Genomic DNA, 461,373 nt, shown 5'->3' with positions numbered 1-461,373 from the left:
CACAGCAAGGTGTTCCTGCTTGGCAACTACCCTGCCGCGTCGTTCATCCAGTAACACGGGGCAATTGGTGCGTTTTGCCCATGAAATGGCTTGGGTTTCGCCTGCATCCAGACCGTAATCCAGATAATCAGGGTCATCTTCGGCAATATCCGGCATGACCTGCGCGTATTGGGCAGCAAATCCCACGATACGTTTAGCATCCTGCCGATATGCCAAGGTGGTTGCCTCAACCAGAACCGTTTCGGGAATGCGGATTTCTGTATAAAGCTGGCGTAACAGTGGCAAATGGTCGAGTTTGGCAAGAATCACCAGCGGCCCGGTATCCGCGACGATCAATAAACTCATAGGCTGACAACCCGCAGCTCATCCTCCAATTCTTCTGGTGGGTAGTCCACCACGGGAATACCCATGCGGCTCAGGTGTTCGGTAAACAACACATAGGGCATTCCGGCAATTTTGGCAGCTTTGCCCAACGATAGAATACCTTCTTTGAATAAATATTCTGCGAGCGCAACTTTGATGCCGCTATCCAGTAGTGCAGCGGTGAAGGGCAAGGCCACCAGAATCGGTTCGCCGCGTTTGGTGATTAATGAAGCTCGTCCCGCTTCGGCTTCGCGGCTCAATTCCCCGCTTTTCTCGCGCAGGTCACGGATGGAAAAGGTTTGCATGGCGCGTTACTCCGGTTTCGATGTTACCCATTATGGTAGCACATGAAAGCCTATTGCCAAACCCTTGCCAGCCAGCCACACTATTCGCCCCAATCCGTACAAGGACACCCCATGCTTACCGGACAAGCCCGCAACGACATCGACAAACTCTGGGAAAAGTTCTGGACAGGCGGCATCACTAACCCCTTAACCGTGATCGAGCAGATCAGTTACCTGCTGTTTGCGCGGATGCTGGATATGCAGGAAGAAACAGCAGAACGCAAAGCCGCACGCGGCGCATCCGTCACGCTGATTTTTCCGACGACACCAGAGGGGCAATTGTTACGTTGGAAAAACTTCAAGAACCTCTCCGGTAAGGCGCTGTACACGCACTTGAAGGATAATGTTTACCCGTTTTTCACCCAGATGGGCGAGCAGCCTAACGATGACCTGAGCGCGGAAGGCAAAGCCTTGAGCGGGCTGGTGAATATCGGCGAATACATGCAAGACGCGGATTTGGCGATTAAAAACGAGTCGGTGCTGGCGGCGGCAGTGGCGATGGTGGATAAGCTGGAGCTGACCAAAAGCGATACCAAAGGCGACATTTACGAATACTTGTTGAGCAAGCTGACCACGGCGGGGATTAACGGGCAGTTCCGCACGCCGCGCCACATTATCGACGCCATGATCGAATTGGTTGCGCCGTTGCCCACGGAAACGGTGTGTGACCCGGCGTGTGGGACGGCGGGCTTTTTGGCGCGGACGATGGAGTATTTGAACCGCACGTATTCCAGCGCGGATGGCACGTTTACCGATGATGACGGCAATGTGCATTATTCCGGCGATTTATTGAGCGAGTACCGCGAGCATATCAATAGCCAGATGTTCTGGGGGTTTGATTTCGATACCACCATGTTGCGGGTGTCGAGCATGAATATGCTGCTGCACGGGGTGAGTGATGCGAATATTTTGTATCAGGACAGTTTGAGCAAGTCGATTAAGGCGAATTTTCCGCGTCAGGAAGAGGATTTTTTCGATGTGATCCTCGCCAATCCGCCGTTCAAGGGCAGTTTGGATGAGAGCAATGTGAACCCCGATGTGTTGGGTGTGGTGAAGACCAAAAAGACCGAGTTGCTGTTTGTGGCGCACATTTTGCGGGCGTTGAAATTGGGCGGGCGGGCTGCGGTAATCGTGCCGGATGGGGTGCTGTTTGGGTCGAGCAATGCGCATCAGCAGTTACGCCAGAGTTTGATCGAAAACAATCAGTTGGAAGGAATTGTGTCGTTGCCGAGCGGGGTGTTTAAGCCGTATGCGGGCGTTTCCACGGCGATTTTGCTGTTCACCAAAGGCGGCACGACGGAACGGGTGTGGTTTTACGATGTGCTGGCGGATGGCTATTCGCTGGATGATAAACGTACCCCGCAGGAGGCGAATGATTTGCCGCAGGTGATTGCGCGTTGGCAGGCATACCGGGCGCTGGTGCTGGCGAATGCCGCAGAGGAAGCGATTGCGGGGGCGTTTGGCGATAAGACCCAGCAGGCGTTTGTGGTGGCAAAGGCAGAGATTGCGGCGAACAAGTACGATCTTTCGATTAACCGCTACAAGGAAGTGGTGTATGCAGAAGAGCGCTATGATGCGCCTAAGGTGATTTTGGGGAAGTTGAAGGCGTTGGAGAGCGAGATTTTGGAGGATTTGGAAGCGCTGGAAGGGATGCTGTAAGCAAAGTCTGGTATAATTCGTACAGAGCCGTAACAGATAGATAATCATGAACATATCACTGCCGCAACACGTTGAAAGTTATATTCAAGTCCAAGTCAAGCAGGGCAAGTACGCCTCTGTTACCCAAGCCTTAAGTGAAATCTTGCAGGCGGGTATGCAAGCTTTGCAACAAGCCAATACTGCTGAAGTGTCTCCGGTACGGCTTAAACGGCGGCAAATCAGCCATCACTTGAGCGCGATTGAAAGCAACCCGCTGACCGGCAAGGAAAAAGCCTTGTTTGCGTCATTCGATGCGAAAGGCTGGTCAGATGAACAACGCATTGCCTACCTGACCCGCAAACTGCAAGACAAAAGCCTGTTTGCAGACATGGGTTGATGGATAGTTATTGTTACCCACCGGATTACAGCGTCCTCAAAAATAAGCTGGGGCTTAAAAGCCGTGCCGAATTGGACATGGCAGAACGGCTGCTCGTTAGCCAACGCATGGAACAGGGTTGCCCAGAAGGAAATTTTGATCTTGCCCATCTTCAAGCCATTCATCGGAATCTGTTTCAGGATATTTACGCATGGGCGGGTGAAATCCGCACGGTTGAAATCAGTAAGGGTGGTCAGGATTTCCAGTTCCGCCAATTTATTGGGACGGGAATGGCGGATGTCCACAAGCGTATCGTTGCCAAGCATTACTTACGCAACCTGACAGCGAGTGAGTTTGCCCGTCACGCGGGGCGGATTATGGGGGATGTCAATTACGTGCATCCCTTCCGCGAGGGTAACGGGCGTACCCAGTTACAATACCTTGAACAATTGGCTGAACGGGCGGGGCATCCTATCGACCTGTTGCGACTTGAGCCTAGCCGCTGGATACAGGCTTCTAAGGAATCACACGCGGGTGACTATGCGTTGATGGAACAGTGCATTTTTGATGCTTTGGAGGCAATCCCTTGAGTTGGAAGAACCCCCCATCCCCAGCCCTTCCCCCGCAAGGGGTGAAGGGAGCAAGAGCCTTATTCCAATTTAGCCTCCAAACTGGAATAAGCCCGCTCGTTATTCCAATTTCTGGAATAAGAACAACGGAGAACCTGCTGTGAGTTGGCAATATGCAAAACTATCTGAAGTTGCGCCATCAAAACCATTAAAAGTGAAAAATACAAATAATGATCAAAATATTTGGCAAATAACACTTGATCACATTGAATCAGACACGGGCAAACTTCTTAAAAAAGATATTCAGCCCTACTCAAAAGCTGGTAGTTCGACTCACTGGTTTGATGAAAGGTATGTTCTTTATTCTAAACTGCGCCCTTATTTGAACAAGGTCATCCTTCCTGATGAAAAAGGCATTGGAACAACCGAGCTGATTCCAATGTTACCAGACAAAAATAGACTAGATCGAACATATCTTGCCTATTATCTGCGTTCACCAAAATTTGTAGAGTGGGTATCTAGTCAAACGGCTGGGGCAAAAATGCCTCGTGTTGCAATGGGTGTTTTTTGGGAACATGAAATCCCCCTCCCACCACTCCCCGAACAACAACGCATCGCCGCCATCCTCGACAAAGCCGATGCCATCCGCCGCAAACGCCAGCAAGCGCTTCAACTGGCGGATGAGTTCTTGCGGTCGGTATTTTTGGAGATGTTTGGTGATCCGGTAACGAACCCGAAGGGATGGGATGTTAAGCCGCTTGGTAGTTTGGCGGAAAAAATTGGCAGTGGTTCAACGCCAACAGGAGGTAAAGAATCATATATAAGCGAAGGAGTTTCTTTAATTAGAAGCCTTAATATTCATGATTGTCAATTTCTTCACAAAAATTTGGCATTTCTAACAGATAAACAAGCAAATAAATTATCAAATGTCGTTGTGGAAGAAAATGATGTTTTGCTAAATATAACAGGTGCGTCTGTTTGTCGGTGTGCAATTGTTGATAATGCTATTTTGCCTGCACGAGTTAATCAGCATGTATGTATTATTCGGGCTAAGCTACTTGTTCCTGAATACTTGCTTTATACACTAGTTAATCAATCATATAAAAAACTTCTGATGAATGTTGCAAAATCAGCAGGTGCTACACGTGAAGCCATAACAAAAGAGCAGATTCAAAACTTATTTTTACCAGTTCCGCTGATTGAGTTGCAGCGGGAATTTGCGCGGCGCGTGCAGAAAGTGGAAGGTTTGAAGGCGAAGCTGAAAGCGTCACAAGCGCAAGCCGAAGCGCAGTTCAACGCGCTGAGTCAGCGGGCGTTTGCGGGCGAGTTGTGAAAAAGCGTGTTGGGACATTTTGACCCTAACGGATTCCAGCAAATTAGACACAATAACCCAATTTTCCGCCCCGCAACCTTTACCAACCTTGGCTTAAGTACTATTTTCAGGGGCTTTTTTGCAGATGGCATAGGGATTGCTCTACCGCTTAACCCCTATAACCAAGGAGATCTACATGAAGCCTTTACTGACCGCTGCCCTATTGAGCTTAACCCTGTTGAGCACCCCGTTACTGCTGGCGAAGGAAACCACCCCCGCCGCCCCCAAAGTCATCAAAATGGCGACCACCACCAGCACCGAGAATTCCGGTTTATTGCAAGACATCCTGCCCAAATTCGAGACGAAAACTGGCTACAGTGTGCAAGTGATTGCGGTTGGTTCGGGCAAAGCGCTGAAAATGGGTGAAGATGGCGACGTGGATGTGGTGCTTTCTCACGCGCCCGCTGCGGAAAAAGAATTCGTCGCAAAAGGCTTCGGCGACCAGCGTTACCCGGTGATGTACAACGATTTCATTGTGCTAGGCCCCGAAGCAGACCCCGCCGCACTTAAAGGTTCCACCACTGCCCCGGAAGCGTTCGGCAAAATTGCCAGCAAAGCCGCGCTGTTTATTTCCCGTGGCGATGATTCCGGTACACACAAGAAAGAACTGAAACTGTGGGAAACCGCCAAACTCAAACCTGCCGGTGACTGGTACCGTGAGGCGGGCGATGGCATGGAAAAAGTGATTCAAATGGCGGGCGAACTGTCGGCATACACTTTGGCGGATCGGGGAACCTGGTTATCGGTGGCGGACAAATCCCCCCTGAAAGTCCTCCACGAAGGCGACAAAGACCTGTTTAACCCTTACGGTATCATGGCGGTGAGCCAAACCCGTTACCCCGACATTAACCATGCTGGCGCTCAAGCCTTGATTGATTGGCTGGTGTCTGCCGAAGGGCAACAAGCGATTGGTGAATTTAAAGTCAATGGTTCTGTGCTGTTTACCCCGAATGCCGACACCAGCACCGCGAACACCGACGCTAAAACCGCAGCACCCGCCACGGCTCAATAAGCACGCATGGCAAGTTTGCTGGATGCCACCGCTGAAGCCCTATCCCTGTTGTTCAACGGGGATGCGGCATTGTGGGAAATCGTCGCTATTTCCTTTGAAGTTTCCGCCATTGCCTTACTCATTGCCACCCCGCCCGCTTTGCTGTTGGCCTTTGTGCTGGCGTATGGGCAATTTCCCGGTAGACGCTTGACGATTTCGCTGTTCAGTACCTTACTGTCTGTGCCGACGGTGGTGATTGGGTTGACGCTGTATTTGTTGCTGTCACGCCAAGGGCCACTGGGCGAATTTCGCCTGCTGTTTACGCAGACGGCGATAGTCTTGGGGCAAATTGTGTTGGCGTTTCCGATGCTGGTTTCCATTGGGCATTCCGCCCTGCAAGCGGCGGATCGGCGGGCGTGGGAAACAGCACGCACTTTGGGCGCATCACCGTTTCGCGCTTTATTGACCGTTACCTACGAAGTCCGCTTTGGCTTGCTGGCGGCGGTATTAGCGTCCTTTGGGCGCATTATTTCGGAAGTGGGTGCGTCGATGATGCTCGGTGGCAATATTTTGCACCATACCCGCAATATTCCCACGGCGATTGCGCTGGAAACCAGCAAAGGCGAATTTGCTCAAGGCATTGCGCTGGGCATGGTGTTGCTGGTGCTGGCGTTTACCCTCAATATTTTGCTGCATCATTTTCAAGGCAAAGGGTACATAGGTTCATGAATACACTGCATTTTCGTCAGATTCATCAATACCACGGCAAACGCCCGATTTTAAATGGGCTGGCATTGCGCCTGAGTCAGGGCGAATGTTGCCTGCTGACGGGCGCTAATGGCGCAGGCAAAACCACCTTGCTGCGCATTCTCGGTGGTTTTGATCAGCCTAAGCAGTTTGAGGCAGATACTGGCTTTAGCCTGCTGAATTGGTCGCAATACCGCAAACGGCTGCGCGATAGCGTGCTGTATTTGCACCAGCAACCGTATTTGTTTGAAGGCAGTGTACGTGACAACCTCAATTACGCCTTGCCCCGTGCCGTGGATAAGGCGCAACGGCACGAACGCATCCGCCAAGCCTTGCAATGGGCAGGTTTAGAACACCTTGCGGATACTGCGGCGAAAACGCTTTCCGGTGGTGAATACCAGCGGGTGGCGTTGGCACGGGCTTGGTTGCGTCAGCCGCGCATATTGTTGCTGGACGAACCTACCGCGAATATGGATAAGGATGCTCGCCTGCGCACTATTCAATTGTTGCGCCAATTGCGCGACGACGGTATGGCGCTGTTGATTGCCAGCCATGACCCGGATTATTTTTCCTCGTTGGTCAACCAACACCTGCATTTGCAAGACGGCATTTTGCAAACCGTTACCAGTGCGTTACGCTTGGCTACGATTGTGCCGTTAACGCCCAGTACTCACCACCACTCAGGAGCAGGTTTATCATGACGCAAGCGCATAGCACTCCCCGGATTACCGGCGTTATTCTGGCAGGTGGCAGAGGTAGCCGCATGGGTGGGCAGGACAAGGGCTTGCTCGAATTGCACGGTCGCCCCTTGGTCGAATACCTGCTGGAAGCCTTACAGCCACAGGTCGATGCTATTCTGATCAATGCCAACCGCAATCAGGCACGTTACCAGCAATACCACTATCCAGTGATCAGTGATGATCTGAGTGACTATCAAGGGCCGTTGGCGGGATTTGCAGCGGCGATGCAAGCGGCACAAACGGATTACATCCTCACCATTCCCTGTGATGCGCCGGAATTGGCAGCGGATACCGCCGCCCGTTTGTTGGCAGCCTTGCAACGTGAGCAGGCAGAAATCGCCGTGGCGCACGATGGTGAACGCTTGCAACCGGTTCACGCGCTATTGCCGGTGAGTTTATTGCCCAGCCTGCAAGCCTTCCTTGCCAATGGCGACCGTAAGATTGACTTGTGGTACGCGCAGCACCGCATGGCAAGCGTCGATTTTTCCGATTGCCGCCGCATGTTCCGCAATATCAACACCCCGCAACAGCAGGCCGAGCTGGAACAATCTTCCTCCTCCCCTGATAAGGGGGCGAAGCGCCGCGTTGAAGCGGCTGGGCGGTTGGGAGGGGTTTCTTCTAATGGTTTTCCCGTAATCGGCGTATGCGCTTGGAGCGGCACGGGCAAAACCACCTTGCTGACCGAATTGATTCCGCGCCTGAAAGCTGCCGGTCTGAGCCTGACGGTGATCAAACACGGGCATCACAATTTGGAATTGGATACACCGGGCAAAGACAGCTACCGCTTCCGTGAAGCCGGTGCTGACCAAGTCGTGCTGGCATCACGCAAACGCATGGCAATGATGCAGGAGTGCAAAACCCAGCGCGAACCGGAACTGGTGGATGTGTTGCGTTTAGTCAACCGTGATTGCGCCGATCTGGTGTTGGTGGAAGGCTTTAAGCACACCGCGATTCCCAAAATCGAAGTGTATCGCCCCAGCGTTGGCAAACCGTTGCTGTACCCGAATGACAGCCATGTGATTGCGCTGGCAACCGATGATATGACGCTGGATGTTCCGGCACATGTCACCAAGTTGGATCTGAATCAGCCGGATAGCATTGCCGAGTTTATCCTGCAATGGCGTACTCGCCAGCTTGCCCCTGTCACTAATACCAACGCCACCATTCGCACTGCGCCTAGCTGTGCCGATGCGCGTGACCCTGGCAGTCTGTCGATCACCGAAGCCCGCCGCCGCATTATGGCAAACTTGCAAGCGGTTGCGCCCGCGCTGAAACGCCCGTTACGCGATGCCTTGGGGCAGGTGTTGGCACACGCGGTCATTTCCCCGCTCAACGTTCCTAATCACGTCAATTCGGCGATGGATGGCTATGCCTTGCGCAGTGATGATTTGCCGGGGGATGACAGCCGCGCTTATCGGGTGATCGGCAAAGCGTTTGCAGGGCAAGCCTTCAGCGGCGAATGCGGCAAGGGTGAATGCGTGCGTATTATGACGGGTGCATCCATGCCTGCTGGTGCGGATACCGTGGTGATGCAGGAACACACCGAAGCTGGGGCAGAGGGTTACATTCGTATCGGCACGGGTCATCGCGCCGGACAAAACGTGCGCCAAGCAGGGGAAGACATTGCGCAGGGCAGCACCGTCTTACCAGCAGGACATCGCGTGAATCCGGCAGATTTAGCCGTATTAGCATCGTTGGGAATTGCTGAAGTCAGCGTGATGCGCCCGTTGCGGGTGGCGTTTTTCTCAACAGGTGACGAATTGCGCTCCATCGGCGAAACCTTGGCGGAAGGGCAGGTTTATGACAGCAACCGTTACGCGCTATACGGCATGTTGCAACAGCTTAATGTCGACATCCTTGATATGGGGGTGGTGCGTGATGACCCTGCCAGTATCGAAACAGCGTTGCAACAAGCGGCAGCGGCGGCGGATGTGGTGCTGACTTCCGGCGGGGTATCGGTGGGCGAAGCGGATTACATCAAAGGCATTTTAGCTAAACTGGGGCAAATCAACTTCTGGAAAATCGCCATCAAACCCGGTCGTCCGCTGGCATTCGGCACCTTGGGCAAGGCGTTGTTCTTTGGCTTGCCGGGGAATCCGGTGGCGGTGATGGTGACATTCCTGCAATTCGTGCAACCCGCGCTGCTGAAGCTGGCGGGTGAAACCGAGTATGAACCCTTGCTGTTGGACGCCATCTGCCAAAGCCGCCTGAAAAAGCAGCCGGGGCGCACCGAATTCCAACGCGGCATTGTCCGGCGTGAAGCGGGCAAGCTGGTGGTGGACAAGGCGGGCTATCAGGGTTCGGGCGTGCTGAGTTCCATGAGCAAGGGTAACTGCCTGATTATCTTGCCGGAAGAAACCGCCACGGTCGAACCGGGCGATGTGGTACAGGTGCAGGTGTTTGGTTGGTCAGGCTGAAATGGTATTGCGCAACACGCCCACGCCTTCCACCTCACATTCCACCACATCCCCCGGTTGCAAATACTCCGGGGGTTCGCGTACAAAGCCCACGCCACTTGGCGTACCCGTGGCAATCACATCCCCCGCTTCCAGCGTCATCCCCCGCGACAGCCATTCAATAATGCTGGCAACATCAAAAATCATCTGGCGCGTATTCGATGCCTGTTTCGTCACCCCATTCACCCGACACGCAATCGCCAGCGCCTGCGGATCAGCAATCTCATCCGCCGTCACAATCCAGGGCCCCATCGGGCAACCACCGTCGATGCTTTTGCCGAGGAAATACTGCTTGTGATTCAACTGAATATCCCGCGCACTCAAATCATTGATCACGGTGTAACCAAACACATGCGCCAAGGCATTCTCACGCGCAATTTTTTTGCCGCCGTTGCCTAGCACCACACCCAATTCCGCTTCCCAATCCAATTGTGAGCAAGTATCCGGGTCAAACGGCACAGCGGTTTCATGCCCAATCACGCTGGTCGGGCATTTGGTAAACACGATCGGGTATTGCGGCGCTTTGCCGGTGCGCCCGATTTGGTTCGCGGTTTCTTGCGCATGTTCCAGATAATTCAGCCCCAAACACATCACGTTTTTGCGCGGGCGCGGAATCGGTGCCAGCAAGGTCACGTCCGCCAATGGCACGCGCATTGCCGCCGTCAAGGTGTTACGCACGGCCTGCAAGTCTATACCGCTATCAATCAGCGCCAACATATCGCGCCACGCGGGTTGATCAAACGCCGTATCCAACGCCGGAAGCAGCACCGTATCGCCTGCTGCTAGGCACACATACGTTTGTTGTTGATACACACACGTTCCCAGTTTCATCCCAACACTCCTAAGCCTTGCATACCGTCAACCATTAGCTTACAGCCGGTGAGGAACAAAAACACGTAAGCGACTTGAAAAAACTGCTTTTCCGGCACCCGGTGATGCAGTTTGTAGCCCAACCAAATCCCTAACACTGCAATCGGCAATAACAGCACCGACGCTCCCATGTTGGTGCTGTTGAATTGCCCCAACGCCGCATAAGGAATCAGCTTCACGTAATTCACACTGGTAAAAAACAGCACCGTGGTCGCCTGATACACCGTTTTATCCAGCTTTTGCGGCAACAGGTAAATATTCACCGGCGGGCCACCGGCATGAGCCACAAAACTGGTGAACCCCGCAATGCTGCCCCAAAACAGCCCCGCCTTTGCCCCCGGCTTGCCCATCGCCAAGCGCTGGAAGGGCTTGAACCAATAATTCAATGCAAACCCGACCGCAATCAGCCCCACCAATAAACGCACATCGCTGGCACGAAAATACGTAAAGGTGAACGCGCCAATCACAATCCCCAGAATGGCAGCAGGCAATAATTGCTGAAGGTGCGCCCATGACCAGCGTTTCCAAAAGGCTTTCAGCGCCATCAAATCCATCACGCACAAAATCGGCAGCAAAATCGCCGCCGCTTGCGCCGGGGGCATGGTCAGCGCCATTAACGGCACGCCCAATACCCCCAAACCGCCGCCCATGCCGCCTTTTGAAATGCCGACGATCAGCAGCGCCAGCACCGCCATGGTCAGCGTTAACGGGTCAGATAATACGTTCATTCGGGTAATGCACTTCGCTTAACGGCAGGGTTGATAATGACCATTCGGCCAGCATGGGGCGGAGAGCATTTCCCCCAGATTAGCGGCTCGCAAGCGTTCACTCACTTCCAGCAAACGGCTCACCAAGCCTTCTTCCACGGCGGCGTAAGCCTCGGAATCGACTTGGCGTTTCACCACAATGCCCAACAATTCGGTGATCGCATTGCCCACCGAATTCTGCGAAATCGTTACCACCAAGCGCCCCTTGTCATCACGGAACAGGATTTGCTTGTACGCCGGTCGCCAGCGAATATCGTTGGCAAATTGCGGGTCTTGAATCACTTTTTCGCGCAAATCGCGTGCCACGCGCACAAAACGCTGATTGCCCAGCAGCACATCGTCAATCTGGTGCGGGAAATTGGCATTATCCGGCACTCGCGCTTCGCCCGTGGCGACCAGCGAAAAGAAGGTGCGGTAGAAATCCAAAAAGCCACGCAATACTTGCTCGTATTCGTGCCAGAAATACTGGTCTTTCAAGCGTTCCGCACCGCCGATGACTTCCCAACACGGCAAACCTTGCGGGTAGCCGGTCAATTGCAGGGAGGCGGCTTCGGTGGGCAATAGCTTGAGGATTTGCAAATCCAACACTTCCAAAAACTTGCCGTAAGCATCGCTTAATTGGCGTAAGAACAAGGTGTTATGCCCGCTGTCGGTGAGGTTGGGGTTATTGGCATCGGCTTCCTTGGCATTGCGCAATTCTGCCATCGGGAACACCATGAAGTGATTGTGAATCATGCGGATACTGGGCACGCCCGGTTTGTTCAACGGCCAGGTCGAATCCAGACTGGCTTCCCCGCATAAAATCAGGTGTTCGGCGGGGTCGGGGTATTTCTCAAACATGTAATCGCAGATGATTTGCGTCATCTTCGACCAGACTTTCTTTTCCTGACGTTTCATCTGATCGCGGCGTACCGGGCGACCCAGCGGGTCAAGAATGCGGCGCGAACAATCCAGAATAATCGAGGTGTCGAATTCCACGCTATGCCCGACCAACTTGCGGTAGAGCAGCAAATCTTCTGGGGTACGGAACAAGCCGTTTTCTTCGGCAAGGTTTTTCAGATTGGCAGGGCTGTTAAAAAATTCCACCTGCGTCATGCCTTGCGGCACTTTCAGGGACATTTGCGGGCAAGGGGTAGCGATTTCACGGGGTGCTGTTTTCATGGGTGCGGCATCACTTTAGTTATGGGAAAACTCCCGTGTGTTTTTACCCCGATCGGAACAGGTATACAAGCAGCAACACGAACAAAGCAATCAGTAACCAGCCACCGAATTCCTCCCACAACATTTTCATAAAACTGGGGTTGGGGGGATTGGCTTTTTTCTGTTCAGGTTTGGTATTGAGCGCTTTCAGCACCTCGTCTTTTACTTGCTGATGCAAGTCTTCGTGCATCCCCGGAATGGGTTTGGCATCGACCAAGGTTGTGACCATGTGTTCTTTAATGCCCGCTTTGAGACCGGCTTTCATGCCATCTTCGTGACCTTTTTTAAAACCGTCGCCCGCGCCTGTTTTGTAGCCTTTCAGCAGCCCTTGATTCCACCCAGCGCGATACGCCAGCCACGCGACCACCATTAGCGTCAAACCAAACAATACCCAGATCATGACAACACTCGATTCCTTTATTGATAAGATTAATAGTACAAAATCCGTTATTTCAAACCTACCCAAATCTACCTATAGCTAACTAAAAGTAGTCATGGTGTTGAATTCCTGCTTCACAGGGGCTGGTTTCGTCTTCGGCTTTCGCTCAAGACCAGCGCCTTCCCCTCCACAGGCAGACACCGTGTAACTCACGGCGTGGTTGCTGAGCGTAGCCGAAGCATATTCTTGCAAATTCTTGGCAGCGTTTACGTCACGGTCATGGATCGCGCCGCAAACGGAGCAAGTCCATTCACGTACCGACAGCGGCAGCTTTTCCACTTTATGCCCACAGCCAGAAGCAGAACACGTCTTGCTCGAAGCAAAAAACCGATCAGCCACCACGACCACCGCACCCCGCATATCGGCTTTGTATTCCAGTTGCCGCCGAAACTCGAAAAACCCCATGTCACTGATCGCGCGGGATAAATGACGGTTTTTCACCATGCCCGATACGTTCAAATCTTCGATGCCAATAGTGTGGAAACGGCGGGTCAAATCCGTGGTGAGTTGGTGCAAACTGTCTTGGCGGATGTTGGCGATACGTGCGTGAAGTTTTGCCAGTTTTTGTTTTGCCTTGTGGCAGTTGGCACTGCTTTTGACCTTGCGGGACAGGCTGCGGGATAGCCGTTTTAGGCGGGAAAGCAAGGCTTTATGCGGCTTCGCCCCGACCACTTTTTCCCCCGTTGACAGCGTTGCCAGCGCGGATACACCCAAATCCACCCCCACCGTACCTTGGTTTTCGGCAGGCGGGAGGTGATGTTGGTCGGTATCCACGGTGATGCTGGCGAACCACTGGTCAGCGGTGCGGGAAACCGTGGCAGAGAGGATTTTGCCGGAAAAGCGTAACGTTTCCCGCATCCGCACTAACCCAAGGTTGGGAATGCGGATGCGGCAACCGTTAAGGCTGAACTGGTCGTTGGTGAGGGTGAAACTGTCGCGGCTTTTGCCTTTCTTTTTGAATTGCGGGTACTTGGCACGCCCTGCAAAGAAGTTTTTGAACGCGCTTCCGAGTTGGATAATCGCCATTTGTGGGGCGTTTTTGGTGACTTCGAGCATCCACGGGAATTGTTCGCGTTTGATGGCGTTCAATTGGCGGCGCAAGCCCATCTGGTTGGGTTTTGGCTGGGTGTTGTCTTCCTTCCATGCCGCGTATTGGGTTTGCCATTCCGCTAACGCCCAGTTGTAGGCAAACCGCGCTGTACCGGCGGCTTTCGCCAAGTACGTGGCTTGCTTATTGTTCGGGTTGAGGCGGATTTTGTGGCTGATAATCATGGAAAATAGAATGCGGCATGGCGTGATAGTTGTCTAGCCTCCCGTGCTTTTGCTGCTATCCTTTACGGATAAACGGCACTACGCCTTTATAAAAATAACCAAAATGATGAAGTTTGAATAGATTTAGATAGATTTTATGGTAACTGTTTCAAACCCTGACAGCATCCGTCTTTTTGCTTAATCCGGCGATTTACTTGAGAATCAAGCCATGATTTTAAGCGATAAGTGGTATTACAAATGAAAACGTGGATGTGTGTGGTGTGCGGTTGGATTTACGACGAAGCAAGTGGACTGCCAGATGAAGGTATTCCACCGGGTACGCCTTGGGAAGCGATCCCCGATGATTGGCGCTGCCCGGATTGCGGCGTGGGCAAGGACGATTTTGAGATGATGGAAGTCTGATTCTGGCGAAATATTTACTGATTTACAACTGATGACTTGATATTACGCAGAAGAAACCCCTCCCAACCTCCCCTTATCAGGGGAGGAGCTAAGAGACAGCACCTCCAATCTGGCGAGGATTTGTTCTATGAGGTGTAGATAAACTCCCTGTGGATTGCCAAGGACTTCATCGTTGGTGTAACGGATGATCTGTAAATCATAAGCGTTGAGGATGCGGGTACGTTCTGTATCGTATTCCATTTTATCAGTGTGACTATCGCCATCAATTTCAATGACTAAAGCTAATACTGCACAGTAGAAATCAACGATATAACCGTCAATAGGCTTCTGACGCAAACATTTAAAACCTGTCAATTGTCTACGGCGCAGAATCTCTGACCACATTTTGTATTCAGCAGGCGTCGGGTTTTTCCGGTTAACCCGTGCTAATGCAACAAGGTTGTCATGATAGGGTTGATAACAGCGACTTTTCATCATTTAACGTTAGCAAAAGAACGCCATTAGGCTCAAATCAAACCGCTCAAAGGCATCCATTCTTGCTCCTCCCCTGATAAGGGGAGGTTGGGAGGGGTTTCTTTTTTAACATCAGTAACATAACTTAATAAGGTTTATCAACCACCCACCAACCCCCGATACCGCTCAAACAACCACGTCAGCCGTTCCATATCACTGCTGAATTTTTCCTTGCGGTAACACTGATCCACCGCTTTATCCAATGCGGTATGGGCTTTGCGCAAATCCGGCGGCATGGAAGTCGGGTCGTACATATCCGCCAAGGTTGAGGTCGGGTAATTCTTCCGCGCATCCAGCACCGCTTGCGCGGCGACTTCCACCTTCTTGCGCTGCTTGTCGTCGGCATCAGGCCACGGAAAATTGTTGTAAACCAGCTTGGCAGAATAGCGGTAACGGCTTTCCAAACGTCCACAAACGGCGCTCATCCAAACCATGTTCATTTTGGCTTCCAGCACACCAAACTCATAGAGTGTTGCATTAGGAATCATATTATTAAGGTCGGTAGAAATGGTATTTTGGTCAAAAAATCCCATTGGTACATACTCACGACGCTCTGATGACACCCTTGGAATCAGTACATAGCTGGATGGATTTTTTGTGTCACGAAACTGTGTTGGACACTCAGCTAATTTTCTCGCACCAGCATCTATGCTGTTTAACCTCATTTCTTTAACTTGAGCAACACGCTTCATGACTTCTGGCAAGGCACGCAATTCATTAGGCTGAATACCGACTAACCACAAACACCAACGCTCCTTGCCGTTAATGAATTCTTCCGCACCAAGCAGCGGTTTTAACCATTTTGCAGCAAGGGGTTCTTTTGCCAATAGCGCGGTTTTTTCATCAGGCGATAGCAACAAAAATCCACCATCCACAGGCTTATTACCGTACACAACTTCAGACACGTTACACAGCGGTTTTGTCCGATTATCAACCACTATATTGGGTGCGTCGATCAGATAGGGATTAATATTATTGGCAGCAATTTCGACAGGTTCGCCCTTGATATTGGGGTAGTCGAAAATGCGTTTGCCCTCAGTATCAAAGTTGGCAAACCCCACGATCACCACATGTACCGCCGCTTTGCCGCGTGCTTCAGAATCCCACGAAAAGGTACGGTGTGCAAAATGCAGACGGATACCCATATCCAGCAGCGGTTGCCATAACGGTGCAATCTGTTCGCCTTGCGTAATCGAATTGGTGGAAACAAACGCCGCTGTGATACGTGTTCCGCGTATGAACTGCGCCGCTTTGTAAAACCAGCAAGTCACGTAATCCAAACTTTTATAGTTTTTCAACGCGCCAAACAGCTTATCCATATCGGCATTTTGCGCCTCACCACGGAAATTTTTACCCACAAAAGGCGGATTGCCGATGATGTGATTCAGGTTGGCAGGCTTAACAACCGCCGCCCAATCGAGTTGCAGCGAATTGCCAATCACAATATGCGCTGAGGATTTCAACGGCAGCAAATCCGGTTCGCGCCCAAACTGACGCGCAAATTCGCGGTTCATCTGATGCTGCGTCAGCCACATCGCCACTTCCGCAATCCGCACCGGCCATTCCTCAACCTCAATGCCGTGGAAATGCTCCAGCTTAATCGTCGGCTCGACCGTAATATCCAACCCCCGATGCGCATCACCGTGCTGCGCCTGCAACACCGCCAATTCCAACAAACGCAATTCGCGGTAGGTAATGATCAGAAAGTTACCGCACCCACACGCCGGATCAAGGAACTGCAACGCCGTCAAACGCTGCTGAAACGCCGCCAACTTCTTACGCTTGTCACGATTGCCACCCTGTTGAATCGCGCTGAATTCCGCCCACAATGCATCCAAAAACAACGGCTTAATCAAGCGCAAAATGTGCGTTTCGCTGGTGTAATGTGCGCCCAATTCACGCCTTGCCGCCTTATCCATCACCGACTGAAACAACGAACCAAAAATCGCAGGTGAAATACTGCCCCAATCAAAATGCGAACAATCCAGCAAAGCCTCGCGCATCTCCGCATCAAACGACGGCAAATCCAGCTTTTCACCGAACAAATGACCGTTCACATAAGGAAAATCGTTCAACTCTGCCAGCAAATGCTTGCCCCGCGCCTGCACCGGCTTATCCAAGGTTTGAAACAGCTTGTTTAGGCGTGAATCGGTGTCAGAACCGTCTGGCGCAGTAAAATGTTCGAGGTAGTTGTAGAACTGGTGGCGGGAAAAAATCCCTGTATCTTCCGCAAACAAACAGAACAAAATACGCACCAAAAACACTTCCAGCTCATGCCCCGCACAACCCGCATCCTGTAGCGCATCGTGCAGCTTGCCCAAGCGTTCCGCCGCCTTAATATTCAGCGCGTATTCCTGAATGCTTTCCCCGTGATTCTCCAACCCCGCCATGAAATCGAAAAACTCGATCTTGTCCGGCAAGTCCTCAATGGCAATGTCATGCTCCAAACGCCGATCAAGGTCATACAATTTGAAGCGAGCAAAATCCGACAACAACACGTAGCGTGGGCGGTCGCGCTGGTCTTTTATCTGCTGGAAATAATCAAAGGCTTGCGACTTGGCTTTATCGAGGGATTTACCGCGTGATTTGTGTTCAACCAGCAACACGCCTTTCCAAAACAGGTCAATAAAGCCTTTGGTGTTATCGGTGCGCTCGACGGCATGTTCAAACGCCGCGACACTTTTACGATTGACCCCGAAAATGGCAAAAAACGCATCCCAAAAGGACTTGGCTTCGGCTTCCTCCCGCGTTTCATTGCCCCATTCTTTGACGAACGCCAGCGCGTTGCCACGGATAGTCTTGCGGTTGGAAAGTGCTGCCATGCGAATAAGCCCAGAATCGAAAGCGAGGATAGTAGCGCAGAAAGCCAGCAGCGCGGAATAGCGCCACCCGTCCATTTTTCTGCTGGAAGTCTGAAACTTTCCGCAATTATGCTAAACTGATCGGCACTTTTTGAGACTGAAAACGAGAGTTCGACATGGCCGGTCATAGTAAATGGGCAAACATCAAACACCAGAAAGCCTCGGTTGATAAGAAACGCGGCAAAATCTGGACGAAAATCATCCGCGAAATCACCGTAGCGGCACGCGAAGGCAAAACCTCCGACCCCAACACCAACCCGCGCTTGCGCCTCGCCGTGGATAAAGGGCTGAGTGCCAATATGACCCGCGATACCATCGAAAAAGCTTGCAAACGCGGCGCGGGTGAAACCAACACCGACAACTACGTCGAAGTGCGTTACGAAGGCTACGGCCCCGGTGGGATTGCAGTGATCGTCGAAACGATGACCGATAACGTCAACCGCACTGTGGGCGAAGTGCGCCACGCCCTCACCAAACACGGCGGCAACCTCGGCACGAATGGCTCGGTCGCCTTCCAATTCAAGAAAATCGGTGTGATGAACTTTGCCCCCGGTCTGGATGAAGAAAAGCTCATGGAAGCCGCGCTCGAAGCCGGAGCGGATGACATTCAGATGGATGACGACGGTTCGGCTGAAATCGTTACCACGCCGGAAGATTTCGCCGCCGTCAAAGTTGCCATGATTGCGGCAGGTTTCACGCCAGATCACGATGAAGTTACCATGCGGGCGGATAACCTGACTTCCGTGGAAGGTGACACGGCATCTAAGCTATTGAAAATGATCGACATGCTCGAAGATTTGGATGACGTGCAAGAAGTCTTCACCAATGCCGATTTCAACGATGCCGATTTAGCGGCGCATGGTTAAGTGACCACCCGCCGGATTCTGGGCATTGACCCCGGTTCGCGGATCACCGGAATCGGGATTATCGACACGGATGGGCGACGCAATCAGCACGTTTTCAGCACGTGCTTGCGCTTAGGCGATGCGTCTTTTCCCGAACGGCTGGGAACGATTTTCAGCGAACTGACCCGCATTATTCGCGAATACCAGCCGCTTGAAATGGCAATTGAAAGCGTGTTCGTCTCCAACAACCCCGCGTCAGCACTCAAATTGGGGCAAGCGCGAGGGGCTGCGATTTGCGCCGGGGTGATTGCGGGATTGCCCGTTGCCGAATACAGCCCCAAAGAAGTCAAACAAGCCACCGTCGGCAAAGGTGGTGCGGATAAAGCGCAAGTGCAACACATGGTCAAACTGCTGCTCAGTTTGCAAGGGCGGTTACAAGTCGATACAGCAGATGCGCTGGCGGTGGCATTGTGCCATGCTCATGCGAGTCACTTGCAACAACGTCTTAGGAGTACCGTAGCATGATTGGATTATTACGCGGCAAATTACTCATCAAACAACCCCCCGATTTACTGCTGGATGTGAATGGCGTGGGCTACGAAGTGCAGGCTTCGATGACCACGTTCTACGATCTGCCAGAATTGCACCAAGAAGTGACGCTCTACACCCATTTTGTGGTGCGTGAAGACGCGCAATTGCTGTACGGCTTCAGCTCCCAAACCGAACGCGAACTGTTCCGGCACTTGCTCAAAGTGAATGGCGTTGGCCCCAAAATGGCGCTGGCGATTGTGTCGGGCATGAGTCCTGTGGAATTCAATCAAGTGATTCACGCGGCGGATATTGCCCGCTTGAGCCGCATTCCGGGCGTTGGCAAGAAAACGGCAGAGCGCTTAGTCATTGAGTTGCGTGACCGTTTGCCCAAAGCCGAAGCAAGCAGTAGCACGGGGATTGCCGTTAGCGCTCCCGTTCCATCCGTATCGGTCAGTGACGAGGCCGTCAATGCACTGTTAGCACTCGGCTATAAACCCGCGCAAGCCAGCCAAATGATTGCTGCTTACGAAAATCAAGGCTTGAGTGTGGAAGACATGATCCGCCAAGCGCTTCGCGCCAGTCTGAACTAGGATTCGCGGGATTAAAAATCTTAGTTCAGACCTGACACTTCACCTGTCAATTTTGTCACTTTCTGACAGCATCCACACCTGCCAAGCCACTGTGTCACTTCCAATAAAATTATTGTTTAATCAATTAAATTAATGATTTAAGTGTGACAGGGTGTGGTTGGCACGGGCGTTGCAATAACCCTTGCACAGACTGAGACGGCAAAGACTAGAAGGTCTGGAAAGGGACGACAACAATAATAAGAAAGGGTTAAGGAAAGCATTTATCAGCAAGCCCCAAGAGATAGCGAGTAGGCATAAACATTAATAACAATAAAGCGCCTGACCATATCTCGACTCCTCTACCCCCTGTGGATAACACAGGGGGACTTTATTAGGAGATGATTGTTTGAGAACAACAATAACAATAAGACAATAATAATAACATTTGCCCGTGTTGACTGCCCCCGTTCGTCGGGGGCTTCGTTTTTTATGCGCTTTTAGCTACCGTCTGTCTGTTTCTCTTCTTGTTTGGCGATATTCCACGCATCTTCCATCTGTTCCAGCGCGGCAGCTTCCAATGAAATCCCCTGAGCCGCGAGTATCGCTTCGACCCGCCCAAAGCGCCGTTCAAACTTTTGGTTGGATAAACGCAAGGCATTTTCAGCATTCACCCCCAACAAACGCGCCAAATTGGTCGCACCCATGAGCACATCCCCGACTTCTTCCTCAATCCGGCTTTGCGATTCGTCGTTGGTAACGGCATCCACCACTTCGTCGAGTTCTTCCTGAATTTTGGGGATGACCTGTTGCCAATGTTCCCAATCAAAGCCGACGGCGGCAGCGCGGCGTTGAAGTTTCTGGCTGCGGCGTAACGCGGGCATGGCGGCGGGGATTCCGGCAAAGAAACCGGTGTCGTCCTTTTTTGTGCCACGCTCGGTTTGCTTAATCGCGTCCCATGCTTGTTTTTGCTCACGCTCATCGGCGTATACCGTATCGCCGAAGACATGCGGGTGGCGGCGCAGCATTTTGCGGGAAATGCCAGCAGCGACGTCATCAAAATCGAACAAACCTTGCTCACTGGCAATTTGCGCCATAAACACAATCTGGAACAGCAAATCGCCTAGCTCGTCACACAACGCCACCGCGTCATGGCGGTCGACGGCATCGGCTACCTCGTACACTTCCTCTAGGGTGTAGGGCAAAATCGTTTGCCAAGTTTGCTTGATGTCCCAAGGGCAACCGCCCGTCGGGTCACGCAAGCGACTCATAATATTGAGCAATTCATTGATTGCTGAGGGACTTAATCCGTTTTTGCCTTGCATAGCATTTACCTGTGGCGTATCGTGCGTTTGTCGTGCAATATACACAATTGTGGTATGAATGCTACGCTCAAACATAAAGCAAAATCCAACTTTACGACTCAAAACTTAGACTTCAAGGAGATCACCATGATTCTCAAACACATTGCAGGCATTGGCTTCGCAGCGCTGATGCTGACTACCGCTGGCGTGCACGCGGCTGACATGAAAGTTGTCAAAAATGGCGACGGCGTTGTGGTTAAAAACAGCTTTGGCGAATGCGTCCAAGCGGTATACGGCTTCGAGCCAGAAGGCTGTGAAGCAGCACCAGCGGCTCCGGTTGCTGCACCGGTTGCGCCAGCACCGACGCCACGCGCTGTACCTCGTGCGCCTGTTGTGCCTAAAGTGAAAGCAAAAGGCAACTACAAAGGCCCCGTCCAAATGGATCCGGCAGCACGTTCTAGCATGAAGCGCTACCAGAAATAAACCGTACAATGAATCAAATCGCTTGATTCATAAACGGTTTAAAAAGCCTCCTTGCTTCGCGGTAAGGGGGCTTTTCTTTGGGTCTTGACAAAGAAAATTTTGCTTGGCTATAGGAACTTAACCACAAAGTAACCTATAATCCTAGCCGTTGTTGTATATTTAAGACACTATAGTCACAACTTACGCCTCCTGCCGACAGAATTAATATTTCATGGGTGTGGGAGTACGGGGTTCAACAATCTAAACTCAAAAACCAGGCTTAAGGAGATCAACATGACTCTGAAGAAAGTTGCAAGCATTAGCGTAGCTGCCCTGATGGCAGCAATGATGATGACTACTGCTCAGGCGGAAGACGGCAAATACGTTCAAAATGGCGATGGCAAACCCGTCAAAAACAGCGCTGACGAGTGCGTTAAGGCACAATACGGCAGTATGCCAGAAGGCTGCGAAGCTGCGCCACCGCCGCCACCACCGGTAACGCCACCACCACCGCCAGTAACACCGCCGCCGCCGACACCGATTCAAAAAATGACGCTGACCTCAGATACTAACTTTGACTTTGACAAAGCCATTCTGAAGCCAGCCGGTCAAGCGAATTTGGATCAGTTCTTGGCTGGTTTGGCAGGCGCAAAAGTAAGCGGCATCAGCGTAACCGGTCATACCGACAGCGTGGGTTCTGATGCTTACAACCAAAAGTTGTCTGAACAGCGTGCCAGTGCCGTTGCCAATTACTTGGCGAGCAAAGGCGTTCCAGCCGCTGCTATCCAAGCGACAGGCAAAGGCGAGTCACAACCGGTTGCTGACAATGGCACTAAAGCAGGCCGTGCCGCTAACCGTCGTGTTGACGTGGTTGCGAACGGCACTCGCTAAGCGCTGCCTCTACCTACCGTAAACACGTAGGGTCTCGATAAAGAAAAGCCGGGTTTTTACTCGGCTTTTCTTTTAATGCTACCCGCATGAAATATTTCATTCCCTGCTAATATTCCGCTAGTATATTGACCCTTATCACCACTCTACCTTCTGGAGACAGAACCTATGTCAATCAAAGTGGCTGTGCCCAAGGAAACCGCCGAGGGCGAGCGTCGGGTTGCCATCGAATCCAGCGTCATTGCCAAACTCAGCAAACTCGGCGCGGAAGTACTGGTCGAAGCCGGTGCAGGTGCTGCGGCACACCTTCCTGATACAGCATTTGTTGGCGCAACGCTAGTTGCTGCCGCCAGCGATCTGTATCAACAAGCGGATATTGTACTCAAAGTGCAACCCCCGTCTGACGCTGAAATTGCGCAACTGAAAGATGGCAGCGTGCTCATCGGCATGTTACAGCCTTACCAATCCCCTGAACGGATTGCGGCACTCAACGCCAAAAACATCACCAGCTTTGCGATGGAACTGATTCCACGGATTTCACGGGCGCAGTCGATGGATGTACTGTCTTCGCAAGCCGCTATCGCCGGTTACAAAGCCGCGATCATGGGCGCTGACCTTGCACCACGCTTTTTCCCGATGCTGACCACAGCGGCGGGCACGATTCGCCCCTCCAAAGTCATTATCATTGGCGTCGGCGTGGCGGGTTTGCAAGCGATTGCGACTGCACGGCGTTTGGGTGCAGTGGTTGAAGCCTATGACGTGCGTTCTGCTACCAAAGAACAAGTGCAATCCCTCGGTGCAAAATTCATCGAACTTGGCATTACGGCGGAAGGCACGGGCGGTTACGCTCGCGAACTGACCGCTGAAGAAAAGCAGCAACAGCAAGAGGCTTTGGCGAAACACATTGCTACCGCTGATGTGCTGATCACCACCGCTGCCGTTCCCGGTCGTCCTTCCCCGAAAATCATCCCTGAATCCACGGTTGACGGCATGAAATCCGGCGCGGTGATTATCGACTTGGCGGCAGAAGGTGGCGGTAACTGCACCCTGACGCAACCGGGCAAAACCATCGTGCATAATGGCGTGACCATTCACGCGCCACTCAATGTGCCTAGCCAAGTGCCGGTACACGCCTCGGAGATGTATGCCAAAAACCTGCTGAACTTCCTCACCCCCATGCTGAAAGGCGGCGAATATGCCCCCGATTTTAGCGACGAAGTGATTGCAGGCGCGTTACTCACCCACGAAGGCAAAATTATGAACGCCGCCATTCGCCAACTGGTTGAAGGAGCATAACAATGGAAGGTTTTATCGCCATTTACATCTTCATCCTTGCCGGGTTTGTCGGCTATGAAGTGATTTCCAAAGTGCCGGTTATCCTGCACACCCCGCTAATGTCGGGTTCAAACTTCGTCCACGGCATCGTTTTGGTCGGCGCAATGGTCGTCTTGGGTCAAGCGGAAGGCTTTATGGAACAACTGGTCGGTTTCATTGCGGTGGTGCTGGCGGCGGGTAACGCGGTCGGCGGCTACGTCGTGACTGAGCGGATGTTGGAAATGTTTAAAAGCAGCAAAGGGGGCAAATAAACATGAACCTGTTTGTTGAAATCTTTTATCTGGCAGCCGCCGTGCTGTTCATTCTCGGCCTCAAGCAAATGGCTTCGCCGGTCACGGCGCGGCGCGGAATTGTGTGGGCGGGCATCGGCATGGTGCTGGCAACGCTGATTACCTTTGTCCACCCTAGCGTTAACAGCAATTACTTGTTGATTTTCATCGGGATTGCGGTCGGCGGCGGGATTGCCTGGAAAACCGGTAAAGAAGTCGCCATGACCGATATGCCGCAGATGATTGCGCTCTACAACGGCATGGGCGGCGGTGCGGCAGCAGCGATTGCAGCGGTCGAACTGATCAAGCAGCATGAAATGGATCCGGTAGTGCAGGCACTGGCGGTGGCGGGTGCGCTGATTGGTGCTATCGCGTTCTCTGGTTCATTGATTGCGTTTGGTAAGCTGCAAGGCTTGAAACAATTGCGTGGCGCATTCCGCTTTAAGAATCAGCAACGCATCAACGCCGGGTTGTTTATTCTCACCGCGTGGATAGGCTTGGGCATTGCGACCAGCGGCACGGATTACGGCATGTTTGTGCTGTTCTTGTTCTTCGCACTGGCGCTGGTGTTTGGCGTGATGATGACCTTGCCGATTGGCGGCGCGGATATGCCGGTGGTGATTTCTCTTTACAACGCTTTCACGGGTCTTGCGGTGGGTTTTGAAGGCTATGTGTTGGATAACCCGGCGATGATGATTGCGGGCATTGTGGTGGGTTCCGCCGGTACGTTGTTGACACAATTGATGGCAAAGGCGATGAACCGCCCGATTACCAACGTGTTGTTCAGCAATTTCGGCGAAACCACTGGCGAAGCGCAAGAAGTCAGCGGTTCAATGAAGGCAATTGAAGCCCCGGATGCGGCAATCATGATGGCGTTTGCGGAAAAGGTGATCATCATCCCCGGTTACGGCATGGCAGTGGCACAGGCGCAGCACAAGATTTGGGAAATGACCAAGCAATTGCAAGAACGCGGCGTGACCGTCAAGTTTGCGATTCACCCGGTTGCCGGGCGGATGCCGGGTCACATGAACGTGTTGTTGGCGGAAGCGGGTGTGCCGTATGACATTATCTACGACTTGGATGAAATCAACGAAGAGTTCCGCACGGCTGACGTGGCGTTAGTGATTGGGGCGAATGACGTGGTGAACCCGATTGCGCGGACTGACCCGAACAGCCCGATTTACGGAATGCCGATTCTGAACGCGGATTACGCCAAAAACGTAATCGTGGTGAAACGTGGTCAGGGTGCAGGTTTCTCTGGGATTGAGAACCACCTGTTCTTCGCTGACAACTGCCGGATGCTGTATGGCGACGGGCAGGCGGTCGCGAATGAACTCATTTCCAATATGAAAGAGCTGTAATAACAGCGACTAGCACGGGGCGAGTATCTCTCGCCCCCGTGTTGTTAAGGATTCCCCACCTTATCCCCGTCTTTCACCTCACGGGTCGCATCCATAATCAGCCCGTAACTCACCCGGTCAGTCACTTTGTAAATCACCAGATTTGCCACTTTTTCAGGCGGTAATTGGCTGCACACCGCGCCCGATTTGGCTTTGCACGATTCCACCACGTCCACCACGTATTTACCGTCGGTGTAAACACCCAGCGTATGCCCGACTTCAATGCGGTCACGCAAGCCTTTATTGATGACTGCAATCATGTGGTTGCCGCTAATCGCTTCCGCATCAAACAAGGAAACAATATCGCCGCGAATCTTGGTGTTGGGCGCATGAATCACCCCATTCAAATAAGCCACGTCATCCAACGGTGCCAGCAAGCGGTCGCCTTTGCGGATTTCGCGCTTCGCATCTACCACGGTTGCGGTTGCGGTATTATCCACCCGCTCAATCCGACTGTAGCCGCCATAAGTCACTTCATAGCCTAGCAATTGCCCCGTGCGCGGGTCGTGCAAGGCTTTGTTGGGGTGGAAAATGGCGCAACGTGTCCCGGCTGCTGCATTGCGCAGGTTTTTGACGTAAATGGTTTCGCCTTCGGTAATCAACTGGCGATCATCGCGTGAGGCGAGGATATAGGGCGCATTCTTAATCGTTGCCTCATCCAGCACCCGTGGCCACAGCATGAATTCGGCTAAGGTGGCAATCGGTTCACCTTGCCCATGACGGTCAACGCGCAGGCGCGGCTGCAACTTATCGCCATTGCCAGCCCTGGCACTATTGGCGTAATCGAAGGTCAACACATCACCGGGGTAAAGTTGATGCGGGTTGGCAATGCGCTGGTTCTTATCCCAGATTTCCGGCCAATGCCACGGCGTATTCAGGAATTTACGGGCAATGCCCCACAAGGTATCGCCTTGTTTGACCACATACGTATTGGGCGCGGCGGGATTGATGATAATGCTGCTGGAATCAATCACATCACTTGCTTGCGCGGTCACTTGCCCATAATACTTATCGTAAGGGTCAGCGCCCCCGCGAGGGGTAGTGGTGGTTGCGCCGCAGCCGCTAAGCACAAGGGTCGCCCCGATGCTAATGCACAGGGTATTCAAGAAGAAAGCAGAAGAATGCCGCATGGTGGTATCCTTGTCGTTATTATGGGTTGGATGTGCGGTTTATAATAAACTATGGCCTGAAAAACATTCAGAACTTTTAGATTTTCGGTATTTACAATGGCAAAACTAGAGATTTTACACCATCCAGACCCGCGTTTGCGCAAGAAAGCCGCGCCGGTTGCCCAGGTTGACACGAGCATCCAACAGATTGTGGATGATATGTTTGAAACCATGTACGCCAACCAAGGTATTGGGTTAGCGGCGACGCAGGTCAACATTCACCAGCGCATTATCACCTTGGATATTTCGGAAACGAAAACGGAGCGGTTGTGCCTGATCAACCCGGAAATTTTGCACAAAGAAGGCAAAATTGAGCACGAGGAAGGCTGTCTATCGGTTCCCGATTATTACGAAACGGTGACTCGCGCCGAACGCATTCGGGTACGCGCCCTGACCCGTGACGGCGAGGTACTGGAACAAGATTTTGATGAGCTGATGGCGATTTGTATTCAGCATGAAATGGATCATCTGGAAGGCAAATTGTTTGTCGATTACCTGTCGACGCCCAAACAGCAAAAAGCCCGTAAAGTGGTGCAAAAGTGGGAAAAAGAACAGGCTAAGTTGGCAGAAAAACGGGCTGCCGCCGCCAAAGCGATTATCGCATGAGGGTCGTGTACGCAGGCACACCCGAATTTGCTGTCCCCGCTTTGCAAGCCTTGCTCACCTCAGGGCATGAGGTCGTGGCGGTGTATTGCCAACCCGACCGCCCGGCGGGTCGTGGACGCAAACTCACTTTTGGCGCGGTGAAGCAAGTGGCGGTGAATGCAGGCATTCCGGTTGAACAGCCGCTGTCGCTGAAAGCCGTGGAAGAGCAGGATAAGCTGCGAGCTTACGCGCCGGATGTGCTGATTGTTGCCGCCTACGGGCTGATTTTGCCGCAAGTGGTATTGAATATTCCGCGTCACGGTTGTTTGAATATTCACGGGTCGCTTTTACCGCGCTGGCGTGGGGCGGCACCGATTCAGCGTGCAATTCAGGCGGGTGATACCGAAACCGGCGTGACCATTATGCAAATGGCGGCAGGCTTGGATACGGGCGATATGTTACACAAAGTGGTTTGCCCGATTACCCCGACGGATGGCGGGCAAAGCATCCATGACAAGTTGGCAACACAGGGCGCAAGCGCATTGTTGCACACGCTGGCATTGCTGGAAGCCGGTAAACTGCAACCCGAAGCGCAAGACGACGCGCTTGCTAATTACGCTCACAAACTCACCAAGGCAGAAGCGCAAATCGACTGGACACAAACAGCGGCAGTGATTGACCGCACCATCCGCGCCTTCGATGCGTATCCGGTGGCGTTTACCTTATACGAAGGGCAACCCTTACGCCTCTTCGCCTCCCGTTCCCTGAGCGAAGTCGAAGGGAATTCCCCCCCGGCACAGTCATTGCCGAAAGCAAATCCGGCATCGACATTGCCACGGGTGAGGGTGTGGTGCGCATCCTCAGCCTGCAACTCCCCGGCGGCAAACGCCTCACGGCAGAACAATTCCTCAACGGACGTTCGTTACTAGGGGTGCAATTGTGAGCGCCCGTGCGACAGCGGCGTTGTGCTTGCAACGGGTGATTTACGAAGGCGAATCGCTTACCGAAGTGTTGCAAGACCGCACGATCGCGACCCTGAATCCACAAGATCAGGCGCTGTTGCGTGATATGTGTTTCGGCACCTTGCGTTGGCACGAGCGTTTAAGCGCCATCCTCAACAAGCTGGTAAAAAAAGCGTTAAAAGCGGCAGATAAGGATGTGGAATGCCTGTTACGCATCGGCCTCTACCAGCTCATTTACCAGCGCAAACCCGACCACGCCGCCGTCAACGAAACCGTTAAAGCCACCAAAAAGCTCAAAAAAGAGTGGGCGGGTAAATTGGTGAACGGTGTGTTGCGCACGTTCATCCGGGAGCAAGCCGAACTGTTGGTGCAAGCGGATAGCAGCGTTACGGCACGTTATGCTTGCCCCGACTGGTTACTCAAACGCCTGCAAACCGCGTGGCCGGACGCTTGGGCAGACATCCTCAGCGCCAGCAATACCCACGCGCCGATGACCTTGCGCGTCAATCAACGGCTGCAAACCACCGCAGCGTATCAAGCCTTGCTGCAAGAGGCAGGCATCGCGGCAGAACGCGTCCCCGCCGTTGACAGCGCCCTGATTTTGCAAACCCCCGTCGGTGTGGAACAACTCCCCGGCTTTTTCAGCGGCACGGTGTCGGTGCAAGATGCCGCTGCGCAACTCGCCGCCCCGTTGCTGGATTGCCAAGCCGGAATGCGCGTGTTGGATGCCTGCGCTGCGCCCGGCGGCAAAACCAGCCATTTGCTAGAACGCACTGACGGTTTGCACTTGATGGCGCTGGATGACAGCGAATCACGCCTCAAACGTGTTACCGAAAACCTGACGCGCTTGAATTTGCAGGCACAACTGATAGCGGCAGATGCGGGGGAATTGGCAAGCTGGTGGGATGGGCAGGTATTTGACCGTATTTTGCTGGATGCGCCGTGTTCGGCAACCGGCGTCATTCGTCGCCACCCGGATATTAAAGTATTACGCCGCGACAGCGATATTGCCGAATTGCAACAAGAACAAGCACGTTTATTGCGCACATTGTGGCATACTTTGCGCCCCGGCGGGCAGTTGTTGTATGCGACGTGCTCGATTTTGCCGGATGAAAACAGCCGTCAGGTGGAAGCTTTCTTGGCAGAGCACCCTGACGCTTACCAGGCGCCGCTTGCGGGTGTCTGGGGTCATGCTCAAAGCGTCGGGCGGCAAATTCTGCCGGGTGAACAGGGCATGGATGGATTTTATTACGCACTATTGGGCAAAGCAGTGCAGGAAACAACAACGTGATAAGCAGACGATCCCTTTTGCAGCGGTTTTTGGTGACAGGGCTGCTAGTGCTGTGCACTGGCTTTGGACACGTGCAGGCGGCTGAAAACAGCATCCGCTTTCAGGAATTTTCGATTCGGATTCAGCCACCCAAGCAGTTAATGACCAGCCTCAAGTTGGATTACGACCTGAGTGATTATTTACGCGAAGGCTTGCTCAACGGTTTGACGCTGCAAAACGAAACCCGTTTTACCTTGGAATGGCACAATACTTGGTGGTGGAATACCCAAAAACCCTTGGTAGTGGTCAAAACTGAACTAAAATACCACCCATTGAGCAAGCAATATCAGGTCGTGCGCGAAGACACCAAGCAGAATTGGAATTTCCCGAACCTGCCCGCTGCCTTGGAACAATTGGGAACCTTGAGCGACTATCGGCTGCCCGCCGTGCCGGAGGATGCGTGGGGGGATAATGCGGCTATTTTTGTGACCGCGACCTTGACCCAGCAATCTTTGGAGTTGCCGTTGAAATTGAAGTCTTTATTTTCTGATCGCTATTCACTGGAAAGTGATGGAGTGCTGTGGCCGATTCCTTAAAAAGCCGTTGGTGGCAATGGTTGCCGCTACTGTTGGTATTTTTGTTACTGATGGTGTCGCTGGTGTTATTGAATCTGGCGACGCTTAGCCCCGACAATCTGAAACGTTACGGGGATTGGCATTTCTATTTCAGCGTGTTGACGCTGGTATTGCTGAGTGCGGTTATTCTGGGTAATTTGGTCAAAGTGTTTAATCAATGGCGCACTCGCCAAGCCGGTTCGCGCTTTACCTTGCGCTTAATGACGGGTTTTTTGATTCTGACCTTATTGCCAGTCTTTTTTGTGTCGCTGTTTGCGGTGAATTTGATTGGCACGCGCATTGACCGCTGGTTTTCGGTATCGGTGGAACGCGCACTGGATGATTCCTTGGATCTCAGCGATCTGGCGCTTAAAACCCGTCACCGGCAATATTTCACCATGTTAGAACGTTTCACCCCCAGTTTGCGTGGCAATACGTTGGCGGAAATCCCCTTATTGTTGGAACAACTGCTGACGATTGGCGCGAACGAAATTTTGTTGCTTGACGATGAGCAGCAATTGTTGGCGCTGGCGTTGGAGGATACCGAAACGCTGATTCCGCAAATGCCGAGTGCCAGCTTGTTTAGCATGATGCAAATACGCCCCTATTATTCTACCCTCGAACCCGGCAGTGATGGCGAAATGTTTTCGCGCATTGCCGTGAGGGTGCGTTATGGGAAAGATAACGAGCATCGGGCTATTCTGACGGCGCGGTTTCCGATAGCGAAACAAGAACGCGATTTGGCTGAAAGTGTGTTATCGGCGCGTAATGAGTACAAAAGCTTGGTGTATCAGCGTGGCGTACTCAAGAACATGTTTCGCCTGATGATTATCGTGATTATGGTGTTGACCACGTTGTTTTCCTTGTGGGCAGCGTTTGTGTTTTCGCGGCGCTTGACTCGCCCGGTACGCACGCTGGTGGAAGGCACGCTTGCAGTCGCTGCTGGTGATTTGGATAAGAAATTGCCTGTCTCGGAACGCGATGATTTCAGCATCTTGGCGCGTTCGTTCAATACCATGACCAAGCGTTTGTCCGATGCGCGGGTGGAACGTGAGCAAGCCCGCCGCCAGTTGCAACAGGAACACGATTACCTGCACGTGGTGCTGGAGCATTTGTCATCCGGCGTCATTACGCTGGATGAAACCGGCACGATTCGGCGGGTGAATTCAGCAGCTAACAGCATTTTGCGCCAACCGTTGCTGGATCACGTCGGTAAAACTTTGCGTGAATTGGGCGACAAGCTGCCTTCTTTGCAGCCCTTTATTGACATGTTGCAAACGCATTGGCAAGACATGCTCACCGGGCGTGAATGGCAGGCGGAAATTACCCTGAATACCGACAATGGGCGCGTCATTTTGGTGTGCCGAGGCGCGTGTTTGCCGCAAGGCTTGGCGGGGCAACAAGGTTCGGTGCTGGTGTTTGATGATGTGACCGATTTGATTCAGTCCGAACACGATGCGGCTTGGGGCGAAGTGGCGCGGCGTTTGGCGCATGAAATCAAAAATCCGCTGACCCCGATTCAGCTCTCGGCGGAACGCTTGAACCGCAAATTGTCAGGCGAACTCAGTGCCGATTCTGCCAGTTTCCTGCAACGCATGACCAATACCATTGTGCAACAAGTCGACAATCTCAAGTCGATGGTGAATGCCTTTAGCGACTACGCCCGCGCCCCCAGCTTGCGCCTGCAAGCGGTGAATTTGAATGCGCTGGTACAGGAAATTGCGGAACTCTATCGCCTGAATGAAGGGCAAGTGCAGATTCAATTGCACCTGGAACCGAATTTGCCCGCGCTATCCTTGGATATTCACCGCCTGCGCCAATTGCTGGTGAACTTGACCAAAAATGCGCTGGAAGCCTTGGAAGAGCATCACGTCAGCCCCGCCAACGTGACCATCAGCACCCAATACCTCATGGATACCAAGCAAGCACTGCTCAGTGTCCGCGATAATGGCCCTGGGATTGCGCCAGAATTGCTGCCGCGCCTGTTCGAGCCTTATGTCACTAGCAAACACAAAGGCACAGGATTAGGCTTAGCCATCGTTAAAAAAATCGTTGAAGAGCATGGCGGACACCTCAGCGCCCGCAATCATGAGGGCGGAGGCGCTATACTCAGCGTAAAGTTTCCAGTGAATTCGGCATAGGGAGTAGAGAGATGACGGCACAATACATTATGGTGGTGGACGACGAGCCGGATATTCGTCAGCTTGTCAGTGAGATTCTCGAAGACGAAGGCTATCGGGTGGTCACGGCTGAAAACGCCGTCAAAGCCCGCGAATTGCACCGCAGCCGCAAACCTGATCTGATTTTGCTCGATATTTGGATGCCGGGGCAAGATGGTATTTCCTTGCTCAAAGAATGGCGTGAAAACGATACGCTGTGTTGCCCGGTGATTATGATGTCGGGGCATGGCACGATTGAAACCGCCGTGGAAGCCACCAAACTCGGCGCTCACGATTTCATTGAAAAGCCGCTGTCGATGGCGAAAATGCTGCTGACGATTAGCAATGCCTTGCGTGCCAGCCAATTGGAAAAAGAAAATCGAGGCTTGCGCAAACAAATGGTCAGTTCCCTCGAACCGGTGGGGAGCAGCCAGACCTTGCAACGTTTGCGCGAACAGGCCAAACGGATTGCGCAACACGATAGCCGCGTGCTGTTGTACGGTGAGCCGGGAACAGGCAAGGAAACCTTTGCTCGCCACATTCACGCGCTTAGTAACCGTAAAAATCGCCCGTTTGTGCGTGCCGCTTTGAGTACGAGTGCGGGTAAAGACAGTGCGCTGGCGCTCAGCTATTTGTTGTTTGGGCGTGAAGAGCAGGGCAAAGTTCAATACGGCTTGTTGGATGAAGCCAATGGCGGGGTGCTGTTCCTCGCTGAAATCTACGAGTTGGATCAGGATACCCAAACCCGTTTGTTGCATACTCTCAAGGAAAACCGCTTTATGCGTGTCGGTGGCAGCGATTGGGTGGAGTTGGATATTACCTTGATGGTGTCCTCCTCCCACGATTTGCTGGACGATGTGCACGGCGGTAAATTCAATGAGGAATTGTATTACCTGCTGAATGTTGTGCCGGTCATGATTCCGCCCTTGCGCGATCACCCCGAAGACGTGCCGGAATTGCTGAATCATTACGTTGATATTTTGACCGCGCAAGACGGTTTACCGTACCGACACATTTCGCTGGCAGCACAAAATTTTCTGCGCAATCACACCTGGCCGGGCAATATCCGCGAATTGCGCAATTTGGTACAACGCTTGCTGATTTTGGGTACTGAAACCGAAGTGTCGTTGGATGAGGTGGAAGAATCGGTGGGGACGCGAATTCCGGTATTTTCGCAAGAAATCGGGCAAATTCCCGAAAGCTTGTTTGACCTGCCACTGCGCCAAGCCCGCGAACAGTTTGAGCACGATTACCTGATTTATCAACTCAAGCAAGCCGATGGCAATGTCAGCAAACTCGCCGATCAGGTAAAAATGGAACGCACCCATTTGTACCGTAAAATGCGTTCCCTGAATGTCGACCCGAAAAAATACGGACGTTAAGCCGGATACCACGAAATGAGCAGAATGAATGAACATCAACGCATTGATCTGGGAAAAGGCATCAGGGTCGTTAGCTTTTTCACCGGTGCGGGGGGGCTTGACCTTGGCTTTGACTTGGCGGGTTATGATGTGGTGTATGCAACCGATATAGATGGTATGTGTTGCAATACCTTAAAGGCTAATCTAGGTGGCATGTTGTCCGCTCATACGCAGGTGGAACAAGCGGACATAAGAAAAATTGACCTTCATGACTTGCCAGAAAATATTGATTTGGTTATTGGTGGGCCGCCCTGCCAATCATTTTCAGCTTCTGGACGCCGTGCAGGTGGCGCATCTGGGCGTCTCGATGAGCGTGGTACACTATTTGAGGCTTATTGCCGTGTTATTGATCATTTACAACCTAAGGCATTTCTGTTTGAAAATGTCAGGGGGATACTCGGTACTAACAAAGGCGAGGATTGGAAAGCAATTATTAGTGCATTTCGCAACATTGGCTACAAAGTCAGTTACCGTATTCTCGATGCCTTGGATTATGGGATTCCCCAACAACGTGAACGCATGATTATGGTTGGGCATAAACTTGAGGGGGAGTTTTTGTTTCCACGCCCTCTTTATGGCCCTGATTCGATTGATCAACAGTTACATTTAACGACTGAAGAGGCGTTGAGCACACTTAGCGACGATGTAGAGGATAAAAACAAACTCATGTTAACTGATGGAAAATATGCACATTTATTACCATTAGTACCACCGGGTGAAAATTATCTGCACTTTACTGCTAAAAGAGGACATCCATCGCCTGTTTTTGCCTACCGTTCAAGGTTTTCAGATTTCCTTTATAAAGCCAATCCGAGTGGTTCTATCAAAACGCTCATTGCCAGCCCCGGTAAATATACAGGACCATTTCATTGGGAAAACCGTTGTTTTACTGTTAGAGAATACATGCGCTTGCAGGGATTTCCTGATAGCTATCATTTTACAGGCGAACGTGCTGACAAAATCAAGCAAATTGGTAATTCTGTCAGCCCGAAACTCGCTTTCTACTTGGCTGGGGCAATTGCTAAACAAATCTTTGGGCGCAAAATCGACATGGCATTAATGCCAGCAGACTTCAGTTTATCTTTTGATAAAAGAAAAGGGAATAAAGCGGCAAAAACGCGCGATCTACACCAATCAGTTACTCGCAATCCACAAAAAATGAAAAGTTTTTTTGCGATTGGATGTTACGATGCTCATGTTCAACCGACTGATTACAGCAAGGAACTCCCCAATGTATCAACAACAGTTAATGGTGATAATGTTTATCTCACGGTGAGAGCGGATAACTCCTCTCAAAAGTTTGCCAAAATAACCATGGAAATCTTTGCTTCAGAAGCAGCAGCTTTCAGTTGCATAGAAGTACCAACGGTAAATCTTGAAATTACCGCTTATGGGGTTGCAGGACATACTGTGCAAACAGTGTGGAATGCCGTTGATGATTGGGTCATTCGATCCAGTAATTTTCACTCATTATTTGAACTGTATGGGCATTTTACCGAACCTCACCCGATGTTTAGAATCAGGGATTTTTCCTTGTACACTGACATGCCTATCGCCAAGTTTGCCAAACATGCCGCTATGTTTGAGAATTGTTCTAACTATTTTCCACGAGAACATTTAACAGATTTGTTTGGTATGGATTTCGGTACAGAAAATTTTATTGAATTGGTTAAAATGCTCAGGCACTACCGTTATGATATTCGCTGCCATGAAACCAATATTGCCATTCCACCAAATATTTACATGGTTTCCTACCCATTTACGTTGCCTTTCGGTAAGCAAATGAATTTCTCCATCAAACCTCAACGGCTAGTGGAAAATAGGCAATATCCACAGCAACAAATGAGGCTTATTTAACATGGCAAGAAAAGAAGTTGAAGCCGGGAACGACATTCAGCAACAAGTGCTGGATGCACTTAATATTGCATTGCAGTGTGCGGAACAAATAAATGCCAATGTAGATTCAGGAACTCAGGGGCTTTCTGATAGAATCTTCCATGCACTGGCTGAAATGTCGCGTCTTTCACAAAAGGCATCAACGGGATTCACCAATATTGTCACCTGCCTAGCTATCAAAGCAGCAATGCCAAATATTGATATTCGCTATCATCAAGTCCAAATACAACACCAAACAGATCGGGGGGCTGGTTTCAATTTTAGAGGTATAAGCGAAAAACTGGTTTATCCTTGGCTGAACACTCAAGCATTCGAGGGAGCAAAATCAGGTTGGCAAACAAGAACATTTGAACGTCCAAAGCCGTATATGCTGGACTATGATGAAAATATTGGTGATATTAAAAATGCGTTTCTAACTATTTTTGATGAGATTGAAGTTTATGGGCAGTCCGCCACACAAGCATTAGCTTATCTTATGTATTTGCAATGGTTGCACCGTGAATCCAAACAAATCAGTTTATCTCTTCCGAAAACCCAAGACATTTCCCTAATCATCAACTTGTTAAGTAAGCATTTTTTTTACCCTTATAAGACATCAAGGGGAGCATCCCGCTTGCCAGTATTGGCATTATATGCGGTCTATGAGGTGATGCTAGGTCAACTTGAACGTTATAAAGGCATGATGTTAAAGCCATTAGAAGCCCATTCTGCCGCAGACTCACAAACGGGTGCGATTGGCGATATAGAAATCATTCGTGCTGACAATGCTCACGTGTTTGAGGCAATTGAGGTAAAACATGGTATAGCATTGAATGAAAGGATTATTCACGATGCAGCCAATAAAATCATGGATAAATCCATTGATCGGTATTACATCCTGACTACTCATGCTTCATGCGAACCTGACGCAAGTCTTGTTCAAAAAATAGCCTCTATCAAAGCCCTTCATCATTGCCAGCTTATCGCTAACGGTGTTATTCCTTCCCTGAAATACTACTTACGCTTGTTGGCAGATCCCAGTCATGTTTTACCCAAGTATGTTGCCCTACTTAGTACGGACAAATCCATTAAACATGAACACCGTGAAATTTGGAATAAAATAAGTATTGAGTAATAAAGTATGAAAATCCTGATTCTCGGCGCTGGGCAAGTCGGTCACTCCGTGGCTGCTTCATTAGTAAACGAAGACAACGATGTCACCATTGTGGACACGAATGCCGCCGCTTTGCGTGACTTGCGTGAAAAACTCGATGTGCGGGTGGAAGTGGGGCAAGCTTCCTACCCACGGGTGCTGGAACGCGCCGGAATCGAAGATGCTGATATGTTGGTGGCAGTGACCAACAGCGACGAAATCAATATGGTTGCCTGCCAGATTGCGCACACGCTGTACCATACGCCGACCAAAATTGCGCGGATTCGCTCCTCGCATTATTTGGACCGCCCCGAATTGTTCAACGATGCCGCCGTGCCGATTGATGTGCTGATCAGCCCGGAACAATTGGTGACGCAACACATTTTCAACCTGATTTCGCACCCCGGTTCCTTGCAAGTGATCAGCTTTGCGAATGGCAAGGTGCAAATGGTCGGGGTCAAAGCGTTGCACGATGGCCCGTTGATTGGGCATCCGCTTAAAGAAATGCATGAACACATGCCGGGTTTAAAAGCGCGGGTGGCGGCGCTGTTTCGCAAGGGTAAACCACTCACTTTTGGCGATAGCACCATTATTGAAGCGGGTGATGAGGTATTTTTCATTGCCAGCCCTAATCACATTCGCTCTATTATCAGTGAGTTGCGTAAACTGGATAAGCCTTACAAGCGCATTATATTGGCGGGAGGCGGTAATATTGGCAACCGCTTGGCACGTTTGCTGGAGGACGCCCGTTATCAGGTCAAAATCATTGAAAAAGATAACCTGCGGGCGTCTAAACTTGCGGAACGTTTGGATAAAACTATCGTGCTCGAAGGCGACGCCGCCGATGAAAGTTTGCTAGGCGAAGAAAATATCGAGAATACCGATGTGTTTATAGCTGTTACCAATGATGATGAAGCCAATATTCTATCGTCCATGTTGGCCAAGCGCTTGGGAGCCAAACGGGTCATGTGTTTGATTAACCGGATTAGCTACATTGACTTGGTGGAAAGTAATATCGACATTGCCATTTCCCCCCAGCAAATTACCATCGGCGCATTGTTAACCCATATTCGTCGCGGTGACATTGTGGCGGTACACTCGCTGCGACGCGGGGCAGCGGAAGCGCTTGAAATTATTGCGCATGGCGACCGTAAAACGTCGCGGGTGGTCGGTAAGCGCCTAGAGGAAATCAAATTACCCCCCGGTACAGTCATTTGCGCGGTGGTGCGCAAAGAAGAGGTGATGATGGCGAGTAACGAGATTATTATCCTCGCGGAGGATCACATCATTATGTTTGTGACGGATAAACGCTACGTACCTGCGGTTGAAAAATTGTTTCAGGTCGGCATCCACTACTTTTAAGTAAGCGCCATTATGCAATTCAGTATCATCCTGCGAATTTTTGGCCTGTTGCTGATGGTGTTCAGCTTCACCATGTTCCCGCCGATTTTGATCGGTTGGCTGATGGGCGACCCTGAGTTATCCCCTTTTTGGTGGGCAGGCGCTATTTTATTGGGGGTTGGTTTCGCCTTATGGTTTCCGGTACGCCGCGCCCGTGCGGTGTTGCGTACCCGTGATGGTTTCTTAATCGTTACCCTGTTTTGGGTGGTGCTGAGTTTAGCGGGTGCTTTGCCGTTTGTATTTTCAGAAGCGGTTTCGGCAAGCTTTACCGACGCGGTGTTTGAAACCACCTCTGGGCTAACGACAACCGGAGCAACGGTGTTTATTGGCTTGGATGCGTTTCCGCGTTCGATTCTGTTTTGGCGCATGGAACTGCATTGGTTGGGCGGCATGGGCATCATTGTGTTAGCCGTGGCGATTTTACCGATGCTAGGCGTTGGGGGGATGCAAATTTACAAGGCGGAAGCGCCCGGCCCGATCAAAGACGCCAAGCTTGAGCCGCGTATTGCCGAAACTGCTAAATTGTTGTGGTACACCTATCTGGTATTGACCATTTTGTGTGCGTTGGCGTTCCGAGTGGCGGGTATGACTTGGTTCGACGCGGTGGGACACAGTTTCTCGGTATTAGGCACAGGGGGGTTTAGCAACCACGACTTGAGTCTCGCCTTTTTTGATAGCCCGACTATCCACTACATTGCGGTACTTTTCATGTTTCTGGCAGGGGCAAACTTTGGTCTGCATTTCATTGCTTGGCGTGGCGCTACCTTGAAACCTTATGTGGAAGATTCTGAATTTCGCTTTTATACTGCCTTGACGCTGGCGGCGATTGTGGTGGTGGCGATTATTTTGTTCGCTTATCACACTTACCCTGATCCGTTTGATGCGCTGCGTTATGCGGCTTTTCATGTGGTCTCGATCATGACCAGTACTGGGCTGATTATTGGGGATCATTCGGTGTGGCCGACGTTCCTCCCGGTATTCATTACCTTATTGGTGATCAGTGGCGGTTGTTCGGGTTCAACCGGCGGTGGCATGAAAGCCATCCGGTTTTTGCTGTTGCTCAAGCAGGCGATTCGGGAAGTTAACTTGTTGGTGCATCCGCGTGCGCACATGCCGATTAAGGTCAATGGGCAGGTGGTAGATGAGCAAATCGTTAAAGCTGTGTGGGGGTTCTTTTTCATCTACGCTTCACTGTTTGTGGTGTTTATGCTGGGGCTAATGGCCGATGGGCAGGATCAGGTAACGGCATTTTCAGCAGTCGCGGCTACTATCAATAATATGGGGGTGGGGCTGGGCAATGTATCGTCGAATTTTTCGCCGTTAAGTGATTTTTCCAAGTGGTGGTTGTCGCTGTGCATGATCATGGGGCGGTTGGAGCTGATGACGGTACTGGTCTTGCTCGCCCCGGCATTCTGGCGCAAGTAGTTCGTTAACACGCTTAATCTGCTGCGGATAGCCGTTCATCCCACATTCACCGTTGCGGTATGGTGGATTGGGTATACTGTTTGCCACAAGGAAGTACGTGCACGGCATGGACGCCTTTTCTTCCCTGAATCCCAACAATAAGACACAGCTAAGGGAATGCCTCATGAACAAACACTCACAGCGCGGTTTGACGCTCATCGAACTCATCGTCACCGTCACCATCGTGGCAATATTGGCAGCCGTCGCCACACCGTCATTGCGTGAAATGATGGAAAATAACCGTCTGACTGCCTTCAATAACCAACTGGTTTCCACCCTCAATTATGCCCGCGCAGAAGCAGTAAAACGCAATTATGATGTAGTCATGTGTGTACGTAACGCTGATGGCTCAGCGTGCAGTGATACCGATGGGGACGGATTTGAAAAGGGCTGGATCATGTTTGTAAACTGCAACCCCGTATCATCACCCGACACCCCAGATACGACTAACACCATTCCTGACACTGCAACAAAAGTATGTAATTTCGATAGCAACGGTGATTTGGAATCGTTTGAACCGATCCTGCTGGATAGTACGCCTAACTTTCAAAATGTAGTCGTCACAAGCAACAGCAGTAGCCCACGTATGATCAACTATAAGTCCAACGGCAAAGTTTCCAGCGCTGGTACGCTAACTCTTGGAACAGAGGGCGATGATCAGTTAGAACTTGATCTTAAGGTAAGCTCAACACCGCGCTATAAAATAGTGATTGCGCCGATGACGGGGCGTATTCGTTCGTGCAAAGTTAAGGAAGGCACGAGTGGTTGCTGAGCGCTACGCACTGAATTGGGGCAAAATTTCATTGCGTATTCACCTGCATTGGGTGAAAATCTTATACGCTTTACAACAATAAACCTGCGTTAGATCATGGCAAGGTGCTAGTTTTCCGGCATAGAATTTGCATAACAATACCGCCGGTCACACTAAAAAGGAGAATTCATGCCCATCACCACGGAACAATCATCCCACGCTGGCTCACCGCCAGCATTGCATCAGCCCATTCATGCCGCCCTGCAACAGCACTATGAAACCCTCCGCGATGTGCATTTGCGTGAATTGTTTGCCGCTGACCCGGCGCGATTTGAGCACTTTTCCCTGCAAGTTGGCGACATTTTTCTCGACTATTCCAAAAACCGCATTACCGATACGACCTTGCAATTATTGATGCAACTCGCTGAAACGGCGGATGTGGCAGGCTGGCGCGAACGCATGTTCCAAGGCGACACCATCAATAACACCGAGCACCGCGCTGTGTTGCACACTGCGTTACGCAATCGCAGCAATACGCCGGTGCTGGTTGACGGTGAAAATGTCATGCCTGCGGTGAATGCGGTGATCGCCCAGATGAGCGCTTTCGCTGAACGGGTGCGCAGCGGCACTTGGACAGGTTACACCGGCAAGCCGATTGTGGATGTGGTGAACGTCGGTATCGGCGGTTCTGATTTGGGGCCGCACATGGTGTACCAAGCCCTGAAAGCTTATCGCCACCCGCGCCTGAATATGCATTACGTGTCTAACGTTGACGGCGCACACATTGTCGAAAAGCTCGAAAGTCTTGATCCCGAAACCACGCTGTTCATCGTCGCCTCGAAAACCTTTACCACCCAAGAAACCATGACCAATGCGCATCACGCGCGGCACTGGTTTTTGCAACACGCCAAGGATGACGCGCACATTGCCAAGCATTTCGTGGCGGTTTCCACTAATCGGGAAGCGGTGATGGGGTTTGGGATTGATCCTGAGAATATGTTCGGCTTCTGGGATTGGGTCGGGGGGCGCTATTCGTTGTGGTCAGCGATTGGGCTTTCGGTGGTGTTGGCAGTCGGGGCGGAAAATTTCATTGCCTTGCTGGATGGCGCACATGCCATGGATCAGCATTTCCGTGATGCACCGTTGGAGCGCAATATGCCAGTAATCCTCGCGCTATTGGGCGTGTGGTACAGCAATTATTTTGGGGCAGAATCGCAAGTTATCCTGCCTTACGACCATTACTTGCGCAGTTTGCCCTTGTATTTGCAGCAAGCCGATATGGAAAGCAATGGCAAATCGGTCGATCGTGATGGCAACGCCGTGGATTATGCCACCGGGCCGATTATTTGGGGGACGAGTGGCATTAACGGGCAACATGCGTTCTACCAACTGATTCACCAAGGCACACGCCTGATTCCGGCTGATTTCATTATTTCGGTCACGCCACCGACCGATTTGCACGCGCAGCACGATATTCTGATGGCAAACTTTTTGGCGCAAACCGAAGCGCTAATGCGGGGGCGTACTTTGCAAGAAACCCGCGACAGTGGCGTAACGCCGCCTCATGCGCCCAAAGTGTTTGCTGGCAATCACCCTAGTAATGCTTTATTGCTGACAGCCCTCACCCCGCATACCTTAGGCATGTTGATTGCGTTGTACGAACACAAAATTTTTGTGCAAGGCATTGTCTGGAATCTGAACTCCTACGATCAGTGGGGTGTCGAGTTGGGGAAACAATTGGCGAAATGCATCCAGCCCGAATTGAATGCAGCCGAACCCGTGACCGCGCATGACGCTTCCACCAATGGTTTAATTAATCGCTATCGGCAACAACGGGCAATATAAACGCGCATACCTTGACCTGTAGCAGCGCATGGCGTGTCCACGCCTGCTAGGATCAAGGCATAACAAGCCATAACCCAAAAACGCACACGTAACCACAGGGTCGTCGATGAATGTAATTGCTGGTGATATTGGCGGTACAAAAAGCTGGCTGGCATGGGTGCAAGCCGATGCGCAGGCTACCACGGTGTGCTTCGAGCATGTGTATGCCAGTGGCGAATTTGTCAGTGCCGAAGCGTTGTTGCAGCAATTCCTCGCGGATGCGCAGCAAACGCTTGCCCCGGATGCTGTCTGTTTAGCCTTGCCGGGGCCGGTGCAAGCCGGTCAACCGATTCGCCTCACCAATCTGGATTGGACGCTGGAACATGCCGCGCTGCAAGCCTTGCTGAATACCCCACAACTGTTTTTTATGAACGATTTCCAAGCGGCGGCGGCAGGTGTTGCCACGCTAACGGCGGACGATTATGTGGTGTTGAATGCGGGGGATTCCCTTCGGCTACGCTCAGGGAACGGGGAACCGCGTGTGATTACGGGCGCGGGGACGGGCTTGGGGTTGGCGTGGATGCAAGCGGATGCCAATGGGCATTACCAGAGTTTTGCGACCGAAGGCGGGCATACCGATTTTGCGCCAGCGAATGCGCAGCAAGAACGCTTGCTGGCATTTATGCGGGAACGCTTCAGCCATGTGTCGTGGGAACGGGTCTTGTCTGGCCTCGGCGTAAATCAGGTCTACCAGTTTTGTTTGCACGATATGACGGGCAGTTTGCCAGATGAGTTGCGTGAACGCGGTGGGGCGGAAGTGAATAGCGCTGCCCAAGCGGGAGACCCGATCGCGCTGGCGGCAATGGAATTGTTTACCGATATTTACGCTAACTGGGTCGGTAATGTGGCGCTGCTCTACCAGCCACGCGGCGGTTTGTATTTGGCGGGTGGGATTTCTGCGCGTATCCAAACTTGGTTACAGACACCCCGGTTTTTGGCGGCTTGTTTTGACAAAGGCAGAATGGCTGGCTTGGTTCAGCAAATGCCGATTTACTTAATTACCAATACGCGGCTCGGCTTACAAGGGGCGCTGGCGGCTGCATTGCACCATAGGAAAACATCATGACACTGGATAAAGATCAACAGGCGAAGCTGTACCGGTATTACACTGAGCCGAAGATGGTCACGGAATTGACCCGCAAAACCTTAGCGCTGGTGTTGGCGGGTGGTGAAGGGTCGCGTTTAAAAGACCTGACCATGTGGCGAGCAAAACCGGCTGTGCCATTCGGTGGCAAATACCGCATTATCGACTTTGCGCTGTCCAATTGCGTGAATTCGGGCATTCGGCGGGTTGGGGTGCTGACGCAATACAAATCGCATTCCATGATTCGCCATTTGCAACGTGCTTGGGGGTTTATGCGGGCGGAAATCGGCGAATTCGTCGAAATTCTCCCCGCGCAACAACGCACCAGCAAAAAGGAATGGTATCAGGGGACAGCCGATGCGCTGTTCCAGAATCTCGACATTGTGCAACGCCATGACCCGGATTACGTGTTGGTATTGGGCGGCGACCATATTTATACGATGGATTATTCGCGCATGTTGAAGCACCACTACGATAATCACGCTGATTTCACCGTGGGTTGTATTGAAGTGCCGGTCGAAGAAGCCAAGGGTTTTGGGGTGATGTCGGTCGATGAGCAATTGCGCATTACCGAATTCACGGAAAAGCCTGAGCATCCGCAAGAAATTGCGGGTAAGCCGGGCATGGCGTTGGCGTCGATGGGGATTTATATCTTTTCGCGCGATTTCCTCTACAAAGTGCTGTATGAAGATGCCGCGAAAACGCATTCGTCGCGGGATTTTGGCAAGGACATTATTCCTGCCAACATCCACAGCGCGAAGGCAATGGCTTACCCTTTCCGCAAGGAAAACGGCGACCCTGGCTACTGGCGTGACGTGGGAACGTTGTATTCTTATTGGCAAGCCAATATGGAACAGTGTGCCGTTGAACCTGAACTGAATTTGTACGACCGTGACTGGCCGGTGTGGACTTACCAAGCACAATATCCACCCGCTAAATTCATTTTCGATGATGAAGGTTGCCGGGGTGAGGCCATTGATTCATTGATTTCAGCCGGTTGCATTCTTTCCGGTGCAAGGGTCAAACGCTCGTTGGTGTTTTTTGCTACCACGATTGGCAAATACAGCCATGTGCGTGATAGCGTGATTTTACCCAAGGTGAGCATTGGGGAAAATTGCCGGATTACCAAAGCCATTATCGACAAAGGCACGGTGATTCCCGACGGTACGATTATCGGGGAAGACCTCGAACTCGACCGCAAACGTTTCCATGTCACCCCCGAAGGTATCGTGCTGGTCACAGCCGAAATGATGGGGCAGAAACTACGCACAGGCGATAAGGATGTATTATGGCGAATGGCCAGTTAAATGTTGTGCTCTGCTGGCACATGCACCAGCCGTGGTATCGCAACGGGTTGGACGGTGAATACCGCCTGCCGTGGGTGTATTTGCATGGCATCAAAGACTATAGCGACATGGCGGCGCATCTGGAAAAACACAGCCGAATGCGCAGTGTGGTCAACTTTGCCCCGGTTTTGCTGGAGCAAATCGACGATTACGCCCAGCAATTAAGCGCGTTCCTCAGTAAGGGTGCACCGATACAGGATAAGTTGCTGAATCTGTTGGCAGGGGTTGAACCTGTGCCTGCGGATACGGCGGCGCGTGCTGAATTGATTGCCGAATGCCAGCGTTGCCATGCGCCGACCATGATTCATACACACGCGCCATTTCAGCGCTTGTTCAAGATGATTGGTGCTACCGATGAATCGGGGGTTGGCAGCAAGCATTTTCGTTGCTCCTTGGTGTATTTGAGCGATCAATACTTTTTGGATTTGCTGACCTGGTATCACTTGGCGTGGTTGGGGCAGTCGTTGCAAGACTTGCCGATTGTGCAACGTTTGTTGCAGCAGGGCAGCGAGTTCAGCGCGGCGGATCGGCGCGATTTGCTGGGTGTCATCCGCGATTGTCTGGCAAACCTGATTCCGCGCTATCGCAAGCTGGCGGAAGCGGGACGGGTAGAATTGTCGATGACGCCGTACATGCACCCGATTGTGCCTTTGCTGAATGATTTCAATAATCTGCGCTGTTCCTTGCCGGATGCGCCCATGCCGCAAACCACGCATTACCCGGATGGCGAAGCGCGGTCACGCTGGCATTTGCAGCAAGGTATCGACGTTTTCCAACGCTATTTCGGCATGAAACCGCAAGGCGTGTGGCTCTCCGAAGGTGGGATTAGCGAAGACGCGGTAAGCCTGTTGGATGAGCTGGGAATTCGCTGGACGGCCTCCGGTGAGGGCGTGTGGCGCAACAGTTGCCGTTTATCCGGTTACGATGGCGAAGACGAACACAGCAAACGCAGCCTGTTCATGCCGTATCAGCAAGTGGATAGCAAGGTGCGCGTGTTCTTCCGCGATGATGGCTTGTCGGATTTGATCGGCTTTAAATACAGCACTTGGCACGCCCGCGATGCGGTGGCGGATTTCGTGCAACACTTGGAAAACATTGCGGTATTTCTGAATCACAATGCCTCCAATCAAGTGGTGTCGATCATTTTGGATGGCGAAAATGCGTGGGAATATTACCCGCAAAACGGAGCATATTTCTTGGATGCGCTGTATGCCGCGCTCAGCAATTCTGACCAAATCAAGATGGTGACGTTTGCGGAAGCCAGTAACTTGCCGACCCGCACCTTGCCTGCGATTTGTGCGGGCAGTTGGGTGTATGGCTCGTTCTCGACGTGGATTGGTTCGCCCGATAAAAACCGGGGGTGGGATTACCTTGCTGCTGCCAAAGTCGCCTTCGATGCGGTAATGGCAGCGGGTACGCTCGATACCCAACAGCAAGCACTCGCCAGCCGTCAGTTGGGGATTTGCGAAGGGTCGGACTGGTTCTGGTGGTTTGGGGATTACAATCCGGCGGATAGCGTGCGCGATTTCGAGCGACTATTCCGCCAGCAATTGAGCAAACTGTATGAAATGTTGGGTGTGGATGCGCCCGCGTATTTGGATAAACCGATGTCACAAGGTGGTGCAGGCGCTGAAAATGCGGGCACGATGCGTAGGAATACTTGATGGGGATACAAACGATTGGGCGGGCGGCGGGCGTATTGCTGCACCCGACTTCTTTGCCGAGCGGTAAATTGGATGCAGATGCGTACCGCTGGGTGGATTGGCTGGCGGATGCAGGCTTTAAGGTCTGGCAAATGTTGCCGCTGGGTGTGCCGCTGGCGGGGTTGTCGCCGTATCAATGTGCGTCAGCATTCGCCGTAAATCCGGGGTTGTTTGAAGAAACCCCTCTTAACCCCGCCGCTTCTTTCGACGCTTGGTACGCCAACCAAAAACACTGGGTCGAAGACTACGCCCTGTTCATGGTGCTAAAACAGCAGTTCGATGGCAAGGAATGGGCTGCATGGCCGCCCGCCTTCCGCAGCCGTGATCCCCAAACGCTGTTCACGGCACGCGGCGAACACGCCGAAGCCCTCGCCGCCATTATCCACGAGCAATATTCCTGCTGGTTGCAATGGCAAGCCTTGCGCACTTATGCCACCGAGCGCGGTGTTGCCCTGTTCGGTGACATGCCCATTTTCGTCGCTTACGACAGCGCGGATGTGTGGGCAAACCCGCAGCGCTTCCTGCTGGATGATACCGGTACGCCAACCTTAGTGACCGGCGTGCCGCCCGACTATTTCTCCGAAACAGGGCAGCGTTGGGGCAATCCGCACTATCATTGGGAAAATATGCAGGCGGAAAACTTCCAATGGTGGCAACAACGCTTGCTGTATCACTTTGAATTTTTCGATTTGGTACGCTTGGATCACTTCCGGGGTTTAGCGGCAAGCTGGATGATTCCGGCAACCGAGCCGACCGCGATCAATGGCTATTGGCAGGAAGTTCCCGGTGACGCCATGCTTGCCAGCTTGCAAGCGGCATTGGGGAATATCCCGTTAGTCGCCGAAGATTTGGGGGTCATTACCCCCGATGTCACCGAACTGCGCGACAAATACGACTTACCGGGCATGAGTGTGCTGCAATTTGGCTTCGACCACTTTGAGGATAATCCACACAAACCCCACAATGTACGCGCTAACACGGTGTATTATACGGGGACACACGATAACGATACCTTGCAGGGTTGGTTTACCAGCTTAAGTGAGGAAGCCCAGCAACACGTTATGCAGGTGTTGGGCGTTGAGGATGCCTCACAGGTAACAGATACCATGCTGGATACGATTTTCGCCAGCAGCGCATTGTTAGCCATGATTCCATTACAAGATTTGCTGCATTTAGGTAGCGCTGCCCGCATGAATACTCCCGGTACGGTGGAAGGTAATTGGGCATGGCGCTTCGACTGGTCAGACATACCGGATACTCTGGCATCGCAATTGCATGAAAAACTACAGGGACACCAGCGAGATGAACGAGAACTTGATTCGGATACAACAAGGCACACATCACGATCCGTTTGACTGGCTGGGATGGCATCCGCTACCGGATGGCAACCGGGTGCTGCGTACTTTCATGCCTGCCGCTGAAGCGGTTGAAGTCGTCGGGCATGGATTGATGACACGCCTGGAAGGTACTGATTGTTTTGAAGCGAAGCTACCCTCTCCGACCGACGCTGCTCCTTCGCACCCCGCCCTACGCTGGCAGGATAAACAAGCAGGCAACTGGCACGATGCCGTCTGTCCCTATACGTTTCCTCCACAGGTGGGCGACCTTGATTTGCATCTCCTTGGTCAAGGTCGCCATCACCACGCTTGGAAAGTCCTCGGTTCACACGCCACTAGCGTTGACGGCATTGCAGGCACGCTGTTTGCGGTGTGGGCACCAGCAGTCAAGCGCGTCAGCGTAATCGGCGATTTCAATGCGTGGGATGGGCGCAGACACCCGATGCGGGTGCGTGGTGAAACCGGCGTGTGGGAAATTTTCATCCCCGGCATTGCGGTCGGCACCTCGTACAAATACGAAATTCTCAACCGTCACGATGCCATCGTGGTCAAAACCGACCCGTATGCGCAGCAAATGTTCATGCGCCCCGAAACCACTTCCCGCGTTCCCAATGATGTGCCGCATCCTTGGCAAGACAGCGCGTGGATTGCCGCCCGCGAACAGTTCGATTGGCAACATCAACCGATGAGCGTGTACGAATTGCACCCCGGTTCATGGCGCAAACACCCGGACGGGCGTTTTTATTCGTGGGCAGAACTCACCGCAACGCTGATTCCTTACGTCACCGACTTGAATTACACCCACATCGAATTAATGCCGGTGGCGGAACACCCGCTCGATGAATCGTGGGGCTATCAGGTGTCGGGTTATTATGCGCCCACTGCGCGTTACGGCACGCCGGATGACTTCCGCGCGTTTGTGGATGCCTGTCACGTGGCAGGGATTGGCGTATTGCTGGATTGGGTTCCGGCGCATTTTCCCAAAGATGATTTCGCGCTGGCAAAATTTACCGGCGAACCGCTTTACGAACACGCTGACCCTCGGCGGGGTGAACATCAGGATTGGGGCACGCTGATTTTCGATTTCGGGCGCAATGAGGTGAAAAACTTCCTGATTTCCAATGCGCTGTACTGGATTGATGAATTCCATATCGACGGCTTGCGGGTGGATGCGGTTGCTTCAATGTTGTATTTGGACTATTCGCGCAAAGCAGGTGAATGGTTGCCGAATCAGTACGGTGGGCGTGAAAACATTGAGGCGATTGCGTTTTTGCGCGAAATGAATACCGTGGTGCATGGCTATTTCCCCGGTGTGTTGACGATTGCGGAAGAATCTACCTCGTGGCCTGCGGTATCGCGCCCCGTGGAAATCGGTGGTTTGGGTTTCAGCATGAAATGGAACATGGGTTGGATGAACGACAACCTCAAGTACATTGAGCAGAACCCGGTTCACCGCAAATACCACCATAACTTACTGACGTTTAGCCAGATTTATGCGTATTCGGAAAACTTTGTGCTGCCGCTTTCACACGACGAAGTGGTGCATTTGAAGCACAGCATGTTGGATAAAATGCCCGGCGATTACTGGCAAGCCTTTGCGAATTTGCGCTTGTTTTATGCGTGGCACTACGCGCACCCCGGCAAAAAGCTGCTGTTCATGGGCAGTGAATTTGGGCAGTGGGCAGAATGGAACGTGAAAAAAGAGCTGGATTGGGCGTTATGCAACTTCCCGGCGCATGACAGCATTCGCCACGTATTGCGCGATTTGAACCGCCTGTACCGTGATTTGCCTGCGTTACACCACTACGATTTTGACGGGCGCGGTTTCCAATGGATTGATTGCCACGATTCCGATCAGTCGGTGTTGAGCTTGATTCGTCACGGTGAAAACCCCGACGATAAGTTGATTATATTGCTAAACTTTACCCCTGTACCCCGTTACGCTTACCGTATTGGGGTTCCCGCTGCTGGTCACTACCGCGAAGTGCTGAATACCGATTCGGAATATTACGGCGGGAGCAATTGCGGCAATGCGGGCATGATTCCGGTGCAACCTCATGCATGGATGGGGTTTGAGCATTCGGTCGAAGTCACCCTGCCGCCACTGGCGGCGTTATTTTTACAAGCGTGCTGAATGAAACTACTGTTTGTTGCGAGTGAAGCCTACCCCTTGGTAAAAACGGGCGGGCTGGGGGATGTTGCGTACAGTTTGCCAGTGGCCTTGCACAAAGCCGAGGTGGATGTGCGGCTGTTGTTACCCGGCTACCGCGATGTCTTGCGTAAATTGCGGGGCGTGCGGATTCTGGGTTGGCTGGAATTGCAAGGTGCTGGGCAACTACACACGGTGCGGATTCTGGAAAGCCAGCACCCCGATTACCCGTTCCCGCTGTGGATTGTGGATTGCCCCGCGTTGTTTGATCGCCCCGGCAACCCGTATTTGCAACCGAATGGCTACGATTGGGCAGATAATGTCGAGCGCTACACCGTGTTTGCACGGGCAGCGGCGGAATTGGCACGGGATGCGCTACAACTGAACTGGACACCGGATGTGGTACATGCGCACGACTGGCAAACGGGGCTAGTGCCTGCGTTTCTGGATATGTTGCCTCAACGCCCGCAGCGGGTGTTTACCATTCACAATCTGGCTTACGGCGGGCATTTTTCACAGGCCGATTTCACCAGCTTGCACCTGCCGAGCTATTGGTGGTCGGGGGAGGGCGCGGAATTTTACGGCGGCTTTTCGATGCTGAAAGCGGGCATTGTGTATTCGGATGCCGTCACCACGGTTAGCCCGACCTATGCGCGGGAAATCTGCACGCCAGCGTTTGGCTACGGCATGGATGGCTTGCTGCAATCGCGCAGTTACAAGCTGCACGGCATTCTCAATGGCATTGATAACGACATTTGGAATCCGGCAACCGATAAGTATTTGCCTGCACATTATGCTGTCGATGCCATTCAACCGGGCAAAAGTCAGAACAAAGCGGCATTGCTGCAACGTTTTGGGGTGGAAAATCCGGCGGAACACCTGCCATTCCCGTTATTGGGCATGGTCAGCCGTTTGGTGGAACAAAAAGGCGTGGATTTGATCATCAACGCCATTCCCGATGTGCTGGCGATGACGGATGCTCGCTTTGTGCTGATTGGTGCAGGGCATGGCTATTTTGAGCAACGCTTACGCGAACTTGCCGCGCAACACCCCGACCGTGTATTCGTCTTCATCGGCTATGATGAACAGTTGGCGCATTTGCTGGAAGCGGGCGCAGATATGTTCCTGATGCCGTCGCGTTTTGAACCGTGCGGCTTAAATCAGATGTACAGCTTGCGCTACGGCACACCGCCCATTGTGCTGCATACCGGCGGTTTAGCGGATACGGTGACGGATGCGGTGGATGGTTTCGTTTTCCACGAGCCGCTGACCAGCGTGCTGAAAGGCACAATCTTACGGGCAATCGACTGTTTCTATCAGCCTGCTGTGTGGCAGCAATTGCAGACCAACGGCATGAAACATGCATTCGGATGGGACAACAGCGCCACCGACTATCTGGCGCTATACAACAAAGGAGCAACCGCATGACAGAAAACCCTTCACACCACTACATCCCGTATGTCGCTGTGCCGCTAGACCCGTTATCCAATGATGCGGAAACCTTAGGCGATGATTTCCAGCGTTACCTTTCATACCACTTGGGGCGTTTCCAAGGCTGCCAGCCGGTGTATTTGTATCAGGCATTGGCGTACACCTTGCGCGACCGTTTAATGGTGAACTGGCGCAAAACGTGGGGCGAATACCTGCAACCCGGTCGCCGCCGCGCTTACTACATGTCGCTGGAATTTTTGATCGGGCGTTCGCTCGGCAATAATCTGCTGAATTTGGATATTTGCGAACCCACCAAAAGTGCCTTGTTGAACTATTGCACCACGATGGAAGAAGTGTCCTCGCAAGAACCGGATGCAGGCTTGGGCAACGGCGGTTTGGGGCGTTTAGCCGCGTGCTTTATGGACAGTTGCGCCACGCTGGGTTTGCCGGTGGTGGGTTACGGGATTCGCTACGAATACGGCATGTTCCGCCAACACATTGAAAAAGGCTATCAAGTTGAAGACCCCGATCATTGGTTGCGCGACCCGAACCCGTGGGAAGTGGAACGCGCTGAATACAGCCAAAAAGTGCAATTTGGCGGTTACACCGAACATTTCTTGGATCACAGCGGCAAGCAGCGCGTGCGCTGGGTTGGCACCAATGACGTACTCGCCGTGCCGTTTGATATGCCGATTTCCGGTTATAAAAACGATACGGTAAACACCTTGCGTTTGTGGAAAGCGACAGCGACGGATGAGTTCAACCTCGACGAATTCAACGCGGGCAGTTACACCGAAGCGGTCGAAGCCAAGAACCACGCTGAACACATTTCAATGGTGCTCTACCCCAACGACAGCAGCGAAAACGGTAAGGAATTGCGCTTACGCCAGCAATATTTCCTCGCTTCTGCCAGTTTGAAAGACGCGATTCGTTTGTGGGAACGTCAGGGTAATTACGATTACACCAAGTTCGCGGCTGAACACGTTTTCCAGATGAACGATACGCACCCGACCATTGCGGTCGCGGAATTAATGCGCATCTTGATGGACGACAAAGGTTTGGGCTGGGACGAAGCCTGGGCGATTACGTCTAACTGCATGGCGTACACCAACCACACCTTGCTGCCGGAAGCTTTGGAACGTTGGGCAGTGCATTTGTTCGCCAAACTGTTGCCACGTTTACTGGAAATTATCTACGAAATCAATGCACGCTTCTTGCGTCAAGTCGCGATGAAATGGCCGGGTGATACCGAACGTCAGCGCCGTATGTCGATCATCGAAGAGGGTGGTTCGCAACAAGTGCGCATGGCGTGGCTGGCGATTGTGGGCAGTTTCTCGGTGAATGGCGTGGCGGCGTTGCATTCGCAATTGCTGGTGGATGGCTTGTTCCACGATTTCTATGAACTCTGGCCGGACAAATTCAACAACAAAACCAATGGCGTAACCCCACGGCGTTGGGTGGCGCACGCCAACCCCGGCATGACCGCGTTAATCAGCGAGCACATTGGTAAAGACTGGGTGCGCGATTTGAGCCAATTGGAGAAACTCAAACCGCTGGCAGCCCCCGAATACACCGCGTTTCATGCGCAATGGCAGGCGGTGAAATACGCCAACAAGCAGCGCTTAGCCGCATTGGTGAAAAAGGAATGCGGGGTTGATTTCAACCCGAATGCCTTGTTCGATGTGCAAGTGAAACGGATTCACGAATACAAACGCCAGTTACTGAATCTGCTGCATGTGGTGCATTTGTATCGCCGTATCAAACTCGGCAAGCTGGATCATTGGGCGGATCGCTGCGTGTTGATCGGTGGGAAAGCCGCACCCGGTTACGCGATGGCAAAGCGCATTATCAAGCTCATCAACAGCGTGGCGGAAGTGGTCAATAACGACCCTGATGTGGACGGGCGTTTGAAAGTTGCCTTCATCCCCAACTATCGGGTGTCGAGCATGGAGATTATTGCGCCTGCCGCGAATTTATCCGAACAAATTTCTACCGCAGGCAAGGAAGCGTCCGGCACGGGCAATATGAAGTTCATGATGAACGGCGCATTGACCATCGGTACGTATGACGGCGCGAATATCGAAATTCTGGAAGCGGTTGGCGAACCGAACTTCTTCCTGTTCGGTTTGCGGGCGGATGATGTGGATGAATTGCGCCATTGTTATCGTCCTTGGCATTACGTCGAGCAGGATGAGGATTTGCGCGGGGTGATTGAGCTGATTCGCTGTGGTCACTTCAATATGACCGAACCGGGCATTTTCGATATGGTATTGGATGCGTTGCTCAGCCCGCACGACCCGTGGATGACGCTGGCGGATTTCCGCAGCTACGTGAATGCGCAGGAACAGGTATCGGTGGCCTGGCAAGATCAGGAGCATTGGACGCGCATGAGTATTCTGAATACGGCGAGCAGTGGGTTCTTCTCCACTGACCGCACGATGGCGGAATATAACCGCGAGATTTGGAAGCTGAAGCCGGGGAATGGCAACGGGGATTAATTCACTTATCACGTTATCACAAGTTATATCTCCTCAAAAATCCACGATTCAGTAGTGATAACTATTGAATCGTGGCATTATCAAAACCTGATACTTTCTTTTTAGGCAGTCGCCTTATGAAACAGGTTTTTCGTGATCTCAAATTGCAGCAAACCAGCCACGCGCTAGAGTATTGGCGGCAAGCTATGCTTCCCACCCGCCCCAGCAATGGCTGGATTCATGCTATTCGTGAAGCGCTGGGCATGACCTCGGTGGCTTTAGCAAAACGCTTGGGTATGACCGATGCCGGTTTGCGCCATCTTGAAAAAGCGGAAAGAGATGAGGCCATTACGCTGGCAACGCTACGCAAAGTGGCGACAGCATTGGATTGTGAGTTGAAATATGCGCTCATTCCGCGTAAACCGCTCGAAGATGTTCTGAGTGAACGCGCCGAACAATTAGCCCGAGAACAAGTGTTGCCCGTAGCGCATTCAATGGCCTTGGAAGATCAGGGCGTTTATCACGCGGTTACCGATAAACAAATTCAGCAACTCGCCAAGGCATTGCGCGAAGGTTCACGGAGGGAGTTGTGGAAATGAATTTTGAATATTCGCCCGGTGCAACACCGCTTGACCCTGACGAAGCCCAAGGTTTATTGCCTGCCCATATCACCACCCAAGGTGATTTAAACATTTGGGAACAAACCAATATTCTGCAAGGTGAATTATGGGCAGCACGCCAACACAAGCGTGAGTTGCTGGATGAGGCGTTTATTCGGGAACTGCATCGCCGTATGTTTGATCAGACTTGGCGCTGGGCGGGTACTTTTCGTTCCAGCGACAAAAATATCGGCGTGGACTGGCTACAAATCGCTATGCAGCTTCGGAATCTCGTGGATAACACACGCTATCAGGTGGCGCATCAGGTTTTTCCAGCGGATGAATTGGCAGTACGTTTCCATCACCAATTGGTTGCTATCCACCCGTTTCCGAATGGCAATGGGCGGCACGCACGGTTAATGGCGGATTTGCTGGTACAACGGTTGGGAATGCCACGCTTTAGTTGGGGCAGTGCGTCATTGATCGATACGGGTGAAGTACGGAATGCTTATCTGGAAGCATTACGGACAGCGGATCGGCACAATATCGCGCTCTTACTGGCATTCGCACGCACCTAACGCATCCGACTATAATAGAGCGCACTTTAAAATGGTCGTGTCTATTTTTAAGTACGCTTTAAAATAGTCAGGTTGTGCTTAATCCCGCCGCAAGGCTTTCGGCAATACAAACGACACGTTTTCAGTGATGCCCGAATCCTGCACGCGCACCTTCGCCCCGTGCGCTTGCAGGTGGGCAATCACGCCTTCCACCAACACTTCGGGGGCAGATGCGCCAGCGGTTACACCGACGTTGCGTTTGCCTTCTAGCCATTCCGCACGAATGTCTTCTGCCCCATCAATCAAGTAAGCGGGCGTGCCACGCTTTTCGGCAATTTCACGTAAGCGGTTGGAATTGGAACTGTTGGGCGAACCGACCACCAAAATCATATCGCTTTCATCGGCGAGCTTTTTCAGCGCATCCTGACGGTTTTGGGTGGCGTAGCAAATGTCGTCTTTCTTGGGGCCAATAATCGCCGGAAACTTGGTGCGTAAGGCATCAATCACGATGGAGGCATCGTCCACCGACAGCGTGGTTTGGGTGACGAATGCCAGTTTTTCAGGGTTACTCACCACCAGTTCTGCCACTTCCTGCGGGGAATCGACGCGGTAGACTGCGCCACCGAATGCGGTGTCGTATTGCCCCATCGTGCCTTCGACTTCGGGGTGATTTTTGTGTCCGATGAGGATGGTTTCGCGCCCTTCGCGGCTGTAACGCATGACTTCGATATGCACTTTCGTGACCAACGGGCAGGTGGCATCGAATACTTTCAAACCACGGCGTTTGGCTTCTTGCTGTACCGCGAGGGATACCCCGTGGGCGCTGAAAATGACGGTGGCATCGTCCGGTACTTCGTCGAGTTCTTGCACGAAGATTGCGCCTTTATCGCGCAAGTTATTCACCACAAAGCGGTTATGCACGACTTCATGACGCACGTAGATGGGTGCGCCGAGGATTTCCAAGGCACGGTCGACTATTTCGATAGCGCGGTCAACACCGGCACAAAAGCCGCGTGGGTTGGCGAGAATGGCTTGCATGAGCGTTTCGTCTGTCAGTGATAGTTGAATGGGGGATACTGTAACGAAATGTGGGTTGCAGTGCTATTTTCCAGTAGGATTGTGTCGTGCTATTTTTGCTTTTTATTGTACAATAATCCTGTACAACTTTATGAATCCTGATGGGGAGATACCCAATGGAAGTGATGAGCTATTCCAACTTCCGCGAAAAACTGGCTTCGGTACTGGATGCTATTAGCAACAACAGTACCGTCGTGAAAGTCACGCGCCAAAATGGCAAAGCAGCCATTGTGATGAGTCTTGAAGATTGGGAGCGTGATCAAGAAACGCTGTATGTCTTGCAGAATAAATCCCTGATGCGCCAGATTGCGGAGTCATTACAGACACATCAGGCAGGTAAAGGACGTGTAGCCGACAAGGATGTGCTGGATGAAATCGTTGGTATTTGAAGGCAATACGTGGGAAGCCTATGAAGCCTTGCGTACTGCCGATAAGGCATTGCACAAGAAACTCTGCCAAATACTCAAAGAAATGCTGCGTGGCGATCCCGCCATAGGTATTGGCAAACCTGAGCCGTTGCGTCATGGTTTAGCGGGTTTATGGTCGCGGCGTTTATCGCAACGTGATCGGGTGATTTACCGTTTCGATGATAATGCCCTTTACATTCTAGCCCTTGGTGGGCATTACGATGATCATTGATAATCCAAAGGACAGACTGAAGCCTGTCCATTTAAAACACTGAGAATATTAACGATATGAATGGGTTAATTTGCTGATTTAAAATCGAATCGTTCAAAGATTTTCTTTAAATCATCAATCTTATCTTTTAAGGTTACTGAAATAGATTTTGTTTCACTGATGGTTTTCAAGATTTTAGCAGTCGTTACCGTTTTATCATCAGAAACAAAAGCTGCTTCGATGACTTCTTTGACAACGGCTTCAATATCTGCGCCACTATAGCCATCCGTTGATTTCAACAACTTAATCGTATCAATGTCGTGTGTAAACTTACCGCGTTTTTTCAAATGAATTTCAAAAATCTTGCGACGCTCTTCTGCTTGTGGCAACTCGACTAAGAATAATTCATCGAAACGCCCTTTGCGCAAAAACTCAGGGGGTAATTTAGAAACATCGTTAGAAGTTGCCAATACATAAACTGAACTTTCTTTTTCTTGCAGCCACGTTAAGAAGTTGCCAAATAGACGCGTGGTTATATCGCTACCGCCACCTGTGCCGCCGACACCTGCAAAGGCTTTTTCAAGTTCATCAATCCACAATACACATGGTGATACAGCTTCAGCCGTTTTAATAGCTTTACGAAGGTTGTCTTCACTTTCACCAACGTATTTTCCCATCAATTTACCAATATCCAAACGTAATAAAGGTACTTGGAATAAATTAGCGGTGGCTTTTGCGGTGAGGCTTTTGCCGCAACCGGGCATTCCGACAATCAATAAGCCTTTAGGTAAATCAATACCGAATTTTTTTGCTTCACCTAAATTATTGAAGATCTGGGCTTTAGCCGTCAAATACTCTTTGAGTTTCTCCAATCCACCAATACTGCCAAGGCTATCATTAAACTGAATGATTTCCAGCAATCCTGACTTCTTAATGATTTGCTCTTTTTCATTCAGAATAAGCACTTTGTCTTTTTTCTCTAGCGTGCCTGTTTCTTGATAGGCTAGGTTAAGAATTTGGCGAATTTCAAAATTACTCAAACCACGAAAAGAGACAGCCAACTCATAAGCAACATCATCTTCTAGGCTTAGATCGACACCTTTTGCATAATCTTTGATTGTCGTAATGATTTCCTGATGCTGTGGAAAAGGAATATCAAAAACGGTAATCATCGCTTCCAGTTCGGGCGGAATCACCAGCTTAGTATTCACCAAAAAAACAGTGACATACACGTTTGCTTGGTAAATTGTTTTCAAGGATTGTGATTTTAAACGGGCAATAATGTCTGGTTTGTCTAAATGATGATGTACATCTTTCAGAACGATAAAGACACTTTTTGGGGAGTTATCATCATGAAATTGGAGAAATTGCCCCAAATCATAGGATTCTTTACGCGCTTTCGTGAAGAAATCTACGTAGCCATCCGCTTCATTATATTCATAAATCGTGAAGCCTTTACTGGCAGACTCAATCAGCCTATCCACGGATTGGAAGTCAAAACTATGGATATAGATAATAGGACGCAGCGCATCGACATAAGACGCTAATTTTTGTGATGATGTCAGTTCCATAATCAGATCACCATATAGACTAATGTGTGGTTAGCATTATTGCTCTTATAATCAATGCCATCCAAAATCAAAAAATTACCATTAATATCACTAGCATTTAACTCTTCACCACTTACACCAGCATTACGAACAAAATCCCCTTCCTCTATACGTAAAACTAAACACTTTTTTCCTTTTTGAATAATATCTTTCCAATAACCATCTGTTATTCCCGAATACAAGTTGTAGTAGATAGGTAACGCTATAGTTGATTTTTCTAATAAGTAAGTAGCATATTCCACAGAATCACTGGATGCATATGAATAAAAATACAAGCCATCAATTATCTTCCCAACCCCATTTTGATCAATATATTCTTTTCCATTATTCCCTCTAATTCTCACCTGCCCTGAATTATTAGTTATAGATTTAATATAAACCTTACGTTTTGTTATTTTTTTCCATTGATAATTGGTATCTTCTGTGAAAGAAATCAACTTCTCTCTTTTCTCAACAAATAAAGATGGTATAGAGGAAAATATTTTTTTCTGATGCTCATTATCAAAAATATTTGATCGGCGATAGTGATCATTTGCTAGCATGGAGAACAATATTAATGGATGCCTATCAAAAGACAAGAAAAAGGCTTCAAAATCTACTTTTAACAATTGTGAGTAATTTTTCCATAAGTTATATACGGCTGTTTTTAAGAATGGATAATCTTCTGATCTTTCACGCATTTCAGCACAAAGATTGTTATAACCCGTATGATAATCATCAATGACGACATTGCGACTAAAGTAATGGCTGGCGAATTGCTCAAGTTTTTGCTTTTGCTGTTGACGTGCAGTAAATGGATAAACGGCTGCATCAATGTCTTCTGGTGTAACATCCGCATGAAAAATTTGGCACAATTCAGTAGCAATGACTTTGTTATCAAGGCTTTTTATTTTCATCAACCCATCTAATTCAGTCAATAAGCCTCTGACTTCTAACCAACGGTGTAATACTTTATTGTGATAAACATCCAAAAGATCATCTATATTGAAGTTTTCACGTAAATCATCCAAATCCCGCACAGGACACTTATTCAGTGTTAAATTAAACTTTATTGTTTTGCTCATAATGTTATTCGCCCCAAATTATTAACTAAAAAGTGACTTCACGCCACTCCAGACACTGCTAGCCGCACTGCTAACTGTTTTACCTGCACTTCGTACCACCGCTTTAGCCGCAGAAGCGACTTTCTCAACGCCCTTATTGACAAAATCAGCCACTTTTTGTCCGGCTTGTTCACCAACATAACCACCAACCGCCGTCCCTAATGCCGTACCAACGGGACCGAAAATACTCCCAATCATTCCGCCAATCGTAGCCCCGACCTTATTACCCACTGTCCGGCAAGTGGTATCGACCACCGCCTTGACCCTAGCCGCTGTCCGATCAATCAAATACTCGACGGCTGCTATCGGATCAAGCTCACCCGTTGCCAACTTATGCGCAACTTTAACGCCCGTTAAGCCTTTATCAACAATCGCTGCCATTTCCACGGTGGACACGTTACTCAGCGCATCCGGCAACAACTGTTTTTTCTTGGCAATTTCTACCGCAGTCACCACCACTTTCTTAAAGTTGCTATCCGTGGCATCGCCCAAGCCAGACGCAAAATACGCTGCCGCCGCTGTATTTTCCTTGTCACCATGCACTTGGATGGTTTCTAACGCCATCGCATTCAGCAACGCATTGACCTTGATGTCTTCACGCAGCTCCAATCCAAACACATTCTTGTTTAAGTCGGCAAAGCCTTTAGCGACCACATCTGTCGCCTGATTCGTACCTGCCGCACCGTCTGACAAGGTATTCAGCAAAGCATGGTTATTGGCATTCATCGCCGTGCGCACCGCATCCGCGACTTGATCTTGCTCGGCTTGCGGCAAATGCCCAACGGCTGCCTGCAAACCGTCACGCAGCCAAATATCCAGTGACAACCCCTTTTGCTTGTACGCTTGGATGTCTTGGTATGCCGCGTCAATCGCATCAATCGTGTCACAAATGTCCGCAAGCGTTGCCTTCACCTCTTCATCAGAAGCGTAAGCCTGCGAAGCCGTCAGCGTTTGATAGATGAAATCATGGGTGGTGGCTTGAGTGGTGGCGTATTGAGCCAAAACTTCAGCAACACGGTCAGCCGCTGCTGGGGGTAAAGAAGAAAATACCGTTTTTTGCATGGCAATAACTCAAATCTGCTCAATGAAGATGATTAAATAGATTTATATTTTGCCACATGGTTGTTATTTATTCACCATAAAACATCACTTCCACATCACTTGAAAATACTGTTGTGCTATCATCTGTTAGCACAATTTCAGAAGGACAACACTATGCAAACCTTCACCATCCGCGATTTACGCGAACATACTGGCGAACTCAGCCGTACCGCCGAGCAAGGGCAATTGGCGTTAGTGACCCGTCACGGGCAACCGTTATTTGTCAGCGTTCCCTTTAGCGACACCCTGTTAGCGTTTGGCGTACACGTCGCGCTTGCTACCCACCTGTTCCAATCCAACAGCATGAGCTTGGGTAAATCAGCCAAATTGGCACGGATGTCCATCGCAGAATTTACGGAACACGTCAGCCGCTTAGGCATTCCCGTGGTGAATTACGATCCGGCGGAATTGGATCAAGAACTCGCCTACTTGAACGCATGAAACGCATCATTGTCGCTGACACCAGCCCATTGATTGCGCTGGCAAAACTGCAACAACTCACGTTGTTGGGCAGTGCATTTGCCAGTGTACATATCCCGCTTACTGTATTAAGTGAAGCCACCCGTGATCTGCAACGCCCTGATGCACGCCTGATTCGGGACTTTGCTACCGAACATTTGATTGTGCATGACGATGCCGACAATGATTTTTGCGCCCAATTGCGCCAAACATTGGATGAAGGCGAAGTGCAAGCCCTGCATCTAGCGCGTCAACTGCATTGCGGTGTCCTCATGGATGAACAGATGGGGCGGCACGTCGCCCAAAGCTACCAAATTCCCGTGGTAGGTGTGCTGGGCGTGTTACTCAACGCCAAACAATCAGGCGCAATTCCCGCTCTTGCCCCCCTTATCCGTGCCTTGCAAGCACACGAATACCGCTTATCAAACGTCTTGGTACAAAAAGTGTTGCTGGTAGCAGGTGAAGGTTAAGCCTTTCATGACCATCGTGTGAAAAATTATCGAGGCTGACGGTTCGCTTTACCCACGCAACCTTGTAAGATACCCGCACCTTTAGTGTTCAAAATAAAAGCGAGTGCATCCATGCTCCACGCTCACCTTTCCCCAGGGCCGCTACCGTCGCGTATGCAATTGACCAAAGACGGCAAGTTGAAACACTTTCTGACTATCGAAGGTTTGCCGCCGCTATCTCAAAATGTCTGCACAGTTGGGCATCCTAAGTTTCTCGAAGGCTATTGCTGCTTCGGGCGCTAAGATGCCGGTGTCATTAGAAAAGAACTGACCTAATCCGCCGTTCATAATTTCGGATTAAGCCCAATGTGACGAGAATAGGATTTTCTGTTTCTCTGTTGCTTCAGCAAATTGGCGTATGAACGTCTCGTCTCCGTCGTAGATGCTAATTCTGTCCCATACAGGCTCGACAAATTTCCAATATTCATCACTCATAGAATAGAGCTTCCTTGGGTGCTAACGTTACGGTAAGGGGCACGCCGCTCACTAAGCTTAAACGAAGCCACCGAACCTTGATAGAAAACAAAACTTCAAAACCGCCAACGGGCGGCACGTCCCTTTGACCGATTTGTTAGGCTAGACAGTAACGCCAGAGCTAAATTACTACCTATCATTCCACCATTGATATGCTTTGTAACCAACAAAACCAACAGTCGCAACACCTGCTACTATTAATAAAGGGGTGGCAACAGCAGCTAATACTGTTGTGGTCATTGTACCCATTACTGTGGTACTCGCAACTGTACCCGCTTCCGCTGCAATTACAGCAACTCCACCAGCCATACCTGCACCGCCAGTGGCTAAAGTACCTCCTCCAGCCGCTGCTAGTGTTGTAGCTAAAGCAGGTACAGTTGAAGCTGTTCCGAGAGTTGCTGCTACAGTGGAACCCGCTGCTGCTCCACCTGCTAGAGTAGCCGCAGTTGCAGTGGCAGCTATGCCACCAGATACACTACCACCTGTTGCTATCATTGCAGAACCAACCGCAGCCACATTAGCTGCTGAGCCTAGAGCTGTAGTAACTGCTGCTGTAGTAGCCACGGCGGCAGCTTCAGCCGCTGTCGTTACGCCAACAGCAGCGACTATACCGTTACCCACACTAGCGGCAGCCGTGAGACCAGCACCGACTTTAGCAGCGGTAGCAATTTTGTCCTCATCTTCATCGTTTTTGTAGATTTCTTTACTCATTTTTATTGCTCCTGAGTCTTTCAACAATCAAACAGCCTAACGTCAAATCTGACGGGCGCGGCGGGGAGTAGAAATTAATAATCGCGGGCTGTCACCGCGTCCGTCGTCGAACCACTCGTTAGATTAACTTTTATTTTTTACAGAACTGATTAATAGAGTTATTTATGACCTCTTTGGGGATATATTCTTTAATTTCATTTTCATTTGTTGCAATAGAACCATTATTATTTCCTGATTCCCAATCAGACTCACCAGAAGAACAGTAAATATTACCATTACCCACGAAAGTATTTTTACCTTCGGCAACTAGCGTTAGATGGATATTATCAGAGCTTTTTAATGTTTTCTTATCCATTAGAGGATAAGCAATCCAATCAACCCAATAGACTCCTTCAATGTCGTCACGATAAACAAATGTTCCACCATTGATAGATGCTCCAATTTTTGGCATATCGGCAAAACTTACTGAAGTAGCCACAGTTAATAAAATTCCGCATATAGTTTTTGTAAATAAAGTAGTCATAATATCCCTTGAATGATTAAAAATAATAAACATACGTGAGTTGTCACTGCCTCCGTCATCGATTTCTTTTTAGGTTGTTTATTGTTGTGATTCTATTGTTGGCTTTTCAGAATCATGTTTTTTATTAAAAATCGTAGGCTTTAACATAAAACCAAATATAATAGACAAGAAAAATAATTTGGCTGCCATATTAATCATCATGCTTGCGTGTAAATCACTTGGTAAATTCAATGAAAATAAGTAAGCTATTGTTAGGGTTATAGATGCTGCAAATATAATAAACACAATAAGTAACTTGATGAAAATTATTATAGAGGTTTTCTTAATCGAGCAGAGATTTGGCTTTATACTTAATGATCTATAAATTTTTTTCCCTGTATATATGCCAAAAGCAATTGATATAAACACACCCATACTTAATATAAAATCAAATTGGTTGTTTTTTCCTAATTCAATTTGAGCTACTTGCGTCAAAAAATCAATTATTCCTTGAAAAGCTAAAGTTGCATATAAGCCAATCACTATAGAAACTATAGCCACTAAAAACTTTAATAGTGTAATCATATTTTTCCTTGAATTCTAACAGTTTATTAGGCAGCGTTCTGCACTATCAGTTTATTAAACGGCGTTCAGAAATATCAAGATAGCCAGCCTGCGCTCAATTGCTGAAAACCCGCAGTCCATCTGGTTCGCCAAGTCTTCCGTATAGCCTGAAATTGTCATAACCCTCACTCCTTAAGAATGTCCCCAATGAACGTGATCTTAACAAACTTCGTGTAGCCAAAAAGTGAGCACTATCACAAGAATCGCTTTTAATGATCATTAAAAGCCCTCTTATTTTTTTCTTGCAATCAAAATAATCGCGTAATAGGATTGCACCATCAGCCTGAAAGCGGCTGATCGGGATTGGAACCCCGTCTATCTACAAGCGCACAAGCCGCACTAAGCGGTTTTTTTGTGTCCGAATGTTTTATACTGACGGCGCAGATAGTCCTATGTGGGGCTGTGCGGGGCAGCTTCACGGCTGGTCGGTATCTTGTAGACCGATAGTTCCAACCCCGTACAGTTCCCGCCACCTCCGATTGGAACCGGAAGGCGGGTAGACACCTAAACTACAGGACATCTATCATGCAATATGCATCCCCAGCCGAACCCGGCAGGCAGGTTATCGACCTGCTCAACACCCTCGAAAACGCCGCCGACCAACTCACCCACGAACTAGACATTGAAGCAATCCGTGGAGGTGCAGCATGAGCCTAGCCCGCGACTGGATCGGCGCAGCACTCGCCGCTGACCTCACCCAAAACCAACTCAAAGCATTCCTCGCCCTGTTTCACCAAACCCTCTGCTACGGCAAAGAAGCCGACGCACTCACCGACAAACGCCTCAGCAAACTCGCAGGCGTTCGCATAGACCGCCTAAAAACCGCCGTAGACACCCTCGTCGAAAAAGGCATCATAGACGTATCAGAACACTGCATATTTAACGCCGAGTACCGAATCCCCGAAGACCTGCTCTACGCCAACGGGCACGCTTTTTTTGTACCCAGCCTTCCGAAAATCGGCATGGATTTCCGAAAAACGGAAGAAGCTTCCGAAAATCGGGCACATACCACTAATACCTTTACCGCTAACAACCTTACCCCTACAACGACGGAAGCCAGCCTGTCGTCGATTTTTGAGATTGAAGAAGAACTCCAATACCCCGAAACCTTTGGCAAACCAGAGAAAGCCCGTGCAGCCATCATTCTCGACAGCCTCAGCCCGAAAGTTGCCAACGACTGCCTGCTCCTGCTCAACCAAGCCATGCAACAAGGCATGGTCAAAGCCCCTCACGGCTACCTCTACCGCCTCACCGAAAAAGCTCGCAACGGCACACTCGACACCACCGGGCTAAGAGCAACCACGCAAGCCACCGAACAAAAAATCGAAAACAACCACCGCCACCAGCTCAAAGCCATCGCCGACGAAATCAACGGCATTGACTCCCTCTATAAGCTGGCAGGCATCACCCTAGACCCCATTACTGCCACCAACCGTGCCAACCTCGTGGCAAAATACAACCAACTAGCAGGATGTCACCCATAAGCCTTATTTTGCAAAAATAACAGGCGGAACTGGCAGGTGAGGGTTAAGCCGTTTATAACGGCTGTGTGAAAAATATGAAAGGTGACAGTTCGCTTTAAGAGCGCAACCTTGTAAGATACCCGCACCTTTAGTGTTCAAAATAAAAGCGAGTGCATCCATGCTCCACGCTCACCTTTCCCCAGGGCCGCTACCGTCGCGTATGCAATTGACCAAAGACGGCAAGTTGAAACACTTTCTGACTATCGAAGGTTTGCCGCCGCTATTGTTGGAAGAGATCCTTGACCGTGCCGAACAATTTGTCACCTTGCCGAATAAACAGCAGAAAAAAGCCCCCCTGCTGCGCGGCAAAACGGTCATGAACCTGTTTTTCGAGAACTCCACCCGTACCCGTGTGACGTTTGAAATCGCCGCACAACGGCTGGGTGCAGATGTCACCAACCTCGACATTCGCACCTCGTCGGCATCCAAAGGCGAAACCTTGCTGGATACGGTGCGCAATCTGGAAGCGATGAACGCCGATATGTTCGTGGTGCGCCATGAACATGCGGGCGCGGCGCATTTCATTGCCCGCTACTGCGCACCGCACATCAGCGTGCTGAACGCGGGCGATGGGCGGCATTCGCACCCCACCCAAGCGATGTTGGATATGTTCACCATCCGCCAGAAAAAGGGCAGTTTCCAGCCTTTGAAAGTGGCAATTGTGGGCGATGTGTTGCATTCGCGGGTAGCACGTTCGCAAATTCACGCCCTGACCACGTTAGCAACCGGCGAAGTGCGCGTGGTTGCCCCGAAAACGCTCGTGCCTGCGGGCATCGAAAAAATGGGCGTGAACGTATTCCACCACATGGAAGAAGGCATTGAGGATGTGGATGTGGTGATTATGCTGCGCCTGCAACGCGAACGGATGCAGACTGCGCTGCTGCCCTCCGAACGCGAATTTTTCAAACTCTACGGCTTGACTGAAGCCCGCCTGAAACACGCTAAGCCCGACGCGATTGTGATGCACCCCGGCCCGATTAATCGCGGCGTGGAAATTGATTCACGGGTCGCCGATGGAATGCAGTCGGTAATTTTGGAACAAGTCACCAACGGCATTGCGGTGCGCATGGCGGTGATGTCGATGATTATGGGGCCACAAGGGGGTGCGGCATGAGTTTGTTGATACGCAACGCACGGGTGGTTGACCCCGCCAGCGGCTTGGATGGGCAGCGCACGTTGTTGATTGACGGCGGGCGGATTGCGGCAATTGCCGAAACGTCCGCCGCGTTTGTTGCCGATGAGGAAATCAATGCCAAGGGGTTGTGGGTATTTCCCGGTGCAATTGATTTGTCCGCGTGGCTACGTGAGCCGGGGTTGGATCAGAAAGCGACGTTGGCAAGTGAAACCTTCGCTGCCGCTACCAGTGGCATTACCACCCTGTGTTACCAGCCGGAACCGCGTGCCAGCTTTGACAATGCCGCGCAGGTGAAGCTGATTTACGATTTGAATCGCCGTTCGCAATACGCCAATGTCGAAGTATTGGGCAATTTGACCCAAGGGCTGAAAGGCGAACAACTGAGCAATATGGCGAGTCTGAAACGCGCCGGTTGCGTGGGGGTGAGCAATGGGCTGCAACCGTTTCATAGCTTGCAAACCTTGCGCCGGGCGATGGAGTATGCCGCCACGCACGACCTCACGGTGTTCATTTACCCTTTGGAACATGCGCTGGCAGCGGGTGGTTATATGCACGAAGGTGAGGTGTCGGCACGTTTAGGGTTGCCCGCGATTCCTTCGGCGGCGGAAACCGTGGCGGTGGCACAAACCTTGGCACTTGCCAGCCATACGGGGGCGAAGGTGCATTTTTGCCGCTTATCGGCGCGTTTGAGTGTGCGCTTGGTGCGTCAAGCCAAGGCAAGCGACCTTGAGATTACTGCCGATGTCGCCGCGCACCAATTGTTCTTGACCGATCGCGATGTCAGCGATTTCAACCCGCTGTGCCATGTGATGCCGCCGTTGCGCTCTACCCGCGATTTGGAGGCACTGCGCGAAGGGCTGGCGGATGGCACGATTGACGCGATTTGTTCCGACCATCAGCCGCACGAAGTCGATGCCAAACTTGCGCCATTTCAGCAAACCGAACCGGGGATTTCGGCGCTGGAAACCTTGTTGCCGCTGACTTTGCGACTGGTGGAGGATGGCGTACTGAGCTTGTCGGAAGCCTTGCGCAAAGTGACGATTGCCCCTGCCAGCATTATTGGCAGCGAAGCGGGGGAAATCAGCGTGGGCGCTCCGGCGGATTTGGTGTTGTTTGACCCGGCTGCGTTGTGGGAGCTGGATTTGAACCACATGCACAGCAGCGGGCAGAATTCGCCGTTTGGGGGCTGGAATTTTAACGGTGCGGTGAAACGCACGTTATTGGCAGGAAAGACTGTTTTTAGTGTGTAAGTGAATAAGCGGCATATTTTTCACAACAAATGGTCGATTTCGCACTAGAATTAAGTGATAGAAACCTGCGCCCGTGTCTAACTTTGTAGGCAGATTTTGGTCTATCAGATAATACGACAGGCGAATAACATTTGGGGAACGACACCATGCCACAAACCACCGCTGCGGATAACCGCGCCATTGTCAAAGCCAAAATTCAGGAAATGAATAATTTGGCAAAAGACGCTGATACCAAAATGCGCGAAGCGTTGCAAGCCCGCAATCAAGCTTCCGCCAACCTGTGGCGCGAGCGGCGTGATAATTACAATGCCGAATCCAAGCGCCTCACCGATTGGCTGAATGCGCCGCCCGTTGTAGCCCCTAGCATGACGCCCGCCGAAATTCGCAAGCGCCTCAATGAGTTGCCTTATAAAATCCAATACGCCAATAAAATGCTGACGGAATACCAACGGGTTAATAATGCAGCAAAAATCAACGAATGGGCGCGAGAATTGCAAAACCTCGAAGCCGAACAAACCCGCTTGCTGGCAATGAACGTGGGGGCTGCACCCGTACCTACTACGCCAGCAAGACCTGTTCCCGCCCCAGTACCTATTCCACCTGCACCAACGCCCGCACCTACGCCACCGGCATCCAGTGGGAATGATTTCATTATCACCGTGGCAGATACGTTTAACACCAGTGGCAACCAAGATTACGCGCATAACGCCATTCTCAAAGAATTGCTGGAAGGTAAATACAGCGCTGCTAAGATTCCGGCCACTGACAGCAAAGCCGCTGCTTACAAGATTATTCGCGACAATAATAGCGCTCCATTGTATTGGATTCGCAATCAAACCCAAGCGCAAGACTTATACAACCGCTTGCCGCTGATCAGCGATGCCGAAAAACGCCGTTTTCCGCGTCTCAATTTGAATGGGCGACGCACGGGGCAGGCATTTTTTATTCGCGATTTTATGCAAATCAACAGCCAAGGCAATTTGACGATTGGCGATTTGGTCGCGGTGGATGACACGGTATATTCCAGTTTTGCTCAGGATTTTGACAAGCTGGTGAACAATATCAATGCCTATCAGCAACAGCGCGGGCGCACGCACCGCGTCTTTCCGTTTTTACGCATGGCACACCGCGATGCGTTTCAATTGATTCCTGACCGTACAGCGGATGGAATTGACCGTTTTGGTGGCGCAGTCATGAGCAATGTCAGCGTTTCCGGCAATCTGCTGTATTCCGATGGGGCATTGCAAGGCATCTTTGCCAGTGATGGCGCGTTTCGCAATTTGCACATCCGCAATAATCATTTGCAGATCGGTGGGCAACACACGATTTCGATTAACGGCATGTTAAGCGGGTCGATCATGGGCAATACGGATATTCAGAACCAGCCACTGGCAGCCGACAAGATTGCGTTGTATCCTTTGCGACTCGGTGGTGGTGCTAATATTTACGTCATTGGCTTCAAGAATAAGTCATCACTTAGCCCGACCGATGGTCGCTATTATCAGTACGACGCGATTTTAGGCGTGCCGCCCGCGTGCGATTTCCGGCGGCAGGTGCAAGCGCGGGGGCGCTGTTACCGTGAGGTGGATATGCTGGAATTGCATACCCTACTCAAGCGGCAAAACCCGCAAACGCCCGCTCAATGGCAGGCGCTGATGGATACTTTGGTACAACAGGGCTTTGCGCAAGCTGCCTAATCACAGGATTATCACGGAGGATAACCAACCCAATGGTGTACAACACAACAATCTTAAGCCGCTTATTGCTTGTTATCGGCTGCTGTTTGAGCGCTGCCAGCAGCGCCGCTCCCGATGAACCGGCAGTCAAGCTGAGTAATAATTGGTACAAAGCGGCCTTTGACACCCGTTTCCCACCAGCCATGCCCGCGTTGCCTGCCGCGAATGGGTGGGTGGTGTTGTACAAAAACAAAGCCGACTTAATGGGGGAGCAATACGATGACGTGTTCCGCCCCGTAAGCTCGGCCTTGAACGCGGCTTTATCAGCCGATAGCACCGTGAACCCGTTCCGCAAGCGTTACCCGGCTTTCTATACCCCCGCCAATAACCGCAAGCGTTTGGATTGCCCAGTGCTGGGGGTTTCCTTTGAACTGGATGATAAGCCCACCACACAGGAATGGGTGATCGCGTTTTCCGCCATGCAATGCTTGAGTGATGACGAAAGCGCCAAGCTGCGCCAAGGCGATACCGAACCGCATCAGTGGGTGTTGCAAAAAGCCGCCAACGGTAAGTATCGCGTTTTAGCAGAAGGCGATGGCAGTTTGCACGTACTGAATCACCAAAAGGAACAAGGGTACAAAGAAATTCGCACCCGCTTGGTGCTCAAACGCGCGTTTCCCAACGATGAATTGCAATGTGGTGGCGCAGAATTTACGTGGCGCTACCGCAATCAAGGTTATTACCTCGCGGCGACCGAAATCATGGCGCAAGATTGCCAGCCGCTGTATTTCCCAGAACTCAGCAGCGAAGCTTGGCAACAGGCGTATAACGAATACGCTCGCCGCGCCAAAGTATTGGTAGACCAATGGGTGAAATAAATTAGCGCTACAAGTCAATGCCCGGTTGCGCTTTAATGCCGTCGCGGTAAGCGTGTTTTACATCGGTAATGTCCGACACGGTGTCGGCGAAATCGCGTAAGGTTTCGCTGGCGGCTCGCCCTGTGACCACCACGTGTTGCATGGGCGGGCGAGCGCCGATGGTATCCAGCACCTGATCCGCATCCAGATAGCCGTAATTGAGCAAATACGTCAGCTCATCCAATACCACCAAATCGTAACTGGCGTCGGTCAACATGGCTTGTGCCACTGCCCAGCCGCGTTCCGAGGTCGCAATGTCTTGTTCGCGGTTTTGGGTTTCCCAGGTAAAACCGTCGCCCAATACGTGCCATTCGCAGCGAGCTTGTTTCCCAAAAAACGCCTCTTCGCCGGTGTCGGTACGGCTTTTGAGGAATTGGCAGACACCTACTTTCATGCCATGCCCCAAGGAGCGCCCCACCATGCCAAATGCGGAGCTGGATTTGCCTTTGCCATTGCCGGTCAACACCAGTAACAAGCCTTTTTCTTGGTCAGCATTGGCGATGTTGGCGTCGATAATGGCTTTTTTGCGTGCCATGCGCAGTTGGTGGCGGGTGTTTTTATCGGTGTCAGTCATCGGTTCGTCTCGGTTCAAAGGGGGAAGCTACGCGATAATAGCCGCTTTGATCTCGCTCGGCAGTTTCATACGTTTTATGTGTTGGAACAGCGCTTCGGCTTCGGGGTATTGGCGGCGCAAATAGGTGAACCATTGCTTGATGAAACTCGCGGCGTATTGCGGGGCGCGGGCTTCTAATTCGGTAGAATAGCGCATCACCAGGGGCAGCACTTGCGCCCATGACAGCGGCGTATACGCTTCACCGGCTAATCGCGCCCGAATCGCCAGTGCCAAATCGGGGAAACTTAATGCGCCACGCCCCAACATTAAATCCGCACAGCCGCTGTCGGTTTGGGCTTGAATGGCATCCGCCACTGACCAGATTTCACCGTTGGCAATCACCGGCAGGCGCAAATGCGGTTTGACCGTGCCGATTTCTGCCCAATACGCGGGGGGCAAATAACCGTGTTGCTTGGTGCGGGCGTGGATGCACAATTCGGTTGCCCCCGCTGCTTGGACGCCGTGAGTAATGTCTGCCAGCAAGCTGCTGTCTTTGAAGCCGAGGCGGATTTTAGCTGTGACCGGGATTTGCGGGCTGACCGCCGCCCGCACCGCTTGCACAATGTCATGCACGCGCTGCGGTTCGCGCAATAACACTGAACCGCCATCGCTTTTGTTCACGGTTTTGGAGGGGCAGCCGAAATTGATGTCGATGCCGGGTGCGCCCAAACGCTCCAGTATCTGCGCATTCAACGCCATGTACAGCGGATCACCGCCGAGGAGTTGCACATACACCGGCGTTCCGGCGGGCGTTTTACCACCCGTGTGCAATTCGGGACAAGCGCGGTAAAACACCCGCGTGGGCAATTGCCGATCGACCACCCGCACAAACTCGGTCACGCAACGGTCGTAACCGCCGACACGGGTAAGCAAGTCGCGCATGGTGTGATCCATCACGCCCTCCATTGGGGCGAGGATTAGGCGCACGCGACTATACCGTGGTTTTCACACCGGTCACTTGCTTAATCGCGATATGCAGCAAGGCCGCAACCGTCAGGTACATGCTGGTCACATACAAACCGTGCGGTGCATACTTCACCACTTGCGCCACAAACCCGTTCACACTAATGTCGGTGAATGTACCAGAAAAGGCGTAAAAACTGCCATTGGAAATGATTTCCGTCAGCGCAAACCCGACCAAGACCGCCAGCATCAACTTGCTTAGGGATACCCAGTTTTCACCGTGATACTGACCCGTAAACCAACGCCCGGCAGCAAACATCGCGCCATAAGCCGGAACCAGTGCAATATACGCTTGCGACACACAGAAATTGCTGACGCCAAGCTGACTCGTTGCAACGTAATCAATCGCTACCGCCATTGCCATGAATACCCCAAACGCCAATAGATTGCGCAGGTAAAAGCCAGCAAGGAAAAAGACCGCCCAAGACGCATCCAGCAAGTGATCGCTCACATGAGCGCGGGTGACAAGCATGACCAGCAGCAAAATACCGCCAGCCAGCCATTGATTTTTTGTAGAAAGTGCAAACATTGTCGTAGCTCCTGATAGCCTTTATACCCTTTAGGGACGACCCAGTAAGAGGATGGGTTTAACGCCCATTAAAATGAGCGCACCTAAACAGCGTTGCAAACTACGGGATTAACCCAGCACTGTCAAATCGAGTTTATGGCATCCGCATGAACCGCAAAGGGCAGGTAATACACTCGCGTTTCCACGCTACCATCGGCTAATAGCGCAATATCACGCCATGCCGGTTTGGTGTGGTCGAATTCGATATTTTTGCGCACGGGTTTCATTTGTACGCAGGTGGCGGGCGTGCCGTGAACCGCGACAATGCGTCCATCGGCATATTCGTGCTTGCCATTGAATTCTTGGTGAATATGCCCGTTAAACACCACTTTGACTTGCGGGAAATGCTCAATCAGATTCCAAAAGTAGGTTTTCTGTTGCAAGCCCATGACATCCATCCACTCGCTGTCTATCGGTACGGGGTGGTGGTGCATGAAAATAGCGGCGAAGTGATTTTCAGGAAGTGTCATCAGTTGCTGCTCAAAACGCTCGAATTGCGCTTCGGTCAAGCGCCCGTCGGGTTTGCCATCGGCATGAGTATCCAGCAATAATAAATGCCACAACCCTACCGTAACGTGTTCCGGCATGGTGACATTGCCGTTGAGATTTTCCTGCATCATTTGCGGAATATCGTGATTACCGGGGATGGTGTAAACCGGTAATGGAAAAGTATTAAGCAAAGCATTGATGCGCTGATAAGTGGCAGGAATTTCTTCCTGTGCTAAGTCACCCGTCAATAACAAGGCACTATAGCCTTGTGCCTCAGCGCTTAAATGTGCCAGCATTGCCCGTAACGACAAGTTGGGATAAATGGGCATGTCTGTCCACGTCAAACGGCTGTCATCACTGGCGTAGCAGTGACTGTCTGTCACTTGAAATAGACGCACGGCATCAGGTGTTTTATTCATCTTTATAGCCCCTCACGAGCCTGTTTCTTAGCATAACTGACCACATAACAACATCTTATAATTATTTTCAATGCGTTGGCTAGTTTCTTTTTTGGGTAACAATATTCGCTAATCGCGATCGTTAACACTAGCCACATCCTATTCATTACATTCATTATATTGTACTTTACTGCAAATGAGACTAATCGACACACACTGCCACTTTGATGAGCCTGATTTTGCCGACGACCGGTCATTATTAGTAGATAAAATGAGCACGCTCGGCGTTAGCGACCTTATTTTTCCAGCCGTTAGCGCCAACCATTGGCCACGATTGCGTGATATTTGCACTATGTCGCCGCGTTTTCATGCAACCTATGGGTTACACCCTGTGTACCTTGCCGAGCATACCCCCGCTGACAGTGTGTCATTGCGCCACTGGCTGGAGCAGGAACAACCCGTCGCGATTGGCGAATGTGGGTTGGATTTTTACCTGCCTGAGCTGGACGTAGTGCAACAAGAAACCCTATTTATCGCCCACTTAATATTAGCCCGCGAATTCGAGCTGCCCCTCATTATCCATGCTCGCCGTTCGCTTGACTGTGTTCTCAAACACATTCGACGCTTTTCTAATAAAAAAAATTTAGGTGGGGTCATTCACAGTTTTGCAGGCAGTCAACAGCAAGCGGATACGCTCATCAAATTAGGGTTTTATTTGGGGGTGGGCGGCACAGTGACGTATCCTCGCGCTCAGCGGCTGCGGCAGGTACTTGCGAATGTGCCGTTGGAAAGGCTCTTACTAGAAACGGATGCGCCCGATCAGCCTGACAGTGCTTGGCGTGGCAAACGCAATGACCCCACCCGTTTGCCGGTGATTGCGGCAAGTTTGGCGGAATTGCGGGGCGAGAGCCTTGAGCACATTGCTGAAGTGACCACCGCGAATGCGTTACACTTGTTCAAACTGCAACACGAGATTTTATGAAATACTTTTTTCCAGCCCTGATGGTATTCGTCATCCTTGCCGGGGTGAGTCTGACGCTGACGCCCTATATTGCGGAACAATTTTTTCCAGCATCCAAAACCACGTTGCGGGTCGCTGACCCCGAACGCGCCAAGCAAGCGCTTGCCGATTGGTTTGGCACCACGCCTGCTAACGTGACCGACGTGCAAGCCAGCAACCAAAGCGCCGCGCAAGGCAATACTTCATGGTTTATGTTTGGAACGGAACGCACGGGGGTTGAATATTTCATCCGTCAGAATAACCTGAAGCAACAAAACCTCAGCCCAGAAATCCTACAAAATACCTTCATGACACAGCAACCTCCAGCCCCTTGGTGGCAACCGGCGGCATTAGAGCGTGAAACGTGTTTTATTGGCAGCGCTGAAGGCCGTGAAATTGGTTTGATTTACCATGCAGAGTTGAAAAAAGGCTTCCTGATTGTGCGTACTCACCAGAAACCTGCCAAGTTTTGAGTCAGCACAAGGCACGCGCGTTCTGTACCCAGCCTTCTGGTGGCTGGTAGCGTTCGGTGCCGATAATGCGTTGAATATGCTGCATATCATCCGTGGTAAATTCAGCCACTTGGCGGTAGGTGACAATTCCTAACGCCTTTAAGTGGCTGGCTAATTGTTGGCTAATGCCTTGAATTCGGGTCAGATCGTCGTACCTGCCTGCCAGGGGTGGTGGCATATCGGTTATTGATGCGCAAAGTGATTCCGCTGTTAAGGGGGAAGTTTGTATTGTTACCAATGCTTGTTGATGACGCTGCCATTCCCGCCGTTCATCAGCCAAGATTTTTTCTTGCTGGTGGTATTGTTCCAGCAAGACTTGGTATTCCCGCCGGGTTTTTTCCAAGGTTTTCCTGAGTTCTAGGAATTCACCGTATTCGCTTTCCGCTGGTGGTGTGCCGATTTTGCGTAAGACTTTTTCCAATTGGCGAGTTTTACTGCGCAGATACGCATTGTCGGCGGTCGCATCCTGATAGTTGCGCCGCAAGCCCGCCAATTCGGTGAGGCACTGCGCTGATTCACGTGCATAGTGCCATTTTGCCACCCAACCGCCCACCCATACGCCGATCAACAGCGCAACGCTCAGCAATAACACCATGTGGAGAGCGAGATAAAACATCTTGGCTATTGCTCCAACACAGTAATGTCAATCCGCCGATTGCGCGTCGACTCGGCAGTACTTTGCTCGACGATGGGGCGGGTAGAACCGTAGCCCTTGGCACGCACTTGTTTGGCCTCAATGCCTTGCGATAATAAGTAATTGCGGATCACTTCGGCACGCGCTTGACTGACCGTCAAATTGCCTAACGCGGTGCCTTCATGGTCGGTGTGCGCGGATACTTCAATGATCATGGCAGGCTGTTGGCGCAATTCCACCAGCACTTGCTCCAAGGCGGCGACGGCGTTGTTGTTTAATTCTGCTCTGGAATACTCGAATTGAATCGCGCTTAAGTCGATTTTCTCGATAGGGTAGCGTTTGGGCGGCGTATACAAACCGGGCATGGGTAGGGGGGGAACCTCCACATTATCCACTTGTGCGGAAGCCGTGCTGACAGGAATCAGACGGTTTTCAACGTGACGTACCCCATAAACACTGCTGACGATTTGCGCTAAGCGTTGCCCCTCGGTTTCACCCGCAATGGTTCCGGTTAAAACACCGTCACGCCCATTAAAATGAACCAAATGCGTAGGCAGACCGGATTCTGCTAAGGCTTGGCGGGTACGTTGCAATAAATCCGTTTCAATTGCCGGTTGCTGTACCAGTAAACTCAACAGGGTTAAGACCGTGACCGCTACTAACGCCAATAATGCAGCAAACGGCATGACTTGCTGTTTGCTCACGGTGAACGCAGAAAAAGCCATTCGACACTCCCAATGTATTACTCGAACCATAGAATATAGACCAATGGTTGAGCCTTGAGAGTAGAAGCATCGCGATATATTCGCCAGTGACAGCAGGACAGAGGGGGATAAGCGGCAGACTAGCAGGATAAGCTGCTAATTTATAAAGACTAGCGGTTTAATCACGTAATGAAAGATAAAATCTCACGGGCTTCTTGGCGTTGCTGTTCACCGCCTTCGACCAAGACATCTTGCAAAATATCAGCCGCTCCGACGGAATCCCGTAAATCCAAATACGCACGGGCAATGTCAAGCTTGAGCGCCGCATCCGGGTTTTCATCCACGGCTGGCATGACACTGACCGTCGCTGGCACATCAGCCATTACGGGTGTTGATACCTCCGGCTGCTTATCAGGGGCTGTCATTACCGGCATGGCGGGTTCGACTGCTACCGCACTAGCAACGGCGGCTGGCACGGTTTCACGTTTGCGCCGTAATAACCAAAGCAGCGGCAAGGTCAACAGTGCCAATAATCCCAGTAAGATCCACGGTAAATTGCCTGAACCCTTGGCCTTGGTTTCCGCAACCGCTGCGGCTGCACGAATCTGTTGCAGATCGTTCTGCAATACTTCGTTCTCACGCTTGGTTATCGCCAGTTGTTCTTCCAAGGTGGTATTGGCAGCTTTGCTCGCGGCTAAGGCGGTTTCGGCCTCATCTAAGCGCTGTTGCAAGGTATTATCAACAGGAACTGGAACAGGAGTAGGTGCGGTGCTGGCAGCGGGAGATTTACCGGTCGCTGCGTCATTCACCATTTCCTGTAAGGCTGTATTTTCCTCTTCAAGTATGGTGATGGTTTCTTCGAGTTCCGTGACCTGTGCTGTTAACGCTTGCAGTTTTTCTTGAAGGGCTGGGTCGACACCAGCAGCCTCGGCAGGTTTGGGTGCGGGCGGTTTTAGATCAGGGATGTCAGCAGGGTCGGGTAATTGAAGTGTTTTGCCGACGATCAGGCTGTTAATATTTTCAGTGCGAAAAGCCTGCGGGTTACGCTTGAGGATTTCCCGCATAATCGCTTGACGGTTCCCATAATCGGGGTATTTTTCCGCGACGATCTTACCCAAGCTGTTGCCGGGCTTGATTTCCCAGGTACTATCCGCCGCGAAGACTGTGCCAGACCAACACATGCCTGCCAGTGACACAGGCAGCAACACCTGCAACAAACGGGTGCGTACCAATGCGTGAAAATGGGTCAGTTTTTTCATGGTTAGTTAACCAGTGTATCCATCAGGTCAATCATAAATTCGGTATCTTCCTGTTCCTGTATTTCCCAGCCTTGCAAACCCATGCTGGCTAGGACACCTTGGCCTTTAAGGTCAGTATTCATGGCGGGCAACAGGCGGCGTAACTGTTGATGCTGTTCCTGCAAACGCGGGCTTGCCAACAATACATGGCGAATCACGTGTATTTCGCTGCGAATCAATTCACGCAACTGGCGCTGAATCATGCCGGAAAGTGTTTGAAATGCATCCCGCAGAAAAAATCCAACGTCTGCTTGACCTTGCAATAAGCGTTTAGCCACTAACACATAGGTATCCACCGTGTGCGTCTGGACATTTTGAGCCGACAAATCCGCAGGCTCCAACATAATCATCGCAATCAGGTTCACATCTGGGTCATCGGTTGCTGCAATCCGAATACCGGGCGTTAAATCTTCAATACGTTGCACAGGCGAATCAACCGCCACCGCAATAATCGCCTCATCCGACTTGTGCAACGGTGTCGCAATGGCAGTAAAGCCTTTTTCGCGTACCAACATTGCTGCATCAAAGGGGTTGGCGTAAATCAGGTCGATGCCATCGTTCTGAATCACTGCCCGTTGGCTGGCGAAATCATCAAACAAACTCACGTGGATCGGCACACCCAATTGGCGTTGCAACCACGTATTAAAAATATACCAACCGGCAATCTGAGCGGGTGGAAAGTCGGGGCTGACGGTCATGACATAAGGCTGCATTTCAGACCTCCGCTTGCTTTAATTGAGCGTAATACGCAATGCAGGCATCAACTTGGGTACGCGACGGCTTACGCCTTACCGAGGTACAACTGACTGCATTCCCCGCTCGCACATTGAGGATAATGGTGGCATACACCCAATAATAACGCCCATCTTTGCATAAATTTTTAACATAGCCATGCCATTTTTCGCCTCGCGCTACGGTTTCCCATGCATCCTTAAAAATGGCTTTCGGCATATCAGGATGTCGCAAAATGTAATGTGGCTGCCCAATCAATTCCGCTTCGGTATACCCAGACATTTCCACAAATGCCTGATTACAATGGGTAATAATGCCCCGCAGATCCGTGCGCGAAACAATCAACTTACCTTCTGGAAAAGGCGTTTCCTCATCTTTAACCAAAACACAACGCGAATTGCCATCGTAATAGCATAGCCGATGTTCTGTATAAGATTCCCTCACGTCCTTGTTTGTCATATCTTCCATCGCATCACTCCGTGTTGGCTTCCCGCAGTCTGAGACGGCACTGTGATAGACCGCCTTGCATTGATTGAGACAACTTTATTATTGTGACATTGAGCGTAGCTACTAGATGATTTTGCCGATGTTTTCAGCGGCACGCTTCACATCCAGGAAAATCAAGCCAAGGCGGGCATTCGGTTTTGCCAATACCGTCACCACCGCTTCATTACCCGCGTGTGTCATCAGAATGTAGCCTCTCGCACCTTTGATCAGCACTTGTTCCAATGCACCACGTGCTAATTCTTCCGCCGTCCGGTCGCCCAGTGACAACATAGCGGCACTCATCGCACCCACCCGGTCTTCATCCATACCACCAGGCAACATAGAAGCCATCATCAAGCCATCCGTCGACAAAACCGCAGACGCTTCGATGTCCGCAGACGAACCGTTCAGGTCACTAAGAATGGAGTTCAGCATTTCAGAGCGCATGTCGTTTTTTCTCCTTGGTTATCAATAGTTAATTCAATTTATACAGGTATTTCAGTATTGCCGTAACGCATTTCCAGCGCCCACACCAACCGTTTAAAATGTGGCTGGTTGAATTGGGGAATGCCACCAATAATCAGAGTAAACCTGTTCTGACCAATATACAGCGGCCAAAAACCGACTTCACTGTTACCACTCGCATCCACCAGACCCCATGCCCGTTGGCGATAGCCCAGATTGCCGTGCAACAATTCTTTGTGGCGGGCATACACCGCCGTCAAGTTAGCACTCAATGCTGCCAGCTCTTCCGCTGCTTCATGGGTAAAACCGGCACTGCCTAAATACAGCCCCCGGCTTTCTGCCAAAATTGCTTTACCTTCGTCAGACAGGGTACGCAACAACTTGGGCAATAAACGCTCTAAGGTTTCGTCTGGCGCAGATTCGCTTTGTTCCTGCCCCACAATCATCCCCGCTTCCTGCATCCAGTGGACAAACTCCAAGGCACGCTTTTTCTTGTAGCCACTTAGCTCACAGGCAACATCAACCGTAAACAGCGGGGTAACAGCTTCCTGAAACAAGCGGTGCAAAAACAACCGCCCTGATTCGGCGGCATTGTCCTGTACCGCATAGTAAGTACCCGCTGGGGTAACACCCAGATGCAAGTTTTCTGTGAGTATGTACTCGCTCATCAGTTAGTCACTCCCGGATCCAATGAGAACAACAGCGCCTGAATTAGCATGGTGACATCTTTGTGACTACGCGCATCCACCTCAAAGACCGGCGCTTGCAATGACAGCGATTCCAGATAGCGGCGGTATTCGGGCAACCCCGGCTGGCGGTGTAAATCCATGCGCGTTACCCCCACCACCATTTGCTGCTTTTCGATAAAATCACGGAAAGCATTGGTGTAAAAACGGATGTCTTGAAACGGATCTTTGCGGGTATTATCCAATAGCAAGATCAAGCCGATCCCGCCCTTGGTGAGAATATCCCACATGAAATCAAAGCGTTCCTGACCGGGTGTGCCATACAAATGCACGCGCTCGTTGTCGCTTAAACGAATCAAACCATAATCCATTGCCACGGTGGTTTGCGGCTTGCGACTTTTGGTCATGTCCGAAGCATATTCGTCGGTCGCGACCGGCTTTATATCACTGATGGCGGCAATAGCGGTGGTCTTGCCTGCACCAACCGGGCCGGTAAAAATAATTTTGCGGTTAATCATTTTGCTCATAAAGCTACTTCGTCCCCCCTCCCAACAAACGCTTCAATAAGCGCGAGAAGAAGCCCCGGTTTTCTTGCTTCGGCTGCTCTTTTTCCCGGCTTTTGAGTTTGTTCTGATCCATTTCAAACAGGTTAAGTGCATTGGCTGCCGTGTGGAATGCAAACACATAGCGTTGCGGAATAGCCAAGGCGTTAGCAATATCCAGTGAGCTTGCCGGGCGTTGGTTCCACAAAGCCGCGATGCGCATAATGTGGGGGAACTGCTCAAGGCGCGTCAGGTTGGGCCAGTATTTCAAAGAAATGGTCTGCTCAATCTCAACACCACGTCCTAAGCGGCCTCGTGCCGTCAGCAAACTGCTTACCCACACAAAGGCTTCCAGATCCAACAAGGCATCAGCATTCTGCATAGCGTGCTGTTCCAAGCCTTCAAGTTCTGCACTGTTGGGTATATGTAGCGCAATTTGACCCGTTTGTACGGGATTATTGCACAAGACGCGGAATTCTTCTGACCGGGTGTCCAATGTGCAGTAGGCAAGCCCCTGTTGCGGCATCAATAATGCGTAATCTTGTGGTGATAACTTGAGATAAACGGTTTGTTGTGTGTCTCTGGCGACGCGAATCGCTTCTAAAATCGTACTCAATACGTAATTTTCAGGGGTAAACAATGCCACGTCAGCCGCTGACTGCACGTCGTCCTGTTCACCGCACAGCGCTTTCCAGCGATTTTCTGCCTCTTCTTGCGACAGCGAATCATCAACGGGGCGGTCAACCTCTTCCAAGGGAATATCCGCTTCCGCCGGGTCAAACACGGTAATAGGAATATCTGCCTCCGGCATGGCAGGTGCGGCTTCCTCTTCAGGCTCTTCGTCGTCGGGTAAATTAATTATCAGCGAACGCAATTTTCTGTCCGAGCGCTCCGTGTGCGTCGGTATCCCAAACGGTTGTGGCAGGTCGCGAAAATGCACTTCCGCCTGCTTCACTGCGGGTTTTTCCGCTGCAACTTGGGTTGTGGAATTGACGGAAGGGCGCTGTGCCTTGTCGCTCTCTGGCGTTAAATTAGCCGCCAGTTCTTGCACCCTGTCAGCCGCATCGGTTAAGGCGCGTGATGTTAAGGGTTTGGGAATCCAGATGCAGTTTGGCAATTCAGCCGGGTGTACCGACAAAATAATGCCGGGTTTGCGTAGCGCTGCCCGTTGTTGCCAATCTTCCTTGGCATCAGGGTGATCGTGATCCAGAATAAAAGCTTCTGCCTCTGCTTCTGGCACGACGCGAAATAAATTACGCCCCGCACCTGAGAAAAAAAACTCAAGTATCGCTCGGTTGTGCGGGCTAATTGCCAATAGCGCAACTTTCAAGGGGCCTGTTTTAGAATGTTTCAGCATAAATCCAGCCTGCTTATCGTTATTTTTTTACCATTGTTCGGATTCCTGCTGCTTCTCTAGCCACAGGGCAGAAACCTCACGCCCCGCCTCCTGCATCTGCTTTACCATCGTATTCAGCCCATCCTTGCTGCGCGTGTACTGATAAATGTTCACAAGCTCCTGCTCCATTGCCTCGTCGGTGTTGCCTGCGAGAACCTCGGCTTCTAACAACTCGCGGGCGGTATCAATCTGACCATACTCCAAACAGGCGAAAACTTCTTCCATCACGTTAGAATATTGGGCGATTTCTTGCACACGTTCCTGTTTCAACAGTTTGATCACGGAGGCTTCCTGCCCCGTAGACAAAACAGAACCTTCTCGCCATTGTTGGTGTTCGCTGTGGTGAGCTGCGGAATCTTCCAACCATTGCTGGAAAAATAGCTCATCTGATCGGCTTAAATCATCTTTCACCAAGTGAAATAAGCGTTCACGTAAGAGCGAACCGGCGTTGTCTAAGGCTAGAAATAGATCCTGAAGGCTGCCTGCCAGGCGGCTGCGTAGCGATTCGTGCTGTGCCAACAGGATGCGTTGCGTGTGTGCGCGTAAATCGTGCGGGTAACGGCGAATGTGGTGAGATAAAAAACGCCACACACCCAAAAAATCGTGGTGCTGATGCAACCGGAGCTGACGCTCAGACGCAAGACTAAAGACCAAGGGCAATTCCGGCGGGGGCTGGGTTTTCCCGCTGCGCAACAATTTTCCTAACATAATTTCAGAGTCACACCAAACACTCAACAGTGGTTTATAGTATATTCTATCAGGATACTAGAAGACATTTTAATCATAGTCTATAAGCAGCGCGGAAAAATGTTTTTCTGATGAAAGGTGAAGCTCTCTGGTGGCATGATGCTGCTACAATAGGGCAGTCTGGTGATTTAAGGCAAGAGGACGCCGATGTTTTACCTAACAATACAAATTGCTTTTTTGTTGGCTCTAGCTATTGCAAGCGGATTAGCGATTGGGTGGTGGGCTGGCAATAAAACGGCTCAATCACACACATTAACTCAGGAAACGGCCGATAATCCTTTTGATGCGCGGTTTCGCTTGGAACAGTGTCACCGTGACAATGCCACGTTGCGCCGCGATCTGAAAGAAGCGGAGGAACGTGCTGAAAAATTAACGGCACGCTTGGAAAACAGCACGCAACAGGACGATGACGTCTTGGAGCGCTTGGAAACTTATGAAATCCGCATACAAGCCTTGTTAGAGGACTTGCAAATGCGGGATGACACGCTTGCCGTGTTGGAAGATGAGCTGGAACAAATGCGGGCGCGTGGCAATAACACATGATGTTTCGCCAGACACCTGCTAGTATCCTTGGCCTAATTACTTTGTTTTGACGAACTCAATAAATAAGACAAATACATGACAACCAGAAACACCTCTTCAGCTTCGTTGCTTGAAAAAGACCTGGAAATTATTGGCAATATTGCCTTTCAGAATAATTTATATATCCATGGAAAAGTGAATGGCAATATCGCGGCGCCAATGGATTCGCGTGCCGCTCTGTATATTCAGGGCGATAGCGAAGTGAATGGGGAAATACGTGCCCCACTCATTATTGTTTCAGGCACTATATCCGGTGATATATTTGCTTCGCGCCGTATTTCCCTAAAATCCACTGCCAAGATTCATGGCAATATCCATTACGTGGAAATACAGATGGATGAAGGTGCTGAAGTTAACGGCGTACTGGCGAGCATGAACAGTATTTCTGATACGCAATAAACAAACATCACTATTTTATTAAAAACTTATACACAAAATTTAAAACAGTGCTACGCTTAGCATCGTAGGAATACCTATCAACGGTAAGCAAGGATTGCTCGTATAGATGCGTAGCTTTCAAGGAAATGTGAAGGCTACGAGTGTTAGGTTCGTATTGATACGACCGTCACTTACTATTTTTTTCAAAGTCAACTTTTTGTGGAGATAAAACAATGACTCAATACCGTGTACTGATCGCTGCGCTGCTGGCTGCTTTCGCTCTGACCGCTTGTGGCGAAAAAGCTGCTGAAGCACCTAAAGCTGATGCACCTGCTGCTGCGCAAACTGCACCTGCTGCTGACCAAGCTGCACCAGTAGCACCTGCTGCTGACCCGGCTGCACCTGCTGCACCAAAGTGATCACTGGCCGTTAGGCCATTGAATACGAAACAGGGTGGATTTTTCCACCCTGTTTTATTTTGTGGGTACTCTGTCGTCTGGCATAATCGGCTTCTGTTCTTTAGGCAAGCCACTACCCATGAGTTATTACCAACACCACGTCTTTTTTTGCACCAATCAACGCGCTGATGGTGAATCCTGTTGCGCCCGATTTGATGCTCAAGCCATGCGCGATTACGCCAAGCAACGCACCAAAGACTTGGGCTTGCACAAAGACGGCAAATCCCGCATCAATTCTGCTGGTTGCTTAAACCGTTGCGCCGAAGGGCCGGTGATCGTCGTTTACCCCGAAGGGATCTGGTACACCTACGTCGATAAAGACGATATTGATGAAATCATCGAAAGCCATTTGCAGCAAGGCAAACCCGTTGAACGTTTAATGCTCGACCCGCAATGATGAGTAAATGGCGGCATTATGCCCACTTGATACGCCTTGACCGTCCGATTGGTATTTATTTGTTGCTATGGCCGACGTTGTGGGCGCTGTGGATAGCGGCTGAAGGTGTACCCAATCTGTTGGTGTTGCTGGTATTTATGGCTGGCGTGGTGCTGATGCGTTCGGCGGGTTGTGCCATCAATGATTATGCAGATCGTGACGTTGACCCACACGTTGCTCGCACCAAAACGCGCCCCTTAGCGGCTGGACACATTAGCCCGCGTGAAGCGTTGGGAGTGTTTGCGGTGTTGGGGTTAAGCGCTTTCGCCCTGGTCTTGTTGCTGAACGGTTTGACCATTGCGCTGTCGGTGGTGGCGGTGTTATTGGCGGCGACTTACCCGTTTATGAAGCGCTTTCACCATTTGCCACAAGTGCATTTGGGGCGGCGTTCGCGTGGGCAATTCCGATGGCGTTTACGGCGGTGACGGGTACGTTGCCACCGTTAGTGGCGTGGCTTTTGTTTCTAGCAGCCGTGTTGTGGACAACGGCTTACGACACCATGTATGCGATGTGTGACCGTGAGGATGATGTGAAAATCGGCGTCAAATCCAGCGCGATTTTGTTCGGGCAGCACGACCGTTTGATCATTGGATTTTTGCAAATCCTCACGTTACTGTTGCTGGTAGCGGTGGGGATTCTGAGTGAACGCGGGTTGTGGTATTGGCTGGGGTTGTTAGTGGCGGCGCTATTATCGGTCTACCAGCAATGGTTGATTCGTGCGCGTGAACCGCAACCCAGTTTGCAGGCTTTTCTGAATAATCATTGGTTAGGCATGGCGGTATTCGCTGGAATTGCAGCCGATTATGCTTTCTGACGCAAATTCCGCTACAATTGACGGCTTTATGACACCCTTGAGCTTGCATTATGTCCAGACAATCCAGTTTTACCCGTGAAGAACTCCTGCAATGTGGTCGTGGCGAGATGTTCGGCCCCGGCAATGCGCAATTGCCAACCCCGAATATGCTGATGATGGATCGCGTCGTCGAAATCAGCGCTGACGGTGGAGCAGCAGGCAAAGGCCACATTTTAGCAGAACTGGATATTACCCCCGATTTGTGGTTTTTTGATTGCCATTTCCCCGGCGACCCGGTGATGCCCGGCTGTTTGGGCTTGGATGCGATGTGGCAAATCATCGGTTTTTACCTTGCATGGCTGGGCAACCCCGGTCACGGACGCGCATTAGGCGTGGGTGAAGTCAAATTCTTCGGTCAAGTACTGCCAAAAGCCAAGAAAGTGACCTATAAAATTGAATTGACGCGCGTCATTACCCGCAAACTGGTGATGGGGATCGGCAATGGCACAATGGAAGTCGACGGGCGCGAAATTTACAGCGCGAAAGATTTGCGGGTGGGCTTGTTCACCTCAACCGACAATTTCTAATACAATCATTGCCGTGAATCTGTAAGCCGCGATTGAACTTTGGATTCAATAGCGCTAAGATGTTGCGCTTTTCGCATATACCCGAATAACTTGAGGATTTCAACATGAAGCCCGGCATTCACCCTAACTACAGAGAAGTCGTCTTTCAAGACATGACTAGCGGCTTCGCGTTTTTGACCCGCTCCACGGTCAACACCAGAGAAAACATTGCTTGGGAAGATGGAAAAGAATACCCATTAGTCAAAGTGGAAATTTCTAGCCAATCTCACCCTTTCTACACCGGTAAGCAAGCGGTTAGCACGACTGCTGGTCGTGTAGACAAGTTCAAGAGCCGTTATGCACGTGGCGCTAAGTAAGCCCTAGCAGACTGTTCCAGAATCATGCATCATTGAAAGGCGCTCATTAGAGCGCCTTTTTTGTTTTTGATGGAGAATGATAATATGCGGCTAACCACTCTTATTTCCAGCATCCTGCTCAGCAGCACCGCTTTGCTTGCCGGGTGTTCGGTCAGCCCGGTGACGGGTGAAAAACAACTGGCGTTGATGTCCGAAGCGGAAGAAATTCAAACGGGGCAACAAGCTCACCGTGAAATTCTTGCAAAAACCCCGCCGTATCAAGATGCTGGCGTACAAGCCTACGTCAGCCGCATCGGGCAACTCATGGCGTCACAAAGCCATCGCAATAACCTGCGTTTCACGTTCACCGTATTGGATGACCCCGCTGTCAATGCGTTTGCCTTGCCCGGTGGCTATGTCTACATCACGACCGGATTAATGGCGTACTTGAATTCCGAAGCCGAACTTGCCGGGGTGTTAGGGCATGAAATTGGTCACGTCGCTGACCGTCACAATGTTCAACAAGCCTCTTGGAATGCGGTAGGCGGTCTTGCTGCCAGTGTTCTTGGTGAAAAACTCGGCAATAAAGAGCTAATCAACACGATAGGTGAGTTTGGTTTGAGCAATTATAGCCGCACTCAAGAACTCGAAGCCGATGGTTTGGGTGCGGAATACCTCGCCCGTGCGGGATACGACCCCGCTAATATGGCGAATGTGATTGCGACCCTGCAAGCTTACGACCAATTCAAAGGCGGCAGTTCCGATCCTTACCGCGACTTATTCGCCACACACCCCAACAATGACGTGCGTTTGCAACAATTGATTGGGCAAGCCCGCCGTTACGGTAGCGGCACGCGCGATGCTGGGCGTGATACGTATTTGCGCCAAATCGACGGCTTGCGCTTGCCACTGGGCAATGGGCAAACCGTACAGGTACGCCTGCTTACCGTGCGCCCCGGCGATAATTTCAATGGCTTGGCGGCATCCAGTCGCTTGAGCAATAACGCCGCGATGCACCTGCGGGTACTGAACGGGCTGTTCCCGAATGGCGAACCCGTTCCCGGTCAATTACTAAAGACGATACAATAAATAATCAGTGCACTACAGTTAGCCAACCTGTTGAGTCAAACAAAACGGCGGAGGAGCCATGTCCAATTTAAAAGAAGATGCGCTGAAATATCACGCTGAACCACGTCCCGGCAAAATTGCCACTCACATTACCAAGCCCACCGCGACGCAACGCGATTTGGCGTTGGCGTATTCACCGGGGGTTGCTGAACCCGTGCGTGAAATCCACAAAGACCCGGAAGCCGCGTACCTGTACACCGGCAAAGGCAATCTGGTCGCGGTCATTTCCGACGGCTCCGCCGTACTGGGTTTGGGCAATGTCGGCGCACTCGCCGGTAAACCGGTGATGGAAGGCAAAGGTTTGTTGTTCAAACGCTTTGCGGATATTGACGTGTTTGACATCGAAGTGGCTACCCAAGACGTGGAAGAGTTCATCACCGTGGTGAAGAACATCGCAGGCACATTCGGCGGGATTAATCTGGAAGACATTTCTGCACCGCGTTGCTTCGAGATTGAAAAACGCCTGCAAGCGATGCTCGACATTCCGGTATTCCATGACGATCAACACGGCACGGCGGTGATTATTGCTTCCGGCTTGATGAATGCACTGGAAATTCAGGGCAAAAAAATCGGTGATGTGAACATTGTGTGCGTGGGCGCGGGTGCGGCGGGAATTGCTTCAATGAACCTGCTGGGTGCATTGGGTGCGGATAAGCAAAAGCTGTTAATGGTCGACAGCAAAGGCGTGTTGCACACCGGGCGTACCGATTTGAATGCTTTCAAACGCGATTACGCGGTGGAAACCGACAAGCATACCTTGGCGGATGCGTGCCAAGGTGCGGATGTATTCATTGGTTTGTCCGGCCCGGACATTATGACGGTGGATATGCTCAACAGCATGGCGGCAAACCCAATTGTGTTCGCGTTGTCGAATCCTGACCCAGAAATCAATCCGGCAGTGGCGTTAGCGGCACGCAGTGATTTGATTATGGCGACGGGGCGCAGTGATCAGCCTAACCAAATCAACAACGTGCTGGGCTTCCCGTTCTTGTTCCGTGGTGCATTGGATGTGCGGGCGCGTTGCATCAATATCGAGATGCTCAAAGCGGCAGTGTACACGCTGGCGGAATTAGCCCGTGAACCCGTGCCGCAAGACGTGCTGGATGCTTACGGCTTGGACGCACTGGTATTTGGGAAGGAATATATCATTCCCAAACCGTTTGATTTGCGTTTGCGTGAGCGTGTGCCTGCGGCAGTGTCCAAAGCGGCGCGTGACAGTGGTGTCGCCCGCCTCTAAGTGATAACCAAGTTACAGGCCGTTATACGGCGTTAACGCTGGCGGCGTCTGTGGGTTAACCTGCGGGCGCTGCGTTGGCGTGAGGTTCAGTTTCTCGCCATCGGTGCGAATGCAATAGCGCAAGCCCATGCGGTAGCAGCGTTGCGCGTTCTCCGGTTCTTTCATGGTTTCCAGCAATTCTGCCAGTTCCAGATAGCCTTCGGTATTGGGGGCTTGGTTGAGGCTGGCTTCGTAATAGCTTTTCGCCATGCCCCAGAGTTTTTGCTGGTTATATAAACGCGCCAGTAATAACAGCAACGCTGGGTTATTCGCGGGTTGGCTGAGCTGCCATTTTTCCGCTTGCTGGATGGTATTACCGAGGCTGTGGTGTTGAATCCGCCCGTACAAATCCGCCAAGCTATCATCCCAACGCTTGTTGAGGATATTGCTGATGAGACCATTACACGCCACCTCATCCCCGGCGGTGTGCAAGGCTTTGGCATACAATACAATCGCTTCGTGATTGTCACGAATCAGGGTGGGTAATTTTTTCCACATGGCCTGTAGCTTGTCGGTCTGCCCAGCTTTGGCGTAATGCTGGAACATGGCTTTCAAAGTCGCACCCTGTACTTTGCTCATGTCATCGTTTTTCAAGAGATTTTGCTTGGCTAAATCCGGCAATAATCCCAACAATGCGTCCCAGTTTTCTTGGCGGTACAACACTTTTGCCAGCAACTTCAATACGTAAGGGTGTTTGGGGGACAGTTCGCGTAACCGTATCAAGGTGGCGTGTGCTTGCTCCAATTGACCGCTGCCGAACTGCATTTCGGCTTGCGACACCCCAACCGCGACATTGGCTTTGCTATCGCTTTCAATTGCTTGCTTGAGTAATTCGTCACGGCGCTCATAGGCTTCGCGCATGTGGGCAGCCCGTGCAGCAGCAAGATAATTAAGCAGTGGCGTGTCGCTGTAAGGCGCATGATCCACCAACAGTTTTTCAGCTTTATCCCAATGGCCTTCGGTTAATTGGATCAAGCCTTGCGTCAAGGCACGGTTGGCTTTGCTGCCTAAACGTGCGGCACGAAAACGGCTGAAACTGCGGCGCATCCCAAAACCATGACGCAACAAGCTAACCAGTAAATAAAACCCCACACACGCCAGCAACACCAATGCAGCAAGCGTGGCGGTCTTCATTTCCAGACTCCACACGCCCCACGTAATGGTGGCAATGCCGGGATGTGCTAACACCAATTGCCCTAACCACACGATCAGTGCGATCAAAATCAGCAACACGACTAGGTAAAACATCATTCGCGTTTGCCTCCTTCTGAATCCGCTTTATCCGGTGTTTTGGCGGGTTTTTTGGTGGAATTGGTTTTGGTTTCCTCAGGTTTCTCTGCTACTGCATCAGCCGCTTCCGTGGAGGGGGGGCTGTCAGTAGCGCTGTCTTGTGTGGATTGTTCTTGCAGCACTCTGGCGGTTTCAGCCTGACGTGCACTGTCTAACTGCTTAAGGCTGGCTGAAATATCGGGAATAACCGGCTGCAATTCCACTTTGCCAATATCATCCAATTCCGCCAGCAAGGGCTTGGCCTGATCAGGCGGGTAATAACTGTTCAGCGTTTCTCGAATCAAATTCAATTGCGCCGCAAACCCAGTCGCGTCTTCTTGAAGCACCAATAAACGCAAATTTTCCAGCCGCAATTGCAACAGTTGGAACAAATGCAAACGCGCATCCGCATCCAATTGCATTTGCAAAGGCTTATCGTATTGGCGGATGACTACCGCATCATTCAAGGTATCCAAGGCTTTACGCTTGTAATCTGCCCACAAGGAATTGCCTTCTATGCCCGCAGTGGCATCCTCCGCTGCTGAGGTGGATGCTTCTGCTTCCGGGGTCGCCGTCAGCGCCGGTAAGGGTTTTAACCCCAACATCATCGCGTTAATGCGTTGCGACACGCCCACCAGATCCGGTACCGGTACAGCGTCTAAGCTCGATACATCCCGTGCAATTTGTTGGCGCACTGGCAAATAATTCACCGAGCCAACCTTTGCTAACAACACATCCGCTTCTTTCAGCGCGGTCATCGCTGTGCGTACATCTTTTGCCAAATGTAATTGCCGTGAAGCCAGTTTTAGCAGAAATTCCACTTCGGCAATTTGCCATTCAGCCGCACTCGCCGGGGTTGCGCTTTGCTGCATTTTCGCCTGCAAAAACGTCACCTGCTCCACTTGCGAGGCGACCGTATCAGCGAATTGGCGGGTTTGATGTTGTAAACGCGCCATTTCTTGCAAGGCTTGTTCGTTATTGCTGAGCGATTTAGCCGTTTTGGCCTCCAAATCCTGCCGCAAGGTATTCAAGGCATCACTGGTCGGGACAGTGTTGAGCTGTTCACGTAAGGTGGCAATTTCAGCGGCATTACCCCGCGCTTTGTCGTTCATGCGCTGCCAATGCTTGTAACCCGCCGCAATGCCAACAGCGGTGAATGACACCGCTAAAATGGACACAAACACCGCAAAACGGGCGCTGGCTGATTTTTGAGGAGGAGGGGTATTCCCAAACGTTGTATCCGACCCCATCGGCTCAATCGCATCCACTGCTGTGTGCAAAGTATCGTTATCAGCTTCGTGTGTCGCTGGTTTATCAATCATGCTTGGAATTCCTGTGCCCAATGAATCAGCGCCTGCAACATGGCTTCATCACCGGGATTGTCTGCAATGCGAATGGTTCCAATGAATCCAGCGCTGCGTGCCGTGGCTAACATGCGTTGGCTACCGACCAACAAGGGAACCGTTTTTATCCAGTCGGGATTTTCCAGCAGGGTGAGCAAATTCAACAATCCCTCGCTGCTGGTGATGGTGATTATATCAAGCTGGCGCTGTTCATGAAGGTATTTCAGGTGATTGGCGTCGATTTGTGGGCAAACCCGTTGATACACATCCAAATAAGTGACCTGTGCACCGCGTTCCCGCAAAGTATCAGCGAGTAATTCCCGCCCACCTTGCCCGCGAAAGATGAGGATATGCCGACCGGCTAAGTGCTGTGTTTGCGGCAATGCCAGAAAATCTTCGCTTGTAAAACCTTGTGCGGGAACCCAGTTTGCAGTGAAACCGTGCTGTTGCAATGCCTTCGCGGTTTGCTTGCCAATCGCACCCAGCGTCATCTGATGTAACACGGTTTGCTGCGCCGGATTCAGCGCTGGCAAACCGTATTCCACCGCATTCGCGCTAATAAAGATGGCGGTGTCATGACGCGATAACTGTGCCAGCGTGAGCGGGATTGCAGCTTGATTATCCGGCGGGCGAATCTCAACCAATGGTAACAGCAATACCTTCGCGCCAGCTTGCTGCAACGCTTGCCGAAACCCTGCGGCTTGATGCGCGGGGCGGGTAACGGCAATGTGCAAGCCCTGCAATGCTTTAGGCATGAATGCCCAGCAACGCCAGCACTTTATCCCCACCTTGTGCCAGCAAATCTTCCGCAATCGCTATACCCAAGGCATCCGGGTCAACGGTGCAGCCACGTTGTTCACAGGTGTACAGCGCCGAACCATCGGGGAAGCCAATCAACCCGCGCATCCGTAATGCGCCGTCTTGCAATTCCGCAAACCCTGCCACCGGCACTTGACAACCACCGTTGAGGCGCTGATTCATGGCGCGTTCGGCACGCACGCACACCGTGGTTTCAGCATGGCGTAAGGGAGCGAGCAGGTTTTCCACCCGTGGATCATGGCGGCGGCATTCAATCCCGACCGCGCCTTGCCCAATCGCAGGCAAGCTTTGTTCGGTGGATAAAAAGGCGGTAATCCGTGCTTGGAATTCAAGCCGAATCAATCCCGCTGCCGCCAGAATAATCGCATCGTATTCACCGTTATCCAGTTTCGCCAGCCGCGTATTCACGTTGCCGCGCAAATCCTTGATCTGCAAATGCGGGTAACGGGCGCGAATTTGGGTTTGACGGCGCAAACTCGACGTTCCCACGATAGCGCCATGCGGCAAAGCATCCAAATTCTGGTAATGGTTGGAAACAAACGCATCACGCGGGTCTTCACGCTGCAAAATCACCGGCAGGTGCAAACCTTCGGGGAATTCCATCGGCACGTCTTTCATGGAATGCACCGCAATATCTGCAATGCCTTCCAGCATCCCCAGCTCCAGTTCCTTGACGAACAAGCCTTTGCCACCGATTTTAGACAGCGGGCTATCGAGAATTTTATCGCCACGAGTCACCATCCCCACCATTTCAATCTGGAGGTCAGGGTGAAGTGCTTGTAAACGGCGAGCGACGTGTTCAGCTTGCCACATGGCAAGCGGGCTGGTGCGGGTAGCGATACGAATAATCTCGGACATGATTCCTGCGCGTGTCTGATTGAATAAAGGAATAATAGCCTAGCACTTTACGGCAAAGCCGGGTTAACTTCCATCCTCTGCCAATATTTGCGACTAAACTTCAAGCAAAACCCTTGCTTTTTTCTCCATTCAGGTTACATTAAGCATACGACCAACGGAATGAAAAAATAACACGGAAGTTATACCCATTTCTTCCTCTTAACGTGGTTGTTCAAGGACGGGCGAGATGATCAGCCCCCATATGTTTCGCTTGTAACGTGTCGGATCTTTAGCCCGGATCCGGCACTTCCTTGATTACTTAACTTTTCGCTGCGCTAAGGTTTATACTGAACCCATGAGCACATCCCCTTACGAACAAACCGCCCGCACCTTATTACAGCAAGCCAGTGGGCGCGTCACGCCTGCTAGAATTGGCGTATTGGGCATACTACTCGCCGCCACTGCTGCGCTCACGCATCAAGAAATCGAACACCTCGCCCAACAACAAGGTTTCAGCTTTGACCGTGTAACCCTGTACCGTGCGCTCGATTGGCTAGTCGAACACCACATGGCACACAAAATTGCCGGAACCGACCGCACTTGGCGCTACAATGCGCAAATGGGCATTCCCCACCAACACGCTCACTTCCATTGCAAACGTTGCGAACAAGTATTTTGCTTAGAAAATCTGCAACCGGCTTGGCTCTTTACCTTGCCTACCGGCTATCAAGTGGAAGAAGTTGAATTAAATCTGCAAGGCTGTTGCCCGGATTGTGCTATTAATTCCCATTAAAAATTGTAATAAAATTTGTCAATTGCCTTAATTTGGTGCTATTTTGCGCGGTCAATTTAACAACATCACGGGGCTACCATGCAAAAACGGGCATTTTTTCTGAAACGCTTGAATGATCACGTTCAATATTTAAACAAGATGAAGGGGCGATTGGCAGGGGCAAATACCTTTGAACCGACAACGTGCCGCATCTGCACGCTGGGGCAATGGCTGCATGGCGAAGGCACAAAGGAAGCGGGTGAATACGGCGATACCATGCTCACCTTATTCCGCGCCCTGTTTGAGCCACACGAGCGTTTCCATCAAGCCAGTGCTGAAGCGTTACATTGTCAGCAAACCGGTGATGAACTGGGAATGCACCGCGCATTGACTGAAATGCACACACTTTCTTCGCAATTGGTGGGTATTCTGCTGAAAATGGACGCGGTTCCTGCGCCTGCTGTTTCCAATCGTCACCTGAGCCAACACGGTTAACTGCGTTGCCTTCACAATACTGAGTGCAACATTTTCGCACTCAGTAGCATCAACAATACCGCAAACACTTTTTTCAACGCCGCCACCGGCAAGGTATGCGCCAAATTTGCCCCAAGGCGCGTGGTGAAAAAACTCGTTAACGCAATCAGCAACACCGCAGGCCAATACACAAAGCCGATGGTGTAATCCGGCAAACCCACTTGCCCCCAACCATTGACGAGATAGCCAACTGTCCCCGCAATCGCAATTGGCAAACCAATCCCCGCAGACGTTGCAATCGCCTTGCGCACGTCAATATTGCACCACATCATGTAAGGTACCGACAACGAACCGCCGCCAATTGCCACCAGCGCTGACACCCCACCAATGACCAAGCCCGCGACGGATAAACCCGCCATCCCCGGTAATTCTCGATGCGGTTTTGGTTTGATATTTAGCCACATTTGTACCGCGACATAGGCCATAAATGCCGCAAAAAACCACGCTAAAGCACGGGTGGATAACACGGCTGCTAAAAACGTTGCAGCAAACGTTCCCAACAAAATCCCCGGCGTAATGCGTTGCACCACCGCCCATTGCACCGCTTGCTTGGCATGATGCGCTCGCATACTCGAAAACGCCGTGGGTACAATTGCCGCCATCGAGGTTGCCAGCGCAATGTGTACCACATGTTCAGTGGGAAACCCTTGCGCCACAAATAACGCCGTCAGCACCGGCACCATAATGCCACCACCGCCAATCCCCAGCAGCCCCGCCGCAAACCCCACCACCAAACCCAGTGCCAGAAAAGAAACCAGTAAATACCATTCCAAGCTATAATCTCCCGCTTAAATTCGTATGCAAACCTTCAGACTTAGGGCAAAGTTATGCAATATCTGACCATTCCTGTCACGGCCTTTCAGCAAAATTGCAGCATTATTTGGTGTGAAACCACCTTGGAATGCGCCTTTGTCGACCCCGGTGGCGATACCGACAAATTGATTGCGGTCGTCAAGCAACACGGTTTGCAACCCATCGGTGTATTTCTGACTCACGCCCATCTGGATCATGTGGGAGGAACGGTAGCCTTAGCCAAGCATTACCACATGCCGATCATCGGGCCGCACGCGGCTGATAAGTATTGGCTGGATGCGCTGCCGGTGCAAGCGAAGCAATTTGGCTTACCGCATTGCGATGCCTTTGTGCCGGATACTTGGTTGCACGAAGGCGATAGTTTAACGCTGGGGCAACAAACGCTAGAAATCATCCACACGCCCGGTCATACCCCCGGTCACGTCGTCTTATTCCACCGCGAGCAGGGCATTGCGTTTGTGGGGGATGTGTTGTTCAACGGTTCAATCGGGCGCAGCGACTTTCCCGGCGGGAACCATCAGCAACTACTCCAGTCTATAAAGGCTAAGTTGTGGTCACTGGGTGATGATGTTATCGTCATTCCGGGGCATGGACCGAATACAACCATCGGTCACGAACGCCTCCACAACCCCTTTATCCCATAATGCGAGGACGATAAAGTGCGTAATCTACTAGCCATTCTTGGCGTAACCCTGCTGACCGCGTGTGGCGGCGGCGGTTCAGCATCTACTCCCATTTCCCCCGCTTCAGAACCGATCAGCATGGATGGAATGCTGGAAACCCATAACCAAGTACGGGCAGCGGTCGCGGTTATGCCGCTTACATGGTCAAGCCAAATGACCAATTACGCGCAGGAATGGGCAACCTACCTTGCGACTAACAACAACTGTGTGATGAAACACCGCTCCGTTGCTGGCATTAATCCCTTAAATGTTGGCGAAAATCTTTTCTGGGGCAGTGCGGTGAAATTCAGTGACGGGCGTACCGAAATACAAGCTATCACCCCAACCGAAGTTGCCACCGAGTGGGCAGATGAAAAAGTCGACTACGATTACGCCAGCAATAGCTGTGCGCCAGGCAAAGCCTGCGGGCATTACACGCAAATGGTGTGGAATACCACCACCGAAGTAGGGTGTGCGATGGCGATTTGCCCCGATAAAGGCCAGATTTGGGTGTGCAATTACAATCCACCCGGTAATTACATCGGGTTAAAACCGTATTAGAGCCACGCGCCATTTCCCGCTACAATAGGCGACTTTCAAGCATCAAGGGACGAACACCATGTCGCAAGTGGATATTGCCGCCGTCAAAACGTACCTGCTGGCATTGCAGGATGATATTTGTGCGCAGTTAGCCGCCGAGGATGGCAGCGCTACGTTTGCCGAAGATGCGTGGGAACGTCCCGGTGGTGGTGGCGGGCGTACCCGTGTGATCAGTAATGGCGCGGTATTTGAACAGGGTGGGGTGAATTTTTCGCACGTGTTTGGCGATAAACTGCCACCGTCGGCGACAGCGCAGCGCCCGGAATTGGCAGGGCGCAGTTTTCAGGCATTGGGCGTTTCGTTGGTGATTCACCCCAATAATCCGTTAGTCCCGACCTCACACGCTAACGTGCGTTTTTTCATTGCGGAAAAAGCGGGTGAAGACCCCGTGTGGTGGTTTGGTGGCGGTTTCGACCTTACCCCGTATTATGGGTTTGAGGACGATTGCATCAGTTGGCACCACGCTGCCAAAGTAGCGTGTGACCCGTTTGGTGAGGATGTTTACGCACGCTACAAACAATGGTGCGACGATTATTTTTTTCTCAAACACCGCAATGAACCACGCGGCATCGGCGGTTTATTTTTCGATGACCTGAATGCGTGGGGCTTCGAGAAAACGTTCGCTTTCCTGCGCAGTGTGGGTGACGCTTATATCAATGCTTACCGTCCGATTGTCAGCCAGCGCAAAGGGTTGCTATTTACCGATGTTCAGCGCGATTTCCAACTTTACCGCCGGGGGCGCTATGTCGAATTCAACCTCGTTTACGATCGAGGCACGCTGTTCGGCTTGCAATCGGGTGGACGCACGGAATCCATCCTGATGTCATTGCCGCCTTTGGTAAAATGGCGTTACGCTTGGCAACCCGAACCGGGCAGCGAAGAGGCGCGTTTATACACCGATTTCCTGCGTCCCCGCGATTGGTTGGCGGAGGCGTAAGCGACACCTCACCAGCTTTTTTCACCCGGCACTGGCTTGTGACCAGACAGTTTGTAGAATTTCCAAGCCAAATAGCCCAAAAAGCCGAAAATGAAAATAATAGTCGAGACCGACATAAAAATAATGCCTTCAAAACTGGTGAAGAAATTCAACATGGTGTTCACTCCCTTACGGTAACTTGATGCAGTCATCGTAAGGGCTGAGGCACAAGGCGACGTTGAGCAAAATCAAATAGCGCTAGGCCAACGTGATGTTTTCTTGCTGTAAATCAAGTTTTGGCAAGGTTTCATTATTGCGCTGCCAACGCCCGCTCGACGTTGATCAAGCCATGCCCATAGTCTTGGTCAAGACCCGGTGGCCCTAAATCGGTAGCCGTGTGTTTCAGCGATTCTGGATTGAAGTTTGGATTGAGTGCTTTCAATAAAGCGATAGCGCCGGTCACGTGCGCCGTTGCCAGCGATGTACCGCTGGATACCTGAAAGGAACTGCGCGGCGCGGTGGTCAAAATGCCCACGCCGGGTGCAGACAGGTCAATGTAATTGCCACGATTGGCGTGATTAAATACCTGTTCGTTCTTATCAACCGCTGTCACGGCAATCACGCCCGGTAATGCTGCCGGGTAAGCAGGCGGCGCTCCCGGCCCACCATTACCCGCCGAAGCCACCACCACAATGCCTTTTTGAATAGCCGCTTCGACCAATTTGTCGACTATTGGGTCGGCATTGCCAGCAAAACTGAGGTTGAGGACTTGCACCCCTTCCAACATGGCTCGCTCCAAAGCGCGTGCCACTAAGCTGGAATTGCTGCGACGCTCGTCCGGGTTCGCAGGATTCGTGCTAAACGCGCTGATCGCAATCAATTTGGTATCGGGCGCAATGCCAATGCGGGCATTTTGGCTGATAATCACACCGGCTACTTCCGTGCCGTGCAAGCGGTTACGTTCATCGCCTTGCGGAATCAATTCCACCCGGTCAATGGTGGAACGAAAGGAATCGTGGTTAATGTCAATCGGGGTGTCGATCATTCCCACCACCACGCCGCGCCCGGTGGTACGTTGGCGCATCGCATCCGCCCCGGTTAACCCTAATGGATACTCACCGATTGGCGCACCGTTAAGGCTGGCGGAGACGTAGAAATTGCTGGTTGCTGCATCCACATCGGTTTCATTGGCTTTAATTGACTTGACCAGATCATAAGGATCTTGCCCATTGGTCGCTGCCGTGATCATGGTTGTGCTGATGGAATCTAAGCTGTCAGTGCGTTTCGCTTGTAATTTATACTTTTTCAGTACCGCATCCGCGATTTCGGTGGGCTTTTGTTGATCATAAGCAATCAACATTTCATCTTTTTCGTAATCCACGCGCCGAAAGACTGGCGTTTCCACACAAATACTGCTGCTGAGGTGGCACGCGGGGGAATCGCTGGCTTTGCCAATTACTTTGTATTCTGCGGGGCTGCAAGCGCTGAGGAATCCGATGATGGAAATGAAAGCAAGGGGGCGTAACACGGCTGGCATGACACTCAGTATTCTCGTCCGATAAAAGCAATCACAGCATTATCTTGCTGCATCTGCTGTAAAATAGTACCCGCTTGCGGGTCGGATGAAAGGACATCCTTCATTTCAATTTTGAAATAACCGGTATCGTTTGGCCCATCCAAGATGCGAGCATTCCAATGCAGCAAAAATTCTTTAACTTGCTGTATTCGTGCATCGCCATTGAAGTCTACCAGCAATACCATGCCTTTAACTACCGGAACCGCGCTGGCATCACCTGCGACCGTAGCGCTGACATAAATGCCTTCGGGTTTACTGCCCGCCGAGTGTGCAAACCACCCTAAAAAGCCTGCCTGAATCAGCAGTAATAAGGCAAATATGGCATTGGCAGGGGTTAAACCTTCCCATTTTGGGATCAACAAATGCCGCAGCCATTGTTTGGCTTCGCCCAGCCAATTACGCTGTGGTGCAAGTGCGAGGGCAGCGGTTGGTGACACCACCGAATTGTCCCGCTCTTCGCGCCCGATACGCTTCATCAGTTTCTCTAAACGCTGTTGGGTCGTATCCACGGCAGATAATTCCAACAACGCCGTATTAGCGCGGATCATATCCACCAACTTCAGTTCACGCTGGTATTCAGCCGCCAACTCAGGGTGAGTTTCCAGTATCCGCTCTACCAATTTGCGCTCGGATTCCGTTAATTTGCCCGTGATATACCAAGGCAATAATAACCGTGCTTCTTCAACTGGATCGCCATGTGGGTACAGGCTCATATCGCAATAGTCTCAACTGCCATTTAAAAATCAACTAAAAATCAACACCAACGATACCGGCTTTTTCCAGTAACTGTGCCAAACGCTTACGCGCATAAAACATCCTTGTTTTGACGGTGTTTTCCGAAATATCCAGAACAATCGCCACTTCTTTGACGGACTTGTCTTCAAAATACGTTAGTCTGATCACTTCACGGTGTTCTTCCGTTAGCTGATCCATCAGACGTAACAACTGCTGTTTCATGTCATCCAATGCCAATTCCTCGTGAGGGCTGGCGGCTGGGTCAATCATGGCATCGAGTATCGACTCATCCTCCAACGTCATTTCCGAGGTTTTGCGCAACCACGACACCATTTTGTTGCGGGTAATGGAATAAATCCAGGTCGACACCTTTGACCTGCCTGCAAAATTTTCCGCTGACCGCCAAACATCAAACATAGCCTCGTCTACTAAATCAGCAGCCTGAGCCATATCATCACGCAATACGCGCGAACAATACTTTACCAATTTGGGCTGGTATCTCAGGTATAACTGACTGAATGCTTGCTGATCGCCCTGACTGATGCGTTCCATCAGAGCTTCATCACTGAGCTTGCTTACCAGTTCAGTCTGTTGTTTGCTGCCTTGTGAGTGGCCTTCCATTTCTATGTCGCTCTCATTACGGGTTTGGTTCTAATTAATTTGAGCCAATACTCAAAAAAATAATAAATACACTTTTTTTTCAACTTTTCTTGAACCACTCGACGAGCAGCAACGACTAAGCGTTAACACTACACACTCAACTAGTAATCCTTAAAAGTTATAATACTCCCTCGCAAGTCTGGCGGGTCTTCGGATCCGCCTTTTTTTTGTTTACAATCCATCTATTAGCATATCATAATCCACTGATACACGATTTTTTCTTTCTAACCTTGGAAGCTGGGTATGTATCAAATTGGCACCACACTGACACAATTTATCCTCGAAGAACAACGTAAACATGCAGGCGCAACCGGCGAATTTAGCTGCGTACTGAATGACATCGCACTCGCGTGCAAAAAAATTGCTGCATTAACCAGCAAGGGCGACCTCATCGGCGTGCTGGGTTCTGCTGGCTCTGAAAACGTTCAGGGCGAAGAGCAGAAAAAAATGGACATTATCACCAATGACGTGATGATCGAAGCCCTTTCGCGTGGTCACGCAGCGGCCTTAGCCTCTGAAGAAATGGATGAGGTCTATAACCTGCCCAGCAATGTGCCACGCGGCCACTATCTGGTGACATTCGACCCGCTGGATGGCTCCTCTAATATGGATGTGAATGTATCGGTTGGTACGATTTTCTCCATCATCAAAGCCCCCGAAGGTGTGGAAAACCCGACCGCTGCCGATTTTATGCAGCCGGGTACGAAGCAAGTCGCGGCAGGTTACTGCTTGTATGGCCCTTCAGCCATTATGGTCTTGACCACCGGCAAAGGCGTGAATATGTTCACGTTGGATAAGGATTGCGGCGAATTCTTGCTGACCCGCGAAGACGTGAAAATCCCTGCTGACACTAAAGAGTTTGCGATCAACGTCTCCAACCAACGTTACTGGGAACCACCGATGCAGCGTTACATCAGCGAATGTTTGCAAGGTGTCGAAGGGCCGCGTGGCAAAGACTTCAATATGCGTTGGGTCGCGTCAATGGTGGCTGAAATTCACCGCATTTTGACTCGTGGCGGCATTTTCATCTATCCGATGGATAGCAAAATGAAGGCATCGGGCAAAACCGGCAAGTTGCGCTTGTTGTACGAAGCTAACCCAATGGGTTTCATCGTTGAACAAGCGGGCGGCATGGCAACCACGGCTTATTCACGCATTATGGAACTCCAACCGACCGACTTGCACCAGCGTGTGCCGGTGGTAATGGGGTCACGTAATGAGGTGGAATTAGTCACGGGTTATCATAACGCTTAACAGCGATTCCCCGATGTCCCCGTAGAGACGCAAAATCTTGCGTCTCTACCCACCCCGCCAACCTGTTAAAGAAGGCGCAAAATTTTGCGTCTCTACTGTTTTTCGGCATACGACACGGTGTACGACTGCCCTTGTTTGAGCTTGTCGAAATTGCCGAACACTTCCTTTAGATTGCGTTTCATGTATTCGCGCAAGCCATTAATCGTCACGATATACACGCGCCCGCCCGGTTTGAGGTGGTGTTTCATGTCGTGCAGCAAAATGCTCATCATTTCTTTGCCCACTTTTGCGGGTAGGTTGGATGCAATCACGTCAAACCGCGCATCTTTGTCGAGGTGCTGGAAACCGTTGCTGAGCATGGCGCGGGCATTCGCCAGCTTGTTCACGCCTGCATTGCGGTTGGCGTATTCCACTGCCATGAAATCCTTATCCACCATCAGGGTTTGACCTTGTGGAGCGAGTCTTGCCATCACCAAACCGACGGGGCCATAGCCACAGCCGAGGTCAAAGCAATCATCGGTCGGGTTGATTTTCAGGTATTTCAGCAGCAAATCCGTGCCGTCATCAATTTCACGCGGTGAAAAAATCCCCCAGGTTGATAGAAAGGTGAAAGGCTGTCCGCACAGTTCCGTATCAAAACGGATGTCGTCGCGCAGGCTTTTGGTGTAAGGAATATCAGCCATTAGAGAATCGCCGGTGCAAGATTTTTCGCATACAAGAAGGTGTAGGCAAACGTCGCCGCACCCGCCAACCATAAGATGACCGCTGCTGCTTTGCCCAAGCCCGGTTTCAGCGCAATCACGCCCAACACTACGTACACAATCAAGCCAACGGCTTTAATGATGACAAAATTATCCACACCGTGTGCAGTGGTAACGAAGGCCAGCCACAAGCCCGTTCCCAGCAAAATCAACATGGTCAAGGAAGCACTCGCCAACGCTGCCTTACCGGTAACGGCGGGGTTGTTGGTCAACATCCATACCCCCCGAATGAGGTAAATAACCACGGAAAGCAGGGCGATAATCGCGTGTACTTTCAAAATTAAAGTGTTCATATCCATGTGGTGTGTCCTTATTGCAATTGTTGGAAAATATGTGCTGCTTCAGTTAATGCATCGTCAAGCTGCGGCGCTAGTGTGCAGTAATGCCCCATTTTACGACCGGGGCGGGCTTCGTGTTTGCCGTACAAGTGTAGCTTGGTATTGGTACTTTGCAGCAACGCCAACCAGTTAGGTTGCGCATCGTGCCATAAATCGCCCAACATATTGACCATGACCACGGGGGACAGCAGGTCGGTTGCGCCGAACGGCAATTCGCAGACCATGCGCACTTGCTGCTCGAATTGCGAGGTGATGCACGCATCGAGGGTGTAATGCCCGCTATTGTGGGTACGCGGAGCCATTTCGTTGATGAGCAATTCGCCTTGACGGGTGACGAAGAATTCCACCGCCATCACGCCGACGAACTCTAGCTTATCCGCCATGCGCGTGGCGGCGGCTTGCGCGGCGGTGGCGAGTGCGGCATCAATGCGGGCAGGCACAATGCTTTGGTGCAGGATGCCATTGCGGTGTTCGTTTTCGGCAACGGGAAAACAGCGTACTTCACCGCCGACACTGCGGGCGAGAATGACCGAAATTTCGCGTTCCAATTCCACGCGCTGTTCCAGCACACACGCGACACCGTGCAATTGGGCAAACGCTGCTTGCGCTTCGGCAACCGAATGCACAGTGACTTGCCCTTTGCCATCGTAACCCATGCGGGTGGTTTTGAGGATGGCGGGGAATTGAATGCTGTGGGGTGCAGCCGCAATGTCCGCTGCGGTGTGAATCGCTGCAAACGGCACAGGCTGCAAGCCACACGCTCGCACGAATTCCTTTTCCACAATGCGGTCTTGCGCCATTTTCACGGCATGGGCTGATGGGCGCACGGGGCAGAATTGCGCGAGGAATTCCAGCGTCTGCGCAGGAATATTCTCGAATTCGGTGGTGATCACATCGCAACGTTTACCGAATGCGGTAAGTGCGGCTTCGTCGTCGTAGGCGGCAATAATGTGGTCGTCAGAGAGTTGCGCAGCGGGGCTGTGAAAATCGGGTTCGAGAATAAGCACGCGGTAGCCGAGGGTGCGGGCGGCGACGGTAAACATGCGTCCGAGTTGCCCGCCGCCGAGCATTCCGATGGTTGATCCGGGAAGTAGTGTCATAAAGTGTCGAGTAAGCTGGGGTTACGAAATAACAGGCAAGGATACAGGAAAGCCTTGCTTTGCCATACCCCATCACAGCGACAATTATGATACGTATTCACCTTTTTCAGCAACTTCTTCAAGAGCTTCTTTCAATTTAATTAGCTCTTCGCGCAACTTAAGTTTCATGTCGTTGAAATAGGTATTCCAGTCACCGATGACTTCAATCATCTGGTAAGTCTCATCTTGTTTGGCTTGTTCGATTTGCTCACTGATAATTGCCATTTTTTCTTTTATGCTGGTTATGCGTAAGCGTAGTTTATCCGCATCACTAACTGTGTCTGAAAATATGCTAAAACCTTTTCCTGACTGAAGTGTTGCTAATATCTCGCGAACTTTCTTTACATCTTTCGCTTTGTTGGCAGCATTGAGTTGCTTGAATATCTCAGTGGTCTGTTCTTTGAATTCGTCGCTGACTTTATCGGGGTGACACAATCTGCTGGCTTTACGGTATGCTGTTTTGAGTTCCTTTTCATCGGCTTCATCCAATACGACTAACGGCTCTTCTGTTTTTTCTTCATAGTCCTTGCGGAAGTCTTCGTAATCTTGTTTGGCTTCTTTGAAAGCATCCCGTGTTTCAGAATCGTCAGGAGTCTCTTTAGCACGTTTTAGTTGAAGTTTAACGCGGTATAGCAACACTGCATCAATTAATTTTCCGCAAGCATGGTAGTATTGATGATTGAAATCATAAATCATTGACTCAATGGATGATTTATTAAGTAGTAGCTCTTCATATTCCGCCTCCAGCATTTTAAGCTCTAAGCGCAGACCATATACCTCTTTGTCATTGTAACTGACCAGCCCTTTTTTACGGTGGCAATAATTTTCAATCAAGCTAATGATCGTTGCAAATGAATGACTTTTTAGTAGCGATAGAATATTGACTGCATCGGCATCTAATGCTAACTGCGACAATTTTTGGATTTGCAACCCAACAATATCATCATCTTCAAGCAGAATGGCAGCTTTTACCATCTCCAAACGGTTGATTACTTCATTCATCCTCTAGTCCTCAGTAATACACATGAGTAATGCAATCTGCCCAATTTCTGATTTCATCAGAAAGTTCAGTCAGTTCATTATGCTGAATGTTAAGATGCGTTAGGTTCGTCAAGTTGCCAATTTCAGCAGGAAGTTCAGTCAGTGTATTATGCTGAAGGTCAAGATACGTTAAGTTCGTCAAATTGCCAATTTTAACAGGAAGTTCAGTCAGTGTATTATGCTGAAGGTCAAGATATATTAAATTCGTCAAACTGCCAATTTCAGCAGGAAGTTCAGTCAGGCGATTACCTGTAAGGTTAAGTAATGTTAGGTTCGTCAAATTGCCAATTTCAGCAGGAAGTTCAGTCAGATTATTTTCCCAAAGATTAAGATGCCTTAGGTTCGTTAAGTTGCCAATTTCAGCAGGAAGTTTAGTTAGATTATTATGGTGAAGGTAAAGTTCTTTTTTAGCGAGCAAATCCTTTTTATTTCTGGGAAGATATTCATCTTCAATACCAAATTCATTCGCCCATGCCCATAATCGTTGCATCCACGCATTATCGGTTACTAAGCTGTGAGAAAAAATTTTGTGCGTGACAGAAAATAAGCGTTTTGATTGTTCTAACAAAAGCTGGTGTTGATTGCTATCTTTAATAACAAGTTTATTAGTCATATTTTTATTTTTTTGGGGGTGTTGGTTCTTTATTACGACTAAGCAGAGGAAACTTCTTCCAAATGCACCTCGTAATGACATATAGTTTCATTGATGTTATCAATTACATTAAGCACTCTATTTATCTCGATTTTAAAATTATTCAAACTTATATAATCAATACTTTTTATTGAGCCATTCCCTTTTTTATTTCTTGGGTAGCGAAATGTAAAAGACTGTCCATCTATTTCATTAAATTCTTTAATTATTCCCCTGATTTCCTTTCTGTCTTCGATAGGAGAAAAGTTATAGTCAGGGTAAATGTATTCAGATAGTTTTGAATATTTATTATCCAACTCATCCCAAACTTTTAACAATTCATGATGTGTAATTTCTGATGGTGTATTCCCAGAGCAGCGGTCGGTTCTGTATATTAAATCCTTCATTTCTATTTCAAGGCAATGTCTATAAAGAAATATAACTGGAAAAACTATTGCGTCTTTTTCTGGCATTCCTAATTTGTCATACTCATTAATTAATTTTTCAGCAGCCGTTCTATAGCCATGAGAATAAAAAGCAGATTGATTATTCATCCAGCCTATATCTGCATTTGTTTTATCAAAAATGATGCCTTTAAATAAAGCCAAAATATGTCCCTGCTTTAAGATTATTTCTGAAAAAACGTATCTATCCCGCGAAGTGGTTCAGATCGCCCCCCATAGGGTGATTTTGCTATGATATAGCCCACGATAGAGCAACGAGCCATGACAGCGAGCTTGTCGCTTACACCTGAACGCCTCATCGCGATATGTAACTTATTCAGTCCGTCCGTGATTTGGTCTGCTGCTGATCCGGGTTTCAGGTGTTTCAAGCCTCCCCCGTAGAAATCCTTGCCAATACCCGTTCGACTGATGAACGAATGGACGAAATCAAAATCACTCATCGCAGCCGCATCCAATTCATAAGCGATAACATCCACTAAAGCACCGCTTTGACGACAGATCACATCATAAAAACGAGCCGCACAAATCATTATCGAAGGTATTAGCATACCCCCGGAGTTCGCTTCTTCGACAAGTTTAGCTAGATTGTTTGTCCCAAATCCGCCTCTGTCTGCTGCCTCTAACTGCCATAGTGCATTTTTGGCATGGGAATGACCTAATGCAGCAGCTTTATACCAACAGTTTGCCGCCAAGTCGAAGTCATAAGGCGTTATGTTTCCCCCACCCCAAAGAAGAGATAGATTGAATATTGCCGAAATATGCTCCCCTTGTGCAGCATTACTGAAATACCTGCTTGCAGCGTTGAAATCACCATTCTGTAAAGCAACAACGCCAGCAACATATTCGGCTTCAACGCCCTCTGCCACGCTCTTGAAGAACGGCTTTTGAAATTTAATCATACTCTATTGATTCTTCTGTTTTTTGAGGTCATATAGTTCAATATGGCTTTTGCCAATTAATCGCATTAAGCAGTGAATTTTTTATACCACAGTTCGGCTTTAGCGAAATCTTGTTTGACACCTTTACCATTAGTGCTGGCAAGCATAGGTAGGAAATCAAATAGGGTTGCCAGTAAAGCCTTTTTCATAATTTATCTCGTAAGCTGCTCGATAGAATTAACTTATCAGAAATGCACACAAATACCAATTCGAGCCGACTAGAGGCTACTACCCCACCACATCGACAATGGCACAGCAAATAGCCACTCACCAAACGGCGCAACTTCGCGCCCGCTATACAGCACAATTCCATGTTGGAACGCTTCTGGTTTGGTTTCTTGTATCTTGTAAATTTCATAACCACTTGAATTATTTATATTTTATGAAATAATAACTTAAGAAAGTCAACCACGCAGTGGCTGATTTTCAGTTATCCGGTGGAAGCTGCATCGCCATCGCACACTGGCGTTGTTCTTCACGGAATTGCGCCAACTTTTCCGCCAACACCGGGTCGTCATTCGCCAACATTGCCACGGCAAACAGCGCTGCATTCGCCGCACCTGCCTCGCCAATCGCAAACGTTGCCACGGGCACACCTTTGGGCATTTGCACAATCGAATACAGCGAATCAATGCCGTTCAAGGCACGGCTGGTGACGGGCACGCCTAAAATCGGCAAGGTGGTTTTTGCCGCTAACATGCCGGGCAAATGCGCTGCGCCGCCAGCACCGGCGATAATGCATTTCAAACCGCGTTCGCGTGCGGTTTCTGCGTATTCAAACAGTAAATCGGGTGTGCGATGGGCGGAAACGACGCGGTATTCGTGTGCGATACCGAATTTTTCCAGTTGTTCAACGGCTTTGGACATCACGTTCCAATCGCTGTTGCTACCCATGACAACTCCTACCACTACCGCCGAATTGGGTTGAGTCACGATGCTCCCCTTATTTCTCTGCAAAATCTGATATTATAACGTGATGTACCTTTTACGCACTAACTAACCGCAAGCGAATGAATACAAACAGTCACCCAAGCAGCGTTCTTGAGACGCACATCACCTCCCTGCCACTGATTGCACGGGGCAAAGTCCGCGATATTTACGCCGTCGATGACCAGCACATGCTGATCGTGACCACCGATCGTTTATCGGCATTCGATGTGATCATGCCGACCCCGATTCCGCAGAAGGGCGTTATCCTCACCCAAGTGGCGAATTTCTGGTTTGGCTTGCTGCATGACGTGATCCCGAATCACTTGAGCAACTTGACGCTGGATGATTTGCCGCTGACGGCAGACGAGAAAGCGCAATTGCAAGGGCGCAGCATTATCGTGAAACGCCTCAAGCCCTTGCCGGTGGAAGCGATTGTGCGCGGTTACTTGATCGGTTCGGGCTGGAAAGATTACCAGCAAACCGGCGCAGTGTGCGGTATCGAATTGCCAGCCGGTTTGCAAATGGCTGATCGTTTGCCTGAACCGATTTTCACGCCTTCCAGCAAAGCCGACGTGGGCGATCACGACATCAATATCAGCTTTGCCGAGATGCAAACCCGCATTGGCGCAGACCTTGCCGAGCAAGTGCGCAGCGTGAGTTTGGAACTGTACCGCCAAGCGGCGGAATACGCCCTCAAACGCGGCATTATTATCGCTGACACCAAGTTTGAATTCGGGCTGGATGCGGATGGCAAGCTGGTGTTGATCGACGAAATCCTCACGCCGGATTCTTCGCGTTTCTGGCCTGCTGATCAGTACAAACCCGGCATTAGTCCGCCATCGTTTGACAAACAATTCGTGCGGGATTATTTAGAAACGCTAGATTGGGGCAAGGTCGCGCCGGGGCCAGAATTGCCAGCGGAGATTATGGAAAAAACAGCGGCTAAGTACCGCGAAGTTGCCGACTTACTCACGAAATAACCAAAAACTAACAACACAGGAATAAGCCATGCGCGTATTGATCACAGGGGTTGCGGGATTCATCGGGATGCACCTCGCCTTGCAATTATTGCAACGCGGCGATGAAGTCGTCGGTATCGACAATTTCAACGATTACTACGATGTCACCTTGAAAGAACGCCGTTTGCAGCGGGTGATCGACGCGGATGCCGCAGGTAAATTCAAGTTCATCCGTTTGGATTTAGCCGACCGTGCTGGCATGGCGAAACTGTTTGCCGAAGAAGGCTTGGATGCGGTGGTGAACCTTGCCGCGCAAGCGGGTGTGCGTTATTCCATCGACAATCCGCTGGCTTACATCGACAGTAATCTGGTGGGGTTTGGGCATATTCTGGAAGGTTGCCGTCATAATGGGGTGAAGCATTTGGTGTATGCATCGTCCAGTTCGGTGTACGGCGCAAACGAATCCATGCCGTTTTCGGTGCATGATAACGTGGATCACCCGCTGTCACTGTATGCTGCTTCCAAGAAAGCCAATGAGTTGATGGCGCACACGTATTCGCATTTGTATGGTTTGCCGACCACGGGGTTGCGCTTCTTTACGGTGTATGGCCCGTGGAGTCGCCCGGATATGGCGATGTTTAAGTTCACCAAAGCCATTTTGGCAGGTAAGCCGATTGATGTGTTCAACTACGGCAAACACCGCCGCGATTTCACCTATATTGACGATATTGTGGAAGGCGTGATTCGCACCTTGGATCATACCGCGACGGGCAACCCCGATTGGAGCGGGATGCAACCCGATCCCGGCACGAGCAAAGCGCCGTGGCGCGTCTATAATATTGGTAATCAGAACCCGGTGGAATTGATGGATTACATTCGTGCCATTGAAGAGGCGTTGGGGATGAAAGCCGAGTTGAATTTGCTGCCGCTGCAACCCGGTGATGTGCCGGATACTTACGCGGATGTGGGGGCGTTGGTGCAAGATGTGGGCTATCGTCCGAGCATGTCGGTTGACGAAGGGACGCGCCGCTTTGTGCAGTGGTATCGTGATTATTATCAGGTTTGAGCCATTAACGGCCATTAACGAATGAGGCTTTCCCATGCAAGGTACGCAACGTGCGCGTTTCGTTGAGCAACTGCTAAGCCGCGCCCCGGACTACGCCAGTTTTGTGTTGGTGATTCTGGCGGGTTTTTTGCTGGCACGCTTGGCGTGGATGTTATTTCCCGCCGCGCCGCGCCCCTTACTCACCAGCAATGATAGCGGTGTGGTAAACAGCGCCACCCAAGCGCAACCCAATCTGGGCGATACCTTGGCAGGCTACCATTTGTTTGGGGTGTATCAAGCGGATAGCGGTAAACCCGCGCCGACGAATATTCAAAATACCCAATTGGCGCTCAAACTTCAGGGGGTTTACGCCCCGCCCAATGACAGCGGTTACGCAGTGATTGAGGAAAATGCGCAGCAAAAAATCTACGCAGCGGGTAGCACCATTGGGAATTCCGGGGCAGTATTAGAACAGATTTTAGGCGATCATGTGTTATTACGGCGCAATGGTTTGCTGGAAAAATTGCCATTGCCCAAGGCAGAGTTAAGCGGTGGCAGCAATGCAGCGGCGGCAGGTTTTGCCGATAACGCGCCGATGGATATGCCGCCAACCGACTACACCCAGCCTCCCCCTGAGATGATGCCCCCGCCAGAAATGTTTACCCCTAGCGAAGGCGCGGTTCCGCCGCCATTACCGGAAGAAGCGCCCCAGCCAGAACCGGTGGCAGCAGAACCCCAGGCTAATTTGGGTGAATTTCGCCAGTCTGTGATGAACAATAATATGCGTTTGCTGGAAGTCGCCAGCCCTCAGCCTTACGAACGTGACGGCAAATTTTTAGGGTTTCAATTAAGCCCCGGCAGCAATGTGGCAATGTTTAACCAATTGGGTTTGCAACCGGGCGATATTGTGACGGCGGTGAATGGCACTGTGTTGGAAAACCCTGCGATTGCGATGCGCTTATTACAGGAAGCTGCAACGGCTTCACAGGTGAATTTAAACATCACCCGTAATGGTCAAGAAGTCTCCTTACCCATCAATTTCCAATAACCTCTATCCCTCCGACTTTTTGCTAACCTGTTTCCGCTAGGATATGCTGCACTGCAATATCCTTAATGGTGAGAAGTTGTTATGCAAATTCATATCCCCGATGGCGAAGGTATGCACCGCATTGTGATTGTCGGCGGCGGTGCTGGTGGGCTGGAACTGGCAACCTTGCTGGGCGATAGCTTAGGTAAAAAGCAACACGCCCACATTACCCTGATCGACAAAAGCCGTACCCATATCTGGAAACCGATGCTGCACGAGATTGCCTCCGGTAGCATGGATTACAGCCTGCACGAAGTCGACTACCTTGCCCAAGCGCATTGGCATCACTTCCGCTACCGCATTGGCGCAATGACTGGCATTGACCGTGCGCAACAACTGGTGCATGTCGCCTCCCACCAAGATGAGGATGGCAAATCCGTCACCCAAGAACGCAGCTTCCCTTACGATACGCTGGTGATTGCGGTTGGCAGCCGTACCAACGACTTCAAAATTCCGGGCGTGGCGGAACACGCGATTCAATTGGATACCCCTGAACAGGCGCAACGTTTCCACCGTAAGTTGGTGAATGCTTGCATTCGCGCTCATGCTCAACCCGAACCCTTATTCCCGAATCAGTTGCAAGTCGCGATTATCGGCGCAGGCGCTACCGGCGTGGAACTCTCGGCTGAATTGTACCGCAGCATTCGCACCTTGGTGTCGTATGGCTTGGAACGCATCGAAGCCGATCAAGACGTTACCCTCACCCTGATCGAAGCCGCCCCGCGCATTTTGCCGGTATTGCCCGAACGCATTGCCAGTGAAGCGACCCGCATCTTGGAAAAGCTGGATGTGAAAATCCGCACCAATGCTCGCGTCTCCGGCGTCACGCCGTTTGGGGTGCAATTGGCAACGGGTGAATTTTTGCCTGCCGAATTGGTAGTGTGGGCGGCGGGGATTCGCGCCCCGGCGTGTTTACAAGACCTAGATGGCTTGGAAAGCAATGGCATCAACCAATTGCTCGTCAAACCGACCTTGCAAACGACGCGCGATGATAATGTGTTTGCCTTCGGCGATTGTGCCGCTGCACCTTGGCTGGACGCAGCCGCCGAAACCATGATTCCACCTCGCGCCCAAGCCGCGCATCAGCAAGCGGTACACCTCGCCAAGCAGTTACGCCAACGTATAAACGGCAAACCGCTGGCCGACTTTCACTACCAGGATTTCGGTTCATTGGTGTCGTTGGGGGAAAACTTGGCCGTTGGCGGTTTGATGGGCAATCTTGCCAAGGGAACGTTGTTTGTGGAAGGCTATATTGCGCGTTTTATGTACAACATGCTCTACAAAAAGCACCAAGTGGGTTTACACGGCGTTTGGAAAGTCGCCCTGAATTCATTGTCAGCGCTGATTCACCGCAGTACCACGCCGCGCATTAAGTTGCACTGAAATTAGCGCCAAAAAGTTAAAATGCCAACTGACAGTCAATCAAATTTGTGTAATAGTGAAAAACACATACACCACATATATTTGGAGGCAGACATGCCGCAGCTCCACTGCTACGTTGCTGAAGAAGTCGCAATTCAGCTTCAACATAAAGCCGAACAGCTACACCTTTCCATCTCTAAGTATCTTGCGTTGCTGATTCAAAAAGACGTTGGTACACAATGGCCTGAAGGCTATTTTGACTTATTCGGCGCTTGGGAAGGCGACGCTTTGCAACGCCCAGAACAAGGCGAACACGAATTGCGCGAGATGTTGTTTTGATGTACTTGCTGGATACCAACACCTGCATTCAGTTCATGAATGGCACCTCGCAAGCAGTCAAACGCCACTTCCAGCAATGTTCACCCGGTGAAATTGCCGTATGCAGCGTTGTGAAAGCAGAATTGCTGTTTGGCGCACGCCATAGCCAGCGAGTCGAAGCCAATCTGCAAAAACTAACCTTGTTTTTCGCACCGCTGGCAAGCCTGCCGTTTGATGATCGCTGTGCCGCAGAATATGCGCAAATTCGTGCTGACTTGGCACGCCAAGGCAAACTGATCGGTCCGAATGACCTATTAATTGCAGCAATTGCCCGCACACATGATGCTGTGCTAGTAACGAATAACACCCATGAATTTGAGCGCGTTACAAACTTGCGGTTGACTGATTGGCAAGCGGCTATCTAGCTAAACTCAATCGGATCAATATCAATCGACCAGCGCACGCACGAACGTCCCGGCAAACTGGCGGCGTGTTGCAGCAATTGGTGCAAAGCGTTGTGCAATGCGGCGCGTTGCTGACTCCCCAACAGCAATTGCGCCCGGTAACGGTTGGCGCGTTTTTCCAATGGTGCGGGAATCGGCCCCAAACGCTGAATCCCCGCGCCATCCGCTGCTAACAAACGTTGACTAACGTGCTCCAAAAATTCCAAGGCTTTTTCCATGCTCACGGTGCTGCTGGCACGAATCAAGGCTTGGTAGCCGAAGGGCGGGAAATGCCAGCGTTTGCGATCTTCCAGCAATTGCCGCGCAAACGGGGTGTAACCATGCCCGACCAGTTGGTGCAATAAGGGGTGATCCGGCTGACTGGTTTGCAAAATCACCCGCCCCGGTTTGTCGGCACGCCCCGCACGCCCCGCGACTTGCACCAGCAATTGCCCCAAGCGTTCCAAAGCGCGGTAATCGGTGCTGAGCAGCGATTGGTCAATGTCAATAATCACCACCAAGGTGAGATTGGGGAAATCGTGACCTTTCGCCAGCATTTGCGTGCCGACCAGAATCAGCGGGTCATTGCTGCGCACCGTGCTGAGCTTGTCTTCGAGCTGCCCTTTGCGGCTGGTGCTATCGCGGTCAATGCGCACCACGAGGGCGTCGGGAAACGTGGTTTGCAGGGTGAGTTCCAGCCGTTCCGTGCCTTGGCCTTGGGTGGTGAGTTGGGGATTTTTGCACACTGGGCATTGCATTGGCGTGGTTTGTTCAGCGCCGCAATGGTGGCAAACCAAGCGGTTACGCCGTGCGTGCCAAGTCATTTTCACGCTGCAATGGTCGCAATTGGCGTGCCAGCCGCAGGAAGGGCAAAACAGGGTGGGCGCAAACCCGCGCCGATTCAGGAATACCATGATTTGTTCGCCCCGCGCTAAGGTGCCGCGAATGGCTTGCAGGCTTTGCGGGGTTAAACCGGCTTGCAATTCAAACGGGCGGGTATCCTGAATTTGTAAATCGGGTTTGCGCGTGGTGCCGGGGCGACGTTCGAGGCGGGCGTAATGAAAGCGCGAGGTTTGGGCATTGTACAGCGCTTCCAACGACGGCGTGGCGGTTCCCATGAGGATGGGAATATCCAACATTTGGGCGCGTTTAATCGCCAGATCACGGGCGTGATAGCGAAAACCTTCCTGTTGCTTGAGGGAAGCATCGTGTTCTTCGTCAATCACAATCAGCGCGAGGTGGGGTGCAGGGGTGAAAATCGCCGAGCGCGTGCCAATAATGATTTGCGCCGCGCCGCTGCGGGCTTGCAACCACGCTTTGAGGCGGTCGCCATCACTCAAACCGGAATGCAAACACGCCATCGGGGTATCGCCAAAAAAATGGGCAAAACGTAACAGCAATTGTGGGGTCAAGCCGATTTCGGGCACGATGACCAGCACTTGTTTTCCCGCTGCAAACAGTGGCGCAATCAGGCGCAGGTAAATTTCGGTTTTGCCGCTGCCGGTAATGCCGTGCAATAGAATTGGGCGACGCGGGGTTTGTGCATTCCATTGCTGGATGTGGTGCAGGCATTGTTGTTGTTCGTCCGTCAATTGCAAGCGGGCGGTGTTGGGTGATGTTGCAGCGGTCGGGGTCGACGACACCAGCAATTTTTGCAGGCGCGTGGAAAGTGGTTTTGGTTTGCGCAACGCGACGGGCAAGGCGGAAAAAATCACTTCGCCCACCGGGTGGTGGTAATAACGCGCTGCCCATTGCAACAATTCCAGCAAGTGCGCATCGGGCAGTGGCATCGCATCAAGCACGGCATCCACGGGCTTGATGGTAAACGGTGCATCGGGGTTGTCAGTCTCCGGCGTACATTCGGCACTGATCACCAAGCCGACGGACTGTTGCTTGCCAAACGGCACGAGAACGCGCGTCCCGACCGGTAGCGCGGCATCGGCATGATGGGAGTAACTGAGCAAGGTGCGGAGTGGGCGTGGCACTGCAATTTGGAGGGTGTAGGCGGTTTGACTCATGCGGGCAAGTTTAGCGGAAGCTTGCCCAAACCTTAACAACTACTTGCTACATAAGCGGAAATTCGGGTTATGCACAGAACCTGTGGATAACTCTGTGGATGAACGGCAAAAAGTGGCGGCTACGCCTTGTCAAATAAGCACTTATGCACTTTGAATAAAAATTAATCTACATTGCTTTAATATATAAATATCAATAACTTAAATTATTTTTTCACGCAGTTCTTGACAAACTAAGCGTAAATATGAAAGTAAGGTTACAGTGTGGACAACTCTTAAAACCGTGCCGTGAAACTAAACGCTAACGCAGCGCATCAAGCATGGTTCAGAAATCCAGAAAATGCTAAAGTAACGCTTCGTTTTATGGTGAAGAATTGATTACGACCATTTGACCTCTACAAGTGCCTGATTTCTCAATTTTAGCTGCGAACCACGCTCTCATATGCAGTGAATGTTATATCCCATGCGAGCAAACCATGAATAGCTTGGATTTCACCGAACTCGATGCACTCAAAGCGCGGCTAGACACCTATCGTCCACTGCCGCAATTCCTGCTGCGCAACCTGCAAGAGGACTTAGTGTTGCGTTGGACATACCATTCCAACGCTATCGAAGGCAACACGCTGACTCTGTTGGAAACCAAAGTGGTGCTGGAAGGCATTACTATTGGTGGCAAGCTATTACGCGAACATTTTGAGGCGATCAATCATCGGGATGCGATTGATTACGTCATGGCAATCGTCGCCAATGCCGAGCCATTTTCCGAATGGCAAATCCGCAATATTCACCGCTTGGTGCTCAAAAATATCGACGACGACAACGCCGGACGTTATCGCAGTTTGAATGTGATTATCAGCGGCGCACGCCACACCCCACCCGATTGCTTGCAAGTCCCCGAACAGATGCAGGCATTGATCCATTGGTATGAAACGGCGGCAACGACCCTACACCCCGTCGAACGCGCGGCACGTTTGCACGGCGATTTTGTAAAAATTCACCCATTTGTTGACGGTAACGGGCGCACCGCACGTCTCTTGATGAACCTTGAGCTGATGAAGTCCGGTTTTCCACCCGCCGTCTTACCCGTCGAAAAACGCTTGGCGTACTACGAAGCCCTTGATCAGGCGCACGTTGACCACGATTACAGCCACTTCATTGCCCTGATTAGTGCGTGCGTGAAAGCAAGTTTCTCCCCCTACTGGCATGTTTTAGGAACGCCAAAAGTGCTACAGTAACACCCCATTACGCCCCATCAGATTTTACGAGGATTCCCAGTGCTAGTTGCTGCCAATGTCACCATTCAGTTCGGTGCTAAACCGCTATTCGATAACGTTTCCGTCAAATTCGGCGACGGCAACCGCTATGGCTTGATCGGGGCAAACGGCTCCGGCAAATCCACCTTCATGAAAATCCTCTGTGGGCAATTAGAGCCAACAGCGGGTAACGTGTCCAAAGACCCGCACGAACGCATCGCCTATTTGCGCCAAGACCAGTTCGGTTTTGAAGACGTGCGCGTGCTGGACGTGGTGCTGATGGGGCACGAGGAAATGTGGAAAGTCATGTCCGCCAAGGACGCGATTTACGCCAATATGGAAGCCACCGAAGACGATTACATGCGGGCGGCGGAACTCGAAGGGCAGTTCGCGGAAATGGACGGCTACACCGCCGAATCGCGTGCCGGTGAATTGCTGATGGCGGTGGGCATCCCTATTGAACAGCACAATGGCCCGATGAGCCAAGTTGCCCCCGGTTGGAAATTGCGTGTCTTGCTGTGCCAAGCCCTGTTCGCCAACCCCGACATTTTGTTGCTGGACGAACCGACCAACAACCTCGACATCAACACCATCCGCTGGTTGGAAGAAACGCTCAATAACCGCGATTCCACCATGATCATCATCTCGCATGACCGCCACTTTTTGAACCAAGTGTGTACGCATACGGCGGATTTGGACTTCGGTAAAATCCAGATTTACTCCGGCAACTACGACGACTTTATGGAAGCATCCACTCAAGCGCGTGAACGCCAAGCCAATGCCAACGCCAAGGCGAAAGACCGCATTCTGGAATTGCAAGACTTCGTGCGGCGCTTCTCTGCCAACAAATCCAAAGCAAAACAAGCCACTAGCCGCCGCAAGCTGATCGACAAACTCAAGCCGGAAGACATTAAGCCTTCCAGCCGCCAATACCCGTGGATTCGTTTCGAGTACGACGAAAAAGAACGCCTGCACCGTTTCGCCGTCGAGGTCAACAACCTCACTTTCGGCTACGACGGTATGGACAAACCACTGATCAAAAACTTCACGTTCGCCATTGAGGCGGGTGAAAAAGTCGGCATTATCGGCGAAAACGGCGTGGGTAAAACCACCCTGCTGAAACTGCTCGAAGGCAAATTGCAGCCGCAAAAAGGCAGCATCAAGTGGGCGGAAAAAGTACGTATTTCGACTTACGAGCAAGACCACGAAGACGATTTTAAAAGCAACATCAGCCTCACCGATTGGATGGCGGACTATGTGCGCAAAAGCGGCTACGAAGGTGAAGATGCGGAAACCCAAAACCGGGGCACATTGGGGCGCTTGCTGTTCGGCGGCGATACCGTGAAAAAGCCGGTGCGCGTGCTGTCGGGTGGTGAAAAAGGGCGGATGATTTTCGGCAAAATGATGCTCTCCCGTACCAACGTCATGCTGATGGACGAACCGACTAACCACTTGGACATGGAATCCATCGAATCCCTCAACGGCGGGCTGGATCGTTACGACGGCACATTAATGTTTGTCTCGCATGACCGTGTGTTCGTTGGCTCATTGGCGACGCGCATTTTCGACATGAAAGGCGACGGCACGATTGTGGATTACCGTGGTACTTACGAAGATTATTTGAGCAGCCAAGGGTTGGATTAATTCACGGGCTGGCAGTGAAGTTATTAATACCACTGCCAGCCAGTTTTCCACTATCACAATACGGTATTCTGCAAGCTTTTTATCATTTGTTGAGCAACGGCGCGTACCACGGAAACACAAACAGAATTACCAAATTGTTTATAAATCTGCCCTTGAGACACAGCATCCACAATAAAATTTTCAGGAAACCCTTGTAATCTGGCACATTCACGCGGTGTAAGTTTACGTGGGTTTTTATTTAAATGTGATTGATCAACCAGAATTTCTGAACCATCTTTATAATAACGAGCACTAATCGTATTGGTATATGCAGTATCTTTTTTTACTAATGAATAACCAAAGCCATTACCCTTGACTTTATGCTCTGCTTTTCTCTTTTGATGCCCTGCCCATAATTTATCTGAAATGGTATAGGTATCTTCTCGATGCAAAAGCTCATTATTATTTTCGAGGATACTACCTACCCTTGTTGGTACTAATGCTGGCTTACACCATTCAAAAAAACTGGCTGAATCAATATCACTTTTAAAATAATCACGATCGAAACCAACAATAAATACACGTTCTCTATTTTGAGGAATGCCAAAATCAGCCGCACGCAATACGCGCATTTCAACTTTATAATTGAGTTTTTGTGAAAGTGCATCACGAGCATCTTTACTCAAAGGAACGTCATGAGGAATCTCTTGCTCATGTTTTCCTTCCAATATGTCTAAAATGGTTCTTAGTGTTCTACCTTTATCGTGTCCACGTAATTGCTTAACATTTTCTAATAAAAACATTTTAGGACGTTTTGCAACCAAAATACGTTGTATTTCAAAAAACATCGTACCGCGTGTATCATTAAAACCTTTTTTCAAACCTGCCTGAGAAAAAGTTTGGCAAGGAAAACCAGCCAACAAAACATCATGATCTGGAATATTTTCAGATGCAATTTGCGTAATATCGCCCTGTGGCATTTCACCAAAATTGGCTGCATAGGTTTTTTGGGCAAATTTATCCCATTCTGAAGTAAACACACACTTACCACCCAACTCTTGAAAGGGTAAACGAATACCTCCAATACCCGCGAATAAATCAATGAAGCGAAATGTTTCCTTGCCTTCCAAAAAACCAAAAGGTGCATCAATATTCAAGTTATTGATTTCTTTTAATTTATTAGGAAAAGGCTTATGTTCACCCTTTTCCCATCCACGAATAGTACGTTCGCCATTACTCTTTAAATCTATTAATGCTGCAAACTCAGTGTAACTTAATCCTAACGCTTCACGCTTATGTTGAATATCCAAACTAGGATTGTCTATACGCTGTTCATATTCCATATCGCACCACTTATCCGGTTTTAGTCCCTGCGATACTAACATTGAATTATATTATAAACAATCCATTGCTTAGAATTTACTATATTCTATCAATAATTAAGCTATCCCATAAGTTATTATTAGCACGCCATTGTGAGTAATGGCGCTTATTTCCTTGATACATTCCACTATCAAAAAAAATAATGCCAGATTTAACTAAGGCTATCCAAGAGTCGAAATTAATAGGCTTGCCAAAAGCTATTGATTGATAACAACCTTGTTCATTTTTTTCGCAACGAAACCAGCCATTTTGATTGAATTTATTTTCAACCTTTCTTTTTAAATTTAGTTTACTCCATTGTGCTATTTTCAAATTATTCACCTGCATATCAATAGGAACTATTTTATTTTTATTTGATCGCTGGTCATATTGATAATGATATTCAGCAATAATATTGCTGCCAGCATCAACAGTTAATCTTTGACCAAATGAATTGTATTTTGATATTTTTGGACAAGGTTCACCAGACCAAGAATAACGATTATTTTTCTCTATATTAGGCTTGCCAAAAATAGGTAGAAAATGATCATCTCTCGAAAATTTAGGATATTTCTCATCATCTTTGAAAAGATAATAATCGGCTGACCAATCGCCGAAAGTTGTTTTACTTTTGGTCTGTTTTTTCATTTCATATCCAAATAAATCAGCATCATTATTAGAATTGGGAGAAATGTCCATTTGACGCTCTAACCAATGCCCTTCACTCCCATCGTGAGAACTATTTGCATTGCTAATATCGGCATATTTTCCTCTGACGTTTCGATTGAAGAGTTCAATAATTAGACGTTTTGAGTCATTCGCCATGATAAATAATCCATTCATATAAAAGTGGAATTATTACACAATGAATGAATACTGACCTTAGATAATTATTCCCGCGATGAGCCAAGTCGCCCCGGCTGGAAATTGCGCGTCTTGCTGTGCCAAGCCCTGTTCGCCAACCCTGACATTTTGTTGCTGGACGAACCGACCAACAACCTCGACATCAACACCATCCGCTGGTTGGAAGAAACGCTCAATAACCGCGATTCCACCATGATCATTATCTCGCATGACCGCCACTTTTTGAACCAAGTGTGTACGCATACGGCGGATTTGGACTTCGGTAAAATCCAGATTTACTCCGGCAACTACGACGACTTCATGGAAGCCTCCACCCAAGCGCGTGAACGCCAAGCCAATGCCAACGCCAAGGCGAAAGACCGCATTTTGGAATTGCAAGACTTCGTGCGGCGCTTCTCTGCCAACAAATCCAAGGCAAAACAAGCCACTAGCCGCCGCAAGTTGATCGACAAACTCAAGCCCGAAGACATCAAGCCCTCCAGCCGCCAATACCCGTGGATTCGCTTCGAGTACGACGAAAAAGAACGCTTGCACCGTTTCGCCGTCGAGGTCAACAACCTCACGTTTGCTTATGACGGCATGGATAAGCCACTGATCAATAACTTCAGCTTTGCGATTGAAGCGGGTGAAAAAGTCGGCATTATCGGCGAAAATGGCGTGGGTAAAACCACCCTGCTCAAATTGCTCGAAGGCAAATTGCAACCGCAGAAAGGCAGCATTAAATGGGCTGAAAAAGTACGCATTTCTAGCTATGAGCAAGACCACGAAGACGATTTCAAAAGCGACATCAGCCTCACCGATTGGATGGCGGATTACGTGCGCAAAAGCGGCTACGAAGGTGAAGACGCTGAAACCCAAAACCGTGGCACATTGGGGCGTTTGCTGTTCGGCGGCGATACCGTGAAAAAGCCAGTGCGCGTACTGTCGGGTGGTGAAAAAGGGCGGATGATTTTCGGCAAAATGATGTTGTCGCGCACCAATGTCATGCTGATGGACGAACCGACTAACCACTTGGACATGGAATCCATCGAATCCCTCAACGGTGGTCTGGATCGTTACGACGGTACATTAATGTTTGTCTCGCATGACCGTGTGTTCGTTGGCTCATTGGCGACGCGCATTTTTGACATGAAAGGTGACGGCACGATTGTGGATTATCGGGGGACTTACGAAGACTACTTGAGCAGCCAAGGCTTAGACTAACGCCAGTTGGCCTGATGTGAAAAAGGGTGAGACGTTACCGCCTCACCCTTTTTAATGCTGTCAAAAACCGAGAATCTTACTTCTCAGCTTCCAACGCTTTCTTACGCTCTTGCGCTTCTTTGATAACCTGATCGGAAACCGATTTCGGGCAAGCCGCATAATGTGAGAATTCCATCGAGAACTGACCGCGACCGGAAGTCATGGTACGCAGTGAACCGATGTAACCAAACATTTCAGACAACGGAGCTTCTGCCTTGATACGTGCACCGATAGGCGCGGCATCTTGGGATTTGATCATCGCACGGCGACGGTTCAAGTCACCGATTACGTCACCCACGTGGGAATCCGGTGCGAATACGTCAACTTTCATGATCGGCTCAAGAATTTGCGGGCCAGCTTTCGGCATGGTTTGACGGAAGCCGCCTTTCGCCGCAATTTCAAACGCAATGGCTGAGGAGTCAACCGCGTGGAAACCACCTTCGCGCAAGGTGAATTTCACGTCAACCACAGGGTAGCCAGCGAGTGGGCCTTTGCCCATGCTGTCTTTGAAACCTTTGTCGACCGCAGGCCAGAATTCGCGTGGTACGGAACCACCAACGACCACGGATTCAAACACATAACCCGTACCCGGTTCACCCGGTTCGATGGTGTAGTCGATTTTACCGTATTGACCAGAACCACCGGACTGCTTCTTGTGGGTGTAGCTGTCTTCAACGCGCTGGGTAATGGATTCGCGGTAAGCAACCTGTGGTTTACCCACGTTAACTTCTACCCCGTGAGTACGCAGCAAGATGTCGACTTTGATGTCCAAGTGCAATTCGCCCATGCCTTTGAGGATGGTTTCATTGGTTTCTTGGTCAGTTTCAATGCGGAAAGATGGGTCTTCTTTCGCCATTTTGTTGAGGGCGATACCCATTTTTTCTGCACCGGCTTTGTTCTTCGGTGAGATAGCGATGGAGATGACCGGATCTGGGAAGACCATCGGTTCAAGTGTCGCTGGGTTTTTCGGGTCACACAAAGTATGACCAGTCTGTACGTTTTTCAGGCCAACCAGTGCGATAATGTCACCGGCTTGCGCGAAGTCAATGGAGTTTGCATCATCCGCGTGCATTTCCACCATACGCCCAACCCGTTCGGTTTTGCCGGTGAAAGTGTTGAGGATGGTGTCGCCGGTTTTCAGCGTACCAGAATAAATACGGGTAAAGGTCAACGCGCCGTATTTGTCATCCATGATTTTGAACGCCAAAGCACGCAGTGGACGGTTCGCATCAACGATAGCGAATTCACCCGTTGGGTTGCCTTCCAGATCAACTTCAGGCTGTGGTTTGACTTCAATCGGGCTAGGCAGGTAGTCAATAACCCCGTCCAATACCAACTGGATGCCTTTGTTTTTGAAGGCAGAACCTGCAAACGTTGGGAAGAAGTCCAGACCGATAGTGCCTTTGCGAATGCAACGCTTGATAACATCCATTGGCGGCTCTTCACCACCGAGGTACATTTCCATTGCATCATCGTCTTGCTCAACGGCAGTTTCGATCAGCTTTTCGCGCCAAGTTTCAACCAATTCAGCCATGTCTGCTGGCGGGTCTTGGATCACGTAGTTGAGTGGGTCGCTGGAGTTATCCCAGACCCATGCTTTACGGGTCAACAGGTCAACCACGCCGGAGAAGTTGTCTTCTGTACCGATTGGCAGCACCATGACTAATGGGCGTGCGCCGAGTACGTCTTCAACCTGTTTTACAACGCGGTAGAAATCAGCACCTAAACGGTCGAGTTTGTTAACTAAAATGACACGGGCAACGCCAGAATCATTGGCATAACGCCAGTTGGTTTCTGATTGTGGTTCAACACCGCCAGAACCGCAGAATACGCCCACACCGCCATCTAACACTTTCAGTGAACGGTAAACTTCGATAGTGAAGTCAACGTGCCCAGGGGTGTCGATGATGTTAAAGCGGTGGTCTTTCCAGAAACAGGTAGTCGCAGCCGACTGGATGGTGATCCCGCGTTCACGTTCTTGCACCATGAAGTCAGTGGTAGTCGCACCATCATGCACTTCACCAATTTTATGGATTTTACCTGTTAATTTCAGGATACGTTCTGTGGTGGTGGTTTTGCCCGCGTCAACGTGGGCAAAAATGCCGATATTCCGGTAAAGTGTTAAGTCAGTCATGTGTCCAAATCTCTAAGAATAAGCGCAGGAACTGCGGATAAGGGGGCGATTGTAATCCATCTTGGAGCATGGAGTAAGGGGAAATTCAAGCAGGAATTGCAGAAACCCATGATTTTTCTGTTATCACACGCGGAACAACGGCATTCGACTTGCAGCGCTGCACAGAATCTGCAAATGATTTCCGACGGATCTCCACATTATGGGGATAAAGCCTGCACATCGCCTCGGTAGCATACATTCCTGACACTACTCACCGAAACGGGTACTGACGATGACAACAATAATCTTCAGATTACGGTCAGTTTTCCCGGCGGGTTTACACAAATCCGTAGACTCCTGGATTCCGATCGACGGCGCGACACCCGTTGATCGGAGTTTTCTATTTTTTGCTACAATACTCCCATGAATAAACATATCCTCATTGCCGACGACGACCCCCATATCCGCGATGTGATTAGCTTTGCGCTGGAAAAAGCCGGGATGCAAGTGACGCAAACCGAGGACGGTCGCCAAGCCCTCGATACCTTCCGCCGTCATGCCGCTGATTTAATCGTACTCGACATTAATATGCCGGAACTCGACGGGCTGGAAGTTTGCCGTGAAATCCGCAAGTTTTCGGAAGTACCGATTTTGTTTCTTTCGTCCCGCGATGACGAAATTGACCGGATTCTAGGCTTGGAAATCGGTGGCGATGATTACGTGACCAAGCCATTCAGCCCGCGTGAATTGGTGGCACGGATTAATGTCATCCTCAAACGCACGCAACAACAGAGCAAACCCGCGCCAGAGCCAGAGCAAGGCTCACTCCGTTACGGCAAGCTCAGTATTCAGCCCGAACAGCACACCGCGAGTTGGGATAGCAAAGCGCTGAACCTAACCGCTACCGAATTTGCCATGCTGCAATTATTTGCCCGTCAACCCACCCGCGTTTTCAGCCGCGACAGCATTATGGGCAACGCTTACGACGGCAATGTGTATGTCAGTGACCGCACCATTGATAGCCATATTCGCCACATTCGCCAGAAATTTGCGGACATCGGCTGTGAAAATGTGATTGAAACGGTGCATGGAGTCGGTTATAAACTTGCCACATGCCAATAAATGCCCGCCTGCCTTTTCCACGCAAAACGCTATTCCGCTTGCGGAGCATTTTGCTATTGGTGATGTTGGCGGTATTGGCATTGCCATTGGGCGGGCTGTATTTTTTCCGTATTTATGAAAATGAATTAGTCCAGCAAACCGAATTGGAACTGATTTCGCAATCGGCGGCACTCGCGGCAAGCTTTCGGCAATTGGTACGAAATCAGCAGCAAGAGGGCGATTACGGTTACATTCAATTTTCCACCTCCCTGACACAACCTGACCCGCCGTATACGGAAGAACCACCGCTAAACGACCCGTTTTACACGCCCGTGACGCCTAGCGTGGATTTGATTGCCCCAATCGCGCCACCGCGCCCGGAAGCCCGCCCTAGCACGCAAGCAGTCGACCCCTTAGCCCGCAATATTGGCGAGCAAATGAATCAAATATTGCGCGATACCCAGCAAATAACCCTATCCGGGATGCGCCTGCTCGACCCCAATGGCACGGTGATTGCGGGGCGTGAAGAAGTCGGTTTGTCACTCGCTCACATTCCCGAAGTCAAGCAGGCCATGCAAGGGAAATACGCCAGCGTTATCCGTCAGCGCATTTCTGACGAACCGCCACCGCCGTTGTATTCGATTAGCCGAGGTAGCCAGATTCGGGTGTTTACCGCGTTTCCGATTATTGAAGACGAACGCTTGCAAGGCGTCCTGCTGCTGTCGCGCACTCCCAATAATATTATCAAACACTTGTATGCGAATAAGGGCGTGGTGTTTCTCGCCACGTTGAGCTTGCTGGTGCTGGCGGTGTTATTGATTTTATTGGTGTCATCCACCATTTCGCGCCCCATTCGCGAGTTATTGCGGCAAACCGAACGGGTACGCCAAGGCGAACAGCGTGAAGTAGAACCCATCCATAACCCTGTCACCAAAGAAATTGCCCAATTATCAGAAAGTTTTGCAGGCATGTCCCACGCGCTGGCGGAACGTTCCGACTACATCCGCCGCTTTGCTACCCACGTTTCCCACGAATTCAAAACACCGTTGACAGCGATGCAAGGCGCATTGGAATTGCTGCATGATCACATTGACACCATGCCCACCGAGCGCCGTGAAAAATTCATTCAAAACTTATTGGCGGATACCCAGCGCCTCAAACAATTGGTGAATCGTTTGTTGGAATTAGCGCGTGCGGATTCACTCGAAACCCGCAAAGAAACCAGCACATTGCCTGCTTTGTTCAAAGCCTTGCACAACCGTTATCTGGAGCGGGGTTTGCAGGTGCGCATTCACAATGCCCTGCCCAATACACCGCTGGCGATTGCACCGGATGCGTTGGAAACCATTGTCATCAACCTATTCGATAACAGCTTGCAACACGGTGCCAAGCGCGTGGATGTGTACACCCATGCTTCAGGGGATCAGTTGCGCTTGCGTTTGCACGACAACGGGGAAGGCATTTCAGCGGCAAATCGTGACAAGATTTTCACCCCATTTTTCACCACCAAACGCACCAAAGGCGGGACGGGTTTAGGGTTGGAAATCGTTGCCTCCATTCTAAAAGCTTACAACGGCAGCATTCGGCTGGGGGATGTGACCCAAGGGGCGGAATTTATCCTGCTATTGTCGCTGGAAAAAAGCGAGGGCAAATAACGGCTATCGTTTTTCCACTACCGCTAACCCCGGTGCATTTTCCTTTATTAGCGCCTGGCGTTACAGAATAGCCGTGACTTCACAATAGTATCGGGATCAGCGTATGCGTTACCTCAAAGCCTTGTTATTGGTATTGCTCACTTGTCTGCCTTTGCAGCTCTGGGCATTCACCGCACCTGCCCAAGTTCAGGTGGAAAGCGAGTGGGGCGAAGCCAACCCCGATGACGTCAAAGCGGTGTTGAATTCAGTCATCGAGGTCATTTCACCCTACATGGCGGGGCGCACCTTCGGCAACGTGATCGTCAGGAATGACAAAAGCGGCCCGATTGCGCTGTATGAAAAAAGCTCGAATGATGAATACATCGTCATGCTCAATGTCGGTGGGCGTTACTGGGCGCAATTGGCTTACCAGTTTTCCCACGAAATGTGCCATTTGATCTCCAATTACGACCTTGCCCCCAATAACATCACCCACCAGCAATGGTTTGAAGAATCGTTGTGCGAAGCGTTCAGTTTGTTTGCCTTGGAAAAAATGGCACAACACTGGGAAGCCAATCCGCCTTACCCGCATTGGCAGGAATATGCCCCCAAATTCCGCGAATACCAGCAAGATATGTTCAAGCAAACCCATCGCCAGCTTCCCAAAAGCATGAAATTACCCAAATGGTATCAAGCTTACGCCAAAACGCTCAGTGCTGACCCTTATGCGCAAGATCGTGACCTGAACGAATTGGTTGCCAACCAATTGTTACCTATTTTTGCGGCAAAACCAGAGACGTGGATAACCCTTAATTATTTAAACCTTGGTGAAGATAGTGGGGATAAAACACTGGATAAATACCTAACGGATTGGGAAAACAATGTACCGTCTACTTGGCAGCCAACGATTCAAGAAATTAAGCAAATTCTAATAAAGAGCTAAGCAACAAGCCGCTCTTCGGAAAAAGGTTTTTTGTGCGAATAAATTATTTTATTATACTCTATACAAAAATATGAACTTTCAAACTGACTGCCTGTCATAAAAATTAACAACAGCAGACAGGAAGGGATACTAGGGTGTATGTAATGAACAAAAAACCTCTGCTACTTTTATTAGCACTTACCATTTTTATGATTGGGTATTGGATACCCGAAGACCGCCACGTACCCGTTGCTAACGCCAAACCTTACGCAGGTAGTCCTACCGTATACGGTTATAAAGTTGGCGGCATCCATGCGCAAAAAGGCATTACTATTTTTGCCGACCAAGGTGCGGCTGTCGAAGCTGTTACCAGCGGCTTGGTGCTTTACCGCGAAGATACCCCCAAAGGCGATAATTCCGTATGGGTATTGGGTGCCAAATGGCGGTTACACCACTATGCCAACCTTGACAACGTTGAGGTGAGACCCGCTTCTTGGGTTAAAACGGGTGAAAAAATTGGCACAATTGGTACGCCTAAACAAGCTAAACCAACCAAGCAAGCAGCGGCTAACCTGTATTACTCGATTCGCAGCTTGCCACCGCTGGTCACAGAGTGGAAAGCGGAACAGCCTCTGGGTTTAGATCAGGTGTTTTACGTGAATCCGCATGAATTTTTGACGTCTTACCAGAACGAAGACAAAGCCGCGCATTGATTTAACCTCGCGGTAGAGACGCAAGATTTTGCGTCTCTACGACAGTACCCGGCGCACAGTTTCCATCTGATTCACATCTTTATCGCGTTCACTTGCCGACAATGCTTCCCACAATACGAGGGATGGGTGTAGCTTTCGTTCATTATCACGCACTTTTGCATAGCGCCAGCCATTCAGCAGCCGTTCGTAACGCCACGAACGGTGTTCTAAACGGCTCAACAACTCCCGCCGGGCGGGTGGTTCATCCAACCGAAAGTTTTCATCCAATACCAACGGTTTGCCCGGTTCGGGGACATACCCAAGACTTGCGAGCTTTACCGCAAAATGATCACCGGCGCGGCGGTTGGCTTCGCGATAAGTTTCCGCCAATTCTTCCCATGGCTTCAGGCTTTCTGATGTGGCCACCGCTTCAGGATCCGTCAACAACAAGGTTTGCCGGTAAGCTTCGTGTACGGCACGCGCATTGCGCTCGACGGCTGCAATTTGTACTTGATCGTGTACTTGTTCTTCCATACCGAAGGGAATTAATCCAGCAGGTAACACCGCTGCACCGGCATGTGCTTGGTAAACGTAATACGGCACATCTTGCGGTAGTGCTTCACGCAGATTGATCGCGCAACGGGCATTCCAATCAGCATCGGCAGCGCAACACAACACCGCAGTCACGGGTATGTCGACCAATTGCACGGCTTCCAGATGGCAATCGGTGTCGCATTTCAGCGCATACAATCCAGTGATCACTTGTTCTGCGCCGGTTCTGCCATTCGCAAACACCGGGTAACGGGCGATCAAGGCTTGGCGGTGCGCTTCCGCATTCTGATCAAGCAGTGTAAAAACGGGCGGGGCAAAATCTTTGTAGGGTGAAATTTTGGCGTATTGGCACAGCAAGGCTTCGACCAAAGGGCTGAAACCGGCAAACACCAAATGCACTTGCCGTTGCCCGTGCTGGTCTGCCCAAACATGGGGTGGATATTGATTGAAATACCAGCGTGCCAGCCAGTTTGCGGTGTTTTTGTTTGTAGCGCTTGGCATATTGCAATCCGTCATGATTGAAAAAACAATGATTGGCTTAAAGTGTAACGCAAAATCATGGGCGCAAGGCAGATTGCCCGCCCTACGGATACGATACAATATATGACGCGCTGCCCGCCCCGCGTTAGAATGCTTTTTTATACCGATTTTCGTTTAGGAGTACACCATGCCCGTTTACCGTTCCCGCACCTCTACTGGCGGTCGCAATATGGCTGGCGCACGCGCTTTGTGGCGTGCGACCGGCATGACCGATGCGGATTTCCAGAAACCCATCATCGCGATTGCCAATTCCTTCACCCAATTTGTCCCCGGGCATGTCCACCTCAAAGACATGGGGCAATTGGTGGCACGGGAAATCGAAGCCGCTGGCGGTGTTGCGAAAGAATTCAACACCATTGCGGTGGATGACGGCATTGCGATGGGGCATGGCGGGATGTTGTATTCGCTGCCCTCGCGCGAGCTGATTGCCGATGCGGTGGAATATATGGTTAACGCGCATTGCGCCGACGCGCTGGTGTGCATTTCCAACTGCGACAAAATCACGCCGGGGATGTTGAATGCCGCGCTGCGCTTGAACATTCCCACCATTTTCGTTTCCGGCGGGCCGATGGAATCTGGCAAAGCGGTCATTGGCGGCAAGCTGGTGAAATTGGATTTGGTGGATGCGATGGTTTCCGCCGCCAACAGTGCCGAAAGCGACGAAAATGTGGAAACGATGGAACGTTCCGCCTGCCCTACCTGCGGTTCGTGTTCCGGCATGTTTACTGCCAACTCGATGAACTGCTTGACCGAAGCACTGGGCTTGAGCTTGCCGGGGAACGGTTCGACGCTGGCGACGCATTCCGACCGCAAGCGTTTGTTCCTTGAAGCCGGGCGCATCATTGTCGGTTTGGCAAAACGGTACTACGAACAAGACGATGCATCCGTGTTGCCGCGCTCGATTGCGACCATGGAAGCGTTTGAAAACGCAATGTGTTTGGACATTGCCATGGGTGGCTCGACCAATACCATCCTGCACTTGCTGGCTGCGGCGGAAGAGGCGGGTGTCAATTTCACCATGAACGACATCGACCGTTTGAGCCGCAAAGTGCCGCAATTGTGCAAAGTTGCACCTTCCACCCAGCTTTACCACATGGAAGACGTACACCGTGCGGGCGGGGTATTCGGCATTCTCGGCGAACTCGACCGCGCTGGCTTATTGCACCGCGAAGTCGGCACAGTTCACGCAACGAATATGGCGGAAGCCTTGTCATTGTGGGATGTGCGCCTGACCGACGATGCCAAACGCCATGAATTTTTCCGCGCAGGCCCTGGCAATGTGCCGACACAAGTGGCGTTTAGCCAAAGCAAACGCTGGGACACCTTGGATATTGACCGCGAAAACGGCTGCATTCGGGACAAAGCGCACGCTTACAGCCTTGAGGGTGGCTTGGCGGTATTGTTCGGTAATATCGCGCTGGATGGTTGTGTGGTCAAAACCGCTGGAGTGGATGACAGCATCCTCAAATTCTCTGGCCCTGCGCGACTTTTTGAATCGCAAGATGACGCGGTGGCAGGCATTCTCGGCGATAAAATCGTCGCGGGCGACATCGTATTGATTCGCTATGAAGGCCCACGCGGTGGCCCCGGAATGCAGGAAATGCTTTACCCCACCTCGTACATCAAGTCAAAAGGCTTGGGCAAGGCATGTGCACTGATCACTGACGGGCGTTTTTCCGGCGGCACATCGGGCTTGTCCATCGGTCACGTTTCCCCCGAAGCGGCGGAAGGCGGCGCGATTGGTTTGGTGGAAGAAGGCGATATGATCGACATCGACATCCCCAACCGTACCATCAATGTGCGCATCAGTGATGAAGTGCTGGCAACCCGACGTGCGGCGATGGATGCACAAGGCAAAGTGGGTTGGAAGCCAGTGAACCGTGAACGTTACGTGAGTGCGGCGTTGAAAGCGTATGCGGCCATGACCACATCAGCTTCGCGCGGTGCGGTGCGCGATGTTACCCAATTGGAAAAATAAGGTATCAGGGCTGTATTCTGTATTCATCAGAATGTAGCCCTTACTTGTTTATACCGCTTTTCCATGAAAATCATCAAGAAATTTCCCGCCTAAATTTTCGTGCATCTTTCGTAAAAACTTCAGGACAAATTCTCAGCTTTATTAGATGCTACTCAATAAGCAATAACGATAAAAATACACCCTGTTTCATCAAGTATAGTGGCTCACAACAGGTCATGAACTCCGTTCTATTGTCAATAGTTGAGGTACTTCAACATGAAAGCACTAGTCCTCATTGGTTTGATTATTTGTTTTTTAGAAACACCGGTGGTCTTTGCAGAGCAAACTACCGTCCCATCACCCACAACCATTGTTAAAAAGCCTGATTGGTTTAAACAACCACCCGCAAATCTGCCTCAGAATATCACCACTGCAACACGTAATAATAAGCAAATCATCTTGTATTTTTATCAAGATAGCTGCCCATTCTGTGCAAAACTGCTAAAACACGACTTCGGCAACCCCGACATCGCTAACAAGACCCGTCAATATTTTGAGGTGATCCCCATCAATATGAAGGGAACCAAACCCGTCACTGATATATCTGGAGTGGTATTTAATGAGGCAGATTTTGCCGCTGAAAAAGACGTGTTGGCTACTCCTGTTTTATTGTTTCTGGATGAAACGGGAACAGAAGTACTGCGTATTAACGGTTATTACCCTCCCGCCAAATTTGAACCAGCCTTGGATTACGTGGAAGGGAAACACCATCGGGAAGGTAGCTTCAAAGACTATTACCACCAGTTAAAATCAGGCACTCCTCCTGAAGATATACCCAGCAATGCAGATACAGAGGAACCCTGTTAAAACGAACTTACAAGTCTTTTTTATAAAATTTACTATTAATCTCATCAGAAATTACTAACATGAATTTTCGTGTATCTTTCGTAAAAATTTCAGGACAAATTTTCAGTTTTATCAGATTCTACTCAACAAGCAATGACGCTTAGCCCCTGACAACCGAGCAAAAACCCCAGTCATCAATTGCTCAAAAACATATCTACATAACGATAAAAAACAATAGATACTTATAAACAACTTGGAGGATTTTATATGACCAAGCCGTCTTATATTGCCGTTCCACTTTATGTGACATTTCTCACCCCCTTACTGCTTGTTGCCTGTGGTGGCGGCGGTGGCGGTGGTAGTAATCCCCCAATACCAGTATTTCCACGGGAGTCATCAACGCAAGCCCCACAGGAAAACTCAATGATACAGGCATTACCTTATGCGGTGATTATTCGGTTAATAACACCCATAACAATAATGTTTCATGTGCCTTACCAACCGATGCGGATAACGATCCTATTCCAAACGGACAAGATGCTATATTCGGCAGAGATGTTACTCATTTCGATAACAGTGATGGGTATGCGGGATTCAGCTTTACCAAAATAGGCGCTGATGGCAAAGCATTGGCTGATCAAAATGCGACTTATGCAACAAGCCCTTGGTCATGCGTGAAAGACAACGTGACAGGGTTGATTTGGGAAGTCAAAACAGATGATGGCAAGTTACATGACAAGGATGATGGCTATACTTGGCATAGTACTGACAACTCAACGAATGGCGGTTTCCCCGGCTACAAACGTCCAACCTTGGCAATACCGGGCGGGTTAGATAATGTCTGCTATGATGCCACGATCACTGATGAAAAAAAATTCTGCAACACGGAGGCTTATGTTGCTCGTGTTAATACAGAAGGTTGGTGCGGCAGTAAAAACTGGAGAATGCCAACGCGCAGTGAGCTGTTAAGTATTGCGATCTATACAGATGCACAACCATCCATTGATGGAAGTTTCTTCCCAAATATAAGTCAAAAATTGTATTGGACATCATCGTCTGACGATAAGGGTGATGTTCAAACAGTCTCTTTGTTCAATGTTTTTTTCAGCTCCAACCTATCAAAATCATCATTAGGCCCATCACCCAATGACGGTTTGCCTGTAATGTTGGTGCGTAGCCAATAAAGGGTTAATGTTTAAATGATTTTAGTGGAGTGAAGAATCATGTTTAAAAAGATTAATGTAATAGCTGTATCACTGGTTGTATTGTTTCCTGTGATGACATCTGCTGCTCAGGTATGTGATAACGTACAGTTGCCAACGTCTACACCAACGGCTGATTTCAAAGATAATGGTGATGGAACAGTAACGCATCTTAAAACCGGCTTGATGTGGAAAAAATGCAGCGAAGGTCAAAGTGGCACAGACTGCGCTACGGGAACCTTGACCCAATATACCTGGAAAGGTGCTTTAGATCAGGCGCAAGCCAATAATACGGCTATGTTTGCCAATCAGGTTGATTGGCGCTTGCCTAACGTCAAGGAATTACTGTCCATCACGGAAAGCGCGTGTAAGGAACCTGATATTAATTTGACGATTTTTCCAAAAACATTGGATGGTGCTGTAGGTTCACTGTATTGGTCATCATCCCCATCTGCTATTGCAGCCAGTTCAGCACTATACGTTGACTTCAATTACGGCAGCATCACTTATTTCCCAAAAGATAACAACACAGGTTATGTGCGTCTAGTGCGCAATTGATTAGAAATCAGTAAATCATAGTTAATATTTGGAGGATGTTATGAAAATCAGATTAATGTTAATAGCAACAATTATGTCCGTATCAATAGTTGCACAAGAAGCAATTGCTGTCGATGGCTGGCCATCAGGTTCATTTGACGATGCTGGTGTTGCTAGGGTTCCACAATGCGCCGGTGTTTATATCATATATAAGGATGACACCCCTTATTATGTTGGAAGATCTCGTGTCAATATTTATCAGCGACTGTATCGCCACCTTAATGGAAATGGTAGTAAGAAAATTGCCGAAATATTGGATGGTGACTATAAGCTTACTATGGCATATGAATGTCTCGATTCTGTAGAACAAATGGAATCACAGCTTATTGATGCGTTGGGAACAACAAACTTTGGAAATCTCAGAAGGGAAACAGACCCAGCAGACTGGGAATAATAGCCAATGATTTTTTGCGTTATTTCTGTCACCAAAGGAGTTATTATGCGTACTATTCTTCATTACTTTCTAATTTTAGCAATAACTATAACAACGAGCAGTTGTGCTACTCATGCTTTACATTCCAGTAAAAATGTAAGCACTGAAAAAATCAAAAGCTTTTTGATTACTCAGAATAAATCCACATTGGTTGTAGCAGGCGAACGGTATCATTTTATTTTCCCATTGAATGATCCGTTGACTTCCATTTTGGAGTGGTCAGGTCGCACTAAACTAAACCCGACATTTAGCGAATTCACAGTGGATTCAAGCCAAAAAGTTAATGGTGCTTATATACTAGAAGCTAATATTGACCAGTTAAATACATCAGAACAGCAATTTCTCGTGGCACACGGCTTTAGTCGTCAAGGAACAACATTAACGCATAAAGCCAGTATTCAGGGGACACGTTATCTGGCGGGTAACGTCAATGTACCGCAAACCGCCTTTTTCCGTCAGCCTTATGCAATAACGCTGGTTTTGCCTGATGGTGTTGCGGATACTGCTGCAAAAGCTGCATTGACACCGTTAACACTGGCAGCAGATGGAGTTACTTTAGCACTGGCGGGAATAATACTGGGGCCGCTTTATGGTTTACTCATGATAGGAGGGCATTAAGATAAAAATATTAATTACAATAATTGAAAACCCGATGGTGAAATAACTTTGAAAAAGTTAAGGATCATCAATAATGATTGCAGAAAGCTCAGAGATTAAACGTAATTTATTGATAATGGCGACAATCTGTCTGTTATTAGGGATTGCAGTATATTTATTTCTTTATCCTAATAAGTTTCAAAGTATAACCATTCCTTTCATCGGCGTGATTTTTCCCAAGAAAATCATGATTAACAATCAAACCCTAATGGTATTTATTTATTCCTTTACATCTTTTCTACATGTTATTTTTATGACCTTGTTTTGTTCAGTTATCTCAACTCACATCACCCCCAAAATAATGATGTCATGGGGAGTAACATGGGGAGTAATAGATTCGGTTTTTGAATTTTATCAAATAGACGGAATGATAGAAACAACATCTACGGTTCATAGCTACATTATGGAGCAGGCCATAAACTATTTGAATTTAGGTGTTTATAATAAATTAGATATTGTTTCTATATGGATTGGGGTGTTATTTGTTTTTCTACTGACTGTTTTCATAAAGGAGGATAAAAATGAAAACATTACTTAAACCACTTCAGGTTTCTTTCGTTGTCGTCATGGGAGTAACCATGATAATTGGTAGTGGCGGTGGAGGCGGCGGTGGTAGTCCACCTCCTAATAACAGTTCTGTGCAACCATCTCCTACGGGAAAACTTAACGATACTGGTATTACATCTTGTGGCGATTATGCTTACGGTAATCCTAATGCAGTTAACTCCAATGATGACCTAAATTGTAGCTTATTCATGGATATGGATAACGACCCTATTCCTCCGATCAATCGGATAGATGCTATTGGGCAGGATGGTCATGTTGGGCGAGATGTTGCGGCTAATGATAGTAGCAATGGTCATGCAGGCTTTGATTTCACCAAAATCAGTAGCACAGGCCAGGCGTTAGAGGCTAATGCAAACCAGTGGTCTTGTGTTAAAGATAATGTGACCGGGCTGATTTGGGAGGTCAAAACCGACGATAATGGACTGCATGACTGGGATTGGACATACACATGGTATGAGCCAGATGCCACTAAAAATGGGGGTAACAGTGGTAAACAAAATGGTGGGGCGTGTGGTAATACTAGCCCATGTGATACTAATGCTTATGTGCAGAAAGTGAATACAGAAGGTTGGTGTGGTGCGAAAGACTGGCGATTACCCACACGCGAAGAAATGGTGAATCTAATGGATGTTTCTAAAACACCAATCCCCGAATATTTTCCAAACACACAGACACGTTTTACAACCTCATCAACGTATGCCTTTAATCCTCAGGAGGTGTGGGTTACAGGAGGTGGAACAATCTTCGTCTTTCAATCTGATAAAGATATTGCGAGGTATGTGCGTTTAGTGCGTGATGGCAAATAACGGGTGTTCACTATTTCACTATCTTGATAGACAACCAGGAGGTATTCAATGCGAAACGTAACCCATACCCTGATGGCAGGTATTTTATTAGTGTTGCCAGTCATCGGTTATTCTCAGGTGTGCAATAACGCCATCGTTGCCAACACGCCCGACACTAGCTTTAATGTAGATGATCAAAACGGTACAGTTACCGATAAACAAACTGGCTTAATGTGGAAAAGGTGTGCAGAAGGACAAGCGTGGGATTCTGTCAACAAAAAGTGTAACGGCACTGCGGTTGCTTACAACTGGCAAGCCATGTTTGATAGAGCAGCGATTGCTAATCAAACCCCATTTGCGGGCAAGATAGGTTGGCGTTTAGCTAATATAAAGGAACTGGAATCGATTATTGAAACCCGCTGTTATGCTCCGGCTATCAATGCCACAGCCTTTCCCGATAGTCCCTTGGCAGATTTCTGGTCATCTTCTATAGCGGGTGGAGGTTTTGCGTGGTTTCTCAACTTTGATGTTGCTTACAATGGCAGTGTTTTTAGAGATGAGCAGAAGTATGTGCGTCTAGTGCGCGTCGATGAGTGAGGTACAGTCGTTATCGTGTTCACTGGGTTTAGTTAGCTTTTTACCAAATCCGTATACAACGACTCCAAACCACTCACCAACCCCATATGACGGTGCAGCGCCAACTCACTTGTCGTCAACCCTTGCTGGATACGCTGTTTGACCTCCTCCAACAACACGAGCGTATCCGGTGAGGGTGACAGCTTCAGGTGTTGGGATAAATTGTCTGCCGCTGCAATGCATTGCCAAGCCTGAGCCAGATTGCCTTGCAAAGCACTGGCAACCCCAATCCCCCGCATCACCTCAATCTGCCCCTCACGGTCGCCCAGATGCAAGTAAGCTTCCATGCTGCTATTGAGGTGTTGCAACCCCAACGCAATATTGGCATCACTCAATTCGATCCAGCCCAATTTACACAAGGCTTGCGCCCGATACAGCGCAATCCCCAATTTCTCGGCAATCTGGATGCTTTGATGCAAGTATTCACGGGCATAACCTAATTGCCGCAACTGCCAATGTAGCCGCCCCAGATTCACCAAAGCGTAAGGCATACTAATGGTCAAACCGATCTTCTGATTCAAGTCAATACACTGCTCCAAGGCTTGCACAGCCTCATCGTAACGCCCCAACCGCAGCAATACATGCCCGCTATTGGCGAGATTGAATTGATAGCCCCCCTCATCATAAACAGTCGCAAAAAGCTGCATACTCTGTTGCCCGCACTGGAGCGATTCGTCATACCGCCCCTGTAAGCGCCGGAATACACTCAACGCCATCAAGCCCCGCGCCGTTTGCCAATCCCCTCCAAAATGCGCCGCCATTTCCGTTCCACGACTCAAATACTGTTCGGCAACGCCATGATTATCCAATAATGCGGAAATGCCCCCCGCCGTCAACATCGCCATTGCCTGAGCTAACGAAGGTTGAGCATGACGGTGGATAGCCAGAAAAGATTCAGCCCAGCGATACCCTTCCTGCCAATGGTTTGCCATAAACCAGAACATGCCGAGTGAACCCACCAAACGTAAACCTATCTCAGAACTCATCGCCTGTGGGTTGGTATCGGAATGACACAAGGCCAAACACGCCCGGAAATTATCGTGTTCACCTTCCAAATGCGCAAGGCCGGGTAATTGCTGCCCACCGAGAATCCCCGCATCCACACGTTCTGCCACCTCAAGATGATACTCAACAAAACGCTGGGTCGTCGGGCAATGGGATTGCTTGGCAAAGCGTACTTCATTGGCATACTGGCGCATCACTTCGTGAATGACGTAATGACCGTTCTCTTTACGATACAGCATCGACTTGTCGAGCAAACCACCGTAATCAGCCAAACCAGCCCCCGCAACCGCAGATGCTGCTTCTCGGGTAAATTTTCCTTGGAATAAAGCCAAGGCTTGCATAATCTGCTGTTCGCGGGCAGTGAGCATCTGCCAACTTTGCTGCACCACATTGGTGACAGCAGGCATGGTGCTGGCGTTCTCCTTGCTATTGGCATTGAGCGCAGTCGGCAATAGCGATGAGCGCAACTCCTGCAAGATTTCCTCGCAGGAAAGCTGCCTGATCCACCTTGCTGCCATTTCAATCCCTAACGGCAAACCATCAACCAAACGGCAAATCTCCAAAATCGTCTGCTGATCGGTTTCATCAGGTGCAAAGGTATAATCCACTTGGCGAGCTGACTGCACAAACAACGAAAACGCCGCGCATTCGGGGGCTATTTCACCTGATGGCGGCAATAACCCCTGCAACTGATAACGCCACTCACCATACACTTGCAAAGGCAAGCGTGAGGTAGCCAAAATCTTCAACGTCGGGCAGTGTTCCAGCAAAGCCTCACAAATGCCCACATCCGGCAGCAAATGCTCCAAATTATCCAGAATCAACAATTTGTGCTGAGAAGATAAAGCCATGTGCAATTGCTCAATGGGCGGGCGTGAGCCTTGTAACGCAATACCAAGACTTGCCCCAATGGCATTCGCAATGAGATCGGGGTGTTGCACAGAAGCCAGTTCAACGCAGCCAATGCCATGCCTGAAGTATTCAGCAAGGCGTTGCGCTAACGTTTTGACCAGTCTGGATTTGCCTACACCGCCCAAGCCCACTACCGTAATCAAACGGCAGGAGGCATCATGGAGCATGGTAGTTAACTCGTGCAATTCCTTGTGCCGTCCGATAAAAGGCAGCAAACCTTCTGAGGCGGGTAAATCGGTGACAGGCAAGTGCGCCACCAATAAGTAACCCTTGCGTGGTACGGTCTTGACGATTTCGTGTTTGTTATCCTGCAAAACACGGCGAATATCAGCGATACACTGCACCAACGAATCATCCGTGACATAGGCATCTTTCCACACATAGGCGAATAACTCGGCTTTAGAAACCGTTTTATTGGCATTAAGCGCTAAATAGTGCAAAACACTGAGTGACTGAGAGCGTAAGGTGCAGGAAGCTCCTTGCGTATCAAGTAATAATTGTTCACTCAAGTGGTAATGGTGGCAACCTAATACTAAGCTACTTACCATAGCTACCGGTTCCCCAATAGTTTCTGCGAAGCTGGGGTAATACTCACATCCCATGTGCTAATGGTCTCCCTCGGAATACTATCTGCCACTGACTATCACACCTGAATAGGGCTACTACTATTCAAAAATACATGCAATCAGCTTGCCATAGCATAGTTGAAGCAGACACTTCCTGCCACGGGAGTCACCTATAGTAACCCATAGTAAAAAAAGGGTTTTCCATAGCATTATCCTTTACAAACTGCCGTATTTTTTCCCAAACACCACTGACGATTCACCATTGCGGTTATAGAAATGCAGGGTGTTGCCTTCTTGTTGTACGCTGCCTGCTCGTTGCAGGGTGCGCAAATAGCTGCCTTCCCAATTGCCAACATTAATCGTCGGGCCGCCCGGTGTGGTGGGCAATACCCGGCAAATGTCGTTGCCTCTTTCCAGCCCTGTCATCATGAAGCCGCTGTGTCCTACCCGTTTAAAGGTGGTGGAGTATTGGTTGCACCCAGCGAAACCCTTCAATTCATCTTCGCCAACGCTGAGGCTGATGTCTAATTCAGCCGGTACGGGCGTGCCATACACCGACAGTAAACGCCATTGGGTTCCCAATAACGATGAGCCACCGCTGTTCAGCGGGCAAGCACCTACGGGTAAAGGAGGAGTGGCGGTATCCGGTTCAGCCGATAGCCCCGTGCTGGTCAACGATAAGGTGATCAGCAACAAAGCCTGTCTGCAATAACGAGCAGCTTTAACAATAGCAACAGAATGTGTCATCGCGATTGGTCTTTTCCTAAAGTAATGAATGGGGTAGTCGGGTTTACCAATGGTTACGCAGTTCCAGTGTCTTGTCTTCCAGTGTGCGCTGCGCCCTCTCCAGATGGTTTAAGCCGAATTCTTGGATGAGTTGACGGCTAAGCGGCAGAATCCTCTCGGCATCCGTCAGATTGTGGATTAAGGCTACTCGTACTTGGCGTAAGTACGCCGCCGTGATTTCTTGCCCCAGCCGTGCGACTTGCGGGTGTTGAGGCGCTTTACCACGCAATTGTCGGGTGAAATGCAGCGCACCGTCTGACCCTAAATTGCCTGCATTTAGCGCGGCATAGGCTTGTGCGATCAAGCTCTCAAGACTGTTGTTGTCATCCGCCGCTGCTGTTGTTTGTGGTGGTGCGGTTGCTTGCACCGGTGGCGGTGTTACTTTAGGTTTGGCTGCCGCAACCGCCGGTGATTTTTTGGGAGCAGTCGAGGCAAGGACGGCGGATTTTTTTTTCTTGGTATCCGTTACGGCGCGTGGCTTAGGTTTAGTGGCAGTGGACTCGGCAATTTCAACGAGTGGCGTGTCGTGATGCGTTTGCTGCCCGTGATTAACGGTTAAAACACTTGCGCGTGATGGCGGTGTCAGTGCCGTCGGCGACAAGGGTTCGCTCGGTTCAGACACGCTGGCTGACACTGGGTAAGGGGCTGCCACGGTTTCCAAAACAGCATTGCCTGCCACGGCGGTAAAAATACCAAACAAGGTCAGCAACGAACCCGTCATCAGGGCATGACTGACGTGTTTGCGCGGTATTACACGGTGCGAGCCGCGTTTTTCCAATTGCTGAACTTGGGGGGATAAGGCCGTTGCTAGGATGTGTACATCTGTTCCGGCGACGCACAGCAGTAAAGCGGGGTCAATGTGCTCATCCAGATACCGATTTTTTATCAATGGCTTGAGATTTTTTGAAGCATTGCGTTGGCAAGGGGATGGTTGCCCGGCTTGTGCGAGCAGGCTTTGCACTTCCCAAGTATCCGGGCTTGCCAACACAACATAAGCCTGCCCGTTGTCATGCCCGTAAGCCAATGGCGTCAGAATCCACGGCAACGCGAGGCGCTGACTGGTGATGGTAATGTGTTGGAACAGCGCATCCAATGCCCAAGCGGATGCTTCATTCGGCAACACATGAATCAAAATGCGGGATTCTAGCCCTTGGTGTTTGACCTGTTCCAGATCCCGCCCACGGTAGATTTTCCCTGCACCCGATACCGCTATGCAACTTAACAATGCATAGCGATTATTCAGGACAAGGTGTTTGCCCGACTCAATCAAAGCCCCCATGCCACGACTCCATTTCTCATGAAAAAATACGGAAAATAAAAAAACTCTTGAATAACTGTTCGGCGACGTTGCGGCTGCCGATTTTGTGAATAGCTCTCAATAACCCTAAGCTCGTTAACACTATCTTAACGTTATATTCATACAAGCCAAGTAAAACCCGCGTGTTACCCGTAACAGCAAGTGGTTTTTCACACATTGAATAAGCCCGAATTTTCGGCAAAAGCAGTGGGGTTTTCCTGTAAGTAATTGAATTATTTTGATCGATTTTGGTAAAAAGCTTAAGCGTGACCAAGCGTGACAATTAACGGCTTGTTGGCATGTGGCTTTCATGCAACTATTGCCGCCCAGTGGTTCAGTTATGGTTATAGATGTGCTTTGTGAGTTATTTTTATTAAGAGGAAAATAGATTTTATGGAAGAAAAAGAATGGATTCAAAAAGAACTCAGTCAAATATTAGCTAGTCGCTTATTGGAGAATAAAAAACAAGCCTGCAATTTTCTAACCTACATTATTGAAGAAACATTGGCAGGTCGTGGTGAAAAAATAACGCAATACGGCATTGCGCTTGAAGCCTTAGGCAAACCAGCGGATTTTTGCCCCACCGATAGCCCAGCGGTACGGGTGGAAGCCGGTCGGGTACGCAAATTGCTGGAAGAGTATTACGCGAGTGAAGGCCGTCACAGCAAATACCGAATTGTCTTGCCCAGTGGCAGCTACCAGCCCAGTTTCGAGCGTATCCAACCCAGTGCATTACCGGCAGTGCAATACTTTGCCCCCAAAAGTATCCAGTCGCTAGGCCCTAAAGTGCATATTAGTTACCCCGATACGGAGCTGATTCGCGATGATGCCTTGCGCGGTTTGGTGTATAACCTGCGTTCCTTATTACCGATGACATTGGGAAATTTCCGTGAAACCCGGATCGCTTTGGCGCGAGTCAGTCAACCCAAAGGTCACAAGGTGGATGAGTTGGAAGCCGCATGGCGGCATCATCAAGCGGAATTCTTGCTGCAATGTACCGCCGAAGGAGTGGATACCGGTTTCGTGCTTAAGTTTGTGTTGTTCCATACCCTGACGCGCGAACAATTATGGTCGGATAACGTCCAAGTGCCACTTCATTACGCGCAAGCCACTTTAGAGGCGGTGTTTAGCCAGTTGATACTGGAAACCTTTAGTTTGCACCGGGGCGTTGCCATGGCTTATTGGAGCCGCTATTGGAAAACGCACGCTGACATTCCCTGTCATTACCGGGTATTGGTCGAGCACATCGCTTTTCTTCAGGATGAGGCGGGGGATACAAATCTTCAAGCATTTTTGGATGCCTGCCAAGACCGTACCCAGCGTTACCATGACGATGCTTTGGCGCATTTGCACTACGCGGTATGGTGTTTGTACGCTTATATGTTACGTGCCGAACCGACCGCTGCCTTAGAGATTCAGTGGCACCGTTTGGCGCTGCGTGCGTTGGAACTCAACCCCGGCAATGCGTTGGCGCACAGCATTTTTGCGCTGGAATGCTTTCATCGTGGCGATCATGAAATGGGCAAACTGGAAATTGAAACCGCCCGCCAAGTAAACCCGTTTGACCGCACCGGCGGGCATTTGTTGGCGGTAGGGCTGTGCGCCCTGCGGCATTGGGAGCTGGCATTCACCTTGTTACGCGATGTGGCGGGGCTGGATTCGCGTTACCCCGATCCGTTGCGAGCGGTGCCTTGCTTGTTCTATTTTCGCCAAGGCGAATTTGCGAAAGCGGCGCGTTCTAGCATTCAGTTTGCCGCGCTTGGTGGTTGGGAAACTTTCGGTACTTTGGTTAGCCATTGCCGGGCGGATGATTGCAAAGGCTGTATTCAAACCCTGAGCCAAGCAGTGGATAAATTGCCTGCCAACCTTAGCCGTAACACATTACCTGCCAGTGATTTCTGGGAAAATATTCAACAGAATGCGCCAAAACCGGCAACATCCAGCGCATTAATGACAACCGCGACCGCAACGGATACCTTGACGGCTTCGGAATGAACGCCTAAAGCGCATTCATCGCTAGATGACCGCGCCGCGTCTCCCGTATACTTTAAGCCCCCTGTTGTTGAGATGACGCATGAAAGACGCAATTATTGTCGGTGGTGGCATTTTAGGTATGTTGACAGCCCGTTTCCTGCACGAAGCGGGTCTGAAAGTCATGATCATCGACCAAGGCGAATTGGGTAAAGAATCGACATGGGCGGGCGGTGGTATTTTGTCCCCGCTTTACCCGTGGCGTTACCCGGATGCTATTTCACGGCTGAGCCAATACAGCCAGCAACATTACCCCGCCTTGTGTGAAACCTTGACGGCCGCTACGGGTATTGATCCGCAATGGATTCGTTCTGGCTTATTGATGACGGATGCGCACGAATCCGCCCGCGCACAAGCCTGGGCGCAAACTTGGGGTTACGCTTTGCAGCCGCTAAGCTCAACAGCAGAAATGCAAACTTGCGAACCACAATTGGCAGAATTTTTCTCGCAAGGCATGTTTATGCCTGACATTGCCCAAATGCGTAACCCTCGGATTGCTGACTCGTTGCGCACCAGCTTGCGCTTGTTACCGATTGAAATCGCGGAACATTACCCCGTTACGGGGTTGGAAACGGCGAATGGGCGCGTGACTGGGGTGAAGTTGGGCAATGAAGTTTTCAAAGCGAATAATGTGATTCTCACCACGGGGGCGTGGACGGGCTTGTTCCCGGAAATGCAGGCATTGCATGTGGATATACGCCCGGTGCAGGGGCAAATGATTTTGTTCCGAGGACCGAAAGGTTTGCTTAAGCGCATTGTATTGCATGAGGGGCGTTACCTGATCCCGCGTCAAGATGGGCGTATTTTGTGCGGTTCCACCTTGGAAATGCGCGGGTTTGATAAGCAAACCACCACCGAGGGTTTGGATGAATTGCGTGAAACGGCTTATGCGATTATGCCTGCATTGCGCGATTTGCCGATCAATAACCATTGGAGCGGTTTACGCCCCGGCTCACCGAATGGCGTTCCCTATATTGACGAGCACCCGGAAATTGCGGGGTTGTATGTGAATGCCGGGCATTACCGTTATGGGGTGACGATGGCGTTGGCATCGGTGCAATTGCTGACGGATGTGATGTTAGGGCGCACGCCGGGTCTTGATCCGACACCTTACCGTTTGGATGCAGTGCGTACACCCACCGCTGAATTCGGTTAATGCTTCTGCTGGTAGAGACGCAAAATGTTGCGTCTCTACGGTGTTGCTTACGCCTGCACAACTGGCGGTACGCGCCGCACTAGCCATACGCCCAGCATCGTCAACGCCATGCCGAACCATTGCAGCAAGGTTAACCATTCATCAAACAGCAACCACGCAATCAGCGTTGTCACCGCCGGTGTCAGGTAAAACAAGCTGGTAACATTGGTTGCGCCTTGATGCCGAATCAACAGGTTAAGCAAGCTGATTGCGCCCAAAGACAGCACGATTACCAACCATCCCAACGCGAACATGAAATCGCCCGTCCACTCAATTCGCCATTCACCGATCACCGGCACAAACAACGCCGTTACGAGTAACGATGGCACAAACTGCACCACCGACCCCGTGCGTAAATCAAAATGCGAGCAAAAGCGCTTCTGGTACAACGTCCCAAACGTAATGCCGAGCAACGCACATAAGGCCGGAATCACCGCTTCCCACCCAAAGCTATGCGCTGCCCCTGCACTGGCTTTTTCCGCGAGCACGAGAATAACACCCAGCAAACCCGTCGCAATCCCCACCCATTGATAACGCCGCACCGTTTCGCCCAGCAAAATTCCCGCAAACAGCGCCGTGAGCAACGGCTGCAAACCCACAATCAAACTGGTTAAGCCAGCGGGCAAACCGTGACTAATCGCCACAAATACCCCACCCAGATACGTCGCTTGCAACAATAAGCCCGCCACCATCAAATGGAATAATTGCTTAGGGTTGGTTTCCCAAACGGCTTTACCCGCCCACGCCAAAACGGAAAGGGCAACAATCACCAGCGCATAACGTGCCACCAGAAAAGTCAGCGGATCAGCATACGGCAGCCCGTATTTTGCACCGATAAAGCCCGTACTCCACAGCAACACAAACAGGATTGGAAATCCGTTCTTCATCCTGCCCATCCTTCAATCCTGAAAATCCCAGTTCAAGACATTACAACACGGACAAATCAGCCACGCGCAGGAATAATCCACGCAAGCGATTCAGCAACGCCAAACGGTTGTTTTTCAAATCCACATCGTCCGCCATGACCATGACATCATCGAAGAACTTGTCCACAGGTTCGCGCAATTCCGCCAATGACAGCAACGCGGCTTCGTATTGCCCCGCTGCAAACAACGGCACGACTTTGTTTTCCTGATACTGCACCGCACTGGCAAGCGCTTGTTCTGCCTCAAGCTGCAACAAGGCCGGATTCACGCTTTCCGGCAAACTGCCTTCGACCTTTTTCAAGATGTTGCCGATACGCTTGTTGGCAGCGGCAAGGCTTTCAGCAGCGGTCAATTGGCGGAATGCAGCAACCGCTTTCACCCGACGGTCAAAATCCAACGGCTGGGTCGGTTTGAGGGAAGCTACCGCTTCGACCAATTCCGCGCCAATGCCTTGCTCCTGATAGTAAGCACGTAGGCGTTCGAGGATATAATCCAAGGCTTCTTGCGTATCCGGCTTGCTGCCAAGGTGCGGGGTTAAACCGTCAGCGGCTTTATCCAGCAAGTCTGCCAAATCCAGCGGTAATTGCAGTTCGATTAAGATACGCAACACGCCCAACGCCGCTCGGCGCAACGCGAATGGGTCTTTTGCACCCGTCGGTTTTTGCCCGATGCCGAAAATGCCTGTAAGTGTATCCAGCCGTTCCGCCAGCGCCAAAATACGTCCGGTAGCGGTGGATGGCAGTTCGTCACCCGCAAAGCGCGGCATGTATTGCTCTTCCATTGCACTGGCAACTTCTGCCGCTTCGCCGTCGTGGTTGGCGTAATAGCGCCCCATCGTGCCTTGCAGTTCGGTGAATTCAAACACCATGCTGGTCACGAGGTCACACTTGCCGAGTTGCGCCGCGCGAATGGCTAAGGCTTCATCCCCGCCCATGCGTTGGGCAATGTCTGCTGCCAACAGCGCGACGCGCTCGGATTTGTCGTATAGCGTGCCGAGTTTTTGCTGGAACACCATTTTCTTGAGCTGTTCGCGGCGACTTTCCAACGTTTGCTTTTTGTCTTGCGTCCAAAAGAATTCGGCATCGCTGAAACGCGGGCGAATCACGCGCTCATTCCCGGTAGAAATTTGCGAAACATCGCGGCTTTCGATATTGGCGACAGTGATGAAATTCGGCATCAATTTGCCGTCAGCATCGACCAGTGCGAAATATTTTTGGTTGTCCTGCATGGTCGAAATCAAGGCTTCCTGCGGCACGTCGAGGAAACGTTCCTCAAAACGCCCCGCCACGGGAACAGGCCATTCGACCAAGCCGGTGACTTCATCCAGCAACTCTTCCGGCATGATAGCTGTGCCGCCGAGTTCAGCCGCAAGGGCTTCAACTTTAGTCTTGATCATGTCGCGCCGCGCTTCAAAGCGAGCGACCACATACGCATCGCCCAATTGCACGGCGTAATCGGCAGGCGAGGTAATCGCCACGGGAGCAGGCGCGTGAAAACGGTGTCCACGGGTTTCGCGTCCGGTCTGAATGCTCAGAATATTCGCGTCAATCACGGCGCTATCCGCCAGCATCACAATCCAATGAATGGGACGCACGAATTCCGCCGTGCCGCTACCCCAACGCATCCGCTTCGGGATCGGCAGTGCCGCGAGGGACTTTTCCACAATCGCAGGGAAAAGTGCCGTGGTTTGTTGCCCGACTTGTTGCTGGCGGAAGATCAGCCAGCCGCCTTTGTCGGTATCAATCTGTTGCAAGTCCGCGAACGCCACGCCGCACGACCGCGCAAATCCTTCCGCCGCTTTACTGGGGTTGCCTTCTTTGTCAAACGCGGCTGCCAACGCGGGGCCTTTGCGCTCGATAATTTGGTCGGCTTGCTGCTTGGGCACGCCTTTCAACCATACCGCTAAACGGCGCGGCGCAGCATAAGGGTAGACTTCCGCTGCGACCAGACCCGCATCCGCTAGACCCGCCACAATACCCGCCGTGAAAGCGTCGGAGAGTTTTTTCAGGGCTTTGGGTGGCAACTCTTCGGTGCCAATTTCCACCAATAAATCGTGTAACATTATTTTTCTCCTGCGGACAGCATCGGGAAGCCTAACGCTTCACGGACGTTGTAATAGGCTTCGGCAATCGCTCGCGACAAGGTACGCACCCGCAAAATGAAGCGCTGGCGTTCGGTCACAGAAATGGCTTTGCGCGCATCCAACAAGTTGAAGGTGTGCGAGGCTTTGAGCATTTGTTCGTAAGCAGGCAAGGGCAATCCGGCTTCGATCAGGCGCTGGCTTTCGCGTTCGCACACATCAAAGGTGTGGAACAGTTCTTCAACATTGGCGTGTTCAAAGTTGTAAGTGGATTGCTCGACTTCGTTCTGGTGGTAGACATTGCCGTAGGTGACAACACCTTGCGGGCCTTTTGTCCACACCAGATCGTAGACGCTTTGCACGTTTTGCATGTACATCGCAAGGCGTTCCAGACCGTAGGTAATCTCGCCGCTGACCGGTTTGCAATCCAAGCCGCCGACTTGCTGGAAGTAGGTGAACTGGGTGACTTCCATGCCGTTCAACCATACTTCCCAACCCAAACCCCATGCGCCCAGCGTTGGCGATTCCCAGTTGTCTTCTACGAAGCGGATGTCATGTACCAGCGGGTCAAAACCGAGCATTTGCAGTGAACCGAGATACAGTTCCTGAATATTATCGGGTGACGGTTTCAGCAAGACCTGAAACTGGTAATAGTGTTGCAGCCGGTTGGGGTTTTCACCGTAACGCCCGTCCGTGGGGCGGCGCGAGGGTTGCACATACGCCGCACGCCACGGCTCAGGGCCGATGGAACGCAGGAATGTCGCTGGATGGAACGTCCCCGCGCCCATTTCCATGTCATACGGTTGCATGATGACGCAGCCCTGTTGCGCCCAGTAATCTTGCAGAGCCAGAATCAGCCCTTGAAAGGTGGAAAGGTCATAGTTAGCCATAACTTACTTGCTTTACGTTTATGCCTGAAAGGGGGCAAGTATACTGCAAGCTGCTGTGGCATTCAGCACTCTAACCGAATGTGCGGTAGGAAATTGGGGGTTTATGGCGAATTGTTAGCGCCCCAAAATCCGCGCCAATACATAACCATCCCGAATACTCAAAAAGTGCGAGCGTGGCACTGTCCAATATTCGGACTTACCGCGCAGGGCAAACGTATTGTTCATGTCTTGGCTGTAAGTCGGTACCACAAAATCAAAGCGGTCGGGGCGCATTTGGTTATCCCGCACCACTGAAACATAACGGATGGACGGGTGCGGCTGATGATTCAGCCAATACAAAAACCGCCCCGGCTGTTCCACGCGCAGATCATCGTACAAATCATCCGGCTCACTGCTCCATTTATCAAAGCCCATCATGTCCGCGAAAAAGCCCATTGGGGTATCGGTTGCTAAACTCGCCAAATCCGCGCTGGGTGTGCCAACGTGCGGGGTTGCCAGCGTTACCAAGGTATCCACCGGCACACTGTTGGCGCTCACCAGCCAAGCGCGTGCGACTAAACCACCCGCCGAATGCCCGACCAAAGTCAGCGGCTCTTGGCGTTGGGTGTGAAGGTGTTGCAAATAAGCGTTCAACCAATACGTTTGCAGCATAATCGGTGCACGCGAGGGTAATTCCAGCGTGTAGAAAATGCGTTCTGGTTTCACGGTGGGATTGCTGATGCTGTAAGCGCCTTGTGGTGTCATGACCACATTACCGCCGTCTACCCAGCCGTATTGTTGCAATACGGGGGTAACGCCTTGTTTGCGCCAGTCCATGCCGGTGCTTTGGAAACCGTGTACCAGCACCACGGTTTGCGCCCATAATGACGCGGGGAATAACAACAGGCTTGCTGCCAGTACTATTAAATGACGGATTTTCATGTCAGCCTCCTTTGATGATGATTGTGTTAGCGAATGCTAATATTACCCCTAAATTCTAACCCATATCGTGAGTAGCATCATGACTATACGCTGTATTGCTTTTGACCTTGACGACACTTTGTGGCCGGTAAAGCCGGTGATTCAACAAGCGGAACGGCATTTTTATGGATGGTTGCAGCAACATTACCCGCTGATCACCGCGCAGTATGCGCTACCTGAACTGATTAAACATCGCATGAACTACATGCAGCAATACCCTGAATTGCACTATAATCTTACCCAATTACGCAAAAACTGGCTGGCAACCTTGGCGCAAGCACACGCTTATCCCGATACCTTGGTGGCGGAGGGGTTTGAAGTGTTTTGGTTGGCACGCAATGAAGTGACCTTCTTTGAAGGGGCGTTGGAGGCGCTGGAGTCACTCTCGGCACGTTTTTTGCTTGGCGTTATCAGTAATGGTAATGCCAGTGTCCATCACATTGGTGTTGGGCATTTGTTTCAATTTACGCACAGTTCTGCCGAGGCCGGGGTCGCCAAACCACACCCGGCTATTTTCCACCAAGCATTAGAACGTGTAGGCATTTCTCCGCACCAAGCCGTCTACGTGGGCGATGATCCGGTGCGGGATATTCAGGGGGCAGCCAGTGCAGGCTTGCGTACCGTCTGGTTTAATCCCGAACGCCAAACTTGGCCGGGTGGGAGGGAACCGGATGCGACCATTCACCACCTTGCGCAACTGGAGGCTGTTATTGCAACACTATAAATAATAACTATTTGTTAGAGAGGAAGCATTGCTGACATGCGACATAGCCGAACCAACGATACCGAGTCACGAACCCGTCAGGCGTGGATTGAGCGCTTTTGGGTGTCCGATAATGAGCGCGATTTTTACCTGATTGGGCAAATCATCGACAATTTGTTGCAATCCCCGCCGCCGACTGACCCCTTACAACCTTGTAGCTTGGATGTCGCTGAAATCCTGCGCCATTTGGATGTCGATCAAACCACCTTAATGGCGGCGTTGCTGTGCGATAGCCGTTTCCAGAAAAACCTGAGTTTGGATGAGGTGGAAAAAGAGTACGGGCAAGCCGTGCGGCGCTTGTGTGAAGACATGCGCAATCTGCAACGTTTCCGTGACTGCGTGGAAAACACGGACCCTAGCAGCTCGCGTCAAGAGCAGGGCGAACAGTTGCGGCGCATGTTGATGGCGATGATTAAAGACATTCGCACTGTGCTGATTAAATTGGCGTGGAGCTTGCAACACCTGCGCTTGTTGTCGCGGGAGGAGCTGTCGGATTTGCACCGTTGTGTGGCGCGGATGAGCATGGATTTGTACGCGCCGATGGCAAACCGTTTAGGTATTAGCCAAGTCAAATGGGAATTGGAGGATTTGTCGTTCCGGTTTTTGCACCCTGATATCTATAAGGGTATCGCCAAATCATTAGCCGATAAGCGCATTGAGCGTGAGCAATACATTGCTGATTTTATTCACATCCTCAAAGAATTATTGGTTAAAAATGACATTCAGGCCGAGGTGTACGGTCGCCCCAAACACCTGTACAGCATTTGGAAAAAGATCAGCCGCAAGCAGATTGGGATTGACGAACTCTACGATTTACGCGCGGTACGGGTGATGGTGGCGGATACCGGTACTTGCTACCGCACGCTGGATGCGGTGCACAATACTTGGCGGCATATTCCCGAAGAATACGATGATTATATTAGCAATTCCAAGCCCAACGGTTACGAGTCGATTCACACCGTGGTGGTGGGGCCGGAAAGTAAATTTGTGGAAGTGCAAATCCGTACTCACGAAATGCACCGTTTTGCCGAGCTAGGGATGGCGGCGCATTGGTATTACAAAGAAGGCGGACGCCAAGATCAAGCCATGAGCGATGCGATCAATTCGATGCGGCGCTTATTGGATAGCAACGACAGTGACAGCGATTTGATGGAGGATTTCCGCACGGAAGTCTTCAGCGACCGGGTGTTTGTGATTACGCCCAAGGGTCGAATTATTGACATGCCGAAAGGCTCAACGTCGGTGGATTTTGCTTACCATGTGCATACCAGCGTCGGACACCGTTGCCGAGGGGCAAAGGTGAATGGCAACATTGTGCCGCTCAATTACGCGCTGCGTAATGGCGATCAGGTTGAAATTCTTACCAGTAAAAACGAGCACCCGCGTCAGGATTGGATGAAACCCGAACTCGGTTTCGTCAAATCCGGCAGTACCCGCCAAAAAGTACGCCAATGGTTTAGCCAGCAAAACCACGAACAGAATGCCAAAGATGGCGAACGCATCCTTGAGAAGGAACGCCATTTGCTCAATTTGGGTAAATTGGATTACGCGGAACTGGCACGGCAATTCAGTCGCCCTAGCGAGCGCGATTTCCTGATTGCGGTCGGGCGTAATGAAGTGTCTCCGGCGCAAATTCGCCGCTTTTTGCTGAGCACCCACGAGGCCGAATTCAAATTACGCAAGACCCGTAGCCTCGATACGGTGAGCAGCGATATTGAGGTACGCGGGGTCAGCAAGCTGTATACCCAGTTGGCGACCTGTTGCCACCCGGTCAATGGTGATCCGATTGCGGGGTATTTGTCGCAAGGGCGTGGCGTGATTGTGCACCGCACCGATTGCCCCGACTTTGCCAACTTACGCAAGGAACGTGAGGAACGCATTATCGAGGTGGACTGGGGTAGCCACACCGCCGCGTATGCCGCCGACATCACGGTGTCGACGTACAATAAATCGGGGGTGTTAGGCGATATTGCCAGTTTGCTGGCGAAGGAAAAGGTGAATATTCACAGCCTGCATACCCGTGACACGCACGACCCTTGTCTGGCGGTGATGGATTTCACGTTGGAAATCCGCGATGTGCAACAACTCGGCGAGGTCTTGGAAAAGCTGTTGCAATTGCCATCGGTGATTGATGCGCAGCGCAAGGGGTGAGTGAGGCGTAAGGTTGGGGTTGAGCGCGTGCTACTTCCCCAACAACGCTTTTTTCAAACCCGCTTGCACTGGCCTTTCCCCCAACCAAATGCCAAACAGTGCGCGTTTGAAATCATGCCCAGCAATCGTGGCAGCCGGTTGCCCATTCTTGATAATGGCAAGCGTGTTGGGGGTGTAGATCAAATCATAGACATCGCCTTCCTTGATCGCCTCTTTGAAGACGGCGATTAATTGTTCGATGCGGGGTTCGATAGCGGGGTCATTGCTGGAGTGTTTAAAGCCTTCGCGCACGGCCGATTCCATGTTTTCACTGGTGATCATGGCGGAGGTGATTTCTAAACGCATGGCGCTGGGCAGATTGCTGTTGAGGATGGCGTTGGCATCGGTGCTTTTTTCCTGCACATACAAACCGGCGTTGTAGAGGGTGAAAAATGCCTTGGTGCGCACGCCTTTGCCATTCAAGGTCAAGGTTTGCCCGGCAAAGGTTTGTTGGGCGGGAAACTGATCGGCGCTGTGACCGACCAACGGTAGTAGGCACACTAAGGCCAGCCAGAATTTCAATAGGGTTTGCATGATGTCCTCCTCGGTTTTGCTGTGACGATAGCCGCTCATCTATACCACGTTGGAGCACCTGCCACTAGCTGCTAGACTGGGGTAATCCGAAAAACTATTGATAAAAATAACGCCATGAATACCGGACTCATTATCTTCTTCGCCCTGTTGGGTGGCCTGCTGTTATGGGGCATCCTGTTATACAACCAATTGGTGTTACTCAAAAACAATGCCGAAAAAGCGTGGAGCAATATGGAAGTATTGCTAAAGCAACGCAATACCGAGTTACCCAAGCTGATTGCAGTCTGCAAAGAACACATGGCTTACGAACAAACCACGCTGCAAACGGTGATGGAAGCGCGTAACCGCGTGGTCAGTGCGATGCAATTTGGCAATATGGGGGCGTTGGAAGCCGCCGATAATGCTTTGCGCATTGGGTTGGGAAATTTGTTTGCGGTGGCAGAAGCTTACCCCGAACTCAAAGCCAGCGAGTCATTCCAGCATTTGCGCGAACGCATTACCGGTTTGGAAGACAGCATTGCGGATCGCCGCGAGTTTTATAACGATTCTGCCGCGCTCAATAACACCCGCATGGAACAATTTCCTGATTTGATCATTGCCAAATCGTTCAGTTTTAAGCCCTTCCGTTTGTTGAGTTTCAAGTCTGAGGAAATCGCGGATGTGGATGTGGCTGCGCAATTTACTGCCGGAACCTGAACCGGTTGCGCCATTTGCAGGCGATGCGGATGGCATCAATTGGTATAACGTCGCGCAAAATCAGCGCTTTGCGGTATTACGCAAGGGCGGGTTGATGAACCTTGCCAGCACCTGGCGGTTCGCGTTGTTTGGGGCTGCGGGGTGCTTTTTGCTGGCAGAGCAAGCGGGGCGGGAATGGTTGTTGTTGCCTGCATTGGGGAGTTTGTGGTTTGCGTTGGGCTTGTACCGGCGCTATCGCTTGATTGTGGATACGCCTACTTCACGGCTGAGCAGCAGTGCGCAAGGTTATGTGGAATTGTCCGGCACGGCAGCATTGCCGGAGGGTGAAAGTTCCCGTGGTTTGCCGCATTTGCCGGTGACGGTGTGGTTGCCGGGTTACGTGGAAGACCAGCCGTTTTTGTTGGAGGATGCGTTTGGGCGCTGTTTATTGTACCCGCAGGAGGCGGAAATTGTGACGCGCACGGGTGACAACCATCTGTTTTTATTGCACGCGATTTACCCCGGACAAACCTTGTATGCCTTGGGCGAATTGCGCACCCAACGCCATGCGCACAGCAATGTGTCGCAAGAACGGCGTGAACGCTTGGCGGTATTGCTGGCGGATTGGAAACGCGATGATCACACCTTATTGCAGAATTTCGATGCGGATGGCAATGGGCAAATCGACCCAGACGAATGGCAGACTGTGCTGGCTGCGGCACAACAGTGGGTGGATGCGGATATTCGTGCGCAACAACGCCTGCCGGGTACGCACGTGATGTCAGGGGCGCAGGCAGGGCAGCTTTTTTTGATCACGAATATTCCGCCGGAACAATTAGCGCGGCGTTACCAGTGGGCGGCGTGGTTGCATACGCTGGCTTGGTGGGGGCTGATGGCGGCGGCGCATATCCGTTAAGACAAATCAACCGCGTGTTGTTTTAAGTCTGCCAAATCGAGGATGCGTAAGCAGTCTTGATGGGTTGCCAGCACCCGTACCCGTGGGGCTTTACCCGCGTCAAAAGCTTCGCGCCAACGGGCGGCACACAAACACCATTGGTCGCCCGGTTTCAAGCCGGGGAAACCGTATTCTGGCACGGGTGTCATTAGGTCGTTGCCTTGTGAGCGGCTGAATTCGAGGAAGGCTTGCGTCATGACTGCGCACACGGTGTGCGAGCCAACGTCTTGTTTGTGGGTATTGCAGGAGCCATCGCGGAAAAAGCCGGTGATGGGTTGGGTGCTGCATTCTTCCAGTGCTGTGCCTAAAACATTGAGGGATTCGTACATGAGCTGGGGTTTCCTGTATCGGTTTGCTGGGGTGCAATGTGGCTGGTAACGGTTGGCGTTGCAAGTTCCCGTACTTATCGGATTGGGGCGTATTAGTCGGTTGTCATTTTGGGAATATTGAACAGCAAATCCACCAAGGCTTTGTTCAGGTAATCATCTTCTCAAAAACACGCGATTTTGGTGTATGTTCTTTGGCATCTTCTCAAAAAACGCGATTTTTGAGAAGATCAACGACACAGCACAGCAATGGAAAGCTCTATAATGGTCTTTAATTAAACAATTAGGAGGTGCAGGTGCTTCTTAACGATACGGAATGTGTGCGTATTGGCTAATTATGGCTATTATTGGCTAACGCTTTTCACTTTTTTGGCTATTTATTTTCCGCCCTTCTTGTCAGCACCCAGCAATTTAGCGTCCTGCAATTTGCGCCCAAATTCATCATCCTGCGCTACGTTGGCAAGGTCTTCCGCCAGATTCAGTGCTGCCAACATAGTCAGGTAGTGACCGATGGAAACTCCAGCATCTCCCTTTTCGATTTTACGCAAGGTGATGGGGCTGATACCGGTGCGTTCGCTGATCAGTTTCTGGGTAAGCTGGCGGCGTTTGCGTGCCAACTTGATATTTTCTCCCAAGGTACGCAGGATTTTTTGCTGCTTGGGGAAGAGGATAGCTTTGCGCCGGTCTGCCAAGTCATTCATAAAGACACTATTCTAATGCTTTGTCGGTAAAAAGCATAGTGTAGTATCTTTTCAGGCAAAGGGCTGAAGAATTCAACGGTGCGATGGGTATTAACAGGCAACTCTGATCACGGCAAGGCTTTCAGATGTCGCAGTATCCGCTAAGATTCCATCCGCAACAACGAATGACCAATTATCTTCAGCCAATAGCTTGAAGCTGGCAAGCTGGATGGCATCTAGGGCGCGTAAACCGTACTGCCTAGCTTTTTGTCGCATGAGTTGGTCTGCTTGCTCAATCACTGCATCACTTATGGGTTGCCTGTTCATTTGCACCCATTCCAGATCAAATGTCGAGAGCGTTTCCTGAAGTTGCAGATCGTCAATATCGCCCCGGCGAAACTTGCGGTAAAGCGCACTAATAAACTCAATCCTTGCCAAATCGGATACCCAGATTTCATTGGTAGGGTCATCCATCAAGCTGACGACTTGGGCAGTGCCTGCTTCGAGATGGAAATATTTGACGAGAGCTGAAGTGTCAAAAAATAGGTTCACACGCGGTCTTCCCGTTCTTCGTGGATTGTTTGGCTCAAACTGCCGGGGAGTTTGGCAAGTATCTGGCGGCAACGGGCTGCTGCAACGCCGCGTTTATTGTGGATGGAAACTGTGGTTGGTTTTTTCAAAGCATCCATAACAGATTGGATTGCCAACAGGCTTTTAAGGTCAAGCCGGGCAACTTCTTGCAATACATGATTTCTGAGTGCGTTCATGGTCATCACCTGTGGTTGCTGCTATGTGAAAAGTATAACATCTTATTTTTCAGGAATCTTTTGGGTTTCTAAGGAGTAATCGCATGACCACTGCATCCTTTTGCCCGTTCTGCCAACTCGCGGCGGCGGATATTGTGGCGGAAAATGCGTTTCATGTGGTCATTCGTGACCGTTTTCCGGTGTCGTTGGGGCATTCGCTGATTATTCCGAAGCGTCATGTGGCTTCACTGTTTGAACTCACGGCTGAAGAATTCAACGCTTTGCATGAATTGCTGCATCTCACCAAGCAGCAATTGGATACCCAACACCAGCCCGCAGGCTATAACATCGGGGTGAATGTTGGGGAGGCGGCAGGGCAAACGGTGTTTCACCTGCATGTGCATGTGATGCCGCGTTATGTGGGCGATCAGGCTGATCCGCGTGGTGGGGTGCGATGGATTTTTCCTGAAAAGGCGGTGTATTGGGAATGACGGTCAACGTTTGGCACGGTTGGAAGGAAATTGTGCGTATCCACCGACTCCCAAATCTAGCGTTTGGTAGATAGCAAATGGGGTGGAACTCGCGGGCTTTGCGGCGGTAACAGGTGCTTGATATTTAGCAAGCATGAATTCTACGAAATGCAGTATTTCTTGCTGGATATTCTCCGGCAAGGTGCGTGTCTGGCGGATAATTTGGTCAAACGTTTGCATGGCACTTACCTGTCTGTGTGTATGGGATGAGTATACGCCAAGGGCTGGGCTTAAGTCGAAGTCACGTCTATTTCCAGCCCCACGCCATCCAACACGTCTTGGTGGATTGAGGAGGGATAGTTGTCGTCTAGCAAGATCATTGCCGCCTGTTCCAGCAGTTCAGGATCAGCGGTGAGCAAGTCAAATGCTTCCATGCTAAAGCCACCTTGTATTTTGTGGTCGCGGAGGTATTTTCTGCTGGCACTGCCGGATTTTGTGGTGGGGACGGTGTGACTTTGCGGAATTTCCCAGATTTTTTCTGAGTGTAAGTGCCAAAAAGGGTATTCTGGATGAGGTGGACGGTTGGGGCCGAAGTCTTCAATGACTTGTTGCAGCTTTTCCTCGATTTCATCGAAAGCCATTAGGCGGGGTTTTCCGGCTTGTACCCGTGCTAATGCCAGCAATAGTAGAAGTGGCTTTTGTGGTTCGCGTCGTCCATCGGCGTACCATGTATTCATGTCGGAAACGTAGTTGAGAAATCTTTGTGGAATCATTAGCTTCACTTTTTAAGGTTTATTTTTTGTTAAAAAAACAGCTAATTTGAATGTTACTGTTATCTGTGTAATGTTACACTAAACGTGTTATGTGACATAGTGCCAATGGAGCAAAATAGTATGGCAAGAGGTGTGAGTGGCAGGATTGTCATTGAAATAAATCCAGAAACAAAACAAGAACTATATGAACAGCTTATGATGAATAATGTCAGTTTGAAAAGCTGGTTTTTGGAAAATGTCGAGTCTTTCCTTAAAGGCAGGCAACAGCTTACGTTATCACTGGCTACACCCGTCATTCCAGAAGAAAAAGTAAATGAAAAGCGAATATCTGCATGAAATTTAATCCTAAAAGAGTGGCTTTTGGCAGGCATGAAACATTTTCAATGCGCTATAGCTGGCTAACGAAAGCCTATCAAGAAGTGAAGAATGATGCTGGCGTGTTTGACGCTGATGATGCAACGGTCAGGCTTGGCGTTGGTAAGAATATGGTGAATGCTATTCGCTATTGGGCGCAAGCAGCACAGATTCTTGAAAAATGTGAGGATGGTTATCGACCTACGCCGTTAGGTGACTTCATTTTTGATGAGAATGCAGGTTGTGACCCGTATCTGGAAGATGAGGCAACAATTTGGCTGCTTCATTGGCAGATGGCAAGTAATCCCGAAGTGGCGACCTGTTCCTATTGGTTGTTCAATCGTTACCACAAGCCTGAGTTTACGACAGCGGAGGCAACCGAAGCCTTAGCAGACTTTTTGAAGCAACAGGCAAGCGGAAAATACTCTAAAAATACCCTGAAGAACGATGCCGTTGTCACTTTGCGGATGTATTCGGATGCTCGTCCTAGCAAGACAAAGCAGGTGTCGGATGAATTGCTGGATGCACCCTTTACGACGCTTAAACTGCTTTCTCTATTGCCTGATGGTAAAACTCACAAAGTTCAAATTGGGGAGCAAGATCATCTACCCATTGAAATAGTGGCTTATGCGGTTGCTTCACTTTTCAATGCCACTAAGCAAACCTCTTTAGCTATTGAAGATTTGATGTACGGCAAAAGCGATTATCCTGCACCAGGTGCAGTTTTTTGCCTGACTGAGAATGCTTTTCTATTCAAATTAGAACAATTAAAACAACGGAAAAATAATGTATTTTATTTCAGTGAAAGTGCAGGTGTGAATCGGCTTTACAAAACACAGGATATAATCATTGATCCTATGATTTTCTTGAAAGAATACTATGCACAATACAATATTTATGAGGCAGCAGCATGAGCTTGGTTGAAAAAATACAGGTAAATATCAACTACACGCGATCCATTAACCTCGAACGTGACGCTGATTCCGTCGCTGTCGTAAAGGCATATATTCCCACAACCCGCGCTTTAGATACGTTGGCACGTATAGGCGATACGATTACAACAGTAAGCAGTATGCCGCGTGCGTGGACGTTAATGGGGCCATACGGTTCTGGAAAATCGTCCTTTGCTGTTTTTCTTTCCCATTTGTTAGGTGCGGCGGATGATGTCGCAACGGATACAGCACAAAACGTGTTAGCAAAGTGTGATGAGCAAGTCATTGATCAGTTTTGGGATGGGGACGGGCAGCCCTTAGAACATTGTAGGGTCTTTTTGACAGGTAGTCCCGAACCTTTGAGTAAGCGATTAGCTACGGCATTGCTTGATGGAGCAACTGCATTCTTTTCTCGTGAACAGCGTCGATTCCCCTTGGTGCTTGAGCAAATCAGGCAATTGACTTCACAGGATATTATTACCGTCACACAAATTATTGATGTTGTTAGTCAATTACAAGAAGCCATTGCTGTTGATAATGGCTATGGTTTGCTGATTGTCATTGATGAATTGGGTAAATTTCTTGAGTATGAAGCTCGTCACCCTGAAGCTAATGATATTCATCTGTTGCAGGCATTGGCAGAACACGCCTACAAAGGATGTGAACGGGAAGATGGTGCAATTCTGTCTATTTTCGTACTGTTGCATCAATCCTTTGAACAATACGCACGAGGACTAGGGCGGACTCAACAAAACGAATGGGCAAAAGTACAAGGGCGTTTTGAGGTCATTCCTTTTTTGGAATCGGCAGAACAAACCTTGCGAATTGTCGGTAAAGCTATTGAGCAACCGAAAAAGCTACCTAAAAATATTGCGATTGAGGCTGATCAACTAGCGGCAATGTTAGCTGATACCAATGCCCTACCTAGTGCATTGAATCAGTCTTCTGCCAGTCAATTATTCCAGCAATGTTACCCGCTACATCCGGTTAGTGCTTTGTTGTTGCCGTTGCTATGCCAAAAAATAGCCCAAAATGAACGCACCTTGTTTAACTATTTGGGGAGTCATGAGGCGTTTGGTTTTCAAGACAGTCTCAAGCGTTTAGAGCAATTGGGTGATTGGATTTATCCATGGGAAATCTACGATTACTTCATCAGTAATCAACCTGCTGCGGTTGTTGATCATCTGACGCATCGGCGTTGGGCTGAGGTGGTGACAGCATTAGAACGCTTAGGTGATGATAATGCTGATGCAGTGAAGATATTGAAAACCGTAGGCTTGCTAAATCTCATTGGTGCACAAGCAGGATTAAAGGCTTCTAAAGATATTTTGGCAGTATGTTTGAAGGATTCTGCTGATGTAGACGTTGCATTAGATACTTTGCAAAAACGGGCAGTGTTGCAGCTTCGTAAATACAACAATGAATACCGCGTTTGGCAAGGCAGTGATTTTGATCTTGAGGCACGTTTACAAGAAGAACGTGGCAAGCTCGGTGTCTTCAGTTTGGCAGAACGCTTAAGCAAGCAACATGGCGATATGCCCATTGTTGCACGTAAGTTCTCCATTCAAAAAGGCTCGATGCAATATTTCACCACTGCATTCATTGATGCAGGTTCACTGGGTAAGTTGGACGAAGGTGCAAGCACACCTAGAATTGTCTTCTACCTTGCGGAAGATCGGCAAGATGAGGAGACATTCACTAAACGAGTGGTGGCTAACGCATCACCGTTAGATGTGTTGGTGAACTATCCTCATGCGGCAACGTTGCGTGATGCGGTTGCTGATGTGTTGGCATTGGAAGCCGTCCAAAACAAATCCCAAGAGTTGCATTCTGATCCGGTGGCTCAACGTGAATTTCGTGACTATTACCAATTGGCATTGAAAGCAGAAGAGGCACAAGTTTACTTACTGTTGGAACAGCCACAGCGTAGCCATTGGTTTTGGCAGAAAAAACCATTACCTATTGCGAGCAAACAGGCTTTCCAAAGTACCTTATCCGATGTTTTGGGCAAGCTCTATTGCTATATGCCTGAAATTAAGAATGAGTTGATCAATCGTGACAAACCATCGAGCCAAGCCGCAGCGGGACGTAATCGTTTGCTTGAGATGATGTTGTTTAACTCAGATCAAGAATATTTAGGTATCGAGAAATTCCCTCCTGAAAAGGCAATGTACCTTGCTTTACTTCATGCAACGGGCGTTCATCAACAGAATGAGCAAGGGAAATGGGATTTTCGCTCTCCCCCTAGTGGTAGCAGCTTGCATAGAACGTGGGCGGCGATTGAGGAATTTTTGGATTCCACCGATCAGCAAGCTAGAGCTTTTAGTGACCTCAATAACGAACTGACCAGAACACCTTACGGCTTGAAACAGGGCGTTTTGCCCGTGTTGTACTTGGCGGCTTACCTTGTCCATCAGGATGAACTCGCTTTGTATGAAGAGGGGCGCTATGTACCAACGCTTGCAAAAGAAGTGTTGGAACGCTTCGTTAAAACACCGGAACTGTTCAAGGTGCAGTTGTTCAGGGTTGAGGGCATTCGTGCCTCGATCTTTAAGCAATACGTGACGGCATTGTTCAGTGATGATGGCAAAGAACGATCGGTGGTACAGGCAATCAAGCCATTGGCTACGTTTGTGGGTGGACTTAATGAGTACACACAAAAAACCAGTGACTTGTCAGAGAAAGCAAAGGCATTCCGTAATGCTTTTCACCTTGCAAAGTCACCTGAGCAACTGCTGTTTGAGGGCATTCCACAAGCGTTAGGGTTCGATACTCGCCCTGATCAACAAAGCAAGTTTGATGGCTATGTTGATTCGCTTAAAGATACGTTGAGTACTTTGAAACATGCTTACTCTAAAATGTTGGAGCAGCAACAAGGTTTCTTAGCGCAAGCCCTACGACTCAAGCCTGATGCAACGATCCCTGAGATGAGGCGCGTCACAGGTCGTTACTTAGGACTTGATGCGTACACAGTCGATACCGATGGTTTGAAAGCATTTATCAATCGTCTGACGAATACGGAAAAAGATGATAATGATTGGTTTATCAGTATCTTAATGTTCATTGGCAAGAAGTCACCGGAAAAATGGCTAGATGGTGATAAGGCGCAAGCAGATATGCGATTGAATGAATATTCTCGGCGTATGCTTGATCTTGAGGCTTTGCGCATTCATGACCAAAAAAGACAAAACAGCCAAGATGAGTTTGATGTCATCTTGTTGAAATCAATAAAAAAAGGTGGCAAAGAGCGTCAGCAGCCTGTTGCAATTAGTAAAATGCAGCGAGAAGCCACAGATGAGCTAAAAAGTCGATTAAATCATCAACTATTCGGTGCTGATAAAGAATTACAACTTGCAGTATTAGCTGAATTAGTGGATGATTTCTTGCGTGATTATCAGACAACTCAACGCCCCAAAGTAGTTGCCCCCAAGCAATTGAGTAAAGTTAAACATGACTAAGCATTTGACGTTACAAGAAGCTTCAGAACTTGAAGGCTCACGCCACGTCCTCGGATTGTCTGGCGGTAAGGATAGTGCTGCGCTCGCCATTTACCTTCGAGATCACTACCCAGAGATTCATAATCGCGTAGAGTATTTCTTCACTGATACCGGTGCTGAACTTCAGGAGGTCTATGATTTTCTTGATAAACTTGAGGCTTACTTAGGTAAGGAAATTAAAAAACTGAGTCCTGAGCGAGATTTTGAGCATTGGTTGAAAATACACAACAATTATTTACCGTCACCACGGCAGCGTTGGTGTACGTCAATGATGAAAATTAAGCCATTTGAAAAATTTGTTGGCAATGATCCGGTTGTAACTTATATCGGCATTCGAGCAGATGAAAATAGAGAAGGTTATGTTAGTCAGAAAGAAAATATTCAAGCAGTTTTTCCTTTTATGGAAGATGGATTAATTCGGTCAGATATTTTCCGCATTTTAGAAAATACTGTTGGTATTCCAGAATATTATCGGTGGCGTAGTCGTTCAGGTTGCTACTTCTGCTTCTTCCAACGTCAAGATGAATGGTTAGGATTAAAGCGCGAACATCCTGATCTTTTTGCAGAAGCTGTTCGTATTGAGAAAGAGTCAGGGCAAGGTTATACATGGGTGCAAGGCAAGACACTTGAAGAGGTGGTAGCACATGCAGAAAAAACAGAAGGAACACGGACAGCTAACCGTAATGCTAAGAGTGTTCATGCAATAAAGTGGCAAGATGCTTTAAGAGATCAAGAAGATGATGATCCCGAAGATCAGGCTTGTTCAATTTGCGCTCTTTGAGCATCTTTAAGAGAGAGATATATGCCAAAAGTGTCTGATACTTTTACTTCTGAAGCATTATCAATTCAGGATACATTTTTGCTTCACAATAGCAACGTGGGCTATAGAATACCTATCTATCAGCGTGGTTATCGCTGGAATGATGAAAATATTTTTAGGCTTTTTGAATCAATCCTTCATGGCATTATTCTTCTTGAAGAAGATAGCTCAATCAGGTTCATAGGAACAATAATATTATCTAACGATAAAGAAAAGAAGGAAAAAGAATTTGGAGGCATATCCTTATCTATTGTAGATGGTCAGCAACGGCTCAGCACAATTGCGTTAATCATTTGTCGATTAATGAACAAAATAATGCTTGAATCAAACGAGCTAAATTTACAAGAAGAAGATGATTTAAGCCAAGATATTTATTCCTTATTGGATTCTCTAAGAAGTTGCATAGTTGGCAGAAAAAATAGCACTAGAATAAAAGATTATTTATCAGAATTTTATCCCCGATTGGTACGAGAGTCTGTAGATACTAGAGCACATAATGCATCTTCAAAGAAGTATGAGTCATTTATTGCCGAATATTTGTTTAACTTTGGAAAGCACTATTATGATTTCACCCAAGGTGATTTTGAATATAATGATTTTGTATTTCATAGTTTTAGTACAATGAGTGAAAGCGAAGATCAAGTATTTCTTAAAAAATCCATAAAACACATAGATAAATTCATAGACAGAATTTCAAAAGGCGAGGCTTTAACTGATGATTCTGATGAGGAAATATTTCCTTCGAGAGTGAAGTTTTTCAATAATGATAATTATATAAAAATTCTTGAAGGCAATGGTTTATATGTTGACAAAGAAAACTTTAACAAGTTAAGTGATGGATTAGCTAGGGTTATTTTCTTTTCCAGCTATCTTTTAAATAATATTTCTCTTACATGTGTTCAAGTGGAGGATGATAAATATGTTTTTGATATATTTGATGCGCTTAATACTACTGGTGAACCATTAACGGCAATAGAAACATTCAAGCCTGAGGTAATAAAATTCATAGAAGACAGAAAACATATAACAGGTGACTTTTCCAACTCAAGAAGTAGATTATTTTTCGATGAAATTGATCAATGCTTGTCATCAAAAGCAGAAATTTCAAAGTCTCAGAAAGATATAAGGCAAGTTGAAACAAAAGAGATCATAACATCATTTGCCCTATATATAGGTGGGGATACTCAAAATTATGATTTAGGTGGGCAGCGTCGTTATCTGAGAAGTAAATATTCGTTAATTCATTCAGATAATGAATTATATGAGAAAAAAGAATATTTTGTTAAATCATTAAAAGATATTGCTTTTTATAGGAGGATTTTTTGGGAAGAACACTCTCTTGCTAATGCACTTCCAGAAATACTTGATTACCCTGAACGGCAAAAAATATTACTGTGTCTTAATTTTATTAAGGATATGAATACAACACTAGCTATTCCAATTTTAGCACGATATTACTTTGCATCTGAACAATCTAAATGTTGGAGTGATTTTATTAAAGTAGTAAAATCAGTTACTGCATTCTTAGTCATCCGTAGAGCAGCAACAGGAAGTACCGCAGGTATTGATTCTGATTTTAGAAATTTAATGAAAAAAGGACATAAGAAAATTGCGTCAAAGCCTCTTAAGTTAGGGTTGTTGAGCAATAATGAATTAGCTTCGCCCGCAGAACTTAATCAATATCTATTATCTTACATAGACTCTCCGAAACTCGGAACTAATCAAGATAAAGTTCTCAACAAAGAATCTTGGACAAACAAAGTTATCAATCAACCACTATATGACAAATCAAAAGCATTATGTAAGTTCTTATTAATAGTGGCAGCTCATAATTCAGTGGAAGGAAAAGTAAAAAAACATATTCTAACAAAAGAAGGGCGTGATAATTGCAACTTTTTAGAATTATCAAAATGGCGCGATCCTCTTCATAAAACTGTTGAGCATATTGCACCTCAAAATGGAAGGGGTATATGGAGAGATGAGTTATACAATGATATTGACACCGTTCATACAATTGGGAATTTAATTCTACTTCCAGAGTTAGAAAACGCTATCATTGGAAATAAGCCTTGGCTACAAAAGAAGCTTTTTTTTACCGCATTTTCTCAAGAAGATAAAAAAGAAATTGCTGGTATTATTGAAAAAGCAAAAAACAGTCCATATCCATTATCTAAAGCTGCCATTAGAGCTATTGAAGATGGAAAATTCATGCCATTAATATCATCCATTACAGATATAGAAGATTGGAATATTGAGATAGTGACAGAGAGAGGAAGAAATATCTGCCACTTAGCTTGGCATGAGTTGTCTCAGTGGCTAGAAATTAATGAGTAAATTTGTATTAAATATTGGAGACCAAGTTGAATTTTGACAACCTTTTATCAAGAGCCGACGATTCAGCACTACAATATTTGTTAGGTGCTGACTTGATGCGTTTAATCCTTCTACTTGATTCAAAGCTTGCAACGCCGCAACACCTACGAAAATTAATAATAAACTACCGAACTCCATACTCTTTACTATCATCAAAAGATACAAGAGAAATATTGTTTGACTTGCTTCCAAATAATCAGGCAAAGCTCCTAGCTCAGGTGCTAAGTTTAGATTACAGTCAAAATGATTTATATTTCTCACTAAAAAATGTGAATATCAGAAAAGGTTCTGAGAGAGAAAAAGCTGTATTTGACTTCTTTGAAATATCTTTGCCTACTACTTTTATAGAAGAGGAAAAATCCTCATTTTCTCAGAAGGAGGGACAATACTCTTTATTTCCACATCAGCGCTCCGCATCTCGAAAAGTAAATGATTTACTTAAAAGTAATACAAAAAGAGTTGTATTACATATGCCTACGGGATCAGGAAAAACACGTACAGCAATGAGTATAATTGCCGATCACTTGCGAAAAAATGAACCTACATTAGTTATTTGGTTAGCTCATAGTGAAGAACTATGTGAACAAGCAGCTTCAGAATTTGAAAAAGCATGGGGCTGTTTAGGCAATCGTTCAGTAGGTATTTTCAGATATTGGGGAGATCGGTCTCTTAATCTTAATGATGTAAAAGATGGGATTCTTATTGGTGGGTTATCTAAAGTATATAGTACAACAAAAAATAGTTTAAACTTTATCATTACTTTATCTAGTCGAACATCATTAGTTGTTATTGACGAAGCCCATTCAGCGATTGCGGAAACTTATAAGTTAATCCTAGATGCATTAGTTATTATGCGGCATCCTAATCCTGCACTCTTAGGTTTGACTGCAACTCCAGGAAGAACATGGGCAGATATACATATAGACGAACAATTATCAAATTTCTTTTCAAAGCAGAAAGTTACCTTGGAAATCGAAGGATATATCAATCCTGTTGATTATTTGGTTGAAAAAAAATACTTAGCAAAAGCAGTTTATAAGCCTCTTTTTTATGAAGGCGGAACTAATTTTAATGATAGTGATCTAAGGAAAATTCAAGAAAACTTTGATGTGCCGGATAATATTTTAGATCGATTAGCTGAAGATGAAAAGCGAAATTTAGCAATTGTTTCTTCAATTGAGAATTTGGTAAAAAGTCATCAGCGAATTATTGTGTTTTCAACAACAGTGAAGCATTCTGATCTTTTAGCTGCAATTTTACAGTTAAGAGGGCATAGGGCTTACTCAATTACTGGAAAAACAGATGCGAACTTAAGAAAAAATATCATAAATAAGTTCAAAGAAAAAAATGATGATACACAAATTATTTGCAATTTTGGTGTATTGACCACTGGATTTGATGCACCTAAGATTAGTGCCGCACTAATTGCAAGACCAACTAAATCACTTGTTCTATACAGTCAAATGGTAGGAAGAGCGATAAGAGGAGAAAAAGCGGGTGGCAATGAAATGGCTGAAATCATAACTGTAATAGACTATAGTTTACCGGGGTTCGGTAGTGTTGCCGAAGCATTTAATAATTGGGAAGATATTTGGGCTTAAATATGGAAAATACTCACGACATAGTTCCTACACACCTTGTTGTCAATGCCATGCGTGACAACGGATACAAGAATGCGGCATATGCGATTGCTGAATTGATGGATAACTCTATTCAAGCAGGAGCAACAATCGTTGAGCTTTTATGTGGTGAACGAATAGAACAGTTAAAACAGCGTGCAAGAGCACGTATAAGCGAAATAGCAGTGTTAGACAACGGTCACGGAATGACTTCTGATGTGTTACAAATGGCTCTCCAATTTGGTAATGGAACACGTTTAAATGATTTCAGTGGTATTGGACGATTTGGTATGGGATTACCAAATTCATCAATATCTCAAGCACGAAGAGTAGAAGTTTGGAGTTGGAGAAATGGTTCTGAAAATGCAATCTATAGCTATCTTGATATAGATGAAATTGAGAAATCACAATTAAAATCCGTGCCAACACCTATTATTAAGGAAATACCAGATATATGGAAAGAAGTCGGTTCTAATTTTGGAATGACGGGAACGCTTGTTGTTTGGAAGAACATAGACAAAATTATGTGGCGTACTGCTAACTCTATTATTGATAATTCAGAATTAATTATTGGACGAATGTATCGCTATTTTTTAGTCGATGACTCAGTGGTGATCAAGCTTAAATCATTTGACATGAGTGCGATGCCAATGCTTCGTCAAGTATCATCTCGTAACGCATTACCAAATGATCCTTTATATTTATTTGCTAAAACATCATGCCCAGAACCATTTGATAACGAACCAATGTTTGAAAATGGCGATTTTAAAAATACAGAGTTTGAAATCAACTTCAATGATAGTATTCATGTTGTTACAGTAAAGTTTGCTTACGCTAAGGAGTCAGCAAGAACAGGGCATAATCCCGGTGCACGCTCTTATGGCAAACATGCTGCAAAAAATCTGGGCGTATCTATTGTGCGAGCAAATCGTGAACTTGATTTAGATACATCTTGGTCTGATCCCTCCGATCCCCGTGATCGTTGGTGGGGAGTAGAAGTGAATTTTCCACCAGCATTAGATGATTTGTTTGGTGTAACTAATAACAAACAATCAGCTCGTAATTTTTCTGAATTAGCCAAAGTTGATTTAGAGTCTCTACTTGAAGATGGCCAAACAATTGCTTCAGCAAAAGAATACTTAGATGAAAATGAAGATCCTAGATTGCCATTAATAGAGTTAGCTCAGCATATACGGAAAAATATTAGTACAATTCGTCGGCTAATTAAAGCACAAACAACGACTAACGAATCTAATAAGAGACATGACTCGCCTCATTCAGAAGAAAAAGGCACTGAAGCAACCCGTAAACGTCAGAACGAAGGCTATGAAGGAAAAAGTGACACTCAAGAAAGAACACTACCTCCTGATGTGCGTGAGAAAGAAATTGCTGATGTACTTACAGAAGCAGGGGCAACGACAGAAGTAGCTAAAAGCTTAGCAGCTAGAACGGTCAAACAAAATTTAAAATATACTTTTGTTAAATCAAATTTAAGTACGCCTGCTTTTTTCGATGTTCAATCTCGTGGTGGCGCAATCATATTGTCATTGAATGTTGATCATCCTGCATACAATCATCTTATTGAATTATTACAGGATGACATTGATGAGGCTAATGAATCCGTATTGCGTACTCGATTAATGAAAGCTCGTGAGGGGCTAGAATTACTACTGATGGCATGGGCGCGTTATGAAGATGAACAACCTGATGGTCAAAGAAGAACTAAGGCTCAAGAGGCACGTTGGGATTGGGGACGCATGGCTAGAGAATTTCTTGTTGATGAATGATTTAGAGATTGACAGATGTACTTGAAAGAAGAGTGGCACGTAAGGAAAATTATATTGGAAGCTGCTTTAGATGTGCTTTCTGATGGGCAGAACTATACTGCTCGTCAGATTATTTCTCAATTAGAAAAGAAAAACATTAATGCACCAAAGAAGCTTGTAAATAGTGTATTATTTAGTGAAGGTCGTCGTTATGTAACTTACAACAAATCTTCATTTTTTTATCAATTAAAGTCAGTTGACGAGTCTGAAATAGAACAGAATGAAAATATTATTGGAACTTCTTTTGTAGAAGTTATTGGCAATAACTGTGGTGCAATTAAAGCCAAATATATAGGGAGAAATGACGAGTTTATTTTTACTAGTAAGACATCTACAAGTCCAGCTTTCTTTGATGTTTATGCGAAAGGAAAAACTATTGAAATTTCTCTCAATGAAAACCATCCGTTGTTTTCCGATTTAAATAAATTGCTATTTTCTTTAATGGAAAGTGAAAATCATGAAAGTAATCTCATGGCACGTAAAACTATTGAGTTAATAATTTTAGCTTGGGCTAAACATGAAAGCGAACAGCCGGAAGGAATGAGAAAAAATAAAGTAGAAGAGGCAAGAATAGATTGGGGTAGAAATGCTAGAGATATTCTTTTGAGCGAATTAATACAAGATGTTGAGTAACTATCTATGATGGGGAAAATAATAGGAAATGATGTTTATATTTCTATCGTCTCCGTAGATAAATTAAATAGCTTTCATAAACATATATTTGAGCGATATTTCCATGATTTGAGCGAAGATGTTAAGCTGAAAATCAATGTAATTCGTGTTAATAGCTATGATAAAGATATTTCATTCTTAGAGTATGAAAATTTAAGTGAGGAAGCATTTCCAAAACTTTTTACCTCAATTCGAGCTGGTAATGATTTCCCATATCCGCGTAAGACTGACTATAGTTGTAGTAACAACCCCCCATCCTCCACCGCAAAGAACTCCTTCTCCCCCCTGATCACCCCGACATTCCCAAATTCGCCGCGCTTACCAAGCAACTCGAAGATGCCGGACTTTTCAAAGACTCCCGCAAAATCGGCTATAAAAAACAATGGGAAGAACGCCTCCGCAATGCAGGTTACAAAGTCGTCGATCACAAACTGGTTAAACTCGACGGAAGTGAAATAGAACCACCGGAAGTGACAAAAAAGACTTCCAACGTCGAACGCCACCGCACCGCGTTAACCCGCTACGCCCTCTCCAAACCCATGCAACTCCTCGCCAAGCATGACTTTCTGGAAGGCAAACACACCATCTTCGACTACGGTTGCGGCAAAGGCAGCGACGTAGACATCCTGCGCCAAAACAACCTCACCGCCAACGGCTGGGATCCGCACTTCTGCCCCGAAAACCCCAAACACACCGCCGATATTGTCAACCTCGGCTTCGTCATCAACGTGATCGAAGACAAAACCGAACGCATGGAAGCTGTGTTAGGCGCATACCAACTTTGCACCCAATTCCTGTGCGCGGCGGTCATGCTCGGCGAACAATCCCCCGAACGCGGGCGTTTGTTCCGTGATGGCGTACTCACCAGCCGCAACACCTTCCAACGCTATTATTCCCAAGAAGAATTCCGCGAATACCTGCGCCACGTACTCGATGAAGACCCAGTAGCCGTCGGCCCCGGCGTGTTTTTCGTATTCAAAGACAAAGACGCAGAACAAGCATTTCTGGAACGCCGCTACCGCAACCGCGCTACCGCCAACCGCCTGATCAGCCAATTACCCAAAGTGCCGAAAGCCCCCAAAGCCGAACGCGCCGCCCGCCTCACCAAAGCCGACAAAGAACGCGCCTTCTACGAACAACACGCAGCCTTATTGGATGCACTCTGGCTACGCTGGCTAGAACTGGGCAGACCGCCCCAAGACGACGAATTCCCCGACCTTACCGCCAGCAAAGACCTATTCGGCACAACACAACGCGCCCTGAAATTCCTGCAACGCTTCCAGGGTGATGAACTGCTAAAACTCGCCTTCGACAGCCGCCGCGATGATCTCACGGTGTACTTTGCGATGCGCCGTTTCGACCAACAACGCATCTACCGCCATTTACCGGAAAGCCTCAAGCGCGATGTCAAAGCTTTCTTCCAAAACTATCAACACGCCCAAACCGACGGCGAACGCCTGTTATTCTCAGCGGGCAACCCCGCGTTGCTGCGCCAAATGTGCCAACACGCCGCCGCGCAAGGCTATGGCTATCTCGATGAAGAAGGCGCGTTCACCTTCCACACCGCGCAAGTCGTGGCATTGCCGCCGATTTTACGGGTCTACATCGGTTGCGCCACCTTCGTTTTCGGTGACGTGACTTCTGCCGATTTGCTGAAAATACATGCCGAATCCGGCAAATTATCGTTAATGAAATACGATGACTTTGAAGAATCGCCCCTGCCGCGCTTGCTGGAACGCATCAAAATCAGCCTGGTCAACCAGCGTTTCGAGTATTACAAATACGGCGATACCTACACCCCGCCTTACCTGTACCGGAAAGCGCGTTTCCTCACCCCCGATTTCCCGCACTACGCCGAACAACTCGCCTTTGACCAGGTGCTGGCAACCCACCCTGAATTTGCCTTAGACGGTTACGGAATGCCCCCCGAACAATTCGATGCCACCTTGCAGCGTTTACGCTTGGCAGTCGTGGGCTTTGAACTGCAACCCGCGCAACACACCCCCGCGTTGGATGACCCCTGCGGTCAATACCACACCTTCCGCGATTTCATCAAATGCGGCGCAACCCAAGCCAACACCGGCTTACCCAACCTGCCCAAACAGCCTGACACCTATAACGCACTCGCCGCGCTTGCCCTGCACATTATCGACCCGGTAATGGATTACTTTGGCGGTATCGAACTCACCTACGGTTTCTGCTCCCCCGAACTCGCCAAACACATCAAGGGCAGCATCGACCCCAAACGCGACCAACACGCCGCCCATGAAGTGAATACCCGTGGCAACCTGATCTGCGAACGCAAAGGTGCAGCCTGTGATTTCATCATCCCCGACGAAAACATGCTGGAAGTCGCGCAATGGATCGTGCAAAACACCCCGTTTGACCGCCTGTATTTCTACGGCAACGACAAACCGCTACACGTCAGCTACAGCGATGCAAACAGCCGCGCCATCGTGCTGATGTTACCGGGGAAAAGTGGGCGGCTCGTGCCGAAAGTGGTGACGGCGGAAAGATTCAGCGAAATAACCCTTGATTGCCCTCGTTAAGTCTACATTGAGCTACACTAAGCGTAACTTCATGTAGACCTAAATAGCGATGCAACCGATTAAACACTTGGCAAATACGCTCAAAGCACTGGCTAACAGTGAACATTGTTTGTTCACCTTGAGTGATTTACGGGGCGCAATGCCGGAGCAAACCCCTGCTGCATTCAAGGCATTACTCAGCCGTGCAGAACAGACTGGCTTGCTTAAACGCATTTGCCGGGGTTTATACCTTTACCCAGAAGCCTGCGCTAACGATGGCTTGCTGTTGTACCGTGCAGCGGCGCGGTTGCGGGCGGGTGAATTTAATTACATCAGTCTGGAATCAGCCTTGAGTGATGCGGGTGTTATTTCTCAGCTTCCCATGAACTGGGTTACGCTGATGTCATCGGGACGCACGCATACTATGGATTGTGGCAACTTCGGCAAGATTGAATTCATCCACACCAAAAAGCAGGCGGCAGATTTGGCAAACCAACTGGTTTACGACACCCGTTGCCATTTATGGCGGGCAAATGTGGGATTAGCATTACGCGATATGAAGCGCACCTGTCGCGATACGGATTTAATTGACTGGAAGGTTGCCCATGAACTTGTTTGACCAGCTTGTTTCCCAAGCCATGCAAGAGCAAGGTGATCTAGCCCCGTTACGCATCGTGGTGGAAAAAGAGTTGCTGCACCATGACATTCTGCGGGAGATGGCGGAAGCGGGGTTGTTGAATCAATTGACTTTCATCGGTGGCACTTGCTTGCGGGCGTGTTACGGTTCTAACCGTTTAAGCGAAGATTTGGATTTTACCGGCGGTGCTGATTTTCAGCGTGAAACCCTGAGTCACTTGGGCGCGGTATTGGTTGAACGTTTACGGGTAAAATACGGTCTTGCGGTTGAAGTCAGCGAGCCAAGCCGCGAATCGGGCAATGTGGATACGTGGAAATTACGGGTGATTACCCAGCCGAAACAACGGCATTTGCCTGCCCAGCGTATTAATATCGACATTTGCGCTATCCCCAGTTACGACAAACGCCCGCAGGTATTACGCAACCATTACGGGGTGGACATGGGAACATCCGGTCTGATCCTGCAAGCCGAAAGCCGTGAAGAAATTCTTGCTGACAAATTAGTGGCTTTCGCGTTACGCCCCAACCGCATCAAAAACCGTGACTTGTGGGACATCACTTGGTTACGACAACAAAATATTCATGCTCCATTAGGCTTGGTAGCAAAGAAGGTGATTGATCATCGCTATGCGACCCAACAGTTTACGCAATTGATGGCACAACGTTCCCAGCAGTTGCGTGATGACCCTGATATTCATCGCTATTTTGTGCAGGAAATGCGCCGTTTTCTCCCCACTGCTGTAGTGGTGCGCACAGTAGAAAATACCGCCTTTTGGACTTATCTGGCAGACACCGTGCAGGGCGAATGTGCGCGGGTTATGCAATTTTTAGAGGCGGGTGATACAGCTCAGCAGTTTACGATGTAAGATTACAACTCATCGCTGCATACCTCGATGTTTTGCTCTATCACTGACGGTGCTACACTCTTCCCCCTATTCGCGGGTGCAGCAATGGGGCGACCCGTATTCCTTGTTTGACGGAGTTTGTGATGTTAAAGGTTGGTTTTGTCGGTTGGCGCGGTATGGTCGGTTCGGTACTGATGGAACGGATGCGGGCGGAACACGATTTTCAGGGCTTTGAGCCAGTATTTTTCACCACTTCGCAGTCCGGCAAACCCGGCCCTGACGTAGGCATGGGCGTGAAACCGCTGGAAGACGCAATGAATATCGACAAGCTGGCGGAAATGGACATTATCCTCTCCTGCCAAGGCGGTGATTACACCAATGCGGTCTACGCCCCACTTCGCGCTCGCTGGAACGGCTATTGGATTGACGCGGCTTCCACCTTGCGCATGGCTGATGATGCCATCATCGTACTCGACCCGGTAAACCGCAATGTCATCGACGCGGGCTTGCAAAGCGGCATTAAAAATTACATCGGCGGCAACTGCACTGTTTCCCTGATGCTGATGGCCTTGGGCGGCTTGTTTGAAAAAGGGCTGGTCGAATGGATCACCTCCATGACTTACCAAGCGGCTTCCGGTGCGGGCGCGAAAAACATGCGCGAATTGCTCACGCAAATGGGCGAATTGAATGGCGAAGTCGGTGATTTGCTGGCAGACCCTGCTTCCGCGATTCTCGACATCGACACCAAAGTCACCGCGAAATTGAATGACAGCACGCTTTCCACCGCCAATTTTGGTGCGCCCTTGGCAGGTAGCCTGATTCCGTGGATCGACAAGCTGTGGGAAAACGGGCAAACCAAGGAAGAATGGAAAGGCATTGCCGAAACCAACAAAATCCTCGGCAAAACGGCAGCGAACCTCATCCCCGTCGACGGGCAGTGCGTGCGTATCGGCGCAATGCGTTGCCATTCGCAAGGTTTCACCATCAAGCTTACGCAAGATTTGCCGCTGGCGGAAATCGAAAGCATTATCGCCAGCCATAACGAGTGGGTAAAAATCATCCCGAATGACAAGGAATCCACTTTGCACGGCCTGACACCGGTACAAGCGTCTGGCACGCTGACGGTTCCGGTTGGGCGTATTCGCAAAATGAACTTGGGGCCGGAATACCTCACCGCGTTCACCGTCGGCGACCAATTGCTGTGGGGTGCGGCTGAACCCGTGCGCCGCATGTTAAAAATTGCGCTGCAACACCTCAATAATGCGTAGTCACTAGTGGAAACCCTAAGCACCTCCTGTGAGTTCTCATGAGTAATGTCATGATTTGTCTAGGCTTAATCACCTATGATTTACAGGAGATTAAGCACCAAGCAAAATACCACTACAGGAGGCCGCCCCCATGATTTCATACATGGAGCTCAATGAGCAAAACCACAAAATTACTGAATTGTCCAATGTGTTAAGTTACCTGATTAACGAACGTTCCATGTGTGATACCGAAGTATCCTGTGAGTTGTTTTTCCGTTATGTCGAACTGGTAAAAGAGCATCTGGAAACCGAAGAGCGCGAGTTATACCAGTTGTTGTTGATGGATGATGACAACGATGCTCGCAATACCGGGCGCAAATTCCTCTCCGGTTCGGGCGAAATCAAGCGAGTCTTTGGGCAATATTTGAAACGCTGGTGCAAAGGCAAAGAACTGCGCATTCGTGATCATGAAGCGTTTATCCGCGATACCCGCGAGATTTTTGCGTTGGTGATTCGCCGCATTGACGACGAAATCGTGCATTTATACCCGACGTTATTGAATAACGGGCATTTGCCGATGAAGGCGCAAGCGGCTTAATGATCGGTGTCGGTGAGGGGGCTTGCCCCTCACTCGGTTGTCCATTTAAATGACAAGGTGCCAATCACCAAAAACACCGCTGCCATTGCCACCAATACCAGCAATTGCACACCAATATCCGCCAAGCCCGCCCCATCCAGCATAATCGCCCGCGCCGCACTGAGGATGTGGGTCAACGGTGACAATTGACTCACCCATTGCATGACTGGGTTAGTGCCTTCCATCGAAAACCATACCCCCGACAACACCATCATTGGCCAAGTCAGCAGATTGAGTAAACCCCCCGCCAATTCCTCGCTGCTCACTCGTGCCGCAACCACCAAGCTCAGTGCAATCAGGGTAAACGCGCCCAATACCAGCACCAACAACAGATTCCAATAACTGCCTTCCATCGTGAAATGCATGAACAAGTTAGTGCCAGTAAACACAATCGTGGTCACGAAGACGACCAGCGCCAAACGTGAAGCAATTTGCGCCAATAGGAATTCGGTAGCTCTCAAGGGCGTGGCATTCAGGCGTTTCAAATAACCGCTTTTGCGGTAGCGCACAATCACAAAGCCCACGCCAAACAAGCAACTGAACATTAAGTTCATCCCCAAAATGCCGGGAACCACCCAATCGACGTAGCGGATTTCTGCGCCCTGCACACTCTGTGGTTGTAAGGCTGTACCGCCGCTGTGTTGCAACAGCTTTTCCAGAAAGTAACCGTTCTGCGAATCGCTATTGATCCAATACCGGGCAGATTCGGCACGTAAATCCAGCAGCATATCGACCTGATGCCGCCCGACTTTGCGCACCGTCGCCTCCACTGCATCCGGTGTCACCTCATAAAACTCAACGTGTTCGGTGTGCAGAAACGGATGTTCGGCACTCTGGGCGACCACCGCGACTTTGAACAGCGGCTGTCCATCCCCCGAAAACACAAATGCCAAGCCAAACACCAGCGCGATTGGCAAAATGAAATTCCAGCCAAGGGTGGAACGATCCCGCAAAAATTCCAGAGAGCGGGCGTAAAACGTTGCCCAAATACGCTTGATCATGCGCGTAACTCCTTGCCGGTAAGCGCCAAAAACAGGTCTTCCAAGGTGCGGGGGCGTACTTGCAAACCCGCCAAGGATGCGCCGTGTTGGATCAGCAATCCCAAGGTGGCGTTCACGTCTTGGGTGATAATTTCCACCGTGCCGGTCACTTTATCCAAATAACGGTGCGGAATGATTTGCGCCGCTTCTGGGAAATCGCGTTCGGGCAATTCGATAATCACGTCTTGGAAATGCGTTGCCAGCAAGGTATCGGGCGAACCGTGGGCGATGATTTTGCCGTGATCCATGATCACGATTTCATCACACAGGTTGTACGCCTCTTCCATGTAATGCGTGGTCAGCAACACCGTTTTGTGGCGGGCTTTGATAGTGTTGACCAGTTCCCAGAAGTTGAGGCGAGCTTGCGGGTCGAGTCCGGTGGTGGGTTCGTCGAGGAACACCACATCGGGGTCATTCACCAGCGCTAATGCCAGTAACATGCGTTGGCGTTGCCCGCCGGAGAGTTTGCTGGCATCACGGTCGAGGTACTCTTCCAAGCGACAAATCGCTACCAATTCGTCCAGCGGTAAACTGTGCGGGTATAAGCTGCTAAAAAACTTGAGATTCTCACGCACCGTGAGGAAATCTTGCAAGGCGGTGGATTGAAATTGAATCCCCGCTTCTTGGCGAAAACGTGCGCCTTGTATCTCGCCTTTGTAGCGAATTTCGCCCGCTGTGGGTTTGGTAATGCCTTCCAACATTTCGATGGTGGTGGTTTTACCCGCGCCGTTTGGCCCTAGCAAGCCAAAGCAAATGCCGGGGCGCACCTCAAAGTCGATGCCATTCACGGCATTCACGCCGGGGTAGTGTTTGTGCAGATCGCGCACTTCCAGAATCGCTTGCGTCATTTGCTTGATAACTCCATTTTCCACAACAAGCCCATGCCGACCACCATAAAGGCGGCTGCCATTAACAAACCGCCTTGGTAACTGCCGGTTGCGTCGGCAATGTAGCCGGTAATCGCGGGGGCGACGATTTGTGCCACGCCGTAACTCAAGGTCAGCCGTGCCATCGCTTTGGCAGGGTTGGCGGGGTAATAACGCCCGATAACCGTCAAGGTCAGGCTGACAATACCGATAAAAGTTGCACCATACAGCGCGGCGCTCAATACCGCCAATAAAGGATGCTGGGATAAGGCTGGCAATAAAATCGACACAATTTGCCCCGCAAAGGCCAATTGCAAGGCGCGAATGTCACCGACTCGCCGTGCCACCCGATCCCACACAAAACAGGCAGGCGTGGCGGCAAGCCCCACCAATACCCACGTCCAGTTTCCCCAGCCTGCTAATGCCGGAATTTTTTCCACCATCGCCACGGTGAAGGTGGCACTGACCACAAAGCCTACACCCGCGCAAAAATACATCGCCACCATCAGCAGTAACCAGCGGCGTGACGGCGGCGTTTGGGTGTGGGTGGCTTGCGCCGTTGTCGGGAGCGGTTCGGGCAACCATAACCAAGCGGGAATAAACAGCAGCGCCGCCAGCAGACTAAGCGTCCACCATTGCTGCGCCCAATCCAGCGCCAAGGCACTCATGGCAACCGCCACTAACCCCGACACTAAAATGCCACCGCCCAAGCCGCCGAAATGGATGCCGAGTTCGGGGCGATGCCCATTGCGTATTAGCCAGCTTAGCATTAAGCCTGACCCGATCAGCATTCCAGCGGCACTGCTTAAACCTGCGGTATAACGAAAAATCGACCACAGCACCATGTCTTGCGTTAGTGCCATGCCTGCAATGCTCAACACGCCAATGACTAAGCCTGCGCGGTAGAGTCGGTATTTGGTGTGCAAGCTGCTAATGGAGGCGGCGAGTAATGCGCCACTCATGTAACCCATGTAATTGAAGGTGGCAAGCCAACCGCCTGCAACTTCGGTGAGCCAGGTTTCTGCCCGCATCACGGGAAGCAACGGCGTGTAGGCAAACCGCGCTAATCCCACGGTGAGGATCAGGCTGCAAATGCCTGCCAGCAATACTTTTCTTGTGTCTGTCGAACGCAGCATACCCGCACCTGATCATTGTGATTGGCCAGCGCGGATAATGGCACAAAATATTGTTGCAGTGCGCTACTATTTCACAGCGCCGCGAGGCGATCCAACGCCCGGTAACTCAGGGCTTCGGTCAAATGCGCGGTGCGAATCTCAGCACTTTCGGCAAGATCGGCAATGGTACGCGCCACTTTGAGGATGCGGTGATAGGCGCGAGCGGAAAGCTTGAAACGTTCCATTGCCGCATTCAGCAATTTCTGGTCTTTTTCCGCCAATACGCAATAGTGGTCGACATCGCGTCCAGTCAAGGCATTGTTGATTTTGCCTTGGCGGGCGTGTTGGCGGGAACGCGCCGCTTCGACCCGTTCGCGCACGGTAGCACTGGTTTCGCCGTGTTTGAAGGATTGCAAATCCTCTTGCTTGACCCGTGGTACTTCGATTTGCAGGTCGATGCGATCTAAAAACGGCGCGGAAATGCGGCTGCGGTGTTTGCGTTGACGTTCCGGGCTGCATTCGCAATTGTCACGCAAATCGCAGGCACGCCCTTGCGGACATGGATTCATGGCGGCGACGAGCTGGAATTTGGCAGGGTAAGTGGCTTGGCGGGCGGCGCGGGAAAGCGTGATCTTGCCGGTTTCCAACGGTTCGCGCAGCACGTCGAGTACGGTGCGGTCGAATTCAGTGAGTTCGTCGAGAAACAAAATACCGTGATGCGCGAGGGAAATTTCCCCCGGTTTGACTTGCGAACCACCGCCGACCAAGGCTACGCCGGACGAGGTGTGATGCGGTTCGCGCACTTGGCGTTGCCCCCAGCGGCTGGCTTCAAACCCGTGATGGCTGATCGAGGCAATCGCAGCGGATTCCAGCGCTTCGTCTTCGGATAATGGCGGCAAAATCGTGGCAAGGCGATTGGCGAGCATGGTTTTGCCCGTCCCTGGTGGTCCGACCATCAGCAAATTGTGACCGCCCGCAGCGGCAATTTCCAACGCCCGACGTGCCATGAACTGCCCCTTCACATCGCTAAGATCGAAGGGGTAAGTAGTCTCGGTGGTTTCAATGTGTTGTTCCCAACGCACCAGCGGTTCACTGCCGTGCAGGTGTTCCACCACTTCGCTGAGGGTATTGGCGGCAAAAACCTTCAAGCCTTTGATCAAGCTGGCTTCGGCAGCATTGTCTTGCGGCACGATCAACGCACGTCCGGCTTGCAGGGCGGCAAACGCGGTGGGCAAGACGCCGCGTACCGGACGCAATTGCCCGCCTAAGGATAATTCACCGATGAATTCGTAGCCCTGCAATACCTCGTGGGGCAATTGCTCACTCGCCGCTAACATGCCAATCGCAATCGGTAAATCGAAACGCCCGCCATCTTTGGGAATATCCGCCGGAGCCAGATTAATGGTGACGCGCCGCAGTGGAAAGTTGAAATCGGAATTGGTCATGGCGGCTTTGACACGATCCCGGCTTTCTTTCACGGCAGTTTCGGGCAAGCCGACGATGGAAACACCGGGCAGACCATTGGCGAGGTGCACTTCGACGCTCACTAACGGGGCATCCAGCCCGTTATTGGTGCGGCTGTAAACGATGGCTAAGCTCATAATGATTATTGCTGACTATTGGTGCGGAAATGGCACTTATATTGCGTTTTTTACGCGATTTGCTCAAAAAAAGTCGACAAAAGGTAAATGCCAGAACTGGCATACAAGTTGCTTAAACACTACAGTACGCGACTATCGCTTTTTTCGTCACGACTGTGAAATCAATCACGGTTTTTACAGTCAAAACGTTTTATAACCTGGTAAATCCACAACATTTCAATCGGACACAAGGTACAACAACATGAGTAACACTAGCGAGACTACCGGGCAGTCTCAAAGCATTTCTAGCACTACCCCTTACCCGCAAGCCAGCCACATTTGCACACGCCACGGCACGGCAACCACTGAACAGGGGCAGCGCAAAGTGTATGCACGCCATACCTTTATCACCCGCGACCCGCACGACAAAGTGCTGCAATATTACAGTGAGCAATTCGGGCAACCCCGCGAACAAGCAGGCGCAGTCTGTTGGCAACAGGAAACCCAAAATGGCAACCAACATATTTTGGTGGAATTAACAGTGGAAGTGCCTGCGCAATCGGATCAGCTTAAACCACAAGAACAGGGGCAAACCTTAATCAAATCATACCGGGCGGTGACATCCGGTAATCAGGCGGGGTAGTCGTACAATTATCTGCGGAATAAAGCCGCTTGGCTTGCGGCACGCTGCGCTAGGCGGTTTTCACCTGCATACTGTGAAGTTATTAACGCAGTAACTCGCAGCAAAGAAATTGACCTGGTGGTAGAGACGCTGGGGTCTGATATTTATCACTTCCCCTTATTCACTCATGCTTTTTGCCAAGAAATCATTGAGTCGGCTGAACGGCAAGCGCAATGGTCGACGGATCGCCACAGTTTTTATCCAACTACGGATGTTTTGTTGCGCGACCTTGGGCGGGATGACATGTACCACAAAGTGTTGGAGGAGTTTTGTCACCCAGTAGCACGTCAGCATTGGCGCTTGGAAGGGCGACGTTGGCGGGAAACCATGGCGGAAGAAAGTTTCATGGCACGTTATCGTGCTGAAGATCAGCAATTGCTCTCAATACACCAAGATTTTGGTGATTACGCCTTGCATCACACACCCGCACGGTGGTCGCCCGACGACTAAGGGAACACGTTACATTTTGGTATCTTTCTGTCTGCGGCGGAATTTGTATGTGGATTGATTATGAATCTGGCGGCTGTAATGTCATTCCTTTCAAAATTGCTCTATAGTCATATTGTGCATACAATTAGGATGTAAGATGAAGATTGACTATGACCCGAAAAAGAACGCTTGGAACATTGCACACCGGGATTTACCGTTTGATTTGGTTGAGCATGTATGAACGACAATATCACCCGTGTTGAACACCTGACAGACGACAGCGGCGAAGTACGCGAACTGACAGCGGAAGATATGGCGGGATTCCGTCCCATTGGTGAGGTGTTGCCAGCACTGGCGCAAATCATCCAGAAACGTGGTAAGCAAAAAGCACCCACCAAAGAGCGGGTTACTATCCGGTTATCCTCTGAGGTGGTGGAATATTTCAGGGAAAGCGGCGAAGGCTGGCAGACAAGGCTAGATGAAGCACTGAAAGGCTACATTGCCGACCATCGAAAAGCGGCATGATTGCCAGCATCGAATCACCACCAATAGCCGGGCATTGTTCCGGCTTTTTTGTGGGCGTGTGTACTTAGTGCAGTTAGTGTACTTGCTATGTAAAAGGGAAAGGGGGGTGTGCGCATACGCGCCAACTTAAGCTTCTATCCCTCTGATTAAAAACGACTCATCCCCATTTCCCGGCATTGATTCAAATGAGGGGCTGAACAATGCCTCTCTATTTTAAATAGCATCTATATGGGGTTGCCACACCTTTTTTTCAAGAGGAAACAATGGGTTATGGGATTAAGTTGCCGCGTATGGGGGTTGTGCGTGTGCGTCTGGTAGCGAGTGGTTGGCAATATTAGCTCTTGCTTATATTTCCTGTATAATTTTGACGATAATCTCAGAATGAGGAATAAGTACACCAAGTACACAGAACGCCTATTACTTGCCCGTGAACATTACCGGCGAATCATGCCAAAAAATCAATGAGGGCATTTTTGAGGGAGTCAAAACAGAAATAGGACACCTGAAACCGTACCGTAAGGCGTGTTTCAACAAAAAAGGGTTACAGTGAAAACACTATAACCCTTTGATTTGTGTATGGTGGGCCGTGTGCGACTCGAACGCACGACCACCTAATTAAAAGTCAGATGCTCTACCGACTGAGCTAACGGCCCTGAGAAGAGCGGTATTATAGACAAAAACGTTTTGGGTTCAAGTCTTTTTTTCGATTTCGCTTAAACTTTTTCAAGTTTGCGCAATGATTCGGGCAAAAGCTTCAAATCGACCAACCCTGTGATTAATGCTTTGCCAAAGCTGGCTTCTTCCTCATACATCATTTGGTAGAATTGCACTTTCATGGTGAGCGCACTGCCCAACACAATGCCCGCAAAAGCAATGAATGAGCCAATCGCAAGAGTAGAAACGCCGGTAATGGCTTGACCAACCGTACAACCCATCGCTAAGACACCGCCAATCCCCATCAATGCTGCGCCTAATACGTGGTTAATGACATCACCTACCGAGGCAAACCATTCGATGCGGAAGGTGCGGCTAACCAATGCCCACGCCAATGAGCCTGCCATCACCCCGAAGAATGCCATCACGCCAAAGGTCAACAAGCTACTGTTGAAACCACCCGCTGCATAACCCACCGCTTGTGCCATCGGATTGATGAAGGTGAACGATTGTGCGCCCAGTGCTGCGCCAATCGCGGGTTTGCCTTCCTCCGATTCCGCCAGCATGTCCCATTCGCCGTAATATTGGGTGAGGGGATAAGGTTGATCGTCGATGCTCACGGCAATATTGCTGGTGACATACCAGGCGGCTAACACGCACAAACCGACCGCAATGCCGCCGAGCGCGAAATCACTGCTGCTGCGGAAATCTTTGGATTTAAACGCCAGCCACACCAGAAACAGCCCGATAATCGACCCAATCACCAAACGGGCGATCAAGGCATTGTCTTCGCCTGCAATGACGCTTCCCAAATCTTGGGAATTTCCCATATTGACGGCTAATGGGTTGAGCCAAGGGTAGAATAATAGCGAATACAAGGTTTTATCCGAGCCGGGGAATGGGTTCAGCATGAAATACCCCACCACCCCAATAATCAAGAACACGAAAATGGATTTGAGATTGCCCGCGCCAATGCGCACTAGACACTTATTCCCGCAACCCCCCGCGATCGTCATGCCGATACCAAACAGAATGCCGCCCAGCAGGTTTTCTGCCCAGATCAGTTGCCCGTTGCGGTAAGGCGGGTAAGAGCCGTTAGCGTTCACCAGCCCCACCATTTCCAGCAACACGACGCCTAGCAGGGCAACGCCAATGGCTAAACCCCAAGCGCGGAAACGCCCGGTATCGCCCATATTGATCCAATCGGATACCGCACCCATGGTGCAAAAATGGGTTTTATTGACGATTGCCCCCATGATGAAGGCAATCACAAAGCCCGCGATCAGCAAAAATGACTGCGCGGATGCAAAATTATCAAATATCATAACCTCTCCTCTAACTGTAGTGCAGAGGGGATTATAGGTTGATAAATCGCAAAGAAGAAAGCCTCTATGCCTTTAGGGTATGCCCGCTTTGCTGACATTGAATATGATGCGCTAACGGAACACCTTCCGGCTTGGTTTGCGCGGTTAACCAAATTTGGCTCATCACGCCTTTGCTGGTTTCCACCAAACTGTGCAGCGTATTATTGCTGCGTTCTGGGTCGAAGAATGCAAAGGGTTCGTCCAAAAACAGCATTTGTTTGTCGGTTTTGGTGGCATCGGCTAACGCATTTGCCAGTGCAATGCGCATGGCTAAGGCCACTTGGCGTTGCGTGCCGGTCGAAATTTCATTGAAATCGAGGTAATCGCCTTTTTCCTCCGACAACACTTTGAGACTGAAATCGGGCAAAATTTCCAGCGATTGGTAATGTGCTTGGGTGAAACGTTGCAGCAGTTCTGGGCAGCGTGTTTTGACCAATTGGTTGAAGCGTTCAATCGAGTGGCTGGCATCGCGCTTTAATAAGTCGATGGCGGTACTGGTGACGACGTGCTGGCGGCGTTCGTGTTCCAAAGCTTGTTCTTGCTCGGTTGCCAAGGCTTGTAAATGTGCGCGGTGTTCCAATTGTTGTTCGGCGGTGAGAATTTCGGCCTTCGCCGTGTCTAGGTGTTTTCCCAATTCGGCGCGACGGTTGCTCAGCCCGACATTGAGGGTATCCGCCGCGCTGTGCACGTAGAGGGCTTTGGTTTTGTACAGGCGCGTGGTGTGTATCCACTCTGGAATCGACGCCATGTCGGGATGGTTGGTGCTGGTGTCTGGCATATCGAGGTGTTTTTCCACCAAATAATCAACGCTATCGGTGTTGAGCTGGCGGCTAACCGGCTGGGTACAGGCTTGGTAGCTGTTTTCCATGGCAGCGGCGAGGTGATTGGCGTGGGTTTGTAGCGGGCGCAAGCGGCGCACTTCCACATACCAGCCGTAAACCAATAGCACTGCACCGACCAAGGCTGCAAGCGAGGCAAGGCGGATGGCCCCCCGCCCCAGTGTGTCTTGCCATGAGACCGAGAGATTGCCGAGCAAACCCTTGCCCCATTCGGGGGTGAACATCAGGAACAAGCCTACCAGCAATGCCAATAGGAAGACGACGAGGGTGGTTTTCGTCCAACGTCCGATGTTGCGCGTGCGTTGGTCAACGCTTTGAAAGGCGTCGAGATTATTGGGGTAGGCGAGTGATTCTTTGTCGAGCCGTTGCGCCATCAGGGTGAGTTGTTGCTGGCGATCTTCCACATCGGTGACGATAGCCTTGAGGCGCGGCAATTGGGTGTCATCAAGGTGAAACGTGTCGATGGAACGCAAAGTGTGTTTGCAGCGCCCTTCCATTTCCTTGAGCGTGTCGAGGCGTTCTTGTTGTTCGCGTTCCAATTGGTTGCTGAGGGTGGCGTGCTCTTTGAGTCCGGCAATGGCACGGAGGTTGTCGCTATCGCCTTCCTTGCTATGGCTGCTTTGTTGCCCCCAGTAAAACGCGGTAGAAAATGCGCCGTAATAGTAGCCAAACAGCGCTTTGAGTTGGCGTTCCACCGTTTCCGGGGTATCTGCCAGCGTGACTTCTTCTTCGGTGGAAAACAGGGTGGCGGCAACATTGCCCTCGGTGTCGATGGAGCGTATGAGCCGGTATTCGTGCCCCCGGTGTTGCAGGCGCAAGGCAACGCTGGCTTGGCTGGCTCCCCAGTGAATTAATTTGGAAGCGTCGGCGGGTTTTACTTGTTCGGTGCGCCCGAACAGGCCGAATTGGATGGCGTCGCCAATGCTGCTTTTGCCGGATTCATTGCCGCCGGTGAGCGCAATTAGGCCACGCTCTGGCAGGTTTTCCAGTTGCAGGTGTTGGTATTTGCGGAAGTTTTCGGCGTTAATGGCAGTGATGATCATCGAATTTACTCCATGTGCCGAGTGGCTTCGAGGCGGTTCACGACCAGTGCGACCGCGTCTGCATACACCTTGGGGTCGAAACCATCCGCGTGGGTATGGCTTTGGAAGTCTTGTTGGCAAAATTCCATGAAGCGCCGGGCGGCTGCGGTTTTCAATGGCACAGGGGGTAGCACCTGCGCGAGATTCAATTCAGGGGCTGGTTTGGGGCTTTTTTTGCCGAACATGCGCGTCTCCGCTGTTATTTAATGGGCATCCATGCCCGATAACTATATGCAAAAATGCGTAATTTTGCAGGAGAAGCTGTCAGTCTGATTAAAAAAAGAGGGGCTTAATGCCCCTCAGTCTTCATTTGATCCAAGCGTTCTTGCGCCAGTTTGCGAGTTTCGGCGTTATCCGGGAAGAAGCTGATCACGTCTTGCAAGGTTTTGCGGGCTTTTTCCCAGTCTTTCAGTTCGTAGAAACTGTAGCCGAGTTTGAGGGCGGCATCGGGGGCTTTGTCGCTGCCTTTGTGCTCTTTGAGTACCACTAAAAACTCTTCAATCGCGCCTTTGAAGTCTTTTTCAGCGTACAGCGCTTCACCCACCCAATACTGTGCGCTGGAAGCCAGCGGGCTTTTGGGATAGTCCTTGAGAAAAGCGCGAAATTCCGGCACGGCTTCTTTAGGGTCTTGCAACAAGGTTTTAAAAGCGTCGTCATACACCGAGCGCTCCTCGCGTTCAGGTGCTGGGGTTTTATCCGCTGTGGTGCTGGAATCCGGCGCTTTGCTGGTGCTGGGCGGTTCGGTGGTTTTATCAGTTGGACTATCGACGTTGGTATCGGTGGTTTTACCCGCGCCCGCCGGTGGGTTTTTGTCATCTGACTTGTCGGTGCCGTAGCTGTAGAAACCGTTGGGGTCGGGTTTGGTTTCTTTGGCTTTGAGTGCGTCTACATCGGCGTTATCGAGCACTTTGTCTGGCGTGGGTTCGGCTTTGTCGGCTTGAGCCGCTGTGTCTGGGCTGGCGTCTTGCAGTTTTTCAATGCGTTCATCGACTTGTTGGAAAGTGTCGCGCTGACTTTTCTGCACGATTTCTAACTCATTTTGCAGTTTTTCATTGTCACCGCGTAGGTTGCGCAATTCCTGCTCCAGTTCATTGACCCGTTGCAGTAATTGCACCGCAGCCTCATCCGAGAGCGGTGCTGCCCCGACAGGGGAAACCGCCAGCAGCGTAGCGACCAGAGCGCCGAGGACGCTGCGGTTTAGCTGGTTTTGCATCACATTATTCTCCGGCATATTTGATTTCGACGCGGCGGTTTTTACCCCACGCGCTTTCATTGTGCCCGAAAACCGCCGGAACTTCTTCGCCGTAACCGATGACTTCCATCTGGTTGCTGCTAGTGCCTTTGACTTGCATGTAATCGAGTACCGAATAACCCCGGCGCTCCGACAAGGCAACGTTGTAATCGCGTGAGCCGCGCTCATCCGCGTGGCCTTCCAAACGTACCCGCAGATTCGGATAAGCCGTCAGCAAGGAAGCATGAGCATTGAGGACGTTCATGTATTCCGGCTTGATGTCAGCGCGGTCGAGATCGAAATAAATAACCCGTTGCGCCAGAATGCTGCTGGGGTTGCGCAGCTCTGCCGGGGTGTATTGACCCGCGCCAGTCCCGTTACCGTAGCCATTCCCGTAATTACCACCCGTGCCGTAGCCGTCAGTGCCATAACCACCGCCTGCGGTACCGCCACCTGTGCCGTAACCACCGCCAGCAGTGCCACCCGTGCCTGCGGCATTCGGTGGAACTTGTTGACACCCGGTGATGCTCAACGCAGCAATCAGGACTGAAAAAGCCAATGTTTTCATTTTCATAACACTCATCTCGCTATTCATTAATCAAGATAGGGCGACCATGCGGGGTCGCGTACATCGCCCGCCTGTGAATACAGGCTTTGGTGGGCTTTGCCATTGTCACTGGCGACTGCCAAGGAGTTACGCCCACCGGCATCCGTCGCATACAACACCATCATGCCATTGGGGGAGATGGCAGGGGAATCGTCTTGGGTGCCGCGTGAAATGGTGCGTTCCTGTTTGGTGGCGGCATCCATAATGGTGATGCTGGACGTGCCGCCGCTTTGCCGTACCATCGCGACGCTATTGCCCGCGATGCTGGCTCCGGCATTGTAGCCGCCGCTGAATGACATCCGGCTTTCGCCGCCGCCACTGGCAGTGGTTTTGTAGAGTTGCGGTTGCCCGCTGCGGTCAGACGTAAACACGATGGTGTTGCTGTCGGCCCATTGTGGCTCGGCGTTAATGCCGCGTGTGTTGGTAATCTGGCGTGCGCCGCCACCATTCGCACCACTGACCACAATATTGTAATTACCGCGTTCGGCGACACTGTAAGCAATCGAGCGTCCATCCGGCGACCATGACGGGGAAATGCTGGAACGGTTCGGATCAGAAATGGTGCGCTTGCCACCGGATGCTAAATCTTGCGCATAAACCACGGGGCGACCGGTTTCATAGGAAACATACGCCACTTGCCTGCCATCCGGCGACCAACTGGGGGACATCACGGGTTTGCGCGAAGAGACGATGGTGCGCGGGGTAAAGCCATCGGCATCCGAGACGATCAATTGGTAGGTTTGATTTTTGGCAGGCCCGCTGGCGGAAACGTAAGCAATCCGCGTGTCGAATGCGCCCTTCACCCCGGTGAGTTTTTCAAATACCAAATCGGCGGCTTTGTGTGCCATGCGCCGTTCATTCGGGTGCGTGGGAATACGGAATGCGCCAGCCACTTGCCCGGTGCGCAGGTTGACCAGTTGCAGATTCATCTCACCGCTGTGACTGCCGACCACGGCGTATTCTGCGCCAGTGGCACGCAAAGCGTCGGGGGAAAAGTTGCCGCCTGCCCGTGCCGGATCCATCAGTGCAAAACGCCCACTGCGTTGCAGGTCAGCTTCGATGACTTTGGACATGGGGCTGAACGGCATCACAATGATGCTGGTTTCACCGACGGTGGCATCAATGTCGATGCGTGAGAATAACTCTTCAGCCGTGGAGGTAACGGGTAAGCCAAGCCCTGTGACGAGCAGGACGGATGCGAGTAAGGTTGTTTTCATGTGCATTGCGGTTAATCCATCGTGATAACGTGAGTATCGTTGTACAGTTCTTGGTATTCGGGACGTGGAAATGGGTCGGAACGTTGCACCGCTGATTTGATCGACTCGCAAAACGCGGTGCTGCCATCACAAGACAAGGTGAAACGCCGGATGCCACCCGATGGGCTAATGCCGAGGCGAATGGTGGCAGACATACCGAAGCGTTCGCCGGGTTTGTTCCAGTTGCCTTTGATTTTACGGTTGACGGCGGCTTTCCAAGCAGCGCGGGCAGCGTTTAATTCGCTATTGCTAGGGCCTGCATTGGCAGCGGCTGCGGCGGCACGACGGGCATCTTCTTCAGCGGCTTTGCGTTTGGCTTCGGCGGCTTTCCAGCGTTCACGATCAGCAGCCAATTGCGCTTCTTCCGCGTCAGCTTTTTTACGGGCAAGCGCTTCGGATTTGGCTTTGGCGGCTGCTTCGGCTTCTGCTTTTTCCGCTGCTTCGGCTTTTGCCTTAGCTTTGGCTTCCGCAGCGGCTTCTGCTCTTGCTTCGGCTTTGGCTTCCGCAGCGGCTTCTGCTCTTGCCTTGGCTTTAGCCTCTGCTGCGGCTTCTGCTCTTGCCTCGGCTTTGGCTTCCGCAGCGGCTTCGGCTTTGCTTTTTTCGCGGGCTTTCTTTTCTGCCAACGCTTTCGCTTCGGCTTCTGCCTTGGCTTTGTTGGCGGCATTGGCTTGTTTGCGTTCGGCTTCTTTTTCGGCGGCTAGGGCTGCACGACGCGCTTCGGCTCTGGCTTCCGCCCGGCGCCGCGCTTCGGCTTTGGCACGTTCTTCGGCTGCTGCTTCCTGACGCGCGGCGGCGGATTGTTCACGAGCGGCTTCTTTGGCTTTGGCGGCTTTGTCAGCGGCTGCTTGTTCGCGTTCGGCTTCTTTGGCTTTGGTTGCTGCCAGTGCTTTGCGTTGTGCATCGGCTTGCTGTTTGGCTTGTGCTGCCGCAGTGACCGCCGCCGCCGCGATGATGGCTTGTTGCTGGGCTTGCTCTTCCGCTTTTGCCTCCGCTGCTGCATCAGCCTTGGTTGGCTCGGCTTTTTCGGGGGAGGCATCTTCTGTCGCGGTTAATGCGGTGCGTTCTGGTTCGCTGGTATTGGGTTCTGCTTCGGGGGGAATGGGGGCGTCGGGCAGCGTGACTTCGACGGCTTTGCTTTCGGCGGTCTCTGGTCGGTCAGTCCATTGAAAGCTGAGCAATAATACGCCGACGATCAGGACGTGCAGCAGAATGGCCCAGAAGAGTGCTTGTGGTTTGTTACGTATTTCTTTAAACATGATCTTGTAGCCCTTCGCAGATCAGCTTACGGTTGGTCGGGCGGTGCAGGGTCAGCCATCAGGCCGATTTTTTTTGCACCGGCTTGTTGAACGGCGACCATCGCATTCATTAAATGCCGGTATTCAACCGTGCTGTCGGCTTTGACGTAAACGGGGCGCTCGGCTTTGGCGTCCAATTGGCTGCTGACGTAGGCGGTGACGTTGGCAGCCGGGACTTCTGAACCGTCATCCAAAAACAATTTGCCGCTGGCATCGACCGAGATGGTGAGCGGTTCTTGTTGGTTGTTGGCATCCAGTGGCTCGGCTTGGGCATCGGGCGCGTCGACCGTCACGCCGGTTTGCATAATCGGGGCTGTCACCATAAAGATAACCAGCAACACCAACATGACGTCGATGTAAGGAACCACGTTCATTTCTGCCATGATTTTACGGCGGCGACGCGGGCTGCTCATGCCAATTTCCTTTGGGTAACGGCATGGCGCTCCAGCAGAGCGGTGAATTCTTCGCGGAAATTGTCGTAACTCACCACCAAACGGTCGATTTTGTCACTGAAACGGTTATAAGCAATCACCGCTGGAATGGCCGCAAACAAGCCAATCGCGGTCGCAATCAGCGCTTCCGCAATGCCGGGGGCAACCACGCCGAGGGTGGCTTGCTGCATTTGTCCGAGTGAAATAAACGAGTTCATGATTCCCCATACCGTGCCAAACAAACCGACATACGGGCTGGTTGAGCCGACGGTAGCTAAAAACGCTAAATTCCTTTCCAACTCATCGACTTCTTTGGAAGCGGCAACACGCATGGAGCGTTGTACCGAATCCGTGACCGAGAGTCGTGAGGTCGGGTCGGTGTTAAGGGCGCGTTTGTATTCGTGAAAGCCGTCGTAAAAAATACGCTCCAGCCCACGCCGCTGTGTTTTCTGAGACAACTCTTCGTACAAGGAGTTCAGTGAAACCCCGCTCCAGAAGCGTTCTTCAAATTGGGTGACATTGCTTTGGGTGCTGTTAATGGTGCTGGATTTCACCATAATCAGCGTCCAGGATAGCAGTGAAGCCAATACCAGTAAGATCATCACGATTTTGACGACCAAGCTGGCATCCATGATCAGCTTGAGTATGGAGAGGTCTGTTGTCACTGAAGGAGTTCCCTGATTGCTGTTGGAATTGTCATTGAACGAAAGGTGCCCGTGTTGACACAGACTACTTTGACGCTGGCAGTTGTCAAGAGTTCACGCGAATTATTACGGCCTTCGCGCCAAATTTCTTGCTTGAATAGTAAACTAGCACGCCCGATGGTGTCGATTTTGGCGTTAACCAGTAAAGCATCATTGAAGCGGGCAGGCTTGCGGTATGCAATTTCCAGTCCAGCCACCACGAAAACAGCATTCAATTCTTGTGCCAATGTGTCTTGTTCAAAGCCTAAGGTGCGCAGCCATTCGGTGCGGGCGCGTTCCATAAAACGCAAGTAATTGGCGTGATACACCACCCCACCGGCATCGGTGTCTTCGTAATACACCCGCACTGGGAAGATAAATTCATTCAAATAGGTCAAAACTGTTGCCTGCTTGATCCGCTGGGGTCGCGTTTGGATTGAAACGGGCGGGGATATTTAGCCCGAAGTGTTGCCATGCATGGCGGGTCGCGACTCGTCCACGCGGGGTACGCATTAAAAAGCCTTGTTGGATGAGGAACGGTTCGAGCACATCTTCAATCGTGCCGCGTTCTTCACCAATCGCGGCGGCTAAGCTGTCTACACCCACTGGGCCGCCGTCAAATTTTTCCATCACGGCTAACAGTAGGCGGCGGTCCATGTGGTCGAAACCTTGATTATCCACATTGAGCATATTCAGGGCTTTATCTGCCATCTCCGTATCAATAATGCCATTGCCTTTGACTTGCACGTAATCGCGCACTCGGCGCAACAGGCGGTTGGCAATGCGTGGTGTGCCGCGTGAACGGCGGGCGATTTCTTGCGCTCCACCAGCGTCGATGTTGGCACCAATGATGCTGGCGGCGCGTTGCACGATGTAGGCTAAATCATCAACGTTGTAAAATTCCAAGCGTTGCACAATTCCGAAGCGATCCCGCAACGGCGAGGTCAGCAAGCCTGCCCGCGTCGTCGCGCCCACCAAGGTGAAAGGCGGCAGGTCGAGCTTGATGGAACGTGCAGCGGGGCCTTCCCCAATCATAATGTCGAGTTGGAAATCTTCTAAGGCGGGGTAAAGAATTTCTTCCACCATTGGGCTGAGGCGGTGGATTTCGTCGATAAACAACACGTCGTGCGGTTCGAGGTTGGTCAGCAAGGCGGCGAGATCCCCCGCTTTTTCTAAGACTGGCCCAGAGGTTTGGCGCAGGTTAGCGCCCATTTCGTGCGCGATAATGTGGGAGAGTGTGGTTTTACCCAGCCCTGGTGGACCAAAAATCAAGACGTGATCGAGTGCTTCGCCGCGATGACGGGCGGCGTGAATGAAAATTTCCATTTGTTCGCGCACCACGGGTTGCCCAATGTAGTCTTGCAAACGGCGCGGGCGGATGTGCTCATCAATGGTGGTTTCTTCGCGCTGATGCTGTGGCGAGAGGATGTGCGCTGCGGGTTTTTCCATAAGATTCAATATTTCAGTATTTATGTGTGTATTGAGTATTTGTATTTTAACGGTTTTCCACTGCCTCACGCCAGCGCATGATGATTCATTCATTTTATTGTTGAGTGCGATTTCCATGTCGATTTGTGTGTTGATAATGTGGTGAGTGATCGCTTGTTGAACAGTATGACGATGGTGAATTCAGTTGACAATCATAGGGCTTGATGATTGCCGCTGATTATAATTCAATCTATTTGTTTTATTTTTGTTCAAATCAGTCTGGCTGATAATCTAACAAGATCATTTACTTGTTTTCGATCAAAAAAATGCATCGAAAACTAAAAAAATCAACGGAAATTGTGAGGAAACGAACTATAGTTTGTCATTGAAAGCATTAAGGTTACTTGTTTCTATACGATTTACTTATGTAAAAAGTTGAAATTTCCTGCAATAATTTCGGCAAATATTGCGCAATTTTTGATTAGATAAGTAAATTTTAATACATTTTTTTGATGAAATACGCTCTTTCACGAGTAGATAGCGTTGCTATATTCCGATAAAACATTATACTTATGTTTATACATCAATTAAATGATGTATTTTGTGAAAGAGCAGAAGTGTCATAAGATTTTTCTATAGTTTGGAGTCTATCTTTGGGTTTGGCAAATTTTACTTATTAGTGTTTCTAGTTGTTTGCGCTTGCGCATAAGTATTTTTGCTAGATTGTTGATTGTGAGTGTAAATAATTTACCGTGAAAAGTGATTGATACCCATTGGGCATACGTTGGGTACTCGTTTTTTCGTTAGGTTTACACGAATGTTGGATAGTGCATGAGGACATGCAATGTCAGGAGTACAAAGATTTTTCGTGCGATATTTGTCTGGCTGGCTATATTCCGGCTTCGGCGGTAGCGTTTCAACGATTGAGCTTTGCGGTGTATCTATAGAAAGGAATTAGGCGCTTTTGTGAACAGGAGGTTCCAATGAGTTTTGCGGGCATTTTTTTGTTAGTTTTTTTTATATCGGCATTATCCATTCTGTTGCTTACCCCTTTTGCGGTTAAGTTCGGTTTGGTGGATATGCCTAATGCAGAGCGTAAGTTTCATAAGGGCGATATTCCGTTAATCGGTGGTGTCTCCATGTATGCGGGCTTGGTGATGGGAATTTCACTGTTCATTACGCCGAACAGTAGTTCGCTGACCTACTTGGTGTGTAGCAGTATTATTGTGGCACTGGGGGTTGCGGACGATGTTAAAGATTTATCGCCCCGGCTACGCTTGTTTGTACAAACGGTGGTTGCGGCGCTGATGTGTGCTGGTAGCGGAATGTACATTCACCATTTGGGGACGATGTTTGGTACGTCTTCTGCGGTTGATTTGGTTGAGGCGCTTGGTTATTTGGTGACAATGCTGGCGGTTCTGGCGGCTATTAATGCCTTCAATATGATCGATGGAATTGACGGTTTGTTGGGTATTTCTTCGTTAGTGACATTCGTGAGCATGGGTATCCTATTCTACCAGAATGATGACATGACTAACATGAAGCTGACCTTAATCCTCTCCGGTGCGCTAGTTCCTTATTTGATTGCTAACCTTGCAGGTGGTGTTCAAGAAAAGGAAAAGAGAATTTCTAAAATTTTCATGGGTGATACGGGGTCGATGCTGATTGGCTTCACTGTGGTTTGGTTGTTGATTCAAGGAACCCAACCGACATCTGAAGGGTTGACCAATAATGAAAAAGTTAGTTTTTCAGCAGCAACCGCATTGTGGCTCATTGCTTTCCCTTTGATGGATATGGCGCGGGTTATCGTTGATAGAGCGTTACGTGGGCATTCACCGTTGAAGGCGGATCGTACACATCTTCATCACATTGTGTTGCAGTGTGGTGATACTAAGCAGGCGGCACTTCTGAAAATTAGCACTTTGTCGGCATTTTTTGCAGTGACAGGCATAGCAATGCATGTTAGCGGTTTCCAAGAGGTTACTATCTTTTTGACCTTCTTGGCGGCATTTGCGCTATACACCGTAAGGGTTAGGCATTTGCAAAAGAAGCTGGCTTAGTAACAGATTGTTTAGCATAGGAAATAATATAAATGACTCAATTACAACAGAACAATGGTTTCCTGCCTGTCTCTAGGCCGACCATTACTAAAAAAGAAATCGAGTATGTCACGGCGGCTATTGCATCGGGATGGGTGTCATCTCTGGGTGAATACATCACAGCATTTGAAGAAAAATTTGCGGCATTTTGTGGTAGCAAGTACGCACTGACGTGCAGCAACGGTACCACTTCCTTACATTTGGCCATGGTTAGCATGGGTGTTGAGGCCGGTGATGAAATCATCATGCCAGACTTGACGTTTATTGCGACTGCTAACGCCGCGAAATACGTCGGTGCGGTGCCGGTGTTGGTGGATATTGATCCTGAAACCTTGTGCATTGATCCTGCCGCGATTGAGGCTGCCATTACGCCAAAAACCAAAGCGATTATTCCGGTGCATTTGTACGGGCATCCGGCGAACATGCCCGCGATTATGGCGATTGCTGAAAAGCACGGTTTGTTAGTGATTGAGGATGCAGCCGAGGCACACGGTGCGGAAGTCGAGGGTAAAAAAGTAGGGTCTTGGGGACATTGCGGTTCCTTTAGCTTCTACGGTAACAAGGTGATTACGTCAGGCGAAGGCGGCATGATTACCACCGATGACGAAGCCTTGTATCAACGTGCTAAATACCTGCGTGACCACGCGATGAGTCCTACCAAGCGCTATTGGCATACTGAAGTGGGTTTCAACTACCGGATGACCAATCTGCAAGCCGCGTTGGGCTTGGCACAGTTGGAGCGCATTGAAGAAATTCTGCAAAAGAAACAAGAAATATTTGCTTGGTATCAAGATGCTCTCGGTGGGTTGGCTGGCCTTACCTTAAACCGGACGGCATCGTGGGCAAAAAATGTTTACTGGATGGTAACGATCGAGATTGAGGGGGCGAACGAGACGACGCGCGATACCTTCATGCAAACATTGCGTGAATTCGATGTAGACAGTCGCCCTTATTTTTACCCGCTATCGAGAATGGCTGATTACCCCGGCACGCATACGCCAGTGACTTATCAAATCTATGAAAAGGGCGTCAATCTGCCCTCCTACTTTGATATGGAAAAACGCGATGTCGAGCGTGTATGCGCGGCTGTCAGGAAATGCATGGAAATGTTCCAATAAGACGTTAGAATGTAAGCATCAGGTTCGCAGGTGAGCCTGATGTGCCAAATTCAGAGTTGCTTAAATAATGAAAAATATATCGAGGAACATAGCATTTAGTGGCCTTGGCTATGTTCTGCCGTTACTTGCATCACTGGCGACAATTCCGCTGATGATTAAGTACATGGGCACAGACGTTTATGGGCTGTATATTATTTGTATATCCTTAATTGGTTTTATGAATTTCGTCGACCTTGGTGTGGGTCAGGCGATTGTTAAATACGTTTCGCAGTACGAAGTGACGGGTGAAAACACTAAAATTAAACCGATTTTAGACATCGCTTTGTTGATGTACGTGGTGCTGGGTATTGTTATTGCGGTGGCGGTAGTGGTATTCGCCTTGCCATTGGGCAATCTGATTTATAACGAAGACGCGAAAGCTGAGTTAGCGGCTAAGGCGTTTTCGGTGACGGCGGTGGCGTTTTTACTGAGTTACATCAACCAATTTTTCCTGAATGTATTCAAAGCTTACCACCGTTTTGATGTTCCGGCGGTGATTCAAAATTCAGCCAATATTGCGGGCATCGTAATGGCGACCGGGATGGTGTTGTTGGGTTATGACCTGATCGCTATCTTGTGGGGTTACGTCATTATTCAAGCCATAGCATTGGTCAGTGGTTATACCTTAGGACGGCAGGTATTACCGCTAGGGGTGAAACTCGGCTTGTCTTTTGACCAGCGTATTTTTGCTGAAATGATTGGATTTAGTGCTTATACCTTTGTCAGCAATTTTTTGGGCGGCGTGGTATCCCGACTGGATAAATTTATTATCGGGTCGATTTTGGGGACAGAGGCGGTCACGTATTACCAGATTCCGCATACGATTGCACAAATGGCTAACGGGATTATTCAGGTACTGAGCCAGATTACGTTTCCGCGCTTTAGCGAGTTATCCAGTTTGAATGATCAGGTCGGGCGGCTGGCATTATACCGGCGGGCGATGTGGTTGGTATTCCTGTTTAGCATGGCGATTAGCGTGGCGTTGATTTCCTCCGGTGGTGCTTTCCTTGAATTGTGGATTTCCCCTGAATTTGCGTTGCACAGCACATTGACGTTACAAATTATTGCCCTGTATTTCTTTTTCCAATCGAATACGGTGGTGGCTTATTGGGTTTTGCAAGGCTCAGGAAATGCGAAAGTGACGGCGATTAGTTCTTTCTTGGGAACAGTCGCGTATGTGGCGGGCATGTATGTGTTAACGCCACGTTACGGTCATGACGGAGCAGCGCTGTCTTTGTTCTTGCTGTTATTGCCGTTGCCTTACTTTTATTGGTGGGTGCAACGCAACGTGGGACATAAATTCGGGGAGTACCTACTGCAAACATTATTGTTTGTCGCATTAGGAATGCTGATAATTTTATTATTGAATTACGTACATGAATACATAAACAGTAATTTACTGGTTATTGTGACAGATGGCGTGGTCTTGATGGGTGTGGTTGGGGCGGCTTTGCTTTACCTGTTTCGCGAGACCTTGCGAGTGCGTTTTAGGTAGCTGATAAATATTAAAGAAATGGTTGCGCTATTATGAAGAAGAACATTGGCATACTGACTTTTTATCCCATGCATGGCGGGGGTATTTTTCAATATATTCAGTCAATGGTGGATGCGCTCGCGGCTGACAAGAGCAATCGCTACATTATTTTCGCCGATAAAGACGATACACGTTTTGATGGTTATGGTTTGGAAGTGAGGAAGCTGTCGCCTTCTAACCGTTCTGGTGTCAATCAAGCCATTATTTTTTCGCAATTATTGGTGGGGATGCGTCAGCCATTTTTTCTGCGCGACGATGAGAAACAGGTGTATGCGGATATTGATTTGTTTCTCTCGCCAGCCACGTCGGTGTATCCGCATGTGTTTTTGAAAAAGCCGTTCATTTTTACGCTGCATGACATGCAGGAAAAATATTACCCCCATGCTTTTACGCGAGTGGAGCGTTTTAAACGGGTGTTGCGGAATCGGGCGCTGACTCAGGCGGCGAAGGCCGTCATTTGTGAGTCGAATTACGTTAAGCAGGACATTATGAACTTTCTGGGTGCGCCCAGCGACAAGGTAGCAGTGATTCAGTCGCCTCCCCCGGATTTTTTGCGCAGCTATGCCGCTAAGCCAGAAAATTTTGCCGCCGTGCAACGTAAATATGCACTACCAGAGCGCTATATTTTCTACCCAGCACAGTGTTGGTTTCATAAAAATCACCTGAAGTTGGTGGAAGCGTTCAATATTATTGCGAACGATACCGATGAGGATGTGACGCTAATTTTGTCAGGGTCACAGCAAGATTATTACCCGCAGTTAATGGCGAAAATACAAGCACTAAACCTTGGGCATCGGGTCAAACATTTGGGTTATATTGATTATGAGGATATTCCTTACCTCTATAAAATGGCGAAGATGTTGGTAATGCCAACCTTGTTTGAGAGTGTCAGTATTCCGATTTATGAAGCATTTGCCTTGGGTGTGCCGGTTTGTTGCTCTAATGTTGTGGCTTTACCGGAGCAAGTAGGGGATGCTGCCTTGATTTTTGACCCTAATAATGCGGCTGATATGGCGGATAAAATCTTGCAATTGTTACGTGATGCTCCCTTGGCTGCGGAATTGGTTATCAGAGGTAAGCAGCGTGTCAAAAATTTTGATCATGCCGATTATGCCCGAAAAATACTGGCTGTTATTAATAAGTAACGGGGATTAATATGCAAATTAACGCCTCATTTCTGAAGACTGTTTCTCCCGCGCGGATGGGAGCTGTGGCATCAGCGTATGACAAATGGGTGATGATAGCTGCGTTGGCCTTGGTATCCGGTTTGTTTTTTTTGAGCGATGACCACCGTTTTGGCTTGGTATTTTTACGTGAAGCGGTCATTGGTTTGTCGTTGTTGACAGTTATTTATATTCTTGCTGCCAAACAAGAAGTGCTGGATACCATTGATTGGTATTTGTTGGCGCTGGTGGCTTTATTATTCCTGATTCCCCCCATTTTTGCTTACGTCAGTTTTCAGCAGCCGTTGCAATATGGCTTTTTGGAAGAGCGCCGTACCTTACTGTATCTGATCTACTTTCCGATTATGTTGGCAATTGGCGGGCGCAGAGGCTACGGCGAATCCGATTTGGAAACGATTTTGAAGTATTTGTTTTATCTGGCCTTGGCTTGGTCGGCGGCAAATGCGTTTGAGTTGATTCCACGTAACGCTGGCTTTGAGTTTTCGGTACATGCCGAGCAATTTGCAGATGATTTTGTAGCAACCGATGAGCGTTTTGCTACCCGTTTCTTGGAAGCCGGTTTTCTGATTGCGCTGTATCCTTACTATTTAGTGGCGCGTGGCGAATTCTTGAAAGCGGTGATTCCGCTTGGTCTGCTGGCAGCTTACATGCTTTACATTAATCAAACCCGTGGCATGAGTTTGGCGATTGTGTTGACTTTGGTGTGGATTACCATTTTGCGCCAACGCCTCAGTAATTTTAATGTGAGTGTGCTGCTATTAATTCCTGTTGTGGCAGTATTGGGCTACCTTTCTTACTTTTTATACGTGTATGCGTTTAATGAATCGGTGATTTTTTATGATTATCACCGTAACAAAGAGCTGACCGTGATGCTGGGCGAGGCGTTAAGCAACTTTTTGATGCCGCACGGCGCTTTGTCACTTCAGTTCAATGAGGGATTTCGTTCAGTCTACGGGATAAATATGTATGTCTCGGACATTGGCTTGACGGGGTTGTTGTTTAAATACGGTATTTTATTGTTTCCGTTAGCGTTTTTGATGGTCATGATTGTGCATTTGTTGGCTGCAAAGTATCGCAATAATTTTTCCATCATTTTAACGGCGTTGCTGCTGGCTGATTTTATGATGATTCCCTTTGGGGATTTTTTAGGACGTGGCGCGGAAGAGTTTGCACTGTTGATGGTGCTAGTGAGATTGCAAGGAGTAGATCATGGACATCAGTATATTGCTTGTGTACGGCGAGGGCGGGCATCATGATCAGGCCATGCGTCTGATGAAGCAAATGCAGTCACTCGACCCGACGATTGATTTCATTCACGTGACTGACACGGTAACGATGAAAGGGGATTCCATTGAAAAAATTCATACCGTGCCTCCCATTAGGCACAAAAATGAATCCTTCAATCCTCTTGCGTTTGTGAATGCTTACCTGAAAGCCGTAACCTTGACGGTAAAGTTGGTACGTCAACACCAGCCGCGTGCGGTGATTGGGTTTGGGCCGGGCATTTGCATTCCCGTTTTTATGGTTTGCAAAGTGATGCGGGTCAAAAAACGTATCTTTTTTGAAGATTGGTGCCGGTTTACCAGTAAAAGCTTATCGGGTAAGGCGTGTTCACCGTTCAGTACCAAATTTTTTGTTCAAAATGAATCCTTGAAGGAGTTGTATCGTGACGCTGAGTTCGCTGGACGCCTCTAATAATAAAACGCGAATCCTGGTCATCACTGGTACTACCGGGTTTGACTCGTTAGTGAAAAAAATTGATGAAAGCCGTGAGTTGGAAAGTCGCTACGACATTACCTTGCAAACTGGCGAGGGCAGTTACCAACCGCAGTACAAGCCTTGGTTTGATTTTGATAAAAGTTTAAAAGACAAACTCGCTGATTATGAATTTTTCATTACACACGCAGGGGCTGGTACGATCTTTATGTTGTTGGAGCATAAAAAGCGGGTATTAGTGGTTCCCAATACGGATAGGGCTGACAAACATCAGGTTGAGTTAGCTAACTATGTGAAATCAAAACGTTTATGTGCTGTGTGTGAACGTGTGCAGGATATTGAAGGAGCGATTCTCTCCATTGATGCCAATACCCAGCATTTACAACCTTATGCAAAAGTAGAATTTAATGCCGTTCGTGAGGTGTTGAGATATATTTATGAGTAACAAGTTATTTTTTATTACGATCTGTTACAATAATCTGGCGGGTTTGCAACGCACGATTGACTCTTTACTGGCACAAACTTACCAGAACTGGGAATGTATCGTTATTGATGGCGCTTCTAAAGACGGCACACCGACCTACTTACAGCAATTATCGGCGGCGCAACCCAATATCCGCTATATTTCCGAGCCAGATAAAGGCATTTACGATGCGATGAATAAAGGCATTAGTCAGATTCGGTTGTGCGACTATTTTTGTTTTCTGAATTCCGGGGATTCACTGTATGCAGCCGATACCCTGACACAGTTAGATCAACAGCTTCAGGGATTCACAGGCCGCCCGCCCGCGATTGTCTACGGCGATATGTGTGAAGAATTTGCGGATGGCGTCGAAGTTATTAAGGCGGCAAAGCGTACCTTTAGTTTGAAAAAGGGCATGTTTTGCAGCCACCAGTCGATGTTTTTCCACTACCGCTACGCTGCATTGCGTTATGATCTTGAGTATAAAATTTCATCCGACTATGACTACATTGTGCGTGCGGTTAATCTGCTTAAGCACCCGGATGAGATGCAGCGTTTAGACCTCATTCTGTCACGTTTTGATATGACAGGGGTCTCGAATAGCCGCCGCTTGTCAGGTATCAAGGAAGATTTTACGCTCAGAATTAAAAACGGGCTGTGTTCACCGGCTTCTTCTGCGCTATACGCGGCACGTTCGGTGGGTTTGATGAATTTGAAACGCTTTTCGTACCCTTTGTATTTGCTGATGCGCAGCAAAACCGCTTCTAACAATCAAGTTATCTAAATAAGGAATAATCATGAGCAAAACGGCTTTAATTACAGGTATCACGGGTCAAGACGGTGCTTACTTAGCTGAATTTTTGTTGAAAAAGGGCTATACCGTACACGGCATCAAGCGTCGTTCTTCATCACTGAACACCGACCGTATTGACCACCTGTACCAAGATCCGCATACCTCTGACGGTAAATTTGTGCTGCATTACGGTGACATGACCGACAGCATGAACTTGACCCGTATTATTGGTCAGGTGCAACCCGATGAAATTTACAACCTCGCGGCCATGAGCCACGTTCACGTTTCGTTTGATATGCCGGAATACACCGCCAATGCGGATGGTATCGGCACATTGCGCATCCTTGAAGCGGTGCGTTTCCTCAATCTGACCAAGAAAACCCGCATTTATCAGGCATCCACCTCTGAATTGTACGGGTTGGTGCAAGAAGTACCGCAAAAAGAAACCACGCCATTCTACCCGCGTTCACCTTACGCAGTAGCTAAGTTGTACGCTTACTGGATCACCGTTAACTACCGCGAAGCATATGGCATGTTTGCGTGTAACGGTATTTTGTTCAACCACGAATCGCCATTGCGTGGTGAAACCTTTGTTACCCGTAAAATCACCCGTGCAGCTTCCCGCATTGCCTTGGGTTTGCAGAAAGACCTGCATTTGGGCAACCTGTCCGCCAAGCGCGACTGGGGTCATGCACAAGATTACGTGGAAATGATGTGGTTGATTCTGCAAGCGGATACGCCTGAAGACTTCGCGATTGCGACGGGTGTCACCACCGAAGTGCGCGAATTTGTGCGTATGTCGTTTGCACGCGCTGGCATCTCGGTTGAATTCCACGGCGAAGGTGTCGATGAGAAAGGCGTGATTGCTGGTTTTGATCGTGCTGTTTATGAAGTGGCGACAGGTGCGACACCGGAGCAACACGGTTTAGAAGTGGGTCGTGAGATCGTCTCGGTTGATCCGCGTTATTTCCGTCCGACTGAAGTCGAGTTGCTGATTGGCGACCCAACCAAAGCCAAAGAAAAATTGGGCTGGATTCCTAAGCATGACCTGAATTCACTGGTGAATGACATGATGGAATCTGACCTCAAGCTGATGCTGAAAGAAAAGCATCTGAAAGACCACGGCCACCGCATTATGTCTTACCACGAGTAATCCGCATGAAAAAAACCCGTATTTATGTCGCTGGCCATCAGGGAATGGTTGGCTCTGCCTTGGTTCGTCAATTGCAACAACGCCCGGAGGTGGAGTTGGTATTGCGTTCCCGGCAGGAATTGAACCTGAACCGTCAACAGGAGGTTGAGCAATTTTTCCAGACGGAAAACATTGATCAGGTCTATCTGGCAGCGGCAAAAGTCGGGGGGATTCATGCCAATAGCACGTATCCGGCGGATTTCATTTATGAAAACCTGATGATTGAAAGCAATATCATTCATTCAGCCTGGCAAGCAGGTGTTCAGCACCTGCTTTTCCTCGGCTCATCGTGCATTTACCCCAAATTTGCCAAGCAGCCGATGGCTGAATCCGAATTGTTACAGGGTGAGTTGGAAGCGACCAACGAGCCCTACGCGATTGCCAAAATCGCCGGAATCAAATTATGTGAATCGTACAACCGTCAGTATGGCACGCAATATCGCAGTGTCATGCCGACCAATTTGTACGGCTTTAACGACAATTTCCACCCAGAAAACTCCCACGTCATCCCCGCGCTAATGCGGCGTTTCCATGAGGCGATGTTGGCGCAAGAACCGCAGGTTACTGTCTGGGGTTCGGGGACACCACTGCGCGAGTTTCTGCATGTGGACGATATGGCAGCAGCTTCCATCCACGTCATGGAAATGGCGGATGCTCAGTATCAAGCGCTCGTGCCACAAACCCAATCGCACATCAACGTCGGCACAGGCGTGGATTGTAGCATTGCACAATTGGCGCAACTCATGGCGGAAGTGGTCGGTTTTCAAGGGAATATTGTGTTCGACGCGAGCAAGCCCGATGGCACGCCGCGCAAATTACTGGACGTTTCCCGCCTGAAAAGTTTGGGCTGGCAACCTCAAATCGCCTTACCCGATGGGCTTAAATCAACGTATGCATGGTTCGTGGATCACCAACGTGATTTCCGACAATCTTAAAATGAAAGAAGGTATAGAGATGGCGACTCCAATCACCCCCGTAATCCTGTCTGGTGGCTCTGGTTCACGTTTGTGGCCGGTATCGCGCAAATTGCGCCCTAAGCAATTTTTGCCGCTGATTTCTGAAGATCGTACCTTGTTCCAGTCAACGCTGGAACGTTTGGATGGTTTGGCGAATAAGCAAGCTGCCGTCATTGTCTGTAACGAAGAACACCGTTTTATGGTGGCAGAACAGTTACAGGGGATTGGTCAGGCAAACCAAGGCATTTTGCTCGAACCGGTGGGGCGCAATACAGCGCCTGCGGTGGCGGTCGCTGCTTTGTCTTTGCTGGAAAAAAATGGCGCAGATCCGGTGATGTTGGTATTGCCTGCCGACCATGTGATTCCTGACATTGCTGCGTTCCAGCAAGCCATTATGCAGGCGAGTGCTTTGGCGGAAGATGGCTTTTTGGTGACGTTTGGGATTACCCCCGTTACACCGGAAATCGGCTACGGCTATATCGAACAAGGCGCTGCGATTGCCGGTTTTGAAAATGCTTGGCAAGTAGCGGCGTTTGCTGAAAAGCCCAGTTTGGAGGTGGCGACTGCGTATTTGAACGGCGGCAAGCACCTGTGGAATTCGGGCATTTTCATGTTTAAAGCCAGCGTTTTCTTGCGTGAACTGGAAACGTACAAGCCTGATATTCTCGCCGCGTGCAAGAAGACCTTTAAGCACGCGCAACACGATCTGGACTTTATTCGTTTGGATGCGGCGGCGTTTAAAGATTGCCCTTCCGATTCCATTGACTATGCGGTAATGGAACATACCCGCCACGCAGCGACCGTACCGCTCAATGCCGGTTGGAATGACGTGGGTGCGTGGTCGGCAGTGTGGGAAGTGAGCGAGCGTGATGCTGCCAACAATGTATTACGCGGCAATGTCATGACGCATGATGCCAGCAATAACTTGGTGTTTACTGAAGATCGCTTGGTGACGCTGGTGGGTGTCGATGATTTGATCGTGATCGAAACCAAAGACGCTACCTTGGTTGCCCACAAAAGCAAAGCGCAAGACGTGAAGCGCATTGTGACCGCACTGGAAGCGGAAGGTCGCAGCGAAGCCATTATTCACCGTTTAGTGAACCGCCCGTGGGGTTGCTATGACTCGGTGGACGCGGGTGAGCGTTTTCAGGTCAAGCGCATTACGGTGAAACCCGGTGCGAAATTGTCGCTGCAAAAACACCATCACCGTGCCGAACACTGGATTGTGGTGAGAGGCACGGCTGAAGTGACTTGCGATGACAAAACGTTTTTATTGACCGAAAATCAGTCAACTTACATTCCATTGGGCAGTGTGCACCGTTTAGCAAATCCGGGCAAAGTGCCACTCGAATTGGTGGAAGTCCAGTCGGGCAGTTATCTTGGGGAAGATGACATCGTTCGTCTGGAAGATCAGTATGGACGCAACGAAGCCTAGTAGAATGGTAGTATTGTTTTGAATCACGGCATTTATTGTCGTTATTATGGCGTGTATTATTGTTGATTTAATTTCAGAAATCTCTGTCGGCGGTGACAATAACCGGTAGCGGCAATGCTCAAGGAGCGGTGATGGAAAACTATTACGCAAATCAATCGAAAAGTCTCGAAGTGCGCTCGGCGGGGAATGCTCAGGTGGTGGAGTATATTCCGATCGAAGACGTTGCCCCGCGTGCCCAAGCCGAGGAATTTGGTTTCGGTGAGTTATGGCGGCGGTTAATGCAGCGTAAATGGCTACTGCTGGGTATTGCTTTAGCCACTTTTTTGCTGACGGCTGTATTCACTTTTTTGTCACCGGATGTCTACCGCGCGACCACTACCTTGCAAGTAACCCCGGAAGAGGCACGGGTGTCACTGGGGGATCGGGCAGAGCCTGCCCGCGCCCCGCGCAGTGAGCGTGAATTTTATCAGACTCAAACGGAATTATTGGGTAGCGAACGTTTAACCAGTGAAACGATTAAGGCACTGAACATTGCTGACCGTTTTGAAGACAATGATTCCTTACGCGCCCGTGTTTATGCGTGGCTGGCTGAATTTAAACAGCGCGTTTCTGGCAGTGAACAATCTCAGGAAGTGCAGAGCAATGTTGGTGAGAATTTCCGGCGCAATCTGAATATTCAGGCGGTAGAAGATTCGCAGATTTTCAAGATTAGTTACGATCATACCGATCCCAAACTAACGGCTGATATTGTGAATACCTTGGCGGCTAATTATAAGCAGATGAGTTTAAATTTGCGTAACGAGGCGGTTTCTAACACCAAGGAAACCCTCGACGGTAAATTAAAAGAAGCCAAGTTGAAGTTAGAGAATTCTGAGCGCGAATTGGTTGCCTACGCTAAAAAGCAGGGCATTATTACGTTGGATGGCGACCGTTCTTCGGCGTCAGGTGTGCTGGATTCCCTCAATTTAGCGTTGACCGATGCCACCAGTGCACGGATTGCGGCTGAAGCGTCGCTCAACCGCTCGCAAAATGTCGCGGGTGCTGACCGTACCTTGGAAAACCCAGCCATTCAACGTTTGAAGGAAGAATTGGCGCGTGTACAAGCGGAATACCGCGATAAATCCAGCCTGTTTAAAGCGAATTTCCCGGAAATGCAGCAGTTACAAGCACGCATCAATGAACTCACCAAGGAAGTGCAGCGCGAATCTTCCAGCATTGATCGCACTGCCCGCAGCAAATTACAAGCCGAATACGAAGCCGCCAAACAACGTGAAAGTGAGTTAAAGGGTGAAGTCAAAAAGCAGGAAGCGGTGCTCATGGGAAATCGTGATAAGTCTGCTGGCTATTTGACCTTGCAACGTGAAGTAGAAGCTGACCGTACTAACTATGAAAGCTTGTTGGCACGCTTGAATGAGATTGGGCGTGTTGCTGACAGCAGTGCCAGTAACGTGGCGATTGTTGATGAGGCGAGTGTGCCAACGCGACCTTTCGCGCCGAATATTCCCTTGAATTTGGTGATGGGGGCAGCGTTAGGTTTGCTGCTGGGCTTGTTGGCGGCGATTATGGCTGAAATTATGGATGACCGACTAAGAAGCGTCGAAGACATGCGCCGTGCACTGGGATCTGTGCCTTTGCTGGGGGTCATTCCTTATATTTCCGGTCGCAACAATAAGAATGTCTTGGCATTGCGCGGGCAAGTCGGCAGCTCGTTCATGTTAGAAGCATTTCGCTCATTGCGCGAAAACATTCTCATGATGAAAGCGCCATCGCAGCAAGGTTTAGCTTTGATTATGAATGTTACTAGCCCCTCACCCAGTGAAGGTAAGACCACTACGGCGGTGAATTTGGCTACCGTCTTTGCTTACACGGGTAAAAAAGTGCTGTTAATTGATTGCGATATGCGTCACCCGGAAGCCCACAATAAACTGGGTTTGGAAAATCGGCTGGGCGTGAGTGATTACCTGTTAGGTGAAAAAGAAAACATCGCTGAATTGATTCAGGAAACCACGGTACAAAACCTGTCAGCTATTTCTGCCGGTTCTGCCGTGCCTAATCCCACCGAATTATTGGCAGGTGAGCGCTTCACTGAATTATTGAGCGAAGTGGAAGGGATGTTTGATCATATTATTCTCGATGGCCCACCCGTGATGGGGTTGGCGGATGCCTTGATCATTTCTAACCGCACGGGTAACACCGTGTTTGTCAGTGCTTACGGTCAGACCCGTAAACGTAATCTGAAAGATGCGGTTGGGCGTTTACATCAAGCGCAATGCAATATCATTGGTACAGTATTGACCAAGATGAAATCACCGGAAGTCTCGAATAAATACTACGGCTACCCGAATCGCTACCCGCGTAGCAGTCAGACCGCCATGGTCGCTACGCAGTAATCACTGGGTAGTTTTCTTCCACAGTTCTTCTAACCGCTTGGCTGATACCGGCCTTGCGGTTCCTAGCTCCTGCGCAAACAGCGATACCCGGAATTCTTCTAACATCCAGCGGTACTCGTGCCAGTTCCCTTTTGCTTCTTTTTTCCACTGATCCCAATACGGTTGTACTTGCACCCGTAATGCCCTGTCTTTGGTCGGGTTCTCCGCCAATTTTTGCAAACGTCGCTGAATGCCTTTGAGGTAACGCGGAAAGTGCCGTAACTCCTCTGGGGATACTGCGTCCAGAAATCCTACATACACCAAATGGTTCAATTGTTCGCTGATGTCATTCAGGGCTTCTAACCATGCCGGTTGCACTTTGCCTTTTAACTGTTTGCGCAAGTCATGGTACAGCGCAAGTATCGGGGTGATCAGACGCGCTGTTTCTTGGGTTTGCGGGAAAATCTGTGAACGGCACTCGCCCAGTGCGTGGGTAAAGCTGTCCTGCTTGCGGATGCTCAGGTGGTTTTTAAATGCTTGCCGGAACACGTAGCGGGTGATGCTGTCTTTGAGTTCCTCGCATTTGCCGGTGGCGGCATAGTGCAGGCACAAGGTTTGCATTTGCGGCACGTATTTCGGTACGTCTTTCACTTCAGCGGATAACGCCAGCCAGAACAGGCGCAATACACCCTGCCAATGGGCGTTGCTGGCATCGGTTTCATTGTCAAATAAGCGAATGCTGACACTGTTGTTGGCATCGACTAGGGCAGGCCATGTGCGCAATTTCGTGCCGCCTGCTTCCAGCCAATAGAGTTCGGGCAAATCGCCAAAATCCCAGGCGGTAATGCCGAGCCGTTCGATGGATTGCACGGGTTTAGATGCCAGTTCCGCACGGGTTTGCGCATGAACTTTACCGCGCAACGTATCCAAATCACGTCCGCTGCGAATCACTCTGCCCGCTTCATCGGCGACTTCAAAGCGCATTTTTAAGTGTGTTTCCAGCGTAATGGCTGCCCATGCTTCGGGTGGAATTTGGCTGCCGCTCATGCGCAATAGCTGTTTTTCCACGGAGGTTTGCAAGGGCAAGGTGTCGCTCGGCTCGATGGCTTCCATGCAGGCACGGGCGTAATCCGGTGCGGGTACAAACTGTTTGCGAATGTGTTTGGGCAAGGCACGAATCAGCGCGGTGATTTTTTCTTCCAACATGCCCGGCACTAAGTACTCGAAGCGGATGGGGTTGAGTTGATTTAGCCCCAGCAAGGGTAAACGTACGGTGACACCATCATCTTCGGCCTTGGGGTCAAAGTGGTAGCGTAACGGCAGAATCATGCCTTGCACCTGCAAGCTGTCGGGGAATTGCCCGCTTTTTTCATGCCCTGCTTCGCGCTGCATCAGGTAAGCGTGGGTTAGGTACAGCAATTGGCTGTCGTGCTGTTCGGCTTTTTTGCGCCAGCGCTCGAATGAATGCCCGTTGACGACATGAGCGGGGATGCGTTCGTCATAAAACGCATACAAACGGTGTTCGTCGGTGAGGATGTCGCGGCGGCGAGCCTTGGCTTCCAGCATTTCAATGTCAGCAATCAGTTCGGCATTGTGTTGGAAAAATGGCGCGGCGGTGCGGTATTCGCCGTATACCAAGGCATGGCGAATAAAGATTTCGCGACAGGTGACAGGATCAATGCGCCCGTAGCTGACTTTGCGGCGCGGGGTGATGGTGATGCCGTAGAGCGAGGTACGTTCAAACGCGGCGACTTGCGCTTGTTTTTGCTCCCAATGCGGTTCGGTGTAATGGTGGCGGAGCAGGTGTTCGGCGAGTTTTTCCACCCATTCGGGCTGAATTTTGGCGATGGTGCGCCCGAATAAGCGCGAGGTTTCCACCAATTCGGCTGCCATGACCCATTGCGGCGGTTTTTTGCGCAGACTGGAGGCGGGGAAGAGGTGGAATTTGCGTCCACCCGCGCCCATGTATTCGCGTTCTTCGTCCTTCATGCCGATATTGCCGAGCAACCCGGTCAGTAAGCTCAGGTGGATAGCGTCGTAACTGGCTTGCGCGTCATTTTCCTTGCCACCCATTTCCAGCACCATTTGATGCAATTGGGTGTGAATGTCGTGCCATTCGCGCAGGCGCATGTAGGAGAGGAATTCCTTTTGGCACAAGTCGCGGAATTTGCGTTGGCTGAGGTGTTTGCGTTGCTCGTGGAAATAATCCCAGAGTTTGAGGAAGCTGAGGAAGTCGGATTGCTCGTCTTTGAAACGTGCGTGTTTTTCGTCAGAGGCTTGTTGTTTGTCCAGTGGGCGTTCACGCGGATCTTGCAGGGTTAATGCGCTGACGATGATCAAGACTTCACGCAATGCCCCGTTGTCGTTTGCTGCCAGTAACATGCGCCCAAAGCGGGGATCGAGCGGCAACTTGGCAAGTTGATGCCCGCTGCTGGTGACGTTGAAATTTTTATCGACTGCGCCGATTTCAAACAGGAGTTTGTAGCCGTCGCGAATCAGGCGGGTATCCGGCGGTTCGACAAAGGGGAAGCCTTCGATGTCCGCCGTCCACATGGTGGCCAGTTGCAGGATAACCGCCGCCAGATTGGTGCGCAGGATTTCCGGTTCGGTAAACACCGGGCGTTTGTTGTAATCGTCTTCGCTGTAAAGCCGGATGGTGATGCCGTTGCTAACTCGTCCGCAGCGCCCGGAACGTTGATTCGCCGAAGCTTGTGAGACTTTTTCAATCGGCAAACGCTGTACACCGGCTCGCCATGAATAGCGTGAAATGCGGGCATAGCCGCTGTCGACCACGTATTTAATGCCGGGTACGGTGAGGGAGGTTTCCGCAACATTGGTGGCTAACACAATGCGGCGTTGCCCGTGCGGTTCAAAAATGCGGTGTTGCTCTTCGTTGGAAAGCCGTGCAAACAGCGGCAGAATTTCGGTGGCAGGCGGGTGGTGTTTGCGCAAGGCTTCAGCAGTTTCACGGATTTCACGTTCGCCGGGCAGAAAAATCAGAATATCGCCGGGGGCTTCACGGCCTAATTCATCGACGGCTTCGAGAATGGCTTGGGTTTGATCGCGCTCGAATTCTTCTTCCGCATCCACGTCAATCAAGGGGCGGTAGCGGATGTCGACGGGGTAAGTTCGCCCCGACACATTGATAATCGGGGCATTGTCGAAATGGCGTGAAAAGCGTTCCGGGTCAATCGTTGCCGAGGTAATGATGACTTTCATATCGCGGCGTTTCGGCAATAGCCATTTGAGGTAGCCGAGTAGAAAGTCGATATTGAGGCTGCGTTCGTGCGCTTCGTCGATAATCAGGGTGTCGTATTGGCGCAGGTAGCGGTCTTGCTGAATTTCTGCCAGCAAAATACCGTCGGTCATGAGTTTTATGTAACTGTCCGGCGAGCAGCGGTCGTGGAAACGCACTTTGTAACCGACTTGCTGACCGAGTTGTGTGTTGAGTTCTTCGGCAATCCGTGCGGCGACACTGCGGGCAGCGATGCGTCGGGGTTGGGTGTGACCAATAAAGCCATCCACGCCACGCCCCAATTCCAAACACATTTTGGGGAGTTGGGTGGTTTTGCCTGAGCCGGTTTCGCCGCAAATAATGATGACTTGATGCGCACTGATGGCGGCGAGGATGTCAGCGCGACGGGCGGCTACCGGAAGTTCTTCGGGGTAAGTTGGCTTGGGCAGATTTTGCAGGCGCAAAGCGCGGCGTTGAATGAGGTTGCTCACGTGAGGTCAAAAATCCAGCGTTAGCGTCGGGTGACAAGGCGGGCATTGTAACGCGCCGCCTTGCTGGATTCACCTATCGACGCAATCTGTGTGCTTATGGCAGTTCTTTGACGGCAGTAATGAGGTCGAACACATCTTGAGAAATGCGTGTGCCTGAATTGGTTCCGCGAGACAATAAGTTTTCACCGGTGGTGTGAATACCCAATGACCACGCGGTATCGTTGTGTTGCAACCAAACGGGTGCGCCGCTCATACCGCCGGTTGTGTCATTGTCGTAATAAAGTTTTGCCGGGGTTGAGCGCGAAATCACACCAGTGCTGCCCCATTGCTCATTAGCGTCCGCTTTATCACCGGGGTAGCCATTGATGGTAATCGCCGTATTATCCGTTTGTGCCGCGACGAAATAGCTGAAATAGCCGGTTGCTTTACCGATAGCGCAATCGAGTTTGATAACCCCGACATCGGCATCACTGTCTGCTGAAGTAATCCAGCCGTAAGAGGAATAGGTTTCACGAGGTTGGCAAGAGCCGTAGGGCGCGTAACCGTCAGAGAAGCCGGGGTAAATTTTGAAAGCACTCGGCGAACCCCAGCGCCCATTAGCGCCGCCACTATGGACGCAATGTCCGGCTGTTACCAAGGTATCGGCACTAACTAACCAGCCAGTGCAATGGGTACTGCCATTGTAGGTGATTAAGGATACTGCCCGTTGTGGGTAACCATAGGGGTTGACATGGAAACGGCTATCAAATCCCAATATGGATTCGTTAATGATACGTGCGGCGGCGGTGGGTGTTGTGGTCTTGATGGTTGCCAGTTCCGTATCCGTCAGTGGCATTGTATCAGCGCCCAGCGCTTCGGATGCTTCCGGCCTGCCCGCTGCACCGCTTGAGCCTATAGAGACGGTTTTCGTCTGGTTTAAACTACTGGAGTCAACCACTTGACCGCTACTGGAAACAAGACTAAAGCGTTGACTGGTAGTGGTAGCAGAGTTGGTAACGGTTGCTGCGGCGATAGCCGGGGCATCCACGCTCGGTGCGGCTGCGATTGTTGGTGGAGGCGTAGGCGTAGGCGTTGCCGCTACGCTTGTCGGTGTTACGGGTGTTGTGTCATTGGTATTATTCAGTGCCGTGGTGCCACTACTGTTGCACCCATTTAGGTAAGGAGTGATTACTGTAATTAATAATGCAGCGCGTACCCAGTTTCCATAAGAATGTGTATATGTGTCCGTCATAAAGAATCCCCGCCATCAGCGTATAATAAACTATGTTGATTTATAGGCTGGTTGCGACAATTAATTAAATCAATTTTTTTAAACAATCATAGTCTTAGTTAATTGATTGGCGGTTAATAATTAATGAATATTCGCCGCCATAATCATTAAATTTTAATATTGGTCAGGCGTCATGAGTTTTTTGATTTCCCCTAAGGTGCTCAATACTTTTTTTAATGCTTCGTGCGAGAAAATAGACCGATTATCGGGATTTTGGGTATTAAGCAGTTGCGAATTATCGCGTAATAATTCCTTAAGCTCTCGCAGGCTACGTGCCGTTTGTCCCAGACGAAAGCAACTAACGCTACGGGCTAATTCTCCCCAGTAACCGAAGTGCTGAATGCGCTCAGCCAGTACCAAGGCTTCCTGATAGTTACCTTGATTGAACACATGCAGAAAGGGCAATACGTGATACCAGTCGGGTTGCGGAAACTGAAGCGCCATGAGGTTGCGAATGGCTTGGATGCCCGCTTCATGGTCGCCGGTCATGTACAGCCCAAATCCATACAGGTATTCAATGGATGTATCGAATGGATTGGTCTGCCGCGCCATTTCCAGTTCGGCACGGCACAGCGCATTATCGCCGAGAAAGTAGCGATTGTGCGCGAAAATGGAATGCGCCTCTGCATTGCCAGAGTCGAGCTTCATGGCAGTGCGGGCTGAATGTGTCCAAGTGGTTTCCAGATTCTCAACCAAATGGTATTGCAATACGTGATCGTAGCCGCAGAGACGCGCCAGAATCACCAACGCTTTGCTGTCATGCGGGAAGTGTTGCAAGCGTTGTTGGCAACTGATTAAAGCGATGTGAAAATTTTCACGGGTGATGTCGTGCAGAAAAGCCAGATAGTCAACCAAGGCTTTGTGATGAGCGGCAATGGCTGCGGTCATGCTTTGCTGGTATTGCGCCCAGTGGTACAAGACTTTGCCGGAATGCAGCGCCACGGTATTGGCAGCGACTTGCATACACAATTTATCCAAATCTTGCTGGCTCGGTTGTGCCGGTAAACGTAGCGTGTTTGCCCACACCAATTCATCGTCGCGGGCGTGGATGAGTACCAAAAACAGTTCGACTTCGTTGCCCGTGACTTGCAGATCGCAGTTCAAGATATAATCGGTTTGGTGCAGCTTGGCTTTGTCTGACGCATGGCTTGCGAGGACGCGGATATTGCGGAAACGGTTTAACATCAGCAGTAAATCGTTGCGCACTTTATGGCACAAGGGGGTAGGGCTGGTGATTGCAGGATTTTCAAGCACTTGGCATTGCAGCAAGACACGCGGGCCTTCGGTGACTTGCGGGGTCAGCGGTGTTTCAGGCGGTGTGACGGTGTTGGGCAGACGATTTCTGCGTATGAAAACCGCTTGATACGTGCCTTTCGGAATGGTGATCATGATGCTACTGGGGTTGTTCGCATCCGCATAATGCGTTTTTAACAATTTGCGCAGGCGTCCGGCTTCAATGCGTACCACGGGATTGTACGCCGGTGAAAAATCAGGTGGTTTACCCAATGCATGGATGGCGATATTGTGTTGATTGAGAGTATTGCCACGCCCGGCCAAGGTTTCATGCACAACATAGTGTAAAAACCGTTTGATAACTTTTCTGGCGCGAAAGCACGGACTGACCAGCAGGGAGTCAAGCTCAGCAATAATGAGTTCTTTATTTATGGTCATGGCAGCCAGCAATTCCCCGTATTCTTGTGTTTCTTCTGAAAAATCGAGCGTCACTTTATAGCACGTTTTTTGTCGAAGAAAATACTATTCGCCAAAACCTACCGGAGTTTTTGTAAAAAATTGTAACAGCTAAGCCGCATGAGTCGCTGCCGTCTGTGGCGTGGGCAGTTTGATGATACCTTCGCCACAACTTTCCCTAGCAATCTGGTTACGCCCGTTACGTTTGGCGCGGTAGAGCGCCCGATCCGCTGCATTCAATAGCATTGCCGGGTAAACCACGGAAGCGTCATGCAGGGGTTGTGCATCGTGTGCGCTATTCGGGGTGCAACTGGATACGCCGATGCTGATTGTCACAATGCGTGGAATCGCACCATCTGAGTGCGGTATGCGTTGATCTTCCACACTTTTACGCACGCGCTCGGCTAATAAGGCGGCATCTTCCAAATGCGTATCTGGCAATAGAATCACGAATTCTTCGCCGCCGTGACGTGCGACGACATCCGATGCACGCCGTGCCACGGCTTTAATGCACTGCGCAATAATTTGCAAGCATTGATCGCCTGCCTGATGCCCGTGGCGGTCGTTATAACGTTTGAAATGATCGACATCAATCATCAACAGCGACAAGGGTTTGGCCTCGCGCGTCGCGCGACGCCATTCCATTTTAAACGTTGTGTCGAAAAAACGTCGGTTGGAAATTTGGGTCACGGGGTCGGTGTGCGCTTGTTCCTGTACTTGAATTTGGGCGCTGTGCAGGTCGTTGAGCAAGCCGGTAATCGAACGCGATGCCATCGCCAATAAAATGCCGAGCAATGTGGTTGCCAATGCCAATGATTGCTGTGCGGTTTCGCCGATTAATAATAAATTCAACGTAATCGGCAACAAAATTGCGCCGATTTGCAGGTATAAAGCCAAGCTGGAAAGCGCCAATACCGGCATGGCGGCAACGATTGCCCCGGCTAATAGCAATACATGCACGGCTTGCATTAAAGGTTCAAAGGAAAACAGGATAAATCCCGATACACCCCACAAAGCGCTGATAAGCGTGGAATAAACGAGGTAGCGTTGCCCGAATTCTTGTAATTCTTCGCTGGAATAATGTTGTGAAGGTAAGAAGCGTTGCCCAAATAACCAACGCATGACATTCATGGTCAAAATAGCGGCGAACCACACCAACAGCAACGCCATGCTTTCGGTGCTTTCCACCCAGCGCAATAACACAAACAGCGTAGCCGCCAACGCATTGCCCCACAGCCAAATTCCCCCGTGCCGCGATAGGAACGTGATTTGCCCCTGAATGATCAGAGGTGACGTGTGCAAGTGTGAGCCGATCTTTTTCTTATTCATTGAAATCTTTTCTGAGTTGCAACCATCGGATTAGTGCGCCTTGGCGTGACGCCCCTGTCAATGCCAAGTCTGAATATAGTGCATCTTGTGAGAGATTGCGCTACTTAGGTTGAATTTATGTTGGCTAATAATAGATTTTTTTTATAATAAAAGACAAGCTCAAAAAGTAAGCTTAACTAGGCAAAAGGATTTTCAACCTGATCACCGCTATTAATCGTGATTTTTTCAGGCAAATTGCCACTGGCTTGTGCCGTATTTAATGCCACGACCATGCCATCTAACCATTGCTTTAATTCAAGCGCCAGTGCTAAGCCTTGCACATCATGGGTAATATCCAAGCTACCGTACAGCGATACCCGATCAAGGCGATTTTCGATAGTGAATGCTTGCAGTTGGTAAACTTCGGCTTCGTTGTTGAAAAAATTCATCGTCGCGCACTCAGGGTTGCGGCAAATTCATCGCATTGGCTTTGCTGAATTCGCCAATGGTGGGGAAGGGGTCGATGCCCGCCAGTTGGGTTAATTCCTTAATACTGACTGTCTTGTAGTCTTTGTTGGCGGTGTTTGCAACCCAATACGCCCCACTTTCGCCGGTATTGGCATCGTAAATCGCTTTGAAATAATGGGTTGGCACTAATACCCGTTCGTTGATGCGCTGCAAGTTTGCCCCGCTAAAGACTGCCCCGGAAACGACATAAACTTCCCCGCGTTGTTGGGCTAAATCACGGGTGCGTGACTCGATGCTCGACCACAAGCCTCTATTATTACTGGGGTTTTGCGGTGTCATGTTTGCCAAAGAAAAGCTTTCGCGCATGGCGGTGTCTGACGGCATATTGGCTGCCGGGGCAAGGTGTCCACGGTCATAGCCAGAACCCGCATAATCGGCTAATTCGGCGCGTTCTTCCGCTGGCAGTCTGGGTTCGGCATAGAAATTGTCTTTGCGGGCAATGTCCATTAGCAGCTCGGCATACGTTACGTGTTCACTCGCCCATAAGGGGGTGCGGGTAACGCCAGAATGCAACACCGCAAATTCGCTAAAGCACAGCAGGCGCGTTTTCGCTGCCAGCTTGGGGTTTACCAATTGCGGGGTATCAGCATTGGCGTAATGTTGGGGGCAGGCATTGTCGGTGTTACCCGCGCTGCTGGTAGCGTTTGTCGAGGCAGTCGCACGCGGATCAAGTGGCGTGTTACTCGATGCACACGCGGTTAAACTCAATAAAATCAGTAATGCACTCAATGCGCGGCTGTGGGTAATCAGGGTGGTTATCACGGGGAGTTCCTTGCAAAAGTAAGCGGCAACCTGTCATGCCCATGCAACAGGTCAGGGGCATTGTATGATTCTTTTCCAAGAAATTGAATCGGTATCTTATAATGCGTGTTCTGCACATTAGGTGAGGCACTCAACAGATGAACAACTGGCAACGGATCGACGATGAAGCCGCGATGCTTGCATTCGGCGCAAGCGTGGCGCAGCAATTTCCCAGCGGTGGCTTGATCACCTTGCACGGTGATTTGGGGGCGGGCAAAACCACGCTGGTACGCGGTTTATTACGTACATTAGGGCATACCGGCAATGTCAAAAGCCCCACTTATACCCTAGTTGAACCCTATCATCTGGCGGGGCGCGACATTTTTCACTTCGATCTGTACCGTTTAGCTGAACCAGAGGAGTTGGAATACATGGGCATCCGCGATTATTTACGCCCGGATGCACTCTGTCTCGTGGAATGGCCTGAAAAGGCCGCCGGGGTATTGCCAGTAGCGGATTTGCGCATTCACATCCGCTACTGCGGTGAGGCGCGTGAAATTTTACTAGAAGAGTTTAACCGTTTTTAATCATTGGGTTAGCACGTAATAGTAAAAATTCACTTGAAAAGCACGCCACTCTGTATTAATACTTATAACTAAGATACGTTTTTCCACCCATTGCGAACCGATCAATGAACAGCAAACAATTGAGCCGCAGAGGTTTTATCCTGAAATTAGGTGCACTCGCCGGAGCGGTCGCCAGCGGATTCAATAGCGTGCCAGCGTGGGCTGCTGAAGCCGTTGCTGGGCGCTTAACCGGGGCAAACCTGACCGGAACTGCCGATAAATTGAATTTCCTGCTGCAATTGGATGCACCGATTGCCTACAAGGTGTTCACCCTCGACAAGCCGGATCGGGTGGTCATTGACTTAAAAAATACCACGATGCAAGGCAAGCTCAAGCAGGGGGCGCATGACCGTAAGCCTATCACCGGCATTCGCTATTCTGAGCGTGATGATGGCAGTTTGCGTGTGGTGTTGGACGTGGCGGAACAAGTCGCCATCAAATCTTCATTAGCCGCAGAAAGTAACGGTCATTTGCTGACCGTCAGCCTCAACCCCACGGGGAAAGGCAGCAGCGGCAATAAACCGAAAAAGCCTAAAAAATCTACCCAAGAATCGGATAAATCGGACAGCCCGGCGACACCTGCGCCATCCAAAGGTAAGTTTATTGTGGTGATCGACCCCGGTCATGGCGGTAGAGACCCCGGTGCAGTAGGGGCTAATGGCACGCAGGAAAAAGAGGTGGTGTTACAAGTTGCCCGCAAACTGAAAGCACGGATTGACCGCGAAAAAGGCATGAAAGCCATCCTCACCCGTGACAGCGATAAATTCATCCCGCTGCGCGAACGCATGGATATTGCGCATAAACACAAAGCCGACTTGTTTGTTTCGGTACACGCTGATGCGAACCCCAGCACGCGGGTAAGTGGCTCTTCGGTTTATATTCTGTCTGAAAATGGCGCATCCAGTGAAGCGGCACGTTTGCTTGCAGAAAGCGAAAACTCTTACGAATTAAAATTTGGTGGGCGCAATACCAGCGACAAGATTGCTTCCGTGCTGCTCGATTTGAGCCAGAATGCGATGATGGATCGCAGCCTAAGTCTGGCAAAAGGCATCTTGAACGAACTCGCCAAGGTGAATAACCCCTTACGCCGTCGTGTTGAAAGCGCCCGCTTTGTGGTGTTACGCTCACCCGACATTCCGTCGATGTTGGTAGAAACTGCTTTTATCAGCAATCCGACGGAGGAGAAGCGCCTGCGTACTGCTGAATACCAACAAAAGTTGGCTAGTGCGATGTTCCAAGGGATCAAACGCTACCAAATTGCGTATGCGGAAAGTGGGCGAGCCAATACCTGAGCATTCTGGCGTTTGCTTGCCAGTGGATAATCGTAAAATCATGAACAAAGCCATTACTATCCCGCTGATCAAAGTTCCGCTCACGGCACACATTGAAGCCCTGAATCCGCACTACAGCCCTGAGCAAAAGCTGCGGGTTAAAGCGCAAATCAAGCAAAAACTCAAGGAGCAAGACGCGGTATTGGTGGCGCACTACTACGTCGAACGCGATTTGCAGGAATTAGCCGAAGAAACCGGTGGTTACGTTTCCGACTCATTGGATATGGCACGCTTTGGCAATGAACACCCCGCGAAAACCCTGATTGTGGCGGGTGTGCGTTTCATGGGCGAAACCGCCAAAATTCTCAATCCAGAAAAGCGCGTGTTAATGCCAACCTTGGAAGCCGAATGTTCCTTGGATTTGGAATGCCCCGCTGAACAGTTTATTGCATTTTGTGACGAACACCCCGATCGTACCGTGGTGGTGTATTCCAACACCAGCGCTGAAGTCAAAGCACGCGCCGATTACGTGGTAACGTCGAGTATTGCGGTCGATTTGGTCACTTGGCTGGATGAACAAGGCAAGAAAATCCTCTGGGCCCCCGATAAGCATTTGGGGCGCTATATCCAACGCCTCACCGGGGCGGATATGTTGCTGTGGCAAGCCGCTTGCGTGGTGCATGACGAATTCAAGTTTCGGGCGCTGGGGGAGATGCTGGATAAATACCCCGATGCGGGTGTGCTGGTGCATCCCGAATCACCGGAAGACATTATCCGGTTGGCAGATGCGGTAGGTTCCACGTCGCAATTGATCAAAGCCGCGCAAACTTTGCCGCATCAGCGTTTTATTGTGGCGACGGATAGCGGGATTTTCTACAAGATGCAGCAAGCCGCACCCGATAAGACATTCATTGCTGCCCCGACCATGGGCGAAGGGGCAACCTGCAAAAGTTGCGCCCATTGCCCTTGGATGGCGATGAATGGCTTACACAATCTGTTAAGCGTCTTGGAAACCGGGGGCAATGAGATCTTTGTGGAAGAAAGTGTGCGCGTAAAAGCCTTGCGCTCAACCCAGCGGATGTTGGATTTTGCCAAGATGCGCCGTGATTCAGGTCATTAAATACACTATTGGATAGAGCATTTACTCCCCTAATCCTGCTACATTTGTTCAGTACGCTAGAGAGGCGCGTATTTTAAAACAATTGTCCCATTCGGAATTAGGAGGAGTTAAATATGGTTAACACCATCACAAAAAGTGCCTTGGCAACGTTAATCAGTGCTGCGCTGAGCACGACGGTTCAAGCAGCGGGTTTTGCACTGGCAAACCAGTCTGGTTCTGGGGCGGGGAATGCCTATTCAGGTTCAGCCGTAGCGGTTGATGATGCGTCCGTGGTTTGGTTCAACCCAGCGGGGATGACGGCTTTGGCGGCGGGGACGCATACCAGCGCCGCAGGGCATTTGATTGCGCCCAAAGCCGATTTCACCGACAAAGCCTCACGGGTAAACCCCGCGCTGACCGGCGGTAATCTGGATGTCGCCGCGACCACCTTGACGGGGACAAATGCTGATGGCGGCAATCCGGCATTGGTGCCGAATGCGTATGTGGTACACAGCTATGGCGATAAACTCAGTGCCGGTATTGGCGTCAATGCGCCATTTGGCTTGGGTACGGAATACGATGAGGATTGGATCGGGCGTTACAATGCGCTCGAATCCAGCATTCAAACGGTCAATGTCAACCCCGCGATTGCTTACCAAGTGAATGACAAACTCAGTGTGGGGGCGGGGGTGAGTGCGCAATACCTGCACGTTGAATTGCAAACGGCGATTGATTCGGCAGCCGCTTGCCGCAGCATTGCGAGCGCGGCGAACAGTGGCGCGTTGCTGACCCAATGCTTGGCGCGTTTGCCTGCTTTATCGAATGCGGCAACCGATATACCTCACAGCGCCAAGACTTGAACATTTTTAAAGGTTTGAAAGTTTGTTGTCATCAACTGTGCCAGTTCTTTCTTGTGATCAGTATCCAGCTTGTCGAGACAGTTGGTGATGGCCGACTTGAAAGCGGGAAACTTATCATAGTACTTCGAGTACAAGCATTTTTTCTTGACGAACTTCCACAACCGTTCAATCAGATTGAGGTTGGGTGAATAGGTCGGTAAAAACAATAGTTCAATATTGAGCCTTTTCGCACAGGCAAACACGGCTTCACAGCGTTGATACTTGGCATTATCCAAGACCAACGTGATCGGTATTTTGAGTGCTAACGCTGCAATTTTTTCCAATAATTCACACACGCTGCCAGCGTTGATATAGGTATCGTTAGTGAGGGTGATCAGTTGCAGTGTTATCACATTGAGTGCGCCCAATACGTTGTAACGTTGTCGACCACAGGGCGCTTTGATGAATACGCGGGAAAATGACCACAAAAATCCCAGAAACGGTGCTAAAACGAAGTGGGCGGCATCGACAAAAAAAGGGCGCGTTTACCTTCTTGAGCTTCTTGAATGCGCGGTTTAAGTTCATTTTCCAAGAACTTTTCTTGTGCTTCCACATCAGCTTTGGCGGGTATCATCCCCACTTTACGGATGTCCATCCCTATTTTCTTCATAAAGATACGTACCCTGTCCTCGCTGCGTTTGATGCCTGTCAGCTCCTCAATCTTGGCGGCTGCTGCCTTGCTGGTCGCGGGTGGATATTCACGAAAATAGGTCTCAATCTTGTCTTTATATGCCATCAAATCACTCTTTGGTTTATTGAAGCGTATTTCTTTAAGAGCTTCTAAACCGTTAGGTTGTTGGTAGGCGTTTAGGTAGGCAAGCAGCGTGGCTTCTGTAATCCTTTCCAATCGTTTGATTTCCTTATGCGTCAACTGTTGGGATTTCAGGTACAGCACGGACATTTTCTTACGGACTCTGGGATGAGGGTGGCGCTCCTTCCAGTAGAACAGCTCCGCTACCTCATCATCAGTGAAGGTGATTTTTAATGTCATACATTACTCATAGTTGCCTTTATTGACCGTCAGTTAACCATATTTACTTGATTACTGATGTTACGCACTCCCTAGCCGAGTCGTCTATATTCCAGTGATGAACCAGAACCGCCTAGACCTCTACACCGACTACCTGAGCGTGACGTTTGGTTACGCCACGGCGACAGGCTTATCTCAAATGCTGGATGGTCAAGTCAGCCATGATGCGATCAGCCGCTTCCTGTCCGAACGCGACTACACCTCGAAAGACCTTTGGAAACAGGTCAAAAGTCTCGTCCGTGAGGTTGAATCGGATGATGGGGTTCTCATCATTGATGACACGGTGGAAGAAAAGCCCCATATGGACGAAAACGACCTGATTTGCTGGCATTATGACCACTGCCTAGGACGGAACATCAAGGGCATCAATTTAGTGAACTGCCTCTACCACGCGAACGACACCTCCATTCCGGTTGCGTTTGAACTGGTACGTAAACCACTGCGTTATTGTGACCTCAAAACCCGGCAAGAAAAGCGGTGCAGTGACATCACCAAGAATGAACAGATGCGGGCTATGATTGATGCCACTATCCAGAATCAGGTGAAATTTTCATGGATTCTGACAGACATCTGGTTCGCATCCAGCGAAAACATGGAACACATCAAGCAAACCCGGCACAAGGACTTCATCATGGCACTGAAAAGCAATCGGCTGGTGGCCTTGAGCGAAGCTGCTCGCAAGGAAAAACGTTACACCCGGCTCGACCAACTGGAATGGTCAGAACAACACGCCGTCACGGGCTGGCTGAAGGGGCTGAATTTCCCCGTCAGGCTTGTCCGGCAAGTCTTTACAAACAAGGATGGCAGCAGCGGCATTTTGTATCTGGTCTGTAGCAAGCTGGACGCTGAGTGGGACGAAATCACCTCACTCTACCAAAAACGGTGGAAAGTGGAGGTCTTTCACAAATCGCTCAAGTCCAATGCCGCCTTTGCCAAGTCGCCTGCCCACACACCCAGGACACAAGCCAACCATCTATTTGCCTCGATTGTTGCCGTGTTCAAGATGGAATGTTTGACTGTGAGGAAAAAACTTAACCACTTTGCCCTCAAAGCAAAACTCTACCGCAAAGCCATCAAGGCGGCTTTTGAGGAGTTGCTCGCTTTTCGGGCTACTGCGTAACATCAGTTGATTACTAGAAAGCCATTTTATGGCACTGATTGGTATAGCAAGGCAACCATCAGTGGTGATGACATTTCTTTCGGGGTGAATGCGGGGGTGCTGTACCAAGCAACTCCGGCTACCCGTGTGGGGGCGAGCTACCGTTCAGCGCTGGATCATGAGTTGGAAGGCGAGGTTGAATATGACATTGATCCGGGTTTGCAACCGATTGTGACGGCGACCGGCATTACGCGCTTTAATACGGCGGATGCGACTGCCGAGGCTAATTTGCCTGCCAGCTTGTCGGTGTCGGCGGCGCATAAGGTCAATGAGCGTTTGGAAGTCATGGGCGATGTGACCCGCACCAACTGGAGCAGTTTTGAAAGCTTGACCGTGAAAAAGGTCGCGGACAGTTCGTTGGTCACGGATACCCGCCAAGACTGGGAAGATGTGAACCGTTATGCGCTGGGAGCCAATTACCAATACAACGACCGCCTAAAGGTGCGCGGTGGGGTGGCGTTTGATGAAACCCCCGTGCCTAGCCCGCAATTGCGTACCCCACGTACCCCGGATACCGATCGAACTTGGGTGTCGGCGGGTGCAAATTACAAGCTGAAAAAGAATATGGATGTGGATGTCGGTTATACCCACATTTTCATGGATGAAACCCCGATTGATAACGTGAACCCGGATAATGGTTACGCCATTCGTGGGCTGTACGATTCCAGTGTGGACATCGTAAGCGCCCAACTTAACTGGTCATTCTAAGAGGAGGTTGCCATGAAACGGCATTATTTATCACACAGTATCGTGCTGGCAGTGACTTTATTGGGCTTGGGCGCGTGCAGCAATTCCAGCGACTATGATTTCAGTGCAAACGCGAACGCCACCAGCGGCAGCGCGGCAGTGGCGCGTTTCGACCCACGTAATGGGGTGATTCCGCAAACCAACGATCTGTTGTTGGCTGGCACGACCGATGGCACGTTAAATATTCCCACCGCCACGATCACCAACCCCGGTCAATTGGGCTTGGTGAATAACCTGAATACGCTGGACGGTTTTGGGCTGACAGCGCCAATTACAGCGGCGTTTGGGGCAAGCCTGAAGGCGAGTTCCCTGCAACTTGGCAGCAGTGTGCGCGTGTTTGAAGTGCGCAAAGATGCCGCGACGCAAGCCATTACCGGCGTGACTCGCGAAGTCACTGCCAGTGAATTATTCGCCACCGCAGCAGGCGCGGCGCAAGATACCTTGGCGTTAGTGCCATTGACACCGCTAAAGGAAAGCACCAGTTACCTTGTGGTGTTGACCAATGGCATTCGTGGGGCGGATGACCGCGCTGCCAGCAGTGATTCGGCGTATCTACTCGCGAAAAGCACCACCGCTTTGACAGGCGAATACGCGGCATTAGAACCTTTGCGCCAATTGATTAACAATCAAGAAGCCGTTGCCGCCAGTCAAGGTGTTAACGCGGCAAGCATTGTATTGAGCTGGAGTTTTACTACCCAGTCGGTAACGCCGGTATTGACGGCGCTGCAAACCCAAGCCGCCGCTGGCAGCATCGCCATTTCCCCGGCATTGGGTGCAACCAATACGTTTGTGCCAGCACTCGCGGGTAAAGCCAATGTGCACATTGGAACGCTGGCTGTGCCGTATTATTTGACCGCACCGAGTAGCGCTGATCCCACTGCGCCGCTGACAACGTTTTGGACCGGGGCGGCGGGGAGCTTTTTGACACGCTTTAACCCCACGCCACAGGCAACTTCGACGCAAACCATTCCGGTGTTGCTGAGTGTGCCGAATGCCAGTGCCGTAGCCGGGGGAACGCCGCCCGCGAGTGGCTGGCCGGTGGTGATTTTCCAGCACGGCATTACCCGTAATCGTCAAGATTTATTGGCAGTGGCGGATACCTTGGCGGATGCCGGTTATGTGGGCGTGGCGATTGATTTGCCCTTGCATGGCGTGACGGAAGACACGAATCCTCTGCGTGCTGATGTGAATCCGGCGTTTGCGAACGATGTGGAGCGCACCTTTAATCTGGATGTGCAAAATGCGTCGACAGGTACCGCCGGGGCGGATGGCATTATTGATACCTCAGGGACGCATTTCATTAATCTGAGCAGTTTGCCGACCTCGCGTGACAATATCCGCCAAGGCATTGCCGACTTGTTGGTATTGCGGCGCAGTTTGGGCAATATCAGTGCGGTGCGTTTGAATACCGCGCAAGTGGGTTTTGTGGGGCATTCGCTCGGTGGCATTGTAGGTACGGGGTATTTGGCTGTTGAAAGTACCGCAACGCCCGCTTCCTTGGTGACTACCGGCGGTGGCATTGCGCGGTTGTTGGACGGTTCGGAACGCTTTGGCCCGGTGATTCAGGCCGGTTTAGGCAATGTGGGGCTGACACCGGGGTCGGCAGCGTATGATGCTTACATGGTGGTGGCGCAAACAGTGTTGGATGCGGCGGATCCGGTGGTGTTGGGGGCGCGAGCAGCGGCAGCGCATCCTGTGCACATGATCGAAGTGTTGGGGGATAAGGTCATTCCCAACCGAGTGGCTAACGCGCCGTTGTCTGGCACTGAGCCATTGGCAAGTGTGATGCAATTGAGCAGCAGAACCGCGACGGCGGCTGGCGCGGATGGCATGGTGCGTTTTAATAGCGGCGAACACGGTTCGGTGCTGGACCCTACCGCGAGCATGGCGGTGACGGTGGAAATGCAGCGGCAGATTGCGGCGTTCCAGCTTGCCAGAGGTGCCGCGATTACGTTGACCGACACCAGTGTGATTGCTGGGGCAGCACCCTAAGGCTTGTGGCCAGTGTGAGTATTGACAGACACTACCCCTTTATCAGTAAAATACCTTACTAAATTACTAGGCAATTTGAGGAGACTTAAACAATGAGCGTAGAAATCCCTGCCCGTGACGGCGACGGCTATTTAGTTAGCATGGATGACTGGACACCGGAAATCGGTAAAGCCATGGCGGAAGTCGATGGTGTCGATCTGACCGATGCCAAATGGGAACAGATCATGAAAGCGCGTGAATATTACGACGATCAAGCGGTCGTACCACCGATTCGCAAGTTCTCTAAATTCATTAACATGGATCAAAAAGAACTGTTTGCGCAATGGAAAACCGGCCCGATGAAGCCGATTACCAAATACGGCGGTTTGCCGAAGCCGACTGGCTGCGTGTAAGTCTTTGGGGTGCGGGGTTAAGCATACGTGCTGACCCTGCACACCTTAAAGCGCTTGCCTGTAGTCGATTGCGGCTGGCTGTTGCTGCATTTCCGTTTGTAATCGCGTATATACTAAGTCTCGTTAATTTTTGACTTACCCCCTCATGTCCGAAAACAGTCTCAACAACCACAGTGATCTTGTCTGGAAAATTGCTGAATTACTCCGTGGTACTTACCGCCCTCCTCAATACCGGCGGGTCATGATCCCCCTGATTGTGTTGCGCCGTCTGGATTGTGTGCTGGAGTCCACGCGGGAACAGGTAAAAGCGGAACTTACCAAGCCGATTTACCAGACCATGCCGCCCGCCAAAATGGAAGAAACCATCCATGCAAAGCTGGGTATCCCCTTCCATAACCGCAGTGATTTTACCTTCAAAAAACTGCTGGATGATGCGGACAAGCTGGAAACCAACCTGAACAAGTTCATCGGTAGTTTTTCGGTCACGGCGCGGCGGATTCTGGAAAAGTTCGAGTTCGATAAAGAAATCACCAAGATGGAAGATGCCAACCGCCTGTATGAGGTGGTCAAGGCATTTGCCGATATGGATTTGCACCCCGACCGCCTCAGCAATCTGGAAATGGGCTACATCTTTGAGGACTTGGTACGGCGTTTCAATGAACAGGCGAATGAAGAAGCCGGGGATCACTTCACCCCTCGCGAAGTCATCAACCTGATGGTGAATTTGGTATTTGCCAGTGGTGGCGACCAAGGCACTGCGTTTGCAGACGGCAAACGTATCACGGTGTATGACCCGACGTGTGGGACGGGCGGGATGTTGTCCGAGGCGGAAAAGTTCATCAAGGCATTAAACGGCAAAGCCAACATCGAACTGTTCGGGCAAGAATACAACGCCGAATCTTACGCCATTTGCGGTTCTGACCTGATGATTAAGAACGAGCCAACCCAAAACATTGTCTACGGTGACACCTTGGGTACGGGGCGTTCTAAGCCGGACAGTGATTTTGTGGATGGTGATGGGCATCCCAACCAGAAATTCCATTACCTGCTGGCGAATCCGCCGTTTGGGGTGGAGTGGAAGAATCAGCAGAAGCATGTCACAGACGAATACAAAACAGGTGGCTTCAACGGGCGTTTTGGGGCGGGTTTGCCGCGTATCAATGATGGCGCATTGCTGTTTTTACTGCACATGATTTCCAAGATGCGCCCGGTGCAAGCAAGGGATAACGGCGCACGCATTGCAGTAGTCTTCAACGGCTCCCCCCTGTTTACCGGCGATGCGGGCAGCGGTGAAAGCAATATCCGCCGCTGGATTATTGAAAATGACTGGCTGGAGGCGGTGGTAGGCTTGCCCGATCAGTTGTTTTACAACACCGGCATTTATACCTATGTCTGGATTCTCAACAATAACAAAGCACCCGCGCGGTGCGGCAAGGTGCAACTGATTAACGCTACCCAATTTTTTGTAAAGATGAAGAAAAGTTTGGGCAACAAGCGTAATGAAATCGGTAATGGGCAGGGTAACAAACCCGATCATATCGCGGAAATCACCCGTATCTACAACGACTGTCAAGACGATGATAGCCGTGTATTGGTGGTGGGTGACAAGCCGGTGAAAGTCAGCAAGGTGTTTCGCAATCAGGAATTTGCTTACCTGAAACTGACGGTGGAGCGTCCGTTACGGCTGAATTTCCGAGTGGATGATGCACGTATCCAGCGGTTTAAGGAGGGCAGTTATTTCATCGGTTTGCCCCTGTCAGGCAAGCGCGTGGATTTGCAGGGGCGGCAAGCGGATATTGCAGCGGGCAAGGAACGGCAGGCAGAAATTTTGTCCGTGCTGGTGGGGATGAAGGCGGCGTTTGCTGACGGTCGGTTAGTGCTGGAACGTGTCGAATTCAGCAAACAACTGAAAGCGGCGTTTATCAAAGCGGAAGTGAAAACCGATGCGGCCTTATTGAAAGCCTTGTTGTTGCCGAGTGCGTTGGGGGAGCGTGACCCGCAAGCCAAGCCGTGCATTGCCAGCCTTGGCGGGTTTGAGCCTGACCCTGAATTGCGCGATACCGAACAAGTGCCGCTGCCTGCGGCTATAGCGTTACCTTTGCCTATCGGTTACGACGAAAAGGACAGCAAGGCGAAACTGATTGCGTTGGTGCGGGAACATTGCAATGCCTACCTCAAGCGCGAGGTGTTGCCGTACCGTGCGGATGCGTGGATTGATTTTGAGAAAATCAAAGTCGGCTATGAAATCCCCTTCACGCGGCATTTTTACGAGTATGCCCCGCCGCGTCCGCTGGCTATGATTGGGCAGGAAGTCAAAGACCTTGAAGCCGAGATTGCGCGGATGCTGGAAGGAGTCATTTAATGGACTACCCCGCGTATCCCGTCTACCGCGAATCTGGCATCGAATGGCTCGGCAAAATCCCCGACCACTGGGAAGTCCGCCGCCTGAAATTCGTTGCTGAAATTCAGAATGGTCGTGATTATAAGGAAGTCGAAAGTTCTGAGGGTTATCCTGTTTTTGGGTCTGGTGGTGTCTTCAGGTTTGCTACTGAATATTTGTATGATGGTGAGTCGGTGCTTTTTGGTCGAAAAGGTACTATTGACAAGCCGTTGTATGTAAATGAAAAATTCTGGACTGTAGACACCATGTTTTACAGTGTGATCTTAGAGCAAACACATGGGCGGTTTTTATATTTTTTCGCCACAACCCTGCAATTTAATTTGTTGGCGACTCAAACGGCATTGCCTAGCATTACCCAAACTGATTTAGGCAACTATTTAATTTCATACCCAACCTATCAAGAACAGCAAACCATTGCGCAATTTCTTGACTACAAAACCCAGCAAATCGACCAGCTTATTGCCAAGAAAAGAACCCTGATCGACAGGCTCAACGAGCAGCGGATTGCATTGATTACCCACGCTGTCACCAAAGGCTTGAACCCCGCTGTAACGCTGAAAGATTCCGGCGTTGAGTGGCTGGGGAAAGTGCCGAAGCATTGGCAACAACGTCGATTAAAGTTTGTAGTGCAAAATATTACTGATACAGAACACAAAACAGCAGAGTATTTTGAAGATGGCGAATACTTAGTTGTGCGTACAACAAATGTTAGAAATGGAAAACTGATACTCGATAAAGCTAAGTATACAAACCAAGATACTTATGAGGAATGGACAAGACGTGCCAAGCCAAAAGCGGGTGATATTCTCTTTACGCGAGAAGCACCAGCGGGAGAAACCTGTATTGTTCCTGATGATATAAAACTCTGTATAGGTCAAAGAATGGTGCTATTTCAGTTTGATAAAACCAGCATGAATCCTATTTTTTTGTTGAACTCTCTACATGCGGGTTTAGCTGATGAGTTTATAAAAAAATTATCACTTGGGAGTACGGTTGCTCACTTCAATATGTCGGATATACAAAACATTCCAGTTTTTGTTCCGAATATCAAAGAACAAAATGATATTGCAGTGTATTTGGATAAGGAGACGGCGCGGATTGATCGAATGGTGGAGCTGAATAAGCAGACGATTGATAAGCTCAAGGAGTACCGTACTGCGCTGATTACGGCGGCGGTCACGGGTAAAATTGATCTGCGCAACTGGCAGCAGGAGGCTAACCATGCAAACCCATGAATTACCCCCTCACGAAACCCTCACCATCGAATTCAAAAGCGACCGCAAGAAACTACCCGATAGCGATTTGCTGGCAGCAGTAATTTGCCTTGCCAATACCGAAGGCGGCGAACTGTGGCTAGGTGTTGAGGATGACGGTACGCCGACTGGCTTGCACCCCGACCACCAGATGGCAAATGCGTTAGTTGGCCTGATTGCCGCCCGCACCTCCCCTTCGCTGGCTGTGATGGTGGAGGTTGTGGATGTGCAAGGTATCCGCGTTGCCCGCATCAGCGTACCCCAAGCCCATTCAGCAACCGCCACCACCGCAGGTGTTTATTTACGGCGGCGGCTCAAGTTTGACGGTTCGCCCGAATGTGTCCCGCTGTTGCCGCATGATTTCATCAGCCGCTCAACCACCTTAGGCCAGTTGGATTTGTCGGCTCAGCCGGTGCAAGGGGCGCAACTCAGCGATTTTGACCCGCTGGAACGGGAACGCTTGCGCCAGAATATCCAGCATTACGGTGGCGACCGGATATTACTGGAACTGGATGACGAAGCCTTGGACGGCGCATTGGGTTTGACCCGCCGCACCCCTGACGGTAGCCGCATACCTACCCTGCTGGGCTTATTGTTGCTGGGGCGCGAGGCCGCCTTACGCCAGTTTGTCCCCACCCACGAACTGGCGTTTCAGGTGTTGGAACGTGAGGCCGTGCGTTTCAATGAGTTCCGGCGTTTCCCGTTGCTGAAACTGTTGGATTGGTTGGAAACCAGTTTTCGCCCTTTCAATCCAGAGCGTGAGCTGCAAGTGGGTCTGTTCCGTGTACCCGTGCCGCAGGTCGATAGAGCGGCATTCCGTGAAGCCATCGCCAATGCCATTATTCACCGTGATTACACCCGTTTGGGTGCGGTGCATGTGCGGCTGGATGATGAGGGTTTAACCATCAGTAATCCCGGTGGCTTGGTTGAAGGGGTAACGCTGCATAACCTGCTGACCACCGAACCCCGCCCGCGCAATCCCGCCTTGGCGGATGCCATGAAGCGGATTGGTTTGGTGGAGCGTTCCGGGCGTGGGGTGGATCTGATTTACCGGGGTTTGTTGCGCTTTGGTCGTCCGCAACCGGATTATCGGCGTACCGATGCGGTCAATGTTGTGCTGAAGTTGAGTACGGCGGAAGCTGACCTGAATTTCCTGAAAATGGTGGTTGATGAAGAAAGTCAGCGGGGTAGCCAGTTACCGATTGATAGCCTGATCACCTTGGCAGTGTTGCGCGAATACCGGCGTATCACCAGTGAAGAGCTGGCACAGCATTTACAAAAAGACCTGGATCAGGCCAAGCGGGTGCTGGAAACTTTGCATGAAGCAGGCTTGGTTCAAGCACATGGCGTGACCAAAGGGCGTTCTTACACACTGTCGGCTGGGCTATACCAAGCATTGGGCGATAAAGCGGCTTACACGCGCCAAGTCGGTTTTTCCAGCTTGCAGAATGAGCAACTCATTTTGAATTACGTGGCACAACACGGGCAAATCAGCCGCAGTGAGGCAATGGAGTTATGCCGGTTGTCTGAAGGACAAGCCAAAGCCTTGCTGAGAAAGCTAACACAATCAAAGCAGTTACAGATGAAAGGTGCGAGTATTGCTACTTTTTACACCAAACCGGATGAATGCGGATGAATGCGGATGAATGCGGATGAATGCGGATGAATGCGGATGAAGATGTAAGCAATTAATGGTAATTTATCGCCACTTATGCGCTTGCTGTTTACCCTAAAGGACACCCCATGCCAGCCGGAAAAACCCATACCGAAGACCGTTTTGAAGCCGCCATTGAAGCGGATTTGCTGGAATTGGGCGGTTATGTTGCCGATGACACCCCTTATGACAAGGCTTACGCCTTCAAGCCTGATAGCGTGCTGCGTTTCATCGAAGCAACCCAGCCCAAACAATGGCAGGCATTCCGGCGCATCCACGCTGACAACAGCCGCAAGCACCTGCTGGAAAGCCTGCACAAAGAACTTGCCAATAAGGGCATGTTGCACGTCCTGCGCCACGGTTATAAGTGTTTTGGCAAACCGTTTCGGGTGGCTTACTTCGCCCCCAATAACCAACTGAACCCCGATACGTGGGAGCTATACGCGGAAAACCGCCTCAGTGTCACCCGCCAGCTTTATTTCAGCGCACAGGACAAAAAATCACTGGATATGGTGCTGTTCCTGAACGGTTTACCCATCGCCACGCTGGAACTCAAAAATGAAATGTCAGGCAGTGAGACGGTGGAGGATGCGAAAAAGCAGTACAAAGAACGCCGCAATCCCAAGGAATTGCTGTTTACCTTCAAGCAACGGGCATTAGTGCATTTTGCCGTTGATACCACCCGCGTATTCATGACCACGCGCCTTGATGGTCAGCGCACCCATTTCCTGCCATTCAACCGTGGGTACAAACACGGTGCGGGTAATCCACCTGTTGAAAATGGTTATGCCACCACGTATTTGTGGCGGGAAGTATTGACGCGTGACAGCCTGTTGTCGATTCTCGGCAAATTCATGCACCTGCAAGTGGAAGAGAAAAAGCTGTATAGCCCGACAGGGATCACCCGCATCCAGAAAGAAACGCTGATTTTCCCACGTTACCACCAACTGGATGTGGTGCGTAAACTGGTGATGCATACCCGCACTGTGGGTGCGGGGCGTAATTACCTGATCCAGCATTCTGCCGGTTCGGGTAAATCCAATTCCATCGCGTGGTTGGCGCACCATCTGGCGAGTTTGCACAATGCCGCCGATAAAAAAGTGTTTGATACCACCATCGTGGTCACAGACCGGCGGGTATTGGATCAGCAGCTACAAAAAACCATCTACCAGTTTGAACACAAAGAAGGGGTCATCAAGCGCATCGACGAAAATACCCGCCAATTGGTGGATGCACTGACCAGCCACACCCCAATCATTATTTGCACCTTGCAGAAATTCCCGTTTGTGGTCGAAACCATCGACAAGCTCAACCAAGAAAAAGCTGAACAGGTGGATGGTGATCAAGGTGCTTATCAGCCTTTGATATGGACGAGCAAGGGCAAACGTTTTGCCGTGATCGTTGACGAGGCGCACAGTTCCCAAACGGGTGAAAACGCGATGGACTTGAAAGGTATCCTCAACAAGGAAGGTATTCAGGAAGCCGCCCAGCAGTACTTGGAAGCGCATCGCGATGAATACGGCGATGTGGAAGGCGATATTGACCCGCTGGAATCTGCCGTGCGTACCCTAATGAAACGCGGTAAGCAGGAAAACATCAGCTTTTTCGGTTTTACCGCTACCCCCAAATACAAGACCAAGTATATTTTTGATGAGCCGGGGGAAGATGGCAAAGCGCCGTTTCATAAGTACACCATGAAACAAGCGATTGAAGAGAAATTCATCCTTGATGTGTTGGCGAATTACACCACTTACGACACGTTCTACCAGCTCAAACTGAAAAGTGAAGATGACCCGGAAGTGGTACGCACCCCAACCACCAAAGCATTAATGCGTTTTGCTTCGTTGCACCCAACCGTCATCCAACAAAAAACTGAAATCATCATTGAACATTTCCGTCAACACGTCCGGGCTAAAATCGCGGGACGTGCCAAGGCGATGGTCGTCACAGAATCGCGTTTACACGCAGTACGCTACAAACGCGCTTTTGATGCTTACATCCAGAAAAAAGGCTACACCGACGTGCGTACCTTGGTGGCCTTTTCGGGTACGGTCAATGATAAGGACATACCGGGAAGCAGCTTTACCGAAGTGCGAATGAATAAGGGCATCAAGGAACAGGAATTGCCCGAACAATTCGACAGCAATGAATATCAGGTATTACTGGTAGCCGAAAAATACCAAACGGGTTTTGACCAGCCCTACCTACACACCCTGTACGTGGACAAAAGCCTATCCGGGATTCAGGCAGTCCAAACCCTGTCACGCCTCAACCGAACCTGTGCGGGCAAAACCGATACCTTTGTGTTGGATTTCAGGAATAAAACCGATGACATCTACAAGGCTTTCAAGCCCTTTTACGAAGTCACCCAAGCAGAAGATTTGCTAGATGCCCAAAAGCTCTATGATTTACAACATCAGGTCATGGAATATCACCTGTTCACGCTGGAAGATACCTTGGTGTTCTACCAATGTTTTGACCCACTCAAGGACAAAATCAATCAGAAAGACCACGCCAAAATGAATAGCTTGCTAGACAAAGCTGTCGTGCGTTTTGGTGAGCAGGAGGAAGCCCAACAAGACCAATTCAAAAGCCAGTTGGTCAATTTCCGCAATACTTACGCTTTTTTATCGCAGGTTATCCCGTTTCAAGATCAAGAGTTGGAACTGCTGTACGTCTATGCCCGCTTTTTGCTAACCAAACTGCCACGCCGACCCTTTGCCGATACCGAGCGTGTTGATGATCTGGTTGACCTTGAATTTTATCGCGCTGAGAAACAAGAAACACGGCGAATCCACTTGAATGATGGCGCAGCGGCTGACCCACTGAAAGCACCTACCGATGTGGGAACGGGTGGGGGGAAAGAGGAAAGGGTTGCCCTGTCGTGCCTGATTGACTTGCTGAATGAGCGTTTCGGTGGCGATTTTACCCAAGCCGATGAGCTTTTCTTTAACCAGATTCAACAGCAGGCAGTGGAAGATACTACCCTGCAACAAGCTGCTAAGGTCAATAGCTTCGAGGACTTCAAAAGCCTGCTGAAAGATGCTTTGAATGGGCTAATTGTCGAGCGCATGGATGACAATGAAGCCCTGTTTGCCCGTATGATGGCTGACGATGAATTCAACTCAACCGCTTTCGAGTGGATGGCAGAACGGATTTATCGGCAATTGGATCCGCCAGATGGCGGGGATGATGTTAAGCATACTGCCCCGCACACCAACCCGACGCCCACGCCCACTGAAAATTATACCCCCCAACCAGCCGGTGACATCCACGGTTTCACCAATGAAATACAGCCCCGGCACTTTGCGGACTTCCAGCGTTTTAGACGATAATTCGCGCGTATCCACCCCACCCAAGCTCACTTCAGCCGTGCGCATTCCTTCTGTACCCGCCGGGGTTAATTCCCATGCGTGCAATTGCGCGGCAATCGACTGAAGCATTTTATCGCCGTATTGCCCCAACGGACGGTTAGGAAACAAGGTTTCGCACAAGCGTTGCGCCAAGCGATTGGGCAAGACTTCGGCTAACAACGTTTTCAATTCCGCTTTCGGGCGTTGCTGTTGCACGCTTTGTAGCCACGCATAAGCATCTAGCCCCGGTAGCAAGTCAATTTGTACTGCTGCTCCTTTTTGCCAATACGATGAAATTTGCAACATTGCCGGGCCACTCAAGCCCCGATGCGTAAACAGCATCTGTTCGCGAAAATAACCGTCCCCGCAACTGACCGCCACGGGCGTACTAACACCTGCCAAGCCCGCGAATAAGCCTTCTAATAAAGTCTGGTCAAACGTGAACGGCACAAGTGCGGGCGAAAACGGAATGTTTTTCAAGCCAAACTGTTTGGCGATGTGGCTGCCGAAATCGGTTGCTCCCATGCGTGGAATCGAGGGGCCGCCGGTGGCAATCACCAGTGACGCTGCTTGGAATGCCCCTTGCGTGGTGTGCAGGTGGAATTGCGCGTCTGCTCGCTGAATCTGGGTGACGTCGGTATTGAGGCGCAAGGTGACAGCGGCTTGCTGACACTCTGTCCACAACATCTCCACGATCGCGGGGGCTTTTTGGTCACAAAACAGTTGCCCCAAGGTTTTTTCATGCCAGCTCAAGTGGTAGTGACGCATCAAATCAAGGAAATCGTTGGCGGTGTAGCGTGCCAGTGCGGATTTACAAAAGTGGGGATTCTGAGACAAATAAGCGGCTGGGTTGACGTGCAGATTGGTGAAATTACAACGTCCGCCGCCGGAGATGAGAATTTTTTTACCGATTTTGTCGGCTTTGTCGAGCAATAGCACGCGCCGCCCGCGTTTTCCGGCCATCGCTGCACACATTAATCCCGCCGCGCCTGCGCCGAGAATCACAACATCATAAGTTTCTGGGGTTTGCATGGGCGCATAATAAGCGTTTGTTTGCTAAGAAAAAAGCCCGCGATAGGTGCGGGCTTTCGGAAATCTTTCGATCGAAGAGGGGATTTTACCAGTGAATGCTCACGGTGCGTCTTCCCCAGCGTTTTGCTTTGTGGACATCTCTTCCCATGTAGATGTCGATTTTTTTGCGCCAGCGTGAGTGCATTTTGTCCATAACGACGTATTCGCCGTCGAGGTATTCACCATCTGGGCTTTTGATTTTTACCTTGTCACCGTAGCTAAGGCCATGCTTTTTCAACAGATCTCTGGAAATAGCGATGGCTTTCATGCCAGGTGTTAGGCGGTCGCCCCATGCGGCGATGTCTGGAGTACTATCAGTTTGCTTGGAAACCGAGTTATAAGCGGTAGCGGTTACATTAAGGCTGTTCGGCCGTTTCTGCCCAGCCGAGGCGATTCCAACCATGCTAATGGTTAGAAGAACCACTGTTAGGAGACGTTTTACAGTAAACATAAATTAACCTAAGTTTTTAATTTAAAAAGAAATTTTACTAAAGTTGATCGAAAGATTAAAAAGATATTAGCATATCAATATATTCTAATGAAGAAGATTTTGACGTGCGACTGACAAACGGTAAGGTTTGGGGTGATGAATGATTGGCGACACTAATCAACTTCACTGTATCTATATAACAACATAGTATAAGGTAACTGAGTGTATATCAGAGACACAGTATTGTCATTTTTTTGCTGATAAAAATTTCGCTGGTTAATTAAATTAATCAATAATCATCATTTATGAGCCATGTAAAACAATGGTTTGAAAATAATGGTGATGCTAATTGCTAATTAATCAGAAATTTAAATGGATAAAATACGATTTTAATTATGGTAAACACTATTATTATTGCCACTTTGAATGCGCGCTACACCCATGCGTCGTTGGGTTTACGCTACTTATTAGCCAATCAGGGTGAGTGGCAAGCGCAAACAAAAATCATGGAATTTACGATTGCAATGCGCCCGTTGGATATTGCTGAGCAATTATTAATCGGTCGACCGCGTATCATCGGTTTGGGGGTGTATATCTGGAATATCACCGAAACCACCGCCTTAGTAGCGTTGCTCAAAGCACTCGCCCCGGACGTGGTGATTGTGTTAGGCGGCCCGGAAGTCAGTTACGAAACCGCGCAACAAACGATTGTGCAGCAGGCGGATTACGTGATTACCGGGGCGGGCGAGGTGAGTTTCCGGCAATTGTGCGGGCAATTGCTGCACGGGCAAAAGCCCTTAAACAAGATTATTGCTGGCGAACAAGTGCCGTTGGCGCAGTTGACGCTACCGTATACGCAATACACCGAGGATGATTTAGCAACACGCTCAATTTACGTGGAAGCCTCACGCGGGTGTCCGTTTAAATGCGAGTTTTGCTTATCTGCCTTGGATAAAACCGCGTTGCCGTTTGAACTACAACACTTTTTGGCGGAAATGGATCGGCTGTGGCAGCGGGGTTTGCGTCAGTTTCGCTTTGTGGATCGCACCTTTAACTTGAAAATTGCCACGACGGTGGCGATTCTGGACTTTTTCTTGGAACGCTTGGATGCGGCAACGTTTTTGCATTTTGAGCTGATTCCCGACCATTTGCCGGACGCGCTTAAGGAACGGATTACCCGTTTTCCACCCGGTTCTTTGCAGTTTGAAATTGGCATTCAAACCTTTAACCCAGAGGTGCAGGCGCTGATTAGCCGCAAGCAAGACAATGCAAAATCGGCGGAAAATATCCGTTGGTTGCGGGAACATTCTGCCGCGCATTTGCACACCGATCTGATTTTTGGGTTGCCGGGGGAGGATTTGCCGAGTTTTGGGGCGGGTTTTGACCGTTTGATGGCCTTGAATCCGCATGAAATTCAGGTGGGTATCCTCAAACGCTTACGTGGTACGCCGATTATTCGCCATACCGAGGCGTTTGGGATGGTGTACAACCCGCAGCCGCCGTACAACATTTTGCGTACCGATCGGGTGGATTTCGACACCATGCAACAGATGAATCGGTTTGCCCGCTATTGGGACATGATCGCCAATTCCGGGCGGTTTGCGCATACCTTGCCGTTGTTGTTGGGGGATGCGCCGTTTGCGCGTTTCTGGGCATTGTCGGCTTGGATTTATGCGCAAGTGCAACAAACGCATCAAATTGCGTTGCCACGTTTATTCGTGCTGGTACATGGCGCTGGGCAGGCAGTGCTGGGGATTGAGCCAAGCGTGTTGGAAGACGCTTTGCTGCAAGATTATGCAGTGACGGGGCAGAAAGGGCAGATTCCGTTTTTGAGCGAAGCCCGTAAAAACCGGGCAACGCCACAGGATGGCGGTAAAAGTGGCAATCAGCGCCAATTACGCTTTCTGAATTAAGACTTGCTGCACACTTCTTTGGCAAACGTGGGGTAATCAACGATTTTGGCGCTTTCGCAGGCAATCTTGCAGCGCCGTGCGAACGATTCACCGACAAAACCGGGGTGTTCACCTACCGCCGCGACCCCGCGTGTTAGGTAGCCGGGGAAACTGGCTTGCGGGTCGGCGCAGTTGCCATCGGTTTCGCGGTGTTCTTTGCACGCGCCTAGGGCTTCTTCGTACAACCAGCGGCAGTTTTCTTCGCCAACAAAGCTTTTGGGCACGGTTTCGAGTTCAATGCCCAATTGACTGCCTTGCAGTACCGCATTTTTGTGTTTGCCCGCTTGGAAACCCAGATCCAGCAATAAGCGTTCGCCATCGACATTCACGGTGAGATCTTCTGGCACGGCGTTGAAATCGGCATGGCTCACCATGATGGGGTCAGCGTCTTCCTCCAACAGCAGGAAATGGAACTGGTTTTGCGGGCAAGCCGTGCCGCCGCAATTCGTACCAAACAGCACCACATCGCGGTTATTTTGTTTAATGTAGTAGTGCAGCGACAGGTAAAAACCTTCTTGTTGGAAAATCTTCTTATCATTCAGCATCAAGGAGTCTGGGGGGGAGTCGGGCTGGCTGTGGGTGATTTGTAATTTGCCAAACCGGGTATCCAGCGTCTCATTTTCCAGTTCCAAGGCTTGGATATAGGTTTCCAAGACGGTGACGTTGGAGGAGGGCGAGGCTGCTGGGTTTTCGGGAGCGTTATCGCAGCTTGTTAACAGTAACAACAGGCTACAGGCGCTTACCCAACTTAAATGTGCCAGATACTTCAGCATAATAATCATTAATCCGGTGAGGTTCAGGTTTGGATACTAATGGATAGCCATCCGTTCGGCAATTCCTTGTTTCCAAACGGTTTGCATCCGTTCACCGATCGCAGTGAAGGTGGGGTTTTGGTGGTTATGCATTGTATATTATTCATAACTTAAAATATTGTGCACTCTATCGTCTTGATTTCCTTTCTGTTAAATTGATATTCGTCAGTTGATCATTGAGGAATAATAAACATGTCTGCATTAGATTTGGCAGATTACTTGCGGTTGCGTCTGCGTGCCATGCAGATGACGACTACGGAAGCTGCAAAACGCTCTGGTATTTCACGTCAAACATGGCATAAGTTGTTACGTGCAGAAATTGGTGAGGCCAGATTATCCACCCTGACTCAGGTGGCGGATACGCTGGAAACTCACCCGTTAAGCATGTTACGTATCTTTTTTAATGGACGTGAGGTGTCACAAGCCGGGCGCAGAGGCGGTAGTACCGCGTTTGTGCTGGGCTTTGTGGCGGATGTAACCTTCCCCGACAATAGTCAGGTTCGCGCCGGGGAAGAATTTGAGAAAATCTGGGAAGTCACCAATTTAGGCAAAGAAGCTTGGATTGGTTGGCACTTGCAATGCGTGAGTATTGATGGCGACACCAAACTCTTACCAGCGAGTGAAAGTGTGCCGATTCCCGATACCAAGCCGGGCGAGCAGGTGCGTTTAGCGGTGCGTTTGCGTGCACCCAATACGCCGTGCAGTGCGGTGATTTCGCATTGGAAATGTGTCAATGCGGCGGGCGAAATGGCGATTCCTTCTCATGCTGGGCTGTATTGCATGGTTAAAGTGATACCGTGAGCTAGACATCCCAGTCATGGCAGGTCGTCTGCCAGCGTAGAGACGCAAGATTTTGCGTCTCTACATTAGGCTGATTTACAAATGCAATAATCCGGCTAAATAGAACAATCTATCCCGATTAATCCCCCCTAATTTATCGCGCAGTTTATCCAGCACCTTGCTGGCGTAGCGATACGAAATCCCCGTGTGATCTTGAATGTTTTTGAAGGGCTTACCCGTGGCAGCGTAACGCAAAATGGTGATTTCGGTTTCATTTAAGCTTGGCAAAAACGGCGAGGTAAACCGCGTACAGGTTTGCGGGTCGGATAATACCAAACTGTGGAATATCTGCGTCATCTGCAACAACAGTTCGGCGCGTTCGCGCATTAAATGGTTAAAAATATCAGGGTGTTCGCTGCTGATAATATTGATGGTGGAAATGCCGATTGCCCCCGCAGCGGGAATACTGAGGGCATTCACGCAGCCGTATAATTGCGTGGCTAACTTATCAAAACGATTTTCATCAGGTTTCAGCCCGATGGTTTCAGCGTGTTCGCGGTAGTTTGTCAGGGAAAAATCGTGGTTTTTGATTTTTTTGACGCTGATGTCGCAGCGATCCAAGTTTTCAGCGACGTAGTGTTGCAGAAAATTAACCGGGTAATCATTCGTATGCGTGAATTCTGGCGGTGCTGGGAATAGCTTGCCTTCACGTTCCATGCTCAACAGCGGCAAGTAGGTGTAGACAACCCGCCCTTCAAACCCCAACGTTTCGATGAAGTTGACGTAAAGCGTGAAGCGTTCTTGAAACGAGGGTTTGGAAAACAGTGTATTAACAAAGTCACCGAGTAAATATTGATGAGGGCGCATAAATCCAGACTTCCCAGCAACGGGGCTTTGGGTGTTAGTACCACTAGTCTAACGGCAGTCGACTGCCACGCTCAAGCGGCATCGTCAAGGGTGGAAATTTCTACCTTGTTGCCCCACGCCCAAACCGTGAAACTCAATGCCATTATTGGGTATTATCGAGGGAACAGGGGATGTCATCAATGGATTTAGCCAACTACGTGCAACGCCGGATGCAGGTGTTGGGTCTCAGCATCAAAGACGTGGCAGAGCGTTCGGGGCTTTCGCGGCAAACCTGGCACAAGCTGATGCGGGCAGAGATTCAGGAGGCGAAAGTGTCGACCTTAATCAAAGTGGCAGCAACGTTACGGACTTCGGTTCCCGATTTATTGGAGGTGTATTTCCAGTCGAATGGGGCATCGAATCATCAGTGGAAGCAGTATTCGGCAGGTGGCGCGACAGTCTAATTGCAAGCTGGGGATGGAGGGGTAGCGCATGAATTTGTTGCCAGGGTCTGCCAATGTAGAGACGCAAAATTTTGCGTCTCTACGGTGGTGTGGTATTTGCACTTTTAGGGGGTTAATTTTTAATTGGCTTCACCCGACTTGCCGCTTCCGCCGCTCGCGCCCGCGCTTCATCGGTATCCTTACCCCGCGCTAACGCCACGCCCATGCGCCGCCGCTCGAACGCCACCGGCTTGCCAAACAAACGCACGTCGCTTTCTGGCACTTGCAGCGCGTGTTCCACGCCTTCAAACGCAATGCCTTCCGCTTCCATCCCGCCGTAAATTACCGCACTTGCGCCTGTGGAATGCAATGCGGTATTCACAGGCAAACCGAGGATGGCGCGGGCGTGTAGCTCGAATTCGTTCTGGAATTGTGTTGCCATCGTCACCATGCCGGTGTCGTGCGGACGCGGGCTGACTTCGGAGAAATACACGTCATCGCCGCGCACGAATAATTCCACCCCAAACAAGCCGCGCCCGCCGAGGTTATCCGTAATTTTCGCGGCAATGTCCTGCGCTTTGGCAAGGGCACTGGTGCTCATGGCTTGCGGCTGCCAGCTTTCGACGTAATCGCCTTTGACTTGGCGATGCCCAATCGGGTCGCAGAAATGGGTGGCAATTGCGCCGTTTTCCCCCACAGCTCGCACGGTGAGTAGGGTGATTTCGTAATCAAAATGGATGCATTCTTCCACGATTACCCGCCCATGATTCACCCGCCCCGCTGACAGTGCGTATTCCCACGCGGCTTCCACCTCGTCTGCGCTTTTTAGCATCGACTGGCCTTTGCCTGAGGATGACATCACCGGCTTGACGAAACAGGGGTAGCCCACGTCATCGGCGGCAGTTTGCATCTCTGCCAAACTGGAGGCGAAGTGGTAGCGCGAAGTCGGCAAACCCAAGGTTTCCGCTGCCAACCGGCGGATGCCTTCGCGGTTCATGGTCAGTTGCGTGGCACGAGCGGTGGGGATGACGGTGGCTAAGCCATCCGCTTCAATAGCCGCGAGTTCGTCGGTGGCAATCGCTTCGATTTCCGGCACGATAAAATGCGGTTGTTCGGCTTTCACCAAGGCGCGTAAGGCTTGCGGGTCTGCCATATTGATGGCGTGGGCGCGGTGTGCGACGTGATGCCCCGGTGCATCGGCGTAACGGTCGACCGCGATTACTTCCACGCCTAAGCGTTGCAGGGCAATGATGACTTCTTTGCCGAGTTCGCCGCTGCCGAGCAGCATGACGCGGGTGGCTGAGGGGGAAAGCGGGGTTCCGATGCGCATGAATGGCCTCCGAGCGGGCAACAAGTGGGTGGAAAAATCTGGAGAATAGCACAAGCGATTCCTGCGCGTTACACTCTGCCGATTCGAGACTTTCATGGATACAGCAATGACTTTCAAGGTAACGGTTCAGCCTTCGGGACACACATTTTGGGCAGAAGCTAACGAGGCAATTTTGGAGGCGGGTTTGCGCCAAGGCGTGGCGTTGCCCTACGGTTGTCGCGGCGGGGTATGTGGTTCGTGTGCTGCCACGGTGCTGAGTGGGCAGGTGCATTACCCGTTTGGTGAACCGCAAGGGCTTGCGCCGTATGACGAAGAACGCGGCAAGGCGTTTTTGTGCATGGCAGCCGCTATGAGCGATGTGGAATTGGATGCGCCGCGTGTGGGTTCTGAGCCGGACATTGAAATCAAAGCCTTGCCGGTGCGGGTCGAAAAGCTGCGTAAATTGGCGGCGGATGTGATGGAGTTGACGCTGAAATTGCCCGCGTCCGAACGCTTGCGGTTTCGGGCGGGGCAATACATCGACATTTTGCTGAAAGATGGCAAACGCCGTGGTTTTTCGCTGGCGAATGCGCCGTTTAACGATCAGTTTTTGGAATTGCATATTCGGCATGTGCCGGGTGGTTATTTCACCAGCCATGTGTTCAATGAGATGAAGGAAAAGGCTTTGTTGCGCATTGAGGGGCCGTTGGGGAGTTTCTATATCCGCGAATCCGAACGTCCGCTGATTCTGATGGGCGGTGGCACGGGGTTTGCGCCGCTAAAAGGCATGTTGGAACAGATGATGGCGCAAGGGCTGGATAAGCCAGTGCAGTTGTATTGGGGCGTGCGGGCTAAGGCGGATTTGTACATGGATAGTGTGGTGCGTAGCTGGGTAGCACGTCACCCATTGTTGACTTACGTGCCGGTGTTGTCGGAGCCGTTGCCGGAAGATGCTTGGGCAGGGCGCACGGGCTGGGTGCATGATGCGGTGGCACGTGATTTCCCCGATTTGTCGGGGCATGATGTGTATTTGAGCGGGCCGCCACCGATGGTGAATGCGGCGCAAACGGCGTTTTTGGCGCAGGGCTTGCCGGAAGCGCAGTTGTTTTACGATTCGTTTGAATACAGCCCGGATACGCTGAAGGCGATGCAGGGGTAATGGTGAATAGATGTTATGAAAATAGTGTATCGTGCTGCCAATTTAATCGAGGCTGATATTGTCGCGGGCATGTTGCAGAGTCGCGGAATTGAAGCGGAAGTGGGTGGTCGTTACCTGCAATCGGCGGTAGGCGATGCGGCTGTGCATGATTTCGCACGGGTGCTGGTCAGCGAGCAGCAATACGACGCGGCGTTGGCGGTGGTGGCGGAATATGACAGCACGTCAGTGGGTAGTGTTTCGAGCGACGATAAAGACCCGTCATTTGCAGCGCTGGGGATTTTTAGTAAGCCAGTGTTGTTTTGGTTGGTGTTGCTGTTGTTCATGCTCTGGTTTGTGCTGGGCATTCCGGGTTTTCAGTCATGGGTGGCGATGTGAGGGCGTTCTGCCATGAAATCAGCGTCGGCACTGGGAATGTCGGCAAACGATGTCCAGCTTTTGCGCTTGGGGGTGATGATGAGTGCATCGCCTTCGCGCCGAATCAGCATTTCATCAATGCCTTCAAACTGGAAAATGCGCGGGATGCGGACGGCTTGGCCTTGTCCGTTTTTGCATAATCTGGCGGCTATGGCAGTCACGGCGATACCCTCTTGCGGGGGTTCAAGGCTCTACTGGATTACGAATGTTTGCGCCTGTATCATCAATTGAAGGCCATTGCGTAAATTGAGTAAATGTCGTCATCATGAAAAACAGATACACCTCTATCGAGATTTGTGCCGGAGCAGGCGGGCAAGCCCTTGGGCTTCATTTGGCTGGTTTTAGGCATCAAGTGCTCATCGAAATAGACTTACCTGCGTGCAAAACACTCAAACATAACAATGAACACCATAATTTAGGGTGGGGCGATATTATTGAAGGGTGTGTGGAACAATTTGCCAAATTTACCTCCCACCGCTACAAAGGCATTGATCTGGTTGCCGGTGGCGTTCCTTGTCCGCCCTTCTCGAAAGCAGGCAAGCAACTTGGTCAGAAGGATGAGCGGGATTTGTTTCCGGCAGCATTGGAGATTGTAAAAAATACTACTCCCAAAGCGGTCTTGCTTGAAAATGTCTCTGGCTTGCTGGATGCAAAATTTGATGATTACAGAGCTGACATTGAAGCCTGTTTAGAAAAAATGGGTTATACGGTTTTCTGGAAATTGCTCAATGCTTCTGATTTTGGCGTGCCTCAATTGCGCCCACGGGTTGTGTTGGTGGCGTTGAAATCTGAATTTTCCCGCTATTTTACTTGGCCTGAAAATAAAACAGTTCCTCCTACCGTTGGTGAAATGCTGTATGACTTAATGGCTTCACAAGGTTGGGAGGGGGCAGCAGAATGGAAACAGAAAGCTAACAAAATTGCCCCTACGTTAGTTGGTGGCTCTAAAAAACATGGTGGGCCTGATCTTGGTCCCACTCGCGCTAGACGTGCATGGCAAGAACTGCATGTGAATGGCAATCTGCTGGGTGAGCATCCACCAGAAAAGGGGTTTGTCGGTTATAAAAATAAGATTGGCTATGAAAACATGCCGTTGCTGACGGTTAGGATGGCAGCCAGAATCCAAGGCTTTCCTGATTGGTGGGAATTTTACGGCAAAAAAACACCCGCCTATAGGCAAGTGGGTAATGCGTTCCCTCCGCCTGTAGCAGAAGCCGTGGGTAAGCAAATTATTGCTGCACTGGATATGGCTAATAGTGAACGTTTGGCGGCTTAACTGTTTTCTTGCTCATCAAGATAGTAGTTTGCTGCCGTTTCCATGATGTTATCAGGGCTTTGGCCTGTTTGAGCGGCGTATTTATCCACTCGGCGCAGGGTGGCTTCGTTGATGGAAAACATCGCTCTTACCCCGTGTTTTTCAGGAAAAGCCCAAGAGCATGTCCCGCAATCCAGTGAACATCCTTCACACGCTCTTCTTTTGCCGACATTGCAGTTGTTGCACATCGGTTGCCAATTCGACAGTTCATTACCGCCACCACGGGAAAGTGGCACTTTATGATCAGCTTGTAAGCCTCTGACACCGGGCTGAAGTTGCACACCGCAAGTAGAGCAAGTGAACGTAGCCTCTTGGAATAGTTTGTTCTTCTGGCTTTGAGTCAAATACTCACGGTCTTGTGCATCTGCCAGTTCTGCGGAATGGATGCGCCATGCGTGACCAGAACATGATTCTAGGTATGCCGTTTCAATGTCGCAACCCAGTTGATCGCGGAGTTCTCTGGTGCGTCTATCGAAATATTTCTGACCTGTCAGTTCCAGCAGTTCGGCAGAGGAAACCCACGGTTTCGGGAAGCTGTCGGACGTGTTACCCCATAAGCGTCGAATGATCTTTTCTTTTACATCGCTGATTTTCTTACGTTCATTCAGTGAGTTGAGATAGTCGTCTACGTTCATAATAGCCCTTGGTTAATCTTATTCAACATGCATAGTGCTTGATAATACTACGCATGTTGGGTGATTAGCCATCTACCGTCCGCGCTGTGGAAGGATGCCTAATGGCGTTAGGGTGCAAGAAAGAAATACCTGTTAAGGCAACGATTGCATCACCGTCTGCATTGGAATGAACAGCGTCAGCGGTTTGGTCGTATAGGGCGTAAACCCATACTTCAGATAAAAGCGTTGCGCCTGCTCGTGTTTGGCATCCACGATAATGCCGACCGTACCGATTTCCCCCGCAATTCTGGCGCAGCGTGCCAATGCATTCATCAGCAAGAGTTCACCCATGCGTTGCCCTTGGCAGGTTTTGTCTACTGCCAAGCGGCTCAAGCGGGCGACGGGAACGGGGTATTGTGGGGGCAATTTCTTGCGGGTAGCGGCAGGCAAATCTTCCAATTGCGATTCCGCCATGCTCAGGCTGTAGAAGCCTGTCACGGTGTCGTTATCAATGGCAACGAAAGTACGGCTGACGTTTTTGCGGCTGTGTTGCCCTGCCAGTTGTTGCAAGTAGTGGTTCAAAGCAGATTCGCCGCAATCGAACGCATCCCGCGCTATCGCGGGGTTGAAGGGAATAATTTGCATCCGGCTCAATCCAGCAAGGTATGATGGCGTTGCATGGCGGCACGTAGGGCGGCATTGGGTGGCGGTGGGTTATCCAGCAAGTCCATGAAACGATCCCATTCCTGCTGGTTCAGGGTGATTTGGCGGGATTCTGCCAGCACTGTTTCGGCGGCTTTGCGGGCGGCATTCAACAGGAAATCGGTCATGGAAATGTTGGAAACAGCCGCAGCCGCAATCAGCATCCGCTTCAGTTCGGGTGGGGTGCGGATGCTGATGCGGTCATCTTTGGCGGCGGTGCTGGGCATGGGGCGTTCCTCGTTAGGCTATGTGGATAGTCTAGGAGGAATGACGTGATTTGTACATCCAATGGCAACCCAAATCTTGAATTCAAAATCAATCGAGTCTGACCCGCTTTGATTTATCGTTGTATTTTTGCAGGCAAGCGTATATTCCTGTTATGATGGCTATCATCTGCTGATAATAAAGATGATGGTATGGCATACGATGACGGACTGAGCATCCTGCTGGAACTGAATGGCACGGAATACACGGAAGAAAACGGTTATTGGTACAAAATTGAGGCGTACTTAACCAGATTTTGAATGAGGTGAGCAAACCATGAATACCGTTTTGAATGTTGGAATCATGCCCCGCGAACAGTTCCAGCAACGGGTACTGGCGATTGCAGCCGGACGTTACACACCGCAACAGGGCGAACCCAAAATTTGGTTCAGTTCCATGAAATCCCTGAGTGAAGTGTTGAGCGACAACAACATGCGCCTGCTGAGAATGATTGAGGAAAACCAGCCGGAAACCTTGAAAGCCTTGGCGACTCTGAGCGGGCGGCAAACCAGCAACCTCAGCCGTACTTTGAAGACGATGGAACGCTACGGCATTGTGGAACTGTGCAAGCAGAACCGATCTGTGCGTCCGGTGGTGAAGGCTACGGCGTTTAATATCCAGTATGCGATTTGAGTTCTAGAACGATGAAAAGTGAGTATACCTCTATCGAATTGTGCGCCGGAGCAGGCGGACAGGCACTTGGTTTACACTTGGCAGGTTTTCAGCACCAGCTATTGATGGATATAGACAAGCCAGCGTGTCAGACACTCAGACATAACAATGCGTTACATGACTTGGGCTGGGGTCAAATCGTTGAGGGTTGCATAGAAGAGTTTTCTAAATATTCCTCTCATCAATACAAAGGCGTTGATCTTGTTGCAGGCGGTGTTCCCTGCCCACCCTTTTCAACAGCAGGCAAGCAACTTGGCAAGCAGGATGAGCGGGATTTATTTCCTGCCGCATTAGACATTGTGAACAACACTCAGCCCAAAGCAGTCATGTTGGAAAACGTGGCTGGTCTGTTGGATGCAAAATTTGATGCTTACCGCGCTGAAATTGAATCTCGATTGATACGCATGGGTTACAAGGTTTTCTGGAAATTGCTCAATGCTTGTGATTTTGGCGTACCTCAATTGCGCCCACGAGTCATTTTGGTGGCATTAAAAGCAGAATATGCAAACTACTTTGCATGGCCTGTCTACAAGATTACTCCCCCAACAGTTGGTGAAGCCTTATATGATTTAATGGCATCCCAAGGCTGGGAATATGCAGCAGAGTGGAAACAAAAGGCTAACAAAATTGCTCCTACCTTAGTTGGTGGCTCTAAAAAACACGGTGGGCCTGATCTTGGACCAACCCGTGCCAGACGCGCATGGCAGGCTTTGCACGTAAACGGTAATCTGGTTGGTGAGCATCCACCGGAAAAGGGTTTCGTTGGCTACAAAAATAAGATTGGCTACGAATACATGCCGTTATTGACGGTGAGGATGGCTGCTAGAATTCAAGGTTTCCCTGATTGGTGGGAGTTTTACGGCAAGAAAACGCCAGCTTATAGACAAGTAGGTAATGCTTTGCCACCACCCGTAGCTGAAGCGGTAGGCAGACAAATTATTTATGCGCTTGATATAGCGAATAGCAGCCGTTTAGCCGCTTAATCTTTTTCCCGCTTATCCAGATATTCATTAGCCGCCGACTCCATGATTTGGTCGCGGCTTTTGCCCATCCGGTTGGCGTATCCGGTCACTCTTCTCAGGGTTTGTTCACTGATCGAAAACATGGCTCGTACCCCATGTTTTTCAGGGAAAGCCCAAGAACAGGTTTGGCAATCCAGCGAACATCCTTCACACGCTCTGCGTTTGCCCACATTGCAGTTGTTGCACATGGGTTGCCAATTGTGAAGTTCGTTGCCACCACCACGCGAGAGCGGTACTTTGTGGTCGGCTTGCAAGCCTCTGACACCGGGTTGGATATGCACGCCACAGGTGACGCAGGTGAAACCATTGTCTTGAAATAGCTTGTTTTTCTGGCTTTGGGTCAAGTATTCACGGTCTTGTGCATCTGCCAGTTCTGGAGAATGGATGCGCCATGCGTGACCAGAAAATGCGTCAAGGTAAATCGTTTCAATGTTGCAGCCCAATTGGTCGCGGAGTTCTCTGGTGCGTCGGTCAAAGTATTTCTGACCTGTCAGTTCTAGTAATTCGGCAGAAGATACCCAAGGTTTCGGGAAACTGTCAGATTCGTTACCCCACAATCGCCGAATGATTTTTTCTTTTACATCACTGATTTTCTTGCGATCGTTCAGCAATTGGAGGTATTCGTCTACTTTCATAACAGCCCCGATGAATTGTTGTTAGGGCGATAATACTACGCTTGTTGGATGATTAGCCATTACCGTCCTCGCTTGGATTTGTTGGTCGGTCTCGGCTTACCGCCAAAATCCGCCCGCGCCTTCGGCGGCAACCCCGTATGCTGCGTCAACATTTTCCCACCCTGCGGCTTACCCGCATTCGGTTTGGCGGCAGCAGGCTTGGCATTCACCACAGGCTTCCCCACCCGCTTCTGATGCTCCCCGCCCTTATTCTTGCGCCGATGTGCCTCATACACCAACTGTTCCTCACCTGCCTTGTAATGCGGGATCAACTGGTTCTCCCCATCGCCAATCAGTTCCTGCCGCCCCATCTCTGCCATCGCTTTGCGCAGCAGCGGCCAGTTCTTGGGGTCGTGCCAGCGCAAGAACGCTTTGTGCAGCTTGCGCTGTTCCGGTGATTTGGCGGTGGCTACTTTTTCGCTTTTGTAGGTGACTTTGTGCAGCGGGTTTTTGTCGGTGTGGTACATGGTGGTGGCGGATGCCATCGGTGAGGGGTAAAACGCTTGCACTTGGTCGGCGCGGAAGCCGTTTTTCTTCAGCCACAGCGCGAGGTTGAGCATGTCTTCGTCGGACGTGCCGGGGTGGGCGGCGATGAAATACGGGATCAAATATTGTTCTTTGCCTGCTTCCTTGGTGTATTTCTCGAACAGGCGTTTGAATTCGTCATACGCGCCGATGCCCGGTTTCATCATTTTGGACAGGGGGCCGGACTCGGTGTGTTCCGGTGCGATTTTTAAATAGCCGCCGACGTGGTGCGTCACCAATTCTTTGACGTATTCGGGGTCTTTGATGGCAAGGTCATAGCGCACCCCTGAACCGATTAGGATTTTCTTGATACCGGGCAGGGTACGCGCTTCGCGGTACAATTCCTTCAAGGCAGCGTGGTCGGTATTGAGGTTGTGGCACACATCGGGGTAGACGCAGGCGGGTTTGCGGCACGCGGCTTCGATCTTCGGGTCTTTGCAGGCAAGGCGGTACATATTCGCGGTGGGGCCGCCAAGGTCGGAAATCACCCCGGTAAATCCCGGCACTTTGTCGCGGATTTCCTCAACTTCGCGGATGATGGATTCTTTGGAACGGCTTTGGATAATGCGCCCTTCGTGTTCGGTAATCGAACAGAAGGTGCAGCCACCAAAGCAACCGCGCATGATATTCACCGAGAAACGGATCATGTCATAGGCGGGGATTTTTACGCCGTTATAGGACGGGTGCGGCAAGCGTGCGTAGGGTAGCCCGAACACGAAATCCATTTCCGGCGTGGTTAGCGGAATCGGTGGCGGATTCAGCCACACGTCAATATTGCCGTGTTTTTGCACCAAAGCGCGGGCGTTGCCGGGGTTGGTTTCCAAGTGCAGCACGCGGTTGGCGTGGGCATACAAGGCTTTGTCTTTGCTGACTTTTTCGTAAGACGGCAAGCGGATAACGGTGGTGTCGCGGTCTAAACGGGCGCGGGGATGGAAGATCAGCTTGTGTTCGTCGGGGCGTTTGCTGCGCGGGTCTTCGTATTCAAACCATTGCACATTGCGCTTTTCGACTTCGCATTCACTCATCTCGGTGGTGTTGAGGTAGGGGTTGATAATGCGGTCGATTTTGCCCGGTTGGTCGATGCGACTGGAGTCGATTTCCATCCAGCCCTGCGGGGTGTCGCGGCGCACGAAGGCGGTGCCGCGCACGTCGGTGATTTGGGAAACGGGTTCGCCGGAAGCGATGCGGTGCGCGACTTCGACCACGGCGCGTTCGGCATTGCCGTATAGCAATAGGTCGGCGGCGGCATCCAGCAGGATCGAGGTGCGGACTTTTTCCTGCCAGTAATCGAAGTGCGCAATGCGCCGCAACGAGGCTTCGATCCCGCCGATAATGATCGGCACGTCGGGGTAGGCTTCGCGGCAGCGGTGCGTGTACACCAGCGTGGCGCGGTCGGGGCGTTTGCCTGCCATGCCGCCGGGGGTGTAAACGTCGTCAGAGCGCGTTTTGCGGTCGGCGGTGTAGCGGTTGATCATCGAGTCCATATTGCCCGCTGCCACGCCGAAGAACAGGTTGGGTGCGCCCAGTGCCATGAACGGCTCTTTGGAATGCCAATCGGGTTGCGCAATGATGCCGACGCGAAAACCTTGCGCTTCCAACATCCGCCCGATGACTGCCATGCCGAACGAGGGGTGGTTGAACGGTGATAAGCGCGTGAGTTATTTTCCGGTTTGCAAGCGATTGATCGAAAGTTTCCAATCGGGTTCTATATCTGTACCACGAATGGAATTTTCTTGTGACTGAAGATAAGTCAACAATTCGGTTCGTGTGGTCGGTGGTATGTCAGCAAGTGCAATATTACCATCTTCTTTTAACAAGAATGTGAGTGATTGATTTAAATCCGGTGAGGGAGAAGCTAATATTAAACGAGTAGCTTGATCGGAACTCTTAGATTGAGAAAGAAGATTTTTCAATGTTGAATGATAGAGTTGTAGGGAATTTGCTGGGTTAGATGCAGATATTGCTTGTATTGTAGATGACAGTTCTTCCATTTCATTCGAAGTAGCATGAGATGCGTATAAGTCGATAGCAAAACCTGTTAGGTTTTGTGCCTCATCACTCTCGTTAGTCATTCTGATTTGATCTAGTAGTAATTCTTTAGCTGATGGGATACTTTTAACATATTGTTGTTTAGCTGCGTTATCAAGCGTATTATTGTCTACATTTAGTATGCCATCAACTATTTCCAACAAATCATGGCGACTTTCTAACGTCTTATTTCCATTCGATGCCCATGTTTGATAGGTGGCACGAATTTCGTCGGTCAAGCCAAACGGAGTCATGCTCGCCAAATTATCTTGAACAATTGCCTGTAGAGCGTTGTTATTCCCTAACCATGTAGTGTTAGTGTATATGTCCCATAAAATATGATCTTTTTCATTTTTTGATAGAAAATTGTTATTAACAATCTCATCCTGTAGTCGTTGATTGAATGCCTGTAAAGCTTGTTGTACATCATCTGGATTTGCACCGAGGATAGAACGAGTGGTTTCCTGAGGGAATGGAAATTCGCTTACCCACTGTCTAACTTTTGCAGTCCATTCTGCTATTTTCTTATCATCATAAGATTTTATTTCATTATGAGATTCATATTGATTTTTTTTGTTGGTGGAAATGACTTCTTGCGATTGAAATGATGGCTTTTCATTGTTTTGGTCATTAGAGGTATTTTGTGAACCATCTGATTTACCAAGAATGTCTGGGGAATTTTTTGGGTATAATAAAAACAATGAACCACTGACAAAACTAATGACTAAAGCAATCAATAGAATGAAGTGCTTCTTTAAAAAAATCATGAATTTACTCCTGAAACAATTGAACAATTAACTGTTAATTACTAAAGTGGAAGTCACTCACTTCATTAGAAAATAGAAACCTGACATTACAAGTAACTTCCACATTATTTTTCATCTGCGATATTCGCTAGGACGATACACATAGAATGCAGGTTCTGGTGACCACCAAAAATACCCACTATTCTCTGACCAAATGTCACCCAAACCTCTATCAGTACTGTTTGATGTTTGATAGGTTAATCTAATTGCATTATATTTTGACTTTTGAATTATATTCCACCAACTCAAAGGTTTTACTTCAGTAACGATCATTGTGTGGTCTACATCATTGCCGTAGAAAACAGTACTGAAATTAAAATCAGCAAAAATAATATCTCCCACTTTAACTTTCGTGTGATCAAGTGGTGTCAGTTTTCCATTAACAAGTGCTGTTTTTGTGACCTGCGCCATCCTAAGAGCTTTTCCATTGGATTGATCACGGGAAAAAACAAACATTGATTGTGCTCCACGCCAAGATGGGCTTTGACATGTATTGCCTACTGAATTACATCCAAAAAACCACTCTTTTCTGGTAGAGCTGGGAAACTTTTTATCTTTAACTAGTGCGTCATTGAGAGACTTTGGTGTTGTTTTGGATAATAAACCTGAACTGATAACTTGATTCCCAAAATTAGTACAATTACCTCCAACATCTGAAACATTAGGAAAAGGATTCTGTGATGTTCCTGTTCCGTAAGATTTACTGTAATGTGAGGTTGCATAACTTTTTGCAGTTGTTGCCGTATAACTCTCCGCATGAGCGGGGGCTATATAGCAAAATCCAAGTGGAAGCAAGGTCAATAAGCACTTTTTGATAATATGGTTGTGTGAAGAAGCAGAAAAAGCCAGCATGATAGAACCCCCGTTGTGTCAAGCGTAAGATGTGTTTAATTTCTTGTCTAATAAGAAATTAAACACAGTCTTTTTTTTTTTTTAATGACTTGTCAACGTTTTTCATCACGTCATGTGAAATTATCTTTACGATGTCGTTTTGCTTTGGTTGCATTTGACTTCTGCCCATCCGCTCGCGCCTTCGGCGGCAACCCCGTATGCTGCGTCAACACCTTCCCACCCTGCGGCTTCCCCGCATTCGGCTTACCCGCCATTGCAGCCGCATTCGGCTTCCCCACCCGCTTCTGATGCTCCCCACCCTTATTCTTGCGCCGATGCGCCTCATACACCAACTGTTCCTCGCCCGCCTTGTAATGCGGGATCAACTGGTTCTCGCCATCGCCAATCAGTTCCTGCCGCCCCATCTCCACTATCGCCTTACGCAGCAGCGGCCAGTTTTTCGGGTCGTGCCAGCGCAAAAATGCTTTGTGCAGCTTGCGCTGTTCCGGTGATTTTGCGGTGGCGACTTTTTCGCTTTTGTAAGTGACTTTGTGCAGCGGGTTTTTGTCGGTGTGGTACATGGTGGTGGCGGATGCCATCGGTGAGGGGTAAAACGCTTGCACTTGGTCGGCGCGGAAGCCGTTTTTCTTCAGCCACAGCGCGAGGTTGAGCATGTCTTCGTCGGACGTGCCGGGGTGGGCGGCGATGAAATACGGGATCAAATATTGTTCTTTGCCCGCTTCCTTGGTGTATTTCTCGAACAGGAGTTTGAATTCGTCATACGCGCCGATGCCCGGTTTCATCATTTTGGACAGGGGGCCGGACTCGGTGTGTTCCGGCGCAATTTTTAAATAGCCGCCGACGTGGTGCGTCACCAATTCTTTGACGTATTCGGGGTCTTTGATGGCAAGGTCATAGCGCACCCCTGAACCAATCAGGATTTTCTTGATACCGGGTAAGGTACGCGCTTCGCGGTACAATTCCTTCAAGGCGGCGTGGTCGGTATTGAGGTTGTGGCACACGTCGGGGTAAACGCACGCGGGTTTGCGGCACGCGGCTTCGATCTTCGGGTCTTTGCAGGCGAGGCGGTACATATTCGCGGTGGGGCCGCCAAGGTCGGAAATCACCCCGGTAAATCCCGGCACTTTGTCGCGGATTTCCTCGACTTCGCGAATGATGGATTCTTTGGAACGGCTTTGGATAATGCGCCCTTCGTGTTCGGTAATCGAACAGAAGGTGCAGCCACCAAAGCAGCCGCGCATGATATTCACCGAGAAACGGATCATGTCATAGGCAGGGATTTTCGCGCCGTTATAGGACGGGTGCGGCAAGCGAGCGTAGGGCAGCCCGAACACGAAATCCATTTCCGGCGTGGTCAGCGGAATCGGGGGCGGGTTCAGCCACACGTCAATATTGCCGTGTTTTTGCACCAAGGCGCGGGCATTGCCGGGGTTGGTTTCCAAATGCAGCACGCGGTTGGCGTGGGCGTACAAGGCTTTGTCTTTGCTGACTTTTTCGTAAGACGGCAGGCGGATCACGGTGGTGTCGCGGTCTAAACGGGCGCGGGGGTGGAAGATCAGTTTGTGTTCGTCGGGGCGTTTGCTGCGCGGGTCTTCGTATTCAAACCATTGCACGTTGCGCTTTTCGACTTCGCATTCGCTCATCTCGGTGGTGTTGAGGTAGGGGTTGATAATGCGGTCGATTTTGCCTGGTTGGTCGATACGGCTGGAGTCTATTTCCATCCAGCCCTGCGGGGTGTCGCGGCGGATGAAGGCGGTGCCGCGCACGTCGGTGATGCTGGAAACGGGTTCGCCGGAGGCAAGGCGGTGCGCGACTTCGACCACGGCGCGTTCGGCATTGCCGTACAGCAACAGGTCAGCGGCGGCATCCAGCAGGATCGAGGTGCGGACTTTTTCCTGCCAGTAATCGAAGTGTGCAATGCGCCGCAACGAGGCTTCGATGCCGCCTGTTATCAATTTTTTATATAAATAGCTTTTGCTTGTAGCGGAATCATGGCTTGCCCTGCTTTACAGCAAGGTTGCGCTGGCTCTGGCGTAATCTGGAAACATATATTCATTCCTACATCTATAGAGGGTTTTCCTTGACACTCACTTACCCAAGTAACCCGTGAATTATCGGCTATCATATACTCCTCACTTGTGGCAAGCAGTTCATTTGTCTGGTTATTATACAAATATACGTAACCATATTCATCTATAGGATGTATTCGGGTAACTAGGCGGTAATAACCTTTAGGACTAATTTTTTCCATTCCATATGATGATAACCATCGTCCTCCATTTTGCCACAATGACATAGATAATATTATAAACAAAAAGGTCGCCATTAAAAAAAATAATATAGATCTGTGTTGGTAAAACCATGTGGTCATGGTAATTGTACCGGTGCAACATTTACGGGCATCCACATAACATCAGAGTAAACGACGAAATCTCCACCTGTACCTGTTGTTGCCTGCCAGTCCCTAAAATGACGATTGTAGATAGGAATAAAACCAGGGTATTTCAAGCTTCTTGTAACGGGGGATGGCATTGGTAGAATTACTGGAGTAGCAGCATAGTCAATTGATTCAATTTTGGACAAGCAACGCTCGTGATTCCAAATGCCAAGCGGAACAATTTTTTCAAACATGCCACTGTTAAAGTCAAATGTATCTTTTACATAAATGCCGATTCGTTCAACATCAAAGGCGGCAGATGTTGCTGAAGACCATAGGACTGAACCAGTAACTGCTAGATAAAAATTGGCAATTCCCAATGCACCATAAAGATCATCTAATGTGTCTAATTTGCTTCCAAAGCCGCGAAAATTAACTTGACAAATAGAATTTAGTTCCCGTGCTGTACTAATATTCTGTCCCAATCTAAATGGGGCAGAACTATTCGGTTGCCAACCTGCTTTCAAGAGTTGTTTTTTAAGCTCAGCTTTTCCCGCATCAGACATCCAATTGTTGTAAAGATCTTCAAAAGCATCCACAACTCTTGGAAACTGCAATACCCAATCCATTTTGATGATTTGGTCATTGTACTGACTAGACTTTAGTGTTAATGAATCAATTTCCCCCGTTTTAATCAGAATTGGCATGTCATCAGGTGGCGTTGGCCATGCAGGTTTTATTGAAAACCAATGGCGCATGGTTTGCGCTGCAATTTTCCAACCCATTTTATCCATTGCATCAGGAATTTCATTAAGGCGCATTGGTTTTGAAGGATTGACCGCCACCAAATATGCTTGTGCGCCGGGATGGTCAAGGGCGATCATGTCATATCCATTGGTGGAAGAGGCAAGACCTTCTCCATAAACTTGAATGTCATAAACGGGAACATTGTAGTTCTTACCCGCCGCTTCCATCATGACCCAGCGGATAGGTGTTCCATGCCACATCGTATCAAGGTCAGGGATTTTTTTTATCCAAACCTGTTGGGGACTACCAACCTGTTGGTTAGCAGATACGCAATCCACTGTACAGGATGATCCATTATTTTCTGTTAGTAACGCCATGATGGTTTCCTTGCTTATGGGGTTTGGGTGGTAATAACAATGGTTGGGTCGTCGAAGCGTAATGTGTAGCTGCCCATTGGCACATCTTTCATTGAAACACTGCCGTCAGCCCCCGTTGTGCCGGAATAGTTTTTGGTAGGATCAGTATCCAGTGTCAGGATGTATTTTTCCCCTGCAACAGGCTGCTGGGTGTCAATGTCCGTAATCACCACGTTAATCACACCCGTTGAACCTTGCCCACCTGTCTCAGGATTCGGGTTGGGCACAAGATTCGCCAAATCCCCCGACTCGACCAGCCATTTGAGCATTGCCTCACGCCGCGCATTGTATCCGCCAAGGTCATACAACGGCACAACCTTACCGTGCTTGATGGCAATACGCTTCATCGTAAAGCTGCGTATGGCGGTTTCCTGCAAGTCTGCCAACCTAGTGTCGAGAAAGACGGCAGCATTACCTTGCAAAGCCGTTTTTGCCTTTAACAACATATCCCGTACACCAAACGCTTTGGGGTCTTGCTGTTCAGGGCTAGGAGCAGGCAACGGGCTATCAGGTGGTATCCGTTGCCCACTGGAATATTCCTGATAACGCAAATTGACCCACGCCACCATCTGGTCATACCCCCACTTGTCCCTGCTAATGAAATCCCGCAACGTCCAACGGCTACATGCCTCAAAATACCCGTCGTAGTTAAAGTCGGTCAAGCCAACGCCCATTTTGCTAAACTCTAGTGGCAGTTCTTTGCGCAAGTCCTCCACCTTTATGGCTTCAACGCCACCACCCAACCGGATGACCTTATTACCGCTATCTACCACATTCCCATAGCTGACGCTGTTGCCTGCGGCAAAGCTAAAAATACAGACCACGCCATCATCTGCCATGTTGCCGCCAATTCGCAGCGGGAATAGACGGATGCGGGGTGGTAATTGGGCTTGCTTCTTGGCTGGCGGAATAGGCTCAGGCACAGCCACTTCATGCAGGGTGTTCCCCGTGATGTTGCCGGACAAGACACCCGCCAACGAAATGGCATGTGCGCCTTGTATGGTAATATCATTGTTAGTGATAGTGGCATTGCGGCATAAACCATCGCTCATGAATATGCCCTGTAACGGCCCCGTTGGTGCGTGGACTTTGCATTGGTTGACCGTTGGGTTTTCGAGAATTGTGCCTACCATCTGGTCAGCCAATTTAATTTTGGTCGTTTTGCCATCCGTACCTATTTTGTCCTCGTATTTAGGCGGAGGAATAAGCTGGATACCGTCACGATGGGCTTCAGTGTAGCTGCGTGGATCGGTGATTTGTAGGTTATTCAACGTGACATTGTGATTCCAGATACGCACCGCATCAGTTTGTTTGACTCCGGTGTAGCTGATGGCACGATTGGAAAAAGTGAAGGTCGGTTCACCTGCTGGCAGGGCGGGTAACGGCATTCCCCACTTGCCCGACTGACAGGCTGCGGCAACGGTTTGCCAATTGGTGCGGGTAGAGGTACAGGTTTCCTCCTCAAGGATGTACATGTATTCGTCGTATTTACCTGCTGGGGCTTCCCAGAAATTTTCGCTGCTCTCCAAGGCTTGTAACTGAGGCAGATATTTACCAACCAAGGCGCGGGCATCCAGCTCTGTTTGTTTGAAAGTGGCGAGTTGGGTTTCAGCCGTGGCGATCTTGGCATCAATACCTACAGGGGTGTGGATGAAGCCTTGAGTTTTCTCAGATTGTTAAGATAAGTTTCATAATTGTTGGGCGATGCTGGGTCAAGGTATTTTTTAACATTCTGCAAGTCTTCATTTGCCTTTTTCAACATACGGGCGCAATGTGCGTAAGAAGTATGCGTTCTGATGGTTTCGTCAACCATAATCTGCTCCTTTGGTCGTTATTGTGTGGTTGCCCGATGATGTTTCAAGGGTGTTGGACATCCGTTGGTCAGTCACTATAGACCATTGAGGGGTTTTTTTTCAAGTCAATTTTATGAAGAAAATGTAACATTACTAAATTCGTACTAAATTAACATTACAGTGTAAATAAGGAGCTATTGAATGCAAGACATCTGTTCACGGGGAATTTCTACGCTGAGTTTGATTGTCAGCTTGGTGTTGTTGACAGGCTGCAATGCCAGCACGCCGATAAAGGCAGACACCTCAACCGCCGCATTAACCGGACAAAAACCGATCAAAGGCAACCCGCCCCAATCCCTCAATATCTCCCCTACCAATGCAAAGTTTGCCTTTGGTTACGATTTCAACCGCGACGGTGTGCCGGATTGGGTGACAAGCGGCAGTTTCAGTGTTCACCTGAGTCAGCCCAGTGGAACATTCCAGCGGGTGGCAACCAGCAGCTTTGACCCTAGTGGTGAAATACCGTGGCTCATGTCGGCAATGCTCACCGATAGCGGCGATTTGCGCATCACCAACAACAAGTACACCCCAATGGGAGGCAGCGATAACCAAAACAGTTACCGCTTCCGCTTCATCAACGGTGAGTTTGTGTTGCAGGAATACAGCTTCGGGTACGGTTCAAGCACCCGTGGCAGTACCTTTATGTTTGACCTTGCCAACCATGTTTACCGTAAGCAGGATGCAGGTCGTTGTGACTACGAGCCAAAACCGCCCTGCGAAGGTACACAGGATGCAAAGATGCTGAATGTCCCCAAATTGACACTGACGGATTTTGGCAGTGCTTATGGGGCTAACCCCGACAATACCGATTATTTCGAGAAGTATATTGTTGGGGGTGATATGTTTTTGAGAAATGCAGCACCACGCACGAGCCGATAGGCTTACTTGCTACGCCGTTTGCTGTGCGGCGGCGTGGATTTATTGGGTGTATTTTGTGGCTTCGGCGGCAACCCCGTATGCTGCGTCAATACCTTCCCACCCTGCGGCTTCGCATTCGGTTTACTCGCTGCCGTTTGCGCAGGCTTCCCCACCCGCTTTTGATGCTCCCCGCCCTTATTCTTCCGCCGATGCGCCTCATACACCAACTGTTCCTCACCCGCCTTGTAATGCGGGATCAACTGGTTTTCGCCATCGCCAATCAGTTCCTGCCGCCCCATCTCCGCCATCGCTTTGCGCAGCAACGGCCAGTTCTTGGGGTCGTGCCAGCGCAAAAACGCTTTGTGCAGTTTGCGCTGTTCCGGTGATTTTGCGGTGGCGACCTTTTCGCTTTTGTAGGTAACTTTGTGCAGCGGGTTTTTGTCGGTGTGGTACATGGTGGTGGCGGATGCCATCGGTGAGGGGTAAAACGCTTGCACTTGGTCAGCGCGGAAGCCGTTTTTCTTCAGCCACAGCGCGAGGTTGAGCATGTCTTCGTCGGACGTGCCGGGGTGGGCGGCGATGAAATACGGGATCAAATATTGTTCTTTGCCTGCTTCCTTGGTGTATTTCTCGAACAGGCGTTTGAATTCATCATACGCGCCAATGCCCGGTTTCATCATTTTGGACAGGGGACCGGACTCGGTGTGTTCCGGCGCGATTTTTAAATAGCCGCCGACGTGGTGCGTCACCAATTCTTTGACGTATTCGGGATCTTTGATGGCAAGATCATAGCGCACCCCTGAACCGATCAGGATTTTTTTGATACCGGGCAAGGTACGCGCTTCGCGGTACAATTCCTTCAAGGCGGCGTGGTCGGTGTTGAGGTTGTGGCACACATCGGGGTAAACGCACGCGGGTTTGCGGCACGCGGCTTCTATCTTCGGGTCTTTGCAGGCGAGGCGGTACATATTCGCGGTGGGGCCGCCAAGGTCGGAAATTACCCCGGTAAATCCCGGCACTTTGTCGCGGATTTCCTCGACTTCGCGGATGATGGATTCTTTGGAACGGCTTTGGATAATGCGCCCTTCGTGTTCGGTAATCGAACAGAAGGTGCAGCCGCCAAAGCAGCCGCGCATGATATTCACCGAGAAACGGATCATGTCATACGCGGGGATTTTTACGCCGTTATAGGACGGGTGTGGCAAGCGAGCGTAGGGCAGCCCGAACACGAAATCCATTTCCGGCGTGGTCAGCGGAATCGGTGGCGGGTTCAGCCACACGTCGATGTTGCCGTGTTTTTGCACCAAGGCGCGGGCGTTGCCGGGGTTGGTTTCCAAGTGCAGCACGCGGTTGGCGTGGGCGTACAAGGCTTTGTCTTTGCTGACTTTTTCGTAAGACGGCAGGCGGATCACGGTGGTGTCGCGATCTAAACGGGCGCGGGGGTGGAAGATCAGCTTGTGTTCGTCGGGGCGTTTGCTGCGCGGGTCTTCGTATTCAAACCATTGCACATTGCGTTTTTCGACTTCGCATTCGCTCATCTCGGTGGTGTTGAGGCATAAGGCAACGTCTAAAAACTATCAATTCTGATAGAAGACGCTGTGCCAATTCTTTGTTACTGTTAAGTAGTGTTAGAAAATCAAAGGATTTGATTATGGATAATGGCGTTAAATCTGACTTGGCGGTTTTTAATTAATGAAAGTTATTTCAAATACTCAAAAAGGAATTTTTTTTGCTCTATGTGCTGCGGCACTCAATGGAACAATTGGAGTTTTCTCAAAATTTTTGATCTATAAAAGCCTATCGCCATCATGGATTGCACTGCTGAAAACGATACTTGGCGCTTCAATTATATTAATATTTTTTATGGCAATTAATAAGTTGGAATTAAAAAAGAATATATTTGGAACTAATTTTATTCTACCCGCTTTTTTCGGAATATTTTGTTTGTTTTTTTTTGAAACACATGCCTACGAAACAATGAGTGCTGCCAATGTCACTGTTATTCTGATGTCATGTAGTACATTTTCGGCAATATTGTTCACCAAATTAATACTGAAGGATTCATTGGGTAGTCGTCAATTGATTGGATTTTTTTTCGCGGCTATTGGCATATCAATAATTCTTGGTCTTAATGAAAACATTACATTTATCGGATCAATCAATGCTTTGTTGGCGGGATGTGGCTATGGATTATTTACGGTATTGCTAAAAAGCAATAACATAGAAGGAGGCATGTTAACAACTTTTAAACTTCTTTTTTGGGGAGGGGTTTTTTTATCCATACCCGCTTATGGCACTCCCTTTCCCATAAACGATTTTTTTACTAAGGAAATTATCTTTGCTATTATGGGCTTGGCTATTTTTCCAAGTATTCTTGGTTTTTTTTGCACCACAAAATCTGTCACGTATATTTCACCTGCAAAGGTTCAGATTATTGAATTAACTGAACCTGTTTTCGCATCAATTTTTGCTTTTATTGTTTTAGGTGAAGGTATTACTCTCGTGACATTAATCGGAGCTATTATTACTTTATTTGGTGTATATATTGGTGCAATTAAGTCTAGCTAGATCAGTGTTTCGCTGGGGCATTTGCTGTGCGGGTCTTGGTAGGTGAACTACGGCACCTCGGTAATGCGCAAAACTATCAATTCTGATAGGAGACACTGCATAGATTTCTTGTTAGTGTCTTAGGGGTGTTGGAATATCAAAGGATTGGATTATGGAACATAGGATTGAGTCTGATTTGAATGTATCTAAGCAAGAAACTGAGAGGTTGTATGCTCTTCTTGCCAATGCAGGCTATCAAATGGAAGATTGTGCTACCATTGCGCCACTCACGGAAGAAATTAATATATTAAAACAAATAGATGGAGTCATGGCTCTTGCCCATCATTACATGACTCCAGACATTACTTTTGCCATTGCTGATTATGCTGAAGACGCACTCGGTCTTATTCGACGGGCTGAGAGTTCAAATTCCAATGTGATTCTTATGTGCAGTGTTGTTTCTCTTGCGGAATGCGTCAAGATTGCCTGTCCAGACAAAAAAGTCTTATGCTCGGAAAAACAAGCAGGCTGTTCAGTTGCAGATAGCATTACTGCCGAAGATGTTGCTGGGTTAAAAGCTAAATATCCCAATGCTCCGGCGGTTGCTTATGTGACTACCAGTGCTGAGGTAAAAGCCGTATCAGATTTCGTTGTCACTTCTGCAAATGTACGGGATGTTATTGGCACTTTACCAGCCAAACAAATATTATTTTATCCAGATCATTCAATGGCGCAGTCATTGGCTGCTGACTTTCCAGATAAGGAAATTATAGGGTGGGAAGGAACATGTGTCGTGCATGACAATTATACCATAGAACAAGTCGTTAACTTTAGAAAGCAACATCCTGACGCTCATGTATTATTCCATTCAGAAGTAAACCCAGATTTATATGTTCATGGCGAATTGACAGGTGGAACTAACGCCATGATGAAATATGTTGCCGATCACCCCGAAGTTAACAGTTTTTTCATGGTAACGGAGTGTGGATTATCAGACCAATTAAGAACAAGGTATCCGGGCAAAAAATTTATAGGAACATGTTCACTTTGTCCCTTTATGAAAATGATCTCACTTGAAAATATATTGGACTGTTTACGCACACGGGATAGTGCAAAGTATGAAATCACTATTCCCGATCATGTATTAGTTGGTGCAGTGAAGGCATATAAAAATACTGAGCAGTTGTTAGGACACACCCATGATGGATGCTAATAACAGAGAACAGATGTTATCTGGAATTGATGCCATTGATGTTATCAATAAAAATATTGGACAGTTTGTCATTGTACGCTTTTGGGCACCTTGGTGTAGTTCATGTCGCGCCAACGAAGTGACCGTTAAAAGTGTCCTGAATCAAAAGGCGGATATTTGCACCGCTTTTAAAGTCAATGTGGACAGAGAACCAGAGCTGACTCGTCATTTAAATGTCCAATACCTTCCTGAACTGATTATTTTTGATAGAGAAGGAAAAGCACATCATTTGACGGGTGAAGTAACAGAGCAAGTCATGTTAAGCCATATAAGTTGAAGGGGAGTAATTGAATGAAAACGTATTTTAGCTATTTTCGTACCATTGGCTTTTTCTTAATGGTCTGCTTTTTATGTGGAACGACGCAAGCCGATAACCAACCTCAGAAACGCGGCGCGATTACGGGGGGCATTGAACACTCCATGCCTGATTGGTTTAAAGAAAGTTTTTTGGATATTCAAAATGATGTTAAAGAAGCCAGCGACAGCAAAAAACACGTCATGCTGTTTTTTCATCTCAATGAATGCCCGTACTGCGATAAAATGCTGAAAGAGAGTTTTTCCAAGCCACAGCTAAAAGATTTTATTCAAACACATTTTGATGTCATCGCCATTAACACCAAAGGCGATCGTGAGGTGGCGTTTAGTAAAGATCAATCATTTACTGAAAAAGCACTATCGCAACAGTTAAAAGTGCAATACACACCCACCATTTTATTTCTTGATGGCAACAACAATGCCGTAGCACGATTAAATGGCTACCGCTCACCAACAAAATTTGAGCATATTCTAAAATATGTTAATGATGCAGCTTATAAGAATACCACATTGGAAGCCTATCTTGATCAACACATTGAAAAAAGTGTTTATACGTTAAGGGATAATTCGCTGTTTAAGCCATTATCCGATTTTTCCACTATTAAAACCCCATTGGCGGTGATTTTTGAAGATAGTGGATGTGATGAATGCGCTAACTTGCACGATAAGTTATTGAGCCGTGATGATGTACAAAAGGAATTGAAAGCATTCACTGTGGTGAGGTTGGATGCGAGGTCAACGACTGCCATTACCGACAATGAAGGCAACAAAACCACCGCTAAAGACTGGGCAACAAAATTGGGGCTAACTTATCGCCCCGGCATTATCCTGTTTAATCAAGGTAAAGAAGTCACCCGTATTGATGGTTTGTTGTTTAGCTTTCATTTCAAAGAAGTATTTCGTTATGTCAGTGGCAACTATTACACCCACTTTAAAACGTATAATGATTATTTAGCAGAACGACAAAATGAATTGCTGGATAAGGGCATCAACATTGATATTGCGGAGTAATACTATGTTTTCCAGATTAAAACAGGTGGTCACTATTTTAGTAGGCTGGTTGGCGATATTGCTTTGTTTGAGCTATCCGTTGCAAGCGGCTGATGGGCAGATTCCCATTGGCAATGCGGATATTCAGGGGGTGGATGAATCCAACGGCACGGGTGGCGCATTACCACCGGAACAGGCATTTACTTTCGCCGCGCCGCGTTATGATGGTGAGGCATTGCATTTGCATTGGGCAATTGCCCCTAAGCATTATTTGTATCGGGATAAATGGGTGGTGCGCTTGCCACAAACTAACGGCGTGACGGCGGGGAATGTGGAACTTCCCGTAGGGCAAATCAAACAGGATAATTTTTTTGGTGAGGTAAAAGCCGTGTATGGGCAGGCGGATATACGTATCCCACTCAAACGGGCTGATCTTAATCAACCAGCAGAATTGTTACTGGAAATCGGCTGGCAAGGGTGTGCTGAAGGGCTGGTGTGCTATCCACCGGAAACCAAAGGCTTCAAGGTGGCGTTACCCGCAATACAGGCGGGACAACCCAAGGATGCGTTCACCCTGACTGAAGTACCTGTGCCGGATGCCGCCCCTGTTGATATTTCCGAGCAAGACCGGATTGCATCCACGTTGGCGCAAGGTAATGTGATGCTGACGTTGTTAAGTTTTTTGGGTTTTGGGCTGTTATTGGCTTTTACCCCCTGTGTGTTCCCGATGATCCCGATCCTCTCCGGTATCATCGTGGGACAACAGGATTTAACCCCACGTAAGGCATTTTTATTGTCCTTGACGTATGTATTGGCGATGGCGTTGACATACACCTTAGCGGGAGTCATGGCGGGTTTGTTTGGGCAAAATCTGCAAGCCACTTTTCAGAACCCGTGGGTGCTGGGCGTATTTAGCGGGATTTTTGTGTTGTTGGCATTGTCCATGTTTGGTTTTTACGAGTTGCAGATGCCAGCCGGTATCCAATCACGCTTGACCACCATCAGCAATCAGCAGGCGGGTGGTTCATTGTTGGGCGTTGCCTTGATGGGCGCGTTATCAGCCTTGATTGTGGGGCCGTGTGTCGCTGCGCCATTGGCGGGGGCATTGGTTTATATCGGGCAAAGTGGGGATGCGGTACTGGGTGGCGCTGCGTTATTTGCCTTGAGCTTGGGGATGGGCATTCCGTTATTGCTGATCGGTACGTCAGCCGGTAAATGGTTGCCGAAAGCAGGGGGATGGATGGAAACTGTTCGTGCCGCGTTCGGGGTGCTGTTGCTGGCTGTGGCTATTTGGTTGTTGGAACGGGTATTGCCTGCGTCCGCCACCTTGTTGTTATGGGCGGCGTTATTGGTGGTGTCATCTGTTTACATGGGCGTATTCAGCCATTTGCCAGAAGGTGGCGGTGGTTGGCGCAAATTCTGGAAAGGTATCGGAATTTTGCTGCTGTTGCAGGGCAGTTTATTGGTGGCAGGCAGTGCCATCGGCAGCGGACATGCCAGCATTTTGCATCCCTTGAAAGGCTTGGGATTGGGGCATACGCAGGCAAGCCCTACGCTCGCTTTCCAGACGGTTGCTAATCTCGATGCGTTACAACAGGCATTGCAAGGGGCTAACGGTAAGCCTGTCATGTTGGATTTCTATGCCGACTGGTGTACCAGTTGCAAGGAGATGGAAGCGAATACTTTCCCTGATGCTGCGGTACAAGCAGCTTTGCAGGGCGTGGTATTGTTGAAAGCGGATGTTACCCACAATACGGCAGATGATAAGGCGATGATGCGCCAGTTTAAGGTAGTGGGGCCACCAGCCACGCTATTTTTTGGTAGTAATAGTGAGGAGCGTATTGGCAGCCGTCAGGTTGGTTTTTTGGCAGCAGATGCCTTTGCCGCACATATCCGCAAGGCGGTACAGTAATGTTAAAAGTTCAGCAAATGCAACGCGAAAGCCTTGGCAATCAAGTGGTGTTTATTGGCTACATTGAGTTTACGGCGCAGGCTGTTAAGGTGAAACAAAATGGTGTTGCGGGAAAGCTTCAGGATGTCCGCAATATCATCACTGGTTTTGCCGAGGGCAGTCCATTTCAACACTTCTTGTTCGCGCTGGCTCAAGGGGTTGTTTAGCTGTTGGGCAGTGTAAAGGCGTTCGATATGCGTGTGGACGTGCGTTGCCCATGCTTCCAACAATGGGATAGGCGCAAGTTCATCCTCTACATAAGCACCTTCGTAAGCAATACACAACATACTTTTAGTACCGCCCATTCCACGGATAGGAATGGTTACGCCATCCCCTAGCCCCATGTCCAGTGTATCTTGCCAAAACAGTTGATCTTGTTGGGGAATATGTTGGCTGGTGATTTTTTTTCCAATGGTATCAGCATTCCAGCTTGTCGGATGTCGGTGTTCGTTGCAGTAGCGGATTTTGGGATCGTTTTCCCCGAAACCTTGGCAAGCGTAACGCTCAAGCCATAGATCAGGGCAGGTTAGAAATTCAATCTGTTTGGAGGATGTGATAAGTGTAGGGGGAAGCCACTGGTATTTATAGTAGCGCCCGCCAAGGGAACACAAATACTCCCCGCACACGGCTTGGATTTGCTGGGTATCGGTGCATTTGCTTAGTCGTAGCACTTGCTCGTAGAAGTGGGAAGAAATGGCACTATTCATATCCTGTAATTCTAGTGCTATTTGGCGGATTGTCAATTAAATATAGGAATCAGCTTCTGTCTGAGAATAGAAGGCTTTGGTCTCTAAAGATGCTGTGTAGGATAAAAACTATCAATTCTGATAGGAGACCTTTTCTCGATAATCAGTTAAGGTGTGCTACATATGTATACGCGACAAGATTAATCGCTTATAGATGGGCTAGTGATTTCTTATCAACATATCTCAATCAATAAAGGAGTTTTACCTTATGAAGTTTGTTTCAAGTGTTGCAGCATTACTGCTGTTGTCTTCTGCTGCTAGTTACGCGGATACCCCAGACATATTGGGTTCGGTTTCGCAAGATTCTGTTCAGGTTATGGCAAAAGATGATGCTGCTAGTGCCAGAGGTGGGTATTGGCAGTGCATCAGGCAATCCAGTGGATGGGCGTGCGGGGAGACTCGGTATTATAGCAAAGTGAGCAATTATGCCAACAGCATAGCAACCCGGACCTACCTTAGAACGGTAACGAATAATGGGCCAAAATATTATGTAGCACGGTAGAATGATATGAGAGTACCTAGGTGCTATAGCCTTGCACCTAGGTGTCTACTCTAATCTTTTGATAATTATTTTTGAGCAGAGTAAGGAAGTCAAATATGAAAGTATTATTTACCATGATGATTGCATTAATGTTGTATGCTTGCTCAGATGATGGGTTAATTGTTAGGGACTATAAGTTTGATTCTCAAGATATTAATCAAGTAAAGACGGCTGCTGCTCAGGGGGATGCTGGCGCAATGTTTGAATTGGGGATGGGGTATATGGGGACAGGGATGGTTGAGGAGGATTACAAACAGGGCATGAGTTGGCTCACAAAATCTGCGGAAAAAGGTGATGTCTTAGCACAATCAACATTGGGCAACTTGTATCTAAGTGACAAGATTCCTGTGAAGGGTGCTCAAAATCATGTGCAGGATTTCTCAAAAGCACGTTATTGGTTTGAAAAAGGTGCAGAGAAAAATGATGGAATGTCCCAGCTAGGATTGGCTACGATATACTCAAAAGGATTAGGGGTAGCTAAAGATGACAAAATTGCATCTGAATGGCTGCGGAAAGCTAAAGCGAATAGGGATAATGTTACTATATCGTCAGACTTGATGTATACCAGTGGTAAATGAAAATTCGGTAAAGTTACACTCCCCCCATCCTCAATAACGCTCAAGGATGTTACCGATGTTGGATTACACACTTTCCGTTGCAGAATTGGCAACGCTTCGCCAAGCTCACCGTAAAATGAAGGAAAAACGCCTAGCCGATAGGCTCAAAGCGGTTTACTTACTGGGCAGCGGTTGGACAGCCAAAACAGTCTCCGAAGCGCTGTTAGTAGATGAAGATACGGTGCGCAACTGGTTTCACCTGTACCAAGCGGGTGGTCAAACACAACTGTTGCATTGGAAAGTGGGCGGTAGCCAACCGTACCTGAGCGTGGGGCAACAAGTAACCCTCAAACAGCATGTGACGGAAACGTTGCATAGCACTGGTAAAGCGGTCGGGCAGTATATCCAGCAACAGTTTCAAGTGACTTATGCGGTGCGCAGCGTGTCAGCCCTACTGGGACGCTTGGGATTTTCCCATAAGAAACCCAAAGTCGTGCCGGGTAAAGCCGATGCTGCCGCCCAAACCCAATTCATTGCCCATTGGGAAACGCTCAAAACGAATCTTGGCGAGCAGGATGACGTGTATTTTATGGATGCAATGCACCCTCAACACAACACTCAAGCAGGCTATGGCTGGATACTCAAAGGCAAAGATTATAACTTACGTTCTAACACGGGGCGGCAACGCCTGAATATCAATGGTGTGTTTTCTTTCAAGCAGTTACGTCCCCTCATCCGCACGGAAGAGACCATCAATGCTCAAGCCGCCATCCGTTTACTGGAAGACCTCGAAGCTGCTCAACCTGAGGGGAAAATCCACATCATCGCGGATAATGCACGGTACTATCGCTCAAAACTAGTGCAAGCGTATCTGGCAACAGAAAACTGCCGTATTCAGATACATTTTTTGCCACCTTACTCGCCGAATCTCAACTTGATTGAACGCTTATGGGGATTTTTCAAACGTAAGGTGGTGTACGGCACTTACTACGAGACCTTTCCGAAATTTAAGAATGCCACCCTAAATTTCTTCCGTGACATCGGCGAATATCACCAAGAATTAAGCAGCCTGATGACTGATAATGTTAGAGTCGTCAAAATATGAAAACCGAATTTTCAATTGCCGATGGTATATCTATTGAAATAGATTCGTTATCTGTTTCGGGATGGCATCGTCAATCTCAGCGTAAACAAAGTGCTGATGACGGCATTTAAATATGGGCATCAGCTTCTGTCTGAGAATAGAAGGCGTTGATCTCTAAAGATGCTGTGTAGGATAAAAACTATCAATTCTGATAGGAGACCTTTTCTCTGTAATCAGTTAATCTATGCTGCATATCTGCACAAGAAGAAATTAATCGCTTACTAGTGATCTATGATTATTATCAACATGTTCTAATCAATACAAGGAGTTTTACCTTATGAAATTTGCTTCAAGTGTTGTTGCATTATTGCTTTTATCTTCTGCCACTAGTTATGCGGATACTCCAGACATACGAAACTCAGTTTCCCAAGATTCTGTCCAGATATTTGTTTGTCAAAACTGATCAATTAAATGAAACGAATTGTTCATCGGTTAAATTTATTCATGCATCTTTTTATTTATGGAGATTTAAATGAAACCAAATATTATTAATTGGGCTTATTTGGGCTTGGCTTATGTATTGCTGAACAATTTGCTTATACTTAAAGGCGTCCCAGATAATAGTTCTTGGTATAATGTGAGCTTGCCAATTATTATCACTATATTGGCAATAATTGCTTTTTTTGGATTGTTAAGTTTAGCTTCGTGGTCGAGAATTACTGCTGCTATTGTTATTGGCGTTGAAGCATTTAAAACTCTATTGATAGATGCTTATATAATTACTTATGTTGGATTTGATGGAGGAAGTGTATTAATTTCTGCGCTAATATTTAGTATTCCGCTTTTGATTCTTTCTTATAAGCTGCATACAAGCATTTCTTTTAAGGGATAGTTATTTGATTTTTCCTCATAATCATGGGGCATGGATGCTTTTTCTTTGAGGATTTGAAAGGTTTTGTTATCAATTCTTAATTGGTATTTTGATGGCAAGAAGTGCGATTCTTTATCTTGATTAAATCGCGAAATTAACTTTAACGTGGAGAATTTTTTGTGAAATTAAAAGTATCGTTAGCAATGGCATCCTTGGTATTTATTTCATCATCTTTGTTTGCCGATACGGGAACTCCTGATATATTGTCGTCTATTTCTTCTGGTGAGGCTCAGGAGTTATCTAATGCAGAATCTGCAAAAGTCAGAGGTGAATACCGTTATTGTTTTAAATGGTCAGGCTCTTGCAGTGACTTGTTTTATTCAAGCAAGAAGCCAACTCTAGCAAATACGTATGCTCCTCCAGGCACGTATCTTGTTACCTATGGGCCGTACTTTGGTTATTACGCTTCTCGGTAAATAGTTCGACTCTCTCTTGCTCTTCAGATATTTTTGAAGAGCAAGATTATGTTATAAAATATTGCCGCTAATCTTGGTATTCAACTATGCTGGTATTTGTTCATGCTTTCTTTTAGAAATTGCTTAAAGTTCTTCATTTTTTTAGCCATTGCCTTTGATGTTATGTCGGTATCTGCTGAAGATGGTTTAGAATCATCAACCATAGGCAAGAAAAATAAGAATGCCAAAAGCCACCTGCTATTCCTGCGCGAATCTGAAATACTCCTTAAGCCTAAAGATATGTACATTTCATTGGGTTTCAATTACAGCACAGATGAGAACCAAATCAACTTCAGAAAAAGGAAAGTCAGGTCTTTTTCCATTCCACTCAGTATTGGCTATGGTGTAACCCAAGACACTGAAGTCAATGCTTCAATTGCGCTAATCCAAAATAAATCCGAAACGGCAACCATTAACAGTGTCGTCAGCAGCAATGGTTCAGGCGTTGGAAATGTTTCTGTCGGGGCAATGCACAAGCTGAAAGCTGAATCAAGCACCTCCCCATCAATAACCGCTTCTGCAAACCTTAGTTTTCCGATAGATAAAAGATCAACGTCCAATGATTCAACCGAATTGCCCATAGGTTCAAACTTCAAGACAGCTTCCGTAGGTATGGGCGTATCCAAATCCATAGATCCTGCCGTTGTATTTTTAAATGTTGGTTATAACCATACCTTTGCAGATGATCAGGACGGTATTCGCACCCAACCGGGAAAAGCACTCACCTACAGCATAGGTTCAGGTCTTGCCGTCAACCGCTCCATCAGTATGTCAGGCAGAATCTCAGGGCAATACCAGACAGAAACAAAATACGGTGGAACGGCGTTAAATGGGTCAAGTTCTGAGCCTATTTCACTGGGTGGAACAGTGGATTATCGGCTAGATGATAAAACCCGCCTTGAAACCAGCTTTGATGTTGGTCTGACCAATGACGCAAGCGATGTTGGCATGGGGCTAACGCTTATCCGTAATGTCCAATGATTTATAAAGTGCGGCACAATCTCCCCATCCTATTGGCTATTTTCTTGAGTGCTTGTACGGTCGAACCCATCGTTAGCAATATGGGCTATGCCGTTAATGCCTCTGGCGACCATTTTAAAAGCTGGAAAGAGCTTAATGATCAAAGTGTGGTCATGCAGCAATACGACTACTCCTGTGGTGCGGCAGCGTTAGCAACTGTCATGAAATATTACTTTCAGGATGATGTCACTGAAAAGTCACTGCTCGATTACATCAAGAAAACCTTAACAGTCAAAGAATATGCCGTTGTGGAAGAGCACGGCTTGTCCTTCCTTGAACTGGAAAAGATAAGCCATTCATTGGGTTATCAATCAGCCAGTGTACGTTTGCAGTTATCCGCATTAAAAGAGTTGGCGGGGCCTGTTGTTGTCTATGTCAGCACCAAGGATTACCAACATTTCGCGGTGTTCCGTGGTGTCAGGGAAGACCGGGTATTTCTGGCAGACCCAAGCCGTGGCAACATGATTTTAACGGTGGATGAGTTTTTAGAAGAATGGAAAGGCGAAACATTTATCTTGGGTAAAAAAGGGTTTGGCACACCCGCACAACACCCTTTGGCAGTCATGTTATCGCCTAAATTCAGAAACGAAATGGAATTGATCCGCGCCTCAGCATTAAAACCTGCCGCATCAGCAACAAAAATGGTTGTGGAATGAAGAATAAGTTGAATTATTTTCTGGTGATAGCTATGGCTACATTAGGTGGTTTGGCACTCTTTTCTGAAAGTGCTATGGCTGATGATGTTAATGCAGCGACATTGATCAGACAAAAAACGCTTACTGACAAGCAAAGCAAAATCAGGCATGAATTATTGTCATTAACAAATCATGCTGAACGGCAATCCTCATTATCAGAGGCAAACCATGCAGTAATTATTGATGTCATCGCTAAAGGCGATCCCCAAGCCTTGCTAACGCTACTCATCCAGCATGGGATGAAGCCATTGGCAGTTAATGGCAGGATTATTTCAGGTCAAATGCCTACTCAACGGTTAGGTGAATTGGATGCCCTTGAGGATGCGAATGAGGTCAAGTTAAGCAAAATAATAACTTCACAAGGAAGCATTACTACCCAAGGTGATATAGCCACAGAATCCAGTATTGCCCGTCCCGCTTTTGGGGTTGATGGTAGTGGCATAACCGTAGGGGTTATTTCCGATAGTTATAATTGCCTTGGCGGGGCTACACAAGACCAAAGCACTCAAGATTTACCTCCTCAAGTAATTATTATGGCAGATACGCTTGATTGCACCGGGAGAACAGACGAAGGTAGGGCATTGATGCAAATTGTGCATGATATTGCGCCGGGTGCAAAGCTGTTATTCCATAGTGGCGAGAATGGCACTGCCACCACTGCGAATGCTATTCTGAAAATGGTGTCCGATTATAAGGCCGATATTATTGTAGATGATTTCAAGGCAATCTCCGCCAACTTTTTCCAAGAGGATGCCGTAACCCAAGCCACCCAAAAAGCAGTGAAGGCAGGGGTTGTTTATGTGACCGCAGCGGGTAATGAAGGGCGCAATGCTTACCAAAGTGCTTATCACGAATACACCAATAAGGTGTTAAAATTGAATGCCCATAATTTTGCGCCAGATGGCAGCAGCGACATTTATCAACGCATCACCGTTCCTGAAGGCGTGGGTTTTAATCTCATGCTGCAATGGGATTCTCCCGCCTATTCCATCAGTGGTTCGCCCGGTTCACAGAGTGATCTGGATATTTTTATTTTCAACAAAAACCACACCCGAATCCTTGCCTCATCAACCTTTGATAATATCGGCAAAGACCCTATTGAAGACTTGTACTTTTTCAATGATATGGGGTCAGGTGAGACAGAATTTGATATTGTCATTACCAAGGCATCTGGGGCTTCACCTCAGTTAATGAAATACATCATATTAAACAGTATTGATGGCATAATTGGTGAATATGCCACCAATAGCAGCGGGATTTTTGGTCATGCTGATTCTGCTTCCGTTATCACGGTGGGAGCAAGCAATTATATGAATACGCCTAAGTATGGTCAATTTCCAGCATTAGTTGAGTATTATTCTTCGGCGGGTGGTGGCTCAATACGGTTTGATATTAACGGCAAACGGTTAAACACTCCCGTTGCCAACAATAAACCTGATATTACCGCGCCAGATGATGTGGATACTACTTTTTTTGGCAGGCAAGATACAGACAATAATGGTTTCCCTAATATTGCTGGCACATCAGCCGCGGCTCCCCACGTTGCAGGCATTGCCGCCTTACTCTTGCAAATTAAACCAGCATTGCAACCTGTCGATATAAAACACATTCTTAATGAAACGGCTATTGATATAATCCAGATAAACAACAAAGCTAAAAACACCTTATCCACAGGTTTTGACTTTGATAGTGGGTATGGCTTAGTTAATGCGGAAGCTGCCATCAATTTGGCAAAGAACTATCAGCCGTCCATTCCCCCCGATAATTCTGATGGAAATATGGGGGATATTACCGTTAATGACCCTAATCAGCTTGGTGGCGGCGGGGCATTTGATTTATTTTATATTGTTGCACTCTTTATTTTGCTGACTCATGGATGTTTTAGGGCGGGAAATAAAAACATGGAATTATTCCCAAAAAATAAGCGCAACTTGTTATTAAGGTGATGTTACTTGCCGCGCCGTTTTGCCCCATTGGTAGTTGATTTTCGTCCACTTAAATCAGCCTTGGGCTTCGGCGGCAACCCCGTATGCTGCGTCAACACCTTCCCCCCCTGCGGCTTACCCGCATTCGGTTTGGTAGATGCTGGTTTGGCAGCAGCAGGCTTGGCATTCACCACAGGCTTCCCCACCCGCTTCTGATGCTCCCCGCCCTTATTCTTGCGCCGATGCGCCTCATACACCAACTGTTCCTCACCCGCTTTGTAATGCGGGATCAACTGATTTTCGCCATCGCCAATCAGTTCCTGCCGCCCCATCTCCGCCATCGCTTTGCGCAGCAGCGGCCAGTTCTTCGGGTCGTGCCAGCGCAAAAAGGCTTTGTGCAGCTTGCGCTGTTCCGGTGATTTGGCGGTGGCGACCTTTTCGCTCTTGTAAGTGACTTTGTGCAGCGGGTTTTTGTCGGTGTGGTACATGGTGGTGGCGGATGCCATCGGTGAGGGGTAAAACGCTTGCACTTGGTCGGCGCGGAAGCCGTTTTTCTTCAGCCACAGCGCGAGGTTGAGCATGTCTTCGTCGGACGTGCCGGGGTGGGCGGCGATGAAATACGGGATCAAATATTGTTCTTTGCCTGCTTCCTTGGTGTATTTCTCGAACAGGCGTTTGAATTCGTCATACGCGCCGATGCCCGGTTTCATCATTTTGGACAGGGGGCCGGACTCGGTGTGTTCCGGTGCGATTTTTAAATAGCCGCCGACGTGGTGCGTCACCAATTCTTTGACGTATTCGGGGTCTTTGATGGCAAGGTCATAGCGCACCCCTGAACCGATTAGGATTTTCTTGATACCGGGCAGGGTACGCGCTTCGCGGTACAATTCCTTCAAGGCAGCGTGGTCGGTATTGAGGTTGTGGCACACATCGGGGTAGACGCAGGCGGGTTTGCGGCACGCGGCTTCGATCTTCGGGTCTTTGCAGGCAAGGCGGTACATATTCGCGGTGGGGCCGCCAAGGTCGGAAATCACCCCGGTAAATCCCGGCACTTTGTCGCGGATTTCCTCAACTTCGCGGATGATGGATTCTTTGGAACGGCTTTGGATAATGCGCCCTTCGTGTTCGGTAATCGAACAGAAGGTGCAGCCACCAAAGCAACCGCGCATGATATTCACCGAGAAACGGATCATGTCATAGGCGGGGATTTTTACGCCGTTATAGGACGGGTGCGGCAAGCGTGCGTAGGGTAGCCCGAACACGAAATCCATTTCCGGCGTGGTTAGCGGAATCGGTGGCGGATTCAGCCACACGTCAATATTGCCGTGTTTTTGCACCAAAGCGCGGGCGTTGCCGGGGTTGGTTTCCAAGTGCAGCACGCGGTTGGCGTGGGCATACAAGGCTTTGTCTTTGCTGACTTTTTCGTAAGACGGCAAGCGGATAACGGTGGTGTCGCGGTCTAAACGGGCGCGGGGATGGAAGATCAGCTTGTGTTCGTCGGGGCGTTTGCTGCGCGGGTCTTCGTATTCAAACCATTGCACATTGCGCTTTTCGACTTCGCATTCACTCATCTCGGTGGTGTTGAGGTAGGGGTTGATAATGCGGTCGATTTTGCCCGGTTGGTCGATGCGACTGGAGTCGATTTCCATCCAGCCCTGCGGGGTGTCGCGGCGCACGAAGGCGGTGCCGCGCACGTCGGTGATTTGGGAAACGGGTTCGCCGGAAGCGATGCGGTGCGCGACTTCGACCACGGCGCGTTCGGCATTGCCGTATAGCAATAGGTCGGCGGCGGCATCCAGCAGGATCGAGGTGCGGACTTTTTCCTGCCAGTAATCGAAGTGCGCAATGCGCCGCAACGAGGCTTCGATCCCGCCGATAATGATCGGCACGTCGGGGTAGGCTTCGCGGCAGCGGTGCGTGTACACCAGCGTGGCGCGGTCGGGGCGTTTGCCTGCCATGCCGCCGGGGGTGTAAACGTCGTCAGAGCGCGTTTTGCGGTCGGCGGTGTAGCGGTTGATCATCGAGTCCATATTGCCCGCTGCCACGCCGAAGAACAGGTTGGGTGCGCCCAGTGCCATGAACGGGTCTTTGGAATGCCAGTCCGGTTGCGCAATGATGCCGACGCGGAAACCTTGCGCTTCCAGCATCCGCCCGATCACTGCCATGCCGAACGAGGGGTGGTCTACATAAGCGTCGCCCGTGACGATAATAATGTCGCAAGAATCCCAGCCCAGCGCGTCCATTTCCGCACGACTCATGGGGAGATACGGCGAGGTGTCGTAGCATTCCGCCCAGTATTTAGGGTGGTCGAATAGGGCGACGGGGGCATGGGGGCTGGCGTTGGGCGGCATGGGGTGGCTTCAGTAACGGGTGAAAGCGGCTATTCTAGCGCAGTTTGTGCGGTGCGTGTGGTTTGCTTATTATTGGTGTGGAGTAAACAACGAGAAGATGAAACAACCATGAGCAGCCACATCCAGTCACTCCAACAAAAAAAGCTCCTGCCCAGCCCGCCGGATTTTCTCAGCAGTGCCGTGCAGTACGAAGTCATCATGGGTTCGGTGGCGTATGGGGTCAGCAACGACAGTTCGGACATGGACATCTACGCCTTTGCGATTCCGCCCAAAACCATGATGTTTCCGCATTTGCGCGGCGAAATTCCGGGCTTTGATAATTACTCGGTGCAATTCGAGCAGTACCAGCAGCACCATATCCGCGATGCGGCAGCACTCGGTGGCAAGGGGCGGGTGTATGACGTGACGGTGTTTGCGATTGCCAAGTATTTCCGCCTGCTGGCTGACAATAACCCCAACATTATCGACAGCCTGTATGTGCCGGAAAATTGCGTGCTGTATGCCTCGCCCATCGGCAAGCTGGTGCGCGAGCGGCGGCAATTGTTCCTGCACAAGGGCTGCTGGGCGAAGTTCAAGGGTTATGCCTACGGGCAGATGCACAAAATCCGTACCAAACAGCCGGAGGGCAAGCGCAAGGCGCTGACGGAGCAATTCGGTTATGACGTGAAATTCGCCTATCACGTGGTGCGCTTGCTGGGCGAGGTTGAGCAATTGCTGATGCATCAGGACATGGATTTGCAGCGCGATGCCGAGCAGATGAAGGCGATCCGCCGGGGTGAATGGACGCTGCCGCAACTGGAAGATTACTTTGCCCGCAAGGAAGCCGATCTGGAACGGGTGTATCTCGCCAGCCGCTTGCCGAATGCGCCGGATACGGATGCCATCCGCCAGTTGCTGACGGATTGTCTGGAACAGCATTTCGGCTCGATCAGCGAGGCGGTGAGCCGTCCACACGCGGCGGAGCGGGCGTTGGAGGAGATTGGGCAGGTGTTGCAGCGTTATCAGGGAAACGACGTAGCATAACTCTCACGATGGATGTACCGGACATTGTATTTGTACATATTCTCGACGAAACTAAATTCTTATTGCAAAAAGTAGGTGAGTTTCTGAAATAAGAAAAATCCTATTGCAAATGAAGCTACCTTTCCGGGAATAACCCCGGCATCCACCGCATTGCCAACGCCGCCGGGAAATTCAACAGCAGCGGTGCGCGTGTCGATTCCGCAGCAAGCACGCCCCGTTCCAGCAACGCCGAAGTCACGCGGCGTGCATTGCGGTCGCCAGTACCGAGCAGTCCCGCGATTTCCCCACGCGGCACAGCCCCACGATACAAAATAGCTTCTAGCACCATGCCTGACTTGTGTGGCAAACGACCCGCGCGGATTTCTTCCTCAGTCCAGATAAAAATACGCTCCCGCAAGCCTTGCGGGTTGACCAGCGTCTCCATAAAATCGACTTGATCAATACAGGTTTCAAGAAAAAATACCGCAAACTCAGCAAGCGCCTCTTCACTCAGATTGCCGCGACCATCCAAATCATTACGGCGCGGTAAATCGCATTGCGCCAACAGGCGCTTGTATTGCGCTTCGTTTCTGGCAAGCCCTCGCGCTACCGACCAGATGCCACCGGTATCCAGTGCTTCCCGCAGCATGGCGTAGGACATCAACCGCGCCACTCGACCATTGCCATCCAGAAACGGGTGCATCCACAACAAGCGGTGATGGGCGCAGGCGGCTGCAACAATCGCATCGACTTTCCCCGTATGGCGGTAAGCCGCCTGAAAGCGTTCCATGAATCGGTGTAATGCGCCAGGGCTGATGGCGATATGCCGCCCAACGATGACATCACGCTGACGCAGTTCACCCGGAATGAGCGATTCCCGTGTGCCAGAATCCGGGTTTTCCACCCACAATAATTCGTCTGGGAGCAGTTCACAAAAGCGGCGATGTGTTTCCAGAATGCCATCGCGGGTGGTAGCTCGACCCTTCAGCCCATCATGGTCAATCCATTGCTGAACCGCGATATGGGCTTTGGCTTCCCGTTGCAAATCACGCTTTTGGGGGTCTGCGCTGTAGTCTTCGTTGAGGGCGCGTTCAATATCAATCGGGTGGGTGTCATGCCCTTCAATCAGGTTGCTGTAATAGCAATTCATGGAACGCACCAGATCAGACAATGCCCGCACAATACCTTCCGGCAGGCTTTTACGTAGCGCGGTGGATTTGGCGGTCAGATCCAAAGCCAAATCAGCTAATTCAGGGCGAAAACGGGAGGTTGCAGAAATCAGCAGCGGCTCTATCATGGTAATGGATTCGCCTCGGTCTTCCGCACGCTTGTCCGCTTTCATGTCCGGTTCTTTAGTACTCATTAAGTAAAATATATCAGTAGGTTATTGCTTAAGATAAGCTATTCTACACGTTTTGGATGTCCTCATGCTGGAAACCGTTTTAAAAGGCGCGATGATCGCCAGCGGTCTAATCGTCGCCATCGGCGCACAAAACGCCTTCGTGCTGAAGCAAGGCTTAGCCCGCCACCACATTTTCTGGGTCGCGCTGATCTGCTTCCTGTGCGATGCCGTATTAATGTCGGCAGGGGTATTAGGCTTAGGTACGCTGATCAACACCAGCACAACGGCAACGTGCAGCCTTGCGCTGCTGGGGGCTGCATTCTTATTTTGGTACGGCGTCAAAGCCTTTCGCAGTGCTTATCAAGCCACCAGCTATTTGGAAGCGGCAAGCAATGCCAACACCGCCAGCCTCGCAGCCGTGATCACCACTACCCTGGCGATGACCTTGCTCAATCCGCATGTATACCTCGATACTGTGGTCATCCTCGGCAGTGTTGCTGGCACATTGCCTTCACACGACAAGTATTGGTTTCTGCTCGGCGCAGTCAGCGTATCGGGCATCTGGTTTTTCGGGCTAGGTTACGGCGCAAGACTGCTTTCACCCCTCTTCCGAAAGCCCAGAACATGGCAAATCCTCGACATCCTAATCGGCATCATTATGTGGACGATCGCGTGGGGATTACTTCAAGCCGACCTGTGTTGGTAAGCATTCAGACGCTTTTCCAGTAGCCGGAAGCCATACACCAGCACATACGTCATGATCAGGTACAACACCGCAGCGGTGAGATACATTTCATACACCGCAAAGGTTTTCGAGCGGATCAAATCCGCCGCCCCCGTCAGGTCAATCACCGTAATCGCGCTCACCAACGAGGTGGCTTGCAGCAAAAACACCACCTCATTGCCATACGCAGGCAACGCAATGCGGAACGCTTTCGGCAAAGTCACGCGCCGAAACAATAACCAGCCGGACATGCCGAACGCCTTGCCCGCCTCAATCTCGCCACGCGGCACGGCTTGAATGGCTCCACGGAAAATTTCCGCCGTATACGCCGCCGTATTCAGCGTCAGGGTCAGCACCGCGCAAAACCACGCATTGCGAAAATACGTCCACAAACCCATGTCACTCAGCACGTCACGGAATTGCCCACTGCCGTAATAAATCAGGAACAATTGCACCAGTAACGGCGTACCCCGAAAATAAAACACAAACCCCGCCGTCGGATACTTCAGCAAGGGATTGTGTGACAACCGCGCCAATGCCAGCGGCACAGCCAACAGCAAACCAATCGCAATGCTGAACAAGGTCAGTTGCACAGTGACCCCCGTACCCGCCAGTAATTTCGGTAAACTCTCGCCGATCAATTCCCAGTTCATACCCGCACCCCACGTTTTGCCCAGGTTTCGGCACGTTTCAACACCAGCATCGACACCAAGGTAATCGCGAGGAACAGCAGGGAGGCAAGGAAGTAAAAGGTAAACGGTTGATGCGTGGCGGTGGCGGCAAGTTTGGCGTTACGCATCAATTCATCCAACTGAATCAAGGAAATCAGCGCGGTGGCTTTGATCAACACCATCCACACATTGCCCAACCCCGGCAACGCCATGCGCATCGCCAGCGGCAATTGCACCCGCCGGAATGCCAGCGTTTTGCTCATGCCAATCGCTCGCGCCGCTTCCATCTGCCCACGCGGCACGGACAAAAACGCCCCGCGCAGCACTTCGGTGCAAAATGCGCCGTAGATAAAGCCAATGGTCATAAAGCCCGCCACAAACGGGTTGAGGTCGAGCCGCAACTCGTACCCCAACGCCGCCGCGCCATCCTGAATCAGCTTCGGCACACCGTAATACACCAGCAACAGCAGGATCAGCTCCGGCACGCCGCGCACCACGGTGGTATACGTATCCGCCGCCCAATTCGCCAAGCGTGAGTGCGAAAACTTGCCCCACGCGCCCAGTAACCCGAACAGGATTGCCACGAACATAGCGCACAATCCCACCAGCACGGTCATTTGCAGACCTTGCAGCAGCAACCAGCCGTAACCTTGTAAATCCAGCAAGGCTTATTCCCCGTACAGGTCGAAGTCGAAATATTTCTTGTTGATCTCGGCGTAAGTGCCATCTTCACGGATTTTAGCAATCGCCTTATTCAGCTTCTCCGCGAGTGCCGTATCACCTTTGCGGATACCAATGCCGACACCTTCCCCGACGAATTCAACGTCCTTGAAATCGCCGCCGACGAATTCGATTTTACCCGCGTTTTTCTCATCCTTGATCACGGGCGCAAGCACCACCGAATCCGCACACACCAAATCCACGCGCCCAGAGAGCAAATCCAGATTGGCTTCGTCTTGGGTTTTGTACGCAGTGACTTCCACGATGTCTTTGAATTTGCCGCGCACGAAATTATCAGCAACCACGCCGCTTTGCACGCCGACCATTTTGCCTTTGAGTTTAGCGGTGTCGGTCGGGTCAACGTCCGTGCCGACAGCGCGGATGCACTGAATCGGGGTGGTGTAATATTTTTTGGTGAAGTCGATTTTTTCCTTGCGTTCCGCCGTGATCGACATGGAGGCAACAATCGCATCAAACTTTTTCGCATCCAACGCCGGAATCAATCCGTCCCAATCCGATGTCACCCATTCGCATTCAGTTGCCATTGCTTTGCACAGCGCGTTGCCGATGTCGATGTCAAAACCTGCCAGCTTACCGTCTTTATCCACGGTGTTGAACGGGGCATACGCGCCTTCCGTACCGAGACGCAGTTTGTCTTCGGCTTGGGCAGTCCCGGCAACAGCCAATGCCAGTACAGCGCTCGACAGTAAGGTGGTGAGTAGTTTCATGGTTGTCTCCTATTGGGTTATTTGAGCTGAGTGGCGAGAAATTGTTGGCAACGTTCCGAACGCGGGTTATTGAAGACTTGTGCGGGGCTGCCCTGTTCTTCGATTTGCCCTTGGTGCAAAAAGATCACTTGTGAGGATACTTCGCGGGCAAAGCCCATTTCGTGGGTGACGACCAGCATGGTCATGCCTTCGTCGGCAAGCTGGCGCATGACGCGCAATACTTCGCCGACTAGTTCGGGGTCAAGCGCGGAAGTCGGTTCATCGAACAGCATCACGGCGGGTTTCATCGCCAGTGCTCGCGCAATCGCCACCCGCTGTTGCTGTCCGCCGGATAAATGATCGGGGTAACTGTCAGCTTTATTGGCAATGCCGACTTTGTGCAGCAATTCGAGGGCGTATTCTTTGGCTTCGGCTTTGGGAATGCCGAGGACATGCACGGGTGCTTCGATAATGTTTTCCAAAATGGTGCGGTGGCTCCACAGGTTGAAGCCTTGGAAGACCATGCCTAAACGGGTGCGGATGTGATCAACTTGTTTCTGGCTTTTGGGAACGGTTTTGCCTTGGCGGTCGCGGGTCATGTCGATCAATTCGCCGGTGACATAGACCTCGCCTTCATCAGGTGTTTCGAGCAGATTGATGCAGCGTAGCAGGGTGCTTTTGCCTGAACCGCTTGATCCTAATAGGGAAATCACGTCGCCTTTGTGGGCTGTGAGTGAAATGCCATTGAGGACGGCTAAATCACCGAAGCGTTTTTTGATATTACGGACGACAAGGGCATGTTCCGGGGGCATTTATCACGTTTCTCGCTGGGCTAATCACGAATGCACAAAGCAATAATCCAATCTGATCAATAAAGCAAGCGATTGGCTGCCATTCACCTAGAAATTGCTTGAATTGCGGTTGCTAGAACAGGCATAAAGACTACCTGCCTCGAAATGGTGCGAGATGCGCTTGGTGTGCACATATCTGATGCTGAATATTCGCAGTGGCTAATGCTGGCATGGATATTGCTTTGGATTTGGCAGCCAATACCCTGTTACTTTTCAAGGTGATGTGGTTGGTTCCTATTTATAATTACGTTTGAGGTGTTGTATGCATACTAAAAAAACGCTTGCTAGTAGTCTTCTGGTGATGTTGTCTGCGGCTGTGTTGGCTGCACCCGCTGCACATGCGGGTTCTGGTGCAGAAGTCTCGGCTTCCGCTGGCGTTGCCAACATGTATTTGTGGCGTGGTTACGATCTGGGTGATGGCGATGCGGCTGTTTATGGTGATCTGAAAGTAAAACACGGTTCTGGTGCATATGCAGGTATCTGGGGTTCTTCCGGCGATGCTACCTTGGGTACAGAGTATGATTTGTACGCTGGTTGGGGCGGTAAAGTAGGCGCTTTGGATGTGGATGCAAGCCTCTGGACTTATGTTTACCCTGATGCTGGCAAAGGCAATATCGGCGCGGGTGATCTGGTTGATGCCGTGGTTTCCGTTGGCGCAGGCCCTGCAAACGTCACGTTGTATGAAGCACTGGAAGGTGACGATGCCAATGAATACCGCTATGTCACCGCGAAATACACCAAAGACAAATACTCCGCCATGTACGGGCAGCACATGTATGACGAAGGTGCCAGCCCTGGTCATATTCAGCTCGGCTATCAGTATAATGACAACCTCGGCTTTGCTGTGAGCCAGTTTGTCGTCGACAATGACACAGTAGACGATAACCCACAGTTTTTGGTGAACTACACCTTGCCACTGACTAAATAAATTCCACTTGATGGTTTTGAAGAGGGATGCTACGGCATCCCTTTTTTATGCCCGTCGTTTTCGCAAACGTCATTAATGGTGCAAACGTTGTTTTTTTGCATCAGCTTGGTGCGCAAATACAACGACCGTACTATCTGGCACGCTTTGTGCTTATTCCTGAACAGATTACACCTTTCATCCATCATTCAGGAGTGACCCAATGTTTCTTAAAAACGTTTTCAAACAAACTTTGTTGGTTGTGAGTATGGCTGCGGCGCTGGGTACATCCAGCTTGGCAATGGCTGCCGATGACACCATCAAGGTTGGCGTATTGCATTCCCTCTCCGGCACCATGGCGATCAGCGAAACCACGCTGAAAGACACCATGCTGATGTTGATTGATGAGCAAAACAAAAAAGGTGGCGTACTGGGCAAGCAACTGGAAGCCGTGGTGGTTGACCCGGCTTCCAACTGGCCTTTGTTTGCGGAAAAAGCGCGTGACCTGATCGAGAAAGACAAAGTAGCGGCGACCTTCGGTTGCTGGACATCCGTTTCCCGCAAATCCGTATTGCCGGTGTTTGAAGAGAAAAACAGCCTGCTGTTCTACCCTGTACAGTACGAAGGTGAAGAGTCTTCCAAAAACGTGTTCTATACCGGTGCAGCGCCGAACCAACAAGCAATTCCAGCGGTTGATTACCTGATGAAAGAAGGCGAAGTGAAACGCTGGGTCTTGGCAGGTACGGACTATGTTTACCCGCGCACCACCAACAAGATTCTGGAAGCGTATTTGAAATCCAAAGGTGTCGATGAAAAAGACATCATGATCAACTACACCCCGTTCGGTCATTCCGACTGGCAGTCCATCGTGGCTGACATCAAGAAATTCGGCGGCGAAGGCAAGAAAACTGCCGTGGTTTCCACCATCAACGGCGATGCCAACGTACCGTTCTACAAAGAACTGGGCAACCAAGGCATTTCTGCGGAAGACATCCCCGTGGTCGCCTTCTCCGTGGGTGAAGAGGAACTCTCCGGTATCGACACCAAGCCACTGGTCGGTCACTTGGCGGCATGGAACTACTTCATGAGCGTCGAAAACGACGGCAATAAAGAGTTCATCAAGCAGTGGAAGGCATACACCAAGAACGACAAGCGCGTCACCAACGACCCAATGGAAGCGCACGTCATCGGCTTCAATATGTGGGTAAAAGCGGTTGAACAAGCCAAATCCACCGACACCGATAAAGTAGCTGAAGCCATGATTGGTCAGGAAGTCCCGAACCTCACAGGCGGCACGGCGAAAATGCTGCCAAACCACCATTTGACCAAACCGGTGCTGATTGGCGAAATTCAAGAAAACGGTCAATTTGAAGTCGTTTCCAAAACCCCAGAAGTACCGGGCGACGCATGGTCTGACTTCCTGCCGGATTCCAAAAACATCGTCGCGGATTGGACAGGCAAGGAAACCGACGGCAAGCCTTGCGGCAACTTCAATACCGAAACCAAGAAGTGCTCTGGGCAGAAGTACGAATAAATAGGTTTAGAAAACTGTTTTTCACAGGGGTATCTGTCGCTGCTCTCCTCCACAGTCTCTCTGACAGATGCCCCGTTTTTTCACGGTATTCAGGTACACGTATGCTGAAAACGTATGATTTCACCCGCCTGTTGCTATTGAGCGTGTTGTTGTGGGTTTGCCCACCGCTACAAGCTGAGCAGCAAAGCGCAACCCTCACCCAAGCCGCGCCCTTGTTTCAGGAAGCTTCTTTCGACAAAACCCGCGAAGCGGTGGATTTGTTGGCAGCCAGCGGCGACCCGGAAGCAGTGCCGTATTTGCAAGCCTTGTTAGATGGCAAGCTCTATCAAGACAAAGCACAAGGAACGCTAGTCATCGCCAAGGATGGCAACACCGGCGATGAATTGCGCAAAATTCCCACCAATAACAGTTTGCGCAAATACGTGCGCGGCGCAATTGGACAACTCAGTTTAAGCCACCCCGATGCCGCAGTACGCCTCACATCCGCTAATGGTTTGCTGGAAACGGTCACGCCGGAAATGGCAGGACAATTACGCGGCTTGCTGGAAAAAGAAACGGATTCTGCCGTCAAAGAAGCCTTGTCACTCGGCTTGGCAATGGCGGATTTGAATGCCGCAGAAAAGCCTGTGCGATTGGCAGCGATTGCTTCACTCGCAGGCAATTTACACCCCGGTGTACGCAATCGCTTGACTACGATGACCACCGATAGCGATGCCGAGGTTGCCAAAGCCGCACAGGAAGCCTTGCGCAGTATTGAAGACACCGCCGCGTTGTACGGGCATGTCGAAACGCTGTTTTTCGGCTTGAGCCTCGGTTCGGTGCTGGTGCTGGCGGCGATTGGCTTGGCGATTACCTTTGGGGTGATGGGCGTAATCAATATGGCGCATGGCGAGCTGATCATGTTGGGGGCGTATACCACTTACATCGTGCAGCAGCTCATGCCCAACTTTATTGATTACTCGCTGTTTGTGGCAGTGCCTGCGGCGTTCATCGTGTCGGGGTTAATGGGGATTTTGATCGAGCGCACCGTGATCCGCCATTTGTACGGGCGACCGCTGGAAACTTTGCTGGCAACCTTTGGTATCAGCCTGATCCTGCAACAACTGGTGCGCACGGTGATTTCGCCGCAAAACGTACCGGTGTCCAACCCGTCGTGGATGTCGGGTTCGCTGGAAATCAATAGCGTGCTCTCGCTGACCTACAACCGCCTCTACATTGTGCTGTTTTGCCTGATGGTGTTTGCGCTGCTGTATTTCGTATTGCGCAATACCAATCTGGGCTTGCAGGTACGCGCGGTATCGCAGAATCGGGCAATGGCGCGGGCAATGGGGGTGCGTTCGGCGCGGGTTGATGCGTTGACCTTCGGTCTGGGTTCGGGGATTGCGGGTGTCGCGGGTGTCGCGCTCAGTCAGTTGACCAACGTGGGGCCGAATCTGGGGCAGGCTTACATCATTGATTCGTTCATGGTGGTGGTGTTCGGCGGGGTCGGCAATTTGTGGGGAACGCTGGTGGCAGGTTTGTCGCTGGGCGTGGTCAACAAGGTGCTTGAACCGTGGGCGGGGGCAGTGCTTGCCAAAATTCTGGTGCTGGTTTTCATCATTTTATTCATCCAGAAACGACCGCGTGGGCTATTCCCACAAAAAGGTCGGGCAGCGGGGGATTAGACCATGTTCATCACACGTATTCTGCAAAACGATCGGGGTGGGCAAATCATGCTGGCGGTATTGGCGCTGGTGTTGGTGCTTGTTCCTGTCTTGAATTTGCTCGTGCCGGAAGGCAGTTTTCTGCACATGCCGACGTATTTGGTGACGTTGCTCGGCAAGTATTTGACCTACGCATTGTTAGCCGTGGCGGTGGATTTGGTGTGGGGGTATCTGGGAATCCTCAGCCTCGGACACGGGGCATTCTTTGCGCTCGGCGGTTACGCAATGGGCATGTATTTGATGCGCCAAATCGGTGATCGTGGCGTGTATGGCAATCCAGAACTGCCGGATTTCATGGTGTTTTTGAGCTGGAAAGAACTGCCGTGGTTTTGGCAGGGCTTTGATATGTTCTGGTTTGCGATGCTGATGGTGTTGCTCGTACCGGGGCTGCTGGCGTTTGTGTTTGGCTGGTTGGCGTTTCGCTCACGGGTGACGGGGGTGTATTTGTCGATCATTACCCAAGCGCTGACTTACGCGCTGTTGCTGGCGTTTTTCCGCAATGAAATGGGCTTTGGCGGTAATAATGGGCTGACCGATTTCAAGGATATTCTCGGTTTCAGCCTGCAATCGGACAATACGCGCATGACCTTGTTCGTGCTGTCAGGGTTGGCGTTGGCGGGCGGGTATTTGCTGTGTCGTTACATTATCAACTCCAAGCTGGGGCGGATTGTGGTGGCGATTCGGGATGCGGAAAGCCGTACCCGTTTCGTTGGCTACCGCGTCGAACACTACAAGGTGTGGGTGTTTACCGTGTCGGCAATGCTGGCAGGTGTCGCGGGCGCGTTGTATGTACCGCAAGTCGGCATTATCAACCCCGGCGAATTTTCCCCGCTCAACTCGATTGAAATCGTCATTTGGGTAGCGATTGGTGGGCGTGCCACGCTCTACGGCGCGGTGCTAGGCGCGATTCTGGTCAACTACGCCAAAACGGTGTTCACCGGACTGATGCCGGAATCGTGGATTTTTATGTTAGGTGCGTTATTCGTGCTGGTCACGCTGTATTTGCCGCAAGGCTTGGCAGGGCTGGTGCAACAGTTTCAAGCAAAAGGCTGGTTACAACGGAGGGCTGCGGCATGAGCGAAGGCGCACATTTACGCCAAGCGGAAGCGGGGCAACCGGATGCCAGCCACAAGGCGATTCTGTATCTGGAAGGGTTAAACGTCAGCTTTGACGGTTTCAAAGCCATTAACGATCTGACGTTGTACATCGACTCCGGCGAATTGCGTTGCATCATCGGCCCCAACGGCGCGGGCAAAACCACCATGATGGACATTATCACCGGCAAAACCCGCCCCAACAGCGGGCAGGCGTGGTTCGGGCAAACCGTGGATTTGCTGAAACTCTCCGAACCCGAAATCGCTAACGCGGGTATCGGGCGCAAATTCCAGAAACCCACCGTATTCGAGTCGCACAGCGTCGCCGAAAATCTGGAACTGGCGATGCACGGCAATAAAAGCGTGTGGTACAGCCTCCGCGCCCGTTTGAGCGGCGAACAGCAAGCCTTGATTGATGAAACCTTGCACACCATCGGCTTGACCGAAAACTACCATCAGCAAGCAGGTGCGTTATCGCACGGGCAAAAGCAATGGCTGGAAATCGGCATGTTGCTGGTGCAAAAGCCGTATTTGCTGCTGGTTGACGAGCCTGTGGCGGGAATGACGCATCAGGAAATGGAGCGTACTGCCGAATTGCTCACCTCTCTGGCAGGCAAGCATTCGGTGGTAGTGGTGGAACATGACATGGATTTTGTGCGTTCCATCGCCAACAAGGTCACGGTGCTACACCAAGGCAGCGTGTTAGCCGAAGGCACAATGGATGAAGTGCAAAACGATCAGCGCGTGATCGAAGTGTATTTGGGGGAATAAATGCTCAAAGTCGAACAACTCAATCAGTATTACGGCGAGAGCCACACGCTGTGGGATCTGGAAATGCACGTCCCGGAAGGGCAATGCACCGTGCTGATGGGGCGCAATGGCGTGGGCAAAACCACCTTGCTCCAGTGCATTATGGGCTTGATCAAAGCGCGGGCTGGCGTGATTCAGTATCAGGGGCAAAACCTGCGGGGGTGGATGCGGAAAAGCGTGCCAACCTTGGCATTGGTTACGTGCCACAAGGGCGGCAGATTTTTCCGCTGCTGACGGTGGAAGAGAATTTGCTGATCGGTTTACCAGCGCGGCGCGATAAGGTGCGTAGTATTTCGCCGTTCATTTTTGAGCTATTCCCAGTGTTGAAGGAAATGCTGGGGCGACGTGGCGGCGACTTGTCCGGCGGGCAACAGCAACAGTTGGCGATTGGGCGGGCGTTGGTGCTTGACCCGAAATTACTGATTCTCGACGAACCGACCGAAGGCATTCAGCCGAATATTGTGGCGGAAATCGGCGACATTATCCGCAAGCTCAACAAAGACATTGGGCTGACGGTGTTGCTGGTGGAACAGAAACTGCCGTTTGCGCGGAAAGTGGGCGATCGGTTTTGTATTCTGGATCGCGGGCGGCGCGTGGCGGAGGGGGAGATGCACACGCTGGATGATGGGTTGATTCAGCGGTATTTGACGGTGTAACGCCGCCAAATCCGTCTATTCTGTGGGCAACGTTTGTGCATAAATGGTTAGACACAGTTCCAGATCACTGATCGACTCGTATTTCGGCAATTTACCAGACAGTTTCTCACTTTCCCGCAGCAGCATTTCGACCCCGAAACCGCGCCTATCCATCAGGTAGCTTTTGCCCAAGCCGACTTCATCAACCGGGTAATAACGCGAAAACAGGCTGGCGAGGATTTCGTTACGCGGCACAGACAAACGGCTCATCGACTCCAACGATAAGGTGTTAGGCAATGCGCCCGGTGAATGGATTTCCAGCCGATCGGCGAACATGAACAAGCGAATACGTTGCGCGTGCAGGGAGTAATCCCGATGTGCGACAGCGTTCACAATCGCCTCAAACACTGCGCCCAAATGGTATTGCGGATAATCCACGCGCCCCAAGGGTTTACGTGCCGCCGTGGTCATGTTACGACGCACAAAGTGGAAAGCATCCAGTATTTGCCTATCCAATGGCCCCCGGATTTCCTGTGCATCCAGTTGCTCATTCGGGTCATTCCGCAAGCCGCTATGGGCGACAGCAAGAATTTCAGCATTACGTAACCATTTGGTTGGGTCTAACGTGCAGAGCAATACCCCCGCAATGGTGGGCAGGGCTTCACCCTCACGATTGTCAATCAAATGCAGCCGTGCCAATTGGGTAATCACATCACCTTGGTCGGGCTTGAGAAAACGGCGTAATAACAATGCGTCAAGATCATCGAAACTGGCTTTAGGGACGACTTGCTCCTCAAAACGCACAATCCGCGCCTGACTGCGTTGCTGGAATAAACGCGCCAACATATCCGGTTGCATTTCGCGTTTGGCGTGACCAATGCGTTTGAAATAGCCATTCGCACTTTGGTGTACCCACAAACTACGCGGCACTTCCACCACGATCACGGCTTGTAACTGTCCTTGTGTATCCGGTAGTTCGAGGTGATGGGTGACAACTTCCAGCGGTGGCTTAATACGATCCGTGCAAATGGCAGTTAGCCATGTTTCTGCCCGATCCAGATGTTCGGCGGGAATCCCTGTGACAGCACGGGTTTTATCGTCGACCCCAAACACCATCAAGCCGCCATTGGCATTCCCCATTGCCGCCAATTCATCCGATAAACCATCGGGATGTGGCTCAAGATTTTTGCCAGCGTCTTTGATAGTGATCTGTTTGAGTTCCAGCGTGGAATCTTCGCCCAAACGAATGCGCTGCATGAGGTGGGTGAGGTTCATCGGTTGTCTCCAAACAGGCTGTTTCTTGAATGCTTGCAGTATAGCGTAATGTGAACGCTGTCACCGCTATGCTATAACACATGCCCGCGACTGTTGAACAAGGTAAATCGATGCAAAACACCTCACTCCCCCCAAGCTGGCAAACTGCCATCGGTGCAGAATTCACCAAACCCTACATGCTCACTTTGAGCCACTTTCTGCAAGCCGAAGCTGCGGCTGGCAAACACATCCTACCCCCGCCAGAACAGCGTTTCAACGCCCTGCAAAGCACACCGCTGGATCAGGTCAACGTGGTGATTCTCGGTCAAGACCCATACCCCACGCCCGGACACGCCCACGGACTGGCATTTTCAGTGCAACCCGATGTTACCCCGTTGCCGCGTTCGCTGCTCAATATCAACCGCGAATTGCAAGACGACCTCGGCATCGACAACCGCCATACCGGTTGCTTGCAAGCGTGGGCAGCGCAGGGCGTGTTGCTGCTCAATACCGTGCTGACGGTAGAGGCAGGCAATGCAGGTAGCCATCAAAAACGCGGCTGGGAAACCTTCACCGATACCATTATCCAAGCCGTTAGCACCCAAACCCAACCCGTGGTGTTTATTCTGTGGGGCAATCACGCGCAGAAAAAAACCGCACTGATCGACACCACGCGCCATTGCATCATTGCCAGTGTGCACCCGTCGCCCTTGTCAGCACGGCGTGGTTTTTTCGGTAGCCAGCCGTTTTCCCGCGCCAATGCATTTTTGCTTGCCAATGGTAGAATTCCTATCAATTGGTCACTGCCGGTGCGTTGCAAATCCCTTTAATAAATAATTACTTGCTAATATTCACTCCATGCGGGGATATGGCATTTCTGCCCGCTTCTCGGTACTCTTTGCGCCATCACCCACAGTTAGCACACCAACGAGAGCAGCCCTACATGAATATGGAACAATCCTTGGGTTTGGGTAAGTTACGCCCAGACACTGATGCCGAGCGCCGCCGCTTACAGCTTTACATCAACCTCAAACTCTCCTCCACTGGGCAACCCGCCTCCCATGCCGGAGACAACGAATTCCTCTCCATCGCCGACGACTTGCTCGCCAGTTACCGCGAAAAAAACCGTTTGTTGGCAGGCTATCTTTGCCCAGCCGACCAGCGTATTCAAGATTTCCTCGACAGCTATCTCGCGGATTGTGGCGCGGAAAAAGTCCGCCTGCCCGGTAACAGCATCGTCCTCGACCGCTACGGCGTGGCGCGGGAACTCTCCTTACCGTCTGATGGCGATGCCTTCAAATCCGACATCGTATCGAGCTATCGCATCAAGCAAGGCATTTTGCACAACCCGGCGAATGACCGCCGCACCACCAAAGGCTCGTTCCACATTGCCGAAGGCGGCTTGCCGATCCCCGGTGACAAAAAAGCCGTGCCGAAAATAGCGTATGCGCGGATGTTGCAACACGCCCTCAACCCGCCGGACGACTTGCTGGCACTGCCTTTTACCGCCAATGAAGAACACAAAGCGCGTCTATTCGTATCGCTATTATTACGCCCCGTAGTTTGCCCCGAAATCCCCGGTAGCGAAGCCGAAAAGAGCATGGAAATCCGCTTTTTTGCCCCCGGCAATCTGGTCAGCAACCTCGATTTTGTCGAAAGCATTTTCGGCAATGCAGGCAACCCCTACCTGCCCAAACACGATGCCGCGCTCGACGTGGAGCATTGGACAGGGCATACCGGCTGCGTGATTCTTGCCCCGCATTTGACCCGCCTGACCAAACAGGAATTGGGTTTGCCGCATTACGATCAAGCCAGCGCACGCCAGCGCAAAGACGGCATGTGCTGGAAAGAAGAGGGCGAACGTTACAACGACGGCAGTGCTTTCAAAATTGTGGCACGCGATAAACGCGGCGTGATTGTCACCATCCTCGCCGACAACTATTACGGCTATTGCAAGAAAGAAGTCAAAACCCAGATCAGCTATTCCGCCAACCTGTTCGGGCTGGCTGAAGAAGAACACGCAGGCGGCGCACTCGCGTTCCAACGCCGTAACCACGGCGAAGAATACGGCACGGATAGCCGCACCCGCAAACGTCCTGACGTTTACAATTTCGACAGCATGGTGACGCAATTTGGCGCGGTGATGGACGTGCAACCCGAAGGCTACGCCATCGACAAGGTACACCCCGATCTGATCTATTTGCCGCTCGACATCCGCATGGATTTGCGCACCCAAAGCATTCGCTGGAAAAATGCCAGCGGCGAACACAGCCTTAAATTGCGCCCGAATAAAGTCTATATGCAGCCCAACGGCTACAAGACCGAGATGCAGAAACACCCGTCTGCTCCAAGCTGGCGGATTATTGGTACGGATGCGGAAGGCACGTTTTGCCACAAGCCCTGCACGGTATCCGGTGGCGGCAAGTCCGAAATTTCCAAATCGCTGAATGATGCGGTGATTTACGGCCCAGTATTCGTGCAAGATTTCGAGACGGATATGGATCAAGTCGCGGCGATTTTCGACTACGATTACAGCACCCGCTTCAAGCCCGAATGCGCAGACGAAGACCGTGACCCTTCCCGCCAACCGCTCAGTGAAGAACGCAGCCTTGGCTCGGTGATCAAGTTGTTTACGCCATCACCCAGCCATACCGATGCCTACAATGCGTGGCTGTCGGCGATTCCTGCGCGGATTTTGTCGCAAGCTTTCATTATCAAGCGCATGTACAAACCAGAATGGGGCAATGATTGGCGCAGCCATTTCTCGGTGGACGTGATCAACGGGATGCCGGGGAACGCGCTCAAGCAGGAGGGGCGCGATTTGGTCGCCTCGTATTTGCGGGTCGGCTTGGGCAAGGGCGGCAACTGGCGCACCTACAAAGTCCGTCAAGATTTTATCGCCACCGAAAAAGTGCAGATGGAAGACGATATTAGCGCGTCGGTCGTAGTCAGCGCGGCAGCATTACCCAACACGTCGCCGAAATCCTCCAACCCCAGCGTAAAACTGGTGAAAAACTGCGAATATCGCCTGTTCCAACGCCCTGATGAAGCGATTCATCGCGGTTTTGACAAGCAAACCGAGTTCGACATGGCGCAAATGGGCAATTTCATTGCCAATTTCGAGCCGCTCAAGGGCGATAACCTCACCGAAATCGTTGAGGATGTGGTCGAGTTCCAGAAATACACCGCGCCAATGGCTAATCTGCTGCAAGCGGCGTGTGAGTCCGGCGAATACGTGGTGTCGTCCGCCAACCCGCGTTTGGTGAATGGTAAGCCCAGCGAAAACCCGCGTTATTTGCAAATCCGCCCTGATTTGCAACAGCCGATGCGTAAATACATTGCGGAAATGGGGGCGCGTTTCCTGCGGCGCGTGCCGTTGGATCAGCCGCTGATGACACCCGTGGATGCAGTGCTGACCGGGCGGCGCAACAATCCGCCGGGTAAGGGGATTCGTCCGCTGGCAGTTTTTAACCCGATCCATTATCAGGAATTGCCGGAACTGTTCATGGATTTCATCTGTAGCGTCACCGGCAAATCGCCGTCCACCACTGGCGCGGGCAGCGAAGGTGCGTTGACCAAAGCACCGTTCAATGCGTTGCGTACCACGGCGGATTTGAACAATGCGCTGGTGTCGTTCATGATCAGCGGCTACGCGGGCTTTTCCAGCGCGGCGGGCTATATCGGCGCGAATTTGCGCGTTGACCACGACATCAGTTTGCTGATTCCCGAAATCTGGTCACGGCTGCGTGAAAACGAGCGTGATCCGGCGTATTTGATTGAACACGGCTATCTGGAAGCCTTGAGCGATTTCGAGCATCACGGGCAATGGGTGCAAGCCAGCCGCTTGGGGTATCGGATTACCGACCGCTTTGTCGCCACCTTCATGGGCAAAATCTTCGACAATCCGGCGGTGGTGTTCGGCGAAGACATCCTCAAACCCGAAACGCAGGGCATGGATGTGTTCGTGGATGGCGTGAACAATATCGTCGAAGCGCAGCAGCAGGTGGCGCAGGCGTATTTGGACGATGGCAGTATTGAAGATGCTTGCCCGCCGCTGAAAGCTTTGCTGCATATCATGGCAACGGGGCAGTATGAGGGCAAGGATGCGCACCATCCTGAGATTCGCGCATTGTTTACCCGCGAGGCATTGCTGGCATCCGATTGGTATCAGCAGCGGTTGGAAACCAAGCAGCAGCGTGATGCGGAACTGTGGGAACGGCATTGTGCGTATCTGCAAGCGTTTCTCGCCAAAGAAACCCATCAGGATGTGGCGGAACGGCTGGATATTGCCGGACGGTTGCAACAGGCGCAGGATAAGCTGGCGCGGATTCGCACAGCGGGGTATTTGGAGAGCTTGCAGGGGACGATAGGCGCGGATTTGTTGAGCTAGTGACATGACGTTTGCTCCGTCCGATCATGGGCGGAGCAAACCGTTGAGTGACTTATTGTTCGAGTTTGTCTTCTTTGGTGGCATCCGACAAGGTGTCCTTACCTGGGCCACCCCGCAAAATGTCACGTCCAGGGCCACCGGACAATAGATCGTCTCCATCTCCACCGTAGAGAATGTCCTTGCCATCACCACCCGATAGCTTGTCATTCCCCGCGTCGCCACAAATGAGGTCGTTACCCTCTTTGCCGTCGATAGAATCATTGCCACCTAATCCGACGATGACATCATCGCCTGCGGTACCAACAAGGTTATCCGCGCCTGTAGTGCCTAGAATAGTGGCAAGCTTGCCATCGCAGTACCAAGCTTGGGGCGGAGAAATTTTATCTACGGCACGTAGCGCATCCACGAATCCGTAACCCGTTCCATAATCGAAGCCCCGATCAAAATTTGCGGTATTGGGATCATTCATATCCCGTGCGGTGCTTTTTATGGCGTTGTAAACATGATCCGGCGAGGCAAACGGATTCCTTTCCCGCATCAGGGCGGCGACACCCGCCAAGTGTGGGGCGGACGCAGACGTACCAAAGAAATCAGGATACCCGGAATTATCCAAGTCAGGGCCACTGAAAAACGATGTGTCCACACCGTCAGGGCCAATGATCGCAGGTTGTTCGCGTTGTTCCGGTTTTGCTAAGCGATTGCCTTTGCTATCAAACAGAATGGGGGTTCCACCTGCGGATGAGTAACTTTCTACAAGGGCTGGACTCTGCCCAAATTTTGGGGTTTCACGATAATAGGCCGCTCCCACGCCCATACCGCCACGGCTATTGGCGTGACTGGTTATTGTACTGCTGTTGGTGTCGTTTTGATCCGTGATGGTTGCGCCATAAACAATGGTTTTCAATTTGCCGGGTTTATTGCCTTCCAACCTAGCAATACGGACACTTACCGTGAATGGTCGGTCGGGGAATGGATTGGCTGTAGCAAAGCCATCCAGTGCATCCATGCCTATATTGGGTATATTGCTGTAGAACTGAAACGCCTCACAATTACTGCCCGCATAGAGCAGCAGACCAAGATCATTGGTAGCACCTGCGCCACCGGCTGAAGTAAACGGTTCATCCCATTGCAGTAACAATTGGAACGTAGCGCCGGGAGGAATTTCAATTTCAAAACAACTATCCACCGCCGCACTCGGATCGAAATCGACAAGAGGCAATCCCAATGAGGTATCTTCTGCATAGTCCGTGAATTCCGCTGAATCGCGCCCGCTGTTACCGGCAGAACTGAAATAGGTTACTCCCCGGCTTTTTACCTGATCAATGGCTTGAGAAATGACACCATCTTGAAAGTATGGTTCAGTCAGATAGAAAGCATCATCGACAATAACTTTCGCCCCTGCATCTGCCAGATTAATGATGGCTTGCGCATAATTGGCTTCTCCTCCTTGGGCAGTATGGAATAACAAGGGAGCATCAGGGGCAACGTCGTGGATAACTTCCATGAGGGCGCGACCTTCATCTACAGGGACTGTGTTACCGCATACCTTTTCGACTATGAGTTCGGTCTGAGGGTCTTTCTCAAAAATAAAATATTCTTTTAAAAGATTAACATTGCGGGGTAATTCACCCTTGCTTACGCCCAATGCTGCACCGCCTAGACAGTTATAGCTATCAGAGATCACCCCGACAGGGACGTTTTTACCGGTTACGTTCAGTTGACGTCGGGCTTTGTCCGCTTGAATGGCTTGATCACCCTGACTTTTTACTTTTCCCTGCGTTGCGTCCCCGTGGTTATTACGAAAGGTTGAAGAACGGGCGAAATTCAATTCGGCGACGCCTTCCATCTCTGCCAATTTATCGACCGGAAAACTACCTGACACCATCTTCCCAAACGTGGCGATACCGTTCATGCCCAATGCCTTCAATTTCGTCGCTAACGCCGTGGTATTACCATCGGTGGCAACGGCATCAATAACCACGTAGCCGTTAGCGGTAGGTGGCAAGAGGGTACTCATTAGAGCGTTTGGCGCTGCAAGACTTCTGGTGGTACGGGCATTGCTAGAGGCTGCAAGCTGGTCTAACCCACCTTGGAGCTTGCTTGGGCTGCGCGGTGACTGCATAAGTTGTTGTAAGGCGGCTGGTGTTTGTGTTGTCGCTGTTTCCGCGCAAACCGTGCTCCCCACGTTGAAACCGGCTGCAATCATGCAACCTGTCAGAATGTTTTTTAACATAAATGAACTCTCTGTTACCCATTACAAGAGCCTTAGATATTAGTTTTTTATTTTTTTGTTTATAGAATAAATGGATTGGTGTGTATCAAACAGTGGACGAATGGAATGAGAACGCAGGCTTAGTGAAAGAATTCGCATGAAATGCCGTACAATAGGCAAGTGTCTTAAACAGGCGCTTGCCTTTTGTAAATATTGTGATGGAACAATGGGATGAAACTCAAGCAACTGACCTTGGAAAACTTCCGGGGTTTCAAAAAACTCGAACTTGCGTTAGACCCGCAACTGACTGTATTGGTGGGGACTAATGGAGCGGGCAAGTCGTCAGTGCTGGATGCGTTGGCGATTTTATTATCGTGGGTGGTTGCCCGTGTTCGGCGTGCTGGTGGTTCTGGTCGAGCGATTAGTGAGCTGGATATTTATAATCGGGCAAGCTATGGGATGCTCAACGTTGATACTAATAGTGCTAGTCCATTTCATTGGCAATTGGTGAAAGGTAAAGCAGGTCATGTTCGTTCCGATTCTGTAACCGTGTTAGACAAGCTGTCCGAATATGCCAAAACCATTCAGCAACAGATTACTGATACAGATGAACAGTGTTCTATCCCATTGTTCGCCTATTACCCAGTAAACCGGGCAGTGCTTGATATTCCTTTGCGTATCCGTACTTCTCATGAATTTGGATTGCTGGATGCTTGGGATGAGGCTTTGACCAGTGCTTCCAATTTCCGCAGTTTTTTCGAGTGGTTTCGCAATCGGGAAGATGTGGAACATGAAAAAGAGATCCGTAAACTCTTGGATACTATGTGGGAAGTTGATGATGTTTACGCCCGCAATAGAAAAAAAACTAACTATCAGGATATTCAGTTACAGGCTGTTCGCAGGGCGTTAGAGGTTTTTCTTCCTGATTTTTCGGAATTTGCAGTGCGGCGCAGTCCGTTGCGGATGACTGTTAATAAGCATGGGCAAGAGGTGCGGGTCGATCAGCTTTCCGACGGTGAGAAATGTTTGATTGCTTTGGTTGCCGATCTTGCCCGTCGTTTGGCGATTGCCAATCCTCCGCTGAAAAATCCATTGGAAGGTGAAGGGATTGTGTTGATTGATGAAGTGGATTTGCACTTGCACCCTAGTTGGCAGCGAATGGTACTGCCGAAGCTCACTGCGACTTTCCCCAATTGCCAGTTCATCGTATCCACCCATTCGCCGCAAATATTGGGTGAAGTGGATGCCAGTCAAATCCGTATTCTGACGCAGGATGAGAACAACGACATCCATTACAGCATTCCGCAACAGGCCAAGGGTTTGACCAGCAATGAGGTGCTGGATGAATTGATGAGTACCTCGGATGGTTTACAAACACTCTCGCGGAATGCGGGAGTTGAAAAGCAGTTGGATACATTGTTCCGGCTGATTGATGACGAGAAATTCGATCAGGCAAAAATTGAAATTGCCCGAATGAAGGCAGAACTGCACGGTGACATCCCGGATATTGTGCGTGCTGAAGCACTAATGACGATGTTGGGTGCAGAATCTGAAGATGAGGCTGCATGAGGGCAATTCAAAAGCAGCAGGAACCGGATGAACTGACCCAATACCGCTTACAACCCTGTGCGATGTATGACGGTGATGCCAGTTTTACCCCAGTAAAAGCTAAAATCCGTGAGCATTTGTTGGGAGAACAAGGGCATTTGTGTGCAGACTGTATGCAGCGGATTCGCGTGGATACGATGAAAATTGAACATTGGCAGTGTCAAGACAATCACCCCAATGCCCAGCTTGATTACAAAAATATGTTGGGTGTTTGCACCGGAAATGAAGGTCAGCCTCCAAAAAACCAGACATGCGACACCAGAAAGGGCAATGCTGATCTTAAATACCACCCCGCAAATCCTACTCATCGCATTGATAGCCAGATTAAGTACTTGGGTAACGGCAAAGTTCTTGCAGATGATCCAGAATTTGACCAGCAGTTAAACACTGTTTTGAACTTGAACTATTCACGTCTGGTGCAAAATCGTAAAAGAATTGTCGATGATGTCATTAGACTGCTCGGTAAAAAAGATGGCAGCCGCACTCCTGCACAAATTCAGAAAATACTGGAACATTGGCTTGTCCCCAATCGAGATAATCAGCTTCAGCCTTACAGCGGCGTTGCCGTTTACTTCCTCACTAAACGCTTAAAACAGGCATCAAGGAACAACTAAATATGGAACAGGAACTCGAACAGGCACAGGCTGTTCCCACCTTTACAGACTTCGCACTCGCCGCGCCGCTGTTACAAGCTGCGCAAAAAATGGGCTTTGTGCAACCCCGCCCTGTACAGTTAGCCGCGATTCCACGCGCCATGACGCGCCGCGATTTGCTGGTCAGCGCTGAAACCGGCAGTGGCAAAACCGCCGCGTTTTTGCTGCCGACCTTGCACCATTTGCTAACAAACCCATCCGAATATTTCGGTACTCGCGCCTTGGTACTCGTGCCGACGCGCGAATTGGCAAAGCAAATTCACCAGCAATGCCTACAATTGACCGAATTCACCGGGCTAAAAGTGGGGCTGATCACGGGCGGCGCAGATTTTCGCGTGCAGCAAAACATGTTGCTCAACAATGCCGAAATCGTCATCGCCACACCGGGGCGCGTGCTGGAATTAATGGCGGCGCAAACCCCTGAGTTTTCGCGTTTAGAAGTGCTGATCCTCGACGAAGCCGACCGGATGCTGGAAATGGGCTTCAGCCAAGAACTAGAAACCATTGCGGCGGCGTGTAATCCCGAACGCCAAACGCTGCTATTTTCTGCCACGCTTCAGCAATACGGCATGATTAAAATCGCCGAAAAGCTGTTGCGTGACCCCGATATGTTGCGCTTGAATACGCTGCAAGACGAACACGCAAACCTTGAGCAACAAGTGATTATTGCTGATGATATTGCGCACAAACAACGTTTGCTGGCGTGGTTGCTGCTGAATGAAACGTTTGCGAAAGCGGTGGTATTCACCAATAGCCGAGCGCGTGCGAGTGAATTGGTCGGCGGTTTGCAAGCCAAGGGCGTGCGTTGTGGCGTGTTGCATGGCGAGATGGATCAGAAAGAGCGCAACCGCATTATGGCGTTTTTCCGTGATGGCACGATCAAGGCGCTGATTTCGACCGACCTTGCGGCGCGGGGTTTGGACATTGCCGGTGTGGAATTGGTGATCAATGTGGATGTGCCGCGCACCGGCGTGCATTACATCCACCGCATTGGGCGCACCGGGCGCGGCGATGCGAAGGGTACAGCGATTACCCTCGTGCAAAGTTCCGAATGGAATTTAATGGTGAATATCGAGCGGTTTTTGAAACAGCGTTTTAATCGACGCACCATCGCAGGCTTGGTCGGCACATACACCGGCCCTCAGAAACTCAAAGCTTCTGGTAAGGCGGCGGGCAGCAAAAAGAAAAAACTCGCGAAAAAAGCGGCGGCAGCCAAAAAAGGCAAAAAGCGCTAAGGTTCGCGATAGGGCAGATGCTCACTGGCGGAACGCATGTAGTCCGCCACACTGCCTTTTTCATACTCCGCATGACGCGCCACGGCTTGCCGGAAGGTCTCTTCCCGCAACCAATGCGCCGAACGGGTCAGGGTCGGGATAAACCCACGCGGAATCTTGTGTTCCCCCTGCGCTCCCGGTTCAAATACCTGCAAACCCTGGCGGATACAATATTCAATGCCTTGGTAATAACACGCCTCAAAATGCAGGCTGTCGATGTCTTGGGTGCAGCCCCAATGCCGCCCGTACAAGCGCGTGGCACTGGCAAACATTAACGAACCAGCGATGCATTCGCCCTCACGGTTATCCGCTAAAATCAGGAAAACTTGTTCGCCCAACGCCGCCGCCATTTCACGGAAAAAACCGACGTTTAGGGTGGGAATGCCCCATTTGCTTTCAAACGTGTGTTGGTAGAAAAACGCGAAACGCGCCCAATCCTCTGCCGTTGCGGTAGTGCCATCGAGCAGGCGTAAATTAACCCCGGCATCTACCACTTTACGGCGTTCCTGCTTAATGTTTTTGCGCTTTTTCGAGGTAAGGGCAGCGAGGAAATCGTCAAAGCTGTGGTAATCCGCATTGCGCCAATGAAACTGGCAATCGTGCCGCACGGTTAGCCCTTGCTCTGCCAACCATTCCAATTGCTCGGCGGGGGAAAACAGGCAATGAAAACTGCTGCATTGCAAGGCTTCTGCCACTTGCGCCACTGCCGAGAGTAAATAGGGAAACAGTTCCGCCTCGCGCCCGACTTGCACCAATAAGCGTTGCCCGCTGGCAGGCGTGTAGGGAATCGCGGAAACCAATTTGGGGAAATATTTCATTCCCTCACGCTCATACGCTTGCGCCCAGGCATGATCAAACACAAATTCGCCATACGTATTGTATTTTTCGTACAGGGGCATGGCGGCAACCAACACACCGTCCTCGTAAACCACAATATGGCGTGGCAACCAGCCAAATTCTTCGCCAACACAGCCGTGGTGTTCCAGCGCTGCCAAAAATTCGTGGCGTAAAAACGGGTTATTGTCCTGCACCAGCGCATTCCACTGGTCGGCTGCCACTGAATCGAGGTTAGGGAGAATTTCAATTTTCATGGGGCGGATGCTACCCCGTTCAGGCGGGGCGAACAATTTCCCCGGTAATCCCGTGGCGGATTTCGGTGGGTTGCGCTTGATCGCCTAAGGGCGCATCCACAATCGCATCCAATTGCGCACCGAATTGCTGGTGTACTTCAGCGGCGCTGCGGGCGGGGGGGTGATCACTCAAATTGGCGCTGGTGGAAATCAGCGGGTGGCCCAGTTGTTGGCAAAGGGCGCGGCAAATCGGGTGGGCGCTAATGCGTACTGCCAGCGTGTCGTGATTGCCGCGTATCAGTGGGGAAACCTCTGGGCGCACTGGCAACAACCACGTTACTGCCCCCGGCCATGTGGGGAGGATGCGGGCTTGCAACGTCGCATCCAGCGGTAACAGATACGGCTCCAGTTGTGACAGGTCAGAGGCAATTAAGATTAACCCTTTATCGGCGGCGCGTTGCTTGAGGGTGAGGATGCGTTGCACGGCGACTAGATCAGCGGGGTTGCAGCCGAGACCGAAGACAGCTTCGGTGGGGTAAGCAATCACGCCGCCGGATTGGACGGCGTGAAGGGCAACGGATGAATCGCGGGTCAACATGCGTTAGCTCGCTGATTTTTTCGGGCTAGGCGCTTTTTTGCTTGCCGTCGGTTTCTTCGCGGCGGGCTTTTTGGCTGCGGCGGCTTTTTTCGGCGCGGCTTTGGCTTTCGCCGGTTTTGCCGGGGCATCGGCGGCTGGCTGTTCTGCCGATTCTGCGGCGGGCGTAGCGGCGGCTTTCTTCGCACCTTTCTTGGCAGTTTTGGCTTCGGCAACGACCGCAATCAAGGCTTCGCATTCTTCCAAGGTCATGCTATCCGGTTCACGGTCTTTGGGCAGACGTGCTTGCACTTTGACGCGCTTGATGACTTTGTTGATGTACGGCCCCCAGCGGCCTTTGAGGATTTGCACCCCATTGCCGAAATCCACCAGAATCTTTTCCGCATCCTTGATTTTTTTCTCGGCAATCAGCTCCAACGCCCGCTCCAAGGTAATGGTGTGCGGGTCGTCTTCCTTTTTCAGCGAGGCGAATTGGTCGCCGTATTTGACGTAAGCCCCGAAGCGCCCGACATTGGTGCTGATGGCTTTGCCGTCTTCGGTGTCGCCTAATTGGCGGGGTAGTTTGAAGAGTTCCAGCGCTTCTTCGAGCGTGACTGTATCCAGCTTCATGCCGGGGCGTAAGCCCGCGAAGACCGGCTTTTCTTCATCGTCTTTGGTGCCAATTTGCACCATCGGCCCAAAGCGCCCTAAACGCACCGACACGGGTCTGCCAGTGGCGGGGTCAATGCCGATTTCACGCGATTGCAGCACGTCGCTGCGGTTGACGCTTTCCATTTTTTCGTCAACCAGCGTGTGGAACGGTTGCCAGAAAGCATCCATCACCGGAACCCAAGCTTTTTCACCGCGTGAAATTTCATCCAGCTCGTTTTCAAGGTTGGCGGTGAAATCGTAGTCCACGTATTGGGTGAAATGCTCCGTCAAAAACCTGATTACAATGCGCCCAATATCGGTCGGGGTGAAACGGCGGCTTTCCAGCTCGACGTATTCACGCGCCAACAGGGTCGAAATAATGCTGGCATAGGTGGATGGTCGCCCAATGCCATATTCTTCCAAGACTTTGACCAAAGAGGCTTCCGAGTAGCGCGGTGGCGGTTCGGTGAAATGTTGTTCGGCGGCAATGTCATTGAGGGTGACGCTTTCGCCTTCTTCCAACGGTGGCAGCGGGTTTTCCTTTTCGCTGGCACGGTCATCCAAGCCTTCCTCATACACCAGCAAGAAACCGGCATCGCGGATGGTAGAGCCGGACGCACGGAAAAAACTGCCTGCGGCGGCGGTCAAATCCGCCGACACCGTATCCAGCGTGGCGTAGATCATTTGGCAGGCAACCGTGCGTTTCCAGATCAATTCGTACAGCTTGAACTGTTCTTCATTGAGGTGGCTTTTGACCTGTTCCGGGGTGCGGTATGCCGAGGTCGGGCGTACCGCTTCGTGCGCTTCTTGCGCGTTTTTGGATTTGGTTTTGTAGAAATTCGGCGTTTCCGGCAATTTATCTTGTCCGTAACGTTGTTCGATCAAACCGCGCAATTCGCCAATGGCTTCGTTTGCCAGCGTTACCGAGTCGGTACGCATGTAGGTGATTAAACCCACCGGGCCGCTGCCCAAATCAATGCCTTCGTACAATTGCTGGGCAACCCGCATGGCGCGTTGGGTGGAAAACTTGAGTTTGCGTACTGCTTCTTGCTGCAAGGTAGACGTGGTGAAAGGCGGCGCGGGGTAACGCTTGCGCTGTTTTTTCTCGACTTTGCTGACGAGGAGTTTGCCATTAGCGGCTTGCAATAAATGCTCACGCACTTCGGTTGCTTGCGCTTCATTATTAATGTCGAATTGGTCGAGTTTGTGATTATCCAGCGTGTGCAAACGGGCATTGAAGGCTTGCCCGTTCTTGGCATTTTGCGCGGTCATCGTCCAGTATTCTTGGCGGATGAAGCGTTCGATTTCGTCTTCCCGTTCCACAATCAGACGCAAGGCGGGGCTTTGCACCCGTCCGGCGGACAGGCTGGGTTTGATTTTGCGCCACAGCAACGGGGAGAGGTTGAAACCGACCAGATAATCCAAGGCGCGGCGGGCTTGCTGCGCATCCACCAAGTCGTAGGCGAGGTCACGCGGGTTGGCAATGGCTTCTTGCACGGCGCGTTTGGTGATTTCGTGGAAGACCACGCGCTGCACGTTTTTGCCCTTGAGTGCGCCGCGTTCGTTCAATAATTCGTATAAGTGCCAAGAGATGGCTTCGCCTTCGCGATCCGGGTCAGTCGCGAGATAAAGGTTGTCGGCTTTTTTGAGCGCCCGCGCAATCGCATCGACGTGCTTTTGGTTGCGGTCGATGATTTCATAACGCATCGCGTAGCCGTTGTCGGGGTCGACTGCGCCTTCCTTGGGGATCAAATCACGCACATGCCCGTAAGAGGCGAGTACTTCAAACCCGTTACCCAAGTACTTTTGGATGGTTTTCCCCTTCGCAGGAGATTCGACAATTACTAGATTTTCGCTCATTTCTTATGCTTCCAAGCAACGCTGCCCGTGTTTCGATTAGTCACAAGGCGGCATTTTATGCTTGTAAGCGGGGTGAAAGTAAAGTTTTGCGGCGGTAAAAGGTGAAATTAGCCACGACAGCCAGCCCTATTGTGTGGCAATAGCGTCCAGCAGGCGTTGTATGCTGGCTTCAAATTGATCATCGTAAATGCGGATGCCGTTTTTGCGTGACAGCGTTTGCAGGGTTTCCGGCAATGCGGCGGCGGTGGGCATTTGTGCATTTTTTAATAAGACAGGAATCACGCGAATGTTGCGCTGCAAGGCTTTGGCGATTTCCATGCGCACAAAATCGTTGGGGTCATCCAAGCGTCGTCCATTGGCATTGGCGGCGTTTAGCCATTGCTCCCCAATCATCACTAACACGGTATTGGCTTTGGTTAGCACTTTGTCGAGGTGTACGACAAAATCTTCCCCATGCGGAATATCATCCACATCCATAAACACTGCGTTATCGCCCAACGCCCGCTTGAGTTGCTCGTAAATCGCCAAGGTATAACCGCTGCTATCGTCACGCCGATAACTGATGAAAACGGCTTCATCCCCGAACGCTTGTATGACTTTTTACCACCCCGTAACGCCCTTACCACAAAAAACGCTACGATTGCCGCAAACAGCAGTAGCACCAGCAACTGCCAATTTTCTGTTAACCCTTTGAGCACGGCGCTTTTGCCATCCACATCAATGGTGATCGGTTGTGAATACACCAGCTTGTTTTTCAGGCCAGAGTCAAAGTGAATGCTGACTTTTAGGGTTAAACGCTGATCTTTAGCGGCTTGTAAAGGGGTCACGTCAAATGACCACTCGGTGTAGCCGCTGGCTTCCAGCAATTGCTGTTCATCCGTAATGGGTATGACGTTAAATTTGTCGCCGTATAGCGATACCGACATCCGTTCACTGACCCGTACAGTGTCTTTGATTACGTCGCCAGTGCCGATCAAGCCGCTGGCATCAATCGCATCGCGGCTAATGCGCACTTCGATACGCTCGGTTTTGTCCCGAATCATGTGCGTGGGCGGGTTGAATAAAATGTTGCCGAATTCAGGTTCTGGAGAGCTATCCATCGTGGCAGCAGATGCCATTGCCGCAGTATCATCCGACGCGGGTTCACCGCCGATGATCAAGGTTGGCTCTTCTTGCATCGAATAGGCAATAGGCTCTTCACTCGCCATGGTTTGTGTTTGTTCTGTGGTGGGAGCGGGGGCTTGCTCTGACAGTTTCCCGCACGACATCAGCCAGTAACCGATGATGAGTAATAAGCCAATACGACTTAAAAACTTAAGTGATTTTGTGGTTAACACCGTTTATTCCCCGCAAGCCCGCTAACGTTACTGCAATTATAGTCGTTACTGCGCCGTCTGCCGGTTATTACATGACAATACCGTTACAGTTCAGGCGAATCCGCGTAAAATCGTTCCACGTATTTTGAAGGACAGCATTGCCATGATTGAATTACTCCCCCCGCCCAGTATTGTGCCACTGGAACACATTCTGCCCGATGAGCCGTTATTAATGATGGGCGCGGGGCCTGTGCCGATCCCGCAAAAAGTCGCAGCAGCCAATTCCATTGTTATTAATCACTTGGGCGAAACCATGAGCCGCGTGATTGAGCAGGTCAAGGACATGGGGCGCTATGTGTTTCAAACCGAATCCAGCCATGTGATGGCAGTCAGTGGCCCCGGTTCCGCCGCGATGGAAATGGCGGTTGCCAATCTGGTGACACCCGGTTCACGGGTGCTGTGCATTACCAATGGTTATTTCAGCCAACGCATGGCAGAAATGGTGCGGCGGGTACGGGGAGAGCCGACCATTTTGGAAGCTGTCCACAACGAAGGTGCGGATGTGGCTTTGGTCGAGCGTGCGTTGCAGCAAGGGCAATTTGATGTTGTCACCCTAGTGCAAGGCGAAACATCTAACACCGTGTGCAACAAAAACCTTAACCAAATCGCCAAGCTTGCCAAACGCTACGGCTGTTTGGTGATTGTCGATGCGGTGTGCACCCTCAGCACCATGCCATTGGCAATGGATAGCTGGCAGGTAGATGCGATTATTACCGGCGGGCAAAAGGGCTTGTCGTCGATTCCGGGCGTGTCCTTGCTGGCCTTTTCCGAATCCGCTTGGGCGAAAAAGATTGCGCCGCGCAAAGAGTTGCCATTCCACTGGTGTTTGGATGCGCAATTGGCGGATAAATTCTGGAATCAAAAATCCTACCATTACACCGCGCCAGTTTCCGGCATCCTCGCCTTGCACGAAGCGTTGCGCTTGGTATGTGAGGAAACCTTGCCGCAACGTTTTGAGCGCCATTTACGCTGTTCCGAAGCCTTGCAAGCGGGTATCGAAACCATGGGTTTGCAGCTTTTGATCGAAAAGCAGCACCGCTTGAATTCGGTCGTGGGGATTGTCGTACCCGATCATGTGTCTGCCGATGTCGTCCGTGCACACATGTCGAAAGTGCATAAAGTGGAAATTTCCGGCGCGTTTGGGCTGAATATCTTGCGTATCGGGCAAATGGGCGAACAAAGCCGCGCTTACAACCTGTTCCGCACCTTGCACGCACTCGGTTCGAGTATGCGGGCAGCGGGAGCGGAATTGGACTTGCCAGCGGGGATGGCAGAAATGGAACGGGTATTGTCGGGCGAAGGTTAGGCTTTTTTCACGATAAAAATCACCCCGTCTACGCCGGTAACACGTACCCGTGTGCCGGAAGGCAGATCGTCACCGCGCACCCGCCAAGCAGTGTCGCCCACGCGCATCGTGCCGCGTCCGTTGATAATCGCCTCGGTCAGGGTGTATTCCTTGCCGAGGTGACTGTGCAAACGGTTATTGAGATCGGGCGTGTCGGAATGAATATTCGCTTCACTGAAGCGCGATTTACGCCAACCAAATACGCTTACCAGCGACACCAGCGCGAAAATCAGGATTTGCCCACTCAGCGGCAATGAGGGGATTAGCCACAGGGCGATACCGGCGACGATTGCGCCAAATCCGAACCACATGACCAGCATCGCGGGAATGAAGATTTCCAGCGCCATGAGCAACACGCCGAAAATCAGCCAATGCCAGAATTCCAGTGCTAGTGTCTCCATCAGGTTTTATCCTTCATCGCTTTCCAGAGTTCATTGATGCTGCCGATGGAACCCATCAAACCACTGGTATCCAGCGGCATGAAAATGGTTTTTTGCTGGTTGGAATCGGCAAATTTGCCCAGCGCTTCGACGTATTTTTGCGCGACGAAGTAATTGAGGGCTTGCACATCACCCTCTGCCACGGCTTTGGACACCATTTGGGTGGCTTTCGCTTCGGCAAGTGCTTCGCGTTCACGGGCTTCGGCACGCAGGAAGGCGGCAGTTTTCATGCCTTCGGCTTCGAGGATTTGCGCTTGCTTTTTGCCTTCGGACTCGGTGATTTGGGCGCGTTTTTGGCGTTCGGCGGTCATTTGCAGGTTCATGGCGCGTACCAGTTCGGCGGGCGGCTCGATGTCTTTGATTTCGACGCGCAGCACTTTGACACCCCAAGCGTTGGTGGCTTCGTCCACAATGGTGAGCACCCGGATGCCGATTTCATCACGCTTGCTTAGCAGGTGGTCAAGCTCTAAACCGCCGCACACCGAACGCAAGTTGGTCATGATCAGGTTTAAAATCGCGTGTTGCAGGTTCGACACTTCATACGACGCTTTCGCGGGGTCAAACACTTGGTAGAACACCACGCCGTCAATGTTGACGTTGGCATTGTCGGCGGTAATGACTTGTTGGGGGAGGATGTCGAGCACCTGCTCCATCATGTTCACTTTGCGCCCGACGCGGTAGATCATCGGAATGAGTAAGCCCAGACCGGGTTGCATGGTGGTGACATAACGCCCAAAGCGCTCGACGGTGTAGTTGTAACCTTGCGGTACCATTTTAACGCCCATGAAGATGAGCGCGGCGATGAAGATTAGGATAGCGATGGCAAATTCAGTCATGAATAGCTCCTTGCAGATGCGGTGGATTTGTTGTTGGTATTACGTATTAGTGTAGTCCTGCGAATGGCAAAGGGCGACTATTTCCAGATGAAGATGGGGTTACTTTGGTGCTTGTTGTTTCAGCTCTTGCAGCATGGATTCACGCAAAATCGCATTCAAGCGCGTTTGGTAGCCGCTTCCTTTGGATTTGAGCCATGCCAAAATATCGGCATCCAATCTGACGGTGGTGGTTTGTTTGTTGGGGCGGTATAACGGGTTTAATGCTGCACGATACCATTCTGCTCCGGGTGCTGCGGGTGGTGCATCGCTGTAATCAATCGCGGCATCGGGTTTGGCTGCCAAGGTTGCCAGCATTTGCTGTTGTTCGACAGACAATACTGGCAGATTAGCAGGGTCAACTGTTCGCTTGATGGTACGCTCGTGTTTCGCTTTCATTGGCTTTTCTCGCTGAAATTAACCGGATGATTTCATCGTCCTGACCGCGCAGGGTGTAGACCACATATAGCAACGCAGGGTTGACTAGCCCAATGGTTATCCACCTATCCTCATTGTATTGTTCGCGCCCGTCGTAGCGTTCGATTCGCAGTGGGTCAAAAAATACCAAGCTGGCAAGGTCAAAATTGATGCCGTGTTTGCGTTGGTTGCTGGCATCCTTGGCATCGTCCCACTCAAACTGCATCGTTGCTCCTATGTTACTACAAGTATGTAAATACTGACAAAGCCAAGTATAGAACGTTTTGTGTCGTAGTACCGCCGTATTGCTACAACCTACTTCAATCATAAAAATAAACATTAAAGAAAAATTTATATTGATTGCCATGATTCGTTTGGTAAACTTTACGAGTATCTATGTCATTCGCTGCATGAGATTTGCTATGGAATTGGAAAATGTTACTTCTTGGATCGAACATCTCAATAAGCCATTTCTAGTTCTCCCGCTGATAAAGAGAAACGTAATGCCTAGTTGAAGCGGCTGGGTGGTTAGATGGTATTTTTCTGATGAAGTGGAAAACTGAATTTTCATTTCCCGTGGGTATAACTATGAAACACCTCCTTGTCGACATCTCCGCCCACGGCTTCGGTCACGTGGCGCAAACCTCAGCGGTATTGAACGCACTCGATTGCACCAACATCCGCCTCACCATCCGCTCCAGCGCCGCTGAAAAAATGCTGCGCGAACGCATCCGCCATCCCTTCACCCTGATTCCCTACCAGCAGGATGCAGGCATGGTGATGCACGATGCGCTGCGGGTCGATATTGCTGCGAGTATGCGTTGGTATGCCGATTTCCACGCCAATTATGCGGCTCGCAAAGCGCAAGCCGCCCGCGAACTGGCACAATTGCAACCCGACTTGCTGTTCGCGAATGTGCCGTATCTGAGTCTGGACGCTGCCGGAGAATGCGGTGTGCCTGCCATTGCGTTGTGTTCGCTGAATTGGGCAGATGTGTTCCACACCTACTGTGGCGGATTGCCGGGCGCGGCGCAGATTCGTGAGGAAATCTTACACGCTTACACGCAAGCCGAATGCTTTCTACAACCCACACCGTCAATGGATATGCACCCCGCCATTCGCACCCAGCCCATTGCTCCCATTGCAGCGCAGGGCAAACGCAATCCCGCTGGGTTACGGCAGCAATCAGGGTTGCCGGATCATACCCGTTTCGTGTTGGTAGCACTCGGTGGTTTGGGCATGGAATACCCGCTGGAAAATTGGCCGCGAATCCCCGGCGTTTGTTGGATTTTTCCCGATGTGGCGCTGACACAAGCGCGTGCTGACTTTTTGCCAGCTTCGCTATTCGCCTTGCCTTATGTGGATTTGCTGGCATCGTGTGATGCGGTGATTACCAAAACGGGCTATGGCACGCAGACCGAAGCGGTCGTCAATCAAGTACCGACTTTATGCATTACTCGCCCCGGCTGGCCGGAAGAACCCAATTTACCCGATTGGCACGCGCAACACGGCGAGCTGACACTGATTGATTGGAAAACGCTGCAAACCGGGGGATTTACCCATCAGATTCGGGCATTACTGGAAATGCCGTGGCGAAAACCGCTAGTATTCCCTACTGGAGCGCAGCAAGCAGCCGAGCGCCTGCTAAATCGAATAACCTCACCCTAAGGAGCAAACACCATGCAAGACGGCATCATTCAAGATGGCATGAAAGGTATTTCCAATATTGTTGATAACCCTTACAAGCATTTGCAAAAAATCGCGGGTGAACTGGACAGTTACGATACCCGCGACAAAATTGATCGGGTATTGGACGAGTTGGATTTCATCCACGAGCTGATTGACCCCGAAGCGCAGTCCATGGTGTCACAAGTGACCAAGACGCTGATGGAACGTTACCGTGCACTGGCCTAATTATTGCCAATAAAAAATTTAATCTATTCATAAATAAAAATATTTTCATTGACCCTCAGTGGCTTCTTGCTTAAAACGTTTACTTTGAGTAAAGAGTGTCCACCTCATGAGAAAAATCATCCCCCGCGCCGTCAGCGTGTTGCTGGCGTGTGCTTCGCCTTTTGCCCATGCCGCAGGCTGCCAAACCCTCAGCAGCGACAACTTGCAAGCCAGAGCCAGTGCGTATAAACCCTTGATTCACAATGCCGCGACGCAACACGGCGTAAGTTCCAGTCTGGTGAAAGCGGTGATTACGGTGGAAAGTTGTTTTCGTCCTAAAGCGCGTGGCTCGCTAGGGGAAAAAGGCTTGATGCAACTCATGCCCGCCACGGCACGCCGCTTCAATATTCGCAATGGGTATAACGCCCAGCAAAATATCCACGGTGGCACCCGTTATCTGGGCTATTTGCAGCAACGCTACAGCGGTGATTTACCGCGCATGGTTGCGGCTTATAACGCAGGCGAAGGCCGCATTAAACCGGGCGGGCGCATTCCGAATAAAGCGTATGTGAGTAAAGTGATGCAAGCTTACAGCAAATTTTCTGGCAAAAGCGCCAGTGCCGAAGTGAGTGTGAAACAAGCCACGTTCAAAACCCTTGAAAAATCAGCCGCTAAACGGGTTAGTCACGGCTTGCCTTGGGCGGATTTGCATACCGGCACGTATCAAGTGAAAGCGGGTGATACCGTGTACGAAGCGATGCGTCAAACCGGCGTGCCGGTCAAAAAATTGGTACGTTTGAATAACCTGTCCGCGCCTTACACCATTAAGGCGGGACAGGTATTGCAGCTAAATTAAGCCTTAGCTATTGTTGCCACCAAAGCTGGCACGCCCGACGATCAGCGGGTCAGCTTGGCTGATATTGCGAAGATCTTTGCCGGTGTAGTCCATCTTATTCAGCACGTAACGCATGGCGTTGAGACGCGCCCGCTTTTTACAGTCTGATTTCACGATAATCCACGGGCATTCGGAGGTGTCGGTGTGGAAGAACATGGCTTCTTTTGCCTTGCCGTATTCATCCCATTTTTCGAGGGATGCTAAGTCAATCGGGCTAAGTTTCCACTGTTTGAGCGGGTGAATTTCGCGCTCTTTAAAGCGACGGCGCTGCTCTTTGCGGCTGACGGAGAACCAGAATTTAATCAAGTGAATGCCACTGTTCACTAAATGGCGTTCCAATTCCGGGGCTTGGCGCATGAAAGACAGGTATTCCGCTTCGTTACAGAAGCCCATTACGCGCTCAACACCGGCACGGTTGTACCAAGAGCGATCCATCAGCACGATTTCACCGGCAGACGGTAAGTGTTGGATATAACGCTGGAAATACCATTGCCCCCGTTCCATTTCGGTGGGCTTTTCCAGTGCCACTACCCGCGCACCCCGTGGATTGAGGTGTTCCATGAAACGTTTGATCGCGCCGCCTTTACCCGCTGCATCGCGGCCTTCAAACAGAATCACAACCCGTTGCCCGGTCTCGCGTACCCATGCTTGCAGCTTGAGTAATTCCACTTGCAGGTGGTATTTCTGTTTTTCGTAAGATTTGCGTGAGAGGCGATTTTTATAGGGATAAACCGCTGAGCGCCAGTCATCGACCAATTCATCATCGGGGCTGACGGGCATTCTGGCTTCGTATTTTTGCCAGCGCAACAGCGCGGTTTTGAGAGCGGCAGCATCATCGGGGGATGCACCTTCCAAAATAGACTCCAGCGCTTTGAAGGCGGCGGCGCTATCGGTCGGTTTGGGGGTAATGTGTTCCAAAATGTCTTCGGCGGCACTGATTTGCGCATCAGACGCTTCCGCACTGGCTTGCAGCACGGCAAACGTTTCCACCGCCTCGGCAGTAATCGGGTCAGTTTCCATCGGTTCGCTTGCGTTAATTTGCTCTTTATCCATTAGGCACTCCACGTTTTTGTCATCAAATTTTAACGTTTCCATGTTAGCAAACCTAGGGCAAACAATTGCTGACAAATGTCAGGGCAGCGGGGTGTTGCGCAAGCGTGCCAATACCGCAGCGGCTTGTTCGCGGGCGTGCTGGGCAGGTGGCAAGTCGCCGTTGAGGTAGGCATCAATGTCTTGCTGAGCCTGCATTTGGTCGTCAAAAGCATGGTGGCGTTGGCGAATACGTTCTAACGAATCTTGCATTCGCGCAAATTTGTCGCTGTGGACGTTGGCATGGCGGGAGAGTTTGCCAACCGCTTGCTGGGCGTGTTGGGTCGCTTGTGCCATGCGCAATTCCGCGCGGTAATGTTCCAGCTTGTTGGCGGTGCTTTTCAGGGTTTGCAACAGCCGCTGTTCGTAAGCGTGCAATTGCGCGTGTTGGCGCTGCTGCTGTTCTAAGCGCACTTCGTGTTGGCTGAAATCTTCTGCCAGTGACAGCGCGGCGGCTTCATCGCCTTGTTCGAGGTAGCGGCGAATCTCTGCCTCTTTCGTTGCCAGTTGGTTTTTCTGCGCCTCAAGCTGGCGTTGCAGGCGTAATTTGTCAGCCATCACTTGTGCAAGGTGTTGCTTGGCTTCGCGTAAATGGCTTTCGGATTCGTAAATCTCCTGCCCCAGAATGCGGGTGGCGTTGGCATCTACCGCCGTTTCGAGCACTTCGCGAGTGCCACCCCGTACCGCCGTGGCGAGTTTTTCGATTAAGTAAAACATGCGGATTGCCTCCCTTACTCGGCGTATTCTTTGAGGATTTTGTTGGTTTTGGCTTCGCTAATGCGATTCAGCAAACGTTGCGCTTCGTGTTCGTCCCGCAGGGTTTTCGATAGCATAATAGTGGAGCTGACAAGAAACAGGGAATTTAGGGCGAGATAGCCTTTGGTGAGCAGATTGCCTTCGAGGAAGAAGATGAAAGCTGCCATCCCTACCAACGCAATGCCGAAGGTGAGTTTGACGAAGAATAACCAGCTACTGGAGTTGGGCAGGGTGATATTGTCGTTCATGGGGTGTTCCTCTGGTTGCGATTAACAGTTGTTATGCTCTGAGAGGAAGATTAGGGGATGGTTGCGCTTGGCGCAACGTGAATGGGAGAAGTTGAATTGGGTACGGCTCAGGGTATTGTTAGGCAATACTCATTAGGTGTATTGATGTTTAATTACCCGCAACACATTCCCATAATACAAATCCTTACCCGTGCTGGTCTGCATCCACAACTCACGCACCTCGCACTGTTGCGGTTTGAAATACTGATGCGCCAAGCGGGTAATTTCCGCCAAGCCAATCGTGGGCGAATACGTGTTGAGAATTAGAAATCCGCGTTGCGTTAACAAGCCTTGCACGCCTTCCAATAACGCTTCCAGCTTATTGTCGAGCTTCCATTTTTCGCCTTTTTTACCCAAGCCCCACGCGGGCGGATCCATAATAATGCCGTCGTAATGCCGCCCGCGTTTGAGTTCGCGCTCCACGAATTTGAGTGCATCTTCACGCACCCATTTAATATCCGCGAGTTTGCTGCGCTCCATATTGGAATGCGCCCACGTCAGCAATGGTTTGACGGAATCGACGTGCAAGGTTTCCGCGCCGGTTTGCCGTGCGATGCACGACGCCGCGCCGGTATACGCAAACAGGTTGAGAAAGCGGCCTTCAGTGGGCAAGTGTTCCGCAATAAAATCCCAATTGCAGCGTTGTTCGGGGAATAAGCCGAGGTGTTTAAAGCGGGTTAATTCGAGCTGGAAACGCAGCCGCTGGTAGCCGATTTCCCAGCTTGTCGGGGCAGCGTCGCGTAAGGGATGCCACACGCCGCTGTGCTTATCGGCCTCGATAAATTCCCAATGCGCCAGCGTGTGCCATTCGCTGTGGGGCTTGCCGGGTTTGAAATAGGCTTGCACGTCGGGGCGAATGGTGAGGATTTTGCCCCAGCGTTCCAGCTTTTTGCCATCGCCTGCGTCGAGCAGTTCGTAGTCATCCCAGCCGTGGGTGTAGAGGCGTTGTTGCGTCATTTAGGGGAAGTCTTGTTGGAAAAAGAGGAACGGTAGGTGGCTAGTTTGTGCAATTGTGCCTCAATCACCCGCTTACTGTCATGCACCGGCATCAACGCCAAGATCGGCAAGCTGTAACGGCTAAGCGTTGTCGATGTCGACGGATTCGCTTTATCGGCGCTTAGCTCGTTCGTAACGGGCGGCGCTGTTGGTGGTTGTTCCGCTTGCCGAGGGTTCAGGACAATCGTGGTATCAACGGGCGGTACCGCCGTGGCACTGACAATTTTGCCAATAATTTCCACCCGTTCTTCTGAGGAAAACTGGGTGATGACATCCAGCACCTTCATGCGTACTTCATGCGTCAGGTGGCGCTCTTCCAGATTGTATTGATGGCATTGTTTGAGGTGCATAATTTCCACCCTAGAACGCCGCCAGATAAGAAATAAGACGGCTCCCGACCCTGATAACACTAAAATTATCGCGACACCTGCGCCGGATACGAGGTAAATACGGCTTTCGATGCTTTCTGCCTTTTGTTTTTGCATGGTGGCATCGTGCGTCAATTTCATGCCCAATTGCGCATTATCGGCGGTCAGTTTTTGCTGGTTAAGGGTGTATTTCGTGGTGGATTCAAGCTGTTTGATGGCAATATCGGCTTGCTGCTTCTGTTGCTCGGCTTGGGTTTTTTGGTTTAATTCCCATTGTTCGGTGGCAAGTTGCCGCTGAATGCGTAACTGTTCCAACTGTACGTCATGGTTTAAGGTTTGCTGCTGGAGGTAAGTTTGGTAATTGAGTTGTTGCTGATTCAAGGCCAAATCACGGTCTAAATCGAGTTCTTTTATCTGCACTTCATGTTGTTGCTTATCGTCATCCAATTGCAACTGCATTCTTACTTCATCAGCAGTACGTGGCTTATTGTCTTTAATCAAAGCGTAGCCAAGGAAGACGCTAAACAAGCCAATTATAAATATTATAAGCACAGCAATGGGTTTCATAAATAGTCTGCGCCAAGGACACTCAAAGTAAAATGAACAAGATGTTTTGGTTTAAAAATACAGAGTATCTCAGTCAATTTCAAGGAAAAATGACTGGTGGATACCACACATTGATCAATGGGCGCTACATCCGGGGCAGTAGCTTGCGCTGATCACCGAATAGGCGTTCGTAATCCCAGTCGCGTATCGCCAGCAGCACAGTCGACCCTTTGCGTTCGCCAATCGGTAGGCTGGCATCATCCTTGCTTAGGGTATCGAAATCTTTGGCTAATTGTGTCATTTTGCGTTGGAACAGGGCGTTACTGGCATCGCTCAACATGCCGTTGAGTACCACCAGTTTTTCGTTGTCTTTGATGAAACGGGCGCGGAAAAATTCGGTTTCGATTTTGGCGAGAAACAACTTCATGATCGGGCCATCATCGCGCCATTTGAAATTGGGGGCAACCAATAGCTTAATCCGATTGCCCGGTTGCAATTCAATAATGTGCAAACGGTCGAGGTGCGCAAGGTAGCGGATCACTTGCGCTTCGCTAAAGTTGTAACGGTTGGTAATGTCTTGCCATGACCAGCGATTCAGCACTAGCACGGTGACGAGCAATAGGTGCAAATCGTCGGCAATTTCTTTTTCCTGTGAATGGCTTAACTCGCTGATCGGCTTGGCGTGTTCGGAGCGCATTTCATGAACAAGATCGGAGATTTCCATGCCCATTAAGGTACAGATTTTATCCAGACGTTGCAGCGATAAATCTTGTTCGGAAAACAGGCGTTTGACGCTGGCTTCGGAGAGTTGCAGGCAAGCGGCGACATCAATATAGGTTTTATTGTGGCGCTTGAGTAGCTTTTTCAGGGTGGTGATGAGTTCGGTGGTTTGCGGCATGTGGATAAATTACCGCATTGTCAGCCGTTTGGGTAGGTAGAGACGCAAAATCTTGTGTCTCTACGGGGAAGCGTGCCGAGGGTTATTTTTTGGTGGATTTTTTGACGGTTTTTTTGGCTTTCTTTTTTGCCTTGGCTTTGGTGACGGCTTTGAAGTCGGAGGCGGTGTAATGCATTTCCTCGTCAGCCATCTGTAAGTTTTGGTCGATGCTGATTGAGAGTGGGCGACCATTATCCAAATCGTATTGCACGCTGATACGGGCAGCTTTGCTGTCAACAGCTTTGCGGATAATGTCGAACAAATCTTCCACGGTTAAGGCATCAGCGCGGCGTTCCAGTGCGAGGGCTACGCCGTCTACGGTTGATTGGGTGACCGTGTTGCCTGATACTTCAATGGCAATCGGTTTGCGAAATTCAGCGGTGCAGAAACACGAGCGTTGCAAGGTGTAGCGGTAATGCGCGGGTTTGTGTAGCCGCCATTTGGTTTCAGCCGCCAGCAGGTCGCGGTTGGCAAGAAAATAGCTGTCGGTAGACGGCGCAGGGTGTTGCACCACCGCGCTGGTATTATCGGTTAAGGCTGGATTGGTTGCGACACAACCACTCAGCAAGCCCGCGCAGAGTGTGGTCAGCAATGTGTATTTCATGGTAATAATCCCCTTGTGGTTGCCGGTGTTGATACAAGCAAATGACCGCTGGAATAGGGGAAAGTTCAGCTAGTCTATGCCAGAATCAAGCCGCCAGCAGACGCTGGTTATTTGCATGAGAATAAAAATATGACACACCGCACATGGTTTCTCTCGCTGCTCGGATTATTTCTGCTACTCGCTATTGCGCTCGGCATTGCCCCACTGTATCGCCATGATTGGATGTTGGAAAATGTCCTCACCCTGGTCGCCGTGCTGCTGTTGTGGAGCACGAGTCAAGCGTTTCCGCTGTCACGCCTTTCCTATACCTTAATCTTTTTGTTTCTGGCTTTGCATGAAGTCGGTTCGCATTACACCTATGCCGAAGTGCCGTATGATCAGTGGTGGCAAGCGGCGTTTGGCTATTCACTCAATGAAGCGCTGGGGTTTGAACGCAACCATTTTGACCGGCTGGTGCATTTTCTGTATGGCTTGTTGTTGGCTTACCCTGTGCGTGAAATGTTTATTCGAGTGGCGGATTTGAAAGGTTTTTGGAGTTATTTTCTGCCGCTGGATTTAACCATGTCCACGTCAATGTTGTACGAATTGGTGGAATGGGTCGTTGCCGTAGGCTTCGGTGGTGAGCTGGGGATGGCGTATCTGGGCACGCAAGGCGACGTGTGGGATGCGCACAAAGACATGGCGCTTGCCAGTGGCGGTGCATTGCTGGCAATGGGGCTGACGGTGGGAATCAATCTGTGGTTGCAACGCGATTTTGCCCGCGAATGGAATGCCAGTTTGCGGGTCAAACATAAGCAGCCGTTAGGCGAAGATGAAATCCGGCGGATGCTGGCGGAAATGTCCATTGACGATAGAGGGTAACGATGAAAGATCAAGATTTTGCTTTGCACCCGCAATTAGCACAAGACACGTATGCGGTCACTGACTTGGGGTTATGCCGCGTATTGCTGATGAATGAAGCGCGTTACCCTTGGCTGATTCTGGTGCCACGTCGTGCCGGAATCCGCGAAATCCACGCGCTCACCCACGCCGAACGCCAACAGTTATGGGCGGAATCGGATCAGGTCAGTCAGGCGTTAATGACGCTGTTCCAGCCGGATAAGCTCAATATTGCGGCATTGGGGAATATAGTGGCGCAATTGCATGTGCATCATATTGCACGGTTTCAAAACGATGCGGCTTGGCCTGCGCCAGTGTGGGGAAAGTTTCCCCCAGAGCCTTATGCGCCGGAGGTCGCCACGACTCATTGCGAATCGTTACGCATGTATTTGCAACGCTAACCTAGGCCCCTCTCGCCGTGAGGAAGAGGGGTTGAAGTGGGTTTAAACCTTCTTCTTGGTCTCAATCATATCGTGAATGATTGGGTTCAGGATCAGCTCCATCGCCAATACCATTTTGCCACCCGGCACCACAATGCTGTTGCGGCGTGACATAAAAGAATCGTGGATCATGGAAAGCAAGAACGGGAAATCCACATTAAACGCTTTGGGATCAGCAAAACGGATAATCACGAAACTTTCATCGGCGGTTGGAATATCCCGCGCAATAAACGGGTTGGACGTATCCACGGTCGGCACCCGCTGGAAGTTGATGTGGGTGCGCGAAAATTGCGGGGTGATGTGGTTAATGTAATCCGGCATCCGGCGCATAATGGTATCGACGGTGGCTTCGGGTGAATAGCCGCGTTCGGCGTGGTCACGCGAAATTTTCTGAATCCATTCCAAGTTGACGCTAGGCACGACACCAATGCCGAGATCCACGTATTTGGCAACGTCATAACCGCCGTATTTTTTATCGGCGCTCGTGTCTTTCACCAAGCCATGCAAGCCTTCGTAGAACAGAATGTCGGTATTGGCTTCGGTATCTTCCCAAGGGGTGAATTCGCCGGAACCCGCGCTGCAAGTGACACCCATATCCGCCAAACGCTTATTGTGGTGCGTGGCTTCGGCATCGTTGTGCAGGTAGTAACGCTTTTTGCCGCTGCCGGTTTCGCCGTAGCTTTTAAACAAAGCTTCCAGCGCGTGGAAATCGTTGGCTGTTGGCCCAAAATGGCTGAAATTGGTTTCTACCGCAGAGCGTTGCTTGAATTCAGTGCGGGTAACGCTGTGAAAGCTGTCACCTTCGACCACGGCTGCCGTGATTTTTTCACGGAAGAAAATGTGCTCAAACGCACGTTTGACGAAGGTGGTGCCTGCACCAGAGGAACCTGTTACAGCGATAACTGGGTGTTTTTTGGACATCGGATCTTCTCCTCTCAGAATATGAATGCGCAATCGACCAACATTCTAACCAAACGGACAGGTTGCCTGTATATGCCTTTCGATAGGGATACGCTAAATAGGGTTTTCACAAAAACTTAATATTAACTTAATCAGGCGTTTAGGTGAGTTATCCCCACATCCTGTGGATAAGTCTGTGGAGAGTTGGTAAAAACAGGTGCAAGAGCGCTTGTTGTATAAGGATTTTTCCCAGATTGCTTAAAAATAAATCAAGTAAATTACCTTTTAAAATCAATTAGTTGAAAATTTCGCAGGGTTGTACTGGGGCATTTCAATGGGATGTTGAAGGGCTTTCACCATATCTTGTGCCATGTGCATAACTCTGTAGCCACTGCGAAAAGTGCTTGACACAAGATGTAGTGTTGCAGCCAATTTGCGCGGATACCAGCGCATAATGTGTCGGAATCCGCTATCATTACCGGCTTTCCAATCACTTACCCATTATTTGTTATGAAACAAGCTCAGCCCCGTGTCGGTTTTGTCAGTCTCGGTTGCCCTAAGGCGTTGGTGGATTCCGAACGCATCCTTACCCAATTGCGTGCCGAAGGTTATGAAATCAGCGGCAGTTATGACGATGCCGATTTGGTGGTGGTGAATACCTGCGGTTTTATTGATTCTGCGGTAGAAGAGTCGCTGGAAGCCATCGGCGAAGCACTCGATGAAAACGGCAAAGTGATTGTGACCGGCTGCTTGGGGGCAAATGCAAGCACGGTGCTGGACGCTTACCCCAATGTGCTTGCCGTGACCGGCCCACATGCGTATGAAGCGGTGATGCAATCGGTGCATCAGCATTTACCGCCCTTGCATGACCCGTACACGCACCTGATTCCACCGCAAGGGGTGCGCCTGACGCCGCGCCATTACGCTTACCTGAAAATTTCGGAAGGCTGTAACCACCGTTGTTCGTTTTGCATTATTCCCTCCTTGCGTGGCGATTTGGTGTCGCGCCCGATTGGGGATGTATTGCAGGAAGCCGAAAATCTGGTGAATGCCGGGGTGAAAGAGTTATTGGTGATTTCGCAAGACACCAGCGCGTATGGAATTGATGTGAAATACCGCACGGGTTTTTGGCAAGGTCGCCCGATCAAAACGCATTCGCAGCAATTGGCGGAAGCCTTGGGTGACATGGGCGTGTGGGTGCGCTTGCATTATGTCTACCCGTATCCGCATGTCGATAACCTGCTGCCGTTGATGGCGGAAGGCAAAATTTTGCCGTATCTGGATATTCCCTTCCAGCACGCCAGCCCCACCGTGTTGAAAAACATGCGCCGCCCAGCTCATGCGGAAAAAGTGCTGGAACGTTTGGGCAAATGGCGGGCAACCTGCCCGGAGATTGCAGTACGCAGTACCTTTATTGTGGGTTTCCCCGGTGAAACGGAAGATGATTTTGAAACCTTGCTGGATTTCCTAGAGGAAGCGCAACTCGACCGCGTAGGCGCATTCACTTATTCGCCGGTTAAGGGCGCAGACGCTAACGCTATCGACGGCGCAGTGCCGGAAGAAGTCAAAGAGGAGCGTCTGGAACGTTTCATGGAATTACAAGCCGAAATCAGCGCTGCCAAGCTCAGCCGCTTGATTGGCAAGACCATGACGGTACTGGTGGATGAAGCGGGTGACGGGCAAAGCATTGCACGTACTCACCGTGACGCGCCTGAAATTGACGGGCAGGTCATCATCGAAGGCGTCGAATTACCGGTCGGTGAATTTGTGCAAGTGCACATTACTCATGCTGATGAACATGACTTGTGGGCAAAAATTTAATCATTATCAATAAGATAATTTAGTTTGCCCAACATGCTTTATTTATTTACCCTGAGAATTGAACTCTCGGCAAGAAAAGTTGCCTAAAAATAGAACGATTCAATGACGGCGCTATGCGATTAGTTTTTGTGTATAAAGTGATCATTATCACTGTATTATACCCAGACTATCCATTAAAATAGCTAATGACTATTTAATGATGCGCCTGCACAAGGGCTAAACAGATGATTAAGGCATTCAACCAATTATGCAGTGCTATCCTCGCAAATTTGCACGATGCACTGCCAGTACTTGTTATTATTATTTTTTATCAAATGACGATTCTTGAAATTCCACTCGCCGAGATTGTGGGCATGTTGGGTTGGGTGGTATTCGTGTCATTTGGGATGGTAATGATTTTATAAATAAAAAACCCCCGATCAGGCGGGGGTTTAGTCTGGCTAATAATACAAATTATTGCGCACTGGCTACGCTATTTTGCGCACCGTAATACACCCATTCCACCAGATCATCATGCGCTTCTTTGGCAGTAGCACGGATGCTGGCATCGTTGTGTAATAGCGCCACCACGTAAGTTTGCCCATTTGCCGCCGTCAAATACCCCGCCAGTGCGCGTACATCACGCAAGGTGCCGGTCTTGAACTTACCGCGCCCCGCCAGATTTTTCAGGCGACTTTTCACCGTGCCATCCACGCCCAGCACCGCCATTGAGCGCATTAATTCATCGCGATAGGGGCTGTTGTAAGCGTCGACTAGCATTTCGCCCATTTCACGGGTGGAAATGCGTTCTACACGGCTGAGGCCAGAGCCATTTTCGATTTTCAGGTTGGAAAAGCGTAAGCCCCGGCTTTCCATGAATTGTCCCACTGCACCCGCGCCTTTTTGAGTCGTGCCGGGAGCGCCGAATTGCTTAGCCCCCATTGAGAGCAATACTTGGCGGGCTTTGACGTTGTTGCTTTCTTTGTTGATTTCGACCAACACATTACTCAAGGGTTGGGAATGGTGCGTGCTGACCAGTTGCGCTCCGGCGGGTACGGCTTGCACTTGCAGGCCACCGCTCAGATTCCCGCTCATTTCACCGACCCAGATTTTCCAGAAGTCCCCGAACAAGTTGGCATTTAAGTCACTGCCGTTGCGGGGCGCAATCGGGCAGATTTTTTGGATTTGCCCGGCTTTATTGCGCATTTCATAGCAACTGCCGCGTTCGTTATAGAGCAAGGCTTCCGGTTGCGCGTTGTAGTCTGCCCCGGCGTTGCCATCAATCGCGGCTTGTGGCGGAACGTTAAAGTAGCTTTTGTCGACCACGAAATTCCCGGCGATCGTGCGGATACCCCGCGCCCGCAATGCTTGCAGCAATTGCCGGAAATCGGCTTCACGGAAGTCAGGGTTGCCGTAACCTTTAATAATGACATCGCCTTGCAAGGTGTCACCCACCACATTGCCTGCGGTGTAAATTTCGGTCGGCCAGCGGTAAGTTGGCCCTAATACGCCCAACGCGGCGTAGCTGGTCACCAGTTTCATGGTGGAAGCCGGGTTGCGCGGCGTATCAGCATACGCCACCAGCAACGGTTGACCGCCACTGACTGGGCGCACATAAGCCCCAAGGTTTTGTTCTGACAAGCCGCGTAGCCGCAAGCTGCTGGCAATATTGTCAGGCAAGCGGTTGAGTTTGCCTGCACCCCGGTAAGTTTTATCGCCACCCGCTGATTGGAGTTGCGTGGGGGAAATTTGTGCCGTCGGTGGGGTTTGCTGCTCAGGCGCGTTAAATGCAACAGCCTGTTGTGGGTTTTGGGTGCGGTTGGTAATCGCTGCCTGCTGGCGGGAAGGCGCTGGCGCTGTGTCTCCAAATAATTCGCTTTGTGAATGCGTGGCGACCGCTGTACCCGGCTGCACATTTTGTGAACTGCAAGCCGCCATCGAAACCGATAATGCTAGTAACGCGCTAATGTGCAAAATTCGCATAGATTCCCCGTTCTTCATGATTCCTGTCCCTAATAATTCTAGCGCCCCGTTTAAAAACAGGTGAGATAATAAAGTAAATATTGTAAGCCCTGTTGCCCGATAAGTCTGTCATAACCTGCATAAATAGAGACTTAATTTGCCCAAAAAGTTCAATCGTCAACTGAAATTGTCCGGGTACGTTGGTATGGGAATAGCTTTACAATTATAGACAGCGTGCTATGATTTTTAACGACTTATTCTTTTTAGTCGGAGGAATTGATATAACAATGAAAATACAACAACCCAAATGGTCAAGCGTGACACGCAGTGTCAGCATTGGCATGACAGCATTGGCTTTAGCCGTGACATTTAGTTTACCCAGCGCAGCGTTAGCCAAAGAGAAAGCGGCGACCGCTAAAGTCTCGAAACACAAGGCGGCGAAAACCGCCAGCCACCGTTCCGTTAAAACCAAGCTGAAGGTAAAGGCGAAAACCAAGGCCAGCAAACCTGCCAAAAAGCGTTTAGTGAGTAAAAAACGCCAGCTATCCAAGAACCGCAACGCCCGCGATTCATCAGCCCCGCTGGTCTGGAATGCTGCCCATGAACCAAAACAGGCGTATTACGTGATGCCTGATTCGCTAGGGGGCAAGGTCGCTACCCCGCAACCCCAGCCCGGTTATCTGCAAGTCAGCGCTCATCAGAATTCCGCCAAAACGTCCCCTCCCGCTCCCGCCCGCGATACCGACGCTCCCGCCAAACCTCACCAAGTCGGCACTGCTTCTTATTACAGTGATAAGTTTGACGGGGGCAGAACCGCCAGTGGCGAACGTTTCGATCAGGACGGTTTGACGTGCGCCCACGGCAGTTTACCGTTTGGTTGCCGCATTCGTGTCACGAATTTGCGCAATAACAAAGCTGTTGAAGTCAAGGTGAATGACCGTGGTGGTTTCAGCAAGCATGGGCGTGTGGTCGATTTATCCAAAGCAGCAGCAAAAGAAATTGGCATGGTTGGCACCGGAACCGCCAAAGTCAAAGTCGAGGTATTGGAATAAACCATTCTTGGCGTTCCCGCGTACACAGTCGCACGGTTGCGTTAGTGGCAATCGTGCTGTTGGCAACGCTCACTTTAGCCACGGTTTATTACGCGGTACACCAAAACGCCGCTGAACGTTTGCAGCAAAAAACCGAGGCGTTATCCCAACAATTGGTGGGGCAACTCATTGCCGAATTGGAAAAACACGGTTATCTGCCCGAATTATTGGGGCAAGCCCCCGCCGCCCGTGCGCTCCTAGCCAGCGCCACTCCCGATCCTGAACGTTTAGCGGCTTTCAACCGTACCCTGGAAACGGCGAACCGGATTGCTAGAACAGCGGATATTTACCTGATGCGAGCCGATGGCATGACCATTGCCGCGAGTAATTGGAATACCCAAGCCTCCTTTATCGGTAAAAACTTTGCATTTCGGCAATATTTTCAACAGGCGATGCAAGGGCAACTGGGGCGTTATTATGCCTTGGGGACAACCTCGAAAAAACGCGGCTATTATTTCGCTCATGCCATCCCGGATGCACAGGGTAAGCCCTTGGGCGTGATGGTGGTTAAAGTGGACATCAATACCCAAGAAGCGCAATGGCAGCAAGACAGTGCCGAATTCATGGTGACGGATTTAAACGGTGTGGTGTTTATGTCCAGCCAAGAAGCATGGCGTTTGCAAACCTTGCAGCCGTTGTCAGCGTTGACGCAAGCGGCCTTATTTCATAATCAGCGTTACGATCAGCAAGCCCTTAACCCTTTGCCTTGGCGCTCGCGGATTGACCCTGCGTTGGAATTGCAACGGGTGGATACCGGCACACACGATTATTTAGTGCACAAACGCGCCATGCCGTTTATTGATTGGAATGTTTACATTCTCACCGATTGGCGCAGCGTTACCCGTCCGGTAGTGGTAACGGTGGCGATGACGGCTTTCATGCTGTTGTTGACTTTATTGCTGGTGTACGTGCTGTGGAAAAATCAACGGCAACGCCGTGAATACGAGCAAAAAGCCCGCGAAGATTTGGAGGCAAAAGTCGCCGAACGCACCCGCGAATTGCAGCATACCCAAGAAGAATTGGTGCAAGCGGCGAAAATGGCCGCCTTGGGGCAGCTTTCCGCTGGCATCAATCACGAACTCAATAACCCGCTGACCGCGATTCGGGCGTATGCCGACAATGCCACGCAATTTCTCGCCATTGGCAAGCCGGAAATGGCGCATCACAATTTGCTGGAAATTGTCAGCCTGACCGAGCGCATGGCGACCATTACCCGCCAATTGAAAACCTTTTCGCGCAAAAGTGCTGGTCAAATTGAAACCTGTGATTTGCACTGGGCCTTGGATTCGGCATTAAGCATTGTGCAGCCCAAATTGGCGCAAACCCGCATTGTATTGGAACAGCAGCGCGACCCCGCAACGCGCTACGTGCAAGCCGATTTGGTGTGGTTAGAACAAATTCTGGTGAATTTAATCAGCAATGCCGCCGAAGCCGTGGAAGAGCAAGCCGAACCACGGGTGTGGGTAACATTGCAAGCCCACGCCGGGCAAGTGGACATTAGCGTGCGTGATAACGGCACGGGGATTAGCGAAGCCGCCATGCCGCATGTATTTGAAGCGTTTTTCACCACCAAAATCATTGGCAAAGGCTTGGGGCTGGGCTTGTCGATTTCTTACCGGCTGGCACGTGATATGAACGGGCAGTTACGGGTAGCTAATGCACCGCAAGGTGGTGCAATATTCACGCTCACCTTGCAACAAGCCGCCGCCGGAGAGACCGAATGATTGCCCCGAATGTTCTGTTGGTTGATGATGAAAAAACAGTCCGCGATGCCACGGCGCAATCGCTGCTGCTGGCGGGGTACGAAGTGCAAACGTTTAGCCGTGCCGCTGACGCTTTGCCATTGATCACGGCGGAATTCGAGGGCGTGATTATTTCCGACATCCGAATGCCGGAAATGGATGGCTTGGAATTTCTGCAACACGTCTTGCGCATTGACCGCGACTTGCCAGTGATTTTGATTAGCGGACACGCGGATGTGGCAACGGCAGTCAGCGCGATTCGCAACGGCGGTTACGATTTGCTGGAAAAACCGTTTTCCAATACGCAATTGGTGGAAGTGTTGAAACGCGCCAGTGACAAGCGCCGCCTCACCTTAGAAAATCGCGCCTTGAAAGAAGCACTCGCTAATCAAACCCGCCCCGGCCCGCGCATTATTGGGCAAACCCCGGCGATTATGTTGTTGCGCAAAATGATTACCCGCATTGCGAATGTGAATGCCGATGTGTTGGTCATGGGCGAAACCGGCACGGGCAAAGAGTTGGTGGCGCGTTCGATCCACGAACAAAGCCAGCGCCGCGATCACAATTACGTGGCGATTAACTGCGCGGCGATTCCCGCCAGTTTGTTGGACAGTGAGTTATTCGGGCATGAAGCGGGCGCATTCACCGGCGCAAAAGGCAAACGCATTGGCAAGTTTGAACACGCCAACGGCGGCACGCTGTTTCTGGATGAAATCGAAGGAATGCCGCTGACCACACAAGCGCCGTTATTGCGGGTGCTGCAAGAACGCCAGATTGAACGGCTGGGGTCGAACAAGCTGATTCCGCTGGATATTCGGGTGATCGCCGCCACTAAAGTCGATTTGAAGGATGCTGCCGAACGTGCGGAATTTCGCCGCGATTTGTATTACCGCTTGAATGTGGTGACGCTGGAAATTCCCCCGCTGCGAGCGCGACGTGAAGACATTCCGTTGCTGTTTCAGCATTTCGTGTTGATTGCGGCGGCGCGTTGTGAAACCGAAGTACCGCCGCTGAATAGCCGTGCGCTGCACGTGTTGATGGGGCATGACTGGCCGGGGAATATCCGCGAATTGCGCAATATTGCCGAGCGTTATGTGCTATTGGGGGAGGCTTACAACTTTGATCTGGCAACCTTGATGAACGCGGGTGATCGGCTGGAAGGGCTGTCCTTGACCGAACAAGTGGCGTGTTTCGAGAAAACTTTGATTGTGCAGGCATTAAACCACCATCAGGGCAATACCCGTGCGGTGATGGAGGCGTTGGATGTGCCGCGCAAAACCCTGACCGACAAAATGAAAAAGTACGGCTTAGAGCGCGAACAGTTTCGGGAATAGCGTCGGGAATAACGAACGCGCCCAGAAACCGCTATACTCTGGCTTTTACCCAGCGTCATGCAAACCCCTATGCCAAGCAATAGCCGTAAACCGCTCGTCCTCGTGGACGGTTCATCCTACCTATTCCGCGCTTTCCACGCGCTGCCACCGCTGACCAATGCACACGGCGAACCCACCGGCGCGATGCACGGCGTGCTGAATATGCTGGATAAATTGCGTAAGGATTACGACCCCGAACACATGGCGGTGATTTTCGACGCACCCGGCAAAACCTTCCGCGATGACCTTTACCCGCAATACAAAGCCAACCGCCCGCCGATGCCGGAGGACTTGCGCTGCCAAATTGAACCGTTGCTGACGATTATCCGGGCGCAAGGCTATCCGCTGCTGATTATTCCCGACGTGGAAGCCGACGACGTAATCGGTACGTTAGCGGCGCAATACGACGGCAAGGTGATTATTTCCACCGGCGACAAAGACATGGCGCAATTGGTGGATGAGCGCGTTCACCTGATCAATACCATGAGCGGGCATTACGCCGACCCCGCTGGTGTGGTGGAAAAATTCGGGGTCGCGCCGGAACGCATCCGCGATTACCTCGCGCTGATTGGCGATACGGTAGATAACGTCCCCGGTGTCAACAAAGTTGGCCCTAAAACAGCGGTCAAATGGCTGGAGGAATACGGTTCGCTGGAAAACATTATGGCGCGAGCAGCCGAATTCAAAGGCAAAATCGGCGAAAACTTGCGCGAAGCCTTGGCGCATTTGCCGCTGTCTTTCGAGCTGGTCACGATTAAGTGCGATGTGGAACTGGATTTGCAGCCGGAAACGCTGGCGTTTGATCCGCCGGACGTGGAAACCTTGCGGGCGTTGTACGAGCGGTATGGGTTTCGGACAAGATTGGCGGGGTTGGATTCCCCTGTAGGGGCGACCGGCCGGTCGCCCTCTGTATCATTATCCTCAGTTGCTATCGAGGATACGCCGCAGGTAGAGGAGAGGGCGACCGGCCGGTCGCCCCTACGGTATACGACAATTCTCACCCAACCCGACCTAGACGCTTGGCTAACCCGCCTGCAAACCGCCGCCGAATTCGCCTTCGACACCGAAACCACCAGCCTCGATTACATGGAAGCGCAAATCGTCGGCGTGTCGTTTGCCATCGCAGCGGGCGAAGCGGCTTATTTGCCATTGGCGCACGATTATCTCGGCGCACCGCCACAACTCAACCGTGAAGCGGTGCTGGCGCAACTCAAGCCCCTGCTGGAAGACTCTGCTATTCGCAAGATCGGGCAAAACCTCAAATACGACCGCAGCGTATTGCTGAATCACGGAATTACCTTGCGCGGCATTGCTCACGACACCATGTTGCAATCGTATGTGCTGGATTCGACCGCCAGCCGCCACGATTTCGACACGCTGTGTGCCAAGCACCTCAACCACACCACCATCAGCTTTGCGGACATTGCCGGTAAGGGCAAAAACCAACTGACGTTCAACCAAGTCGCGCTGGAACAAGCGACACCGTATGCGGCGGAAGATGCCGATTACACCTTGCGCCTGCATCAACATTTCTGGGCGCAACTGCAAGCCCTCGACGGGCAGCGCAAGCTCTATGAAAGCGTGGAAGTGCCGCTGGTGAGCGTGCTGTCGACGATTGAGCGCAATGGGGTGAAAGTCGACGCGGCGATGTTGGCGCGTCACAGCCAAGAACTCGAAACGCGGATGCATTCGGTGATGTTGGAGGCTTACGCGGCGGCGGGGCAGGAATTTAACCTTGCCTCACCCAAGCAATTGGGGGAAATCCTTTACACCAAACTCGGTTTGACCGCGCCGCGCAAAACCCCCAAGGGGCAGCCGTCTACTGCTGAGGACGTGTTGGAAGAACTGGCGGACATGGGGCATGAATTGCCCAAGCTGATTTTAGTGCATCGTGGGTTGGCGAAGCTCAAATCCACCTACACCGACAAATTGCCGCAGCAAATTAACCCGCGTACCGGGCGGGTGCATACCTCTTACCATCAGGCGGTGGCTTCGACGGGGCGATTGTCGTCGTCAGACCCGAATTTGCAGAATATCCCGATCCGCAATGAGGAGGGGCGGCGCATTCGCCAAGCGTTTATCGCGGAAAGCGGCTGTCAATTGCTGGCGGCGGATTATTCCCAGATCGAATTACGCATTATGGCGCATTTGTCCCGTGATGCCGGTTTGTTGAATGCGTTTGCGCAAGGGTTGGATGTGCATCGTGCCACGGCTGCGGAAGTCTTCGGCACACCATTGGCGGAAGTGACCACGGAACAACGTCGGGCGGCGAAGGCGATTAACTTCGGGCTGATGTACGGAATGTCGGCATTTGGCTTGGCAAAACAGTTGGGTGTGGATCGGCGTGATGCGCAAGATTACGTCAATCTGTATTTTGCTCGTTACCCCGGCGTGAAACAGTACATGGATGACACCCGCGAACAAGCACGCGCCCAAGGCTATGTGGAAACGCTGTTCGGGCGGCGTTTGTTCCTGCCGGATATTCATTCAAAAAATGCCGCTACCCGCCAGTATGCCGAACGCACTGCGATTAATGCGCCAATGCAAGGCACGGCGGCGGATATTATTAAGAAAGCAATGTTGGCGGTGGATGCGTGGCTGCAAGGCAGCGGCTTGCGCACCAAAATGATTATGCAAGTGCACGATGAACTGGTGTTTGAAGTGCCGGAAAACGAGATGGCAACGGTGCGCGAACACGTGGTTGCGCTGATGACGAATGCCGCAGTGTTAGCAGTGCCATTGTTAGTGGAAAGTGGGGTGGGGAATAATTGGGATGAGGCACATTAAGGGCGCATCCCGCCGATGAATCAAAGGAGAATGTTATGTTTAAAGCCCTAATACTGAATCAGGTGGAAGGCAAAACCCACGCGGAAGTGCGCCACCTTAACGTGAGCGACTTGCCGGAAGGCGAGGTGTTGGTGGATGTTGCTTATTCCTCGCTCAATTACAAAGACGGCTTGGCAGTGACGGGAACGGGCAAAATTATTCGCGCGTTTCCGATGGTTCCCGGCATTGATTTCGCGGGGACAGTGGCGGAATCCGCTGATGCGCGTTTCAAGGCGGGCGATCCGGTTATCCTCACGGGTTGGGGTGTGGGTGAACGGTATTGGGGCGGTTTTGCGCAAAAAGCACGGGTGAAAGCGGATTGGTTAGTGCCAATGCCTGCGGGCTTGGATGCGAAACAAGCGATGATCATTGGCACGGCAGGCTTTACCGCGATGCTGTGCGTAATGGCGCTGGAAGAGGCGGGCGTGACGCCGGATTCCGGCAAAGTTGTGGTGACAGGTGCGGCAGGGGGCGTGGGCAGCGTGTCGGTATTGCTGTTGGCGCAACTCGGCTATCACGTCGTGGCGGTGTCGGGTCGCCCGGAAACGCAAGATTTCCTCACCGCCTTGGGTGCAAAAGAATTCATGACCCGCGAAGAAATGAGTCGCCCAGCACACCCGTTGGAAAGCCAGAATTGGGCAGGTGCGGTGGATGTTGTTGGCGGTAGCACGTTGGCGCGGGTACTGGCAGAAATGCAGTACGGCGGCACGGTGGCGGCGTGTGGGTTGGCAGGTGGTTTCGAGCTGAATACCACGGTGATGCCGTTTATTTTGCGCAATGTGAGTTTGCGCGGGGTGGATTCGGTGAGTTGCCCGCAGGAACGGCGCGTGAAGGTGTGGGAACGTCTTGCGGCGGCGATGCCGCCGAGTGCGTATGCCGAGCTGGGTTGCGCGATTGCGTTGGAAGAAGTGCCGCAAGCTGCCAAGGATATTTTGGCGGGGCGGATTCAGGGGCGGTTGTTGGTGAATTTGAATTTGTAATGGAGGATGTGACATGACTGCTGTTCACTTTATGTTTACTCCACCGGCGCTGGAATGCCGCGATGCGCTGTCTGCCATTGTGCAAATCGGCGACACGTTGTGGGTTGCCAACGACGAAAGCGTCCATCTGGAACGCCTCAGTGTTCAAGGTTCGGATGTGGATGGAAACCCGCTGTATGCTGCGCATACCCGCTTTGCTTTGCACGATTATTTGTCATTGCCGGTTGCGGCAGATGCTGACGATAACGAAGTCGATGTGGAAGGCTTGGCATATCACGACGGGTATTTGTGGGTGGTGGGTTCGCACAGCCTCAAGCGCAAAAAGCCGCAGTCGGATAAATCCACCGAAAAAGGCATTGAGCGGCTGGTGAAGATTGTCCCTGACCCAAACCGTTACCTGATTGCTCGTATTCCGCTGAACGTGGTAGACGGCATTCCAACATTGCAAACACCGGGCGCACAGTTACCGCTGCACACTAACGGCAATGCGCTGATGGAAGCCTTGCGCGATGATCCGCATATCAAGCATTTCCTGAAAATCCCCGGCAAAGACAACGGCTTTGATGTGGAAGGTTTGGCGGTGATTGGCACACGTTTGTTCCTCGGTTTGCGCGGGCCAGTTTTGCGCGGCTGGGCGATGTTGCTGGAAATCGAGTGTCTGGAAGATGACGACGATCCCACCGTGTTGAAGTTGGCGCAGATTGGCGAGGAAGATCGCCCCTACCGCAAACATTTCCTGCAATTGGATGGTTTGGGAATCCGCGATTTGTGCGTGCAAGGCGAGGATTTACTGATCTTGGCAGGGCCTACCATGAGTCTGGATGGTCCGGTACGGGTTTACCGTTGGCAGGATGGGGCTAAGCCGGATGGGGAAAGCCTGATTCCCCGCGATGTGCTGGAGGTGGTGGCGGAAGTTCCGCACGGTCACGGTGATGATCACGCTGAGGGGTTGTGTTTGTTTACGCAAGATAATGCAGAAACTGCCTTGCTGGTGGTGTATGACAATGCGGCGCAAGGGCGTAAGCGTGGGGAGGATGGGGTGTTGGGGGATGTGTTTACGTTGCCCTCCAGCACATATACCGCATGAATGCTCGCACATCAATCATGTCTCTGGGTTGCAGTTCTTTCAATTCTGCCTTGAGGTGTTCCGCAAAGTTGAGGATGAGCTTGTAAAGTAGCGGGTTTGCATTAGGGTACACCACCAGACCACGGAAGTCGGAAAAATTGCCTGTGCATAAGGTGCTGAATGTGTCTACAAATAAGTATTTTTCTGGTTGCAGCAGAAATGGAAAATAGGTTGCTGTTGTCCACTTGCCTGTGCGGATGCTGAGGAGAAACCACAGAAAACTCCCGAAGCGGGTGGGTAAACTGTATTCCCCATACAGTAAGTTGTGCAATCCCTGTGCGAATACGAAGCTGCCCGGTTCAATACTTAGCCCTCTGATCAAAAATCTTTTTTCATTAGGGGAGAGCATATCGGTGGCATCCACGACTTGTGAAACCCGTTTAACGATTTCCTGATGGTTTTTCTCATCCAGTAATGTTGTTATGGCTTCCTTGCCCAATAAGGTTTGCGCCAGATGCTGGACTTTCAGTATCGGGTTGCGTTCCTGTTTGAGATATTGCTCATCGTAAAAGCCGTCGGGGAATTTGGACAGGAACATCGCTATGCTGGTTGGCAAGTGGCGGCGGATAGTGGGCGTTTGGTTCGGCAGGTCGAATTGCGCAAGCATGTAATCGGAGAGGTGGTCTGCGTCAGCCATGACCAATTCGTCCTGTTCTAGAGAGAGTCTTTTTCTTCCTGCATCGCTGAAAAACACCCGTACTGTGGAGCCGTTTGAATCCTCCAATACCTCGCCAAGACCCCATCCCACATTACTGAAATGTAGTACTTGGTCGTGTTTTTTGTATTTCATCATATTATAGGTAGCCTGCTGGAATAGCGTCCACTTCCTGCGAGAGCGGCACATCGGTTTCGCGCAGGCAGATGACCGCGCCATGCCCTACTTGCCTACCCAACGTTTCCAGCACGGGAAAGTATTTGGCAGCGCTCATGTTCGGGCTGGCAGTTTTCTTGAATTCTACCGGATATAGCGTGTTGTCACGCTCAATCAGCAGGTCGATTTCACGTTGTTCCTTATCACGGTAAAAATACACCGCTGGCGTTTGTCCGTTGTGCCACCAGCTTTTGAGAATTTCTACCAACAGCCAGTTTTCGAGAATTGCGCCGGACATCGCACCCGCTTCCAGCGTTTCCGGCGATGACCATTGGGTGAGGTAAGCGCACAAACCCGTGTCGAGGAAATACAGCTTGGGGGTTTTTAGCAGGCGTTTCGTCACGTTGTTGTGATAGGGCTGTAACAGGTAGACGATGCCGGAAGTTTCCAGAATCGACAGCCATGCTTTGGCGGTTTTCTGGTCGATGTCCACGTCCCGTGCAAGATCGGCGTAGTTGAGCAATTGCCCGGTGCGGGCGGCGGCGGCTCGCAGGAACAGCAGGAAAGCGCGTTCGTCACCTACGCGGGTCAGGTCACGCACATCGCGTTGCAAATAGGTTTGCAGGTAAGCGTTGTAAAACAGGTCACGCGGCAGGGTGTCATCCAGCGCCATGCGCGGGTATGAGCCGCGCCAGATACGGCGGTAAATATCGGGTAGAGGCAGCGGTTTGCCTGCTTGTTGGCGGGCTTGTTCCAGCCATGCGGGAGTGGGCAGGAACGGTTGCGCGGTGTCCGTTTTGCCGTTGATTTCAGCCTGCGAAAGCCCCAACAAATCCAGCACCGCAACCCGCCCCGCCAGACTTTCGGTGATGCCCTGCATGAGGTGGAATTTCTGCGAACCGGTCAGCCAGAACATACCCGGTTGTTTGGCTTTATCCACCAGCAGTTTGATGGCACGGAATAATTCCGGCGCGTACTGGATTTCATCTACGATCACCGGCGGCGGATGGCGTTGGAAGAAGAGCGCGGGGTCGGTACGGGCAAGTGCTGCTTGTTCGGGGTCGTCGAGGGTGACGTAGCGGCGGGTGGGTTCGGCGCAGGCTTCCAGTAGCGTGGTTTTGCCTACCTGGCGTGCGCCGGTTAGCAGCAAGACAGGGAAGGATTGGGAGGCTAGCTGGATGGTTTTCTGCAAAGTTCTGTGTGTAAACATGGGGTTGACCAATCTGGAATATGATTCCAGTTTAGTCGAGCTGTCGAAGGTGAGCAATCAGTATGTTTTTATCATGTCCTTTCGAGTAAATTTAGATATTTTTACCATAAATAAATAGTATAAATTTATCAAAAATTAATTGATGAATGCTCTGCTTCTCCCTATGATGCATTCCATAGAAGTTGAAACAGGAACAGCACAAAATGAAAGTCACTACAGATAAGCCGAAACCGACTAAATTGGTATGTAATATATGGAGACCTCTCATCAGCAGATTGGAGGTAAAAATCAAAGATGCATGTTTGAATAGGGATGCCTTCCTTGATCGGGTTCTAAAATATGAAGCCAAAATGCTAGAAAAAGAAATAACCCAGCCAAACTCGTTAAAGGCAAAACGATATATTTCAGACTCTCTAACAAGAGATATGGTTAAACCTGTAACTTTTTATCTAAGCGAAGAAACAATCACGATTATCAATGAGAAATGCAAAAAATTCAATATACTGAGGGACTGTTTTATTAATCGGGTTATTTTCTTGATGATCGTCCCGGAGAATATAATTAATAACATTTTCTTTAAATTCAATGATGGTGATTATGAGTACGATCAAAAAATGAGTGATTATTGTGATTACACAAGCGATTGTGATGAGAAGTACATATCATGGCAATCTAGCTTGATTGGCATAATTAATGATTATATTGAAGCTGATCCTTTCTGGTACTTACGAAGTTGTCTTTACGGAAAGCAAGAGGAATATAAACTAGAGGGAGCTTCACTATTGCATAGTAAGTCTATTGGTCGTGGAGCACTTGCTAAGTTGCCGGAAGACCAATCATTAGAAACAGCTAACGCCCTCTTTTTGAACTGCTTCCTATCCGATTTTGAGTTGGATATGTATACGTTATTTTATCCGGTTAGTCCAGTTGACCTGCAAAAGGAAAAAGAGGAGCGGAAACAGAAACGCGAACAGATGAAGATGGAACAGAATGATCAAGTAAACAGAAGGATAGTATCCAAATGAACATGACACATCACGCGGCAGCCCGTACCCAGCAACGTTGTATTCCGCCATTGATTGACCAATGGCTCGATCAGTTTGGCGAGAAATCCTATGACGGTCATGGCGGTGTGCGCCTTTACTTTAGCCAATCCAGTGTTCGTACAATGGAACGGACATACGGACGCGAGCCAATTCATAAACTGTTACCCGACTACCGTAATGTGTACAAAGTGGTCAGTACACAAGATGGTCGCACAATCACTGTTGGACATCTTACAAAACGCATCAAGAGAGGCTGATTATCATGCAAGCAGTAACATTAAAATCTACTGATCCAGTGTCAGTAAAGTTCGTCGAACTAATTCACTCGTTAAGCAACATTGCAGATGATTTGAAAATGGCCTGTGCAGAAGCAAGTTTGGAAGGCAATTTCTCTAGAGTTCTTGAACTATCCAAATCTTCAATGGAACTACAAGCTTTTGCTAAAGATACCAGTTTTTTGATGGAGCGCTGGCAAATAGGTATTTCACCACAAACAGTAAAGCCTAAAAAGCCGATAACCCACTCCAAACACCGTGATCATGTTAGTTCCCGTAAACAACTCCATGTAACTTTAGAGGGTAAGGTTTTCCAAAAACCTAAGGCAACAGATACTTTTGTGGATGTTTTAGAGTTTATTGGTCTTGAACGTATTGCTAAGTTGAACAAGCGTTTGTCAGGAGTTTCATTAGTTTCAAAAACAGCCACAATAGACTACCAAAGTCAAAGAAGAGTGGGGATGTGGTATATTACGACTCATTCGTCAGTCAATGATATGAAAAAGCTACTTGATGAAATTGGTAGAGATCTTAACTTATTGATGTCGACAAAGGTGCTAGAACCATCAGTAAAGTAAGTATTATTATAATGCTGACGGCTAAAATAAAACGCTTGCTGATAGGGAAAGTAGCAGGTGTAAGAAGTACGACATACTGCCTCCTTATTGTAGATTCTCCAGCACTTTCTGACATAAGGAAATCTATATTGCAGAAAGTCTTCTTCTTTGATGGCGTGTTGAGCAATATTTGCGCCGCCAATGCCATTTTCATAAAGTAAGGGTTATTTTTGCCAGTTTTCGTCACAAAGTAAGGGATAAATCCGCTCATTTTCGGCACAAAGTAAACCATAACCGTATTAATCTTACCGCCCAACATACTGATCAATCGCCTCCAAACTAAACCCCTGATACGCAAACGCATACCCCGCAAACGCCTGTTCCAGCTTCGCCGCCTTGTGCTGCAATGCTGGAATGCGGATACGCTCAGGGTTCATTTTCACTTCCCCGACCAGCACTTGCTTGTCCAGATCGTTGACCGCGACCACATCAATTTCATTCTGGTTGCCGCGTTCCCAATAGCTGCCAATCTGGTTGTAACGGCCTGTGCCTGCCAACAGGACGTGAAACAGGCGTTCCAATACCATGCCGCTGTAAGTGGAGAGGTCACGTTCCAGAATGCGTTTGATATACGCGAAGTTTTCCGCTTCCACTGCGCTGTTGTTGCGATAAATGAAACGGAACCAGAAATTCAGGAAATTATCCTTGATGAAGTATTTCTGAACTTTGCTGCCTGGCTTGGCGTTGATGGGTTTGCGCACGGCGATGACATCGTATTCATCCTGTAAGCGCACCAGATAACCGCTGACATTGGTGGCAAGGATGGATTCCAGTTCCCCACGCCCGGTTTTGCCGCTCGCCAGCAATTCCAGAATGGAGAAATAAGTGGCGTATTCCTTGCCGAATTCTTCGATCAGCACATGCTTGCCTTCCTCCAAAAACGGCGAGTTTTTGCTGAACACAAAATCCATGATGGCATCGCGCCCATACACGGCATTGTCGTGCAGGATTTCGAGGTAGCGCGGAATGCCGCCCGTCAACAGATACGCATAAAACAGGTTTTCAGGTGTGTATTGCTGCGCATGTTGCAGGATTTCGTAGATGGTTTGCGGCTTGAAGGGTTTCAGGTACAGGAGGCGGTCAGCCCGCCCGAACAGGGGTTCTTTGTTGTTTTGGAAGATTTTGACCATCAGCGAATGCACCGAGCCGACAAACATCAGGTGGATGCGGGTTTGCTGGCGGTACTGATCCCACAGGTTCTGGATTTCTGAATACACCGCCGGAGGTGGCTTGTGCGGTTATCGTCCGCAATTGGGCGAGTTCGTCTTCCCTGCCGTAGAATTGCATTATAGTAACCTAGGTTATCGTAATGCAGGTTACTATAGTTGCTTTTGTGAGAATCCGCGAGTCCCCTAGGCATTTTCCAGCCGAATACGTTAGGATGCGCTTTTTAGCATCTTGGGAGCAGACGGCATGGGTTATCAGCGTCGAGCAGTGATTTGGGTAACGCTAGGCGTAGTCGCTATCGGGTTAGTGGCTTGTAAGCCTGCGCCCGATAATCCTAAACCAAACGCTGGCAAAACAAGCACTGGCGCTGAGTCCGTCACTTGCCCCTCACACCAGTGGGTCAAGGCAAGCAATGGTGTCGAGGTCAATTACGCGCATATCTTTTGCGGCGAGTTGAACAATAAGGGGCGGGTAGTCGGTTTCCATTCGCGCCCGCAAGGTAGTGACCCGCAAACGGTAGCCAAGGTGCGCATCACCCAAAAGCCCAATAAACAAGGGCTTTACGCCGGGCAATGGGAATGGGGTGGCAAGCAGAACGAGAACAAATTTTCCACCTTCTACCCTGACCATTGCACCCCAAGCCAAGTGATTAATACCATCGGGTATGCCGCTCGCAATCAGCAAAATTGCCCGAAAAGTGCGCCCAATTGGGCATGGTGTGGTTTCAATGCGCCGAAACAGGGTGATGCGGCGGCTTACTGCCAGAGTGCCGACGGCACACCGTTTCTGATTGCCGGAGCATCGTCGTCACGCGGCGGTGTTAATACCGCTTTTCCCCTACGCTAAACGCTGCTTGAGGAACAATACCGATGATACATGAACACGAATGGCAGCAATGGCAACAGCAAAGCGCAGGCCACGCCGCCACTGCCGCTTTTTTGTTGCTGGACGTACAAACCAACCTGACGATGCTGGAAACCTTGCAGGCAGCACTCGACAAGATTAAAGAAAATCCCGATGCGGAGCCTTATGTCATCAGTGGTAACAGCTATTTCATCCAACTACAGCCGCAGCAAGTCTTGATTGAAGAACTGTATGGCGATGATTACGCCGAACCTATCGCCATCAGTTTGGATGATTTTGGTGACGCCTTGGGGTATTGGCATACCCAAATCTAGCCATTCGGAATAATCAACACCGGCACTTTGCTATGCTGCGTCACCGTCCGCGCCGTTGACCCTAGCATGGTATGCCCGCTGGCTTGGCGCGTATGGCTACCAATCACGATCAAATCCACCCCGTGCGTTTCGGCGTAATGGTTAATCACATCCGCCGGATTGCCCGCGCTGACCGCAATTTTGTCGATCAGCTCATCCTTGTCCTTGCAAATGTCATCCTCTTCGGCGCAGTAGTTTTTCAGGCGTTCGCGCATGGTTTCAATCACTTGATTCATGCTTTCCTGCTCAATGTCGTGGATTTCCTTGCCCGGCATGTACATCGACAAAATCGCTGTCCCGGTCGAGCCAATCGGCGCAACCGCGTGCAACATAATGATTTTCGCCTTGTGGATACGTGCCAGATTGATCGCCTGCCGGAACACTGGGCGCATGTGCGTACCCAGATTGGTGGCGTACAAAATGGTTTGGAACGGTTTTATTTCACTCATCGTAGATTCCTTACAACATGCCCATCAAGCGCGGCAACCACAAGCTAATAGCGGGCACATACGTGACCAACACCAAGAACCCCAACATGGTCAGCAACCAAGGCCAGACCGCGATGGTCAGCTCGGTAATCCCCATTTTGGTAATTCCCGAAGCCACGTACAGGTTCAAACCCACCGGCGGATGGCACATGCCCACTTCCATATTAACCACCATCAGGATGCCGAAATGCACCGGATCAATCCCCAGCTTCATCGCCATTGGGAATAAAATCGGCGCGAAAATCAGCACGATGCTGGACGGTTCCATGAAGTTACCCGCCATCAACAGCAGCACATTCACTGCCAACAAGAAGATGATCGGCCCCATGCCTTGCGCCAACATCCACTCCGCCAACGATTGCGGAATCTGCTCATTGGTCATAATGAACGAGAACATGACCGCGTTGGTGATGATGTACAGCAACATCGCCGACATGCTGGCAGAATTCAGCAGCACTTTCGGCACATCCTTCAAGCCCATGTCCTTGTACACGAACACCGCCACGATAAACGCATACACCGCACTCATCGCAGCTGCTTCCGTCGGGGTGAAAATGCCGGTGTAAATCCCGCCCATCACCACCACGATCAGCAGCAAGCCCCACATGGACTCGCGGAACGCTTTCGCACGCATCGCAAAACTGGCTTTGGGTTGACGCGGGTAATTGTTTTTCCGCGCCCGATACCAAGTGGTTAAGCCCAAAAACATGGCCAGCAAAAAGCCGGGGACAACCCCCGCCATGAACAGCGCACCCACCGAGGTATTGGTTGCTACCGAATACATTACCATCACGATGGACGGCGGAATCAAAATCCCCAACGCACCCGACGTGGTAATAACACCCGCACCAAATTGCTTCGGGAAACCCGCTTTCACCATCGCAGGCAACAAAATGGCCCCAATCGCCACCACCGTTGCAGGGCTAGAACCGGATACTGCCGCGAACAACGCACAAGCCAATACACCCGCCAGCCCTAAGCCGCCGTGCCAATGCCCGACCATCGACGAGGCAAACACAATCATGCGTTTCGCCACCCCCCCGTGCGTGAGGAAATTGCCCGCGAGGATAAAGAATGGAATCGCCATGATCTCGAACTTCTCAATGCCGGTGAATAGCTTCAACGCCACCGCCTCAATCGGCACGGATGTCATGGTAAACAAGAAGGTCAACACAGTCAGACCAAGCGCGATGGAAATCGGCATCCCGGTCAACATTAGCAGAATTAACAAGCCAAAAATGATTAATGCGCTCATGGTTTTTGCTCCACGACGGGGAAGGGTTCAAGCTCATCCAACCCGTCCACATGCCCGTGGTCGTGGTGGGGCAAATCGCCCGTGCGCCAGAAATTCAGCAACACTTGCACAAAGCGGAAGCACATCAGCGACGAACCCAACGGCACAGCCATGTACACTATCCACGTCGGCCATTCGAGATCAGGGGTGGTCGGGCCTTCATAATGACCCGCTGCGTCCAGCCCCAATGCATTCAGCGCCACATACGCCAGCCCGTTTTCCCACACCATGCGAGCACCCAACATGGCTACAATCCCGGTAAACAAAATACCTGCGGAAAGTGCAACACTGGTCATAATGCGTTGTCTATCCGGTGACAAGCGATTCACCAGCACATCCACCCCAACGTGAATGCCTTGACGCACCCCGTAAGCCGCGCCAAATTTCGCCATCCACACGAACATAATAATGCACAGCTCCTGCGCCCAGCCCATGTTAATGTCGAGTAAAAAATCCTGAAACGCACTCAACGGAAAGCCGGAAGCGTAGCGATGCACCACAGCCACAAAAATCACCAGCGTGGCGGCGGCAATCAAAAACGTAATCAATATTTCTTCGAGATGATCGAGCCACTTCATACATTTCTCCTCCAAAATGTATTAGGGGGAAAGGTAGAGACGCAAGATTTTGCGTCTCTACGGGGGAGGAATGAGCGGGATTATTTGGACGGATCAAACCCAGTCGCTTTGTAAACCGCGTCGATGGTGTCCTTGCCGATCCGCTCTGCCATTTCAGCATGGACAGGTGCAAGGGCTTTTTGCATCGCTTTGGTTTCGTCTTCGGTCGGGGTATAGATTTCGGTTTTGCCAGAGGCTTTTACGGCTTCCAGTGCCTTGTCGTTTTCTTCCTTGGCGATTTGATTGGCGTAGTCGGTGGATTCTTTCAGTGCTTCATCCAGACCTTTGCGCACGTCTTCTGGCAGTTTTTCCCAGAAATCTTTGTTGGTGATGACCGCATAGCCGAGGTAGCCGTGGTTGGTCAACGTGGCGTTTTTCTGCACTTCGTGCATCTTCTGGGTGTAGAGGTTGGAAGGTGGGTTTTCCGTGCCGTCCACAACGCCGGTTTGCAGGGCTTGGTAGGTTTCGCCGAACGCGATCACTTGCGGGTTAACGCCGAGGGCTTTCATTTGCGCTTCCAAGACTTTGGAAGACTGGATGCGCATTTTTAGACCTTTATAATCTTCTGGCGTTTTCAGCGGTTTGTTCGCGCTCATAATTTTGAAACCGTTGTCCCAGAACGCCAGCCCTTTCACGCCTTTGGCTTCGAGTTTGGTCAGTAAGCCAGCACCTACGTCACCTTGGGTGATTTTATGCAGATCATCGTAGCCACGGAAAATGTAAGGCAGGTCGAATACTTCAAAATCTTTCACACCCAATGGGCCGAATTTTGCCAGTGACGGCGCGAGCATCTGGACTGCACCCATTTGCAGGGCTTCCATTTCTTCCTTGTCTTTGTAGAGGGTGCTGTTCGGGTAAACTTCAACCTTGACCGCGCCTTTGGTTTTTTCTTCAGCCAGTGTTTTGAATTTGTCAGCCGCTTTGCCCTTTGGAGTATCCGGTGCAACCACGTGGCTGAACTTGATTACGATGGGGTCAGCAGCGTAGGAATACATACTGAACAAGCCAAGGGCAACAGCGGTAGTTAGGGTTAACAGTGTCTTTTTCATCTCTCTCTCCAAACGAATTACGGTTAAACACCCCATTTGTATTGGAAGAAACGTGCCAACGGCATTGATCGCGGAAAAATCTTTTTATTTTTCTTAATAAACAATGGCTTGATCTGATTGCGTTCGTTGATTTGCGGGGTTGATAAGCCGACGAGCGGCGGATTTCCGCCGAATGCCTAGGAATGAGCTGGCGGATTTCCGCCGCTTAGGTGAGTTGCTGGAAGGTTAGCCCGTATTTCTGCAAATACACCCGCAGGCGGTGCGAATCGTTCGCGCTGGCGCGTTGGGTGCGGCTGACGTTGAACAAGCTGCGCCCCGCATCTGCAAGACTTTTGGCGGTGCGGCACACGCGGATGACTTCAGCCAATTGCACCCGGTCGAAATGGTCGATGGTTTCCAGCACCTCAGCCGCCACGAATTCGCGCAATACGCTATCGGTATTGTTGATGGCTGCCGCCTCCTGAAAACTGCCCCAATCGTAGCGCAAGCGGCGGATTTCCTCCGTCACGCTTTCTTCGGTAATGCGTCCGCCATTCGCCAGCGTTGCCATGCGCGTAATGCTGGAATTGAGGTCGCGGAAATTCGCCCGCCAGGTTGCCGCTGGGGTTTGCGCAAACGCGAGGTATTGTTCCCGCGCCGCTTTGTTGAAGCTGACTTTGTGCCCGACTTTGCGGGTGAATTGCTGCAATTCGTATTCGAGATTCGCCTCCAAATCTTCGAGGCGGTGGCGCAAACCGGGGAGTTCGTATGTCCACAAATTGATGCGTGCCAGCAAGTCTTCGCGGAATTTGCCGTCACGCACGCGCTGGAACAGGTCGCGGTTGGTTCCGGCAATCAGTTGGAAATCGCTGCTGGTTTCCTTGTCGCTGCCGAACGGGGTAAATACTTTGTCTTCGATGGCGCGGAGTAGCATCGCTTGTTCGTCCAGCCCTAGTTCGCCGATTTCATCCAGAAACAACAAACCCTTATCGGCTTCACGCAACAAGCCGCTGCGGGCGGTGAGTGCGCCGGTGAACGCGCCTTTCACATGCCCAAACAGCGCGGACATGGCATTGTCGCCGCGCAAGGTAGCGCAGTTGACTTCCACCAGTTTGCCGCTGACTTGCCCACGCTGCTTTTTCAGTTCGTAAATGCGTTTGGCGAGGCGTGATTTTCCGACACCTGTAGCACCCGTGAGTAGGATGGGCGCGGCGGAGCGGATGGAGACTTGTTCGAGTTGCGCAATCAGGGCGTTGAAAGCGGGGTTGCGGGTGTCGATGCCGCCTTTCAGGTATGCCATGCCTTCCTGTGCTTCGCGCTCGAAGCGGCTGGCAATCTGGTCGTAGCGCGACAGATCGAGGTCGATGATTTGCAGTGTGCCTTGCGTGCTTTCCTTGCTGGGCGAGGTTTGCAAGAGTTTGCCGGGGATGTAATTGGCTTCCGTCAGCAAGAACAGGCAGATTTGTGCGACGTGCGTACCCGTGGTGATGTGGACGTAGTAGTGGTTTTGTTCCGGGTCGAAACGGTAGTGGCGGGTGAAATCGTGGAGCTGGCTGTAAACTTCGCCGAAATCCCACGGGTTGGCGTAGTTGACGACGTGGCTGGTGAAGCGCGTATCGGGGGCAAGTTCGCGCATGTCGCGTAGGGTGATGCCTGCCAGTTCGGCCTCGTCTGCGTGGTGGATTAGCACGAATTCATTCACCGGAAAATCGGGGTGCATGAGGATGCCGACGGAAGGCCGCCAGCGCGAGTGGCGGCGTTTGCCTAAGCCTTGGTGGTCAAGGCGCGAGCCGAGGATGCCGATGACGGTGGTATTCATTTTTGCTGGCATCATTCCCCAGCAATCACTAACGCTTTGTCGATCAGTTTGGGGCTGAGATGAGCATCGGTTTGCTGAATAATTTGCAGATACGGTTTAATAGTGGAAATGAGTTGGTTTTCTTTGGCTAACAGCAAGATACCGACGCTGCCGATAATGTGAATGTCGTTACGCAATGCCGCTTTTCGCGCCCGTAAGTCATCAATGAGCAAGCGGTCGGCATGTTGCTTTTTATACAATGCCATTGCTTGCAGTTCACCATTACCTAACCCTTCGGTGGTAATCACGAAATCGTGTAGATCAATCGTCAACACTTTATCTTGCAAGTAGTGCTGTAGCCTGTCTGCTTGGGGTTTGCCTTGAACAGTTGCTTCCTGAAACACGGCGGGAGGTACACGTACTTCTGCAAACAAAGTGTCCAGCCAGCTCAAACCATCGCACGCGGCTATGGCAACCAGTGGTGAGGTATCGGCAATGACTAGCATCAGCAGGCTAACCGAAAATCAGCCAGCTCGGCTTCCAAGTCTTCGGGCGTGTAGTTGATGGTCGGAATGTCGTGTTTTTTGCACTCTGCCATAAAAGTGTGGCGGTCAACGCCTGCCAGTTCGGTTGCCGCACCAGCGGACAGTTTTCCGGCTTGGAATAGCGCAAGAGCGGCGTATAGCTTGAGAATACTGGCAATTTCCGGCTTGGTTTTATCTACCCCGAAGTATTCGGGGATGTCCATTGTGATTTGCATGTCATTATTCCTAGTGGAAATGTACTGTTTCCATTCTATAGCGGCAACGCCGTCTTATCCACCACCCGCCGCAATACAAAGCTGGAATGCACCCCACTCACCCCCGGTATGCGCGTAATGCGGTTGAGCAGCAATTCCTGATACGCATCCATATCCTTCACCACCACCTTGAGCTGGTAATCGGCGGATTGTCCGGTAATCAGCAGGCATTCGAGGATTTCGGGAATGTCGGCGATACGCGCTTCAAAGGTGTCGAAACGTTCTGGTGTATGCTGATCCATCGAGATGTGGATTAACGCCATCAGCGACAGACCGAGCTTTTTCGCATCCAGCAACGCCCGATAGCCAGTGATGAAACCCGCCTCTTGCAGCAAGCGTACCCGCCGCAAACAGGGCGAAGGCGAAAGCCCAATGCGGTCAGCCAGATCCTGATTGCTGATACAGCCGTTGTCTTGCAGCACTTGCAGGATGTGCCAGTCGTAGCGGTCAAGCTGCATGATTCTTCCATTATTGAGTTGATTTAAGCAATTTACTGCCAATACGATAGGTTTTTACCCCGCAAAACGCAATCGCCTGCCACGCGCTTTATTTTAAACTAAGCGCATTAACCACTAGAGCAGCGTGCCATGTTGAAACAGCCTTCCACCAAATATAAGCCGTTCCCGCCCGTCGTCTTGACTGACCGCCAATGGCCGAGCCGCACTATTACCCATCCACCAATTTGGATGAGTACCGATTTGCGCGACGGCAATCAGGCGCTGTTCGAGCCGATGAATGTTGAACGCAAAATGCGCATGTTCCACACCTTGTGTGACATCGGTTTCAAGGAAATCGAAGTGGCGTTCCCGTCCGCGTCGCAAACCGATTTCGATTTTGTGCGCGAATTGATCGAAGGCAAACACATCCCTGCCGATGTCACTATCGAAGTGCTGACGCAAGCGCGGGAACACCTGATTCGGCGCACGATGGAATCCTTACGCGGCGCACGGCGGGCGATTGTGCATGTCTACAATGCGACTTCCCAGCCGTTCCGCGACACCGTGTTTGGCATGAGCAAGGCGGATGTGTTGGGCATGGCAGTGTCGGCAGTGGAATTGATCAAGCACTTGGCAGCCGACCAACCGGAAACCGAATGGGTGTTGGAATACAGCCCCGAAACCTTTAGCGCCACCGAGTTGGACTTTGCCCGCGAGGTGTGCGATGCCGTGACCGCTGCATGGGGTGCGACACCTGCGAATCCGGTGATTATCAATTTGCCCGCGACGGTCGAAATGGCAACGCCGAATGTGTACGCCGACCAGATTGAATGGATGCACCGCCACCTTGCCCGCCGCGACAGCGTGATTCTCAGCGTGCATCCGCACAACGATCGTGGCACAGCCGTTGCCGCTGCTGAATTGGCGCTGTTAGCCGGGGCCGATCGGGTGGAAGGTTGCTTGTTCGGCAGCGGCGAACGCACTGGCAACGTCGACATTGTGACCTTGGCGTTAAACCTTTACACCCAAGGCATAGCGTCCGGTTTGGACTTTTCCGACATCAACGCAGTGGCACGCACGGCGGAATATTGCACGCAATTGCCGATTCACCCGCGTCACCCGTATGTGGGCGACTTGGTGTTTACCGCGTTTTCTGGCTCGCATCAGGATGCAATCAAGAAAGGCTTGGCGGTGCAAACGCCAGAGTCGTTCTGGAACGTGCCGTACTTGCCGATTGATCCGGCGGACGTGGGCCGCAGTTACGATTCAGTGATTCGCGTCAACAGCCAGTCGGGTAAAGGCGGCATTGCGTATTTGCTGGAAAGTGCTTATGGCATTGTGATGCCGCGCCGCTTGCAGGTCGAATTTTCCAGCGTGGTAAAAGACCACACCGACCAACACGGCTGCGAAGTGAACGCCAGCGACATCTGGGGCATTTTTGCGGCGACGTATTTGCAAACCGCCAAGCCCGTGCGTTATTGCGAACACCATTTGTTTGAACAGGGTAACGCACAAGGCATCCGCTTGGTGATTGAGCGGGATGGCATTCAGCACGAATTGACAGGTACGGGTAATGGGCCAATTGATGCGGCAGTTCATGCCTTGCAGGGGGCGGGGATTCGGGTGCAAGTGCGGAGTTACGAGGAGCGTTCTATTGGTGCAAGCGTGGATGCGGGTGATGCGCAAGCCTGCGCTTTCATTGAATTGCGGCAGGCAGGCGCGGGCAGCAGTGCCGAATGTTACGGCGTGGGCATTGACGGCAATATTATTACCGCGTCCATCAAAGCCTTGGTCAGCGGGGTGAATCGTTTGGTGAAGGAAGTGGGTTAACCAACGATGTCCAGTTGTACGTCAGCAGTGCCATTGAGGAGCAATCCTAACTGTTCAGCGGCGGCTTGCGAAACATCCACGATACGACCCGGTTTGAGTGGGCCACGATCATTGACACGCACAATGACGGATTGTCCGCTTTGCAGGTTGGTAACACGAATGTGTGTACCGAAAGGCAGGTTAGGGTGTGCAGCAGTCATGGCATACATATCGTAGGTTTCCCCACTGGAGGTTGGGCGACCATGGTATTGAATGCCGTAATATGAAGCTTTGCCAATAGTCGATGAGCGGTTGGTTTGTTCTGGGGCGGGCTGATAAACGGCTTGCGGTTTTTCATAGAGGTCGTAGTGCTGCACGTTACTCACTTGGTAAACAAGGTAGTCGGCACTGGCGACACTGCCAAACAATTGAAAGAAAACAAAAATGCATCCAATTAAATGTGCTAAGTAATTGATTGATTTGTTATTTTTCATGATGTTGTTCTCTTCTTGTGTGTTTGTTATTTGATGACTCCATATTTTCATAAAGCAGGTTAATAGAAACGCGCCCCCTAGACAGGCGCAAAAACGCGGGCGATAACCGTAACTGACGGTTGTTATTGGCAGACAAGCGGTAGAAAAAAAGCCGCAAATGACGGACGAACGGCGCTACCAAGCTGCCTATAATTCAAATGGGCATTCTTGACGTATGATGATATATTTGTCTTATAGACAATACGCTTAATGGCTGAAGAGGGTTGCTGTCAATGGCTTTAGCATGGCAGTATGTGTATAAATATATAATAACAATGAGGTTTAGATAATGTTCGTCGATACTTTTCTCATTGATAAGGCACGATTAGGGCTGTCGTGTTTATTGATCTGTGCAATGGCTGGCGAGGTAACACTGGCTGCTGAGGACACCTATAACTGCATTCCCATGAAGGGCGACGCGAATTCAATAAATTCTCTGTATTTTGATCAGTTTCGTTCCGATCAGTCGATGGTTTCTCCACCAACTGCCGCTGCTGCCAATGCGCCAAGCGCTGCCGACAATTTTTACATCGTGCAAAAGGGAGATACTTTGTATGCGATCATGCGTAAATCCGGCATCCCCATCGAGAACCTGATTGTCCTTAACCAACTTCCCTCTAGCCATGAACTAAAAGCCGGTCAAGCCTTGAAGTTACCTGAGTTGGCAAGTACCGCACTGCCTCGGAAACTGCCTGAAATAAGTGCTACCCAACCTTGGTTGTTGCCCAGGGAAGTGACGTCAACCACTACCGGTGGTTCTTCAGAAGCGGTGGATCGTTACGTGGTGAGGGTTGGCGATACACTGTATGCCATTTCCCGCCAAACAGGTGTCAGCATCGAGCGGCTGGTTTCCCTTAATCAGTTGACCGCTTCCAATAACATTAACGCGGGGCAGCAGTTGAGGTTACGTTAGCCACCCGCCCGTTGCCGATTCAGGCGGGCGCATACTTGCGCACCAATGCGGCAAACGAGCTGGGGTTGCGCGAACAAATATGCACCTTGCCGCGACCGCTAAAGCGCAGCACCATGCCTTCGCCGCTGGTAACGCTATTGACCAGATTGCCGAACATACCACCCAAACCGCCGCCGGAACTGCTGGTGGTGACGGAAATTTCGTAATGCAAGGTGCTGTCCCAGCACACGACGTGGGCATTATCAATGGTGAGGTCTTTACCCGGTTCAACGTCCAGCGAGAACATTGAGCCAAAACCGGATACCACCACTTGCCCCGTCCCTGACGTTTCCATGACGAAAAAGCCGCCGGATTGTGCAAATAAGGCATTGCCGATACTTTGGGTACGCACTTTCATTTCTGTGCCGGAGGTAGCGGCGACGAACGCGCCATCATTCAGCAAGTATTGGCGTGCGCCCACGTCGATGATTTCCATGCCACCGGGCAGCGCGGGGGAAAGCAGGCAATCGCCGTCGCCGCGTGTCGCTTCGATGTGTTGCTGGAACAAGGTTTCGCCGTTAGTGAAACGCCGCATCAAAGCGCTGCCTAGCCCGCCGGTCATGCGTCCTTTTAGCTCAAGGTTAGTTTCCATCATCACCATTGCGCCGGATTCGCAATAAATTTTGTCGCCTTTCTGCATGGCAACGTGGAGGAAGGGGTCAACGTCGCCAGTGATGGTAAATACGGTCATGGTGTCGCTCTCTGTTTGAAGGAATGGCTTACCAACGATACGCTGCGCCTGCGTACCCGCCCCACACCGTGCTGCTGTCGATGATCGGGCTGTCCGCAATGGCGCTGCCATAGCTGTTGGCGCTCACACTGCCCACCAAGGTCAAGCGGCGGCTGAGTGGTTTTTCCATTTTAACGCCAACTTTTAGGGCGAGTGAATCATCTGCCTGATAAGCGGGGCGATCGGCTTTGGCTTCAGCCGCATCCACGCCCACGTAGTAGTCGGTGAGGTCGGCGGAAAGCCATTGCAATTCCGCATACGGGCGCAGGTTGAGCGGCGTGTCGGGGTGATGGGTGTAACGCAGTTTGGCTTGTGCGCCTTCGTGGGCGGCGACATCTTGGGCAAGGTCGGCGGAAACCGTGCCGTTGGCGAGTTTCCATGCGCCGCCTACCCGCAGGTTGATGGCACGATCCAGCTTTGCCATGTCTTGCAACACCGCGCTATCGCCGCGTTCGTGATCCCATTCGTCCAGCCCTGCACCGATATAAAACTCGCGTGCGGGCGTGGCGCTGAATGACCACGCAGGGCCTACAATATCAAAGCCGTTTTCTTTGATGATCACAGGTTTGACACCGATTTGCGTGTCGCCACCTACAAATGGCGATTGATCCGCAGTAGCGGCAAGGCCGACATTCCACTGGCGTGGTTCGGCGCTGACAGCGGGCGTTTGCGCGGTTGCTAAGAGAGCGAGTGCGGCACACAATGCGTTCTTCATGTCATATCCTCGGTTCACATTCAATGAAATCTAGCAGCACCGCCCTGACCTTGCCAATACTTCAACAACATTTGGGGACGGGCGTTGCGATTGCGCGTATAGACGCTGCCAGCGGCGGCTGTATCAATCAAACCAGTACGGTAACACTTGCCGATGGCAGTCGCTATTTCCTCACTGATGTTACGCACTCCCTAGCCGAGTCGTCTATATTCCAGTGATGAACCAGAACCGCCTAGACCTCTACACCGACTACCTGAGCGTGACGTTTGGTTACGCCACGGCGACAGGCTTATCTCAAATGCTGGATGGTCAAGTCAGCCATGATGCGATCAGCCGCTTCCTGTCCGAACGCGACTACACCTCGAAAGACCTTTGGAAACAGGTCAAAAGTCTCGTCCGTGAGGTTGAATCGGATGATGGGGTTCTCATCATTGATGACACGGTGGAAGAAAAGCCCCATATGGACGAAAACGACCTGATTTGCTGGCATTATGACCACTGCCTAGGACGGAACATCAAGGGCATCAATTTAGTGAACTGCCTCTACCACGCGAACGACACCTCCATTCCGGTTGCGTTTGAACTGGTACGTAAACCACTGCGTTATTGTGACCTCAAAACCCGGCAAGAAAAGCGGTGCAGTGACATCACCAAGAATGAACAGATGCGGGCTATGATTGATGCCACTATCCAGAATCAGGTGAAATTTTCATGGATTCTGACAGACATCTGGTTCGCATCCAGCGAAAACATGGAACACATCAAGCAAACCCGGCACAAGGACTTCATCATGGCACTGAAAAGCAATCGGCTGGTGGCCTTGAGCGAAGCTGCTCGCAAGGAAAAACGTTACACCCGGCTCGACCAACTGGAATGGTCAGAACAACACGCCGTCACGGGCTGGCTGAAGGGGCTGAATTTCCCCGTCAGGCTTGTCCGGCAAGTCTTTACAAACAAGGATGGCAGCAGCGGCATTTTGTATCTGGTCTGTAGCAAGCTGGACGCTGAGTGGGACGAAATCACCTCACTCTACCAAAAACGGTGGAAAGTGGAGGTCTTTCACAAATCGCTCAAGTCCAATGCCGCCTTTGCCAAGTCGCCTGCCCACACACCCAGGACACAAGCCAACCATCTATTTGCCTCGATTGTTGCCGTGTTCAAGATGGAATGTTTGACTGTGAGGAAAAAACTTAACCACTTTGCCCTCAAAGCAAAACTCTACCGCAAAGCCATCAAGGCGGCTTTTGAGGAGTTGCTCGCTTTTCGGGCTACTGCGTAACATCAGTTCCTCAAAATAAATCAGGCGAGTTTGCTTGAAATGTTCGCTGCGGAAGCGGATGGGTTGAATGCAATCCGTGCGAGCGCCAGCCTGAGTGCGCCTGAGTCGCTGGGCTATGGGGTGCAAGGACAACAGGCGTATCTATTGCTGGAATATTTGCCGCTGCAAAATCACGGTGATCAGCCACAGGCGGGTACGCAACTCGCTGCGCTGCACCGTCATACTGCTGCGCAACACGGGTGGTTTCGTAGCAATACCATCGGTGCCAGCCCGCAACGTAATACCCAAACGCATGACTGGGTGCAATTCTGGCAACAGGAACGGCTAGGGTTTCAGCTTGAACGGGCGCGGCGGAATGGTTATCCGCCGCGTTCTTATGAGCAAGGGTTGCGCTTGAAAGAAAGCATCAGCGCATTGTTTATGGATTATCAGCCCGTAGCTTCGTTGTTGCACGGCGATTTGTGGGGTGGGAATCTGGCGTATTTGCCCGATGGCAGCCCGGTGGTGTACGACCCGGCGGTGTATTACGGCGACCGCGAAACCGATCTGGCGATGACTGAGCTGTTTGGCGGGTTTGGGGCGGACTTTTATGCAGCGTATAACGCGGCGTGGGCGTTGGATGCGGGTTATGCGGTGCGCAAGACGCTGTATAACTTGTACCACATTCTTAACCACTTCAACCTGTTTGGCAGTGGTTATGGGGAACAGGCGGCGCGGATGACGGAGAAGCTTTTGGTGGAGATAGGCTAATATTGGCGTAATATCCTATACTCTACTTATCAATTTTACGCCGATATTGTAACACTATGCATAATCGAACCATCACCCAACGCTTGCAACACAAAGCCGCCTCCCGTTTTGGGCGCATTACGGTGTTAACTGGCGCACGCCAAACGGGCAAAACCACACTGGTGCGAGCCTTGTTTCCTGATTACACCTACCTAACCCTGGATGACCCGATCACGCGCCCGGATTACGCCCGTCTGTCGGCGGCGCAATGGCAAGAGCGTTACCCGTTGGTGATTTTGGATGAAGTGCAAAAGTTGCCTGCACTGCTGGATTCCGTCAAAGCAACCTATGACCAATATCCAGATACCCGCTACATCCTGCTGGGGTCTAGCCAGATATTGTTGCTGGAAAAGGTGCAGGAAAGTTTGGCAGGACGCGCCGCTTTAATAGAGCTTTACCCGTTGACGTTACCGGAGCGGCAAACCGCGACTGCCGACGAAGCCATTATTCCGTCGCGGCTGGTGCGTTTGCTCATGGGTGAACCTGCCAGTATTTTGCAGGGCATCCCGCTCACCGATACCCGTTACGCCAAGGCAGAAAATGCGTGGGCGGATTACCTGGAATACGGTGCAATGCCTGCGATTGTGGATAGCAGCGTGGAAAAGTCAGAAAAACGCGAATGGTTACAGGATTACATTCGGACGTACTTGCAGCGCGATGTGCGTGATTTGGGGAATATGCGTGAACTTGAGCCGTTTGTACGGGCACAAAAAGCCCTCGCCGCATTGAGCGGTCAGTTGCTGAATGTCAGCGAGTTGGCAAAACAGGCGGGTATTTCGGCGGTGACGGCGAAACGTTTCATCAGCTATTTGGAAATCAGTTATCAGGCGATTCAGCTTGCGCCGTGGTTTCGCAACCTCCATAAGCGTTTGAGTAAATCCCCCAAGGTACATTTTCTTGACCCCGGCATTCAGCGCGTCTTACTCAACCGCACAGGCACATTCACCGGGCATGAGTTTGAAAGTGCTGTGGTGGCGGAGATTTACAAGCAAATCAAAACGCACGCGCTGGCTGTGGATTGTTTCCATTTGCGCACGGTGGATGGGCGTGAGGTTGACCTGTTGCTGGAGCTGGAAAACGGTTATATCGCCATCGAAGTCAAAATGTCTGCCCATGTGAGTGCTGCCGATGCGCGGCATTTGCATGACTTGGCGGAATTGTTGGATAAGCCATTGTTGCACGCGCTGGTGGTGTCGAATGATCCGCAGGTGCAGCAGTGGGGGAAGGTGATGGCTGTACCTGTGGCGTGGTTATTGGGTTGAGGTGTTTACAATGTTACCTCATGCATCATGCCCGCCTGTTCCAACAGTCGTGCTACCTGTTGCCGGATACTGTGTTGTAAAGCCGCTGCGAATTGCTGTTCTGCCGTGGTGTGCCATGTTTCTTTTGCGCACACGAATGGCAATTGTTCCACGACCTGTTTGCACAGAGCGGTAAGGGTAGCTTGCACCAAAGGACGCGACAAGCCACAGCTTTCTGCAAAATCGGCCAATTGGAATGCCGAGATGTGGGTATCGAAATCATCCCCCAGCGCCATCGCTAATTCCTGTTGGTAGTCGGGGTAGACGGCGATATTCACCAAGTCGTAGTAGGGTGCAGGCTCGATACCCTGTTTGCCGACGAAAAAGCTGATATTTTTGCCGTGAGCATCCCAGTTGCTGATGATGAGGTTGAACAATACCCAGTCCAGCAAGGTTTTACGCGCTAGGGCAGGTGAACGGCATTGGTCACAGAAGACGAATAAGCGCGGCAGGCTTGCGCCCTCGCGAATATTGGCTACGTCGCGGCTGTTGCCGAAATTGCGTTCGTATTTGTATTCGGGCGGCAAATCGAGTACTTGGCAACCGTCAAGCAAATGGCGGCGCAATACCGTATCGCCTTGGCGTTTACGGTCGAAGCGTGTCACCAGCAATGCACGATGTTGCCCAAAACGCCGCAATTCCACTTCAGCAACGTTTAAGCCAACGGCTTTGGCAAGCTGCATCAACAAATATTCATTCAGCACTACATGGTTTTGGTTGGCGGGTTCAAACTTCAGAATATGGGTCGAGCATAACTTGCCTTCACCAAAGGCTAACTCGCCTTGCGTATCGGCTAACACGTTGATTTTGTGTTGTACGCCTGCGACGGATAGGCGGGGTTTGCCATCCCAGACAATCAGGTTGCGGGTGGGCAGGTTGTTGAGGCGTTCCTGCAATTCGGTGGGGGCAATGCGGCGTAAACTGGTCGGTGTCGATGGGGCGTTTTCGGGCAGAAATTGCAATGCGCCGGGGGTATCTGCACCTAATGCGCGGATGATGCCGAAAGTGTTGGCGCGGCTCAGTTGCTGATGTTCCAGCAGGATGTCGAAGCCTTGACCTTCTGGCAGCAAGTTGCGTAAGAAGCGTTGCACTGTTGGATGGCTTGCGACTGAGGTGAGCGGCAAGTGTGGCGAAATCGCAAAGCCGCTTGCCTGCCATGCGGCGGTGTATGCCAGCGTTAATTGCCCCTGTGCGTCGGTTTGCAGAAAACCAATGAGCTGTTCCCCAAGGCAAATCTGTAGGCGGTGTTCATACCCAGTCATCGCTCTCGCCCTCCGCCCACGCTTCCACGGTTAGTATGATGCCTAGCCCGTTTAATACTTGCAGTAATGTGCCGAGTTGTGCGCCGTGGTGTCCGCGTTCCAGCTTGCTTAGGGTGTCTTTGGCAACGCCGAGTAAGGCGGCGGCATCGTCAATGCGTAAGCCTGATTGGGTGCGTTTGGCGCGGATGAACTGCCCTAGCAGTTCGGGAGTGAGTGCGCCGGATTGCTGGGGTGTGGGAAGTGGTGTGAGCGGTCTTGCCATTGTGCGTTACCATTGTTCCTGCTACCCAAGGAATAATAGCGTATGGCGGGCAATATGCAAGGTTGTTCCTGCTAACGCAGGAATAAATGAAAAGATAGGGATTTTATCTTTTTAGATAGTAAGTTGAGTTTGGTTGTTTGGGTGGCAAGACTAAGTAAATAGTTTTAGTATTTTACTTTCAATAACTTGATTGATTTTTCTTTTGACTGGCACACCCTTTGCAGTATCGTAAGCGTAACTAATGACAAGCAAGGAACACACCATGAGCACTGCTGCCACTCCCTACGAAGTCCTCCACGAAGCAGGCCACGCGCCCGTTAAGGCGTGGACAAAAGGCGTGCCTTTCGACGATAACTCCAAAAAGCAATTGCTGAACATTGCGCAGATGCCGTTTATTCACCAATGGGTAGCGGCGATGCCAGACGTGCATTTGGGAAAAGGTGCAACCATTGGCAGCGTGATTCCGACCGTGGGGGCGATTATTCCGGCGGCGGTGGGCGTGGATTTGGGTTGCGGGATGATGGCGGCGAAAACCACGTTGAAAGCCAGCGATTTACCCGATTCCTTGGAGGCGATGCGTAGCAAGATCGAAAAAGTTGTTCCGCATGGGCGTGTGGCGACTCGCGGTAAACGCGATACCGGCAGTTGGGGTGATCCGCCGGATGATGTGCTGGATAAATGGCTGGCGTTGAGTGCGGGTTTCCAGCGTTTGTGCGAGAAGCATCCATTCCTGAAAAACACCAATAACTTGAAGCACTTGGGAACACTGGGTACGGGCAACCATTTCATCGAGGTGTGTCTGGATGAAACCCAAACCGTGTGGGTGATGTTGCACAGCGGGTCACGCGGGGTGGGGAATGCCATCGGTACGCACTTTATCGAGCAGGCGAAAAAGGACATGGAACGCTATTTCATTCACTTGCCGGATAAGGATTTGGCGTACATCCCCGAGGGTAGCCCGCATTTCCGCGACTACGTGGAGGCGGTGGCGTGGGCGCAGGATTTTGCGCAAGCCAACCGCGAGTTGATGATGGCGCGTACTTTGCAGGCGATCCGCGAGGTGTTGCCGATCCCGTTCACGGCGGATGTGGAGGCGGTGAATTGCCACCACAACTACATCAGCCGCGAACACCATTACGGCAAGGATGTGTGGGTGACGCGCAAAGGTGCGGTGAGTGCGCAAAAAGGTCAGCTTGGGATTATTCCGGGCAGCATGGGGGCGAAATCGTTCATCGTGCGCGGGCTGGGTAATGCCGAAAGTTTTTGCAGTTGCAGCCACGGCGCGGGGCGCGTGATGTCGCGTACTGAGGCGAAACGCCGCGTGTCGCTGGATGAACATAAACGCGCTGTTGCCGGGGTGGAATGCCGCGTGGATGAAAGCGTGATCGACGAAACGCCGTCCGCTTATAAGCCGATTGACAAAGTGATGGCGGCGCAGAGCGATTTGGTGGAAGTGCTGCATACGCTGAAGCAGGTGGTGTGTGTGAAGGGGTAAATTTTATTTTTCACTGTATGAACAATAAGCACTTTGTGTGGTCATATATATGGCTTATCATCTAGCACGACAAAAATATTCAAGGAGAAATCAGTAAATGTCCGGGCTTAAACAATTTGCAATGGCGGAAGCACGCCCTCTACCCATTATTGTGTTGGCAGATACCAGCGGCAGTATGGAAGGGGCTGATAAAATTGGTGCATTGAATGCGGCACTTAAAGAGATGATTGATTCTCTTGCTAAAGAAAGTCGTCTACGTGCTGACATTCATGTTGGTATTGTGTCTTTTGGGGGAACAGTCACGCAACATCTTCCACTGACCAGCGCACAGATCATACCTGCATTGCCTGAGTTAAAAGCACATGGTGCAACACCTATGGGAGAAGCTTTCACATTAGTTCATGGTTGGCTGGAAGATAAAAACTTGATTCCGTCGAGGGCTTACCGCCCAGTCATTATTCTCCTTTCCGATGGTCAACCCACTGATGCTTGGGAAGAGCCGTTTAAGCAGTTATGTGCTTCAGATCGAGCGCAAAAAGCAACCCGTTTAGCAATGGCTATCGGTGCAGATGCGGATGAAGTCATGCTCAAGCAATTCATTAACGATAAGGAAGCACCGCTCTTCTACGCCCATAATGCCCATGACATTCACCGCTTTTTCAGGGCAGTGACCATGAGTGTTTCGGCACGTTCCACCAGTCCGAACCCCAATCAAGCTTTGCCGATTGCCCTGTCTATTCCTACGGATGATTTGGATCTCGATTTCTGATGGTATTGAAAGCATTCGGTGCAAGTGTCATAGGGCCTGCTCATCTTCTTAGCCATGCTTCCAATCAGGATGCACTTTCTGTGCGTGGCAGAAAGTGGGGATGGATTACCGCTGTTTGCGATGGCGTAGGTTCTTGTGTGCATAGTGACATTGGGGCAAGAGCTGCAAGTAAGGCTGTTCAGCATACTCTGCGAGAAAACAGAATGCTGATGCCTCATGAGGCGACTAATGCTGATATTCATGCCAAATGGTTACAACACATCAAGCCTTATGCCGTGCATGAAGTAGCCACAACCTGTTTATACGGGCAGGTGTTACCCAGTGGGGAAGCAATCGTGGGGCAATTAGGCGATGGGCTAATTCTGTATCGGGAAAACGGTGTTTTTCATCAATTTACCCCCAATCGCATGGGGTACGGCAATCAAACAGCAGCACTCTGGAAGCAACACGCCCCAGAACAGTGGTTAAACGCACGCTTCACGCTGCAAAAGCCCGGCGATGGGGTGATTCTGATGACGGATGGTATATCCGACGACCTGATCGCTGATGCCTTGCCAGCATTTTTTGAAGTGATTTATCAAACGGCTTTACGCTGTAGCCGCCGTCAGGCAAAACGTTGGCTACAGAAAGAATTGGGCGACTGGGCTACGCCAAAACATGGCGATGACAAAACATTGGCGGCTATTTTCAGGGGATAAGCACAGTGGAAAAAAAGGCGGCTAAAAAGCCAAATCGTACCGTAGTAGATGCTCACGGCTCTCATTACGAGTTAACGGGAAAGTTAGGGGAAGGTGGACAAGGTACGGTTTGTACGACGAACTATCCCAATGTACTGGTGAAAATATCGAAACCACTATCACCAGAAGCGAAACACCGAACAGATGAGCATTTGACATGGCTGATGCGCCAACATCTTGATGCGCTCTATATTGCCCGTCCAGTCGCCCTAATCAATAGCGCCAACCGAAGTGGTTATGTAATGGAGTTAATGGATGGACTGACTCCATTAACCGAAGCTCTAAAAGCCATGCAGGAAGAAGGTGCAGAGGGATTTCTGCGTACCGGAGGGTTACACCGCAGACTGAGATTGTTAGCAAAACTTGCTCGTACACTCGCCAAACTACATGGACGTGGCTTAGCTTATGGTGACTTATCGCCCGCCAATATTTTCGTGTCTAAAGACGTGGAATTTGCGGAGGTGTGGCTGATTGACTGTGACAATATCTCATACCATTCCCGATCCAGTGACATAAAATTATATACCCCTGACTACGGCGCACCCGAAATTCTGAGAGGGATTTCTGGCATTAATACATTCACTGATAGCTGGAGTTTTGCTGTCATTGCTTACCAGTTATTGACAATGAAACACCCGTTAAAAGGTGATCTGGTCAATGACGGAGAACCAGAACTGGAAGAGCAAGCATTACAGGGTGAATTACCGTGGGTAGAGCATCCAGATGATGAACAAAATCAATGTTCCGGCGGAATTCCCAGTGAGCTTGTTTTCACCAAACGATTGAGGGAATTGATGGATCAGTGTTTCCGATTGGGAATGAATGACCCTGACGAACGTCCTAGTCTTGCTGCATGGAGTGAGGCTTTTGATGAGGCATTGACGAGACTACTTGACTGTGAAAATTGCCATAGCACTTTTTATTACAACAAAACCAAGCAATGCCCCTTCTGCGACCATGAACAAGCAAAGCACTCTAGTTTGTTCCTAAAGGAATATTTCTGGCTGCCAGCGGATGTTTTGCCTGAAGGGGCGAATAGCATGACTGATTGTTGGATACCAACTGGGCGCATTTCCGTGATTCAGCAAGGAAGTCGATTGCCCTTTACTCCCATTATGGATAGTTCAATTGAACTAGATTCAGAGCCATTCTGCCATGTCGAGCTTGCAGAGGATGGTTTGTGGATAGAACCATTTATGAAAACACATATTGTTCTACAGCGTGGCAGTACGCTAGTACCGATCAGTCGTAAAACGCCTTTAAAACTAGAGAGCAGTACAAGCACCAACTTTATGTTGCATTTAGGTGATATGACACAAGCACACCCTGTTTGGCGGTTTGTATGGTAAAGCCAATGATTCCAATAAAACCGATGCAACTTGAAGATTTCCCTTGGTTGTCAGAGGACATTCTGACCGTTGATTGTATAGATGATCCTAAGGGGTTTAAAAAAGGTGAAATACGACTCTATCAAAGTGGTAGCCATTGGTACGTCACACAAGACGCTAACACTAAGCGTGTCGAATTCAAACAAGACGTATCGTCGTTGGAAACACTGGGAAGGCGACGGGAAACACTTTGGGTATACCTTAAACGTGATCACAATACATTGTACTTGCAATACTTGAGTGTCATTGAGCGTATTGAGCTTGATCTTCAGATTGGCGTAACAGAAAAAATAGCTGATGATTTGTATAACAAAAAAGCAATTGATCAAGCCAACATCACAAAAGCCTGTGAATGGCTAACGGCAACGTTTTTGCTACCCACAGATGGTAAGCATCGCCTTATTATTGCTTATTTTGATAATGCTACCACCAAGGCTACCACTAAGCAGTTTCTAGCCATTGGCAATGGGTGGCAAATCAACATCAGCAGAGATGATCAACAAGTTTCAGTCAAAAGCCTGACCCGCGTAAGTAAGGAACGTCCGGCGCTATCTTTAATTGAAGGAAAACTTGAGTTCTATGATGCTGGCATTGCCCAACGCTTGCTTGACCCTGCTCAACAGGCGTTGCTGGGTGATGCATTGCGTGACCACGGTAGCTATTTGGCGTTGTGGAAATTGTACAGTGATCGAGAATGGGAACGCGCGAATCAGCAAGCCAGTGAATTGGGCGCTTTGCGGTTCATTAGCAGGAAAGCGCGAGATGGGGAGAAATTGGAATGGCAATTCTTTCCCGAAAGTGCCGAGAAATTCGCAGAGTTTCGAGAGAAATGGAAAACATTGGAACTCAATGGCGCTAATCAGGTTGAAATTTCTAAGGATTCACCTGACTGGGGCGTGACTGAATTAGACTCACCCGAATCTTCACATACTTACGATCCAGATGTTTTTCGTGGGCAGTTATTTTTTGAGCGTGATGGCACAATCACCGTTTATCCCGATGAGCAAAGGAAAAATAAAAGCCCTCCTGACAAGGGATATATTTCGTACTCATTAGCTGGTGAAAAGGCGGTACGTCGTAGACGTGAGCAAGCAAAGGAAGCTATCGACAAAGGGAGAGGATTACCACAATTAACCCATTTACTACATGGTGTAACCGTACCCGTTGTTTCCTATAAAAAGCTCAAAGCCCTTACGGCCTACGCCAAAGAAAGCTTTAAAGGGAAACCTACCGAACGTCAAGCGCAAGCCTTGGATGTTGCTCTCAATACCCCTGACATTGCTCTGATTATTGGCCCGCCGGGTACAGGAAAAACACAAGTGATTGCTGCGCTCCAACGGCGTTTGGCAGAAGAAAATAATGGTGAAAAAATTCAGCATGAAGTATTGATTAGTAGTTACCAGCATGATGCGGTTGATAATGCGCTTAACCGTAGTGATGTGTACGGCTTGCCTGCCATAAAAGTAGGTGGACGTGCTAACCGTAATAATGACACACCTCCCATTACTTTTTGGTGTGATCAACGCCGTGAACAGATGGCGAAAGCACTGGATAAACTTCATCGTGAAGAGCCACATGTGGCTTTGCTTGCTGAATTACAAGGGCTATTCCATGAATTGAAATTGTCTAGCATGGCACCGAGTGTGCGTTATCAGCAATTGGGACATATTTCAGGGATTTTGGAACAACTAGATATCATGAATATTCGCCTGCCTAGTGATATTCGGCACGATTGGGCGACCTACACTAAGCCTAGGCAGGCTGATATGCACGTAGAAAGCAGAAATGCTGATGTTGAATTACTACGTCGAGTAAGAGCGTTACGAGTTACGCCTATCAGTTTTGCGGATGATGGTGCTGAACGCGCCTACGATTTGGTCAGTTTGCTACAGCGTAAAAAAATGAAGTTAGAATCGGAAGAGCAAGCATTGCTAAATACCGCTGCTGACCAATCCATTCTGGCGGATGAATCTTACGCCCAACTACGAACCCTGAAAAATACGCTGTTAGATCGATTTATTGCCGATTATCGCCCTCCTGAAATCAGGAATCATTTGGAAGCAGAGGGCGTTGCCATTCTGCGACGGATGGAAGATTCACTGCGCGAAAGGACGGCAACATCACGTAAGGGAATTGCCGCCGTTGTCAGCCGTTATTATGAAGCTTTAGCGTATTCTCCCAAAGAAACGGAACGAGCAGTGAAAGCCTACTCCGCTATTGTTGGTGCAACTTGTCAACAGTCTGCTGGCGAACAGATGAAAGGTTTGAAGTCCCTTTCTGGTCTTGATGATACAATGGGTATTCAGTTTGAAACAGTGGTGATTGATGAAGCGGCTAGAGCTAATCCGCTTGACCTATTCGTGCCAATGGCAATGGCACGCCGCCGTATTGTATTGGTTGGAGATGATCGTCAGCTACCCCATTTACTAGAACCTGAAGTAGAAAAAGAAATAGTAGAACAACATGAACTGACAAAAAGACAGAGTGATGCATTAAAACAGAGCTTGTTTGAGCGTTTGCGGCAGCAATTTGTGGAAATGGAAAAGAAGGATGGTATTCGCAGGGTTGTCATGTTGGATAGACAGTTCCGTATGCATCCACTATTGGGAGACTTCATCAGCCAGAATTTTTACGAATCTGAGGGTATGGATGTGCTGAAGTCGGGTCGTCCCGCTGAAGATTTCGTTCACCAATTACCCGGTTATGCCGGAAAAGTGGCGGCTTGGATTGATGTGCCATTAGATGATGGTGGGGAATCTCGTCATAAAACCAGCCGTATCCGAGAAGCAGAAGCGGAGATTATTGCAAGGGAAACCAAACGTTTGCTAGATGCTACTGGTGATGCTGCATCTATCGGGGTCATCACCTTTTACAGCGCCCAACGCGATTTGATTCTGGAAAAATTGGCTCGGCTTGGTGTGGTTGAAAACGGAGAAATCACGCCAGAATACAGCCGTAACCGTCATGGCGAGGAACGCTTGCGGGTCGGCACTGTGGATGCTTTCCAAGGCAAAGAATTTGACGTGGTGTTGCTGTCGATTGTTCGTGCCAGCAAAAAAGCCATACCAACGAATGCAGAAATGGAAAAACGGGAAGCAGCACTTAACAGCAAATACGGGCATTTGCGCCTAAGTAATCGCATGAATGTGGCAATGAGTCGTCAGCGTAATTTGCTGATTACTGTCGGAGCCATCGCTATGGCGAATACGCAAGAAGCTAAAGAAGCCGTACCCGCCCTTCACAACTTTTTGACATTGTGCGGAGGTCAACATGGCTGCATTCTCTAAACGGTACTTGCGCTTTGGTAAGAAAAATCTGCGTAATGATGAAGTTCATGTGTTATGGCCGATATATGTTTATCGTGTTATGTACCCTGTTCCCAAAGCTAAACCTCTCAATTTATTTCAAGAGGCAATCCTTGGCTTGTGTCGCGCTCAATGCACTGATCGCCAAGAAATTAGCCGTTTATTGGACATTGACCATGAGTTGGTTGCCTATATTATTATCGAACTAAGGGCGCAAGGCTGGTTAAATGACAAAGGGAAAATCACTAGGCAGGGGGAGAATATGTTGGATGAAGATCGTGGTCGAAAAGGTGAACTTTCGGTATCAAGATCAGAGTCCTCTCAGCAAGAATTAAAAATGGGTTATGCTTTTTGGGATACTATTAGCCAAAAGTGGTTGCCACGTTTTATGTCTGTTTTGCCGGAGATTGAGCCACCCGAAGAAAAAAATGGCTTTCCTTCTTTTGTCATGAATCGTGAGAGCGGTAAGACAATAAGTCCTTACCAACTTCACGGCGATATTCTGAATTTGAAAAATATCAATGATAAAGTCAAACAGCAACTATTCGATGCGCATCGTATTTATCAGTTAGATATACATCATGCTAAACAATTAAAGCTGAATGATGATTTTTCACGAGAACAAGAAGTTCACATGGGCAGCATTGAATTTGTCAGTGATCAGCCTGACCCAATGTATCTATGGGTTTCCATTTTTCGTAACCCAAATGCAGACGAGCTATGGTCAATACGTGATCCCTTCGAGATTCGCATCAATGCCTCATGGTTACGTAAATCACTTCTAGAAGTAATCAATCGTGAAAAAGGGTTAATCACGAAATTGAGCAAACTCATTGGTGAACCGCAACCCGAAAAACAGACGGCAGAACAATGGCTAACCCTGTTGGATGAACGCATTCGCATGGAAATGTTGCTGGAATATCCTTATCTGGAAAAACATCCTGATATTGCCCGTTACATGACTGCCTTAAAACGCCGCCAAGCGAAAGTACAGGATGGCATAGCAAATGATGAAGAAATTGACAGTTTACTGAGTGATGCCCAAAAACTTATTGAAAGCGTTTTAAAGTGGATGTTAAAACGGTGGATTATTGATATACGACGACTGCCTGACTATAACAAACCGCCCAGCAAGCAGCAGTTGATGCGGATTTATCACGCAATAGAGCTTGATGCACTTTCAGATAATGTAATTGAGAGCTTATCTCGGCAAAATTATGGTGCAATTCATGATGTTTTACGTAAGCGTGAAAATTCAACTTCATCTATGAAGGCGTTATTGTGTGGGGTTAGCTTAACGACTTCTGAGAATTCTGATCATCCATTTAAACAACTGGATGAAAACACATTAAGTTTTTCTCTCTTACTTGAGCTTGCTGATATGAGAAATAAAGCAGGTCATGCATCAGGATATAAATTCGATAAGCAGGAAGTGCTTAATGCTTGTGATTTCGCAATTCAGTGGACAACTAACTTTAAGGAATGGTTCTAATGGCTAAGCACAAACCACAACAAAAGAATAAATTTTCTAACAATACACCGCCCACCGCCACAGCATCTAATTCTCCATCCTTGAAGCCTGTCGTGCCAAAAGTAGCAGCCACAATAGAGAGCGCTAAAAGTTTGGGAATTCTAGTGAATCAAGACCTGAAATTTGATGAGGCTTTGGTTGATCAGTTTTCAAAAGCACTACCTGCACAAGAACATGATGCTCTACGAGCATGGCTTGAGCAGTTTGCAACTTTAGGAAAGGCAATAAAAGATAAAATCACTGAAGTAGAGAATAAACAGAGGCAACTTGAGGACGAGCAACTTGACTTACTAGAAAAACACGATGCTTTAAAAAAAGACGGCGAGATTTTTACTAAAGAATTTGCCGAGTTAAATCCAAAACTTGAAGAATATAAAGTAGCTAATGCAAAACTAATAAACCGTGAGCGTGAACTTGAAGAACGTGAGTCAGAAGCACGTAATGGATTTGCCAATCAAAACGAAATTAGTTTAAAAAGTCTCAGAGAGAACATGAAATCACTAGAGCAACAACGGGATAGCATCAAGCGTGATATTGAGAGGGCAGATAGACAACTAACAGATTCACAACAAAAAAAGGACGAAGAACTACATCAGCGTGAGTTGGAGATTTCAGCTAAGCAGTTAGAACTTTCTAGGACAGAAAGTCGCTTGCAACGGAAGTTAAGCGAAGCTGATAGAGAACTGGAACATTATAAAGAAGAATTGAACAAGCAATTTGAAATTGATTCTCGGCGATGGGAAGAAAAAATTGCACAAGCTAATCGTCGTGCTGAAGCAGCATTTGCTCAGTCTAATGAGGCGGAAAAGCGACTATATGAATATAGAGACTTGATAAATGAATTGAATGGTCGTGATCCTCAATCATTGCTGAATGAGTTAGAAGAGTTACGTCAAGAAAAACGTCATTTGCAAACACAGCTCAATAATAGTGATGTTGGTTCTTTGGAGTCTGAAAATGATGGTTTAAAAAGCAGGATTCAGAATCTTGAATCACGTTTGCGCGAGGTCGAACCTGACTTGGAACACGCGAGGAGTGAGTTAAGCCGTCAACGTATTGGTGTAGCCGAAAAGCAAGGTTTAGTTGAAGAAAAAAAAGTATTGGAAAAACATAAGCAAGTGTTAACAGCACATGTGAATGAGCTATCGAATAAGATTGACCAGCTTACTGATGCCCAGAAATCCCAAACACCATTTCCTGCTTTGGACAATATGGACAAAACAGAAAGATTCCAAGTTAAACTACATTTGGATGAAGTCTCCGACCTGAAAATTTTTGCGCCAGAGTTACAACGCCGTATTGCCTACGCAGAAAGAGGCGTATATCTAAACTACAAACTGGAAGATATTCAAATTTTGCTGGGTGGGCTGGCAATGAGTCAATTGCATGTCTTTCAGGGTATCAGCGGCACGGGTAAAACAAGTTTAGCAAAAGCCTTCGCAAAGGCAATGGGCGGGCATTGTACAGACATAGCAGTACAAGCAGGTTGGCGTGATCGTGATGATTTATTGGGCCATTACAATGCGTTCGAGAAGCGTTTTTATGAAAAAGATTGTTTGCAAGGACTTTATCGCGCACAAACACCAGCGTATGACGATTGCTGCAACATTATTCTACTTGATGAAATGAACCTTTCGCGTCCCGAACAATACTTTGCTGAATTCCTATCTGCCTTGGAAAAAAATGATCCTAAAGAGCGTCTAATTACGCTTATGGAATCCAGCATGGAAAATGCACCCAAACGGTTAGTCGAAGGTCGAAAAATTCGTGTCCCGCAAAACGTTTGGTTCATCGGTACTGCTAACCATGATGAAACAACCAGCGAACTCGCTGATAAAACTTATGATCGTTCGCATATCATGACCTTGCCAAGACATGAGTCCAACACAAAGCTGGAAAAAATAGATGCTCAACGCTTTTCTTATGCTTCTTTGCATAAGCGTTTTAAGGAAGCAATCAAAGTGCATGAAAAAGAAGTTACGGATCTATTAGAGGAACTCACTACCGGATCGCTGACTACCGCTTTGGAAGAAAAGTTCAACTTCGGCTGGGGTAATCGTTTTGAACGCCAAGCTAAACAATTTATTCCTGTCGTCATGGCGGCTGGTGGCAGCAAAGAAATGGCATTGGATCACCTACTGGCTACCCGTGTGTTTCGCAATGGCAAAGTAACTGGGCGTTATGATGCGAATATTGATGATCTTAGTCATGTTGAAAAAGCATTGAATGACACATGGAAAAGCTGGAAAACGCCACCAACAAAATGCCTTGAGGTATTAGAGCAAGACCGTAATCGCAAGGAACGTGGGGCATGAAGTGGCGTGATCGGCTCACGAACAAGGAATTAACAGTGCCACTCTCTGTGATGGAGTCAGGTCGTTATCGCCTAACTAAGCCTGCAATATGTAATCATCATACACCGCTTGCAGCAGGTGACGTTGTATTCTCCGATGGCAGCAAAACCTGTGATATAGATAATATTACGCTTCCTATCGAACAAATCAATTGCATAGAAGATCAGGCGCAACAGGGATTATTTGCAGATGCAGTAATCACTATTCAACGTTTAATACGGGAAACACCTAATGCTATGGTTTCCCCGTTACTACCTTCTACCTTAATCAGTGACAGTTCAAATCCCAATCAATTGGAAGTATTGTTACAACAAACGTTAGAGGCGGGGCATTTGCATCATATCGCCCAGCACCCAAGGCTGGATTTGCGATATGAAGAAGCGATTACGCCAGTTAGTCGAGCAAGACGTTTAGCAAATGATACGCTCAAACATCTCGCTTCACATTCAGAATGTTGGCAACGCCGTACTTTGACAGGGGTTATACCACGTAAGGTATTGGCACGCTTCAGTGAAGATGACTACGGCATCTATGAAAACCGTTTGTATGCTCGTTTACTCGACCGCCTAGAGCGGCATCTGCGGATACGATTGTCGCGTCTTATTGCTTTGCAGGATGAATTGGAGCAAGCACTAAATTTTCAACAGTCAGAATCCGTGCATCACCGTCTAAGTTTTGCCATTTGTGAGCTATGGGGGCAAACGTTCGATCCTGAACAAACAGATATTCAATTGAAGGCAAGTAAGGAAATACGGAAAATATTAGAAAAAGAATTGCGGGATATACAAGGTTTAAAACAACAGGGTTTATATCCACTGATTTCTCGTGCTGTACAAGTCAGTGGGCAGATACACCGCACCAATATTTTAGGGCATGACCCACATTATCGTCATTTGCCACCACTGTGGGAAGAAAGCCAACGAGAAATTCAAGCAGCGGCGACTAAACCAAAAGATGTATTTGCTAAGGAGCGCGAACTACACGATGCTTATAGCGATTATGTCGGTTTGGTCATGAAACACGCCTTACAACGCTATGGCATAGACAATGAAACCTTGAGATTTCAATGCGGGAGTCAAAAGGTTACGCTTATGCAACAAGGTGACGAATGGCATCTTACCTGTACAAATGGCTCGACTTTACAGCTAGTTCCTTGGGTGCATTATTTTTCATTGCCGGAACTTACTTCTTTACCTAATCACCGTGTAATTTGTTGGGCGGGACTGGATGAGCGCAAACAACTTCAACGTTACACCCCCTTATCAGGAACTGTTCCTATCTCACCGCTAGATCTCTATGTCGTGGAACGTATGGGCTGTGTGTTAGATGAATGGCTAATTCAACAGCAACTCAACGATTATGCAGGGATGAAAGTAAAGGATGTGAATACGTTTGTTCATTGTCCCGTATGCCAAACAGCCGGACAAATCACTGAGCAAGCAGATGGCTTTGCAGCTTCGTGTAATGAATGCGGTACGAAATGGTACTTAAACAATCAAGGTTATCGGCAAGTTATAGAGGAAAGCACTAGCTTTCAACAAGTTGGCAGGCGAAACCTTAAGTTGACAGGCGCAACCTTAAGTTGACTATCCTTCCTAAAAACACTAAAGCTGAACTCCCATCTTGGAAGAAAAAGGTACTGCAAGCAGTTGGGTAGAAAAACCATTCAACCGCGAGCTGATGATGGCGCGTACTTTGCAGGCGATCCGCGAGATGTTGCCGATCCCGTTCACAGCGGACGTGGAGGCGGTGAATTGCCACCACAACTACATCAGCCGCGAACACCATTACGGCAAGGATGTGTGGGTGACGCGCAAAGGCGCGGTGAGTGCGCAAAAAGGTCAGCTTGGGATTATTCCGGGCAGCATGGGGGCGAAATCGTTCATCGTGCGCGGGCTGGGTAATGCCGAAAGTTTTTGCAGTTGCAGCCACGGCGCGGGGCGCGTGATGTCACGCACTGAGGCAAAACGCCGCGTGTCGCTGGATGAGCATAAACGCGCTGTCGCGGGGGTGGAATGCCGCGTGGATGAGACGGTGATTGATGAAACCCCGTCGGCTTACAAGCCGATTGATAAGGTGATGGCGGCGCAGAGCGATTTGGTGGAAGTGCTGCATACGCTGAAGCAGGTGGTGTGTGTGAAGGGGTGATGCTAAGTTTGCCGTCCTATAAAACCGGAATGCCCCAATAATGGGGCATGTGCTCTAACTGTCTCCCCCTCAGAATATAAAAAATGGTGGAGGAGTCCGGGATTGCTCTTTTTCTGATGTTTTAGCATCAAAGTAATCATACAATATCAGTTTGTATAAAAAGGAGTCAAGTAGATGACTATATTGTTGTCTTGGGTGGGCATTGATACACATGGAGCTGCTTCAGTTTATATTGCTAGTGATAGCCGTATATCTTGGGGGTGTTCTCAGCAGTGGGATGTAGGCAGAAAGGTATTTGCATCTAAAACAAGCCCTGAAATATTTGGTTATTGTGGAGATGTTTCTTTCCCTATACAAATTTTAGGGCAGTTAGTTGAGTTGATTGATACGGGTTGTTTATTTGAGAAAAATGATTCATATGAGGTAAAGTTGAATAAAGTAGTAAAGAAAATCGAAAGCAGTTATCGTGAGCGCCCTGTAATACAGCGTGGGGTTTTTCATATTATTTATGCCACTAGAATTAATGACAGAATGAATTCAATATTTTATGTCACTCAAATATCAGGCAATTCCAAAGGGCATATTACATATAAAAAATTTAATTTCAAAGACAAGTCGCATGTGGTGGTTGCATTAGGTAGTGGACAGAAATACTTTGAGTCTTGGCATGAGAAGTGGGTTGGCAAAGTAAAAGAAGATCCACATGAGAGTGGAAGAAGTAGCAGAAATGTTTTTAGTGCTTTTTGTGATTCACTTAAGGCTGGTGAAGATAAAATGAGTGGAGGGTCTCCTCAGTTGATTGGATTATATAGAGTTGGTACAGCAAAAAGTTTTGGCATTATCTACGAAAATAATCGTTATTTAAATGGAATGCGACTTGATAGTATAACAAGCATTAATAATGTTGAATGGAGAAATATTCTATTTGAGCGGTGCTGCGGTCATACAATGAAAATTCTAGGAAAAGCACAACGACAGCCAAAATTGATGCATATTGAAGAACCAAATTAATCATGAATTGCGCAAATATTCCAACTCTGCTTCGAGTTCGCCGGGGTCGTAGTTAACCACTGGAATATCGCGTTTGGCGCATTCTTCGTAAAAGCGATAGCGGTCTACGCCTGCAAACTCGCAAGCAAATCCAGCGGATATTTTCCCTGCATGAAACAGTGCAATGCCCGCTTCCAGCTTGATTTGCTTTTCCAGTTCGGGAAGCATGTCACGCCCGAAATCTTCGGGTATCTCCAGTATAATTTGCATGTTGAACACCTGTATTTGCGTTTCCATACTCCATCATAACGTGAGATTTCCGCATGACCTACCAAGAATTCTACGACCACATCGACTGCCGTTTCCCCTACCACGACACCGCCGCATGGCAGCAACTCATTACGCAATCCCTAGAAATCGGTGGCGATGCGCCGTTTCTGGTGCTGCATGAAATTTGCCGCTTGCCTACATCCGTCACCCTGAACCTTGAGCAGCACTTAGCGATGTATGCCTACTGGAAAGCGGCGTTTTCTCACCCCATGCAAGACATCGTTGAACCCGCGAGTTTGGCATTGATTCAACGACAGTTTTTGAGCGATGCGGAAGTTATTCACATCATGGAGCAATTGCGTGCTTACCCCCAGCAATATTCTGCGCTGCAAGTGGCATTGTCTGCGTGTGCTGATGAGCAGGGTTTGGTCGATGCGAAATACGAGGAAATTGTCAGTGAGTGGCAGCGGTTGTGATAATGCTATACTGTGACGAAACCATCAGAACTAGGAATATCCAGCAATGTCGTTTCTGAATCAATCACTTGTCATGATTTCACGGAGGTTCGTATGAGAATCCGCGCTATCCACACCTACGAGTTTGGGGCATTGGGGACGCAAAGCTTCGATTTTCGTGACAGTTGGAGTGATGAAACGGCAATCCGTATCTTATTGAGTGGCGCAAATGGCTGCGGCAAATCTACGCTATTACGCGGCATTGCCATGTTGTGGAGTGCTTTCGGCTACTGGCTACACAACCGCAAATTTCTTCCAGCAAACAGTATGGAAAATCAATGGCTGCAACGTTGGGGAGGAATAGCATTGGTATTGGAGGCATTACCTTTTTCGGATACCTCAACACTGTTATTGTTTTGGGGGCAGTCCGGTACTTGGGTAGGGGAGCTAATTGACCAACATAAAGATGCTACGGTTATTGGGCAAATCAATACAACATCTTTTCATTGGTCTCAAAATATTGTTTGGTTAAACGAGTGGACACGGGCGCGGCAAAAAATGCTGGTTTCGCCCCAGCCGAGTGAATCCCCGAACATTATGTTTCTGGATGCCGAAGAACGCCGTTGGGTGACACCAAAACATGGATTGGGTGAGATCAAATCGGAAAATATGGAACAACGCTGGCTAAGTAGTTACCGCGCTACCGAAAACTGGGATGGACAAGTCGAGTCCGCCTTATTAGGGATGAAAATCGCCTCGGAAGAACGTTTCAGCAAGCTAGTCGATCACATGAACAGTTTCCTGTCAGGCAAAGAAATTCTCAAAGAAGTGATCCTCGGCGAAAACCGTTTGCGCGTCCAACTTGAATGGCAGTACCCACGGTATTGACGAACTGTCATCCGGTGAACACCAAGTCTTGATCCAGCTTTACATGGTAGATCGCTGGATGGAACGTGGTGGCATTGTGATGATTGACGAACCCGACCTCTACTTGCACCCCTCCCTCATTTCCGGCTTTCTCGCCCAACTGGAAAACATGGTGGCTGAACGCGATGGGCAACTCATCATTACCTCCCACGTTCCTGATGTGTGGAGTCGTTATGAAGCCATCGGTCAGCGGGTCTTGCTGGGCATGGGAACAACGCTGGGTCATCGCTATTGCGGGCAATAAACGACAAGTATTGGAAATACTGGATGCTGAACCCACATGGCTTGGCTTGGCTTGGTCGATCGCGATACGTGGGATCAACCAACCATTGACCAGCAGGCTCAAGCCCTACCCAATTTACTGGTATTGAACCGTTGGTGCATGGAAAACTATCTGATCAATCCCACAGAGCTTTGGCAAGCCTTACCGCCCCGTCAGCAATCTGTTATTGCCGGAGGTGAAGCCGATTTCACGCAGAATATTCTTGGAAAATTGCCAGAATACGTGCGACATGGCGTATTGTGGCAAGTGATTACGCCGCTATGGTCTGGTCTACGCGCACGTGGTTTCAAGGAAGCACTCGCCGCCGAAAGCAGTGTTGCGACTGCACAAGATGATGGGGAAATTCGCCGTGTTTTGGAGGATTGGGATCAATTACTAGAACCACAACGTATCATTGATGACTTTCAGCAATGTTTAAGCGAAGTCCAACAGCTTTCCCAAGCTGAGCAACTGGCGCGTTGGGTACACGGTAAAACTTTCTGGAAACACGTTGTGCATCCGTACATGAACAACGTATTCGGGCAAATGCCTGAAATCAAAAGTAAAAAGATGTTATTTGAGAGGCTATTGTTGCCCGATGATTTAGGAGTGTTAATGCAACGTTTGCACTGTTGATGAGCAGGGTGTGGTCGATGCGAAATACGAGGAAATTGTCAGTGAGTGGCAGCGGTAGGCATTCACTGAATCTCCACATCCTGCATCATGCCCGCATGTTCCAGCAAGCGGCTTGTCTGCTGCTGGATGCTATCCCGCAAGTTTGCTGCAAACTGCTGTTCTGCCGGGGTTTTCAATACACACGCTGCCCACACGCGGGGCAATTGTTCCATGACCTGCTTGCACATGGCGATCAGTGTTGCCTGCACCAGTGAGCGCGACAGACCACAACTCGCGGCAAAATCTGCCAATTGAAAGGCGGAGACACGGGTATCAAAATCATCCCCCAACGCCATCGCCAGTTCTTGCTGGTATTCGGGATACACCGCGATATTGACCAGATCGTAGCAAGGCGCAGGTTCGATGCCGTTTTTGCCGACGAAAAAGCTGATGTTTTTGCCGTGCGCATCCCAATTGCTGATGATGAGATTGAACATCACCCAGTCCAGCACGTATTTGCGGGCAAGCGCAGGCGAACGGCAATGAGCGCAGAAGGCGAATAAACGTGGCAAACTTGCGCCGTCACGGATAGCCGCCACATCGAGGCTGTTACCAAAATTGCGTTCGTATTTGTATTCGGGTGGCAAATCGAGTGCTTGGCAACCGTCCAGCAAATGGCGGCGCAATACCGTATCGCCTTGGCGTTTGCGGTCGAAGCGCGTCACCAGCAACGCACGGTGCTGCCCGAAACGCCGCAATTCCACCGCTGCGACGGGCAAACCGATAGCGTTGGCAAGCTGCATCAGCAGGTATTCATTCAGCACCACATGGTTCTGGTTGGCTGGCTCGAACTTAAGGATATGGGTAGAACACAAACTGCCTTCGCCAAATGCCAGCCCGCCCTGCGTATCCGCCAACACATTGATTTTATGTTGAACACCTGCCACCGACAGGCGCGGGCGACCATCCCACACAATCAAGTTGCGGGCGGGTTGATTGTCGAGCCGTTCCAGCAATTCAGCAGGCAGGATCGGGCGCAAGTGGGCGGGCTGGATGGGTTCAAGCGTTTCAGGCAGGAACTGCAATGCACCCGGCGTATCTGTTCCCAACGCACGGATAATGCCAAAGGTATTGGCACTGCTAAGCCGGTAGTTTTCCAGCAGGATGTCGAAACCCTGACCTTCGGGCAGCAAGTTACGCAGAAAGCGTTGCACCACCTGATGGTTCGTGGCTGAGGTCAGCGGCAAGTGCGGCGAAATGGCAAAACCACTGGCCTGCCATGCCGGTGTGTATTCCAGCGTCAATTGCCCTTGCGCATCTGCCAGCAGGAAACCAATGGGCTGTTCCCCCAAGCAAACCCGCAGGCGGTGTTCATACCCAGTCATCGTCACCACCTTCTATCCACGGCTCTACTTTTAGCCCAATACCAAGACCGTTGAGGACTTGAAGCAGTGTACTGAGTTGTACGCCGGAATGCCCGCGTTCCAACTTACTCAAGGTGTCTTTGGCAACGCCGAGTAACGCGGCAGCATCATCAATCCGCAAGCCGGATTGGGTGCGTTTGGCGCGGATGAATTGCCCCAACAGTTCGGGGGTGAGTGCGCCGAATTGTTGCGGAGTGGGAAGTGGGGTCAGGGGTCTTGCCATACTGGATTACCATTGTTCCTGTTACTCAAGGAATAATAGCGTATTAGCGATGGAATGCAATATTGTTCCTTGAATAGCAGGAACAATTACCGCAAGCCCACACGCCAAAACAGATGCTATGCGCCAAGGCTCATCAATGCTATAACAATAGCAATCTGAACGCTGGAGGAGGCGTATGGAGCAAGTTAAGGATTCGGCAACCAGTTTATCGCAGCGACGGCGCACCATTGAAACGCAGTGGAGTCGCTTTGTTGCTGGCAGCCCCTTCGTAAAACGTGACGGTATCCGTGATGACATTATGTCGTCATGGCAGCGCAGTGCGCAACACATCCATCCGCTCCAAGTTCACGCGCCTGCTGACGATGAATATTCCACGCTGCAACGCTGGAAAGAATCCCAACTGTGCCTAGCCGCGCAACGCGAGCAAGAACAAATGATGCAACTTGCCCATGAAGGCGAGTTAGTCGCAGCCATTGCCGACCCGCAAGGGCGTTTATTATGGACATTTTCCAGCCGCCACATGCGCAGCCGCGCGGAATCGGTCAACTTCACCGCTGGCGGTTTATGGGATGAAGCCTCGGTCGGCACGAATGCGGTGGGTTTGGCGTTAAAATTGCGGCGTTCTGTCACTGTGTTTTCGTCGGAACATTACCTGCCGTTTGTACATGATTGGGTGTGTTACGCCGCACCGATTACGCATCCGCAATCCGGCGAAGTGCTGGGTGTGCTGGATATGTCTACCACATGGAATCGCCATACACCTTTGGGGCAAGCGGCTGTTACCGAGTTGGCGCGTGCGATTGGGCGATGCTTGCCGCAGCAGTTACCCCGCGCTGAATTGGAAATCCATGCACTGGGGCAGCCCCGCATTCTGTTTCGTGGTAAACCGTTGAGCTTGCCCATGCGCCAAGTGGAAATCCTTTGTCTGTTGGCCTTGAATCCGCAAGGTTTGAGCCTCGAAGGTTTCCACGCGGCGTTGTACGGCGACCAACCTATTTCCACCACGACGTTGAAAGCGGAACTGTCGCATTTGCGGCGTTTGCTGGATGGGCAAATCGGTTCGCGCCCGTACCGTTTGCAAATGCCGGTGTGGGCGGATTTCATTCAAGTCTGGCAAGCCTTGCGCCAGCAACAAAGCCAAGAAGCCTTTTCGTTATACCGTGGTTCATTTTTGCCGCAATCCGCCTCACCAGAGCTGGAAGAATGGCGTTATTGCATTGATGCGGTAATGGGTAAAGCCATTGATTCCTGCCAAGACCCTAGCGTACTGATGGGGCAATTGTGCCATAGCACCGGCGGTAGTGAGCTGGTGCGCGAACGGCTGGCGGAGTTGGTGTTACACCCCGTCAGATTCTGAGATGAGCGCGGCGTAATGGCGCAGGTATTCCGGCTCATACGCCAGCAAAGCACTGCGTAATGCATCCGCCGCAATCAGCGGGGAAAGTGCCCGCGCCAGCACATTGCAGTTCCACAAACCCACCACGGGTTGCTGCCCGAAGGCATAACGCCCATGCTCATCGTCCGGGTGGCTGACACACAGGGGATCACGCGCCGGGGTAAACGTGCTTGCGCCTACATCCAAAGTAATGCCGAGGATCGACTGGTTGTCGGTATTCATCACCCCATGCACAAACCCCACCGCCTGCCAATGCGCGATCAAGCGGGCGGTGCGCAACACCACCTCACGGAAAAACGTCGCATAACGCGCCTCCCCTTCCGCCGCGCACGCCGGGAAATGACAGGCAATCACATGATCCGCCAACAGCCGCAACGCCGCCGGGTTTTTCTGGAAGAAATAATTTTCAAACGTGCCGAAACGCACATGGCTGGGGGCAATGCGCGTCACCATCGCCATCGGTTCAAAGCCTTGCCGGTACAACTGCTGGCTACCGGAAGTAACGCACAAACACCGCGCGGTCGGCACACCCAAAGCCGCCAACTGTTCCGTGGTATCGAATTCGTGCAGGCATTCACGCAACCCCGCCCGCCCATCGGCAGTCCGCGCATACGGCGTTTTGCCCACGCCTTTCAGGTACAGGTCAACGATGCCGTCCGGTGTTTCCACCTCACCCAACAATACCGCACGACCATCCCCCAAGAACGGGTTGAAATGTCCAAACTGATGCCCCGCATAATCCTGCGCCAATGGCTGCATCCCCGGCAACAAGGCATTGCCACTGAATACTTGCAGGAATAAGTCCGTATTCACCTCATCCACGTGCAAACCCAACTGCTGCACCACGTCGGCGCTGCTGCACACCAGCTTCGGGTTTTCCAGCCTCTGCGGTTGGAATTCGCTGTAAAAGTGCGCCCCCAAAGCATGGAAACGGTTGCGGAAAATGAGGTCGTGGAGGTGTTTCAACATTTAGTCAGCGGCGGGGTCGCTCTTGCTCGCGCGATGAATCTCACGCTGCATAAAGCCGTAAAGCCCCTCCACTTTTTCGCGCGCCCAAGGCGTTTTACGCAAAAACTTCAGGCTGGATTTAATGCTGGGGTCGATGCTAAAACAACGCAGAGGAATGCGCTCAGCCAATTCCGCCCAACCAAAATGCGCCACCAGCGCGGTGAGTATCGCCTCCAGCGTGAGGCCATGCAGAGGATTGTTGCGTTGCTTGAGGTCGTTGGACATGCGTGTTCGCCGTATCGGGGTCAAGGCTGTGATTATGGCGGGTATCCCCTTAGCTTGTATACGGCCCTAAAAACCGCACACCATTGAAATGAATCAAATGCGAAGGGTCGCTGGCACACCAAACTTCAGTTTCCCATGCGACTACTGACAAGAACTTGCGCAGGATTTCGCCTCGGTCAGGGAAGGCTGTCACGTAAACCAATCCAGCCGAACTTGATTTGAACAAGTTGGCAAGTTCGGCGTGGCGAATTCCATCTACCGGGCCACTGCTAGTTACGGCTTCGACCAAGATCAGCCAGTTTTTCTCGCGGTGATAGAGCACTATGTCAGGCATTTTGCCGTGGCTGCCGACTTCAACGCCCAATGATTGCAACAACGATTCGTTGAAATAGCCCCATTTGCTGCCGGTATCACCCACGTATACCAGCTCGCCACCGGGAACAAAGTGCGGGGCAAATACCTCAATAATCTGCCGGATCAGGTCGGAATGTGCGCCCGGACTCAAAGTAATCGTTTGATCTTGCTGAATGGTGACAGGAATGCGCTGCATATCACGGTGGCGGGCAAACTGGTCAGCCAGTGTTTGCCGTTGTGCCAAATAGTTGCCTAAAGCGGCATCCCAAGCTTTTGTGCCAAACTGTTGGAACAGCACAAGAGCTTGTTCCTCGACTTGATAGCAATTATCCGCGCTATTCACTGCGCGGTCGGGTTTGTCCGGGTTGTGCAGCAAGACACCTGCCGCTACCAATTGTTTGACACTGTATTTGCGCACACTTTCGCGGGTGTTTTCGGCGTAATTGCGTGCCATTTGTTGGCGGGCAAAATCCAGTATGGCACGGATACCCAGCAGTGAATTGCTGGCATGTTGCCATTGCGTATCAGCAGGTAAATTCAGCAATGCCAGCAACGTAATGGCGGTGCGTTCGTTGAGTTGTTCTTTGGGCATCCCCAAGGCTTGGAGGATGTGCAATGCCTCGTTGATGCGTTCTTGCTGTGTGGTCATAGGGCTGCAACCAGTTGGTCGATGGTGGTTTGGTCAATGCTGGCATAGCTGGCGGCACGTTCGCCGAGTACCCGCAATTGGGCGCGACTGGGGTAACGCAAGGTACGCAAGTCGGTAGCGTTGACTTGTGTATGCCCGGAAAATACGCGGAACCAATCATCCAGCACAGTCGAATTGAGGAAGGTTGCCAAACCACTAGCCAGTGTTGCATCCAACCCTGCCTTGCCGATGTGGAAGATATTCCAGTGGTTTTCAAAGCCGATCAGTTCACTGCCCAGCATTGCCGGTGTCAGGTGATAAGCGACAACACGACGGCGTTCTTCCTTGGTGGAAAAGCGTTTAACCAGCACGTAATGTCCATTTGGCATCAGCCATCTCCGGGAGGCTGGTAGCAGGTGCAAAGCGTTAGGTTTCTTGTGTAGTTTAGGCCAAACCAGTTGTCCGGTACTGAAATGGTGTGGGTAGAGCAAGGGCACGGTGTTGTTGCCGGGTTGTGCGCTCCAGCATTCTTTCAGGCGGAAATCGACCACGGGGCCGGTACAAACTTCCAAGCCCAGTTCTACCAACGAATGGGTACTGACTGCGGGAATATCTGTTGCGGCATGGCTGGTCGGGATGTGGATGAATTGTTCGACATCACCCGGTTTGACGATATTGGCAAAGGCAAAGCAGGCTTCCTGATAGTCAGCGAAACGGGCATCGTGCGAAGTCGAAACGGTGACTTGCCCTTGCTCCTCGCTTTTGACCAGATGAATGATGATGTTTTCTTGTAATACGTCGTCTGCACCGAAAGCTTTGCTGCGGCTTTCAAATAGGTGGATGTGGCGAATAGCGCACTGTTTTAACAGCAGTTCACGGAACGGGCGGTAATAGCTGCCGTTGCAGAACGAGCGCGGGATAATCGCAACCAGTTCGCCGCCGGTTTCCAGCAGCAGGATGGCGAGTGCAACAAAGCCGGTGTATAGATTGACGGTTTCAATCCCGGCTTTGCGCAAGAGTTGACGGTGGCGGGACTGGGTGTTGATCTTCTTGTATGGCGGGTTGAGGATGGCGTGTGTGTAGCGTTTGCCGATACTGGTTTGTGCTGCAAAGCTGGTGTCTTCGATGAAATCAACAGAATGTAATTGGGTAGTGACGCGCCCTTGCCCGCGTTGCACATATTGTTCCAGCGTGGTTTGCAGGTAACGGCGCAGTGTGGGATCAATTTCCCAAGCATCCACTGCGGTGCTTGTGCCGTGTTGCAGGGCAGCGTCCAAAAAAGCAGCGGTCAGCGAACCTGTGCCTGCACCAGCATCCAGCAGGCGGGCTTGTTCCGGGTAATGGAACAGCGAGGCCATGAAGCGGGCAATGGCAGCGGAGGTCATGTATTGGCCTAACTGACTGCGTTGGGTGTCCGGCAGTTGCTGGCAGGCTTCGCGGTGCAGGTGATCGGGGATGGCTAACATGGCATCAAACCTGCCAATCAGTTAGCCGCAGGTTGGCGACCCGTTCAAATTCATGGGTATTATTTGTCACCAGTACCGCGTCATGCGCCCGTGCAATGGCGGCAATTAGCATGTCGTTGGGACCGATCAGTTTGCCCTGACGGGCAAGGTCTGCACGGATTTGGGCGTATTCCTCCGCGCACCGATCATCAAACGGCAGGCTTTGCAGTGGGGCGAAAAACAGTTTCAGTTTTTGCAAATTGGCTTCTACCCGTTGGCTGTGTCGTGCCCCAAATAGCAATTCGGCTTTGACTATGCTGCATACGGTAATCTCACCGGGGGAACACTGCTGGAAGTGGTGCTTGACGGCCTGCGATGTACCGTTCATGAAATGGATGCAGGTATTGGTGTCCAGTAGGTACATCAGAACAATACCTCTCGCATTTCATAGTCACCCTGCTCCGGGCGTTGCAGAGCCTCGCCTTCCCATGAGCCAAAGAGATCGAAATAGCCTGCTGGCCACTGTGTGCCGATGTCTTTCTGGATCAGCATGGCGAGGTATTTAGAGATGGGCAGATGCGCCCGCTCAGCTTTGTGCTGGAGTTGGGCTGCTACATCTTCTGCAACGTAACAATGGAGTTGTGGCATGTATACCTCCGAATATATGTGTTATATTTTCATGGTCAAGTATGGCAGGTATCTGGTATTTATGTCCAATGTCCTTTGGTAGATTTATTTGTCAAGAAAATATTTGAGTGGCTTTATATGCATCTCCTTATACACAAGTTCCCAAGCTGATGTAAGATAAGCAATTTTCACTCATGAACTGGTCATCTACCGAACTCACCGATCTTGATTTGGGAGACAAGCGCCTCGAAACACGCGCAGCCCATATTCTCAACGCCATGCTAAAAGTGCCCCAATCCAGTATCCCCAAGGCTTGCCAGAGTTGGTCAAGCACCTTGGCGACGTACCGTTTCTTCTGGAATGAAGCGGTGAGCCATGATGCTTTGATGGCATCCCACTTTGAAGCGACAGAGTGCCGAATTCGTCAACAAGACTCGCGGATTATCCTGTGTATTCAAGATACGACCGAACTGGACTTCAATGGACAGGAAACCGAGGGTTTAGGGCGGTTATCCTACGATAAGCAACGCGGGATGTACCTGCATCCGACCTTGTGTATTACCCCAGAACGTTTGCCGTTGGGCATCACCGATACGTGGATGTGGTCACGGGGATTGAGCAAAGCGGCAGACCAAGCCAACCCCAGCATCAAAGAAAGCCGTCGTTGGATTGAAGGGTATGAACGGGTAGCCGAACTGGCGGCACGCTGCCCTGAACACCGCTTCATCTATGCGGGCGACCGTGAAAGCGACTTTTACGACTTGCTCCAACGGGCGCAAGCCTTGAATTACCCGGCTGACCTACTGATACGGGCGCAACATAACCGTGCCTTAGGAGATGACCTCAAACTGTGGGATGCCATTGAGCAACAACAGGCGTTGACCCGTATCACCTTTACCAAACCGCGCAAGCAGGGTGAAAAGCCCCGCAAAGTGGTACAAGAAATCAAGGTGTTACGTTATACCTTGCGTCCCAAGAGTAAGCATCCGATGCTATTGACCTTGGTTCAAGCCAAAGAAATTAACCCACCCGCCGGAAAATCGCCCCTCATTTGGCGTTTAGTCACCAACCGTTGTGTAGAGACCGCCGATGCTGCCTGTGAACTCATCGACTGGTATCGAGCGCGTTGGGAAATCGAAATGTTTTTTGATGTCCTGAAAGTTGGCTGTCGCGTCGAAAAACTGCAACTGGAGACCAAAGAGCGCATCGAAAAAGCCCTCGCGCTCTACATCATGGTGGCCTGGCGGATTATGTTTCTGATGCGGTTGGGGCGTACCTGCCCAGAACTTCCGGCTGATCTGGTGTTTGACCCGCTGGAATGGAAAGTATCCTTCCGGCTCGGCAAAAAAGCACTACCCGATGGCATACCTACCCTCAATCAAGTGATACGCAATCTGGCAGAACTGGGTGGCTTTTTGGGCAGAAAATCCGATGGCGAACCGGGGGCTAAAAGTATCTGGTTAGGCTATTCACGAGTGCTGGACTGCATTTATGGCATTCAGATGGCTAGTGAGTTGGGAATGGATTGATTTGTGTATAAGGAGATGCTTTATATGTCGGAAAATGAGCAAAAAAGACTGCAAATCCCATTAGTAATTGACTCTTTAAGCGAAGAGGAAATTCCAGCGTCCTTGATTAATGAAATTTACGAGCAGCATGAAATTCAGGATATAAGATTTAAGAATCGCTTTGTATGCGCTTATTGCAAGCAGACAGTCTTATTGTATTCCAGAGCAGATGTACAATCTCGACACGGACATCTCTACCATTTCCAGCACACGCCTGGCACCGAGTGTGAATGGAGAAGTGATAAAGTTGGTCGAGCGTACCTTTATCAAGGGATTAAAGAGGGAAATAAACATCGCGATCTAAAAACAATGCTGGCTCAAACACTGAATCACTTAAACGGATGGTTAGTAATTAGTGTGGACAAGCGTTTTCTTTTTAGTCCAGATCAGCGCAAGCGAGGAAAACCGGATGTTTATGCAACATACAAAGGAACAGAGGTTGTTTTTGAGATCCAGCTAAGGGCAGAAAGTCCAAAAATAATCAGTACTAGGCAAGAACTTTACCGAGATAGTGGCAGGAAACTTATCTGGTTGAGCATGGAAAATAGTGAGATAGTTTCTGAGGATTTCTCAAAGAATTGCATTGATGTGAAGCAGGTTCAGAAAGATATTGCTTTCACTAATAGAGGGAATTGGTTCATCTTTAATAAAAATATGTGCCAAGACTCAATTGATGCTGGGCAGCTAGTACTTTTAGCCATGGTGTGGACTCCAGAAATAAGTGCAAATAAAATCATCTATCAATGGAGACAATACAAAATAACATATAATGACTTAACCTTCGAAAAAGGAGAAGTATTTTATAAAGATTTCCACATGATGCATCGGGATGCTATTCAGCAGCTTAGGCAGAGAGGCCAAGAAAAATGCCTTCTTATTTTAGAGAAAGAAGAGCCTCGAACCTTTGTTGATTTTATTGAACTTACCAGAAGCGCATGGCCTACCTTTGACGAAAATCATGATGCCGAATGGTTAAGATGCACATTTAATGATTATGGAAATAATAAAAAAATAGCTTTAAAGGCAGCCATTCTTGATTTTTTCAAAAGCACAGATTGGCGTGAGAAAAGTAGTCATGAAGGGTGGACTAGAATAACTCAAAAAATATCCAATCCAAAAATCGGAATAAATATCAACTCCAATCTTGTTGTGATAGAAAAAATATTATTGATCCTTGGATATAAAATAAGCGAACATCTAAGCCCAGAGAAATCAAAACACATATGGGCTTGTCATAATTTTTATGATTATACCTCATACAAACCATATCGCGAGCTTTGCCAAAAAGCGATAGAGCACAGTAAATATAACAATCAAATCGTTAGTGATAAAACAATGCAAAAACGCATTAATGCTCCTGTGGATATAGAACAAAAACACGATTTAGATGATTTCTTGGCTTGGTTCATGAAAAACCCATTACTTCCGCTGGAATCATGACAAATAGAGCCAAATAGAATCCATTTACTTCATCACGTATTTACAGGAAAGCCGTTATTCGCTCTATAAGCCTGAACGCTTGCCATTCTGCATGGATGTCAGTATAGAAGCGTTTCATCTCAACTATTCTACGACGCATCGTAAAAAAATCCAGACCATTTTACGATGGGCATGTAGATTAGCATGATAAAAAGCAACCATTATTTGCCTTTTGTCATCCCTATCAGGCGATAGCCAGACTATACTCGCGGGATAAATAAAACACAGGATACCCATAAAAATGCTACCCCTAACCCGTAAATCCCTCTGGCTTGCGATTGGCCTGATCGCGATGAGTCTGGCGTTGAGCAGTTTCGTACTGACTGCTGGGTTGAATCTCCACCCCTGCTATTTGTGCATTTTCCAGCGACTGTTATTCATGCTGATTGCGGTATTCGGGCTGCTGGCAGCAATCGGGTTTGGTGAAAAAGTGTGGGGTAGTCTGGTGCTATTGCTGGCAGGCGTGGGAACGGCTACGGCGAGTTATCAAACCTGGTTGCAATTACAGCCGCCCGGTAGTGCTTCTTGTGCGGGCAGTCAACCCGGCTTGATTGAGCAATTTGTTTATTTCCTGAGCGATAACGTGCCCAGCTTGTTTGAGGTCAGCGGTTTGTGTGAAGACGAGGAATTGGTGATTATGGGGCTTTCTCTCGCCAATTGGGCGTTGGTTTCTTTCGCGTCAGCGTTGGTCGTTGCCGTGTGGGCGTTGTTTAAACGCGGGTCAGACTAAGCCGACCCGCACACTACACCACGCGAGGAGGAGGAAACTTAGAAGAAGCCCAGCGGATTGATGTCGTAGCTTACCAGCAGGTTTTTGGTCTGTTGGTAATGATCAAGCATCATCTTGTGGGTTTCGCGGCCTACGCCGGATTTCTTGTAGCCGCCAAATGCCGCGTGCGCTGGGTACAGATGATAGCAGTTTGTCCACACCCGCCCGGCTTGGATGCCGCGCCCCATGCGGTAAGAACGGTTCATATCGCGAGTCCACACGCCTGCACCCAGACCGAATTCGGTGTCATTGGCAATCGCCAAGGCTTCGGCTTCATCCTTGAACGTCGCAACCGACACCACCGGCCCGAAGATTTCTTCCTGGAACACGCGCATATTGTTCGTGCCTTTCAGCAAGGTCGGCTGGATGTAATAGCCCTCGCAGTAAGCCGCTTCCATCGTTTCGACCGCGCCGCCGGTAATCACTTCCGCGCCTTCGTCTTTGCCGATTTGGATGTAGCTGAGGATTTTGTCGTATTGTTCTTGCGAGGCTTGCGCACCCACCATGACTTCGGTATCCAGCGGATTGCCGCGTTTGATTTGTGCGGAACGCTCAATCACCATGCCGATGAATTTTTCGTAGATGGATTCCTGAATCAGCAGGCGTGACGGGCAAGTGCAGACTTCGCCTTGGTTGAAGAACGCCAGTACCGCACCTTCAACCGCTTTGCTGACGAACGCATCTTCGTGATCCAGCACATCGGCGAAGAAGATATTCGGGGATTTGCCGCCGAGTTCAACGGTGGAAGGAATAATGTTTTCCGCCGCGTATTTCATAATCAGCGAGCCGACCGGGGTGGAGCCAGTGAACGCGATTTTGGCAATGCGGGTGCTGGTGGCGAGTGCCTTACCTGCTTCCACGCCGAAACCGTTAACCACGTTCAGTACGCCCGGCGGCAATAAATCCGCAATCAGTTCCATCATGATCAGGATGGAGGCGGGGGTTTGTTCGGCGGGTTTCAAGACCACGCAGTTGCCTGCCGCCAATGCCGGAGCGAGTTTCCAGCACGCCATCAGCAGCGGGAAATTCCAGGGGATGATTTGACCAACCACGCCTAAGGGTTCATGAAAATGGTAGGCGACAGTATTTTCGTCGATTTCGCCCATCGTGCCTTCTTGCGCACGCAAGCAGCCTGCGAAATAGCGGAAATGGTCGGAGGAAAGCGGCACGTCAGCGTTGAGGGTTTCGCGCACGGCTTTGCCGTTGTCCCAGGTTTCTGCGACTGCCAGCACTTCCAGATTCGCGTCGATGCGATCGGCGATTTTCAGCAGGATATTGGAACGAGCAGTAACAGACGTTCTGCCCCACGCATCTTTGGCAGCGTGCGCGGCATCCAGTGCCAGTTCAATGTCTTCCGCACTGGAACGCGGGATTTGGCAGAACGGCTTGCCGTTGACCGGGGAAATATTGTCGAAGTATTCGCCGTTGACGGGGGCAACCCAAGCACCGCCAATGAAGTTTTCATAGCGTTCTTTGAAGTGGATGACCGCGCCTTCGGTATTGGGATTTGCGTATTGCATGTTATGGCCTCTCTCTCATTATTTGTGATGGTAAAGGCATAACATACGGTATGAAGGTTGGAGAAAGGTTGGTTTAGCAAAAATCGTAGAGACGCAAGATTTTGCGTCTCTACATCCCCCTCCCGCCTCCTGCACAAACATTTTCCGCATCGCACAAAACTCAGGTAATATCAAACTCACGGCGGCATCACGCCAAGGCAATCGCTCAATCGGCAGAACTCCGCTACGTTTCGATAACAGCTTTAGGACGACAGACCGCTATGAAAGACGAATTAGACCAAGCCGCGCTCGACTACCACCGCTTCCCGCAACCGGGCAAACTCGAAGTTACCCCCACCAAAAACATGGCGAACCAGCGCGATTTGGCACTGGCGTATTCCCCCGGCGTGGCGGCAGCAAGCCTTGCGATTGCGGCAGACCCCGCGTGTGCGGCGGATTACACCTCACGCGGCAATCTGGTAGCGGTCATTTCCAACGGCACAGCGGTGCTGGGCTTGGGTTCGATCGGTGCACTCGCCTCCAAACCCGTCATGGAAGGCAAGGCGGTATTGTTCAAGAAATTCGCAGGCGTAAATGCCTTCGACATTGAAATGGACACGCTCGACGTAGACCGTTTGGTGGATGCCATCAGCCTGCTCGAACCGACATTCGGTGGCATTAACCTCGAAGATATTAAAGCCCCGGAATGTTTTGAGGTGGAAAAACGCCTTAAAGCCATGATGAAAATTCCGGTGTTCCACGACGACCAGCACGGCACAGCGATTTGCGTGGCAGCCGCCATCCGTAACGGTTTGCGCGTCGCTGGCAAGCAGATTGAAGACGTGAAACTGGTGTGTTCCGGTGCAGGTGCGGCGGCGATTGCCTGCATGAACTTGCTGGTGGAAATGGGTTTAAAGAAAGAGAATATCGTCGTTAACGACCGCTTCGGCATTATCTACAAAGGCCGGGTTGAAGAAATGAACCCGTATAACGCGGCTTACGCCATCGACACCGACGCACGCACGCTGGATGATGTGATGGATGGCGTGGACGTGTTCCTCGGTTTATCCGCGCCGCGCGTGTTGAAACAACATCACGTCAAGGTAATGGCGGCAAATCCCCTGATCCTCGCGCTCGCCAACCCTGAGCCAGAAATCCGCCCCGAACTGATTTACGAAGTGCGTTCCGATGCGATTGTGGCCACCGGACGCAGCGATTACCCCAACCAAGTGAACAATGTGCTGTGCTTCCCGTTCCTGTTCCGGGGCGCGTTGGATGTGGGCGCAACCGAAATCAACGAGGCGATGAAAATTGCGGTAGTCGAAGCGATTGGCGATCTGGCGATGCGCGAAGCCTCCGACGCGGTGGTGTCTGCGTATGGCGGGGCGGAATTCCACTTCGGGCGCGACTACCTTATCCCTAAGCCCTTCGACCCGCGTTTGATGACCATCATTCCGCCACGAGTTGCCAGAGCGGCGATGGAAACCGGCGTGGCGACGCGCCCGATTACCGATTTCGAGGCGTATGAACGTCAACTGGAAAGTTTCGTATTCCGTTCCGGCATGACCATGAAGCCGGTGTTCGAGAAAGCCAAACGCAACCCGCAGCGCATTGTGTTTGCGGAAGGCGAATCCCAGCGCGTGATCAATGCGGCGCAGCAATTGGTGGATGATGGCATTTGCCAACCGATCTTGCTCGGCAACCCTGAGCTGATTCAGCGCAATATTGAAGCCTACGATTTGCGCCTGAAAATCGGTGAAAACATCACCGTGGTTGACCCGCGCAATAATCCCGACTACGAACGCCATGTGGAAGAGCATTACGCAGTGATGTGCCGCAAGGGTGTAACGCCAATGTATAGCCGCCGGGTGATGACGGCGCGTACCACGCAGATTGCGGCGGTGATGGTACGTTGCGGCGATGCCGATGCGATGATTTGCGGGGTAGAGGGTAACTTCATTTCGCATCTGCATTACGTGCGTGACATGATTGGGGCGCGTCCCGGTTTGACGGATGTGGCGGCTGTCACCATGCTGATTCTGAAGCAGGGGACGTATTTCCTCACCGATACGCACGTCAGCGAAGATCCAACGGCGGAACAGCTTGCGGATAACACAGCGTTGGCAGCGGAACTGGTGGCAGGCTTTGGGTTTGAACCGAAAGCGGCGTTGCTGTCGCATTCCAACTTCGGTAGTCGCATGAATGTGCATTCCGACAAGCTGCGCAAGACTTTGGCAATTTTGCGTGAGAAGCACCCCGATTTGTTGGTGGAAGGTGAAATGCACGCCGATGCCGCGTTATCGCAAGACGTGCGTGACCGTTTATTCAAAGGTGCAGCGTTTGATGGTGAAGCCAATTTGCTGGTTTGCCCGGATTTGAATTCGGCGAATATTGCTTACAACATGACCAAGATGCTTGCGGATGGGCTACCCGTGGGGCCGATGCTGGTGGGTGCTAATTACCCCGTGCATATCCTTACCGAAAGCACCACGGTGCGTGGGATTGTGAACATGGCAGCGTTCGCGGGCGTGGAGGCCATGAACCGCAAAGCATAAGGTTTGACAACGCCACCGTAGAGACGCAAGATTTTGCGTCTCTACCCACCCCTAATTCAACAAGGAATCGTTATGAAAATGCTTGCAATATTGGCATTTTGCCTCGGAACGTTGTGTGCTTGCACGCCGCCTGCGGGGAGTGAACAAGCCATGATCCGTGCGACGGTAGCTGGCACAACCGCACAGCCCGATCCCGTCGAAATGCAGATTCGTGTTCTGGAAAAAGCAGGCAAACTCAAGGTGTTGGCAGTGCGTGAATCGTTCCCGCCGCAATTTGAACTCGAAGGCTCGGCGCAAGCGCTTGCGGAGGTCAGAGCGTTGGCGCAACCGCGTTAAGCAACGGATTAGGGAGTTGCCACCACGAAACCGCCGTCTTGACTGCGCACCACGACGTTGGCGTGGGTGTTGCCTGACAGTGGCAACATATTGGCGGTGTTGAGATTGTCGTTGACCAGCAAGATATTGCCATTGTTACTGCTAACGTCCAAGTGATTGCCGCGCAGGTTGACGGTTAGCACTTCTTGCACCTTGATGGTGAAGTGGACATGGACGGGCTGATTAAGTGTGGCTTCCGCGCTGGCGTATTCGCTTGTGAAAGTAGCACTCAGGGCGAGTAACAGTGCGGCAGACGTTAAGCCGAGGTGGGCGAGGTGATTCATGACAATACTCCTCAAGTGCGCTTCTGTGTTCAGAAAGCATTAAGGATAGTCTACGCCCATTCATAACGTTAATATTGATATTTAGCAATAATTGAACCGATCAATGGCAGTCTTACAGACAGCTTGCCTGATACGTCACGGTGCCTTGATACGTACCCGCTGCGGGCAAAGCGCTGTTGGTGTAGGTGTATTGCCAAACCGCCTTGCGATCTGTTACCGAGCCATAACTGCTGGTGCTGACCAGACTTTCCGCGTTTGTTGCATTGCGCAAAGTAGGGGCAGGCAAGCCGCTATCCGAGGTGCTGGTTTGCAACGTTTCATAAGGAATGAATTGCCCTTGACCATTGGCAAGCCCGTTGTTGTCGGTCACGCTGTAAGCAATTTTTACCTGCCCACAATTGGCGCGTACCGCCACATTCACCCCGTTACTCACATCGCTGCCGGTAATGCTGCTGGGGGCAAGCCCACTTTCGCCTGCCGGTGGGATTGCCCCTGTGTATGCCCCTGACGACAGATTAGTACCAACGTTGTAAGTAAGCTCTGCGGTTTGATTCGCATTGCCGACCTGTAAAAACAGGAACGCGGGGACGGTAAGTTTTACTTTTACGGGCAATTCAGCGGTGGAGTTATCTTCACAATCAACCCGAACCGCATCCGCACTCATCGGAATCAGCATAGTCAAGAGTATCAAGTAAGCAGTGTAGCGTGTCATTGTGGGGTTCCCCGTGTGCGGAATTCGCCGGTGTATGTGCCTGCTGGGTAAACGGTGTCATTTAAAAAATCAAATTGCAGGTTGAAAATCGAATCGTCTTTGGGGTTGGCAGTGATCCATGTTTGTGAGCCGTTATTGAATTGCCCATCGGCTGGCACGCTGCCTTTGGTTTCATTGGTGGGGTTTTCCTGCCAGCCAATTTTGCTAAACGGAATCGTCACGCTGCTGCTACACGTGGTGCAAGTGAGGGGCGTGGCGGAGTTCGCAGACATCACGACACGTTTAGTCGTTTTGTTGCTGACACTGAGGCGGAAGCGTACATGGTTTGCCAAGGTGTTGTTATTGCCACGGTTGTTGACGGTGGTGGAGACAATCCGCCCACCTGTGCCAAGGCTATTGCCGGGGAGGTCAAACACAATTTCGGGAATGGGTTGGTTAATAGCACCATTCACGAGGTAGTAATCGGCTTTGCCGTTATCGGTATTTTCCGGCCAACATTGCGCCCACGCGCTGGGCATGGGGAGCAGGGCGAGGAGCACCAAAGCGGCTCGGTAGTGATGGCTGGGTAAATAGGGCATTGCCGAGATCCTCACAGTTGTTGTTCAATCGCAAACGCGCCTTTTTCCCAGTAAAGCTGACCTTTGAGCTTGACGGGGTATTTGATCGTTTTCGGGTCAAGGTGTTTTTCGCCAAGGTGCGGGGTGAGCGGGAGTAAGCGCGATTCGCCCGCCATAATCGGGGTGCTGGACACCGAAAAGTCGATGGCTTTGCCGCTGCTGTCCGTGCCTGCGAGTACGCCTTGCAGACGACCGTGTGCCGTGCCGCTATTGCTGACTTTGAGAGCAGGGATTTTGCCGGACATTTGCAGGTTGGCAACCGTGAGGGCGGGTTCTGCGCCGCCGATAGCCAAATACACGATGACGGCTAAACGCCCGTTGACCGGCAGGTTGATATTGTCGGCAATTTGGTTGGGGGCGGGGGTCGTGCCTTCGACCATGAGGGCAAAGCGGCATTCTTGCGCAGGCGTGCCAGCGGGAACATCGACTTCAAAACGCATCGGGCGTTTGTCGCCACGGTTGACGGTAACTTTGTGGCGTTCGAGCTTGACCCATTCGCGGCAACTGTTGGGGAGGAGTTCGTCGTGAAACGTGAGTTTTTCGCCAGTGAGTTGCCAGTCGTTGGTTTTGACGGTGTATTGTTCGTTGGCATTGCCGACGTTATAAATTTCCAGCACTTGCGATACTTTTTGCCCAGCAGTGGCGGAAAGTTCATAGCGTGGCGGGCTGGCAGCCGCTGAAAAGCCGCTGGCAGATGCGTTGGTTGCCATACCTAACGTTAGCAAACTGAAAAAAAGTTTGCTGGTGATGTTTCTCATGTTTAGCCCCTGTTGTGACAATCTGGCAAAGGTTCGGCTGCTATTGCCGAACCTTGCGCCATCTTATTTAAATATTAGCCAACGTGTATTTGACTTCAGCGTTGTATTCACCCGCCGCTGGGTTGTTGGTTGGTGTGTAGGTATATTGCCAAGCATCCGTTAGTTTTACCAAACCCGCCGTATTGGTTAGATCAACCGTGCCACCTGTAAACCCATTGAGTGCGGTGTGTGCAATACTACCGCCATCGGTTGCGCTAATTTCGCTTAAAGACGGCTTATTGAAGCCAGCGGTAACGGCGGTAAAATCCGTGACGATGGCAGAGGTGAGGCGGACATCGCCCGTATTGCTAAAAGCGGCAACTTTGAGGATACCATCCCCAGCTTTATCGGAAGCACTTTCATTATCACTGTTCGCATTTTGTGGATCTACTGCGTCGGCAGTAATTTTGCCCCATTGAGCAGAGGTTGCATCAGTGTTACTGGTCTCGGCTATCCCTGAACCAAAGGCATAATCCCAGATAAGGGTATTTTTGGTGTTTCCCCAATCGCCCACGCGCAAGATAATAATTTCGGGTACTTTGATTTTGAAGTTGACGTTGGCAGTGACGGAATCAGGCGCTGCGCCTACTTTGGAGGAAATGCCCGCTTCGCCGAAGGCAGTGCCGGTTAAGGCGAGCAATAACGCGCTGGAAGCCAGCAGGCTAGGTTTTAGTAATTTCATGTTTAGTAAACTCTTACTGTTATTATTGATTGAAAATGTTGGGGATTGGGTCATTGATCCGTCACCTTTGCCAGTGGTATGGCGAGGGTGCTGGTATCCCGCAATCCTACCTCTACTTTGGTGTTGAAATCGGCGGAAAGTTCCCACGGTAACGGGATACTACTAAACGCTACCTCTAGCTCATGTGCGCCGGTTGCCACTTGGGGAAACGCGAACTCACCGTTTTGGTCAGTTGTTACCGGAGTACGCCCATCCAACACCAACTCAATATTAGCAGCTTTCTTTTCTAGGGGCTGCTGCCGCCCGTCGTTATTTTCGTCGAAAAATACCACGCCGCGAATACCGCCACTGCGCACATCACGCCGCCCTAACGGTTTGCCCCAGCCGTCTTGATAATTCAGCGCCACGGATACGCCTTGATCGCGCTTGCCTTCGGTGTCGTGTGTTTGCTCAATGCTGGCTTCGAGGTTCAGTTTGCTATTCAGTTGCTTGCGGGCAAATACGCGGTAGTTTTGGTGCGTACCAAGGTCATTATCGGACGGGCTGGCTTTGCTTAGGGTGAGGTTTGCGCCCACATTATCACCATTGCTCAGGTGATGTTGCCAGTCTAGCCCTGTTTGGTAAGTATTACGATCTTCGGCTTCGTCTTGTTCATTGCGGGCATTTATTTGCCAAGAAAGCTCGTTGGCTGCGGGCAGTAACCAGTGATGTGAATAGTCTATTTCACGGGTTTGGGTGGTGGTGTCGGGTTCTTGTTCGTGGCTGACGCGCAGTTGTAAGCGGCTGTCTTGCCCGCTGCTCCACGAACGTGACACGAAGACGCTGCCTTGGGTTTGTTGGCGGTCATCAGCCGCTTGCGTTTGGGTGTGGCTCAGTTGCCCGCCGGTGCGCGTGGTGCGGTCGTATTGGTAGTTGAGGCTTTGGTTAAGGCGTAATTCTTGGGTGTCATGGGTTTCGGCATCGGCTTGGCGTTGCTGCCATTCAATGCTCGAATGCGTGTCGTAGCGCGGGTGGGTGTAGCCCATGCGCCAGTAAGCGCCTTGGGTGTTATCGGCTACGTCATCACCCATCCACGTCAGACCGTCGCCGAGTGCGTAAGCGCCTGCTTGGTGGCGAAAGCGGTCTTGCTGGTATTCGGTGTCGACCCACGCGCCACTGCCTGCTTCGTTTGTGAGCATTTGCGCTTTGGTTTGCAGGCTGCCGGATTCGTTGGTGTGTTGCACCGCAAGGGTGGCTTCCTGGTGTTGTTGCGCGTCTTCATCTTGCGCTTGCCAGCCTTGTGCGCCCACCGCCCATTGTTCGTTGAGGCGATGGGTGACGCTCAGACCCGTTACCGCTTGTTCGGTGGTGGTTATATCGCCATTGTCGAGCACTTCACCTTTTTTGCCGTGCATGAGGCGTACTTCAGTTTTGTCATTGCTGATGCGGCTGTTGCTGCCAAGGTAGGTGCGTGACGGTAAGCTCAGGTTATTGGATTGGCTGATTAAACTGTTTTGGGCGGAACGTACCACGCCGACAGTGTTATCCATTTGCCATTCGTCGTTTAGCAGCCAATCATTTTGGTAGAGCGTCGCGGTGATTTCTTGGGTTTCTGGGGGCGTTTCCGTGCTGGCACTGGTGTTTTGCTGGGTAACTTGGGTATCGAGTGTGAAAGTGCCGTAGTCGCGGGTTTGCCGTGAAGCATCCAGGTTCAACGCTTGGCGGGTTTGCGTGTCGCCCGCGTCAGTGCGGGTATGGCGCGTGTCTATCCCCATGTTCAGGGTGCGGTAGCCGGATGCGGATTCTTCGGCAAGTGTTGTGTCAGCAGTGGGAGAGGGAGCTGCGTCTTCCGCCGTGGTGCTATCAATCAGGTTGTCGACATAGGCGGGTGTACGCTGGATAAGGGTTGCCTGTTCCTGCTCCAATTGTTCCAACGTGAGCGCGGTGATGCCTGTTGCGGCGAATGTATCGCTGGCATACAACGTTGCCATGCTGATTTGCAGCCCTATTATCAGTGCCTTGCGCTGTGTCGAAATCATTGATTTTATCAGCCAATTATCTTTATGGCGTGGATGATAGTTTTACCAAGGCTAACCGTGGCTTAATTGATGTTGAAAGGGTTTTCAACCTAATTTCAAGATATTGCGTATACTCATACCATCACAACCGATCAGATTTAGGTGAAAGCGCATGGAATGGACGACCTACCTTTACGCAGCACTGGGTTTTTTAGCAGTGGCGCTGTTAAGTGCCGCTGCGTTCTCAGCTTTTTATAAACGCGCCAGAAAAGATACCGCGTTTGTGCGCACTGGCTTGGGCGGGGAAAAAGTCATCCTCGGCAGTGGTGCGTTTGTGTTGCCCGTCATCCACGAGGTGATGCCGATCAATATGCAAACCCTGAAAATTGAAATTACCCGCGAAATGGAACAAGCATTGGTCACTAAAGACCCGCTGCGCGTGGATGTAACCGCCGAATTTTTCTTGCGGGTAGAAGCTCGCCCGGAAGCCATCAGCACTGCCGCGCGTGCTTTGGGGATGCGCACGTTGGATAAAGAGGCGATTAGGGAAGTATTTGAAGCGCCGTGTGTTGCCGCCTTACGTTCGGTGGCTTCAGGCATGGAGCTAGAGGAATTACACCAAAAACGCGCCGCGTTTGAACACAACGTGGAAGAGGCGGTGAATGCCGAATTCCACAAAAACGGTTTGGAACTGGTGTCGGTATCCCTCACCGGGCTGGATCAAACCGACAAGAAGTATTTCGACCCCAACAATGCCTTTGACGCGAAAGGTTTGAGTATTTTGGAGCAAGTGACCTCCGATAACGCCAAGCGCCGCAATAATATTGAGCAAGAAACGGCAGTTGCGATTAAGCAGCGCAACCTTGAAGCCACCATCAAGAAAGAAGAGATGGAGTACAAGGAAGTCGTGGCGCAAAACGAACGCAAGCGCCAGAAAGCCGAAAATGAAGCCGAAACCCAGCGCAAAATCGAAGAAATCAATATCGACAAAGAGATTTCGATTGAACGCGCCCAGCAATCCATGAACATGCAACAAGCCGCGTTAGAGCGTGAAGTCTCACACGCATGGATTGAAACGAATAAGGTCAAAGCCGAATTCGAGAAGATTTCCGAAGAAATTCGTACTGCTCGCGAACGTGCCGAAGCCGAGCGTTCCCGTGTCGTGGAAATTATCAGTGCGGAAAAAGAAGCGCGTCGCCAAGTCATCATTGCCGAAGCGAACGCTGATGTGGAAAAAATGGCAGCGATGGCTGCGCAATTGCGTTACCAAGTGGAAGCGGCGGGCAAGAAAGCCTTGAACGAAGCTTCTAACTTGCTTTCCAACGACCAGATTGCGATGCAGGTCAAAATGGAAATCGTGCGCCAATTGCCGAATATTATTCGCGAAAGTGTGCGCCCAATGGAAAATATCGAAGGCATCAAAATCATGCACATTGACGGCTTAAACAATGCCATCGGGCGCGGTGGTGCGGGTGGCGGCAATAACGGTGGCGATGCAGGCAATGGCACTGCCAACAGTGGCGGCGGTGGCAGCAACTTGGCTGAGCAAGTGGTGGACAGCGCTTTGCGTTACCGTGCGCAAGTGCCGTTGATTGAAAGCTTGCTAGGCGAAGTGGGTTTGAAAGGTGGCTCGCTCAATGACATGACGCACAGTTTGCACGCGGGGCTGTTTGCGCATGAGGCTAAACCAGAAGCGGCAAAAAAGCCTGCACCAACGCCTGCCCGTGAGCGCGAACAGCCCGTGACCGCCGATAATGACGGTTATGACGAGGATTATGAGCGTGACGAGCGCTATTAGGCGAACCGTCTAACGTGATTTGCGGTTGCTGTGGTCGACTTCCGGGTTGTAGCTGTAGGCGGCAACGCGGCGCTCTTCTTCGGCTTGTGCCAGTATGCTAGGGGCTAATTCGCGCAATTGTTTGAGTAACCAGGCGTAATCCCTGCTCTCAGTAGTAATGCCTAGCAGCACGCTGATTTCCAGGGCTTCGGCGGCAAACAGCAGGCGGTATTGCGCGTATTGGTTGTAAATCAGTGCTTTGTTCCATTCTAAAATCAGGTCGTTAGTGGTTTCCAGCAAGTCAGTGTTGACTTTTTGGTATTCCACCATGTAAGCCAATTTGGTGCGGATTTGGGTTTCTTCGTGCTGAAGCTGCCCAAGATTGCTGGTAATGCTGGTTTCTTGGCGTTGGGTCAGCGTCGTTAGCAAGGTTTGACGGCGTTGGTCGCTGTACGGTTGAAAAACCGTGTTTAAGTTCTGCCCTTTTTTGGGTTTGGGAAGCTTGGCGGCTTTGAGTAGGGTTTCGGCGTCGCGCAGGTGGTCGCGAATCGCTTCGGTTTCGGCTAATTGGAATTCGCGGCTGTCGCCGAGTGCCTCTTGAATGCGCTGTTGCAGGCGTTGGGCTTCATCGTCAAACATGGTGCGTACATGGCGGTCTTCGCCGGTATGGTAGTGCAGCCAGAATTCGCGGCGGCTGCGGTCAATTTCTTGATAGGCTTTGCGCAATTGCTGTTGTTGTGACCAGCGAAGGTCAATGATGGTTTGCAGAAAACGGCGTTGTTCGGGCATTTGTTCTGCCCATTCCCTGACCTTGCCAAAAAAAGTGTGCAATGCGTCCATTTGCTTGAGCATGTCTTGGCGCAGGCCGTACAGAGCGGGGTAGGTGGTGTTTTCGTAAGTTTCCAGATCGAGTTCGGTTCTGGGTTTTTGCGGGTTTGCCGTGTTTTCAGCGTCAACAGGGGGATCGGGTTCGCGATTGCCTTGTTTCCAGAGAAAATTGAGGGCGGCAATGACCAGCACGCCGGTGAACGCAATCAAGATCAGCAGGCGCGTATCGTTGGGCAGCTTGAATTTGCTCAGAAAGCCGCTTAACCAGCGTACAAAAAATACAATGCCAGCGGCGATCGCCAGCCAGAGAATGAATAACAGTAAACCGTGTGAATCCATGAGTGTGAAGACGCTTGAGTTGGTGGTAATGGGTGTGTTGAAGTGTAGCAGAAAAATCTCCAATATTAGTGCTTGACAGCAACCCCTTAAAACGCTTTAATAGCGCCCTCTGTGGCCGGATAGCTCAGTTGGTAGAGCAGGGGATTGAAAATCCCCGTGTCGGCGGTTCGATTCCGTCTCCGGCCACCATTTCATTTTCGATTACCCCCTTTAGCCTGCTGTTAGCGGGCTTCCTTTTGCAAGACTTCTGCTTAATCCTAACGCTAACTCGTGTACAATCATGCTGTTATTGTCGCTTAAGGATGCCCCCCATGTCTCAATCTGCCAAGCTGGAATTAGTCAGTTTCAAAGTTTGCCCTTTTGTACAACGTTCGGTGATTGCGCTGAATGCGAAGGGGATTGCGTATACGTTGACGCATATTAACCCACACGAACCCCCCGATTGGTTCAAAGCCATTTCCCCCTTGGGCAAAGTGCCGGTGTTGCTGGTGGATGGCACGCCGTTGTTTGAATCTGCGGTGATTCTTGAATACGTGGATGAAGTGTATCCCCCGCGTTGCACCCGGCTGAGCCTTTGGAAAAAGCGCGGCATCGGGCATGGATCGAGTTTTGTTCTGAGTTGCTAGGTCGGCAATTCCGCATGTTAACGGCGAAAGAATCCGCTGCTTTTGATGAGGGACGTGAAGCGTTACAGCAAGGTTTGCAGCGTTTGGATACGGTGTTAGCCGCAGACGCGCCGTATTTTGCCGGGGAAACGTTTCATTTGGTGGATTGTGTCTATGCGCCGCTGTTTATGCGCCTCGCTTTGTTGAAGCAGCATTACGCGCTGGAATTGTCGCTGAGTGCGCGGATGCAAGCGTGGAGCGATGCATTGTTGGCGTTAGACGCGGTGAAAACCTCGGTGGTGGACGATTTCGAGACGGTATTCGCTAACTTCCTCAACGGCAATGATAGCTACCTCCTCAAGCGCTAATATTGCACAAAACCTTACAACACTTAACTTTTCTGATATAAATAAATATCTTATAACAAAAGATAGAGGGTTAAGATATGAGCGTTTATAAACAAGCTGTCGCTCTGACAGCTTCCTCCTTAATCGCGTTGCTGAGTAGTTGCGGCGGCGGTGGATCGACACAAAACACCGTTATCGGTGGCACGACTGCCCCGGTTGTTCCGCCTACTGCGGCAGCTAAGACGTTTACTGAAGTGAAAGTAGCAGAGGTGACGACGTGTGTGACCGACAATAGCACCAATCTCATGTGGGAAGTCAAAACCGACGAAGCGTCCGGTGCAACCCCCGATTTCCGTGACAAGGATTACGGCTACAACTGGGGAACTGACGGCAAAACGGCTGGCACGGCGGCAACCGCGAATCTCCTTGATACGAGCAAGCCTCCTTGTCAGGCATCCGGCACTGTTATGACCAAATGCACGACCGATGCTTACATCAAAGCGGTGAATGCGGCGGCGTTGTGTGGTTACACCAATTGGCGTTTGCCGACCACCACTGAATTGCTGGGTTTGATTGACACTACCCGTCCGGCGCGTGCGTTTATTTATCCGGCATTGGGTAGCACGTCTTCCGACCCTGAAGTGCAAGGTCAAGCGGTGCGTGGTTATTGGGCTTCCGATACGGCGAGCGTTGGTCATGCGGCGGTAAGTTTTTCCTTGGCAACCGGCGATCGTGCGCAAGGCCATGGCGAAAGTTACAACTACCTACGCTTAGTCCGCAACAACTGATTTTACTCCCTGCTCCATTGCTCCCTTCACCCCTTGCGGGGGAAGGGCTGGGGATGGGGGGTTAAGGCGTAGCCTTAGAAAAACAGAGCCACTTTCGCTTCTGCACGGTATTTATGCAGCAACGGTTCGGTATAACCATTCGGCTGTTCGCGCCCTTTAAACACCAAATCACATGCCGCTTTAAACGCCACGCTCTTGTCGAAGTTACCGCTCATCTGGGTGTAAGTCGGGTCGCCTGCGTTCTGCGCATCCACTTTCGCCGCCATGCGCTTAAACGCTTCCAGCACTTGTGTCTCGGTGCAAATGCCGTGGTGTAACCAGTTTGCCATGTGTTGGCTGGAAATGCGCAAGGTGGCACGGTCTTCCATCAAACCCACGTCATTCACATCCGGCACTTTGGAACAGCCAACGCCTTGGTTAATCCAGCGCACCACGTAACCGAGGATACCCTGCGCATTATTGTCCAATTCCTGCTGGATTTCTTCCGCACTCCAATTCGGATTCGCCGCCACCGGAATGGTGAGAATGTCATCAATATTGGCACGCTGGCGGCTTTTAAGCTCTTCCTGACGCGCAAACACATTGACCTTGTGGTAATGCAGCGCGTGTAACGCCGCAGCGGTAGGCGATGGAACCCACGCCGTGTTTGCGCCCGCCATGGGATGCCCGATTTTGGTGGTCAGCATGGTTGCCATTTGATCGGGAATTGCCCACATGCCCTTGCCGATTTGTGCATGACCCGGCAAGCCGCATTCCAAACCGATGTCGACGTTCCAGTTTTCGTAAGCTTGAATCCAGGCGGACGACTTCATGTCGTTCTTGCGAATCATCGGGCCTGCTTCCATCGAAGTGTGCATTTCATCGCCAGTACGATCCAAGAAGCCGGTGTTGATGAAGACCACACGTTCTTTCGCCGCACGGATGCATTCTTTCAAATTCACCGTGGTGCGGCGCTCTTCATCCATAATGCCGACTTTCAGGGTGTGGCGGGGCAATTTCAGCGCGTCTTCGATGCTGTCAAACACGTCATTGGTGAAGGCAACTTCTTCCGGGCCGTGCATTTTGGGCTTCACAATGTACACCGAACCGGTACGCGAATTGCTGAATTTTGCACTGCCGTTGAGGTTGTGAATCGCGATCATGGCGCTCATGTAACCATCCAGAATGCCTTCAGGAATTTCATTGCCATCTGCATCTAAAATCGCCGGGTTGGTCATCAAATGTCCAACGTTGCGCACGAATAACAGGCTACGTCCCGGTAAGGTGACTGTGCCACCGTGAGCGCCGCTGTATTCACGATCAGGGTTCAAGGTGCGGGTAAAGGTTTTACCGCCTTTGCTGACGGTTTCGCTCAAATCGCCTTTCATCAGGCCGAGCCAGTTGGTGTAAATCAGCACTTTATCGACATCATCGACGGCGGCAACGGAATCTTCGCAGTCCATAATCGTGGTGAGTGCGGCTTCCATCAGAATGTCGTTCACACCTGCGGCATCTTCTTTGCCAATCATGCCGTTACGGTCGATTTGGATTTCAAAGTGCAAACCGTTATTACGTAACAAGATTGCTGACGGCGCATCCAACGTGCCACGGTAGCCGACAAATTGGTTATTATCGCGCAATGCTACGATTGAGCCGCCGATCATTTCGACCATTAAAATACCGCTTTCATCCACCCGGTAGCGGCTGGTATGGTGGTGCGATAAGTGGGCGAGTGGCGTCGCTTCATCCAAGAAATTACGCGCAAATTCAATAACTTTTTTACCACGTACCGGGTTGTAAGTGCTACCTGCTGCCGCGCCATCGGTGGACGGAATTGCATCCGTGCCATACAGCGCATCGTACAAGCTGCCCCAACGTGCGTTAGCCGCGTTCAACGCAAAACGCGCATTCATGACGGGAACGACCAATTGCGCCCCAGCCGTGTGGGTGATTTCCACATCCACGTTCGCAGTGCTGACGTTAAAGGCTTCACCTTCAGGCAGTAAGTAGCCGATGTCTTGCAAAAAGGCTTTGTAAGCGCCGAAATCAAACTGACCAGGGTTCGCAATATGCCAAGCGTCGATTTTGGCTTGGATAGCATCGCGTTTTGCCAGCAGTTCACGGTTGCGGGGTGCAAAGCGGGTAACGATGTCTGCCAGCCCTGCCCAAAAATCGGTGGCACTAATGCCTGTCCCCGGCAGTGCTTGTTGGGTTACGAAGTCATGCAAGAGTGTTGACACTTGTAAGCCGCTAACCAGAATTCTGTTACCCATTCGTGACGTTCCTCTAAAAAATAAACTAAATTGTCGACATTCTCCGGTTATAACCCAAGACCCGCAAGCGCAAAAATTAGAATTATCAATGGTAATGATTAAAAACGGCACCATTGGTCAACAGATGAATAGCAGTGTGGGCTAGTTCCAGCCAGACGGCGGTTCTTATATACTTTGAGCCATGTATACAGAACACCATTTGTTATTTTTGCATCGCTTGGCTCATCTGGCCGCGTTTGGCGTAATGTTGGTGGGCGTAGTGGTATTGGTGGGGTGGTTTAATCACATCCCTGCGTTGTATCGTGTCGAAAAAGATTTGCCGTTGATGACGCCGGGTGCGGCATTTTCATTCGTGTTCACAGGGGCGGCACTGTTTTTATTGCAGCCTGAAAAAACATCCTTACTACGGCGTATGGCGGGACGCTTGCTGGCTCTCGGTGGCGTTGTGTTGGGCTTACTGATGTTGTTGAGTTCTTGGCACAGTATCCCCGATGCATTATTGGGGCAGGGTTTAACGCCGTTAACGTGGTTGAATTTGTCGGATGCGAAAGATTCGCCCCAAGCGGGCATGGCGTTTATTCTCACCTGTACGGGATTGTTTTTCCTCAGTCTGGAACGTCAATCATTGATTAATGTGGCGCAATGGGCGGCTTTTTTCAGTGTCATGCTGTTGGTGGCGGTATTTTTTGGCTATGCCCATCAAGAAGACATGTTCAAGGTATTTACCGGCGAGGCGGGCATGGCGCTGCCCACCGCGACCGCGTTTGCGTTGGTCGGTTGGGGGATTATTCTGGCAAAAGTGGAAAAAGGTTTTTTCCGCATTATGGCGAGCAATGCCTCCGGTGGTTTGGTGGTGCGGCGGGTGATGTTTCTCATGGCGCTGTTCCCGCCGCTGTTGGGCTGGTTGCCGGTATTGGTTGAGCACCGCACGTTGACACATACGCAAGTGGAATCCTTGCTGGCGTCAGGAATGGTGATGGTGATTGTGCTGATCGTGATTCGGCTGGCATACCAGTTGGATCAGGAAGAAACCTTGCGCGAACAAGCTCAGCACGAAATTTTGCAACACCAGACCGACCTTGACCAAATGGTGCGCTTGAATACCTTGGGGGAAATGGCATCGGGGATTGCGCATGAACTCAATCAACCCCTTGCAGCGGTCGCCAATTACGCCAGCGCGTGCCAGCGCATTTTGCAAGCCGACGGCGCCAGTGCCCGTTTGCAAGAACCGCTGCAAGCGATTCAGCAACAAGCGTTGCGTGCATCAGAAATTATCCGGCGGATGCGGGCCTTGGTACGCAAACAACCCCCGCACAAAGTGATGGCGTGTGTGGAACAAGTGATTCACGAAGCCTTGCACCTGAGCAAAACCGGAACAACCCGCTTGGATGTGCCGCTATTGCTGGAACTGGATGATACGGTGCCGGATATTCCGCTGGATATTATTCAAATTCAACAGGTTATTCTAAATATTGTGCAAAATGGACGTGATGCAATGCACGATACACCTAGCCACCGTCGTCAAATTTTGGTACGGAGTTTTCTGAATCAGACGGGGTGTGTGCAAGTCGATATTTCTGACACCGGTTCTGGGATGGACACCGAACTCAAGCAGCGCGTGTTTGATGCGTTTGTTACCACGAAAGGGGCGCAGGGGATGGGAATCGGTTTGTCATTGTGCCGTTCGATTATCGAGGCACACGGTGGGCGCTTGTGGGTGGAATCCGAACCGGAGCAGGGCGCAACGTTTTCGTTCACCCTGCCGGTAGCGTAGGGTGGTTTACGCTTTGATGAATGGCATTTTTTTCAGAACCATTGCCGCTGGGCAGAAGCCAGTGAAAGCGGACTGAATCAGGTTGACAGCGATAAATACCATCAACCAAAAGCCTACTGCTTCAGAGACGGTTGCCCCTAAAATCAGCGCGACTAAAATCATAATGCCTGCGAAAACTTGGATAGCGTTACTAAGTGTCATGGTGGGTTCCTTCTTTAAATATAGGTGGTTAAATTAACGTATGTTAAGCGTATTGAGTATATTAGTATTTGTTAATAAACACAATTGACCAATCTCAATGTCACGCGAAGACTTGTCGGTAATGATGCACCGTTAGTCTAGTACAGGCACGAGTCAACATGATCACTTTCAAACACATTGGGATAGCGGGTAGCCTCGGTTTACTGGTGGGAATCGTCGCAATGCAGCTTTGGTACGCTCAGCAATACCCCGGTCGTCCGCTGTTTGTGACCATCGAAAACATGCGCGGCGAAACCATTCCCTTGTTAAAAATCGAGCACGGTAACGATTTGAGTCAGGAAAAAATTTTGTTAACACAATTACGCGCTGGCGAAACCCGTATTATTACCCTGAATCACGAACCGGGCAGAGGCTACAGCGTGGAAGCCCAGCTTGCAGATGGCAAAACGGTAGAGGCTTGCGTGGGCAAAACCTCCGAGCGCTGGGTGAATGAAGTGGCAATTACGTCTAACGGTATTTTCAGTCGGGATTAGATTACAATGCCTCAACTCGTTATTCTGATGACGTTTTACAGCACAAGGTAAGGTGGCAAGATTGAAGAATGTAATGCCAGCGACTGAGCGTTTCTTTGCTGATATTCGCGGTATTTTGGCAGATGCCCGAAAACAGGCTTACGCATCCGTCAATACAGTGATGGTTCTAGCGTATTGGAAAATTGGTCAACGTATTGTTGAGGAAGAGTTGGCTGGCAAAGATCGGGCAGATTATGGGCATTACCTCATCCGCAATCTTGCCAAGCAATTGGGTGACGAGTTCGGCAAAGGATTTTCGCTGGCTAATTTGAAGAATTGTCGCCAGTTTTTCCTGACTTTTCCTGAGTTTGAAAAAGGCTACGCAGTGCGTAGCCAATTGCCGTGGACGCACTATCGGCTGATCATGCGGGTCGAAAATCCACAGGCAAGAGACTATTACTTGCATGAAGCGGCTACTCATCAGTGGAGTTCTCGTCAACTAGAACGCAATCTTGCGAGCCACTATTACGAACGGCTATTGGTTGTGCCTAACACCCAAGACCAGCCAGAATCCCTACCTGATAAATTACCAACGGGCGAATTTATCAAAGACCCTTACGTGCTGGAATTTTTGGATTTACCAGAAACAGGGCTTTACCGCGAAAGCACGTTGGAAGCGGCGATTATCACCAAGCTGCAACCGTTTCTACTGGAGTTAGGTAAGGGGTTCTCGTTCGTGGGCAGGCAGTTTCGTATTGACCACATCAGCATCAGCGTGTTGGATGTGTTGAAAGCCAAGCAGTTTGCCGCCGTCTCTATCCAGAGCGAGCACGCGCAGTGAAAGGGCATCTAGCCGGATTCGGTGTTTCTGCGTTGTTGCATGGCACGTTATTGCTGGTAGCATTGCCTTTGCTGCTGTGGCAAGAAAAACTGAGTGTGCCGGAAGAACAACCGCTCACATTATCGCTTGCGCAATTCCAGCCAGCACCGCCGCCGCCCCAACTTGCACCACCTGAGCCGATAGCGCCACCACCTGTTGCACAACCAGTGCCGCCGTCTAAGCCCGAATCTAAACCGGTAGTAAAACCCAAGCCTGTCGAGAAGCCTAAACCGCCGGAAAAGCCCAAACCTGCCCCTAAACCGGAAAAGCCCCGTAAGCGACCTGAACCGAAGCCGGAAGTTGTTTCTCAGCCAGCGCCAGTGAAGGAAATTGTCCCGCCAGCGCCCGTGGTTGCACCTCGTCCTGCACCCGTTCTTGCACCCGCCCCCCGTCCGGTGCAACGTGTCGCGGCATCTGCTGCGCCTGTCGTGAATAACGCCGCCGCCGAAGCCGCTTACCGCCAAAAATTGCAAAGCCTGATTGCCGCCCGCAAGCAATACCCACGCATGGCTGAAAAAGCTGAAGTGGAAGGCACCGTCACCGTGTCTTTCACGGTATTGCCGAATGGCACGATCACGGGCGCACGGGTGAGTCAGAGTTCCGGCAATGACTGGCTGGATAAAGCAGCGCTGCAAGCGGTGAACGCCAGTTCTGGTGCATTACCGTTTCCGGCGGGTATTCACAAAGCGCAGTGGGATTTTGCCTTGAAAGTGAATTTTAAGCTGGATTGGTAAAATGCGGGCAAAGAAATACGGGCCGAAGCCCGTACCGGATCGCGCCACCTGAGGAGAGGTAAGTAAGTCTCAGGCAGCTTCACAAAGTAGATGACGTACCGTCGGTTTCGCGGCTTGGGGGCGTTGCGCCCGTACCGGAATAATGTCCAAACCCAGTTCGTCATGGTGTTTCAAGAGCCAGCGGCGGGCTTCGGGCGAGATGTGTTTGCCGACCACAAAGCCCGTTGCGCCATAGTTACGGCTCACCAGTGCTTGCAGCAGCAGGCAACGGTTTTCACCCAGTCCTTCCACGCACGGTAACAGCGACAGTTTGACCTGACGTGCCGAGGTGCATTTGACTTGATTGCGCAGTTCACGCACTTGCTGGTTGAAATCGGGGGACGTTTCATTGATGCCAATTTGTACCAGCAAGCCGCCGCCGGTTTCGGTATCGGTCAGCCATTCGCAGGCGCGTTGCAAGTCGTTGCTATCCAGCGTGGGCGCGGCTTGCACTGCAATAATGCTGTTCCAGTCTTGCACGTTTTGACGCAGGGCGGGGACGTTGAAACGCAGGCTGTTAAACGCCGGATGCAGGATTTTCTGCAACGGTTTGACTGTGCCGCTGGCGTACCACGTGTCAGGGGTACGTGCTGGGTCAAATGCTTGTGCCAGTTCGGCGACATCCGCAGGCAGGCGGTAGAAGCTTTCCACGCTGACTTCGGCAATGGCGCGGCGTTCCAGCCCGTCGACCAGCACGATGCGCCCGCTGAGTTGTGCTTCGCGTTTTTCCGCCGGGGTCAGGGACAGTGCCAGTGGCAGCGGCCATAATGTGCCGTTTGCTAGGCGATTGCGTTGCAAGACGCTGCAATGGTCATCTTGATTGAGGTAGCCGTGCAACGGTGCGAATGCGCCATTCAACAGCAGTTCTAATGTACTGATTTCGTTGTGGTTGACGATTTTGTGCAGGATGCTCATGGGCTGTGCCTCTCGGTAATCTTCGGTTGCAGGCAAGTATGGGATAAGGCGTAAATAATTAAAAACGCTATAATTCGCTATAGTTATCTTAAAAAGCGATAAAGCATGAAATTGTTCCAATTACGCTTACTCAAAACGTTGCTGAATAATGGCATGAATGTGTCGCGGGCGGCGGATCAGCATTACATTGTGCAATCTGCTGTCAGTCGCCAATTGGGTTTGCTGGAAGAAGAGCTGGGGATGCCGTTGTTTGAGCGCAAAGGCAAACGGCTGGTGGAAGCAACGCCAGTGTGCAAAGCGATTGTGCAGGAACTCGACCGTATCGAGCAGTCACTGGAAAATATTCGTGCGGTGGCGGACGATTACCGTCTGCAAACCCGTGGTGAAATTCGCATCGCCACCACGCATACCCAAGCCAAGTATTTTTTGCCGGAAGTGATGTTGGAATTTCGCCAGCGTTACCCCGATGTGGCGATTCATTTTTTGCAGGGCACGCCGGTGGAATTGGTGCGAATGCTGCACGCTGGCAAGGCGGATATTGCGGTGTGTACTGAAGAGTTGGACAAAGATTCCGCGTTAGACAGCCGTAAATGCTACGACTGGAATCACGGGCTGGTGCTACCGGATGGGCATCCGCTGGCGGAGGGTAAGCTGACGTTGGCGCGTATTGCGGCGCATCCGGTGTTGACCTACATTTTCGGGTTTACGGGGCGTTCCAAAATCCATGAAACGTTTCGTCATGCAGGCTTGGCGTTGGATGTGACGTTTGCGGCGACCGATACCGATGTGATTATCAGCTACGTGCGGCTGGGGTTTGGCGCGGGGATTATTGCGAAAATGGCGTATTCGCATATTCACGACGACGATTTGGTGTTGCGGGATTTGTCGCACCTGTTCCCGCTTTCCACTACCCGCGTGGCGTGGCTGAAAAATAAGTACCTCAAGCAATACGTGATGGAGATGGTGGATTTGCTGGTGGAGCAGGGGGAGAGTGAAGAGTGGTATGTGTAAGCGTGGGGGCGTTATAATGAGCGTTCGTGATTGAGAAGATGGTACATGAAACACACACTGATATTGAGTAGCCTACTTGCCCTGACTCTTGGCATGACCGGCTGCGACTCTTCCCCCCAACACCCTGAAGATTTGCCTTGGCAAGTCACTCTTAGTGCCGAAGGCAATCCGCAGGTGTTCCACTTAGACATTGGCAAAGCCACGCTGAAGGATGTGATCGAACGCTTGCACAGCTTCCCGGAAATGGCGGTATTTGCGCACGAAAGCGGTAAGCGTACCCTCGAAGCCTATTTCGGCACACAACGCCTCGGCTTGTTTGAAGCCAAAATCATTGCTGAATTGCAAGCCACACCTGCGCAGTTTGACAGTTTCCAAACCAACAATACCAAGCGTGAAGGCATGGCAAGCGGGCAATGGAAATACACGATGGCGGAAGCGGATGTGAAAATTGCCAATGATTTGCGGGTGCAGCGCTTAATTTATATGCCGGTCATCAATTACGAGCCTGAAATCGTGGTGGCACGCTTTGGCGAACCGGCGGAACGCGCCGCCTCGTTGCAGGCGGGAATCGACTACTGGTTTTACCCCAGCAAAGGCTTGGCAATTTTGATGAATACTGACGGTAAAGAGATTCTTTATTACACTAATCAACACGATTACGCCGCGATGAAACAGGGATTGCTGGAGACGAAACCGTATAATGACAAGTGAAGCCCGCACCCCGCCTTGGTGGAAACAAAAAAGCCTTGCCGAGATGAATGAGGCGGAATGGGAGAGCATTTGCGACCATTGCGCCAAATGTTGCTTGATCAAGCTGGAAGACGAGGAAGATAGCACGGTGTATTACACCGATGTGGCGTGTGATTTGTTGGATGGCACGAGTTGCCAGTGCAAAGATTACGCGAATCGTGAAACGCTAGTGCCAGAATGCCTGCATTTAACCCCGGATAATCTGGATGAGCTGTATTGGATGCCGCCGAGTTGCGCCTACCGTTTGTTGCACGAGGGTAAGAATTTACCGTCTTGGCATCATCTGGTGTCGGGCGATAAACAGAGCATTCACCGCATGAAACAATCGGTGATCGGGCGGTTTACTTACGCCGCTGAAGTGAACGAAGCAGATTGGGAGGATAGGGTCGTTACATGGCCGTTGAAGAAGAAAATGTAAGCCAACGCATTGATAAGTGGTTGTGGGCAGCGCGGTTTTTTAAAACCCGCCCGCTGGCGGTGGAAGCCATTGATGGCGGGCATGTGCAGGTGAATGAGGAGCGCGTTAAACCCTCCCGGCAGGTGCGCATCGGCGACAAGTTGCGTATTAAAAAGGGCTTTGAAACCTGGACGATTACCGTGCAAGGCTTGAACGAGCAGCGCCGCCCCGCCAGTGAAGCCCGTTTGCTGCATACCGAATCTGAACATCACCGCGAAGAACGCGAGGCGGTGATCGAAGAGCGGCGTTTGCACGGGGTGAATGTTAGGTTGCATAAGCCGGATAAGCGGGAACGGCGGCTGATCGACAAGTTTAAGCAGGGGTGGTGACAGGGTTGTTAATTATTTGGACTAAAGCCCGACCTGTTGTTAATTCTGTAGATCGGGCTTTGATTCGGCTTGCCGCTTATGGGCTTTTAACCCTTTGAACCAGAGGCAGTGCCACCGCTCGCGCCTGGTGCGGGAGTGGTTGTCGTACTATCGTACCCATTTGCGCCGTTATTAACATAAGACTTTTCACCTGTTTTAGGGTCGACATAGATATTGGGATTTGCAGGTGGAGGGCTGCTAGGGGCTGGCTCTAAAGACGTATTACTGCTGCCGGTAGCGTCAAATAACCCACCTGTTGCAGGTGCAGTTTGTGGTTGCCCGCTTATTTCCGCCGATAGATTGCCTGCTAAATCACGTAAGTCATCGATTAGCGGATTAGATGATCCTTTATTCACATCTTCATACAACTTTGCTGCCAGTGCATCCATATTCTGCCCAGCCGTTCCCATGCTATCCGTATTGTATGCTGTTGAGGATGCGATCGATTGAGCCATGTCTGTACTAGGCGTCATTGTGCTGCTAATGCTCATGATTATCTCCTTGATTAAAATAAAATTTCTTCCGTGGTGACGTATTGATGACTTGCCACCTGCTGACAGTTTACTGGCTGGATCAGCAGTGCGGTACTGCACAGTTGAATGTAGTCATTTGAACAACGAGCAGGATTTTTAGGCGCGATGTCATTCGTTATCGTTATGTGTAGATTACACAGATTATGCAATTCATCCTGAGAAACCAGCCGTTCAAATAGTTTGGCTTATAAAAGTCAATAGATTTTGACTATGTTCCTGTTAGTCCCATCTAGGCGACAACCAAACGATTACATTTTTCAGGGAACCTCTTTATATGCTGACGAAACCACACAAAACCAGTAAACACTTTTTATTGGCATCGGCTGTTGCCAGTGCTTTGTTATTGCCATCCATCAGCTTGGGCAATACAACGCAGTGGTCGCCTATCACCAATGTATGCGCTGCAAACCCATTGATACCGGCGTGGTACACGACTCAATACTCGCCTATCGACGGCAAGGGCAATAATCGCCGTTCGCTAACGTGGGGTATGGCGGGGCAAAACCTATTACGGGTACTGCCACAAACCCCCAACAGAGAACCGGGGAATGCCGCTGCTGCCAATCTGCCAAACCCCCGTAAGGTTAGTAATGTGGTTGTCAGCCAAACTAATAATCAGACGGTCAATAGCAAAGGCTTAAGCGACATACTTTGGATGTGGGGGCAGTTCCTCGACCATGATCTGGATTTGGTGGCAACGAACGTGCCAGTAGAAGAGGCGAATATCCCGGTTCCAGTGGGCGATACCACTTTTGACCCCAATGGTACGGGAATTGTTAACCTGCTGTTCTTCCGTAGCAATTATGTATTGGATGCTAATGGGAAACGCCAACATCCCAATAATATCACCAGCTTTATTGATGCCTCTAACGTGTATGGTTCTGATGCGGCGCAAGCAAGCTACCTGCGCACCTTGTCAGGCGGTAAGATGAAGCTGGATGCTCAGGGCTTGTTACCCAAAAATCCTGAGGGTCTGTACCAAGCAGGGGACGAACGTGTTAACGAGAATATCGGTTTAACGGCAATGCATACGTTGTGGGTGCGGGAACATAACCGTCTTGCCGATGCCATTGCTTGTAAACACGCTGATTGGTCAGATGAGCGTATCTACCAAGAAGCCCGTCGGATTGTGGCAGCAGAAATTCAAGCCATTACTTACAACGAATTCTTGCCCGCATTATTGGGTAAAGATCGCTTACCCGGTTATTGGAAATACAGTGCGGCTAATCCTAAGCAATTGCCCGGTTATCAACCGAATGTCAGGCCGGATATCAGCAATGCATTTGCTGCCGCTACCTTTCGTTTAGGTCATACCTTGCTGTCTCCGACGTTGCTGCGTCTGAATGAAAATGGCACGGTTATACCGCAAGGCAATGTGCGGCTCAGGGATGCCTTCTTCCAGCCGGGCAAGGTTAGCGAAGCAGGAATTTCGCCTATTTTCCGAGGGTTTGCCTCCCAAACAGCGCAAGCTGTCGACCCGATGATTATCGACGATGTGCGTAATTTCTTGTTCGGGCAACCGGGTGAGGCAGGCATGGATCTGGCTTCCTTGAATATCCAGCGTGGGCGTGATCATGGCCTTCCGGGATACAATGACGCCCGTGCCAGCTTGGGTTTGCCGCGCATTACCAGTTTTAACCATCCAATATGGCGTGCAGGGTTTGGACAAAAACTTGAACAAGTGTATCGCCACCCTGATCAGGTTGATTTGTGGGTTGGCGGGTTGGCAGAAAAAGAATCGGGCGAGGCGTTGGTGGGTGAAACCATGGTGAGTATTTTGCTGGATCAATTCAGCCGAGTACGCCAAGGCGACCGCTTTTGGTACGAAAACCAGTTTTTTGGTAAACAGTTGACAGAGTTACATGATTTGCGCTTGTCGGATGTGATTAAACGCAACACCGATATTGTTAATATCCAGCCGGATGTGTTTAAAGCACAGATCAGAGGAGCTGCTAATGGTCAGCCTGGTAACACCACTATTCGTAATCCTACTGTGCCAGTTAATACGTTACCCGTTAACGATTCTGAACAAATTCGTCGTATTATTGAAGCCATTGCGAAAGGCGTTATGGGATAGTAATAACCAGTGCTGATTTCTAAAAAGCCCCCTCTTTGGGGGCTTTTTTTATGGTGGTATTTATCTGAATAACTTTATCTGTAAAAATCGTCCTTTTGTCATTACTTGAATTTATTATTGATGGATTGATGCTATTATTAACTTGTCCTTAGCGAGAAAGGACAACAACAAATTGTAACTATTTCAACTAACTTTTATTAGAGAAAATGCCATGAAAAAGATTAATGTATCTATGATCGCTATTTTGACTTTGTTTGCCAGTGCCTCTGCTTTTGCAGATCAAGGTAGCAGTAATAAAATTGATGTTCAAGATGGCTGGGTAAATCAAATTCAGGAAAATGGTGACAAAAATAATCAAGATGCTTCCGTTGGTTTTATTGGTGATGATGTAACTGATTCCAGCGTCAATGTTGGCTTGGGCGATATTTTTCAAGGACAATGGGGTGGTTGGGAAAATAACCAATATGCAGCTATTGGTGCAATCAATAATGGTGCCGAAGGGAATGTATGGGTTGGTGCTGGCTATATCAAGCAAATACAGGTGGCAGGAAAGAACAATACCCAAGCAGCCAGAATTGGGGTAATTGGTTGTGCCACTTGTGCAGACAAAAAGGATGAACATTCTGATCATTAAAATCAGATTTTTGCAGGGGTTTCAGGCATTTCTGTCTGAAACCCTGTTGCAGTGATAGTCTTAACATGTAATCCGTCATGAGTTATCCTCCGTCTATCGTGATTACCCTAACCAACAACAATGCAGCACTTTTACGATATGCTTGTGTGTTTTAAACAAGGAGTTTTTACCATGAGGTTTAGAATATTACTATTAGCTTGCAGCTTATGCATTAGTAGTACTGTATTTGCAGAAGGTTCTGATGGCGGCGAGGATTTAATGACGGATATGTCTGCTAAGATGGCTCAAATGAAAGCACGAATGCGAGCATATCAAACAGAAATGGATTATGAAGATGATGATCAATACGCAATTTCTTCATTTGATACTGCGGGTTGTGACATTAATATTGGCAATGTTGTTGTGGATGATGGTGCTAATGCGCCTGATGAAGTCGTCATTCTTATTGATGGTGATGTTATCCAATCTAATAACTGCCGTTAATTAGTCAGTTCTCTGTCTTAAAAATAAACGCGAGACAACAATCATGAAAAAGTCCGTCATTATGTTAGCAGTAGCTTTTACCCTTTCCACATTGGGTGGCTGTGCCAGTTTAGATAATAAACTGGCACGGGAATTTGAAAAAATCCGCCGTGGCCCGTCTGGTGCACCGTATAAATCCGTCACTAATTTTTCTGATGCCTTAAGCTGTGTTGATGATTTAATGCTGGCAAAAGGCGTGAAAGGCATTCCGGTAATGGTGGAAGACCTCGACGATAAAACCGAAGAAGTTAAAACCGGCACACGCGATATGTTGATTTCAGCGATTTCACGCATGACCACCAAAAGCAAAGCGATTAAGCTGATTGCTTACGGTAAAGATTCTGGCAATCTGGTGTCATTTATGAAAGCCGCGAATTATTCCGATGCCTACAAAGAAATGCCCGCGTTTGATATTCAAGGCTCAATTACCCAATTTGACAAAGGTGTTACCACCGGGGATGCCAGTACCGGGGTATTTTACCGTAAAAAAGGCGGTGGCGGTGCAGCTCACAGCACTTCATTGAACGTGGTTGCCTTGGATTTGAATGTGTTACGTGCTTCAGACATGAGCGTCATTCCCGGCATTACCTCCAGCAATTCGGTCGCGATTTTCCAGCGCGGTGATTCGCTGGATATGGATGCCAGCATTAATAAATTTGGTGTATATTTCGACCTAAGCCTCAACGCCAGCGAAGGCAAAGCGCAGGCAGTACGCAATCTGGTTGACCTTGCCGCAGTGGAATTGGTGGGCAAGTTGGTTGGTGTGCCTTACAGCAAGTGTCTGGGGGTCAAAGAACCAGCGGCAGGCACGGCGGGTACAACCGGGCAAAGCGGCGCAAAAGGTGCTAATAGCCAGCCACAAACAGAACCTGTTAAAGTGATTAACATGAAACTCCCCAAACTGACCCCCAAACAGGATACGATAGCACCCACTGCCCCGGCAGTGATGCACGCGCTCAAAGTCGGTGATACTGTTGATGCGCAGGGAATTGTACGGGTAAAACGAATTATCACGCCTAGCAAGCCTTAATCTTGGGCGCTTATAGCAAAGGAAGTCGCCATGCAACATGTGCTCATTGTGGAAGATGTCCCTGAAACCGCTGAATGGTTGGGTGTCGTCCTGCAACAAGCTTTCGGGGAGGTGCACCTCAATGTGGCGACTACCTGTCAACAAGCGCGGCAACTGTTAGGCAAAGTCAGCGTAAATGTAGCGTTGCTAGACATTAATTTGCCGGACGGTAGCGGTATCGACTTGGTGGCGAGTGTGCGTCAGCATTACCCTAATGCTTACATTGTAATCACCACCATTTTTGATGATGAAGAACACATCCTCCACGCCGTGCAAGCCGGGGCGCATGGCTACTTGCTGAAAGATTCGTCTGAGTTGGTGTTTATTCAGAAATTACGCGGTATTCTCAGTGGCGATCCACCGCTGTCACCGAGTGTCTCGCGGCGCATATTGCAATATTTCTCGGCAGCCGGAAACGCTCATGGCACACCGGATAATCAGCATTCTGGCGTTAATCGCAGCGAAGTGGCGAGTCTAAGCCCCCGCGAACGCGAAGTGTTGATATTAGTTGCCAAGGGGCTTAGCCGGGGTGATGTGGCGGAATTATTGGGGCTGTCGACCAATACCGTAGCGCGGTATATCCGGGATGTGTACCAGAAGCTCAATATATCCAGCCGAGCTGAGGCAGCAGTGGAGGCTTGCCGCATGGGGCTGGTCAGAACGGATTTCTAAGGTTGACCGTTTGAACTGGTCATTCCCCAAACCCGTTATTGCCCCCGCCAATATTTTGCTGGCGGTATTGCTATTCATTGCCGTCACCCAGATTATTTCCGCTTACCTATTGACCCAACAACAGTGGACGGGTATCCGGGTAACTGCCACGGCTGCGGATACGCTGCTGATCAAATCCATCAGTGCCAACTCCCCCGCTTCTGGAAAACTCGCCGCCGGTGAAACCTTGCTTGGCCTGCAAGTCGATGGGAAGCTGCTAACCATCAAGCCATTGCTGAACGGTTATGCGCCACTTTCCCCCGCGACGTTCGCACAACGGGCGGAGTTTTATCAGCAACAGCAAACCTTGCACCAAGCCTTCACCCAACATGCTCAAGTAACTTTTGTGACCACGACGGGCAAAACCGTTGCGCTGACACCCGCCGCACGTACCCCCGTTGCGGCTATCCCCGCTGTGTTTTGGTTGTTGGGTCTTGCAAACATGATCTCGCCATTGGTGGGCGCATTGGTCTGGACATACCGCCCCTATCAAAAAGCATCCCTGTTTTTACTGCTGCACAGCTTGCTGTACTACGTTTTTGCGGTCAGCGGCGCTGGGGTTATTGCCACGGAATTTTATATGGAACCCGGCGCATTGCGGCAGAATCTGCTGCTGCAAGCCACAGGTATCAACTTCGCTGCCACGCTGATTCTGGTCATTCTGTGTGATTTGCCCAAACCGTTGGTGCGCGGGCTGTGGTTGTTTTGGCTGGTTATGGGTTTTACGGCACTCTCCACCGCCAATTATCACTATGGCTGGATTGAAACGCCGGGGCATATTTTTTACATACAGTACCCCTTTTTGTACGTGATCGTGTTGGGAATTATTGCCCTGCAATTGCGCCAGACGCGCCGTCAGCCGGTGGAACGGGCGAGCCTGCATGTTCTCGCGGCAGCGTTTATGTTGCCCAATGCCATTATTATTGCATTGCATGTTTTCCCTATTCTGCTGGGTAAGCCGCCGATTGTTGGCAATATTTCGGCGCTATTGCTGTTTAACCTGATGGCGATAGGGCTTGGGGTGGGGATTCTGCGCTATCGGCTGTTTGCGATTGAATTCTGGTGGCTAAAGTCCATGCTGTGGATTGTGGGGGGCTTGCTGGTCGCGGGTATTGATGTGGGGTTAATGACGTTGCTGCAACTGCGGGGTGATTATGTGCTGGCAATGTCGGTCATTATTGCAGGCTTTTTGTATTTTCCATTGCGCCAATGGCTATTGGATAAAATTATTCCAATGGAACGCCAGAATCTCAGTGATTTTCTGCCTGCTTTGAGCAGCAATCTTGGCGATGCGCTCTCCAAAGAAACCTTTGAACAACGTTGGCAGGAATCCTTGCTGCAACGCTTCCTGCCGTTGCATATCGAAAAATTGTCTGCCCAAGTGACCACTACCCACTTGTCAGACAACGGTTTGCACCTTGATGTGCCTAGCCTTGGCAACCAACATGCGTGGCGTTTGACCGGCAAACAACGGGCAGCAGGGCTGTTTAATAAAACCGATGTCAAACATACCGAGTCGCTGTTAACGGTGGCACGGATGGCCAGTAATGCCAGCGAAACCCGCCAACAGGCTATTCTGGACGAGCGGCGGCGCATAATGCACGACTTGCATGACAGTGTTGGTGCAAAACTGCTAACCCTGAGCCATAAGCTACCGGATGCAACCCACCGTGAGGATGTGCGGCAGGCGCTAATGACGTTACGGGAAACGGTACGGTTATCGCAGCAAGCAAGCCCGACCAAACTGGTCGATAATATTGCGGATTGGCGGGCAGAAATTGCCGGGCGAGCCGAAGCCGCAGAAGTCAGGTTACGTTGGCGGCAGGATGAGCGGCTGGATGCTTGCCAATTATGCCCGCGCCGAATACTGCAAGTGTCGCAGATACTCCGTGAAGCAGTCAGCAATGCGCTGCGGCACGCCGAGCCAGAAACGTTGGAGGTGGGTTTTGCTTTATCCAACAATAAATTGCACCTAATCGTTACGAATGACGGAAAAATATCCCCGCCTGAGCGTTGGCAAGCGGGGACTGGAGTAAACGGTATCCGGCATCGGGTCGCGGCGTTAGGCGGGGAAGTGGGTTTTTATTGCAGTGATCCTCCCCAATCCAGAATCACGGTGCATATTGCTGTTCCCCTGCAAGTCTAAAGCGTTAGGAATAAAAACCGGCTTCAACACGTCAAAGCCGGTGAATAATGTGCCAGTTAATGCAGTCAGTTGAGGGGTTCAACCAGCACACTTGAACTTTACCGCTATTCCGCTACTGGCGGCATCATCCATTTGGATACATTTGAGTGGGGCAAAAGTGGTTGTATTAGCAAATGCTTATAAATGGGTATAAACTGGTAAAACCACTAGAAGGAGACACCATCATGAGCACACGTATCATTATTTTCACCGCCTTGACCCTGTTGGCTGGCAACGCATCGGCTGATTTTTTCGACGGTTTCGACATGGGCAATTTCTTCGGTAATAACCGCCAAGAACAAGCGCAACAAGCTAACGCTTTCGGGCAAACCCAAGGCAATGGCAACGGCACTGCCAATGGGCAATCACGCGGGCGTGGTGAAGCCGACATTAATATGGATTTCGACCTGAATTTCCGCGCCAAAGCGAACAGCATGTTCAATGCTGACAGCCGCGCACAAGGCCAAGGCGACGTGGCGCAATACCAAGATCAGCAATTCAATGCTTACAGCTCGGCTTATAACACGGCGTATAATGGCCTTAACACGGGCGCATACAGCTACCCGTATGCTTACCCTTACAGCTATTACACGGCTTACCCACAACAAATGTACGCGCCAACGTACTCGACTTATTACCCACAGGCGTATTATCCGCAAGCACAAGGCTACTACCTGCCACCAGCTCAATAGGCTATAGTGGGGGCAATATAATATAAGGCTACAGAAAAGGACTACTCTCATGCCACTATTGCGCCTACTCGCTTGGCTACTTGCCTTATTGCTGCTGATCGTGGCAGCCATTGCTGTATTCGCGCTGACATTTGATGCCAACCGTTATAAACCAGAAATTACCGCATTATTAAAAGAAAAAACCGGGCGCACTCTCACGATTGACGGTGACATTAGTCTGTCTTTTTACCCCGACATTGCCCTGCAACTGGGGCAAGTCGCGGTGGGCAATGCCAAGGGCTTCAACGATGAAGCCTTTGCCGAAGCCGATAATGCCCGCGTGACGGTGCAATTTCTGCCCCTGCTGGAGCAGCAGCTCAAAATCAACGAAGTGCACTTGCAAGGCTTAAAGCTTAATTTACACCGCAATAAAAGCGGCAAAACCAACTGGCAAGATTTGCTGCCGGAAAACTCCTCAAAAGCCAACGCCAGCGCGGGCGAAGCCATGACCAGTTTGCTGGGCGGCATGGTGATTACCGGCGTGAGTGTGCAAGATTCGCAATTACACTGGCAAGATGATCAGCAAGGCAAAACCTTGATACTGGCACCGCTTAATTTGCAAACCGGCACGTTCCAGCCTGGCAAGCCGGTTGATCTTCGCCTTGATGCTGCGCTTACCCAAAATGAGCCGCCGCTGACAATGCAGCTAAGCCTTACCACCGTCGCACAATTGGCAGAAAACCAAGAAGACTTTTCCCTCACCGACCTACGCTTGCAAGTCAAGCAACCGGAACGCTTGGATACGAATCTGCGCGGTAATCTGCAAGGCAATTTGAAAAAAGAACGTGCCAGCATCCCTGATTTACAAGCCGACGTCATTTTGGATGGGCTTGGTAAAGTCACGCTGAGTAGCAAGCTGGACGTCAACCTTGCCAAACAGCAATTGAACATGACCGACTTAAACATCAACGCTGACGTGAAATCCACCGAGATTCCCGGTGGGCAATTGCAGCAGCAATCCAGCGGCAAATTGAGCCTGAATTTGGAAAGTGGCAAAGGCTTACTCGATTTGCCCCAAACCGAGATCAAGGCAGCCGAGCAGCAGTTGACGGGCAGCTTGCAAGTGCGTGACCCCTTGCTACCGAGCCGTGTGGTTGATGGCAAATTCAGTGCTGCACAACTCAGTTACCCGCCGTTTATCTTGCAGCAGGCCACGCTTGGCGTGCAGTTTACAGAGGGGCAAGTCAAACTCACTCCCACGGGGACTTTATTCAAAGGCGCTTATCAAGGTGAAATTAACCTCGATACCCTGCAAACTCCGGCGACTTTCAGCAGCGAACACACGGTTAAAAAATTGCGTACCGAAGAATTGCTGTTCGCCCTCACCGATGATCGTTTGGTCACGGGGGCGCTGGATATGACTGCTAAATTCGATTCTGTGGTCGGCGATGAGCAAGCTTTCAAGCAAAATCTCAATGGCACGATCGACCTCACGTTGAATGAAGGCACGATTCGTGATGCCAATTTCGCGCAAAAAACCCGTGAAGTGATTCAGTTGTTTGAAAAAGAGCGCGTCAATGAGGTGGGCGAAACCGAAGTCACTTTCACCCAATTGAAAGGGCAGTGGCAAGTCAAACAAGGCGTGTTCCATACCGATGAAAACGTGATGCTCGCGCCGCATTTTCAGGTAAAAGGCAATGGCGATGTGAATATCGTCGCCGAATCGCTGGATTTTAAATTACGCATTAGCGAAAAACCTAAACCGGACAACGCAGACGACTTATTTGCACCTTTGCATATTCATGGCGCATGGGGTAAGCCCAGCTACGAATTGGAGCTGGATGTATTGCTCAAGGCAATTGCACAGCGCGAACTCGACAAGGAGAAATCCAAGTTGAAGGGGCGTTTCGAGACCGAAAAGCAAGAACAACTCGATGCGCTCAAGCAAAAGGGTAATGAAGTCAAAGAGCGCGTCCAGCAAGACGTGCAAAGCGAAGTCGAAAAGCTTGAGCAACGCTTGCAAGATGAGTTGAAAAACAAACTCAAGGGCTTGTTTTGAGCACGTCTAACACCTGTTGTAATTGCGCGAACGGTGTGTAGAAATGCGGCGAAAGTCGAATTCCACCGCCGCGTGTGGCACAGAAAATCCCCTGTGTTTGTAAACGTTGGAACAGCGCTTCATTGGTCTCGCGGCGGGAGCGGAACGTCACAATGCCGGAACGCCGTTCCGCCCGCAAATCACTGAGGACTTCCATATCTGGCAAGGCTTGCAAACCATCCAGCAAATATTGCACCCGCGTACTAAGCTGTTCCCACACCGCATCCATGCCAATTTCCAGCAATACCCCAAGGCTGGCCTGTAGCGCATGAATCCCCAACATATTTGGGCTACCGCATTCAAACCGCCGCGCATCCAACGCTGGCTGGTAGTCTTCCATCGTGTAATCGGTTAAACCTTCCGCCATGTGCCAGCCGTATTGGGTTAAGCGCAAAGACTCCAATACCTCACGGCGCACGTAAAACAGTGCCAAGCCTTCCGCGCCCAGCATCCACTTATGTCCATCCGCCACTACAAAATCGGCTTGCACTTGCTGCACATCAAACGGGATTGCGCCGAGTTGCTGAATGGCATCCACGCAAAACAGAATGCCCTTGGCGCGGCAAAATGCCCCGATTTTGGCTAAATCCATGCGCAAGCCGTTGGTGTATTGCACCGCACTAATGCTGATCAAACGGGTACGTGCATCGCACAATGCCAGCAATGCCGTTTCGGGATCATCGGGGTATTCGCGCAAATCCAATTGGCGGAATTCCACACCTTGGTTTGCCAGCGATTGCCACACGTAGCGGTTGGAAGGAAATTCCTGACGAATCCCTACCACATTATCGCCCGCGTGCCAGTCCAGCCCGTAGGCGACAAATGACAAGCCTTCCGAGGTATTTTTTACCAGCGCAATATCGCCTGCGGCGGGGGCATTCAGCAATGCACGCGCTTGTTCGCGCAAGGCTTGTTCCACCGTCAGCCAGTGCGGGTAATTGAGCGTGCCTTGGCGTGCATTTTCTGCCGCAAACGCTTGCACAGCATCGGCGGTGACTTGCGGCCAGGGGGCAACCGCTGCGTGATTCAAATACAAACAGTTTTGCAGGGCAGGGAAGCGGCTTTCAGGTGTCGGCATGGCGGGTTCACACGGTGCAGTAGTAGATGCCGAAGAGATTAGCAGCATCTGTCCAATGTTGCTCACATTTGAAGCCTGCTGCTGTTGCCAGCGTGATGAATTCCTCAGGGTGGTATTTGTAGGAATTTTCGGTGTGGATGCGTTCGCCTTGCGCAAAGTGGAAAGTTCTACCCGCCACTTGCACGCTTTGGTCTTGCAGGCTGGTAAGATGCATCTCAATCCGCCCCATTGCCTCGTTGTAGCACGCATAATGTGCAAACTGGTCGAGGTCGAACGTGCCTTCCAACTCGTTATTAATGCGCACCAACAAATTCAGATTAAACGCCGCCGTCACACCTGCCGCATCGTTATACGCCGTTTCCAGCACCGCTTTATCTTTCTTACGGTCTACCCCAATCAACAAGCCGCCGCCTTTGCCGACCAATTGCGCGATATTGAACAGAAAATGCTGTGCTTCCGGTAAATCGAAATTGCCCAAGCTAGAGCCGGGGATGAACACCACGCGCCGCCCCGTGGGTACGTTTTGCGGCAAATGCAATTCGCGGGTGAAATCCAAACACGCCGCATGAACGTGCAACCACGGAAACGCCGCCCCCAAGGTTGCTGCCGATTGGCGCAGAAAATCGCCGGAAATATCCATCGGCACATACGCCGCCGGGCGCAACGCATCCAGCAACAATTGCACCTTCTCACAACTGCCGCTACCGGGTTCGATCAGCACAGCATCCTCACCGATTAACGCCGCCATGTCCGCCGCATAATCGCGGTACAACTGCTTTTCGACGTGTGGCACGTAGTATTCAGGCTGTTCCAAAATCGCTTCAAACAATTGCGAACCGCGTTCATCGTAGAAGAATTTCGGCGGAATCTGTTTGTGTTCGTGTGCCAACCCGTTCAGCACGGTTTGCCGGAAATTGTCCAACTCCGGCTGGTAATCGTGGAAGCTGACCTTGGTGGCTTTGGGGCAAATAGCGTTCATACGTCCTCCGCGAGACGGATACCGCTGAACTGCCAGCGGTCGTGGGGGTAAAAAAAGTTTCGGTATGTCGGGCGAATATGGTCGGCTGGGGTTATACACGCGCCGCCGCGCAATACCCACTGGTTGCACATGAATTTACCGTTATATTCGCCCATGCTGCCTTCCAGCGGCTTGAAACGCGGGTAGGCGGTATAGGGCGAGGCTGTCCATTCCCACAGCGAGCCGTAGTGTTGCCCCGTGCCTGCTTGCGGGTGGAAGGTATTGCTGTCGGTGAAATGCCCAGTGATTGGCAATTCGCGCAATTTGTGTTCGAGTTCGGCTTCCAGCGGCAAGCGTTTGCCTGACCAGCGGGCGAAGGCATCGGCTTCGTAATAGCTGGTGTGGGCAACGGGCGCGGCAAGGTTGAGCGGTTCAAAACCGTGCAGGGTGAATTCGTACCACTGCCCGTCACGCTGTTCCCAATACAAGGGCGCTTGCCAGCCGTGTTGCTTGCGGTGATACCAGCCATCCGCCAGCCACAGTTCGGCGCGTTGGTAGCCGCCGTCTTCTATGAAGGCGAGGTATTCGGCATTGGTGGTCAAGCGCGAAGCAAGGCGGTGGAGGTCAAGCCAGACCTTGTGTTGCGGGCGTTCGTTGTCGTAGGCGAAACTGTCGCCGTCGAAACCGCTTTCCAGCAAACCCCCTACGCTGGTTTCCCATGTTAGCGGGGTGGCTTCGCGCACGGGTAAGGTTTTGGGTAGGTAAATCGGGCGGAGTGGGTTGCGCCAGAAATTGTGCTTAATGTCCATGTACAGTAGTTCTTGGTGTTGCTGTTCGTGGTGCAAGCCGAGCGTGACCCGTGCGGCGATGGCTTGCGCTTGGCTGGGGTCAGCGTCGCTTAGCAATGCCATCATGCGCTCATCAATCGCAGCACGGTAGGCGTAGACGTCTTCCACCGTTGGGCGTGACATTAAGCCGCGTTCGGCACGGGGTTGCATTGAGCCAACGGTTTGGTAATACGAGTTGAACAGGTAGTTATATTCGGCGCGAAATGGCTGGTAATTTTTCACAAACGCTTGCAGCAAAAAGGTTTCAAAAAACCAAGTCACATGCCCCAAATGCCATTTTGGGGGGCTGGTTTCGACAATGCTTTGCAGTTGGTAATCGTCACGGGCAAGCGGGGCGCAAATCGCCGCGCTGGTGTGGCGGATGCGTTGGTATTCTGAAGCTAGGGCAGCAGTCATCTGACATTCCTTGATTGTTTGGTGCTTTGTAATACGTTTTCGCGCTGAAGGCAGGTGTACGCTATGATTGTGGGGGATTTGTTTGACGCTTCTGTGACCTGTTTATGACGCATATCAATTCTGGTGTTGGTAACTTGTGCCAGTATGAAATTGTATTTGAAGCTGTTGATAACAGGAGAAATCAAAATGTCAGAGGCTAAGAAAAAACTGTTCATCATGGTTACGAATGGTCCTGAAAATCCAGAATTGGCAACCATTCCTTTTGTAATGGCAACGTCTGCGCAAGCATCCGATGTAGAGGTGGTGATGGGATTCCAAGGCAACGGTAGCATGTTGATGATTAAAGGGATTGCAGAACATGTGGCAGCAAAAGGTTTTCCAACATTGGTTGATATGATTGGTTTATATGCAGAAGCTGGTGGCAAAATGTATGTGTGTGGGCCGTGCGTTGGGGCGCGTCAGGTCAAAGATGGTGAGTTGGTCGATGGTGCAGTTATCGTTGGTGGTGCAACGTTTGTGTCGGAATGTTTGGATTCAACGCAATCCCTTATTTATTAAAGTTTTATGACAAAGGAGAACGCCTGCTTTTCTTTTGTCATTGGTGGCTGTGAGTCATTCAAACCAGTTTTTGAGCCGTAATCCCTCGAAATGCTGAAAATCCTGTACATTGCGCGTCACTAGCACTAAGCCATTGACCACTGCCACCGCTGCAATCTGCATATCCACAAAACTGGGCGTAATGCCGATATTTTTGAGCCGCACAATTTCTGTCGCTTGCCAGCAAGCCGCTGCTTCGTCGTAAGGTAATATGGGTAATGTGGCGCGTATGCCTTCCACGTAATTGCTGATATGGGTGCGCCTACGGCTTTCGGGGAGCAAATTCACCCCTCGTTGCAATTCGTATAACGTTTGTGCTGCTAACGCCATAATGTCACGGTCTTCGGCGAGCTTGGCAATGACGTTGGTATTCGGGGTAGGTTTACAGGCTTCCGATAAAATATTGGTATCGAGCAGGTAGCGTAGCATCAGAAAGCAAAGTCCCTGTCATGTTGTTGATGACGCTCCCGATCAAACAGGCTGGTATCTTCAATACCTACGTCTTCGTTCATGTGTTGCTGCACGTTTGCCAACACATCGCTGAAAGTTAGCCCTTGCCGCCGTTGCAACGCTTGATATTGAGCAGCAGATAACAAAATCGCAATGGGTTTGCCGTAGCGAGTCAAGTGGACTTCGCCGACTTGGGTGAGATCACGCAGAATGCGGGGAAGCTGATTTTTGGCTTCTGCGATGGAATATGTTTGCATGGTGCACCTTTATAGCCAAGATGATAGCCATCATAATAGGCTCTATGTTTAAGGGTAGCAAGTTCCATGTCTGCCCATCTCCATTCATCTAGCGTAAGATAAATTACTGTAACAATCATTACGGTAATTCCAGATGAAGTTCTACAACCGCGACAACGAACAACAACAACTGCGCCTGTGGTCACAGCAAGCCGCAGAAGGCAAATCCAGCCTGACTCTGATGGTCGGGCGGCGGCGCGTCGGCAAAACGGGCTTATTGGCACACACCTACCAAGATGCCGCCCTCTACTTGTTCATTTCCCGCAAAGCCGAGCCGCTGTTGTGCGAAGAATTCACCGAGCAAATCCGTAACCAGTTGAACCTGCCGATTTTCGGGCAGCCCCGCAGCTTGCGCGAAGTGCTGGAAATCCTGTTCCAGTACGCACAAACCCAGCCGCTGACGCTGATTCTGGATGAATTTCAGGACATTGCACGGGTGAACCCAGCGGTATTTTCCGAACTGCAAAACCTGTGGGATCAGTATCGCCCGCGCTGCAAACTGCACCTGATTTGCTGCGGTTCGCTGTATTCGCTGATGACTAAATTGTTTCAAGACAGCAAAGAACCGCTGTTCGGGCGTGCCGACCATCGTATTAACCTGCAACCGCTCAAGCCTGCTTATCTTGCCGAACTGCTGCACGACAGCGGGCGTTACAGCGCGGAAAATCTGCTGACTTGGTACACCTTGAGCGGTGGCGTGCCAAAATACCTCGAATGGTTGGCGCAAACCGACCCGCAACGCGACTTGTGGGAAAGCCTGATCAACGAATTTAGCCTAGTGATTGAGGAAGGCCGCTATCGACTTGCGGAAGAATTCGGCGCAGAACAAAGCACTTACTTTTCCATCCTCGCTACTCTAGCCAACGGTAAAACCAGCCGCAGTGAGATTGAATCAGTGCTGGAAATGTCCATCGGCCCTTACCTGAAACGGCTGGAGGAGGACTTCGACATTATCCAGCGCGTTACGCCGGTATTTGCCACGCCTAACAGCCGTCAGGTCAAATACCGTATCCAAGATGCGTTCCTGAGTTTCTGGTTTCGCTTTATCTATCGCTATCGTAGCGCGGTGGAAATCGAAAACTTTGCCTTCATCCGCCAAGCGATTGCGCGGGATTTTGCGACTTACAGCGGCACATGGTTGGAGCAATTGTTCCGTGCGCAACTGGCTGCCAGCGGCGATTACAACCTGATCGGCAATTACTGGGAGGCAGGTAATAAAAACGAAATCGACATTGTGGCGGTGAACGACTTTAGCAAAACCGTGCTGATTGCCGAAGTGAAACGCAACCCCGCCAGCTTACGCTTGAGCCATCTCAAAGCCAAAGCACAGCGGCTGGAACAGCGATTAGCGGGTTATGAGATTACGTATCGTGGTTTGTCACTGACGGATTTGGAAAGCATCTAATGATTCCTCGCAAGCGCATGGCGACCTGTTGTGCCGCATCGAGCGTATCCGCATACAAAATAGCAATCCGATCCCGCGTTGCCGTATCCGGCACTACCTTCACCCCATGCACCGCAGCAATATCGGTATAATCAGCAGGCAACTCACCCTCGCCAAACAGCGAATAAACATAGCCTTCGCGCCCCGATTCCAGCCCATGCCATACGCGCTTATCCACCAATTCCACCCAAGCGGGTACAAAATGTGCGCCGTAAAAATCAAAGAAGCCGTTGGAGCCGCGCAAGTGCATTTCGATGACTTTGCCACCGATCATTTCCACATTGCACAGTCCGGTGTAACCGGGAAGCTGGGCTTGAATGAAGGCGGCAATTAGCGGCTCTAACGCAGGCAAACGCACCCCAATATGCCAGTAAATCGGACGTTGTTTGTCTTTTTCGGCTGCGCCTTGCGTATGGGCAAACCACAGCACTTTACCCGCGAGTACCAAACAGTCGGTGCTGGTGTGGTCGCCGACCAAGTACTCACTCCAAAAACAGCCGGGGGCGCATTGAGTACGCCCATTCGCCAAATCGCCTGCGGTGGTGGCTTGCGCATCCAACGACATGCCCAGCAAATTGGTAATCGGCTTAACAAATAGCGGGGTTGCTGCGTCACTACCGACACTCAGCGGGTCAGTCTCACACGGGGCAGCTTGCAAACCTTGCACCAGTGCCAATTGCAGTTTGTCGTACACATGGCGGTGCGTCGGGTTTAACCGCCATGCGTGGGTATCGTTGACACCAATATCGTGCAGTGGCTCTGGTTGAAACAAATGCTGGCGGTGGGGTAAAACTCCATGAAACGGCATCGGCAATCTCCCTGTTAAAGGCGTGACACTTCACACAACAACGATTTAAACGGCGGAAACCCACTGATCGGGTCAAGCTGGGTATCGTCGGTCAACTCATTGATATTCGCCTCATTCCACCCGTGAAAACAATGCACCACGCCGGGTTTCATTATGTCTGTCACTGCCGCTCGAAACGTTACCGCGCCGCGCCGTGAACGGATTTCGACTGAATCACCGTCTGCAATTCCCCGCGCTGCCGCATCATCGGGGTGAATCTGCACGCGTGGATACGGGTCATACGCCAGCATCGCGGGAATATTGTGCTGCTGCGAATGCGTGAAAAACTTCTGCCGCCCACCCGACGTTAACACCAGCGGATAATCCGCCAGCAATTCCGGCGTAGACAGCGGGCTTTCCATCGGTTCGCGATAAGTTGGCAAGCCATCGTAGCCGTGCGCTTTCAGTTCCACCGAATCGAATTCGATCTTGCCAGTGGCAGTGCGAAAGCCATTAATACGCCATTGCCGATCCGCATCCAAAAAGCCCATTTCCACCAATTCTTCGATCACGGGGCTGTAAACGGTCACGCCTGCGGGGTTTTCCCACGCCTCTTTGCGGATGTCGGGCGGCAAACCTTCGCCCATTTCTTCCCACGATGCCGCAAGGTTGCCGTGCCAGAATTGTTCCGCCATGCCGAGTTTGACGCCGAGTTCGAGGAAAATTTGCCCGTCAGGTTTGGCTTCGCCGCGTGGCGGTAGGGCTTGGTGGCGGTATTTCACTTCGCCCTGATACGCGCAACCGGGGTAAGCGATCAGTGCGGTGCGTTCCAAACTGGTTGCCGCTGGCAATACAATGTCGGCTTGCAAGGTGGCAGGGTTGTGGAAAAAGTCGGAGACGGCGAAAAATTCCAGTTCGCCCAAAGCGCGTTCCATGCGTTTGGAATTCGCCCACATCGCGGTATTAATGCCCATTGCCAGCAGTGCTTTGAGCGGTTGCGGCTTGCCTTCGAGGATGCAGTCCGGCATCAACATGCTTTGTGCGGCAGGCCAGTATTTTGTCCAAATCGGGAAGACTTCATCGCCGATACGCGGGGGCAACTCGTTTTTGCACACGTCGAACAGTTCAATCGGCTTGGGCAATACTTTGTCGTTGAAGAAGCGGTTGCCGCCTTCGCGGTCAATATTGCCCGTGACGGCAGAGAGCAAAATCATGGCGCGGTGATTCTGGAAACCGTTGCTGTGTTGCACGGTGGAGGTAGGCGACATGGCGATTTGCGCGGGCTTGGTGGTGGCAAACATTTCCACTGCTGCACGTAAATCAGTTTCGCTAATGCCGCAAATCGCTGCAACCCGTTGCGGTGGGAATTCTTGGATGTAGTCGCGGAAAGCGTCCAGCCCGTTTGCCCATTCGTCCAAAAACGCCTGATCTTGCCAGCCATTGGCGAAAATCAGGTGGTGGAAACCGAGGGCGAGTGCGCCATCTGTACCGGGGCGGATTTGCAGGTGAATATCCGCCAGTTCCGCCGTTTCGGTGCGGCGCGGGTCAACCACAATCATCTTGCGGCCTTTTTTGCGGTTGGCAAGGTGGTGGTTTTCAAACGGGGGAATTGAGCCTGTCGCGTTGGTTGACCACACCAACACGCATTGGGTTTTCGGCGATTCGACGGTGGAAGTGGTTTTGAGCTTGTAACCGTAGGTGAGTTTTTCCGCGACCATGGTTGCGGAGAAGCAGCAGCCGGATTCGGTGAGGTAGTTGGGGCTGCCGAAAGCGTGGGCGAGGCGTTGCAATTGCGGGCGGGCCTCTTTGGTGTATCCGGCGAAAAACCCCACGGCGGGTGCGCCGTGCTGCGCTTTGGCTTTCTGCAAGGCAGCGGTGATGGTGTCGAGGGCTTCTTCCCAACTGATGCGCTCGAATTCGCCAGCGCCTTTGGCACCGACGCGCTTGAGCGGGTAGAGCAGGCGGTCGGGGTGGTATTGGCGTTCGAGCTGCAATTGTCCGCGTGGGCAGTTGGGCAAACCTTCGACTTTAATGGCGCGACCGCTGGGGTCGATGGTCACATCGAACAGGCAATTGGCATCGCATTCGTAACAGGTGGTGCTTTTGACAACGTTATCGGTGGCGGCAGTCATGGCGAATCTCGTGGTAATCGAATCGCGCCAGTGTAGTGTAGATTGGCAAGGCGTTTGGAATGACCACCTAACGCACTAGGGAATTTGCTATGATACGTTTAGTCTAACGAGGAGTAGTGAGTATGTTGAATTGGAAAACGATTTTGCAGTTTGCCGATCACGGCAACCCCGTGCCGGAACGTACCGTCACCAAAACGGATGCCGAGTGGCAAAAGCAATTGAGCGACGATCAATATTACGTAACGCGCCGCAAAGGCACAGAACGCCCGTTCAGCTCCGCCATGTGTGGTTTGTTCGAGCCGGGGCTGTACGGGTGTTTGTGTTGCGATACGCTGCTGTTTGATGCGTCGGAAAAATTTGATTCGGGGACAGGCTGGCCGTCGTTTACCCAACCCGTTGCCGAAAACGCGATTGCTTACCACGCGGATCGTTCGCATGGCATGACGCGGGTGGAAACGACTTGTAATACCTGCGGCGCACACTTGGGGCATGTGTTCCCTGATGGTCCCGCCCCAAGTGGCTTGCGTTATTGCATGAATGCGGTGGCGTTGAAGAAGGTCAAAGCGTAATATCCCTGCCATGAAAGAACGCATCCAAAAACTCCTCTCCCGCGCTGGTTACGGCTCACGTCGTGAAATCGAGCGCATGGTCAACGCTGGCGAAATTCTGGTGAACGGTCAACGTGCCGAATCCGGTCAGGCCATTGATGAAAATGATCAAGTGACCTTGCGTGGGCAACGCTTGCACTTGAGTTCCCGCGTCAATGCCACCCACAAAGTGCTGATGTACCACAAGCCTGCGGGCGAAGTGTGTACCTTGAGTGACCCGGATGGTCGCCCGACGGTTTTTGACAGCTTGCCGAAAATCCGCGCTGGGCGTTGGATCATGGTGGGTCGGCTTGACATCAATACTGATGGCTTATTGTTGTTCACTACCGATGGCGAATTAGCAAACAAGCTAATGCACCCGTCGTCTGAAATCGAGCGCGAATACGCTTGCCGCGTGTTGGGCGAAGTCAACAATGAAATGCTGATCCGTTTGCAGGAAGGCGTGGAATTGGAAGACGGCAAAGCCAGCTTCATGCGCATCAAAGACGCAGGCGGCGAAGGGGTCAACCATTGGTATCACGTCGTGCTTGCCGAAGGTCGCAACCGCGAAGTGCGCCGCTTGTGGGAATCGCAGGGCGTGAAAATCAGCCGTTTGATTCGGGTGCGTTACGGCAACATTATGCTGCCGCGTTACTTGCGCAGTGGGCATCACAAAGAGCTGGAAGTGCGCGAATTACGCAAACTCTACGGCTTGGTGAACATGGCGTTTGAAGACGGCTCGGATTTCACCGCCGAACGCCCGGAACGCCGTTCTGGGGCAAGACTGGGGATGAAATCGGTGGACAGTGGGCGCACGGCGATTGGCGGAAGCCATCCGTCGGCACGGCGGTCGAGTTTGGCGCGTCCGAGCAGTTCGGAGCGTTCTAGCAGTCCCGCCCGTCCCACTGTTAGCCGTCGCCCTAGCAGCGGCAGCGGTGCAGGCAAGCGCCCGCAACCGCGTGGGCGTGGCTAATCTCGCCAACAAATAGATAGTCGACAGTTTCAGTTTGTATGGGATTCGTGACGGTGTGTTAGCGGATGCTTATAATCGCGTTCCGCAATAACATCCGGTGACGAAACTCTTATGCAACAACGATTACACTACGTTCATTTACTGCTGTTTGCGCTCCTTTGCTGGCTACCGTCTGCCAGTGCGGATGACACGCTAAAAGTAGGCGTTAAATTGTCCGAACCGTGGGTTATGTATGATCCTGAGGTGGCGGAAGAGGAGCGCCAGCCGACCGGATTTAGCATTGATTTGTGGAAAGCGTTAGCCGATAAACTCGGTGTGCAAACCGAGTGGGTTTACTTTGATACGACCAAAGATTTGGTCACGGCGGCGGCTGATAGCAAGGTGGATGCGGCAATTTCTGCCATTACGGTGACAGCACAGCGCGAAGCTTCGGTGGATTTTTCCAATTCCATGTATGAGTTGGGGTTGCAAATCATGGTTGCACCCGAATTTCAGCAATCGAATCCGTTTGGGGTTATGTTGCGTGAATTGGGGCAGTTGTTTTCTTGGCAAGGAGCGTTGTTTTTCCTGTTGATCTTGTTTATTACGGCGCACTTGCGCTTATGGGCGGATCGTTCTAAAACGGCTGAGCCTGCTTTTCCGCGTGGTTATGTTCCCGGTATTCGTGAAGCATTGTGGTGGGGGATAACCATGTTATTGACGTGGGAAACACCGCATAGCCGTGGCTTGGCGCGGGTCATTGATTTGACTTGGCATTTGATGGGGTTGATTTTGTTGAGCATTCTCACGGCTGTTGTGACCAGTGCATTGACGGCGCAAGCGGTCAGTGGAACCATCGGTTCCGAGAAAGATTTACCCGGCAAACGGGTAGTGGCGGTGGCAACGGATGCGCCACGCACTTGGTTGGAACAAAATGGCATCGCCGTTACGCCCGTGGATAGTATTGAGGCAGGCATTGAGCGGGTACGTAAGGGTGAGGCAGATGCGTTGGTACACGATGGGCCGCGTTTAAAATACCTTGCAAACCAACTGAATCAAGCGGAAGGCCGTAAAGTGTTGGCGGTTGTCCCCACGTTGTTTAACCCGCAAAACTATGGCATTGCGTTTGCGGATGGTAGCCCGTTACGTGAGCAAGTGAATCGTGCGTTATTGCAGTTGCGCGAATCCCAAGATGGCAAAGCCAGCATTCATAAGGATTTGCAGGATAAATGGATTAAGGACTAACGGATGCTGATCCTCATGGCCTGAAAAATTGTTACAAATAGTGACAAAACTTTCCTTAAGACCATCAGTTTCCGTTATTATCCGCATTGAGACACATTGTAGTAACTCTTGTTGGGGCAGCTCTTGCCCCTTTTTTAAACGTGGGCTAGTGGGCTAAGGAAATCGTTTATCAATGGCAATCACAAATGTTTGTACGTGTTCAAAATGTTTGTCGGCAGCACGGCGTGTCCGTGTTGGTTGGTGGCGGCGCTTGTTTGCAGGGGGTAAAACGTATTACCGCTGCTACAATTGTGAAAATCGGTTTTGGACACGGGGTTAGCGAGACTCCCGTGTTGGTTCAGCCGCTACGCTGCTGCTGATCCCACGCCTTTCAAATACTCCGGGGGGCGTATCGCTACCACGCACACCACTTTGGTACACAGCCGCCCTTGGCTGTCGTACAAACCGTACTCAAAACTTGGCGTGCTGCGTCCGCGTCGCGCCAGTTCCTCACGGATTTCCACTTCTTTTTCCGGCGGAAAATCAAAGCGTAATTCCATGTCGCTAATACCGGGGCGCACAAAATCCACGCTCAAATGCCGTGTCCATACATGGAATTCGGGAAACACTTTCGAGCAAGCCAATGGCGCAATTGGGTCAGCCAACGATGCTTGAAACCCGCCAAACATGCTGCCACCCATATTGCGCGAAGCCCACGTTAATGGCAGGCGAATGCGGATATGCCGCCATTCATTTTCCAGTGCCAGCACTTTGATACGCATCATCCACCAAGGTGGATAAAGCTCCAGCCGTCGTCCTTCTGGCAAGAATGCCAGCCAGCGCCGTGCGAATTTAACTGCGTTAAATGCCATTAACCGACCAATGCATTGAATAATGCCTGATGTTGTTGGCATTGCTGCGCTTGTTTGAGGCGTTCGCTGCGGAAAATGCAGGCTAAGTCATCCAATGCGGTCGCAAAATCGTCGTTGATAATCAGGTAATCGTATTCGGGGTAATGCGACATTTCGTTTTTGGCATCGCGCATCCGGCGTTGGATGGTTTCTGCGCTGTCTTGCCCACGTCCGTGCAAACGGGCGCTCAAGGCTTCGATACTGGGCGGTAGGATGAAAATGCTGATCACGGATTCAGCACGTTCGCGGACTTGCTGTGCGCCTTGCCAATCAATTTCGAGGATCACGTCTTTGCCTGTTTCGCGTAAGGCATCCACTGATAAACGTGACGTGCCGTAGTAATTGTCGAACACTTGCGCGTATTCCAAAAAGTTACCGTCTGCTACTTGCTGGCGAAACACCTCAACGGGGGTGAAGTGGTAATGCACGCCGTCTTGCTCGCCGGGGCGCGGTTGGCGCGTGGTGTGTGAAACCGAAATCACCAGCTTATCCACGCGCTCGCGCAAAGCATTTAATAAACTGGATTTGCCCGCGCCAGACGGGGCTGACACGATGTAAAGCTGACCTGTGCGTGTATTCATCTGAAAATTCGCCCCACTTGCTGATAAAAATACGATTATAGGGCAGTATGCACTATAGTCGAATAGCAGGAATCACGAGTAAGGTGTCGCATCATGATCCAAGTAACCCCAGTACCCGCTTTTACTGACAATTATATCTGGTTGATCGGTAATACAGACAATCCATGTGTCGCGATTGTCGACCCCGGTGATGCCACGCCGGTGTTGGATGCATTAACGCGGCTGGCAAAGCAACCGGTGGCTATTTTGATTACGCACCACCACCGTGACCACGTGGGGGGCATTGATCAGTTATTGCAAGCCTATCCCGGTTTGCCGGTTTACGGGCCTGCCAATGAAAAGATTCCGCACCTCAATCAGCCCTTGACGGAAGGCGCAGACGTTCACTTGGAATCACTCGGCTTGAATTTCCACGTCATGGAATTGCCGGGGCATACGGCTGGGCATATTGTCTATTACGGTGAAGGCAGTTTGTTCTGTGGTGATACCTTATTCGCTAACGGCTGTGGGCGGGTATTCGATGGCACCTTACATGATTTGTACGCTTCCCTGCAACGCATTGCGCAACTACCCGCCGACACGCAAGTGTATTGCACCCACGAATACACCGTGGATAACATCGGTTTCGCCAAATGGGTCGAGCCGGATAATCCCGCACTGGATGCGCGTTTGGAAGAATCCTGGGCGCTACTCGATGCAGGCCATCCCACCGTGCCGTTTGACTTGGGGCGCGAGTTTGACACCAACCCGTTTTTACGCACCCACATCCCCGAAGTGATTGCCAAAGCCGAAGAAATTGCCGGGCGCGAAACCCACACGCCTGCTGATGTGTTCGCGGTGCTGCGCATCTGGAAAGACACCGAATACGATTAGCGTGTGCTTAGCGCAGTGATTCGTGCGCAGTAATTTCCCGCAATAGCTTGAATAATTCACGGCTACTTTTCGGCGGTTTGTTGGTCTCGGCTTCCTTTTGCGCGTTGCGAATCAGGCTACGCATCCGCTGCACGTCAGTGTCGGGGTATTCTTTCAGCCACTCGCCTAACATCGTTTCGCTGCTAATCAGGCGGTCATGCCAGCGTTCCAAACGGTGCAAGCGGGCGGTTTCGGCTTTGCCACCGCGATCCCATTCCGCGAGTTTCGCTTCAATCGGCTCAAGAATTTCGGTGCGCATCAGCTTGCCGATGAATTGGCGTTGGCGACGAATCGCGCCGTTCGCGGTCAAGCGTTGTGCCAGCAAAATCGAGTCGTAGAGCTTTTCGGATAAATCCAACTGGTCTAGCTGCTCTTTGCGCAGGGTAATCAGGCGTTCGCCCAAGGCTTGCATCGCTTCCGCTTCGCGCTTGAAGTGGCTGCGGCTGATGTAATCGTCTTCTTCATCGTCATTGGCGTAATCAATCATAGGGCTATCCTTTCAACATGCCGAGACCAGCGCTCAGGGACGGGTACTGTAACCGGATGTTTAATTCAGTCAATAGTTTATCGTTACGAATCCGCCGCGATTCTTGCAAATACGACAACATGCCCGCGCTCATGGAGGCTTGGGCTTCGCTCATGCTGATTTGCGGCGGGCGCGGTAATCCGGCGTAATCCGCGACTTGATTGAAATAATCGGTCATGGTGGAAGGGTGTCCGTCGGTGGCGTTGTAAATCGCGCCAGCGGGGGCGGCTTCCATGGCGCGTTTGCAGACCATCGCTAAATCGTCGGCGTGAATGCGGTTTGTCCAGGGCGCTTCGGCTTCCGTCAGCACGGGTTCGCCACGTTTTAGGCGTTCCAATGGCAAGCGGTCGGGGGCGTAAATGCCGGGGACGCGCAAAATCACAATCTCTCCACCAAAACGCGCTGCCCATTCTTGCACCGTATTTTCGGCATCGGTACGGCGTTTGGCGCGGGCGGCAACGGGTTTGAGCGGTTCGGATTCGTCAATCCAACGCCCGTCGCAATCGCCGTAAACGCCGGTGGTGCTGATTAACACCACCCGTTGTGGCGCAGCATCGACTCCTTTGAGGAAACGCCGGATGCGGTCATCGGTTTCGCCACTCGGTTGCGGGGGCATAAACCAATACACCAGTGCTTCATCCAGCGCGAAAATCGAGAAATAACTGCCGCGATCCACGTCGCCCTTGCGCATGGCAATGCCTTGTGCCAAGCCTTTATGCAAGGATTCCTCGCTGCGTACCCAGCCTATAGCCTTCGTACCCTCGTTTTGGTATAACCGTGCGACGCGGCGACCAATGTCGCCACAGCCCATAATCCACACTTTTTGGTTAACTATACTCATGAATAATTCCCGACTCGATGCTGGCAGTATAAACGAAATCAAGCCCGGAAAAATGAAGCGTGTTGACGCAGGCAATGGCAAACGCATTCTCGTGTGTCACGTCGACGGCGAATTTTACGCGGTGGATGATATGTGTACGCACGAAGATGCGTCGCTCTACCTCGGCTGTTTGCACGGGGATCGAGTGCAATGTTCCTTGCATGGTGCAGAATTCAGCGTCAAAACGGGTGCGCCGATGGCAGAACCCGCAGAAATTCCACTCAAAACCTATGCGGTCAGCGTCGAAGACGGGCGCATTTTTGTGACGGTATAACCCCATGCGGCGTTTTATGCGGTATTTCGTGTGGCTGTTTTTGCTACTGCTGATTTTGTACATGGGCTGGGAGGCTTATCAGCGTTTTATCAAGCCACCTGTGCCGGTGATACCGCCGCCCGTTACGATTATTCCGCCGCCGGTGATTAAGCCGCCACCGCTGTTAGAACCAAAACCGCCCGCTCATGTGCGTTCTTTACTGGATTCGGTTTATAAACAGGTGGAAGTGACCCGTGCGTATGACCCCGCCTATGTGAATCTAAAATACCCCGGCGGTGATGTGCCAGAATCCACCGGCGTTTGCGCGGATGTGGTGGTGCGTGCCTTTCGTGCGCAAGGTGTTGATTTACAACGTGAGTTACACGAGGATATGCGCAAAGCATTCCATGAATACCCACGAAAATGGGGCATGAAGCGTCCCGACACCAATATTGACCACCGTCGCGTCTATAACCTAATGCGTTTTTTCGAGCGCAAGGGTGCATCGCTGCCCATTACCCAAAACCCCGCCGATTACCAACCGGGTGATGTGGTAGCGTGGGATCTGGGTAAAGGGCAAGCGCACATTGGCATTGTGAGCCATTACGTCACCGAGGATGGGCGACCCTTAATGGGGCATAATGTGGCGTATGGCACGAATATCGAAGATGCCCTGTTTTTTTGGCCGATCATCGGGCATTACCGCTATTTCAACCAGTCCAAGCCTTAATGCACTGGCAAGCGTGCCCGCAATTCGTCACGGTCATACCACCATTGGTTTTCCACAATCGCATCAATGACTTGTCCCAAACGTGGTAGAAACACTTTGGGGTCGAGCAAATCCAAGCGGTTGAGCCACAGATTCATGGCTTCCTGAGAATTGACGTTGCTGTGGCGTTCAGCAACCTTGCCGAGCATGGCGCTGGTTAGGAACATCATGCTGTCGCGTTTTTCACCTTCTAGGCGTAAATCGGCGATATAGTGCGCCACGGTCGCGGCGACGGCTGCGCCATCCGCTTTGGGTGGGGTGGCATCAATCAAGTGATTGAGCATAATAATCGTGACTTCCGGGCTGATCGGGTAAGTGACCGCCAGCCACAAACCGTTACCCAACGCGGGGACAGACGCGGGTAAATCACAGCGGAATAACACATCGCAACACCGCACCGCATCTTCCCAGTATTCGCGGTCACGGTAAATCTCGAAGGACTCGCGAGTCATGCCCCATGCGGCTTCGCGCATTCCCGGCTCTTCCAGTTCCAGCATGATTTCCGCGATTTCGTATTGCACATTGGCGCGTTCCAGCGGGTCATTGGCGGGAGTCAGTTGCATCAATTGTGCCTGACGTTGCGCGAGTTCTTGTTTCAGCAATTGGCGGGAATCATCGCTGGCGGTGAATTCAACTGGGTCAACTGGGGTACTATCGCTCATGGGGAATGCCTATTTATTCAAAATGGTGCAAGCATAATAGCCTAATGGCAGTCATACAATAATTCATTGAAACATTAAGGTAAGGTTAAACGACACTTGGTTAGGCTATTAATTATCCAATGATTGATGAGCATTTACTTGGCAGGGATCAGCTAAAGGTATTAATACAATGATTTACGAATTCAACAAAATAATGCGAGCAGTGGTCGCTAATTTAATTAATGCATCAGCCGTTATATTGCTGGTTTTATTTTATGCGCTAAGCGTATTGCAGTTGCCTGTGCCGGAAGTGGCTAATATGCTGGGTGTATTAATTGTGTTTGCCTTTGGTATTAATATCATTTTATCGTTTGATAAAACCACGGCTTTGCCGCATTAATGGTTTCAATTTTAAGGTTGAACCATTAATAATATTTGCCCCGTCTCCTGTTGATTGCTTTGTAAGGTAAACTCGAACTTGTACGGTTCCTGAACCGGTGTAGCGGTGTTTATTTCCATAAACAATTCTTCGCTGCCAACGCCTTGGGTTAATAGCCCGCCTGAAATTCCATCCGCTGAATTGCCCTGCGCATCGTATAACCACAATTGGTAAAACTGACCCGCTTTGGGTTTGGGTAAATTCCGAATGCGTAATACCCCTTGTTGTTGTGTGCTATTCCAAACCAAATCCCCTTGAACATCTTTGACAATCGGGTTCAGCGTGCGCAGCCAGTTACCGCTAATACTGGTGGGGTTTGCTAATAATTCTTCACGTAATGTTGCTAAACCATCGGTGGCAGTATCCGCGTGTACATCCCGAAAATGGGGCAGCGCTAACAGTATCCCTGCCAATAATACCGTGAGTAGCAGGGACACCATGAGCCAATTTTTACGAGCAGTGCCACTCCGTGACATATCCACTTCCTTTGCGTCTATTTTTATATCGGGACTACAACACATAGCCATAACAATATCCCCTGATTATAACGAATAAAAAGACGCCTGTTGGTGCAGTGCGCTAAAATGGTTCATCTATGATTTGACGTCTGACCACCAACTGAGTTCCACCATGCCAACACAAACCTTTATTCCGGGCAAAGATGCCGCACTGGAAGCGTCGATTGCGGTAATGCAAGACAAGCTACAGCGCCTTGGTTTCCACATCGAGGAAGCTTCATGGCTGAACCCGATTGCCAATGTGTGGTCAGTCCACATCCGCGATCGTGATTGCCCGATGTTGTTCACCAATGGCAAAGGCGCATCGCAGAAAGCCGCGCTTGCCAGTGCCTTGGGTGAATATTTCGAGCGCCTCAGCACCAACTATTTCTGGGCGGATTTCTATCTGGGCAAGACCATTGCCGATAGCAATTTTGTGCATCACCCTGCGGAAAAATGGTTCGCCTTGGATGGTTCCGGCAATTTACCCGCCGGTTTGTTGGATGAGGACGCCTTAAGTTTTTACGACCCGGAAACCAGTTTGGATGCGGTCAAATTAGTCGATATTAATTCCGGCAACGAAGAGCGTGGCATCTGTGCCTTGCCCTACGTGCGCCAGTGTGACGGGGCAACCGTGTGGTTTCCGGTCAATATTATCGGTAATTTGTACGTCAGCAATGGCATGTCGGCAGGCAATACCGCCACGGAAGCACGTACTCAAGCTTTATCGGAAATTTTCGAGCGCCACATCAAGTTCCGCATTATTGCGGAAGGAATCTGTCTGCCGGATGTACCGGAAGCGATTATTGCGCGTTATCCGCATATTCAGGCCGGTATTGCGGAATTACGCGCCGCCGGTTTTGGCATTTTGGTGAAAGATGCGTCATTGGGTGGGCAATACCCGGTGATGTGCGTGACCTTGCTGAACCCCGATGATCAGGGTGTGTATGCCAGTTTTGGGGCGCATCCGCGTTTTGAAGTGGCGCTGGAACGTTCCCTCACGGAACTCTTGCAGGGCAGGGCGTTGGATCGCTTGGCGGGTTTTTCTGAGCCGAGTTTTGAGCTGGACGATGTGGCTTCCCCGCAAAATCTGGAAACGCATTTCATTGATTCCAGCGGCCCGCTGCACTGGGATTTCTTGTGGAATGAACCCGATTACGAATTTGTCGACTGGAATTTCAGTGGCACGACCGAGGAAGAGTGCCAGCATTTGATGGAACGCATCCATGCGGATGATTTCGACATCTATATTATGGATTTCGAGCATTTGGGCGTGTATGCCTGCCGCATTATTGTGCCGGAAATGTCTGAAATTTATCAGGTCGAAGATCTGGAGTGGGACAATAACAGCACGGGCAATGCGGTACGCGAGGCGATTCTGCATTTGCCGGATTTGGAAGATGAGGAATGCACCGAGCTGTTCGATACCATTGAAGAGTTGGGTTTGGATGATCACCAGCCGGTGGCAGCGCTGATTGGGTTAGCGCCGGATGCGGGTTCGCTGTGGGCGGATTTACGGGTCGGCGAGTTGAAAACCTTGCTGGCATTGGCGATGGATGACGAAGACGCGATTCGGGAAGGTTGCCAGTGGATTCGCCATTTCGAGCAAATCAATGACGAGCGCCGCCGCGTGTACCGTTGCATCGAAGCCTTGTTGGACATGGATGATGTGGCGGGTTATATGCCAAATGTGGGTTTATTGTACGGTGAAACCGCGTTGCAACAGGCGCAAGCCTTGCTGGATGGCAGCGTGCGCTTCTGGGGTATTACCGCGCCAACGTTGGAATTGCACGGTTGCGACACGCACCAGCGTTTGCTGACGGCATACCGGAAGGTTTATCCGACATTAGCAGCGCTGTAAGGACTGGCAGGGCGCTGGGTTTTACCCGTGAATGTAGTTTTCCAGTTGCGCGATAATGAATTGCTGCTCCGAGATGATTTCCTTGACTAAATCGCCAATGGAAACCAGCCCGACCAATTCGCCATTGTGCATTACCGGCAAATGGCGAATGCGGCGCTCGGTCATGATTGCCATCACTTCCTGAACCGGCTGGTCGGGTCGCGTGACCACGACCTGCCGCGTCATAATGTCTTGCACTAACATTTGTTCGGCATTGAGGCAGGTCAGAATCACTTTGCGGGTGTAATCCTGCTCTGACACAATGCCTCTGAGTTTGCCTGCTTCCAGTACCAGCAATGCGCCGACTTTTTGCTGCGCCATTGCTTTCACGGCATCAATCACGGTGACAGTTGGGCTGATACTGAGTATTTCACTGCCTTTTTTGGCGAGAATATCGCTGACGGTTTTCATCGTTCTCCTCCTCGGTTGGGGTGTTTATCGTTGTTAGTATTTGCCCATTACTCTGCAACCTTTTGATACAACAGTAAAGAAGACACGATTAGTATGCTGGAAATCCTCTACCGCGATGAACATTTGGTGGCAATCAACAAACCCTCCGGCTTGTTGGTGCATCGCAGCCTGATTGACCGCCACGAAACCCGTTTTGCGATTCAGCTTACCCGCGATCAGATTGGGCAGAAAGTTTACCCCGTGCATCGACTCGACAAACCGACTTCCGGTGTCTTGCTGTTTGCACTGGATAGTGACACGGCACGGTGCTTGAATGCGCAATTCACCGCAGGGCAAGTGCAGAAAACTTACCTCGCAATCGTGCGCGGGCGTACCCCCGAACAAGGCGTGATTGATCACCCGCTCACCGAAGAACTCGACAAGCTGGCGGATTCACAAGCCGACCAAAATAAACCCGCGCAGCCAGCCGTCAGTCATTACCAGCGTTTAATGAGTTTTGAAGTGCCGTATGCGGTGGATCGTTACCCCACCAGCCGCTATTCCTTGGTAGAGCTATGCCCTAAAACAGGGCGCAAGCATCAATTGCGCCGTCACTTGAAACACATCTCCCACCATCTGATCGGTGACACTACACACGGAAACGGCAAGCATAACCGTTTTTTTCGCGAACAATTTGCCTGCCAGCGGCTGCTGTTACACGCGGCAAGCTTAGAATGTGTACACCCTCATTCTCATGCAGCCCTGAAATTAGCGGCGTCGCCACCGGAAGATTTCAGTCAGGTGGTACGCTTATTGCTACCTTTCCAAGAACCACCAATAACTAGTGTATGACTACCCAGAGGCTTCTATGGAAAAGCATTCTCCTCTCTCCTTGGCGCAGATTCTGAGCCATTTGGCTAGTGTGCTTGGCTATAAGCAGACCGGCACCTTTTATATTGCCACCGATAACAATACCTCCTGCCGCTTCGCGATCAATGCGGGCAAACTGACCCATTGCACGCACCGCCGTGATCAGGGGCAAGCGGCGCTGTTGAGTTTGCTGGAAACTACCGGCGGTTCCTGCTCTTTTTCAGAAAATCAGTCACTTCCATTCCGCGACAGCGCCGCACTTGATCACCAAGCCAGCTTAACCTTGCTTGGCATTCAGCCCATTTGCCCGCCTCGGCAAGAGGCAATGCCCCAAGTGAGTGCATCTCTGGAACAACGGGTAGCGAAAGAGCCGCCGCCATCCAAACCCGCCGTCAATAACCGTTTCTACCGAGGCGGTGGTGGTTAGCGCCTAGCCACGCTGCACCACGAACGCCACTCGAATCCCCAAAATGAGGCGCAACCAAACGGGTGTTAACTTGATCAGAAAATACGTAGTTGCCCCAGCGTTGCGGCACGTTGGTGTAAAGCCGTTGGATATTCGACATCCCCCCGCCCAATACAATCACATCGGGGTCGAGAATATTGATGACGTGCGCAAGGCTTTTTGCCATGCGTTCTTCGTAAGCTTGCAAACATTGTTCCGCGATAACGTCGCCTGCTGTCGCTAACTGCACAATCTCGGCGGCGGCAAGCGTCGTGCCGGTGGCTAATTGGTATTCAGCCTGAAACCCCGTGCCAGAAAGCCACGTTTCAATACAGCCGTGTTTGCCGCAATAACAAGCTTTGCCCGGTAATTCTGCGGGTTCAGGCCAAGGCAGCGGGTTATGCCCCCATTCGCCTGCAATCGCATTCGCACCGGTTAAGACCTTGCCATGCACCACAATGCCCGCGCCTGTCCCCGTGCCGACGATTACGCCGAACACCACGGCAGCACCCGCAGCCGCGCCGTCCGTTGCTTCGGACAGTGCCAAGCAATTGGCGTCATTTTCCAACCGCACCGGGCGTTGTAACAAGCTTTCCAGCGCGGTGCGTAACGGTTTGCCATTCAAGACTACCGAGTTAGAATTTTTCATCAAACCTGTAGCGGGGGAAATTGCACCGGGTGTGCCAATACCCACGCTGCATGGTTGCCCGGCGTGTTGTTCTGCCTCATCCACCAATTGTTGGATGGTATGCAAAATCGCCGCGTATTGCCCCTGCGGGGTTGGCAGGCGTTTGCGAAAAGTTTCCTGCCCGTGGGTATTCAATAACAGCACTTCGGTTTTGGTGCCGCCTAAATCAATGCCGATATGCACACATTCCTCCGTTAATTCAAAAAAGCTGCGCTAAGTCATGACAATCATTCGTAAAATAATGCTAGATTATGCCAAACCCGTTGAACATAGACGAAAATGGCAGGCGTTACCATGCAGTTTGATGACATTCTCACCCGTTCCCCCCTGATGGAAGCCGTATTGCGTTCCGCGCATTTGATCGCGCAAACCGATGCGAGCGTGCTGATTACCGGTGAGTCCGGCACGGGTAAGGAGCTAGTGGCGCACGCCATGCACGCGATGAGTCCGCGTCGCCAACAAGCATTTATCACGGTTAACTGTGCCGCATTGCCGGAAACCTTGGCGGAATCGCTATTATTTGGGCATCGTAAGGGCGCATTCACCGGGGCAGATCATCACCACGTCGGCTTAATCAGTGCGGCTGACGGTGGCACGCTGTTTTTGGATGAAATCGGTGAATTGCCCCTGAATCTGCAAGCCAAACTGCTGCGTTTCCTCGAATCCGGCGAAATTCAACCCTTGGGTGAAGCGCACGCCAAGCGTGTGAATGTGCGGGTATTAGCCGCCACGCACCGCGATTTGTATGCAATGGCGCAAAGCGGCGTTTTCCGCCAGGATCTGTTTTACCGCCTCAATATTGTGCCAGTGGAGTTGCCTGCGTTGCGGGAGCGTAAGGAAGACATTGCGCTGCTCAGTCAGCATTTCTTACAACAATTTGCGGCGCAACACAAACTGCCGATAGCAACCTTCGCTAAGGAAGCACGCTTGCAATTGCAGCATCACGCTTGGCAGGGCAATGTGCGTGAATTGCGCAATCTGTGTGAACGCTTGAGTATTTTGCTGGCAGGTCGTGAGATTGCCGTGAGTAATTTACCGTTGGAAATTCGTGCGCCAGTCGTTGCGGCGAGCCAGCCTTTCAGCCTGCCGGAAACAGGCGTCAATTTGGAAGCACTAGAGCGCGACTTGTTGACTCAAGCCTTGGAACGCACTCAAAACAACAAGACCCATGCCGCTCGGTTATTGGGAATTAGCCGTGATGCGCTAAATTATCGCTTGAAAAAACAAGTGCTTGCCTAACAATAACGTGATCAAGTGCAGGCTGGCGCTTATTTTCAGCCTTTAGTCAGTCCAGCACGGCACAATCGCCCACTCTCTGCCAAAACCTATGGTGAGTCTATCAGGTGTGGCGAGGTTGTGTATGTTGAGTCATCAGGTGTCAGCGTTAAAATATTCCGTGTTGGGTTCAGCCATGTTAACGATGGCGGGGTGTAGCCTGAATCCGCGTGTGGCAGACCTTACCCCGCTACACAGCATCCAGCCCGACAAATCCCCCCAACCTCCAGTGAGTCAGGCGGCATCTACTGCGCATATAACGCCCATTCCCCAGCAACCGCGTGTCGCTGCTGCAAAAGCGATAACCCCACTCGACAAAGTAGCCTTGTGTGCCCTTAAGCAATGCGGTAAAGGTTATTGCTGGGGCGGCAATACGCCCATGAAAGGCTTCGATTGCAGCGGTTTGACGCAATATTCTTTCGGGAAAGGCGCAAACGTTAACATTCCGCGTACCGCTGCCGGGCAATACAAAGTGGCGCTGAAAATTCCGCATAAAGACGCTAATCGGGGAGATTTGGTATTTTTCAGAACACGCGGTCAGAAAGTCAGTCACGTGGGGATTTACTTGGGCAGCAATAAATTTGTCCATGCCCCGCGCACCGGCAAAGCGATTACCACCACCAAATTAGAAGGTTATTGGAAACGCAAGTTGGTTGGGTTTGGGCGGATTCCGGGAGCAGCGCAGCCGCTACTCCCGAAAAGTGTGGTGTGAATTCGCGCAGTTTTAGTGTTTCGCGGGCATGACTTCCTGAATCGGTGCATTCACGGTGGTGGTGCTGCCGTCTTCAAACGTCAGGGTGATCGCAGCCGTTTCGCCCACTTTCAGCTCTTGCTGCAAACCAATCAGCATGACATGCAAGCCACCCGGCTTTAATTCGGTACGGCCTTTAGCCGGTACGTCAATTTGTGGAACTTGGCGCATTTCCATCACACCGTTGTTGTTGGTGTGGGTGTGTAATTCCACCGTGGCGGCAACGGGGCTGGCTGCCGATTTCACGCTGTGGTCACTGTCGGACGTGTTCACCAAGGTCATGAAGGACGCACTATTTGGCTGACCGGGAGGTATTGCCCGTACAAATGGCGCTTCTACGGTTACGCTGTCGGCTGCTGTGCTGGTCGCAGGTGCGGCGGCGGCTGATTTATCCGCATCGGCTTGGCAGGCGACGGTCATCGACAGCAAAATGCCCAAGGCGGCGGTGTGTAATAAACGTTTCATCGTGTGTTTCCTGTACAAGATCAAAATTCAGTTTCGAGTTTCAGCCATGCGCTGCGCCCGGCTTCATTCACTCGTTCAACCGTGCCACCCAAGTCTAAGTTGCGGCGGCTGACGTGTTCGGAATAAGTTTTATCGAGGACATTATCTACCCCAAAGCGTACTTTCGTCGATTTATTGAGGTTGTAACGCCCGTAAGTGTCGAGGGTGGTATAGCCTGCGCTTTCACCGACTTCGGTAGCGCCGATCATGGCGGTGTCGATGCGATCTTGCCCGGCGGCAAAGCGTACCCGTGTGCCAGCGCTCCATTTGCCTGCATTGTAGTCCAATTGCACTTTACCGTTGACGGGCGGGGTTTGCGCAATCGGGCGATCATCGGTGGTGTCGGTACGTTTGACATAGGCCACATCAGCGGCAAGGCGGAGTTTGTCGGTTAATTTGGTTTCTGCGCCGAGTTCTGCACCGAGGATTTCAGCATCGACATTGCGGTAGATTTGTGCGCCGGTTTGTGCGCCCGTGGTTACTTTGTCGCGCAGAATGTAATCGTCTACTTGGTCGGCGAAGACTGTGCCTGTCCAGCGCACTTTGCCGCGTTGCTGGCTGATGCCGAGGTCGAGTTGGTTGTGTTTTTCGGGGTTAATGTTGGGGTTGCCGACCCAACGATCCGGTGCGGTCATGCCCCATTTGCTGATGAAACGTTCGGTTTCGTCGGCGGTGCGCACCGTGCGGCTGACGCCAGCAAACGCGGTGGTGGTGTCATTGAGGGCTTTGTCGTAGCGCAGCAAGCCGCTGACATTGGTTTCTGTTTTGTCGGTTGCACCGTAGCCATAAACGGCGGTGTAGTTTTGGTTGGCGGTGCGCCCGCCTGCGACTACGCTTGCTTTGGCAGCCGCCGCGTCCACTTGGTCAACGCGCACCCCGTACTTCAGTTTATCGCCTGTCGCGAATTTGCGGGTGGCTTCGGCGAAAATGCCGGTTTGGTCGGTGCTGGCTCCCGGCCACATGAGGTTGGTGGTGGGCGTGCCGGGGGCGGACATGTTTTTCATGGCAGCATCGCGTTCACGGTTTTGCACGTTCAGCCCGTAAGTGACATCGGTATCGCCAATGCTGGAGGTGAGTGCCAGTTTGCCGCCCACGGTATCCGATGTGGTGGGAACAGCCATTTTTGTGCCGGTCTGGGGGCGCAGGCTGTAATTGTCCATCAAATGGTCAATATTGCTGCTGTATACGTCGGCTTCAATATTGTTGATTTTGCTGTCTAGCTTATCTTTGTATTTGAGGCGTTGGATAGAGCCGGATTCTTCGGGGCTATCCATGCTCGCACCGGGATACAGCGCATCAGAAAAGTCGTTATTTTCGTAGCTGTATTCGAGCAAACGGTCTTCGGTTGGGGTAAGACCCAACACGACACCGGCTTGTTTGTGCTGATAAGAAGAGCGTACTTCCTTGCCATCGCCGTCTTCGTAATTGTCAGCGTCTCTATCCTGTGTGAAAACACGCGCATAGCCTTTTTGGAAAGCTTTGGTGACATCGGCGGAGACATCGTGTTTCACGCCATTGCTCATGGTGGTGGCGGAGGCTTTGCCACTCCAGCCGTCTTCGGGGTCAAGAATGCTGCGGGTGTCGCGCTCGAATAGCACCGTGCCGCCGCTGCCGCCGGAGCCGTGTTGCAAGGTTTGTACGCCTTTTTCCACTTTAACGCTTTCATAGGTTTCCAAGGCTGCCCAACTCGCGGGAGGATCCATGCGATTGGGGCAACCGCCATGCACGTAAGCACCGTCCAGCAACACGTTGAGCTGGGTTTGGGATTGCCCACGAATGATGGGTTCGATACCGCGCCCGCCAAAGCGACTGCCCGATACGCCATTCAATTGCTTGAGGAAATCGCCACCATCAGCGGGCAACACGGCGCTGCGTTCGGCGGCTAGTGGTTGTACTTCGTTGGGGGAGGGGGCTTTTTTGGTGGATTTAATGTCGACGACCAAGGTGTCTTCGGCACAGACAGCAGCGCTGAAGATCAACAGAGAACTGAGCAGGGTTAAATGCGTGCGGGCATGTTGCATGGGGGAACCTTCCAAAATTTTTGTTACCGATGCTAAGGCAATGACTGTGCCAACGATTAAGTGACTGATTTTTATTTTAATTATTTATAATATACTAATGTATTCGTGTGATATGACGCATTAACCGTGTGATTTAACACTACCGATTCCCATCTCTAGTCATTCAAGTTGGCTGTTACAGACGAATGGTACTGGCTTAATCAACCAGAGAGACCAATAATCGGTATACCATCTATATATAAAAAATAAATATGTCTACTAGAAATATCTCAACATACCTTAGTTGGATTTTTGGCCTATTCTGTCTGTTATTGAATAGTGTTGTTTTGTCAGCACAAACGTTGGAATATTCTATCCGTTGGGATACAAAAGATGATCGTTACCACGTTTTTATGAAACCCAACGCCACGCCAGTGCCAAAAGACATGAGCATGACTGGGCAGTTCACCATCCGCGTTCCACACGCCACGGGAGCAGATGCGTTTACGGTTCATGACCCTAGAATTACTGTCACCAACACTATTTGGTCAAACGATTCAAGGGTGGATGCTCCCTCTGAAGATCGAAGCGTAGACTATCTCTCCTTCAGTTTGAATATGATCAAATCTGATGCTTTCCAATGGAAAGCTGGTGAGGAAAAAGAAGTCTTCAGTTTTGGCAACTCTGGCAAGTGTATTGGTGCGATTGCACTGATTGATAATCCAACAGATCCTTTCAATGCGCCACTATTGAAAGGTAGTAACAATTCTGAGGGCACTAATCCTAACAATCAGTTTACTAATTTAGGGTGGGGTGGATCAGATGAAAATAACTACCTAGGTAACTACGGATCTAATAATGCAGACTGTCATGATAGTATTGATACAGATGGTGATGGTCTCAAGAATGGTGATGAAATAATTCTCGGTACAAATCCACATAACCCAGATACAGATGGTGATGGCTACTCCGATGGGGATGAAGTGCATGTTTATGGGACTGATCCATTATTAATGCCTGTTCGTGCAGGCGTTGAATACCGAATTGGATGGAGTGCCTTGGATCAGCGTTACCATGTGTATATTCGCCCAACTGCCACTCCTTTCCCAGATATTAGTATGGCAGGGCAAGTTACATTACGCGTACCTCATGCTACGGGTACAAGCAAATTTAGCGTGACCGACATCAAGTCGAAAGCGGGTACAATCTGGTCACTGGGTGCGGCAGTATCTGGGCCAACTGAAGCCAAAACGATCGACTATCTCTCTTTCTCACTTAATATGATTGATACCCGCGCTTTCGCTTTTAAAGCTGGAATAGAACAGGAGGTTTTCAGTTTCAAAAATGCTGGGCCTTGCTTGGGGAGTGTTACCTTAATGGATAACAACACTGACCCGTTCAATCAGCCGCCAGCGGCTCCGAGTAATTCTGCTGGTACGAACCCCGGCAATCAATTCGCCAATGCAGGTTTGAGAGCAATAGATGATAACGACTATCTCGGAAATTACGGTGGAGCTGCAACGTGTCAAAATCAATTAGCATCTTCTTCAGGAGGAGTTGAATACCGAGTTGCGTGGGACTCAATAGACAGCCGCTACCGCGTATTTTTACGCCCTACTACCACACCTACAGCAGACTTGAGTATGACAGCAAACTTAACGTTGCTAGTTCCTCATGCAATTGGTGACCAAAAATTTACAGTGTCTGATATTAAAACTAAAGCAGGCACTAACTGGTCTCTCAGCTCGGAAGTCTATGCGCCGTCGGAAAACAAAACCATTGATTACTTGACATTTAATTTCACTCCCATTGATGTGCGAGCATTTGCTTTCAAAGCCGGAGTAGAACAGGAGGTTTTTAGTTTCAAAAATGCTGGGCCTTGCTTGGGGAGTGTTACCTTAATGGATAACAACACTGACCCGTTCAATCAACCGCCAGCGGCTCCGAATAATTCTGCTGGTACGAACCCCGGCAATCAATTTGCTAACGCAGGTTGGGGGAAAACGGATGATAACGATTATCTCGGAAATTATGGTGGCTCTGCAACGTGTCAAAGTCAGAAACCAGTTTTGGAGTATACCTTGCGTCGTGATGTGGCAAGTGGGGTTTACCGTGTTTTCATGCGTCCTACGATAACACCAGTGCAAAACATAAGCATGACTGGGCAGATAACACTGAAAGTACCACATGGGTTAGAGGATGGTCGTTTTGTTACTACTGGGGTGCAAACCTTGTTCTCCGGTGTGAATTGGACACAAACTAGCCGTAGTGATGCCCCGCTAGAAGACAGTGCTGCTGATTACTTGTCTTTTTCCTTTACTCCGGGCGGGACGACTGCATTTCCTTGGGTGGCAGGACAAGAGCTTGAAATATTTAATTTCAGAAATGCTAATGAATCTGGGTGTAAAGGAAGTGTAAGCATTATGGATAATAACGATCCATTTAATAGCATTCCTAATTCTAGACAGAGTAATCCGGGAAATCAGTTTAATAATGTTGGCTGGGATGGCTTAACCGTGAATCATTATAAAGGAAATTATGGTTCAAGTGTCAGTTGTGCCCCTGCCAGTGCACGTTTACAAGCAAAAGCCTTGTTACAGGCTGCTTATGAAAGTTCTACGAGTTTAATGGCAGCTAGATTAGGGGGTAAATTGCCTACAGTTCAGCCTTACCGTTCACCTCCTTTTGCGTATTCAGGAACTGAGAATCTAAGTGCATCAGTGCGTGGTTTGGTTGGTGCTGATGCTCCAGTCGACTGGATGTTGTTGGATTTACGCGCTGCTACAGATGCCACGTCCATACTGGCAACTAAGGCATTGATTATTCAACGGGATGGTGATTTAGTTGATGCAACAACAGGCGATTCTATATTACAGTTTGCGGGAATTTTGCCTGGTAGTTATTATATTGGAATTCGTCACCGTAACCACCTAGGGATTATGCTGAAGAATCCCGTAACTTTGAATGGAACGCCGGTTGTTGTTGACTTTACATTACCTACTACGGTCACTTATGGTTTATCGGCTCGTCTTGAGGGTATTCATAACGCTGTTTTGTGGGGAGGCGATGCAGGTATGAATAATGATTTGATTGCAAACGGCCCCGGTAATGATGGCAATGCGCTATTAGGTAAAATACTGTCAAGCCCAGATAACATTGAGTTTAATAGCAATTTTCGTTTAGAAGGCTATTTGCCAACTGATCTTAATATGGATGGCGTGACATTATATTCTGGCCCCGGAAATGATCTTAATATGTTGCTTGGTAATGTCTTATTAAATCCTAATAATGGATTATTTGCAGCCAATTTCATTGTATCAGGTAATTTGCCAAAAAAGTCAATTGTAGCAAAGTAACCCTGTGTGGTAGTTCGCTGCTCGGTTGATTAAGATTGTAACGAGTGTGATGCCTCGTTTGGGTATGGATTTTCTGGATGCGTTCTGTCGTGGATGGGATACTATCATGCCATGACAGAATAAAGGATACAGACAGGAAGATGATGCCCAACCGTACTGAACGCCCCGATAAAAACCGCCGTGACTGGCACAATCTCAAATCCGTACTGCCGTTTTTATGGGAATACCGGGGGCGAGCCTTGTTTGCGTTGGCGTGCCTGATTGCCTCGAAAGTGGCGAATGTGGGTGTGCCGCTGTTCCTCAAGGATATTGTGGATGGCTTACAGGGCAAGCCGGAACAGGTGTTGGTATTGCCGGTGATATTGCTGCTGGGGTATGGGGCGTTGCGGTTGGCAAGTGCGCTGTTCAATGAATTGCGCGATACGGTGTTTGCGCGGGTGCGTTACCACGCGATGCGCAAAATGTCGGTGCGGGTGTTGGAACATTTGCATAATTTGTCGTTACGCTTTCATCTGGAACGCAAAACCGGCGCGATCAGCCGTGATTTGGAACGTGGCACGGCTTCGGTCAGTACCTTAATGAATTTCATGGTGTTCAGCATTATTCCCATTGCGGTGGAATTTACCTTGGTGGCGGTGATTCTGCTGGGGAATTACGCGCCTGCCTTTGCCTTGGTGACGTTTGCAACCGTGGCGGTGTACGTGATTTTTACCGTCAAAATTACCGAGTGGCGCATGGATCATCGCCATGAAATGAACCGTTTGGATTCGCAATCCAGTAATCAGGCGGTGGACAGTTTGATCAATTACGAAACGGTTAAGTATTTTAATAACGAAAAATTGGAAATGAGCCGCTACGACCACACGTTGGCGCAATGGGAAGATGTGGCGGTGAAAAGCCAAACCTCGATGTCATTGTTGAATTTCGGGCAGTCTTCGATTATTGCGATTGGTGTCACGATTATTATGTTTTTGGCGGCGAATAGCGTGGTCAACGGCACCATGAGCATTGGTGATTTGGTGATGGTGAATGCGTTTATGCTGCAATTGTTTTTGCCGCTGGGGTCGTTGGGTATTGTGTATCGGCAAGTAAAATACACGCTGGCGGATATGGACATGGTATTTCGTTTGCTGGAAACCCCGCAGGAGGTGCGCGATGCACCAAACGCGACTGAATTACAAGTAACGCAGGGTGAAATCCGTTTTGAGCACGTCGATTTCGGTTATCAGGCGGAACGCCAAATTTTGCGCGGGGTGAGTTTTAGCGTGCCTGCCGGAACAAAACTCGCGGTGGTGGGGCATAGTGGGGCGGGGAAGTCGACATTATCGCGCTTGATTTACCGTTTTTACGATGTCACGGGCGGGCGTGTGCTGATTGACGGGCAGGATATTGCGCACGTGTCGCAAGCCAGTTTGCGCAAAGCGATTGGAATTGTGCCGCAGGATACCGTGCTGTTTAACGATACGATTCGTTACAACCTGCAATACGGCAATGCGCAAGCGACACAAGCGGAGATTGAACGCGCCGCTGACATGGCGCAAATCCGCAGGTTCATCGAGAGTTTGCCGGATGGCTGGGAAACCGTGGTCGGTGAACGTGGGTTGAAATTATCCGGTGGGGAAAAGCAGCGTGTGGCGATTGCGCGGGCGATTCTGAAACAGCCACCGATTTTGATTTTCGATGAAGCGACTTCCTCACTGGACAGCGCTACCGAGCAGGCGATTCAGCAAACTTTGCACGAAGTGGCGGGGCGGCATACCACGCTGATGATTGCGCACCGCTTATCGACGATTGTGGATGCGGATCGGATTTTGGTGTTGGATAAAGGGCAGGTGGTGGAGCAGGGGACTCACGCGGAGTTGCTGGCACTGCACGGGCAGTACCAGCGGATGTGGGAATTACAATTGCATGAAAAAGAGTGAAGTGGCTTTAGCGATATGCCCGCAGCGCCAGTAAATTGTGTGGCGTTGGCTCGTCTTCTACGATTTTAATGGGTTTCAGATTGCCGATTTCTGCGAGGTTGCTGACTTCGTTATCGTCAAGCGGGCTTGCTTCATCCGTTACTTCGCTGTTCATGTCATCGGTATTCGATGCGTCTGCGGGTGTTGTGACCAATTTGAGCGGGGTGGGTTCGTCGCTGTGCTCTGGTGCAGGGGCAGGTGCAACATGGGGGCTGGACGATTTGCTGTCTAAGCTGGCTGTGACGTGTTGCACGGCTACTTCGAGCGAGAACAGCAGGTCGCGGGCGTTTTCCATGCCTTTGTGCAAATCGGTGGACATTTGTTCGGTCAAATCCAAGGTTTTGGCGATGCGCTCGACGCGGATGTGGTCGATTTGCTCGAATTGCTGGTGAATGCGGCGGCTGAGGTCGTTGCTTTGTTCTTCGCGGCGGCGCATGGTTTCGACGTGTTTGCGGCTTTCTTCCAACCCAGAGCTGAGTTCGTGACGCGCCAAATCGGTGGTTTGGAACAGGGTGCTGAAACGTTCGCTGGCTTGAGTTTCCAAACCGTCCATTTCGGTATTGAATTTCAGGAATACATTGTCAGCATCCTGTTGATAGCGTTGCATTTGTTCGAGCAAGTGGCTGGATTCTTTGAGCATGGCTTCCAAACGGTTGTGAACTTCAGCGGAAAGCCGTGCATTTTCTTGCTGGTTATTGGCCTGCTCGTGGTGATGTTCGATCAGACGGCGGGTAAAGCCTTGTGCCATTTTTTCTTGTTCGCGCAAACGCACCAAGCTGTCATCGACTTGGGTGAGACCTTCGTGCAATTTGCTGCGGATACGTTTGACGCTTTCCACCGAATCGCCCAGTTGTTCATCCCAGTAACTTTGCAGGTGTTGCAAACGGTCGCCGAGCTGACTGGAAATATCGCGGATTTCTTGTTCAGCCGTGGTGACACGTTCAATAATGCGTTCGGCTTGTTCGGCACGGGCTTGGCTGGCTTCGTAGGTGCGCGTGGTTTGCTCAACTTGCGATTTGAGTTTGCTCAGTAGCTGCTCGGCATCTTGTACGCCATTTTGGGTCACTTCGAGCACATCGGCGACTTTTTTGCGGTCGGCTTCGGCTTGCAGGCGGATAACCCGCAGCTCTTGGGTTTCCTTGCTGTTTGTTTGCGGCAGTAGCAACAATACAGCCCCGATAGCGGCGAGTAGCGCAACCAGAATAATAATCCAGTCAATATAACCCAACATAAATGAAAACCCTGTGTCTAAATCAATAATTTATTCTGCTTAGTATAGCCTTGGATGTCAAAATTGCCTGTACAGTTCAACCTGCGAAAAAATTAATGCTGATCGGGATAACGCCCCCGTCATCCGATCTACCGTCAGTTACGAGCAATAAAGATCACTCATGGTGCACGATTTTTCCGTTATTGTCACGCAAAGCCAGCAGAGCCAACACGATAGAGCGCCACAGGATTTTAGCAGTGTTTAGCCAGATTTGCGCACCAGTAAGAAGGCGCGATGCATCCCTGATATGGCATACGCGGCAGATTCTGCGCTATTGCCAACCCCGGTGTATAAGTCGAAACGCCCTTTGCCTTGAATCGCCCGACCATGGTCTTGCGCAAATAGGAGCCGCCATTCCGTGCCGTCTACTTTTTTCCCCTGACTGTTCACGCGCGGCAATTCCGCGAGTAAGACGGAGCCGTGCGGGATATAGCGGCTGTCTACCGCGACAGTATGACCGGGTATGACCGATGTCCCCGATGCTGTTTGGGGCAAACCTTGGGTTTCATGAAAAAAGATATAACGCGGGTTGCTCAACAGGGCTTCATGCATAATGTCTGGGTGTTCGCGCAACCAACGCCCAACGTTTTCGTGTGTCATGCTGCCGATATTGTAGCCTTTGGCTTGCAGATAAGACGATACGGGGCGGAAGTCTTTGCCGTTATTGCCCGCGTAATCGAGGGTACTGGCGGTGCCGTCGGTGAAGCGAATTTGCGCGGAACCTTGTACCTGCGCCATATAAAGCATGTAGGGGTCTTCTACCCACGCCACCTCTAAATTTTTGTTGGCTAAAGCACCATTAGCAATATCGGCATGGCTTAAACGGCTGAGATTGCCTTGCGGCTCACGGTATATCGGCACTCTGAATTGCGGGGTGCGAGTGCGGCTGCCCGTTAAAATGGGGGTGTAGTAACCGGTAAAATGCCCCGTTTTTGCTTGCTGGGCAGTGAGTGGAATCAACTCAAATTGTTGGCGGAGTGTTGCCGGAAACCAATCACCGCGCCAATAGAGCAACTGCTGAATGGTTTCCATCAGGGTTTTGTTGACGATATTGCTGCCCAAGGGGGCTTGGCGTTCCCACAATGCCTTGCCTTCCAGTGAGCGGGCGAGATCACGTAACCCGGTTTCGACGGGGCTGATCGCAATACTCGGTTGGGAATACGTTGCTAATTGCAGCCGTGGTTGTAAAACGCCCGCGCGACTGGGTGCGAATTCACCGCGTTGCGGTTGCATCTGTGACCAAGATTCCCAAATGGGCGGGTTGGCATACGTTGGTGTCGCTGCACTGGTGAGCGTGCTCATGAGAATGGTCGTCGCTAAACTGCGTGAAAGCATGTCAAAACCCTTGGTTTTATTGTAGTTATCGGGGGTATGGGGTCGTCAGCATTATGGGGCTAGTCAGGTGAAGGGTGAAGGCGTGAACGGTACATTCGGATAAGTGGAATGACTTATAGAATTAGTTTGGATTATTGGTTATGATTAAATACATAAGCTACGTATCAAAAAAAGCTTAATGAACAATAAAGATAAGAGCGCTGGGGCTATTAATACTATGAAATACAATCGACTAACGTCATTGGGCATCCTGTTGATGCTTTTTTATGGCACATTGACACAGGCAGCCCCTGCCTATAATCCTAATGCCACTCCCACCGATATGACGAGTTTGCTAGATGGCCCCGGCTTATCGGTAAACAATCTTTCTATTCCACGGGGTGTCTCCCAACAATACGGCGTTTTCAGCAACGGCGGTGACGTTTGGGGCGTGAAAAGTGGGGTTTTTCTGAATACCGGGAATCTGGGTAGTATTCAAGCACCGAATAATGGCGCGGCGTATTCGCACAATACCAAGGTGCAATACCTTGACCTTGATCTTGGCAAAATTAGCGCGAACGCCAAATACGACCCCGCGATCATTGAGTTTGACATTACCCCGCAAGGGGATAGGCTTAACTTTGTGTTTGCGTTTGGTTCAGAGGAATACCCTGAATACGTGTGTAGCAGTTTTAACGATGCCTTCGGTTTGTTCGTCTCTGGCCCCGGATTGACGGGAACAAAGAATGCGGCATTTTTACCGGATACCGGCGAAGCAATAGCCGTCAATAATGTCAATGCAGGCAAGCCCGGTGCTAATCAGAACGGGGCGGCTTGTAATCTGAATAATGTAGCTTACTTTGTAGACAATGGTAATGGCAGCGGTAGCACCTCGACGCAATTGGATGGTTATACGCGCCCGATTACCGCGTCTTTGGACGGTTTGACACCGGGGCAATCTTACCATGTCAAGCTGGCGTTGGCGGATGCGGGCGACCCGGCTTATGATTCTGGCGCATTTTTTAAGTGGCTAACGAGTACCAAATCCACGCCAGTCGACTTGTCCTTGCAGGCCGCAGTGAATACCCCGAATCCGGCATGGAACAGCGAGGTGGAGCTGAGTTATACGCTCAAAAATGCCACGGCTATTGCGACCAGTTTGGTGCAGGTGGAGTTGGAATGGCCGGTTGGTTTGACGTGGGTCAGCGATGATTCTGGCGGGCGTTACAACCCCAATACTGGCGTGTGGGATGCGGATGTGGTTCCGGCGAGTGGTTCTAAAATCCTGAAAATTCGGGCGCGGGTGGGAACGGCGAGCAATTATCGCGTTGACGGGGAAATTACTTTTGCGTTCAATGAAGATCCCGACTCGACGCCTTTTAACCGCACCAGTAAGTCGAGTGAAGACGATACCGCTAGTATTACGGTGTATCCGGTGGATAAACCCGCGAATCAGCCGCCTGTTATTAGCAGTGATGGTGGGAATGCGAGTGCCGTTCTGTCTGTTCCTGAGGGGCAAACAGCGGTCACAACCGTGAAAGCGACTGACCCGGACGGGAGTGCGCTTAGCTACAGCCTCAGTGGTGTGGATGCGGTGCGCTTTGCACTGAATACGGCGACGGGTGCGCTGTCTTTTATCGCACCGCCCGATTATGAATACCCCATTGATGCGGATAAAAACAACAAGTACGACGTGGTGGTGACTGCTAGTGATGGCAGTTTAACCGATACCCAAGCGTTAACGGTGCAAGTGCTGGATGCGAGCGAAAATGCTGCGCCACAAATTACCAGCAATGGCGGCGGTACGAGCGCGACGCTGAGCTTGGATGAAAATGTAACAGCGGTAACTAAAGTAACCGCGACTGATTCAGATGGCGATTATGTAACCTTTGACATCACCGGTGGCGCGGATGCGGCACTATTCAAAATTACCACCAGTACCGGCAGATTAAGTTTTATTAGCGCCCCGGATTACGAAAAGCCGCAAGATGCTAACCGTGACAATATTTATGAAATAGACGTCAGGGGCAGTGACGGTGTGTTAAATGATACACAATTTATTCGCGTGCAAATTCTCAATGTGCAAGAAGGCAAGCCGCCGGTCATTACCAGCAATGGGGGCAGCGCAACCGCCACGATTAATGTGCCTGAAAATCAGCAAGCGGTAACAACCGTGACCGCCACGGATGCCGATGGCGATACCGTTACCTACCGTTTATCGACGGGCGCGGATGATGGGCTGTTTCAAATTAATACCAATAGCGGCCAATTAGCCTTTATCAAAGCGCCGGATTATGAAACGCCTAAAGATGCCAATCAGGATAATATTTACATATTAACGGTGATTGCAACGGATGGCGTGTTTGAAACCACACAATTGTTATTCGTCACGGTAACGAAAGTGGTGGAAAATGCTGCCCCTCAGATTACCAGTAATGGTGGAGGCAATACCGCCAGCGTCAGTTTAGAAGAAAACCTCACGGCTGTTACCACCGTCACTGCGACTGATCCCAATGGCGACCCGCTAACGCTGAGCATTAAAGCCGGTGCAGATGCCAATTTATTTAAAATCACCGCGAGTACGGGCAAATTAAGTTTCCTGAATGCACCCGATTACGAAAAGCCGCAAGATATTAATCATGATAACTACTACGAAGTGGAAGTCATGGTGAGTGACGGTGTGTTAATGGATACACAACTTATCCGCGTGCAAATTCTCAATGTGCAAGAAGGCAAGCCGCCGGTCATTACCAGCAACGGTGGTAATGCCACTGCAAACATCAGCGTACCTGAAAATCAGCAAGCGGTGACGACTGTGACCGCCACGGATGCTGATGGCGACACCGTTACCTACAGTTTGTCTACCGGCGCGGATGATGGGCTGTTTCAAATTAATACCAATAGTGGCAAATTAGCTTTCATTAAAGCGCCCGATTATGAAACGCCTAAAGATGCCAATCAGGATAATATCTATATTTTAACGGTGATTGCGACGGATGGCGTGTTTGAAACCACACAATTGTTATTCGTCACCGTAACGGATGGCGTGGAAAACGCTGCACCCAAAATTATTAGTGATGGTGGTGGCGTGAGTGCTACCTTGAGTGTGGAGGAAAATCAAAAAATAGCGACGATTGTGACGGCTACCGATACAGACGGCGATGCGATTACCTACAGCATTAGCGGTGGCGCGGATGCGGCGCTATTCCAGATCAGCAGTGGCGGCACGCTCAGTTTTGCGGTCGCGCCCGATTATGAGAAACCGCAAGACAGCAATAAAGATAATATCTACGTAGTCACAGTGACCGCCAGTGATGGCGCACAGCAGGTGACACAAACCCTTAATTTAGTGGTGATGGATGTTTTGGAAAATTTGCCGCCGGTGATGACCAGTCATGCAGGGGCAGCCACTGTTACCTTAGACGTCGAAGAAAATAAAACCTTGGTCATGGTGGCGACAGCAAACGACCCCAATGGCGAAGCCTTGACCTATAGCATCAGCGGCGGTGCGGATGCGGCGTTATTTAAGATCAATGCGTCGACTGGGCTGTTGGAATTTATTGCTGCCCCCGATTATGAACTTCCCAAGGATGCAGACAAAAACAATACGTATGCGGTGGTGGTCAGTGCGACAGATGCAGGTGGTTTGAGTGCGACGCAAAGCATAACTGCCAAAGTGACCAATATTGATGATGTACCTTTCGTCAATGTGAGTCTGCGGGCGTGGTTGCAAGGGGCTTACAAATCCACTGATAAAATGATGCGCGGGGATTTGCACCGTTTGGGGTTAATGCCGCAATTACAACCTTATGGGGAGTTGAAGACGGCGTTTGGCTATGCAACTTCTTCCGATATGGTGTCACCCTTTGATTACAAGGGTACGGAAACCGCATCGGCGGCAGTGTTGGCGGCAACGGGAGGCGATGCGCCGGTGGATTGGGTATTGGTGGAATTGCGCAATGTCTTCGACCCTGGTAAGCGGGTAGCGGTAGCGGCGGGCTTGCTGCAACGTGATGGCGATATTGTGGATGCCGCCACTGGCTCCAAAGTGTTGCCAATTACCAATGCAGACGACGGCCTGTATTACATCGCCATACGTCACCGTAATCATTTGGCGGTAATGACCAAAGAGCCTGTCAGTGTTAGCCGTGGGATACCGGCGGCGGTAGATTTTACGGCACTTGCTACCAAGGTGTATAACAGTGTTGGGGCACGTTTGGAAAGTTCGGGCGTTGCATTGATGTGGGCGGGAGATGCCAATAATAGCAATACGATTATCGCGAGTGGGCCGGGTAGCGATAACAGTGTGTTATTGGGAGCTATTTTGGTCGCGCCGGAAAATACCAATGTGAATGCGGCGTTTCGATTGCCGGGTTATTATTCCACCGATTTCAATCTGGATGGCACTACACTTTATACCGGCCCGAACAATGACATCAATTTGATGTTGGGCAATATTTTGATGCATCCCGGCAATGCCAGCTTTAGCGGCAATTACATTATTCGCGGCGAAGCACCGCTCTGACCGGTGTTGTGCAGGTTGCCAGCGGCAAGCGGCTTACACTATAGTAAGTCGCTAATAGATTACCCCGGCAATAACGGAGAAACCATGTCGCAGGCTGATTCCATCCATACCCTGTCCTTGAAGGGCATTCACGACGGGGTGCATACGGGCAAATTTTCTGTCATGGAAGCGACCGATGCGTATCTTGACCGCATCGACCGCTTCAACCCTGAATTGAATGCCTACATTACCGTCACCCGCGAGTCTGCCCAAGCGCAAGCCGTGGACATCGACAACCGTATCCGCAAGGGCGAGCTGACGGGTGCAATGGCGGGTGTGCCGTATTCCCTCAAAGATTTGTTCTGTTCGGAAGGCGTGCGGACGACCTGCGCCTCGAATATGCTGTCGAATTTCATCTCACCGTATGATGCGCATGTGGCGGCAAAGCTCAAAGCGGCAGGCGGGGTCTTGCTCGGCAAGAACAATATGGATGAGTTCGCGATGGGGTCTTCCAACGAAACCTCGGCGTTTGGGAATGTGCGGAATCCGTGGGATACCACTAAAGTTCCGGGCGGCAGTTCTGGCGGTGGCGCGGCAACGATTGCGGCACGGCTTGCGCCGATGACGTTGGGGACGGATACGGGTGGCTCGATTCGCCAACCAGCGTCGTTCTGCAATATTACTGGGATTAAACCGACTTACGGGCGGATTTCGCGTTACGGCATGATTGCGTTTGCCTCCAGCCTTGATCAGTGCGGGCCCATGGCTCCATCGGCGGAAGATTGCGCGATTACGATGAATGTTATTGCGGGCTTGGATAGCCGCGATTCCACCAGCGTCGATTTGCCTGTGCCGGATTACACCGCCAACCTCAATGGTTCGCTGGAAGGTTTGCGGATTGGGTTGCCGAAAGAGTTCTTCGCGGAAGGGCTGGATGCGCAAGTCGGTGCAGTGATTGACCGTGCCATTAAAGAATTCCAAGCGAAGGGCGCGATTATCAAGGAAGTGACCTTGCCGAACAGCCACCTCGCAGTACCCGTGTATTACGTGGTTGCTCCGGCGGAATGTTCCTCGAATCTGTCACGCTTTGACGGGGTACGTTTCGGACACCGTTGCGAGAATCCGAAAGATTTGATGGATTTGTACGAGCGCAGCCGCTGGGAAGGTTTCGGTGATGAGGTCAAACGCCGCATTATGATCGGCACTTACGCACTTTCCGCAGGGTATTATGATGCCTATTATCTGAAAGCTCAGCAGGTTCGTCGGTTGATCAAACAGGATTTTGAAGCCGCCTTTAAGGATGTCGATGTGATCATGGGGCCATCCTGCCCGACCACTGCGTTCGGTATCGGCGCGAAAAAAGATGACCCGATTGCGATGTATCTTGAAGATTTGTACACCATTCCAGTCAGCTTGGCGGGGTTGCCGGGGATGACGTTCCCCATCGGCTTTGCGGCGGACGGTTTGCCTGTCGGGATGCAATTGGTCGGCAATTATTTTGAGGAGGCGCGGATGTTGAACATTGCGCATCAGTACCAACAATGGACGGACTGGCACACGCAAGTGCCAGCCCAGTTCGCGTAAGGAGGACAGCGCATGGAATGGGAAACCGTTATTGGTCTGGAAATTCACGCCCAGCTTGCCACCAATTCAAAGATATTTTCGGGTTCATCGACCGCTTACGGCGCAGAGCCAAACACGCAAGCCAATCTGGTCGATTTGGGGATGCCGGGTGTCTTGCCTGTGCTCAACAAAAAAGCGGTGGAATTGGCGATCCGCTTAGGTCTGGCGATTGATGCCGAGATTGCACCGCGTTCGATTTTTGCACGTAAAAACTACTTTTACCCTGATTCGCCGAAAGGCTACCAAATTAGCCAGTACGAGCTGCCGATCGTTGGCTTAGGTCACATGGACATCCAACTGGAAAACGGTGAAACCAAGCGCATTGGCATTACCCGCGCCCATTTGGAAGAAGATGCAGGCAAATCGCTGCACGAAGATTTCCAAGGGCAAACCGGGATTGACCTGAACCGTGCGGGTACGCCGTTGCTGGAAATCGTTTCCGAGCCAGACATGCGCAATGCCAAAGAAGCCGTGGCGTACATGAAAAAGCTGCACGCGCTGGTACGTTACCTCGGCGTGGGCGATGGCAATATGCAGGAAGGTTCGTTCCGTTGCGATGCCAACGTGTCGGTGCGTCGCCCCGGTGCAGAATTCGGTACACGCGCCGAAATCAAGAACTTGAACTCGTTTAAGTTCATTGAACGCGCCATCAACCACGAAGTGGAACGTCAGATCGACATTATCGAATCCGGCGGCAAAGTGGTGCAGGAAACGCGCTTATTCGACCCCGATAAGGACGAAACCCGTTCGATGCGCAGCAAGGAAGACGCTAACGACTACCGTTACTTCCCCGATCCCGATTTGCTGCCCGTGGAAATCACGCCTGCGGATATTGAAGCGGTACGCGCTACCCTGCCGGAATTGCCGGATGCCAAAAAACAGCGTTTCATGGCGGAATACGCGTTGACGGCTTACGACGCCAGCTTGCTGACGCTCAGCCGTGAAGTGGCGGATTATTTCGAGGCAGTGGCGCAAGGTTGCGGGGATGCGAAGCTTGCGGCGAACTGGGTGAATGGCGAAGTCAGCAAAACCTTGGCAGACAATGAGATGGAGATTGCTGCTGTTCCAGTGAGTAGTGCGGCGTTGATCGAATTACTTAAGCGCATTCAGGACAATACCGTTTCCAATAAGATTGCGCGGGATGTATTCGCGGCGATGTGGAACGGCGAAGGCTCTGCCGATGCAATCATCGACAAGAAGGGCTTGAAGCAAATCACGGATACCAGTGCGATTGAAGCGGTGATTGATGAAATCATTGCCAATAATCCGGGGCAGGTGGCGGAATACCGCAGTGGTAAAGACAAGCTGTTCGGCTTCTTTGTGGGGCAAGCGATGCGGGCTTCTAAAGGAAAAGCGAACCCCAATACCTTGAACGATATTCTGAAGCAGAAGCTGGAGGGCTGAGCATGGCAATTTCGGAGGCTGAAGTGAAAAAAGTGGCGCGTCTGGCGCGTCTGGCAGTGCCGGATGATCGGTTGGAAGCGTATACGCAAAACTTGTCCAATATCCTGAGTTTGGTGGATCAATTGAGCGCGGTGGATACCAAGGGTGTCGAGCCAATGGCGCATCCGCTGGATATGATGCAGCGCTTGCGTGAAGATGTGGTGACGGAAACCGATCATCGGGAAAAGTATCAGGCGATTGCGCCGGAAGTGGAAAATGGGCTGTACCTCGTGCCCAAGGTCATTGAGTAGGGGTATGCCGTGAGTCCATTTTCATTATAAAAAATCAGGAGTTATTCCTTATGAATGATAAGAATCCCTACCAACCGCCGCAGTCAGATGTGACGCCCCCGCCGATAAATGTCGGTAATCTGACGCTACTGACTGAGCCACGTGCGCTGTCAGCGGGTGCTGGCCTGAGCTGGTTGTCTGATAGTTGGGCATTGGTGAAAAGTAACCTCGTTGTCTGGGTGCTGATCACGCTGGTACTGTTTGTGATTCAGTTTGTGCTGGGTATTGTGCCGGTGGTGGGCGATATTGTTTCCAGTCTGATTGGGCCGGTATTGACGGGTGGCATTTTGATGGGCGCTAGAGCGATTGCTGCGGGCGATACCTTGCGCTTCGAGCATTTGTTTGCAGGTTTTAAAGAAAACCTTGTGCCCTTGTTAGGTTTGGGCGCATTGACGCTGGGGATTGTTATTCTGTTCGGGATTATTATTGGCGGCGCATTTGTCGGCATGAATATGGATCTCATGCAGAGTGAGATGAGCAGACCTGAAGATTTACTGAGCGGTGTTAACACGGGCTTGATCGCGGTTGGGGTGATTTTGTTGTTGTTGGTGATGATGTTGTTCTGGTTTGCGACACAACTGGTGGCGTTG

Annotated in this window: 445 protein-coding genes, 2 tRNA genes and 7 pseudogenes (2 of these 454 cut by a window edge); 257 read left to right on the top strand and 197 right to left on the bottom strand. The window is 50.4% G+C overall.

Going from position 1 to position 461,373, the window contains the following annotated elements; genetic code table 11:
• Both HMY34_RS09605 and HMY34_RS09600 read right to left on the bottom strand, forming a co-directional pair.
• Positions 1-345 carry the 5' portion of a PIN domain-containing protein gene (locus HMY34_RS09605; RefSeq protein ID WP_202719015.1) on the bottom strand. It extends 147 nt beyond the left edge of the window, so the window shows 345 of its 492 coding nt (coding positions 1-345); it begins with the start codon at positions 343-345; its stop codon lies beyond the left edge, outside the window.
• Positions 342-668, bottom strand: a complete 327-nt coding sequence (locus HMY34_RS09600) for a UPF0175 family protein (protein ID WP_202719014.1) — start codon at positions 666-668, stop codon at positions 342-344. The genes HMY34_RS09605 and HMY34_RS09600 overlap by 4 nt, the downstream gene beginning before the upstream one ends.
• 42 nt (positions 669-710) lie before the next feature.
• On the opposite strand from HMY34_RS09600, the gene HMY34_RS09595 reads away from it, so the two are divergent.
• The 8 genes from HMY34_RS09595 (at position 711) to HMY34_RS09560 (ending at position 9,557) form a co-directional block, all read left to right on the top strand.
• Positions 711-2,366 (top strand): type I restriction-modification system subunit M, encoded by a 1,656-nt coding sequence (locus HMY34_RS09595; protein ID WP_228288032.1) that lies wholly within the window; start codon positions 711-713, stop codon positions 2,364-2,366.
• 46 nt (positions 2,367-2,412) lie between these two features.
• Positions 2,413-2,742: a ribbon-helix-helix domain-containing protein gene (locus HMY34_RS09590; protein WP_202719013.1), complete on the top strand. Its 330-nt coding sequence runs from the start codon at positions 2,413-2,415 to the stop codon at positions 2,740-2,742.
• Positions 2,742-3,311: a Fic/DOC family protein gene (locus tag HMY34_RS09585; RefSeq protein WP_202719012.1), complete on the top strand. Its 570-nt coding sequence runs from the start codon at positions 2,742-2,744 to the stop codon at positions 3,309-3,311. The genes HMY34_RS09590 and HMY34_RS09585 overlap by 1 nt, the downstream gene beginning before the upstream one ends.
• Positions 3,312-3,450: 139 nt before the next feature.
• Entirely contained in the window at positions 3,451-4,623 is a 1,173-nt protein-coding gene (locus tag HMY34_RS09580; RefSeq protein WP_202719011.1) for a restriction endonuclease subunit S, read from the top strand.
• A gap of 175 nt (positions 4,624-4,798) precedes the next feature.
• A complete protein-coding gene (locus HMY34_RS09575; RefSeq protein WP_202719010.1) occupies positions 4,799-5,674 on the top strand; it encodes an ABC transporter substrate-binding protein in 876 nt (291 codons plus the stop codon).
• A gap of 6 nt (positions 5,675-5,680) precedes the next feature.
• Positions 5,681-6,382, top strand: a complete 702-nt coding sequence (locus HMY34_RS09570) for an ABC transporter permease (protein ID WP_202719009.1) — start codon at positions 5,681-5,683, stop codon at positions 6,380-6,382.
• Positions 6,379-7,101, top strand: coding sequence for an ABC transporter ATP-binding protein (locus HMY34_RS09565; protein WP_202719008.1), 723 nt, complete (start codon positions 6,379-6,381; stop codon positions 7,099-7,101). Before HMY34_RS09570 ends, HMY34_RS09565 begins: the two co-directional genes overlap by 4 nt.
• The gene (locus tag HMY34_RS09560; protein WP_202719007.1) at positions 7,098-9,557 is read left to right on the top strand and encodes a bifunctional molybdopterin-guanine dinucleotide biosynthesis adaptor protein MobB/molybdopterin molybdotransferase MoeA; all 2,460 of its coding nucleotides are present in this window, start codon (positions 7,098-7,100) and stop codon (positions 9,555-9,557) included. Before HMY34_RS09565 ends, HMY34_RS09560 begins: the two co-directional genes overlap by 4 nt.
• Here the strand turns inward: HMY34_RS09560 and HMY34_RS09555 are convergent.
• The 5 genes from HMY34_RS09555 to HMY34_RS09535 all read right to left on the bottom strand — a co-directional run bounded on the left by HMY34_RS09555 (position 9,549) and on the right by HMY34_RS09535 (position 14,144).
• Entirely contained in the window at positions 9,549-10,427 is an 879-nt protein-coding gene (locus HMY34_RS09555) for a fumarylacetoacetate hydrolase family protein (RefSeq protein WP_202719006.1), read from the bottom strand. The genes HMY34_RS09560 and HMY34_RS09555 overlap by 9 nt on opposite strands.
• Positions 10,424-11,194 (bottom strand): sulfite exporter TauE/SafE family protein, encoded by a 771-nt coding sequence (locus HMY34_RS09550; RefSeq protein WP_202719005.1) that lies wholly within the window; start codon positions 11,192-11,194, stop codon positions 10,424-10,426. Before HMY34_RS09550 ends, HMY34_RS09555 begins: the two co-directional genes overlap by 4 nt.
• An 18-nt stretch (positions 11,195-11,212) precedes the next feature.
• Complete coding sequence (locus HMY34_RS09545; protein WP_202719004.1) at positions 11,213-12,394, bottom strand: hypothetical protein; 1,182 nt, start codon at positions 12,392-12,394, stop codon at positions 11,213-11,215.
• A gap of 43 nt (positions 12,395-12,437) precedes the next feature.
• Complete coding sequence (locus tag HMY34_RS09540) at positions 12,438-12,833, bottom strand: hypothetical protein (RefSeq protein WP_202719003.1); 396 nt, start codon at positions 12,831-12,833, stop codon at positions 12,438-12,440.
• A gap of 78 nt (positions 12,834-12,911) precedes the next feature.
• Complete coding sequence (locus HMY34_RS09535) at positions 12,912-14,144, bottom strand: RNA-guided endonuclease InsQ/TnpB family protein (RefSeq protein WP_202719002.1); 1,233 nt, start codon at positions 14,142-14,144, stop codon at positions 12,912-12,914.
• A 237-nt stretch (positions 14,145-14,381) separates the two neighbouring features.
• Between HMY34_RS09535 and HMY34_RS09530 the strand changes: the two genes are divergently transcribed.
• Entirely contained in the window at positions 14,382-14,546 is a 165-nt protein-coding gene (locus HMY34_RS09530) for a rubredoxin (protein ID WP_202719001.1), read from the top strand.
• A gap of 42 nt (positions 14,547-14,588) precedes the next feature.
• Here the strand turns inward: HMY34_RS09530 and HMY34_RS09525 are convergent, their stop codons facing one another.
• Both HMY34_RS09525 and HMY34_RS09520 read right to left on the bottom strand, forming a co-directional pair.
• Positions 14,589-15,023 (bottom strand): endonuclease domain-containing protein, encoded by a 435-nt coding sequence (locus HMY34_RS09525; protein WP_228288031.1) that lies wholly within the window; start codon positions 15,021-15,023, stop codon positions 14,589-14,591.
• Positions 15,024-15,157: 134 nt separating this feature from the next.
• Positions 15,158-17,956 carry a DNA methyltransferase gene (locus HMY34_RS09520; RefSeq protein WP_228288030.1) on the bottom strand — a complete coding sequence of 933 codons (2,799 nt, stop codon included), beginning with the start codon at positions 17,954-17,956 and terminating at the stop codon, positions 15,158-15,160.
• An 80-nt stretch (positions 17,957-18,036) separates the two neighbouring features.
• Between HMY34_RS09520 and HMY34_RS09515 the strand changes: the two genes are divergently transcribed.
• Genes HMY34_RS09515 through ruvA form a run of 3 tightly spaced genes read left to right on the top strand, consistent with a single transcriptional unit; the run spans position 18,037 to position 19,886 of the window.
• The gene (locus HMY34_RS09515) at positions 18,037-18,786 is read left to right on the top strand and encodes a YebC/PmpR family DNA-binding transcriptional regulator (protein WP_202719000.1); all 750 of its coding nucleotides are present in this window, start codon (positions 18,037-18,039) and stop codon (positions 18,784-18,786) included.
• A complete protein-coding gene (gene ruvC, locus HMY34_RS09510; protein ID WP_228288029.1) occupies positions 18,787-19,290 on the top strand; it encodes a crossover junction endodeoxyribonuclease RuvC in 504 nt (167 codons plus the stop codon). It abuts the gene before it with no gap.
• Complete coding sequence (ruvA, locus tag HMY34_RS09505; RefSeq protein WP_202718999.1) at positions 19,287-19,886, top strand: Holliday junction branch migration protein RuvA; 600 nt, start codon at positions 19,287-19,289, stop codon at positions 19,884-19,886. Before ruvC ends, ruvA begins: the two co-directional genes overlap by 4 nt.
• Positions 19,887-20,362: 476 nt before the next feature.
• Here ruvA and mazG read toward each other — a convergent pair whose 3' ends face one another.
• Entirely contained in the window at positions 20,363-21,187 is an 825-nt protein-coding gene (gene mazG, locus HMY34_RS09500; protein WP_202718998.1) for a nucleoside triphosphate pyrophosphohydrolase, read from the bottom strand.
• A gap of 126 nt (positions 21,188-21,313) precedes the next feature.
• On the opposite strand from mazG, the gene HMY34_RS09495 reads away from it, so the two are divergent.
• The 5 genes from HMY34_RS09495 (at position 21,314) to HMY34_RS09475 (ending at position 25,481) form a co-directional block, all read left to right on the top strand.
• Entirely contained in the window at positions 21,314-21,649 is a 336-nt protein-coding gene (locus HMY34_RS09495; RefSeq protein ID WP_202718997.1) for a hypothetical protein, read from the top strand.
• Positions 21,650-21,922: 273 nt separating this feature from the next.
• Complete coding sequence (locus HMY34_RS20475; protein WP_202718996.1) at positions 21,923-22,519, top strand: OmpA family protein; 597 nt, start codon at positions 21,923-21,925, stop codon at positions 22,517-22,519.
• Between the two features lie 165 nt (positions 22,520-22,684).
• Complete coding sequence (locus HMY34_RS09485) at positions 22,685-23,812, top strand: Re/Si-specific NAD(P)(+) transhydrogenase subunit alpha (RefSeq protein WP_202718995.1); 1,128 nt, start codon at positions 22,685-22,687, stop codon at positions 23,810-23,812.
• Positions 23,813-23,814: 2 nt separating this feature from the next.
• A complete protein-coding gene (locus HMY34_RS09480) occupies positions 23,815-24,102 on the top strand; it encodes an NAD(P) transhydrogenase subunit alpha part 2 (RefSeq protein ID WP_202718994.1) in 288 nt (95 codons plus the stop codon).
• A 2-nt stretch (positions 24,103-24,104) separates the two neighbouring features.
• The gene (locus HMY34_RS09475) at positions 24,105-25,481 is read left to right on the top strand and encodes an NAD(P)(+) transhydrogenase (Re/Si-specific) subunit beta (RefSeq protein WP_202718993.1); all 1,377 of its coding nucleotides are present in this window, start codon (positions 24,105-24,107) and stop codon (positions 25,479-25,481) included.
• A 44-nt stretch (positions 25,482-25,525) separates the two neighbouring features.
• On the opposite strand, the gene HMY34_RS09470 is transcribed toward HMY34_RS09475, so the two are convergent.
• Positions 25,526-26,650 carry a LysM peptidoglycan-binding domain-containing protein gene (locus HMY34_RS09470; RefSeq protein WP_202718992.1) on the bottom strand — a complete coding sequence of 375 codons (1,125 nt, stop codon included), beginning with the start codon at positions 26,648-26,650 and terminating at the stop codon, positions 25,526-25,528.
• Between the two features lie 96 nt (positions 26,651-26,746).
• On the opposite strand from HMY34_RS09470, the gene def reads away from it, so the two are divergent.
• The 21 genes and pseudogenes from def (at position 26,747) to HMY34_RS09365 (ending at position 54,932) form a co-directional block, all read left to right on the top strand.
• Positions 26,747-27,295, top strand: coding sequence for a peptide deformylase (def, locus tag HMY34_RS09465; protein WP_202718991.1), 549 nt, complete (start codon positions 26,747-26,749; stop codon positions 27,293-27,295).
• Positions 27,292-28,217: pseudogene (fmt, locus tag HMY34_RS09460) on the top strand (methionyl-tRNA formyltransferase). The gene def and the pseudogene fmt overlap by 4 nt, the downstream one beginning before the upstream one ends.
• A complete protein-coding gene (gene rsmB / locus HMY34_RS09455) occupies positions 28,214-29,527 on the top strand; it encodes a 16S rRNA (cytosine(967)-C(5))-methyltransferase RsmB (RefSeq protein WP_202718990.1) in 1,314 nt (437 codons plus the stop codon). The pseudogene fmt and the gene rsmB overlap by 4 nt, the downstream one beginning before the upstream one ends.
• Positions 29,524-30,102: a DUF4390 domain-containing protein gene (locus HMY34_RS09450; protein ID WP_202718989.1), complete on the top strand. Its 579-nt coding sequence runs from the start codon at positions 29,524-29,526 to the stop codon at positions 30,100-30,102. Before rsmB ends, HMY34_RS09450 begins: the two co-directional genes overlap by 4 nt.
• Positions 30,087-32,261 (top strand): sensor histidine kinase, encoded by a 2,175-nt coding sequence (locus tag HMY34_RS09445; protein ID WP_202718988.1) that lies wholly within the window; start codon positions 30,087-30,089, stop codon positions 32,259-32,261. The genes HMY34_RS09450 and HMY34_RS09445 overlap by 16 nt, the downstream gene beginning before the upstream one ends.
• A gap of 11 nt (positions 32,262-32,272) precedes the next feature.
• Positions 32,273-33,661 (top strand): sigma-54-dependent transcriptional regulator, encoded by a 1,389-nt coding sequence (locus HMY34_RS09440; protein WP_202718987.1) that lies wholly within the window; start codon positions 32,273-32,275, stop codon positions 33,659-33,661.
• Positions 33,662-33,685: 24 nt separating this feature from the next.
• On the top strand, positions 33,686-35,557 hold the full coding sequence (locus tag HMY34_RS09435; protein ID WP_202718986.1) for a DNA cytosine methyltransferase: 1,872 nt from the start codon (positions 33,686-33,688) through the stop codon (positions 35,555-35,557).
• A 1-nt stretch (position 35,558) separates the two neighbouring features.
• Positions 35,559-36,710 (top strand): hypothetical protein, encoded by a 1,152-nt coding sequence (locus HMY34_RS09430; RefSeq protein ID WP_202718985.1) that lies wholly within the window; start codon positions 35,559-35,561, stop codon positions 36,708-36,710.
• A 6-nt stretch (positions 36,711-36,716) separates the two neighbouring features.
• Positions 36,717-38,090: a Trk system potassium transporter TrkA gene (gene trkA / locus HMY34_RS09425; RefSeq protein WP_202718984.1), complete on the top strand. Its 1,374-nt coding sequence runs from the start codon at positions 36,717-36,719 to the stop codon at positions 38,088-38,090.
• Between the two features lie 12 nt (positions 38,091-38,102).
• Positions 38,103-39,554: a TrkH family potassium uptake protein gene (locus HMY34_RS09420; protein WP_202718983.1), complete on the top strand. Its 1,452-nt coding sequence runs from the start codon at positions 38,103-38,105 to the stop codon at positions 39,552-39,554.
• Positions 39,555-39,717: 163 nt separating this feature from the next.
• Positions 39,718-40,365: a GspH/FimT family pseudopilin gene (locus HMY34_RS20170; protein ID WP_228288028.1), complete on the top strand. Its 648-nt coding sequence runs from the start codon at positions 39,718-39,720 to the stop codon at positions 40,363-40,365.
• 168 nt (positions 40,366-40,533) lie between these two features.
• Positions 40,534-42,189, top strand: coding sequence for a glucose-6-phosphate isomerase (gene pgi / locus HMY34_RS09410; protein WP_202718982.1), 1,656 nt, complete (start codon positions 40,534-40,536; stop codon positions 42,187-42,189).
• 106 nt (positions 42,190-42,295) lie between these two features.
• Complete coding sequence (glk, locus tag HMY34_RS09405) at positions 42,296-43,294, top strand: glucokinase (RefSeq protein WP_202718981.1); 999 nt, start codon at positions 42,296-42,298, stop codon at positions 43,292-43,294.
• Positions 43,291-44,619 (top strand): glucose-1-phosphate adenylyltransferase, encoded by a 1,329-nt coding sequence (gene glgC / locus HMY34_RS09400; protein WP_202718980.1) that lies wholly within the window; start codon positions 43,291-43,293, stop codon positions 44,617-44,619. The genes glk and glgC overlap by 4 nt, the downstream gene beginning before the upstream one ends.
• Entirely contained in the window at positions 44,601-46,322 is a 1,722-nt protein-coding gene (locus HMY34_RS09395) for a glycoside hydrolase family 57 protein (protein ID WP_202718979.1), read from the top strand. Before glgC ends, HMY34_RS09395 begins: the two co-directional genes overlap by 19 nt.
• A complete protein-coding gene (gene malQ / locus HMY34_RS09390) occupies positions 46,322-47,716 on the top strand; it encodes a 4-alpha-glucanotransferase (RefSeq protein WP_202718978.1) in 1,395 nt (464 codons plus the stop codon). Before HMY34_RS09395 ends, malQ begins: the two co-directional genes overlap by 1 nt.
• The gene (glgB, locus tag HMY34_RS09385; RefSeq protein ID WP_228288027.1) at positions 47,637-49,832 is read left to right on the top strand and encodes a 1,4-alpha-glucan branching protein GlgB; all 2,196 of its coding nucleotides are present in this window, start codon (positions 47,637-47,639) and stop codon (positions 49,830-49,832) included. Before malQ ends, glgB begins: the two co-directional genes overlap by 80 nt.
• Positions 49,833-51,275, top strand: a complete 1,443-nt coding sequence (gene glgA / locus HMY34_RS09380; protein ID WP_202718977.1) for a glycogen synthase GlgA — start codon at positions 49,833-49,835, stop codon at positions 51,273-51,275.
• Complete coding sequence (locus HMY34_RS09375; protein WP_202718976.1) at positions 51,272-53,776, top strand: glycogen/starch/alpha-glucan phosphorylase; 2,505 nt, start codon at positions 51,272-51,274, stop codon at positions 53,774-53,776. The genes glgA and HMY34_RS09375 overlap by 4 nt, the downstream gene beginning before the upstream one ends.
• Before the next feature lie 116 nt (positions 53,777-53,892).
• On the top strand, positions 53,893-54,354 hold the full coding sequence (locus tag HMY34_RS09370) for a mobile mystery protein A (RefSeq protein WP_202718975.1): 462 nt from the start codon (positions 53,893-53,895) through the stop codon (positions 54,352-54,354).
• Entirely contained in the window at positions 54,351-54,932 is a 582-nt protein-coding gene (locus HMY34_RS09365; protein WP_202718974.1) for a mobile mystery protein B, read from the top strand. Before HMY34_RS09370 ends, HMY34_RS09365 begins: the two co-directional genes overlap by 4 nt.
• A 78-nt stretch (positions 54,933-55,010) precedes the next feature.
• On the opposite strand, the gene ispH is transcribed toward HMY34_RS09365, so the two are convergent.
• Complete coding sequence (gene ispH, locus HMY34_RS09360; RefSeq protein ID WP_202718973.1) at positions 55,011-55,949, bottom strand: 4-hydroxy-3-methylbut-2-enyl diphosphate reductase; 939 nt, start codon at positions 55,947-55,949, stop codon at positions 55,011-55,013.
• A 155-nt stretch (positions 55,950-56,104) separates the two neighbouring features.
• Between ispH and HMY34_RS09355 the strand changes: the two genes are divergently transcribed.
• Both HMY34_RS09355 and HMY34_RS09350 read left to right on the top strand, forming a co-directional pair.
• Positions 56,105-56,377 (top strand): type II toxin-antitoxin system Phd/YefM family antitoxin, encoded by a 273-nt coding sequence (locus HMY34_RS09355; protein WP_202718972.1) that lies wholly within the window; start codon positions 56,105-56,107, stop codon positions 56,375-56,377.
• Positions 56,358-56,627, top strand: a complete 270-nt coding sequence (locus tag HMY34_RS09350) for a Txe/YoeB family addiction module toxin (protein WP_202718971.1) — start codon at positions 56,358-56,360, stop codon at positions 56,625-56,627. The genes HMY34_RS09355 and HMY34_RS09350 overlap by 20 nt, the downstream gene beginning before the upstream one ends.
• A gap of 65 nt (positions 56,628-56,692) precedes the next feature.
• Here the strand turns inward: HMY34_RS09350 and HMY34_RS09345 are convergent, their stop codons facing one another.
• From HMY34_RS09345 to HMY34_RS09335, 3 genes are read right to left on the bottom strand one after another with little or no spacing between them, the layout of a single operon-like run.
• A complete protein-coding gene (locus tag HMY34_RS09345) occupies positions 56,693-58,177 on the bottom strand; it encodes an AAA family ATPase (protein WP_202718970.1) in 1,485 nt (494 codons plus the stop codon).
• 2 nt (positions 58,178-58,179) lie between these two features.
• On the bottom strand, positions 58,180-59,280 hold the full coding sequence (locus HMY34_RS09340; protein ID WP_202718969.1) for a hypothetical protein: 1,101 nt from the start codon (positions 59,278-59,280) through the stop codon (positions 58,180-58,182).
• A gap of 21 nt (positions 59,281-59,301) precedes the next feature.
• Entirely contained in the window at positions 59,302-60,381 is a 1,080-nt protein-coding gene (locus HMY34_RS09335) for a hypothetical protein (RefSeq protein ID WP_202718968.1), read from the bottom strand.
• Positions 60,382-60,534: 153 nt separating this feature from the next.
• Between HMY34_RS09335 and HMY34_RS09330 the strand changes: the two genes are divergently transcribed.
• Both HMY34_RS09330 and HMY34_RS09325 read left to right on the top strand, forming a co-directional pair.
• The gene (locus tag HMY34_RS09330; RefSeq protein ID WP_202718967.1) at positions 60,535-60,861 is read left to right on the top strand and encodes a UPF0175 family protein; all 327 of its coding nucleotides are present in this window, start codon (positions 60,535-60,537) and stop codon (positions 60,859-60,861) included.
• A complete protein-coding gene (locus HMY34_RS09325) occupies positions 60,858-61,349 on the top strand; it encodes a PIN domain-containing protein (RefSeq protein ID WP_202718966.1) in 492 nt (163 codons plus the stop codon). Before HMY34_RS09330 ends, HMY34_RS09325 begins: the two co-directional genes overlap by 4 nt.
• 213 nt (positions 61,350-61,562) lie before the next feature.
• Here HMY34_RS09325 and HMY34_RS20555 read toward each other — a convergent pair whose 3' ends face one another.
• The 4 genes from HMY34_RS20555 to HMY34_RS09300 form a co-directional block, all read right to left on the bottom strand.
• A complete protein-coding gene (locus tag HMY34_RS20555; RefSeq protein ID WP_202718965.1) occupies positions 61,563-61,676 on the bottom strand; it encodes a DMP19 family protein in 114 nt (37 codons plus the stop codon).
• Positions 61,677-61,991: 315 nt separating this feature from the next.
• Positions 61,992-62,573: a hypothetical protein gene (locus tag HMY34_RS09310; RefSeq protein WP_202718964.1), complete on the bottom strand. Its 582-nt coding sequence runs from the start codon at positions 62,571-62,573 to the stop codon at positions 61,992-61,994.
• A gap of 130 nt (positions 62,574-62,703) precedes the next feature.
• The gene (locus tag HMY34_RS09305; protein WP_202718963.1) at positions 62,704-63,096 is read right to left on the bottom strand and encodes a hypothetical protein; all 393 of its coding nucleotides are present in this window, start codon (positions 63,094-63,096) and stop codon (positions 62,704-62,706) included.
• A gap of 78 nt (positions 63,097-63,174) precedes the next feature.
• Entirely contained in the window at positions 63,175-63,660 is a 486-nt protein-coding gene (locus tag HMY34_RS09300) for a hypothetical protein (RefSeq protein ID WP_202718962.1), read from the bottom strand.
• A 564-nt stretch (positions 63,661-64,224) separates the two neighbouring features.
• On the opposite strand from HMY34_RS09300, the gene HMY34_RS20375 reads away from it, so the two are divergent.
• Both HMY34_RS20375 and HMY34_RS09295 read left to right on the top strand, forming a co-directional pair.
• On the top strand, positions 64,225-64,350 hold the full coding sequence (locus HMY34_RS20375) for a hypothetical protein (protein WP_266096955.1): 126 nt from the start codon (positions 64,225-64,227) through the stop codon (positions 64,348-64,350).
• Complete coding sequence (locus HMY34_RS09295) at positions 64,347-65,183, top strand: replication protein (protein ID WP_202718961.1); 837 nt, start codon at positions 64,347-64,349, stop codon at positions 65,181-65,183. The genes HMY34_RS20375 and HMY34_RS09295 overlap by 4 nt, the downstream gene beginning before the upstream one ends.
• 3 nt (positions 65,184-65,186) lie before the next feature.
• Here HMY34_RS09295 and HMY34_RS09290 read toward each other — a convergent pair whose 3' ends face one another.
• Entirely contained in the window at positions 65,187-65,342 is a 156-nt protein-coding gene (locus tag HMY34_RS09290) for a hypothetical protein (protein WP_202718960.1), read from the bottom strand.
• Here HMY34_RS09290 and HMY34_RS09285 point away from each other — a divergent pair.
• The 4 genes from HMY34_RS09285 to HMY34_RS09270 all read left to right on the top strand — a co-directional run bounded on the left by HMY34_RS09285 (position 65,341) and on the right by HMY34_RS09270 (position 70,161).
• Positions 65,341-66,336: an aspartate carbamoyltransferase catalytic subunit gene (locus HMY34_RS09285; RefSeq protein ID WP_202718959.1), complete on the top strand. Its 996-nt coding sequence runs from the start codon at positions 65,341-65,343 to the stop codon at positions 66,334-66,336. The two genes, HMY34_RS09290 and HMY34_RS09285, sit on opposite strands and share 2 nt — an antisense overlap.
• On the top strand, positions 66,333-67,607 hold the full coding sequence (locus tag HMY34_RS09280; RefSeq protein ID WP_202718958.1) for a dihydroorotase: 1,275 nt from the start codon (positions 66,333-66,335) through the stop codon (positions 67,605-67,607). Before HMY34_RS09285 ends, HMY34_RS09280 begins: the two co-directional genes overlap by 4 nt.
• A gap of 146 nt (positions 67,608-67,753) precedes the next feature.
• Complete coding sequence (locus HMY34_RS09275) at positions 67,754-69,304, top strand: coiled-coil domain-containing protein (protein ID WP_202718957.1); 1,551 nt, start codon at positions 67,754-67,756, stop codon at positions 69,302-69,304.
• Between the two features lie 32 nt (positions 69,305-69,336).
• Positions 69,337-70,161: a hypothetical protein gene (locus HMY34_RS09270; protein ID WP_202718956.1), complete on the top strand. Its 825-nt coding sequence runs from the start codon at positions 69,337-69,339 to the stop codon at positions 70,159-70,161.
• A 7-nt stretch (positions 70,162-70,168) separates the two neighbouring features.
• Here the strand turns inward: HMY34_RS09270 and cobO are convergent, their stop codons facing one another.
• From cobO to HMY34_RS09250, 4 genes are all read right to left on the bottom strand, one after another.
• Positions 70,169-70,774, bottom strand: coding sequence for a cob(I)yrinic acid a,c-diamide adenosyltransferase (cobO, locus tag HMY34_RS09265; protein WP_202718955.1), 606 nt, complete (start codon positions 70,772-70,774; stop codon positions 70,169-70,171).
• Positions 70,775-70,801: 27 nt separating this feature from the next.
• Positions 70,802-71,719 (bottom strand): tRNA dihydrouridine synthase, encoded by a 918-nt coding sequence (locus HMY34_RS09260; RefSeq protein ID WP_228288048.1) that lies wholly within the window; start codon positions 71,717-71,719, stop codon positions 70,802-70,804.
• Between the two features lie 25 nt (positions 71,720-71,744).
• Positions 71,745-72,305 carry a hypothetical protein gene (locus HMY34_RS09255; protein ID WP_202718953.1) on the bottom strand — a complete coding sequence of 187 codons (561 nt, stop codon included), beginning with the start codon at positions 72,303-72,305 and terminating at the stop codon, positions 71,745-71,747.
• 122 nt (positions 72,306-72,427) lie between these two features.
• Positions 72,428-73,252 (bottom strand): metallophosphoesterase, encoded by an 825-nt coding sequence (locus HMY34_RS09250; protein ID WP_202718952.1) that lies wholly within the window; start codon positions 73,250-73,252, stop codon positions 72,428-72,430.
• 175 nt (positions 73,253-73,427) lie between these two features.
• Here HMY34_RS09250 and HMY34_RS09245 point away from each other — a divergent pair, with 175 nt between their 5' ends.
• Positions 73,428-74,213 (top strand): TatD family hydrolase, encoded by a 786-nt coding sequence (locus HMY34_RS09245; protein ID WP_202718951.1) that lies wholly within the window; start codon positions 73,428-73,430, stop codon positions 74,211-74,213.
• A complete protein-coding gene (locus HMY34_RS09240) occupies positions 74,210-74,704 on the top strand; it encodes a hypothetical protein (RefSeq protein WP_202718950.1) in 495 nt (164 codons plus the stop codon). Before HMY34_RS09245 ends, HMY34_RS09240 begins: the two co-directional genes overlap by 4 nt.
• A gap of 1 nt (position 74,705) precedes the next feature.
• Here HMY34_RS09240 and HMY34_RS09235 read toward each other — a convergent pair whose 3' ends face one another.
• From HMY34_RS09235 to HMY34_RS09190, 10 genes are all read right to left on the bottom strand, one after another.
• Positions 74,706-75,359: a helix-hairpin-helix domain-containing protein gene (locus HMY34_RS09235; RefSeq protein WP_202718949.1), complete on the bottom strand. Its 654-nt coding sequence runs from the start codon at positions 75,357-75,359 to the stop codon at positions 74,706-74,708.
• A gap of 5 nt (positions 75,360-75,364) precedes the next feature.
• Positions 75,365-76,102 carry an OmpA family protein gene (locus HMY34_RS09230; RefSeq protein WP_202718948.1) on the bottom strand — a complete coding sequence of 246 codons (738 nt, stop codon included), beginning with the start codon at positions 76,100-76,102 and terminating at the stop codon, positions 75,365-75,367.
• A 161-nt stretch (positions 76,103-76,263) separates the two neighbouring features.
• The gene (locus tag HMY34_RS09225) at positions 76,264-77,340 is read right to left on the bottom strand and encodes a motility hub landmark protein FimV (protein WP_202718947.1); all 1,077 of its coding nucleotides are present in this window, start codon (positions 77,338-77,340) and stop codon (positions 76,264-76,266) included.
• A gap of 2 nt (positions 77,341-77,342) precedes the next feature.
• On the bottom strand, positions 77,343-78,092 hold the full coding sequence (locus HMY34_RS09220) for a phosphate/phosphite/phosphonate ABC transporter substrate-binding protein (RefSeq protein ID WP_202718946.1): 750 nt from the start codon (positions 78,090-78,092) through the stop codon (positions 77,343-77,345).
• A gap of 1 nt (position 78,093) precedes the next feature.
• Positions 78,094-78,579, bottom strand: coding sequence for a PAS domain-containing protein (locus HMY34_RS09215; protein ID WP_202718945.1), 486 nt, complete (start codon positions 78,577-78,579; stop codon positions 78,094-78,096).
• A gap of 102 nt (positions 78,580-78,681) precedes the next feature.
• Positions 78,682-79,044: a roadblock/LC7 domain-containing protein gene (locus tag HMY34_RS09210; protein WP_028488505.1), complete on the bottom strand. Its 363-nt coding sequence runs from the start codon at positions 79,042-79,044 to the stop codon at positions 78,682-78,684.
• A gap of 38 nt (positions 79,045-79,082) precedes the next feature.
• Complete coding sequence (locus HMY34_RS09205; RefSeq protein WP_202718944.1) at positions 79,083-79,730, bottom strand: hypothetical protein; 648 nt, start codon at positions 79,728-79,730, stop codon at positions 79,083-79,085.
• Positions 79,730-80,275 (bottom strand): GTP-binding protein, encoded by a 546-nt coding sequence (locus HMY34_RS09200; protein WP_228288025.1) that lies wholly within the window; start codon positions 80,273-80,275, stop codon positions 79,730-79,732. Before HMY34_RS09200 ends, HMY34_RS09205 begins: the two co-directional genes overlap by 1 nt.
• Positions 80,276-80,279: 4 nt before the next feature.
• Entirely contained in the window at positions 80,280-81,647 is a 1,368-nt protein-coding gene (locus HMY34_RS09195; protein WP_202718943.1) for a hypothetical protein, read from the bottom strand.
• Positions 81,648-81,674: 27 nt separating this feature from the next.
• Positions 81,675-82,394, bottom strand: coding sequence for a hypothetical protein (locus tag HMY34_RS09190; RefSeq protein ID WP_202718942.1), 720 nt, complete (start codon positions 82,392-82,394; stop codon positions 81,675-81,677).
• 186 nt (positions 82,395-82,580) lie between these two features.
• On the opposite strand from HMY34_RS09190, the gene HMY34_RS09185 reads away from it, so the two are divergent.
• The 9 genes and pseudogenes from HMY34_RS09185 to HMY34_RS09145 all read left to right on the top strand — a co-directional run bounded on the left by HMY34_RS09185 (position 82,581) and on the right by HMY34_RS09145 (position 88,367).
• Positions 82,581-82,976 carry a hypothetical protein gene (locus HMY34_RS09185; RefSeq protein WP_202718941.1) on the top strand — a complete coding sequence of 132 codons (396 nt, stop codon included), beginning with the start codon at positions 82,581-82,583 and terminating at the stop codon, positions 82,974-82,976.
• A gap of 75 nt (positions 82,977-83,051) precedes the next feature.
• On the top strand, positions 83,052-83,414 hold the full coding sequence (locus HMY34_RS09180) for a bactofilin family protein (protein WP_202718940.1): 363 nt from the start codon (positions 83,052-83,054) through the stop codon (positions 83,412-83,414).
• 212 nt (positions 83,415-83,626) lie between these two features.
• The gene (locus HMY34_RS09175) at positions 83,627-83,812 is read left to right on the top strand and encodes a hypothetical protein (RefSeq protein WP_202718939.1); all 186 of its coding nucleotides are present in this window, start codon (positions 83,627-83,629) and stop codon (positions 83,810-83,812) included.
• 118 nt (positions 83,813-83,930) lie between these two features.
• Positions 83,931-84,248 carry a (2Fe-2S) ferredoxin domain-containing protein gene (locus HMY34_RS09170; protein ID WP_202718938.1) on the top strand — a complete coding sequence of 106 codons (318 nt, stop codon included), beginning with the start codon at positions 83,931-83,933 and terminating at the stop codon, positions 84,246-84,248.
• Positions 84,245-85,101: pseudogene (ubiA, locus tag HMY34_RS09165) on the top strand (4-hydroxybenzoate octaprenyltransferase). The gene HMY34_RS09170 and the pseudogene ubiA overlap by 4 nt, the downstream one beginning before the upstream one ends.
• Positions 85,102-85,151: 50 nt before the next feature.
• The gene (fabA, locus tag HMY34_RS09160) at positions 85,152-85,667 is read left to right on the top strand and encodes a 3-hydroxyacyl-[acyl-carrier-protein] dehydratase FabA (RefSeq protein ID WP_202718937.1); all 516 of its coding nucleotides are present in this window, start codon (positions 85,152-85,154) and stop codon (positions 85,665-85,667) included.
• Positions 85,668-85,771: 104 nt separating this feature from the next.
• The gene (locus HMY34_RS09155) at positions 85,772-86,023 is read left to right on the top strand and encodes a type B 50S ribosomal protein L31 (protein ID WP_202718936.1); all 252 of its coding nucleotides are present in this window, start codon (positions 85,772-85,774) and stop codon (positions 86,021-86,023) included.
• An 84-nt stretch (positions 86,024-86,107) separates the two neighbouring features.
• On the top strand, positions 86,108-87,091 hold the full coding sequence (locus HMY34_RS09150) for a M48 family metalloprotease (protein WP_202718935.1): 984 nt from the start codon (positions 86,108-86,110) through the stop codon (positions 87,089-87,091).
• A 58-nt stretch (positions 87,092-87,149) separates the two neighbouring features.
• Positions 87,150-88,367 carry a malic enzyme-like NAD(P)-binding protein gene (locus HMY34_RS09145; RefSeq protein WP_202718934.1) on the top strand — a complete coding sequence of 406 codons (1,218 nt, stop codon included), beginning with the start codon at positions 87,150-87,152 and terminating at the stop codon, positions 88,365-88,367.
• 12 nt (positions 88,368-88,379) lie between these two features.
• On the opposite strand, the gene HMY34_RS09140 is transcribed toward HMY34_RS09145, so the two are convergent.
• The 4 genes from HMY34_RS09140 to hemC are packed head-to-tail and all read right to left on the bottom strand — an operon-like array spanning position 88,380 to position 92,695.
• The gene (locus tag HMY34_RS09140) at positions 88,380-89,657 is read right to left on the bottom strand and encodes a heme biosynthesis protein HemY (RefSeq protein WP_202718933.1); all 1,278 of its coding nucleotides are present in this window, start codon (positions 89,655-89,657) and stop codon (positions 88,380-88,382) included.
• On the bottom strand, positions 89,654-90,997 hold the full coding sequence (locus HMY34_RS09135) for a uroporphyrinogen-III C-methyltransferase (protein WP_202718932.1): 1,344 nt from the start codon (positions 90,995-90,997) through the stop codon (positions 89,654-89,656). Before HMY34_RS09135 ends, HMY34_RS09140 begins: the two co-directional genes overlap by 4 nt.
• Positions 90,994-91,773 (bottom strand): uroporphyrinogen-III synthase, encoded by a 780-nt coding sequence (locus HMY34_RS09130; protein WP_202718931.1) that lies wholly within the window; start codon positions 91,771-91,773, stop codon positions 90,994-90,996. The genes HMY34_RS09135 and HMY34_RS09130 overlap by 4 nt, the downstream gene beginning before the upstream one ends.
• Entirely contained in the window at positions 91,766-92,695 is a 930-nt protein-coding gene (gene hemC, locus HMY34_RS09125; RefSeq protein ID WP_202718930.1) for a hydroxymethylbilane synthase, read from the bottom strand. The genes HMY34_RS09130 and hemC overlap by 8 nt, the downstream gene beginning before the upstream one ends.
• A gap of 334 nt (positions 92,696-93,029) precedes the next feature.
• Between hemC and HMY34_RS09120 the strand changes: the two genes are divergently transcribed.
• Together HMY34_RS09120 and HMY34_RS09115 are read left to right on the top strand one after the other, a co-directional pair.
• A complete protein-coding gene (locus HMY34_RS09120) occupies positions 93,030-93,467 on the top strand; it encodes a Fur family transcriptional regulator (protein ID WP_202718929.1) in 438 nt (145 codons plus the stop codon).
• A 78-nt stretch (positions 93,468-93,545) separates the two neighbouring features.
• Positions 93,546-93,941 carry a CZB domain-containing protein gene (locus tag HMY34_RS09115; protein ID WP_202718928.1) on the top strand — a complete coding sequence of 132 codons (396 nt, stop codon included), beginning with the start codon at positions 93,546-93,548 and terminating at the stop codon, positions 93,939-93,941.
• An 11-nt stretch (positions 93,942-93,952) separates the two neighbouring features.
• Here HMY34_RS09115 and HMY34_RS09110 read toward each other — a convergent pair whose 3' ends face one another.
• Complete coding sequence (locus HMY34_RS09110; protein WP_228288024.1) at positions 93,953-94,753, bottom strand: sulfite exporter TauE/SafE family protein; 801 nt, start codon at positions 94,751-94,753, stop codon at positions 93,953-93,955.
• A gap of 54 nt (positions 94,754-94,807) precedes the next feature.
• Between HMY34_RS09110 and HMY34_RS09105 the strand changes: the two genes are divergently transcribed.
• The 3 genes from HMY34_RS09105 to hemF are packed head-to-tail and all read left to right on the top strand — an operon-like array spanning position 94,808 to position 96,992.
• Positions 94,808-95,437, top strand: coding sequence for an MBL fold metallo-hydrolase (locus HMY34_RS09105; protein WP_202718927.1), 630 nt, complete (start codon positions 94,808-94,810; stop codon positions 95,435-95,437).
• 15 nt (positions 95,438-95,452) lie between these two features.
• Entirely contained in the window at positions 95,453-96,016 is a 564-nt protein-coding gene (locus HMY34_RS09100; RefSeq protein ID WP_202718926.1) for a CAP domain-containing protein, read from the top strand.
• Positions 96,017-96,074: 58 nt separating this feature from the next.
• The gene (hemF, locus tag HMY34_RS09095; RefSeq protein WP_202718925.1) at positions 96,075-96,992 is read left to right on the top strand and encodes an oxygen-dependent coproporphyrinogen oxidase; all 918 of its coding nucleotides are present in this window, start codon (positions 96,075-96,077) and stop codon (positions 96,990-96,992) included.
• An 8-nt stretch (positions 96,993-97,000) separates the two neighbouring features.
• On the opposite strand, the gene HMY34_RS09090 is transcribed toward hemF, so the two are convergent.
• The 4 genes from HMY34_RS09090 to HMY34_RS09075 form a co-directional block, all read right to left on the bottom strand.
• Positions 97,001-97,147 (bottom strand): hypothetical protein, encoded by a 147-nt coding sequence (locus tag HMY34_RS09090; RefSeq protein ID WP_202718924.1) that lies wholly within the window; start codon positions 97,145-97,147, stop codon positions 97,001-97,003.
• Positions 97,148-97,281: 134 nt separating this feature from the next.
• Positions 97,282-98,508, bottom strand: coding sequence for a S8 family peptidase (locus tag HMY34_RS09085; protein ID WP_202718923.1), 1,227 nt, complete (start codon positions 98,506-98,508; stop codon positions 97,282-97,284).
• A 5-nt stretch (positions 98,509-98,513) separates the two neighbouring features.
• Positions 98,514-99,260 (bottom strand): anti-sigma factor family protein, encoded by a 747-nt coding sequence (locus tag HMY34_RS09080; RefSeq protein WP_202718922.1) that lies wholly within the window; start codon positions 99,258-99,260, stop codon positions 98,514-98,516.
• A 34-nt stretch (positions 99,261-99,294) separates the two neighbouring features.
• The gene (locus tag HMY34_RS09075; protein ID WP_202718921.1) at positions 99,295-99,903 is read right to left on the bottom strand and encodes a sigma-70 family RNA polymerase sigma factor; all 609 of its coding nucleotides are present in this window, start codon (positions 99,901-99,903) and stop codon (positions 99,295-99,297) included.
• Between the two features lie 282 nt (positions 99,904-100,185).
• Here HMY34_RS09075 and HMY34_RS09070 point away from each other — a divergent pair, with 282 nt between their 5' ends.
• Complete coding sequence (locus HMY34_RS09070) at positions 100,186-101,196, top strand: class 1 fructose-bisphosphatase (protein WP_202718920.1); 1,011 nt, start codon at positions 100,186-100,188, stop codon at positions 101,194-101,196.
• Between the two features lie 92 nt (positions 101,197-101,288).
• Here the strand turns inward: HMY34_RS09070 and HMY34_RS09065 are convergent, their stop codons facing one another.
• The 9 genes from HMY34_RS09065 to purE all read right to left on the bottom strand — a co-directional run bounded on the left by HMY34_RS09065 (position 101,289) and on the right by purE (position 107,402).
• Positions 101,289-101,879, bottom strand: coding sequence for a class I SAM-dependent methyltransferase (locus tag HMY34_RS09065; RefSeq protein WP_202718919.1), 591 nt, complete (start codon positions 101,877-101,879; stop codon positions 101,289-101,291).
• Positions 101,879-102,256 (bottom strand): SirB2 family protein, encoded by a 378-nt coding sequence (locus HMY34_RS09060; RefSeq protein ID WP_202718918.1) that lies wholly within the window; start codon positions 102,254-102,256, stop codon positions 101,879-101,881. Before HMY34_RS09060 ends, HMY34_RS09065 begins: the two co-directional genes overlap by 1 nt.
• A gap of 11 nt (positions 102,257-102,267) precedes the next feature.
• Complete coding sequence (locus tag HMY34_RS09055) at positions 102,268-103,395, bottom strand: 5-(carboxyamino)imidazole ribonucleotide synthase (protein WP_202718917.1); 1,128 nt, start codon at positions 103,393-103,395, stop codon at positions 102,268-102,270.
• 84 nt (positions 103,396-103,479) lie between these two features.
• Positions 103,480-104,436 carry a J domain-containing protein gene (locus HMY34_RS09050; RefSeq protein WP_202718916.1) on the bottom strand — a complete coding sequence of 319 codons (957 nt, stop codon included), beginning with the start codon at positions 104,434-104,436 and terminating at the stop codon, positions 103,480-103,482.
• Between the two features lie 10 nt (positions 104,437-104,446).
• Positions 104,447-105,088, bottom strand: a complete 642-nt coding sequence (locus HMY34_RS09045) for a leucine-rich repeat domain-containing protein (RefSeq protein WP_202718915.1) — start codon at positions 105,086-105,088, stop codon at positions 104,447-104,449.
• A 38-nt stretch (positions 105,089-105,126) separates the two neighbouring features.
• Entirely contained in the window at positions 105,127-105,714 is a 588-nt protein-coding gene (locus HMY34_RS09040; protein ID WP_202718914.1) for a hypothetical protein, read from the bottom strand.
• A 20-nt stretch (positions 105,715-105,734) separates the two neighbouring features.
• The gene (locus HMY34_RS09035) at positions 105,735-106,469 is read right to left on the bottom strand and encodes an SEL1-like repeat protein (RefSeq protein WP_202718913.1); all 735 of its coding nucleotides are present in this window, start codon (positions 106,467-106,469) and stop codon (positions 105,735-105,737) included.
• 65 nt (positions 106,470-106,534) lie between these two features.
• Entirely contained in the window at positions 106,535-106,657 is a 123-nt protein-coding gene (locus HMY34_RS20370; protein ID WP_266096954.1) for a hypothetical protein, read from the bottom strand.
• Positions 106,658-106,934: 277 nt separating this feature from the next.
• A complete protein-coding gene (gene purE, locus HMY34_RS09030) occupies positions 106,935-107,402 on the bottom strand; it encodes a 5-(carboxyamino)imidazole ribonucleotide mutase (protein WP_202718912.1) in 468 nt (155 codons plus the stop codon).
• A 116-nt stretch (positions 107,403-107,518) separates the two neighbouring features.
• On the opposite strand from purE, the gene HMY34_RS09025 reads away from it, so the two are divergent.
• From HMY34_RS09025 to vapC (HMY34_RS09000), 6 genes are all read left to right on the top strand, one after another.
• Positions 107,519-108,418, top strand: a complete 900-nt coding sequence (locus HMY34_RS09025; RefSeq protein WP_202718911.1) for a phosphoribosylaminoimidazolesuccinocarboxamide synthase — start codon at positions 107,519-107,521, stop codon at positions 108,416-108,418.
• 28 nt (positions 108,419-108,446) lie between these two features.
• Complete coding sequence (locus HMY34_RS09020; RefSeq protein ID WP_202718910.1) at positions 108,447-109,463, top strand: NAD-dependent epimerase; 1,017 nt, start codon at positions 108,447-108,449, stop codon at positions 109,461-109,463.
• Positions 109,464-109,497: 34 nt separating this feature from the next.
• The gene (locus HMY34_RS09015; protein ID WP_202718909.1) at positions 109,498-110,490 is read left to right on the top strand and encodes a type II secretion system protein N; all 993 of its coding nucleotides are present in this window, start codon (positions 109,498-109,500) and stop codon (positions 110,488-110,490) included.
• An 81-nt stretch (positions 110,491-110,571) separates the two neighbouring features.
• Positions 110,572-111,912, top strand: a complete 1,341-nt coding sequence (locus HMY34_RS09010; protein WP_202718908.1) for an NAD(P)/FAD-dependent oxidoreductase — start codon at positions 110,572-110,574, stop codon at positions 111,910-111,912.
• 93 nt (positions 111,913-112,005) lie between these two features.
• Positions 112,006-112,230, top strand: a complete 225-nt coding sequence (locus HMY34_RS09005) for a hypothetical protein (RefSeq protein WP_202718907.1) — start codon at positions 112,006-112,008, stop codon at positions 112,228-112,230.
• Positions 112,230-112,634, top strand: a complete 405-nt coding sequence (vapC, locus tag HMY34_RS09000) for a type II toxin-antitoxin system tRNA(fMet)-specific endonuclease VapC (protein WP_202719166.1) — start codon at positions 112,230-112,232, stop codon at positions 112,632-112,634. Before HMY34_RS09005 ends, vapC (HMY34_RS09000) begins: the two co-directional genes overlap by 1 nt.
• On the opposite strand, the gene HMY34_RS08995 is transcribed toward vapC (HMY34_RS09000), so the two are convergent.
• On the bottom strand, positions 112,631-114,670 hold the full coding sequence (locus HMY34_RS08995) for a primosomal protein N' (protein WP_202718906.1): 2,040 nt from the start codon (positions 114,668-114,670) through the stop codon (positions 112,631-112,633). The two genes, vapC (HMY34_RS09000) and HMY34_RS08995, sit on opposite strands and share 4 nt — an antisense overlap.
• Before the next feature lie 473 nt (positions 114,671-115,143).
• Between HMY34_RS08995 and HMY34_RS08990 the strand changes: the two genes are divergently transcribed.
• A complete protein-coding gene (locus tag HMY34_RS08990; RefSeq protein WP_202718905.1) occupies positions 115,144-115,902 on the top strand; it encodes a Fic family protein in 759 nt (252 codons plus the stop codon).
• Between the two features lie 39 nt (positions 115,903-115,941).
• Positions 115,942-117,564 carry an ABC-F family ATPase gene (locus HMY34_RS08985; protein WP_202718904.1) on the top strand — a complete coding sequence of 541 codons (1,623 nt, stop codon included), beginning with the start codon at positions 115,942-115,944 and terminating at the stop codon, positions 117,562-117,564.
• Between the two features lie 53 nt (positions 117,565-117,617).
• On the opposite strand, the gene dcm is transcribed toward HMY34_RS08985, so the two are convergent.
• Together dcm and HMY34_RS08975 are read right to left on the bottom strand one after the other, a co-directional pair.
• Positions 117,618-118,886 (bottom strand): DNA (cytosine-5-)-methyltransferase, encoded by a 1,269-nt coding sequence (dcm, locus tag HMY34_RS08980; RefSeq protein WP_202718903.1) that lies wholly within the window; start codon positions 118,884-118,886, stop codon positions 117,618-117,620.
• A gap of 79 nt (positions 118,887-118,965) precedes the next feature.
• Positions 118,966-119,730 (bottom strand): LlaMI family restriction endonuclease, encoded by a 765-nt coding sequence (locus tag HMY34_RS08975; RefSeq protein WP_202718902.1) that lies wholly within the window; start codon positions 119,728-119,730, stop codon positions 118,966-118,968.
• Between the two features lie 90 nt (positions 119,731-119,820).
• On the opposite strand from HMY34_RS08975, the pseudogene HMY34_RS08970 reads away from it, so the two are divergent.
• A pseudogene (locus HMY34_RS08970) lies at positions 119,821-120,972 on the top strand (ATP-binding cassette domain-containing protein); the annotation flags it as partial.
• Between the two features lie 76 nt (positions 120,973-121,048).
• On the opposite strand, the gene fusA reads toward HMY34_RS08970, so the two are convergent.
• A complete protein-coding gene (gene fusA, locus HMY34_RS08965; RefSeq protein WP_202718901.1) occupies positions 121,049-123,145 on the bottom strand; it encodes an elongation factor G in 2,097 nt (698 codons plus the stop codon).
• Positions 123,146-123,547: 402 nt separating this feature from the next.
• Between fusA and HMY34_RS08960 the strand changes: the two genes are divergently transcribed.
• The 4 genes from HMY34_RS08960 to HMY34_RS08945 all read left to right on the top strand — a co-directional run bounded on the left by HMY34_RS08960 (position 123,548) and on the right by HMY34_RS08945 (position 127,494).
• Positions 123,548-124,246, top strand: coding sequence for a response regulator transcription factor (locus HMY34_RS08960; protein ID WP_202718900.1), 699 nt, complete (start codon positions 123,548-123,550; stop codon positions 124,244-124,246).
• On the top strand, positions 124,237-125,880 hold the full coding sequence (locus HMY34_RS08955) for a sensor histidine kinase (RefSeq protein ID WP_202718899.1): 1,644 nt from the start codon (positions 124,237-124,239) through the stop codon (positions 125,878-125,880). The genes HMY34_RS08960 and HMY34_RS08955 overlap by 10 nt, the downstream gene beginning before the upstream one ends.
• 103 nt (positions 125,881-125,983) lie before the next feature.
• On the top strand, positions 125,984-126,802 hold the full coding sequence (locus HMY34_RS08950; protein WP_202718898.1) for a hypothetical protein: 819 nt from the start codon (positions 125,984-125,986) through the stop codon (positions 126,800-126,802).
• A gap of 143 nt (positions 126,803-126,945) precedes the next feature.
• Positions 126,946-127,494: a M23 family metallopeptidase gene (locus HMY34_RS08945; protein WP_202718897.1), complete on the top strand. Its 549-nt coding sequence runs from the start codon at positions 126,946-126,948 to the stop codon at positions 127,492-127,494.
• 36 nt (positions 127,495-127,530) lie between these two features.
• Here HMY34_RS08945 and HMY34_RS08940 read toward each other — a convergent pair whose 3' ends face one another.
• Positions 127,531-128,526 (bottom strand): RyR domain-containing protein, encoded by a 996-nt coding sequence (locus tag HMY34_RS08940; protein WP_202718896.1) that lies wholly within the window; start codon positions 128,524-128,526, stop codon positions 127,531-127,533.
• Positions 128,527-128,692: 166 nt separating this feature from the next.
• On the opposite strand from HMY34_RS08940, the gene ilvD reads away from it, so the two are divergent.
• From ilvD to HMY34_RS08895, 9 genes are all read left to right on the top strand, one after another.
• On the top strand, positions 128,693-130,543 hold the full coding sequence (gene ilvD / locus HMY34_RS08935) for a dihydroxy-acid dehydratase (RefSeq protein ID WP_202718895.1): 1,851 nt from the start codon (positions 128,693-128,695) through the stop codon (positions 130,541-130,543).
• Between the two features lie 255 nt (positions 130,544-130,798).
• Positions 130,799-131,389 carry a thioredoxin family protein gene (locus HMY34_RS08930; RefSeq protein WP_202718894.1) on the top strand — a complete coding sequence of 197 codons (591 nt, stop codon included), beginning with the start codon at positions 130,799-130,801 and terminating at the stop codon, positions 131,387-131,389.
• A gap of 608 nt (positions 131,390-131,997) precedes the next feature.
• Positions 131,998-132,552 carry an Lcl C-terminal domain-containing protein gene (locus HMY34_RS08925; protein WP_202718893.1) on the top strand — a complete coding sequence of 185 codons (555 nt, stop codon included), beginning with the start codon at positions 131,998-132,000 and terminating at the stop codon, positions 132,550-132,552.
• Positions 132,553-132,591: 39 nt separating this feature from the next.
• Complete coding sequence (locus tag HMY34_RS08920; RefSeq protein ID WP_202718892.1) at positions 132,592-133,128, top strand: Lcl C-terminal domain-containing protein; 537 nt, start codon at positions 132,592-132,594, stop codon at positions 133,126-133,128.
• Between the two features lie 40 nt (positions 133,129-133,168).
• Entirely contained in the window at positions 133,169-133,561 is a 393-nt protein-coding gene (locus HMY34_RS08915) for a GIY-YIG nuclease family protein (protein WP_202718891.1), read from the top strand.
• A 45-nt stretch (positions 133,562-133,606) separates the two neighbouring features.
• Complete coding sequence (locus HMY34_RS08910) at positions 133,607-134,218, top strand: hypothetical protein (protein WP_202718890.1); 612 nt, start codon at positions 133,607-133,609, stop codon at positions 134,216-134,218.
• A gap of 73 nt (positions 134,219-134,291) precedes the next feature.
• Entirely contained in the window at positions 134,292-134,795 is a 504-nt protein-coding gene (locus HMY34_RS08905) for a hypothetical protein (protein ID WP_202718889.1), read from the top strand.
• Complete coding sequence (locus HMY34_RS08900; protein ID WP_202718888.1) at positions 134,779-135,630, top strand: Lcl C-terminal domain-containing protein; 852 nt, start codon at positions 134,779-134,781, stop codon at positions 135,628-135,630. The genes HMY34_RS08905 and HMY34_RS08900 overlap by 17 nt, the downstream gene beginning before the upstream one ends.
• Before the next feature lie 48 nt (positions 135,631-135,678).
• Positions 135,679-136,206, top strand: coding sequence for an Lcl C-terminal domain-containing protein (locus tag HMY34_RS08895; RefSeq protein WP_202718887.1), 528 nt, complete (start codon positions 135,679-135,681; stop codon positions 136,204-136,206).
• 32 nt (positions 136,207-136,238) lie between these two features.
• Here the strand turns inward: HMY34_RS08895 and HMY34_RS08890 are convergent, their stop codons facing one another.
• The 3 genes from HMY34_RS08890 to HMY34_RS08880 form a co-directional block, all read right to left on the bottom strand.
• Positions 136,239-138,710 (bottom strand): ATP-binding protein, encoded by a 2,472-nt coding sequence (locus HMY34_RS08890; RefSeq protein ID WP_202718886.1) that lies wholly within the window; start codon positions 138,708-138,710, stop codon positions 136,239-136,241.
• Between the two features lie 234 nt (positions 138,711-138,944).
• Positions 138,945-139,475, bottom strand: coding sequence for an META domain-containing protein (locus HMY34_RS08885; protein WP_202718885.1), 531 nt, complete (start codon positions 139,473-139,475; stop codon positions 138,945-138,947).
• Positions 139,476-139,518: 43 nt separating this feature from the next.
• Positions 139,519-140,793, bottom strand: coding sequence for a hypothetical protein (locus tag HMY34_RS08880; RefSeq protein WP_202718884.1), 1,275 nt, complete (start codon positions 140,791-140,793; stop codon positions 139,519-139,521).
• Positions 140,794-141,204: 411 nt separating this feature from the next.
• On the opposite strand from HMY34_RS08880, the gene HMY34_RS08875 reads away from it, so the two are divergent.
• Both HMY34_RS08875 and thiO read left to right on the top strand, forming a co-directional pair.
• Positions 141,205-142,806 carry a tetratricopeptide repeat protein gene (locus HMY34_RS08875; protein WP_202718883.1) on the top strand — a complete coding sequence of 534 codons (1,602 nt, stop codon included), beginning with the start codon at positions 141,205-141,207 and terminating at the stop codon, positions 142,804-142,806.
• A 79-nt stretch (positions 142,807-142,885) separates the two neighbouring features.
• Positions 142,886-143,998 (top strand): glycine oxidase ThiO, encoded by a 1,113-nt coding sequence (thiO, locus tag HMY34_RS08870; RefSeq protein ID WP_202718882.1) that lies wholly within the window; start codon positions 142,886-142,888, stop codon positions 143,996-143,998.
• A gap of 47 nt (positions 143,999-144,045) precedes the next feature.
• Here the strand turns inward: thiO and HMY34_RS08865 are convergent, their stop codons facing one another.
• The 4 genes from HMY34_RS08865 to HMY34_RS08850 all read right to left on the bottom strand — a co-directional run bounded on the left by HMY34_RS08865 (position 144,046) and on the right by HMY34_RS08850 (position 148,854).
• Positions 144,046-144,924 (bottom strand): DMT family transporter, encoded by an 879-nt coding sequence (locus tag HMY34_RS08865; RefSeq protein ID WP_228288023.1) that lies wholly within the window; start codon positions 144,922-144,924, stop codon positions 144,046-144,048.
• 40 nt (positions 144,925-144,964) lie between these two features.
• Positions 144,965-147,025: a glycine--tRNA ligase subunit beta gene (gene glyS / locus HMY34_RS08860; protein WP_228288022.1), complete on the bottom strand. Its 2,061-nt coding sequence runs from the start codon at positions 147,023-147,025 to the stop codon at positions 144,965-144,967.
• Positions 147,025-147,933 carry a glycine--tRNA ligase subunit alpha gene (glyQ, locus tag HMY34_RS08855; RefSeq protein ID WP_093066954.1) on the bottom strand — a complete coding sequence of 303 codons (909 nt, stop codon included), beginning with the start codon at positions 147,931-147,933 and terminating at the stop codon, positions 147,025-147,027. The genes glyS and glyQ overlap by 1 nt, the downstream gene beginning before the upstream one ends.
• Before the next feature lie 114 nt (positions 147,934-148,047).
• On the bottom strand, positions 148,048-148,854 hold the full coding sequence (locus HMY34_RS08850; RefSeq protein WP_202718880.1) for an esterase/lipase family protein: 807 nt from the start codon (positions 148,852-148,854) through the stop codon (positions 148,048-148,050).
• Positions 148,855-148,933: 79 nt separating this feature from the next.
• Here HMY34_RS08850 and HMY34_RS08845 point away from each other — a divergent pair, with 79 nt between their 5' ends.
• Complete coding sequence (locus HMY34_RS08845; protein WP_202718879.1) at positions 148,934-149,617, top strand: HAD family hydrolase; 684 nt, start codon at positions 148,934-148,936, stop codon at positions 149,615-149,617.
• 36 nt (positions 149,618-149,653) lie between these two features.
• Positions 149,654-151,807, top strand: coding sequence for a RelA/SpoT family protein (locus HMY34_RS08840; protein WP_202718878.1), 2,154 nt, complete (start codon positions 149,654-149,656; stop codon positions 151,805-151,807).
• 30 nt (positions 151,808-151,837) lie between these two features.
• On the opposite strand, the gene HMY34_RS08835 is transcribed toward HMY34_RS08840, so the two are convergent.
• Entirely contained in the window at positions 151,838-152,380 is a 543-nt protein-coding gene (locus HMY34_RS08835; protein ID WP_202718877.1) for a chalcone isomerase family protein, read from the bottom strand.
• A gap of 114 nt (positions 152,381-152,494) precedes the next feature.
• On the opposite strand from HMY34_RS08835, the gene HMY34_RS08830 reads away from it, so the two are divergent.
• Positions 152,495-153,076: a LemA family protein gene (locus HMY34_RS08830; protein WP_202718876.1), complete on the top strand. Its 582-nt coding sequence runs from the start codon at positions 152,495-152,497 to the stop codon at positions 153,074-153,076.
• Positions 153,039-153,971 (top strand): EF-hand domain-containing protein, encoded by a 933-nt coding sequence (locus tag HMY34_RS08825; RefSeq protein ID WP_202718875.1) that lies wholly within the window; start codon positions 153,039-153,041, stop codon positions 153,969-153,971. The genes HMY34_RS08830 and HMY34_RS08825 overlap by 38 nt, the downstream gene beginning before the upstream one ends.
• Here the strand turns inward: HMY34_RS08825 and HMY34_RS08820 are convergent.
• The 4 genes from HMY34_RS08820 to HMY34_RS08805 form a co-directional block, all read right to left on the bottom strand.
• Entirely contained in the window at positions 153,968-154,339 is a 372-nt protein-coding gene (locus HMY34_RS08820; RefSeq protein WP_202718874.1) for a DUF2237 family protein, read from the bottom strand. The genes HMY34_RS08825 and HMY34_RS08820 overlap by 4 nt on opposite strands.
• 374 nt (positions 154,340-154,713) lie before the next feature.
• Positions 154,714-155,037, bottom strand: a complete 324-nt coding sequence (locus HMY34_RS08815; protein WP_202718873.1) for a helix-turn-helix domain-containing protein — start codon at positions 155,035-155,037, stop codon at positions 154,714-154,716.
• Between the two features lie 90 nt (positions 155,038-155,127).
• The gene (locus tag HMY34_RS08810) at positions 155,128-155,568 is read right to left on the bottom strand and encodes a type II toxin-antitoxin system VapC family toxin (RefSeq protein ID WP_202718872.1); all 441 of its coding nucleotides are present in this window, start codon (positions 155,566-155,568) and stop codon (positions 155,128-155,130) included.
• Positions 155,565-155,783, bottom strand: coding sequence for a hypothetical protein (locus HMY34_RS08805; protein WP_202718871.1), 219 nt, complete (start codon positions 155,781-155,783; stop codon positions 155,565-155,567). Before HMY34_RS08805 ends, HMY34_RS08810 begins: the two co-directional genes overlap by 4 nt.
• An 83-nt stretch (positions 155,784-155,866) precedes the next feature.
• Here HMY34_RS08805 and HMY34_RS08800 point away from each other — a divergent pair, with 83 nt between their 5' ends.
• Entirely contained in the window at positions 155,867-156,253 is a 387-nt protein-coding gene (locus tag HMY34_RS08800) for an HIT family protein (RefSeq protein WP_202718870.1), read from the top strand.
• A 3-nt stretch (positions 156,254-156,256) separates the two neighbouring features.
• Here the strand turns inward: HMY34_RS08800 and HMY34_RS08795 are convergent, their stop codons facing one another.
• Together HMY34_RS08795 and HMY34_RS08790 are read right to left on the bottom strand one after the other, a co-directional pair.
• Positions 156,257-156,472: a DUF2281 domain-containing protein gene (locus HMY34_RS08795; RefSeq protein ID WP_202718869.1), complete on the bottom strand. Its 216-nt coding sequence runs from the start codon at positions 156,470-156,472 to the stop codon at positions 156,257-156,259.
• A 50-nt stretch (positions 156,473-156,522) separates the two neighbouring features.
• Complete coding sequence (locus tag HMY34_RS08790; protein ID WP_503663873.1) at positions 156,523-157,005, bottom strand: phosphorothioated DNA-binding restriction endonuclease family protein; 483 nt, start codon at positions 157,003-157,005, stop codon at positions 156,523-156,525.
• Between the two features lie 120 nt (positions 157,006-157,125).
• On the opposite strand from HMY34_RS08790, the gene HMY34_RS08785 reads away from it, so the two are divergent.
• The 14 genes from HMY34_RS08785 to HMY34_RS20160 all read left to right on the top strand — a co-directional run bounded on the left by HMY34_RS08785 (position 157,126) and on the right by HMY34_RS20160 (position 174,952).
• The gene (locus tag HMY34_RS08785; RefSeq protein ID WP_202718867.1) at positions 157,126-157,341 is read left to right on the top strand and encodes a hypothetical protein; all 216 of its coding nucleotides are present in this window, start codon (positions 157,126-157,128) and stop codon (positions 157,339-157,341) included.
• Positions 157,338-158,273 carry a DUF4007 family protein gene (locus HMY34_RS08780; RefSeq protein WP_202718866.1) on the top strand — a complete coding sequence of 312 codons (936 nt, stop codon included), beginning with the start codon at positions 157,338-157,340 and terminating at the stop codon, positions 158,271-158,273. Before HMY34_RS08785 ends, HMY34_RS08780 begins: the two co-directional genes overlap by 4 nt.
• Positions 158,270-161,749, top strand: coding sequence for a hypothetical protein (locus HMY34_RS08775; protein WP_202718865.1), 3,480 nt, complete (start codon positions 158,270-158,272; stop codon positions 161,747-161,749). Before HMY34_RS08780 ends, HMY34_RS08775 begins: the two co-directional genes overlap by 4 nt.
• Positions 161,742-162,569 carry a phosphoadenosine phosphosulfate reductase family protein gene (locus tag HMY34_RS08770; RefSeq protein ID WP_202718864.1) on the top strand — a complete coding sequence of 276 codons (828 nt, stop codon included), beginning with the start codon at positions 161,742-161,744 and terminating at the stop codon, positions 162,567-162,569. Before HMY34_RS08775 ends, HMY34_RS08770 begins: the two co-directional genes overlap by 8 nt.
• Before the next feature lie 21 nt (positions 162,570-162,590).
• On the top strand, positions 162,591-164,942 hold the full coding sequence (locus tag HMY34_RS08765; RefSeq protein ID WP_202718863.1) for a DUF262 domain-containing HNH endonuclease family protein: 2,352 nt from the start codon (positions 162,591-162,593) through the stop codon (positions 164,940-164,942).
• Positions 164,943-164,968: 26 nt separating this feature from the next.
• A complete protein-coding gene (locus HMY34_RS08760; RefSeq protein ID WP_202718862.1) occupies positions 164,969-166,582 on the top strand; it encodes a DEAD/DEAH box helicase in 1,614 nt (537 codons plus the stop codon).
• Between the two features lie 2 nt (positions 166,583-166,584).
• A complete protein-coding gene (locus HMY34_RS08755; protein ID WP_202718861.1) occupies positions 166,585-168,387 on the top strand; it encodes an ATP-binding protein in 1,803 nt (600 codons plus the stop codon).
• A gap of 54 nt (positions 168,388-168,441) precedes the next feature.
• The gene (locus HMY34_RS08750) at positions 168,442-169,059 is read left to right on the top strand and encodes a hypothetical protein (protein WP_202718860.1); all 618 of its coding nucleotides are present in this window, start codon (positions 168,442-168,444) and stop codon (positions 169,057-169,059) included.
• A 6-nt stretch (positions 169,060-169,065) separates the two neighbouring features.
• On the top strand, positions 169,066-169,557 hold the full coding sequence (locus HMY34_RS08745; RefSeq protein ID WP_202718859.1) for a hypothetical protein: 492 nt from the start codon (positions 169,066-169,068) through the stop codon (positions 169,555-169,557).
• 11 nt (positions 169,558-169,568) lie between these two features.
• Entirely contained in the window at positions 169,569-171,647 is a 2,079-nt protein-coding gene (locus tag HMY34_RS08740; protein ID WP_202718858.1) for a DNA phosphorothioation-associated putative methyltransferase, read from the top strand.
• A gap of 49 nt (positions 171,648-171,696) precedes the next feature.
• Positions 171,697-172,245 carry a type IV toxin-antitoxin system AbiEi family antitoxin gene (abiEi, locus tag HMY34_RS08735; RefSeq protein ID WP_202718857.1) on the top strand — a complete coding sequence of 183 codons (549 nt, stop codon included), beginning with the start codon at positions 171,697-171,699 and terminating at the stop codon, positions 172,243-172,245.
• Positions 172,232-173,128, top strand: coding sequence for a nucleotidyl transferase AbiEii/AbiGii toxin family protein (locus HMY34_RS08730; protein WP_202718856.1), 897 nt, complete (start codon positions 172,232-172,234; stop codon positions 173,126-173,128). The genes abiEi and HMY34_RS08730 overlap by 14 nt, the downstream gene beginning before the upstream one ends.
• A 122-nt stretch (positions 173,129-173,250) precedes the next feature.
• Positions 173,251-174,375: an aspartate-semialdehyde dehydrogenase gene (gene asd, locus HMY34_RS08725; protein ID WP_202718855.1), complete on the top strand. Its 1,125-nt coding sequence runs from the start codon at positions 173,251-173,253 to the stop codon at positions 174,373-174,375.
• Positions 174,376-174,505: 130 nt separating this feature from the next.
• Positions 174,506-174,952: a hypothetical protein gene (locus HMY34_RS20160; RefSeq protein WP_228288021.1), complete on the top strand. Its 447-nt coding sequence runs from the start codon at positions 174,506-174,508 to the stop codon at positions 174,950-174,952.
• Here the strand turns inward: HMY34_RS20160 and HMY34_RS20550 are convergent.
• The 5 genes and pseudogenes from HMY34_RS20550 to HMY34_RS08700 all read right to left on the bottom strand — a co-directional run.
• A pseudogene (locus HMY34_RS20550) lies at positions 174,927-175,016 on the bottom strand (hypothetical protein); the annotation flags it as partial. The gene HMY34_RS20160 and the pseudogene HMY34_RS20550 sit on opposite strands and share 26 nt — an antisense overlap.
• Positions 174,982-175,992: an ABC transporter permease gene (locus HMY34_RS08715; protein WP_202718853.1), complete on the bottom strand. Its 1,011-nt coding sequence runs from the start codon at positions 175,990-175,992 to the stop codon at positions 174,982-174,984. The pseudogene HMY34_RS20550 and the gene HMY34_RS08715, both read right to left, overlap by 35 nt.
• Entirely contained in the window at positions 175,989-176,879 is an 891-nt protein-coding gene (locus HMY34_RS08710; protein WP_202718852.1) for an ABC transporter ATP-binding protein, read from the bottom strand. The genes HMY34_RS08715 and HMY34_RS08710 overlap by 4 nt, the downstream gene beginning before the upstream one ends.
• A complete protein-coding gene (locus tag HMY34_RS08705; protein WP_202718851.1) occupies positions 176,876-178,033 on the bottom strand; it encodes a YbfB/YjiJ family MFS transporter in 1,158 nt (385 codons plus the stop codon). Before HMY34_RS08705 ends, HMY34_RS08710 begins: the two co-directional genes overlap by 4 nt.
• A 71-nt stretch (positions 178,034-178,104) precedes the next feature.
• Positions 178,105-179,613, bottom strand: coding sequence for a YifB family Mg chelatase-like AAA ATPase (locus HMY34_RS08700; protein WP_202718850.1), 1,509 nt, complete (start codon positions 179,611-179,613; stop codon positions 178,105-178,107).
• Positions 179,614-179,854: 241 nt separating this feature from the next.
• Here HMY34_RS08700 and HMY34_RS08695 point away from each other — a divergent pair, with 241 nt between their 5' ends.
• The 3 genes from HMY34_RS08695 to HMY34_RS08685 all read left to right on the top strand — a co-directional run bounded on the left by HMY34_RS08695 (position 179,855) and on the right by HMY34_RS08685 (position 181,228).
• Positions 179,855-180,235, top strand: coding sequence for a hypothetical protein (locus HMY34_RS08695; RefSeq protein ID WP_202718849.1), 381 nt, complete (start codon positions 179,855-179,857; stop codon positions 180,233-180,235).
• 12 nt (positions 180,236-180,247) lie between these two features.
• Positions 180,248-180,724: a hypothetical protein gene (locus HMY34_RS08690; protein ID WP_443080470.1), complete on the top strand. Its 477-nt coding sequence runs from the start codon at positions 180,248-180,250 to the stop codon at positions 180,722-180,724.
• 216 nt (positions 180,725-180,940) lie between these two features.
• Positions 180,941-181,228: a BrnA antitoxin family protein gene (locus HMY34_RS08685; RefSeq protein ID WP_202718847.1), complete on the top strand. Its 288-nt coding sequence runs from the start codon at positions 180,941-180,943 to the stop codon at positions 181,226-181,228.
• Positions 181,229-181,805: 577 nt separating this feature from the next.
• Here the strand turns inward: HMY34_RS08685 and HMY34_RS08680 are convergent.
• The 12 genes from HMY34_RS08680 to ruvB all read right to left on the bottom strand — a co-directional run bounded on the left by HMY34_RS08680 (position 181,806) and on the right by ruvB (position 192,119).
• Positions 181,806-181,881: transfer RNA gene (locus HMY34_RS08680), tRNA-Lys, on the bottom strand.
• 60 nt (positions 181,882-181,941) lie between these two features.
• Entirely contained in the window at positions 181,942-183,207 is a 1,266-nt protein-coding gene (locus HMY34_RS08675) for a YeeE/YedE family protein (RefSeq protein ID WP_202718846.1), read from the bottom strand.
• Positions 183,208-183,271: 64 nt separating this feature from the next.
• Positions 183,272-185,128: an AAA family ATPase gene (locus HMY34_RS08670; protein WP_202718845.1), complete on the bottom strand. Its 1,857-nt coding sequence runs from the start codon at positions 185,126-185,128 to the stop codon at positions 183,272-183,274.
• 5 nt (positions 185,129-185,133) lie between these two features.
• Complete coding sequence (locus HMY34_RS08665) at positions 185,134-185,352, bottom strand: hypothetical protein (protein WP_202718844.1); 219 nt, start codon at positions 185,350-185,352, stop codon at positions 185,134-185,136.
• A 104-nt stretch (positions 185,353-185,456) separates the two neighbouring features.
• The gene (ybgF, locus tag HMY34_RS08660; protein WP_202718843.1) at positions 185,457-186,380 is read right to left on the bottom strand and encodes a tol-pal system protein YbgF; all 924 of its coding nucleotides are present in this window, start codon (positions 186,378-186,380) and stop codon (positions 185,457-185,459) included.
• A 4-nt stretch (positions 186,381-186,384) separates the two neighbouring features.
• Positions 186,385-186,972 (bottom strand): peptidoglycan-associated lipoprotein, encoded by a 588-nt coding sequence (locus HMY34_RS08655; RefSeq protein WP_202718842.1) that lies wholly within the window; start codon positions 186,970-186,972, stop codon positions 186,385-186,387.
• Positions 186,973-186,992: 20 nt separating this feature from the next.
• Positions 186,993-188,222, bottom strand: a complete 1,230-nt coding sequence (tolB, locus tag HMY34_RS08650) for a Tol-Pal system beta propeller repeat protein TolB (protein WP_228288020.1) — start codon at positions 188,220-188,222, stop codon at positions 186,993-186,995.
• Positions 188,223-188,233: 11 nt separating this feature from the next.
• Positions 188,234-189,517, bottom strand: coding sequence for a cell envelope integrity protein TolA (gene tolA / locus HMY34_RS08645; RefSeq protein ID WP_202718840.1), 1,284 nt, complete (start codon positions 189,515-189,517; stop codon positions 188,234-188,236).
• A gap of 26 nt (positions 189,518-189,543) precedes the next feature.
• Positions 189,544-189,969 (bottom strand): protein TolR, encoded by a 426-nt coding sequence (gene tolR / locus HMY34_RS08640; RefSeq protein ID WP_202718839.1) that lies wholly within the window; start codon positions 189,967-189,969, stop codon positions 189,544-189,546.
• The gene (gene tolQ / locus HMY34_RS08635; protein WP_202718838.1) at positions 189,966-190,652 is read right to left on the bottom strand and encodes a protein TolQ; all 687 of its coding nucleotides are present in this window, start codon (positions 190,650-190,652) and stop codon (positions 189,966-189,968) included. The genes tolR and tolQ overlap by 4 nt, the downstream gene beginning before the upstream one ends.
• Positions 190,649-191,068 (bottom strand): tol-pal system-associated acyl-CoA thioesterase, encoded by a 420-nt coding sequence (ybgC, locus tag HMY34_RS08630; protein ID WP_202718837.1) that lies wholly within the window; start codon positions 191,066-191,068, stop codon positions 190,649-190,651. The genes tolQ and ybgC overlap by 4 nt, the downstream gene beginning before the upstream one ends.
• Entirely contained in the window at positions 191,052-192,119 is a 1,068-nt protein-coding gene (gene ruvB / locus HMY34_RS08625; protein WP_202718836.1) for a Holliday junction branch migration DNA helicase RuvB, read from the bottom strand. The genes ybgC and ruvB overlap by 17 nt, the downstream gene beginning before the upstream one ends.
• Before the next feature lie 962 nt (positions 192,120-193,081).
• On the opposite strand from ruvB, the gene HMY34_RS08620 reads away from it, so the two are divergent.
• From HMY34_RS08620 to HMY34_RS08565, 12 genes are all read left to right on the top strand, one after another.
• Entirely contained in the window at positions 193,082-194,158 is a 1,077-nt protein-coding gene (locus HMY34_RS08620; protein WP_202718835.1) for a hypothetical protein, read from the top strand.
• Positions 194,159-194,190: 32 nt separating this feature from the next.
• A complete protein-coding gene (locus HMY34_RS08615) occupies positions 194,191-195,315 on the top strand; it encodes a DegT/DnrJ/EryC1/StrS family aminotransferase (protein ID WP_202718834.1) in 1,125 nt (374 codons plus the stop codon).
• 67 nt (positions 195,316-195,382) lie between these two features.
• On the top strand, positions 195,383-196,849 hold the full coding sequence (locus HMY34_RS08610; RefSeq protein WP_228288019.1) for an oligosaccharide flippase family protein: 1,467 nt from the start codon (positions 195,383-195,385) through the stop codon (positions 196,847-196,849).
• Positions 196,850-196,881: 32 nt separating this feature from the next.
• Positions 196,882-198,033: a glycosyltransferase family 4 protein gene (locus tag HMY34_RS08605; protein WP_202718832.1), complete on the top strand. Its 1,152-nt coding sequence runs from the start codon at positions 196,882-196,884 to the stop codon at positions 198,031-198,033.
• Between the two features lie 11 nt (positions 198,034-198,044).
• The gene (locus HMY34_RS08600) at positions 198,045-199,328 is read left to right on the top strand and encodes a hypothetical protein (RefSeq protein WP_202718831.1); all 1,284 of its coding nucleotides are present in this window, start codon (positions 198,045-198,047) and stop codon (positions 199,326-199,328) included.
• Positions 199,282-199,767, top strand: a complete 486-nt coding sequence (gene pssD, locus HMY34_RS08595; RefSeq protein WP_202718830.1) for a PssD/Cps14F family polysaccharide biosynthesis glycosyltransferase — start codon at positions 199,282-199,284, stop codon at positions 199,765-199,767. Before HMY34_RS08600 ends, pssD begins: the two co-directional genes overlap by 47 nt.
• The gene (gene pssE / locus HMY34_RS08590; protein WP_202718829.1) at positions 199,739-200,233 is read left to right on the top strand and encodes a PssE/Cps14G family polysaccharide biosynthesis glycosyltransferase; all 495 of its coding nucleotides are present in this window, start codon (positions 199,739-199,741) and stop codon (positions 200,231-200,233) included. Before pssD ends, pssE begins: the two co-directional genes overlap by 29 nt.
• Positions 200,226-201,035, top strand: coding sequence for a glycosyltransferase family 2 protein (locus HMY34_RS08585; RefSeq protein WP_202718828.1), 810 nt, complete (start codon positions 200,226-200,228; stop codon positions 201,033-201,035). Before pssE ends, HMY34_RS08585 begins: the two co-directional genes overlap by 8 nt.
• A 13-nt stretch (positions 201,036-201,048) precedes the next feature.
• Complete coding sequence (gene gmd, locus HMY34_RS08580; RefSeq protein WP_202718827.1) at positions 201,049-202,197, top strand: GDP-mannose 4,6-dehydratase; 1,149 nt, start codon at positions 201,049-201,051, stop codon at positions 202,195-202,197.
• 5 nt (positions 202,198-202,202) lie between these two features.
• On the top strand, positions 202,203-203,171 hold the full coding sequence (gene fcl, locus HMY34_RS08575; RefSeq protein WP_202718826.1) for a GDP-L-fucose synthase: 969 nt from the start codon (positions 202,203-202,205) through the stop codon (positions 203,169-203,171).
• A 19-nt stretch (positions 203,172-203,190) separates the two neighbouring features.
• Positions 203,191-204,627 carry a mannose-1-phosphate guanylyltransferase/mannose-6-phosphate isomerase gene (locus HMY34_RS08570; RefSeq protein WP_202718825.1) on the top strand — a complete coding sequence of 479 codons (1,437 nt, stop codon included), beginning with the start codon at positions 203,191-203,193 and terminating at the stop codon, positions 204,625-204,627.
• Between the two features lie 131 nt (positions 204,628-204,758).
• Positions 204,759-207,017 carry a GumC family protein gene (locus tag HMY34_RS08565; RefSeq protein ID WP_202718824.1) on the top strand — a complete coding sequence of 753 codons (2,259 nt, stop codon included), beginning with the start codon at positions 204,759-204,761 and terminating at the stop codon, positions 207,015-207,017.
• Here HMY34_RS08565 and hrpA read toward each other — a convergent pair whose 3' ends face one another.
• From hrpA to HMY34_RS08535, 6 genes are all read right to left on the bottom strand, one after another.
• A complete protein-coding gene (gene hrpA, locus HMY34_RS08560) occupies positions 207,018-210,722 on the bottom strand; it encodes an ATP-dependent RNA helicase HrpA (RefSeq protein WP_202718823.1) in 3,705 nt (1,234 codons plus the stop codon).
• A 94-nt stretch (positions 210,723-210,816) separates the two neighbouring features.
• Positions 210,817-211,953 carry a trypsin-like serine peptidase gene (locus HMY34_RS08555; RefSeq protein WP_202718822.1) on the bottom strand — a complete coding sequence of 379 codons (1,137 nt, stop codon included), beginning with the start codon at positions 211,951-211,953 and terminating at the stop codon, positions 210,817-210,819.
• 153 nt (positions 211,954-212,106) lie between these two features.
• A complete protein-coding gene (locus HMY34_RS08550; protein ID WP_202718821.1) occupies positions 212,107-213,663 on the bottom strand; it encodes a tetratricopeptide repeat protein in 1,557 nt (518 codons plus the stop codon).
• A gap of 129 nt (positions 213,664-213,792) precedes the next feature.
• Entirely contained in the window at positions 213,793-215,010 is a 1,218-nt protein-coding gene (locus HMY34_RS08545) for a GGDEF domain-containing protein (protein ID WP_202718820.1), read from the bottom strand.
• A gap of 176 nt (positions 215,011-215,186) precedes the next feature.
• Positions 215,187-215,438 carry a hypothetical protein gene (locus HMY34_RS08540; RefSeq protein WP_202718819.1) on the bottom strand — a complete coding sequence of 84 codons (252 nt, stop codon included), beginning with the start codon at positions 215,436-215,438 and terminating at the stop codon, positions 215,187-215,189.
• A gap of 10 nt (positions 215,439-215,448) precedes the next feature.
• A complete protein-coding gene (locus HMY34_RS08535; protein ID WP_228288018.1) occupies positions 215,449-216,279 on the bottom strand; it encodes a DNA/RNA non-specific endonuclease in 831 nt (276 codons plus the stop codon).
• 137 nt (positions 216,280-216,416) lie between these two features.
• Here HMY34_RS08535 and tsaE point away from each other — a divergent pair, with 137 nt between their 5' ends.
• The 4 genes from tsaE (at position 216,417) to HMY34_RS08515 (ending at position 220,114) form a co-directional block, all read left to right on the top strand.
• Positions 216,417-216,845: a tRNA (adenosine(37)-N6)-threonylcarbamoyltransferase complex ATPase subunit type 1 TsaE gene (tsaE, locus tag HMY34_RS08530; protein WP_202718818.1), complete on the top strand. Its 429-nt coding sequence runs from the start codon at positions 216,417-216,419 to the stop codon at positions 216,843-216,845.
• A gap of 104 nt (positions 216,846-216,949) precedes the next feature.
• Positions 216,950-218,176, top strand: coding sequence for an N-acetylmuramoyl-L-alanine amidase (locus HMY34_RS08525; RefSeq protein ID WP_202718817.1), 1,227 nt, complete (start codon positions 216,950-216,952; stop codon positions 218,174-218,176).
• Between the two features lie 40 nt (positions 218,177-218,216).
• Complete coding sequence (gene nadA, locus HMY34_RS08520) at positions 218,217-219,275, top strand: quinolinate synthase NadA (RefSeq protein WP_202718816.1); 1,059 nt, start codon at positions 218,217-218,219, stop codon at positions 219,273-219,275.
• A 113-nt stretch (positions 219,276-219,388) separates the two neighbouring features.
• Positions 219,389-220,114 carry an OmpP1/FadL family transporter gene (locus tag HMY34_RS08515; protein ID WP_202718815.1) on the top strand — a complete coding sequence of 242 codons (726 nt, stop codon included), beginning with the start codon at positions 219,389-219,391 and terminating at the stop codon, positions 220,112-220,114.
• Here the strand turns inward: HMY34_RS08515 and HMY34_RS08510 are convergent.
• A pseudogene (locus HMY34_RS08510) lies at positions 220,096-221,144 on the bottom strand (IS630 family transposase). The gene HMY34_RS08515 and the pseudogene HMY34_RS08510 overlap by 19 nt on opposite strands.
• 97 nt (positions 221,145-221,241) lie before the next feature.
• On the opposite strand from HMY34_RS08510, the gene HMY34_RS08505 reads away from it, so the two are divergent.
• From HMY34_RS08505 to HMY34_RS20545, 8 genes and pseudogenes are all read left to right on the top strand, one after another.
• On the top strand, positions 221,242-222,303 hold the full coding sequence (locus HMY34_RS08505; protein ID WP_202716024.1) for an IS701 family transposase: 1,062 nt from the start codon (positions 221,242-221,244) through the stop codon (positions 222,301-222,303).
• A gap of 6 nt (positions 222,304-222,309) precedes the next feature.
• Positions 222,310-223,050 (top strand): OmpP1/FadL family transporter, encoded by a 741-nt coding sequence (locus HMY34_RS08500; RefSeq protein ID WP_202718814.1) that lies wholly within the window; start codon positions 222,310-222,312, stop codon positions 223,048-223,050.
• A 12-nt stretch (positions 223,051-223,062) separates the two neighbouring features.
• Positions 223,063-225,081, top strand: coding sequence for a lipase (locus HMY34_RS08495; protein WP_202718813.1), 2,019 nt, complete (start codon positions 223,063-223,065; stop codon positions 225,079-225,081).
• A 92-nt stretch (positions 225,082-225,173) separates the two neighbouring features.
• A complete protein-coding gene (locus HMY34_RS08490; protein ID WP_202718812.1) occupies positions 225,174-225,473 on the top strand; it encodes a TusE/DsrC/DsvC family sulfur relay protein in 300 nt (99 codons plus the stop codon).
• Positions 225,474-225,618: 145 nt separating this feature from the next.
• A complete protein-coding gene (locus tag HMY34_RS08485; RefSeq protein WP_202718811.1) occupies positions 225,619-227,835 on the top strand; it encodes a type I restriction-modification system subunit M in 2,217 nt (738 codons plus the stop codon).
• Positions 227,835-229,109, top strand: coding sequence for a restriction endonuclease subunit S (locus HMY34_RS08480; RefSeq protein ID WP_202718810.1), 1,275 nt, complete (start codon positions 227,835-227,837; stop codon positions 229,107-229,109). The genes HMY34_RS08485 and HMY34_RS08480 overlap by 1 nt, the downstream gene beginning before the upstream one ends.
• Positions 229,096-230,763 carry an ATP-binding protein gene (locus HMY34_RS08475; RefSeq protein ID WP_202718809.1) on the top strand — a complete coding sequence of 556 codons (1,668 nt, stop codon included), beginning with the start codon at positions 229,096-229,098 and terminating at the stop codon, positions 230,761-230,763. Before HMY34_RS08480 ends, HMY34_RS08475 begins: the two co-directional genes overlap by 14 nt.
• 107 nt (positions 230,764-230,870) lie before the next feature.
• Positions 230,871-233,090: pseudogene (locus tag HMY34_RS20545) on the top strand (type I restriction endonuclease subunit R); the annotation flags it as partial.
• Between the two features lie 816 nt (positions 233,091-233,906).
• Here the strand turns inward: HMY34_RS20545 and HMY34_RS08460 are convergent.
• Together HMY34_RS08460 and HMY34_RS08455 are read right to left on the bottom strand one after the other, a co-directional pair.
• Positions 233,907-235,166 carry a BaiN/RdsA family NAD(P)/FAD-dependent oxidoreductase gene (locus tag HMY34_RS08460; RefSeq protein ID WP_323127465.1) on the bottom strand — a complete coding sequence of 420 codons (1,260 nt, stop codon included), beginning with the start codon at positions 235,164-235,166 and terminating at the stop codon, positions 233,907-233,909.
• Between the two features lie 85 nt (positions 235,167-235,251).
• Positions 235,252-235,656, bottom strand: a complete 405-nt coding sequence (locus tag HMY34_RS08455) for a 3D domain-containing protein (protein ID WP_202718808.1) — start codon at positions 235,654-235,656, stop codon at positions 235,252-235,254.
• 374 nt (positions 235,657-236,030) lie between these two features.
• Between HMY34_RS08455 and HMY34_RS08450 the strand changes: the two genes are divergently transcribed.
• The gene (locus tag HMY34_RS08450; protein ID WP_202718807.1) at positions 236,031-237,548 is read left to right on the top strand and encodes a B12-binding domain-containing radical SAM protein; all 1,518 of its coding nucleotides are present in this window, start codon (positions 236,031-236,033) and stop codon (positions 237,546-237,548) included.
• Here HMY34_RS08450 and HMY34_RS08445 read toward each other — a convergent pair.
• Positions 237,545-238,360, bottom strand: coding sequence for a hypothetical protein (locus HMY34_RS08445; protein WP_202718806.1), 816 nt, complete (start codon positions 238,358-238,360; stop codon positions 237,545-237,547). The genes HMY34_RS08450 and HMY34_RS08445 overlap by 4 nt on opposite strands.
• 231 nt (positions 238,361-238,591) lie before the next feature.
• Here HMY34_RS08445 and HMY34_RS08440 point away from each other — a divergent pair, with 231 nt between their 5' ends.
• Positions 238,592-239,200, top strand: coding sequence for an NBR1-Ig-like domain-containing protein (locus HMY34_RS08440; RefSeq protein ID WP_202718805.1), 609 nt, complete (start codon positions 238,592-238,594; stop codon positions 239,198-239,200).
• 75 nt (positions 239,201-239,275) lie between these two features.
• On the opposite strand, the gene HMY34_RS08435 is transcribed toward HMY34_RS08440, so the two are convergent.
• Entirely contained in the window at positions 239,276-240,046 is a 771-nt protein-coding gene (locus tag HMY34_RS08435; protein WP_202718804.1) for an autoinducer binding domain-containing protein, read from the bottom strand.
• Positions 240,047-240,225: 179 nt separating this feature from the next.
• On the opposite strand from HMY34_RS08435, the gene HMY34_RS08430 reads away from it, so the two are divergent.
• Positions 240,226-240,489, top strand: a complete 264-nt coding sequence (locus HMY34_RS08430; RefSeq protein ID WP_202718803.1) for a helix-turn-helix domain-containing protein — start codon at positions 240,226-240,228, stop codon at positions 240,487-240,489.
• A 112-nt stretch (positions 240,490-240,601) separates the two neighbouring features.
• Here HMY34_RS08430 and purT read toward each other — a convergent pair whose 3' ends face one another.
• Positions 240,602-241,798 (bottom strand): formate-dependent phosphoribosylglycinamide formyltransferase, encoded by a 1,197-nt coding sequence (purT, locus tag HMY34_RS08425; protein ID WP_202718802.1) that lies wholly within the window; start codon positions 241,796-241,798, stop codon positions 240,602-240,604.
• A gap of 94 nt (positions 241,799-241,892) precedes the next feature.
• Between purT and HMY34_RS08420 the strand changes: the two genes are divergently transcribed.
• Positions 241,893-242,936 (top strand): CDP-6-deoxy-delta-3,4-glucoseen reductase, encoded by a 1,044-nt coding sequence (locus HMY34_RS08420; protein ID WP_228288017.1) that lies wholly within the window; start codon positions 241,893-241,895, stop codon positions 242,934-242,936.
• Between the two features lie 15 nt (positions 242,937-242,951).
• Entirely contained in the window at positions 242,952-243,311 is a 360-nt protein-coding gene (locus HMY34_RS08415) for a putative signal transducing protein (protein WP_202718801.1), read from the top strand.
• Here HMY34_RS08415 and vapB read toward each other — a convergent pair.
• Positions 243,290-243,511, bottom strand: a complete 222-nt coding sequence (vapB, locus tag HMY34_RS08410) for a type II toxin-antitoxin system VapB family antitoxin (protein WP_202718800.1) — start codon at positions 243,509-243,511, stop codon at positions 243,290-243,292. The genes HMY34_RS08415 and vapB overlap by 22 nt on opposite strands.
• Positions 243,512-243,615: 104 nt before the next feature.
• On the opposite strand from vapB, the gene HMY34_RS08405 reads away from it, so the two are divergent.
• Positions 243,616-244,626 carry a DNA cytosine methyltransferase gene (locus HMY34_RS08405; RefSeq protein ID WP_202718799.1) on the top strand — a complete coding sequence of 337 codons (1,011 nt, stop codon included), beginning with the start codon at positions 243,616-243,618 and terminating at the stop codon, positions 244,624-244,626.
• Here the strand turns inward: HMY34_RS08405 and HMY34_RS08400 are convergent.
• The 3 genes from HMY34_RS08400 to HMY34_RS08390 all read right to left on the bottom strand — a co-directional run bounded on the left by HMY34_RS08400 (position 244,623) and on the right by HMY34_RS08390 (position 246,208).
• The gene (locus HMY34_RS08400; protein ID WP_202718798.1) at positions 244,623-245,300 is read right to left on the bottom strand and encodes an HNH endonuclease; all 678 of its coding nucleotides are present in this window, start codon (positions 245,298-245,300) and stop codon (positions 244,623-244,625) included. The genes HMY34_RS08405 and HMY34_RS08400 overlap by 4 nt on opposite strands.
• A 132-nt stretch (positions 245,301-245,432) precedes the next feature.
• Positions 245,433-245,924 carry a GNAT family N-acetyltransferase gene (locus HMY34_RS08395; protein ID WP_202718797.1) on the bottom strand — a complete coding sequence of 164 codons (492 nt, stop codon included), beginning with the start codon at positions 245,922-245,924 and terminating at the stop codon, positions 245,433-245,435.
• 5 nt (positions 245,925-245,929) lie between these two features.
• Complete coding sequence (locus tag HMY34_RS08390; RefSeq protein ID WP_202718796.1) at positions 245,930-246,208, bottom strand: type II toxin-antitoxin system TacA family antitoxin; 279 nt, start codon at positions 246,206-246,208, stop codon at positions 245,930-245,932.
• 313 nt (positions 246,209-246,521) lie between these two features.
• Here HMY34_RS08390 and HMY34_RS08385 point away from each other — a divergent pair, with 313 nt between their 5' ends.
• Positions 246,522-246,878: an HVO_A0114 family putative DNA-binding protein gene (locus tag HMY34_RS08385; protein ID WP_202718795.1), complete on the top strand. Its 357-nt coding sequence runs from the start codon at positions 246,522-246,524 to the stop codon at positions 246,876-246,878.
• Between the two features lie 11 nt (positions 246,879-246,889).
• Positions 246,890-247,900 (top strand): DNA cytosine methyltransferase, encoded by a 1,011-nt coding sequence (locus HMY34_RS08380; RefSeq protein WP_202718794.1) that lies wholly within the window; start codon positions 246,890-246,892, stop codon positions 247,898-247,900.
• On the opposite strand, the gene HMY34_RS08375 is transcribed toward HMY34_RS08380, so the two are convergent.
• The 9 genes from HMY34_RS08375 to HMY34_RS08335 form a co-directional block, all read right to left on the bottom strand.
• Positions 247,897-248,574: an HNH endonuclease gene (locus HMY34_RS08375; protein ID WP_202718793.1), complete on the bottom strand. Its 678-nt coding sequence runs from the start codon at positions 248,572-248,574 to the stop codon at positions 247,897-247,899. The genes HMY34_RS08380 and HMY34_RS08375 overlap by 4 nt on opposite strands.
• Positions 248,575-248,633: 59 nt before the next feature.
• A complete protein-coding gene (locus tag HMY34_RS08370) occupies positions 248,634-250,757 on the bottom strand; it encodes a YgiQ family radical SAM protein (RefSeq protein WP_407701851.1) in 2,124 nt (707 codons plus the stop codon).
• 39 nt (positions 250,758-250,796) lie between these two features.
• Entirely contained in the window at positions 250,797-251,933 is a 1,137-nt protein-coding gene (locus HMY34_RS08365; protein WP_202718792.1) for a hypothetical protein, read from the bottom strand.
• A gap of 111 nt (positions 251,934-252,044) precedes the next feature.
• Positions 252,045-252,824 carry an amidase domain-containing protein gene (locus HMY34_RS08360; RefSeq protein ID WP_202718791.1) on the bottom strand — a complete coding sequence of 260 codons (780 nt, stop codon included), beginning with the start codon at positions 252,822-252,824 and terminating at the stop codon, positions 252,045-252,047.
• 110 nt (positions 252,825-252,934) lie between these two features.
• Entirely contained in the window at positions 252,935-254,779 is a 1,845-nt protein-coding gene (locus HMY34_RS08355) for a YgiQ family radical SAM protein (protein ID WP_228288016.1), read from the bottom strand.
• Complete coding sequence (locus HMY34_RS08350; RefSeq protein ID WP_202718790.1) at positions 254,776-255,195, bottom strand: hypothetical protein; 420 nt, start codon at positions 255,193-255,195, stop codon at positions 254,776-254,778. Before HMY34_RS08350 ends, HMY34_RS08355 begins: the two co-directional genes overlap by 4 nt.
• The gene (locus tag HMY34_RS08345; protein WP_202718789.1) at positions 255,192-256,325 is read right to left on the bottom strand and encodes a DUF6402 family protein; all 1,134 of its coding nucleotides are present in this window, start codon (positions 256,323-256,325) and stop codon (positions 255,192-255,194) included. The genes HMY34_RS08350 and HMY34_RS08345 overlap by 4 nt, the downstream gene beginning before the upstream one ends.
• Positions 256,326-256,339: 14 nt before the next feature.
• Positions 256,340-257,926 (bottom strand): prealbumin-like fold domain-containing protein, encoded by a 1,587-nt coding sequence (locus HMY34_RS08340; protein ID WP_202718788.1) that lies wholly within the window; start codon positions 257,924-257,926, stop codon positions 256,340-256,342.
• 74 nt (positions 257,927-258,000) lie between these two features.
• A complete protein-coding gene (locus HMY34_RS08335; RefSeq protein ID WP_202718787.1) occupies positions 258,001-258,177 on the bottom strand; it encodes a hypothetical protein in 177 nt (58 codons plus the stop codon).
• Positions 258,178-258,358: 181 nt separating this feature from the next.
• On the opposite strand from HMY34_RS08335, the gene HMY34_RS08330 reads away from it, so the two are divergent.
• Positions 258,359-259,096, top strand: a complete 738-nt coding sequence (locus HMY34_RS08330; protein ID WP_202718786.1) for a hypothetical protein — start codon at positions 258,359-258,361, stop codon at positions 259,094-259,096.
• A 2-nt stretch (positions 259,097-259,098) separates the two neighbouring features.
• Here HMY34_RS08330 and HMY34_RS08325 read toward each other — a convergent pair.
• A pseudogene (locus tag HMY34_RS08325) lies at positions 259,099-260,496 on the bottom strand (YgiQ family radical SAM protein); the annotation flags it as partial.
• Between the two features lie 271 nt (positions 260,497-260,767).
• Between HMY34_RS08325 and HMY34_RS08320 the strand changes: the two are divergent.
• The 5 genes from HMY34_RS08320 to dsbD all read left to right on the top strand — a co-directional run bounded on the left by HMY34_RS08320 (position 260,768) and on the right by dsbD (position 266,091).
• Complete coding sequence (locus HMY34_RS08320; protein ID WP_202718785.1) at positions 260,768-261,643, top strand: DMT family transporter; 876 nt, start codon at positions 260,768-260,770, stop codon at positions 261,641-261,643.
• 151 nt (positions 261,644-261,794) lie between these two features.
• Entirely contained in the window at positions 261,795-262,835 is a 1,041-nt protein-coding gene (locus HMY34_RS08315) for a quinolinate synthase NadA (protein WP_202718784.1), read from the top strand.
• The gene (locus HMY34_RS08310) at positions 262,822-263,151 is read left to right on the top strand and encodes a thioredoxin family protein (RefSeq protein ID WP_202718783.1); all 330 of its coding nucleotides are present in this window, start codon (positions 262,822-262,824) and stop codon (positions 263,149-263,151) included. Before HMY34_RS08315 ends, HMY34_RS08310 begins: the two co-directional genes overlap by 14 nt.
• A 14-nt stretch (positions 263,152-263,165) precedes the next feature.
• A complete protein-coding gene (locus HMY34_RS08305) occupies positions 263,166-264,200 on the top strand; it encodes a thioredoxin family protein (RefSeq protein ID WP_202718782.1) in 1,035 nt (344 codons plus the stop codon).
• A 4-nt stretch (positions 264,201-264,204) separates the two neighbouring features.
• Positions 264,205-266,091: a protein-disulfide reductase DsbD gene (gene dsbD / locus HMY34_RS08300; protein WP_202718781.1), complete on the top strand. Its 1,887-nt coding sequence runs from the start codon at positions 264,205-264,207 to the stop codon at positions 266,089-266,091.
• A gap of 2 nt (positions 266,092-266,093) precedes the next feature.
• On the opposite strand, the gene HMY34_RS08295 is transcribed toward dsbD, so the two are convergent.
• On the bottom strand, positions 266,094-266,837 hold the full coding sequence (locus HMY34_RS08295; protein ID WP_202718780.1) for a helix-turn-helix transcriptional regulator: 744 nt from the start codon (positions 266,835-266,837) through the stop codon (positions 266,094-266,096).
• A 636-nt stretch (positions 266,838-267,473) separates the two neighbouring features.
• Here HMY34_RS08295 and HMY34_RS08290 point away from each other — a divergent pair.
• The 7 genes from HMY34_RS08290 to HMY34_RS08260 all read left to right on the top strand — a co-directional run bounded on the left by HMY34_RS08290 (position 267,474) and on the right by HMY34_RS08260 (position 274,105).
• The gene (locus HMY34_RS08290) at positions 267,474-267,995 is read left to right on the top strand and encodes a tetratricopeptide repeat protein (RefSeq protein ID WP_202718779.1); all 522 of its coding nucleotides are present in this window, start codon (positions 267,474-267,476) and stop codon (positions 267,993-267,995) included.
• A 55-nt stretch (positions 267,996-268,050) separates the two neighbouring features.
• Positions 268,051-269,079 carry an IS630 family transposase gene (locus HMY34_RS08285; protein WP_202718778.1) on the top strand — a complete coding sequence of 343 codons (1,029 nt, stop codon included), beginning with the start codon at positions 268,051-268,053 and terminating at the stop codon, positions 269,077-269,079.
• 511 nt (positions 269,080-269,590) lie between these two features.
• Entirely contained in the window at positions 269,591-269,950 is a 360-nt protein-coding gene (locus HMY34_RS08280; RefSeq protein WP_202718777.1) for a hypothetical protein, read from the top strand.
• A 158-nt stretch (positions 269,951-270,108) separates the two neighbouring features.
• Positions 270,109-270,405 (top strand): hypothetical protein, encoded by a 297-nt coding sequence (locus HMY34_RS08275; RefSeq protein ID WP_202718776.1) that lies wholly within the window; start codon positions 270,109-270,111, stop codon positions 270,403-270,405.
• A gap of 102 nt (positions 270,406-270,507) precedes the next feature.
• The gene (locus tag HMY34_RS08270; RefSeq protein WP_202718775.1) at positions 270,508-271,425 is read left to right on the top strand and encodes a transporter; all 918 of its coding nucleotides are present in this window, start codon (positions 270,508-270,510) and stop codon (positions 271,423-271,425) included.
• 8 nt (positions 271,426-271,433) lie between these two features.
• Positions 271,434-272,120 (top strand): C39 family peptidase, encoded by a 687-nt coding sequence (locus tag HMY34_RS08265; protein WP_202718774.1) that lies wholly within the window; start codon positions 271,434-271,436, stop codon positions 272,118-272,120.
• Positions 272,121-272,152: 32 nt separating this feature from the next.
• The gene (locus HMY34_RS08260; RefSeq protein WP_202718773.1) at positions 272,153-274,105 is read left to right on the top strand and encodes a S8 family peptidase; all 1,953 of its coding nucleotides are present in this window, start codon (positions 272,153-272,155) and stop codon (positions 274,103-274,105) included.
• Positions 274,106-274,107: 2 nt separating this feature from the next.
• On the opposite strand, the gene HMY34_RS08255 is transcribed toward HMY34_RS08260, so the two are convergent.
• A complete protein-coding gene (locus tag HMY34_RS08255; RefSeq protein ID WP_202718772.1) occupies positions 274,108-276,435 on the bottom strand; it encodes a YgiQ family radical SAM protein in 2,328 nt (775 codons plus the stop codon).
• Between HMY34_RS08255 and HMY34_RS08250 the strand changes: the two genes are divergently transcribed.
• Positions 276,412-277,458: a nucleotidyltransferase domain-containing protein gene (locus HMY34_RS08250; protein WP_202718771.1), complete on the top strand. Its 1,047-nt coding sequence runs from the start codon at positions 276,412-276,414 to the stop codon at positions 277,456-277,458. The two genes, HMY34_RS08255 and HMY34_RS08250, sit on opposite strands and share 24 nt — an antisense overlap.
• A 115-nt stretch (positions 277,459-277,573) precedes the next feature.
• Here the strand turns inward: HMY34_RS08250 and HMY34_RS08245 are convergent, their stop codons facing one another.
• Positions 277,574-278,800 (bottom strand): Fic family protein, encoded by a 1,227-nt coding sequence (locus HMY34_RS08245; protein WP_228288015.1) that lies wholly within the window; start codon positions 278,798-278,800, stop codon positions 277,574-277,576.
• A gap of 64 nt (positions 278,801-278,864) precedes the next feature.
• Here HMY34_RS08245 and HMY34_RS08240 point away from each other — a divergent pair, with 64 nt between their 5' ends.
• A complete protein-coding gene (locus tag HMY34_RS08240) occupies positions 278,865-279,485 on the top strand; it encodes a LysE/ArgO family amino acid transporter (RefSeq protein ID WP_202718770.1) in 621 nt (206 codons plus the stop codon).
• On the opposite strand, the gene HMY34_RS08235 is transcribed toward HMY34_RS08240, so the two are convergent.
• Genes HMY34_RS08235 through HMY34_RS08220 form a run of 4 tightly spaced genes read right to left on the bottom strand, consistent with a single transcriptional unit; the run spans position 279,464 to position 282,413 of the window.
• Positions 279,464-280,156: an ABC transporter permease gene (locus HMY34_RS08235; protein WP_202718769.1), complete on the bottom strand. Its 693-nt coding sequence runs from the start codon at positions 280,154-280,156 to the stop codon at positions 279,464-279,466. The genes HMY34_RS08240 and HMY34_RS08235 overlap by 22 nt on opposite strands.
• Positions 280,153-280,839, bottom strand: coding sequence for an ABC transporter permease (locus tag HMY34_RS08230; RefSeq protein WP_202718768.1), 687 nt, complete (start codon positions 280,837-280,839; stop codon positions 280,153-280,155). Before HMY34_RS08230 ends, HMY34_RS08235 begins: the two co-directional genes overlap by 4 nt.
• Before the next feature lie 3 nt (positions 280,840-280,842).
• Positions 280,843-281,622: a lysine/arginine/ornithine ABC transporter substrate-binding protein gene (locus HMY34_RS08225; RefSeq protein ID WP_202718767.1), complete on the bottom strand. Its 780-nt coding sequence runs from the start codon at positions 281,620-281,622 to the stop codon at positions 280,843-280,845.
• Positions 281,623-281,639: 17 nt separating this feature from the next.
• Positions 281,640-282,413, bottom strand: coding sequence for an ABC transporter ATP-binding protein (locus HMY34_RS08220; protein ID WP_202718766.1), 774 nt, complete (start codon positions 282,411-282,413; stop codon positions 281,640-281,642).
• Between the two features lie 301 nt (positions 282,414-282,714).
• On the opposite strand from HMY34_RS08220, the gene HMY34_RS08215 reads away from it, so the two are divergent.
• The 7 genes from HMY34_RS08215 to HMY34_RS08190 all read left to right on the top strand — a co-directional run bounded on the left by HMY34_RS08215 (position 282,715) and on the right by HMY34_RS08190 (position 289,153).
• Positions 282,715-283,380 carry a TorF family putative porin gene (locus HMY34_RS08215; protein ID WP_202718765.1) on the top strand — a complete coding sequence of 222 codons (666 nt, stop codon included), beginning with the start codon at positions 282,715-282,717 and terminating at the stop codon, positions 283,378-283,380.
• A gap of 199 nt (positions 283,381-283,579) precedes the next feature.
• Positions 283,580-284,890, top strand: coding sequence for an urea ABC transporter substrate-binding protein (gene urtA / locus HMY34_RS08210; protein ID WP_202718764.1), 1,311 nt, complete (start codon positions 283,580-283,582; stop codon positions 284,888-284,890).
• Positions 284,891-284,991: 101 nt separating this feature from the next.
• Positions 284,992-286,554: an urea ABC transporter permease subunit UrtB gene (gene urtB / locus HMY34_RS08205; RefSeq protein WP_202718763.1), complete on the top strand. Its 1,563-nt coding sequence runs from the start codon at positions 284,992-284,994 to the stop codon at positions 286,552-286,554.
• 3 nt (positions 286,555-286,557) lie between these two features.
• Positions 286,558-287,670, top strand: a complete 1,113-nt coding sequence (urtC, locus tag HMY34_RS08200) for an urea ABC transporter permease subunit UrtC (RefSeq protein ID WP_202718762.1) — start codon at positions 286,558-286,560, stop codon at positions 287,668-287,670.
• On the top strand, positions 287,667-288,458 hold the full coding sequence (gene urtD, locus HMY34_RS08195) for an urea ABC transporter ATP-binding protein UrtD (protein ID WP_202718761.1): 792 nt from the start codon (positions 287,667-287,669) through the stop codon (positions 288,456-288,458). The genes urtC and urtD overlap by 4 nt, the downstream gene beginning before the upstream one ends.
• Positions 288,459-288,731, top strand: coding sequence for an ATP-binding cassette domain-containing protein (locus HMY34_RS20540; protein ID WP_266096953.1), 273 nt, complete (start codon positions 288,459-288,461; stop codon positions 288,729-288,731).
• On the top strand, positions 288,659-289,153 hold the full coding sequence (locus tag HMY34_RS08190; protein ID WP_266096952.1) for an ATP-binding cassette domain-containing protein: 495 nt from the start codon (positions 288,659-288,661) through the stop codon (positions 289,151-289,153). Before HMY34_RS20540 ends, HMY34_RS08190 begins: the two co-directional genes overlap by 73 nt.
• 15 nt (positions 289,154-289,168) lie before the next feature.
• Here HMY34_RS08190 and HMY34_RS08185 read toward each other — a convergent pair whose 3' ends face one another.
• Positions 289,169-290,407, bottom strand: a complete 1,239-nt coding sequence (locus HMY34_RS08185; RefSeq protein WP_202718760.1) for an ATP-binding protein — start codon at positions 290,405-290,407, stop codon at positions 289,169-289,171.
• Positions 290,408-290,517: 110 nt separating this feature from the next.
• On the opposite strand from HMY34_RS08185, the gene ung reads away from it, so the two are divergent.
• Both ung and HMY34_RS08175 read left to right on the top strand, forming a co-directional pair.
• Entirely contained in the window at positions 290,518-291,216 is a 699-nt protein-coding gene (ung, locus tag HMY34_RS08180) for a uracil-DNA glycosylase (RefSeq protein ID WP_202718759.1), read from the top strand.
• Between the two features lie 113 nt (positions 291,217-291,329).
• Complete coding sequence (locus HMY34_RS08175) at positions 291,330-294,776, top strand: PPi-type phosphoenolpyruvate carboxykinase family protein (RefSeq protein ID WP_202718758.1); 3,447 nt, start codon at positions 291,330-291,332, stop codon at positions 294,774-294,776.
• A 52-nt stretch (positions 294,777-294,828) separates the two neighbouring features.
• Here the strand turns inward: HMY34_RS08175 and HMY34_RS08170 are convergent, their stop codons facing one another.
• The gene (locus HMY34_RS08170) at positions 294,829-297,009 is read right to left on the bottom strand and encodes a S8 family serine peptidase (RefSeq protein WP_202718757.1); all 2,181 of its coding nucleotides are present in this window, start codon (positions 297,007-297,009) and stop codon (positions 294,829-294,831) included.
• A gap of 210 nt (positions 297,010-297,219) precedes the next feature.
• Here HMY34_RS08170 and HMY34_RS08165 point away from each other — a divergent pair, with 210 nt between their 5' ends.
• From HMY34_RS08165 to HMY34_RS08155, 3 genes are read left to right on the top strand one after another with little or no spacing between them, the layout of a single operon-like run.
• Entirely contained in the window at positions 297,220-298,557 is a 1,338-nt protein-coding gene (locus HMY34_RS08165) for an AAA family ATPase (RefSeq protein ID WP_202718756.1), read from the top strand.
• On the top strand, positions 298,554-299,210 hold the full coding sequence (locus HMY34_RS08160) for an HNH endonuclease family protein (protein ID WP_202718755.1): 657 nt from the start codon (positions 298,554-298,556) through the stop codon (positions 299,208-299,210). The genes HMY34_RS08165 and HMY34_RS08160 overlap by 4 nt, the downstream gene beginning before the upstream one ends.
• A gap of 2 nt (positions 299,211-299,212) precedes the next feature.
• Positions 299,213-300,484, top strand: coding sequence for a DEAD/DEAH box helicase (locus HMY34_RS08155; RefSeq protein ID WP_202718754.1), 1,272 nt, complete (start codon positions 299,213-299,215; stop codon positions 300,482-300,484).
• On the opposite strand, the gene HMY34_RS08150 is transcribed toward HMY34_RS08155, so the two are convergent.
• From HMY34_RS08150 to HMY34_RS20155, 5 genes are all read right to left on the bottom strand, one after another.
• Positions 300,481-301,614: a GNAT family N-acetyltransferase gene (locus HMY34_RS08150; protein WP_202718753.1), complete on the bottom strand. Its 1,134-nt coding sequence runs from the start codon at positions 301,612-301,614 to the stop codon at positions 300,481-300,483. The genes HMY34_RS08155 and HMY34_RS08150 overlap by 4 nt on opposite strands.
• 19 nt (positions 301,615-301,633) lie before the next feature.
• A complete protein-coding gene (gene tsaC / locus HMY34_RS08145; RefSeq protein ID WP_202718752.1) occupies positions 301,634-302,191 on the bottom strand; it encodes an L-threonylcarbamoyladenylate synthase type 1 TsaC in 558 nt (185 codons plus the stop codon).
• A 3-nt stretch (positions 302,192-302,194) separates the two neighbouring features.
• Complete coding sequence (locus HMY34_RS08140; protein ID WP_202718751.1) at positions 302,195-304,678, bottom strand: DNA topoisomerase I; 2,484 nt, start codon at positions 304,676-304,678, stop codon at positions 302,195-302,197.
• A gap of 126 nt (positions 304,679-304,804) precedes the next feature.
• Complete coding sequence (locus HMY34_RS08135; protein ID WP_228288014.1) at positions 304,805-305,206, bottom strand: toll/interleukin-1 receptor domain-containing protein; 402 nt, start codon at positions 305,204-305,206, stop codon at positions 304,805-304,807.
• Positions 305,095-306,015 carry a hypothetical protein gene (locus tag HMY34_RS20155; protein WP_228288013.1) on the bottom strand — a complete coding sequence of 307 codons (921 nt, stop codon included), beginning with the start codon at positions 306,013-306,015 and terminating at the stop codon, positions 305,095-305,097. The genes HMY34_RS08135 and HMY34_RS20155 overlap by 112 nt, the downstream gene beginning before the upstream one ends.
• A gap of 142 nt (positions 306,016-306,157) precedes the next feature.
• Here HMY34_RS20155 and HMY34_RS08130 point away from each other — a divergent pair, with 142 nt between their 5' ends.
• Positions 306,158-307,360 (top strand): pyridoxal-phosphate-dependent aminotransferase family protein, encoded by a 1,203-nt coding sequence (locus HMY34_RS08130; protein ID WP_202718750.1) that lies wholly within the window; start codon positions 306,158-306,160, stop codon positions 307,358-307,360.
• Here HMY34_RS08130 and HMY34_RS08125 read toward each other — a convergent pair.
• The 4 genes from HMY34_RS08125 to HMY34_RS08110 form a co-directional block, all read right to left on the bottom strand.
• Positions 307,357-307,800, bottom strand: coding sequence for an NfeD family protein (locus HMY34_RS08125; protein WP_202718749.1), 444 nt, complete (start codon positions 307,798-307,800; stop codon positions 307,357-307,359). The two genes, HMY34_RS08130 and HMY34_RS08125, sit on opposite strands and share 4 nt — an antisense overlap.
• Positions 307,800-308,675, bottom strand: coding sequence for an SPFH domain-containing protein (locus HMY34_RS08120; protein ID WP_202718748.1), 876 nt, complete (start codon positions 308,673-308,675; stop codon positions 307,800-307,802). The genes HMY34_RS08125 and HMY34_RS08120 overlap by 1 nt, the downstream gene beginning before the upstream one ends.
• A gap of 99 nt (positions 308,676-308,774) precedes the next feature.
• The gene (locus tag HMY34_RS08115; RefSeq protein ID WP_228288012.1) at positions 308,775-309,110 is read right to left on the bottom strand and encodes a BrnA antitoxin family protein; all 336 of its coding nucleotides are present in this window, start codon (positions 309,108-309,110) and stop codon (positions 308,775-308,777) included.
• Entirely contained in the window at positions 309,070-309,354 is a 285-nt protein-coding gene (locus HMY34_RS08110; protein ID WP_202718747.1) for a BrnT family toxin, read from the bottom strand. The genes HMY34_RS08115 and HMY34_RS08110 overlap by 41 nt, the downstream gene beginning before the upstream one ends.
• 362 nt (positions 309,355-309,716) lie before the next feature.
• Between HMY34_RS08110 and HMY34_RS08105 the strand changes: the two genes are divergently transcribed.
• The 3 genes from HMY34_RS08105 to HMY34_RS08095 all read left to right on the top strand — a co-directional run bounded on the left by HMY34_RS08105 (position 309,717) and on the right by HMY34_RS08095 (position 311,877).
• Entirely contained in the window at positions 309,717-310,796 is a 1,080-nt protein-coding gene (locus HMY34_RS08105) for a hypothetical protein (RefSeq protein ID WP_202718746.1), read from the top strand.
• A gap of 12 nt (positions 310,797-310,808) precedes the next feature.
• Positions 310,809-311,042: a hypothetical protein gene (locus tag HMY34_RS08100; protein ID WP_202718745.1), complete on the top strand. Its 234-nt coding sequence runs from the start codon at positions 310,809-310,811 to the stop codon at positions 311,040-311,042.
• A 106-nt stretch (positions 311,043-311,148) separates the two neighbouring features.
• The gene (locus HMY34_RS08095) at positions 311,149-311,877 is read left to right on the top strand and encodes a transglycosylase SLT domain-containing protein (RefSeq protein WP_202718744.1); all 729 of its coding nucleotides are present in this window, start codon (positions 311,149-311,151) and stop codon (positions 311,875-311,877) included.
• A 3-nt stretch (positions 311,878-311,880) separates the two neighbouring features.
• On the opposite strand, the gene ppk2 is transcribed toward HMY34_RS08095, so the two are convergent.
• From ppk2 to HMY34_RS08060, 7 genes are all read right to left on the bottom strand, one after another.
• On the bottom strand, positions 311,881-312,696 hold the full coding sequence (ppk2, locus tag HMY34_RS08090; protein ID WP_202719159.1) for a polyphosphate kinase 2: 816 nt from the start codon (positions 312,694-312,696) through the stop codon (positions 311,881-311,883).
• A 351-nt stretch (positions 312,697-313,047) separates the two neighbouring features.
• Entirely contained in the window at positions 313,048-313,722 is a 675-nt protein-coding gene (locus HMY34_RS08085; RefSeq protein ID WP_202718743.1) for a PspA/IM30 family protein, read from the bottom strand.
• Positions 313,723-313,736: 14 nt separating this feature from the next.
• Positions 313,737-314,009 (bottom strand): YiaA/YiaB family inner membrane protein, encoded by a 273-nt coding sequence (locus HMY34_RS08080; RefSeq protein WP_202718742.1) that lies wholly within the window; start codon positions 314,007-314,009, stop codon positions 313,737-313,739.
• Between the two features lie 132 nt (positions 314,010-314,141).
• Positions 314,142-315,005, bottom strand: coding sequence for a class I SAM-dependent methyltransferase (locus HMY34_RS08075; RefSeq protein WP_202718741.1), 864 nt, complete (start codon positions 315,003-315,005; stop codon positions 314,142-314,144).
• The gene (locus HMY34_RS08070; RefSeq protein ID WP_202718740.1) at positions 315,002-315,979 is read right to left on the bottom strand and encodes a hypothetical protein; all 978 of its coding nucleotides are present in this window, start codon (positions 315,977-315,979) and stop codon (positions 315,002-315,004) included. Before HMY34_RS08070 ends, HMY34_RS08075 begins: the two co-directional genes overlap by 4 nt.
• 124 nt (positions 315,980-316,103) lie before the next feature.
• The gene (locus HMY34_RS08065) at positions 316,104-316,856 is read right to left on the bottom strand and encodes a helix-turn-helix domain-containing protein (RefSeq protein ID WP_202718739.1); all 753 of its coding nucleotides are present in this window, start codon (positions 316,854-316,856) and stop codon (positions 316,104-316,106) included.
• Between the two features lie 82 nt (positions 316,857-316,938).
• Positions 316,939-317,499, bottom strand: a complete 561-nt coding sequence (locus HMY34_RS08060; RefSeq protein WP_202718738.1) for a DUF6174 domain-containing protein — start codon at positions 317,497-317,499, stop codon at positions 316,939-316,941.
• Positions 317,500-317,628: 129 nt separating this feature from the next.
• On the opposite strand from HMY34_RS08060, the gene HMY34_RS08055 reads away from it, so the two are divergent.
• Together HMY34_RS08055 and HMY34_RS08050 are read left to right on the top strand one after the other, a co-directional pair.
• A complete protein-coding gene (locus tag HMY34_RS08055; RefSeq protein ID WP_202718737.1) occupies positions 317,629-318,360 on the top strand; it encodes a DUF2238 domain-containing protein in 732 nt (243 codons plus the stop codon).
• Between the two features lie 2 nt (positions 318,361-318,362).
• Complete coding sequence (locus tag HMY34_RS08050) at positions 318,363-318,779, top strand: HIT domain-containing protein (RefSeq protein ID WP_202718736.1); 417 nt, start codon at positions 318,363-318,365, stop codon at positions 318,777-318,779.
• 42 nt (positions 318,780-318,821) lie between these two features.
• On the opposite strand, the gene HMY34_RS08045 is transcribed toward HMY34_RS08050, so the two are convergent.
• The gene (locus HMY34_RS08045) at positions 318,822-319,739 is read right to left on the bottom strand and encodes a phosphoribulokinase (RefSeq protein WP_202718735.1); all 918 of its coding nucleotides are present in this window, start codon (positions 319,737-319,739) and stop codon (positions 318,822-318,824) included.
• A 489-nt stretch (positions 319,740-320,228) separates the two neighbouring features.
• On the opposite strand from HMY34_RS08045, the gene rimO reads away from it, so the two are divergent.
• A complete protein-coding gene (rimO, locus tag HMY34_RS08040; protein ID WP_202718734.1) occupies positions 320,229-321,539 on the top strand; it encodes a 30S ribosomal protein S12 methylthiotransferase RimO in 1,311 nt (436 codons plus the stop codon).
• A 224-nt stretch (positions 321,540-321,763) separates the two neighbouring features.
• A complete protein-coding gene (locus tag HMY34_RS08035; RefSeq protein WP_202718733.1) occupies positions 321,764-321,943 on the top strand; it encodes a hypothetical protein in 180 nt (59 codons plus the stop codon).
• 49 nt (positions 321,944-321,992) lie between these two features.
• Here HMY34_RS08035 and HMY34_RS08030 read toward each other — a convergent pair whose 3' ends face one another.
• Positions 321,993-323,519, bottom strand: coding sequence for a D-alanyl-D-alanine carboxypeptidase/D-alanyl-D-alanine-endopeptidase (locus HMY34_RS08030; RefSeq protein WP_228288011.1), 1,527 nt, complete (start codon positions 323,517-323,519; stop codon positions 321,993-321,995).
• A gap of 248 nt (positions 323,520-323,767) precedes the next feature.
• On the opposite strand from HMY34_RS08030, the gene HMY34_RS08025 reads away from it, so the two are divergent.
• From HMY34_RS08025 to HMY34_RS08000, 6 genes are all read left to right on the top strand, one after another.
• The gene (locus HMY34_RS08025; protein ID WP_202718732.1) at positions 323,768-324,532 is read left to right on the top strand and encodes a septal ring lytic transglycosylase RlpA family protein; all 765 of its coding nucleotides are present in this window, start codon (positions 323,768-323,770) and stop codon (positions 324,530-324,532) included.
• A gap of 44 nt (positions 324,533-324,576) precedes the next feature.
• Positions 324,577-326,295 (top strand): sensor histidine kinase, encoded by a 1,719-nt coding sequence (locus tag HMY34_RS08020; RefSeq protein ID WP_202718731.1) that lies wholly within the window; start codon positions 324,577-324,579, stop codon positions 326,293-326,295.
• A complete protein-coding gene (locus tag HMY34_RS08015) occupies positions 326,292-327,647 on the top strand; it encodes a sigma-54-dependent transcriptional regulator (RefSeq protein WP_202718730.1) in 1,356 nt (451 codons plus the stop codon). Before HMY34_RS08020 ends, HMY34_RS08015 begins: the two co-directional genes overlap by 4 nt.
• A gap of 69 nt (positions 327,648-327,716) precedes the next feature.
• Positions 327,717-330,473, top strand: coding sequence for a DNA polymerase I (gene polA, locus HMY34_RS08010; protein ID WP_202718729.1), 2,757 nt, complete (start codon positions 327,717-327,719; stop codon positions 330,471-330,473).
• A 35-nt stretch (positions 330,474-330,508) separates the two neighbouring features.
• Positions 330,509-331,492, top strand: coding sequence for an acrylyl-CoA reductase (NADPH) (gene acuI, locus HMY34_RS08005; protein ID WP_202718728.1), 984 nt, complete (start codon positions 330,509-330,511; stop codon positions 331,490-331,492).
• Between the two features lie 13 nt (positions 331,493-331,505).
• Positions 331,506-332,579, top strand: a complete 1,074-nt coding sequence (locus tag HMY34_RS08000) for a DUF3616 domain-containing protein (RefSeq protein WP_202718727.1) — start codon at positions 331,506-331,508, stop codon at positions 332,577-332,579.
• On the opposite strand, the gene HMY34_RS07995 is transcribed toward HMY34_RS08000, so the two are convergent.
• Together HMY34_RS07995 and HMY34_RS07990 are read right to left on the bottom strand one after the other, a co-directional pair.
• Complete coding sequence (locus HMY34_RS07995; protein WP_202718726.1) at positions 332,548-333,255, bottom strand: hypothetical protein; 708 nt, start codon at positions 333,253-333,255, stop codon at positions 332,548-332,550. The genes HMY34_RS08000 and HMY34_RS07995 overlap by 32 nt on opposite strands.
• A 157-nt stretch (positions 333,256-333,412) precedes the next feature.
• A complete protein-coding gene (locus HMY34_RS07990; RefSeq protein ID WP_202718725.1) occupies positions 333,413-334,639 on the bottom strand; it encodes an ATP-binding protein in 1,227 nt (408 codons plus the stop codon).
• Positions 334,640-334,842: 203 nt separating this feature from the next.
• Between HMY34_RS07990 and HMY34_RS07985 the strand changes: the two genes are divergently transcribed.
• Genes HMY34_RS07985 through HMY34_RS07975 form a run of 3 tightly spaced genes read left to right on the top strand, consistent with a single transcriptional unit; the run spans position 334,843 to position 336,538 of the window.
• Positions 334,843-335,664: a hypothetical protein gene (locus tag HMY34_RS07985; protein WP_202718724.1), complete on the top strand. Its 822-nt coding sequence runs from the start codon at positions 334,843-334,845 to the stop codon at positions 335,662-335,664.
• Entirely contained in the window at positions 335,661-335,942 is a 282-nt protein-coding gene (locus tag HMY34_RS07980) for a hypothetical protein (protein WP_202718723.1), read from the top strand. The genes HMY34_RS07985 and HMY34_RS07980 overlap by 4 nt, the downstream gene beginning before the upstream one ends.
• Before the next feature lie 5 nt (positions 335,943-335,947).
• Positions 335,948-336,538 carry a hypothetical protein gene (locus HMY34_RS07975; protein WP_202718722.1) on the top strand — a complete coding sequence of 197 codons (591 nt, stop codon included), beginning with the start codon at positions 335,948-335,950 and terminating at the stop codon, positions 336,536-336,538.
• A gap of 284 nt (positions 336,539-336,822) precedes the next feature.
• On the opposite strand, the gene HMY34_RS07970 is transcribed toward HMY34_RS07975, so the two are convergent.
• Complete coding sequence (locus tag HMY34_RS07970; RefSeq protein WP_202718721.1) at positions 336,823-337,794, bottom strand: ATP-binding protein; 972 nt, start codon at positions 337,792-337,794, stop codon at positions 336,823-336,825.
• 196 nt (positions 337,795-337,990) lie between these two features.
• Between HMY34_RS07970 and HMY34_RS07965 the strand changes: the two genes are divergently transcribed.
• Both HMY34_RS07965 and HMY34_RS07960 read left to right on the top strand, forming a co-directional pair.
• Positions 337,991-338,590: an EndoU domain-containing protein gene (locus HMY34_RS07965; RefSeq protein ID WP_202718720.1), complete on the top strand. Its 600-nt coding sequence runs from the start codon at positions 337,991-337,993 to the stop codon at positions 338,588-338,590.
• A 23-nt stretch (positions 338,591-338,613) separates the two neighbouring features.
• The gene (locus HMY34_RS07960; protein ID WP_202718719.1) at positions 338,614-338,922 is read left to right on the top strand and encodes a hypothetical protein; all 309 of its coding nucleotides are present in this window, start codon (positions 338,614-338,616) and stop codon (positions 338,920-338,922) included.
• On the opposite strand, the gene HMY34_RS07955 is transcribed toward HMY34_RS07960, so the two are convergent.
• The 8 genes from HMY34_RS07955 to HMY34_RS07920 form a co-directional block, all read right to left on the bottom strand.
• On the bottom strand, positions 338,919-339,410 hold the full coding sequence (locus tag HMY34_RS07955; RefSeq protein WP_202718718.1) for a universal stress protein: 492 nt from the start codon (positions 339,408-339,410) through the stop codon (positions 338,919-338,921). The two genes, HMY34_RS07960 and HMY34_RS07955, sit on opposite strands and share 4 nt — an antisense overlap.
• Positions 339,411-339,420: 10 nt before the next feature.
• The gene (locus HMY34_RS07950) at positions 339,421-340,704 is read right to left on the bottom strand and encodes a TRAP transporter large permease (RefSeq protein WP_202718717.1); all 1,284 of its coding nucleotides are present in this window, start codon (positions 340,702-340,704) and stop codon (positions 339,421-339,423) included.
• The gene (locus HMY34_RS07945; RefSeq protein WP_202718716.1) at positions 340,701-341,321 is read right to left on the bottom strand and encodes a TRAP transporter small permease; all 621 of its coding nucleotides are present in this window, start codon (positions 341,319-341,321) and stop codon (positions 340,701-340,703) included. The genes HMY34_RS07950 and HMY34_RS07945 overlap by 4 nt, the downstream gene beginning before the upstream one ends.
• An 80-nt stretch (positions 341,322-341,401) precedes the next feature.
• Positions 341,402-342,409, bottom strand: coding sequence for a TRAP transporter substrate-binding protein (locus tag HMY34_RS07940; RefSeq protein WP_202718715.1), 1,008 nt, complete (start codon positions 342,407-342,409; stop codon positions 341,402-341,404).
• A 205-nt stretch (positions 342,410-342,614) separates the two neighbouring features.
• A complete protein-coding gene (gene rtcR, locus HMY34_RS07935) occupies positions 342,615-344,222 on the bottom strand; it encodes an RNA repair transcriptional activator RtcR (protein ID WP_323127464.1) in 1,608 nt (535 codons plus the stop codon).
• Positions 344,219-344,692 (bottom strand): PIN domain-containing protein, encoded by a 474-nt coding sequence (locus HMY34_RS07930; RefSeq protein ID WP_202718714.1) that lies wholly within the window; start codon positions 344,690-344,692, stop codon positions 344,219-344,221. The genes rtcR and HMY34_RS07930 overlap by 4 nt, the downstream gene beginning before the upstream one ends.
• Positions 344,692-344,946, bottom strand: coding sequence for a UPF0175 family protein (locus HMY34_RS07925; protein WP_202718713.1), 255 nt, complete (start codon positions 344,944-344,946; stop codon positions 344,692-344,694). Before HMY34_RS07925 ends, HMY34_RS07930 begins: the two co-directional genes overlap by 1 nt.
• A gap of 35 nt (positions 344,947-344,981) precedes the next feature.
• A complete protein-coding gene (locus tag HMY34_RS07920; protein ID WP_407701849.1) occupies positions 344,982-345,443 on the bottom strand; it encodes an Lrp/AsnC family transcriptional regulator in 462 nt (153 codons plus the stop codon).
• Between the two features lie 129 nt (positions 345,444-345,572).
• On the opposite strand from HMY34_RS07920, the gene leuA reads away from it, so the two are divergent.
• Complete coding sequence (gene leuA, locus HMY34_RS07915; RefSeq protein WP_202718712.1) at positions 345,573-347,252, top strand: 2-isopropylmalate synthase; 1,680 nt, start codon at positions 345,573-345,575, stop codon at positions 347,250-347,252.
• Here the strand turns inward: leuA and HMY34_RS07910 are convergent.
• Positions 347,249-347,725: a septal ring lytic transglycosylase RlpA family protein gene (locus HMY34_RS07910; protein ID WP_202718711.1), complete on the bottom strand. Its 477-nt coding sequence runs from the start codon at positions 347,723-347,725 to the stop codon at positions 347,249-347,251. The two genes, leuA and HMY34_RS07910, sit on opposite strands and share 4 nt — an antisense overlap.
• 328 nt (positions 347,726-348,053) lie before the next feature.
• On the opposite strand from HMY34_RS07910, the gene HMY34_RS07905 reads away from it, so the two are divergent.
• Positions 348,054-348,677: a LysM peptidoglycan-binding domain-containing protein gene (locus HMY34_RS07905; RefSeq protein WP_202718710.1), complete on the top strand. Its 624-nt coding sequence runs from the start codon at positions 348,054-348,056 to the stop codon at positions 348,675-348,677.
• 19 nt (positions 348,678-348,696) lie between these two features.
• On the opposite strand, the gene HMY34_RS07900 is transcribed toward HMY34_RS07905, so the two are convergent.
• Both HMY34_RS07900 and HMY34_RS07895 read right to left on the bottom strand, forming a co-directional pair.
• Positions 348,697-349,407 carry a TIGR00266 family protein gene (locus HMY34_RS07900; RefSeq protein WP_202718709.1) on the bottom strand — a complete coding sequence of 237 codons (711 nt, stop codon included), beginning with the start codon at positions 349,405-349,407 and terminating at the stop codon, positions 348,697-348,699.
• Positions 349,408-349,435: 28 nt separating this feature from the next.
• Positions 349,436-350,161: a MipA/OmpV family protein gene (locus HMY34_RS07895; RefSeq protein WP_202718708.1), complete on the bottom strand. Its 726-nt coding sequence runs from the start codon at positions 350,159-350,161 to the stop codon at positions 349,436-349,438.
• Between the two features lie 23 nt (positions 350,162-350,184).
• Between HMY34_RS07895 and HMY34_RS07890 the strand changes: the two genes are divergently transcribed.
• The 4 genes from HMY34_RS07890 to HMY34_RS07875 are packed head-to-tail and all read left to right on the top strand — an operon-like array spanning position 350,185 to position 353,491.
• The gene (locus HMY34_RS07890; protein ID WP_202718707.1) at positions 350,185-350,379 is read left to right on the top strand and encodes a hypothetical protein; all 195 of its coding nucleotides are present in this window, start codon (positions 350,185-350,187) and stop codon (positions 350,377-350,379) included.
• On the top strand, positions 350,379-351,440 hold the full coding sequence (locus tag HMY34_RS07885; protein WP_202716024.1) for an IS701 family transposase: 1,062 nt from the start codon (positions 350,379-350,381) through the stop codon (positions 351,438-351,440). Before HMY34_RS07890 ends, HMY34_RS07885 begins: the two co-directional genes overlap by 1 nt.
• A 15-nt stretch (positions 351,441-351,455) precedes the next feature.
• Complete coding sequence (locus tag HMY34_RS07880) at positions 351,456-352,190, top strand: fructosamine kinase family protein (RefSeq protein ID WP_228288045.1); 735 nt, start codon at positions 351,456-351,458, stop codon at positions 352,188-352,190.
• 56 nt (positions 352,191-352,246) lie between these two features.
• Complete coding sequence (locus HMY34_RS07875) at positions 352,247-353,491, top strand: ATP-binding protein (RefSeq protein WP_202718705.1); 1,245 nt, start codon at positions 352,247-352,249, stop codon at positions 353,489-353,491.
• 5 nt (positions 353,492-353,496) lie between these two features.
• Here HMY34_RS07875 and HMY34_RS07870 read toward each other — a convergent pair whose 3' ends face one another.
• Entirely contained in the window at positions 353,497-354,792 is a 1,296-nt protein-coding gene (locus HMY34_RS07870) for a HipA domain-containing protein (RefSeq protein WP_202718704.1), read from the bottom strand.
• Positions 354,779-355,054 (bottom strand): helix-turn-helix domain-containing protein, encoded by a 276-nt coding sequence (locus HMY34_RS07865; protein WP_202718703.1) that lies wholly within the window; start codon positions 355,052-355,054, stop codon positions 354,779-354,781. The genes HMY34_RS07870 and HMY34_RS07865 overlap by 14 nt, the downstream gene beginning before the upstream one ends.
• A gap of 262 nt (positions 355,055-355,316) precedes the next feature.
• Between HMY34_RS07865 and HMY34_RS07860 the strand changes: the two genes are divergently transcribed.
• The 10 genes from HMY34_RS07860 to HMY34_RS07815 all read left to right on the top strand — a co-directional run bounded on the left by HMY34_RS07860 (position 355,317) and on the right by HMY34_RS07815 (position 369,792).
• On the top strand, positions 355,317-356,549 hold the full coding sequence (locus HMY34_RS07860) for an RtcB family protein (RefSeq protein WP_202718702.1): 1,233 nt from the start codon (positions 355,317-355,319) through the stop codon (positions 356,547-356,549).
• A 97-nt stretch (positions 356,550-356,646) separates the two neighbouring features.
• Positions 356,647-357,318: a vWA domain-containing protein gene (locus tag HMY34_RS07855; RefSeq protein WP_202718701.1), complete on the top strand. Its 672-nt coding sequence runs from the start codon at positions 356,647-356,649 to the stop codon at positions 357,316-357,318.
• Positions 357,318-358,016 carry a PP2C family serine/threonine-protein phosphatase gene (locus HMY34_RS07850; protein ID WP_202718700.1) on the top strand — a complete coding sequence of 233 codons (699 nt, stop codon included), beginning with the start codon at positions 357,318-357,320 and terminating at the stop codon, positions 358,014-358,016. Before HMY34_RS07855 ends, HMY34_RS07850 begins: the two co-directional genes overlap by 1 nt.
• Positions 358,017-358,021: 5 nt before the next feature.
• Complete coding sequence (locus tag HMY34_RS07845) at positions 358,022-359,404, top strand: serine/threonine protein kinase (protein ID WP_202718699.1); 1,383 nt, start codon at positions 358,022-358,024, stop codon at positions 359,402-359,404.
• A 5-nt stretch (positions 359,405-359,409) separates the two neighbouring features.
• On the top strand, positions 359,410-362,730 hold the full coding sequence (locus tag HMY34_RS07840) for a DEAD/DEAH box helicase (RefSeq protein WP_202718698.1): 3,321 nt from the start codon (positions 359,410-359,412) through the stop codon (positions 362,728-362,730).
• A complete protein-coding gene (locus HMY34_RS07835; protein ID WP_202718697.1) occupies positions 362,714-364,240 on the top strand; it encodes a hypothetical protein in 1,527 nt (508 codons plus the stop codon). Before HMY34_RS07840 ends, HMY34_RS07835 begins: the two co-directional genes overlap by 17 nt.
• On the top strand, positions 364,240-366,594 hold the full coding sequence (locus HMY34_RS07830; RefSeq protein ID WP_202718696.1) for an AAA family ATPase: 2,355 nt from the start codon (positions 364,240-364,242) through the stop codon (positions 366,592-366,594). Before HMY34_RS07835 ends, HMY34_RS07830 begins: the two co-directional genes overlap by 1 nt.
• Positions 366,591-368,219, top strand: coding sequence for a DUF2357 domain-containing protein (locus HMY34_RS07825; RefSeq protein ID WP_202718695.1), 1,629 nt, complete (start codon positions 366,591-366,593; stop codon positions 368,217-368,219). Before HMY34_RS07830 ends, HMY34_RS07825 begins: the two co-directional genes overlap by 4 nt.
• 37 nt (positions 368,220-368,256) lie before the next feature.
• Positions 368,257-368,781: an RtcB family protein gene (locus HMY34_RS07820; protein ID WP_323127463.1), complete on the top strand. Its 525-nt coding sequence runs from the start codon at positions 368,257-368,259 to the stop codon at positions 368,779-368,781.
• Between the two features lie 174 nt (positions 368,782-368,955).
• Entirely contained in the window at positions 368,956-369,792 is an 837-nt protein-coding gene (locus tag HMY34_RS07815; protein WP_202718694.1) for a hypothetical protein, read from the top strand.
• On the opposite strand, the gene HMY34_RS07810 is transcribed toward HMY34_RS07815, so the two are convergent.
• Entirely contained in the window at positions 369,793-370,041 is a 249-nt protein-coding gene (locus HMY34_RS07810) for a UPF0175 family protein (RefSeq protein ID WP_202718693.1), read from the bottom strand.
• A 53-nt stretch (positions 370,042-370,094) separates the two neighbouring features.
• Between HMY34_RS07810 and HMY34_RS07805 the strand changes: the two genes are divergently transcribed.
• From HMY34_RS07805 to HMY34_RS07790, 4 genes are all read left to right on the top strand, one after another.
• Positions 370,095-370,517, top strand: a complete 423-nt coding sequence (locus tag HMY34_RS07805; protein WP_202718692.1) for a hypothetical protein — start codon at positions 370,095-370,097, stop codon at positions 370,515-370,517.
• Between the two features lie 93 nt (positions 370,518-370,610).
• Positions 370,611-371,384, top strand: a complete 774-nt coding sequence (locus HMY34_RS07800) for a P-loop NTPase family protein (RefSeq protein ID WP_202718691.1) — start codon at positions 370,611-370,613, stop codon at positions 371,382-371,384.
• On the top strand, positions 371,359-371,667 hold the full coding sequence (locus HMY34_RS07795; RefSeq protein ID WP_202718690.1) for an AAA family ATPase: 309 nt from the start codon (positions 371,359-371,361) through the stop codon (positions 371,665-371,667). The genes HMY34_RS07800 and HMY34_RS07795 overlap by 26 nt, the downstream gene beginning before the upstream one ends.
• A gap of 36 nt (positions 371,668-371,703) precedes the next feature.
• Entirely contained in the window at positions 371,704-372,321 is a 618-nt protein-coding gene (locus HMY34_RS07790) for a hypothetical protein (RefSeq protein ID WP_202718689.1), read from the top strand.
• 62 nt (positions 372,322-372,383) lie between these two features.
• Here HMY34_RS07790 and HMY34_RS07785 read toward each other — a convergent pair whose 3' ends face one another.
• Positions 372,384-373,685 (bottom strand): HipA domain-containing protein, encoded by a 1,302-nt coding sequence (locus HMY34_RS07785; protein WP_202718688.1) that lies wholly within the window; start codon positions 373,683-373,685, stop codon positions 372,384-372,386.
• Positions 373,672-373,947, bottom strand: a complete 276-nt coding sequence (locus tag HMY34_RS07780) for a helix-turn-helix domain-containing protein (RefSeq protein WP_202718687.1) — start codon at positions 373,945-373,947, stop codon at positions 373,672-373,674. Before HMY34_RS07780 ends, HMY34_RS07785 begins: the two co-directional genes overlap by 14 nt.
• Positions 373,948-374,122: 175 nt before the next feature.
• Here HMY34_RS07780 and HMY34_RS07775 point away from each other — a divergent pair, with 175 nt between their 5' ends.
• A complete protein-coding gene (locus tag HMY34_RS07775; protein ID WP_202718686.1) occupies positions 374,123-375,304 on the top strand; it encodes a helix-turn-helix domain-containing protein in 1,182 nt (393 codons plus the stop codon).
• Here the strand turns inward: HMY34_RS07775 and HMY34_RS07770 are convergent.
• The 6 genes from HMY34_RS07770 to HMY34_RS07745 are packed head-to-tail and all read right to left on the bottom strand — an operon-like array spanning position 375,284 to position 379,651.
• Entirely contained in the window at positions 375,284-376,312 is a 1,029-nt protein-coding gene (locus HMY34_RS07770; protein ID WP_202718685.1) for a protein adenylyltransferase SelO family protein, read from the bottom strand. The genes HMY34_RS07775 and HMY34_RS07770 overlap by 21 nt on opposite strands.
• A complete protein-coding gene (locus tag HMY34_RS07765; RefSeq protein ID WP_202718684.1) occupies positions 376,313-376,576 on the bottom strand; it encodes a VF530 family protein in 264 nt (87 codons plus the stop codon).
• Between the two features lie 49 nt (positions 376,577-376,625).
• Positions 376,626-377,579 (bottom strand): BsuBI/PstI family type II restriction endonuclease, encoded by a 954-nt coding sequence (locus tag HMY34_RS07760; protein ID WP_202718683.1) that lies wholly within the window; start codon positions 377,577-377,579, stop codon positions 376,626-376,628.
• Positions 377,576-379,024: an Eco57I restriction-modification methylase domain-containing protein gene (locus HMY34_RS07755; RefSeq protein WP_202718682.1), complete on the bottom strand. Its 1,449-nt coding sequence runs from the start codon at positions 379,022-379,024 to the stop codon at positions 377,576-377,578. The genes HMY34_RS07760 and HMY34_RS07755 overlap by 4 nt, the downstream gene beginning before the upstream one ends.
• A gap of 4 nt (positions 379,025-379,028) precedes the next feature.
• Positions 379,029-379,427, bottom strand: a complete 399-nt coding sequence (gene vapC / locus HMY34_RS07750) for a type II toxin-antitoxin system tRNA(fMet)-specific endonuclease VapC (protein ID WP_202718681.1) — start codon at positions 379,425-379,427, stop codon at positions 379,029-379,031.
• Positions 379,427-379,651, bottom strand: coding sequence for a hypothetical protein (locus HMY34_RS07745; RefSeq protein WP_202718680.1), 225 nt, complete (start codon positions 379,649-379,651; stop codon positions 379,427-379,429). Before HMY34_RS07745 ends, vapC (HMY34_RS07750) begins: the two co-directional genes overlap by 1 nt.
• 173 nt (positions 379,652-379,824) lie before the next feature.
• Here HMY34_RS07745 and HMY34_RS07740 point away from each other — a divergent pair, with 173 nt between their 5' ends.
• From HMY34_RS07740 to HMY34_RS07730, 3 genes are all read left to right on the top strand, one after another.
• Positions 379,825-381,159: an IS4 family transposase gene (locus HMY34_RS07740; RefSeq protein WP_202718679.1), complete on the top strand. Its 1,335-nt coding sequence runs from the start codon at positions 379,825-379,827 to the stop codon at positions 381,157-381,159.
• A gap of 24 nt (positions 381,160-381,183) precedes the next feature.
• The gene (locus HMY34_RS07735; RefSeq protein ID WP_202718678.1) at positions 381,184-382,638 is read left to right on the top strand and encodes a DUF6035 family protein; all 1,455 of its coding nucleotides are present in this window, start codon (positions 381,184-381,186) and stop codon (positions 382,636-382,638) included.
• Between the two features lie 280 nt (positions 382,639-382,918).
• Complete coding sequence (locus tag HMY34_RS07730; protein ID WP_202718677.1) at positions 382,919-383,407, top strand: disulfide bond formation protein B; 489 nt, start codon at positions 382,919-382,921, stop codon at positions 383,405-383,407.
• Between the two features lie 38 nt (positions 383,408-383,445).
• Here the strand turns inward: HMY34_RS07730 and exaC are convergent, their stop codons facing one another.
• Positions 383,446-384,966, bottom strand: coding sequence for an acetaldehyde dehydrogenase ExaC (gene exaC / locus HMY34_RS07725; protein ID WP_202718676.1), 1,521 nt, complete (start codon positions 384,964-384,966; stop codon positions 383,446-383,448).
• Between the two features lie 260 nt (positions 384,967-385,226).
• Between exaC and HMY34_RS07720 the strand changes: the two genes are divergently transcribed.
• Together HMY34_RS07720 and HMY34_RS07715 are read left to right on the top strand one after the other, a co-directional pair.
• The gene (locus HMY34_RS07720) at positions 385,227-387,500 is read left to right on the top strand and encodes an NADP-dependent malic enzyme (RefSeq protein WP_202718675.1); all 2,274 of its coding nucleotides are present in this window, start codon (positions 385,227-385,229) and stop codon (positions 387,498-387,500) included.
• 72 nt (positions 387,501-387,572) lie between these two features.
• A complete protein-coding gene (locus HMY34_RS07715; protein ID WP_202718674.1) occupies positions 387,573-387,836 on the top strand; it encodes a hypothetical protein in 264 nt (87 codons plus the stop codon).
• 8 nt (positions 387,837-387,844) lie between these two features.
• On the opposite strand, the gene HMY34_RS07710 is transcribed toward HMY34_RS07715, so the two are convergent.
• From HMY34_RS07710 to HMY34_RS07685, 6 genes are all read right to left on the bottom strand, one after another.
• Entirely contained in the window at positions 387,845-388,159 is a 315-nt protein-coding gene (locus HMY34_RS07710; protein ID WP_202718673.1) for a hypothetical protein, read from the bottom strand.
• A gap of 112 nt (positions 388,160-388,271) precedes the next feature.
• Positions 388,272-388,871, bottom strand: coding sequence for a hypothetical protein (locus tag HMY34_RS07705; RefSeq protein ID WP_202718672.1), 600 nt, complete (start codon positions 388,869-388,871; stop codon positions 388,272-388,274).
• Entirely contained in the window at positions 388,868-389,449 is a 582-nt protein-coding gene (locus HMY34_RS07700) for a hypothetical protein (protein ID WP_202718671.1), read from the bottom strand. The genes HMY34_RS07705 and HMY34_RS07700 overlap by 4 nt, the downstream gene beginning before the upstream one ends.
• An 11-nt stretch (positions 389,450-389,460) precedes the next feature.
• Positions 389,461-390,246: a hypothetical protein gene (locus HMY34_RS07695; protein WP_202718670.1), complete on the bottom strand. Its 786-nt coding sequence runs from the start codon at positions 390,244-390,246 to the stop codon at positions 389,461-389,463.
• 67 nt (positions 390,247-390,313) lie between these two features.
• Positions 390,314-390,967 carry a hypothetical protein gene (locus tag HMY34_RS07690; RefSeq protein WP_202718669.1) on the bottom strand — a complete coding sequence of 218 codons (654 nt, stop codon included), beginning with the start codon at positions 390,965-390,967 and terminating at the stop codon, positions 390,314-390,316.
• A 50-nt stretch (positions 390,968-391,017) separates the two neighbouring features.
• The gene (locus HMY34_RS07685; protein ID WP_202718668.1) at positions 391,018-392,985 is read right to left on the bottom strand and encodes a hypothetical protein; all 1,968 of its coding nucleotides are present in this window, start codon (positions 392,983-392,985) and stop codon (positions 391,018-391,020) included.
• A gap of 151 nt (positions 392,986-393,136) precedes the next feature.
• Here HMY34_RS07685 and HMY34_RS07680 point away from each other — a divergent pair, with 151 nt between their 5' ends.
• Positions 393,137-394,762, top strand: a complete 1,626-nt coding sequence (locus tag HMY34_RS07680; RefSeq protein WP_202718667.1) for a flotillin family protein — start codon at positions 393,137-393,139, stop codon at positions 394,760-394,762.
• A gap of 9 nt (positions 394,763-394,771) precedes the next feature.
• On the opposite strand, the gene HMY34_RS07675 is transcribed toward HMY34_RS07680, so the two are convergent.
• The gene (locus tag HMY34_RS07675) at positions 394,772-395,908 is read right to left on the bottom strand and encodes a hypothetical protein (RefSeq protein ID WP_202718666.1); all 1,137 of its coding nucleotides are present in this window, start codon (positions 395,906-395,908) and stop codon (positions 394,772-394,774) included.
• 113 nt (positions 395,909-396,021) lie between these two features.
• Here HMY34_RS07675 and HMY34_RS07670 point away from each other — a divergent pair.
• From HMY34_RS07670 to HMY34_RS07660, 4 genes are all read left to right on the top strand, one after another.
• Positions 396,022-396,097 (top strand) — tRNA-Phe (locus HMY34_RS07670).
• Between the two features lie 122 nt (positions 396,098-396,219).
• Complete coding sequence (locus tag HMY34_RS20150) at positions 396,220-396,534, top strand: glutathione S-transferase family protein (RefSeq protein WP_228288010.1); 315 nt, start codon at positions 396,220-396,222, stop codon at positions 396,532-396,534.
• 14 nt (positions 396,535-396,548) lie between these two features.
• The gene (locus HMY34_RS20145; protein ID WP_228288009.1) at positions 396,549-396,881 is read left to right on the top strand and encodes a glutathione S-transferase C-terminal domain-containing protein; all 333 of its coding nucleotides are present in this window, start codon (positions 396,549-396,551) and stop codon (positions 396,879-396,881) included.
• Positions 396,882-396,958: 77 nt separating this feature from the next.
• Positions 396,959-397,648, top strand: a complete 690-nt coding sequence (locus HMY34_RS07660; RefSeq protein ID WP_202718665.1) for an Lcl C-terminal domain-containing protein — start codon at positions 396,959-396,961, stop codon at positions 397,646-397,648.
• A 74-nt stretch (positions 397,649-397,722) separates the two neighbouring features.
• On the opposite strand, the gene HMY34_RS07655 is transcribed toward HMY34_RS07660, so the two are convergent.
• The gene (locus HMY34_RS07655; RefSeq protein ID WP_202718664.1) at positions 397,723-399,900 is read right to left on the bottom strand and encodes a malate synthase G; all 2,178 of its coding nucleotides are present in this window, start codon (positions 399,898-399,900) and stop codon (positions 397,723-397,725) included.
• A gap of 181 nt (positions 399,901-400,081) precedes the next feature.
• Between HMY34_RS07655 and HMY34_RS07650 the strand changes: the two genes are divergently transcribed.
• The gene (locus tag HMY34_RS07650) at positions 400,082-401,674 is read left to right on the top strand and encodes a sensor histidine kinase (protein WP_202718663.1); all 1,593 of its coding nucleotides are present in this window, start codon (positions 400,082-400,084) and stop codon (positions 401,672-401,674) included.
• Between the two features lie 6 nt (positions 401,675-401,680).
• Here HMY34_RS07650 and HMY34_RS07645 read toward each other — a convergent pair whose 3' ends face one another.
• On the bottom strand, positions 401,681-401,875 hold the full coding sequence (locus HMY34_RS07645; RefSeq protein WP_202718662.1) for a YgaP family membrane protein: 195 nt from the start codon (positions 401,873-401,875) through the stop codon (positions 401,681-401,683).
• Positions 401,876-402,033: 158 nt separating this feature from the next.
• Between HMY34_RS07645 and HMY34_RS07640 the strand changes: the two genes are divergently transcribed.
• The 3 genes from HMY34_RS07640 (at position 402,034) to HMY34_RS07630 (ending at position 404,001) form a co-directional block, all read left to right on the top strand.
• The gene (locus HMY34_RS07640) at positions 402,034-402,408 is read left to right on the top strand and encodes a hypothetical protein (protein WP_202718661.1); all 375 of its coding nucleotides are present in this window, start codon (positions 402,034-402,036) and stop codon (positions 402,406-402,408) included.
• Between the two features lie 73 nt (positions 402,409-402,481).
• On the top strand, positions 402,482-403,228 hold the full coding sequence (locus HMY34_RS07635) for a PDDEXK nuclease domain-containing protein (RefSeq protein ID WP_202718660.1): 747 nt from the start codon (positions 402,482-402,484) through the stop codon (positions 403,226-403,228).
• Complete coding sequence (locus HMY34_RS07630) at positions 403,225-404,001, top strand: energy transducer TonB (RefSeq protein ID WP_202718659.1); 777 nt, start codon at positions 403,225-403,227, stop codon at positions 403,999-404,001. Before HMY34_RS07635 ends, HMY34_RS07630 begins: the two co-directional genes overlap by 4 nt.
• Positions 404,002-404,070: 69 nt before the next feature.
• Here HMY34_RS07630 and HMY34_RS07625 read toward each other — a convergent pair whose 3' ends face one another.
• On the bottom strand, positions 404,071-404,955 hold the full coding sequence (locus tag HMY34_RS07625) for a bifunctional sulfate adenylyltransferase/adenylylsulfate kinase (protein WP_202718658.1): 885 nt from the start codon (positions 404,953-404,955) through the stop codon (positions 404,071-404,073).
• A 105-nt stretch (positions 404,956-405,060) separates the two neighbouring features.
• Here HMY34_RS07625 and HMY34_RS07620 point away from each other — a divergent pair, with 105 nt between their 5' ends.
• Genes HMY34_RS07620 through HMY34_RS07605 form a run of 4 tightly spaced genes read left to right on the top strand, consistent with a single transcriptional unit; the run spans position 405,061 to position 407,502 of the window.
• Positions 405,061-405,966 (top strand): LysR substrate-binding domain-containing protein, encoded by a 906-nt coding sequence (locus tag HMY34_RS07620; RefSeq protein WP_202718657.1) that lies wholly within the window; start codon positions 405,061-405,063, stop codon positions 405,964-405,966.
• Positions 405,967-406,011: 45 nt separating this feature from the next.
• Positions 406,012-406,677, top strand: coding sequence for a hypothetical protein (locus tag HMY34_RS07615; RefSeq protein ID WP_202718656.1), 666 nt, complete (start codon positions 406,012-406,014; stop codon positions 406,675-406,677).
• Entirely contained in the window at positions 406,667-407,134 is a 468-nt protein-coding gene (locus HMY34_RS07610; protein WP_202718655.1) for a YcgN family cysteine cluster protein, read from the top strand. The genes HMY34_RS07615 and HMY34_RS07610 overlap by 11 nt, the downstream gene beginning before the upstream one ends.
• Positions 407,110-407,502, top strand: coding sequence for an RNA-binding S4 domain-containing protein (locus HMY34_RS07605; protein ID WP_202718654.1), 393 nt, complete (start codon positions 407,110-407,112; stop codon positions 407,500-407,502). Before HMY34_RS07610 ends, HMY34_RS07605 begins: the two co-directional genes overlap by 25 nt.
• Positions 407,503-407,588: 86 nt before the next feature.
• Here the strand turns inward: HMY34_RS07605 and HMY34_RS07600 are convergent, their stop codons facing one another.
• Positions 407,589-408,032 carry a hypothetical protein gene (locus HMY34_RS07600; protein ID WP_202718653.1) on the bottom strand — a complete coding sequence of 148 codons (444 nt, stop codon included), beginning with the start codon at positions 408,030-408,032 and terminating at the stop codon, positions 407,589-407,591.
• Between the two features lie 316 nt (positions 408,033-408,348).
• On the opposite strand from HMY34_RS07600, the gene HMY34_RS07595 reads away from it, so the two are divergent.
• The 8 genes from HMY34_RS07595 (at position 408,349) to HMY34_RS07560 (ending at position 418,002) form a co-directional block, all read left to right on the top strand.
• Positions 408,349-410,151, top strand: coding sequence for a peroxidase family protein (locus HMY34_RS07595; RefSeq protein ID WP_202718652.1), 1,803 nt, complete (start codon positions 408,349-408,351; stop codon positions 410,149-410,151).
• Between the two features lie 211 nt (positions 410,152-410,362).
• Positions 410,363-410,785, top strand: coding sequence for a hypothetical protein (locus tag HMY34_RS07590; RefSeq protein WP_202718651.1), 423 nt, complete (start codon positions 410,363-410,365; stop codon positions 410,783-410,785).
• Positions 410,786-410,956: 171 nt separating this feature from the next.
• Positions 410,957-411,268 (top strand): hypothetical protein, encoded by a 312-nt coding sequence (locus HMY34_RS07585; RefSeq protein ID WP_202718650.1) that lies wholly within the window; start codon positions 410,957-410,959, stop codon positions 411,266-411,268.
• Positions 411,269-411,311: 43 nt separating this feature from the next.
• Positions 411,312-412,337 carry a hypothetical protein gene (locus tag HMY34_RS07580; protein WP_202718649.1) on the top strand — a complete coding sequence of 342 codons (1,026 nt, stop codon included), beginning with the start codon at positions 411,312-411,314 and terminating at the stop codon, positions 412,335-412,337.
• Positions 412,338-412,367: 30 nt separating this feature from the next.
• Entirely contained in the window at positions 412,368-413,048 is a 681-nt protein-coding gene (locus tag HMY34_RS07575) for a response regulator transcription factor (protein ID WP_202718648.1), read from the top strand.
• A gap of 10 nt (positions 413,049-413,058) precedes the next feature.
• Entirely contained in the window at positions 413,059-415,233 is a 2,175-nt protein-coding gene (locus HMY34_RS07570) for a sensor histidine kinase (protein WP_202718647.1), read from the top strand.
• 224 nt (positions 415,234-415,457) lie between these two features.
• Positions 415,458-415,964 (top strand): hypothetical protein, encoded by a 507-nt coding sequence (locus tag HMY34_RS07565; protein ID WP_202718646.1) that lies wholly within the window; start codon positions 415,458-415,460, stop codon positions 415,962-415,964.
• Between the two features lie 49 nt (positions 415,965-416,013).
• Entirely contained in the window at positions 416,014-418,002 is a 1,989-nt protein-coding gene (locus HMY34_RS07560) for an AsmA family protein (RefSeq protein ID WP_202718645.1), read from the top strand.
• On the opposite strand, the gene HMY34_RS07555 is transcribed toward HMY34_RS07560, so the two are convergent.
• Genes HMY34_RS07555 through egtB form a run of 3 tightly spaced genes read right to left on the bottom strand, consistent with a single transcriptional unit; the run spans position 417,986 to position 421,321 of the window.
• On the bottom strand, positions 417,986-419,185 hold the full coding sequence (locus HMY34_RS07555) for an aminotransferase class V-fold PLP-dependent enzyme (RefSeq protein ID WP_228288008.1): 1,200 nt from the start codon (positions 419,183-419,185) through the stop codon (positions 417,986-417,988). The genes HMY34_RS07560 and HMY34_RS07555 overlap by 17 nt on opposite strands.
• Positions 419,127-420,098 carry an L-histidine N(alpha)-methyltransferase gene (gene egtD, locus HMY34_RS07550; RefSeq protein WP_202718644.1) on the bottom strand — a complete coding sequence of 324 codons (972 nt, stop codon included), beginning with the start codon at positions 420,096-420,098 and terminating at the stop codon, positions 419,127-419,129. The genes HMY34_RS07555 and egtD overlap by 59 nt, the downstream gene beginning before the upstream one ends.
• The gene (egtB, locus tag HMY34_RS07545) at positions 420,095-421,321 is read right to left on the bottom strand and encodes an ergothioneine biosynthesis protein EgtB (RefSeq protein WP_202718643.1); all 1,227 of its coding nucleotides are present in this window, start codon (positions 421,319-421,321) and stop codon (positions 420,095-420,097) included. The genes egtD and egtB overlap by 4 nt, the downstream gene beginning before the upstream one ends.
• A gap of 144 nt (positions 421,322-421,465) precedes the next feature.
• Between egtB and HMY34_RS07540 the strand changes: the two genes are divergently transcribed.
• The gene (locus HMY34_RS07540) at positions 421,466-421,879 is read left to right on the top strand and encodes a DsrE family protein (protein WP_202718642.1); all 414 of its coding nucleotides are present in this window, start codon (positions 421,466-421,468) and stop codon (positions 421,877-421,879) included.
• A gap of 54 nt (positions 421,880-421,933) precedes the next feature.
• Here the strand turns inward: HMY34_RS07540 and HMY34_RS07535 are convergent, their stop codons facing one another.
• Positions 421,934-422,347 (bottom strand): type II toxin-antitoxin system VapC family toxin, encoded by a 414-nt coding sequence (locus tag HMY34_RS07535; RefSeq protein WP_228288007.1) that lies wholly within the window; start codon positions 422,345-422,347, stop codon positions 421,934-421,936.
• The gene (locus HMY34_RS07530) at positions 422,347-422,625 is read right to left on the bottom strand and encodes a type II toxin-antitoxin system Phd/YefM family antitoxin (protein WP_202718641.1); all 279 of its coding nucleotides are present in this window, start codon (positions 422,623-422,625) and stop codon (positions 422,347-422,349) included. The genes HMY34_RS07535 and HMY34_RS07530 overlap by 1 nt, the downstream gene beginning before the upstream one ends.
• 133 nt (positions 422,626-422,758) lie before the next feature.
• Here HMY34_RS07530 and HMY34_RS07525 point away from each other — a divergent pair, with 133 nt between their 5' ends.
• Complete coding sequence (locus HMY34_RS07525) at positions 422,759-424,069, top strand: ATP-binding protein (protein ID WP_202718640.1); 1,311 nt, start codon at positions 422,759-422,761, stop codon at positions 424,067-424,069.
• Here the strand turns inward: HMY34_RS07525 and HMY34_RS07520 are convergent.
• Positions 424,026-424,916, bottom strand: coding sequence for an ATP-grasp domain-containing protein (locus tag HMY34_RS07520; protein ID WP_202718639.1), 891 nt, complete (start codon positions 424,914-424,916; stop codon positions 424,026-424,028). The genes HMY34_RS07525 and HMY34_RS07520 overlap by 44 nt on opposite strands.
• 14 nt (positions 424,917-424,930) lie before the next feature.
• Complete coding sequence (locus tag HMY34_RS07515; protein ID WP_202718638.1) at positions 424,931-427,027, bottom strand: molybdopterin-containing oxidoreductase family protein; 2,097 nt, start codon at positions 427,025-427,027, stop codon at positions 424,931-424,933.
• Positions 427,028-427,149: 122 nt separating this feature from the next.
• Between HMY34_RS07515 and msrB the strand changes: the two genes are divergently transcribed.
• From msrB to HMY34_RS07500, 3 genes are all read left to right on the top strand, one after another.
• A complete protein-coding gene (gene msrB / locus HMY34_RS07510; protein WP_202718637.1) occupies positions 427,150-427,596 on the top strand; it encodes a peptide-methionine (R)-S-oxide reductase MsrB in 447 nt (148 codons plus the stop codon).
• A 10-nt stretch (positions 427,597-427,606) separates the two neighbouring features.
• Positions 427,607-428,587, top strand: a complete 981-nt coding sequence (gene rluB / locus HMY34_RS07505; protein WP_202718636.1) for a 23S rRNA pseudouridine(2605) synthase RluB — start codon at positions 427,607-427,609, stop codon at positions 428,585-428,587.
• A gap of 111 nt (positions 428,588-428,698) precedes the next feature.
• Positions 428,699-429,811, top strand: coding sequence for a transporter substrate-binding domain-containing protein (locus HMY34_RS07500; RefSeq protein WP_202718635.1), 1,113 nt, complete (start codon positions 428,699-428,701; stop codon positions 429,809-429,811).
• Between the two features lie 344 nt (positions 429,812-430,155).
• On the opposite strand, the gene HMY34_RS07495 is transcribed toward HMY34_RS07500, so the two are convergent.
• Positions 430,156-430,662 (bottom strand): PaaI family thioesterase, encoded by a 507-nt coding sequence (locus HMY34_RS07495; RefSeq protein ID WP_202718634.1) that lies wholly within the window; start codon positions 430,660-430,662, stop codon positions 430,156-430,158.
• On the bottom strand, positions 430,662-431,282 hold the full coding sequence (gene gmk, locus HMY34_RS07490) for a guanylate kinase (protein ID WP_202718633.1): 621 nt from the start codon (positions 431,280-431,282) through the stop codon (positions 430,662-430,664). Before gmk ends, HMY34_RS07495 begins: the two co-directional genes overlap by 1 nt.
• Before the next feature lie 93 nt (positions 431,283-431,375).
• Between gmk and gloB the strand changes: the two genes are divergently transcribed.
• Complete coding sequence (gloB, locus tag HMY34_RS07485) at positions 431,376-432,155, top strand: hydroxyacylglutathione hydrolase (protein WP_202718632.1); 780 nt, start codon at positions 431,376-431,378, stop codon at positions 432,153-432,155.
• Between the two features lie 7 nt (positions 432,156-432,162).
• On the opposite strand, the gene yjgA is transcribed toward gloB, so the two are convergent.
• Together yjgA and HMY34_RS07475 are read right to left on the bottom strand one after the other, a co-directional pair.
• The gene (yjgA, locus tag HMY34_RS07480; protein WP_202718631.1) at positions 432,163-432,681 is read right to left on the bottom strand and encodes a ribosome biogenesis factor YjgA; all 519 of its coding nucleotides are present in this window, start codon (positions 432,679-432,681) and stop codon (positions 432,163-432,165) included.
• A gap of 4 nt (positions 432,682-432,685) precedes the next feature.
• The gene (locus tag HMY34_RS07475; protein ID WP_228288006.1) at positions 432,686-433,561 is read right to left on the bottom strand and encodes an SDR family oxidoreductase; all 876 of its coding nucleotides are present in this window, start codon (positions 433,559-433,561) and stop codon (positions 432,686-432,688) included.
• Between HMY34_RS07475 and HMY34_RS07470 the strand changes: the two genes are divergently transcribed.
• Both HMY34_RS07470 and HMY34_RS07465 read left to right on the top strand, forming a co-directional pair.
• Positions 433,560-433,874: a non-heme iron oxygenase ferredoxin subunit gene (locus HMY34_RS07470; protein ID WP_202718630.1), complete on the top strand. Its 315-nt coding sequence runs from the start codon at positions 433,560-433,562 to the stop codon at positions 433,872-433,874. The genes HMY34_RS07475 and HMY34_RS07470 overlap by 2 nt on opposite strands.
• A gap of 4 nt (positions 433,875-433,878) precedes the next feature.
• On the top strand, positions 433,879-434,583 hold the full coding sequence (locus HMY34_RS07465) for a DUF1287 domain-containing protein (RefSeq protein WP_228288005.1): 705 nt from the start codon (positions 433,879-433,881) through the stop codon (positions 434,581-434,583).
• Here the strand turns inward: HMY34_RS07465 and HMY34_RS07460 are convergent.
• Positions 434,580-435,284, bottom strand: coding sequence for a hypothetical protein (locus HMY34_RS07460; RefSeq protein ID WP_202718629.1), 705 nt, complete (start codon positions 435,282-435,284; stop codon positions 434,580-434,582). The genes HMY34_RS07465 and HMY34_RS07460 overlap by 4 nt on opposite strands.
• A 169-nt stretch (positions 435,285-435,453) precedes the next feature.
• On the opposite strand from HMY34_RS07460, the gene HMY34_RS07455 reads away from it, so the two are divergent.
• Positions 435,454-435,663: a hypothetical protein gene (locus HMY34_RS07455; protein ID WP_202718628.1), complete on the top strand. Its 210-nt coding sequence runs from the start codon at positions 435,454-435,456 to the stop codon at positions 435,661-435,663.
• Positions 435,664-435,674: 11 nt separating this feature from the next.
• On the opposite strand, the gene HMY34_RS07450 is transcribed toward HMY34_RS07455, so the two are convergent.
• Positions 435,675-436,178 (bottom strand): anti-sigma factor, encoded by a 504-nt coding sequence (locus HMY34_RS07450; protein WP_202718627.1) that lies wholly within the window; start codon positions 436,176-436,178, stop codon positions 435,675-435,677.
• Between the two features lie 154 nt (positions 436,179-436,332).
• On the opposite strand from HMY34_RS07450, the gene ycaO reads away from it, so the two are divergent.
• Positions 436,333-438,060: a 30S ribosomal protein S12 methylthiotransferase accessory factor YcaO gene (ycaO, locus tag HMY34_RS07445; RefSeq protein ID WP_202718626.1), complete on the top strand. Its 1,728-nt coding sequence runs from the start codon at positions 436,333-436,335 to the stop codon at positions 438,058-438,060.
• Between the two features lie 21 nt (positions 438,061-438,081).
• On the opposite strand, the gene HMY34_RS07440 is transcribed toward ycaO, so the two are convergent.
• Positions 438,082-438,510 carry a CBS domain-containing protein gene (locus HMY34_RS07440; RefSeq protein WP_202718625.1) on the bottom strand — a complete coding sequence of 143 codons (429 nt, stop codon included), beginning with the start codon at positions 438,508-438,510 and terminating at the stop codon, positions 438,082-438,084.
• Positions 438,511-438,603: 93 nt separating this feature from the next.
• Here HMY34_RS07440 and truC point away from each other — a divergent pair, with 93 nt between their 5' ends.
• Positions 438,604-439,341, top strand: coding sequence for a tRNA pseudouridine(65) synthase TruC (truC, locus tag HMY34_RS07435; protein ID WP_202718624.1), 738 nt, complete (start codon positions 438,604-438,606; stop codon positions 439,339-439,341).
• A gap of 16 nt (positions 439,342-439,357) precedes the next feature.
• Positions 439,358-439,786: a DUF4388 domain-containing protein gene (locus HMY34_RS07430; protein ID WP_202718623.1), complete on the top strand. Its 429-nt coding sequence runs from the start codon at positions 439,358-439,360 to the stop codon at positions 439,784-439,786.
• On the opposite strand, the gene HMY34_RS07425 is transcribed toward HMY34_RS07430, so the two are convergent.
• On the bottom strand, positions 439,752-440,675 hold the full coding sequence (locus HMY34_RS07425) for an ROK family protein (protein WP_202718622.1): 924 nt from the start codon (positions 440,673-440,675) through the stop codon (positions 439,752-439,754). The genes HMY34_RS07430 and HMY34_RS07425 overlap by 35 nt on opposite strands.
• A 111-nt stretch (positions 440,676-440,786) precedes the next feature.
• On the opposite strand from HMY34_RS07425, the gene HMY34_RS07420 reads away from it, so the two are divergent.
• The gene (locus tag HMY34_RS07420; RefSeq protein ID WP_202718621.1) at positions 440,787-441,731 is read left to right on the top strand and encodes a sigma-54 interaction domain-containing protein; all 945 of its coding nucleotides are present in this window, start codon (positions 440,787-440,789) and stop codon (positions 441,729-441,731) included.
• A 121-nt stretch (positions 441,732-441,852) separates the two neighbouring features.
• The gene (locus tag HMY34_RS07415; RefSeq protein WP_202718620.1) at positions 441,853-442,479 is read left to right on the top strand and encodes a C40 family peptidase; all 627 of its coding nucleotides are present in this window, start codon (positions 441,853-441,855) and stop codon (positions 442,477-442,479) included.
• 12 nt (positions 442,480-442,491) lie between these two features.
• On the opposite strand, the gene HMY34_RS07410 is transcribed toward HMY34_RS07415, so the two are convergent.
• Together HMY34_RS07410 and HMY34_RS07405 are read right to left on the bottom strand one after the other, a co-directional pair.
• Positions 442,492-442,983, bottom strand: a complete 492-nt coding sequence (locus HMY34_RS07410) for a copper chaperone PCu(A)C (RefSeq protein WP_202718619.1) — start codon at positions 442,981-442,983, stop codon at positions 442,492-442,494.
• A gap of 20 nt (positions 442,984-443,003) precedes the next feature.
• Positions 443,004-445,043 (bottom strand): TonB-dependent copper receptor, encoded by a 2,040-nt coding sequence (locus tag HMY34_RS07405; RefSeq protein WP_202718618.1) that lies wholly within the window; start codon positions 445,041-445,043, stop codon positions 443,004-443,006.
• Positions 445,044-445,294: 251 nt separating this feature from the next.
• Here HMY34_RS07405 and HMY34_RS07400 point away from each other — a divergent pair, with 251 nt between their 5' ends.
• Complete coding sequence (locus tag HMY34_RS07400) at positions 445,295-448,378, top strand: thrombospondin type 3 repeat-containing protein (RefSeq protein ID WP_202718617.1); 3,084 nt, start codon at positions 445,295-445,297, stop codon at positions 448,376-448,378.
• Between the two features lie 140 nt (positions 448,379-448,518).
• Complete coding sequence (locus HMY34_RS07395; protein ID WP_323127462.1) at positions 448,519-450,300, top strand: ABCB family ABC transporter ATP-binding protein/permease; 1,782 nt, start codon at positions 448,519-448,521, stop codon at positions 450,298-450,300.
• Between the two features lie 7 nt (positions 450,301-450,307).
• Here the strand turns inward: HMY34_RS07395 and HMY34_RS07390 are convergent, their stop codons facing one another.
• On the bottom strand, positions 450,308-451,570 hold the full coding sequence (locus HMY34_RS07390) for a coiled-coil domain-containing protein (protein WP_202718616.1): 1,263 nt from the start codon (positions 451,568-451,570) through the stop codon (positions 450,308-450,310).
• A 240-nt stretch (positions 451,571-451,810) separates the two neighbouring features.
• Positions 451,811-452,944, bottom strand: coding sequence for an MltA domain-containing protein (locus tag HMY34_RS07385; RefSeq protein WP_202718615.1), 1,134 nt, complete (start codon positions 452,942-452,944; stop codon positions 451,811-451,813).
• A 217-nt stretch (positions 452,945-453,161) separates the two neighbouring features.
• Here HMY34_RS07385 and HMY34_RS07380 point away from each other — a divergent pair, with 217 nt between their 5' ends.
• The 5 genes from HMY34_RS07380 to HMY34_RS07360 form a co-directional block, all read left to right on the top strand.
• Entirely contained in the window at positions 453,162-457,448 is a 4,287-nt protein-coding gene (locus HMY34_RS07380; RefSeq protein ID WP_202718614.1) for a cadherin domain-containing protein, read from the top strand.
• A gap of 84 nt (positions 457,449-457,532) precedes the next feature.
• Positions 457,533-459,011: an Asp-tRNA(Asn)/Glu-tRNA(Gln) amidotransferase subunit GatA gene (gene gatA / locus HMY34_RS07375; protein ID WP_202718613.1), complete on the top strand. Its 1,479-nt coding sequence runs from the start codon at positions 457,533-457,535 to the stop codon at positions 459,009-459,011.
• 12 nt (positions 459,012-459,023) lie between these two features.
• Complete coding sequence (gene gatB, locus HMY34_RS07370; RefSeq protein ID WP_202718612.1) at positions 459,024-460,454, top strand: Asp-tRNA(Asn)/Glu-tRNA(Gln) amidotransferase subunit GatB; 1,431 nt, start codon at positions 459,024-459,026, stop codon at positions 460,452-460,454.
• A gap of 2 nt (positions 460,455-460,456) precedes the next feature.
• Positions 460,457-460,744, top strand: a complete 288-nt coding sequence (gene gatC, locus HMY34_RS07365) for an Asp-tRNA(Asn)/Glu-tRNA(Gln) amidotransferase subunit GatC (RefSeq protein WP_202718611.1) — start codon at positions 460,457-460,459, stop codon at positions 460,742-460,744.
• Positions 460,745-460,794: 50 nt separating this feature from the next.
• Positions 460,795-461,373: the 5' portion of a BPSS1780 family membrane protein gene (locus tag HMY34_RS07360; RefSeq protein ID WP_202718610.1), read on the top strand. It continues 201 nt past the right edge of the window; 579 of the gene's 780 nt are visible here — the first part of the coding sequence; it begins with the start codon at positions 460,795-460,797; its stop codon lies off the right edge, out of view.

The sequence above is a fragment of the Thiothrix subterranea genome (assembly GCF_016772315.1).
Classification (GTDB): Bacteria; Pseudomonadota; Gammaproteobacteria; order Thiotrichales; family Thiotrichaceae; genus Thiothrix; species Thiothrix subterranea.
This window is presented reverse-complemented; position numbering and strand designations above follow the sequence as displayed.

Coding starts and splice junctions, on each gene's coding strand:
- cobO (WP_202718955.1), bottom strand. CDS start 70,774: ATGACTGACACCGATAAAAACACCCGCCACCAACTGCGCATGGCACGC.
- HMY34_RS07715 (WP_202718674.1), top strand. CDS start 387,573: ATGAAAATGCTTGCAATATTGGCATTTTGCCTCGGAACGTTGTGTGCT.
- HMY34_RS08895 (WP_202718887.1), top strand. CDS start 135,679: ATGCGAAACGTAACCCATACCCTGATGGCAGGTATTTTATTAGTGTTG.
- exaC (WP_202718676.1), bottom strand. CDS start 384,966: ATGCAATACGCAAATCCCAATACCGAAGGCGCGGTCATCCACTTCAAA.
- HMY34_RS08085 (WP_202718743.1), bottom strand. CDS start 313,722: ATGTTTTACTTAATCGAAAAACTCGCCACGGCGGTACGGGGTGGCACT.
- HMY34_RS08130 (WP_202718750.1), top strand. CDS start 306,158: ATGATTGAATTACTCCCCCCGCCCAGTATTGTGCCACTGGAACACATT.
- HMY34_RS09180 (WP_202718940.1), top strand. CDS start 83,052: ATGACAACCAGAAACACCTCTTCAGCTTCGTTGCTTGAAAAAGACCTG.
- HMY34_RS07625 (WP_202718658.1), bottom strand. CDS start 404,955: ATGAGCATCCTGCACAAAATCGTCAACCACAACGAAATCAGTACATTA.
- HMY34_RS08695 (WP_202718849.1), top strand. CDS start 179,855: ATGAGTAACACTAGCGAGACTACCGGGCAGTCTCAAAGCATTTCTAGC.
- HMY34_RS09330 (WP_202718967.1), top strand. CDS start 60,535: ATGCAAACCTTCACCATCCGCGATTTACGCGAACATACTGGCGAACTC.
- HMY34_RS08515 (WP_202718815.1), top strand. CDS start 219,389: ATGGTTAACACCATCACAAAAAGTGCCTTGGCAACGTTAATCAGTGCT.
- HMY34_RS09290 (WP_202718960.1), bottom strand. CDS start 65,342: ATGGATGCACTCGCTTTTATTTTGAACACTAAAGGTGCGGGTATCTTA.
- gmk (WP_202718633.1), bottom strand. CDS start 431,282: ATGAATACACGCACAGGTCAGCTTTACATCGTGTCAGCCCCGTCTGGC.
- HMY34_RS08565 (WP_202718824.1), top strand. CDS start 204,759: ATGGAAAACTATTACGCAAATCAATCGAAAAGTCTCGAAGTGCGCTCG.
- HMY34_RS09235 (WP_202718949.1), bottom strand. CDS start 75,359: ATGTTTTATCTCGCTCTCCACATGGTGTTATTGCTGAGCGTTGCGCTG.
- HMY34_RS08055 (WP_202718737.1), top strand. CDS start 317,629: ATGACACACCGCACATGGTTTCTCTCGCTGCTCGGATTATTTCTGCTA.
- ilvD (WP_202718895.1), top strand. CDS start 128,693: ATGCCCGTTTACCGTTCCCGCACCTCTACTGGCGGTCGCAATATGGCT.
- fusA (WP_202718901.1), bottom strand. CDS start 123,145: ATGACTGACTTAACACTTTACCGGAATATCGGCATTTTTGCCCACGTT.
- HMY34_RS20375 (WP_266096955.1), top strand. CDS start 64,225: ATGCAATATGCATCCCCAGCCGAACCCGGCAGGCAGGTTATCGACCTG.
- HMY34_RS09065 (WP_202718919.1), bottom strand. CDS start 101,879: ATGGCTGATATTCCTTACACCAAAAGCCTGCGCGACGACATCCGTTTT.
- HMY34_RS09430 (WP_202718985.1), top strand. CDS start 35,559: ATGGCAAGAAAAGAAGTTGAAGCCGGGAACGACATTCAGCAACAAGTG.
- truC (WP_202718624.1), top strand. CDS start 438,604: ATGCTGGAAATCCTCTACCGCGATGAACATTTGGTGGCAATCAACAAA.
- HMY34_RS09060 (WP_202718918.1), bottom strand. CDS start 102,256: ATGGATATGAACACTTTAATTTTGAAAGTACACGCGATTATCGCCCTG.
- HMY34_RS09215 (WP_202718945.1), bottom strand. CDS start 78,579: ATGGAAGATATGACAAACAAGGACGTGAGGGAATCTTATACAGAACAT.
- HMY34_RS08550 (WP_202718821.1), bottom strand. CDS start 213,663: ATGACCATAAATAAAGAACTCATTATTGCTGAGCTTGACTCCCTGCTG.
- HMY34_RS09015 (WP_202718909.1), top strand. CDS start 109,498: ATGCAAGGTACGCAACGTGCGCGTTTCGTTGAGCAACTGCTAAGCCGC.
- HMY34_RS07690 (WP_202718669.1), bottom strand. CDS start 390,967: ATGAAATTACTAAAACCTAGCCTGCTGGCTTCCAGCGCGTTATTGCTC.
- HMY34_RS08215 (WP_202718765.1), top strand. CDS start 282,715: ATGCATACTAAAAAAACGCTTGCTAGTAGTCTTCTGGTGATGTTGTCT.
- HMY34_RS08120 (WP_202718748.1), bottom strand. CDS start 308,675: ATGACTGAATTTGCCATCGCTATCCTAATCTTCATCGCCGCGCTCATC.
- HMY34_RS07685 (WP_202718668.1), bottom strand. CDS start 392,985: ATGATTTCGACACAGCGCAAGGCACTGATAATAGGGCTGCAAATCAGC.
- HMY34_RS09530 (WP_202719001.1), top strand. CDS start 14,382: ATGAAAACGTGGATGTGTGTGGTGTGCGGTTGGATTTACGACGAAGCA.
- HMY34_RS08555 (WP_202718822.1), bottom strand. CDS start 211,953: ATGACGGACACATATACACATTCTTATGGAAACTGGGTACGCGCTGCA.
- glk (WP_202718981.1), top strand. CDS start 42,296: ATGAATGTAATTGCTGGTGATATTGGCGGTACAAAAAGCTGGCTGGCA.
- HMY34_RS09325 (WP_202718966.1), top strand. CDS start 60,858: ATGAAACGCATCATTGTCGCTGACACCAGCCCATTGATTGCGCTGGCA.
- gatB (WP_202718612.1), top strand. CDS start 459,024: ATGGAATGGGAAACCGTTATTGGTCTGGAAATTCACGCCCAGCTTGCC.
- HMY34_RS09600 (WP_202719014.1), bottom strand. CDS start 668: ATGCAAACCTTTTCCATCCGTGACCTGCGCGAGAAAAGCGGGGAATTG.
- HMY34_RS08380 (WP_202718794.1), top strand. CDS start 246,890: ATGAAAAGTGAGTATACCTCTATCGAATTGTGCGCCGGAGCAGGCGGA.
- HMY34_RS07955 (WP_202718718.1), bottom strand. CDS start 339,410: ATGAGTGAAATAAAACCGTTCCAAACCATTTTGTACGCCACCAATCTG.
- HMY34_RS07475 (WP_228288006.1), bottom strand. CDS start 433,561: ATGAGTATAGTTAACCAAAAAGTGTGGATTATGGGCTGTGGCGACATT.
- HMY34_RS09150 (WP_202718935.1), top strand. CDS start 86,108: ATGCGGCTAACCACTCTTATTTCCAGCATCCTGCTCAGCAGCACCGCT.
- HMY34_RS09220 (WP_202718946.1), bottom strand. CDS start 78,092: ATGCAGCCTTATGTCATGACCGTCAGCCCCGACTTTCCACCCGCTCAG.
- HMY34_RS07930 (WP_202718714.1), bottom strand. CDS start 344,692: ATGCTAGTCATTGCCGATACCTCACCACTGGTTGCCATAGCCGCGTGC.
- tolA (WP_202718840.1), bottom strand. CDS start 189,517: ATGTTTAAAGAAATACGTAACAAACCACAAGCACTCTTCTGGGCCATT.
- HMY34_RS08605 (WP_202718832.1), top strand. CDS start 196,882: ATGAAGAAGAACATTGGCATACTGACTTTTTATCCCATGCATGGCGGG.
- HMY34_RS08710 (WP_202718852.1), bottom strand. CDS start 176,879: ATGACGCAAGCGATTCTGGAAGTGCGCGATCTGCACAAACACTACCCC.
- HMY34_RS09575 (WP_202719010.1), top strand. CDS start 4,799: ATGAAGCCTTTACTGACCGCTGCCCTATTGAGCTTAACCCTGTTGAGC.
- gmd (WP_202718827.1), top strand. CDS start 201,049: ATGAGCAAAACGGCTTTAATTACAGGTATCACGGGTCAAGACGGTGCT.
- HMY34_RS09525 (WP_228288031.1), bottom strand. CDS start 15,023: ATGATGAAAAGTCGCTGTTATCAACCCTATCATGACAACCTTGTTGCA.
- HMY34_RS08900 (WP_202718888.1), top strand. CDS start 134,779: ATGAAAACATTACTTAAACCACTTCAGGTTTCTTTCGTTGTCGTCATG.
- HMY34_RS09355 (WP_202718972.1), top strand. CDS start 56,105: ATGGAAGTGATGAGCTATTCCAACTTCCGCGAAAAACTGGCTTCGGTA.
- HMY34_RS09335 (WP_202718968.1), bottom strand. CDS start 60,381: ATGCAAAAAACGGTATTTTCTTCTTTACCCCCAGCAGCGGCTGACCGT.
- trkA (WP_202718984.1), top strand. CDS start 36,717: ATGAAAATCCTGATTCTCGGCGCTGGGCAAGTCGGTCACTCCGTGGCT.
- HMY34_RS07515 (WP_202718638.1), bottom strand. CDS start 427,027: ATGACTGCCGCCACCGATAACGTTGTCAAAAGCACCACCTGTTACGAA.
- HMY34_RS08310 (WP_202718783.1), top strand. CDS start 262,822: ATGATGGATGCTAATAACAGAGAACAGATGTTATCTGGAATTGATGCC.
- fabA (WP_202718937.1), top strand. CDS start 85,152: ATGTCCAGACAATCCAGTTTTACCCGTGAAGAACTCCTGCAATGTGGT.
- HMY34_RS09275 (WP_202718957.1), top strand. CDS start 67,754: ATGCCACAAACCACCGCTGCGGATAACCGCGCCATTGTCAAAGCCAAA.
- HMY34_RS08165 (WP_202718756.1), top strand. CDS start 297,220: ATGAAACTCAAGCAACTGACCTTGGAAAACTTCCGGGGTTTCAAAAAA.
- HMY34_RS07405 (WP_202718618.1), bottom strand. CDS start 445,043: ATGCAACATGCCCGCACGCATTTAACCCTGCTCAGTTCTCTGTTGATC.
- HMY34_RS07895 (WP_202718708.1), bottom strand. CDS start 350,161: ATGAAGAACGCATTGTGTGCCGCACTCGCTCTCTTAGCAACCGCGCAA.
- HMY34_RS08490 (WP_202718812.1), top strand. CDS start 225,174: ATGAGCGTAGAAATCCCTGCCCGTGACGGCGACGGCTATTTAGTTAGC.
- ispH (WP_202718973.1), bottom strand. CDS start 55,949: ATGCAAGCCATTCTCGCCAACCCACGCGGCTTTTGTGCCGGTGTTGAC.
- HMY34_RS09210 (WP_028488505.1), bottom strand. CDS start 79,044: ATGCGCTCTGAAATGCTGAACTCCATTCTTAGTGACCTGAACGGTTCG.
- def (WP_202718991.1), top strand. CDS start 26,747: ATGGCAAAACTAGAGATTTTACACCATCCAGACCCGCGTTTGCGCAAG.
- HMY34_RS08875 (WP_202718883.1), top strand. CDS start 141,205: ATGGAAGAAAAAGAATGGATTCAAAAAGAACTCAGTCAAATATTAGCT.
- HMY34_RS08225 (WP_202718767.1), bottom strand. CDS start 281,622: ATGAAACTACTCACCACCTTACTGTCGAGCGCTGTACTGGCATTGGCT.
- HMY34_RS07660 (WP_202718665.1), top strand. CDS start 396,959: ATGAGCGTTTATAAACAAGCTGTCGCTCTGACAGCTTCCTCCTTAATC.
- HMY34_RS07470 (WP_202718630.1), top strand. CDS start 433,560: ATGAATAATTCCCGACTCGATGCTGGCAGTATAAACGAAATCAAGCCC.
- HMY34_RS07735 (WP_202718678.1), top strand. CDS start 381,184: ATGTCGGAAAATGAGCAAAAAAGACTGCAAATCCCATTAGTAATTGAC.
- HMY34_RS07645 (WP_202718662.1), bottom strand. CDS start 401,875: ATGACACTTAGTAACGCTATCCAAGTTTTCGCAGGCATTATGATTTTA.
- HMY34_RS08290 (WP_202718779.1), top strand. CDS start 267,474: ATGAAAGTATTATTTACCATGATGATTGCATTAATGTTGTATGCTTGC.
- HMY34_RS08125 (WP_202718749.1), bottom strand. CDS start 307,800: ATGGAGACACTAGCACTGGAATTCTGGCATTGGCTGATTTTCGGCGTG.
- HMY34_RS09225 (WP_202718947.1), bottom strand. CDS start 77,340: ATGAAAAAACTGACCCATTTTCACGCATTGGTACGCACCCGTTTGTTG.
- HMY34_RS07995 (WP_202718726.1), bottom strand. CDS start 333,255: ATGGCTGACGCAGACCACCTCTCCGATTACATGCTTGCGCAATTCGAC.
- HMY34_RS07590 (WP_202718651.1), top strand. CDS start 410,363: ATGAAAAAGATTAATGTATCTATGATCGCTATTTTGACTTTGTTTGCC.
- HMY34_RS08395 (WP_202718797.1), bottom strand. CDS start 245,924: ATGCAAATTATTCCCTTCAACCCCGCGATAGCGCGGGATGCGTTCGAT.
- HMY34_RS07465 (WP_228288005.1), top strand. CDS start 433,879: ATGCGGCGTTTTATGCGGTATTTCGTGTGGCTGTTTTTGCTACTGCTG.
- HMY34_RS09245 (WP_202718951.1), top strand. CDS start 73,428: ATGAGACTAATCGACACACACTGCCACTTTGATGAGCCTGATTTTGCC.
- HMY34_RS07945 (WP_202718716.1), bottom strand. CDS start 341,321: ATGAAGTGGCTCGATCATCTCGAAGAAATATTGATTACGTTTTTGATT.
- HMY34_RS07560 (WP_202718645.1), top strand. CDS start 416,014: ATGCCACTATTGCGCCTACTCGCTTGGCTACTTGCCTTATTGCTGCTG.
- rluB (WP_202718636.1), top strand. CDS start 427,607: ATGAAAGAACGCATCCAAAAACTCCTCTCCCGCGCTGGTTACGGCTCA.
- HMY34_RS07655 (WP_202718664.1), bottom strand. CDS start 399,900: ATGGGTAACAGAATTCTGGTTAGCGGCTTACAAGTGTCAACACTCTTG.
- HMY34_RS08315 (WP_202718784.1), top strand. CDS start 261,795: ATGGAACATAGGATTGAGTCTGATTTGAATGTATCTAAGCAAGAAACT.
- HMY34_RS08705 (WP_202718851.1), bottom strand. CDS start 178,033: ATGCTGCGTTCGACAGACACAAGAAAAGTATTGCTGGCAGGCATTTGC.
- HMY34_RS09375 (WP_202718976.1), top strand. CDS start 51,272: ATGACAGAAAACCCTTCACACCACTACATCCCGTATGTCGCTGTGCCG.
- HMY34_RS08155 (WP_202718754.1), top strand. CDS start 299,213: ATGGAACAGGAACTCGAACAGGCACAGGCTGTTCCCACCTTTACAGAC.
- HMY34_RS07595 (WP_202718652.1), top strand. CDS start 408,349: ATGCTGACGAAACCACACAAAACCAGTAAACACTTTTTATTGGCATCG.
- HMY34_RS07950 (WP_202718717.1), bottom strand. CDS start 340,704: ATGAGCGCATTAATCATTTTTGGCTTGTTAATTCTGCTAATGTTGACC.
- vapC (WP_202719166.1), top strand. CDS start 112,230: ATGTACTTGCTGGATACCAACACCTGCATTCAGTTCATGAATGGCACC.
- HMY34_RS08790 (WP_503663873.1), bottom strand. CDS start 157,005: ATGATTCCACAAAGATTTCTCAACTACGTTTCCGACATGAATACATGG.
- HMY34_RS08505 (WP_202716024.1), top strand. CDS start 221,242: ATGAACCAGAACCGCCTAGACCTCTACACCGACTACCTGAGCGTGACG.
- HMY34_RS08095 (WP_202718744.1), top strand. CDS start 311,149: ATGAGAAAAATCATCCCCCGCGCCGTCAGCGTGTTGCTGGCGTGTGCT.
- HMY34_RS07850 (WP_202718700.1), top strand. CDS start 357,318: ATGGTATTGAAAGCATTCGGTGCAAGTGTCATAGGGCCTGCTCATCTT.
- egtD (WP_202718644.1), bottom strand. CDS start 420,098: ATGAACGCTATTTGCCCCAAAGCCACCAAGGTCAGCTTCCACGATTAC.
- HMY34_RS08940 (WP_202718896.1), bottom strand. CDS start 128,526: ATGCCAAGCGCTACAAACAAAAACACCGCAAACTGGCTGGCACGCTGG.
- HMY34_RS09020 (WP_202718910.1), top strand. CDS start 108,447: ATGCGCGTATTGATCACAGGGGTTGCGGGATTCATCGGGATGCACCTC.
- pgi (WP_202718982.1), top strand. CDS start 40,534: ATGCCCATCACCACGGAACAATCATCCCACGCTGGCTCACCGCCAGCA.
- HMY34_RS20555 (WP_202718965.1), bottom strand. CDS start 61,676: ATGAACGGCGGATTAGGTCAGTTCTTTTCTAATGACACCGGCATCTTA.
- HMY34_RS07500 (WP_202718635.1), top strand. CDS start 428,699: ATGCAACAACGATTACACTACGTTCATTTACTGCTGTTTGCGCTCCTT.
- HMY34_RS09250 (WP_202718952.1), bottom strand. CDS start 73,252: ATGAATAAAACACCTGATGCCGTGCGTCTATTTCAAGTGACAGACAGT.
- HMY34_RS07990 (WP_202718725.1), bottom strand. CDS start 334,639: ATGTTTACACACAGAACTTTGCAGAAAACCATCCAGCTAGCCTCCCAA.
- HMY34_RS07765 (WP_202718684.1), bottom strand. CDS start 376,576: ATGTCCAACGACCTCAAGCAACGCAACAATCCTCTGCATGGCCTCACG.
- HMY34_RS07460 (WP_202718629.1), bottom strand. CDS start 435,284: ATGAGCGATAGTACCCCAGTTGACCCAGTTGAATTCACCGCCAGCGAT.
- HMY34_RS07455 (WP_202718628.1), top strand. CDS start 435,454: ATGATTTACGAATTCAACAAAATAATGCGAGCAGTGGTCGCTAATTTA.
- HMY34_RS08185 (WP_202718760.1), bottom strand. CDS start 290,407: ATGAACCTCACCCACCTCATGCAGCGCATTCGTTTGGGCGAAGATTCC.
- rimO (WP_202718734.1), top strand. CDS start 320,229: ATGAAACAAGCTCAGCCCCGTGTCGGTTTTGTCAGTCTCGGTTGCCCT.
- HMY34_RS08915 (WP_202718891.1), top strand. CDS start 133,169: ATGAAAATCAGATTAATGTTAATAGCAACAATTATGTCCGTATCAATA.
- HMY34_RS08035 (WP_202718733.1), top strand. CDS start 321,764: ATGATTAAGGCATTCAACCAATTATGCAGTGCTATCCTCGCAAATTTG.
- HMY34_RS07890 (WP_202718707.1), top strand. CDS start 350,185: ATGAAATCTAGCAGCACCGCCCTGACCTTGCCAATACTTCAACAACAT.
- HMY34_RS08360 (WP_202718791.1), bottom strand. CDS start 252,824: ATGCTGGCTTTTTCTGCTTCTTCACACAACCATATTATCAAAAAGTGC.
- HMY34_RS08600 (WP_202718831.1), top strand. CDS start 198,045: ATGCAAATTAACGCCTCATTTCTGAAGACTGTTTCTCCCGCGCGGATG.
- HMY34_RS08610 (WP_228288019.1), top strand. CDS start 195,383: ATGAAAAATATATCGAGGAACATAGCATTTAGTGGCCTTGGCTATGTT.
- HMY34_RS07830 (WP_202718696.1), top strand. CDS start 364,240: ATGGCTAAGCACAAACCACAACAAAAGAATAAATTTTCTAACAATACA.
- HMY34_RS08655 (WP_202718842.1), bottom strand. CDS start 186,972: ATGAAAATGAAAACATTGGCTTTTTCAGTCCTGATTGCTGCGTTGAGC.
- HMY34_RS09115 (WP_202718928.1), top strand. CDS start 93,546: ATGCAAAAACGGGCATTTTTTCTGAAACGCTTGAATGATCACGTTCAA.
- HMY34_RS20475 (WP_202718996.1), top strand. CDS start 21,923: ATGACTCTGAAGAAAGTTGCAAGCATTAGCGTAGCTGCCCTGATGGCA.
- glgA (WP_202718977.1), top strand. CDS start 49,833: ATGAAACTACTGTTTGTTGCGAGTGAAGCCTACCCCTTGGTAAAAACG.
- HMY34_RS08385 (WP_202718795.1), top strand. CDS start 246,522: ATGAATACCGTTTTGAATGTTGGAATCATGCCCCGCGAACAGTTCCAG.
- HMY34_RS07530 (WP_202718641.1), bottom strand. CDS start 422,625: ATGCAAACATATTCCATCGCAGAAGCCAAAAATCAGCTTCCCCGCATT.
- HMY34_RS07400 (WP_202718617.1), top strand. CDS start 445,295: ATGTCTACTAGAAATATCTCAACATACCTTAGTTGGATTTTTGGCCTA.
- HMY34_RS20170 (WP_228288028.1), top strand. CDS start 39,718: ATGAACAAACACTCACAGCGCGGTTTGACGCTCATCGAACTCATCGTC.
- ruvA (WP_202718999.1), top strand. CDS start 19,287: ATGATTGGATTATTACGCGGCAAATTACTCATCAAACAACCCCCCGAT.
- HMY34_RS09595 (WP_228288032.1), top strand. CDS start 711: ATGAAAGCCTATTGCCAAACCCTTGCCAGCCAGCCACACTATTCGCCC.
- HMY34_RS08845 (WP_202718879.1), top strand. CDS start 148,934: ATGACTATACGCTGTATTGCTTTTGACCTTGACGACACTTTGTGGCCG.
- HMY34_RS09090 (WP_202718924.1), bottom strand. CDS start 97,147: ATGTTGAATTTCTTCACCAGTTTTGAAGGCATTATTTTTATGTCGGTC.
- HMY34_RS07740 (WP_202718679.1), top strand. CDS start 379,825: ATGAACTGGTCATCTACCGAACTCACCGATCTTGATTTGGGAGACAAG.
- HMY34_RS08890 (WP_202718886.1), bottom strand. CDS start 138,710: ATGGTAAGTAGCTTAGTATTAGGTTGCCACCATTACCACTTGAGTGAA.
- HMY34_RS08140 (WP_202718751.1), bottom strand. CDS start 304,678: ATGAGCGAAAATCTAGTAATTGTCGAATCTCCTGCGAAGGGGAAAACC.
- HMY34_RS09480 (WP_202718994.1), top strand. CDS start 23,815: ATGGAAGGTTTTATCGCCATTTACATCTTCATCCTTGCCGGGTTTGTC.
- HMY34_RS08620 (WP_202718835.1), top strand. CDS start 193,082: ATGAGTTTTGCGGGCATTTTTTTGTTAGTTTTTTTTATATCGGCATTA.
- HMY34_RS07705 (WP_202718672.1), bottom strand. CDS start 388,871: ATGACACGCTACACTGCTTACTTGATACTCTTGACTATGCTGATTCCG.
- purE (WP_202718912.1), bottom strand. CDS start 107,402: ATGGGTAGCAACAGCGATTGGAACGTGATGTCCAAAGCCGTTGAACAA.
- HMY34_RS08700 (WP_202718850.1), bottom strand. CDS start 179,613: ATGAGCTTAGCCATCGTTTACAGCCGCACCAATAACGGGCTGGATGCC.
- gatC (WP_202718611.1), top strand. CDS start 460,457: ATGGCAATTTCGGAGGCTGAAGTGAAAAAAGTGGCGCGTCTGGCGCGT.
- HMY34_RS09495 (WP_202718997.1), top strand. CDS start 21,314: ATGATTCTCAAACACATTGCAGGCATTGGCTTCGCAGCGCTGATGCTG.
- HMY34_RS07640 (WP_202718661.1), top strand. CDS start 402,034: ATGATCACTTTCAAACACATTGGGATAGCGGGTAGCCTCGGTTTACTG.
- ppk2 (WP_202719159.1), bottom strand. CDS start 312,696: ATGCCCGTCAGCCCCGATGATGAATTGGTCGATGACTGGCGCTCAGCG.
- HMY34_RS08945 (WP_202718897.1), top strand. CDS start 126,946: ATGAACAAAAAACCTCTGCTACTTTTATTAGCACTTACCATTTTTATG.
- HMY34_RS09345 (WP_202718970.1), bottom strand. CDS start 58,177: ATGGAACTGACATCATCACAAAAATTAGCGTCTTATGTCGATGCGCTG.
- HMY34_RS08350 (WP_202718790.1), bottom strand. CDS start 255,195: ATGACCACATGGTTTTACCAACACAGATCTATATTATTTTTTTTAATG.
- HMY34_RS09350 (WP_202718971.1), top strand. CDS start 56,358: ATGAAATCGTTGGTATTTGAAGGCAATACGTGGGAAGCCTATGAAGCC.
- dcm (WP_202718903.1), bottom strand. CDS start 118,886: ATGGAATATGAACAGCGTATAGACAATCCTAGTTTGGATATTCAACAT.
- HMY34_RS09545 (WP_202719004.1), bottom strand. CDS start 12,394: ATGAAAACAGCACCCCGTGAAATCGCTACCCCTTGCCCGCAAATGTCC.
- HMY34_RS08245 (WP_228288015.1), bottom strand. CDS start 278,800: ATGAGTACTAAAGAACCGGACATGAAAGCGGACAAGCGTGCGGAAGAC.
- HMY34_RS07875 (WP_202718705.1), top strand. CDS start 352,247: ATGCATAATCGAACCATCACCCAACGCTTGCAACACAAAGCCGCCTCC.
- HMY34_RS07745 (WP_202718680.1), bottom strand. CDS start 379,651: ATGCCACAACTCCATTGTTACGTTGCAGAAGATGTAGCAGCCCAACTC.
- HMY34_RS09260 (WP_228288048.1), bottom strand. CDS start 71,719: ATGGAGGGCGTGATGGATCACACCATGCGCGACTTGCTTACCCGTGTC.
- HMY34_RS09585 (WP_202719012.1), top strand. CDS start 2,742: ATGGATAGTTATTGTTACCCACCGGATTACAGCGTCCTCAAAAATAAG.
- HMY34_RS07650 (WP_202718663.1), top strand. CDS start 400,082: ATGTATACAGAACACCATTTGTTATTTTTGCATCGCTTGGCTCATCTG.
- HMY34_RS09270 (WP_202718956.1), top strand. CDS start 69,337: ATGGTGTACAACACAACAATCTTAAGCCGCTTATTGCTTGTTATCGGC.
- abiEi (WP_202718857.1), top strand. CDS start 171,697: ATGCAACCGATTAAACACTTGGCAAATACGCTCAAAGCACTGGCTAAC.
- HMY34_RS09555 (WP_202719006.1), bottom strand. CDS start 10,427: ATGAAACTGGGAACGTGTGTGTATCAACAACAAACGTATGTGTGCCTA.
- HMY34_RS07525 (WP_202718640.1), top strand. CDS start 422,759: ATGAAGTTCTACAACCGCGACAACGAACAACAACAACTGCGCCTGTGG.
- glgC (WP_202718980.1), top strand. CDS start 43,291: ATGACACTGGATAAAGATCAACAGGCGAAGCTGTACCGGTATTACACT.
- HMY34_RS08435 (WP_202718804.1), bottom strand. CDS start 240,046: ATGCGCCCTCATCAATATTTACTCGGTGACTTTGTTAATACACTGTTT.
- HMY34_RS08835 (WP_202718877.1), bottom strand. CDS start 152,380: ATGCAAACCCTATTGAAATTCTGGCTGGCCTTAGTGTGCCTACTACCG.
- HMY34_RS07535 (WP_228288007.1), bottom strand. CDS start 422,347: ATGCTACGCTACCTGCTCGATACCAATATTTTATCGGAAGCCTGTAAA.
- HMY34_RS08615 (WP_202718834.1), top strand. CDS start 194,191: ATGACTCAATTACAACAGAACAATGGTTTCCTGCCTGTCTCTAGGCCG.
- HMY34_RS08670 (WP_202718845.1), bottom strand. CDS start 185,128: ATGATCATCACTGCCATTAACGCCGAAAACTTCCGCAAATACCAACAC.
- HMY34_RS08825 (WP_202718875.1), top strand. CDS start 153,039: ATGTGGATGTGGCTGCGCAATTTACTGCCGGAACCTGAACCGGTTGCG.
- HMY34_RS07810 (WP_202718693.1), bottom strand. CDS start 370,041: ATGCAAATTATACTGGAGATACCCGAAGATTTCGGGCGTGACATGCTT.
- HMY34_RS07385 (WP_202718615.1), bottom strand. CDS start 452,944: ATGCTTTCACGCAGTTTAGCGACGACCATTCTCATGAGCACGCTCACC.
- HMY34_RS08485 (WP_202718811.1), top strand. CDS start 225,619: ATGTCCGAAAACAGTCTCAACAACCACAGTGATCTTGTCTGGAAAATT.
- HMY34_RS07865 (WP_202718703.1), bottom strand. CDS start 355,054: ATGGCAAGACCGCTCACACCACTTCCCACACCCCAGCAATCCGGCGCA.
- HMY34_RS07700 (WP_202718671.1), bottom strand. CDS start 389,449: ATGCCCTATTTACCCAGCCATCACTACCGAGCCGCTTTGGTGCTCCTC.
- HMY34_RS08235 (WP_202718769.1), bottom strand. CDS start 280,156: ATGAACTGGGAATTGATCGGCGAGAGTTTACCGAAATTACTGGCGGGT.
- HMY34_RS08545 (WP_202718820.1), bottom strand. CDS start 215,010: ATGAATAAGAAAAAGATCGGCTCACACTTGCACACGTCACCTCTGATC.
- HMY34_RS07755 (WP_202718682.1), bottom strand. CDS start 379,024: ATGTTAGCCATCCCCGATCACCTGCACCGCGAAGCCTGCCAGCAACTG.
- HMY34_RS09485 (WP_202718995.1), top strand. CDS start 22,685: ATGTCAATCAAAGTGGCTGTGCCCAAGGAAACCGCCGAGGGCGAGCGT.
- HMY34_RS09560 (WP_202719007.1), top strand. CDS start 7,098: ATGACGCAAGCGCATAGCACTCCCCGGATTACCGGCGTTATTCTGGCA.
- HMY34_RS07840 (WP_202718698.1), top strand. CDS start 359,410: ATGATTCCAATAAAACCGATGCAACTTGAAGATTTCCCTTGGTTGTCA.
- HMY34_RS09025 (WP_202718911.1), top strand. CDS start 107,519: ATGAATACAAACAGTCACCCAAGCAGCGTTCTTGAGACGCACATCACC.
- HMY34_RS07910 (WP_202718711.1), bottom strand. CDS start 347,725: ATGAAAAATAACAAATCAATCAATTACTTAGCACATTTAATTGGATGC.
- HMY34_RS09085 (WP_202718923.1), bottom strand. CDS start 98,508: ATGCCAGCCGTGTTACGCCCCCTTGCTTTCATTTCCATCATCGGATTC.
- HMY34_RS08260 (WP_202718773.1), top strand. CDS start 272,153: ATGGCTACATTAGGTGGTTTGGCACTCTTTTCTGAAAGTGCTATGGCT.
- HMY34_RS09420 (WP_202718983.1), top strand. CDS start 38,103: ATGCAATTCAGTATCATCCTGCGAATTTTTGGCCTGTTGCTGATGGTG.
- HMY34_RS08665 (WP_202718844.1), bottom strand. CDS start 185,352: ATGTTCGGCAAAAAAAGCCCCAAACCAGCCCCTGAATTGAATCTCGCG.
- HMY34_RS09255 (WP_202718953.1), bottom strand. CDS start 72,305: ATGTTTGCACTTTCTACAAAAAATCAATGGCTGGCTGGCGGTATTTTG.
- HMY34_RS20145 (WP_228288009.1), top strand. CDS start 396,549: ATGTTAACGGCGAAAGAATCCGCTGCTTTTGATGAGGGACGTGAAGCG.
- HMY34_RS07600 (WP_202718653.1), bottom strand. CDS start 408,032: ATGAGCATTAGCAGCACAATGACGCCTAGTACAGACATGGCTCAATCG.
- HMY34_RS07695 (WP_202718670.1), bottom strand. CDS start 390,246: ATGAGAAACATCACCAGCAAACTTTTTTTCAGTTTGCTAACGTTAGGT.
- rtcR (WP_323127464.1), bottom strand. CDS start 344,222: ATGATGCCAGCAAAAATGAATACCACCGTCATCGGCATCCTCGGCTCG.
- HMY34_RS07775 (WP_202718686.1), top strand. CDS start 374,123: ATGGAGCAAGTTAAGGATTCGGCAACCAGTTTATCGCAGCGACGGCGC.
- HMY34_RS07815 (WP_202718694.1), top strand. CDS start 368,956: ATGACTATATTGTTGTCTTGGGTGGGCATTGATACACATGGAGCTGCT.
- HMY34_RS08305 (WP_202718782.1), top strand. CDS start 263,166: ATGAAAACGTATTTTAGCTATTTTCGTACCATTGGCTTTTTCTTAATG.
- HMY34_RS07730 (WP_202718677.1), top strand. CDS start 382,919: ATGCTACCCCTAACCCGTAAATCCCTCTGGCTTGCGATTGGCCTGATC.
- HMY34_RS07965 (WP_202718720.1), top strand. CDS start 337,991: ATGGGTTATCAGCGTCGAGCAGTGATTTGGGTAACGCTAGGCGTAGTC.
- HMY34_RS07925 (WP_202718713.1), bottom strand. CDS start 344,946: ATGCAAATCACAATGGACATCCCCGAATACTTCGGGGTAGATAAAACC.
- glyQ (WP_093066954.1), bottom strand. CDS start 147,933: ATGGCTAACTATGACCTTTCCACCTTTCAAGGGCTGATTCTGGCTCTG.
- HMY34_RS08065 (WP_202718739.1), bottom strand. CDS start 316,856: ATGCCGCAAACCACCGAACTCATCACCACCCTGAAAAAGCTACTCAAG.
- HMY34_RS09010 (WP_202718908.1), top strand. CDS start 110,572: ATGCAAATTCATATCCCCGATGGCGAAGGTATGCACCGCATTGTGATT.
- HMY34_RS08170 (WP_202718757.1), bottom strand. CDS start 297,009: ATGTTAAAAAACATTCTGACAGGTTGCATGATTGCAGCCGGTTTCAAC.
- tsaC (WP_202718752.1), bottom strand. CDS start 302,191: ATGTTGACCCGCGATTCATCCGTTGCCCTTCACGCCGTCCAATCCGGC.
- HMY34_RS08755 (WP_202718861.1), top strand. CDS start 166,585: ATGGAAAATACTCACGACATAGTTCCTACACACCTTGTTGTCAATGCC.
- nadA (WP_202718816.1), top strand. CDS start 218,217: ATGAACAAAGCCATTACTATCCCGCTGATCAAAGTTCCGCTCACGGCA.
- HMY34_RS07415 (WP_202718620.1), top strand. CDS start 441,853: ATGTTGAGTCATCAGGTGTCAGCGTTAAAATATTCCGTGTTGGGTTCA.
- gloB (WP_202718632.1), top strand. CDS start 431,376: ATGATCCAAGTAACCCCAGTACCCGCTTTTACTGACAATTATATCTGG.
- HMY34_RS08745 (WP_202718859.1), top strand. CDS start 169,066: ATGATGGGGAAAATAATAGGAAATGATGTTTATATTTCTATCGTCTCC.
- HMY34_RS07580 (WP_202718649.1), top strand. CDS start 411,312: ATGAAAAAGTCCGTCATTATGTTAGCAGTAGCTTTTACCCTTTCCACA.
- HMY34_RS09475 (WP_202718993.1), top strand. CDS start 24,105: ATGAACCTGTTTGTTGAAATCTTTTATCTGGCAGCCGCCGTGCTGTTC.
- HMY34_RS09590 (WP_202719013.1), top strand. CDS start 2,413: ATGAACATATCACTGCCGCAACACGTTGAAAGTTATATTCAAGTCCAA.
- dsbD (WP_202718781.1), top strand. CDS start 264,205: ATGTTTTCCAGATTAAAACAGGTGGTCACTATTTTAGTAGGCTGGTTG.
- HMY34_RS08175 (WP_202718758.1), top strand. CDS start 291,330: ATGAATATGGAACAATCCTTGGGTTTGGGTAAGTTACGCCCAGACACT.
- HMY34_RS08525 (WP_202718817.1), top strand. CDS start 216,950: ATGAACAGCAAACAATTGAGCCGCAGAGGTTTTATCCTGAAATTAGGT.
- HMY34_RS08455 (WP_202718808.1), bottom strand. CDS start 235,656: ATGTTTACTGTAAAACGTCTCCTAACAGTGGTTCTTCTAACCATTAGC.
- HMY34_RS08365 (WP_202718792.1), bottom strand. CDS start 251,933: ATGATTTTTTTAAAGAAGCACTTCATTCTATTGATTGCTTTAGTCATT.
- HMY34_RS08880 (WP_202718884.1), bottom strand. CDS start 140,793: ATGGGGGCTTTGATTGAGTCGGGCAAACACCTTGTCCTGAATAATCGC.
- HMY34_RS09300 (WP_202718962.1), bottom strand. CDS start 63,660: ATGATTACACTATTAAAGTTTTTAGTGGCTATAGTTTCTATAGTGATT.
- HMY34_RS09200 (WP_228288025.1), bottom strand. CDS start 80,275: ATGAGCAAAATGATTAACCGCAAAATTATTTTTACCGGCCCGGTTGGT.
- HMY34_RS08070 (WP_202718740.1), bottom strand. CDS start 315,979: ATGAAACCCATTGCTGTGCTTATAATATTTATAATTGGCTTGTTTAGC.
- HMY34_RS08285 (WP_202718778.1), top strand. CDS start 268,051: ATGTTGGATTACACACTTTCCGTTGCAGAATTGGCAACGCTTCGCCAA.
- HMY34_RS08115 (WP_228288012.1), bottom strand. CDS start 309,110: ATGAAAGCGAAACACGAGCGTACCATCAAGCGAACAGTTGACCCTGCT.
- HMY34_RS07610 (WP_202718655.1), top strand. CDS start 406,667: ATGACAAGTGAAGCCCGCACCCCGCCTTGGTGGAAACAAAAAAGCCTT.
- acuI (WP_202718728.1), top strand. CDS start 330,509: ATGTTTAAAGCCCTAATACTGAATCAGGTGGAAGGCAAAACCCACGCG.
- HMY34_RS08270 (WP_202718775.1), top strand. CDS start 270,508: ATGCTTTCTTTTAGAAATTGCTTAAAGTTCTTCATTTTTTTAGCCATT.
- urtC (WP_202718762.1), top strand. CDS start 286,558: ATGTTCATCACACGTATTCTGCAAAACGATCGGGGTGGGCAAATCATG.
- HMY34_RS09155 (WP_202718936.1), top strand. CDS start 85,772: ATGAAGCCCGGCATTCACCCTAACTACAGAGAAGTCGTCTTTCAAGAC.
- HMY34_RS07720 (WP_202718675.1), top strand. CDS start 385,227: ATGAAAGACGAATTAGACCAAGCCGCGCTCGACTACCACCGCTTCCCG.
- HMY34_RS09340 (WP_202718969.1), bottom strand. CDS start 59,280: ATGAGCAAAACAATAAAGTTTAATTTAACACTGAATAAGTGTCCTGTG.
- HMY34_RS08815 (WP_202718873.1), bottom strand. CDS start 155,037: ATGAATGACTTGGCAGACCGGCGCAAAGCTATCCTCTTCCCCAAGCAG.
- HMY34_RS08420 (WP_228288017.1), top strand. CDS start 241,893: ATGGATACAGCAATGACTTTCAAGGTAACGGTTCAGCCTTCGGGACAC.
- HMY34_RS09285 (WP_202718959.1), top strand. CDS start 65,341: ATGCTCCACGCTCACCTTTCCCCAGGGCCGCTACCGTCGCGTATGCAA.
- HMY34_RS20160 (WP_228288021.1), top strand. CDS start 174,506: ATGATTTCATACATGGAGCTCAATGAGCAAAACCACAAAATTACTGAA.
- HMY34_RS09045 (WP_202718915.1), bottom strand. CDS start 105,088: ATGACTAATAAACTTGTTATTAAAGATAGCAATCAACACCAGCTTTTG.
- HMY34_RS08955 (WP_202718899.1), top strand. CDS start 124,237: ATGCCAATAAATGCCCGCCTGCCTTTTCCACGCAAAACGCTATTCCGC.
- glgB (WP_228288027.1), top strand. CDS start 47,637: ATGAAAAACTACAGGGACACCAGCGAGATGAACGAGAACTTGATTCGG.
- HMY34_RS08400 (WP_202718798.1), bottom strand. CDS start 245,300: ATGAACGTAGACGACTATCTCAACTCACTGAATGAACGTAAGAAAATC.
- pssD (WP_202718830.1), top strand. CDS start 199,282: ATGGACATCAGTATATTGCTTGTGTACGGCGAGGGCGGGCATCATGAT.
- HMY34_RS08830 (WP_202718876.1), top strand. CDS start 152,495: ATGAATACCGGACTCATTATCTTCTTCGCCCTGTTGGGTGGCCTGCTG.
- tolB (WP_228288020.1), bottom strand. CDS start 188,222: ATGAAAACAACCTTACTCGCATCCGTCCTGCTCGTCACAGGGCTTGGC.
- HMY34_RS08805 (WP_202718871.1), bottom strand. CDS start 155,783: ATGAACGCACTCAGAAATCATGTATTGCAAGAAGTTGCCCGGCTTGAC.
- HMY34_RS09550 (WP_202719005.1), bottom strand. CDS start 11,194: ATGAACGTATTATCTGACCCGTTAACGCTGACCATGGCGGTGCTGGCG.
- HMY34_RS07615 (WP_202718656.1), top strand. CDS start 406,012: ATGAAACACACACTGATATTGAGTAGCCTACTTGCCCTGACTCTTGGC.
- HMY34_RS09515 (WP_202719000.1), top strand. CDS start 18,037: ATGGCCGGTCATAGTAAATGGGCAAACATCAAACACCAGAAAGCCTCG.
- HMY34_RS08445 (WP_202718806.1), bottom strand. CDS start 238,360: ATGCTGAAGTATCTGGCACATTTAAGTTGGGTAAGCGCCTGTAGCCTG.
- HMY34_RS08045 (WP_202718735.1), bottom strand. CDS start 319,739: ATGTCCAAAAAACACCCAGTTATCGCTGTAACAGGTTCCTCTGGTGCA.
- HMY34_RS08110 (WP_202718747.1), bottom strand. CDS start 309,354: ATGCAGTTTGAGTGGGACGATGCCAAGGATGCCAGCAACCAACGCAAA.
- HMY34_RS07985 (WP_202718724.1), top strand. CDS start 334,843: ATGAAAGTCACTACAGATAAGCCGAAACCGACTAAATTGGTATGTAAT.
- HMY34_RS08320 (WP_202718785.1), top strand. CDS start 260,768: ATGAAAGTTATTTCAAATACTCAAAAAGGAATTTTTTTTGCTCTATGT.
- HMY34_RS09140 (WP_202718933.1), bottom strand. CDS start 89,657: ATGATGTTTTACCTAGTCGTGTTGCTGATTTTGATCGCACTGATCGTG.
- asd (WP_202718855.1), top strand. CDS start 173,251: ATGTTAAAGGTTGGTTTTGTCGGTTGGCGCGGTATGGTCGGTTCGGTA.
- HMY34_RS08950 (WP_202718898.1), top strand. CDS start 125,984: ATGCGTTACCTCAAAGCCTTGTTATTGGTATTGCTCACTTGTCTGCCT.
- HMY34_RS07440 (WP_202718625.1), bottom strand. CDS start 438,510: ATGAAAACCGTCAGCGATATTCTCGCCAAAAAAGGCAGTGAAATACTC.
- HMY34_RS07785 (WP_202718688.1), bottom strand. CDS start 373,685: ATGACTGGGTATGAACACCGCCTGCGGGTTTGCTTGGGGGAACAGCCC.
- HMY34_RS09370 (WP_202718975.1), top strand. CDS start 53,893: ATGAAACAGGTTTTTCGTGATCTCAAATTGCAGCAAACCAGCCACGCG.
- HMY34_RS09145 (WP_202718934.1), top strand. CDS start 87,150: ATGTCCAATTTAAAAGAAGATGCGCTGAAATATCACGCTGAACCACGT.
- HMY34_RS09190 (WP_202718942.1), bottom strand. CDS start 82,394: ATGTTAGGAAAATTGTTGCGCAGCGGGAAAACCCAGCCCCCGCCGGAA.
- HMY34_RS08255 (WP_202718772.1), bottom strand. CDS start 276,435: ATGCCGCCCAACGCCAGCCCCCATGCCCCCGTCGCCCTATTCGACCAC.
- HMY34_RS07675 (WP_202718666.1), bottom strand. CDS start 395,908: ATGGATTCACACGGTTTACTGTTATTCATTCTCTGGCTGGCGATCGCC.
- HMY34_RS07410 (WP_202718619.1), bottom strand. CDS start 442,983: ATGAAACGTTTATTACACACCGCCGCCTTGGGCATTTTGCTGTCGATG.
- HMY34_RS09435 (WP_202718986.1), top strand. CDS start 33,686: ATGAATGAACATCAACGCATTGATCTGGGAAAAGGCATCAGGGTCGTT.
- HMY34_RS08415 (WP_202718801.1), top strand. CDS start 242,952: ATGAAAATAGTGTATCGTGCTGCCAATTTAATCGAGGCTGATATTGTC.
- ung (WP_202718759.1), top strand. CDS start 290,518: ATGCAAAACACCTCACTCCCCCCAAGCTGGCAAACTGCCATCGGTGCA.
- HMY34_RS08780 (WP_202718866.1), top strand. CDS start 157,338: ATGAAATTTAATCCTAAAAGAGTGGCTTTTGGCAGGCATGAAACATTT.
- HMY34_RS08905 (WP_202718889.1), top strand. CDS start 134,292: ATGATTGCAGAAAGCTCAGAGATTAAACGTAATTTATTGATAATGGCG.
- HMY34_RS08920 (WP_202718892.1), top strand. CDS start 132,592: ATGTTTAAAAAGATTAATGTAATAGCTGTATCACTGGTTGTATTGTTT.
- HMY34_RS08330 (WP_202718786.1), top strand. CDS start 258,359: ATGCAAGACATCTGTTCACGGGGAATTTCTACGCTGAGTTTGATTGTC.
- HMY34_RS09470 (WP_202718992.1), bottom strand. CDS start 26,650: ATGCGGCATTCTTCTGCTTTCTTCTTGAATACCCTGTGCATTAGCATC.
- HMY34_RS08795 (WP_202718869.1), bottom strand. CDS start 156,472: ATGCAAACGTTTGACCAAATTATCCGCCAGACACGCACCTTGCCGGAG.
- HMY34_RS07855 (WP_202718701.1), top strand. CDS start 356,647: ATGTCCGGGCTTAAACAATTTGCAATGGCGGAAGCACGCCCTCTACCC.
- HMY34_RS08370 (WP_407701851.1), bottom strand. CDS start 250,757: ATGGCAGTCATCGGGCGGATGTTGGAAGCGCAAGGTTTTCGCGTCGGC.
- HMY34_RS07780 (WP_202718687.1), bottom strand. CDS start 373,947: ATGGCAAGACCCCTGACCCCACTTCCCACTCCGCAACAATTCGGCGCA.
- HMY34_RS07900 (WP_202718709.1), bottom strand. CDS start 349,407: ATGACCGTATTTACCATCACTGGCGACGTTGACCCCTTCCTCCACGTT.
- HMY34_RS08685 (WP_202718847.1), top strand. CDS start 180,941: ATGAACGACAATATCACCCGTGTTGAACACCTGACAGACGACAGCGGC.
- HMY34_RS09570 (WP_202719009.1), top strand. CDS start 5,681: ATGGCAAGTTTGCTGGATGCCACCGCTGAAGCCCTATCCCTGTTGTTC.
- HMY34_RS08080 (WP_202718742.1), bottom strand. CDS start 314,009: ATGAACGACAATATCACCCTGCCCAACTCCAGTAGCTGGTTATTCTTC.
- HMY34_RS08280 (WP_202718777.1), top strand. CDS start 269,591: ATGAAACCAAATATTATTAATTGGGCTTATTTGGGCTTGGCTTATGTA.
- HMY34_RS09105 (WP_202718927.1), top strand. CDS start 94,808: ATGCAATATCTGACCATTCCTGTCACGGCCTTTCAGCAAAATTGCAGC.
- HMY34_RS07760 (WP_202718683.1), bottom strand. CDS start 377,579: ATGACCACACAGCAAGAACGCATCAACGAGGCATTGCACATCCTCCAA.
- HMY34_RS07540 (WP_202718642.1), top strand. CDS start 421,466: ATGAAATTGTATTTGAAGCTGTTGATAACAGGAGAAATCAAAATGTCA.
- HMY34_RS07805 (WP_202718692.1), top strand. CDS start 370,095: ATGACCTACCAAGAATTCTACGACCACATCGACTGCCGTTTCCCCTAC.
- HMY34_RS07770 (WP_202718685.1), bottom strand. CDS start 376,312: ATGTTGAAACACCTCCACGACCTCATTTTCCGCAACCGTTTCCATGCT.
- fcl (WP_202718826.1), top strand. CDS start 202,203: ATGAAAAAAACCCGTATTTATGTCGCTGGCCATCAGGGAATGGTTGGC.
- HMY34_RS09205 (WP_202718944.1), bottom strand. CDS start 79,730: ATGAGCGAGTACATACTCACAGAAAACTTGCATCTGGGTGTTACCCCA.
- purT (WP_202718802.1), bottom strand. CDS start 241,798: ATGCGCATCGGAACCCCGCTTTCCCCCTCAGCCACCCGCGTCATGCTG.
- HMY34_RS07565 (WP_202718646.1), top strand. CDS start 415,458: ATGAGCACACGTATCATTATTTTCACCGCCTTGACCCTGTTGGCTGGC.
- HMY34_RS08960 (WP_202718900.1), top strand. CDS start 123,548: ATGAATAAACATATCCTCATTGCCGACGACGACCCCCATATCCGCGAT.
- HMY34_RS09050 (WP_202718916.1), bottom strand. CDS start 104,436: ATGAATGAAGTAATCAACCGTTTGGAGATGGTAAAAGCTGCCATTCTG.
- urtD (WP_202718761.1), top strand. CDS start 287,667: ATGAGCGAAGGCGCACATTTACGCCAAGCGGAAGCGGGGCAACCGGAT.
- HMY34_RS09305 (WP_202718963.1), bottom strand. CDS start 63,096: ATGACTACTTTATTTACAAAAACTATATGCGGAATTTTATTAACTGTG.
- HMY34_RS08865 (WP_228288023.1), bottom strand. CDS start 144,924: ATGAAGAACGGATTTCCAATCCTGTTTGTGTTGCTGTGGAGTACGGGC.
- HMY34_RS08250 (WP_202718771.1), top strand. CDS start 276,412: ATGGGGGCTGGCGTTGGGCGGCATGGGGTGGCTTCAGTAACGGGTGAA.
- HMY34_RS08030 (WP_228288011.1), bottom strand. CDS start 323,519: ATGAAGAACGGGGAATCTATGCGAATTTTGCACATTAGCGCGTTACTA.
- ybgF (WP_202718843.1), bottom strand. CDS start 186,380: ATGCAAAACCAGCTAAACCGCAGCGTCCTCGGCGCTCTGGTCGCTACG.
- HMY34_RS09520 (WP_228288030.1), bottom strand. CDS start 17,956: ATGGACGGGTGGCGCTATTCCGCGCTGCTGGCTTTCTGCGCTACTATC.
- HMY34_RS08475 (WP_202718809.1), top strand. CDS start 229,096: ATGCAAACCCATGAATTACCCCCTCACGAAACCCTCACCATCGAATTC.
- hemF (WP_202718925.1), top strand. CDS start 96,075: ATGTCGCAAGTGGATATTGCCGCCGTCAAAACGTACCTGCTGGCATTG.
- HMY34_RS08375 (WP_202718793.1), bottom strand. CDS start 248,574: ATGAAAGTAGACGAATACCTCCAATTGCTGAACGATCGCAAGAAAATC.
- HMY34_RS08075 (WP_202718741.1), bottom strand. CDS start 315,005: ATGACGCAACAACGCCTCTACACCCACGGCTGGGATGACTACGAACTG.
- HMY34_RS07620 (WP_202718657.1), top strand. CDS start 405,061: ATGAAATTGTTCCAATTACGCTTACTCAAAACGTTGCTGAATAATGGC.
- urtB (WP_202718763.1), top strand. CDS start 284,992: ATGCTGAAAACGTATGATTTCACCCGCCTGTTGCTATTGAGCGTGTTG.
- ruvB (WP_202718836.1), bottom strand. CDS start 192,119: ATGGAAAAACCCGCAGCGCACATCCTCTCGCCACAGCATCAGCGCGAA.
- HMY34_RS08220 (WP_202718766.1), bottom strand. CDS start 282,413: ATGCCCCCGGAACATGCCCTTGTCGTCCGTAATATCAAAAAACGCTTC.
- HMY34_RS08775 (WP_202718865.1), top strand. CDS start 158,270: ATGAGCTTGGTTGAAAAAATACAGGTAAATATCAACTACACGCGATCC.
- glyS (WP_228288022.1), bottom strand. CDS start 147,025: ATGTTACACGATTTATTGGTGGAAATTGGCACCGAAGAGTTGCCACCC.
- HMY34_RS08850 (WP_202718880.1), bottom strand. CDS start 148,854: ATGAAAATCCGTCATTTAATAGTACTGGCAGCAAGCCTGTTGTTATTC.
- HMY34_RS07520 (WP_202718639.1), bottom strand. CDS start 424,916: ATGCCGTTTCATGGAGTTTTACCCCACCGCCAGCATTTGTTTCAACCA.
- leuA (WP_202718712.1), top strand. CDS start 345,573: ATGTTGAAACAGCCTTCCACCAAATATAAGCCGTTCCCGCCCGTCGTC.
- HMY34_RS07835 (WP_202718697.1), top strand. CDS start 362,714: ATGGCTGCATTCTCTAAACGGTACTTGCGCTTTGGTAAGAAAAATCTG.
- HMY34_RS09185 (WP_202718941.1), top strand. CDS start 82,581: ATGTTTTACCTAACAATACAAATTGCTTTTTTGTTGGCTCTAGCTATT.
- ycaO (WP_202718626.1), top strand. CDS start 436,333: ATGCCAACACAAACCTTTATTCCGGGCAAAGATGCCGCACTGGAAGCG.
- HMY34_RS09035 (WP_202718913.1), bottom strand. CDS start 106,469: ATGATTAAATTTCAAAAGCCGTTCTTCAAGAGCGTGGCAGAGGGCGTT.
- egtB (WP_202718643.1), bottom strand. CDS start 421,321: ATGACTGCTGCCCTAGCTTCAGAATACCAACGCATCCGCCACACCAGC.
- tolR (WP_202718839.1), bottom strand. CDS start 189,969: ATGAGCAGCCCGCGTCGCCGCCGTAAAATCATGGCAGAAATGAACGTG.
- HMY34_RS07870 (WP_202718704.1), bottom strand. CDS start 354,792: ATGACTGGGTATGAACACCGCCTACAGATTTGCCTTGGGGAACAGCTC.
- HMY34_RS07800 (WP_202718691.1), top strand. CDS start 370,611: ATGAGAATCCGCGCTATCCACACCTACGAGTTTGGGGCATTGGGGACG.
- HMY34_RS09055 (WP_202718917.1), bottom strand. CDS start 103,395: ATGACACTACTTCCCGGATCAACCATCGGAATGCTCGGCGGCGGGCAA.
- HMY34_RS07585 (WP_202718650.1), top strand. CDS start 410,957: ATGAGGTTTAGAATATTACTATTAGCTTGCAGCTTATGCATTAGTAGT.
- HMY34_RS08730 (WP_202718856.1), top strand. CDS start 172,232: ATGAACTTGTTTGACCAGCTTGTTTCCCAAGCCATGCAAGAGCAAGGT.
- HMY34_RS08000 (WP_202718727.1), top strand. CDS start 331,506: ATGACTGCTGTTCACTTTATGTTTACTCCACCGGCGCTGGAATGCCGC.
- HMY34_RS08540 (WP_202718819.1), bottom strand. CDS start 215,438: ATGAATTTTTTCAACAACGAAGCCGAAGTTTACCAACTGCAAGCATTC.
- HMY34_RS08345 (WP_202718789.1), bottom strand. CDS start 256,325: ATGGCGTTACTAACAGAAAATAATGGATCATCCTGTACAGTGGATTGC.
- mazG (WP_202718998.1), bottom strand. CDS start 21,187: ATGCAAGGCAAAAACGGATTAAGTCCCTCAGCAATCAATGAATTGCTC.
- HMY34_RS07885 (WP_202716024.1), top strand. CDS start 350,379: ATGAACCAGAACCGCCTAGACCTCTACACCGACTACCTGAGCGTGACG.
- HMY34_RS08765 (WP_202718863.1), top strand. CDS start 162,591: ATGCCAAAAGTGTCTGATACTTTTACTTCTGAAGCATTATCAATTCAG.
- HMY34_RS08450 (WP_202718807.1), top strand. CDS start 236,031: ATGGTAAACACTATTATTATTGCCACTTTGAATGCGCGCTACACCCAT.
- HMY34_RS07860 (WP_202718702.1), top strand. CDS start 355,317: ATGAGCACTGCTGCCACTCCCTACGAAGTCCTCCACGAAGCAGGCCAC.
- HMY34_RS09130 (WP_202718931.1), bottom strand. CDS start 91,773: ATGCCTAAAGCATTGCAGGGCTTGCACATTGCCGTTACCCGCCCCGCG.
- HMY34_RS09310 (WP_202718964.1), bottom strand. CDS start 62,573: ATGAGTAAAGAAATCTACAAAAACGATGAAGATGAGGACAAAATTGCT.
- HMY34_RS08390 (WP_202718796.1), bottom strand. CDS start 246,208: ATGCCCAGCACCGCCGCCAAAGATGACCGCATCAGCATCCGCACCCCA.
- HMY34_RS08025 (WP_202718732.1), top strand. CDS start 323,768: ATGAAAATACAACAACCCAAATGGTCAAGCGTGACACGCAGTGTCAGC.
- HMY34_RS08995 (WP_202718906.1), bottom strand. CDS start 114,670: ATGAGTCAAACCGCCTACACCCTCCAAATTGCAGTGCCACGCCCACTC.
- HMY34_RS07430 (WP_202718623.1), top strand. CDS start 439,358: ATGGAAAAGCATTCTCCTCTCTCCTTGGCGCAGATTCTGAGCCATTTG.
- HMY34_RS20370 (WP_266096954.1), bottom strand. CDS start 106,657: ATGAAAAAGGCTTTACTGGCAACCCTATTTGATTTCCTACCTATGCTT.
- HMY34_RS08840 (WP_202718878.1), top strand. CDS start 149,654: ATGCGACATAGCCGAACCAACGATACCGAGTCACGAACCCGTCAGGCG.
- HMY34_RS08885 (WP_202718885.1), bottom strand. CDS start 139,475: ATGACACATTCTGTTGCTATTGTTAAAGCTGCTCGTTATTGCAGACAG.
- HMY34_RS08150 (WP_202718753.1), bottom strand. CDS start 301,614: ATGAAAATTGAAATTCTCCCTAACCTCGATTCAGTGGCAGCCGACCAG.
- HMY34_RS09280 (WP_202718958.1), top strand. CDS start 66,333: ATGAGTTTGTTGATACGCAACGCACGGGTGGTTGACCCCGCCAGCGGC.
- thiO (WP_202718882.1), top strand. CDS start 142,886: ATGAAAGACGCAATTATTGTCGGTGGTGGCATTTTAGGTATGTTGACA.
- HMY34_RS07825 (WP_202718695.1), top strand. CDS start 366,591: ATGAAGTGGCGTGATCGGCTCACGAACAAGGAATTAACAGTGCCACTC.
- HMY34_RS08430 (WP_202718803.1), top strand. CDS start 240,226: ATGGATTTAGCCAACTACGTGCAACGCCGGATGCAGGTGTTGGGTCTC.
- malQ (WP_202718978.1), top strand. CDS start 46,322: ATGGGGATACAAACGATTGGGCGGGCGGCGGGCGTATTGCTGCACCCG.
- msrB (WP_202718637.1), top strand. CDS start 427,150: ATGTTGAATTGGAAAACGATTTTGCAGTTTGCCGATCACGGCAACCCC.
- HMY34_RS08105 (WP_202718746.1), top strand. CDS start 309,717: ATGAAACACCTCCTTGTCGACATCTCCGCCCACGGCTTCGGTCACGTG.
- HMY34_RS08910 (WP_202718890.1), top strand. CDS start 133,607: ATGCGTACTATTCTTCATTACTTTCTAATTTTAGCAATAACTATAACA.
- HMY34_RS08800 (WP_202718870.1), top strand. CDS start 155,867: ATGACCACTGCATCCTTTTGCCCGTTCTGCCAACTCGCGGCGGCGGAT.
- HMY34_RS08975 (WP_202718902.1), bottom strand. CDS start 119,730: ATGGCGAATGACTCAAAACGTCTAATTATTGAACTCTTCAATCGAAAC.
- HMY34_RS09070 (WP_202718920.1), top strand. CDS start 100,186: ATGTATCAAATTGGCACCACACTGACACAATTTATCCTCGAAGAACAA.
- HMY34_RS09175 (WP_202718939.1), top strand. CDS start 83,627: ATGACTCAATACCGTGTACTGATCGCTGCGCTGCTGGCTGCTTTCGCT.
- HMY34_RS09395 (WP_202718979.1), top strand. CDS start 44,601: ATGGCGAATGGCCAGTTAAATGTTGTGCTCTGCTGGCACATGCACCAG.
- HMY34_RS08060 (WP_202718738.1), bottom strand. CDS start 317,499: ATGAAATACACATTGCTGACCACACTCTGCGCGGGCTTGCTGAGTGGT.
- yjgA (WP_202718631.1), bottom strand. CDS start 432,681: ATGATTGATTACGCCAATGACGATGAAGAAGACGATTACATCAGCCGC.
- HMY34_RS09230 (WP_202718948.1), bottom strand. CDS start 76,102: ATGGCTTTTTCTGCGTTCACCGTGAGCAAACAGCAAGTCATGCCGTTT.
- HMY34_RS09120 (WP_202718929.1), top strand. CDS start 93,030: ATGAGCACATCCCCTTACGAACAAACCGCCCGCACCTTATTACAGCAA.
- HMY34_RS09080 (WP_202718922.1), bottom strand. CDS start 99,260: ATGAGCCTGTACCCACATGGCGATCCAGTTGAAGAAGCACGGTTATTA.
- HMY34_RS07495 (WP_202718634.1), bottom strand. CDS start 430,662: ATGGCATTTAACGCAGTTAAATTCGCACGGCGCTGGCTGGCATTCTTG.
- HMY34_RS09240 (WP_202718950.1), top strand. CDS start 74,210: ATGAAATACTTTTTTCCAGCCCTGATGGTATTCGTCATCCTTGCCGGG.
- HMY34_RS09295 (WP_202718961.1), top strand. CDS start 64,347: ATGAGCCTAGCCCGCGACTGGATCGGCGCAGCACTCGCCGCTGACCTC.
- HMY34_RS07905 (WP_202718710.1), top strand. CDS start 348,054: ATGTTCGTCGATACTTTTCTCATTGATAAGGCACGATTAGGGCTGTCG.
- HMY34_RS07920 (WP_407701849.1), bottom strand. CDS start 345,443: ATGCAGCTTGACCGCTACGACTGGCACATCCTGCAAGTGCTGCAAGAC.
- HMY34_RS08570 (WP_202718825.1), top strand. CDS start 203,191: ATGGCGACTCCAATCACCCCCGTAATCCTGTCTGGTGGCTCTGGTTCA.
- HMY34_RS08715 (WP_202718853.1), bottom strand. CDS start 175,992: ATGATCAAGCGTATTTGGGCAACGTTTTACGCCCGCTCTCTGGAATTT.
- HMY34_RS08015 (WP_202718730.1), top strand. CDS start 326,292: ATGATTGCCCCGAATGTTCTGTTGGTTGATGATGAAAAAACAGTCCGC.
- HMY34_RS09135 (WP_202718932.1), bottom strand. CDS start 90,997: ATGATTGATAAACCAGCGACACACGAAGCTGATAACGATACTTTGCAC.
- HMY34_RS08480 (WP_202718810.1), top strand. CDS start 227,835: ATGGACTACCCCGCGTATCCCGTCTACCGCGAATCTGGCATCGAATGG.
- HMY34_RS08050 (WP_202718736.1), top strand. CDS start 318,363: ATGAAAGATCAAGATTTTGCTTTGCACCCGCAATTAGCACAAGACACG.
- HMY34_RS08160 (WP_202718755.1), top strand. CDS start 298,554: ATGAGGGCAATTCAAAAGCAGCAGGAACCGGATGAACTGACCCAATAC.
- HMY34_RS08100 (WP_202718745.1), top strand. CDS start 310,809: ATGCAAGACGGCATCATTCAAGATGGCATGAAAGGTATTTCCAATATT.
- HMY34_RS08495 (WP_202718813.1), top strand. CDS start 223,063: ATGAAACGGCATTATTTATCACACAGTATCGTGCTGGCAGTGACTTTA.
- HMY34_RS20150 (WP_228288010.1), top strand. CDS start 396,220: ATGTCTCAATCTGCCAAGCTGGAATTAGTCAGTTTCAAAGTTTGCCCT.
- HMY34_RS08405 (WP_202718799.1), top strand. CDS start 243,616: ATGAAAAACAGATACACCTCTATCGAGATTTGTGCCGGAGCAGGCGGG.
- HMY34_RS08295 (WP_202718780.1), bottom strand. CDS start 266,837: ATGAATAGTGCCATTTCTTCCCACTTCTACGAGCAAGTGCTACGACTA.
- HMY34_RS07420 (WP_202718621.1), top strand. CDS start 440,787: ATGCAGTTTGATGACATTCTCACCCGTTCCCCCCTGATGGAAGCCGTA.
- HMY34_RS07575 (WP_202718648.1), top strand. CDS start 412,368: ATGCAACATGTGCTCATTGTGGAAGATGTCCCTGAAACCGCTGAATGG.
- HMY34_RS08820 (WP_202718874.1), bottom strand. CDS start 154,339: ATGTACGAATCCCTCAATGTTTTAGGCACAGCACTGGAAGAATGCAGC.
- HMY34_RS07380 (WP_202718614.1), top strand. CDS start 453,162: ATGAAATACAATCGACTAACGTCATTGGGCATCCTGTTGATGCTTTTT.
- HMY34_RS08990 (WP_202718905.1), top strand. CDS start 115,144: ATGAATAGCTTGGATTTCACCGAACTCGATGCACTCAAAGCGCGGCTA.
- HMY34_RS07680 (WP_202718667.1), top strand. CDS start 393,137: ATGGAATGGACGACCTACCTTTACGCAGCACTGGGTTTTTTAGCAGTG.
- HMY34_RS08770 (WP_202718864.1), top strand. CDS start 161,742: ATGACTAAGCATTTGACGTTACAAGAAGCTTCAGAACTTGAAGGCTCA.
- HMY34_RS08930 (WP_202718894.1), top strand. CDS start 130,799: ATGAAAGCACTAGTCCTCATTGGTTTGATTATTTGTTTTTTAGAAACA.
- HMY34_RS08785 (WP_202718867.1), top strand. CDS start 157,126: ATGGCAAGAGGTGTGAGTGGCAGGATTGTCATTGAAATAAATCCAGAA.
- HMY34_RS09440 (WP_202718987.1), top strand. CDS start 32,273: ATGACGGCACAATACATTATGGTGGTGGACGACGAGCCGGATATTCGT.
- HMY34_RS08460 (WP_323127465.1), bottom strand. CDS start 235,166: ATGCAAACCCCAGAAACTTATGATGTTGTGATTCTCGGCGCAGGCGCG.
- HMY34_RS07960 (WP_202718719.1), top strand. CDS start 338,614: ATGATACATGAACACGAATGGCAGCAATGGCAACAGCAAAGCGCAGGC.
- hemC (WP_202718930.1), bottom strand. CDS start 92,695: ATGTCCGAGATTATTCGTATCGCTACCCGCACCAGCCCGCTTGCCATG.
- HMY34_RS09170 (WP_202718938.1), top strand. CDS start 83,931: ATGAGTTATTACCAACACCACGTCTTTTTTTGCACCAATCAACGCGCT.
- HMY34_RS07790 (WP_202718689.1), top strand. CDS start 371,704: ATGGCTTGGCTTGGCTTGGTCGATCGCGATACGTGGGATCAACCAACC.
- HMY34_RS08675 (WP_202718846.1), bottom strand. CDS start 183,207: ATGATATTTGATAATTTTGCATCCGCGCAGTCATTTTTGCTGATCGCG.
- HMY34_RS08440 (WP_202718805.1), top strand. CDS start 238,592: ATGTCTGCATTAGATTTGGCAGATTACTTGCGGTTGCGTCTGCGTGCC.
- HMY34_RS07395 (WP_323127462.1), top strand. CDS start 448,519: ATGATGCCCAACCGTACTGAACGCCCCGATAAAAACCGCCGTGACTGG.
- gatA (WP_202718613.1), top strand. CDS start 457,533: ATGTCGCAGGCTGATTCCATCCATACCCTGTCCTTGAAGGGCATTCAC.
- HMY34_RS07940 (WP_202718715.1), bottom strand. CDS start 342,409: ATGAAAAAGACACTGTTAACCCTAACTACCGCTGTTGCCCTTGGCTTG.
- vapC (WP_202718681.1), bottom strand. CDS start 379,427: ATGTACCTACTGGACACCAATACCTGCATCCATTTCATGAACGGTACA.
- HMY34_RS07450 (WP_202718627.1), bottom strand. CDS start 436,178: ATGTCACGGAGTGGCACTGCTCGTAAAAATTGGCTCATGGTGTCCCTG.
- HMY34_RS07635 (WP_202718660.1), top strand. CDS start 402,482: ATGCCAGCGACTGAGCGTTTCTTTGCTGATATTCGCGGTATTTTGGCA.
- polA (WP_202718729.1), top strand. CDS start 327,717: ATGCCAAGCAATAGCCGTAAACCGCTCGTCCTCGTGGACGGTTCATCC.
- HMY34_RS07710 (WP_202718673.1), bottom strand. CDS start 388,159: ATGAATCACCTCGCCCACCTCGGCTTAACGTCTGCCGCACTGTTACTC.
- HMY34_RS09195 (WP_202718943.1), bottom strand. CDS start 81,647: ATGCTGAAACATTCTAAAACAGGCCCCTTGAAAGTTGCGCTATTGGCA.
- HMY34_RS08335 (WP_202718787.1), bottom strand. CDS start 258,177: ATGGTTGACGAAACCATCAGAACGCATACTTCTTACGCACATTGCGCC.
- urtA (WP_202718764.1), top strand. CDS start 283,580: ATGTTTCTTAAAAACGTTTTCAAACAAACTTTGTTGGTTGTGAGTATG.
- HMY34_RS08585 (WP_202718828.1), top strand. CDS start 200,226: ATGAGTAACAAGTTATTTTTTATTACGATCTGTTACAATAATCTGGCG.
- HMY34_RS09075 (WP_202718921.1), bottom strand. CDS start 99,903: ATGGAAGGCCACTCACAAGGCAGCAAACAACAGACTGAACTGGTAAGC.
- HMY34_RS09540 (WP_202719003.1), bottom strand. CDS start 12,833: ATGATCTGGGTATTGTTTGGTTTGACGCTAATGGTGGTCGCGTGGCTG.
- HMY34_RS07605 (WP_202718654.1), top strand. CDS start 407,110: ATGGCCGTTGAAGAAGAAAATGTAAGCCAACGCATTGATAAGTGGTTG.
- tsaE (WP_202718818.1), top strand. CDS start 216,417: ATGAACAACTGGCAACGGATCGACGATGAAGCCGCGATGCTTGCATTC.
- HMY34_RS07980 (WP_202718723.1), top strand. CDS start 335,661: ATGAACATGACACATCACGCGGCAGCCCGTACCCAGCAACGTTGTATT.
- HMY34_RS09535 (WP_202719002.1), bottom strand. CDS start 14,144: ATGATTATCAGCCACAAAATCCGCCTCAACCCGAACAATAAGCAAGCC.
- HMY34_RS09005 (WP_202718907.1), top strand. CDS start 112,006: ATGCCGCAGCTCCACTGCTACGTTGCTGAAGAAGTCGCAATTCAGCTT.
- HMY34_RS08240 (WP_202718770.1), top strand. CDS start 278,865: ATGCTGGAAACCGTTTTAAAAGGCGCGATGATCGCCAGCGGTCTAATC.
- HMY34_RS09365 (WP_202718974.1), top strand. CDS start 54,351: ATGAATTTTGAATATTCGCCCGGTGCAACACCGCTTGACCCTGACGAA.
- HMY34_RS09565 (WP_202719008.1), top strand. CDS start 6,379: ATGAATACACTGCATTTTCGTCAGATTCATCAATACCACGGCAAACGC.
- HMY34_RS07975 (WP_202718722.1), top strand. CDS start 335,948: ATGCAAGCAGTAACATTAAAATCTACTGATCCAGTGTCAGTAAAGTTC.
- HMY34_RS20540 (WP_266096953.1), top strand. CDS start 288,459: ATGCTCAAAGTCGAACAACTCAATCAGTATTACGGCGAGAGCCACACG.
- HMY34_RS07390 (WP_202718616.1), bottom strand. CDS start 451,570: ATGTTGGGTTATATTGACTGGATTATTATTCTGGTTGCGCTACTCGCC.